General features: G+C 60.6%; 436 protein-coding genes, 13 tRNA genes, 2 other RNA genes, 3 pseudogenes, 2 riboswitches and 1 other annotated feature (1 of these 457 cut by a window edge). Of the genes and pseudogenes, 251 read left to right on the forward strand and 203 right to left on the reverse strand.

All coding sequences use genetic code 11. The annotated features are described in order from the left end of the window. The 3 genes from SSARUM_RS04265 to SSARUM_RS04275 form a co-directional block, all read right to left on the reverse strand. Window positions 1-2,369 carry the 5' portion of a P-loop NTPase gene (locus SSARUM_RS04265; RefSeq protein ID WP_072264975.1) on the reverse strand. The gene continues 736 nt to the left of window position 1, outside the view, so 2,369 of the gene's 3,105 nt are visible here — the first part of the coding sequence; it begins with the start codon at window positions 2,367-2,369; its stop codon lies off the left edge, out of view. 588 nt (window positions 2,370-2,957) lie between these two features. Then, window positions 2,958-3,212 carry an ogr/Delta-like zinc finger family protein gene (locus tag SSARUM_RS04270; RefSeq protein ID WP_015376189.1) on the reverse strand — a complete coding sequence of 85 codons (255 nt, stop codon included), beginning with the start codon at window positions 3,210-3,212 and terminating at the stop codon, window positions 2,958-2,960. Beyond that, window positions 3,209-3,934, reverse strand: a complete 726-nt coding sequence (locus tag SSARUM_RS04275) for a hypothetical protein (RefSeq protein ID WP_060441724.1) — start codon at window positions 3,932-3,934, stop codon at window positions 3,209-3,211. The genes SSARUM_RS04270 and SSARUM_RS04275 overlap by 4 nt, the downstream gene beginning before the upstream one ends. Before the next feature lie 532 nt (window positions 3,935-4,466). Between SSARUM_RS04275 and SSARUM_RS04280 the strand changes: the two genes are divergently transcribed. The 7 genes and pseudogenes from SSARUM_RS04280 (at window position 4,467) to SSARUM_RS04305 (ending at window position 8,459) form a co-directional block, all read left to right on the forward strand. Further along, window positions 4,467-4,730 (forward strand): helix-turn-helix transcriptional regulator, encoded by a 264-nt coding sequence (locus SSARUM_RS04280; protein WP_060429588.1) that lies wholly within the window; start codon window positions 4,467-4,469, stop codon window positions 4,728-4,730. After that, window positions 4,727-4,972, forward strand: a complete 246-nt coding sequence (locus SSARUM_RS04285; protein WP_016929809.1) for a hypothetical protein — start codon at window positions 4,727-4,729, stop codon at window positions 4,970-4,972. The genes SSARUM_RS04280 and SSARUM_RS04285 overlap by 4 nt, the downstream gene beginning before the upstream one ends. 5 nt (window positions 4,973-4,977) lie before the next feature. Beyond that, window positions 4,978-5,304: pseudogene (locus tag SSARUM_RS24625) on the forward strand (ash family protein); the annotation flags it as partial. Window positions 5,305-5,331: 27 nt separating this feature from the next. Next, on the forward strand, window positions 5,332-5,523 hold the full coding sequence (locus tag SSARUM_RS24630; RefSeq protein ID WP_060429590.1) for a host cell division inhibitor Icd-like protein: 192 nt from the start codon (window positions 5,332-5,334) through the stop codon (window positions 5,521-5,523). Next, window positions 5,520-5,783, forward strand: coding sequence for a hypothetical protein (locus tag SSARUM_RS04295; protein WP_016928972.1), 264 nt, complete (start codon window positions 5,520-5,522; stop codon window positions 5,781-5,783). Before SSARUM_RS24630 ends, SSARUM_RS04295 begins: the two co-directional genes overlap by 4 nt. Further along, window positions 5,780-6,115 (forward strand): DUF5375 family protein, encoded by a 336-nt coding sequence (locus SSARUM_RS04300; RefSeq protein ID WP_060431685.1) that lies wholly within the window; start codon window positions 5,780-5,782, stop codon window positions 6,113-6,115. Before SSARUM_RS04295 ends, SSARUM_RS04300 begins: the two co-directional genes overlap by 4 nt. A 10-nt stretch (window positions 6,116-6,125) precedes the next feature. Beyond that, window positions 6,126-8,459 carry a primase-like DNA-binding domain-containing protein gene (locus tag SSARUM_RS04305; RefSeq protein ID WP_060429594.1) on the forward strand — a complete coding sequence of 778 codons (2,334 nt, stop codon included), beginning with the start codon at window positions 6,126-6,128 and terminating at the stop codon, window positions 8,457-8,459. Between the two features lie 686 nt (window positions 8,460-9,145). Here the strand turns inward: SSARUM_RS04305 and SSARUM_RS04310 are convergent. Both SSARUM_RS04310 and SSARUM_RS04315 read right to left on the reverse strand, forming a co-directional pair. After that, window positions 9,146-10,273, reverse strand: a complete 1,128-nt coding sequence (locus tag SSARUM_RS04310) for an MFS transporter (RefSeq protein ID WP_033647408.1) — start codon at window positions 10,271-10,273, stop codon at window positions 9,146-9,148. Between the two features lie 140 nt (window positions 10,274-10,413). After that, window positions 10,414-11,472, reverse strand: coding sequence for an alpha/beta hydrolase (locus SSARUM_RS04315; RefSeq protein WP_139639891.1), 1,059 nt, complete (start codon window positions 11,470-11,472; stop codon window positions 10,414-10,416). Window positions 11,473-11,738: 266 nt separating this feature from the next. Between SSARUM_RS04315 and SSARUM_RS04320 the strand changes: the two genes are divergently transcribed. Together SSARUM_RS04320 and SSARUM_RS04325 are read left to right on the forward strand one after the other, a co-directional pair. After that, entirely contained in the window at window positions 11,739-12,623 is an 885-nt protein-coding gene (locus tag SSARUM_RS04320; RefSeq protein WP_060387322.1) for a LysR family transcriptional regulator, read from the forward strand. A gap of 611 nt (window positions 12,624-13,234) precedes the next feature. Beyond that, on the forward strand, window positions 13,235-13,453 hold the full coding sequence (locus SSARUM_RS04325; RefSeq protein ID WP_015376761.1) for a TM2 domain-containing protein: 219 nt from the start codon (window positions 13,235-13,237) through the stop codon (window positions 13,451-13,453). A 50-nt stretch (window positions 13,454-13,503) separates the two neighbouring features. On the opposite strand, the gene SSARUM_RS04330 is transcribed toward SSARUM_RS04325, so the two are convergent. Next, window positions 13,504-14,031: a hypothetical protein gene (locus tag SSARUM_RS04330; RefSeq protein WP_033647405.1), complete on the reverse strand. Its 528-nt coding sequence runs from the start codon at window positions 14,029-14,031 to the stop codon at window positions 13,504-13,506. A 485-nt stretch (window positions 14,032-14,516) separates the two neighbouring features. On the opposite strand from SSARUM_RS04330, the gene SSARUM_RS04335 reads away from it, so the two are divergent. Beyond that, entirely contained in the window at window positions 14,517-15,632 is a 1,116-nt protein-coding gene (locus SSARUM_RS04335) for a hypothetical protein (RefSeq protein ID WP_223182039.1), read from the forward strand. Window positions 15,633-15,635: 3 nt separating this feature from the next. Here SSARUM_RS04335 and SSARUM_RS04340 read toward each other — a convergent pair whose 3' ends face one another. From SSARUM_RS04340 to SSARUM_RS04365, 6 genes are all read right to left on the reverse strand, one after another. After that, window positions 15,636-16,340, reverse strand: coding sequence for a hypothetical protein (locus tag SSARUM_RS04340; RefSeq protein WP_049213752.1), 705 nt, complete (start codon window positions 16,338-16,340; stop codon window positions 15,636-15,638). Window positions 16,341-16,356: 16 nt separating this feature from the next. Then, window positions 16,357-17,532: a hypothetical protein gene (locus SSARUM_RS04345; protein WP_049213753.1), complete on the reverse strand. Its 1,176-nt coding sequence runs from the start codon at window positions 17,530-17,532 to the stop codon at window positions 16,357-16,359. Continuing rightward, window positions 17,529-18,815 carry a hypothetical protein gene (locus SSARUM_RS04350; protein ID WP_049213756.1) on the reverse strand — a complete coding sequence of 429 codons (1,287 nt, stop codon included), beginning with the start codon at window positions 18,813-18,815 and terminating at the stop codon, window positions 17,529-17,531. The genes SSARUM_RS04345 and SSARUM_RS04350 overlap by 4 nt, the downstream gene beginning before the upstream one ends. A gap of 54 nt (window positions 18,816-18,869) precedes the next feature. Next, on the reverse strand, window positions 18,870-19,394 hold the full coding sequence (gene cybB, locus SSARUM_RS04355; RefSeq protein ID WP_041037876.1) for a cytochrome b561: 525 nt from the start codon (window positions 19,392-19,394) through the stop codon (window positions 18,870-18,872). 278 nt (window positions 19,395-19,672) lie between these two features. Next, window positions 19,673-21,274 carry an ABC transporter substrate-binding protein gene (locus SSARUM_RS04360; RefSeq protein ID WP_049213758.1) on the reverse strand — a complete coding sequence of 534 codons (1,602 nt, stop codon included), beginning with the start codon at window positions 21,272-21,274 and terminating at the stop codon, window positions 19,673-19,675. A gap of 128 nt (window positions 21,275-21,402) precedes the next feature. Beyond that, window positions 21,403-21,783: a winged helix-turn-helix transcriptional regulator gene (locus tag SSARUM_RS04365; RefSeq protein ID WP_060426660.1), complete on the reverse strand. Its 381-nt coding sequence runs from the start codon at window positions 21,781-21,783 to the stop codon at window positions 21,403-21,405. 84 nt (window positions 21,784-21,867) lie between these two features. Between SSARUM_RS04365 and SSARUM_RS04370 the strand changes: the two genes are divergently transcribed. Next, window positions 21,868-22,635, forward strand: a complete 768-nt coding sequence (locus tag SSARUM_RS04370) for an NAD(P)H-dependent oxidoreductase (RefSeq protein ID WP_049213762.1) — start codon at window positions 21,868-21,870, stop codon at window positions 22,633-22,635. Here SSARUM_RS04370 and SSARUM_RS04375 read toward each other — a convergent pair. After that, a complete protein-coding gene (locus SSARUM_RS04375; RefSeq protein WP_019454278.1) occupies window positions 22,632-22,880 on the reverse strand; it encodes a hypothetical protein in 249 nt (82 codons plus the stop codon). The two genes, SSARUM_RS04370 and SSARUM_RS04375, sit on opposite strands and share 4 nt — an antisense overlap. A 193-nt stretch (window positions 22,881-23,073) precedes the next feature. Here SSARUM_RS04375 and SSARUM_RS04380 point away from each other — a divergent pair, with 193 nt between their 5' ends. The 3 genes from SSARUM_RS04380 (at window position 23,074) to feaR (ending at window position 25,271) form a co-directional block, all read left to right on the forward strand. Then, window positions 23,074-23,478, forward strand: coding sequence for an Exc2 family lipoprotein (locus SSARUM_RS04380; RefSeq protein ID WP_041033536.1), 405 nt, complete (start codon window positions 23,074-23,076; stop codon window positions 23,476-23,478). 107 nt (window positions 23,479-23,585) lie between these two features. After that, window positions 23,586-24,227 carry a DsbA family protein gene (locus SSARUM_RS04385; protein ID WP_049213763.1) on the forward strand — a complete coding sequence of 214 codons (642 nt, stop codon included), beginning with the start codon at window positions 23,586-23,588 and terminating at the stop codon, window positions 24,225-24,227. 144 nt (window positions 24,228-24,371) lie between these two features. Continuing rightward, window positions 24,372-25,271 carry a transcriptional regulator FeaR gene (gene feaR, locus SSARUM_RS04390; RefSeq protein WP_049213764.1) on the forward strand — a complete coding sequence of 300 codons (900 nt, stop codon included), beginning with the start codon at window positions 24,372-24,374 and terminating at the stop codon, window positions 25,269-25,271. A gap of 33 nt (window positions 25,272-25,304) precedes the next feature. Here the strand turns inward: feaR and SSARUM_RS04395 are convergent, their stop codons facing one another. Both SSARUM_RS04395 and leuE read right to left on the reverse strand, forming a co-directional pair. Then, on the reverse strand, window positions 25,305-26,804 hold the full coding sequence (locus SSARUM_RS04395; RefSeq protein ID WP_043146653.1) for an aldehyde dehydrogenase family protein: 1,500 nt from the start codon (window positions 26,802-26,804) through the stop codon (window positions 25,305-25,307). Window positions 26,805-26,963: 159 nt separating this feature from the next. Beyond that, complete coding sequence (gene leuE / locus SSARUM_RS04400) at window positions 26,964-27,602, reverse strand: leucine efflux protein LeuE (RefSeq protein ID WP_049213765.1); 639 nt, start codon at window positions 27,600-27,602, stop codon at window positions 26,964-26,966. A gap of 237 nt (window positions 27,603-27,839) precedes the next feature. Between leuE and ada the strand changes: the two genes are divergently transcribed. Both ada and SSARUM_RS04410 read left to right on the forward strand, forming a co-directional pair. Further along, the gene (ada, locus tag SSARUM_RS04405; protein ID WP_049213767.1) at window positions 27,840-28,895 is read left to right on the forward strand and encodes a bifunctional DNA-binding transcriptional regulator/O6-methylguanine-DNA methyltransferase Ada; all 1,056 of its coding nucleotides are present in this window, start codon (window positions 27,840-27,842) and stop codon (window positions 28,893-28,895) included. Then, window positions 28,892-29,605: a 2OG-Fe(II) oxygenase gene (locus SSARUM_RS04410; protein WP_049213769.1), complete on the forward strand. Its 714-nt coding sequence runs from the start codon at window positions 28,892-28,894 to the stop codon at window positions 29,603-29,605. Before ada ends, SSARUM_RS04410 begins: the two co-directional genes overlap by 4 nt. Here the strand turns inward: SSARUM_RS04410 and tehB are convergent. Continuing rightward, window positions 29,600-30,463, reverse strand: a complete 864-nt coding sequence (gene tehB, locus SSARUM_RS04415) for an SAM-dependent methyltransferase TehB (RefSeq protein ID WP_060429201.1) — start codon at window positions 30,461-30,463, stop codon at window positions 29,600-29,602. The two genes, SSARUM_RS04410 and tehB, sit on opposite strands and share 6 nt — an antisense overlap. A gap of 177 nt (window positions 30,464-30,640) precedes the next feature. On the opposite strand from tehB, the gene SSARUM_RS04420 reads away from it, so the two are divergent. Further along, window positions 30,641-31,744 (forward strand): DUF1615 domain-containing protein, encoded by a 1,104-nt coding sequence (locus tag SSARUM_RS04420; protein WP_140926912.1) that lies wholly within the window; start codon window positions 30,641-30,643, stop codon window positions 31,742-31,744. Window positions 31,745-31,797: 53 nt separating this feature from the next. Here SSARUM_RS04420 and SSARUM_RS04425 read toward each other — a convergent pair whose 3' ends face one another. Beyond that, window positions 31,798-33,477, reverse strand: coding sequence for an alpha-keto acid decarboxylase family protein (locus SSARUM_RS04425; protein ID WP_060387330.1), 1,680 nt, complete (start codon window positions 33,475-33,477; stop codon window positions 31,798-31,800). Window positions 33,478-34,151: 674 nt separating this feature from the next. Here SSARUM_RS04425 and SSARUM_RS04430 point away from each other — a divergent pair. The 4 genes from SSARUM_RS04430 to SSARUM_RS04445 all read left to right on the forward strand — a co-directional run bounded on the left by SSARUM_RS04430 (window position 34,152) and on the right by SSARUM_RS04445 (window position 36,308). Next, window positions 34,152-34,580 (forward strand): adenine nucleotide alpha hydrolase family protein, encoded by a 429-nt coding sequence (locus SSARUM_RS04430; RefSeq protein ID WP_049213771.1) that lies wholly within the window; start codon window positions 34,152-34,154, stop codon window positions 34,578-34,580. Window positions 34,581-34,787: 207 nt separating this feature from the next. After that, window positions 34,788-35,378: a lipid IV(A) palmitoyltransferase PagP gene (gene pagP / locus SSARUM_RS04435; protein ID WP_025301698.1), complete on the forward strand. Its 591-nt coding sequence runs from the start codon at window positions 34,788-34,790 to the stop codon at window positions 35,376-35,378. 127 nt (window positions 35,379-35,505) lie between these two features. Next, window positions 35,506-35,994 carry a YjjA family protein gene (locus SSARUM_RS04440; RefSeq protein ID WP_033637239.1) on the forward strand — a complete coding sequence of 163 codons (489 nt, stop codon included), beginning with the start codon at window positions 35,506-35,508 and terminating at the stop codon, window positions 35,992-35,994. Between the two features lie 50 nt (window positions 35,995-36,044). After that, the gene (locus tag SSARUM_RS04445; protein ID WP_004940597.1) at window positions 36,045-36,308 is read left to right on the forward strand and encodes a putative hemolysin; all 264 of its coding nucleotides are present in this window, start codon (window positions 36,045-36,047) and stop codon (window positions 36,306-36,308) included. A 35-nt stretch (window positions 36,309-36,343) separates the two neighbouring features. Here the strand turns inward: SSARUM_RS04445 and SSARUM_RS04450 are convergent, their stop codons facing one another. Then, the gene (locus tag SSARUM_RS04450; RefSeq protein WP_282494335.1) at window positions 36,344-36,961 is read right to left on the reverse strand and encodes a hypothetical protein; all 618 of its coding nucleotides are present in this window, start codon (window positions 36,959-36,961) and stop codon (window positions 36,344-36,346) included. Between the two features lie 172 nt (window positions 36,962-37,133). On the opposite strand from SSARUM_RS04450, the gene SSARUM_RS04455 reads away from it, so the two are divergent. Then, entirely contained in the window at window positions 37,134-37,916 is a 783-nt protein-coding gene (locus SSARUM_RS04455; protein ID WP_060418255.1) for a DeoR/GlpR family DNA-binding transcription regulator, read from the forward strand. Window positions 37,917-37,918: 2 nt separating this feature from the next. Further along, entirely contained in the window at window positions 37,919-38,302 is a 384-nt protein-coding gene (locus tag SSARUM_RS04460) for a VOC family protein (protein WP_041033561.1), read from the forward strand. Here the strand turns inward: SSARUM_RS04460 and SSARUM_RS04465 are convergent, their stop codons facing one another. Beyond that, the gene (locus SSARUM_RS04465; RefSeq protein ID WP_033637243.1) at window positions 38,303-39,211 is read right to left on the reverse strand and encodes a LysR family transcriptional regulator; all 909 of its coding nucleotides are present in this window, start codon (window positions 39,209-39,211) and stop codon (window positions 38,303-38,305) included. 125 nt (window positions 39,212-39,336) lie between these two features. On the opposite strand from SSARUM_RS04465, the gene SSARUM_RS04470 reads away from it, so the two are divergent. From SSARUM_RS04470 to SSARUM_RS04495, 6 genes are all read left to right on the forward strand, one after another. Beyond that, window positions 39,337-40,218 carry a pirin family protein gene (locus SSARUM_RS04470; RefSeq protein ID WP_033637244.1) on the forward strand — a complete coding sequence of 294 codons (882 nt, stop codon included), beginning with the start codon at window positions 39,337-39,339 and terminating at the stop codon, window positions 40,216-40,218. A 114-nt stretch (window positions 40,219-40,332) separates the two neighbouring features. After that, complete coding sequence (gene ycaC, locus SSARUM_RS04475; RefSeq protein WP_004928476.1) at window positions 40,333-40,959, forward strand: isochorismate family cysteine hydrolase YcaC; 627 nt, start codon at window positions 40,333-40,335, stop codon at window positions 40,957-40,959. 310 nt (window positions 40,960-41,269) lie between these two features. Beyond that, a complete protein-coding gene (locus SSARUM_RS04480) occupies window positions 41,270-42,445 on the forward strand; it encodes a type I restriction endonuclease (protein ID WP_033647376.1) in 1,176 nt (391 codons plus the stop codon). A 231-nt stretch (window positions 42,446-42,676) separates the two neighbouring features. Then, window positions 42,677-43,006 (forward strand): hypothetical protein, encoded by a 330-nt coding sequence (locus tag SSARUM_RS04485; protein ID WP_033647375.1) that lies wholly within the window; start codon window positions 42,677-42,679, stop codon window positions 43,004-43,006. Window positions 43,007-43,079: 73 nt separating this feature from the next. Next, window positions 43,080-43,532 (forward strand): thiol-disulfide oxidoreductase DCC family protein, encoded by a 453-nt coding sequence (locus tag SSARUM_RS04490; RefSeq protein ID WP_060429600.1) that lies wholly within the window; start codon window positions 43,080-43,082, stop codon window positions 43,530-43,532. An 86-nt stretch (window positions 43,533-43,618) separates the two neighbouring features. Continuing rightward, window positions 43,619-43,870, forward strand: a complete 252-nt coding sequence (locus tag SSARUM_RS04495) for a hypothetical protein (protein ID WP_033647371.1) — start codon at window positions 43,619-43,621, stop codon at window positions 43,868-43,870. On the opposite strand, the gene SSARUM_RS04500 is transcribed toward SSARUM_RS04495, so the two are convergent. From SSARUM_RS04500 to SSARUM_RS04510, 3 genes are all read right to left on the reverse strand, one after another. Continuing rightward, the gene (locus SSARUM_RS04500) at window positions 43,861-44,409 is read right to left on the reverse strand and encodes a GNAT family N-acetyltransferase (protein WP_033647370.1); all 549 of its coding nucleotides are present in this window, start codon (window positions 44,407-44,409) and stop codon (window positions 43,861-43,863) included. The two genes, SSARUM_RS04495 and SSARUM_RS04500, sit on opposite strands and share 10 nt — an antisense overlap. 96 nt (window positions 44,410-44,505) lie before the next feature. Then, entirely contained in the window at window positions 44,506-45,252 is a 747-nt protein-coding gene (locus tag SSARUM_RS04505; RefSeq protein ID WP_048321305.1) for a DUF2076 domain-containing protein, read from the reverse strand. Window positions 45,253-45,377: 125 nt separating this feature from the next. Then, window positions 45,378-46,163 carry a helix-turn-helix transcriptional regulator gene (locus SSARUM_RS04510; protein WP_060429602.1) on the reverse strand — a complete coding sequence of 262 codons (786 nt, stop codon included), beginning with the start codon at window positions 46,161-46,163 and terminating at the stop codon, window positions 45,378-45,380. A gap of 117 nt (window positions 46,164-46,280) precedes the next feature. On the opposite strand from SSARUM_RS04510, the gene SSARUM_RS04515 reads away from it, so the two are divergent. Beyond that, entirely contained in the window at window positions 46,281-47,051 is a 771-nt protein-coding gene (locus SSARUM_RS04515; RefSeq protein ID WP_033647366.1) for a class I SAM-dependent methyltransferase, read from the forward strand. A 57-nt stretch (window positions 47,052-47,108) separates the two neighbouring features. Here SSARUM_RS04515 and aqpZ read toward each other — a convergent pair whose 3' ends face one another. Further along, window positions 47,109-47,804, reverse strand: coding sequence for an aquaporin Z (gene aqpZ, locus SSARUM_RS04520; protein ID WP_025301712.1), 696 nt, complete (start codon window positions 47,802-47,804; stop codon window positions 47,109-47,111). A gap of 426 nt (window positions 47,805-48,230) precedes the next feature. Here aqpZ and SSARUM_RS04525 point away from each other — a divergent pair, with 426 nt between their 5' ends. The 3 genes from SSARUM_RS04525 to SSARUM_RS04535 all read left to right on the forward strand — a co-directional run bounded on the left by SSARUM_RS04525 (window position 48,231) and on the right by SSARUM_RS04535 (window position 51,046). Further along, a complete protein-coding gene (locus SSARUM_RS04525; protein ID WP_043146679.1) occupies window positions 48,231-49,592 on the forward strand; it encodes an esterase-like activity of phytase family protein in 1,362 nt (453 codons plus the stop codon). A 371-nt stretch (window positions 49,593-49,963) separates the two neighbouring features. After that, window positions 49,964-50,248 carry a YdgH/BhsA/McbA-like domain containing protein gene (locus tag SSARUM_RS04530; RefSeq protein ID WP_038873191.1) on the forward strand — a complete coding sequence of 95 codons (285 nt, stop codon included), beginning with the start codon at window positions 49,964-49,966 and terminating at the stop codon, window positions 50,246-50,248. A 240-nt stretch (window positions 50,249-50,488) separates the two neighbouring features. Further along, on the forward strand, window positions 50,489-51,046 hold the full coding sequence (locus SSARUM_RS04535) for a class I SAM-dependent methyltransferase (protein ID WP_060423257.1): 558 nt from the start codon (window positions 50,489-50,491) through the stop codon (window positions 51,044-51,046). Here SSARUM_RS04535 and SSARUM_RS04540 read toward each other — a convergent pair whose 3' ends face one another. After that, window positions 51,047-51,508 carry a GNAT family N-acetyltransferase gene (locus SSARUM_RS04540; protein ID WP_060423260.1) on the reverse strand — a complete coding sequence of 154 codons (462 nt, stop codon included), beginning with the start codon at window positions 51,506-51,508 and terminating at the stop codon, window positions 51,047-51,049. It lies immediately after the preceding gene. Window positions 51,509-51,722: 214 nt separating this feature from the next. Here SSARUM_RS04540 and SSARUM_RS04545 point away from each other — a divergent pair, with 214 nt between their 5' ends. The 4 genes from SSARUM_RS04545 (at window position 51,723) to aroL (ending at window position 56,160) form a co-directional block, all read left to right on the forward strand. Further along, window positions 51,723-52,838 (forward strand): ABC transporter substrate-binding protein, encoded by a 1,116-nt coding sequence (locus SSARUM_RS04545; protein WP_033637257.1) that lies wholly within the window; start codon window positions 51,723-51,725, stop codon window positions 52,836-52,838. Next, window positions 52,831-54,954: a TonB-dependent siderophore receptor gene (locus SSARUM_RS04550; RefSeq protein ID WP_033647355.1), complete on the forward strand. Its 2,124-nt coding sequence runs from the start codon at window positions 52,831-52,833 to the stop codon at window positions 54,952-54,954. Before SSARUM_RS04545 ends, SSARUM_RS04550 begins: the two co-directional genes overlap by 8 nt. 53 nt (window positions 54,955-55,007) lie before the next feature. Further along, window positions 55,008-55,526 carry a GNAT family N-acetyltransferase gene (locus SSARUM_RS04555; protein ID WP_060429604.1) on the forward strand — a complete coding sequence of 173 codons (519 nt, stop codon included), beginning with the start codon at window positions 55,008-55,010 and terminating at the stop codon, window positions 55,524-55,526. A gap of 109 nt (window positions 55,527-55,635) precedes the next feature. After that, window positions 55,636-56,160 (forward strand): shikimate kinase AroL, encoded by a 525-nt coding sequence (gene aroL, locus SSARUM_RS04560; protein WP_060429607.1) that lies wholly within the window; start codon window positions 55,636-55,638, stop codon window positions 56,158-56,160. A gap of 36 nt (window positions 56,161-56,196) precedes the next feature. On the opposite strand, the gene SSARUM_RS04565 is transcribed toward aroL, so the two are convergent. Then, window positions 56,197-56,940, reverse strand: coding sequence for a helix-turn-helix domain-containing protein (locus tag SSARUM_RS04565; protein ID WP_060420435.1), 744 nt, complete (start codon window positions 56,938-56,940; stop codon window positions 56,197-56,199). A gap of 96 nt (window positions 56,941-57,036) precedes the next feature. Between SSARUM_RS04565 and SSARUM_RS04570 the strand changes: the two genes are divergently transcribed. The 14 genes from SSARUM_RS04570 (at window position 57,037) to ppnP (ending at window position 71,792) form a co-directional block, all read left to right on the forward strand. Further along, window positions 57,037-57,441, forward strand: coding sequence for a nuclear transport factor 2 family protein (locus SSARUM_RS04570; RefSeq protein ID WP_060420433.1), 405 nt, complete (start codon window positions 57,037-57,039; stop codon window positions 57,439-57,441). Between the two features lie 47 nt (window positions 57,442-57,488). Beyond that, the gene (locus tag SSARUM_RS04575) at window positions 57,489-57,689 is read left to right on the forward strand and encodes a YaiA family protein (protein ID WP_004940491.1); all 201 of its coding nucleotides are present in this window, start codon (window positions 57,489-57,491) and stop codon (window positions 57,687-57,689) included. Between the two features lie 144 nt (window positions 57,690-57,833). Further along, entirely contained in the window at window positions 57,834-58,334 is a 501-nt protein-coding gene (locus SSARUM_RS04580) for an RNA polymerase sigma factor (protein WP_033653296.1), read from the forward strand. 76 nt (window positions 58,335-58,410) lie between these two features. Next, window positions 58,411-59,364: a FecR family protein gene (locus tag SSARUM_RS04585; RefSeq protein ID WP_033647347.1), complete on the forward strand. Its 954-nt coding sequence runs from the start codon at window positions 58,411-58,413 to the stop codon at window positions 59,362-59,364. Between the two features lie 156 nt (window positions 59,365-59,520). Further along, window positions 59,521-62,220 (forward strand): TonB-dependent receptor, encoded by a 2,700-nt coding sequence (locus SSARUM_RS04590; protein WP_060429609.1) that lies wholly within the window; start codon window positions 59,521-59,523, stop codon window positions 62,218-62,220. 78 nt (window positions 62,221-62,298) lie between these two features. Then, window positions 62,299-62,868 (forward strand): heme acquisition protein HasA, encoded by a 570-nt coding sequence (locus SSARUM_RS04595; RefSeq protein ID WP_033647344.1) that lies wholly within the window; start codon window positions 62,299-62,301, stop codon window positions 62,866-62,868. Between the two features lie 72 nt (window positions 62,869-62,940). Then, complete coding sequence (locus SSARUM_RS04600; protein WP_060387810.1) at window positions 62,941-64,722, forward strand: type I secretion system permease/ATPase; 1,782 nt, start codon at window positions 62,941-62,943, stop codon at window positions 64,720-64,722. Next, on the forward strand, window positions 64,719-66,050 hold the full coding sequence (locus tag SSARUM_RS04605; RefSeq protein WP_060387340.1) for an HlyD family type I secretion periplasmic adaptor subunit: 1,332 nt from the start codon (window positions 64,719-64,721) through the stop codon (window positions 66,048-66,050). Before SSARUM_RS04600 ends, SSARUM_RS04605 begins: the two co-directional genes overlap by 4 nt. 2 nt (window positions 66,051-66,052) lie before the next feature. Continuing rightward, complete coding sequence (locus SSARUM_RS04610) at window positions 66,053-66,841, forward strand: energy transducer TonB (RefSeq protein WP_060429611.1); 789 nt, start codon at window positions 66,053-66,055, stop codon at window positions 66,839-66,841. A 253-nt stretch (window positions 66,842-67,094) separates the two neighbouring features. After that, entirely contained in the window at window positions 67,095-67,868 is a 774-nt protein-coding gene (locus SSARUM_RS04615) for an IclR family transcriptional regulator (RefSeq protein WP_060429613.1), read from the forward strand. A 219-nt stretch (window positions 67,869-68,087) separates the two neighbouring features. Next, the gene (locus SSARUM_RS04620) at window positions 68,088-69,644 is read left to right on the forward strand and encodes an OPT/YSL family transporter (protein ID WP_043146698.1); all 1,557 of its coding nucleotides are present in this window, start codon (window positions 68,088-68,090) and stop codon (window positions 69,642-69,644) included. 34 nt (window positions 69,645-69,678) lie between these two features. Continuing rightward, the gene (locus tag SSARUM_RS04625; RefSeq protein ID WP_033647333.1) at window positions 69,679-70,608 is read left to right on the forward strand and encodes a DUF1177 domain-containing protein; all 930 of its coding nucleotides are present in this window, start codon (window positions 69,679-69,681) and stop codon (window positions 70,606-70,608) included. 4 nt (window positions 70,609-70,612) lie between these two features. Then, on the forward strand, window positions 70,613-71,290 hold the full coding sequence (locus tag SSARUM_RS04630) for an AroM family protein (protein ID WP_060429615.1): 678 nt from the start codon (window positions 70,613-70,615) through the stop codon (window positions 71,288-71,290). A 211-nt stretch (window positions 71,291-71,501) separates the two neighbouring features. Then, complete coding sequence (gene ppnP / locus SSARUM_RS04635; protein ID WP_004940463.1) at window positions 71,502-71,792, forward strand: pyrimidine/purine nucleoside phosphorylase; 291 nt, start codon at window positions 71,502-71,504, stop codon at window positions 71,790-71,792. 65 nt (window positions 71,793-71,857) lie between these two features. Here the strand turns inward: ppnP and rdgC are convergent, their stop codons facing one another. After that, window positions 71,858-72,769, reverse strand: coding sequence for a recombination-associated protein RdgC (rdgC, locus tag SSARUM_RS04640; RefSeq protein WP_004940461.1), 912 nt, complete (start codon window positions 72,767-72,769; stop codon window positions 71,858-71,860). A 216-nt stretch (window positions 72,770-72,985) separates the two neighbouring features. Here rdgC and mak point away from each other — a divergent pair, with 216 nt between their 5' ends. The 3 genes from mak (at window position 72,986) to SSARUM_RS04655 (ending at window position 74,619) form a co-directional block, all read left to right on the forward strand. Continuing rightward, a complete protein-coding gene (gene mak, locus SSARUM_RS04645; protein WP_033647331.1) occupies window positions 72,986-73,900 on the forward strand; it encodes a fructokinase in 915 nt (304 codons plus the stop codon). A 102-nt stretch (window positions 73,901-74,002) separates the two neighbouring features. Then, window positions 74,003-74,236: a type II toxin-antitoxin system Phd/YefM family antitoxin gene (locus SSARUM_RS04650; RefSeq protein WP_033637280.1), complete on the forward strand. Its 234-nt coding sequence runs from the start codon at window positions 74,003-74,005 to the stop codon at window positions 74,234-74,236. Beyond that, the gene (locus SSARUM_RS04655) at window positions 74,233-74,619 is read left to right on the forward strand and encodes a type II toxin-antitoxin system VapC family toxin (RefSeq protein WP_033637281.1); all 387 of its coding nucleotides are present in this window, start codon (window positions 74,233-74,235) and stop codon (window positions 74,617-74,619) included. The genes SSARUM_RS04650 and SSARUM_RS04655 overlap by 4 nt, the downstream gene beginning before the upstream one ends. Here the strand turns inward: SSARUM_RS04655 and licT are convergent. The 3 genes from licT to sbcD form a co-directional block, all read right to left on the reverse strand. Further along, window positions 74,616-75,464 (reverse strand): BglG family transcription antiterminator LicT, encoded by an 849-nt coding sequence (gene licT / locus SSARUM_RS04660; RefSeq protein WP_041033609.1) that lies wholly within the window; start codon window positions 75,462-75,464, stop codon window positions 74,616-74,618. The genes SSARUM_RS04655 and licT overlap by 4 nt on opposite strands. Window positions 75,465-75,695: 231 nt before the next feature. Next, window positions 75,696-78,947 (reverse strand): exonuclease subunit SbcC, encoded by a 3,252-nt coding sequence (gene sbcC / locus SSARUM_RS04665; protein WP_060426644.1) that lies wholly within the window; start codon window positions 78,945-78,947, stop codon window positions 75,696-75,698. Further along, complete coding sequence (sbcD, locus tag SSARUM_RS04670; RefSeq protein ID WP_060426642.1) at window positions 78,944-80,176, reverse strand: exonuclease subunit SbcD; 1,233 nt, start codon at window positions 80,174-80,176, stop codon at window positions 78,944-78,946. The genes sbcC and sbcD overlap by 4 nt, the downstream gene beginning before the upstream one ends. Window positions 80,177-80,391: 215 nt before the next feature. On the opposite strand from sbcD, the gene phoB reads away from it, so the two are divergent. From phoB to proY, 5 genes are all read left to right on the forward strand, one after another. Next, window positions 80,392-81,081, forward strand: coding sequence for a phosphate response regulator transcription factor PhoB (gene phoB, locus SSARUM_RS04675; RefSeq protein WP_004940438.1), 690 nt, complete (start codon window positions 80,392-80,394; stop codon window positions 81,079-81,081). A 24-nt stretch (window positions 81,082-81,105) separates the two neighbouring features. Beyond that, window positions 81,106-82,422 (forward strand): phosphate regulon sensor histidine kinase PhoR, encoded by a 1,317-nt coding sequence (gene phoR / locus SSARUM_RS04680; protein ID WP_025301740.1) that lies wholly within the window; start codon window positions 81,106-81,108, stop codon window positions 82,420-82,422. 14 nt (window positions 82,423-82,436) lie between these two features. Further along, entirely contained in the window at window positions 82,437-83,399 is a 963-nt protein-coding gene (locus SSARUM_RS04685; RefSeq protein WP_033647326.1) for a PstS family phosphate ABC transporter substrate-binding protein, read from the forward strand. A gap of 484 nt (window positions 83,400-83,883) precedes the next feature. Next, on the forward strand, window positions 83,884-85,200 hold the full coding sequence (gene brnQ / locus SSARUM_RS04690) for a branched-chain amino acid transport system II carrier protein (RefSeq protein ID WP_033653282.1): 1,317 nt from the start codon (window positions 83,884-83,886) through the stop codon (window positions 85,198-85,200). Window positions 85,201-85,273: 73 nt separating this feature from the next. Next, window positions 85,274-86,680 carry a proline-specific permease ProY gene (proY, locus tag SSARUM_RS04695; protein WP_060418719.1) on the forward strand — a complete coding sequence of 469 codons (1,407 nt, stop codon included), beginning with the start codon at window positions 85,274-85,276 and terminating at the stop codon, window positions 86,678-86,680. A gap of 45 nt (window positions 86,681-86,725) precedes the next feature. On the opposite strand, the gene SSARUM_RS04700 is transcribed toward proY, so the two are convergent. The 4 genes from SSARUM_RS04700 to SSARUM_RS04715 all read right to left on the reverse strand — a co-directional run bounded on the left by SSARUM_RS04700 (window position 86,726) and on the right by SSARUM_RS04715 (window position 89,029). Further along, window positions 86,726-87,013: a HigA family addiction module antitoxin gene (locus SSARUM_RS04700; RefSeq protein ID WP_025160069.1), complete on the reverse strand. Its 288-nt coding sequence runs from the start codon at window positions 87,011-87,013 to the stop codon at window positions 86,726-86,728. Further along, complete coding sequence (locus SSARUM_RS04705) at window positions 87,013-87,285, reverse strand: type II toxin-antitoxin system RelE/ParE family toxin (protein WP_060418263.1); 273 nt, start codon at window positions 87,283-87,285, stop codon at window positions 87,013-87,015. The genes SSARUM_RS04700 and SSARUM_RS04705 overlap by 1 nt, the downstream gene beginning before the upstream one ends. Before the next feature lie 85 nt (window positions 87,286-87,370). After that, a complete protein-coding gene (locus SSARUM_RS04710) occupies window positions 87,371-87,640 on the reverse strand; it encodes a hypothetical protein (protein ID WP_033653279.1) in 270 nt (89 codons plus the stop codon). A 132-nt stretch (window positions 87,641-87,772) separates the two neighbouring features. Then, a complete protein-coding gene (locus SSARUM_RS04715) occupies window positions 87,773-89,029 on the reverse strand; it encodes a mechanosensitive ion channel family protein (protein WP_140926908.1) in 1,257 nt (418 codons plus the stop codon). A 247-nt stretch (window positions 89,030-89,276) separates the two neighbouring features. Between SSARUM_RS04715 and malZ the strand changes: the two genes are divergently transcribed. After that, window positions 89,277-91,100, forward strand: coding sequence for a maltodextrin glucosidase (malZ, locus tag SSARUM_RS04720; protein WP_039566998.1), 1,824 nt, complete (start codon window positions 89,277-89,279; stop codon window positions 91,098-91,100). A 53-nt stretch (window positions 91,101-91,153) separates the two neighbouring features. Here the strand turns inward: malZ and ggt are convergent, their stop codons facing one another. The 3 genes from ggt to SSARUM_RS04735 all read right to left on the reverse strand — a co-directional run bounded on the left by ggt (window position 91,154) and on the right by SSARUM_RS04735 (window position 94,565). Beyond that, a complete protein-coding gene (ggt, locus tag SSARUM_RS04725) occupies window positions 91,154-92,917 on the reverse strand; it encodes a gamma-glutamyltransferase (protein ID WP_033637292.1) in 1,764 nt (587 codons plus the stop codon). 234 nt (window positions 92,918-93,151) lie between these two features. Then, entirely contained in the window at window positions 93,152-93,754 is a 603-nt protein-coding gene (locus SSARUM_RS04730) for a peroxiredoxin C (protein WP_019454212.1), read from the reverse strand. Window positions 93,755-93,983: 229 nt separating this feature from the next. Continuing rightward, the gene (locus SSARUM_RS04735; RefSeq protein ID WP_033647323.1) at window positions 93,984-94,565 is read right to left on the reverse strand and encodes an ACP phosphodiesterase; all 582 of its coding nucleotides are present in this window, start codon (window positions 94,563-94,565) and stop codon (window positions 93,984-93,986) included. A gap of 120 nt (window positions 94,566-94,685) precedes the next feature. Here SSARUM_RS04735 and queA point away from each other — a divergent pair, with 120 nt between their 5' ends. The 5 genes from queA to secF all read left to right on the forward strand — a co-directional run bounded on the left by queA (window position 94,686) and on the right by secF (window position 100,170). Then, the gene (queA, locus tag SSARUM_RS04740) at window positions 94,686-95,756 is read left to right on the forward strand and encodes a tRNA preQ1(34) S-adenosylmethionine ribosyltransferase-isomerase QueA (protein WP_004940394.1); all 1,071 of its coding nucleotides are present in this window, start codon (window positions 94,686-94,688) and stop codon (window positions 95,754-95,756) included. A 72-nt stretch (window positions 95,757-95,828) separates the two neighbouring features. Beyond that, window positions 95,829-96,953, forward strand: a complete 1,125-nt coding sequence (gene tgt, locus SSARUM_RS04745; RefSeq protein WP_033647322.1) for a tRNA guanosine(34) transglycosylase Tgt — start codon at window positions 95,829-95,831, stop codon at window positions 96,951-96,953. Window positions 96,954-96,986: 33 nt separating this feature from the next. Next, window positions 96,987-97,319 carry a preprotein translocase subunit YajC gene (gene yajC, locus SSARUM_RS04750; protein WP_004940391.1) on the forward strand — a complete coding sequence of 111 codons (333 nt, stop codon included), beginning with the start codon at window positions 96,987-96,989 and terminating at the stop codon, window positions 97,317-97,319. 24 nt (window positions 97,320-97,343) lie between these two features. Further along, complete coding sequence (secD, locus tag SSARUM_RS04755; RefSeq protein WP_071845295.1) at window positions 97,344-99,191, forward strand: protein translocase subunit SecD; 1,848 nt, start codon at window positions 97,344-97,346, stop codon at window positions 99,189-99,191. Window positions 99,192-99,201: 10 nt separating this feature from the next. Then, entirely contained in the window at window positions 99,202-100,170 is a 969-nt protein-coding gene (gene secF / locus SSARUM_RS04760) for a protein translocase subunit SecF (RefSeq protein ID WP_033647318.1), read from the forward strand. A 63-nt stretch (window positions 100,171-100,233) separates the two neighbouring features. On the opposite strand, the gene SSARUM_RS04765 is transcribed toward secF, so the two are convergent. Continuing rightward, on the reverse strand, window positions 100,234-100,794 hold the full coding sequence (locus SSARUM_RS04765) for a SadB/YajI family lipoprotein (RefSeq protein WP_060429616.1): 561 nt from the start codon (window positions 100,792-100,794) through the stop codon (window positions 100,234-100,236). A gap of 175 nt (window positions 100,795-100,969) precedes the next feature. Here SSARUM_RS04765 and nrdR point away from each other — a divergent pair, with 175 nt between their 5' ends. From nrdR to pgpA, 6 genes are all read left to right on the forward strand, one after another. Then, on the forward strand, window positions 100,970-101,419 hold the full coding sequence (nrdR, locus tag SSARUM_RS04770) for a transcriptional regulator NrdR (protein ID WP_004940387.1): 450 nt from the start codon (window positions 100,970-100,972) through the stop codon (window positions 101,417-101,419). Between the two features lie 10 nt (window positions 101,420-101,429). Beyond that, window positions 101,430-102,539: a bifunctional diaminohydroxyphosphoribosylaminopyrimidine deaminase/5-amino-6-(5-phosphoribosylamino)uracil reductase RibD gene (ribD, locus tag SSARUM_RS04775; protein ID WP_033637298.1), complete on the forward strand. Its 1,110-nt coding sequence runs from the start codon at window positions 101,430-101,432 to the stop codon at window positions 102,537-102,539. 107 nt (window positions 102,540-102,646) lie between these two features. Further along, window positions 102,647-103,117, forward strand: coding sequence for a 6,7-dimethyl-8-ribityllumazine synthase (ribH, locus tag SSARUM_RS04780; protein WP_033637299.1), 471 nt, complete (start codon window positions 102,647-102,649; stop codon window positions 103,115-103,117). Between the two features lie 20 nt (window positions 103,118-103,137). Then, window positions 103,138-103,554: a transcription antitermination factor NusB gene (gene nusB, locus SSARUM_RS04785; protein ID WP_004940384.1), complete on the forward strand. Its 417-nt coding sequence runs from the start codon at window positions 103,138-103,140 to the stop codon at window positions 103,552-103,554. Window positions 103,555-103,605: 51 nt separating this feature from the next. Beyond that, window positions 103,606-104,598 carry a thiamine-phosphate kinase gene (gene thiL, locus SSARUM_RS04790; protein ID WP_033637301.1) on the forward strand — a complete coding sequence of 331 codons (993 nt, stop codon included), beginning with the start codon at window positions 103,606-103,608 and terminating at the stop codon, window positions 104,596-104,598. Next, window positions 104,591-105,085: a phosphatidylglycerophosphatase A gene (gene pgpA, locus SSARUM_RS04795; RefSeq protein ID WP_033634010.1), complete on the forward strand. Its 495-nt coding sequence runs from the start codon at window positions 104,591-104,593 to the stop codon at window positions 105,083-105,085. The genes thiL and pgpA overlap by 8 nt, the downstream gene beginning before the upstream one ends. A gap of 32 nt (window positions 105,086-105,117) precedes the next feature. Here pgpA and SSARUM_RS04800 read toward each other — a convergent pair whose 3' ends face one another. The 4 genes from SSARUM_RS04800 to xseB form a co-directional block, all read right to left on the reverse strand. Continuing rightward, on the reverse strand, window positions 105,118-106,092 hold the full coding sequence (locus tag SSARUM_RS04800; protein ID WP_033637302.1) for an aldo/keto reductase: 975 nt from the start codon (window positions 106,090-106,092) through the stop codon (window positions 105,118-105,120). A 108-nt stretch (window positions 106,093-106,200) separates the two neighbouring features. Beyond that, window positions 106,201-108,066, reverse strand: coding sequence for a 1-deoxy-D-xylulose-5-phosphate synthase (gene dxs / locus SSARUM_RS04805; protein WP_033637303.1), 1,866 nt, complete (start codon window positions 108,064-108,066; stop codon window positions 106,201-106,203). 34 nt (window positions 108,067-108,100) lie between these two features. Further along, entirely contained in the window at window positions 108,101-109,021 is a 921-nt protein-coding gene (gene ispA / locus SSARUM_RS04810) for a (2E,6E)-farnesyl diphosphate synthase (RefSeq protein WP_060418265.1), read from the reverse strand. 5 nt (window positions 109,022-109,026) lie between these two features. After that, complete coding sequence (xseB, locus tag SSARUM_RS04815; RefSeq protein WP_015376838.1) at window positions 109,027-109,290, reverse strand: exodeoxyribonuclease VII small subunit; 264 nt, start codon at window positions 109,288-109,290, stop codon at window positions 109,027-109,029. Between the two features lie 160 nt (window positions 109,291-109,450). Between xseB and thiI the strand changes: the two genes are divergently transcribed. From thiI to SSARUM_RS04830, 3 genes are all read left to right on the forward strand, one after another. Continuing rightward, the gene (thiI, locus tag SSARUM_RS04820; RefSeq protein WP_033637305.1) at window positions 109,451-110,899 is read left to right on the forward strand and encodes a tRNA uracil 4-sulfurtransferase ThiI; all 1,449 of its coding nucleotides are present in this window, start codon (window positions 109,451-109,453) and stop codon (window positions 110,897-110,899) included. 450 nt (window positions 110,900-111,349) lie between these two features. Continuing rightward, window positions 111,350-112,927 carry a filamentous hemagglutinin N-terminal domain-containing protein gene (locus SSARUM_RS04825; RefSeq protein WP_050438924.1) on the forward strand — a complete coding sequence of 526 codons (1,578 nt, stop codon included), beginning with the start codon at window positions 111,350-111,352 and terminating at the stop codon, window positions 112,925-112,927. Between the two features lie 44 nt (window positions 112,928-112,971). Then, entirely contained in the window at window positions 112,972-114,588 is a 1,617-nt protein-coding gene (locus SSARUM_RS04830) for a ShlB/FhaC/HecB family hemolysin secretion/activation protein (RefSeq protein ID WP_039566995.1), read from the forward strand. Between the two features lie 46 nt (window positions 114,589-114,634). On the opposite strand, the gene yajL is transcribed toward SSARUM_RS04830, so the two are convergent. Together yajL and panE are read right to left on the reverse strand one after the other, a co-directional pair. Continuing rightward, a complete protein-coding gene (yajL, locus tag SSARUM_RS04835) occupies window positions 114,635-115,237 on the reverse strand; it encodes a protein deglycase YajL (RefSeq protein WP_060429620.1) in 603 nt (200 codons plus the stop codon). Then, window positions 115,200-116,111, reverse strand: a complete 912-nt coding sequence (panE, locus tag SSARUM_RS04840; RefSeq protein WP_033647309.1) for a 2-dehydropantoate 2-reductase — start codon at window positions 116,109-116,111, stop codon at window positions 115,200-115,202. Before panE ends, yajL begins: the two co-directional genes overlap by 38 nt. Window positions 116,112-116,293: 182 nt before the next feature. Here panE and SSARUM_RS04845 point away from each other — a divergent pair, with 182 nt between their 5' ends. After that, window positions 116,294-116,785 (forward strand): YajQ family cyclic di-GMP-binding protein, encoded by a 492-nt coding sequence (locus tag SSARUM_RS04845; protein ID WP_004940373.1) that lies wholly within the window; start codon window positions 116,294-116,296, stop codon window positions 116,783-116,785. A gap of 33 nt (window positions 116,786-116,818) precedes the next feature. Here SSARUM_RS04845 and SSARUM_RS04850 read toward each other — a convergent pair whose 3' ends face one another. The 8 genes from SSARUM_RS04850 to SSARUM_RS04885 all read right to left on the reverse strand — a co-directional run bounded on the left by SSARUM_RS04850 (window position 116,819) and on the right by SSARUM_RS04885 (window position 125,726). Beyond that, window positions 116,819-118,183 carry an MFS transporter gene (locus SSARUM_RS04850; RefSeq protein WP_060429622.1) on the reverse strand — a complete coding sequence of 455 codons (1,365 nt, stop codon included), beginning with the start codon at window positions 118,181-118,183 and terminating at the stop codon, window positions 116,819-116,821. A gap of 198 nt (window positions 118,184-118,381) precedes the next feature. Further along, window positions 118,382-119,272: a heme o synthase gene (cyoE, locus tag SSARUM_RS04855; protein ID WP_019454196.1), complete on the reverse strand. Its 891-nt coding sequence runs from the start codon at window positions 119,270-119,272 to the stop codon at window positions 118,382-118,384. Window positions 119,273-119,289: 17 nt separating this feature from the next. Further along, window positions 119,290-119,628: a cytochrome o ubiquinol oxidase subunit IV gene (locus tag SSARUM_RS04860; protein ID WP_004940369.1), complete on the reverse strand. Its 339-nt coding sequence runs from the start codon at window positions 119,626-119,628 to the stop codon at window positions 119,290-119,292. After that, complete coding sequence (locus tag SSARUM_RS04865; protein WP_004940367.1) at window positions 119,628-120,242, reverse strand: cytochrome o ubiquinol oxidase subunit III; 615 nt, start codon at window positions 120,240-120,242, stop codon at window positions 119,628-119,630. Before SSARUM_RS04865 ends, SSARUM_RS04860 begins: the two co-directional genes overlap by 1 nt. Then, a complete protein-coding gene (cyoB, locus tag SSARUM_RS04870; protein WP_033637313.1) occupies window positions 120,232-122,223 on the reverse strand; it encodes a cytochrome o ubiquinol oxidase subunit I in 1,992 nt (663 codons plus the stop codon). The genes SSARUM_RS04865 and cyoB overlap by 11 nt, the downstream gene beginning before the upstream one ends. Window positions 122,224-122,226: 3 nt before the next feature. Further along, window positions 122,227-123,177 carry a cytochrome o ubiquinol oxidase subunit II gene (gene cyoA / locus SSARUM_RS04875; protein ID WP_025301763.1) on the reverse strand — a complete coding sequence of 317 codons (951 nt, stop codon included), beginning with the start codon at window positions 123,175-123,177 and terminating at the stop codon, window positions 122,227-122,229. A gap of 440 nt (window positions 123,178-123,617) precedes the next feature. Next, window positions 123,618-125,096, reverse strand: a complete 1,479-nt coding sequence (gene ampG, locus SSARUM_RS04880; RefSeq protein ID WP_060429624.1) for a muropeptide MFS transporter AmpG — start codon at window positions 125,094-125,096, stop codon at window positions 123,618-123,620. 51 nt (window positions 125,097-125,147) lie between these two features. Then, complete coding sequence (locus SSARUM_RS04885) at window positions 125,148-125,726, reverse strand: lipoprotein (RefSeq protein ID WP_033634001.1); 579 nt, start codon at window positions 125,724-125,726, stop codon at window positions 125,148-125,150. A gap of 314 nt (window positions 125,727-126,040) precedes the next feature. On the opposite strand from SSARUM_RS04885, the gene bolA reads away from it, so the two are divergent. The 9 genes from bolA (at window position 126,041) to SSARUM_RS04930 (ending at window position 136,691) form a co-directional block, all read left to right on the forward strand. Continuing rightward, complete coding sequence (bolA, locus tag SSARUM_RS04890; protein WP_004940361.1) at window positions 126,041-126,355, forward strand: transcriptional regulator BolA; 315 nt, start codon at window positions 126,041-126,043, stop codon at window positions 126,353-126,355. Between the two features lie 367 nt (window positions 126,356-126,722). Then, on the forward strand, window positions 126,723-128,027 hold the full coding sequence (gene tig, locus SSARUM_RS04895) for a trigger factor (protein WP_004940358.1): 1,305 nt from the start codon (window positions 126,723-126,725) through the stop codon (window positions 128,025-128,027). 438 nt (window positions 128,028-128,465) lie between these two features. Then, entirely contained in the window at window positions 128,466-129,089 is a 624-nt protein-coding gene (clpP, locus tag SSARUM_RS04900) for an ATP-dependent Clp endopeptidase proteolytic subunit ClpP (RefSeq protein WP_016928858.1), read from the forward strand. A 143-nt stretch (window positions 129,090-129,232) separates the two neighbouring features. Then, entirely contained in the window at window positions 129,233-130,504 is a 1,272-nt protein-coding gene (clpX, locus tag SSARUM_RS04905) for an ATP-dependent protease ATP-binding subunit ClpX (RefSeq protein WP_004940354.1), read from the forward strand. Between the two features lie 194 nt (window positions 130,505-130,698). Further along, window positions 130,699-133,053 carry an endopeptidase La gene (gene lon / locus SSARUM_RS04910; RefSeq protein ID WP_033637315.1) on the forward strand — a complete coding sequence of 785 codons (2,355 nt, stop codon included), beginning with the start codon at window positions 130,699-130,701 and terminating at the stop codon, window positions 133,051-133,053. A gap of 216 nt (window positions 133,054-133,269) precedes the next feature. Next, window positions 133,270-133,542 carry a nucleoid-associated protein HU-beta gene (gene hupB, locus SSARUM_RS04915; RefSeq protein ID WP_004940351.1) on the forward strand — a complete coding sequence of 91 codons (273 nt, stop codon included), beginning with the start codon at window positions 133,270-133,272 and terminating at the stop codon, window positions 133,540-133,542. A 178-nt stretch (window positions 133,543-133,720) separates the two neighbouring features. Further along, window positions 133,721-135,604 (forward strand): peptidylprolyl isomerase, encoded by a 1,884-nt coding sequence (gene ppiD / locus SSARUM_RS04920; RefSeq protein WP_033637316.1) that lies wholly within the window; start codon window positions 133,721-133,723, stop codon window positions 135,602-135,604. Between the two features lie 138 nt (window positions 135,605-135,742). Next, window positions 135,743-136,123, forward strand: coding sequence for a ComEA family DNA-binding protein (locus SSARUM_RS04925; protein ID WP_060426635.1), 381 nt, complete (start codon window positions 135,743-135,745; stop codon window positions 136,121-136,123). Window positions 136,124-136,277: 154 nt separating this feature from the next. Then, window positions 136,278-136,691, forward strand: a complete 414-nt coding sequence (locus tag SSARUM_RS04930; protein WP_033637318.1) for an acyl-CoA thioesterase — start codon at window positions 136,278-136,280, stop codon at window positions 136,689-136,691. A gap of 42 nt (window positions 136,692-136,733) precedes the next feature. On the opposite strand, the gene queC is transcribed toward SSARUM_RS04930, so the two are convergent. Both queC and SSARUM_RS04940 read right to left on the reverse strand, forming a co-directional pair. After that, a complete protein-coding gene (queC, locus tag SSARUM_RS04935) occupies window positions 136,734-137,432 on the reverse strand; it encodes a 7-cyano-7-deazaguanine synthase QueC (protein WP_039566992.1) in 699 nt (232 codons plus the stop codon). 114 nt (window positions 137,433-137,546) lie between these two features. Next, window positions 137,547-139,262 (reverse strand): SgrR family transcriptional regulator, encoded by a 1,716-nt coding sequence (locus SSARUM_RS04940; RefSeq protein ID WP_039566991.1) that lies wholly within the window; start codon window positions 139,260-139,262, stop codon window positions 137,547-137,549. Window positions 139,263-139,366: 104 nt separating this feature from the next. Between SSARUM_RS04940 and cof the strand changes: the two genes are divergently transcribed. Continuing rightward, window positions 139,367-140,191: an HMP-PP phosphatase gene (cof, locus tag SSARUM_RS04945; protein WP_033647299.1), complete on the forward strand. Its 825-nt coding sequence runs from the start codon at window positions 139,367-139,369 to the stop codon at window positions 140,189-140,191. Between the two features lie 60 nt (window positions 140,192-140,251). On the opposite strand, the gene SSARUM_RS04950 is transcribed toward cof, so the two are convergent. Beyond that, window positions 140,252-141,292, reverse strand: coding sequence for a PLP-dependent cysteine synthase family protein (locus SSARUM_RS04950; RefSeq protein WP_015376851.1), 1,041 nt, complete (start codon window positions 141,290-141,292; stop codon window positions 140,252-140,254). A 122-nt stretch (window positions 141,293-141,414) separates the two neighbouring features. Here SSARUM_RS04950 and SSARUM_RS04955 point away from each other — a divergent pair, with 122 nt between their 5' ends. The 5 genes from SSARUM_RS04955 to amtB all read left to right on the forward strand — a co-directional run bounded on the left by SSARUM_RS04955 (window position 141,415) and on the right by amtB (window position 147,454). Continuing rightward, window positions 141,415-141,876 (forward strand): Lrp/AsnC family transcriptional regulator, encoded by a 462-nt coding sequence (locus SSARUM_RS04955; RefSeq protein ID WP_004940330.1) that lies wholly within the window; start codon window positions 141,415-141,417, stop codon window positions 141,874-141,876. A 92-nt stretch (window positions 141,877-141,968) separates the two neighbouring features. After that, window positions 141,969-143,744 (forward strand): multidrug efflux ABC transporter permease/ATP-binding subunit SmdA, encoded by a 1,776-nt coding sequence (gene smdA / locus SSARUM_RS04960; protein ID WP_060387353.1) that lies wholly within the window; start codon window positions 141,969-141,971, stop codon window positions 143,742-143,744. Further along, window positions 143,737-145,515 carry a multidrug efflux ABC transporter permease/ATP-binding subunit SmdB gene (gene smdB, locus SSARUM_RS04965; protein WP_039566989.1) on the forward strand — a complete coding sequence of 593 codons (1,779 nt, stop codon included), beginning with the start codon at window positions 143,737-143,739 and terminating at the stop codon, window positions 145,513-145,515. The genes smdA and smdB overlap by 8 nt, the downstream gene beginning before the upstream one ends. Window positions 145,516-145,793: 278 nt before the next feature. After that, the gene (gene glnK, locus SSARUM_RS04970) at window positions 145,794-146,132 is read left to right on the forward strand and encodes a P-II family nitrogen regulator (RefSeq protein ID WP_004940327.1); all 339 of its coding nucleotides are present in this window, start codon (window positions 145,794-145,796) and stop codon (window positions 146,130-146,132) included. Between the two features lie 35 nt (window positions 146,133-146,167). Continuing rightward, window positions 146,168-147,454, forward strand: a complete 1,287-nt coding sequence (gene amtB, locus SSARUM_RS04975; protein ID WP_004940322.1) for an ammonium transporter AmtB — start codon at window positions 146,168-146,170, stop codon at window positions 147,452-147,454. 90 nt (window positions 147,455-147,544) lie between these two features. On the opposite strand, the gene tesB is transcribed toward amtB, so the two are convergent. Further along, window positions 147,545-148,408 carry an acyl-CoA thioesterase II gene (gene tesB, locus SSARUM_RS04980; protein WP_004940320.1) on the reverse strand — a complete coding sequence of 288 codons (864 nt, stop codon included), beginning with the start codon at window positions 148,406-148,408 and terminating at the stop codon, window positions 147,545-147,547. A 231-nt stretch (window positions 148,409-148,639) separates the two neighbouring features. Between tesB and SSARUM_RS04985 the strand changes: the two genes are divergently transcribed. Continuing rightward, window positions 148,640-149,131 carry a YbaY family lipoprotein gene (locus SSARUM_RS04985; protein ID WP_016928846.1) on the forward strand — a complete coding sequence of 164 codons (492 nt, stop codon included), beginning with the start codon at window positions 148,640-148,642 and terminating at the stop codon, window positions 149,129-149,131. 64 nt (window positions 149,132-149,195) lie between these two features. On the opposite strand, the gene SSARUM_RS04990 is transcribed toward SSARUM_RS04985, so the two are convergent. Further along, window positions 149,196-149,510 carry an MGMT family protein gene (locus SSARUM_RS04990; protein ID WP_033647296.1) on the reverse strand — a complete coding sequence of 105 codons (315 nt, stop codon included), beginning with the start codon at window positions 149,508-149,510 and terminating at the stop codon, window positions 149,196-149,198. Between the two features lie 156 nt (window positions 149,511-149,666). Here SSARUM_RS04990 and ffs point away from each other — a divergent pair. From ffs to SSARUM_RS24575, 17 genes and pseudogenes are all read left to right on the forward strand, one after another. Continuing rightward, window positions 149,667-149,763: signal recognition particle sRNA small type (gene ffs / locus SSARUM_RS04995), an RNA gene on the forward strand. Between the two features lie 367 nt (window positions 149,764-150,130). After that, window positions 150,131-150,928: a winged helix-turn-helix domain-containing protein gene (locus SSARUM_RS05000; protein ID WP_033637326.1), complete on the forward strand. Its 798-nt coding sequence runs from the start codon at window positions 150,131-150,133 to the stop codon at window positions 150,926-150,928. Continuing rightward, window positions 150,913-151,407 carry a FidL-like protein gene (locus tag SSARUM_RS05005; RefSeq protein ID WP_033637327.1) on the forward strand — a complete coding sequence of 165 codons (495 nt, stop codon included), beginning with the start codon at window positions 150,913-150,915 and terminating at the stop codon, window positions 151,405-151,407. The genes SSARUM_RS05000 and SSARUM_RS05005 overlap by 16 nt, the downstream gene beginning before the upstream one ends. A gap of 397 nt (window positions 151,408-151,804) precedes the next feature. Then, the gene (locus SSARUM_RS05010) at window positions 151,805-152,290 is read left to right on the forward strand and encodes a winged helix-turn-helix domain-containing protein (RefSeq protein WP_033647291.1); all 486 of its coding nucleotides are present in this window, start codon (window positions 151,805-151,807) and stop codon (window positions 152,288-152,290) included. A 30-nt stretch (window positions 152,291-152,320) separates the two neighbouring features. Beyond that, window positions 152,321-152,824, forward strand: coding sequence for a type II secretion system protein N (locus tag SSARUM_RS05015; protein WP_072264956.1), 504 nt, complete (start codon window positions 152,321-152,323; stop codon window positions 152,822-152,824). A gap of 126 nt (window positions 152,825-152,950) precedes the next feature. Beyond that, window positions 152,951-154,840: a type II secretion system secretin GspD gene (gspD, locus tag SSARUM_RS05020; protein WP_033647511.1), complete on the forward strand. Its 1,890-nt coding sequence runs from the start codon at window positions 152,951-152,953 to the stop codon at window positions 154,838-154,840. After that, window positions 154,837-156,333 (forward strand): type II secretion system ATPase GspE, encoded by a 1,497-nt coding sequence (gspE, locus tag SSARUM_RS05025; RefSeq protein WP_033647287.1) that lies wholly within the window; start codon window positions 154,837-154,839, stop codon window positions 156,331-156,333. Before gspD ends, gspE begins: the two co-directional genes overlap by 4 nt. Beyond that, the gene (gspF, locus tag SSARUM_RS05030; protein WP_060429625.1) at window positions 156,323-157,534 is read left to right on the forward strand and encodes a type II secretion system inner membrane protein GspF; all 1,212 of its coding nucleotides are present in this window, start codon (window positions 156,323-156,325) and stop codon (window positions 157,532-157,534) included. The genes gspE and gspF overlap by 11 nt, the downstream gene beginning before the upstream one ends. Before the next feature lie 41 nt (window positions 157,535-157,575). After that, on the forward strand, window positions 157,576-158,010 hold the full coding sequence (gene gspG, locus SSARUM_RS05035; protein WP_047730782.1) for a type II secretion system major pseudopilin GspG: 435 nt from the start codon (window positions 157,576-157,578) through the stop codon (window positions 158,008-158,010). Next, the gene (locus SSARUM_RS05040) at window positions 158,007-158,477 is read left to right on the forward strand and encodes a prepilin-type N-terminal cleavage/methylation domain-containing protein (RefSeq protein ID WP_060429628.1); all 471 of its coding nucleotides are present in this window, start codon (window positions 158,007-158,009) and stop codon (window positions 158,475-158,477) included. Before gspG ends, SSARUM_RS05040 begins: the two co-directional genes overlap by 4 nt. Continuing rightward, window positions 158,461-158,838: a type II secretion system minor pseudopilin GspI gene (gene gspI / locus SSARUM_RS05045; protein WP_223182041.1), complete on the forward strand. Its 378-nt coding sequence runs from the start codon at window positions 158,461-158,463 to the stop codon at window positions 158,836-158,838. The genes SSARUM_RS05040 and gspI overlap by 17 nt, the downstream gene beginning before the upstream one ends. Then, window positions 158,835-159,446 (forward strand): type II secretion system minor pseudopilin GspJ, encoded by a 612-nt coding sequence (gene gspJ / locus SSARUM_RS05050; RefSeq protein WP_033653252.1) that lies wholly within the window; start codon window positions 158,835-158,837, stop codon window positions 159,444-159,446. The genes gspI and gspJ overlap by 4 nt, the downstream gene beginning before the upstream one ends. After that, window positions 159,443-160,345 carry a type II secretion system minor pseudopilin GspK gene (gene gspK / locus SSARUM_RS05055; protein ID WP_060429630.1) on the forward strand — a complete coding sequence of 301 codons (903 nt, stop codon included), beginning with the start codon at window positions 159,443-159,445 and terminating at the stop codon, window positions 160,343-160,345. The genes gspJ and gspK overlap by 4 nt, the downstream gene beginning before the upstream one ends. Window positions 160,346-160,348: 3 nt before the next feature. After that, window positions 160,349-161,479 carry a type II secretion system protein GspL gene (gspL, locus tag SSARUM_RS05060; protein WP_060418273.1) on the forward strand — a complete coding sequence of 377 codons (1,131 nt, stop codon included), beginning with the start codon at window positions 160,349-160,351 and terminating at the stop codon, window positions 161,477-161,479. After that, a complete protein-coding gene (gene gspM / locus SSARUM_RS05065) occupies window positions 161,476-161,922 on the forward strand; it encodes a type II secretion system protein GspM (RefSeq protein WP_033647279.1) in 447 nt (148 codons plus the stop codon). The genes gspL and gspM overlap by 4 nt, the downstream gene beginning before the upstream one ends. 147 nt (window positions 161,923-162,069) lie before the next feature. Next, window positions 162,070-162,237 (forward strand): annotated as a pseudogene (locus SSARUM_RS24570) (prepilin peptidase); the annotation flags it as partial. A gap of 30 nt (window positions 162,238-162,267) precedes the next feature. Beyond that, window positions 162,268-162,774, forward strand: coding sequence for a prepilin peptidase (locus SSARUM_RS24575; protein ID WP_317518803.1), 507 nt, complete (start codon window positions 162,268-162,270; stop codon window positions 162,772-162,774). On the opposite strand, the gene gspS is transcribed toward SSARUM_RS24575, so the two are convergent. After that, window positions 162,771-163,133, reverse strand: a complete 363-nt coding sequence (gspS, locus tag SSARUM_RS05075; protein WP_060429632.1) for a type II secretion system pilot lipoprotein GspS — start codon at window positions 163,131-163,133, stop codon at window positions 162,771-162,773. The two genes, SSARUM_RS24575 and gspS, sit on opposite strands and share 4 nt — an antisense overlap. A gap of 253 nt (window positions 163,134-163,386) precedes the next feature. Between gspS and gbpA the strand changes: the two genes are divergently transcribed. Both gbpA and SSARUM_RS05085 read left to right on the forward strand, forming a co-directional pair. After that, complete coding sequence (gbpA, locus tag SSARUM_RS05080; RefSeq protein ID WP_033637339.1) at window positions 163,387-164,817, forward strand: N-acetylglucosamine-binding protein GbpA; 1,431 nt, start codon at window positions 163,387-163,389, stop codon at window positions 164,815-164,817. 52 nt (window positions 164,818-164,869) lie between these two features. Further along, window positions 164,870-165,388: a cytochrome b gene (locus tag SSARUM_RS05085; RefSeq protein ID WP_033647275.1), complete on the forward strand. Its 519-nt coding sequence runs from the start codon at window positions 164,870-164,872 to the stop codon at window positions 165,386-165,388. Window positions 165,389-165,684: 296 nt separating this feature from the next. On the opposite strand, the gene SSARUM_RS05090 is transcribed toward SSARUM_RS05085, so the two are convergent. The 3 genes from SSARUM_RS05090 to SSARUM_RS05100 form a co-directional block, all read right to left on the reverse strand. Continuing rightward, window positions 165,685-165,888 carry an HHA domain-containing protein gene (locus SSARUM_RS05090; RefSeq protein WP_004940313.1) on the reverse strand — a complete coding sequence of 68 codons (204 nt, stop codon included), beginning with the start codon at window positions 165,886-165,888 and terminating at the stop codon, window positions 165,685-165,687. A 49-nt stretch (window positions 165,889-165,937) separates the two neighbouring features. Further along, window positions 165,938-166,306: an Hha toxicity modulator TomB gene (gene tomB / locus SSARUM_RS05095; RefSeq protein WP_004940312.1), complete on the reverse strand. Its 369-nt coding sequence runs from the start codon at window positions 166,304-166,306 to the stop codon at window positions 165,938-165,940. A gap of 158 nt (window positions 166,307-166,464) precedes the next feature. Further along, window positions 166,465-166,818 carry a hypothetical protein gene (locus SSARUM_RS05100; protein ID WP_060422005.1) on the reverse strand — a complete coding sequence of 118 codons (354 nt, stop codon included), beginning with the start codon at window positions 166,816-166,818 and terminating at the stop codon, window positions 166,465-166,467. 406 nt (window positions 166,819-167,224) lie between these two features. Here SSARUM_RS05100 and SSARUM_RS05105 point away from each other — a divergent pair, with 406 nt between their 5' ends. The 3 genes from SSARUM_RS05105 to SSARUM_RS05115 are packed head-to-tail and all read left to right on the forward strand — an operon-like array spanning window position 167,225 to window position 169,696. After that, complete coding sequence (locus tag SSARUM_RS05105; RefSeq protein WP_033647273.1) at window positions 167,225-167,938, forward strand: metal ABC transporter ATP-binding protein; 714 nt, start codon at window positions 167,225-167,227, stop codon at window positions 167,936-167,938. After that, on the forward strand, window positions 167,935-168,792 hold the full coding sequence (locus SSARUM_RS05110; RefSeq protein WP_060426364.1) for a metal ABC transporter permease: 858 nt from the start codon (window positions 167,935-167,937) through the stop codon (window positions 168,790-168,792). The genes SSARUM_RS05105 and SSARUM_RS05110 overlap by 4 nt, the downstream gene beginning before the upstream one ends. A 25-nt stretch (window positions 168,793-168,817) precedes the next feature. Next, complete coding sequence (locus SSARUM_RS05115; RefSeq protein ID WP_060429634.1) at window positions 168,818-169,696, forward strand: metal ABC transporter substrate-binding protein; 879 nt, start codon at window positions 168,818-168,820, stop codon at window positions 169,694-169,696. Window positions 169,697-169,802: 106 nt separating this feature from the next. Here SSARUM_RS05115 and ykgO read toward each other — a convergent pair whose 3' ends face one another. The 4 genes from ykgO to sdeX form a co-directional block, all read right to left on the reverse strand. Beyond that, entirely contained in the window at window positions 169,803-169,943 is a 141-nt protein-coding gene (ykgO, locus tag SSARUM_RS05120; RefSeq protein WP_004940304.1) for a type B 50S ribosomal protein L36, read from the reverse strand. A gap of 12 nt (window positions 169,944-169,955) precedes the next feature. Beyond that, complete coding sequence (locus SSARUM_RS05125; protein WP_004940303.1) at window positions 169,956-170,210, reverse strand: type B 50S ribosomal protein L31; 255 nt, start codon at window positions 170,208-170,210, stop codon at window positions 169,956-169,958. A 186-nt stretch (window positions 170,211-170,396) separates the two neighbouring features. Then, window positions 170,397-173,543, reverse strand: a complete 3,147-nt coding sequence (gene sdeY, locus SSARUM_RS05130; RefSeq protein ID WP_033637346.1) for a multidrug efflux RND transporter permease subunit SdeY — start codon at window positions 173,541-173,543, stop codon at window positions 170,397-170,399. A gap of 17 nt (window positions 173,544-173,560) precedes the next feature. Continuing rightward, on the reverse strand, window positions 173,561-174,748 hold the full coding sequence (gene sdeX / locus SSARUM_RS05135) for a multidrug efflux RND transporter periplasmic adaptor subunit SdeX (RefSeq protein ID WP_033637347.1): 1,188 nt from the start codon (window positions 174,746-174,748) through the stop codon (window positions 173,561-173,563). A gap of 142 nt (window positions 174,749-174,890) precedes the next feature. On the opposite strand from sdeX, the gene acrR reads away from it, so the two are divergent. Further along, on the forward strand, window positions 174,891-175,565 hold the full coding sequence (gene acrR / locus SSARUM_RS05140; RefSeq protein WP_033637348.1) for a multidrug efflux transporter transcriptional repressor AcrR: 675 nt from the start codon (window positions 174,891-174,893) through the stop codon (window positions 175,563-175,565). An 11-nt stretch (window positions 175,566-175,576) separates the two neighbouring features. Continuing rightward, window positions 175,577-175,930, forward strand: a complete 354-nt coding sequence (locus SSARUM_RS05145; protein WP_033647269.1) for a DsrE/DsrF/TusD sulfur relay family protein — start codon at window positions 175,577-175,579, stop codon at window positions 175,928-175,930. 276 nt (window positions 175,931-176,206) lie between these two features. Here SSARUM_RS05145 and rsmS read toward each other — a convergent pair whose 3' ends face one another. After that, window positions 176,207-176,386 carry a pleiotropic regulatory protein RsmS gene (gene rsmS, locus SSARUM_RS05150; protein WP_016928837.1) on the reverse strand — a complete coding sequence of 60 codons (180 nt, stop codon included), beginning with the start codon at window positions 176,384-176,386 and terminating at the stop codon, window positions 176,207-176,209. A gap of 103 nt (window positions 176,387-176,489) precedes the next feature. Next, entirely contained in the window at window positions 176,490-177,026 is a 537-nt protein-coding gene (gene priC / locus SSARUM_RS05155) for a primosomal replication protein PriC (RefSeq protein ID WP_033653242.1), read from the reverse strand. Between the two features lie 134 nt (window positions 177,027-177,160). On the opposite strand from priC, the gene SSARUM_RS05160 reads away from it, so the two are divergent. From SSARUM_RS05160 to SSARUM_RS05215, 12 genes are all read left to right on the forward strand, one after another. Next, window positions 177,161-177,541, forward strand: a complete 381-nt coding sequence (locus SSARUM_RS05160) for a DUF454 family protein (RefSeq protein ID WP_041033683.1) — start codon at window positions 177,161-177,163, stop codon at window positions 177,539-177,541. Between the two features lie 278 nt (window positions 177,542-177,819). Continuing rightward, a complete protein-coding gene (apt, locus tag SSARUM_RS05165; RefSeq protein ID WP_015376864.1) occupies window positions 177,820-178,371 on the forward strand; it encodes an adenine phosphoribosyltransferase in 552 nt (183 codons plus the stop codon). 92 nt (window positions 178,372-178,463) lie between these two features. Then, complete coding sequence (dnaX, locus tag SSARUM_RS05170; protein ID WP_060429636.1) at window positions 178,464-180,422, forward strand: DNA polymerase III subunit gamma/tau; 1,959 nt, start codon at window positions 178,464-178,466, stop codon at window positions 180,420-180,422. Continuing rightward, window positions 179,755-179,819: a sequence feature (DnaX frameshifting element), on the forward strand. (Overlaps the previous gene by 65 nt.) Before the next feature lie 41 nt (window positions 180,423-180,463). Next, window positions 180,464-180,793, forward strand: a complete 330-nt coding sequence (locus tag SSARUM_RS05175; RefSeq protein ID WP_004940264.1) for a YbaB/EbfC family nucleoid-associated protein — start codon at window positions 180,464-180,466, stop codon at window positions 180,791-180,793. Continuing rightward, window positions 180,793-181,398, forward strand: coding sequence for a recombination mediator RecR (recR, locus tag SSARUM_RS05180; RefSeq protein WP_004940263.1), 606 nt, complete (start codon window positions 180,793-180,795; stop codon window positions 181,396-181,398). Before SSARUM_RS05175 ends, recR begins: the two co-directional genes overlap by 1 nt. A 144-nt stretch (window positions 181,399-181,542) precedes the next feature. Next, window positions 181,543-183,408: a molecular chaperone HtpG gene (gene htpG / locus SSARUM_RS05185; RefSeq protein WP_033637352.1), complete on the forward strand. Its 1,866-nt coding sequence runs from the start codon at window positions 181,543-181,545 to the stop codon at window positions 183,406-183,408. 202 nt (window positions 183,409-183,610) lie between these two features. After that, the gene (adk, locus tag SSARUM_RS05190) at window positions 183,611-184,255 is read left to right on the forward strand and encodes an adenylate kinase (RefSeq protein ID WP_004940261.1); all 645 of its coding nucleotides are present in this window, start codon (window positions 183,611-183,613) and stop codon (window positions 184,253-184,255) included. 165 nt (window positions 184,256-184,420) lie between these two features. After that, entirely contained in the window at window positions 184,421-185,554 is a 1,134-nt protein-coding gene (locus SSARUM_RS05195; protein WP_039566980.1) for a sugar diacid recognition domain-containing protein, read from the forward strand. 119 nt (window positions 185,555-185,673) lie between these two features. Further along, window positions 185,674-186,939 (forward strand): GntP family permease, encoded by a 1,266-nt coding sequence (locus tag SSARUM_RS05200; RefSeq protein WP_015376868.1) that lies wholly within the window; start codon window positions 185,674-185,676, stop codon window positions 186,937-186,939. A gap of 9 nt (window positions 186,940-186,948) precedes the next feature. Next, complete coding sequence (locus SSARUM_RS05205) at window positions 186,949-188,097, forward strand: glycerate kinase (protein ID WP_060426609.1); 1,149 nt, start codon at window positions 186,949-186,951, stop codon at window positions 188,095-188,097. Between the two features lie 134 nt (window positions 188,098-188,231). Further along, window positions 188,232-189,194 (forward strand): ferrochelatase, encoded by a 963-nt coding sequence (gene hemH, locus SSARUM_RS05210; RefSeq protein WP_033637355.1) that lies wholly within the window; start codon window positions 188,232-188,234, stop codon window positions 189,192-189,194. Window positions 189,195-189,284: 90 nt separating this feature from the next. After that, a complete protein-coding gene (locus SSARUM_RS05215) occupies window positions 189,285-190,589 on the forward strand; it encodes an inosine/guanosine kinase (RefSeq protein ID WP_033647265.1) in 1,305 nt (434 codons plus the stop codon). Between the two features lie 58 nt (window positions 190,590-190,647). Here the strand turns inward: SSARUM_RS05215 and ybaL are convergent, their stop codons facing one another. Both ybaL and SSARUM_RS05225 read right to left on the reverse strand, forming a co-directional pair. Beyond that, on the reverse strand, window positions 190,648-192,339 hold the full coding sequence (gene ybaL, locus SSARUM_RS05220; protein WP_033637356.1) for a YbaL family putative K(+) efflux transporter: 1,692 nt from the start codon (window positions 192,337-192,339) through the stop codon (window positions 190,648-190,650). Between the two features lie 245 nt (window positions 192,340-192,584). Beyond that, window positions 192,585-193,805, reverse strand: a complete 1,221-nt coding sequence (locus SSARUM_RS05225; protein WP_033637357.1) for an MFS transporter — start codon at window positions 193,803-193,805, stop codon at window positions 192,585-192,587. Window positions 193,806-193,983: 178 nt separating this feature from the next. Here SSARUM_RS05225 and ushA point away from each other — a divergent pair, with 178 nt between their 5' ends. Next, window positions 193,984-195,636 (forward strand): bifunctional UDP-sugar hydrolase/5'-nucleotidase UshA, encoded by a 1,653-nt coding sequence (gene ushA / locus SSARUM_RS05230; protein WP_033647263.1) that lies wholly within the window; start codon window positions 193,984-193,986, stop codon window positions 195,634-195,636. A gap of 109 nt (window positions 195,637-195,745) precedes the next feature. Here the strand turns inward: ushA and SSARUM_RS05235 are convergent, their stop codons facing one another. Then, window positions 195,746-196,513: an AraC family transcriptional regulator gene (locus SSARUM_RS05235; RefSeq protein ID WP_033637359.1), complete on the reverse strand. Its 768-nt coding sequence runs from the start codon at window positions 196,511-196,513 to the stop codon at window positions 195,746-195,748. 99 nt (window positions 196,514-196,612) lie between these two features. Here SSARUM_RS05235 and SSARUM_RS05240 point away from each other — a divergent pair, with 99 nt between their 5' ends. Then, a complete protein-coding gene (locus tag SSARUM_RS05240; protein WP_060429638.1) occupies window positions 196,613-197,776 on the forward strand; it encodes a multidrug effflux MFS transporter in 1,164 nt (387 codons plus the stop codon). 3 nt (window positions 197,777-197,779) lie between these two features. Here the strand turns inward: SSARUM_RS05240 and SSARUM_RS05245 are convergent, their stop codons facing one another. The 6 genes from SSARUM_RS05245 to SSARUM_RS05270 all read right to left on the reverse strand — a co-directional run bounded on the left by SSARUM_RS05245 (window position 197,780) and on the right by SSARUM_RS05270 (window position 207,158). Continuing rightward, entirely contained in the window at window positions 197,780-198,547 is a 768-nt protein-coding gene (locus SSARUM_RS05245; protein ID WP_049301645.1) for a thioesterase II family protein, read from the reverse strand. A gap of 66 nt (window positions 198,548-198,613) precedes the next feature. After that, window positions 198,614-199,351 (reverse strand): tryptophan 2,3-dioxygenase family protein, encoded by a 738-nt coding sequence (locus SSARUM_RS05250; protein WP_033647260.1) that lies wholly within the window; start codon window positions 199,349-199,351, stop codon window positions 198,614-198,616. Then, complete coding sequence (locus SSARUM_RS05255; RefSeq protein WP_060387362.1) at window positions 199,348-200,160, reverse strand: cyclase family protein; 813 nt, start codon at window positions 200,158-200,160, stop codon at window positions 199,348-199,350. Before SSARUM_RS05255 ends, SSARUM_RS05250 begins: the two co-directional genes overlap by 4 nt. Beyond that, on the reverse strand, window positions 200,147-205,855 hold the full coding sequence (locus SSARUM_RS05260) for a non-ribosomal peptide synthetase (protein ID WP_060429640.1): 5,709 nt from the start codon (window positions 205,853-205,855) through the stop codon (window positions 200,147-200,149). Before SSARUM_RS05260 ends, SSARUM_RS05255 begins: the two co-directional genes overlap by 14 nt. A gap of 69 nt (window positions 205,856-205,924) precedes the next feature. Next, window positions 205,925-206,860: a diiron oxygenase gene (locus SSARUM_RS05265; protein WP_033647255.1), complete on the reverse strand. Its 936-nt coding sequence runs from the start codon at window positions 206,858-206,860 to the stop codon at window positions 205,925-205,927. Window positions 206,861-206,873: 13 nt separating this feature from the next. After that, window positions 206,874-207,158: a 2Fe-2S iron-sulfur cluster-binding protein gene (locus SSARUM_RS05270; protein ID WP_071883774.1), complete on the reverse strand. Its 285-nt coding sequence runs from the start codon at window positions 207,156-207,158 to the stop codon at window positions 206,874-206,876. 354 nt (window positions 207,159-207,512) lie between these two features. Between SSARUM_RS05270 and dacB the strand changes: the two genes are divergently transcribed. Next, on the forward strand, window positions 207,513-208,979 hold the full coding sequence (gene dacB / locus SSARUM_RS05275; RefSeq protein WP_033647254.1) for a D-alanyl-D-alanine carboxypeptidase/D-alanyl-D-alanine endopeptidase: 1,467 nt from the start codon (window positions 207,513-207,515) through the stop codon (window positions 208,977-208,979). Between the two features lie 10 nt (window positions 208,980-208,989). On the opposite strand, the gene ybaK is transcribed toward dacB, so the two are convergent. The 3 genes from ybaK to copA form a co-directional block, all read right to left on the reverse strand. Then, window positions 208,990-209,469 (reverse strand): Cys-tRNA(Pro)/Cys-tRNA(Cys) deacylase YbaK, encoded by a 480-nt coding sequence (ybaK, locus tag SSARUM_RS05280; RefSeq protein WP_004940240.1) that lies wholly within the window; start codon window positions 209,467-209,469, stop codon window positions 208,990-208,992. Window positions 209,470-209,697: 228 nt separating this feature from the next. Next, window positions 209,698-210,504: a TraB/GumN family protein gene (locus tag SSARUM_RS05285; protein ID WP_043146751.1), complete on the reverse strand. Its 807-nt coding sequence runs from the start codon at window positions 210,502-210,504 to the stop codon at window positions 209,698-209,700. A 133-nt stretch (window positions 210,505-210,637) separates the two neighbouring features. Then, window positions 210,638-213,349, reverse strand: coding sequence for a copper-exporting P-type ATPase CopA (copA, locus tag SSARUM_RS05290; RefSeq protein WP_060429642.1), 2,712 nt, complete (start codon window positions 213,347-213,349; stop codon window positions 210,638-210,640). A 108-nt stretch (window positions 213,350-213,457) separates the two neighbouring features. Between copA and cueR the strand changes: the two genes are divergently transcribed. Then, window positions 213,458-213,859, forward strand: a complete 402-nt coding sequence (gene cueR / locus SSARUM_RS05295; protein ID WP_033637368.1) for a Cu(I)-responsive transcriptional regulator — start codon at window positions 213,458-213,460, stop codon at window positions 213,857-213,859. Here the strand turns inward: cueR and SSARUM_RS05300 are convergent. From SSARUM_RS05300 to SSARUM_RS05310, 3 genes are all read right to left on the reverse strand, one after another. Then, window positions 213,856-214,317: an NfeD family protein gene (locus SSARUM_RS05300; protein ID WP_033637369.1), complete on the reverse strand. Its 462-nt coding sequence runs from the start codon at window positions 214,315-214,317 to the stop codon at window positions 213,856-213,858. The genes cueR and SSARUM_RS05300 overlap by 4 nt on opposite strands. Window positions 214,318-214,319: 2 nt before the next feature. After that, window positions 214,320-215,225, reverse strand: coding sequence for an SPFH domain-containing protein (locus SSARUM_RS05305; RefSeq protein ID WP_004940203.1), 906 nt, complete (start codon window positions 215,223-215,225; stop codon window positions 214,320-214,322). Window positions 215,226-215,297: 72 nt separating this feature from the next. Then, a complete protein-coding gene (locus SSARUM_RS05310; RefSeq protein ID WP_080430355.1) occupies window positions 215,298-216,005 on the reverse strand; it encodes a LysR substrate-binding domain-containing protein in 708 nt (235 codons plus the stop codon). Between SSARUM_RS05310 and SSARUM_RS05315 the strand changes: the two are divergent. Both SSARUM_RS05315 and cfa read left to right on the forward strand, forming a co-directional pair. Beyond that, a pseudogene (locus tag SSARUM_RS05315) lies at window positions 215,892-216,248 on the forward strand (amino acid kinase family protein); the annotation flags it as partial. The gene SSARUM_RS05310 and the pseudogene SSARUM_RS05315 overlap by 114 nt on opposite strands. A gap of 194 nt (window positions 216,249-216,442) precedes the next feature. Further along, complete coding sequence (cfa, locus tag SSARUM_RS05320; RefSeq protein WP_060429644.1) at window positions 216,443-217,594, forward strand: cyclopropane fatty acyl phospholipid synthase; 1,152 nt, start codon at window positions 216,443-216,445, stop codon at window positions 217,592-217,594. Between the two features lie 283 nt (window positions 217,595-217,877). Here cfa and SSARUM_RS05325 read toward each other — a convergent pair whose 3' ends face one another. The 3 genes from SSARUM_RS05325 to tesA all read right to left on the reverse strand — a co-directional run bounded on the left by SSARUM_RS05325 (window position 217,878) and on the right by tesA (window position 220,251). Beyond that, complete coding sequence (locus SSARUM_RS05325; protein WP_025160052.1) at window positions 217,878-218,732, reverse strand: co-chaperone YbbN; 855 nt, start codon at window positions 218,730-218,732, stop codon at window positions 217,878-217,880. A gap of 77 nt (window positions 218,733-218,809) precedes the next feature. Then, window positions 218,810-219,586, reverse strand: coding sequence for an SDR family oxidoreductase (locus SSARUM_RS05330; RefSeq protein WP_033637386.1), 777 nt, complete (start codon window positions 219,584-219,586; stop codon window positions 218,810-218,812). Window positions 219,587-219,612: 26 nt separating this feature from the next. Continuing rightward, window positions 219,613-220,251 carry a multifunctional acyl-CoA thioesterase I/protease I/lysophospholipase L1 gene (gene tesA, locus SSARUM_RS05335; RefSeq protein WP_164030613.1) on the reverse strand — a complete coding sequence of 213 codons (639 nt, stop codon included), beginning with the start codon at window positions 220,249-220,251 and terminating at the stop codon, window positions 219,613-219,615. On the opposite strand from tesA, the gene ybbA reads away from it, so the two are divergent. The 3 genes from ybbA (at window position 220,222) to SSARUM_RS05350 (ending at window position 225,114) form a co-directional block, all read left to right on the forward strand. Then, on the forward strand, window positions 220,222-220,908 hold the full coding sequence (ybbA, locus tag SSARUM_RS05340) for a putative ABC transporter ATP-binding protein YbbA (RefSeq protein WP_004940192.1): 687 nt from the start codon (window positions 220,222-220,224) through the stop codon (window positions 220,906-220,908). The genes tesA and ybbA overlap by 30 nt on opposite strands. Further along, window positions 220,905-223,337, forward strand: coding sequence for a putative ABC transporter permease subunit YbbP (gene ybbP, locus SSARUM_RS05345; RefSeq protein WP_060429647.1), 2,433 nt, complete (start codon window positions 220,905-220,907; stop codon window positions 223,335-223,337). Before ybbA ends, ybbP begins: the two co-directional genes overlap by 4 nt. A gap of 370 nt (window positions 223,338-223,707) precedes the next feature. Beyond that, entirely contained in the window at window positions 223,708-225,114 is a 1,407-nt protein-coding gene (locus SSARUM_RS05350; RefSeq protein ID WP_043146772.1) for a sugar porter family MFS transporter, read from the forward strand. Window positions 225,115-225,178: 64 nt separating this feature from the next. On the opposite strand, the gene purK is transcribed toward SSARUM_RS05350, so the two are convergent. The 4 genes from purK to ppiB form a co-directional block, all read right to left on the reverse strand. Beyond that, window positions 225,179-226,246 (reverse strand): 5-(carboxyamino)imidazole ribonucleotide synthase, encoded by a 1,068-nt coding sequence (purK, locus tag SSARUM_RS05355; RefSeq protein WP_043146773.1) that lies wholly within the window; start codon window positions 226,244-226,246, stop codon window positions 225,179-225,181. After that, window positions 226,243-226,767 (reverse strand): 5-(carboxyamino)imidazole ribonucleotide mutase, encoded by a 525-nt coding sequence (purE, locus tag SSARUM_RS05360; RefSeq protein ID WP_025301815.1) that lies wholly within the window; start codon window positions 226,765-226,767, stop codon window positions 226,243-226,245. Before purE ends, purK begins: the two co-directional genes overlap by 4 nt. Before the next feature lie 149 nt (window positions 226,768-226,916). Then, complete coding sequence (locus SSARUM_RS05365) at window positions 226,917-227,639, reverse strand: UDP-2,3-diacylglucosamine diphosphatase (protein ID WP_043146774.1); 723 nt, start codon at window positions 227,637-227,639, stop codon at window positions 226,917-226,919. Between the two features lie 10 nt (window positions 227,640-227,649). After that, window positions 227,650-228,144 (reverse strand): peptidylprolyl isomerase B, encoded by a 495-nt coding sequence (ppiB, locus tag SSARUM_RS05370; RefSeq protein ID WP_016928800.1) that lies wholly within the window; start codon window positions 228,142-228,144, stop codon window positions 227,650-227,652. A 308-nt stretch (window positions 228,145-228,452) separates the two neighbouring features. Here ppiB and cysS point away from each other — a divergent pair, with 308 nt between their 5' ends. Further along, complete coding sequence (cysS, locus tag SSARUM_RS05375) at window positions 228,453-229,838, forward strand: cysteine--tRNA ligase (RefSeq protein WP_033637393.1); 1,386 nt, start codon at window positions 228,453-228,455, stop codon at window positions 229,836-229,838. A gap of 61 nt (window positions 229,839-229,899) precedes the next feature. Here cysS and ybcJ read toward each other — a convergent pair whose 3' ends face one another. Both ybcJ and folD read right to left on the reverse strand, forming a co-directional pair. Continuing rightward, window positions 229,900-230,112 (reverse strand): ribosome-associated protein YbcJ, encoded by a 213-nt coding sequence (ybcJ, locus tag SSARUM_RS05380; RefSeq protein WP_060429651.1) that lies wholly within the window; start codon window positions 230,110-230,112, stop codon window positions 229,900-229,902. Window positions 230,113-230,122: 10 nt separating this feature from the next. Next, window positions 230,123-230,989 carry a bifunctional methylenetetrahydrofolate dehydrogenase/methenyltetrahydrofolate cyclohydrolase FolD gene (gene folD / locus SSARUM_RS05385; RefSeq protein ID WP_004940177.1) on the reverse strand — a complete coding sequence of 289 codons (867 nt, stop codon included), beginning with the start codon at window positions 230,987-230,989 and terminating at the stop codon, window positions 230,123-230,125. A 205-nt stretch (window positions 230,990-231,194) separates the two neighbouring features. On the opposite strand from folD, the gene SSARUM_RS05390 reads away from it, so the two are divergent. The 7 genes from SSARUM_RS05390 to SSARUM_RS05420 all read left to right on the forward strand — a co-directional run bounded on the left by SSARUM_RS05390 (window position 231,195) and on the right by SSARUM_RS05420 (window position 235,680). Beyond that, a complete protein-coding gene (locus SSARUM_RS05390; protein WP_033647224.1) occupies window positions 231,195-231,404 on the forward strand; it encodes a hypothetical protein in 210 nt (69 codons plus the stop codon). Further along, the gene (locus SSARUM_RS05395) at window positions 231,401-231,721 is read left to right on the forward strand and encodes a hypothetical protein (RefSeq protein WP_060441723.1); all 321 of its coding nucleotides are present in this window, start codon (window positions 231,401-231,403) and stop codon (window positions 231,719-231,721) included. Before SSARUM_RS05390 ends, SSARUM_RS05395 begins: the two co-directional genes overlap by 4 nt. 96 nt (window positions 231,722-231,817) lie before the next feature. Then, window positions 231,818-231,894 (forward strand) — tRNA-Arg (locus tag SSARUM_RS05400). Between the two features lie 132 nt (window positions 231,895-232,026). Next, window positions 232,027-232,374, forward strand: a complete 348-nt coding sequence (locus SSARUM_RS05405; protein WP_060387369.1) for a gamma-glutamylcyclotransferase family protein — start codon at window positions 232,027-232,029, stop codon at window positions 232,372-232,374. A gap of 86 nt (window positions 232,375-232,460) precedes the next feature. Next, complete coding sequence (locus SSARUM_RS05410) at window positions 232,461-232,604, forward strand: hypothetical protein (protein ID WP_162882640.1); 144 nt, start codon at window positions 232,461-232,463, stop codon at window positions 232,602-232,604. Window positions 232,605-233,049: 445 nt separating this feature from the next. After that, complete coding sequence (locus SSARUM_RS05415) at window positions 233,050-233,601, forward strand: flavodoxin family protein (protein ID WP_033637414.1); 552 nt, start codon at window positions 233,050-233,052, stop codon at window positions 233,599-233,601. 630 nt (window positions 233,602-234,231) lie between these two features. After that, complete coding sequence (locus SSARUM_RS05420; protein ID WP_060429403.1) at window positions 234,232-235,680, forward strand: sensor domain-containing diguanylate cyclase; 1,449 nt, start codon at window positions 234,232-234,234, stop codon at window positions 235,678-235,680. A gap of 24 nt (window positions 235,681-235,704) precedes the next feature. Here SSARUM_RS05420 and SSARUM_RS05425 read toward each other — a convergent pair whose 3' ends face one another. Beyond that, on the reverse strand, window positions 235,705-236,184 hold the full coding sequence (locus SSARUM_RS05425; RefSeq protein WP_033647218.1) for a cold-shock protein: 480 nt from the start codon (window positions 236,182-236,184) through the stop codon (window positions 235,705-235,707). A 165-nt stretch (window positions 236,185-236,349) separates the two neighbouring features. On the opposite strand from SSARUM_RS05425, the gene SSARUM_RS05430 reads away from it, so the two are divergent. Next, a complete protein-coding gene (locus SSARUM_RS05430) occupies window positions 236,350-236,859 on the forward strand; it encodes a VOC family protein (RefSeq protein ID WP_033637415.1) in 510 nt (169 codons plus the stop codon). A gap of 36 nt (window positions 236,860-236,895) precedes the next feature. On the opposite strand, the gene SSARUM_RS05435 is transcribed toward SSARUM_RS05430, so the two are convergent. The 5 genes from SSARUM_RS05435 to SSARUM_RS05455 form a co-directional block, all read right to left on the reverse strand. Beyond that, on the reverse strand, window positions 236,896-237,723 hold the full coding sequence (locus SSARUM_RS05435) for an amino acid ABC transporter ATP-binding protein (protein WP_060429654.1): 828 nt from the start codon (window positions 237,721-237,723) through the stop codon (window positions 236,896-236,898). Window positions 237,724-237,732: 9 nt separating this feature from the next. Further along, complete coding sequence (locus tag SSARUM_RS05440; RefSeq protein WP_033647216.1) at window positions 237,733-238,620, reverse strand: amino acid ABC transporter permease; 888 nt, start codon at window positions 238,618-238,620, stop codon at window positions 237,733-237,735. A gap of 30 nt (window positions 238,621-238,650) precedes the next feature. Further along, window positions 238,651-239,178 (reverse strand): GNAT family N-acetyltransferase, encoded by a 528-nt coding sequence (locus SSARUM_RS05445; protein ID WP_033653215.1) that lies wholly within the window; start codon window positions 239,176-239,178, stop codon window positions 238,651-238,653. Between the two features lie 244 nt (window positions 239,179-239,422). Further along, on the reverse strand, window positions 239,423-240,748 hold the full coding sequence (locus SSARUM_RS05450) for an LLM class flavin-dependent oxidoreductase (RefSeq protein ID WP_060426395.1): 1,326 nt from the start codon (window positions 240,746-240,748) through the stop codon (window positions 239,423-239,425). Between the two features lie 188 nt (window positions 240,749-240,936). Then, on the reverse strand, window positions 240,937-242,100 hold the full coding sequence (locus SSARUM_RS05455; RefSeq protein ID WP_033637419.1) for a M20 peptidase aminoacylase family protein: 1,164 nt from the start codon (window positions 242,098-242,100) through the stop codon (window positions 240,937-240,939). Window positions 242,101-242,446: 346 nt separating this feature from the next. On the opposite strand from SSARUM_RS05455, the gene cspE reads away from it, so the two are divergent. Next, the gene (cspE, locus tag SSARUM_RS05460; RefSeq protein WP_004940030.1) at window positions 242,447-242,656 is read left to right on the forward strand and encodes a transcription antiterminator/RNA stability regulator CspE; all 210 of its coding nucleotides are present in this window, start codon (window positions 242,447-242,449) and stop codon (window positions 242,654-242,656) included. Between the two features lie 57 nt (window positions 242,657-242,713). Here cspE and SSARUM_RS05465 read toward each other — a convergent pair whose 3' ends face one another. From SSARUM_RS05465 to SSARUM_RS05480, 4 genes are all read right to left on the reverse strand, one after another. Beyond that, window positions 242,714-243,904 carry a multidrug effflux MFS transporter gene (locus tag SSARUM_RS05465; RefSeq protein WP_048321340.1) on the reverse strand — a complete coding sequence of 397 codons (1,191 nt, stop codon included), beginning with the start codon at window positions 243,902-243,904 and terminating at the stop codon, window positions 242,714-242,716. 6 nt (window positions 243,905-243,910) lie between these two features. Beyond that, complete coding sequence (locus SSARUM_RS05470; protein ID WP_033637421.1) at window positions 243,911-244,507, reverse strand: TetR/AcrR family transcriptional regulator; 597 nt, start codon at window positions 244,505-244,507, stop codon at window positions 243,911-243,913. A 288-nt stretch (window positions 244,508-244,795) separates the two neighbouring features. Next, a complete protein-coding gene (gene crcB, locus SSARUM_RS05475; protein ID WP_004940022.1) occupies window positions 244,796-245,179 on the reverse strand; it encodes a fluoride efflux transporter CrcB in 384 nt (127 codons plus the stop codon). A 79-nt stretch (window positions 245,180-245,258) separates the two neighbouring features. Continuing rightward, window positions 245,259-245,321, reverse strand: a riboswitch (Fluoride riboswitch). A gap of 255 nt (window positions 245,322-245,576) precedes the next feature. Then, window positions 245,577-246,644 carry a diguanylate cyclase gene (locus SSARUM_RS05480; protein WP_060420307.1) on the reverse strand — a complete coding sequence of 356 codons (1,068 nt, stop codon included), beginning with the start codon at window positions 246,642-246,644 and terminating at the stop codon, window positions 245,577-245,579. Window positions 246,645-246,862: 218 nt separating this feature from the next. Here SSARUM_RS05480 and tatA point away from each other — a divergent pair, with 218 nt between their 5' ends. Beyond that, on the forward strand, window positions 246,863-247,078 hold the full coding sequence (gene tatA / locus SSARUM_RS05485; RefSeq protein ID WP_004940019.1) for a Sec-independent protein translocase subunit TatA: 216 nt from the start codon (window positions 246,863-246,865) through the stop codon (window positions 247,076-247,078). A gap of 93 nt (window positions 247,079-247,171) precedes the next feature. Here tatA and lipA read toward each other — a convergent pair whose 3' ends face one another. The 13 genes from lipA to leuS all read right to left on the reverse strand — a co-directional run bounded on the left by lipA (window position 247,172) and on the right by leuS (window position 260,661). Then, the gene (gene lipA / locus SSARUM_RS05490) at window positions 247,172-248,137 is read right to left on the reverse strand and encodes a lipoyl synthase (protein ID WP_025301835.1); all 966 of its coding nucleotides are present in this window, start codon (window positions 248,135-248,137) and stop codon (window positions 247,172-247,174) included. Next, window positions 248,130-248,798 (reverse strand): lipoyl(octanoyl) transferase LipB, encoded by a 669-nt coding sequence (gene lipB, locus SSARUM_RS05495; RefSeq protein ID WP_033637424.1) that lies wholly within the window; start codon window positions 248,796-248,798, stop codon window positions 248,130-248,132. The genes lipA and lipB overlap by 8 nt, the downstream gene beginning before the upstream one ends. A gap of 134 nt (window positions 248,799-248,932) precedes the next feature. After that, complete coding sequence (gene ybeD, locus SSARUM_RS05500) at window positions 248,933-249,199, reverse strand: DUF493 family protein YbeD (protein WP_033637425.1); 267 nt, start codon at window positions 249,197-249,199, stop codon at window positions 248,933-248,935. Between the two features lie 104 nt (window positions 249,200-249,303). Continuing rightward, window positions 249,304-250,515: a D-alanyl-D-alanine carboxypeptidase DacA gene (gene dacA, locus SSARUM_RS05505; protein ID WP_033637426.1), complete on the reverse strand. Its 1,212-nt coding sequence runs from the start codon at window positions 250,513-250,515 to the stop codon at window positions 249,304-249,306. 180 nt (window positions 250,516-250,695) lie between these two features. Further along, window positions 250,696-251,769 (reverse strand): endolytic peptidoglycan transglycosylase RlpA, encoded by a 1,074-nt coding sequence (gene rlpA, locus SSARUM_RS05510; protein WP_041033851.1) that lies wholly within the window; start codon window positions 251,767-251,769, stop codon window positions 250,696-250,698. A 10-nt stretch (window positions 251,770-251,779) separates the two neighbouring features. Beyond that, window positions 251,780-252,892 carry a peptidoglycan glycosyltransferase MrdB gene (gene mrdB, locus SSARUM_RS05515; RefSeq protein WP_004940006.1) on the reverse strand — a complete coding sequence of 371 codons (1,113 nt, stop codon included), beginning with the start codon at window positions 252,890-252,892 and terminating at the stop codon, window positions 251,780-251,782. Between the two features lie 8 nt (window positions 252,893-252,900). Then, window positions 252,901-254,796: a peptidoglycan DD-transpeptidase MrdA gene (gene mrdA / locus SSARUM_RS05520; protein WP_033637428.1), complete on the reverse strand. Its 1,896-nt coding sequence runs from the start codon at window positions 254,794-254,796 to the stop codon at window positions 252,901-252,903. A gap of 38 nt (window positions 254,797-254,834) precedes the next feature. Continuing rightward, window positions 254,835-255,305 carry a 23S rRNA (pseudouridine(1915)-N(3))-methyltransferase RlmH gene (gene rlmH, locus SSARUM_RS05525; RefSeq protein ID WP_004940002.1) on the reverse strand — a complete coding sequence of 157 codons (471 nt, stop codon included), beginning with the start codon at window positions 255,303-255,305 and terminating at the stop codon, window positions 254,835-254,837. Between the two features lie 3 nt (window positions 255,306-255,308). Next, complete coding sequence (gene rsfS, locus SSARUM_RS05530; protein WP_016928774.1) at window positions 255,309-255,626, reverse strand: ribosome silencing factor; 318 nt, start codon at window positions 255,624-255,626, stop codon at window positions 255,309-255,311. A 194-nt stretch (window positions 255,627-255,820) separates the two neighbouring features. Further along, on the reverse strand, window positions 255,821-256,483 hold the full coding sequence (gene nadD / locus SSARUM_RS05535) for a nicotinate-nucleotide adenylyltransferase (RefSeq protein ID WP_033647203.1): 663 nt from the start codon (window positions 256,481-256,483) through the stop codon (window positions 255,821-255,823). Continuing rightward, window positions 256,473-257,507: a DNA polymerase III subunit delta gene (holA, locus tag SSARUM_RS05540; protein WP_033647201.1), complete on the reverse strand. Its 1,035-nt coding sequence runs from the start codon at window positions 257,505-257,507 to the stop codon at window positions 256,473-256,475. Before holA ends, nadD begins: the two co-directional genes overlap by 11 nt. Further along, on the reverse strand, window positions 257,504-258,064 hold the full coding sequence (gene lptE / locus SSARUM_RS05545) for an LPS assembly lipoprotein LptE (protein WP_033647199.1): 561 nt from the start codon (window positions 258,062-258,064) through the stop codon (window positions 257,504-257,506). The genes holA and lptE overlap by 4 nt, the downstream gene beginning before the upstream one ends. 14 nt (window positions 258,065-258,078) lie before the next feature. Next, window positions 258,079-260,661, reverse strand: a complete 2,583-nt coding sequence (leuS, locus tag SSARUM_RS05550) for a leucine--tRNA ligase (RefSeq protein WP_060429656.1) — start codon at window positions 260,659-260,661, stop codon at window positions 258,079-258,081. 285 nt (window positions 260,662-260,946) lie between these two features. Here leuS and SSARUM_RS05555 point away from each other — a divergent pair, with 285 nt between their 5' ends. Next, window positions 260,947-261,429, forward strand: a complete 483-nt coding sequence (locus SSARUM_RS05555) for a zinc ribbon-containing protein (protein ID WP_025301844.1) — start codon at window positions 260,947-260,949, stop codon at window positions 261,427-261,429. A 40-nt stretch (window positions 261,430-261,469) separates the two neighbouring features. Here the strand turns inward: SSARUM_RS05555 and SSARUM_RS05560 are convergent, their stop codons facing one another. The 13 genes from SSARUM_RS05560 to miaB form a co-directional block, all read right to left on the reverse strand. Beyond that, window positions 261,470-262,174: an FMN-dependent NADH-azoreductase gene (locus SSARUM_RS05560; protein ID WP_033647198.1), complete on the reverse strand. Its 705-nt coding sequence runs from the start codon at window positions 262,172-262,174 to the stop codon at window positions 261,470-261,472. A gap of 148 nt (window positions 262,175-262,322) precedes the next feature. Continuing rightward, window positions 262,323-263,255: a pyrimidine-specific ribonucleoside hydrolase RihA gene (rihA, locus tag SSARUM_RS05565; protein WP_039566941.1), complete on the reverse strand. Its 933-nt coding sequence runs from the start codon at window positions 263,253-263,255 to the stop codon at window positions 262,323-262,325. 99 nt (window positions 263,256-263,354) lie between these two features. Then, a complete protein-coding gene (locus tag SSARUM_RS05570; RefSeq protein ID WP_039566939.1) occupies window positions 263,355-263,816 on the reverse strand; it encodes a hypothetical protein in 462 nt (153 codons plus the stop codon). Window positions 263,817-264,010: 194 nt separating this feature from the next. Further along, on the reverse strand, window positions 264,011-264,736 hold the full coding sequence (locus SSARUM_RS05575) for an amino acid ABC transporter ATP-binding protein (protein ID WP_033637437.1): 726 nt from the start codon (window positions 264,734-264,736) through the stop codon (window positions 264,011-264,013). After that, a complete protein-coding gene (gene gltK, locus SSARUM_RS05580) occupies window positions 264,736-265,410 on the reverse strand; it encodes a glutamate/aspartate ABC transporter permease GltK (protein ID WP_033637438.1) in 675 nt (224 codons plus the stop codon). The genes SSARUM_RS05575 and gltK overlap by 1 nt, the downstream gene beginning before the upstream one ends. Further along, window positions 265,410-266,150 (reverse strand): amino acid ABC transporter permease, encoded by a 741-nt coding sequence (locus tag SSARUM_RS05585; protein WP_033647195.1) that lies wholly within the window; start codon window positions 266,148-266,150, stop codon window positions 265,410-265,412. Before SSARUM_RS05585 ends, gltK begins: the two co-directional genes overlap by 1 nt. Window positions 266,151-266,363: 213 nt before the next feature. Continuing rightward, window positions 266,364-267,260, reverse strand: a complete 897-nt coding sequence (locus SSARUM_RS05590; protein ID WP_033637439.1) for an amino acid ABC transporter substrate-binding protein — start codon at window positions 267,258-267,260, stop codon at window positions 266,364-266,366. A gap of 393 nt (window positions 267,261-267,653) precedes the next feature. Then, complete coding sequence (gene lnt, locus SSARUM_RS05595; RefSeq protein WP_060429657.1) at window positions 267,654-269,183, reverse strand: apolipoprotein N-acyltransferase; 1,530 nt, start codon at window positions 269,181-269,183, stop codon at window positions 267,654-267,656. Between the two features lie 7 nt (window positions 269,184-269,190). After that, window positions 269,191-270,069 (reverse strand): CNNM family magnesium/cobalt transport protein CorC, encoded by an 879-nt coding sequence (gene corC / locus SSARUM_RS05600; RefSeq protein WP_004939973.1) that lies wholly within the window; start codon window positions 270,067-270,069, stop codon window positions 269,191-269,193. Window positions 270,070-270,153: 84 nt separating this feature from the next. Next, a complete protein-coding gene (gene ybeY / locus SSARUM_RS05605; protein WP_033637441.1) occupies window positions 270,154-270,627 on the reverse strand; it encodes an rRNA maturation RNase YbeY in 474 nt (157 codons plus the stop codon). Then, a complete protein-coding gene (locus SSARUM_RS05610) occupies window positions 270,624-271,679 on the reverse strand; it encodes a PhoH family protein (RefSeq protein ID WP_033637443.1) in 1,056 nt (351 codons plus the stop codon). Before SSARUM_RS05610 ends, ybeY begins: the two co-directional genes overlap by 4 nt. A 234-nt stretch (window positions 271,680-271,913) precedes the next feature. Beyond that, window positions 271,914-272,249 (reverse strand): zinc ribbon domain-containing protein YjdM, encoded by a 336-nt coding sequence (locus SSARUM_RS05615; protein WP_049195580.1) that lies wholly within the window; start codon window positions 272,247-272,249, stop codon window positions 271,914-271,916. A 118-nt stretch (window positions 272,250-272,367) separates the two neighbouring features. Continuing rightward, window positions 272,368-273,792 carry a tRNA (N6-isopentenyl adenosine(37)-C2)-methylthiotransferase MiaB gene (miaB, locus tag SSARUM_RS05620; protein WP_060429659.1) on the reverse strand — a complete coding sequence of 475 codons (1,425 nt, stop codon included), beginning with the start codon at window positions 273,790-273,792 and terminating at the stop codon, window positions 272,368-272,370. 197 nt (window positions 273,793-273,989) lie between these two features. On the opposite strand from miaB, the gene ubiF reads away from it, so the two are divergent. Next, window positions 273,990-275,171: a 3-demethoxyubiquinol 3-hydroxylase gene (gene ubiF, locus SSARUM_RS05625; protein WP_041033865.1), complete on the forward strand. Its 1,182-nt coding sequence runs from the start codon at window positions 273,990-273,992 to the stop codon at window positions 275,169-275,171. Window positions 275,172-275,258: 87 nt separating this feature from the next. Here the strand turns inward: ubiF and SSARUM_RS05630 are convergent. The 12 genes from SSARUM_RS05630 to nagB all read right to left on the reverse strand — a co-directional run bounded on the left by SSARUM_RS05630 (window position 275,259) and on the right by nagB (window position 283,689). After that, window positions 275,259-275,333, reverse strand: a tRNA-Gln gene (locus tag SSARUM_RS05630). Between the two features lie 4 nt (window positions 275,334-275,337). Next, a tRNA-Met gene (locus tag SSARUM_RS05635) sits at window positions 275,338-275,414 on the reverse strand. A gap of 41 nt (window positions 275,415-275,455) precedes the next feature. Next, window positions 275,456-275,530 (reverse strand) — tRNA-Gln (locus SSARUM_RS05640). Window positions 275,531-275,574: 44 nt separating this feature from the next. Then, window positions 275,575-275,649 (reverse strand) — tRNA-Gln (locus SSARUM_RS05645). A gap of 30 nt (window positions 275,650-275,679) precedes the next feature. Next, window positions 275,680-275,764, reverse strand: a tRNA-Leu gene (locus SSARUM_RS05650). A 16-nt stretch (window positions 275,765-275,780) separates the two neighbouring features. Continuing rightward, window positions 275,781-275,857 (reverse strand) — tRNA-Met (locus SSARUM_RS05655). Between the two features lie 219 nt (window positions 275,858-276,076). Then, entirely contained in the window at window positions 276,077-277,741 is a 1,665-nt protein-coding gene (asnB, locus tag SSARUM_RS05660) for an asparagine synthase B (protein WP_033637446.1), read from the reverse strand. A gap of 284 nt (window positions 277,742-278,025) precedes the next feature. Next, window positions 278,026-279,474, reverse strand: coding sequence for a chitinase ChiC (gene chiC / locus SSARUM_RS05665; RefSeq protein ID WP_033655299.1), 1,449 nt, complete (start codon window positions 279,472-279,474; stop codon window positions 278,026-278,028). 188 nt (window positions 279,475-279,662) lie between these two features. Continuing rightward, the gene (locus SSARUM_RS05670; RefSeq protein WP_004939957.1) at window positions 279,663-280,415 is read right to left on the reverse strand and encodes an HAD-IIA family hydrolase; all 753 of its coding nucleotides are present in this window, start codon (window positions 280,413-280,415) and stop codon (window positions 279,663-279,665) included. 67 nt (window positions 280,416-280,482) lie between these two features. After that, window positions 280,483-281,703, reverse strand: a complete 1,221-nt coding sequence (gene nagC / locus SSARUM_RS05675; protein ID WP_033637448.1) for a DNA-binding transcriptional regulator NagC — start codon at window positions 281,701-281,703, stop codon at window positions 280,483-280,485. Between the two features lie 27 nt (window positions 281,704-281,730). Beyond that, the gene (gene nagA / locus SSARUM_RS05680; protein ID WP_033637449.1) at window positions 281,731-282,870 is read right to left on the reverse strand and encodes an N-acetylglucosamine-6-phosphate deacetylase; all 1,140 of its coding nucleotides are present in this window, start codon (window positions 282,868-282,870) and stop codon (window positions 281,731-281,733) included. An 18-nt stretch (window positions 282,871-282,888) separates the two neighbouring features. Further along, complete coding sequence (nagB, locus tag SSARUM_RS05685) at window positions 282,889-283,689, reverse strand: glucosamine-6-phosphate deaminase (RefSeq protein ID WP_004939952.1); 801 nt, start codon at window positions 283,687-283,689, stop codon at window positions 282,889-282,891. 334 nt (window positions 283,690-284,023) lie between these two features. On the opposite strand from nagB, the gene nagE reads away from it, so the two are divergent. The 5 genes from nagE to SSARUM_RS05710 all read left to right on the forward strand — a co-directional run bounded on the left by nagE (window position 284,024) and on the right by SSARUM_RS05710 (window position 292,992). Then, window positions 284,024-286,060 carry an N-acetylglucosamine-specific PTS transporter subunit IIBC gene (gene nagE / locus SSARUM_RS05690; protein WP_033647186.1) on the forward strand — a complete coding sequence of 679 codons (2,037 nt, stop codon included), beginning with the start codon at window positions 284,024-284,026 and terminating at the stop codon, window positions 286,058-286,060. A gap of 240 nt (window positions 286,061-286,300) precedes the next feature. Continuing rightward, window positions 286,301-287,965: a glutamine--tRNA ligase gene (glnS, locus tag SSARUM_RS05695; protein ID WP_033655303.1), complete on the forward strand. Its 1,665-nt coding sequence runs from the start codon at window positions 286,301-286,303 to the stop codon at window positions 287,963-287,965. A gap of 578 nt (window positions 287,966-288,543) precedes the next feature. Next, on the forward strand, window positions 288,544-289,947 hold the full coding sequence (gene chiP, locus SSARUM_RS05700) for a chitoporin ChiP (RefSeq protein ID WP_033655304.1): 1,404 nt from the start codon (window positions 288,544-288,546) through the stop codon (window positions 289,945-289,947). Window positions 289,948-289,994: 47 nt separating this feature from the next. After that, window positions 289,995-290,321 carry a ChiQ/YbfN family lipoprotein gene (gene chiQ / locus SSARUM_RS05705; RefSeq protein WP_004939944.1) on the forward strand — a complete coding sequence of 109 codons (327 nt, stop codon included), beginning with the start codon at window positions 289,995-289,997 and terminating at the stop codon, window positions 290,319-290,321. Between the two features lie 13 nt (window positions 290,322-290,334). Next, window positions 290,335-292,992: a beta-N-acetylhexosaminidase gene (locus SSARUM_RS05710; RefSeq protein ID WP_041033874.1), complete on the forward strand. Its 2,658-nt coding sequence runs from the start codon at window positions 290,335-290,337 to the stop codon at window positions 292,990-292,992. Window positions 292,993-293,239: 247 nt separating this feature from the next. On the opposite strand, the gene fur is transcribed toward SSARUM_RS05710, so the two are convergent. From fur to ybfF, 4 genes are all read right to left on the reverse strand, one after another. Further along, window positions 293,240-293,686 (reverse strand): ferric iron uptake transcriptional regulator, encoded by a 447-nt coding sequence (fur, locus tag SSARUM_RS05715; protein ID WP_019454058.1) that lies wholly within the window; start codon window positions 293,684-293,686, stop codon window positions 293,240-293,242. 328 nt (window positions 293,687-294,014) lie between these two features. Further along, complete coding sequence (gene fldA / locus SSARUM_RS05720) at window positions 294,015-294,554, reverse strand: flavodoxin FldA (RefSeq protein WP_004939938.1); 540 nt, start codon at window positions 294,552-294,554, stop codon at window positions 294,015-294,017. A gap of 264 nt (window positions 294,555-294,818) precedes the next feature. Continuing rightward, window positions 294,819-295,106 carry a LexA regulated protein gene (gene ybfE, locus SSARUM_RS05725; RefSeq protein WP_004939936.1) on the reverse strand — a complete coding sequence of 96 codons (288 nt, stop codon included), beginning with the start codon at window positions 295,104-295,106 and terminating at the stop codon, window positions 294,819-294,821. Between the two features lie 256 nt (window positions 295,107-295,362). After that, window positions 295,363-296,136 (reverse strand): esterase, encoded by a 774-nt coding sequence (ybfF, locus tag SSARUM_RS05730; protein ID WP_079656284.1) that lies wholly within the window; start codon window positions 296,134-296,136, stop codon window positions 295,363-295,365. Window positions 296,137-296,360: 224 nt separating this feature from the next. Between ybfF and seqA the strand changes: the two genes are divergently transcribed. The 4 genes from seqA (at window position 296,361) to SSARUM_RS05750 (ending at window position 299,756) form a co-directional block, all read left to right on the forward strand. Next, window positions 296,361-296,903 (forward strand): replication initiation negative regulator SeqA, encoded by a 543-nt coding sequence (gene seqA, locus SSARUM_RS05735; protein WP_033637454.1) that lies wholly within the window; start codon window positions 296,361-296,363, stop codon window positions 296,901-296,903. Window positions 296,904-296,979: 76 nt separating this feature from the next. Further along, window positions 296,980-298,623 (forward strand): phosphoglucomutase (alpha-D-glucose-1,6-bisphosphate-dependent), encoded by a 1,644-nt coding sequence (pgm, locus tag SSARUM_RS05740; protein ID WP_060418725.1) that lies wholly within the window; start codon window positions 296,980-296,982, stop codon window positions 298,621-298,623. A 192-nt stretch (window positions 298,624-298,815) separates the two neighbouring features. Continuing rightward, window positions 298,816-299,457 (forward strand): PadR family transcriptional regulator, encoded by a 642-nt coding sequence (locus SSARUM_RS05745; protein ID WP_060429661.1) that lies wholly within the window; start codon window positions 298,816-298,818, stop codon window positions 299,455-299,457. Next, a complete protein-coding gene (locus SSARUM_RS05750; protein WP_033655173.1) occupies window positions 299,457-299,756 on the forward strand; it encodes a DUF3861 domain-containing protein in 300 nt (99 codons plus the stop codon). The genes SSARUM_RS05745 and SSARUM_RS05750 overlap by 1 nt, the downstream gene beginning before the upstream one ends. 27 nt (window positions 299,757-299,783) lie before the next feature. Here SSARUM_RS05750 and kdpE read toward each other — a convergent pair whose 3' ends face one another. From kdpE to SSARUM_RS05780, 6 genes are all read right to left on the reverse strand, one after another. Next, on the reverse strand, window positions 299,784-300,473 hold the full coding sequence (kdpE, locus tag SSARUM_RS05755) for a two-component system response regulator KdpE (protein ID WP_033637458.1): 690 nt from the start codon (window positions 300,471-300,473) through the stop codon (window positions 299,784-299,786). 16 nt (window positions 300,474-300,489) lie between these two features. Further along, window positions 300,490-303,186 (reverse strand): two-component system sensor histidine kinase KdpD, encoded by a 2,697-nt coding sequence (gene kdpD, locus SSARUM_RS05760; protein ID WP_060429663.1) that lies wholly within the window; start codon window positions 303,184-303,186, stop codon window positions 300,490-300,492. 73 nt (window positions 303,187-303,259) lie between these two features. Then, window positions 303,260-303,829, reverse strand: a complete 570-nt coding sequence (kdpC, locus tag SSARUM_RS05765) for a potassium-transporting ATPase subunit KdpC (protein ID WP_060387812.1) — start codon at window positions 303,827-303,829, stop codon at window positions 303,260-303,262. 18 nt (window positions 303,830-303,847) lie between these two features. Further along, entirely contained in the window at window positions 303,848-305,917 is a 2,070-nt protein-coding gene (kdpB, locus tag SSARUM_RS05770) for a potassium-transporting ATPase subunit KdpB (RefSeq protein WP_060387384.1), read from the reverse strand. A 26-nt stretch (window positions 305,918-305,943) separates the two neighbouring features. Continuing rightward, window positions 305,944-307,632, reverse strand: a complete 1,689-nt coding sequence (gene kdpA, locus SSARUM_RS05775; protein WP_039566930.1) for a potassium-transporting ATPase subunit KdpA — start codon at window positions 307,630-307,632, stop codon at window positions 305,944-305,946. After that, window positions 307,632-307,721, reverse strand: coding sequence for a K(+)-transporting ATPase subunit F (locus SSARUM_RS05780; protein WP_016928742.1), 90 nt, complete (start codon window positions 307,719-307,721; stop codon window positions 307,632-307,634). Before SSARUM_RS05780 ends, kdpA begins: the two co-directional genes overlap by 1 nt. 440 nt (window positions 307,722-308,161) lie before the next feature. Here SSARUM_RS05780 and SSARUM_RS05785 point away from each other — a divergent pair, with 440 nt between their 5' ends. The 12 genes from SSARUM_RS05785 to nei all read left to right on the forward strand — a co-directional run bounded on the left by SSARUM_RS05785 (window position 308,162) and on the right by nei (window position 318,470). Continuing rightward, window positions 308,162-308,371 carry a YbfA family protein gene (locus SSARUM_RS05785; protein ID WP_004939916.1) on the forward strand — a complete coding sequence of 70 codons (210 nt, stop codon included), beginning with the start codon at window positions 308,162-308,164 and terminating at the stop codon, window positions 308,369-308,371. A gap of 140 nt (window positions 308,372-308,511) precedes the next feature. Continuing rightward, the gene (locus SSARUM_RS05790) at window positions 308,512-309,468 is read left to right on the forward strand and encodes a YbgA family protein (RefSeq protein WP_033647169.1); all 957 of its coding nucleotides are present in this window, start codon (window positions 308,512-308,514) and stop codon (window positions 309,466-309,468) included. A 15-nt stretch (window positions 309,469-309,483) separates the two neighbouring features. Further along, on the forward strand, window positions 309,484-310,914 hold the full coding sequence (phrB, locus tag SSARUM_RS05795; protein ID WP_060429665.1) for a deoxyribodipyrimidine photo-lyase: 1,431 nt from the start codon (window positions 309,484-309,486) through the stop codon (window positions 310,912-310,914). Between the two features lie 22 nt (window positions 310,915-310,936). After that, entirely contained in the window at window positions 310,937-311,917 is a 981-nt protein-coding gene (locus SSARUM_RS05800; protein ID WP_060431686.1) for an MBL fold metallo-hydrolase, read from the forward strand. Window positions 311,918-311,935: 18 nt separating this feature from the next. Beyond that, window positions 311,936-312,679 carry a type 2 GTP cyclohydrolase I gene (locus SSARUM_RS05805; protein ID WP_060429669.1) on the forward strand — a complete coding sequence of 248 codons (744 nt, stop codon included), beginning with the start codon at window positions 311,936-311,938 and terminating at the stop codon, window positions 312,677-312,679. 159 nt (window positions 312,680-312,838) lie between these two features. Further along, window positions 312,839-313,489 carry a 5-oxoprolinase subunit PxpB gene (gene pxpB, locus SSARUM_RS05810; RefSeq protein ID WP_089185370.1) on the forward strand — a complete coding sequence of 217 codons (651 nt, stop codon included), beginning with the start codon at window positions 312,839-312,841 and terminating at the stop codon, window positions 313,487-313,489. Beyond that, window positions 313,483-314,415: a 5-oxoprolinase subunit PxpC gene (gene pxpC / locus SSARUM_RS05815; protein WP_039566927.1), complete on the forward strand. Its 933-nt coding sequence runs from the start codon at window positions 313,483-313,485 to the stop codon at window positions 314,413-314,415. Before pxpB ends, pxpC begins: the two co-directional genes overlap by 7 nt. Next, complete coding sequence (gene pxpA / locus SSARUM_RS05820) at window positions 314,405-315,145, forward strand: 5-oxoprolinase subunit PxpA (protein WP_033647161.1); 741 nt, start codon at window positions 314,405-314,407, stop codon at window positions 315,143-315,145. Before pxpC ends, pxpA begins: the two co-directional genes overlap by 11 nt. A gap of 78 nt (window positions 315,146-315,223) precedes the next feature. Next, window positions 315,224-315,955 carry a DUF969 domain-containing protein gene (locus SSARUM_RS05825; RefSeq protein ID WP_015376970.1) on the forward strand — a complete coding sequence of 244 codons (732 nt, stop codon included), beginning with the start codon at window positions 315,224-315,226 and terminating at the stop codon, window positions 315,953-315,955. Further along, window positions 315,952-316,971, forward strand: a complete 1,020-nt coding sequence (locus tag SSARUM_RS05830) for a DUF979 domain-containing protein (RefSeq protein WP_060429671.1) — start codon at window positions 315,952-315,954, stop codon at window positions 316,969-316,971. Before SSARUM_RS05825 ends, SSARUM_RS05830 begins: the two co-directional genes overlap by 4 nt. Window positions 316,972-316,979: 8 nt before the next feature. Further along, window positions 316,980-317,624, forward strand: coding sequence for a pyroglutamyl-peptidase I (gene pcp, locus SSARUM_RS05835; protein WP_033655163.1), 645 nt, complete (start codon window positions 316,980-316,982; stop codon window positions 317,622-317,624). A 54-nt stretch (window positions 317,625-317,678) separates the two neighbouring features. Next, complete coding sequence (nei, locus tag SSARUM_RS05840) at window positions 317,679-318,470, forward strand: endonuclease VIII (protein ID WP_039566925.1); 792 nt, start codon at window positions 317,679-317,681, stop codon at window positions 318,468-318,470. A 57-nt stretch (window positions 318,471-318,527) separates the two neighbouring features. Here nei and SSARUM_RS05845 read toward each other — a convergent pair whose 3' ends face one another. Further along, window positions 318,528-319,820: a citrate synthase gene (locus SSARUM_RS05845; protein WP_016928730.1), complete on the reverse strand. Its 1,293-nt coding sequence runs from the start codon at window positions 319,818-319,820 to the stop codon at window positions 318,528-318,530. Between the two features lie 730 nt (window positions 319,821-320,550). On the opposite strand from SSARUM_RS05845, the gene sdhC reads away from it, so the two are divergent. The 8 genes from sdhC (at window position 320,551) to sucD (ending at window position 330,307) form a co-directional block, all read left to right on the forward strand. After that, the gene (gene sdhC, locus SSARUM_RS05850) at window positions 320,551-320,940 is read left to right on the forward strand and encodes a succinate dehydrogenase cytochrome b556 subunit (RefSeq protein ID WP_004939893.1); all 390 of its coding nucleotides are present in this window, start codon (window positions 320,551-320,553) and stop codon (window positions 320,938-320,940) included. Further along, window positions 320,934-321,281 (forward strand): succinate dehydrogenase membrane anchor subunit, encoded by a 348-nt coding sequence (gene sdhD, locus SSARUM_RS05855; protein WP_004939891.1) that lies wholly within the window; start codon window positions 320,934-320,936, stop codon window positions 321,279-321,281. Before sdhC ends, sdhD begins: the two co-directional genes overlap by 7 nt. Beyond that, on the forward strand, window positions 321,282-323,048 hold the full coding sequence (gene sdhA, locus SSARUM_RS05860) for a succinate dehydrogenase flavoprotein subunit (RefSeq protein ID WP_015376974.1): 1,767 nt from the start codon (window positions 321,282-321,284) through the stop codon (window positions 323,046-323,048). It begins immediately after the preceding gene. Between the two features lie 16 nt (window positions 323,049-323,064). After that, entirely contained in the window at window positions 323,065-323,781 is a 717-nt protein-coding gene (locus SSARUM_RS05865) for a succinate dehydrogenase iron-sulfur subunit (RefSeq protein WP_004939885.1), read from the forward strand. Window positions 323,782-324,056: 275 nt separating this feature from the next. Then, the gene (gene sucA, locus SSARUM_RS05870) at window positions 324,057-326,864 is read left to right on the forward strand and encodes a 2-oxoglutarate dehydrogenase E1 component (RefSeq protein WP_033647497.1); all 2,808 of its coding nucleotides are present in this window, start codon (window positions 324,057-324,059) and stop codon (window positions 326,862-326,864) included. Between the two features lie 64 nt (window positions 326,865-326,928). Further along, a complete protein-coding gene (gene odhB, locus SSARUM_RS05875; RefSeq protein ID WP_049195548.1) occupies window positions 326,929-328,146 on the forward strand; it encodes a 2-oxoglutarate dehydrogenase complex dihydrolipoyllysine-residue succinyltransferase in 1,218 nt (405 codons plus the stop codon). Window positions 328,147-328,268: 122 nt separating this feature from the next. Further along, window positions 328,269-329,435 carry an ADP-forming succinate--CoA ligase subunit beta gene (sucC, locus tag SSARUM_RS05880; protein ID WP_015376978.1) on the forward strand — a complete coding sequence of 389 codons (1,167 nt, stop codon included), beginning with the start codon at window positions 328,269-328,271 and terminating at the stop codon, window positions 329,433-329,435. Continuing rightward, a complete protein-coding gene (gene sucD / locus SSARUM_RS05885; protein ID WP_004939878.1) occupies window positions 329,435-330,307 on the forward strand; it encodes a succinate--CoA ligase subunit alpha in 873 nt (290 codons plus the stop codon). The genes sucC and sucD overlap by 1 nt, the downstream gene beginning before the upstream one ends. Before the next feature lie 72 nt (window positions 330,308-330,379). Here the strand turns inward: sucD and SSARUM_RS05890 are convergent, their stop codons facing one another. Next, complete coding sequence (locus SSARUM_RS05890) at window positions 330,380-332,278, reverse strand: bifunctional metallophosphatase/5'-nucleotidase (RefSeq protein ID WP_060418297.1); 1,899 nt, start codon at window positions 332,276-332,278, stop codon at window positions 330,380-330,382. Window positions 332,279-332,961: 683 nt separating this feature from the next. On the opposite strand from SSARUM_RS05890, the gene cydA reads away from it, so the two are divergent. The 20 genes from cydA (at window position 332,962) to pnuC (ending at window position 345,025) form a co-directional block, all read left to right on the forward strand. Then, window positions 332,962-334,530 (forward strand): cytochrome ubiquinol oxidase subunit I, encoded by a 1,569-nt coding sequence (gene cydA / locus SSARUM_RS05895; protein WP_019454034.1) that lies wholly within the window; start codon window positions 332,962-332,964, stop codon window positions 334,528-334,530. 14 nt (window positions 334,531-334,544) lie between these two features. Beyond that, on the forward strand, window positions 334,545-335,684 hold the full coding sequence (gene cydB, locus SSARUM_RS05900; RefSeq protein WP_019454033.1) for a cytochrome d ubiquinol oxidase subunit II: 1,140 nt from the start codon (window positions 334,545-334,547) through the stop codon (window positions 335,682-335,684). A 17-nt stretch (window positions 335,685-335,701) separates the two neighbouring features. Continuing rightward, complete coding sequence (gene cydX, locus SSARUM_RS05905; protein WP_004939868.1) at window positions 335,702-335,815, forward strand: cytochrome bd-I oxidase subunit CydX; 114 nt, start codon at window positions 335,702-335,704, stop codon at window positions 335,813-335,815. Beyond that, a complete protein-coding gene (gene ybgE, locus SSARUM_RS05910) occupies window positions 335,815-336,111 on the forward strand; it encodes a cyd operon protein YbgE (RefSeq protein WP_033647158.1) in 297 nt (98 codons plus the stop codon). The genes cydX and ybgE overlap by 1 nt, the downstream gene beginning before the upstream one ends. A 130-nt stretch (window positions 336,112-336,241) precedes the next feature. Continuing rightward, window positions 336,242-336,646, forward strand: coding sequence for a tol-pal system-associated acyl-CoA thioesterase (gene ybgC / locus SSARUM_RS05915; protein WP_025160034.1), 405 nt, complete (start codon window positions 336,242-336,244; stop codon window positions 336,644-336,646). Further along, window positions 336,643-337,326 (forward strand): Tol-Pal system protein TolQ, encoded by a 684-nt coding sequence (gene tolQ, locus SSARUM_RS05920; protein WP_004939862.1) that lies wholly within the window; start codon window positions 336,643-336,645, stop codon window positions 337,324-337,326. The genes ybgC and tolQ overlap by 4 nt, the downstream gene beginning before the upstream one ends. A 12-nt stretch (window positions 337,327-337,338) precedes the next feature. Then, complete coding sequence (gene tolR, locus SSARUM_RS05925) at window positions 337,339-337,767, forward strand: colicin uptake protein TolR (protein WP_004939859.1); 429 nt, start codon at window positions 337,339-337,341, stop codon at window positions 337,765-337,767. A gap of 81 nt (window positions 337,768-337,848) precedes the next feature. Then, on the forward strand, window positions 337,849-339,051 hold the full coding sequence (tolA, locus tag SSARUM_RS05930; protein ID WP_033647156.1) for a cell envelope integrity protein TolA: 1,203 nt from the start codon (window positions 337,849-337,851) through the stop codon (window positions 339,049-339,051). Window positions 339,052-339,183: 132 nt separating this feature from the next. Beyond that, complete coding sequence (tolB, locus tag SSARUM_RS05935; RefSeq protein ID WP_004939856.1) at window positions 339,184-340,476, forward strand: Tol-Pal system beta propeller repeat protein TolB; 1,293 nt, start codon at window positions 339,184-339,186, stop codon at window positions 340,474-340,476. Between the two features lie 44 nt (window positions 340,477-340,520). Then, window positions 340,521-341,030, forward strand: a complete 510-nt coding sequence (pal, locus tag SSARUM_RS05940; RefSeq protein WP_025160033.1) for a peptidoglycan-associated lipoprotein Pal — start codon at window positions 340,521-340,523, stop codon at window positions 341,028-341,030. 9 nt (window positions 341,031-341,039) lie between these two features. Next, window positions 341,040-341,834 (forward strand): cell division protein CpoB, encoded by a 795-nt coding sequence (gene cpoB / locus SSARUM_RS05945; RefSeq protein ID WP_033647153.1) that lies wholly within the window; start codon window positions 341,040-341,042, stop codon window positions 341,832-341,834. 178 nt (window positions 341,835-342,012) lie between these two features. Next, a tRNA-Lys gene (locus SSARUM_RS05950) sits at window positions 342,013-342,088 on the forward strand. A gap of 29 nt (window positions 342,089-342,117) precedes the next feature. Further along, window positions 342,118-342,193 (forward strand) — tRNA-Val (locus tag SSARUM_RS05955). A gap of 7 nt (window positions 342,194-342,200) precedes the next feature. Next, window positions 342,201-342,276: transfer RNA gene (locus SSARUM_RS05960), tRNA-Lys, on the forward strand. A gap of 156 nt (window positions 342,277-342,432) precedes the next feature. Then, window positions 342,433-342,508: transfer RNA gene (locus tag SSARUM_RS05965), tRNA-Lys, on the forward strand. A 29-nt stretch (window positions 342,509-342,537) separates the two neighbouring features. Then, window positions 342,538-342,613 (forward strand) — tRNA-Val (locus tag SSARUM_RS05970). Between the two features lie 6 nt (window positions 342,614-342,619). Then, window positions 342,620-342,695: transfer RNA gene (locus tag SSARUM_RS05975), tRNA-Lys, on the forward strand. A gap of 74 nt (window positions 342,696-342,769) precedes the next feature. Further along, window positions 342,770-342,894, forward strand: a non-coding RNA gene (locus SSARUM_RS05980) — RtT sRNA. A 323-nt stretch (window positions 342,895-343,217) separates the two neighbouring features. Then, window positions 343,218-344,279, forward strand: coding sequence for a quinolinate synthase NadA (gene nadA / locus SSARUM_RS05985; RefSeq protein ID WP_060429673.1), 1,062 nt, complete (start codon window positions 343,218-343,220; stop codon window positions 344,277-344,279). A 20-nt stretch (window positions 344,280-344,299) separates the two neighbouring features. Next, complete coding sequence (gene pnuC / locus SSARUM_RS05990; RefSeq protein ID WP_033637475.1) at window positions 344,300-345,025, forward strand: nicotinamide riboside transporter PnuC; 726 nt, start codon at window positions 344,300-344,302, stop codon at window positions 345,023-345,025. Between the two features lie 35 nt (window positions 345,026-345,060). Here the strand turns inward: pnuC and zitB are convergent, their stop codons facing one another. The 3 genes from zitB to SSARUM_RS06005 are packed head-to-tail and all read right to left on the reverse strand — an operon-like array spanning window position 345,061 to window position 349,825. Next, the gene (gene zitB / locus SSARUM_RS05995) at window positions 345,061-346,023 is read right to left on the reverse strand and encodes a CDF family zinc transporter ZitB (protein ID WP_033637476.1); all 963 of its coding nucleotides are present in this window, start codon (window positions 346,021-346,023) and stop codon (window positions 345,061-345,063) included. Continuing rightward, window positions 346,023-349,223 carry an ATP-binding protein gene (locus SSARUM_RS06000; RefSeq protein ID WP_060429675.1) on the reverse strand — a complete coding sequence of 1,067 codons (3,201 nt, stop codon included), beginning with the start codon at window positions 349,221-349,223 and terminating at the stop codon, window positions 346,023-346,025. Before SSARUM_RS06000 ends, zitB begins: the two co-directional genes overlap by 1 nt. Then, complete coding sequence (locus SSARUM_RS06005; protein ID WP_060430578.1) at window positions 349,220-349,825, reverse strand: response regulator; 606 nt, start codon at window positions 349,823-349,825, stop codon at window positions 349,220-349,222. Before SSARUM_RS06005 ends, SSARUM_RS06000 begins: the two co-directional genes overlap by 4 nt. A 212-nt stretch (window positions 349,826-350,037) precedes the next feature. Between SSARUM_RS06005 and aroG the strand changes: the two genes are divergently transcribed. From aroG to SSARUM_RS06020, 3 genes are all read left to right on the forward strand, one after another. Beyond that, the gene (gene aroG / locus SSARUM_RS06010) at window positions 350,038-351,090 is read left to right on the forward strand and encodes a 3-deoxy-7-phosphoheptulonate synthase AroG (protein ID WP_060387392.1); all 1,053 of its coding nucleotides are present in this window, start codon (window positions 350,038-350,040) and stop codon (window positions 351,088-351,090) included. Window positions 351,091-351,352: 262 nt separating this feature from the next. Further along, window positions 351,353-352,543, forward strand: a complete 1,191-nt coding sequence (locus SSARUM_RS06015; protein WP_060430580.1) for a YjgN family protein — start codon at window positions 351,353-351,355, stop codon at window positions 352,541-352,543. Between the two features lie 7 nt (window positions 352,544-352,550). Next, window positions 352,551-353,585, forward strand: coding sequence for a M48 family metallopeptidase (locus SSARUM_RS06020; RefSeq protein ID WP_033647148.1), 1,035 nt, complete (start codon window positions 352,551-352,553; stop codon window positions 353,583-353,585). 49 nt (window positions 353,586-353,634) lie between these two features. Here SSARUM_RS06020 and gpmA read toward each other — a convergent pair whose 3' ends face one another. The 9 genes from gpmA to modE all read right to left on the reverse strand — a co-directional run bounded on the left by gpmA (window position 353,635) and on the right by modE (window position 362,694). Further along, window positions 353,635-354,387 (reverse strand): 2,3-diphosphoglycerate-dependent phosphoglycerate mutase, encoded by a 753-nt coding sequence (gene gpmA, locus SSARUM_RS06025; RefSeq protein ID WP_004939834.1) that lies wholly within the window; start codon window positions 354,385-354,387, stop codon window positions 353,635-353,637. 216 nt (window positions 354,388-354,603) lie between these two features. Continuing rightward, window positions 354,604-354,951: a PsiF family protein gene (locus tag SSARUM_RS06030; protein ID WP_033637480.1), complete on the reverse strand. Its 348-nt coding sequence runs from the start codon at window positions 354,949-354,951 to the stop codon at window positions 354,604-354,606. Window positions 354,952-355,148: 197 nt separating this feature from the next. Further along, window positions 355,149-356,192, reverse strand: coding sequence for a galactose-1-epimerase (galM, locus tag SSARUM_RS06035; protein WP_060429677.1), 1,044 nt, complete (start codon window positions 356,190-356,192; stop codon window positions 355,149-355,151). Continuing rightward, a complete protein-coding gene (gene galK, locus SSARUM_RS06040) occupies window positions 356,186-357,337 on the reverse strand; it encodes a galactokinase (protein WP_060429679.1) in 1,152 nt (383 codons plus the stop codon). The genes galM and galK overlap by 7 nt, the downstream gene beginning before the upstream one ends. Then, window positions 357,334-358,386 carry a galactose-1-phosphate uridylyltransferase gene (gene galT, locus SSARUM_RS06045; RefSeq protein ID WP_041033923.1) on the reverse strand — a complete coding sequence of 351 codons (1,053 nt, stop codon included), beginning with the start codon at window positions 358,384-358,386 and terminating at the stop codon, window positions 357,334-357,336. Before galT ends, galK begins: the two co-directional genes overlap by 4 nt. Window positions 358,387-358,671: 285 nt before the next feature. Beyond that, a complete protein-coding gene (locus SSARUM_RS06050) occupies window positions 358,672-359,490 on the reverse strand; it encodes a CPBP family intramembrane glutamic endopeptidase (protein WP_033647143.1) in 819 nt (272 codons plus the stop codon). A gap of 166 nt (window positions 359,491-359,656) precedes the next feature. Next, window positions 359,657-360,229 carry a cysteine hydrolase family protein gene (locus SSARUM_RS06055; RefSeq protein WP_041033925.1) on the reverse strand — a complete coding sequence of 191 codons (573 nt, stop codon included), beginning with the start codon at window positions 360,227-360,229 and terminating at the stop codon, window positions 359,657-359,659. 95 nt (window positions 360,230-360,324) lie between these two features. Beyond that, a complete protein-coding gene (modF, locus tag SSARUM_RS06060; protein WP_060430582.1) occupies window positions 360,325-361,812 on the reverse strand; it encodes a molybdate ABC transporter ATP-binding protein ModF in 1,488 nt (495 codons plus the stop codon). Window positions 361,813-361,902: 90 nt separating this feature from the next. Next, window positions 361,903-362,694 carry a molybdenum-dependent transcriptional regulator gene (modE, locus tag SSARUM_RS06065; protein ID WP_060429681.1) on the reverse strand — a complete coding sequence of 264 codons (792 nt, stop codon included), beginning with the start codon at window positions 362,692-362,694 and terminating at the stop codon, window positions 361,903-361,905. Window positions 362,695-362,882: 188 nt separating this feature from the next. Here modE and SSARUM_RS06070 point away from each other — a divergent pair, with 188 nt between their 5' ends. The 9 genes from SSARUM_RS06070 (at window position 362,883) to modC (ending at window position 371,589) form a co-directional block, all read left to right on the forward strand. After that, window positions 362,883-365,045, forward strand: coding sequence for a TonB-dependent siderophore receptor (locus SSARUM_RS06070; RefSeq protein WP_060387398.1), 2,163 nt, complete (start codon window positions 362,883-362,885; stop codon window positions 365,043-365,045). 4 nt (window positions 365,046-365,049) lie between these two features. Beyond that, window positions 365,050-366,039, forward strand: coding sequence for an ABC transporter substrate-binding protein (locus tag SSARUM_RS06075; RefSeq protein WP_033647139.1), 990 nt, complete (start codon window positions 365,050-365,052; stop codon window positions 366,037-366,039). A 1-nt stretch (window position 366,040) separates the two neighbouring features. Next, window positions 366,041-366,796 (forward strand): class I SAM-dependent methyltransferase, encoded by a 756-nt coding sequence (locus SSARUM_RS06080; protein WP_033647137.1) that lies wholly within the window; start codon window positions 366,041-366,043, stop codon window positions 366,794-366,796. Between the two features lies 1 nt (window position 366,797). Then, complete coding sequence (locus SSARUM_RS06085; protein WP_033647136.1) at window positions 366,798-367,823, forward strand: FecCD family ABC transporter permease; 1,026 nt, start codon at window positions 366,798-366,800, stop codon at window positions 367,821-367,823. Further along, a complete protein-coding gene (locus SSARUM_RS06090; protein WP_049235007.1) occupies window positions 367,820-368,608 on the forward strand; it encodes an ABC transporter ATP-binding protein in 789 nt (262 codons plus the stop codon). Before SSARUM_RS06085 ends, SSARUM_RS06090 begins: the two co-directional genes overlap by 4 nt. Window positions 368,609-368,753: 145 nt before the next feature. Further along, window positions 368,754-368,903, forward strand: a complete 150-nt coding sequence (locus SSARUM_RS06095; protein WP_004939813.1) for an AcrZ family multidrug efflux pump-associated protein — start codon at window positions 368,754-368,756, stop codon at window positions 368,901-368,903. Between the two features lie 158 nt (window positions 368,904-369,061). Next, window positions 369,062-369,835, forward strand: a complete 774-nt coding sequence (modA, locus tag SSARUM_RS06100) for a molybdate ABC transporter substrate-binding protein (protein ID WP_033647133.1) — start codon at window positions 369,062-369,064, stop codon at window positions 369,833-369,835. After that, window positions 369,832-370,521 carry a molybdate ABC transporter permease subunit gene (gene modB, locus SSARUM_RS06105; protein ID WP_060426442.1) on the forward strand — a complete coding sequence of 230 codons (690 nt, stop codon included), beginning with the start codon at window positions 369,832-369,834 and terminating at the stop codon, window positions 370,519-370,521. Before modA ends, modB begins: the two co-directional genes overlap by 4 nt. Further along, window positions 370,522-371,589, forward strand: a complete 1,068-nt coding sequence (gene modC, locus SSARUM_RS06110) for a molybdenum ABC transporter ATP-binding protein ModC (protein ID WP_016928697.1) — start codon at window positions 370,522-370,524, stop codon at window positions 371,587-371,589. A 31-nt stretch (window positions 371,590-371,620) separates the two neighbouring features. Here the strand turns inward: modC and SSARUM_RS06115 are convergent, their stop codons facing one another. Further along, window positions 371,621-372,439, reverse strand: a complete 819-nt coding sequence (locus tag SSARUM_RS06115) for a pyridoxal phosphatase (RefSeq protein ID WP_060431568.1) — start codon at window positions 372,437-372,439, stop codon at window positions 371,621-371,623. A gap of 178 nt (window positions 372,440-372,617) precedes the next feature. Between SSARUM_RS06115 and pgl the strand changes: the two genes are divergently transcribed. Further along, complete coding sequence (pgl, locus tag SSARUM_RS06120) at window positions 372,618-373,613, forward strand: 6-phosphogluconolactonase (protein ID WP_060429684.1); 996 nt, start codon at window positions 372,618-372,620, stop codon at window positions 373,611-373,613. 67 nt (window positions 373,614-373,680) lie between these two features. Here the strand turns inward: pgl and SSARUM_RS06125 are convergent, their stop codons facing one another. Further along, a complete protein-coding gene (locus SSARUM_RS06125; protein ID WP_033637497.1) occupies window positions 373,681-374,163 on the reverse strand; it encodes a kinase inhibitor in 483 nt (160 codons plus the stop codon). A gap of 156 nt (window positions 374,164-374,319) precedes the next feature. On the opposite strand from SSARUM_RS06125, the gene SSARUM_RS06130 reads away from it, so the two are divergent. Then, window positions 374,320-374,721, forward strand: a complete 402-nt coding sequence (locus SSARUM_RS06130; RefSeq protein WP_016928691.1) for a YkvA family protein — start codon at window positions 374,320-374,322, stop codon at window positions 374,719-374,721. A gap of 4 nt (window positions 374,722-374,725) precedes the next feature. On the opposite strand, the gene bioA is transcribed toward SSARUM_RS06130, so the two are convergent. Continuing rightward, window positions 374,726-376,000 (reverse strand): adenosylmethionine--8-amino-7-oxononanoate transaminase, encoded by a 1,275-nt coding sequence (gene bioA / locus SSARUM_RS06135; RefSeq protein ID WP_060429685.1) that lies wholly within the window; start codon window positions 375,998-376,000, stop codon window positions 374,726-374,728. Between the two features lie 88 nt (window positions 376,001-376,088). Here bioA and bioB point away from each other — a divergent pair, with 88 nt between their 5' ends. Genes bioB through bioD form a run of 4 tightly spaced genes read left to right on the forward strand, consistent with a single transcriptional unit; the run spans window position 376,089 to window position 379,695 of the window. Next, window positions 376,089-377,126, forward strand: coding sequence for a biotin synthase BioB (bioB, locus tag SSARUM_RS06140; RefSeq protein ID WP_060430584.1), 1,038 nt, complete (start codon window positions 376,089-376,091; stop codon window positions 377,124-377,126). After that, complete coding sequence (gene bioF, locus SSARUM_RS06145; protein ID WP_060429688.1) at window positions 377,126-378,277, forward strand: 8-amino-7-oxononanoate synthase; 1,152 nt, start codon at window positions 377,126-377,128, stop codon at window positions 378,275-378,277. The genes bioB and bioF overlap by 1 nt, the downstream gene beginning before the upstream one ends. Then, the gene (gene bioC, locus SSARUM_RS06150; protein WP_033637500.1) at window positions 378,261-379,028 is read left to right on the forward strand and encodes a malonyl-ACP O-methyltransferase BioC; all 768 of its coding nucleotides are present in this window, start codon (window positions 378,261-378,263) and stop codon (window positions 379,026-379,028) included. Before bioF ends, bioC begins: the two co-directional genes overlap by 17 nt. After that, window positions 379,021-379,695 carry a dethiobiotin synthase gene (bioD, locus tag SSARUM_RS06155; protein ID WP_060429689.1) on the forward strand — a complete coding sequence of 225 codons (675 nt, stop codon included), beginning with the start codon at window positions 379,021-379,023 and terminating at the stop codon, window positions 379,693-379,695. The genes bioC and bioD overlap by 8 nt, the downstream gene beginning before the upstream one ends. Window positions 379,696-379,722: 27 nt before the next feature. Here bioD and SSARUM_RS06160 read toward each other — a convergent pair whose 3' ends face one another. Further along, on the reverse strand, window positions 379,723-380,445 hold the full coding sequence (locus tag SSARUM_RS06160) for an ATP-binding cassette domain-containing protein (protein WP_033647117.1): 723 nt from the start codon (window positions 380,443-380,445) through the stop codon (window positions 379,723-379,725). Window positions 380,446-380,589: 144 nt separating this feature from the next. Between SSARUM_RS06160 and SSARUM_RS06165 the strand changes: the two genes are divergently transcribed. The 3 genes from SSARUM_RS06165 to SSARUM_RS06175 all read left to right on the forward strand — a co-directional run bounded on the left by SSARUM_RS06165 (window position 380,590) and on the right by SSARUM_RS06175 (window position 383,933). Next, window positions 380,590-380,769: a hypothetical protein gene (locus SSARUM_RS06165; protein WP_130042688.1), complete on the forward strand. Its 180-nt coding sequence runs from the start codon at window positions 380,590-380,592 to the stop codon at window positions 380,767-380,769. A 784-nt stretch (window positions 380,770-381,553) separates the two neighbouring features. Next, the gene (gene uvrB, locus SSARUM_RS06170; RefSeq protein ID WP_033647115.1) at window positions 381,554-383,566 is read left to right on the forward strand and encodes an excinuclease ABC subunit UvrB; all 2,013 of its coding nucleotides are present in this window, start codon (window positions 381,554-381,556) and stop codon (window positions 383,564-383,566) included. Between the two features lie 100 nt (window positions 383,567-383,666). After that, window positions 383,667-383,933 carry a VF530 family protein gene (locus SSARUM_RS06175; protein WP_004939783.1) on the forward strand — a complete coding sequence of 89 codons (267 nt, stop codon included), beginning with the start codon at window positions 383,667-383,669 and terminating at the stop codon, window positions 383,931-383,933. Window positions 383,934-383,939: 6 nt separating this feature from the next. On the opposite strand, the gene SSARUM_RS06180 is transcribed toward SSARUM_RS06175, so the two are convergent. After that, on the reverse strand, window positions 383,940-384,857 hold the full coding sequence (locus SSARUM_RS06180; RefSeq protein WP_060429691.1) for a gluconeogenesis factor YvcK family protein: 918 nt from the start codon (window positions 384,855-384,857) through the stop codon (window positions 383,940-383,942). Window positions 384,858-385,391: 534 nt separating this feature from the next. Continuing rightward, window positions 385,392-385,536: riboswitch (molybdenum cofactor riboswitch) on the forward strand. Here SSARUM_RS06180 and moaA point away from each other — a divergent pair. The 6 genes from moaA to SSARUM_RS06210 all read left to right on the forward strand — a co-directional run bounded on the left by moaA (window position 385,523) and on the right by SSARUM_RS06210 (window position 389,085). Next, window positions 385,523-386,509 (forward strand): GTP 3',8-cyclase MoaA, encoded by a 987-nt coding sequence (moaA, locus tag SSARUM_RS06185; RefSeq protein WP_041033959.1) that lies wholly within the window; start codon window positions 385,523-385,525, stop codon window positions 386,507-386,509. Its footprint overlaps the riboswitch before it by 14 nt. A gap of 24 nt (window positions 386,510-386,533) precedes the next feature. Further along, window positions 386,534-387,049: a molybdenum cofactor biosynthesis protein B gene (gene moaB, locus SSARUM_RS06190; protein WP_033637505.1), complete on the forward strand. Its 516-nt coding sequence runs from the start codon at window positions 386,534-386,536 to the stop codon at window positions 387,047-387,049. A 3-nt stretch (window positions 387,050-387,052) separates the two neighbouring features. Beyond that, a complete protein-coding gene (gene moaC, locus SSARUM_RS06195; RefSeq protein WP_033637506.1) occupies window positions 387,053-387,532 on the forward strand; it encodes a cyclic pyranopterin monophosphate synthase MoaC in 480 nt (159 codons plus the stop codon). Further along, on the forward strand, window positions 387,529-387,774 hold the full coding sequence (gene moaD, locus SSARUM_RS06200; protein ID WP_019453985.1) for a molybdopterin synthase sulfur carrier subunit: 246 nt from the start codon (window positions 387,529-387,531) through the stop codon (window positions 387,772-387,774). Before moaC ends, moaD begins: the two co-directional genes overlap by 4 nt. A 2-nt stretch (window positions 387,775-387,776) precedes the next feature. Beyond that, a complete protein-coding gene (gene moaE / locus SSARUM_RS06205; protein WP_004939764.1) occupies window positions 387,777-388,244 on the forward strand; it encodes a molybdopterin synthase catalytic subunit MoaE in 468 nt (155 codons plus the stop codon). A gap of 130 nt (window positions 388,245-388,374) precedes the next feature. Then, window positions 388,375-389,085: a Bax inhibitor-1/YccA family protein gene (locus SSARUM_RS06210; RefSeq protein WP_033637508.1), complete on the forward strand. Its 711-nt coding sequence runs from the start codon at window positions 388,375-388,377 to the stop codon at window positions 389,083-389,085. A gap of 75 nt (window positions 389,086-389,160) precedes the next feature. Here the strand turns inward: SSARUM_RS06210 and SSARUM_RS06215 are convergent, their stop codons facing one another. From SSARUM_RS06215 to SSARUM_RS06235, 5 genes are read right to left on the reverse strand one after another with little or no spacing between them, the layout of a single operon-like run. Next, window positions 389,161-390,267: an ABC transporter permease gene (locus SSARUM_RS06215; protein ID WP_060429693.1), complete on the reverse strand. Its 1,107-nt coding sequence runs from the start codon at window positions 390,265-390,267 to the stop codon at window positions 389,161-389,163. 11 nt (window positions 390,268-390,278) lie between these two features. Further along, window positions 390,279-391,433 (reverse strand): ABC transporter permease, encoded by a 1,155-nt coding sequence (locus tag SSARUM_RS06220; RefSeq protein ID WP_033637510.1) that lies wholly within the window; start codon window positions 391,431-391,433, stop codon window positions 390,279-390,281. Further along, window positions 391,430-393,166, reverse strand: a complete 1,737-nt coding sequence (locus tag SSARUM_RS06225) for an ATP-binding cassette domain-containing protein (RefSeq protein WP_033647113.1) — start codon at window positions 393,164-393,166, stop codon at window positions 391,430-391,432. Before SSARUM_RS06225 ends, SSARUM_RS06220 begins: the two co-directional genes overlap by 4 nt. A gap of 8 nt (window positions 393,167-393,174) precedes the next feature. Beyond that, window positions 393,175-394,161 (reverse strand): secretion protein HlyD, encoded by a 987-nt coding sequence (hlyD, locus tag SSARUM_RS06230; RefSeq protein WP_033647110.1) that lies wholly within the window; start codon window positions 394,159-394,161, stop codon window positions 393,175-393,177. A gap of 18 nt (window positions 394,162-394,179) precedes the next feature. Next, window positions 394,180-394,878, reverse strand: a complete 699-nt coding sequence (locus tag SSARUM_RS06235; protein WP_033647107.1) for a CerR family C-terminal domain-containing protein — start codon at window positions 394,876-394,878, stop codon at window positions 394,180-394,182. A 297-nt stretch (window positions 394,879-395,175) separates the two neighbouring features. Here SSARUM_RS06235 and rhlE point away from each other — a divergent pair, with 297 nt between their 5' ends. The 3 genes from rhlE (at window position 395,176) to dusC (ending at window position 398,643) form a co-directional block, all read left to right on the forward strand. Continuing rightward, on the forward strand, window positions 395,176-396,552 hold the full coding sequence (rhlE, locus tag SSARUM_RS06240) for an ATP-dependent RNA helicase RhlE (RefSeq protein WP_033637514.1): 1,377 nt from the start codon (window positions 395,176-395,178) through the stop codon (window positions 396,550-396,552). A gap of 114 nt (window positions 396,553-396,666) precedes the next feature. Further along, window positions 396,667-397,626, forward strand: a complete 960-nt coding sequence (locus SSARUM_RS06245) for a D-2-hydroxyacid dehydrogenase family protein (RefSeq protein WP_033647106.1) — start codon at window positions 396,667-396,669, stop codon at window positions 397,624-397,626. 84 nt (window positions 397,627-397,710) lie between these two features. Continuing rightward, window positions 397,711-398,643, forward strand: a complete 933-nt coding sequence (gene dusC, locus SSARUM_RS06250) for a tRNA dihydrouridine(16) synthase DusC (RefSeq protein ID WP_033647104.1) — start codon at window positions 397,711-397,713, stop codon at window positions 398,641-398,643. A gap of 41 nt (window positions 398,644-398,684) precedes the next feature. Here the strand turns inward: dusC and SSARUM_RS06255 are convergent, their stop codons facing one another. The 8 genes from SSARUM_RS06255 to SSARUM_RS06290 form a co-directional block, all read right to left on the reverse strand. Continuing rightward, on the reverse strand, window positions 398,685-398,951 hold the full coding sequence (locus tag SSARUM_RS06255; protein ID WP_004939738.1) for a hypothetical protein: 267 nt from the start codon (window positions 398,949-398,951) through the stop codon (window positions 398,685-398,687). Between the two features lie 246 nt (window positions 398,952-399,197). Further along, window positions 399,198-400,244, reverse strand: a complete 1,047-nt coding sequence (gene fbpC, locus SSARUM_RS06260; RefSeq protein WP_043146856.1) for a ferric ABC transporter ATP-binding protein — start codon at window positions 400,242-400,244, stop codon at window positions 399,198-399,200. Window positions 400,245-400,255: 11 nt separating this feature from the next. Further along, entirely contained in the window at window positions 400,256-402,334 is a 2,079-nt protein-coding gene (locus SSARUM_RS06265; protein WP_060387402.1) for an ABC transporter permease, read from the reverse strand. A 67-nt stretch (window positions 402,335-402,401) separates the two neighbouring features. After that, window positions 402,402-403,433 (reverse strand): ABC transporter substrate-binding protein, encoded by a 1,032-nt coding sequence (locus SSARUM_RS06270; protein ID WP_033647097.1) that lies wholly within the window; start codon window positions 403,431-403,433, stop codon window positions 402,402-402,404. Continuing rightward, a complete protein-coding gene (uhpC, locus tag SSARUM_RS06275; RefSeq protein WP_060429695.1) occupies window positions 403,430-404,734 on the reverse strand; it encodes an MFS transporter family glucose-6-phosphate receptor UhpC in 1,305 nt (434 codons plus the stop codon). The genes SSARUM_RS06270 and uhpC overlap by 4 nt, the downstream gene beginning before the upstream one ends. A gap of 84 nt (window positions 404,735-404,818) precedes the next feature. Then, window positions 404,819-406,360 carry an MASE1 domain-containing sensor histidine kinase gene (locus SSARUM_RS06280; RefSeq protein ID WP_060429697.1) on the reverse strand — a complete coding sequence of 514 codons (1,542 nt, stop codon included), beginning with the start codon at window positions 406,358-406,360 and terminating at the stop codon, window positions 404,819-404,821. Next, window positions 406,360-406,989: a response regulator transcription factor gene (locus SSARUM_RS06285; RefSeq protein WP_060429699.1), complete on the reverse strand. Its 630-nt coding sequence runs from the start codon at window positions 406,987-406,989 to the stop codon at window positions 406,360-406,362. The genes SSARUM_RS06280 and SSARUM_RS06285 overlap by 1 nt, the downstream gene beginning before the upstream one ends. Before the next feature lie 123 nt (window positions 406,990-407,112). Beyond that, window positions 407,113-407,877, reverse strand: a complete 765-nt coding sequence (locus tag SSARUM_RS06290; protein ID WP_060429703.1) for an arylamine N-acetyltransferase family protein — start codon at window positions 407,875-407,877, stop codon at window positions 407,113-407,115. A gap of 151 nt (window positions 407,878-408,028) precedes the next feature. On the opposite strand from SSARUM_RS06290, the gene SSARUM_RS06295 reads away from it, so the two are divergent. Then, on the forward strand, window positions 408,029-408,781 hold the full coding sequence (locus tag SSARUM_RS06295) for an SDR family NAD(P)-dependent oxidoreductase (protein WP_049234992.1): 753 nt from the start codon (window positions 408,029-408,031) through the stop codon (window positions 408,779-408,781). On the opposite strand, the gene SSARUM_RS06300 is transcribed toward SSARUM_RS06295, so the two are convergent. After that, entirely contained in the window at window positions 408,766-409,662 is an 897-nt protein-coding gene (locus tag SSARUM_RS06300) for a LysR substrate-binding domain-containing protein (RefSeq protein ID WP_049212806.1), read from the reverse strand. The two genes, SSARUM_RS06295 and SSARUM_RS06300, sit on opposite strands and share 16 nt — an antisense overlap. 117 nt (window positions 409,663-409,779) lie before the next feature. On the opposite strand from SSARUM_RS06300, the gene SSARUM_RS06305 reads away from it, so the two are divergent. Continuing rightward, complete coding sequence (locus SSARUM_RS06305) at window positions 409,780-410,559, forward strand: HalD/BesD family halogenase (protein ID WP_060429705.1); 780 nt, start codon at window positions 409,780-409,782, stop codon at window positions 410,557-410,559. Window positions 410,560-410,596: 37 nt separating this feature from the next. Here the strand turns inward: SSARUM_RS06305 and ansP are convergent, their stop codons facing one another. Together ansP and SSARUM_RS06315 are read right to left on the reverse strand one after the other, a co-directional pair. Beyond that, complete coding sequence (gene ansP, locus SSARUM_RS06310) at window positions 410,597-412,063, reverse strand: L-asparagine permease (RefSeq protein WP_033637529.1); 1,467 nt, start codon at window positions 412,061-412,063, stop codon at window positions 410,597-410,599. 436 nt (window positions 412,064-412,499) lie between these two features. Beyond that, on the reverse strand, window positions 412,500-412,937 hold the full coding sequence (locus tag SSARUM_RS06315) for a PACE efflux transporter (protein WP_033647078.1): 438 nt from the start codon (window positions 412,935-412,937) through the stop codon (window positions 412,500-412,502). A 112-nt stretch (window positions 412,938-413,049) separates the two neighbouring features. Between SSARUM_RS06315 and SSARUM_RS06320 the strand changes: the two genes are divergently transcribed. Then, window positions 413,050-413,943 carry a LysR family transcriptional regulator gene (locus SSARUM_RS06320; protein ID WP_033647076.1) on the forward strand — a complete coding sequence of 298 codons (894 nt, stop codon included), beginning with the start codon at window positions 413,050-413,052 and terminating at the stop codon, window positions 413,941-413,943. 16 nt (window positions 413,944-413,959) lie between these two features. Here the strand turns inward: SSARUM_RS06320 and SSARUM_RS06325 are convergent, their stop codons facing one another. Both SSARUM_RS06325 and SSARUM_RS06330 read right to left on the reverse strand, forming a co-directional pair. Next, window positions 413,960-414,523, reverse strand: a complete 564-nt coding sequence (locus SSARUM_RS06325; protein WP_060429707.1) for a DedA family protein — start codon at window positions 414,521-414,523, stop codon at window positions 413,960-413,962. 50 nt (window positions 414,524-414,573) lie between these two features. After that, complete coding sequence (locus tag SSARUM_RS06330; protein ID WP_060429709.1) at window positions 414,574-415,251, reverse strand: DJ-1/PfpI family protein; 678 nt, start codon at window positions 415,249-415,251, stop codon at window positions 414,574-414,576. A 91-nt stretch (window positions 415,252-415,342) separates the two neighbouring features. On the opposite strand from SSARUM_RS06330, the gene SSARUM_RS06335 reads away from it, so the two are divergent. From SSARUM_RS06335 to pbpG, 3 genes are all read left to right on the forward strand, one after another. Then, window positions 415,343-416,287: a GlxA family transcriptional regulator gene (locus SSARUM_RS06335; protein WP_060429711.1), complete on the forward strand. Its 945-nt coding sequence runs from the start codon at window positions 415,343-415,345 to the stop codon at window positions 416,285-416,287. Window positions 416,288-416,332: 45 nt separating this feature from the next. Beyond that, window positions 416,333-417,436, forward strand: a complete 1,104-nt coding sequence (locus SSARUM_RS06340) for an adenosylhomocysteinase (protein ID WP_060421282.1) — start codon at window positions 416,333-416,335, stop codon at window positions 417,434-417,436. 151 nt (window positions 417,437-417,587) lie between these two features. Beyond that, a complete protein-coding gene (pbpG, locus tag SSARUM_RS06345) occupies window positions 417,588-418,517 on the forward strand; it encodes a D-alanyl-D-alanine endopeptidase (protein ID WP_041033978.1) in 930 nt (309 codons plus the stop codon). A 34-nt stretch (window positions 418,518-418,551) separates the two neighbouring features. Here the strand turns inward: pbpG and SSARUM_RS06350 are convergent, their stop codons facing one another. Continuing rightward, window positions 418,552-419,007: a GNAT family N-acetyltransferase gene (locus tag SSARUM_RS06350; RefSeq protein ID WP_033647069.1), complete on the reverse strand. Its 456-nt coding sequence runs from the start codon at window positions 419,005-419,007 to the stop codon at window positions 418,552-418,554. A gap of 75 nt (window positions 419,008-419,082) precedes the next feature. Between SSARUM_RS06350 and SSARUM_RS06355 the strand changes: the two genes are divergently transcribed. From SSARUM_RS06355 to SSARUM_RS06365, 3 genes are all read left to right on the forward strand, one after another. Then, window positions 419,083-419,487, forward strand: coding sequence for a VOC family protein (locus tag SSARUM_RS06355; RefSeq protein ID WP_048321353.1), 405 nt, complete (start codon window positions 419,083-419,085; stop codon window positions 419,485-419,487). Between the two features lie 79 nt (window positions 419,488-419,566). Beyond that, entirely contained in the window at window positions 419,567-420,532 is a 966-nt protein-coding gene (locus SSARUM_RS06360; RefSeq protein ID WP_228657591.1) for an alpha/beta fold hydrolase, read from the forward strand. 102 nt (window positions 420,533-420,634) lie between these two features. Further along, window positions 420,635-421,555, forward strand: coding sequence for a DUF808 domain-containing protein (locus SSARUM_RS06365; protein ID WP_048321354.1), 921 nt, complete (start codon window positions 420,635-420,637; stop codon window positions 421,553-421,555). 42 nt (window positions 421,556-421,597) lie between these two features. Here the strand turns inward: SSARUM_RS06365 and SSARUM_RS24660 are convergent, their stop codons facing one another. The 6 genes from SSARUM_RS24660 to SSARUM_RS06390 form a co-directional block, all read right to left on the reverse strand. Next, window positions 421,598-421,681 carry a small membrane protein YohP gene (locus SSARUM_RS24660; RefSeq protein ID WP_016928643.1) on the reverse strand — a complete coding sequence of 28 codons (84 nt, stop codon included), beginning with the start codon at window positions 421,679-421,681 and terminating at the stop codon, window positions 421,598-421,600. Window positions 421,682-421,784: 103 nt separating this feature from the next. Beyond that, the gene (locus SSARUM_RS06370) at window positions 421,785-422,324 is read right to left on the reverse strand and encodes a GNAT family N-acetyltransferase (protein WP_033637541.1); all 540 of its coding nucleotides are present in this window, start codon (window positions 422,322-422,324) and stop codon (window positions 421,785-421,787) included. A 158-nt stretch (window positions 422,325-422,482) separates the two neighbouring features. Beyond that, entirely contained in the window at window positions 422,483-423,295 is an 813-nt protein-coding gene (locus SSARUM_RS06375) for a MetQ/NlpA family lipoprotein (protein ID WP_033653481.1), read from the reverse strand. A 130-nt stretch (window positions 423,296-423,425) separates the two neighbouring features. Further along, a complete protein-coding gene (locus SSARUM_RS06380) occupies window positions 423,426-424,277 on the reverse strand; it encodes a DUF1460 domain-containing protein (RefSeq protein ID WP_049212815.1) in 852 nt (283 codons plus the stop codon). Between the two features lie 104 nt (window positions 424,278-424,381). Continuing rightward, on the reverse strand, window positions 424,382-424,924 hold the full coding sequence (locus SSARUM_RS06385; protein WP_033653479.1) for a GNAT family N-acetyltransferase: 543 nt from the start codon (window positions 424,922-424,924) through the stop codon (window positions 424,382-424,384). Continuing rightward, the gene (locus SSARUM_RS06390) at window positions 424,924-425,391 is read right to left on the reverse strand and encodes an acyltransferase (protein ID WP_033647061.1); all 468 of its coding nucleotides are present in this window, start codon (window positions 425,389-425,391) and stop codon (window positions 424,924-424,926) included. The genes SSARUM_RS06385 and SSARUM_RS06390 overlap by 1 nt, the downstream gene beginning before the upstream one ends. A gap of 205 nt (window positions 425,392-425,596) precedes the next feature. On the opposite strand from SSARUM_RS06390, the gene SSARUM_RS06395 reads away from it, so the two are divergent. Continuing rightward, the gene (locus tag SSARUM_RS06395; protein WP_033637547.1) at window positions 425,597-426,187 is read left to right on the forward strand and encodes a Yip1 family protein; all 591 of its coding nucleotides are present in this window, start codon (window positions 425,597-425,599) and stop codon (window positions 426,185-426,187) included. A gap of 57 nt (window positions 426,188-426,244) precedes the next feature. On the opposite strand, the gene SSARUM_RS06400 is transcribed toward SSARUM_RS06395, so the two are convergent. Next, complete coding sequence (locus SSARUM_RS06400; RefSeq protein ID WP_033647059.1) at window positions 426,245-427,096, reverse strand: DMT family transporter; 852 nt, start codon at window positions 427,094-427,096, stop codon at window positions 426,245-426,247. A gap of 598 nt (window positions 427,097-427,694) precedes the next feature. Here SSARUM_RS06400 and SSARUM_RS06405 point away from each other — a divergent pair. From SSARUM_RS06405 to SSARUM_RS06415, 3 genes are read left to right on the forward strand one after another with little or no spacing between them, the layout of a single operon-like run. Further along, complete coding sequence (locus SSARUM_RS06405) at window positions 427,695-428,411, forward strand: ABC transporter ATP-binding protein (protein WP_060387414.1); 717 nt, start codon at window positions 427,695-427,697, stop codon at window positions 428,409-428,411. 16 nt (window positions 428,412-428,427) lie between these two features. Further along, a complete protein-coding gene (locus tag SSARUM_RS06410) occupies window positions 428,428-429,384 on the forward strand; it encodes an ABC transporter substrate-binding protein (RefSeq protein WP_060387415.1) in 957 nt (318 codons plus the stop codon). After that, window positions 429,381-430,388: a FecCD family ABC transporter permease gene (locus tag SSARUM_RS06415; protein WP_049195876.1), complete on the forward strand. Its 1,008-nt coding sequence runs from the start codon at window positions 429,381-429,383 to the stop codon at window positions 430,386-430,388. The genes SSARUM_RS06410 and SSARUM_RS06415 overlap by 4 nt, the downstream gene beginning before the upstream one ends. Window positions 430,389-430,401: 13 nt before the next feature. Here the strand turns inward: SSARUM_RS06415 and SSARUM_RS06420 are convergent, their stop codons facing one another. From SSARUM_RS06420 to SSARUM_RS06440, 5 genes are all read right to left on the reverse strand, one after another. Continuing rightward, on the reverse strand, window positions 430,402-431,925 hold the full coding sequence (locus SSARUM_RS06420) for a flavodoxin domain-containing protein (protein WP_060387416.1): 1,524 nt from the start codon (window positions 431,923-431,925) through the stop codon (window positions 430,402-430,404). 5 nt (window positions 431,926-431,930) lie between these two features. Then, complete coding sequence (locus tag SSARUM_RS06425) at window positions 431,931-432,356, reverse strand: PAS domain-containing protein (RefSeq protein WP_033647052.1); 426 nt, start codon at window positions 432,354-432,356, stop codon at window positions 431,931-431,933. Between the two features lie 222 nt (window positions 432,357-432,578). Then, complete coding sequence (dld, locus tag SSARUM_RS06430; RefSeq protein ID WP_060429713.1) at window positions 432,579-434,285, reverse strand: D-lactate dehydrogenase; 1,707 nt, start codon at window positions 434,283-434,285, stop codon at window positions 432,579-432,581. Between the two features lie 125 nt (window positions 434,286-434,410). Continuing rightward, the gene (gene map / locus SSARUM_RS06435) at window positions 434,411-435,205 is read right to left on the reverse strand and encodes a type I methionyl aminopeptidase (RefSeq protein WP_033653472.1); all 795 of its coding nucleotides are present in this window, start codon (window positions 435,203-435,205) and stop codon (window positions 434,411-434,413) included. Further along, the gene (locus SSARUM_RS06440; protein WP_006324220.1) at window positions 435,202-435,405 is read right to left on the reverse strand and encodes a ParD-like family protein; all 204 of its coding nucleotides are present in this window, start codon (window positions 435,403-435,405) and stop codon (window positions 435,202-435,204) included. The genes map and SSARUM_RS06440 overlap by 4 nt, the downstream gene beginning before the upstream one ends. A gap of 168 nt (window positions 435,406-435,573) precedes the next feature. Between SSARUM_RS06440 and ddlA the strand changes: the two genes are divergently transcribed. After that, entirely contained in the window at window positions 435,574-436,677 is a 1,104-nt protein-coding gene (gene ddlA, locus SSARUM_RS06445; protein ID WP_033637551.1) for a D-alanine--D-alanine ligase, read from the forward strand. A 34-nt stretch (window positions 436,678-436,711) separates the two neighbouring features. Here the strand turns inward: ddlA and SSARUM_RS06450 are convergent, their stop codons facing one another. Together SSARUM_RS06450 and SSARUM_RS06455 are read right to left on the reverse strand one after the other, a co-directional pair. Further along, window positions 436,712-437,491 carry an ABC transporter substrate-binding protein gene (locus SSARUM_RS06450; RefSeq protein ID WP_033647048.1) on the reverse strand — a complete coding sequence of 260 codons (780 nt, stop codon included), beginning with the start codon at window positions 437,489-437,491 and terminating at the stop codon, window positions 436,712-436,714. Window positions 437,492-437,525: 34 nt separating this feature from the next. Next, window positions 437,526-438,680, reverse strand: a complete 1,155-nt coding sequence (locus SSARUM_RS06455; RefSeq protein WP_033647046.1) for a methionine aminotransferase — start codon at window positions 438,678-438,680, stop codon at window positions 437,526-437,528. Window positions 438,681-438,798: 118 nt separating this feature from the next. On the opposite strand from SSARUM_RS06455, the gene SSARUM_RS06460 reads away from it, so the two are divergent. The 3 genes from SSARUM_RS06460 to SSARUM_RS06470 all read left to right on the forward strand — a co-directional run bounded on the left by SSARUM_RS06460 (window position 438,799) and on the right by SSARUM_RS06470 (window position 443,129). Next, window positions 438,799-439,719, forward strand: coding sequence for a LysR substrate-binding domain-containing protein (locus tag SSARUM_RS06460; RefSeq protein ID WP_033647045.1), 921 nt, complete (start codon window positions 438,799-438,801; stop codon window positions 439,717-439,719). Window positions 439,720-439,831: 112 nt separating this feature from the next. Next, entirely contained in the window at window positions 439,832-442,129 is a 2,298-nt protein-coding gene (bglX, locus tag SSARUM_RS06465; protein WP_060429715.1) for a beta-glucosidase BglX, read from the forward strand. 76 nt (window positions 442,130-442,205) lie between these two features. Then, window positions 442,206-443,129 (forward strand): DUF7916 family protein, encoded by a 924-nt coding sequence (locus SSARUM_RS06470; protein ID WP_060429717.1) that lies wholly within the window; start codon window positions 442,206-442,208, stop codon window positions 443,127-443,129. Here the strand turns inward: SSARUM_RS06470 and SSARUM_RS06475 are convergent. Next, window positions 443,126-443,263, reverse strand: a complete 138-nt coding sequence (locus tag SSARUM_RS06475) for a hypothetical protein (protein ID WP_223181940.1) — start codon at window positions 443,261-443,263, stop codon at window positions 443,126-443,128. The genes SSARUM_RS06470 and SSARUM_RS06475 overlap by 4 nt on opposite strands. Beyond that, window positions 443,263-443,553, reverse strand: a complete 291-nt coding sequence (locus SSARUM_RS06480; protein WP_060418503.1) for a methyltransferase dimerization domain-containing protein — start codon at window positions 443,551-443,553, stop codon at window positions 443,263-443,265. The genes SSARUM_RS06475 and SSARUM_RS06480 overlap by 1 nt, the downstream gene beginning before the upstream one ends. Window positions 443,554-443,963: 410 nt before the next feature. On the opposite strand from SSARUM_RS06480, the gene SSARUM_RS06485 reads away from it, so the two are divergent. The 5 genes from SSARUM_RS06485 (at window position 443,964) to SSARUM_RS06505 (ending at window position 448,080) form a co-directional block, all read left to right on the forward strand. Then, window positions 443,964-444,356 (forward strand): hypothetical protein, encoded by a 393-nt coding sequence (locus SSARUM_RS06485; RefSeq protein WP_033647042.1) that lies wholly within the window; start codon window positions 443,964-443,966, stop codon window positions 444,354-444,356. Window positions 444,357-444,542: 186 nt separating this feature from the next. Next, window positions 444,543-445,592 carry an ABC transporter substrate-binding protein gene (locus tag SSARUM_RS06490; protein ID WP_033647041.1) on the forward strand — a complete coding sequence of 350 codons (1,050 nt, stop codon included), beginning with the start codon at window positions 444,543-444,545 and terminating at the stop codon, window positions 445,590-445,592. After that, window positions 445,589-446,590: a FecCD family ABC transporter permease gene (locus SSARUM_RS06495; RefSeq protein ID WP_033647040.1), complete on the forward strand. Its 1,002-nt coding sequence runs from the start codon at window positions 445,589-445,591 to the stop codon at window positions 446,588-446,590. The genes SSARUM_RS06490 and SSARUM_RS06495 overlap by 4 nt, the downstream gene beginning before the upstream one ends. Next, complete coding sequence (locus tag SSARUM_RS06500; RefSeq protein WP_033647038.1) at window positions 446,583-447,362, forward strand: ABC transporter ATP-binding protein; 780 nt, start codon at window positions 446,583-446,585, stop codon at window positions 447,360-447,362. Before SSARUM_RS06495 ends, SSARUM_RS06500 begins: the two co-directional genes overlap by 8 nt. Further along, the gene (locus tag SSARUM_RS06505; protein ID WP_079656313.1) at window positions 447,355-448,080 is read left to right on the forward strand and encodes a substrate-binding domain-containing protein; all 726 of its coding nucleotides are present in this window, start codon (window positions 447,355-447,357) and stop codon (window positions 448,078-448,080) included. The genes SSARUM_RS06500 and SSARUM_RS06505 overlap by 8 nt, the downstream gene beginning before the upstream one ends. A 28-nt stretch (window positions 448,081-448,108) precedes the next feature. Here SSARUM_RS06505 and SSARUM_RS06510 read toward each other — a convergent pair whose 3' ends face one another. Beyond that, window positions 448,109-448,909, reverse strand: a complete 801-nt coding sequence (locus SSARUM_RS06510) for an alpha/beta fold hydrolase (RefSeq protein ID WP_080281276.1) — start codon at window positions 448,907-448,909, stop codon at window positions 448,109-448,111. A 236-nt stretch (window positions 448,910-449,145) separates the two neighbouring features. On the opposite strand from SSARUM_RS06510, the gene SSARUM_RS06515 reads away from it, so the two are divergent. Further along, complete coding sequence (locus SSARUM_RS06515; RefSeq protein ID WP_033647034.1) at window positions 449,146-449,901, forward strand: CDP-diacylglycerol diphosphatase; 756 nt, start codon at window positions 449,146-449,148, stop codon at window positions 449,899-449,901. Window positions 449,902-449,994 lie beyond the last annotated feature (93 nt).

The following is a 449,994-nucleotide window of genomic DNA, read 5'->3' on the forward strand; positions in this document are numbered from 1 at the left end:
ATAACTTTACCAGAAACATTGTCATCCTTCATATTATCTTCAAAGTTATCGATAGACAACTCTAAAAGAGTTGTAGAAATATATGGGCTTCCACCCCAACGTCTTTGTGCTTCCTGTAATAAATGACGAGCCTCTCCACGAAACTTTATCCGGTCGTAGGCTTCATTGCTATTATTGGCTTTGTCTCGCCATACAGTAGCCATTGTATGAATTATGCTACTATCATAAGGTGCTTTTTCCTTAGCACTTTCTAGCAATTCGATCGCAAGTGATAAATTCCCATTTGGCCGTATTCTTTCAAAGTTTGCCATTTGTTGCAGCAAATACGGGTCTTCTCCGATAGTTTTCAAAGCCTTTTGATAAATACCATTTACGTCTTGATAGTCAGGAAAAATCTCATGGAGTGATTTTGCGCGCATAAACTGTCTGAATGAAATCCGATCAGATTCAAACGCAATATTTATTTTATCTAATATTTGGGTATATTCATTATATTTTTCTAAAGTACTACCGAATGCACGATTAAATACAATTTCTGCTATTTCGGCGTGTCGAGCTCTGTAATGGTAATCATCATTCCCTTCAGAATCCCATAAAACTATCTTTTCTAATGGAGTAAAGAATTGTTGTTTGAAATCTGAAAAGTTAATGCCAAAAATCCTTGCGATTAGACCGGCTCTAACTGGGACACGTAATCTGTTTAACGTACAAATTGTACGATAGATTGTTCTAGCCTGAATAGGATATATAGATTCATATTCATTAAAGATAATATCTTCAAATGGCTCACCCATAGTTGCTTCATGTAAAGCAACTAATAACTGCCGTTCTGAATTAACAATAAATTCTTGTATGCGCTCAGCTTTAGTTTTATTTATAAGATTAGGGCCCAAGCAATCATGAATCTCAAGCTTTTCTACTAAACTAGCTACCTCGAACTCACTCAGGTTACGCAATGAATACACTTCAGTAATTGATTCCTTAAGTAAATCGCAACGTTGGCTCCATTCATTATATCTTTCTGCAGTTATGATTGTTATTTTTAATTCGGATTTTACAGCGCTATTAATAAGCGCAGCCATTTTGTTTGCGTGCAATGACGCGTCATCCCAAAAGATAAATATCCTTTCATTAGTTTTTTCTATTATTTCTTTAATAATTTCGACGGTTAAATTATCTCCGTTGTTGACCCAAAGCGCGCATCCGAAATCCATAACTCTCATTTCCCAAGCAACTTGCCTGAGGAAAACCGTTTTCCCTGAACCTGCTTCGCCCTTAAGTAAAATTAACTCTGTAATATCACTTCTCTCAGTTTCAGGCTTTAATATTATTTCTTCTAAGAAACGATCTAACAACGTTCTTTTAATGGCTAATTCTGCACTTTGTGCATACCAACCTAAATCTGACCCTTTGTAAAATTCCTTAGGGTTGAAATGTTCTACATTCATGTCAGAATGTATATATTGTATACTGTCAGTAAGTATCCTGTTTAGCTCTTCTGATGGGGGGGCATTAGTTACAAATATTTTTTGAATCGCATTATTCGATATTGGAGTAATAAGATAGTTAAATCTTTCAGATAAAGGAATTAAATCATTCACTTTCCTTAAAAAATCTTCAAATGTAAAATCTAAAGCATTTATTTTTTTTGAAGCCCACAAATTAATTTCTGGATCCTTAATGCCTGGTTTTAATAGATAATGTCTCTGCCCCTGAGGAACATTGTTATTAACCATTGATATAATATGTCTTATATTGGCATCTTGTAAACTATGACCTATAAATACAATGCTATACTCTATTGCTAATTCATATAAATATTTAAATAGTAAATTTCTATTATTTTCATATTCATTAAATTGTTCCACCGTTAAAATAAGTGGCAAATCGGGGTCTCTAGTTCTGGTAATGCATCCATGCAGCTTTACAAAATTCAGTATATCAGTAGTTTTCTCACCCTCTTGAAATCCATCATTATTAGATAAATGAATAGAGAGTGTTTGATTGGTTTTTTTTGTTTCGTAACAAAACTCTATCATTCGATCATAATTGGTGGAGAAAATTGCTTTCCATTGAAAATCTGGGATGATTTTATGGAAATCATTAACCTCAAGATCTTCAAATATTTCTCGTATAAACTCCTGAACATCAATGATACCATGCTCTGAAATTGCGAGGTCTGCAATTTGAGTTAGTGACTCATATTTATAATCACCATTAAGAAACCGATCAGATATTAGATTTCCTAAATCATTCCCTTTGGGGACATCAAACTTTTTTAATTTTGCGCCAATCAAAGCTCCAGAGCCTAGAAATAGTACAACTCTTCCTCTTTTTATTTTATCAATTAGTGTCTGCGGTACGCTCATACTAAATCCTCTTCATACAATGATGTCACAATAGAAGTGTTTATTTATATAAGTAATATCACAATGGGATGCAGGTCAACTACTTTGATTATGTTTCTGAACATAAGGCATATTTTTTATTGTGATATTAATTTATTTTTAATAACTTTTTGATATATAAATGTTTTGCAATGTATGCCTTGTACAATATGTTTAAAAACTCATTTTTCTTACGCCATGTATAAAACAAAAAGCCTGAAGGCAATAAAACTGATTTCACTGCTCCATTGACTTAACACTTGATGTCTGATGCGAGGTTATTAATATAGAAAATTTGAATTTAATTCTATTCATGTCATGCGCGCAATACTTCCCCCGCCTCGCCTGCGCACTTCATGTGTCGCTTTTCATGCAGTTGCATGAACGGCCGCAGGCCGCGCCAGTACTGGTGCGGCAGGGGATGAAAAGTGCATTTTCTTGCATGCAAAATCATGCACCCTATGCATGCACGCGCAATTTGAGGCTGGCTAGCCAGGAAAAAGGCTGTTTTGGGCGAGGTGAAAAGGGAATGCCCCGCGATGCTGTCGAGAGCTGCGGGGCGGAGTGTGATTAGTGCAGGGTAGGGTTGCTGTTGTAGCGGCGATAGCGGTTCAACGTCCGTTTCTCGGGCGGTGGCAGGGCGTTCTCATCGACCGGTTGCGCCTGTATCGGCTGGCACAGGATTTTATCGACGCTTTCCACCGTCTTGAATGTGCAAGAACAGGTCAGGCTCTGACATTGGTAATACGCCTCTTTCGTCCGCTCCGTGATATAGCGACTGGTGCGGGTATAGGACGCATGGGTGCACAGCGGGCAGCGCATCATGATTGGGCCCCTTTCTCTTGCAGCAGACGGCGTTTTTCCGCCAGTTCTCTTGCCACTTGCGTCCGGCGAATTGGGCTGCTTTGCAGTTCCGGCAATACGCCGGTTTCTTGCGGTATCGTCAGGCCAATCTCATTCAGCACCGGGTGGTCGATATTTTGCGTAGCCATGGTAGCGCGAATGCGGCCTTGTAGCGTGCCCAGTACCTGTAGCTCAATCATTTTCATCGGATTGTCCGCATAGACGCCGTAAGCCCGTGAAGCCAGTGCGCAAGCCTTGATAACCTCGGGGCTGATAAGCGCCTTGCTCAGCGCATCCACGGCCTGATGCATCGCGTGAGCAGCAAAGGTCGTGAGGGCGTCTTTGTGCGCGCTCACCACCTTCGGGGCCGTGCCGCCGCAGCTGAGGTGAAGCTGCATTTTGTCCAGCTCCATCTCCTCAATCAGGCCGTCGAACTCTTTCGCTAGCTCCCGCTTGGAAATCCGACTGTGGTGCTGCGCTTGCAGTTCCGGCGTCATTTCTCCGCGCAGTTTGCGAAACAGGGTGCGCCACTGGCTTTCTGCCTCCTGGCTCTGCACTTCGGTGTCTTTCTTCTGTTGGTGGCAGCGGGCAATGCCTGTCACGACGTCGGTCAACGCTTGATAGTTTTTGTCGTGGGCGGCGCGAGCGTCACGCAGGGCTTGCAGTTTATCGGTGATGTATTTCGGTAAGGCGGTGCTGCTCATGGTCGTGTCTCCGGTGTCAGTCAATGTGAAGCTATTCTGCTGACCGCCGTACAACATCGCCATTCATCCCGGTTGGACTGTCCCCAGGACAACAGCCTTGAGCACTGATGAGAAAACCATCAAGCCATTTTTAGTTTTACCTAAAACTATTCACTACTGTTCACCTAAATAAAAAATATTGATAAATCAGTAGATAAGAGGGTGAACAGTTTCCTATAAACTCTTCACTCAGTGTTCACTACTGTTCACCCGGCCCAAAACGACCTTTTCCCTGGCTAGCGGTGTTTGGCGGTTTCTCCCTATTAATCAACCGTCCATCCATCGCTCAGGCTTTTCGGCTGGTTTGCCAACAACGGTCAATAAAGGCCAATATAGGCCAATATGTCCACTTGATTGAAAAGTAAGCATAAAATCTGTTTCACCACACAACAACACCTTGTTGCCACCCCGATAAATATTCACATAATAGGGCGCTACCGAAGTTCACACAGTCCCGGCCAGCGTTGGCCGGACATCAAGAGGTAGCGTTTTTATGTTGACCGTTTCCACCCCCACCCCATCCACTCTGTCGCCGGTGCTTCCTGGCGGTTACACCCCGCGCGAGCGCTTTATTCGCCTGCCGGAAGTGCTCTACACCACCGGCCTGTCCCGCTCCACCGTGTACGAGATGATGAGCCGTAAGCAGTTCCCGGCCCAGGTCTCCCTCGGCGGTAAAAACGTCGCCTGGCTGGCCTCCGAGGTCGAGCAGTGGATGGATGAACGTATCGCCAACCGTCACCAGGGGGCCGCCGTATGATGCAGCTAACCTTGGGTCGCCAGCATTTCACCCTCGATGAGCGCGACGCGCTGTTTGTGGCGGAAGCTATCCTGTTGCAGCGTAAAGAGCCTGGCGTCGTCTTGCCGGAGCACCGCAGCGAAAAACACGGCGTTATTCGTCTGGCGAGTCGCCAGGCCGAGCCGCGCCTGTTCCGTGCCGGGCCGGTGCCGCTGACCTGCGCGGCGGCCGATACCCGCAACGATCAGCTTACCGACTGTTGATCACTATGCGATCGATTAAACGTCCGGGGGCGTCTTACGGCTTGCCCCCACGTCCGGCCCTGCGCTATAGTCCTCCCGCTGCCGCAAAATCGGCAGCCGGGCGTGAGAACCCGAGTTTAATCTTGGCGACAAATGAACACGCGCCACGCGTGTTTTTTTATGTCACAGCCTTAGTGCGCTCATTTTTTGCGCGGTGCATGTTATGCTACCGCAGCAGTCAATCAATGGTGGCTCAGGCGGGGCAGCCTTTGTGCTGGCCGGTTTCCAAGGTTGCCGGTTTCTCACCCCCGTCTGGGCTACCACCCTTGCGTGAGAACTTCGGTGGTAGCGGTAATTCGCTAACCTTGGAGGCTGCCGCTATGGCTACGACCCTCACCCCGACTCACCCGACATACTGCTTTTTGTTTGCGGCCGTGCGCCGTGCTGCGCTGACGGCTTCACCGCGTATGGTGCGCACCGTGGCGGATAGCGAACGCAATGCCCGCCGCGTGCTGGCCCGTGATTACGTGTTGTCCTTTGCCGGTCGTCTGGCGGTTAAGGCGGTGGCATGAACACCCTGGCCGACCGCTACTACCGCGATACCCATTACCCTATCCCGCATGCCGATTTTCTGCGTCTTCAGCATGCGCACGCCACCGGCGTGCTGTTCCTTGACCTGCTGGACACCCTCGACCTCGGCGGGCAGCGCCCCGATGCCGTGCAACAGGCGTCGTTTGCCTCGGTCATTGCCTTGCTGACCGACCAGCTCGGCCACGTCGTCAACACCTGTGAAACCCAAATCCTTGCCCGCATGGAGGCCACCGCCGCATGAATACCTCATCCTGTTTACCGATTGAAGTCCGTACCGCCGTTTTCCGCCGCGCCGTGGCGCAGGCCTATCTGGATACCTGCGCCTTTTACCGGGTGAGCCTCGGATACACGCTGGACGAGCTGCAGATGACGATTGCCCTGCGTCTGGAGGGGCACTTTGTGCATCAGTACGGCCCGGAGGATGGCATGGACATGGCGTGCACCATGCTGAGCGACATGGTGCAGCCGGACGTTCTGGTGGCCGCGCCGCGCCTGACTGCGCTGGGGCAAAAGATGATGGACGAACTGTGCTGCGAGCGCCTGTCGGCGGCACAGAACGCCACCGTACACTGAGGAGAAGAGCATGAGCGCCCAGTTCGTTTCCCAGACCGTACGCACCGCCACCGGCCACTGGCCGGTGATACTCCCGGCCCTCGGCATTGCCTTGCAGCCAAACGGCAAGCCGCAGTCGTGTCCAACCTGCGGCGGCAAAGACCGCTTCCGTTTCGACAACCAGGATGGGCGCGGCACCTGGTTCTGCAATCAGTGCGGGGCCGGTGACGGCCTCAACCTGGTGGAAAAAGCCCTGTCGCTGTCAGCAAAGGCCGCCGCCGAACAGGTGGCTGCCGTGATGGGAGAAAACACCAACGGCCTGCCACCGGCCGCTGAGACCGCTCATTCACCACAAGACAAAGCCAAGGCCCAGCACAAGGCCGCGCGACAGGCACAGGCTCTGGTGGCCGCCGCTCAATGCAAAAGCGGCAACGCCTACCTGAGCGCCAAGGGCTGGCCGGAGGTGGACACCCTGACCCTGCACGGCCAGTCGCTGCGCGTCGGCGGTATCACCTTCCAGCCCGGCGAACTCTTGCTGCCGCTGTACAATGCCGGGGGAGAAGTGGTCAACGTGCAACTGATTAACGCCGCCGGTGACAAGCGCATGCTGGCAGGCGGGCAGGTGAAAGCCGCCTGCCACATTCTGAACGGCCCGGACAACGCGGTTATCTGGCTCACCGAAGGCTACGCCACCGGCCTTACCGTGCACCGCCTGACCGGCGAAACGGTGTGCGTGGCACTCAGCGCCAACAACCTGGCGGCGGTGGCGGAGCAGCTGCGCAGCCACTACCCGGATGCGCGGCTACTGCTGGCGGCCGATAATGACCGCAGCGGCACCGGGCAGACCCGCGCCGCCGAGGCGGCCACACTCACCGGCGGCGCCCCGGCGCTGCCGCCCACGGAGGGCGACTGGAACGACGTCTACTGTCAGCAGGGCGCTGAGTCCACGCGCGCGCAGCTCCAGGCGCTCAGCCAGCCGCCGCAGCCCAGCCCGTTCGACACGCTGAGCGATGCTGACCTGAAAGCCATGAGTGCCAGTGAGAAAGCCGAACTGCTGGCCGAGCATTACGGCAACACCCTGGCGGTGCCGCCGGTAGGGGAAGAGCTGTGCCGCTATACGCGCGGCGCCTGGCAGGTGCTGCCACACCGACAGCTGAGCCGGGAGATTGCCGCGTTGTTCCAGAAGGTACGAGCACCTTTCTCCGCCGCCGGTATCAACAGCATCCTGGACACCCTCAAGCTGATGGTGCCGCAGATGGGCGAGCCTGCCCGCCGGTTGATTGGTTTTCGTAACGGGGTGTTTGATATCGTCAGCGGCCAGTTCAGTGCTCACCGGCAAGAACACTGGCTGCGCACCGTCAACAGCGTAGACTACACGCCGCCGCGTGCCGGTGAGAATCTGGCTGACCATGCGCCGCACTTCTGGCAGTGGCTGACGCGGGCCGCCGGGGGCAACCACGACAAGCAAGAGCGCATCCTCGCGGCGCTCTTTATGGTGCTGGCCAACCGCTACGACTGGCAGTTGTTCCTTGAAGTGACCGGCCCGGGCGGCAGCGGCAAGAGCGTCATGGCGGCCATCGCCCGGCTGTTGGCCGGGGCCGACAACACCACCTCCGCCACCATCGACAACCTGGAGTCGGCGCGCGAGCGGGCCAGCGTGGTCGGTTACTCGCTGATTATTCTGCCCGACCAGGAGAAGTGGAGTGGTGACGGAGCAGGCATCAAGGCCATCACCGGCGGCGATGCGGTCGCCATCGACCCCAAATACCGCGACGCCTACGCGGCGCACATCCCGGCGGTAATTTTGGCAGTCAACAACAACCCGATGCAGTTCAGCGACCGCAGCGGCGGGGTATCCCGTCGGCGGGTGATTATTACCTTCCCGGACGCGATACCGCTGGCAGAACGTGACCCGCAGCTGTTGGACAAAATTACTAATGAGCTGTCAGTCATTGTGCGCCACCTGATGCAACGCTTCGCCAACCCGAATGACGCCCGCGTACTGCTTCAGGCGCAGCAGAGTTCGGCGGAAGCTCTGGAAATCAAACGGCATGCCGATCCGCTGGTCGATTTTTGTGGTTACCTGACGGTGCTGGGTACCCCGGAAGGGATGATGATCGGTAATGCCAACATCACCCCGCCGAACCCGCGCCGCTATCTGTACCACGCCTACCTGTCGTTTATGGCGGCACGGGGCTATCAGCACGTGATGAACCTGACGGCGTTCGGCCAGGCGGTGCCGCAGACGCTCAAAGAGTACGAACACACGCTGCTGAAACGCCGCACCAAGCAGGGAATACAAACCAACCTGATATTGAGTGAAGAGTGCGAAGCGGACTGGCTGCCGAAGTGCGGGGCGGTGTGACGATAAACGGGTCGATCGGCCGGGCCGATCAATAGGCCTTTATTGATCTGCCGAACCCATTGGACGCTCAATCGCCGCGCCGCCTATAGTGGCAGTGACCCGAATACCTGCAGCAACACCAGGGCATCCTATCGGCCGCTGAACGGCCACTATCATAACGACAAGCGCTCCCCAAACCGGCTCAGGCCGGTTTTTTTGTGCCTGCGGTTCAGGCTGTTCACCCTGTAGGTGAACAGGGGTGTACACCGAGAAGGTAGCTATACACCCATCAATGCATTGAAATAAAAGGATAAAATCAAAAGGTGTATAGGGTGAACAGTTTTCCTATAAATCTCTTTTTAATATGATGAGCGCTGGGCTAGTGCTAATTGCTTATAATTTATTCTATGTATTGTGCACCATTTTATTGTGTATAGGTATATGTATAGACTTCTGTTTTGTGATTATAAAAATCGTTTTAAAACAGTTGATTACTTTCTTTGTTTCGCTCCTATTATCGGCACCATACTCTCTTCCTACCACATCCTTAATTATCCCCAAACGCTTTGAATTACAATGAATCGATTGGTTTATTGTCCGGTAAAATCCGGCGCGCGCGTACTTCTATTCGGTCTTGAATTGTTATTCGCCATTTCGGCTAGCTTTCACTGCCATGGCTGAGAGCTCGTTTGAACAAACTGATTACGCTAGTACGTATTGCTATTTTGACGGGACGTAAGAAACGCCATCGCTACCGCACCAAGAAGTAATAAGCCACTCAAGCCAAAAGTACTTCGCCATCCCAGGCTGTCAAACATCATGCCACCTGCCGTTGAACCAAGGGCAATCGAGAGCTGAATCACCGCAACCATCAGGCCGCCTCCGGCTTCCGCATCCTCGGGCAGCGTGCGTGTAATCCATGTCCACCATCCCGTTGGCGCGGCGGTTGCCAGCATGCCCCAGAGGCCTAACAGCAACGAGACAGCCCAAACGTGATGCCCGGCAAGAATCAGGGCGATGGCAATGACAGCCATCAGCCCAGGAATGGCCATCAGCGTTAGATAGAATTTCCTATTGAGGAATGCCGGGACAACCAGCGTGCCAATAAAACCGGCCACACCGATAACCAGTAAAATTAGCGACAAGCCAGAGAAATCAACCCGCGTCACCAACTCCAGAAACGGACGCACATAGGTAAATAACGCAAACTGCCCCATAAAGAACAGGCCACAAGCCAGCATGCCAATGGAGACAACAGGGCGACTGAACAGGCGCAATACGGATCCGCGTGACGCAGGGTTATTATTGCCGTTCATACCCGGCAGACTCACGCACTGCCAGATAAAGGCCGCGGCCGCGACGGGGACCAGGCACAAGAAAGCGCCTCGCCATCCGATGGTCGCTCCAAGATAGCTACCCAGCGGCGCTGCCACTACCGTCGCCAGCGCATTGCCGGCGTTGAAAATAGCCAGCGCACGCGTAACCTGATGCTGTGGCACCAGACGAATTGCCGTTGCCGCAGACATCGACCAGAATCCACCGATCGCAATACCTATCATCGCGCGGCCTGCCATATACATCAGATAGTTGGAAGCCAGTGCGATAACGAGCCCCGACACGGCCATCAGAATCGTCATCCCCAGCAGTAAGTACTTGCGATTCACATTTCCAGCCAACGTCGAAAGCGTCAGGCTGGTCAGGACGGCCAGCGCGCCGGAGATGGCAATTCCCTGTCCCGCCAGCCCCTCCGTCACGTCTAAATCACGGGCAATCGGCGTAAGCAGGCTGACGGGCATAAATTCCGATGCAATCAGCACAAAGACGCACAGGGTCATGGCAAAAATGCCGCTCCAGTAAGCGGGCTGATTATTCGGTGATGGTGTTTGGCTAAGTGCAGACATAGTCAGATTTCACGGAAGTCAGAATAAAAGCCACCCGCGTAGACAGGCGGCTTTTAATGTTGTCAGTAGAGGGGCTATTTCAGATTGGCTTTGAAAAATTGTTCGAACTTAGCGAAAGGTATTTTACCGGCCGCATTGTCGTACAGGTCCACATGATTTGCACCGGGGACAATCACCAGCTCTTTTTCTTTACTGCCGACCGCCTTATAAGCATCTTCGGCAAAATAGCGTGAATGGGCTTTTTCACCGGTCACGATAAGCGTCGGGATAGTAATTTCGCTGGCGTAGCTCAGCAGCGGCATATTCATAAACGACAGCGGCATCGTTGCCGTCCACGCCCCGGTCGAGTTAACGGAGCGTTCGTGGAAACCGCGCGGCATGCGGTAGTAATCAAAGAACTCCTTCAGCACCGGATGCGGATCGGCCGGCAGGGTTTCTGGCAGAATGCGCTCACCCGCGCTGACCTTGCCATTGCTGTCGACGTTAATATCATGGCCACCTCGTGCGAACGTTCCGCTTTCCGCATCCTTCCAGCGTTGTTCATTCAGATACTGCAGAACGGCACGACGGTCGGCGGTCGAATAACGGTCTTTGCCATCACCTACGCCATGGCTCATCGCCCGGCTCATGTCGTACATCACGCTGGTGGCCACCGCTTTGACGCGGGTATCCATCGCGGCGTCGTTTAACGCCATGCCGCCCCAGCCGCAAATGCCGAGCAGCCCAATACGGTTGCGATCCACCTCTTTTTGCAGCCCCAAGAAATCTACCGCCGCGCTGAAATCTTCCGTGTTGATATCCGGCGAGGCGACGTTACGCGGATAGCCGCCGCTTTCCCCCGTATAAGAAGGGTCGAACGCCAGGGTAACAAATCCCTGTTCCGCCAGCGTTTGCGCATACATGCCGCTGGATTGCTCCTTCACCGCGCCAAAAGGCCCGCTGACGGCAATCGCCGCCAGCTTGCGATCGCCACGATCTTTGGGGAGATAAAGGTCGCCCACTAAGGTGATCCCATATCGATTTTGAAACGAGACCTTACGATGATCGACTTTCTGGCTCTCGGCAAACGTCTTGTCCCATTTATCGATCATCGAAACAGGAGCATTCGGATTGACTGAATCAGCATAACTCATTGTCGTGACTCCACTTAATGATGCGAATAACAGCATGGCAGGCATTGCGGTTTTTAGCGTTCGGGTGAAAGCTTTCATAAAAATCCCCATGAAAAACAAGATAGAGAGACAGGTTTCCTACGGACAACGCTGCTGTGCTTTGTTTTGATGGGCTCATTATAGTGAGCAGAATTAATGCTGATTAGAGGGAGATAATTGCTAAGATTAATACCATATTGTTATAAATTAATGCTGAGACTGGCGTCATTCTTGGGGGGAGTAAATCAATGGCAAAAAGGGAGAACTACAACGAGCTTTACCTGTTTATGCAGGTGGTACGGGAAGGCAGTTTTACCGCTGCGGCTCACAGGCTTGGCCTGGCTCAATCGGGGATAAGCCGTTCTGTTCGCGAGCTTGAAGAAAGGTTAGGTGTCCAGCTACTGGTGCGTACCACGCGTAAGCTATCGCTGACGCAAGCGGGTGAGCAGCTCTATCAGAAAACGGAGTCCGGATTTGATACCTTAGATCTTGGGCTTGCGACACTGGCGCATTATCGTGAGACCCCTTCCGGCACGGTCCGCATCAATGCCAGCCAGCACGCGATTGATAAATGCCTGCTGCCAAAGCTTGCGGTATTTAAACAGCGCTATCCTGATATCAGGCTCGAACTCATGAACGAGAGCCGGTTCGTCGATATTATCGAGGAAAGATTCGATGCAGGCGTCCGTCTTGGGCCTGAAGTAGGCCAGGGCATGGTCGCGGTGCGCATTACGCCCGATATGGAGATGGCGATTGTGGGGACTCCTGAACATTTTCGTCGTTACGGTTTTCCACAAAATCCTGCGGATTTAAAGACACATCCCTGTATCGCCTATCAGCTTGCCGACGGCAGCCTATACCAGTGGGAACTCCATCAGGATGATAAAAAAATCACTCATCGGCCGGAAGGGCAATGGGCCTTATCTGACAGCTATATGGAGGCAGAAGCCGCGCGGCTGGGCCTGGGGCTGGCCTATGTTCCTGTCGAGTTGGTTGCCGATGATTTAGAGCGTGGAGCACTTATCAGGGTATTACAGCGTTACAGCCTGCGAATGGAAGGGTTATTTCTTTATTATCCCCATCGCAATGTATCCCCCGCCCTAAGAATGGTCATTGAGACATTGAAAATTTGAGAGTTGCGATGGCCGCTCCTGCACTGTGCAGGATGGACGGCAAAGCCGCTTGTATAAAGCAGACTTAGTTGACATCAAAATGAATGATGGAAATGAGGTAAACCGATTGGCGAAATACAACGCCGTATGAAGGACGATGCGTCGGGCGATAGGGGCGATAAATATGTAATGGCTGAGCTGCCTGGCCCATTAGATGCTCACTTGTCACACCGGCTTTGACGCCATTGGTTCAAATAGGCGAACCCTGGTGTACGGTAGGGTGATGACTGTTAATCGGGTAATTAATTGAATTAAATACTAAATTCCGATTGCCAACAGAGAGTGCAATTTTCCTGTCACTCTTTTGCAGCGGATTAAATATGGCGTTGTTAATAACTTATGCCTCAGGGATAGTACGGAGGGATAACGCATAGTCAAATCAATGCGATCTCCCATTTGTCTACCGTTTCGCCGGTTAAACAACCGTTTAATTAATCACTGTTATAATTACCTCTGTTGAGCCTTGATGGATGAATGTTTTCTCCTCAAGCATTGCGATGCGGCGCTCTGTGGAGCGGCATCCGTTTTTTGGACATGCCGGTGGTTCGGTGAGAAGTAAGGAGAAGTGTACTATGAGCAGAAAAGACAAGCTCGCGGCGGCCCTGCTGGCCATCTTCCTGGGTGGGCTGGGCATTCACAAGTTTTACTTAGGGATGAAGTGGTGGGGGCTGTTCTACCTGCTGTTCTGCTGGACGGGGATCCCGGCGATTGTCGGCTTTATCGAAGGCATTATTTATCTGTTCCAATCGGAAGAGAAATTCAATCAGAAATACAATCCTGGTCTGATTTAATGCTTTGCTGACGGCGCATCCTGTTAAGGGAAGCGCCGTTTTTCGTTCCGTTACTGTTTCTTCATCTTGCCGCGCATTTCTTCACTCATCATTTTATTCGAGCTGGAAATTACGCAGTTATATTGCTTACCTTGGTTAATGACCATAAAGGTGCTGACCGGATTTTTAAAATCCTTGTCGATGGTGAAATAAATATACGCCTGCGGCAGCGCGGCCGGTTTAAAGGCGCCGAAGGCATACACATCCGCCAGGCCTAGCGCGGAGAGATCGACCGTCAGTTCCATCGGCTGTTTATCGTTTGGCGATGGGAACATCGATTTGGCCGACATCATCATGGTGCTGCTGTTGATGGTGTAATCGGTTTTGACCTTCATGCCCATATATTTCGATTCCGGCATGGAAAGTTCTTTTTTGCAGGCGGCGTCGTGCTGCGGCGCCGGGCTGCCGTTTTCCATCACGGCGTGCACGTGTTCCAGCGTCACTTCCGCGTTGCCGGTGGTAGGCTGCGCATCGGCCGCGTAAGCCGCGCCGCTGAAGGCGGCCACAGAGGTAAGGATAATGCCTGTAACGATTTTCATTGTCGCTCTCCGAAATGCTAATAATGATATTAATTGCGGTGTGTAGCCTATTGGCCTGATAAAACGCAAAGTTACTCGTTCCGTGGAGATCAAATATCCTCGGAATTTTATAGTAAATAGTGTTTCACCCACGCGGTGCGCGAGGTTGGTTTAATTATCTTGAGAGCCTTGCTCTTTTGTTTTTCAGTATGTTTACCTGCATATAAAGAGTATGTCTAAACATAGTCAATGTTTAGAATATGCACAAATTATTGCGGTTTTTTCCCGCTTTAATTCTTCGGTTTTTAATACGGGTTTAAATATTGTATTGAGATACAGAGAGTTATCTTTTCTACGTTAAAATCACTCAGTGAAACGTTATTTATGTGATCTTCATGGTCACAGAAGTAACGCTGAAATTATTGCCTTTCTATTTAACGGCTAATTATTCATGGCATAGGCTTCAACCCCGCTAACCGCTTGCGCTAGAATCAGGCGGTTTGCTCTTGAAAAAGGATATCGCCATGGCCGCCTGGGCCTTTTTGATCGTCGGTTGGCTGTTGATTTGGCGGGATTACCCGATTTTCGGCGCGTTGTGCATCGCGTTGTTCGCCGTGCTGCAATGGGCGAAATACGCCGCAAAAGGCGTGCAAAACCCCGAAGAGGCCGAAGAGTGGCGCAAGACCGACTGGCGTTCGCAGCCGATTGAAATGGCGCACGCCGGCGACAGCGACCGGCAGATTGGCGGCGTGGGGGAGCTGGGCATGGGCGGCCCCAATTTTTGGACGCTGCTGCTGCGCGACGGGGCGATTGTGCATAGCGCCTGTGCCGCGCCGCAGGACGTGGACGGCGGCAAGCTGCGCCTGATCCCGACCCGCAGCCGCGAGGGTGAGGGGCTGACGGTGTACGAGCCTGCCACCCGAGTGATGTACGCGCTGCCTGTGCTGGCCGAGCGCGAGCAGGCGGCATTGGCCGCCGGTTCCGCCGAGGCGCTGGCGCGGCTGCGGGCGAGCTGTCGGCAGGCGGCGGCCACGCCGCTGCGTCAGGTGCGCGGTCTGTGGGTGCCGCAGTGGGCAGAGGATCCGGCGGATCGTCTGGAGATCGCCTTGCCCAGTGGCCGCGCGCTGGCGGCGCGCTCGACGTTACCGGCGGATTTGCGCCATGCGGACGATCCTGCCGCGCTGCTGCACGCGCCGCCTTATGAGCTGTTGCTGGATAACCGGCCGACCGATCGCTTGGTGTGCGATCTCGAACGCGTGGCGGAATCGCCGACGGGTGACGGCTTGAGCGTCGGCGGCTGCCAGTTCCACGGCGAGCATATTGTCGATGGTCTGTACCATCTGTACTTCGCCGGCGAGTGGTTCAGCCTGCTCTCCTACGCACATAAACCGGCGGGCGGGCGCGGTTCGGACACCACCTTTTTTGTCGAGCGGGTCGAGCCGCAAGACGGCGGCGTATTCGTGATTGAATGGGATGCCTACAGCGTGGGGCCCGACGGGCATGCGCCTCGCGTAGCGGCGCCGCCGGTATTGGTTATCGCAGTAAGCTGGCAGGACGCGCCGCTGCGGCTGCCCACGGCCAATAACCGCGTGACCGTGCGCTTGCCCAACGCCATGGCGTAAGGCTTAAGGCAGCACCCTGACTTCGCCGTTGTGCAAGGTCAGCACGGCGATCGGGCTGCCGGGGAAGCACTCCCTAAAGATCCAGTCGCTGGGCCGAAACGCCGCCGCAGGCAGCCCGGCCTGCCACTCTTCCCACTGCGGGGCCGGCTTATCCGGCGGTAAAGAGAAAGAGACCAGCCAACCCGCTTCGCAGCGCACCCTTTGGCCGCTCGGGCGGGAGAAGGTGTGTGTGCTCGCCAGCTCCATTACCGGCGGTAAAACCTCGAAGGCAATGATCGGCACGCCGGCCACGCTCTGCGGCCGAGGAAAACGCACGGCGGTCACGCCATCCATCGTGATGGGGCTGTCTTCGGTGCCGGGCAGGCGCGGTTCCTGCCGGTTTACCCAGCTGCCTTTCGTCAGCGTGATTTCACCGAACGGTTTGGCTTCGTCGAGCGTCAGGTAGCTGCGCCGATTCCAGCGTTCTTCCGCCCGCTGGCTCTTGAGATCCTGGATGGCGATGTCGATAAGCATCAGCACGAACGCCACCGGGTAGATCGCCAGCGCCGAGGCCAGCAGATAGCCACCCCAGGAAAGCGGCGGGCGTGGGCGGCCGCAGCGGGCAGAAGCGTAGCGCCAGCCCCACCAGGCGAGCAGGATGCCGGCGAGCAGCAGCGCCAACAACAGCGCCACCAGCCCTGCAACGCCGGCGCCATAACCTAACAGCATGGCAAGTTCCTCATGTTCACGGCGTGGTGGAACGGTAGCGAACGAAGTAGGGCAGCGCCGGGGGCTCCCCGTCATCGCCATAGTGGCTTTCCGGTTCGATCACGGTTTGGCGTGCGTCGTCGCGCCCGTTGTAGCGATACTCCAACGGCTGGCGGTAGCGCACGTCGGATGAGCGCAGATCGAAAATCAGCGAAAGGCGCGCATCGCCGTTATCCGTTTGGGTGACTAGCTTGTCGTTGCCTGCCCACAGCTGATACAGCGATTTATCGCCGGTCTCCAGCAGTACCTTCAACTGCCCGTCGGATTGATAACGCAGGAGCTGATACAGCCCTCTTTCCAGCGTCTGTGCGATCAGGTAGATGCCGCCATCCGGGGCCTGCGCGCTTTCCGTCACGCGCACCGTGAGCCAATGCGGTTCGGCCACCTCGCCGGTTTTGCCGTTAACGGCGATGTGCAAGGCGCCGGAGCCGAGCACCGGATTCATCCAGAACAGCACGCGATCGCCGTCAACGGCGGTAAAGATCTCGGGTATGGATTTGCGCTTGCCGGAGGCGTAAGCCGTCGGTGAGTCCTCCTCGCCGCGCTCAAAACCCAGCAGCTGACGCGCTTCCAACAGCGCCGGCAGATCGAGCGTTTGCCGCCAATGGGCGCCAAAGTCCGGGCTGTAGAATACGCCTTCGGTGCTGATGAGATACAGCGCGCGTTTACCCGGCAGCGCCACCAGTTTGCCGCCGATAAAGGAAGGCCGGTTGTCGTCGCCCTCCGGCCAGGGGATCAGTGCCCCGATGGTGCCCTGTTTCACATCGACCAGCCGGCGCCCCTTGGACAGAAAAAGCACGCACTCTTGCCCGCCGCAAACCGCATCGTGGATAGACTCGTCGAGTTCCCCCAGCATCTGCAATCCCTGCGGGCCGCTGAACAACACCTGGCTGAGATAGTTGGCCGCCCAGCCGTAAAAGCTATTGTAGGCCCCGCGCTCACTCCTTTTGCTGATGAGCAGCAGAGCGCCGTCCTGCGCCGGGTAGCTGTGGATGAGATCGTAACGGGCTATCGTCGGCAAGGCCTCGTCGCTCTGGATCCATTGCCACTGCGCATAGCGTTGTTCAGGGGCGAGGAAATAGACGCCCAGCGCGCTGGCCAAAAACAGCGTCAGGATAATAAGGGGTCTTTTATAAAGCGCTAACGTCATCATTTCAGCTCCGTCACCTGATCCTGCCGCCATAGCCTGCGGCGCAGATTGCGCAGGTATTTAAACGTTTTAAACGTGCGGTGCTGGTCAAAAGAGTAAAGGCGGCAGATCTGGGCGAAGCCCTCGATCAGCAGCGCCAGGCCGCTGATCATCAGCATCATCAGCAGCAGAATCGGCGGCAATTCGCTACCAAGGCGCTTCAGGGTCCAGGCATCCAGGTAAAAGCCCGCCGGGGTATCGGCGTTATCCGCCACCGCCAGGCCGAGCACAAAGCACGTCACGATCGCGCCGAGAATGAAGACAACGCGCGCGCACAGGTTAAGGCCGGATTCGGTGAAGTAGCGGCGGCCGCCGATGAGGTAAGTCTGGCGATCGCGGTGGTTGATGATCCCACGCACCGTAGGCAACTCGGGGACGGTGTCGTTCTCGCAATACAGCACCTGCAGCGGATCGCCTTTGGCGATGAAAAGCGGATGTTGCCGACGAAATACCGGATGCAGTTTGGTATTGGGGACGTTGAGCGCGCGGGTCGTCAACGCGAAGTGCGTCTCCTTCTGGCGCCACGCATAGGTGTCCAAATACTGCACCTGGCGCGGGATCTCATAGTGGAGGAGTTCGTAGCTTAGGGCGTTGACCGTCTCGATGCCGGAGGCCTCGACGCCGTCGGGGAGGGGGACGTCGGTTTGCTGCGCTGCGGGCACTGACGCGGCGTCTGCACTGACGGCCCGGTATTTGATGCCGGGGATTTTCAGGCTGAGCGATCCGGGCGGCGTGACGTCTTGCCCCTGCAGCACGCGATCCAGCGCCTTGAGCAGGCGCCTGCGGCCGCGATGCCCGATCAGCAGCAGCTCCGAACCGACGAACAGCACCATGCCGATGCCGACAAGGCCGGCGATTACGGCGATAAAGAACAGAACGATGGTCAACCAGGAATCTTCCCCGTCCATGATGAAAAAGGCTGCCGGAAAACCGCCGGCCAGCGCCGCGCCCAGCACCAGCAGGGCGAAGTATTTCAGCTTGTATTTCAGCGTTCTGTCGGGCTCCAGCCGGCCTTTTGTCTCGTGCAGCAGCCAGTGCAGCCAGTAGCTGCCGTCCTGCAGGCGATGGGCGCCAATCTTCACCCGATCGCCGGCGGCGAGCGTGGCCAGCAGATTTTCGCTGTCGCTGAAGTCGTCACGGTAAAAAAAGAACGTTTGGCCGGCGGCGATGATCCTCACCAGGTTGTCGGGCGCCGTCTGTTGGCAGGCACATTGTTCGACGGTCACATTAAAAAATTGGGTTTGCATGTCATTCCCTGTCAGCGGGCGTGGCCCGAAAATTCATCCCTGGCGCCAAATTATTCAGCGCTTTTTCATCAACGGCAGCATGCGCACCAGCGCATTGTCCTTGACGATGTAGTGGTGAAACAGCGCGGCGGCGGCATGCAGGCCGATCAGCCAGTAGCCGAATGACGCCAGCGTTTTGTGCCAGCCGATAATCATCCGCGCCTGCGGCCGATCGGCCACGTCGGCGAACGGCATCGACAGGCCGAACAGATACCACTCCTTGCCGCCCAGATAGCGCGAATACACCCCCAGCACCGGCAGCGTCAACAGCAGCAGGTAAATCAGGGTGTGCGTCAGGTGCGCCAGGCCGGTTTGCCACTTAGGCGGTTTGGGCGCGATGGCGGGCGAAGGGTGGCGCCAGCGCAGGAACAGGCGGGCGATCATCAGCGCGAACACCGTTACGCCGCAGCTGAAGTGGGTGACAACCAGCACGTACCAGGGGGCGCTGCCCGGTTCGGCAAAGCCGCGCAGCTCGATGGTGACACAGGTGATGACCAGCAGGATCGCCACCAGCCAGTGCAGGCGAATTTGCCACGGCATGTAGGTGTTCTGCACCGGGTTGCCTTTTGATGTTAAAGGGTCTGTGCGCCGATGGTAACGAAATGTTACAGGTGAGGAAAGCGCCCGTGTGCAGTTTAAGCAAAATGCCAGGGGTTAAACCGCTTGTTAAGCTATGAATTTAGTGGGTTAAGTGCCTGGCGGCAGGAGAGGCAGTTAGCATCGTAAGTTGTGAAGCTAATGGACGATAGATTCAGAGGCTGGCAGCTTAATAAGTAGCGAAGCAAATAGCGCCGCAGCCCTCGCCGCGGCGCCCGGGATCAGTTCAATTTGGCCTTGGCGAAGTCGCTGCCGTTCACGTCCACCACATAGCCGCTAAGGTTGCTGCGGGTGGCGTAGAACACTTTGCCGGTGGCCAGCGGCAGCCACGGCGCCTGTTTGGCGAAGATCACCTGTGCCTGTTGATACAGCTTGGCGCGAGCCTGTGGCTGGTTCTCCAGAATCGCCTGCTGGATCAGCCGGTCATAATCCTTATCGCACCAGCGCGCCACGTTGGCGCCGCTCTGCACCCCGGCGCAGCCGAGCAGGGTGGCGAAGTTGTCCGGATCGCCGTTGTCCGACACCCAACCGTACAGCGCGCTCTGCTGTTCGCCTTTGCGCAGCCCTGCCAGATACTGGCCCCACTCCCAGGTGACGATCTTGGCCTTCACGCCCATCTTCGCCCAGTCGCTCTGGATCATCTCGGCGATGCGCTTCGAGTTCGGATTGTAGGGGCGCTGTACCGGCATCGACCAGATATCGGTCTCAAAGCCCTGCTCCAGCCCGGCCTGCTTCAGCAGCTCGCGCGCCTTCTGCGGATCGTAGGCGTATTCCGGCAGTTGATCGTTGTAGCCCAGCATGCCCGGCGGCAGCAGCGAGTTGGCCGGCGTGCCGCTGTCTTTGAACACCGCGGCGACGATCGCTTTCTTGTCCACCGCATAGCTCAGCGCCTGGCGCACCAGCAGGTTGTCGAACGGTTTTTTCTGGGTGTTGAACGCCAGATAGCCGACGTTCAGCCCGGTGATGTCGTGCAGCTGCAGGTTGCCGTCGGCCTTGATGGCGGCGAACTGTTCCGGCAGCGGCGCGGGGATGATCTGGCATTCGTTGGTTTTCAGCTTGGCCAGCCGGGTTTGCGGATCCGGCGTGATGGAGAAGATCAGGTGCTTACTGGCCACTTCGCCCTGCCAGTAGTGCGGGTTGGCGATGTAGCGGATCAGCGAATCCTGTTTGTACTGCTGCAGCGCGAACGGCCCGGTGCCGATCGGCCAGTTGTCGACGTATTCCGGCGTGCCCTTTTTCAGCATTGCGTCGGCGTATTCGGCGGACAGGATCGAGGCGAAATCCATCGCCCAGTCGGCGACGAAGGCGGCGTTGGGCTGGCTCAGCGTGAAGCGCACGTGATGCTCGTCCACCGCCTCCACCTTGGCGATCAGCTTGTCCAGGCCCATGTCGGTGAAGTATTCATAGTTGCCGCCGGAGACCTTGTGATACGGGTTAGCCGGATCCTTCTGCCTCATCACGGTGAACACCACGTCTTCGGCGTTGAAGTCGCGCGTTGGGGTGAAGTATTTGTTGCTGTTGAATTTCACGCCCTGGCGCAGGGTAAAGGTGTAGGTCTTGCCGTCCGGGCTGACGCTCCACTCGGTGGCCAGCGAAGGGGCGGGGGTTTTATCGCTTTCGCGCAGCGTCACCAAGCGGTTGTACAGCACCTGCGAGGTGGCGATAAAGGTCGGCCCGGAGCTGGAGAGCTGCGGGTTGAACGATTCCGGCGAGGCGACAGTGCAGTACACCAGCGCATCGGAAGCGGCCAGCGCGCCGCCCGCCGACAGCAGGCCGGCACTTGCCAGCGCCAGCGCGGCGATAGGGTGTTTTAAAAACGTCAAGGCAAGATCCTCAGGTGGAATGGGCCGTTACCGGCGAATTGATTTAACTATAGATAACGGATGGCGAGACGGGGAACAAGCGTCTCATCTGCGCATTCTGTGCGCCCCGCGTTGCCAGGCAAACCGCTTTAATCGGCCGCGCGCTTGCGGTCTGCATCATAGCGCTCGCGGGCGGCGTCCAGCTCGGGGAAATGGTATTCCGCCCATCGGTCGAGCGCCGTCAGCGTCTCGACCAGCGAGCAGGCGACGGCGCTGAGCCGGTATTCCACATGTGCCTGATTCTTTTCACTTAAATCCAGCCGTTCGAGCAGCCCGTTGCGTTCCAACTGGCGCAGCGTTTGCGTCAGCACCTTCTGCGAAATGCCGTCGATGCGGCGCAGCAGCTCGCCGTTGCGCATCGGCCGCTGTGCCAGCACGGGCAGGATCAGCATCACCCACTTGCCGGAAATCAGCGCCAGCGCATCGCGCGCGGAGCATTTACTCGAATAGACGTCGCCGGGATAGGCCATGGGGGGTTACCTTCAGGTGCGTAATTGCCAAGGGGGCGATAAAGCCACAGCATAGCAGCACCACCTTACAACGGGAGACACAGGATGAACGTGCTGATTGTGCTGGCTCACCCCGAGCCGCATTCTTTCAATGCCCATTTGGCCGAACAGGCGCGGCAGGCTTATCTGGCGCAAGGGCATCAGGTGAAGACGGTCGATCTGTATCAGGAGGAGTTTGATCCGCGCGAGGGTGCCGGTCATTACCCCAGCAGAAAGCAGGCGGACAGGTTCGATGCGATGCAGGAGCAGCGCCATCACTGGACGACTCAGGCGCTGCCGGCGGAGATCCGGCGGCATATCGAGCTGCTGCGCTGGGCGGACACGCTGGTGCTGCAGTTCCCTTTCTGGTGGTTCGGCGCGCCGGCCATCCTCAAGGGCTGGATGGATCGGGTGTTCGTTTACGGCGGGATCTACGACAGTCGCCACCGCCATGAAAACGGCGTGATGCGCGGCAAACGGGCGCTGCTGACCGTCACCGCCGGCGCCTCTGCTCAGGCCTGCGCACCGAACGGGCGCGACGGCGATATGCGGCTGATGCTGTGGCCGATCATGCATGCGCTGCACTATATCGGCTTTAGCGTGCTGGAGCCGTTCCTGGTTTATGGCGTGCGCGGCGGGTTGACGGGCGAGGCGCTGCAGGTGCAGAACGCCGCTTTGGCGCAGGTGACGCAGGCGTATCGGGCTGGCTTAGGCGATCTTGCCGCCTGGCCGGCGGTGTGGTTCAACCGCAATGAAGATTTTGACGCCGATCTGGCGCTGAAGCCCGGTGCGCCGGTCTATAGCCCGTTCGTGCGCCACCGCGATCCGGTTTAGAAACCGGCCTTCAGCAGTTCCTCGCGCAGGTCGTCGATAATCGCCGGTTCGATGTCGGGGAACTGCTGCTGAATATCGGCGATGGCTTCGGCCACGCTCGGGCCGGCAAAGGTGCCGGAGAAGGGCAGCAGCGGCAGATTGGCGTCGCTGTCCGGCAGCTCGCCGCGGATAGTGCCGGTGATCATGCCCGCTTTTTTTTCCGCCGTGAGGTCGTACTCCCCCACGTTTTTGTCGATCGGTTTCATTGGCCGCCTCGCTGTCGGTGAGTGTTTACCCTGTTCGGTTAAAGCATAGTGTTTCAGGCAATGAATACCAATCAATGTATATAATATTAATATAAAACAATGTGATGCGTATTTTGTTGTTTGACGTTTACCGGGGGCCGGCGCTATGCTCTTGGCGCTAAAGGAACCTTCCTCACTGACAGGGACAGACGACATGAAAAGACTGAAAAGCGCGGCGCTGTTGTTGCCGCTGTTGGCGCTCAGCGCCTGCACCCACCACCTCAGCAGCGCGGAGCGGCATGCCAAGCACTACGTTTATCAAACGCGCGACGACTTCGACCCGCAATTCCGCACCGATGTGAACGGCAGCATTAAAAACGCCGTGCCGATGTTCGAACAGTTCTACCAGCAGGGGAAAAAGGATCGCGCGGCAGGCGTGGCGCGCAGCGAGGCGCAGCAAAAGGCCGATTATCTGGCCAGCCCGGAATTCCAGCAGAACATGGAACACAAAACCATTTTCATCAATCGCGCCTACAGCGGCTCCGACAATCCTAAACGCCGTCAGGTGCTGTCGCAGGAAGCGGTGGGCGCCTACTGGGACGGTTACGAAGGCCGCTGACTGAATCCCACATAAACAGAAGGTAATAAAAACTGGCCTTCTGCCGGTTATTTGATTATAAAAACCGCCGCTAAGGACGATGTTCATAATCGAAACCAGGAGTGTTTATGTTGGCAAACGTTAAGCGTTCGTTCGCTGCCGCCGTCGTATTGATGTTGGCGCTGCCCGCGGTTCAGGCCGCGGATTACCGTGCGGGCGAGCAATACACCCGGCTGGATAAGCCGGTAGCCGCCGCGCCTGCGGTGGTGGAGTTCTTCTCCTTCTACTGCGGCCCTTGCTATCAGTTCGCCGAGACCTACCGGGTAGGCAGCACCGTGGCGCAGGCGCTGCCCGCCGGTGAGAAAGTCACCAAGTATCACGTCAGCCTGATGGGCAAACTGGGCAATGAGCTGACCGAAGCCTGGGCGGTGGCGACGGTACTGGGCGTAGAAGACAAGATTGAAGGGGCGATGTTCGACGCGGTGCAGAAACAGCGCGCCGTCAATAGCGCCGAAGATATTAAGCGGGTGTTCACGGCGGCCGGCATCGATGCCGCAACCTATGAAAACGCGCGCCACAGCCTGCTGGTCAAAGGGTTGATCGCCAAGCAGAACGAAGCGGTAAAGGCGTTCGAGGTGCGCGGCACCCCGTCGTTCTACGTAGCCGGCAAATACAAGATAGACAATGCCGGCATGGCCAGCACCAGCGTTGAAGGCTACGCCAAAGAGTACGCGGCGGTGGTGCGGCATCTGTTGGATACGCAGCCTTAAGGCGATTCCTCCTCCGGCGCCCGATGAGATGATCTGTGATCGCGGCGCCAAATCCCCGGCTCGCCATTGATTGTGTGTTAACGGATTGTTATGGTGGTTTTCTGTTCAACGGCGCAGCACCGCTGCTGTTTGAAGGGAGAGATCATGACGGCATTGGCAACGCTCCGGGACGTCGGCTTCGAAGAGTGGCTGGGGAAAATCAACACCGCCTGCGGCAGATTCTGCGCAAAAACGCTGGGGCCGGGCTTCAGCGGGGCGATGCAGGAATTCCGCGCCCATGCGCTGCGCCTGAGCGTGGTCGACGTGTCTCAGGCCCGGCTGTACCGCACGCCGCGCGAGATCGCCCGCAGCGACGGCGCGCACTTTTTTACCGTCTTCCAGCTGCGCGGCAGCGCGTTGATGGAGCAGGGCGAGAGCCAGACGGTGCTCTCTCCCGGCGACATCACGCTGATCGACGCCTCACGGCCCAGCAGCTTCACCTTCCAGCGCGATTCACGCCAAATCTCCCTGTTGTTGCCGCGCGGCTGCCTGCCGCTGCCGCCGCCTTGCGCCCAGCGTCTCGGAGCAGAGCTCAGCGCGGTGCGCCTCAGCCGCCAACTGGTGCTGAGCAGCATGCAGGATCTTCAACTCGCCGCGGCGGAAAGCAAGGCGGTGCTGAATGCGCTGGCGGCGCTGCTGCGCCCGGCGCTGGCGCTCGAACAGGCGCGCCCGGAGGGGCAACAGCCGGTTTTCGACAAGGCGCTGGCGTTGATCGACAGGCATATTCAGTCGCCGCAGCTGCGCCCGGAATGGGTGGCGGCCGAGTTGGGGGTGTCACTGCGCAGCCTGTATCGGCTGTTCGCCCGTCAGGGGCTGGTGGTGGCGCAGTACATCAGGAACCGCCGGCTGGATCTGTGCGCGCAGGCGCTGCGCAGCGCCGCCGGGCAGGAGAAGCTGGCCGGAGTCGGCCTCGACTGGGGTTTTGCCGATCACAGCCATTTCTCGACCGCTTTCAAGCAGCGTTTCGGCATGTCGCCGAGCGAGTACCGTCGGCAGTATCAGTAAGTCAGGGCGCGGGCCAGGCCCGCGCCGCTTCACTCAATAGCGGATGCAGACCGATTTCGACTCGGTGTAAGCGTCCAGCCAATCCGGGCCGAAATCACGGCCGCTGCCCGACTGTTTGAACCCGCCGAACGGCATGTTCGGGTCGATCAGCGTATGGGTGTTGACCCACACGGTGCCGGCCTGAATGCGCGGCGTCAGCGCCATCGCCTGCTGCAGGCTGGTGGTCCACAGGCTGGCAGTCAGCCCGAAGTCGGTGTCGTTGGCCTTGCTCAGTGCCTCCTCGGCGCTGGCCACCCGAATCAGGTTGACCACCGGGCCGAACACTTCTTCACGCGTCAGGTTCAGCCTGTCGTCCGGGTTGATCACCAGCGTCGGCGGAATGTAGAAGCCGTTGGCATCCGGCCCGGCCGCGCCGCCGATAAGCTCGGCGTTTTTCGCCCGGGCGTCGTCCAGGTAGGCCGCCACCTTGTCGCGGTGCGCGAGCGACACCAGCGGGTTGATTTGCGCGCCGGTATCCATCCCCGGCCCGACCGACAGCGATTTCACCGCCTGTTCGAAACCTGCCACCAGCTGGTCATAAATCGGCGCTTCAATATAAATTCGCGAGCTGGCGGCGCACACCTGCCCCTGATTGAGGAAGCTGCCGAGCATCAGGCCTTCGATCACCTGCTGCGGATCGGCATCTTTCAGCACGATGGCCGGGTTTTTACCGCCCAGTTCCAGCGTCACGCGGGTCAGGCGATCCGCCGCCGCGCGCGCGATGCTTTTGCCCACCGGCGTGGAGCCGGTAAAGCTGACTTTGGCGATCAGCGGATGTTCGGTCAGCGCCTTGCCGCACACGGTGCCGCGGCCGGTGACCACGTTGAACACGCCCGGCGGCACGCCGGCTTCGCTCGCCAGTTCGGCGATGCGCAGCAGGGTGAGCGGGGTGGTTTCCGACGGCTTGATGACGATGGAGCAGCCTGCGGCCAGCGCCGGCATCACTTTCCACATGCCTATCATCAGTGGGAAGTTCCAGGGCACGATGCCGGCGACCACGCCAATCGGCTCTTTACGGGTATAAACCTGATATTTGGCGCCCGGCGGCATCGGAATGGAGACGTCCAGCGTCTGGCCGGTGATTTTGGTCGCCAGCCCGGCGGTGTAACGCATCCAGTTCAGGGTGCTGCCGACTTCGAAGGCGCGGGCGATGTTGATGGACTTGCCCTGCTCCAGGGTTTCCAGCTGCGCCAGCTCCTCGGCGTGCTGCTCCACCAGATCGGCGAAGCGCAGCAGGATGCGTTCTCGTTCTACCGGCAGACGCTGCGCCCAGACGCCTTCGCTGAAGGCTTTGTGGGCGGACTGCACCGCCAGCGCGACGTCTTGCTCGTTGGCGTCGGCGGTGGTGGCGATCTGCTGCCCATTGGCGGGGTTATACACCGCCAGGCGGCCTTCCGCGGCGGACGCGCGCCACTGGCCGTCGATATACAGCCCATGCTGACGATCGAGAAAACGCGACACGCTATCCAGCACGGCTACGGTATTGTCAGACATACATCCTCCGATCAGGCTCATCAGGTTATCGTTAACCCTGCAAGTCTAGATCAGCGGAAAAGCGGCGGCTTTGGTCTGCCTGACATTCGGTTTGCCCTGCGTGTCATTTTGCCGTGACGGAAGGGTAAACCGCGGCCGGCGGGCGCTGGCCGGGAGGGATCACGAGCTCAGGGTCGCCAGACGGGTAGCGAAGCCGAGGAACAGCAGGCCGATGAGGCCGTTGCCGAGCTTCGCCAGGCCTTTCTTGTGATTGAAGAAATGCGCCAGCATCGCGCCGGAGAAGATCAGCGTACTCATGTAGATAAAGCTGACGGCTTCGAGGATCAGCGCCAGAATGGTGAACGACAGCCCGGTGTGCGCGTAGTTGAAGTCGATGAACTGCACGAAGAACGACACGTAAAACAAGATAGCTTTCGGGTTGGTCAGGCTCAGCGTCAGCGACTTGCGCAGAATGCTGTGGCCGCCTTCACTCTGCTGCTGTTGCGCCTGCGCCTTCTGCACGAAGGTGGCGTAGAGGATTTTTGCGCCGAGGAACAGCAGGTAAATCGCGCCGAGAAAACGCACCAGGGTAAACAGGAACGGCGTGGTGCGGATCAGCGAAGCCACGCCGATATAGGCGCAGAAGATCAGGATTGCATCGCCGATGAACACGCCGAGCGCCGCGGTGTAGCCGGCGCGCACGCCGCGCGATACGCCGGTTTTCAGTACGTACAGCGTATTCGGCCCCGGCAGAATGATAATGAAGACCACCCCGGCCAAATAGGTCCATAAATTCAGGACGCCAAAACTCTCTAACACAATAACCTCTCCATGCGCGCAACTAACAGGCAAAAACACTGGCCACGCCCGTGACCGGCCGCGATCCTAACGCTGTGCAACCGGGTTGGCAACGTAATAAACTTCATGTTGTTGGTTAAAAATTGTCGAAACATTGCTGAAAACGTCGGCGCCGAATTAAAAAGCAAGAGTCGGCGTGTTTCGCCAACGGCCCGTCACTATGCTGGTTAACATCGAAACCGCAGTGAGGAACGGATGATGAAAAACGTAATCGACAGCGCCGATCCGCGCTGGCTGGCGATCGTCAGCCGCGACAAGCAAGCCGACGGCCGCTTTATCTATGCGGTGAAAACCACCGGCGTGTATTGCTCGCCTTCTTGCCCGTCACGCCAGCCGAATCGGCAAAACGTGGAGCTGTTCGACGATGCCGAGCAGGCGGAGGCGGCGGGTTATCGGCCCTGCAAACGCTGCCGCCAGGGGCTGACGCCGTTGACCGAGCAGCATGCGCGGCAGATAGCCGAGGCCTGCCGCTATATCGAACGGGCGGAGAAAGCGCCGTCGCTGCAGGCCCTGGCGCGCCACGTCGGGTTGAGCCAATACCATTTCCACCGGCTGTTCAAAGCGATCACCGGCCTGACGCCGAAAGGCTATGCCGACGCGCAGCGCAGCCAGCGCTTGCGCACCGGTCTTACGCAGCAGGAGACGGTGACCGACGCGATCTTCGACGCCGGCTATGGCGCCAACGGCCGCTTCTACCGGCAAGCCAACGCCGCGCTGGGCATGACGCCGAAGGCCTACCGGGCGGGCGGTAAAGGCATGCGCATCCATTTCGCCGTCGGGCGCTGTTCGCTGGGCGAGATCCTGGCGGCGCAGAGCGAGGTGGGCATCTGCGCCATTCTGCTGGGGGACGATGCGCAGCGGTTGGTGCAGGATCTGCAGGACAAATTTCCCAATGCCGAGCTGATCGGCGGCGACGCGCAGTATGAAGCGCTGATGGCGCAGGTGGTGGGGTTGATTGAAGCGCCGGAGAACGGGTTGGCGCTGCCGCTGGATATTCGCGGCACCGCGTTTCAACAGCGGGTCTGGCAAGCGCTGCAGACGATACCGGTCGGCGAAACTGTCAGCTATGCCGACATCGCCCGGCGCATCGGCGCGCCCAAAGCGGTGCGCGCGGTGGCCGGCGCCTGCGCCGCCAACGTGCTGGCGGTGGCGATCCCCTGTCACCGGGTGGTGCGCAACGACGGCGCTTTGTCCGGCTATCGTTGGGGCGTCGAGCGCAAGAAAGCCTTGCTGGAAAAAGAGGCGCAGCGATGAGCCGCTCGCTGGCGGCGCGGCTGGCCGAATTGGACTGGGCGGCGATTGAACGTGAACTCGATGCGCAGGGCTGTGCGCGGTTGCCTGGCGTGCTCAGCCAAGAGCTGTGCCGCGAGCTTTCGGCGCTTTACCCGCACGATGCGCATTTTCGCAGCCGCATCGTGATGGCGCAGCACGGTTTTGGCCGCGGCGAGTACCGGTATTTCGCCTACCCGCTGCCGCTGCCGGTGGCCGAGGCGCGCAGCCTGATGTATGCGCGGCTGGCGCTGGTGGCCAACCGCTGGAATACCTTATTGGGCCTGGCGGCACGCTATCCCGCCGAACACGAGGCCTACCTGGCCGAATGCCACCGGGCCGGCCAACGGCGGCCGACGCCGCTGCTGTTGCGTTACGAAGCGGGGGATTACAACTGCCTGCATCAGGATCTGTACGGCGAGCGGGTGTTTCCGCTGCAGGTGGCGTTTTTGCTCTCCGCCCCCGAACGGGATTTCACCGGCGGCGAATTCGTGTTGACCGAACAGCGGCCGCGGATGCAGAGCCGGCCGGAGGTGGTGCCGCTACAGCAGGGCGACGCGGTGGTGTTCGCCGTGCATCATCGCCCGGTGGCGGGGGCTAAAGGCTATTATCGGGTCAATCTGCGCCACGGCGTCAGCCGGGTACGTTCCGGCCAACGCCACACGCTGGGGGTGATCTTTCACGACGCGCTATAGCTTGCGCGCCAGCAGGGTGGCGAAGCGCAGCGAGATACGGTTGCCGGCGGCGTCGGTCTTGTGCAACTGGCCGACGTCCTCGTTGTATTTGAGGATCTCCCAGTCGCGATAATAATGCTGCAGTTCACCCGGGCTAAAAGTGAACGGAAACGGCAGCGGGCAGGGATAATCCTCGCTATCCATCGCCGCCACGATCAGGTTATGGCCGCCGCGTACGGTGCTGCCCTGCATGTTTTGCACGATATGCGGAATTTGCTGGCGTTCGAGAAACATCATCACCACTGTGGACAGGATGAAGTCGTATTCGCCGCTGAAGCGGTGGGTATTGAGATCCTGCACCCCGGCGCTCAGGCGGGTCAGCTGCTCTGCGTCGATGATCTGATTGAGGCGGTCTATCGACGGCGCGTGCTTGTCCCAGGCGGTGACGTCGAAACCCTTCAGATTGAGATAGAGCGAATTGCGGCCGCCGCCGCAGCCCAGATCCAGCGCCTTGCCCGGCGCGATGCGCGCCGCCGCCTCGATCACTTCGGAGTGGGTGCGCGTCAGTTCGTATTTCTTGTGGTAGTAATCTTCCGCCGTGCAGTAAAACGCCAGCCGGCAGGTCATGTCGTCCGAGAAGGAAACGATGCGATGCCACTGCTGCGGTGCGATAAACGGCGGCTGGCTTTCGGGGCTGAACTGCCAGGTCTCGGTGGTGGCGCCGTCCTCGGTCATCATGGCGAACGTCAGGCTGCCGCTTAGCACGGTGAGCTTCGCCCAGGTGCCGCTCTGGGTGTTGTGGCGCTGGCGGAAGGCCTCCGGCAGCGTGTCGCTGTTCCATTCCGGCAGGGTTTTATAGCAAAGCAGCTGCTGCTCCATAAGGGGCTCCTCTGGCTGGGCAAGCAAAGTGATTTATATGATGTATATAAAATACATCTTTATCGAGCGTTTGAACATAGCGGCCTGACGGAAAGGCGTGGCATATCTTTATACTGGATTGTGCGCGGCGGCTGGGCTAATTTCAGTGCTGTTCATGTCATCACGTTCAGGGAAAAGATGCCGATACCTCGTTTATTCCACCCGATATCCTTCCGTTGGCTGAGCCTGGCCGCGCTGCTGGCGCTGGCGGGCTGTATCAGCAAAACCACCACCACGGCGCCGACGGCGCGCCCCGCCGATGTCAAAGCCCGGCTGCTGACGCTGATCCCGGCCAACGCCGGCGATCGTCAGGGCTGGGCCACCGATATTACCGCCGCCTTCGCCGCGCAGGGCATCGAGCCGAGCGATGAGAACCTGTGTTCGGTGCTGGCGGTGACCGAACAGGAGTCGACGTTCCGGGCTAACCCGCAGGTGCCGGGGCTGCCGAAGATCGCCTGGAAGGAGATCGACCGCCGCGCCGATCAGATGCACATCCCGAACTTTTTGGTACACACCGCGTTGAAGATTTCGTCGTCGAACGGGCAGAGCTACAGCGAGCGGCTGGATAAGGTGCGCACCGAGAAGGATCTGAGCGATATCTTCGATGACATGATCGACCGCGTGCCGATGGGGCAGAAGCTGTTCGGCCATTTAAACCCGGTACATACCGGCGGCCCGATGCAGGTGAGCATCGCCTTCGCCGAGGCGCACGCCAAAGGGTACCCTTATCCGATCGACGGCTCGATTCGCCGCGAAGTCTTCAGCCGGCGCGGCGGCATGTACTTCGGCATTATGCATTTGCTGGGATATCCGGCCGATTACAGCCGGCCGATTTATCGCTTTGCCGACTTCAACGCCGGCTGGTACGCCAGCCGCAACGCGGCGTTCCAAAACGCGGTCAGCCGGGCGAGCGCCATTCCGCTGGCGCTGGACGGCGATCTTATCGACTTCGGCAGCGACAAGCCCGGCTCGACCGAGCTGGCGGTGCGCACGCTCGGCAAGCGCCTGAACATGAGCGACAGCGCCATTCGCCGGGCGCTGGAGAAAGGCGAGACGGCCGACTTTGCCGACACCGATCTGTATAAGAAGGTCTTTGCGCTGGCGGGCGGCAAGCTGCCGCGCGAGATGCTACCGGGCATCCAGCTGGAAAGCCCGAAAATCACCCGCAAGCTGACCACCGCCTGGTTCGCCAAACGGGTGGATGAACGCCGCCAGCGCTGCATGGCGCGCGCCGGCGGGTAACCCAAAAGAAAACGCCGCCGGTGGCCTGAAACCATCGGCGGCGCGATCGCGCATCAGGCGCTGCGGCGCGGGTTGGTCAGGCCGAAGTTAAAGCTGTTGCAGCGGTTGCAGAACTCTTTCATCACCGGCGGCGTGTCCATCATCGGCACTTTCACCTCGATAAACGCCAGCCGATCCTGCCGCGAGGCGTGTTCCAGGGCCATTTCCAGCTGTTGCGTGGTTTCCACCGCCACGCTGAACGGCTGCGCCTGGGTATTCAATACCGCCGGCAGTTTGGCGTAGTCCCACGGGCCGATGTCGTTGTAGGACGAGTTTTCGCCGAGGATATACCGCTCGATGGTGTAACCGTCGTTGTTGATCAGGAAGATGATCGGCTTTTGCTCGCAGCGCAGCAGGGTAGACACTTCCTGCGCGGTGAGCTGGAAGGAGCCGTCGCCGATGAACAGCAGGTGACGGCGCTCAGGCGCCGCCATCAGGGTGCCGAGCAGCGCCGGCAGGGTATAGCCGATCGAACCCCAGATCGGTTGGTTGACCACCTTGACACCGCCGGGCATGCGCATGCCGCCGATGGCGGCGCCCGAGGTGCCGTTTTCCACCACCACCACGTCATCTGCCCGGATAAATCGCTGGATCCGTTGCCACAGATAGGCCTGGTCGATGGGGGCGTCGCTCGGCGTCGCCAGCTTTTCACGCGGATCGGGCAGCGGCGCCAGGCGCTGTACCGGCGCGTCTTCGCTCAGATCCAGCAGCGCCTGCAGCAGATCCGCCGTCGCCACCGCCGGATAGGAGGTGCTGTCCAGCTTCAGCGAGAACGGCTGGATATCCACCTGAGCGGCGGCGGGAATTTGCTGCGAGAAATAGCCGGTGGTGGAGTCCACCAGACGCACGCCGAAGCTCAGCACGCAGTCCGAGTGCGCCATGCGTTCATACAGTTCGGGGCGCGACAGGTTGCCGCTGTAGCCGCCCATCCAACCGGCGGTATCTTCCGGAATGATGCATTTGGCGGTCGGCATATTGGTCAGCGGAATGGCAAAGCGGTGAGCGACCTCGATCACCAACCGCTGCAGCTGATAACGATCCACCATTTGGTCGACCAACATGATCGGGCGCTGCGCGCGTTTTATTTTGGTTAACAGCGCCATCGCCGCTAATTGCACATTGTATTTATCGCTGGCCGGCAACTGCGGCGCCTCTGTGGCTGCGGTGATTTCAATTTCGACGTCGCAAATATCGGAAGGCAGCTGTAAATACACCGGTTTCTTCTCTATCCAGGCGCGGGAAATAACGCGCGGAATTTCCTGCGCGGCATTTTCCGGCGTAATCAAGGCTTGAGCAACGGTGAATTGTTTAAAACAGTTCATGACGTTGTCGAAATTGCCGTCGCCCAGAGTATGGTGCAATAGCTGATGATTCTTCATCGCGTGCAGCGGCGGCGTGCCGGCGATGCAGACCACCGGCGAGGATTCGGCATAGGCTCCGGCGATGCCGGACAGCGCGGCCAGATCGCCGACGCCGTAGGTGACGATCAGCGCGCCGGCGCCCTTCATTCGGGCATAGCCGTCGGCGGCGTAGGCGGCGTTCAATTCATTGCAGTTGCCGATAAACGCCAGCCGGTCGTCGCTTTCCAGCAGCTCCAGCAGGCTGAGGTTATAGTCGCCGGGCACGCCGTAAATACGATCGACGTTCAGGGCGTGAAGCTGTTGCAGAATGAATGACCCGATAGTTATTTTCATTGATTGCTCCGGATTATTTATCTTTATTTTGTCAGGCGAAAATCAGCAAAAATAAATTGCTGGCGATGTTGTGTCGTTAGCATTAACAGTTATTTAAAGCGTCGACTTGTTCAAGATAGGGTTGGCAGCCGGAAAATGGGCGGTTTGTATTCGGCGCTTTACGCGATTGAGTAAGACATAAAAAGTAGGGATATTGCGTATTGGCGTGCGGCGGTATTTTTCCTTGATGGAATATCAGCAGAGAAACGGCGCCGCGTTGGCATTTATCATGATGCAGGGGGAGTTTACCGGTACTTTTGATGCCGCGTTAAATCCTGCCTGGCGGTGCCCGGCAGTTAGCCTGGAAAAGAAAAGCCGACGCTGACGTAAAGGGGAATTTTGGTGATCCGCCGCACGCTTATTTTAAGAAACCATCACGCAACCAATTAAAAACAAAAAATTAACAACAATCGTTTTTTATTCGTCGGTTTCCGTCAGCTTTGCTTTACGGGGGCGGCGGTGCGCGCCACGTCGGGCCGGCGTTAAAATACGCCGTTGCGGGCGCTAAGATAACGTGGTGGCCATCACATTCCGTGGGAAGTGATACGTAAACTTTTCTCCACGTGCGCGCAGATGGCGTATACCTACCAAAGAGGGCGGTGCCCCAGTGGCACTGACTGACGGGGGAAAGAGCGATGAAAAGCTATCGACATATTCTGGTACTGATTCACGATGAGCGCGATGGGCTGCCGTTGCTGCGTCAAACGGTGGTGATGGTGCGCGGGCTGCCGATCGCCATCACCGTCGGCCACCTTAACGCCGACTATGCGGAGCTGGAGTACGGCAGCGATGCGCTGGTCAAAGATCGCCAGGCGCAGGAGGTGATCGCCGCCAAGGCGATGCTGAGCCGGTTGGTGAGCGCCGTCGATGCGCCGGTTGCGGTCAAGGAAATTGTCACCATCCGGCGCTTTAAGGACGTCAACGATTTCATTCATCAGGCCGGCATCGATCTGGTGGTGGTCGGGCACCAAAACCGCCTGTTCGGCCTCTATTCCTCATATTCTCTGGAATTTGTGAACCGTCTCGATGTCGATGTGTTGGTCAAGCATCTTGCCCGCGAGTAGCGTGCGACAAAGCGGACTTTTCCCACGGCTTTACCGTCTTAAAGGCGATAGCATGCGGATATCAGTACAGTTTGTTATGAATTATTGGGCATTTTCCGGCGCTAAACTTAACCAAAGCACAACGGGCGTTGGATAAATTAGATACAGCTTGATCTTGCCTGGGCTATCGGTAAAAATCTGCGGCCGTATTTTTACAGGAGCTTTACGATGTTTCTCAAACGGACTCTTTTGGCATGTTCTCTGGCGTTGATATTTCCTGCACTGCCTTCTTACGCTGAGGTTGGTACAGAAAGTGGCAATACCGCGCAGGCTGAAAAACCGGGTCTATGGCAGCGTTTTACCGATAACGTGGCGGAGACCTGGAACAACTCGCCTAACCACGATCTCTATATCCCGGCCATTACCTGGCACAACCGTTGGACTTATGATGATGAACATATCGATAAGTACAACGAACGCCCGTGGGGCGCCGGTTACGGCATCTCCCGCTACGACAGCGACGGTGACTGGCACGGCATCTACATCATGGCGTTCAAGGACTCCTTCAACAAGTGGGAGCCGATCGGCGGCTACGCCTACGAGAAGATCTGGCGCCCGCTGGATGACAAGGATTTCCGCCTGGGGCTGGGCTTTACCGCCAGCGTCACCGCGCGTGACAACTGGAAATACATTCCCATCCCGGCGCCGCTGCCGCTGGCTTCTATCGGCTATCAGCGGCTGACGTTCCAGGCGACCTACATTCCCGGCACCTATAACAACGGCAACGTGTTCTTCGCCTGGCTGCGCTGGCAGTTCTAAACTTCCTGAATTCCGAAAAACGGCGCAGCGGCGAGATTAAAGGAACTTGTCGCCGCCGGCGGCGTCGGAAAGGGTATCCCGGCGCGCTGCGCCGATTGCATGCCGTTATTACAGGAGTTTCACCACTATGATCACCAAACATCGTTTACTGCTGGCTTTGGCGCTGTCCGCTACCCTGGCCAGCGGCGCCAGCCAGGCCGCCGGGCTGATGGATTCCCTCAGCAGCGCGGCGGGCGAACTGAGTAAGTCGGGCGGCGACAGCAGCGGCGGCATGTCGCTCTCCTCGTTGACCGGCCTGCTGAACGGTGGCGACAAGGCGTTGAGCTCCAGCAGCATGACCAATGCCGCCGGCATCCTGCAGTACTGCGTGAAAAACAACGTGCTGTCGGCTAACGGCGCCGAAGGGGTGAAAGATCAGCTGCTCAGCAAGCTGGGCATCACCAGCACCGAAAACGCCAAGAGCCAGGATTATCAGCAGGGCCTGGGCGGCTTGCTGCAGACCGGCGAAGGCAAGAGCCTGGATCTGAACAGCCTGGGCACCTCGCAGATCACCGAGAAGGTGAAGCAAAAAGCCTGCGATCTGGTGCTGAAACAGGGCAAATCCTTTATTTCATGATAAGCGAACGGCGGAGCGCTCCGCCGTTCTTTTTTGCATAAGCTGGAAAAATGAAAAAAACGTTGATGCTTTCCCTGCTGGCAGGGATGACGATGTTGCAGGGGTGTTCCGTGAAATCCAACGATGCGCCACCGCCGCCGCAGGTGAAACCGATCGGCATGGCGAACCCGGCCGACGTGTACTGCACCCAAATCGGCGGCAAGCTGAACGCCAAAGAGAACGCGGCGGGCCAGTATTCCACCTGTACCTTGCCGAGTGGGCAGGAAATTGAAAGCTGGGAGCTGTTCCGCCGCGATCATCCGGTGAAAAAGTAACCCTCGCGGCGCCGGCTTTTCCGCCCGGCGCCCGATCAGAATTGGCGATCGCCTATCGACTGCAGTTGCAGGCTGCCGTCCTTTTGTAGCGTCAGCGGCATGCGCCAATCGCGCTGTTTATCCAGGTTGAACGGCCGGGAGCGGAACATGCAGCCGGTCTTGATGTTCTTGATTTTCATCACGTGTTCCGCGTCCGCATTGATTTTCACCTCGAAGCTGCCGGCGGGCGGAATAAAGACTTCCGCCAGCTGCTGCGGCGCCGTCGGCGTTTCCAGCTTGACCAGCACCGCAAAATCGTTGCCCTTATTATCCAGCGTCAGCCGATGCAGACCGGCCGTGGGCAGCCGCGTCGGCTGATGCAGATAACCCGCTGAGGCGGGCCACGGCTGCCCGGCATTGTCATGCAGCGGCCCGCCGCACTGTTCACGCGCCTCGCGCAGCGGCATTTCGCGCTTTATTGCGCGGTTGTAATCGGCGGGGGCGGCGAGGCTGAACTCGTCGTCATATTGGTGGGCGCGCAGATAGCGCTTGGCGCCGAGCACCCCAACGGCGACCAGCATGAAGAACAAAAATATCCTCAGGCGATTTTTGAAAATCAGCCCGAACAGCTTCCCGGGGAGTTGAAACAGCCACCTTGCGATCGTCAATAACATCGTTTTCCCTTAGCGTCCAAGCCGTTACGTCTGCGGTAACTTCGCTTGCCTCAGTATAGCCAACATCCCGCAGGCGAAAATCCTGCCCGGCGATTTTTCTTTCGCTCACGGTTGTACGTTTGTGTTTGTTTGTGTACATTTGTGATCACTTTAGCGTCACCGGATTGACACGATGTCCAAACTGCTACCGAATGAGCGCCACCAGGCCATTCTCGACACGCTTCGCCAACAGGGGCGGGTGCTGGCGCTGGAGATGGCGCAGCGGCTAAATACCACCGAAGCCACCATCCGCCGCGATCTGCGCCAGCTGGCGGCGCAGAATCTGTGCAAACGCATCTATGGCGGCGCGCTGGCGCCGACGCCGGCCGAGGGGCCCGTTGCGGCGCGCATGGCGCTCAGCGGCGATGAGAAGCTGGCGCTGGCGCAGACCGCGCTGGGGTTGATCGGTGAAGAGCAGCTGATCTTCCTCGACGCCGGCAGCACCCACCTGTATCTGGCGGATCTGTTGCCGCGCGATCGGCGTTTGACGGTGGTGACCAATGCGTTGAGCATCGCCGGCAAAATGCTGGAACGGCCGGGGCTCCGCACCATTCTGATCGGCGGCGAGCTGGATGCGCAGGTTGGCGGCTGCGTGGACGCCAAGGCCGCGGAAGAGATAGACGGTTTCCATTTCGATCTGGTGTTCACCGGCATCTGCGCCTACGACCCGGACGGCGGCTTTTCCGCGCTGAGCTACCAGGATGCCACGTTCAAAAAGCGGCTGCTGACGCGCGCCGGCAGCGTGGCGGTGCTGTGTACCCGCGATAAGCTCAATACCTACGCCCCTTACCCCTTCCTGCCCGCCGGGCGGGTGGATCATCTGGTGACGGCGCGCGGCGCGCACCCGCAGCTCGAGCTGCGGGTGGCGCAGGGCGGTGGCCAGGTTTGGCACAGCGATTTACCGACCGGAGAATGATGATGAAAATAGCCCATGTAGCCCTGTGGACCCGCGACATCGACGCGCAGCTGGCGTTCTGGCAGCGCTATTTCAACGCTGAGGCGGGCGAGGAGTATGTCAGCCGCAACCGGCCGGGGTTTGTTTCCCGCTTCGTCAGCCTGGCGGCCGGGCCGACGCTGGAGATCATGCGCGTGCCGACGCTGTTGCCGGCGCAGGCCCAGGAAGAGCGGGTGGGCTGGGCGCACATCGCGCTGTCGCTGGGGGATGAGGGGCAGGTCGATCGGTTGGCGCAGCGCGCGCAGCAGGAGGGTATCCTGCTGTCCGCGCCGCGCTGGACCGGCGATGGCTTCTACGAGGCCGTCATCCGCGATCCGGACGGCAACGCGATTGAAATCACCGCCTGATCACTCCTCTTCGATGCTGGTGAACTGCTCGCCCAGATAATCGAGCAGCAGCCTTACCGCCGGCAGCAGCCCGCGGCGCGACGGGTAAACCGCATGCACCACGCCGCCCTGCGGCTGCCAGCCGGGCAGCAGCTGGACCAGTTCGCCGCGCAGCATGTCGTCGCGCATCATCATCGCCGGCAGCTGAACGATGCCGGCGCCGGCGATGGCGGCGGTGCGCAGCATCAGCATGTCGTCGGTGACCAGCCGCGGCGTGTGTTCCCACTCCACCCGTTCACCCTGCGGGCCGGTCAGCCGCCATTGGTGCTGAGCGCGCGCGGGGCCGAGATCGAGCGTCGGGTATTTACGCAGGTCTTCCGGCGCGTGCGCCGGCCCGAGGGTACGCACCAGCGCCGGGCTGGCGGCGACGCACCAGGTGCGCTGCGCCAGGATCTTCAGCACCAGATCGCTGTCTTCCAGCGGCGGCGGCCGCACGCGGATCGCCAGATCCAACCCTTCCCCCACCACGTCCACCCGGCGGTTGGTCGCTTCCAGATGCACCGTCACCTTCGGATAGTCGGCCATAAAGGCCGCCACCATGCTGCCGACGCGGGTGTGCAGGATCGCCACCGGGCAGGACATGCGCACCGTGCCGCAGGGCTCGGCGCGCGTCTGTTCGATCGCCTGCTGCGCCGCTTCCGCTTCCACCAGCATCGCCTTGCAGTGCGCGTAATAGTTTTGGCCGACCTCGGTCACCGAGAAACGCCGCGTCGAGCGCTGGATCAGGCGCACGCCCAGCCGCTCTTCCAGCAGCGCCACGCGGCGGCTGAGCTTGGATTTGGGAATGCCCAACGCCCGGCCGGCGGGGGCGAATCCCTGGTGATCGACCACGCTGGCGAAGAAAAACAGATCGTTCAGATCGGTCAGCATCCTATCCCTTATCGTTCTACCAGTAGAACGCTGAGTGTACATCTTGCCTACTACTGCAGCAAATCCCGACGGATTAAACTTCCGACATCAACTTAAGGCCGTGAGGCCTGAAACGGGAGTTCAAGATGAAAAAAATCCTCGGTATTCACAACAGCCCGGAAGCACATTGGGTCGGTAACGGTTTCCTGGTGAATTCGCTGTTCTCTTATAACGATTTGGGGGCGGAAATGAGCCCGTTCCTGCTGCTTGATCACGCGGCGCCAACCAAATTCCGCTCTGCCTCCGGCACCCGCGGCGTGGGTCAGCATCCGCATCGCGGTTTTGAAACGGTGACCATCGTCTATCAAGGCGAAGTGGAACACCGCGACTCGACCGGCAGCGGCGGGGTGATTGGCCCCGGCGACGTCCAGTGGATGACCGCCGCCTCCGGCATTCTGCACGAAGAGTTCCATTCGCGGGAGTTCTCGCGCAAGGGCGGCACCATGGAAATGGTGCAGCTGTGGGTCAACCTGCCGGCCAAGGACAAAATGGCCGAGCCGGGTTACCAGACGCTGCTGAACGCCGATATTCCGGTGGTTCCGCTGGCGGACGGCGCAGGGCAGGTGCGGGTGATCGCCGGGGACTTCGGCGGCCACGCAGGCCCGGCACGCACTTTCAGCCCGCTCAACGTGTGGGATATGAAGCTGAATGCCGGCCACACCACCACGCTGACGGTGAAAGAAGGCCATACGCTGGCGTTGGTGATGCTGCACGGTGCGATCCTGGTCAACGGCGAAGAGGTGGTGCGCGAAACCCAAATGGTGCGTTTCGACCGGGCGGGGGATTCGATCACGATTGAAGCCAACAACGACGTCGCGCTGCTGGTGCTGAGCGGCGAACCGATCGATGAGCCTATCGTCGGCTACGGCCCGTTCGTCATGAACAGCGACGCGGAAATCCAGCAGGCGTTCCGCGATTTCAACAGCGGCAAGTTCGGCAGCATGAACGCCGAAGCAAGCGCCGGCTGACCTTGGCGCCTGGGGCGGGACGTGTTCCCCGGCTCAGGCGCTACACTTAAACCTCAACGCCCCGCCCTGGCGGGGCGTTTCATCCGCAACATCAACCCCCACAGGAGTAAAACCATGACTGCAAATTACAAGCGCCTCGACAAGGACCAGGCCGCCGTATTGCTGGTGGATCATCAGGCAGGGCTGCTTTCGCTGGTGCGCGATATCGATCCCGATCGGTTTAAAAACAACGTGCTGGCGCTGGGTGATTTAGCGAAGTACTTCAATCTGCCGACCATTCTCACCACCAGTTTCGAAAACGGCCCCAACGGCCCGCTGGTGCCGGAACTGAAAGCCCAATTCCCCGATGCTCCCTTCATTCCTCGCCCTGGCCAAATCAACGCCTGGGATAATGACGACTTCGTCAAGGCGGTAAAAGCCACCGGCCGTAAACAGCTGATCATCGCCGGCGTAGTGACCGAAGTGTGCGTGGCATTCCCGGCGCTGTCGGCGCTCAATGAAGGCTTTGAGGTCTTTGTGGTGACCGACGCCTCCGGCACCTTCAATGAGCTGACGCGTCAGTCGGCCTGGAGCCGCATGGAAGCCGCCGGCGCGCAGCTGATGACCTGGTTCGGCGTCGCCTGCGAACTGCACCGCGACTGGCGCAACGACATCGAAGGCCTGGGCACGCTGTTCTCCAACCATATCCCGGACTACCGCAATCTGATGACCAGCTATAACACGCTGACGAACGGTAAGTAACGCGCGCGATAGATGGGCAGTATTCCCTGCCCATCATTTGTCGCTGGATTCTGTATAAGTACCAATAATGGTTCACTCGCTATAAATTCCCATCTGTTAATACTTATCTCTTTTTTATTGTGATCGGCTGTAGGTCTTCGTGTTCCTATTTTGATTAAGGCTATTTGTTCTGCTATATAACTAATAATTAATGCTAATTCTATTAAATATTGACGGAGTTCTATTTAAGAACACCGCTTTGTTGCAAGAAAAGCACTTTTGAACGTGTGATTTAAGACTACAGCGATTTAACACAGCAGAGGGATGGTTGATGAATGCATTCAGAGATAAGCTTAAGGCCCATGTTCTTCATGTGGCCTCTGTTGGCCAGCATTGCAATACTGAGGAAACGACTAAGCAGGCATTAATTTTGCCGTTATTAGAAACCTTAGGCTTTCATCCGTATGACCCCACTAAGGTGAAGGCAGAGTATGGTGCTGATTTTCCAGGTGTTAAAGTGGGTGAGCGCGTTGATTACGCCCTTTTTTGCCATGCGGTTCCCGTCATGTTCATCGAGGCGAAGTCTTTCAATCAAAATCTGTCAAACCATAGTCCCCAGCTATCTCGCTATTTTAATGCGACACCAGAGGTCACGGTTTCTGCAATAACTAATGGAAAAGAATGGCGATTTTTCACCGATCTGAAAGATAAGAACATCATGGATGATTCGCCATTCCTGAAAATAGATTTTAATAATCTAAACGATTCTGATATTGATCAGCTTTATAGATTTAGACACGACCAATTTCAGCCTGAAGCGCTGCGAACGTTAGCTGAAGAAAGTATCTATCTGACTTCATTTACAAAAACTATCAGCGCCAGCCTTCGAGACGTTGATTCAGATTTTGTTCGTTATGTGGCAAGTCGCTCTAACGTTCAGCGTCAGCTAAACCAACGTTTTTTGGACACAATAACGCCATTGGTTCGTTTGGCTGTTGAAAAAGCAGTGAGTGCGATGGTCGTTTCTGGTCTGTCAGTGACGTCGGAAAGTGTTGTAACGTCTGAGTCACCAGATGAAGGTGAAACGCAAAACAGACCCGACCCGCTCGCCCCGATCGTTGACCCCGAGAATAGTAAAATAGTGACGACCTTTGCAGAAAGGTGCCTGTTTGACAATGTGGCGATGATCTTGGGCACTGAGGCAGAGCTGGTTGCGAAAGATACCGAAAGCTATTACAGCATCCTCTTTCAAGGGAAGACGACGCGTTGGATTCTGCGTTATTTCGACAATAAGCAACGCCCAACCATTTTGCTTCCGCTTGAGATAGACGATGCCAGGCAGGCTGAGATAACTCGCGCCGGCCTGGAGTTGGCAGCAGGGGGGCATATCATTATCGACCGCCCGGAAAATATTTTGCGGCTAACGGGGTTGATCGTTGATTCTTACCAATATTGTATTAATGACGAAAACTTTAGGCAGAAGAGAAAAGATAAGCAGGAAAGCTAGCCTGTATCCCCATTAAGTGGTTGATTGGAAAATTAAAGCCTTCCACACAGGGTTGTATGCGCCGTGTGGAAGGATGGAAAAATCGGAGTGCTTCCAAATCTTCTGTTTTCATTAAGTTAGACGCGGGATGTAAGCAAAACGTAGCGGGGCGAAAAGGTAGCGAAAAGCGGCTTTCTCATTAGCCGGGAGCGGGGTAGCGTAATCCCGAACCCGGCAAATGAGGCTAATTCAATGAAACAAGCAATCAAGATCCTGGCGCTGCCCTGCATGGGCATGGCGCTGTTGTTCAGCGCGAGCGCGATATCTGCCCCCGAGGCGCCTGCGGCCAAAGCGGTGCCGCCCGCGGCGGATGAGCCGATGCGCATGCCGCCTTTCCCGGGCGGGCACCCGCCCAAGCCGGGGTTCTGCCACGGCGGCGAACTGTTCTGCGCCACCTCGGTCAGCGACAATCCGGTGGAAACCATCAATAAACTGACGGCGGTGATCCCGGCGGGCAGCGCCAAACATTACGAGGTGCGCGTCGCGGTGGTCGCCGTGCCGGACGCCCCGCCTGCGCGTTAACGGGCCGTCATCCCGCTCTGGTTCGCACGCTCAAGGCGCGTTAGGCTAAGGCGTGCGTTTAACGGGAGGCGGAATGACCCCTTTATCACCATTGCCCTATCTCCAGCCCGGCGATCGCGCGCTGTTGTTCGACGGCGAATGCAATCTGTGTCACGGGCTGGTGAGGTATCTTATTCGCGCCGATCGGCAGCGGTGCATTCTGTTGGCGACGGTGCAATCCGTCGAAGGGCAGGCGATCCTGCAGGCGTTGGGGCTGCCGACCGATCGTTTCGATTCCGTGGTCTATGTTGAGCAGGGGTGCTATTGGCTGCGTTCGGCTGCGCTGTTCCAGGCGCTGCGCCAATTGGGGTGGCCGTACCGCGTGCTGGCGCTGGCGCGTTACCTGCCGCCGCGGCTGGCGGACAAGGTCTACGACGCGGTCGCCGGCAATCGCTACCGGCTGTTTGGCCGCAACGACGGCACCGGCCTGCCGGGCGCCGATCAGCCCGGGCGCTATCTGCCCCGGCGGCGGGAATCGCCGGCCTGAGCTTTACGCTTCTTTACCATCCAACTGCTTGAAATATCAACATTCCAGCCCCATATAATGGAACGTTCAGCCAACAAGGAGCGCGTATGGGAATCAGTGAAGAAGAACACATCCGCCGTTTGACCCAGGAGAAGAGCGACATGGGCAATACGGCGAAGTGGGTGGCGATCGTTTCCGCCGTGTACTTTGCCTTGATGGTGTTTTACGGCCACCCGATCGGCGTGTTGGCGATGTCGGGCGCGGTGTTCATCGTCTCTACCACCACCTGGCTGAAAAAGCGTCAGAAGGTCAAATCTTACCGCATGGCGTTGGCTAAAATCAGCGACGATCAGCCCTGATAGTCGCCGCGCTTTAGCGTATACACCAGGCTCGGCGCCGCGCCGGGCACGTCATCCAGCGTATCCACACGCTGCATGCCGATCTTTTCCAGCACCCGCCACGAAGCCTGATTCTCCGCGCGCACAATGGCGGAAATCTCACCCAGACCCAGCCCGACAAACCCGTATTGCAGTGAAGCCCGCGCCATCTCGGTGGCCAGCCCCATGCCCCAGACGCGGGTGTCGAAGCGATAGCCGAGGTTCACGGTGCGCTGCGCGCCGAGCGGTTTCCAAGACAACCCGCCAAACCCGATAACCCAATCCGGCCGTTCGCGCAGGGCGAGCGCCCAGGAGCCGTAGCCGTGTTGCCGCCAGCCGGTGAGCCGCTCCTGCAGCGCCGAAGCGGCCTGCGCTTCGCTGGTGAGCGGGCCGGCGGGGTTGAAAAGCTGGGTTTGCGGATCGCCAAAGATGGCGTAGAAACGTTCGAGGTCCGCCATCACCGGCGGCCGCATCTGCAGGCGTTCGCTGAAGTACGGGGCTGAAGGATTAAAGCTCGGCATCGTTTCTCCCGGCCGGATAAATAAACAGCGTTCACTGTAGTCCAGATCGGCGAAACGGGAAATCCCCCCTCTGCGGGTGAGAGGGGGAGAGAGGCATTACAGGAAGGAATCGTCGTCGTCGTTGTAATCGTCGTCGGCGTAGTCCTGGTCGTCCTGGTAGTTGGCGTTCTGGAAGCCGTTGTCCTGATTCAGGAAGCTGCCGCCGTCGCCGCTGTTGAAGGTATCAAGGTTGTTGGAGGCGTCGAAATTGCGCATCGCGCTGTCGTCCAGCGGCGCCGGGGTTTCTTCGATAATGTTCACGATTTCCTGCGGCTGCGAATGGCGGAACATGCCGGTCAGCATGTCGGCCAATACCACGCCGCCGGCGACGCCCGCCGCCGTTTGCAAGGCGCCTCCCAGGAAGCCGCCGGCGCGTGAAGGCGCCGCCTGCTGCGGTTGGGCGTAGGCTGGCTGCTGTGGCTGCGCGTAGCCCCCCTGCTGCGCGTTGTTCCAGGCCGCCGTATTTTGCTGCTGCGCCTGATACTGTTCACGCGGGCTAGGCGTATTGCGGCTGCCGCCGCCGAACAGGCCGGCCAGGAAACCGCCGCTGCTCTGTTGGCCGTTGGCGGTTTGCTGCAGCTGCGCAACCTGGGTTTCCAGCTCTTTGACCCGCTGGTCCATCTGCTTGAGCGCCGCTTCCTGAATGATCATCGCCTGCGCCATGTAATAAGGGGCGGAAGGCTGCTCGCGAATATGCTGATTGATTTGCTGTTCTGCCTGGAGATCCCGTGGGCCCGTCTTGGTCTCGGCTTCTTTCAGGCGGCCAAACAGACCATCGATAAGGCGTTGTTCTTCGGATTGCATAGGCGTACCTCGGGAGATAAATAACGGTGCTGGATGATCGTTGTCATCGGTAACAATCACCCTAGCGCGTTTACATGAACCAATAAATAAATGACGGGTAAACCTGTCTATGAATTTGTTACCAATTACGGCAGCGGGATCAGCATCACCAGCTTCAGGCCGCCGTGCTCCGCCGGGTGGAAGGTGAGCTGGCGATAGCGCAGCGTACCTTGCTGAGGGTGCTCGAACGCGCGCTCGCCGCCTTCGCGCGCCATCACGTCATGCTGTTTCCACCAGTGATTAAAGTCCGCGCTGTTGTGCGTCATGTTGCGCACGAAGGCGCGCATCTCTTCGGTGTTTTGATGGTGGCTGGTTTCGGCGCGGAATTCGGCCACCACGCGGCGGGCACGTTCTTCCCAATCGCTGACCAGCGTTTTCGCCAGCGGGTGGAAGAACATGAAGTGCAGCAGGTTGGGGCTGTTGGCCACATCCAGCCAGCCGCTGAACAGCGCCGCCGCCTGCGGGTTCCAGGCGACGACGTTCCAGGTCACGTCCAGCAGGTAACAAGGCACCGTCATCTGGTGCACGCTTTGCAGCACCCCGTCGTTGGCGGTTTCGCGGTGAGTTTCCTGCTCGGGGTCGGCGACGCGCGCCAGGGTAAACAGGTAGTGGCGTTCGGCGGGGCCGAGCCGCAGCGCCTTGGCGATGCGCGCCAGCGTGAAGGGGGAAATGGACACCTCGCGCCCCTGTTCGATCCAGGTATACCAGGTGGCGCTGATGCCGCTGATTTGCGCCAGCTCTTCGCGCCGCAGGCCGCTGGTGCGGCGGCGCGAGGAACTGGGCAGGCCGAGCATTTCCGGCGTGATGCGTTCGCGGTGCGCGCGCAGAAACGCGCCGAGGGCCTTTGGCCCGGATAAGGCTTCTGATGACATAGCGTGGTACCTATTTATACCAGGATAACTGCTCATATTGTACCCGTATAGTAGCCTGATTATAGTAGCCGAAAGTCTTCAGGCACAGGCGCAAGCCGGATAATAACGGGAGCAAACATGAGCATCAGCAACAGCCATAAAAACGCGGTAGACCGGCAGTTCGGCGAGCAGGCCAACGCCTACTTAACCAGCGCGGTACACGCGCAGGGCAAGGATTTGCAGCGCCTTGCACAGTTACTGGAACCGCACGCCGGCGCGCGCTTGCTCGATCTGGGCTGCGGCGCCGGGCATGCCAGCTTCACGGCGGCGGCCAGGGTGGCACAGGTGGTGGCCTACGATCTGTCGGCGCAGATGCTGGCGGTGGTGGAGCAGGCGGCGGCGGAAAAAGGCCTGAACAACATTCAGCTGCAGCAGGGCGTGGCGGAGTCTTTGCCGTTTGAGGACGCCGGCTTCGATCTGGTCATCAGCCGCTATTCGGCGCACCACTGGCACGACGTCGGCCAGGCGCTGCGTGAGGTCAGGCGGGTACTCAAGCCGGGCGGCAGAGCGATCTTTATGGACGTGGTCTCGCCGGGGCATCCGCTGTTGGATATCTATCTGCAAACCGTGGAAGTGCTGCGCGACACCTCACACGTGCGCAACTATGCGCCGGGCGAGTGGCTGACGTTGCTGACCGAAGCCGGGCTGGTGGTGCGCGAGGTGACGTCGGATCGGTTGATGCTGGAGTTTGGCAGTTGGGTGGCGCGCATGCGCACGCCGGCGCATTTCGTTACCGCGATCCGCGCGCTGCAGCAAAGCGTGTCGCAGGAGGTGGCGGCGCATTTCGCCATTCAGCCGGACGGCACCTTTACCAGTGATATCATGATGTTTGAAGTGACGAAGGGCTGAAAGCAACGGGGCAGCCGATGAAGGCTGCCCCGCGAAACGCTATCGGCTGCGATGCGCTTATTTTTTGTCTTCCAGCAGGCAGCGGTAGATCAGGCCGCCGATAATGCCGCCGACCAGCGGCACCAGCCAGAATACCCACAGCTGCTGCAGCGCCCAGGTGCCCTGGAAGATCGCTACGCCGGTGCTGCGCGCCGGGTTGACGGAGGTGTTGGTCACCGGGATGCTGATCAGGTGGATCAGGGTCAGCGTCAGGCCGATCGCCAGCGGGGCGAAGCCTGCCGGCGCGCGTTTGTCGGTCACGCCATGAATAACGATCAGGAAGAAGGCGGTCAGTACCAGTTCAATCACGATTGCTGATTGCAGAGAATAACCGCCCGGAGAGTGTTCGCCGTAACCGTTGGAGGCGAAACCGCCTGCGGTGGCGTCGAAACCGGCTTTGCCGCTGGCGATCAAATACAGCACCGCCGCTGCGGCGATACCGCCGATCACCTGAGCGATAACGTAAGGGATCACGTCTTTCGCCGCGAAACGGCCGCCGGCGAATAAGCCGACGGTGATCGCCGGGTTAAAGTGCCCGCCGGAAATATGGCCGACGGCATAGGCCATCGTCACCACGGTCAGACCGAAAGCGAGCGCAACGCCGAGGAAACCAATACCCAGCTGTGGGAATGCCGCTGCTAATACTGCGCTACCACAACCACCAAACACCAACCAAAATGTGCCAAAAAATTCGGCAAAAAGTCGCTTTGACATAGATTCCATCCTGCGGAATTGACTAACGGGCGTTAGCACTAAAAACTATAGAACAGCTTTTTCAGTTCATGCAGATATTCTATAGAATTCTCTTAATGCACCTTGAATAACGGCGGTATTAAATCCTCGGCATTTTATTTTGTCTATGAGAAAAACGCCGTTTTTTCCCGTGCCGGCGCGCGTTTGCCGATTTTTTTATCTTTGCCATAAGAATTTACCCTAAGCGAAATGGCACGCTATTTTCGGGCGATTTTTTCCAGCGGTTTTCCCCATTCAATACGCTCAGGTTAATTGCTAATTTCTATTTGCCAGCCAACCTTATTACCGATTGTGCATTTGACGAATGGCCTGTTGTCATCTAAGTGTCATGCTAAATTAATATCTTCTTCTGCCTGATAACGCTTCATTCAACCTCGGGTAAAAACCATGAAAATAAAATCGCTCTCCCTGCTGTTGGCTTCACTGTTTCCTGTATTCACCTACGCTGCCGACATTGAGGTGGCGCGTTATGTGGTCGGCTTTCCCGGCGGGGAACGCGTCGCGTATCAGGGGGCGTTCGCCAAGAATTTCCCGCAGGGGCTGCCGGTGGGGATCGGCTCAGGGCTGACGTTCAACAGCAAGCAGGGCGACGATCTGGTGCTGACGACGCTGACCGATCGCGGCCCGAATGCCGATGCCCCTGCGGTGGGCAAGCAAGAAGCCAAGATTTTCGCCAATCCGCAATTCGTGCCCCTGTTGATGGACATTCGTATTGGCGGCGGCAAGGCCGTGGCCGAGAATGCGCGGCCCTTGCATGACGAAAAAGGGCCGATCAGCGGGCTGCCGCTGCCGGGCGAGCTGATTGGTTCCACGAACGAAGTGGCGTTGAATGACGCGCTGCAACCGCTGTCCGGCGATCGCCGCGGGTTGGATACCGAAGGCATCATCGGTGACGGCAACGGCGGCTATTGGCTGTGTGACGAGTACGGCCCGTTTCTGATCCATGTCGACGGCAAAGGCAAAATTCTTGCCAAATACGGCCCAACGCCGCAGGCCGGCGAGCAGGCGGTGGCGAGCGGTTTACCGAACATCCTGAAGTGGCGCCAGCCCAACCGCGGTTTTGAGGGGCTGACCCGAATGCCGGATGGGCGCATTCTGGCGGCGGTGCAGAGCACGCTGGATGTCGAGGGCAAAAGCAAAAACAAGGCGCAGTTTATCCGGCTGGTGAGCTTCGATCCGCGCAGTGGCAAAACCGCCATGTACGGCTATCCCATCGATATCGACAGCTATAAAAAAGCCAAAGACGCCAAGATTGGCGATGTGGTGGCGTTGGACAACCAGCGCGTCCTGTTGATTGAACAGGGAAGCGATAAAGATAAGACGATGATCAACAAGATCTATCTGGTGGATCTCGCGCAGGCCAGCGATCTGAGCGCGTTTGACGACCAGGGGAAAGCGCTGGAGTTCGACGATGCGAAAGAGCTCGCCAAACGCGGCGTGAAGCTGGCGCAGAAACGGGAAGTGGCGGATCTGCGCCAGTTGGGCTGGCGCCAGGAGAAAGCCGAAGGGTTGGCGCTGATCGACGATCGCACGCTGGCGGTGATCAACGACAACGATTTCGGCTTGCAGGCCAAGCTGGTGGATGCGTCGCCAAAGAGCAAGAAAATCGGCGACTACCAGTTGGAGAAAGAAGGGCGGCTGAGCCTCGACGGCGACAAGACCGACGCCCGCATCGAATTGCGCCCGCTGGAGCAGCCGGAGTCGCTGAGCGAGCTCTGGGTGCTCACCTTGCCGCACCCCTTGAAGTGACCGATATCGGGGGCGATAGCGCCCCCTTTTGCTTCAGGCTTTCGCGTGCCGCTGCGGCGTTCTGCCGCGCGAGATGCTCTCCCACATCGCCAAAATCAGCGTAGCTCAGCGCGCCCCGGCGGGTAAAAAATCTTAAATAGCGGCGGCGCGCGTTCTTTCTTTCTCCCCGTCTTTAATTGTTCATCAAATAAGGGTAAGGTGAACCCTATAAAGTCATTTCCGCCTTAAAATACACACTCGCTCTCACTTCCTCCTTATTCTCCTCACAATGATTGATGTTCTTTACGTTGCATGACGTCCGTTTTCATTGGCTAGCGGATAATTAACATCACTGACAACGAGCTAATAAACAAGAACACCTGGAGTCAATCATGAAACTTATCCCAAGCATCGCAGCAGTATTGATCGCCGCCGCTTCCTTCTCCACTTTCGCCGCGCCGCTGTCGTCGGTGAAACAGGTCAACAGCGAACAGGCCGCCAATCTGCAAAGCCTCGGCGTGGTGTCGGTTTCCGGCATTAGCGGCTCACCGCATGACGCCATTCACGCCCTGAAAGAAAAAGCCGCGGCGGACGGCGCCGGCCATTACCGCATTATCGGTCTGGACACCCCCGGGGATTCCAGCAACTGGCGCGGCAATGCGGAAATTTATCGCTAAGCGTTGGTTTTTTACCCTCTGGCCACGGCAACGTGGCCAATAAAATAAACGGTCGTAATAATTATCTGATAGGGCGCGCGTGGGCGGCTTATTTTCAGGTCATTATTACGACCGTTTTGTATTTTTCCGCTGCGACTGAGGTTGCATTTTATTACAACTGTGTCCGCCGCTTTCGGAATCATGTTAATGAATACTTAAGAAATTCGGCTCACATTGAGGGCTTAACCCAAGGAGGCCTCAATGTTAAATGCGACCCGGCTGCAACTGATGAATCACTTCGCTTACCTGCAGCAATTTATGGCTTCACCGCGCACCGTCGGTACGCTGGCGCCTTCTTCCCCGTGGCTGTGCCAGGCGATGCTGAACCAGGTTGAATGGACCCGGGCGCTGTCGATCGCGGAGCTGGGGGCGGCGGACGGCGTATTGACCAAACGCATTCTGGGGAGGATGCGCGCCGATGCGGCGCTGGAGGCTTTCGAGATCCAACCGCATTTCGTGCATCGGCTGCGGGGGATAGACGATCGGCGGCTGCAGGTGATGGCCCATTCGGCGACCCAAATGGCCACGGATTATGACGTGGTGTTTTCCTGCCTGCCGCTGCTGTCGATCCCGGTCAGGATCAGCGTGCGCATCCTTCAGCAGGCCCGGCAGCGGCTGCTGGCGCGCAACGGCACGCTGGTGCTGTTTCAATACAGCCACCTGTCGGAAAAATTGCTGTCCCGCTATTTTCACTGGAAGCGCCTGCGGGTGGTGCGCAATTTCCCGCCGGCGCTGGTGTATGTCTGTACGCCGCGTTAACTACAGCGTTTTCACCATCACCACCACGTCTTCGTCATACTGCCGCCGGCGTTCCAGAGGCTGCCAACCCCAGCCGGCGTACAGCGCTTCCGATTTGTCGGTGATGAGATGCAAAATCGAATGATGGCGCTGCCGCGCCGCTTCGACGATCGCCATCTCCAGGCGGTGGGCAATGCCCTTGCGGCGGTGATCGGGATGCACGAAGACGCCGGCCAGCCACGGGGTGAGATCCTGGCGCTGATGATCGTCGCTGGGCCACAGGCTGGCCATGCCCACCGGGCGATCGCCGTCGATCATCATCAGCGTCAGGTGATCGTCGCTTGGCCGGCTGCATTGGGCGAAGCGCAGCTGGGTGCGCTCCAGCGTGCCGCCGCGTTGTGAACCCCACTGGCCGAAGGCCCAGGCGGCGCACACATCGGCAAACTGCGGGCACTCCGACAGCGGAATAATGCGTTGATCCATGGATGTCTCCCTATTTTGGTGGTTTCCGCTCTATTTAACCGATTTCCCCGCCATTTTTTTAACTTTTTAAAGCCGCTCTTTTAGCTGTTTCGCCATGTTTCGCCGCGCGCCCGGCGCCGTTTCCCGGATTTCTTTTGGCAATCGCCGTGCAGGATTGCAAGTGCTAATGAGAGTGATTATCATGCGCACACTATTTCCCCGTGTCGGCTTAATCATGCGCAATTCCCTCATTTTACTGCTGCTTTCCCTGTGCTTCGGCGTGTTCTCCGCTCAGGCGAAGACGGTGACCGATATCACCGGCCGCCAGGTCGTGGTGCCGGACAACCCGCAGCGCATCGTGGTGGGGGAAAGCCGCATGCTGTATACGCTGGCGCTGCTGGAGCCGGGCAACCCGGCGCAGCGCATCGTCGGCTGGCCGGCGGATCTGGCGCGGTTCGATGCACAAAGCTGGCAGCTCTATACGCAGAAGTTCCCGCAGATCGCCGCGATCCCCATTATCAGCGGTAATAACTTCCGCCAGGTCAATATTGAAAGCCTGCTGCAGCTGAAGCCGGATCTGGTGATCCTGGCGCGCTACGCGCGTGAAGACGGCGACAACGATCTGCTGGTTTCCGCGCTGAACAAGGCCGGCGTGGCGGTAATCTACGTCGATCTGCGCATCGATCTGCTGAACAACACCGTGCCGAGCGTGCGGCTGCTGGGCGAAGTGCTCAATCGCCGGCAGCGCGCCGAGCAGTTCATCGCGTTTTATCAGCAGCATATGGCGGTGATCCGGCAACGGCTGGCGGGCTATCAGGGGCCGAAGCCCAAAGTGATGCTGCACCTGCATCTGGGGCGGCGCGACACCTGCTGCACCACCGCCGCGCACGGCAATCTCGGCGATCTGCTGACCTTCGCCGGCGGCGACAACATCGCCAACGCCAGCGTCAAAGGGGTGTATGGCGAACTGAACCCGGAAACCATTCTGAGCGCCAATCCCGACGTTTACCTCGCCACCGGCATGGCCGGCCCGCAGGGCAAACGGCTGTCCGATCTGCGCCTCGGGCCGCAGGTCAGCCAACAGGACGCCGCCGACAGCTTCCGCCGGCTGATCGCCAAACAGCCGATGCTGGCCAGCCTGCAGGCGGTGAAAAACCATCGCGCCTGGAGCGTCTGGCACAATTTTTACCTCAGCCCGTATCACGTGGTGCTGGTCGAGATGTTCGCCAAAGCGTTTTACCCGGATCTGTTCGCCGACATTAACCCGCAGCAGACCTTCCAACAGCTGTATCAGCAGTTTTTGCCGTTACCTTTTTCAGGGACCTATTGGAGTCAGTTAGATAATGAATAACAACAAGCGCGGCTGGTGGTGCGCGTTGCCTTTGGCGGCCTGCGCGACATCGCCGACGTGGGCGGCGGAAAAAGCCGCATCGAAAGAAGAAAGCCTGGTGGTGATTGGCCGCAAAGACGCCGACGGCGTGCAGAGCTATCAGCCGTTGACCAGCGTCACCGGCACCCGCAGCGAAACCAGCCTGCTGAACGTGCCGCAGGCGATCGACGTGGTGCCGCAGCAGGTGATTACCGATCAGGCGGTCAGCAGCCTGGACGAAGCGCTGTACAACGTCAGCGGCATTACCCAGGCCAACACGCTGGGCGGCACCCAGGACGCGGTCATGAAACGCGGCTTCGGCGACAACCGCGACGGCTCCATTCTGCGCGACGGCGTGCGCTCGGTGCAGGCGCGCAACTTCACGCCGACCACCGAGCGGGTGGAGGTGCTCAAGGGGCCGGCCTCGATGCTGTACGGCATGGGCGAGCCGGGCGGGATGATCAACATGATCACCAAAAAGCCCCAGCTGCAGCAGCATACCCACGTGGAAGGCTGGGGCAGCAGCTTCAACGGCGGCGGCGGCCAGCTTGACGTTACCGGGCCGCTCGGCACGTCGGGGTTCGCCTATCGCATGATCGTCGACCACGATGAAACCGATTACTGGCGCAACTTTGGCCGCAATCGCCAGACGGTGATCGCGCCGTCGTTGATGTGGTACGGCGAGAACACCACCGTGCGCTTGGCCTATGAACATATGGAATATCTGGTGCCGTTCGATCGCGGCACCATTATCGATTCGCGCACCGGCAAACCGGTGAATACGCCGCGCGATCGCCGTTTCGACGAAGCCTATAACGCCACCCGCGGCGATCAGGACAGCGTTACCCTGCAGATCGATCAAACGCTCAACGAGCGTTGGAAAAGCTCACTGACCTACGCCTACAGCCGCAACAGCTACAGCGACAACCAGGCGCGCGCCACGGCGCTGAACCCGGAGAGCGGCGTATTGAGCCGCCAGGCCGACGCGACCGCCAACGCCGTCAGCCACGCCAACGCGGTGCAGCTGACGCTCAATGGCGACGTGGACTGGGGCAGCATCAACCACCAGATGCTGTTCGGCTTCGATTTTGAAGATAACCGTACCTACCGCGGCGACATGATCCGCGGTAAAAAGAACAGCGATTTCAATATCTATCATCCGGTATACGGCCTGATGCCGCCGTCAACCGCGGTCAGCGCCAAAGACAGCGACCAGCGGGAAAACCTCACCAGCTACGGCTGGTTTATGCAGGATTCCATCCAGCTGACCGATAAATGGCTGGTTATGGGCGGGCTGCGTTACGACGCTTTCGACGTTTATGCCGGCAAGGGGCGGCCGTTCCAGACCAATACCGACAGCTCGGACAGCAAGCTGGTGCCGCGCGCCGGGGTGGTCTACAAGCTGACGCCTTATGTGTCGCTGTACAGCAGCTATACCGAGTCGTTCAAGCCGAACTCTTCCATCGCCACCCAAATTGGTTCGCTGCCGCCGGAGCAGGGCAAGTCGTGGGAAGTCGGCGGCAAGCTGGCGCTGCCGAACGGCGTTACCGGCACGCTGGCGCTGTTTGACATCACCAAGCGCAACGTGATGGTCAGTGAGCTGGTGGAGGGCGAAACCGTGACGCGCACCGCCGGGCGCGTGCGTTCGCAGGGCGTGGAGCTGGACGTGGCCGGCAATCTCACCGACTCGCTGAGCCTGATCGGTTCCTATGCGTATACCGACGCGCGGGTGGTGGACGATCCGGACAACAAGGGGAAAGAGATGACCAACGTGGCGCGCCACACCGCCTCGCTGTTCCTGACCCAGAATCTGGGCAGCCCGGGCCTGTACAGCGGCGATGAGGTGCGCATCGGCGCCGGCGCGCGTTACGTGGGCCGCCGCCCGGGTGACGCCGCCAACAGCTTCTACCTGGATAATTACACCGTTGCCGATGCGTTCGCCGCTTATACCATGCCGATCAACGGCTATCGGGTGAAATGGCAGCTGAACGTGAAGAACCTGTTCGATAAAACCTACTACCCGTCCAGCGGCGGCAACCTGCGCGTGGCGGTGGGGGAACCGCGTGAGGTGGTGCTGCGCGGCAGTGTCGATTTCTAAGCCACGGGCGGTGAAATTTGCTTAAATAACCGCCCCAACGTTAAGGAGAACCCATGAGCCTGCAGATTCGTTTGGCGCAGCAGCGGGATATCGTGCACTTGATGGCGGTTGAACGTTCGGCGGCGCAGCTGTTTCGCCAGCAGCCGGAATGGCGCTTTATCGCCGAAGGCGAGGTGATGGCCCCGCAGCAGCACGCCGCATTTATCGCCGAGCACCGTGAATGGCTGGCGCAAAGCGACAACGGCGAGTGCGCCGGTTTTATTGCCGTGCAGGCTCAGGGGGAAGATTGGCACATCGCCGAATTGTCGGTCGCCGGCACCTGGCAGCGGCAGGGCGTCGGCCGTCGCCTGATCGGCGCGGTGGCGGAAGAGGCCAAACGGCAGGGCGCGGGCCGCCTGACGCTCACCACCTTCATCGAGGTGCCGTGGAATGCGCCTTACTACCGGCGGCTGGGATTCCGGCCGCTTGACGACGCGCGGCTCACGGCCGCTCTGCGGCGGCACCTGGATGAGGATCTGGCGCACGGCTTTGCCGCAGGCAGTCGCTGTGCCATGGAATTTACACTATCGTAAATATTGAAATACAGAGCGGGCAGGGTATGATGCTGCCACCACGCCATCGCACCCGCTCGGTATTTTGGTATGCAATGCACTCAAGTCACCGCATAAGGGACAACCCGTAATGACACAAACCCTGTTCATGATAGGCGCTCGCGGAGCCGGCAAGACCACGGTAGGCAGCGCATTGGCGCTGGCGTTGGGCTATCAGTTCGTCGATACCGATCTGTTTATGCAGCAGGCGGCGCAGATGAGCGTGGCGGAAATGGTCGAGCGCGAGGGCTGGCTGGGGTTCCGCCGCCGCGAGATCATCGCGTTGCAAACCGTGACCAAGCCGTCAACTATAGTTGCCACCGGCGGCGGGGCGATCCTGGCGGAGGAGAACCGTCAGTTTATGCGCCAGCATGGCACCGTTATCTACCTGCGCGCGCCGGCCAGCGTGTTGGCGCAGCGGTTGGAAGAGTACCCGGAAGATGCGCAGCGCCCGACGCTCACCGGCAGACCGATCGCCGAGGAGATGCTCGAGGTGCTGGCGGCGCGCGAAGCGCTGTATCAGGACGCCGCGCATTACGTGATAGACGGCACCGCCGATCCGCAGCGGGTGGTGGAACAAATCCTCGCGGTGTTGCCGCGTGAGACGGTGAAGTAACCCTTTCTTCTCTTCGGGCGCCGGGCGCCCGTTTTCCTATTCCGTTTGCCGAGCCGGCGCAAAGTACGCCCCGGGCGTGACGCCGAAGCGGCGACGAAAGGCGGCGATATAGGCGCTGACGTTGTCATAGCCACAGGCGTCGGCCACCTCGCCGACCGCTTTGCCGCGTGATAATCCCTCCAGTGAACGCAATACCCGCGCCTGCTGGCGCCACAGCGCGAAGCTGATGCCGGTTTCCTGCAGAAAGCGGCGGCTCAGGGTGCGCGGGCTGAGCCCGGCCCAAATGGCCCAGTCGCGCTGGCTGCGCGGGCTGGCGGGATCGTTCAGCAGCGCCCGGGCGATGTTCAGCAACCGGGCGTCCTGCGGCAGCGGCAATTGTAACGGCGCGCGGCTTGCCGCGTGCATTTCGTCCAGCAGCACCTGCAGCAGCCGCCGTTGCGGCGCGCTCAGCGGGCCGGCGGGGAACTGCGCGATGCGCTCCACCAGGGCCTGCAACAGCGCAGAGGCCGTGAACAGCTGCGGCTGCGGCGGCATCTCCGGCACGCTTCCCACCGGCAGATACAGATTCCAGCCCGCCACGTCGCCGCAGGCCAGCGCCTGATGGGCGCATCCTGGCGGCAGCCAGCCCAGCGTACCGCCGGTGATCGCCCATTGCCGGCCCGGGAGTTCCATTGCCAGCATGCCGCGCGTCAAGAGATAGATCTGGCCGCCTTCGTGCCGGTGCCAGGGCGTCAGGTGCTTTTTTTCATGCTGAAGGCGTTGGCTGCGGATCTGCGTCATATTGGCCGTTTATCGTTATTGAAAGTCTTGATGTGGTTATTATGCCATCGCCTGGTCGGGATAGGATCGCCGTTCACCCTATTTCGGAGAAACCTGATGACTCAACTTACCCCACTGAACCTGGTGCTCGATACGCTGCAGCAGGTCGTCGCCAGCCCGGAGCACCGGCCAACGCAGCTCGCCGCCCGTTTCAGCGCAGACTACCGCCAGCAGGTGGATGGCAAGGTGCTGAACTTCGAGCAGTTTGAGCAACACATGGCGCTGCTGAAGCGGCAAACCCGGCGCATGACGCTGAGCGTGATCGCGGCGGCGGAGCGGGGCGAGGTGGTGCTGACCCACCATCTGGTCGAGGTGGAAAAGCGCGACGGCTCCTGCAGCCGCGTGCGGGTGCTGGCGCACTTCACCGTGCGTGAGGGCCGCATTTGCGCCTGCGATGAACTGACCGAGCTGCTGGCGGGCGCGCCCGGCGATCGCGATCTTGGCTCGCGCGTGTCGGAATGAGGGCGGCTGCTATACTTGCTACTGTGTGAATCACACGGGAGAACGGCATGCGCGAAAATGATCAACCTGCTTATCCACGGAGCGCCCGCGTCGTAGAGGTGTTTCGGGGCGACCCGAACCTGCATCTGCGCCGTTTTGAAGTGCGCACCGACGACATTGAGCCGAATACGCTGCTCAGTGAACATGAAACCGAGCAGGAAGCGCTTGACGCCAAGCATCGCTATGAGGACGAGGCGTTAGAGCTCTGACCTGCAGCCCAGCGGAAACCGGCGCCAGGCCGGTTTCCCGTTTATCCCCGCCTTAGCACATATTTCCCAGAACAATATTGATAATGATAATCATTTATGTGATTTTTATCGCCCCTATTGGGTGTTTCACTTCTGGGAAAAGAGATGTCCAATTCCGAGTTGCAGGCGTTGTTTCTGCGCCATATGCGGCCGCTGCAAGCCTATTTGAACGCCAAACTGCGCGACCCTCAGCTGGCTGCGGACTTGGCGCAGGAAAGTTTTACCCGCCTGACCGAGCAGTATCCGCAGGGTAATATTCTCGATATCGAGGCCTACCTGTACAAAACCGCCAAAAACCTGATGCTCGACCATCTGCGCCAGCAGCAGCGGCGGCAGACCGAAGCGGTCGAAGACGACGTTCTGGCGCAGTATCCCTCCGGTGAACCGGCGCTTGAACAACTGGCGATCGATAGCCAATTGCTGCAGCTGTTGCAACAGGCGCTGGCGGACATGCCGCCGCGCACGCAGCAGATTTTCCGCCTTAACCGGCTCGATGGCCTGACCCAGGCGCAGGTGGCGGCGCAGCTGGGCGTGTCGCTCAGCACGGTGGAAAAACACTTGGCCAGCGCGCTCGAGCGGCTGATGGCGCGGATGGAAGAACAATAATGGCAATTTTTTTACGGGTTTATCCGCGCTCAGACGTCTTAACCTATAACCAGAAAAAACAGAGGTCTATGCCATTATGAAACCGCTAACCGCACAGGCGCGACAGCAGGCGGCCGCCTGGGCCGTGAGCCTGGCCGAAGGGGCGCTGCCGGCCGATCGGCGGCGAGCGCTGGACGCCTGGCTGGCCGCCGATCCGCAGCATCCGGCGGCGCTGCGTCAGGCTCGCCTGCTGTGGACGACGCTGGGGCAGCTGCCGCCAGAGCAGCGGCAGGCGTTACAACCGCAGGTGGCGGCGCTGAAAACGCCATCTCGCCATCGATGGCCCCGCTGGGCGGTGGCGGCGGCGGTGGCGATCGCCGTTTCCTTCGGCGTTTATCGCGGGCCGGATCTGTGGATCGGCATGCAGGCGGATTATCAAACCGTTCGCGGCGAGGTGCGCGAAGTGGCATTGCCGGACGGCAGCCGGGTGGCGCTGGACAGCGGCAGCGCGATCGCACTGGCGTATTCCGCAGGCGAACGCAAGGTGCGGCTGCTGAGCGGCGCCGCCTATTTTATCGTCGCGCCGTTAGGTGGGGCGGAAAGCCGCCCATTCAGGGTGGAGGCGGAAAACGGCGTCACTCAGGCGCTGGGCACCGAGTTCAGCGTGGCGCGCACCGAACAGGGCGTGGACATCAGCGTGCATCAGCACAGCGTGCGGGTGACGCTTGAGCGCGGTGAGCGCTCGCTGGTGGTCGCGCAACGCCAGGCGGCGCATTACCGCAACGGGCAGCTGCAGCTGACGCGGCAAACGGCCGGCGATGACGCCTGGCGGCGCGGCTGGCTGGTGATCGACCGCCAACCGCTGACGCAGGCGCTCGCGCAGCTCAACCGCTATCGCGCGACCCGCATCGTGGCGGTCAATCCCGCGCTAAGAGCGCGCACGGTGAGCGGCGTGTTTGCGCTCAATAAACTCGACGACGGCGTCGGCGCCATTCGTCAGGAACTCTCCGCCCGCCAACTGAATCTCCCCGGCATCACGCTGCTTTACTGAGCGGCGCAGGCGGGCCGGGATGCCCGTTTCGCCGCTATTTTCACTTTCTGTAAAAAATCTTTACGGGTTTTTGCCTCCCGGAACGTCCTTATGTTTAAACGAGATTGATTTCCATTATCACTTGGTTTGGCATTCTTTCGGGTGGAACACACACGCATGTTTATTCACAAGGGAACCACGCCGGCCGGCCGATTGGCCACGGCGGTACGCGCCGCGCTGGCGGCGATGATGTTGACTCAGCCGGCTGTGGCGCTAGCCGCCCAGGCTGAGGCGAACGGCGCGCAGGCTGCACAGCAAAAGCATTTCAACATTGCGGCGCAGCCGCTGCAAAGCGCCATGTTGCGCTTCGCCGAGCAGGCCGGCATGCAGGTATTTTTCGACGAGGTGAAGCTCGATGGCATGCAGGCGGCGGCGCTGAACGGCAGCATGAGCGTTGAACAGGGCCTGCGGCGCTTGATCGGCGGCAATCCGGTGGCTTTCCGCCTGCAGCCGCAGGGGCAGATCGTATTGAGCCGGCTGCCGACGGCGAACGGCGACGGCGGTGCGCTGGCGCTGGACAGCCTGACGGTGCTGGGCGCCGGCGGCATCAACGCCAACGATTGGGTTTACGACGAACCGCGCTCGGTCAGCGTCATCAGCCGCGAACAGATGGACAACCGCCCGGCGCGACACGCGGCCGATATTCTGGAGCAGACGACGGGGGCCTATTCCAGCGTCAGCCAGCAAGATCCGGCGCTGTCGGTCAACATCCGCGGCATACAAGACTACGGCCGGGTGAACATGAACATCGACGGCATGCGGCAGAATTTTCAAAAGAGCGGCCATGGCCAGCGTAACGGCACCATGTACATCGATTCCGAACTGCTGACCGGCGTGACCATCGACAAGGGCACCACCGGCGGTATGGGCAGCGCCGGCACGCTCGGCGGCATCGCCACCTTCAATACCGTCAGCGCGAGCGATTTCCTGGCGCCGGGCAAAGAGCTGGGCGGCAAGCTGCACGCCAGCACCGGCGATAACGGCACCCACTTCATCGGCAGCGGCATACTGGCATTGGGCAACGAAACCGGCGATATGCTGCTGGCCGCCAGCGAACGCCACCTCGGCGACTATTGGCCCGGCAACAAGGGCGACATCGGCAACATTCGCATCAATAACGACACCGGCAATTACGATCGCTACGCCGAGAGCATCAAGAACAACAAAATCCCCGACACTAATTACCGCATGCACTCGCGGCTGGCCAAGGTGGGCTGGAATCTGCCCGCCAACCAACGCCTGCAATTGAGCTATCTGCAGACCCAGACCGCGTCGCCGATCGCCGGCACCTTGACCAACCTGGGCACCCGGCCGCCTTATGAACTGGGCTGGAAGCGCACCGGTTACAGCGACGTGATGGCGCGCAACGCGGCGTTCGACTACAGCTTGGCGCCGGAAGGCGTCGACTGGCTCGATTTTCAGGCCAAGCTGTATTACGTCGATACTCAGGACGACAGCGACACCTACAGCACCAGCTCGCTGCTGGACAACGGCTACGCGACGCGCACCCGCCTGCGCACCTATGGCGCGCAGGCGCAAAACACCTCGCGTTTCAGCCTGGCGCCGGGGCATGACTTCCGCGCCAACTACGGGCTGGAGTTCTATTACGACAAAGCGACCAGCGACTCTTCCCGTGAGGGTATGGAAGGGGTGACGCCGGCCGGCAACCGTTCGGTCGGCAGCCTGTTCGCCAACCTGACCTACGACTACGACGGCTGGCTGACGCTGGAGGGGGGGCTGCGTTACGACCGCTATCGCCTACGCGGCCAGACCGGCCTGAGCTATCCGGATTTGGCCAAGGATGGGCAACGCTACACGATTGACAATCCTTGCAAAGCGTTGCGTCTGACCGGCTGTTCAACCACGACCCGCGAAGATTGGGACGTGGATCGCGATCAGGGCAAGCTGTCGCCGACGCTGGCGGTGGCGGTGCGCCCCGGCGTGGAGTGGCTTGAGCTGTATACCACCTACGGCAAATCCTGGCGGCCGCCGGCGATCACCGAAACGCTGACTAACGGCAGCGCGCACAGTTCTTCCACGCAATACCCCAACCCGTTCCTGCAGCCCGAGCGCTCGCGCGCCTGGGAAGTCGGGTTCAACGTGCAGCAGCCGGATCTGTGGTTTGAGGGCGATCGGTTGGTGGCCAAGGTGGCCTACTTCGACACCAAAGTGGATAACTACATCAACCTGGCGATAGACCGCAATAAACCGGGGCTGGTGCAGCCGAGCATCGGCAATGCCGCTTACGTCAACAACCTGTCTAAAACCCGCTTCCGCGGGCTGGAGTACCAGCTCAACTATGACGCCGGGGTGTTCTACGCCGACCTGACCTACACCCACATGATCGGTAAAAACGAGTTCTGCTCGAACAAGGCCTGGTTGGGAGGGCGTCTGCGCTACGGCGACGGATCGCGTCGCGGCAACTTCTATGTTGAGCCGGATGCCGCTTCCAATGACTTCGTCACGTGTGACGGGGGGACGCAGTTCGGCTCCGCCGCCTACCTGCCGGGCGATCGCGGCTCGGTGACGCTGGGCGGCCGCGCCTTCGATCGCAAGCTGGACGCCGGGGTGACCGTGCGCTTCGCGCCGGGCTATCAGGACAGCTCGGTGCCATCCAACTACCCGTACCTGGCCGACTGGCCGAAGTACACCCTGTTCGATCTGTACGCCAGCTACAAGCTGACCGACAGCCTGACGCTGCGCGGCTCGGTGGAGAACCTGACCAACCGCGCCTACGTCGTCAGCTATGGGGAGACGCTGGCCAATACCCTCGGGCGCGGCCGCACCGTGCAGGGCGGGGTGGAATACCGTTTTTAAGCAGTAAAAGGGCGTTGCTCATCCTTGAGCACAAGGGCTGCCTCGCAAGGGGCGCCGTTCATCAATGGAGATAGAGAAATGGCATTTTCAGTCAACTATGACAGCAGCTTTGGCGGTTACAGCATTCATGACTATCTGGGCCAATGGGCTTCGACATTCGGTGATATCAACCATACCAACGGTAATGTCGTCGAAGGCTCAAACAGCGGTGGCTTCTACGGCGGCCGGTTGTCCGGTAGCCAATACGCCGTGACCAGTACGGATAACCATGTCACGTCGGTCGTGGCGGGTGGCAACCTGACCTACACGCTGTTCAATGAACCTGCGCATACCCTATACGGCCAGCTGGATTCCCTGTCATTCGGCGACGGTTTGAGCGGTGGCGATACATCACCGTACAGCATTCAGGTGCCTGACGTCAGCTTCGGCGGCCTGAACCTCAGCAGCCTGCAGGCGCAGGGCCACGATGGCGTGGTGCACCAGGTGGTGTACGGCCTGATGTCCGGCGATACCGGCGCGCTGGAGACCGCGCTGAACGGCATCCTCGACGACTACGGCCTGAGCGTCAACTCCACCTTCGATCAGGTGGCGGCGGCGACGGCGGTGGGCGTGCAGCATGCCGACAGCCCGGAACTGCTGGCGGCCTGATCGTGGCCGTTTGCCCGCCGGCGCCGCGCGCCCCGGCGGGCATTTTCTCGTTTTTAGCCGATGGAAAACGCCATGAAAAACGCCGTCAGGCGCGGAGAAGTGATGAGCGTGCTGGCCGCATACCGGCGCGTATTTTGGGGCATCGCACTGTTTACCGCGGTGATCAACCTGTTGATGTTGGCACCGGCGCTGTACATGCTGCAGGTCTACGATCGCGTGTTGCCGTCGGGCAACCGCATGACGCTGGCGATGCTGACCCTGATGGTGGTCGGCCTTTACCTGTTTATGGGGCTGCTGGAGTGGGTGCGCAGCCAGGTGGTGATCCGCCTCGGCGCCCAGATGGATATGCGCCTGAATCAGCGAGTCTACGACGCCGCCTTCGAAACCAATCTGAAAACCGGCAACCCGCTGGCGGGGCAGGCGCTGAACGATCTGACCAACCTGCGCCAGTTCGCCACCGGCAATGCGCTGTTCGCCTTTTTCGATGCCCCCTGGTTCCCGGTTTATCTGCTGGTGGTTTTTCTGCTCCACCCCTGGCTTGGCGCGTTGGCCAGCGCCGGGGTGATCGTGCTGGTGCTGCTGGCCTGGCTCAACCAGCGGGTGTCGCAGGCGCCGCTCGCGGAGGCCGGCCGGGTCGCGCTGAGCGCCACGCAGCAGGCCAACGGCAACCTGCGCAATGCTGAAGCCATCGCCGCCATGGGGATGCTGACCGATTTGCGCCTGCGCTGGCTGCGGCAGCATCAGCAGTTCCTGCTGCTGCAGAACCGCGCCAGCGAGAAAATCGCCGCCGTCACCGCCTGGTCGAAAACCGTGCGGCTGGCGCTGCAGTCGCTGATGTTGGGCTGTGGCGCGCTGCTGGCGGTCAACGGCGACATTACGCCGGGCATGATGATCGCCGGATCGATCCTGATCGGCAGGGTGCTGGGGCCGATCGATCAGTTGATAGGCGCCTGGAAGCAGTGGTCGTCGGCGCGCCAGTCCCTGCAGCGGCTGGAGGTGATGCTGGCCGCCAACCCGCCGCAGGCGGCGAGCCTGCCGCTGCCGGCGCCCAGCGGCGCATTGGCCGTGAATCAGCTGAGCGCCAGCGCGCCTGGCGGGAGCGCGCCGGTGTTGCACGGCGTCAGTTTTCGTCTGGAGGCCGGCGAGGTGCTGGGCGTCATTGGCGCGTCCGGCTCCGGCAAAACGCTGCTGATGCGCCAACTGGTCGGCGCGCTGACGCCGCTCAGCGGCGACGTGCGGCTGGACGGTGCGGATCTTCGGCAGTGGGACAAACAGCAACTGGGGCCGCATATCGGCTACTTGCCGCAGGATATCCAGCTGTTCGCCGGCACCCTGACGGAAAATATCGCCCGCTTTGGCCAGGTTGACGCCGAGAAGGTGGTGGCCGCCGCCGCGCTGGCCGGCGTGCACCAACTGATCCTGCATTTGCCCAAAGGGTATGAAACCGAGCTGGGCGAGGGTGGCAGCGGCCTGTCCGGCGGCCAGCGTCAGCGGGTGGCGCTGGCGCGCGCGCTGTATGGCTCTCCGGCGTTGGTGGTATTGGACGAACCGAACGCCAACCTCGATCGCGAAGGGGAAGAGGCGCTGCAGCGGGCGATCGAAGCGCTGAAAAAGCGCGGCACCACCATCGTGTTGGTGACCCACAAACCGGCTATTCTGGCGACGACCGACAGATTGCTGGTGCTGGCCGCCGGCCAGGTGCAGCACTTCGGCCCCAGCGACGCCATCCTGAAAAAACTGCCTGGTTTTACGCCCGCGGCCGTACCGGCCAACGCCGGCCGCAGCAGCGGCGGCGGTTTCAACGTCAACTACGCCAATTTTGCCAAAACGGCCAGCGGTGAACGAAAAGTATGAGCAATCAGAGTGTGATCCCCGGCGATATCGACGCGCTTTCCCGGCAGTTCGACGAAGGGCGCCACCTGCGGCTCGGTGGTTGGCTGGTGCTGTTGGGATTTGGCGGTTTCCTGCTGTGGGGGCTGTTGGCGCCGCTGGATAAGGGTGTGCCGGTCTCCGGCAGCGTGGTGGTGGCCGGCAACCGCAAGGCGGTGCAGCACCCGAGCGGCGGCGTGGTGTCGCAAATTCAGGTGCATGAGGGCGACCGGGTCAGCGCCGGGCAGGTGCTGCTGCTGATGGATACCGTCGACAGCCGCACCCAGCGCGATGCGCTGCGCAGCCAGCAGTTGAGCAACGCCGCGCAGCGGGCGCGGCTGCAGGCCGAGCGCGATGGCCTGCAGGCGATCGTTTTCCCCGCGTTGTTGCAAGCGCGGCGGGAGGAGCCGGAGGTGATGTCGTTGATGCTGTTGCAACAGCAGCTGTTCACCAGCCGCCGTGCGGCGTTGCAGAGCGAGCTGGCGGCGATCGCGGAGAGCATCGCCGGATCGCAGGCGATGCTGGAGGGGATCCGGCAGTCTTACGCCAGCAAGCAGCGGCAAAAGGCCATGTTGCAGGAGCAGCTGAGCGGCATGCGCAAGCTGGCGGCGCAAGGGTATGTGGCGCGCAACCGGCTGCTGGATCTGGAAGGGCAGTATGCGCAGATCGACGGCCAGGCGTCCGAAGACACCGGCAATATCGGCCGCCTGGGGCGCCAGATCCTAGAGCTGAAGCTGCGGGCGATCCAGCGGCGGGAAGAATATCAGAAAGAGGTCAGCAGCCAACTGGCCGAGGTGCGGATGAAGCTGGACGAGCTGGATAACCGCCTGGCCAAAGCGGAGGCCGATCTGGGCCATACGCAGGTGAAAGCGCCGGTGGCGGGCACCGTGGTGGGGCTGAGCGTGTTCACCGAAGGCGGTGTGATCGGCGCCGGTCAGCAACTGATGGAGATCGTGCCCAGCGATCGGGGGCTGCAGGTGGAGGCGCGTATTCCGGTCGAACTGATTGACAAGGTGCAGGTGGGCTTGCCGGTCGAGCTGTTGTTCTCGGCGTTTAACCAAAGCACCACGCCGCGCGTCGAGGGCGAAGTGACGCTGGTCGGGGCCGATCGCCTGACCGACGAGAAAAGCGGTGCGCCCTATTACAGCGTGCGCGCCAAGGTCAGCGAAGCGGGCCTGCAGCGGTTGAACGGGTTGGAGATCCGCCCAGGGATGCCGGTCGAAGGGTTCATCCGCACCGGCGAGCGTTCGATGATGAACTACCTGTTCAAACCGCTGACCGATCGCCTTCATCTGGCGCTGACGGAAGAGTGAGCATGTCGGTTTCGCCGCTGCCTTTTGCCGCGCCCGGCGCCGCCATGCCCTGGCGCCGTTGCCTGGTGCTGGTGCTGGCGCTGCACCTGCTGGCCGCGGCGCTGCTCTGGCCCTGGCGAGACAAGGCCGCGCCGGCGTGGGTGCCGCCACCGGCGGTCATGGTGGTGATGGCCGCCGCACCGCTGGCCCCGGCCGAGGTAAAACAACCGCCAGGACAAAGGACGCCGCCGCCTCAGGTTGAACCGCCGGCGCCGGAACCCTTGCCGACGGTGAAGGTGCCTGAAGCCGCACGGCCGAACATCGCCGTACCGCCGAAGCAGAAAAAACCGCCCAAGCCGGTGAAGAAAACCCTCCCGCCGCGCACACCGCCGCAGGAGAAAACGATCGCGCCGCCGAAGGTTCAGGAGCAAAGCGTCGGTGCGCCACCGCCGGGCCGGGCGGATAAAACGGCCGCGCCGCAAACCCGCCTGACGCCCTATGCTCAAGCGGGGGTGGACAACTGGCGCAGCCGCATCAGCGGCCGCCTGAATCGCTTTAAACGTTACCCCAAAGACGCATTGCGGCTGAAGCGCCAGGGCGTCGGGCAGGTGCGTTTCACGTTGGACAGGCAGGGCCATGTGCTGGCGGTGACGCTGGTCAGCAGCGCCGGGCTGCCGTCGCTGGATCGCGAAATCCAGGCGCTGGTCAAGCGCGCTTCGCCGTTGCCTACGCCGCCGGCGGACGCCTACGTCAACGGCACGGTGGAATTGACGTTGCCGATCGATTTCAGTTTGCGCGGCGCAAGTTTTTGAGCCGCGACAATATCTCTCCCTGATAAAATCATTTTTCAGCAGCTTGTCCTGCCATTCATTATTTTCAAAGCGTATCGTTATTTTATTTGGCGCGGCGGAGTTGGCGTTCTGCGCGATATTTTCATTTAAAAAGCACGAATGCCTTTTATTTTACGGCTGACAAAAAATAAACAGCTTGACGCTGCGGAGTTCGGGTTTTAGTTTTTAATTATAAAATAGGAACTGAGTTCCATATAGTGGAACAAGGCGGATCATGACAACGCTGGAAAATGCCGCTGCGGTATTAAAACTCTTTTCTCAACAACGCGTGATGCATGGCCAACCGGGCATTGCATTCAGCGACGTGGTAGATCAATTGGCGCTGCCGAAAAGCACGGTATCGCGCCTGCTGCAGAGCATGGAAAATCAGGGCATGCTGGAGCGCGATCCCGATAGCCGGCGTTACCGCATCGGCGCGCTGTTGCTGGCGGCATCCAGCCACTACCTGTCGATGCCGCTGGTGGACAACCTGGCGGCCAGCATGGCGCAGCTGTGCCGCCAGACGGCGTGTACCGGCTACCTCTCGGTGCTGGAGGGGCAGGAGATCATGGTGATGCGCATGTTCCCCGGCCGCCACTTTTTGCAGGTGGTCACCCCGGCGGGCTACCGTTCACCGGCGGCGGAAACCTCGGTTGGTCGGGCGATACTGGCGCGTGAAAGCGACGAGCAGGTTCGGGCGCGTTACGCCGGCGGTTACCGGGCGGCTTCGCCCAATGCGCCGCAAACGCTGGATGCGCTGCTGCAGAAGTTGCAGCAGGTGAGGCGCCAGGGCTGGTCGCTGGCGCGCAATGAAACTTTGAACGGCATCAGTTCGCTGGCGACCGCGCTGGTGAACAAGCACGGCAGCGAGACGGTGGGGCTGTGTCTGTCCTTCCCTTCGCAGGGCGAGGAACAGCCGTTTGTTCCGGAAATTCTGGCCGAATTAACCGCAGTCAGCCGCCAACTGGCGGAAAAATATGGCGATGATTATTGGCAGCAGATCAACTAACGCGCCGGAGCTATAACGTTTCATCATCATTAACGAGCGCCGACACCAGGGAACTCATTAATTATATTTCACCGTATTTTATTGGTGAGAAATAGACAGGCTAAATAAGAAAATAATCACGTTATGACGCCGGCAGTTCCAAATAATGGAACTGTCGCGGCGAACTATCGTCGGGCGTTATTTCCGGCATGCGGCAGGAAATATTCAGGGATACCAAGCATGAAATCAAATAATCCGCTAAAAGAGGTCGGCACGCTGTTGGTCATGGCGCTGCTTTCGGTGGTGGGGGCGATCATCGGCGTTCAGCTGATCACTACGCTGGGCGTGACGCCCAACACCTCGATCATCGGTGCGCTGATCGCCATGCTGCTGGCACGCATTCCGCTGCAAATGTTTCAACGCTACCGCTCGGTGCACACCCAGAACCTGGCGCAGACGGTGATCTCCTCCGCCACCTTCGGCGCGGCCAACTGTCTGCTGATGCCGATTGCGGTGCCTTACGTGATGGGGCAACCGCAGCTTATTCTGCCGATGTTCTGCGGCGTGGCGGCGGCGATGCTGCTCGACGCCTATCTGCTTTATCGCCTGTTCGATACCAAAGTGTTCCCCGCCGCCAATGCCTGGCCGCCGGGCGTCGCCGCCGCGGAGGCGATTAAAGCCGGCGATCGCGGCGGCAAGCAGGCCTGGCTTCTGGTGGTGGGCGTAGGGGTGGGCATCGCCGGATCAATGCTCAAGATCCCCATGGCGGCCTTCGGCACCGCCTTTATCGGCAATATCTGGGCGCTGAGCATGTTCGGCGTCGGGCTATTGCTGCGGGCCTACGCCGAGCCGGTGGCCGGTTTCGATATTAATGCCCATTTTATTCCGCACGGCGTGATGGTTGGCGCCGGCCTGGTGGCGCTGATCCAGGTCGCGCAGGTGATCCGCAGCCGCCGCGCCGATAGCGCCGGTTATACCCAACCGGACAGCGCGGTAAGCAAAGCGCTCGGCCTGGGGGCGGTCGGCTACATCGCCATCGCCGCGTTTTTGGCTCTGGTCGGCGGGCTGTTTAGCGAGATGTCGCTGCCGATGCTGGCGCTGTTCGTGATTTACGCGGCGTTCGCCGCTTTCGTTCATGAGCTGATCGTCGGTATCGCCGCCATGCACTCCGGCTGGTTTCCGGCGTTCGCGGTGGCGTTGATCACCCTGATCGTCGGTATCCTGATCGGTTTCCCACCGCTGGCGCTGTGCATCCTGACCGGCTTTACCGCCGCCACCGGGCCGGCCTTCGCCGACATGGGCTTTGACTTGAAAGCCGGCTTCATCCTGCGCGGCTACGGCGAGGATCTGCGGCAGGAACTGCTGGGGCGCCGCATTCAACTGTTTGCGGCGCTGATCGCCTTCCTCATCGCCATTCCGGTGGTTTACCTCTCTTACCACAGCTATTTCCTGCAGGACCTGATCCCGCCGGTCGCGCGCGTTTACGCCAAGACCATCGAGGCCGGTGCGCAGCCGGGCATCGCCTGGAGCCTTTTGATCTGGGCGATCCCCGGCGCCGTGGTGCAGCTGATCGGCGGCCCCAAGCGCCAGCTCGGCGTGCTGCTGGCAACCGGCCTGCTGATCAACAACGCCTTGGCCGGGTGGGCGGTGCTGGTGGGCATCGCGCTGCGCGTGGCGATCCTGCGCCGTTGGGGCGATCGCGGCCGCACGCCGATGGAGATCATGGCGGCCGGATTTATCGCCGGCGACGCGCTCTACAACTTCTTCAGCTCGATTTTTTCCAGCAAGGGCAAATAGCCCCTGCCGATGACATTGGTGAGGTAAAACGACCATGAGTTTGCAACAAACGCTGCAGGTTTTTGAATTGATTGATAGCGCATTCGTCAGCGGCCAGGACGTCGTCGACCTGTTTGCGCCTTACCCGGCGATCCGCGCCAGCACCCTGCGCGCCGAGGGGCCGAAGGGCGGCACCGATTTCGTGCGCATCGAGATCCCCGGCAGCGCAGGCAAATTCGCTGGCGGTGCGGCGCCGACGCTGGGCATTATCGGCCGCCTGGGCGGCATCGGCGCGCGGCCGACGCGTATCGGGCTGGTGTCCGACGGCGACGGCGCGATCGCCGCCATTGCCGCCGCGCTGAAGCTGGCGGAGATGCAGCGCAAGGGCGACACGCTGCCGGGGGATGTGATCGTCACCACCCATATTTGCCCGAACGCACCGACCCGGCCGCACGATCCGGTCGATTTTATGGATTCGCCGATCGATGACGTGACGATGAACGATAATGAAGTGGTGCCGGAGGCTGACGCCATCCTGTCGATCGACACCACCAAAGGCAACCGCATCATCAACCACAAAGGCTATGCGCTATCGCCGACGGTGAAAGAGGGCTACATCCTGCGGGTGGCGGAAGATCTGCTGCGCATCATGGAGATGACCAGCGGCCGCCCGGCGGTGACCTTCCCGATCACCACGCAGGACATCACCCCTTACGGCAACGGCGTGCATCACCTCAACAGCATCCTGCAGCCCTCGACCGCTACTGCGGCGCCGGTGGTCGGCGTGGCGATCTGCAGCGAATCGGTGGTGCCGGGCTGCGGCACCGGCGCCAGCCACGAAACGGATATCGCGCTGGCGGTCAAATTCGCGGTGGAAGTCGCCAAAGAATTCGGCCGCGGCACCTGCCGGTTCTACGATGCCGCCGAATACGGCCAGCTGCTGGCGCTGTACGGCAGTCTGAGTCACCTGCAAAAAAGGAGATAGCCCCATGACGGCTTCATTCGCCACGCTGACCATCGGTCAGGCGCCGCGCAGCGATATCATGCCGCTGCTGTCTGCTTATCTGCCGGCGGAGCGGGTGAGGCACGTCGGTTTGCTGGACGGCCTGGATGCCGGGCAGATCGCCGAGCGTTATGCGCCGCAACGGGGCGATAAGCTGCTGGTGTCGCGCCTGTTGGACGGCACGCATGTGACGCTCTGTGCCGCTCGCGTCGAAAGCGGGTTGCAGCAGAAGATCCGCGAGCTGGAGGCGGCGGGATGCCAGGTGATTCTGCTGCTGTGCACCGGCGAATTCGGCCGATTGCAGGCGGAGCAGGCGCTGTTGCTGGAGCCGGATCGCATCATCCCGCCGTTGATCTCCGCGATCGTCGGCGAACACCGCGTCGGCATCGTGGTGCCGGTGGCGGAACAGGTTGGGCAGCAGGCGCGCAAATGGCGGCAGCTGGCGACGCCGCCGAGCTATGCTGTCGCCAGTCCTTATCTGGCGGATGACGCCGCGCTGGAGCAGGCGGCTTGCGCACTGCTGCGGCAGGGGGCGGAGGTGGTGGTGCTCGATTGCATCGGTTATCACCAGCGCCACCGCGCTTTTTTGCAGGCGCGTCTGTCGGTGCCGGTGCTGCTGTCGAACGTTCTGGTCGCCAAGCTGGCCGCAGAGTTAATCGGCTGATTCAAATAGCCATAAATCACCGCTCGGCGCGGCCTCGGGCGCTTTGCGCTCGCGGGTATCCCCGGGTTTCAGCAGCCCTGACTGCCGGAGAGAGGCCCGGCGGCGTTTTCCTCTGCGCCGCGATCGCATTTCGCGCGAAAAACCAGTGACAGATCAACCGCAATCCCCCAATATGGATTTTCCATCAAGATGATTACGCGGGTGCCAGTCTATGCTGAAAGTGAATGAGTATTTTGCCGGAAAAGTGAAGTCTATCGGTTTTGACAGTAGCAGCATCGGTCTTACCAGCGTGGGCGTGATGGAAGAGGGGGAATACACCTTCTCCACCGCGCAGCCGGAAGAAATGACGGTGATCACCGGGGCGCTGAAAGTGCTGCTGCCGGGGGCGCCGGACTGGCAGGTGTTTACGCCGGGTGAGAAGTTCTTCGTGCCGGGGCACAGCGAGTTCAACCTGCAGGTGGCCGACGCGACCGCCTATCTGTGCCGCTACCTGAGCAAATAAATTTTGTTCGTTAGGGAAACGCAGGGCTCAGCGGATGCTGGGCCCTGGTCGTTTCTGCGGCGGGATTAACGCTGGGCTTCGCCGCCGAGCGCTTCGATGGTGTTTTTGATCAACGCCGCCAGCTCGCTGGTCATCAGGATAAAGTCGGCGTCAAAGCGCTGGGCGAAGTCATCGCGATCGATATCGTCGTTCTGCTCGCGCAGCGTGTCGGCGAACTTCAGGCGCTTGAGTGAGCCGTCGTCCGACAGCATCAGCTGAATGCGCTCCTGCCAATCCACCGCCAGCTTGGTCACCAGCTTGCCGGCTTCGATATGCACCGCGATTTCGTCGCTGATCAGATTCTGTTTCTTGCAGCGGATCACGCCGCCTTCTTCCAGAATCGCTTTCAGTTCTGCTTCATCCTGAATGGCGAAACCAGCCGGCATCTCGCCGGAACGCACCCATTCGGTCAGCGTCAGTTCGATCGGGCTTTCCATGGTCAGCGGCACCACCGGCAGCGAGCCGAGGCTTTTGCGCAGCAGCGCCAGCGTATCTTCGGCGCGTTTGGCGCTGGCGGCATCGACCATGATCAGATCGTTGACGGTGTCGATCCACATGAAGGTCTGGTTGAAGCGGCTGAAGGCGCGCGGCAGCAGGCTGTGCAGCACTTCGTCCTTCAGCGCGTCTTTCTCGGTTTTCTTCAGTTTGCGATGTTGTTCCGCCTCCAGGCGCTCAATTTTGGCCTGCAGCTCTTGCTTGATGACCGGCGACGGCAGGATTTTCTCTTCCTTGCGCGCGCAGATGACGATTTGGCCGTTGACCGCGTGCGTCAGCGCATCGCTGTGCGAGCCCATCGGGGAGACCCAGCCGGTCTTGGCCATGTCCTGGCTGCCGCACGGCGTGAAGGCGAACGCGCTGAGTTGTTTTTCCATTTCATCCGCGTTTAACGCCACTTCGCGGCTCAAACGGTAAACCATCAAATTCTTAAACCACAGCATAATGTTATCCCTGGCTGGGCGTGCGCTCGGCACGCTGATTCGTCAAAAGCAGGGCGGCATGATAACGAATTGACGCTGAAAAATCGCCCCATTCTCTCCGAATTGCGTCGCCGACCGCAGCGGAAAAGGCCGGGCGGGGGAGAGGGAAACAGGTGATTCATCCGCGCACTTACATTAGGCTGTGGCAACGCTGCGCGGCATCGAGGAGAAAAATACATGCGCATTGGCATCGATTTGGGCGGGACAAAAATTGAAGTGATTGCGTTGGCGGACGACGGCCGGGAGCTGTTTCGCCATCGCATCGCCACGCCGCGCCATGACTATGGGCAAACCCTGGCGGCGATCGCCGGGCTGGTGAAGCTGGCGGAAGATCATACCGGCGAGCGGGGATCGGTCGGGATCGGCATTCCCGGCACGCTGTCGCCGTTTACCGGGCGGGTGAAAAACGCCAACTCGGTATGGCTCAACGGCCAACCGCTGGACAAGGATCTCTCGGCGCTGTTGGCGCGCGAGGTGCGTATCGCCAACGACGCCAACTGCCTGGCGGTGTCGGAAGCTACCGACGGCGCAGGCGCCGGCGCGCAAGCCGTGTTTGCGGTCATTATCGGCACCGGCTGCGGCGCCGGCGTGGCGCTGAACGGCCAGGCGCATTCCGGCGGCAACGGCATCGCCGGCGAATGGGGCCACAATCCGCTGCCGTGGCAGGATGACGATGAGCTGCGCTACGCCCGCGAAGTGCCGTGCTACTGCGGCAAGCCGGGCTGCATCGAAACCTTTATTTCCGGCACCGGTTTCGCCACCGACTATGCGCGCCTGAGCGGCAACGCGCTGCAAGGGCACGAGATCATGGCGCTGAGCGAGCGGGGCGATGCGCTGGCGGAGCAGGCGATCGTTCGCTACGAAATGCGGCTGGCGAAAGCGTTGGCGCACGTGATCAACATTCTGGATCCGGACGTGGTGGTGCTCGGCGGCGGCATGAGCAACGTGGATCGCCTGTATCGCACCGTGCCGCAGCGGGTGAAAGATTGGGTGTTCGGCGGCGAGTGTGAAACGCCGATCCGCAAGGCGGTGCACGGCGACTCCAGCGGCGTACGCGGCGCAGCCTGGTTATGGCCGCAACAGCAGCGCTAAGCGTTGCAGCAAAGCGCGAGGCTGCTCGCGCTTTAAACCATTCCCTGTACAAAAACTGGACGGCGCTTTATGCTTTAGCTAACTTAGCTAAGGAGGACGCGTATGCCGATTCAGGCCAATATGCACGAAGCCAAATCCAATCTGAGCCAGCTGGCGGACAGAGCCGCGGAGGGAGAAACCGTGATTATTGCAAAAGCAGGGAAGCCGTACGTACAGCTGGTCGCCATCCAGGGCGAAGCGCGCCGGCCCGGCGCCGCCAAGGGCAAGTTTACCGTGCCGGCGGATTTCAACGCGGGGGATGCGGCCATTGCGGCGCTGTTTGAGGGCGATGCATGAAGCGCCTGCTGCTGGATACCCACGCGTTGCTGTGGTGGCTGATTGATGACGCCTGCCTGGGCGCGAACGCCAAAAGGCAGATCGCCGATCCGGGCAATGCGGTGTACGTCAGCGCGGCTAGCATTTGGGAGATCTCGATCAAGCAGGCGCTGGGCAAGCTGGCGTTGCCGGAAGACATCTTTGCGATCATCGAGGCCGAAGATTTTCTGGCGCTGCCGATGGACGCCTTTCATTGCCAACAGGCCGGGCAACTGCCGCCCTATCATCAGGATCCTTTCGATCGCATGCTGATCGCACAGGCACAGGCCGAGGGGCTGACGCTGATCTCCGCCGACGCGGTGTTTCCGCAGTACGGCGTGCGGGTGGCGGACGCCCGCCGTTAAGCCGGTTTTTCCTCGCTTTCGCTGCGCACCCGTTCGATATGAATGGTCAGGAACATCATCTCTTCCGTGGTGAGCTGGTGCTGATAGTGCTTTTCGATGTGGCGGTTGATCTTACCGGCGCAGGCGAATGACTCACGGTATTTCTCTTTCACCACCTGATACAGCGAGTCGTCGTCGCTGTCGACGTAGTTTTTCCCCAGCAGGCGCTGGGCAAAGAATTTCAAATGGGTGACGAAACGGTGGTAGCTCAGGGCTTCCTCGTTGTAATCAAAGCGGAAGTGGTATTTGACCAGGTTGAGGATCTCTTGCATCACGCGGGTGATGTGCAGCGTGTTGTGCATCTCGTCGTTAAGCTGGGCGTTGACCAGGTGCAAGGCGATAAATCCGGCCTCGTCTTCCGGCAGCGCGGTATTCAGCCGCTCGGCGATCAAGGCCAGCGCCTCCAGCCCGACGGCGAACTCGGCCTGATAGAGCTTTTTAATCTCCCACAGCAACGCATTTTTGATATCCAATCCTTCCGCGTGGCGCTGCAGAGCGAAATGGATGTGGTCGGTCAGCGTGATGTAGACGATGTTATGCAACTTGCCCGGCAGCCGTTCGCGGGCGAGGGTAATAATCCGGTCGGCGGTGGTGACGCAGGCCAACGGGATCTCGGAGAGCAGCTCTTTATAGCGCTCGGCGATTTCACCGCCGTTATGGGTGAACACCTTTTCGATCAGGCTTTCGTCCAGCGTGTCGCCGGGCTTCTTTTTAAAGCCGATTCCTTTTCCCATTACCACCGTCTCTTCCTGACGGTCGTCCAGCGTAATCACCACGTTATTATTGAGTATTTTAGCGATTTTCATGGTCTTTCCCGGTGTTTCAGCATCCTGAAAACGAAAAAACCTGACGCCCGGGAGCGATCCCGGGCGTCAGGTTTTGCCTGTATTTTATGTTTCTGTCCTGCGGCCTGAGCGGCGGAGGGGATACAGTAACAATCCTGTTATGCCTGCATAATAACCCGTGCTCGCCGCGGCTCAACGCTTTTCACCGCGGAGTGCCGCCGCGGTCACACTTCTGCGCCGCGCACGGCGTGATCATTCCAGCCTGAAGTGCGCCTCCAGCCGGCTGACGCCGAGCCCGTTGACCTTTTTCACCTTGATCTGCACCGGAATACGCTCTTTCATCGCCTCGACGTGGCTGATCACGCCAATGGTTTTGCCGGAGGCGTTCAGGCTGTCCAGCGCGTCCAGCGCGGTATCGAGGGTTTCGGCGTCCAGCGTGCCGAAGCCTTCGTCGAGGAACAGCGAATCGATGCTGGTTTTGTGGCTGACCAGATCGGACAACGCCAGTGCCAGCGCCAGGCTGACCAGGAAGCTCTCGCCGCCGGACAGAGTACGGGTATCGCGCAGCGCGTCGGCCTGCCAGGTGTCCACCACCTGCAGCTCCAGCGCGTCGCTGGTTTTGCGCTGCAGCAGGTAGCGCCCGTGCAGCCGGCCGAGCTGAAGGTTGGCCAGATAAACCAGATGATCGAGCGTCAGCCCCTGAGCGAAGCGGCGGAACTTGTCGCCTTCTTTCGAGCCGATCAGCTGGTTGAGGTAGCTCCAGTCGTCGTAGTCTTGCTGGCTGCGGACGATTTGCTCGAACAGCGCCTGTTGATTGAGGCGGCGGGCGGCGTCGCTTTCCAGCTGGTTGCGCAGTTCACCCTGGCGCAGCTGCAACGTTTTCAACTGCTGTGCCAGCTCGGCCAGCGATTGGGTGAGTGCGTCGAGATCCGCGTTGGCTTCATCCACCCCTTCAGGGCGGCTTTGCCGATGCTGCTCCAGCGTTTGCGTCGCCTGCGTCAGCAGGGCGGCGGCCTCCACCTGGCGCTGTTGCAGTTGCTCTTTGCGCTGCTGCAATTCGCGGCGCAGGGCGTCGTCCAGCAACGCAGCGGCGAAGGCGGTTTCATCGGCGAATTCGCTGTCGGCCAGCGCCTGCTGCCACAGCTGCTGCGCCTGCTGCAGCCGTTCCTGCATTTGGGTGTGCTGTTGTTGCAATCCGGCCTGCTGGCCGGCCAGGCGCTCGCGCAGTTCCTGCGCTTTTTGCCACTGCTCGGCGGCCTGCAAGCTGGCCTGCTCACAGGCGGTTTGTTTGGCGCGCAGCTGTTCGCGCACCTCGGCGACCTGCTGTTCGCCGAACAGCGCCAGCCGCTGCGCGCGCCGTTCGGCGAGGGTCTTCTCGCCTTCTTGCCAGCGTTGTTGCAGGTCTTGCTGCTGTTGCAGGCTGTCGGCATGGGTTTTCTGCAGCAGCGTAAAGCGCTCTTCGAGCAGCGCCAGCCGTTGCTGCGCCTGCTGCTGCTGCGTTTGCAGAGCGGCGAGCGCGTCTTTCGCCTGCTGTACCGCCTGCGCCGCCTGTTCATGCTGCTGCAGCGCGTGTTGCCCGCGCCGCTCTTCATCGTCGCAGCCGCTTAGCCAGGCGCTGAGCCGCTCGCCCTCGGCCAACGTAAAGTCGAATGCCAGCGGCGCGCTGAGCTGCTGCCACTGCTGCTGTTGGGCAGCCAGCTGCTGCTCATCCTGCGCGATAGCCTGCTGTTGGCGTTGCAATTGCTGTTGCAGGTTGTCGTAACGGGCTCGCAGCTCGACGCCTTGTTTTTGCAATGCTTCGGTCTGGACTTTCATTTGCTCCAGACGTTGCGCAGTTTCTGACAGTTTTACCTCTTGGTATTGTTCTACCGCCGGGTGCTCGCATGAGCCGCACAGCGGGCAGGGGGCGCCGGGTTGCAAACGGGCGCGCTCGGCTTCCAGACCCACGATCCGTTGTTCCAGCGCATAGGTTTTTTCAACATCGGCCTGGTGGGCTTTCTGCTGCTTAAATTGCTGACGGATGAGCTCTAACTGTGGCTCCAACTGGGTCAGTTCATTTTGACCGATGTTTAGCTCTTGCCGCTGCTGTTCCAGCCGTTTAACAACTTGTTGCGATAAAGAGGCGAGCGTAAATAACTGCTGGCGCGTCGGGCGCAGATCCGCCAGGGCGCTCAGGCGCTGGCGCAGCGGGGCCAGCGGCGTTTGCGCCGCCAGCGCCTGCTGCTGTTGTTGCTGAACGGCCAGCGCTTCGGTCAGCGCGTTCAACTGCTGCTGATGCTGTGCGGCCTGCGCCGTCAGCTGGCTGCGCTCGGCGGTGAGCTGCTCCAGCGTGGTTTTCTGTTTGGCACACTGCTGCGCGGCGGCATCGCCGGCCTGTCGCCGCTCGGCCTGCGTCGACTGCAGTTGGGCGATCTGATGGTCGAGCGGGGCGACCTGGTCATCGATCAGCTGTTGTTGTTGCCGCATATGCTCGGCATGGGCTTGCTGCGCCAGACGGGCCTTTTCCACCGCCTGCTGCAGCGGCGCCAACTGCGCCGAGTGCTGTTCCTGTTGCTGCGTCAGCTGGGCTGCCTGCTGTTGTATCGTCTGCAGCTCGGCGCGGCAGCGATCGCGTTCACCGCGCAGCGGCCGCAATTTCTCGGCCGGTTCGCTGAGCGCCAGCCGCTGCAGCTGCGGGGCGGCCTCGGCCTGCTCGCGCTGGGCGGTTTCCAGCCGCCGTTGACCCTCGTTTTGCTGTTGCTGGAGGCGTTGCCATTGCTGCAGCCAGCTCAGCGCCTGTTGCTGTTGCTGAGTTTGCTTACCGAGGGCGCTTTCCTGCGCGCTCAGCGCCGTCAGCTGTTCAGTCAGGGAGTGGCGCTGTTCATCGTTCAGCAGCTCGATGCCGCTGGCGCGCTGGTGCAACCCATCCAGGTCGGTTTTGGCCTGCTTGTGCGATTCGAACACCTGTTCGGACAGCCGCCCGTAGATTTCGGTGCCGGTCAGCTCTTCCAACAGTTCGGCGCGATCGTTGGCGTCGGCGTTGAGGAACGCGGCGAACTGCCCCTGAGACAGCATCATCGATTTGGTGAAGCGGCCGAAGTCCAGCCCGGTGATGGCGGCGGTGATCTCCAGCTTGTCGCGCACCTTGTCCGCCAGGATCTTGCCGTCCTCGCGGCGCGCCAGTTCCACCTTCGGCGCCTGCAGGTTGCCGTCCGGCGCGTTTTTGGCGCGGCGCTGGCTCCAGAAGGCGCGATAGCCGACGCCCTTGACCTCGAATTCGACCTCCGCCAGCGATTCGGCGGTGTGGCGGGTCATCAGTTCATTCTGGCTCGGCGTGACGTTGAGACGCGGCGTCTGGTGGTACAGCGCCAGGCAGATGGCGTCCAGCAGGGTGGTTTTGCCCGCGCCGGTCGGGCCGGTAATGGCGAACAGGCCGTTGCTGGCGAACGGCTCGGCGGTGAAGTCAATTTTCCACTCGCCCTGCAGCGAGTTGAGGTTTTTTAACCTCAGGCTGAGGATCTTCATGGTTGGGTCTCCTCAGGATTGTGCTGCACCGCCTCGACCACCTGGCGGAACAGTTGATGCATCCGCCGTTGGCGCGCTTCTGGCATGTCGGCCTCCTGCGCCAGGCGCCGTTCGAACACCTCGTTGACGCTCAGTTCGTTGAGCGTTTCCTTATCCTGCTGTGCGATCGCCTGGCGGCGCTGCTCTTTACTGCGCCGCAGCAGCACCACTTCCACCGGCAGCTCATCCGCCAGCAGCCGGATGCGGCGCTGGATATCGCTGAGGTAGTCCTGCGTCGCCACTTCGATATCCAGCCACACCGGCAGCTCGCCGGCATAGTCGGCAAATTGCTGCAGCTGCCGTTCGATCTCGGCCAGATCGCCTTTGATCAGCTGCATGGGCTGGAACTGCGGGATCGCTAACGCTTCTACCTGCTGCAGGGCGCCGTCGGCGAAATCGACCAGGAAGACGCTTTTGGCTTTGCCCAGTTCATCGAAGCTGAGCGGAATCGGTGAGCCGCTATAGCGAATATGCTCTGATTTGGCGACGTTCTGCGCGCGGTGAATGTGGCCCAGCGCGATATAGTCGGCGGGCGGGAAGGCCTGCGCCGGGAAGGCGTCGAGGGTGCCGATATAGATGTCGCGCACCGAGTCGGAGGTGGTGACGCCGACGGTGGTCAGGTGGCCGGTGGCGACGATCGGCAGCGGCAGGCCCAGCCGATCGCGGCGTTCGCAGGCCGCCTGATACAGCGCCTGGTAATGTTCGGCGATAGCTTCCTGCAGCGCCTGCTGTTTTTGCGCGCCGGATTCGCCGGCGCGGCTGGTGAGCAGATCGCGCGGCCGCAGAAAAGGAATGGCGCACAGCACCGCGCCCGGCTGGCCGTCGCGCCGGTTCAGCACCACGATCTGCTGCTCAAGGGAGCCCTGCGCGCTCGCGATCACCGTGGTGTTCAGGCAGGAGAGCAGTTCCCGCGATTCGTTCAGCGTCGCCACCGAGTCGTGGTTGCCGCCCAGCACCACCAACTGACAGCCGGTGCGCTGCAGCTCCACCACGAAGCGGTTGTACAGCTCGCGGGCGTAGCTGGGCGGCGAACCGGTATCGAACAGATCCCCGGCGACGATCAGCGCATCCACCTGCTGCTGCTCGATCTGCTCGATCAGCCAGTTCAGAAAAGCCTGGTGCTCGGCGGCGCGGCTTTTGGTGAAAAAGTACTGGCCAAGGTGCCAGTCAGAGGTGTGGATCAGGCGCATGACACTCCCGGATGCAAAGGTAATGGCGATGATTATAAAGGCCGCGGCGGCGGCTGTCCCGGCGCAATGATGATGACAACCGGATGATTTTTCTTTGCGCCGGGAAATAATCGCTATGCTTACTGCCTATAACAGCCGCTTTTTTTCATAAAAGTGTCACAAAACTGACGCATAATGGCGCCCGCAAAGTCGCTAACACATTGGCAGGATTGACGATGGCAAGACGCATACTGGTGGTGGAAGACGAAGCGCCGATCCGTGAGATGGTGTGCTTTGTGTTGGAACAGAATGGTTACCAACCGTTGGAAGCCGAGGATTATGACAGCGCCGTGACGCGCCTGTCTGAGCCGTTCCCTGATTTGGTGTTGCTCGACTGGATGTTGCCCGGCGGTTCCGGCATTCAGTTTATCAAACATATGAAGCGCGAAGCGCTGACCCGCGATATCCCGGTGATGATGCTGACCGCGCGCGGCGAAGAGGAAGACCGGGTGCGCGGTCTGGAAGTGGGGGCGGATGATTACATCACCAAGCCGTTCTCGCCCAAGGAACTGGTGGCGCGCATCAAAGCGGTCATGCGCCGCATTTCACCGATGGCGGTGGAAGAGGTGATTGAAATGCAAGGGCTGAGCCTGGATCCGTCCTCCCACCGCGTGATGGCGAACGATCAGGCGCTGGACATGGGGCCGACCGAGTTCAAGCTGCTGCACTTCTTTATGACCCACCCGGAGCGGGTTTATAGCCGTGAGCAGTTGCTTAATCACGTCTGGGGCACTAACGTTTATGTGGAAGACCGTACCGTTGACGTGCATATCCGTCGGCTCCGCAAGGCGTTAGAAACCAGTGGGCATGATAAAATGGTTCAAACCGTTCGGGGCACCGGCTACCGGTTCTCAACGCGCTATTGATCGCGCTGCGCTGGAGAATATGCCGTGTTAGAACGTCTGTCGTGGAAGAGGCTGGCTCTGGAGCTGGCTCTTTTCTGTCTGCCCGCCTTACTGCTGGGGCTGATTTTCGGTTATCTGCCCTGGTTCCTGCTGGCCTCCGCTCTGGCGGCGCTGGTGTGGAATTTCTACAACCAGCTCAAACTCTCCCATTGGCTGTGGATCGACCGCAGTATGACACCGCCGCCCGGCCGCTGGAGCTGGGAGCCGCTGTTCTATGGCCTGTATCAGATGCAGCAGCGCAATCGCCGCCGCCGGCGCGAGCTGGCGTTGCTGATCAAGCGCTTTCGCAGCGGGGCCGAATCGCTGCCTGATGCGGTGGTGATGACCACCGTTGAAGGCAACATCTTCTGGTGCAATGGGCTGGCGCAGCATCTGCTCGGCTTTCGCTGGCCGGAAGACAACGGCCAGCACATCCTCAACCTGCTGCGTTATCCGGAATTCAGCCACTATCTGCAACAGCAGGAGTTCTCACGCCCGCTGACGCTGCAGCTGAACAACGAACACTACGTCGAATTCCGCGTGATGCCCTATTCCGAAGGGCAGTTGCTGATGGTGGCGCGCGACGTCACCCAGATGCGCCAGCTGGAGGGGGCGCGGCGCAACTTCTTCGCCAACGTCAGCCATGAGCTGCGCACGCCGCTGACGGTGCTGCAGGGCTATCTGGAGATGATGGGCGACGAAGAGCAGGACGGTTCGCTGCGCAGCAAGGCGCTCGGCACCATGCAGGAGCAGACCCGCCGGATGGACGGGCTGGTCAAGCAGCTGCTGACGCTGTCGCGCATCGAGGCGGCGCCCAATGTCGACATGAACGAGCGGGTGGATATCCCGCTGATGCTGCGGGTGTTGCAGCGCGAGGCGCAGTCGCTGAGCGGCGGCAATCACGAGATCACTTTCCGGGTGAACGAACAGCTCAACGTGTTCGGCAATGAAGACCAGTTGCGCAGCGCGGTGTCTAACCTGGTGTACAACGCGGTCAACCACACGCCGAAGGGCACCCATATCGAAGTGAGCTGGCAGCAGACGGCGCACGGCGCGCAGTTCCAGGTCAGCGACAACGGGCCGGGCATCGCCGCCGAACACCTGCCGCGCCTGACCGAGCGTTTTTACCGCGTCGACAAGGCCCGTTCGCGCCAGACCGGCGGCAGCGGGCTGGGGCTGGCGATCGTTAAACATGCGCTCAGCCATCACGACGCGCGGCTGGAGATCCTCAGCGAGCCGGGGATCGGCACCCGCTTTATCTTTACCTTACCCAACCGGTTGATTGTTCCCGCCGCTTTATCAGAGAATGCGGTGAAAAATTAACGCGAGACACCGGTATGACCCGAATAACCCGAGGGCTGTTGCTTTGCCTGGCGCTGCTGGCCGGACGCGGCGCGCTGGCGCAGCCCGACGGCATGCTGGCGGGCAACCTGTCCAGCGTCGGTTCCGATACTTTGGCGAATCTGATGGCGCTGTGGGCGCAGGATTTCAGCCGGCATTATCCCAACGTTAACCTGCAGATCCAGGCCGCCGGCTCGTCGACCGCGCCGACCGCGTTGGCGGCGGGCGCTGCGCAGCTGGGCCCGATGAGCCGGCCGATGAAGGCGGCCGAGGTTTCGGCGTTCGAACACCGTTACGGCTATGCGCCGCTGGCGGTGCCGGTGGCGGTGGATGCGCTGGTGGTGTTGGTGCATCAGGACAACCCGCTGCGCGGCCTCAATCTGCAGCAGCTCGATCGCATTTTCTCCGCCACCCGGCGCTGCGGTGAAAGCAAGCCGCTGACGCGTTGGGGCGAGCTGGGGCTGAGCGGCGACTGGGCGACGCGCTCGCTGCAGCGCTTCGGCCGCAACTCGGCGTCCGGCACCTACGGCTATTTCAAACTGCGCGCGCTGTGCGGCGGCGATTTTATGCCGCGCGTCAATGAGCTGCCCGGTTCGGCCTCGGTGGTGCAGGCGGTGGCCGGTTCGCTCAACGGCATCGGCTACGCCAGCATCGGTTTTCGCGCCAGCGGCGTGCGGCTGCTGCCGTTGGCGGAATCGGGAGAGGACTATGTCGCGCCTACCGCCGCCAACGTGCGCAACGATCGCTACCCGCTGTCGCGCTATCTCTATATCTACATCAACAAAGCCCCCAATCAACCGCTGGAGCCGCTGACCGCCGCGTTCCTCGATCGCGTGCTGTCGAACGCAGGGCAGAGCCTGGTCAATCACGACGGCTATCTGCCGCTGCCGCCGGGCGCCCTGCAGAGGACCCGCCAGGCGCTCGGGCTGCAGCCGCTCGCGGCGGCCACGGTGCAATAAGCGACAAAAAGCGGCGTAATTTTCGCCTTTTTTAACGGCCAAACGGAGCTTATACCACGCGAAAACCGGGCATTTATTGGCGTTTTCGCGCGGTAAAGTGGTATATGTTTCACGTTTCGTGAATCCATTGTTCAAAAATGATACAAATCATGTAGTGTATATTTATTGATAGCCAATATGATCGACTGGTGGCTAAAGTTTATATGGTTGATAGCTCTGCTTTTCGCCGTGCGTCTTGCCTTGAAGCGCTATAAACGTTTACCTTAGCCCTCGTTGTCGGATTAAACCTCCATTTTTATAACTCCTAAAATTTTGCCCATCTTCATGAGCGGCCACTTTCGAATAGGGACATAAACGCCGGATCGACTGCGTTTAGGATGCTTATTTGGCGCTGCGACGATCGGGCATGCCGGCAACCGGTGGGGCGTCACGCCACCACGCTATCGGACAATTTTTTTCATTTGAACAGGCAACACGACATCGTATGAGTCATCGTTTAACGTCAAAAGATATCCTGGCACTGGGCTTCATGACCTTTGCCTTATTCGTTGGGGCCGGGAACATCATCTTCCCGCCGATGGTCGGCTTGCAGTCCGGTGAACACGTCTGGATCGCGGCGCTGGGCTTCCTGATCACCGCCGTCGGTCTGCCGGTCATCACCGTTATCGCGCTGGCGCGCGTCGGCGGCGGCATCGACGCCCTCAGTTCGCCGATCGGCCGCGGCGCCGGCCTGCTGCTGGCGACCGTCTGCTACCTGGCCGTCGGCCCGCTGTTCGCCACGCCGCGCACCGCCACCGTGTCCTTTGAAGTGGGCATCGCCCCGCTGACCGGCGACGGCGCCATGCCGCTGTTCATCTATAGCCTGGTGTACTTCGCGCTGGTGATCGGCATCTCCCTGTATCCGGGCCGCCTGCTCGACACCGTCGGCCATGTGCTGGCGCCGCTGAAGATTGTGGCGTTAGGCGTACTGGGCATCGCCGCGCTGCTGTGGCCTGCCGGCGCGCCGATTCCGGCGACGGCGGCTTACCAGAGCGTGCCTTTCTCTTCCGGCTTCGTTAACGGCTACCTGACCATGGATACGCTGGGCGCGCTGGTATTCGGCATCGTTATCGTCAACGCGGCGCGCTCGCGCGGCGTGAAAGACGCCGGTCTGTTGACCCGCTACACCATTCTGGCCGGTTTGATCGCCGGCGTGGGCCTGACGCTGGTTTACCTGAGCCTGTTCAAGCTGGGCTCCGGCAGCGGCGCGCTGGTGCCGGACGCCACCAACGGCGCGGTGATCCTGCACGCTTACGTTCAGAACACCTTCGGCGGCCTGGGCAGCTTCTTCCTGGCGGCGCTGATCTTCATCGCCTGTATGGTGACCGCGGTAGGCCTGACCTGCGCCTGCGCCGAGTTCTTCGCGCAATACCTGCCGTTCTCGTACAAGACGCTGGTGTTTATTCTGGGCCTGTTCTCGATGGTGGTGTCCAACCTCGGCCTGAGCCACCTGATCCAGATCTCCATTCCGGTGCTGACCGCGATTTACCCGCCGTGCATCGTGCTGGTGGTGCTGAGCTTCACCCTGCGTTGGTGGCACAGCGCGCCGCGCATCATCGCGCCGGTGATGCTTGTCAGCCTGTTGTTTGGTATCCTTGACGCGGTGAAAGCCTCCAGTTTCCAGCAGCTGCTGCCGGCCTGGACCACTCACCTGCCGCTGGCGGAGCAGGGGTTGGCATGGTTGCCGCCTTCGCTGCTGATGCTGGTGCTGGTCGCGATTTATGATCGGGTGTGCACGCGTTCCCAAGTGACCGCGCACTGATAATCCCCCGGCTTAATCCAGGGCCACGGACATGTCCGTGGCTTTTTTACGTTTAAAACTATGGGTCATTTTCATGCAACAACAGTCACCCACCACTGCCCCCGACAATAAGCTGAAACGCGGCCTCAGTACGCGTCATATCCGCTTTATGGCGCTGGGATCGGCCATCGGCACCGGGTTGTTCTACGGCTCGGCGGACGCCATCAAAATGGCCGGCCCGAGCGTGCTGCTGGCTTACCTGATCGGCGGCATCGTGGCCTTTATCATCATGCGCGCCCTGGGGGAGATGTCGGTCAACAACCCGCAGGCCAGCTCGTTTTCCCGCTATGCGCAGGACTACCTCGGCCCGATGGCGGGTTACATCACCGGCTGGACCTACTGCTTTGAAATCCTGATCGTCGCCATCGCCGATGTGACCGCCTTCGGCATCTATATGGGGGTCTGGTTCCCGGAAGTGCCGCACTGGATCTGGGTGCTGAGCGTGGTGCTGATCATCGGCGCCATCAACCTGATGAGTGTCAAGGTGTTCGGCGAGCTGGAATTCTGGTTCTCGTTCTTCAAAGTCGCCACCATCATCATCATGATCGTGGCCGGCATCGGCATCATCATCTGGGGCATCGGCAACGGCGGGCAACCGACCGGCATTCATAACCTGTGGTCGAACGGCGGCTTCTTCAGCAACGGCTTTATCGGCATGATCCTGTCGCTGCAGCTGGTGATGTTCGCTTACGGCGGCATTGAAATCATCGGCATCACCGCCGGCGAAGCCAAAGATCCGAAAAAATCGATTCCGAAGGCCATCAACTCGGTGCCGTGGCGCATTCTGGTGTTCTACGTCGGCACGCTGTTCGTCATCATGTCTATCTACCCGTGGAACCAGGTGGGCACCAACGGCAGCCCGTTCGTGCTGACCTTCCAGCATATGGGCATCACCGTGGCGGCAGGTATCCTCAACTTCGTGGTGATTACCGCTTCGCTGTCGGCGATCAACAGCGATGTGTTCGGCGTCGGCCGCATGCTGCACGGCATGGCCGAGCAGGGCCATGCGCCGAAGATGTTCAGCAAGGTGTCGAAACGCGGCATTCCCTGGGTGACGGTGGTGGTGATGATGCTGGCGCTGCTGCTGGCGGTATACCTCAACTACATCATGCCGGAGAGCGTGTTCCTGGTGATCGCGTCCCTGGCGACCTTCGCCACCGTGTGGGTGTGGATCATGATCCTGTTCTCCCAAATCGCCTTCCGCCGCAGCCTGAGCAAAGAACAGGTGAAGCAGCTGGCGTTCCCGCTGCGCGGTGGGGTGTTCACCTCGGTGGTGGCGATCGTGTTCCTGGTGTTCATCATCGGCCTGATCGGCTACTTCCCGACCACGCGCGTCTCGCTGTACGCCGGCCTGGTCTGGGTGGTATTGCTGCTGGCGGGATACTGGTTCAAGATCAACCATCAGAAAAAACGCGCGCCGCTGGCGACGCAGCAAGACTAAATGGAAAAACACCGGCCAAGGCCGGTGTTTTTTTAGGAGCAGGCGTCAAGCGAAGTCCAGCTTGCGCAGTTTGGAAACGTCGATGGACTGCCTGGCCTGCCACAGATCGTAAGCATCCTGCATGCCCATCCAAACCTGTTCGGAACTGCCTATCACGATGGACAGGCGGATGGCCATTTCCGGCGAGATATCGGACTTTCCGCTAATCAGGCGTTGAACCGTGGAGGGCGCGACGTCCAGCGCTTTAGCCAGCGCGCGCGCGCTGAGATTCAGCGTTTCCATGGTTTCTTTGATCAACTCGCCAGGATGAGGGGGATTATGCATGCGGTTCATTAGTGATAGTCCTCATAATTCACGATATAAACATCACCCTCGACCAGCTCAAACGTGATACGCCAGTTGCCGGTTACGGACCATTGCCCGCTGCGAGCGCCCGTTAGCGGGTGCAAGAAGAAGCCAGGCAGATCTACGTCATCAATCACTTTCGCCAGATCCAGCACGCTCAGCCGCAGCGCGATTTTCTTCGCCTGCTTGGCGTCGATACCCGCCGTTGAACCGGTTTCGAAAAACTTTTTGAGTCCCTTATGCTTGAAGCTTCTTATCATCCTGACGGCTCCATGAGTGTTGCGCTATACGCATCATAGCCAGGTGTTGCGTATGGCGCAACAAGATGGGGCGTTTTTTAACCTATTATGCCGGGCGTTTGTCTTCCGCTTCATCCTCCCCGGCGACGCGCGCTTCGATACGCATGTCGCCGCCGTTAAGGCGTTCCTCCTCTTCCTCGCCGGCGCAGCGCGCCAGCACCTCGCGAATGTCTTGCATATTGCTGCTCAGGGCGCTCAGCGAAGGTTGCAGGTTGCGGGGCATGCGGCTTTCGTCCAGCGAAGCGCTGTGCAGGCAGCCGATAAACAGCAGGGTGGCCATCAAGGTAAACAGCCGGTGACGTAAGCGTTTCAGCAAGGGCTTTCCCTCTCGGTGGTGAAGATGATGGCGCATTAACGCCGTTTTCACCGGGGAAAAGAAGGGGATGGAGATATCTGCTGGCAATTGAAAGAACATCATTACCAGCAGACACAGTTACGTCAGCCGATGTCAGGAAGCGTTGGCGTTTTGTAGCAGCATGCCGCGCAGGTCATTACCGGTTGGCGTTTGATGCACGCGCAGGCCGAACTCGTCGATCACCGCCAGGATATGGTCGAAAATATCCGCCTGAATGCTTTCATACTCCGCCCAGACCGTGGTGTTGGTGAAGGCGTAGATTTCCAGCGGCAGGCCTTCCGGCGTCGGCGCCAGCTGGCGCACCATCAGCGTCATGTTCTGGTGAATGCGCGGGTGAGCGCGCAGGTAGGCTTCCAGATAGGCGCGCAGCGTGCCGAGGTTGGTCAGGCGGCGGCCGTTGAGCGGCGAGGCCAGATCGATGGCAATCTCCTGATTGTGCCGGCTCAGCTCCTGGGTTTTATCGTTCAGGTAGCTGTGCAGCAGCGGGTTGCGCTGCAGGCGGCGCTGTTCCTCTTCCGACAGGAAGTGCACGCTGCCGGTGTCGATATTCAGGCTGCGCTTGATGCGGCGCCCGCCGGATTCCGACATCGAACGCCAGTTTTTGAACGAGTCGGAGATCAGCGCGTAGGTGGGAATGGTGGTGACGGTGTTGTCCCAGTTACGCACTTTGACCGTGGTCAGGCCGATGTCGGTGACCGCGCCGTCGGCGCCGTATTTCGGCATTTCCAGCCAGTCGCCGATCTTCAGCATATCGTTGGCGGAGAGCTGGATGCCGGCCACCAGGCCGAGGATCGGATCCTTGAACACCAACATCAGGACCGCGGTCATGGCGCCCAGGCCGCTGAGCAGCAGCAGCGGCGATTTGCCCATCAGCAGCGAGACGATCATGATGCCGATCAGGATCGCCGCCACCAGTTTCAGGCCCTGGAAAATGCCGCGCAGCGGCAGCTGATTGGAGATCGGGCTTTGGCGCAGCAGCGCCAGCAGCGTATCCAGCAGCGAGAACAGCGACAGCAGGGTGAAGGCGAGGATCCACACCTGCGCGGCGGTGACGATCACCGCCTGGGTCTGGCTGCCGCTCTGTAACCACAGCGTCGCCTGGATGCTGATGATCACCCCTTGCAGCAGCAGCGCCACGCGCTGGAACAGTTTGTATTGGGTGATGGCCTGTTGCCAGACGCGCTGCGATTGCTGGCCGCGGCGCTGAAGGGCGGCCAGCACCACCCGGTGCAGCACCAGGTGGATCGCGACCGAGATCAGGACAATCAACCCCAATACCATCAACAGCGACATCACTCCGCCGAATTCAAAACCAAACTGTTCCAGCCAGCGCGTTATCTGTTGTTGCATTACCGCTCCTTAAAAAATGCGCAAAAAATATCCTGTAAACTTAAAACGCGTTAGCCTAAGGGGTAACGTGCAGGATTTGTACCTGTTTACCTTTTTTTACATCGGGTTAGCGTTATTTTTCGGTCTCCGCCCCCCGGCTCATCCCCGGGTTTTGCGGCCAGAGAGGAGGGGGAGTTGCACTTAACGTGGCATTGTTCGCTTCTTGAAGAACGCCGTCGATTTCGTTTGGTACAGCAGGAGAAACAGTATGCTTAACGCCTGGCATCAACCGGTCCCGCCTTTTGTGGTGAAGCAAGGGCAACGTTTGGATATCACGCTGTGGTTACAGGGGGATGAACTGCCGGAACGGGTGTTTTTGCGCGCCGAACCGGATAACGAAGAGTGGCTGCTGGTGATGAAAGCGCAGCGCCACGAGGGGATGCGGCGCTACCAGGCCAGCCTGACGCTGAATGAGGGCGAGCCGACGCGGCGTTACTGCTTCAAGCTGCTGTGGGCCGATCGCCAGCAGTGGTTCGGGCCGCAGGGCTGGTCGCCAACGCCGCCGGGGCAGCTGGCGCAGTTCGCCGTCGACGAACCTGACAACGGCCCCGAGTGGGTGGCGGATCAGCTGTTCTACCAGATTTTCCCCGATCGCTTCGCCAGCAGCGGCGGCGAGCACGGCATCCAGAGCGGCAGCTACCGCCATCACGCGGCCGGCGCCGAGGTGATTCGGCGCGACTGGCAGCACCCGCTGGAGGATCGCCACGCCGCCTCGACCTTTTACGGCGGCGATCTGGACGGCATCGGCGCCAAACTGCCGTATTTGCAGCAGCTGGGGGTGACGGCGCTGTACCTGAACCCGATTTTTACCGCACCGAGCGTGCATAAGTACGATACCGAGGACTATTACCAGGTCGATCCGCACTTCGGCGGCAACGCGGCGCTGCAGCGTTTGCGAGTGAGCACTCACAAGGTGGGCATGAAACTGGTGCTGGACGGGGTATTTAACCACACCGGCGACTCGCATCCGTGGTTCGACCGCCATCGTCAGGGCGAAAACGGCGCCTGTCACCACCCCGATTCGCCGTATCGCGGCTGGTTCAACTTTTACCCGGACGGCCGCGCGCTCGACTGGAAGGGCAACGCCAGCCTGCCGAAGCTCAACTTTGCCGAGCCGCAGGTGGCGGAAGCGATCTATCGCGGGGAAGGCAGTGTGGTGCGCCACTGGCTGCGCCCGCCGTACAGCATCGACGGTTGGCGGCTGGACGTGGTGCACATGCTGGGGGAGAACGGCGGCGCCACCGGCAACCTGCACCACCTGGCTGGCATCTATCAGGCGGTGAAGCAGGAGAATCCGCAGGCCTACGTATTGGGCGAGCACTTCGGCGACGCGCGCCGCTGGCTGCACGCCGGCGTGGAGGATGCGGCGATGAACTACATGGGCTTCGCGCTGCCGGTGCGGGCGTTCTTGGCGGGGCTGGACGTAGCCTATCACCCGGTGCGGCTGGATGCCGCCGGGTGCGCGCAGTGGATGGACGGTTACCGCGCCGGGCTGCCGCACGGCCGCCAGCTGATCCAGTTCAACCAACTGGACAGCCACGATACCGCGCGTTTTCTCACGTTGTTGCAGGGGAACGCGGCGCGCATGCAGATGGCGGCGGTGTGGTTGCTGAGCTGGATAGGCGTGCCTTGCCTCTATTACGGCGATGAGATTGGTCTGGACGGCGGCAACGATCCGTTCTGCCGCAAGCCGTTCCCGTGGGACGTCGGCGACTGGGACCGGCCGCTGCTGGCGCTGTTCCAGCGCATGGCGGCGCTGCGTAAACAGAGCGTGGCATTGCGCCGCGGCGGTTGTCAGGTGCTGTACGCCAGCGGGGAAACGCTGGTGTTCGTGCGCCTGTATCAGCAGGAGCAGGTGTTGGTGGCGCTGCAGCGCGACGGCAGCGGCCAGGCGCAGCTGCCGTACAACCCGCTGTTGGCGCGCGGCCCGTGGCGGCGTGTGGAAGGGCGGGGAGAGTTGAGCGAAACGGCAGGCGGGCTGCGCCTGCAGCTGGCGGAAGAGACGGCCACCGTGTGGCGCTGTGAAGGCTAAAGACACTGCGGGGGCCGAAGGGCCCCCGCGATAAAGGTGAGTAGGCGTTTACATCAGTAACCGACCGCAGAACCTGCCGGGCGACGCACGTCGTTGGCGCCGTACAGATAGCCTTCGCGCACCTTGCCGGAAACCGCCGAGTCGTTGCCGGAGTTGGCCGGGCTGACGCCCGCCGCGCCTGGCAAGCCGACCAGAATCAGTTCGGCGGCGCCCCACGGCGTTTGCTCGACCATCTTATAGCCCATGCCGCTCAGCAGCTTCAGCGTATCGGCGGAAACGCCGCGCTGTTCGTAGTACACCTCATCCGGCAACCATTGGTGATGGATGCGCGGTGCGTCCACCGCTTCCTGCGGCGCCATGCCGTGGTCTATCACGTTCAACGCGGTCTGCAGGGTGATGGTGATGATGCGCGAGCCGCCCGGCGAGCCCAGCACCATAAAGATCTTGTTGTCCTTGGTCACCAGCGTCGGGCTCATCGACGATAGTGGGCGCTTACCGGGGGCAATGCTGTTGGCGGTGCCCTGCACCAGCCCGTACAGGTTTTTCTCGCCCACTTTGACCGTAAAGTCGTCCATCTCGTCGTTGAGGAAGAAGCCGGTGCCCGGTGCGATCACCACGGCGCCGAAGCGGCCGTTGACGGTATAGGTGGTGGAGACCGCGTTGCCGTCGTGATCGACGATCGAATAGTGGGTGGTTTCCGGCTTCTCATGCGGTTCCATGCCGGGCTGCACGTTTTCCGACGGCGTGGCCTTGTCCGCGACGATTTTCTTGCGGATCTGCTCGGCGTAGCTCTTGCTCACCAGCCGGTCGATCGGGTTCTTGATGAATTCCGGGTCGCCGAGGTAGGTGTTGCGGTCCATGTAGGCATGGCGCATCGCTTCGGTCATGGTGTGAATGGCCGCCGCCGAGTTGAAGCCCATGCTTTTCAGGTCGTAGCCTTCCACCACGTTGAGGATTTCGCACAGCGTCACGCCGCCGGAGCTGGGAGGCGGCGCCGACACGAACTTGTAGCCGCGATAGCTGCAGGTAATCGGCGGCGTTTCGGTGACCTTGTAATTGGCGAAGTCGGCGGCGGTCAAGATACCGCCGCCCTGTTTGGCCGCCGCCTCCACCGCCTGCGGGATCTTGCCTTTATAGAAGGCGTCGGTTCCCCCTTTGGCGATGGCTTCCAGCGTATTGGCCAGATCGGTTTGCACCAGTTTGTCCCCCGGCTGCAGCGGGCTGCCGTCCGGGCGCAGGAAGATTTTGGCCGACTCGGGATCCTGTTTGAAGCGCGCGACGGTGGTGTCGAGGATATCGGTATCGGCGCGGGTCAGCACAAAGCCTTCGCGCGCCAGCCTGATCGCCGGCGCCAGCACCTGTTCACGGCTCAGCTTGCCGTACTTCTCACGCGCGGTTTCCATCCCCAGCACGGTGCCCGGCACGCCCGCCGCCAGATAGCCGTACAGGCTGGCGTCTTTCTTCACCTTGCCGTCGGCATCCAGATACATGTTGGCGCTGGCCGCCGCCGGCGCGGTTTCACGGAAGTTGATGAAGGTGTCGGTGCCGTCCGCCAGGTGGACGGTCATAAAGCCTCCGCCGCCGATGTTGCCGCAGCAGGGGTTAACCACCGCCTGCGCGTAACCGACCGCCACGGCGGCGTCGATGGCGTTGCCGCCCATCTTCAGGATATCCACGCCGACCTGCGAGGCCAGGTGCTGCGAGGTGACCACCATGCCGTTTTTGGCTTCCACCGCGGGGTTGGATGCCGCATACAGGCTGCCGCTGACCAGCAGCGCCGCCATGGTCAGGGGTTTGCTCCATTTCTGTAAAAACATAGTTATTCCTACCCTGTCAGTTTTTTATTGTGTTGTGTTTGCTTGCCGCTGTTCGCTTGCAAAGCGCGAGCCAGCGTTATTGATAGTAGCCGCAGATGGGCGCACGCGCGGCGAGCAGGGTGGGAAATGTGAGCGGAAACAGGGAAATAAAGCACTGAAGGTGGGCGGTCTGCCCCATAAAGGGGCATAAAAAAACCGGCCGCGTGGGCCGGTTGATTCACTATCAGGCTGAAATTACAGCTTGGCAGCGTTTTCAGACAGGTATTTTGCAACGCCGTCTGGGGACGCGCCCATACCTGCTTTGCCTTTTTCCCACTGAGCCGGGCACACTTCACCGTGCTCTTCGTGGAATTGCAGCGCATCAACGGTACGGATCATTTCGTCGATGTTACGGCCGATTGGCAGATCGTTAACAACCTGAGCACGCACGATGCCGTCTTTGTCGATCAGGAAGGAGCCGCGCAGCGCAACGCCGGCTTCCGGGTGTTCGATGCCGTAAGCTTTCTGAATTTCACGCTTGATGTCAGCAACCATTGCGTATTTCACTTCACCGATGCCGCCTTTGTCGACAGGGGTTTTACGCCATGCGTTGTGAACGAACTCTGAGTCGAAGGAAACGCCAACCACTTCAACGCCACGCTTCTGGAACTCTTCATAGCGGTGATCGAAAGCGATCAGCTCGGAAGGGCATACGAAGGTGAAGTCCATTGGCCAGAAGAACAGCACGGCCGGTTTGCCGTTCAGGTGCTTCTTCAGGTTGAAGTTTTCAACGATTTCGCCGCTACCCAGTACGGCAGCTGCAGTGAAGTCAGGGGCTTGACGAGTTACCAGGACCATAATTACTCCTGTAATAGGTGTTAAAGGGTGGATGTAAAAACAAGGGCCAGTATAGGGGCCGCGACTTGGTGAATAAAGGGTAAAAGACCAATCGATGAGATAGCTTTCACCTATCAAAGTCGTTGATATAATTTAGCGAGCTTTAAAAATAACCTTTTCCCACAAAAGGGCAAGCGGCAAAACGTAAATTCTTGCAAGGCGTTGCAATTTCAAGGGCTTGAGCTTGACCTCAGAGCGCTTTGTCCTTCGCCTGCCGCATCATTTGCGGGTAAAACTGCCAGAACTGTGTTTCAAGCTGATGATAATGTTGCTCGACGTCGGCGAACGAACCGGCCAGCGCCTCGAGGCGCGGGCGGCGGCTGGCCATGCCCTGCAGCACCCGGGCGATGAACGGCAATTCGGCGTAGCGCTCCAGCCAGCGTTCCTGCCACAGGTAGCCGTTCAGGTTCTGAAAGCGCGGCGGCGTGAGCGGCAGAAAAGGTTCGATCTGGCTGCGGGCTTCCTGGGTAAACTGGTGCAGGTCGCGCGAAGGCTCGAGCTGCTGCCAGTGGCGCGCCAGAAAATGGTCCCACACCACGTCGAGGGTGATCGGCGCCACGCGGCGGTAGGGGGCGCTGAAATAGTCGCGGCTGGCTTTGACCTGCGGCAGGCTGTCGGTCAGCACGTCGACGCGGCGGTGCATCATGATGCCGGCCACCACCTCGGGCTGGTAGTCGGCGGCGGGGTTGCCGCGCACGAAATCGGCCAGCAGGTTGCCCAGCAGCGAGCTGTCCGCCAGCATGGCCAGGTGAAGATGAGCGAGAAAATTCATCCCTCAACTATACCCGAAGTCAGGCAAATCCTCCTTATTTCTTGCCGCTGACCGCCCCCGGCTTTAGACTAGGCCGCCTGTTTTTTACCAACCAGCCCTAAATTGAAGAAGTGAATACCCATGCGCGTCGCTGATTTTTCGTTTGAACTTCCCGAATCCCTGATTGCCCACTATCCCCAGGCCGAACGCAGCGCATGCCGCCTGCTGCAGCTGGACGGGCCGAGCGGGGCGCTGACGCACGGCGTATTCACCGATCTGCTGGATAAGCTGGAAGCCGGCGACCTGCTGGTGTTCAACAATACCCGCGTGATCCCGGCGCGCATGTTCGGCCGCAAGGTCAGCGGCGGCAAGATAGAAGTGCTGGTGGAGCGCGTGCTGGACGACCATCGCGTGCTGGCGCACGTGCGCGCGTCGAAAGCGCCGAAGCCGGGCGCCGAGCTGTTGTTGGGGGATGACGAGAGCATCGCCGCCACCATGGTAGCGCGCCACGAGACGCTGTTCGAGCTGCGCTTCAACGACGAGCGCGACGTGTTCACTATCCTCAACGCCGCCGGCCACATGCCGCTGCCGCCTTATATCGCCCGCCCGGATGAAGACGCCGACCGCGAGCTGTATCAGACGGTCTACAGCGAGAAGCCCGGCGCGGTTGCCGCGCCGACCGCCGGCCTGCACTTCGACGAGCCGCTGCTGGCGGCGCTGCGCGCCAAGGGCGTGGAAATGGCGTTCGTGACGCTGCACGTCGGCGCCGGCACCTTCCAGCCGGTGCGCGTGGAAACCATCGAAGATCACGTGATGCATGCCGAATACGCCGAAGTGCCGCAGGAGGTGGTCGATGCGGTGCTGGCCTGCAAGGCGCGCGGCAAACGCGTCGTAGCGGTGGGCACCACCTCGGTGCGCTCGCTGGAAAGCGCCGCGGCGGCCAGCAAAGAAGCGCTGATTGCGCCGTTCTTCGGCGATACCAGCATCTTTATCTATCCGGGCTATCACTATCAGGTGATCGACGCGCTGGTGACCAATTTCCACCTGCCGGAATCGACCCTGATCATGCTGGTGTCGGCCTTCGCCGGCTATAAAAATACCATGAACGCCTATCAGCAGGCGGTGGCCGAGCAGTATCGCTTTTTCAGCTACGGCGATGCGATGTTCATCAGCCGTAACCCGCAGGCGGAAAACGAGTCCGTCGGCGGTTAATTTCCCGGGCTGCGCGCACGGCGCGGCCCCGTTTCAACGACATCAGACTGTTTCTCTGATGCTGGAGGTTTTGTGAAGTACGAACTACAAACTACCGATGGCCGCGCGCGTCGCGGCCGCCTGATCTTCGACCGCGGCGTGGTGGAGACCCCGGCCTTTATGCCGGTCGGTACCTACGGCACGGTCAAGGGCATGACGCCGGAAGAAGTGAAAGAAACCGGCGCGCAGATCCTGCTGGGCAACACTTTCCACCTGTGGCTGCGCCCGGGCCAGGAGATCATGAAGCTGCACGGCGACCTGCACGATTTCATGCAGTGGCATGGGCCGATCCTTACCGATTCCGGCGGTTTCCAGGTGTTCAGCCTGGGGGCGATGCGCAAGATCAAAGAGGAAGGCGTGTACTTCCGCAACCCGATCAATGGCGACAAGGTGTTCCTGAGCCCGGAAAAATCGATGGAAATACAGTATGACCTGGGTTCCGACATCGTGATGATCTTCGATGAATGTACGCCGTACCCGGCCGACTGGGACTACGCCAAGCGTTCGATGGAAATGTCGCTGCGCTGGGCGGAGCGCAGCCGCAAGCGATTCGACGAGCTGGAAAATAAAAATGCGCTGTTCGGCATCATTCAGGGGGGCGTTTACGAAGATTTACGTGATGTTTCCGTCAAAGGGCTGGTGGATATCGGCTTTGACGGGTACGCTGTGGGCGGCTTGGCTGTAGGCGAGCCGAAAGAGGATATGCATCGCATTCTTGAACACGTTTGCCCGCAAATTCCGGAAGATAAGCCACGCTATTTGATGGGCGTCGGCAAGCCGGAAGATTTGGTGGAAGGCGTGCGCCGCGGCATCGACATGTTCGATTGCGTCATGCCGACCCGCAACGCCCGCAACGGCCATCTGTTCGTGACTGACGGTGTGGTAAAAATCCGTAATGCCAAGCACAAGGATGATACTTCTCCGCTGGATAAGGACTGTGATTGCTACACCTGTCGCCATTACAGCCGCGCCTACTTGCACCATCTCGACCGTTGCAACGAAATATTGGGTGCTCGACTGAACACGATTCATAACCTGCGTCACTACCAACGCCTGATGGCGGGTTTACGCCAGGCTATCGAAGAGGGTAAATTAGAGCAGTTTGTTGCGGATTTCTATGGTCGGATCGGCAAGCCGATTCCGCCTTTAAACGCTTGATCCAATAATTGATAACTTAATGAGGGAATTTCAATGAGCTTTTTCATTTCTGACGCCGTCGCATCCGCAGGGGCTCCGGCTCAGGGAAGCCCGTACTCTCTGATCATTATGCTGGTGGTGTTCGGCCTGATCTTCTACTTCATGATCCTGCGCCCACAGCAGAAGCGCGCTAAAGATCACAAGAAGCTGATGGACTCCATCGGTAAAGGCGACGAAGTGCTGACCACCGGCGGCCTGATCGGTCGCGTGACCAAAGTGGCCGACACCGGCATCATCGCCATCGCGCTGAACGACACCACGGAAGTGATGATCAAGCGTGACTTCGTGGCGGCCGTTCTGCCGAAAGGTACCATGAAGGCCCTGTAATCTTTTTTCCCGAAGGGAATTGCCGTGCTAAACCGTTATCCTTTGTGGAAGTATCTGATGTTGATCGTCGTGATCCTCGTCGGTCTGCTTTATGCGCTTCCCAACATCTACGGTGAGGATCCGGCCGTACAAATCACTGGCGCGCGCGGCGTCGCCGCCAGTGAAACTACGCTGGACCAGGTCCGTACCGTATTAGAAAAAGACAACATCGCGAGCAAGTCGATTGCGCTGGAAAATGGCGCCATCCTGGCTCGCTTTAAAGATCCTGACGTTCAGCTGCGCGCCCGCGAAGCGCTGGTGACCGAGCTGGGTGACAAATTCGTCGTGGCGCTGAACCTGGCGCCGGCCACGCCGACCTGGCTGGCCATGCTGGGCGCAGAGCCGATGAAACTCGGCCTGGACCTGCGCGGCGGCGTGCACTTCCTGATGGAAGTGGATATGGACACCGCGTTGAGCAAGCTGCAGGAACAGACCATGGATACCCTGCGCAGCGAGCTGCGCGAGAAGGGCATTCCTTATGCGTCTATCCGCAAGCTGGACAACAACGGCGTGGAAGTTCGCTTCCGCGACGATGCGGCCCGTGACCAGGCCATCAGCTACATCGGCCCGCGTCAGCGCGATCTGGTGCTGTCCGCCAACGGCGCCAACACCATGAAAGCCAGCCTGACGGACGCCCGTCTGAGCGAAGCGCGCGAATACGCCGTCCAGCAGAACATCACTATCCTGCGTAACCGCGTCAACCAGCTCGGCGTCGCCGAACCGCTGGTGCAGCGCCAGGGCGCCGACCGCATCGTGGTCGAGCTGCCGGGCATTCAGGACACCGCGCGCGCCAAAGAAATTCTGGGCGCCACCGCGACCCTCGAGTTCCGTCTGGTGAACACCAATGCGGACGCCACTGCGGCGGCCAACGGCCGCGTGCCGGGCGACTCCGAGGTGAAATACACCCGTGACGGCCAGCCGATCGTGCTGTACAAGCGCGTGATCCTGACCGGTGATCACATCACCGACTCCACCTCGAGCACCGACGAATACAACCAGCCGCAGGTTAACATCTCGCTGGACAGCGCCGGCGGCACGTCCATGTCCAACTTCACCAAGGACAACATCGGCAAGCCGATGGCGACCCTGTTCGTGGAGTATAAGGACAGCGGCAAGAAAGACGCCAACGGCCGCGCGGTGCTGGTGAAACAGGAAGAAGTGATCAACGTGGCGAACATTCAGTCGCGTCTGGGCAACAGCTTCCGCATCACCGGTATCGGCAACCCGAACGAAGCGCGTCAGCTTTCGCTGCTGCTGCGTGCGGGTGCGCTGATCGCGCCGATTCAGATCGTCGAAGAGCGCACCATCGGCCCGACCCTGGGTCAGCAGAACATCACCCAAGGTCTGGAAGCCTGTCTGTGGGGCCTGGTGGCGTCCATCGTCTTCATGGTGGTCTGGTACCGTAAGTTCGGCGTGATCGCCACCACGGCGCTGGTCGCCAACCTGGTGCTGATCGTCGGCGTGATGTCCCTGTTGCCGGGGGCGACGCTGACCATGCCGGGCATTGCCGGGATCGTGTTGACGCTGGCGGTGGCGGTCGACGCCAACGTACTGATTAACGAACGTATCAAGGAGGAGCTGAAGAACGGCCGGTCCGTTCAGCAGGCGATCCATGAGGGCTATAAAGGCGCGTTCTCCAGTATCGTCGACGCCAACATCACCACCCTGATCACCGCGGTCATCCTGTACGCAGTGGGCACCGGTTCGATCAAAGGCTTTGCGATCACCACCGCTATCGGTGTGGCGACGTCCATGTTCACCGCGATTGTCGGTACCCGTGCCATCGTCAACCTGCTTTACGGCGGCAAACGCATTAACAAGCTGTCTATCTGAGGAGTGCGTTGTGGCACAGGATTATACTGTTGAGCAACTCAACTACGGCCGTAAAGTCTACGACTTTATGCGCTGGGACTATTTGGCCTTCGGCATCTCGTTGCTGCTGTTGGTCGCGTCGATCGCCACCATGTCGGTGCGCGGCTTTAACTGGGGTCTGGATTTCACCGGCGGTACGGTGATTGAAATCAACCTGGAGAAACCGGCTAATCTCGACCTGATGCGCGATACGCTGGAGAAGGCCGGGTTCCAGGATCCGATCATCCAGAACTTCGGCAGCAGCCGCGACGTGATGGTGCGCATGCCACCGGCGACCGGCACCGCAGGCCAGGAACTGGGCAACAAGGTGATCGGCGTGATCAACGACTCGGTGGATAAAAATGCCACCGTGAAGCGCATCGAGTTCGTCGGCCCGAGCGTGGGCAGCGAACTGGCGCAAACCGGCGGCATGGCGCTGCTGGTGGCGTTGATCTGTATCCTGATCTACGTCGGTTTCCGCTTCGAATGGCGCCTGGCGCTGGGGGCGGTTATCGCGCTGGCGCACGACGTGATCATCACGCTGGGCGTGCTGTCGCTGTTCCATATCGAGATTGACCTGACCATCGTCGCGTCCCTGATGTCGGTTATCGGCTACTCGCTGAACGACAGCATCGTGGTTTCCGACCGTATTCGTGAGAACTTCCGCAAGATCCGCCGCGGTACGCCTTACGAGATCATGAACGTGTCGTTGACCCAGACGCTGAGCCGTACGCTGATGACTTCCGGGACCACCCTGATGGTGGTGCTGATGCTGTACATCTTCGGTGGCGCGATGCTGCAAGGCTTCTCGCTGGCGATGCTGATCGGCGTGTCGATCGGTACCGTCTCCTCGATCTACGTCGCGTCCGCGCTGGCGTTGAAGCTGGGGATGAAACGCGAACACATGCTGCAGCAAAAAGTGGAAAAAGAGGGCGCAGATCAGCCTTCGATTCTGCCTTAACCGCCGCAGTATTCAGCGATATGAGCAGGAGCGCCGATGGCGCTCCTTTTTTTGGCTCGGGGGTCAGTGCTGCTTCACTACCGCCGGTTGGGCGGTTGAAACCAGACTGTGCAGACGGATATAGCCCAATTGTTCCGGCGTCAGGCCGCTGAAGCGCAGTTCGAAGTCCTGGCCGGGCTTCGGCAGCAGCGAGTCGGCGCTGGCGATCGGTTGCGACAGCGCCTCGGCGGTCAACGGCCGGCCGGTGTCTTCGTCCAGCTGGCCCCATTCCACCACGGCTTTGAACGGCGGCAGCGTGGCCTGTGAGAGGACGCGTACATGCAGCTGCGCCTGCGTGCCGTTGGCTTCGTTCTTGATGTGGCTCAGCGAAACGCTCAGTTCGCCGATACCGCTCTGCAAACGGGCGGCGCTTCGGGCCGCCGGCAGCAGATAGACGCCATTGTCGGAGTGCTGATTGAGCTGATTCTGCCGCTCCAGCGCGGTGGTTTGATCGGTCAGCACGCTCACTTTCTGGTTCAGTGCGGCGACCTGATGGTGCAGCTGGGGCACGGCGGCGTTATGCGCGCAGCCCGCCAGCAACACGGCGGCGGCGAGCAGGGCGATTTTGGGGTAACAGGTTGTCATGACGGCGATTTCCTATGCTGAATCTCCTGTTATCAGCTTAGTCCGCCCGGAGGGGAAAGTCATATCGGCGCCGCTTCCCGGCCGCGTGTCGCAACAAATGGCCGCCGCCCTTTGTTGTGGCTGCACTTCGGGGTAAACTGCATTTATCTATAAAAAACGTTTATCAGGACGTGTTATGCATTGCCCTTTCTGCGCCGCCGTTGATACCAAAGTCATTGATTCCCGCCTGGTGGGGGACGGTTCGCAAGTGCGCCGTCGCCGCCAGTGTCTGGTGTGCAATGAACGCTTCACCACCTTCGAGGTGGCTGAGTTGGTGATGCCGCGAGTGATTAAAAGCGATGAGGTGCGCGAGCCGTTCAACGAAGACAAACTGCGCCGCGGCATGCTGAAAGCGCTGGAAAAGCGCCCGGTAAGCTCGGACGACGTGGAAAACGCCCTTAATCATATCAAATCCCAACTGCGCGCCACCGGCGAACGCGAAGTGCCGACCAAACTGGTGGGCAATCTGGTGATGGACGCGCTGAAAAAGCTGGATAAGGTCGCCTACATTCGCTTCGCGTCGGTATACCGCAGCTTCGAAGACGTGCGCGAGTTCGGCGAAGAGATCGCCCGCCTGCAAGACTAAAGGATCTTTCATGCATCACGACGAACTTTATATGGCGCGCGCCTTCGAACTGGCGCGGCTGGGGCGTTTTACCACCGCACCCAATCCGAACGTCGGCTGCGTTATCGTGCGCGACGGCGAAATTGTCGGTGAAGGCTATCATCTGCGCGCCGGCGAGCCGCACGCGGAAGTGCACGCGCTGCGCATGGCGGGCGACAAGGCGCGCGGCGCCACCGCCTATGTCACGCTCGAGCCGTGCAGCCATCACGGCCGCACGCCGCCCTGCGCCGATGCGCTGGTGGCCGCCGGCGTAACCCGGGTGGTCGCGGCGATGCAAGATCCCAATCCGCAGGTGGCGGGGCGCGGGCTGTACAAGCTGCAGCAGGCCGGCGTCGAGGTGCGGCACGGCCTGATGCTGGCCGAGGCCGAAGCGGTCAACCTGGGCTTCCTCAAGCGCATGCGCACCGGTTTCCCTTACGTGCAGCTGAAGCTGGGCGCGTCGCTGGACGGCCGCACGGCGATGGCCTCCGGCGAGAGCCAGTGGATCACCTCACCCGAAGCGCGTCAGGACGTGCAGCGCCTGCGCGCGCAGAGCGCCGCCATTCTCAGCACCAGCGCCACCGTGCTGGCGGACGATCCGTCGCTGACGGTGCGTTGGGATGAATTGGACGCCGAGACGCAGCGCCTCTATCCGCGCGACAATCTGCGCCAGCCGCTGCGCATCCTGCTCGACAGCCAAAATCGCATTACTCCGCAGCACCGCGTGGTGCAGCAGCCGGGCGCCACCTGGCTGGCGCGCCTGCAGGCGGATGAACAGGCCTGGCCGCAAGACGTCGAGCAGTTTATCTGCCCGGCGCACGGTGGCGGCGTCGATCTGGTGGTGATGATGATGCTGTTGGCCAAGCGCCAGGTGAATTCAATCTGGGTGGAGGCGGGCGCATCGCTGGCCGGCGCACTGCTGCAGGCCGGCCTGGTGGATGAGCTCATTTTGTACATCGCGCCGAAACTGTTGGGCGATAATGGCCGTGGCCTGTGCCACCTGCCGGGCCTGGAGCGGTTGGCCGATGCGCCGGAATTCGTCTTTAGCGACGTGCGCCAGGTCGGCCCCGATCTGCGTTTGCGCCTGCGGGCGAAACACTGAATCTCGCGCCCGCGCGCCGGTTTTACAAAAGCGCCGCGCAGGCGATGAAAGAATATGATAGAATCCGCCCCCCTGCGGGGTATTGAACCCATTTTTAAGGAAAGCCCATGAAAGTTATCGAAGGTGTTGTTGCTACTCCAAAGGCCCGTGTGGCGATCGCAATTGCACGTTTTAACAATTTCATCAACGACAGCCTGCTGGAAGGCGCGATCGACGCGTTGAAACGCATTGGTCAGGTTGCTGACGACAACATCACCGTTGTCTGGGTCCCGGGCGCTTACGAGCTGCCGCTGACGGCGAGCGTATTGGCCAAAACCGGCAAATACGACGCGGTTATCGCGCTGGGCACCGTTATCCGTGGGGGCACCGCGCACTTCGAATATGTGGCGGGCGAAGCCAGCTCCGGCATCGGCAACGTTGCGATGAATGCCGAAATCCCGGTTGCTTTTGGCGTGCTGACCACCGAAAGCATCGAGCAGGCGATCGAACGCGCCGGCACCAAAGCGGGCAACAAGGGCGCTGAAGCCGCGCTGACCGCACTTGAAATGATTAATGTTATCAAAGCTATTAAAGCCTGAATTTAGTTAAGGGGAATTCCGTGAAACCTGCTGCTCGTCGCCGCGCTCGTGAGTGCGCTGTTCAAGCGCTTTACTCTTGGCAGTTGTCTAAAAACGACCTTGCCGATGTTGAACACCAGTTCCTGACGGAGCAGGATGTCAAAGATGTTGACGTCGCCTATTTTCGCGAGTTGCTGTCCGGCGCGGCAGTGAATGCAGGTATGCTGGACGAACTGATGGCGCCTTACCTGTCGCGTCAGCTCGAAGAGCTGGGCCAGGTGGAGCGCGCGGTGCTGCGCGTCGCGCTGTTTGAACTGAAAATGCGCGAGGATGTCCCTTACAAGGTGGCGATCAACGAAGCGATCGAACTGGCGAAAACCTTCGGCGCGGAAGACAGCCACAAGTTTGTGAACGGGGTGCTGGATAAAGTGGCGCCAACCCTTCGCAAGAAAAAGTAAAACATTAAGGCCGGTATTCCCGGCCTTAATTTCTTCTAGTGGAATATCGATATGGCATGCGGCGAATTTGACCTCATTGCCCGCTATTTTGACCGGTTCAAGCGTGTGCGCCGGGATGTACAGTTGGGCATTGGAGATGACTGCGCACTGCTGGCAGTGCCGGAAAAACAGCTGGTGGCCGTCAGTACCGATACGCTGGTGGCGGGCGTGCACTTTCTGCCGGACATCGATCCGGCCGATCTCGGCTATAAGGCGTTGGCGGTCAATCTGAGCGATCTGGCGGCGATGGGCGCCGATCCGGCCTGGCTTTCGCTGGCGCTGACCCTGCCTGAAGTGAACGAATCCTGGCTGAAGGCATTCAGCGACAGCCTGTTCGATCAGCTCAACTATTACGGCATGCAGCTGATCGGCGGCGATACCACGCGCGGGCCGCTGAGCATGACGCTGACCATCCAGGGGCTGATCCCGGCCGGCCGGGCGCTGACCCGCAGCGGCGCGCGCATCGGCGACTGGATCTATGTGACCGGCACGCTGGGCGACAGCGCCGCCGGGTTGGCGATCCTGCAGGATCGTTTGGCGGTGACGGAAACGACGGCGCGCGATTATTTGGTCGCTCGCCATCTGCGGCCGCAGCCGCGGGTGTTGCAGGGGCAGGCGCTGCGCGATCTGGCCAGCTCGGCGATCGACATCTCCGACGGCCTGATTTCCGATCTGAAGCATATCCTTAAGGCCAGCGACTGTGGCGCACGCATCGTGCTGGACGAGCTGCCGATGTCGCAGGCGCTGAGCAGCCACGCCGATGCCGAACAGGCGCTGCGCTGGGCGCTGGCGGGCGGCGAAGATTACGAGCTGTGCTTCACCGTGCCGGAGATCAACCGCGGCGCGCTGGAAGTGGCGCTGAGCCACCTCGGGGCCGACTACACCTGCATTGGCCAAATTGGCCCGCTGTCTGAAGGCATCCGCTATTATCGCGACGATGAGGCGGTAGAGCTGGACTGGGCTGGGTTCGATCATTTCAACGCGGAGCCGGGCACCCATGGATGAAGCCAAGCGTCGGCTGCGGATGAGCAATCCGTGGCACCTGCTGGCCACCGGGTTTGGCAGCGGTTTGTCGCCGGTGATGCCGGGCACCATGGGATCGCTGGCGGCGATCCCGTTTTGGCTGCTGCTGATCCAGCTGCCGTGGCAGCTCTACTCGCTGACGGTGATGTTCAGCATCTGCATCGGCGTCTATATTTGCCACCGCACGGCAAAAGACATGAAGGTGCACGATCACGGCAGCATCGTCTGGGACGAGTTCGTCGGCATGTGGATCACGCTGATGGCGCTGCCGGTCAACGACTGGCGCTGGGTCGCCGCCGGTTTCGTTATCTTCCGCATTCTCGACATGTGGAAGCCGTGGCCGATCCGCTGGTTCGACCGCAACGTGCATGGCGGCATGGGCATCATGGTCGACGATATCATCGCCGGCGTGCTGTCCGCCGGCATCATCTACCTGATTGGGCACCACTGGCCGATCGGGCTGTTCTGACAGACGGGCGCGCCGTTTTGCGCCCGCTTCTCTTATTCAAATCCCGTCACCCGATGCGGCACGTAAGCCGTCTCCAGTTCTGCGACCTCTTGCGGCGACAAACTCAAATCGACCGCGGCGATGGCGTCATCCAACTGCTCGCTGCGTGAAGCGCCGACGATCGGCGCGCTGACCGCCGGCTTGTTCAGCAGCCAGGCCAGCGCGATCTGCGCGCGTGAAACGCCGCGTTCGTCGGCGAGGCTGGCGACGCGCTCGGCGATAATGGCGTCGATGCCTTCAGTTTCCTCGTACAGGCTCTTGCCGAACTGGTCGGAAACCAGCCGCGCGGTGGTTTCGCCCCAGGGGCGGGTCAGGCGGCCGCGCGCCAGCGGGCTCCACGGCAGCACGGCGATGCCTTCGGCGGTACACAGCGGATGCATTTCGCGCTCTTCTTCGCGCTGGATCAGGTTGTATTGATCCTGCATGCTAACAAAGCGCGTCCAGCCGTGCAGATCGGCGGTATACAGCGCCTTGGCGAACTGCCAGGCGTACATCGAGGAGGCGCCGATGTAACGCGCCTTGCCGGCTTTCACCACGTCGTGCAGCGCTTCCAGCGTCTCTTCCAGCGGCGTTTCGTAATCCCAGCGGTGGATCTGCAGCAAATCGACATAGTCGGTGCCGAGACGGCGCAGGCTGTCGTCGATGGATTGCATGATGTTGGCGCGCGACAAACCGCGCTCCAGGTTGCTCAGCGGGAAATACACCTTGGTGGCGACCACCACGTCTTCGCGGCGCGCATAGTCGCGCAGCGCCCGGCCGAGGATCTCCTCGCTGCTGCCGTCGGAATAGCTGTTGGCGGTATCGAAAAAGTTGATGCCGGCTTCCAGCGCCTGTTTCAGCAGCGGGCGGCTGCTCTCTTCCGGCAGCGTCCAGGCGTGATTGCCGCGGTTCGGTTCGCCGTAGGTCATGCAACCCAGGCAGATGCGCGAGACGTTCAGATCGGTGTTGCCCAGTTTCAGGTACTTCATACTTGCCTCCCATTCGAAAGCTCAGACAGTAACTGTAGCGCGGATCCCGGAGGGCGGAAACGAAAACGCCCCCGAGAGCGGAGGCGTTTTTTCAGGCGCGAGTGGCGATTACTGCGCCAGCCAGGTTTCGATTTGGCGCTGAATGCCGGCGGCGTCCAGCCCCAGATCGGCGCGCAGTTCTTCCTGGCTGCCCTGCGAGACAAAACTGTCCGGCAGGCCGAGGTTCAGCACCGGCACCGGACGGCGTTTGGCCATCAGCAGTTCGTTGACGCCGCTGCCGGCGCCGCCCATGATGGCGTTCTCTTCCAGCGTGACCAGCGTTTCATGGCTGGCGGCCAGTTCGAGCACCAGCTGCTCGTCCAGCGGTTTGACGAAGCGCATGTCGACCAGCGTGGCGTTGAGCGCCTCCGCCGCTTGCGCGGCCTCCGGCAGCAGGGTGCCGAAGTTGAGAATGGCGATCTTTTCTCCCTGGCGGCGCACCACGCCTTTGCCGATCGGCAGCAGGTTGAGCGGCTCCAGCGCCGCGCCGGTGCCGGTGCCGCGCGGATAGCGCACGGCGCTCGGGCCGTCGTTGTAGTGATAGCCGGTGTACAGCATCTGGCGGCATTCGTTCTCGTCGCTCGGCGTCATGATCACCATGGTCGGGATGCAGCGCATGAACGACAGATCGAACGCCCCCTGGTGAGTCTGGCCGTCGGCGCCAACGATGCCGCCGCGATCGATGGCGAACATCACCGGCAGGTTTTGGATCGCCACATCGTGGATCAGCTGATCGTAGGCGCGTTGCAGGAAGGTGGAATAGATCGCCACCACCGGCTTGTAGCCGCCGATCGCCAGCCCGGCGGCGAAGGTGACCGCATGCTGCTCGGCGATCGCCACGTCGAAATATTGCTGCGGGTAGTCACGAGAGAACTGCACCATGCCGGAGCCTTCGCGCATCGCCGGCGTGATCGCCATCAGCGAGCTGTCTTTGGCGGCGGTTTCACACAGCCAGTCGCCGAAGATTTTCGAATAGGTCGGCAGACCGCCGGCGCTTTTCGGCAGCGTGCCGCTGGCGGGATCGAACTTCGGCACCGCGTGGAAGCTGATCGGATCCTTCTCCGCCGGCGCGTAGCCGCGGCCTTTTTTGGTCATGATGTGCAACAGCTGCGGGCCTTTCAGATCGCGCATGTTTTTCAACGTGGCGACCAGCCCCTGCACGTCGTGCCCGTCTACCGGGCCGATATAGTTGAAGCCCAGCTCTTCGAACAGCGTGCCCGGCACCACCATGCCTTTCAGGTGCTCTTCGGTGCGTTTCACCAGCTCCTTGATCGGCGGCACGCCGGCCAGCACTTTCTTGCCGCCTTCGCGCAGGGTGGAGTAAAGCTTGCCGGACAGCAGCTGCGCCAGGTGGTTGTTCAGCGCGCCGACGTTTTCCGAGATCGACATCTCGTTGTCGTTCAGCACCACCAGCATGTCCGGGTTGATGTCGCCGGCGTGGTTCATGGCTTCGAACGCCATGCCGGCGGTGATGGCGCCGTCGCCGATCACGCACACCGTGCGGCGGCCTTTGCCTTCACGTTCCGCCGCCACCGCCATGCCGAGGCCGGCGCTGATCGAGGTCGACGAGTGGCCGACCGACAGCACGTCGTATTCGCTTTCGGCGCGCCACGGGAAGGGATGCAGGCCGTTCTTTTGCCGAATGGTGGCGATACGGTCGCGGCGGCCGGTCAGAATTTTGTGCGGGTAGGCCTGGTGGCCGACGTCCCACACCAGATGATCGAACGGCGTGTTGTAGACGAAATGCAACGCCACCGTCAGTTCGACGGTACCCAGCCCGGAGGCAAAGTGGCCGCTGGAGCGACTGACGCTGTTCAGCAGGTATTGCCGCAGCTCATCGCACAGCTTCGGCAAGCTCTCTTTGGGCAGTGAGCGGAGTTCCTCGGGGTTTTCCGCTAGCGCGAGGGTTGGGTATTTGGCTATATCAAGACTCATTCGATACTCATATCAGAGGAGTTAACGTCACACGTTAATTGTCGCGTTCAATAATGAAGCTGGCTAACGCTCGCAATGGCGCTGTGTTATAAGATTGCGCTGCCAAAGTGTCTAATGCAGCTAATGCTTCCTGATAGAGATCCCACGCTTTTGCTTTCGCGCTGTCAAGCCCGAGCAACGCCGGGTAGGTACTCTTTCCGTGTTGTTGGTCCGCGCCCTGGCGCTTGCCGATTTTTTCAGTCTCGCCGACAACGTCCAAAATGTCATCCTGCACCTGGAACGCCAGGCCAACCGCGGCGGCGTAACGATCCAACTGCGGCAGCGCCGCACGCCCGGCTTCGCCGGCGCTCAGCGCGCCCAGGCGCACCGCCGCGCGGATCAGCGCACCGGTTTTGTGGCGGTGGATCTGCTCCAGCGCCTGCAGATTGACGTGCTTGCCCTCAGCCTCCAGATCCAGCGATTGACCGCCGCACATGCCGGCTACGCCGCTGGCGGTCGCCAGTTCGGAGACCATCGCCAGCCGATCGCGCAGGGCCACGTCGGGCATTTCAGCATCGGCCAGGATCGAAAACGCCAGCGTTTGCAGCGCATCGCCGGCCAGGATCGCGTTGGCTTCGCCGAATTTAATGTGGCAGGTCGGCTGGCCGCGGCGCAGATCGTCGTCGTCCATCGCCGGCAGATCGTCGTGGATCAGCGAGTAGGCGTGAATGCATTCCACCGCCGCCGCCGGCGCGTCCAGGTTGGCCAGCGACACGCCGAACATCTGGCCGGTGGTGTAGACCAGGAACGGGCGCAAGCGCTTGCCGCCCAGCAAGGCGCCATGACGCATCGCCGCCACCATATTGCCGTCGTTGAACGGCAGTGGGGCGATGAAGTCCAGCAGCGCGCGATCGGCGCGCTGGCGGAAAATCTGCAGTTGATCGGCAAAAGCGGCCGCTGGGGCGATCTCAGACATGTCGGTTACTCGGCATCCGGTGTGAAAGGCGCCAGCGCCGCGTCGTCGGCGCTGTCGTTAAGAAGTATCTGCACACGCTGTTCCGCTTGTTGCAGTTTCTGCTGGCCCTGACGCGCCAGCTGCACGCCGCGTTCGAATTCGTTCAGCGCGTCTTCCAGCGGCAGTTCGCCTGATTCCAGACGCGTCACGATGCTTTCCAGCTCGCCGAGGGCGCTTTCAAAGCTGGCTGTTTGCTCTGTACTGGCTGATTGTGCTGGTTTTTTCGGCATAATTTTCTTTTTACGTCATCATGTGAACCGTGGCGCCAGAGCCTATCCTAGCGGATCTTGATTAGCAAATCATGGCGCTCATGTGTGGTTTTGTGCGCAGAGCGCGGCGATATGGTGATATACTCCGCGCCGTAATTCTTATCTGACAACAAAGACCGCCATGAAGTTTATCATTAAATTGTTCCCGGAAATCACCATCAAGAGCCAATCTGTGCGCTTGCGCTTTATCAAGATTCTCTCGACCAATATTCGCAACGTCCTGAAGCAGTATGATGAAACGCTGGCGGTTGTCCGTCACTGGGATCATATCGAAGTTCGCGCCAAAGATGAAAACCAGCGGCCGGTCATCGCCGACGCCCTGACGCGCATTCCCGGCATCCACCATATTCTGGAAGTGGAAGATCGCGCTTATACCGATATCCACCACATCTTCGAGCAGACGCTGGAAGCCTACCGCGCCCAGCTGGAAGGCAAAACCTTCTGCGTGCGCGTCAAGCGCCGCGGCAAGCAGGCGTTCAACTCGCAGGACGTGGAGCGCTATGTCGGCGGCGGTCTGAACCAGCATATCGAGAGCGCGCGCGTTAACCTGACCCGCCCGCAGGTTACGGTAAACCTGGAGATCGAAGACGACAAGCTGATGCTGGTCAAACGCCGCCTCGAAGGCATCGGCGGTTACCCGGTCGGCACCCAGGAAGACGTAATGTCGCTGATTTCCGGCGGTTTCGACTCGGGCGTGTCCAGCTACATGCTGATGCGTCGCGGCTGCCGCGTGCACTTTTGCTTTTTCAACCTGGGCGGCGCCGCGCACGAGATCGGCGTGAAGCAGGTGGCGCACTACCTGTGGAATCGCTTCGCCAGCTCGCACAAGGTGCGCTTCGTCGCCATCGATTTCGAGCCGGTGGTGGGTGAGATCCTGGAGAAGATTGACGACGGCCAGATGGGCGTGGTGCTCAAGCGCATGATGGTGCGCGCCGCTTCGCAAGTGGCCGAACGCTACGGCGTGCAGGCGCTGGTGACCGGCGAAGCGTTGGGGCAGGTCTCCAGCCAGACGCTGACCAACCTGCGCTTGATCGACAACGCGTCCGATACCCTGATCCTGCGTCCGCTGATCTCGCACGATAAAGAGCACATCATCAAGCTGGCGCGCGAAATCGGCACCGAAGACTTCGCCAAAACCATGCCGGAATACTGCGGCGTGATTTCGAAGAGCCCGACGGTGAAAGCCGTCAAGGCCAAGATCGAAGAGGAAGAGAGCCACTTCGATTTCAGCATTCTCGACCGGGTGGTGAGCGAAGCGAAGAACGTCGATATCCGCTCCATCGCCGAGCAGGCGCAGGAGCAGGTGACCGAGGTCGAAACCGTCGCGGCCTTCGGCGCCGACGAGGTGATCCTGGATATCCGCTCCAACGACGAGCAGGAAGAGAAGCCGCTGCAGCTGGAACAGGTTGAAGTGAAAGCGCTGCCGTTCTACAAGCTGAGCACCCAGTTCGGCGATCTGGATCAGAGCAAAACCTACCTGCTGTACTGCGAGCGCGGCGTGATGAGCCGCCTGCAGGCGCTGTACCTGCTGGAGCAAGGCTTCAGCAACGTGAAGGTTTATCGTCCGTAATTTATCCGCCGGCGTCGCCAGACGCCGGCCGTTTTCTTTCAAAGCGCATTTTCCCGCCAAATAACCCTGCTTATTACGCCGTTTTTTAAATAATACACTTAACTTGGCTTTTGTTTTTATTAAAATCACTTCAGTCAATATATTAAATATCTATTGATTTTTTTATTTGATGGTATGGATATTATTGTTATCGAACGCTGGCAGCCCTGTCGGCGTTTATCTGCAGACTCCCTATTGAAATTGTGTTTTGGCATTTGATTGCGCATATTTTTTCTCTTACTGTGCAAATTATATTTTTGCTGAGCATAGGCCATTCGTATTTTATGGTTATCAGGGTAATGCACATTGCAAAGGAGGATATCCCTATGGCCATTAATGTTTTTCGCCATTAGTCTGAACGTCAGTTAATGGTTGGCAGGGATGGACAACGTTATTTAAGGAGAGCGATTAATGAAAATGAATAAGACGACATTGCTGTTGTCGGCAGCGGCGTTGCTGTTGCCCAGCGCGCCGCTGTTGGCGCAAATAGCACCTCAGGCGGGGGGCGCATCGGTTGACCATATCAATCAGGTGCCGGTGGTGAATATCAATCGTGCGGGTGCGGACGGTGTCTCGCATAACGTTTACACGCAGTTCGACGTTGGTGCTCAGGGCGCTATTTTAAATAACAGCCTTGCGGGCGCGAATACGTCATTGGCCGGAACCGTTGCGGGGAACGCTCAGTTAGAGGGTCGTGCAGCTAAGGTAATTCTGAATGAAGTGAATTCGGCAAATAAAAGTATTTTGAAGGGGGTGGTAGAAGTCGCCGGGCAACGTGCCGATGTTGTCATTGCCAATAAATCCGGCATTACCTGCAACGGTTGCGGTTTTATTAATGCCCGCAACGGCGTATTAACTACCGCCGATTTGCAGTTCAAGGACGGCGCTTTTAACGGCTTCCACGTTAATCAAGGCAATATTCGAGTCGAGGGGGAGGGCTTGACGAAGGGAGATGTCGATTATACGGCTGTTATTGCGCGCACGGCGGAAATCAGCGCGGCGGTTCATGCGGACGCCCTGTTAGTCTCGGCGGGGAAAAAAACGGTTTCGGCAGATCTATCCCGCTTCAATAGCGTTGAAGCGTCTAAAGATAAGCCTGAAGTATTGATCGACGTCGCCGAGTTGGGGGGAATGTATGCCAACAAGATTAGGCTGGTCGCCAATGAAAACGGCGTAGGCGTCAATAGCGGCAATGCCAATGGGGCGGGCTCCAACGCTGGCGCCGCGTTGAACAATGTCAGCATCGTCAGTATCCAAACCGACGCGGGAAGTGATGAACGCGTGCAAATCGACAACGGCGCTCAAAACGTATCTCGCGCTTCCGTCGGTATCGCCAACCGCGGTCAGATTCAGGCGAAAAACGGTGGCGCCGACATCAGTACCGACTCGCTGGTCAATCAAGGAAATATCGCTTCACAGGGGCAATTGAACATCAGCGCTACCCGGCTGCAAAATGAAAAGAACGTGAGTGCGCGTTCGGCCTCCCTGACGGCAACGCAACTGGACAATATCGGCCGCATCGAGGGCGGGGCAATACGGCTGAATGCGACCCAACTGAACAATCGCGGCAGCGTCAAAACGCAAAACGGCGCGCTGACACTGCGGGCGACCCGCGTCGACAATACCGGCGGCATTCAATCCGCGCAGGCTTTACAACTCAACGCCACCAGCTTGTTCAACGCCGGCAATGGCGTGATCGAAGCCCAAAACGGTGCGGCGATCCAGGGAACGTCCATCACCAACCGCGGGAGCATCGTTTCTCGCGCTTCTTCCATCAGCTTGTCAGACACCAGTTTCAGCAACTACGGCAGGATTGAAGCCTATGGCGATATCAGCCATCGCGGCGTCTCTTTCAACAACTCAGGCACGATGTGCTCCACGTCCGGCGCGGTCACCAACAACGGCCGCGACATCAACAAGCCTGCGAATAGCTGGGGTTGGGGATACGGCGGTTTCGGCTGGCCTTACGGTTGGTCTTATTGGATGTGACAAACGTTTCCCCCACCCAAGGGTGGGGGAATGGATGAGAGAGCATGAAAAGGGAATGTCTTATTCTTTGTCTGGGCGTGCTGTTCAGCTGTTGCAGCCGCGCTGAAGCCACGCCGGCGCCGGCCAAACAACGCGTTAGCCAGGAAAGCCTCATCGGCGATACGCAACGCAAACTGTTACCGTCCACCCCTCCTGTTTTGTCGCCGCAGCCGGAGCAAAATGCGCAAGCGGACATATTTATCAGCGAATCTCCGTGTTGGATGATCGATAAAGTCGAAACGGCGACGGCGCCGCTACGCCTCACGGCTTTCAAACAGTTGGCGCATACGGCCCGTGGCCGCTGTATGGGGGATAAAGGGTTGGCGAGGTTGCGCAAAAAGCTGCAAAACGCGCTGATAGCGCAAGGTTATATCACTTCGCGGGTGCAGCTCGACGTTCAAGAGGTACCGACAGGCATACTGAAGGTACGTGTGCATTATGGCCGCATCGGTCAGCTGAAAATGCAGGCGGGCAGCAGCGCCTATTTCCGCCCCGATGCGCTTTTTCCCATTGCGGCCGGCGATGTGCTGAATTTGCGTAGTATCGAGCAAGGGCTGGAGAACATGGGGGGGATACCGGGCGTCATCAGCGATATCCGCATTGCTCCGGGCGAACGAGCTGGCGAAAGCGATATCGAGATCCTGCGCCAACAGGATAAATATTGGCGTTTTACCGCCTGGGCGGATGACGCCGGCGTTCGTTCTACGGGGCGTTATCAGACCGGCGGCGCGCTGTATCTCGATAATCTGACCGCATTGGGCGACGTTTTATACCTGTCGATGGCGCGCAGCATTCTGGCGCCGCCGGGCAAAGGCAATGAAAGCCGCGCCCTGTACTATAGCTTGCCTTGGGGATACTGGCGCTTCAGCGCGTTGGGCGGAGACAGCCGCTATCACCAGACTTTCGCCGGCAACTTCACCGATTATCGCTATAACGGCCGTTCGCAGTATTGGGGGCTGCAGGCTGACTATACGTTGGCGCGCGGGATGAATGAGAAAACGTCGTTGAATGCGCAACTGCTGCAACGTCATTACCGCTATTACCTCAATGACACGGAGATTGCCTTGCAGAGCGCACGGCTAACCAGCCTGAAGCTGGGCGCCAGCCATCTTTATTATGGCGCCCGTACGCAAATCGCGCTGACCGCCGACGCCCTTGCCGGGGTCGGGAAGGGGAGCTCACATGCCGAACAGCAGCTGCGAGCGGGCGGCAGTATGCTGAAACCCTTCAATGCATTTGGTCATCGTCTGCGTTATCTCGGGGAGTTATCGGGGCAATGGGCGAGCGCCGCACAGCCGATCCAGGATAAGTCGTTTATCGGCGACCGTTCTACGGTGCGTGGGTTTAGCGGCGACAGCAAATTGATCGGCAGCAGCGGAGGGTATCTGCGCAATACGCTGACGTTGGAACGTGACATGCTGCAACCCTATATTGGATTCGACTACGGGCAGTTGGCCAAACAACAGGGGGAAGGCGGCCAGTTGGCGGGGAGCGTCATTGGCCTGCAGGTGAATCAGGGGCGTTTTGCTGCGGACATTTTCGCCGGCACGCCGGTGATCAAACCCGGCGCGCTGCCGAGTGAGCGTCTGGTTTTGGGCTTCTCCAGCCAGCTCAGTTTTTGACGCGATACGGGGCGCGGATCTGCGCCCCGTGTTTACGATCGCTGATTCAGTTTTCTTCACTGCCGCGATAATCGTACATCCCGGGGATCAGCACCAGCTGCGCGGCGATCTCCGCCGCCTTGGCCTTGCCGAGCAGCAGGTCTATCAGCTTCAGCGCGAACTCCATCGCGGTACCCGGCCCCTGGCTGGTGAGCAGGTTGACGCGCGCGTCGTACACCACGCGGCGCTCCATCCATTTATCCGCCGGTATCTGGTCTTTCAGGCCCGGGAAGCCGGTCATGTTGCCGATCGGGAACAGATCGTGATGCTGCAGCACCAGCGCCGGCGCCGCGCAGATGGCGGCGACGATATTGCCCTGCAGATGCATCTGCCGCACCTTTTCCACCAGCAGCGGGCTGTCGCGGAAGCATTCTGCGCCTTTCAGGCCGCCGGGCAGTACGATGGCGTCGAACGGCTCATCGACGATCGCCACCAGCGGCGCGTCGGCCAGCAGCTTGACGCCGCGCGAACAGACGATAGTCAGCTCGCCGTCGCCGGCAACGCTGGCGGTAGTGACTTTTACGCCCGCCCGCACCAGCAGATCGAGGGTGGTGACGGCTTCGATTTCTTCGCTACCAGGTGCCAGGCAGACCAGCGCCGATACGCTCATATTCATTTTCCTTTCGTTTAATCAGTTCAAATAGCCGCGCATTCTCCGGCAGCGTGAGGCCGTGGCTGCGCGCGCGGCGCAGCAGGTAACCGGTGATGTAGTCGATCTCGGTGTGCCGCTGGCTGCGGATATCCTGCAGCATCGACGAAACGTTGTCGGCGGTGCTGTGGATCACGTCCATCACGTATTGCATCAGGCCTTCGCAGGAGGTGTGGTAGCCCTCCATCGCCATCACGCTGGCGACTTCACGGCACAGCGTTTCGATCTGCTCCGGGTAGCGCTGCAGATCGCCGTTGCGGCAGCCGTACAGCGCCGTCAGCGGGTTGATCACGCAGTTGACCGCCAGCTTGCGCCAGTTGGCCGAGGCGATGTTGTTGTGCCAGGCAACGTCGGGCAGCGCCTGATGCAGCACTTCCGCCAGGTGGCTGAGGTGTTGGGCGGCCGGCGAGGTGGGGCCGATGTGGGTGATGCCGGTGGCGACGTGAATAATGGTGCTGCCTTCGTGGCGCGCGGCGTGGGTGGTGGTGCCCTGCAGGATCGGCTGGCCGTTCGGCGGCAGCTCCTCCTGGGTGCCCATGCCGTTGTGCAGCAGCAAAATGGCGCACTGGGGGTTCAGCTTCGGCAGCAGCGCGCTGACCGCGCTGGACACCTGCCAGGCTTTCAGCGTCACCAGCAGCAGCTCGCTCTGCGCGAGGTGCTCCGGATCGTTGGTGGGCAAATTGCGATTGAACGAGACGCCTTCCGGCTCTATCACGTTCACGGCGCAAAAAGGCTGAGGCACTCTTAGCCATCCCTGCACATCGTGGCCCTGTTGATACAGCCGGGAGAGCCACAGTTGTCCGAGCGCGCCGCAACCAAGAATGGTTATTTTCATTCAGTCTCCTTGGAAACACGGGAATACCGCTCAATTACCGTGAATTAACTATAGGCTTTATAGCAGCCCGAAGCGCTATCCCTGCGTGCGTTCAGCAGATTTTGTCTGAGGCGGCAAAGCGGTTATCATGCTCGGCATCAAAATCGCCTAAGCTATTAGGCACTCATTCAGGAGGAAGAAGTATGCCATCTTTCGACATCGTTTCCGAAATTGATATGCAGGAAGTGCGTAACGCCGTTGAGAACGCCACCCGCGATCTCGGCACCCGCTGGGATTTTCGCAACGTGCCGGCCAGCTTTGAGCTAAACGAGAAAAACCAAAGCATCAAGGTTGCCACCGAGTCTGATTTCCAGGTGCAGCAGCTGCTCGACATTCTGCGCGAAAAGCTGAGCAAGCGCAGCATCGACGGCGCCGCGCTGGAGATCCCGGAAGAGTTTACCCACAGCGGTAAAACCTACAGCGTGGAAGCCAAGCTGAAGCAGGGGATTGAAACCTCTGTGGCGAAGAAAATCGTCAAGCTGATCAAAGACAGCAAGCTGAAGGTGCAGGCGCAGATCCAGGGCGAAGAAGTGCGGGTGACCGGCAAGTCACGCGACGATTTGCAGAGCGTGATGGCGCTGGTGCGCGGCGGCGATCTGGGGCAGCCGTTCCAGTTCAAGAACTTCCGCGATTAATCTCTACGGGGCCGGCATTGCCGGCCCGTTTCTTTACAGCGAATTGACCAGCGCTTCCAGCTGACCGCGATTGGTCTGCTTGGTGTCCACCTTGACGTAGGCACTGCGCTCTTCCGGCACCACGATCGCTTCGGCCACGCCGGGCTGCGCCTTCAGGCGGCTTTCCAGCGCCGAATCCTTTACCGCCAGTTCCGACAGCGTAATGCGCAGGCTGCTGACATACGGCGGCTCTTTCATGGTGCTGCTGACCAGGAACCAGACCGCGGCCAACACGGCGCCGGCGATAAACACCAGCCCTGCGCCCTGCAATCCGTATAGCCAGCCGCCGAGGCTGCCGCCGATCGCCACGCCGAGAAACTGGCTGGTGGAGTAGACCCCCATCGCGGTGCCCTTGTAGCCGGCCGGCGATTCTTTGCTGATCAGCGAAGGCAAAATGGCTTCCATCACGTTGAAGGCTATGAAGAACAGCTGAACGCCGGCGATGATGCCCCACAGGCGCGCGCCGGAGAGCCACAGCAACACTTCGGCGCAGAACAGCACCGCCACGCAGCCCATAAACACCTGTTTCATGCGGCGATATTTTTCGGCATAGATGATGAAAGGCACCACGGCGGCGAACGACACCAGCATGGTGACCAGGTAGACGATCCAGTGCTCGCTGGCCGCCAGCCCGGCTTTTTCCATCGCCAGCGGCAGCGCCACGAAGCTCGACATCAGCAGGATATGCAGGCACATGATGCCGAAGTTGAGCTTCAGCAGGCGCGAGTTGCTCAGCACCTTGCGGAAGCTGCCGCGCACGATGCTGGACTCGCGGTTCAGCAGGTGAGTGTCGGCGGAAGGCACCACCGCCAGGGTGATGACAATGCCGGCTAGCGCCAGTACGGCGATCATCCAGAACAGCGCATGCAGGCCTAAGGCGTGGGTGATGATAGGGCCCAATACCATGGCGATGGCGAAGGTGATACCGAAGCTGACGCCGATAAACGCCATCGCCTTGGTGCGGTTCTGTTCGCGGGTCAGATCGGAGAGCAGCGCCATTACCGCGGCGGCGATGGCGCCGGAGCCTTGTAGCGCGCGGCCGAGGATCACACCCCAGATCGAGTCGGTAGCGGCGGCGATCACGCTGCCGAGGGCAAAGATCAGCAGGCCGCCGACGATCAGCGGCTTGCGGCCGATGCGATCGGACACCAGGCCGAACGGGATTTGAAACACCGCCTGCGCCAGGCCGTAGATGCCGATGGCGATGCCGATCAGCGCTTCGCTGGCGCCGTTGAGCGCCATGCCGTAGGTGGTCAGCACCGGCAGTACCATAAACATGCCGAGCATGCGCAGGGAGAATACGGTGCCTAATCCCCAGGTGGCGCGGCGCTCCTGCGGGGTCATTGAATTATCGTTCACATCAAACCTCGGTAAAAACCATGCCATCAGACGTTGAGACAGCGCCTGATGGCATGATTTCTGTAAAGCTGCGTCATTTTAGTGTGCAGGGCAGGGGGGGTAAATCGAATGTTGTTTAACAGATATTACAGTTCGGCCGCTTTTCGGCGTGACAAATAAAATGGGCCGCAAAAGCGGCCCATTTACGGATGATTTGGCTTACCAAACGTAGGTCACCAGCGCTTCAGGCGCCGCCGTGGCGCTGAAGTCGATCGACATCATCACGCTCAGCGAGGTAATGGCGACGATGGAGAACACGAACAGTTTACGCGCCCAGACGCTGTCGTTTTCGGTTTTGTAACCGCGCAGCGCCATGCCCAGCCACCAGACGCTCACCGCCGCAGCGACGATCAGGTATTTGTAGCCGGCGTAGCCCACCAGGGTCAGCATCAGCGTGGCGATCATAAATGCCAGGATGTAGACCGTGATGTGGTTCTTGGCGACGGAAATGCCTTTCACCACCGGCAGCACCGGAATGTTGGCCGCCTGGTAATCTTTAAAGCGGAAGATAGCGATCGCATAAGAATGCGGCATCTGCCACAGGCTAAAGATAGCCAGCAGGATCAACGCGCCGGCGTCGAACTCGTTGGTTACCGCGCAGTAGCCGATAACCGGCGGCGCGGCGCCCGACAGGCTGCCGATCAGCGTGCCGTAGACCGAGTGGCGTTTCATGTACAGGCTGTAAACGCCGACATAAACCACGAAGCCCATCACCGCCAGCCACATGGCCAGCGGGTTGGCCGCGATATACAGCAACGCGAAGCCCACAATACCCAGAACGGTCGCATAAACCAGGGTGACACTCGGCGCGATCAGGCCTTTTACCAGCACCCGATTCTTCGTTCTCTCCATTTTCTTGTCGATGTCGCGGTCGATGTAGTTGTTAAACACACAGCCCGACGCGACCACCAACGAGACACCCACCAGGGTGGCGAGAAACAGGGGATAGTCGATGCTCCCTTTGGAAGCGAGCAGGAATCCCCCAACGACAGAAATTAAATTGCCGAAAATAATTCCTGGTTTAGTGACTTGCAGGTATTGCTTAATCATCACGTGCAGCTCAGCTCTTAATCGACCATCATATTGATGTTGAGGTTGTACATAATCCAGAGTGAACCTACAACAACGATACCGATGATCATAGCGGTGAACAGCAATGCCACCAGGTTCCAGCGCTCTTCCGATGAGGTGTTCATGTGCAGGAAGTAAACCAGGTGAACAATCACCTGGATAACCGCCATGCCGACAACAACCGCCAGGATGGTGGAATGAGAGGCAGTGCCGTTCATTACCATCGCAAATGGAATTACCGTCAGGATGATCGACAGGATAAAGCCGATCAGGTATGACTTCACGCTGCCGTGGCTTGCGCCGCCGTGAGAGGTTTCATGGGATGAATGGCTCATTACATAACCCCCAGCAGGTAGACAACGGTAAATACGCAGATCCAGACCACGTCCAGGAAGTGCCAGAACAGGCTCAGGCACATCAGGCGGGTTTTGTTGGTCGCGGTCAGGCCGAACTTGCTCACCTGAATCATCAGCACGATGATCCAAATCAGGCCGGAAGTTACGTGCAGACCGTGGGTGCCGACCAGCGCGAAGAAGCTGGACAGGAACGCGCTGCGATCCGGACCGAAGCCTTCGGCGATCAGATGATGGAATTCATAGATTTCCATCGCCACGAAGCCCAGACCAAACAGGAAGGTCAGGAACAGCCAGGTGTTTACACCGCCAACTTTACCTTTGTTCATGGCGATCATCGCCATGCCGTAGGTGATGGAGCTGAACAACAGCAGGAAAGTTTCGACCAGGACAAACTTCAGGTCGAAGATATCTTTACCTGAGGGACCGCCAGCGGTCCCGTTCACCAGGACTGCATAAGTCGCGAACAAGCTCGCAAACAAAATACAGTCGCTCATCAGGTAGATCCAGAATCCGAAGACTTTGGTCTCACCCGCATCGTGGTGCCCATGCTCTGCATGGGCTGCGTTATGATTGGTCAGAGTTTCAGTTGACATGGTTCACGCCTGCTTTACGGATTTGTTCGTAGTGTTGGTTCTCAATGCGCTCGATTTCATCAACCTGCACATAGTAGTCAACATCGTGATCGAAGCTCTTGCCGATCCAGACAACGATCATACCGATGAAGCCGGCCAGAGCCATCCACCAGATTTCCCAAATCATTGCGAAACCGAATACCAGGCTGAAGAAGGCGATGATAACGCCGGCGCCGGTGTTCTTAGGCATATGAATCGGTTCGTATTTAGCCGGTTTCTTATACGCTTCGCCTTTTTCTTTCATGTCCCAGAATTCATCACGGTCATGAATCTGCGGCACTACGGCAAAGTTATAGAACGGCGGTGGAGACGAAGTTGACCACTCCAGAGTACGAGCGCCCCATGGGTCACCGGTCAGATCGCGGTTTTGTTCGCGGTCACGGATACTGACGAAGATCTGGATCAGCTGGCACAGGATGCCGCAGGCGATCAGCGCCGCACCGCCGGCTGCAACCAGCAGCAGAGGGTGGAACTCAGGGTTGATGTTCTGGCTGATACGACGGGTCATGCCCATAAAGCCCAATGCGTACAGCGGCATGAAGGCGGTGAAGAAGCCGATGATCCAGAACCAGAACGCGCGGATGCCCCATTTTTCGTTCAGCGTGAAGCCGAAGGATTTCGGGAACCAGTAGGTCAGGCCCGCGAAGCAACCGAACACCACGCCGCCGATGATGACGTTGTGGAAGTGAGCGATCAGGAACAGGCTGTTGTGCAGCACGAAGTTCGCGCCCGGCACCGCCAGCAGAACGCCGGTCATACCACCTACGGAGAAGGTGATGATGAAGCCAACGGTCCACAGCATCGCGGAGTTGAGCTTGATACGGCCCTGATACATGGTGAACAGCCAGTTGAAGATTTTCACCCCGGTCGGGATGGAAATGATCATGGTGGCGATACCGAAGAAGGCGTTAACGTTCGCGCCGGACCCCATGGTGAAGAAGTGGTGCAGCCAGACGATGAACGACAGAACGGTGATCGCGATGGTTGCCCATACCAGTGAGGTATAGCCGAACAGGCGTTTTCTGGAGAAGGTCGCGGTGACTTCGGAGAACACGCCGAACACCGGCAGAACCAGAATATACACCTCTGGGTGACCCCAGGCCCAAATCAGGTTGATGTACATCATCATGTTGCCGCCCATATCATTGGTGAAGAAATGGGTGCCCAGATAGCGATCCAGGGTCAGCAGCGCGATGGTGACGGTCAGAATTGGGAAAGAAACGATGATCAGGACGTTGGTACACAGCGCCGCCCAGGTGAACACCGGCATCTTCATCATAGGCATGCCTGGGGCACGCATCTTCAGAATGGTGGCGAAGAAGTTCACGCCGGTCAGCAGGGTACCCAGACCGGAAATCTGCAGACTCCAGATCCAGTAATCGACCCCGACGCCAGGACTGTACTCTTTACCCGACAGCGGCGGATACGCCAGCCAACCGGTCTGAGCGAACTCACCGACCCCCAGGGAGATGTTGATCAGCACAACGCCCACCACGAAGAACCAGAAGCTCAGGGAGTTCAGGAACGGGAAGGCGACGTCGCGCGCACCGATTTGCAGCGGCACCACGACGTTCATCAGGCCGACCACGAAAGGCATCGCCATGAAGAAGATCATGATAACGCCGTGCGCGGTGAAGATCTGGTCGTAGTGGTGCGGCGGCAGGAACCCGGCTTCGCCGGCGGACGCCAACGCCTGCTGGCTACGCATCATGATTGCGTCGGCGAAACCGCGCAGCAGCATGACCATCGCCACGATGATGTACATGATACCAATTTTTTTATGGTCGACCGAAGTCAGCCATTCGCTCCACAACCACTTCCATTTGCCGAAATATGTCAGCAGCGCCAGCACTGCCAGGCCCCCGACAATAATTGCGGCTACGGTGACCATGATGATCGGTTCGTGGTACGGAACCGCATCAAGTGTTAATTTTCCCAACATCAGTTATTCCTCGGCTCCGGCGTGAGCAGCATGTTCACCCATGTCCATACCTTGGCTCATGTCCATGCCTTCGTGCGCGCCAGCGCCCTTGTGCATATCCATGTCGCCCATGAATTTGGCAATTGTTTCTTTGAACAAATTCGGTTTGACAGCGGCAAAGTACTCAACCGGGTTGTTTTCACTCGGCTCTGCCAGTTTGTTAAAGTCGTCGGTGGTGTTCAGGTTTTTAGACGATGCCTTCACCTTGGCTACCCACTGATCGAAGTCGCCTTCGGTCGGGGTAACGATCGCGGTGAATTTCATGCCGGAGAAGCCTGCGCCGCTGTAGCTGCTGGAGATGCCCTTGTAGGCACCGGCTTCGTTGCCGATCAGGTGCAGTTTGGTCTGCATGCCGGCCATCGCATAAATCTGTCCACCCAACTGCGGGATAAAGAACGAGTTCATTACCGAGTTAGAGGTGATCTTGAATTCGACTGGAACATCTTTCGGGAAAGCCAGCTCATTAACGGTCGCAATGCCTTGTTCCGGGTAGATGAACAGCCATTTCCAGTCGAGCGACACCACTTCGATCGTCATCGGCTTCTTGTCGGTGACAATCGGCTTGAACGGGTCGAGTTCGTGGGTGGTCTTCCAGGTAATGGTGCCAAGGATGGCGATGATAATGATAGGAATGGTCCAGACGACCGCTTCGATCTTGTTGGAGTGGGCCCAGTTCGGACTGTACTTGGCGTCTTTGTTGGAAGCGCGATACTTCCAGGCAAAGGCGAACGCCATGAAGATAACTGGCACCACCACGATCAACATCAACGCGATTGCAGTGATAATCAGTGTCCGTTGCTCAACACCAATTGCTCCTTTGGGATTCATCAAAACCATATCGCAACCACTGAGCAATACAGTGGCTGCGATTAATGACAGCATCCCAATACTTTTATTGTATTTCTTAAGTCTCATCTAACGACCTCAATAACAAAGGCTCAATTGTCGTTTCATGTGTGCGGGCATTTTACGGGAAGGTTGCAGTACTGTAAACATGCTTAAGGGAGTGTCAGCGGCTTGTTGACACTTTCTGTTAAGGGGGTCACAGATGTAACCCTGCGTGACAATTTACTAATGACAACAACGCGTTGGCACGCTGAATCGTGACGAGCAGCCCGTATGTTAAGGAAAACTAAAGGTATGATGAATTTGGCGAAGAAATGCGCGGCAGGGAAATACGAAGAAAAGGTTTATTTAATGTAAAATAATTGTGTCTTAAAGGTGAATTTAATTTTATTTCCGAGCGCGGCAGTCGGATAAAAAAATAATTTTCGCGCCGATTATCTTTTTTTAGCGAAATAAATATACCCCCGGATCGCTTTTTTTTCGGCCGGCGAAATCGCCGGCCGGTCAGATTATGCCAAACGGGTGCGGCGAAGGGCGAGGTAATCCAGCGTGCTGCCCATCGCGACGCCGAGCAGGCTCACCGCGGCGCCGACTTGCAGCAGCCGATCGGCCAGCAGCGGTGCCTGCGTCCAGTCCAGCGCATTGGCGATCAGCAACAGCAACCACAGGCCCAACAGCGAACAGCCTAGCGTCAGCAGGCGCAGTGCCCAACGGTAAGATTCTGAAAACTCGGTGCGCGGCATGAAGTCGCCATGCTGCTGGGTGTGCTCCAGCGTCTGACGGCAGATGCCGAGCAGCAGCAAGCCGGGCAGGGCGGCGGCGATAGAGAACAGGTAGAACAACGGCCAGCCGTGGGCTTCGACGAACCAGCCGGCGATCGGGCCGACATAGACGCGCCCCACGGCGGACAGCGCCGACAGCAGCGCGAACTGGGTGGCGGAGAACGAACGGTTGCACAGCGTCATCAGCAGCGCCACGAAGGCCGCGGTGCCCATGCCGCCACACAGGTTTTCGAGGAAGATGGCGCTGCCCATGGTGAGCAGGCTCTTGTCGGTCACCGCCAGGATCCAATACCCGAGGTTGGAGATCGCCTGCAGGACGCCGAACAGCATCAGCGCGCGAAACAGGCTGAGACGCTGCATTAGCACACCGCCGAACAGGGCGCCGACGATGGTGGCGAACAGGCCGAGGGTTTTGTTGACCAGCCCGACTTCACCGGCGTCGAACCCCACACCGCGGATCAGGAAGGTGGTGCTCAGGCTGCCGGCGAAGGCGTCGCCCATTTTGTACATCACGATCAGCAGCAGGATCAGCCAGGCGTTGTTGCGGCCGAAGAAATCGCGCAGCGGCGCGACGACCGCCTGTTCCATGGTGCGCGGCGCCGGGATGCTTTCGTCCGGCTCCGGCGCCAGCAGCGTGGCGGCCACGCCGATCAGCATCAATCCGGCCATCAGCCAGTAGGTGGCTTGCCAGCCGAAATAGCGATCCGCCAGCCACAGCGCCAGGCCGCCGGAAACCAACATCGCCAGCCGGTAACCCAGCACCGAGATCGCCGCGCCCGCCCCGCGCTCTTCGGCTTTCAGCAGATCGGTCTTGTAGGCGTCGAACACGATATCTTGCGAGGCGGAGCAGAACGCCACCAGCACCGCCAACGCCGCCAGCCACCACAGGTGCTGCGCGGGCTGCATAAAGCCCATCGCCACGATCGCCGCCACCAGCAGCAGCTGGCTGACCAGCAGCCAACCGCGCCGCCGCCCGAGGAACGGCGGGGTATAGCGGTCCATGAACGGCGACCAGAGGAATTTGAAGACGTAGGCCTGGCCCACCAGCGAGAAGATGCCGATGGTTTTCAGATCGATATTTTCGACGGTCATCCAGGCTTGCAGCGTGCCGGAGGTCAATGCCAGCGGCAGACCCGACGCGAAGCCCAGCAGCAGCAGAATGGCGGAGTTACGCTGGGTGAAAATGTTCAGATAGTGTTTCGACATGAGTTCCCTGTCTGCGCCGCCCGATCCGCCGGGCGGCACAAGGCGCGGAGATTAACGCGCGTTTTGCTTGATGAAATCGTTGACGCTGGTGTCCTGGGCCATATCGGCGATCACGTCGCCCAGCACGGAGTTGACGGCGTCGGTGATCTTCTCGTTGGTGGCCGTGAAGGCGCCCTGCACGTTATAGGTCGAGCGGTAATTCTTCACCTGCTTGTTGCCGTTCTTCGCCTGGGCGATGATCGAGATGTCGGCTTTGGTGGTGATGTTGTAGCGCAGGTTGCCTTCGGAGACGTCCGCGTACAGATTATTGACGACGATTTGCAGCGCCACCGGGCCGTCGGCGCCGATCATGTAGCCGCGTGCGCCCATCTGTTTCTCCAGCACTTCCTGCAGCAGGAAACGCAGATCGCGCGATGGCGTCAGCGTGACCAGCTGGCCGTCGCGGTTCACCTTGGCCAGCGCCTGATCGGTGCGCTGATCCGCGCCGTTGATGCTGACGGTGATGCCCTGCAGGGTAGGATCCTGCTGCGGCAGAACGATTTTCGGCGTGACGTTCAAGGTGTTGCTGCTGGTCGCGCAGCCGGCCAGCAGCAGGGCGGCCAGCAAAGGAAGACAAAGTTTCTTTAACATGTTTTCTGTCTCATTCTCGATGGATTTAGCAATAATCAGAGCGGGATAGCCGACAACAAATTGCCGACATCATAGCATCGCCGCCGTGCGGTGGAAGCTCGGAAGGCGCCTGAGTGACAAATTTTTACCTGCCGTTGATAAAAACACGCTTTTTTGGCCCGCTCAATCGGATAATCCCCCAAGCGGCGGGGATGACGCTCATCATTTGACCGCAGAAAAGAGAAATTTGTCCCGGCGATGGTCTAAACGGGGGGAAACCGGCTAATATTGAACTAGATGGGCACGGTCCTCTGCCGGTGTTGTAAGGAGATCCTATGATTCGCGAGCAAATAGAAGCAAAGTTAAGGGCGGCGTTTGAGCCCGCGTATCTGGAAGTCGTTGATGAAAGCTATCGTCATAACGTTCCGGCGGGCTCAGAAAGCCATTTCAAAGTGGTATTGGTCAGCGATCGCTTCGTCGGCGAACGTTTTTTGACGCGCCACCGCTCCATTTACGGCGTGCTGTCGGAGGAGCTGGCGGACGGCGTACACGCGCTGGCGCTGCACACCTACACGCTCAAAGAGTGGGAGGGGTTGCAGGATACCGTGCCGGCCTCGCCGCCGTGTCGCGGCGCCGGGACGCTGGCCTGAGGGGGAAATTTTCAGGTATCAGTGGAACTTTGCCCTTGAATTAGGGTATTACTACTGACGAATTTTGAAACGGCCTGCGGGCCGTTTCTGTTTTTGACGACGACACGGCCGATGCGCAATGTGGCCAACGTTCGGTCTGTTTTGGCGGCCTTTTGGCGATCGAATCGGCAAAAGTGTGAGTTTTAGCGCGCCTGCGCCGCCTAGCTTTCCTCGACTCGCCATGCATGCGCCGCTATAATGTCGCGTCTTATTTTTCCGGAATGGTTTCGGGACGCTTCTGTCATCAGGGAACTCGGTTCTTATTTGTAGCCGTCCTGGTTCTTGGAACGGAGTTGACCGAGCACTGTGATTTTTTTGAGGTAACAAGATGCAAGTTTCAGTAGAAACCACTCAAGGCCTTGGGCGCCGTCTCTCTATTACTGTACCGGCTGATACTATCAAGCAGGCGGTGAAGAAAGAGCTGATCAACGCAGCGAAAAGCGTGCGTATCGACGGCTTCCGCAAAGGCAAAGTGCCGATGAACATCGTGGAACAGCGTTACGGCGCCTCTGTTCGTCAGGACGTGCTGGGCGAAGCGATGCAGCGCAGCTTCGTTGACGCGATCATCAAAGAAAAGATTAATCCGGCCGGCGCACCAAACTACGTGCCGGGCGAGTACAAAGAAGGTGAAGACTTCACTTTCGCCGTTGAATTCGAAGTGTATCCAGAAGTTGAGCTGAAAGGCCTGGAAAACATCGAAGTTGAAAAACCTGTGGTTGAAGTGAACGACGAAGACGTCGACGCGATGCTGGATACCCTGCGCAAGCAGCAGGCGACCTGGAAAGAAACCGATCGCGCAGCGGAAGCTGAAGATCGCGTGACCGTTGACTTCACCGGTTCTATCGACGGTGAAGAGTTCGAAGGCGGCAAAGCGTCCGACTTCGTACTGGCAATGGGCCAGGGCCGCATGATCCCAGGCTTCGAAGAAGGCCTGGTCGGTCACAAAGCGGGCGAAGAGTTCTCCATCGACGTGAACTTCCCGGAAGATTACCACGCGGAAAACCTGAAGGGCAAAGCGGCCAAATTCGCTATCGTGCTGAAGAAAGTTGAAGAGCGCGAACTGCCGGAGCTGACCGAAGAGTTCATCAAGCGTTTCGGCGTGGCGGACGGTTCCGTTGCCGGCCTGCGCACCGAAGTTCGCAAGAACATGGAGCGCGAGCTGAAAGGCGCCGTGCGTAACCGCATCAAGTCTCAGGCGATCGACGGCCTGGTGAGCGCGAACGAAATCGACGTGCCTGCTGCCCTGATCGACGGTGAAATCGACGTGCTGCGTCGTCAGGCTGCACAGCGTTTCGGCGGCAACGAGAAGCAAGCGCTGGAACTGCCACGCGAGCTGTTCGAAGAGCAAGCGAAACGCCGCGTAGTGGTTGGCCTGCTGCTGGGCGAAGTGATCAGCACCAACGACCTGAAAGCTGACGAAGACCGCGTGAAGACGCTGATCGAAGAAATGGCTTCTGCCTACGAAGATCCGAGCGAAGTCATCGAGTTCTACAGCAAAAACAAAGAGCTGATGAACAACATGCGCAACGTGGCTCTGGAAGAGCAAGCGGTTGAAGCCCTGCTGGCAAAAGCGAAAGTGACTGAAAAAGCCACTACCTTCAGCGAGCTGATGAACCAGACTCAACAGGCGTAATGCCGGCGTGCCGGGCGCCATTAACGGCGCCCCCGGTTTCGCCTGGCGAACCGGCGCACGATGAAAAAGCCCGCAACCTCAGGTTGCGGGCTTTTCTTTTTGCCACGTTGCTGATTAATCTCAGGTTAAGCGGGGCAATATGCACTATATTTACCCTGTTGCCTGGGGAACTGGCTGGCATGATAACGGTCAGATTAACGGCATCGTTTTCGGCGCGCGGAGAAAATCGGCCTCTGGGCTTGAAATCGCGCCGGGATCCCCCAATCTGTAAAGAATAATTCTGGGGCTGTTTGCCAAAGTGCGCGGGATGAAATAACCGTCGGGTACGTGCGGCGCGGGTCGAATGCTTGAGCATAGTCATCATGGCCGTTCTCAAGTAGAATCGGCGTATTAGGGTGACACCCTGGCCGCCAAGGCAATTTCTATTAGGAGACGGTAATGTCATACAGTGGCGAACGAGATCAATTTGCACCGAACATGGCGCTGGTGCCGATGGTGGTAGAGCAGACTTCACGCGGGGAGCGTTCTTACGACATCTATTCCCGCCTGCTGAAAGAGCGCATCATTTTCCTGACCGGCCAGGTGGAAGATCACATGGCCAACCTGATCGTGGCGCAAATGCTGTTCCTCGAAGCGGAAAGCCCGGAAAAAGACATTTTCCTCTACATCAACTCGCCGGGCGGGGTGATCACCGCGGGCATGTCGATTTACGACACCATGAAGTTCATCAAGCCGGACGTCAGCACCATCTGTATGGGGCAGGCGTGCTCGATGGGCTCCTTCCTGCTGACCGCGGGCGCCAAAGGCAAACGTTTCTGCTTGCCGAACTCGCGCGTGATGATTCACCAGCCGCTGGGCGGCTACCAGGGCCAGGCGACGGACATCGAAATCCACGCGCGCGAAATCCTCAAGGTGAAAGCGCGCATGAACGAACTGATGGCGGAACATACCGGCCAGCCGCTGGAGCAGATCGAGCGCGACACCGAGCGCGATCGCTTTATGACCGCGGAAGAAGCTGTGGAATACGGCCTGGTTGACGGCATTCTGACACACCGCAGCTAGAACCACGCGGCGCCGATGGACTATAGTAATCAGAGTGGGCAGGGGCTCGCTCTGCTGTGGCCACTCGGCGTTCCCGATATGAGTTTGGGCGCACTGCCGCCGTGATTTTCCTGCGGGACAAGACTAAAGAAGAGGTTTGACTGATGACAGATAAGCGCAAAGACGGTTCAGGAAAGCTGCTGTACTGCTCTTTTTGCGGCAAAAGCCAGCATGAAGTGCGTAAGCTGATTGCCGGGCCGTCAGTGTATATCTGCGATGAATGTGTCGATCTGTGTAACGACATTATTCGCGAAGAGATTAAAGAAGTTGCCCCGCATCGTGAGCGCAGTGCGCTGCCGACGCCGCACGAGATCCGCCACCACCTGGATGACTACGTCATCGGCCAGGAGCAGGCGAAGAAAGTGCTGGCGGTTGCGGTGTACAACCACTACAAACGCCTGCGCAACGGCGATACCAGCAACGGTATCGAGTTGGGCAAGAGCAACATCTTGCTGATCGGCCCGACCGGCAGCGGCAAAACCCTGCTGGCGGAAACGCTGGCGCGCTTCCTGGACGTGCCGTTCACCATGGCCGACGCCACCACGCTGACCGAAGCCGGTTACGTGGGCGAGGACGTGGAAAATATTATCCAGAAGCTGTTGCAAAAATGTGACTATGACGTGCAGAAAGCGCAGCGCGGCATCGTTTATATCGATGAAATCGATAAGATTTCCCGCAAGTCCGACAACCCGTCGATCACGCGTGACGTCTCGGGTGAGGGCGTGCAGCAGGCGCTGCTGAAGCTGATTGAAGGCACCATCGCCGCGGTTCCGCCGCAGGGTGGGCGCAAGCATCCGCAACAGGAGTTCCTGCAGGTTGATACCTCCAAGATCCTGTTTATCTGCGGCGGCGCTTTCGCCGGCCTGGATAAGGTGATCGGTCAGCGCGTCAACACCGGCTCCGGCATCGGCTTCGGCGCGACCGTCAAGGGCGAGTCCGAGAAGGCGACCGAGGGCGAACTGCTGCTGCAGGCCGAACCGGAAGATTTGATCAAGTTCGGTCTGATCCCAGAGTTCATCGGCCGTCTGCCGGTGGTGGCGACCCTGAGCGAGCTGAGCGAAGATGCGCTGATTCAGATCCTGAAAGAGCCGAAGAACGCCCTGACCAAGCAGTATCAGGCGCTGTTCAATCTGGAAGGCGTGGAGCTGGAGTTCCGCGACGAAGCGCTGAACGCCATCGCCAAGAAAGCCATGGCGCGCAAAACCGGCGCCCGCGGCCTGCGTTCCATCGTGGAAGGCGCGCTGCTCGACACCATGTACGATCTGCCGTCGATGGACAGCGTAGACAAAGTGGTGATCGACGAGTCGGTCATCGCCGGCCAATCCAAGCCGCTGTTGATCTACGGCAAGCCGGAAGCCCAGGCATCTGGCGAATAATTAGCCAGTTAAACCAGAGCGTTATCAGCAAAATGGGGGATTTCATCCCCCATTTCTTTTTCCTGCATTCTTGCCGTTGAATGTAAGAGATTCATCCCCATATACTCATTAACCAGATTTTATGAAACGTTAGATGCTTGCGTCTCATGAGATTCCCCCTCAACCTGGCGGAAATTAAACTAAGAGAGAGCTCTATGAACCCTGAGCGTTCCGAACGCATTGAAATCCCCGTCCTGCCATTGCGCGACGTGGTGGTTTATCCGCACATGGTGATCCCGTTATTTGTTGGCCGGGAAAAATCGATTCGGTGCCTCGAAGCCGCAATGGATCACGATAAGAAGATCATGCTGGTGGCACAGAAAGAGGCCTCAACGGATGAACCTGGCATTAACGACTTGTTCTCGGTTGGCACCGTAGCGTCGATCCTGCAGATGTTGAAGCTGCCGGACGGCACGGTAAAAGTGCTGGTCGAGGGGCTGCAGCGCGCACGCATCACTACGCTGTCCGACAGCGGTGAGCATTTTGCCGCGCAGGCGGAATACCTTGAGTCGCCAGCGATCGACGAGCGCGAGCAGGAAGTGCTGGTGCGCACCGCGATCAATCAGTTTGAAGGCTATATCAAGCTGAACAAAAAAATCCCGCCGGAGGTGCTGACTTCACTGAACAGCATCGACGACGCCGCGCGCCTGGCGGACACCATCGCTGCCCATATGCCGCTGAAACTCAGCGACAAGCAGTCGGTGCTCGAGATGTCCGACATCACCGAGCGCCTGGAATACCTGATGGCGATGATGGAATCGGAGATCGACCTGCTGCAGGTCGAGAAACGCATCCGCAACCGCGTCAAGAAGCAGATGGAGAAGAGCCAGCGCGAGTACTATCTGAATGAGCAGATGAAGGCGATTCAGAAAGAACTGGGCGAGATGGACGACGCGCCGGACGAGCACGAAGCGCTGAAGCGCAAGATCGATGCGGCGAAAATGCCGAAAGAGGCGCGCGAGAAAACCGAAGCGGAACTGCAAAAGCTGAAGATGATGTCGCCGATGTCGGCGGAAGCGACCGTGGTGCGCGGCTACATCGACTGGATGCTGCAGGTGCCGTGGAATGCGCGCAGCAAGGTGAAAAAAGACCTGAACAAGGCGCAGGAAGTGCTCGATACCGATCACTACGGCCTGGAGCGCGTCAAGGATCGCATTCTCGAGTACCTCGCGGTGCAGAGCCGCGTTAGCAAAATCAAGGGGCCGATCCTGTGTCTGGTGGGGCCGCCGGGCGTGGGTAAAACCTCGCTGGGGCAGTCGATCGCCAAAGCGACCGGCCGCCAGTACGTGCGCATGGCGCTGGGCGGCGTGCGTGACGAAGCGGAAATCCGCGGTCACCGCCGCACCTACATCGGTTCGATGCCGGGCAAACTGATCCAGAAGATGGCCAAGGTCGGGGTGAAGAACCCGCTGTTCCTGCTGGATGAGATCGACAAGATGTCTTCCGACATGCGCGGCGATCCGGCCTCCGCTCTGCTGGAGGTGCTGGATCCGGAACAGAACGTGGCGTTCAACGACCACTACCTGGAAGTGGATTACGATCTGTCCGACGTGATGTTCGTCGCCACCTCGAACTCGATGAACATTCCTGCGCCGCTGCTGGACCGTATGGAAGTGATCCGCCTGTCGGGTTACACCGAGGACGAGAAGCTCAACATCGCCAAGCAGCACCTGCTGCCGAAGCAGCTTGAGCGCAACGCGCTGAAAAAAGGCGAGCTGACGGTCGACGACAGCGCCATTATCGGCATCATTCGCTTCTACACCCGCGAAGCCGGGGTGCGCAGCCTGGAGCGTGAAATCTCCAAGCTGTGCCGTAAAGCGGTGAAAACGCTGCTGATGGACAAGAAGCTCAAGCATCTCGAGATCAACGGCGACAACCTGAAGGATTACCTGGGCGTGCAGCGCGTCGATTACGGCCGTGCGGATACCGAAAACCGCGTGGGCGAAGTCACCGGGCTGGCGTGGACGGAAGTGGGTGGCGATCTGCTGACCATCGAAACCGCCTGCGTGCCGGGCAAAGGCAAGCTGACCTACACCGGTTCCCTGGGCGAAGTGATGCAGGAATCGATTCAGGCGGCGCTGACCGTGGTGCGCGCGCGCGCGGAGAAATTGGGCATCAACGCCGATTTCTACGAGAAACGCGACATCCACGTGCACGTGCCGGAAGGGGCGACGCCGAAAGACGGCCCGAGCGCCGGTATCGCGATGTGCACCGCGCTGGTCTCCTGCCTGACCGGCAACCCGGTACGCGCCGATGTGGCGATGACCGGGGAGATCACGCTGCGCGGTCAGGTGTTGCCGATCGGCGGCCTGAAAGAGAAGCTGTTGGCGGCGCATCGCGGCGGCATCAAAACCGTGCTGATCCCTTACGAGAACAAGCGCGATCTGGAAGAGATCCCGGACAATGTTATCGCCGATCTGGAGATTCATCCGGTGCAGCGAATCGATGAAGTTTTGAACATTGCGTTGCAAAACCCGGCCTTCGGCGCACTGCCGGTAGCGGCAAAATAGTGACGAATCGCAAAAACCATTGATAAAACTTATACTGGCAAGCCATTTCGGACTTGCCAGTATTTTTTTGTACCGCTAAGTTAGATCTCTGTCGGCCCGCGTTTTGCCACCCAGTCGGTGGCTTGCTAAGGTTCGATGGGATTGATATAACAGCTGCGCTGTCGCAACCGTAGGGATTTTTCGGTGCGACGATAGAATTCTAGAGGGGATGATAGAGTGAATAAGTCACAACTGATCGACAAGATTGCCGCAGGTGCTGATATTTCCAAAGCGGCAGCGGGACGTGCTTTAGACGCAGTAATCGCTTCCGTTACCGACTCTCTGAAAGCAGGGGATGACGTGGCTCTGGTAGGTTTCGGTTCCTTCACCGTGCGTGAACGTTCGGCTCGTACCGGCCGCAACCCGCAGACCGGTAAAGAGATCAAAATCGCGGCAGCCAAAGTACCGGCCTTCCGTGCAGGGAAAGCGCTGAAAGACGCTGTAAACTGATTTAGCGTCTAACCGTTTAGCGTAACAGGGTTTTGTAATAAACAATCACCTGACGCAGCGGTGCTGGTAAGGTAAGATACAAGGCGCATCGGACTGATGCGCTTTTTTTATTTTTGTCGCAGGGAACGCGCCTGCACAAGGGTTGTTAATCCACATCACAGCGGAGTGTTGTCACACTATGATGGACAATTTACGCGCGGCTGCTAATCACGTCGTGCTCAAAATCATCCTGGCCCTGATCATCCTGTCATTCGTTCTGACCGGGGTGGGTAACTACCTGATCGGCGGCTCCGGCGATTATGCTGCGAAAGTAAATGGTCAGACGATCGAGCGCGCTCAGCTGGAACAGGCTTTCCAAAGCGAGCGTAGCCGCATGCAGCAGCAGCTGGGTGACCAGTTCTCCGCGCTGGCCGGCAACGAAGGCTATATGCAGCAGATGCGCCGTCAGGTGTTGTCCCAGTTGATCGACAACATGCTGCTCGACCAGTACGCCAAGAAGCTGGGCCTGGCGGTCAGCGACGATCAGATCAAGGACGCCATCCGCAAGGCGCCTTACTTCCAGACCAACGGCCAGTTCGATAACGCCAAATACCTCGACCTGATCGGCCGCATGGGCTACACCGCCGACAACTTCGCGCAGTCGATGCGCCAGCAGTTGGTCAATCAGCAGGTGATCCAGGCCTTCGGCGATTCCGGCTTCGTGCTGCCGTCTGAATCGCAAGCCATGGCGGCGTTGGTGCTGCAGGAGCGCGACGTGCGCCTGGCGACCATCGATTTGAAAGCGCTGCAGGCGAAACAGAGCGCCGGCGACGACGAACTGAAGGCGTATTACGATCAGAACAAGAACAGCTTCATCGCACCTGAGCAGGTGAAGGTGAGCTATATCCCGCTGGACGCTGCGTCCATGCAGGACAAGGTGAAAGTGAGTGAAGAAGACATCAGCGCTTACTACGACCAGCACAAGAGCAGCTACGGCCAGCCGGAGCGTAAAAACTACAGCGTGATCCAGCTGAAAACCGAGGCGGAAGCCAACGCGGCGCTGGACGAGCTGAAGAAGGGCGCCGATTTCGCCACGCTGGCGAAAGAGAAATCCACCGATATCATCTCACGCCGCACCGGCGGCGAGCTGGGTTGGCTGGAGCCGGAAACCACCGCCGACGAGCTGAAGCAGGCTAACCTGACCGAGAAAGGGCAGCTGTCCGGCGTGGTGAAGTCTTCCGTCGGCTACCTGATCGTGCGTTTGAACGATATTGAGCCTGAGAAAGTGAAGCCGCTGAGCGAAGTGCATGACGCCATCGCCAAGCAGGTGCAGCAGGAGAAAGCGGTAGACGCGTATTACGCGCTGCAGCAGAAGGTGAGCGAAGCGGCGACCAGCGACAACGAATCTCTGGCCTCGGCTGAAGAAGCGGCCGGCGTGAAAGCGGCGCAAAGCGACTGGTTCACCCGTGACAACATTCCTGCCGCGCTGAACTTCAAGCCGGTCGTGCAGGCGATCTTCGACGGCTCGCTGATCGGCGAGAACGGCGCGCCGGGCAGCAACTCCGACGTGATCACCGTAGACGGCGACCGCGCCTTCGTGGTGCGCGTGAGCGGCCACAAGCCGGAAGGCATCGAACCGTTCGACCAGGTGAAAGACCGCGTGGCGGAACTGGTGAAGCGCAACAAGGCGCTGCAGGCAGCGAAACTGCAGGGCGAGAAGCTGCTGGTTGAGCTGAAGCAGGGCAAGGGCGACGAGGCGATGAAAGCCGCCGGCCTGAGCTTTGGCGCCGTGCAGAAGATGGCGCGCGCGCCGGAAGACAGCCAGCTGGTAGAGAGCGTGTTCGCGCTGCCGCACCCGCAGGACGGTAAACCGGTATACGGCATGTCGCAGGATCGTCAGGACAACGTGGTGCTGATCGCGCTCGATGCGGTGAAGCCAGGCACGTTGCCGGAAGACGAAATGAAAACCTTCGTTGGCAAGATGGAAGAGGGCGCGACCGGCGTCTCCTTCGATTCGCTGCTGGCGAGCCTGCGTAAAGAAGCCGAGATCAAAATGGGCGCCGCTGAGCAACAGCCTCAGTAATCGCCGCATTTTTCTGCAACGCAGTGCAACAAACAAAGGCCGCTTTCGCGGCCTTTTCCACATCTGATATCCGCCGATTGCTGAATATCCGCCGCCGCGGCAAGGTAACCGTGCTGTCACACACAAGGAGGATACAGCATGCAACATTCAGAGAAAAAAGCGTTTTTCGGTTACCGTCGTCACGTTAACGCCGCGCTGACCGCGCTGTTGTTATGCCTGGCTGGGCCGGGCGCCGCGGCGGAAAAAACCGAGGCGCCGGCGCCCATGCTCTCAACGCCGACGAGCAATGGCGGGCAACAGACGATGACCAGGGGGGCCGAAGAAACGGCGGTCAGCATCAATCAGGCTACCGCCGAACAGCTGGCCGCCGCCTTGAGCGGCGTCGGCCTGAAGAAGGCGGAAGGCATCGTGCGCTACCGCGAGCAGAATGGGCCATTCACCCAGGTTGAGCAGTTGCAGGAGGTGCCGGGCATCGGGCCGGCGCTGTTTGAGAAGAACCGCGCCCGGCTGAAAATGTGATCCCGGTCGCGGCTGCGTGGCAAAATGCCGCTGAGGCCGAAACTCCTCTGCTACATTTTACAGGTCTTACCAGTTTGGCGCGTTGACCAAACGGGCGAGGGAGCCAGCGCGGCTCCCTCTTTCTGTAATCACCAGGCAGGAGCGATCGTTCCCTATGCAAACCTTTATCAAAGTTCGCGGTTATCATCTTGATGTTTACCAGCACGTTAACAATGCTCGCTATCTGGAGTTTCTGGAAGAGGCGCGTTGGGAGTGGCTGGAGAACGAGGCCGGGTTCCGCTGGATGACGGAAAACAACATCGCTTTCATCGTGGTGAACATCAATATCAATTACCGCAGCCCGGCGGTATTGGGGGATAAGCTGCGTATCGACAGCCAGATGGTGCAGCTCAACGGCAAGAGCGGCGTGTTGAGCCAAAAGGTGACGCAGGATCCGGCGGGGACGCCGGTGGCCGACGCGCTGCTGACTTTCGTGTGCGTCGATCTGAAAACGCAGCGTGCGCTGCCGCTCGAGGGGGAACTGCGTGCGCATCTGGAGGCGCTTGTGCCGCAGGAAAACTCACGGTAAACAGGGGGATAATGGGCGGCAGAAGCTGCCGCCGTCACTGCCTCAGGCCAGACCGGCCTTTTGTTTCAATGCGGCCATCACTTCCGCCTGATTGGCGCGATACTGCGTCAGGCCATTGGCGCGCAGGTTGCAGGCGGCGCACTCGCCGCAGCCGTCACCCTTGATGCCGTTGTAGCAGGTCAGCGTATCCTGGCGCACGCGATCCAGCTGGTGGTAATAGTCCGCCAGCGCCCAGGTCTCGGCCTTGTTCAGCCACATCAGCGGCGTTTCGAAGCGGATATCGCGGGCGATGCCCAGCGTCACCGCCTTGTTCAACGCTTTAACGAACTCGTCGCGGCAATCGGGGTAGCCGGAGAAATCGGTTTCACACACGCCGGTGATCACCGCTTCCGCTTCCACCTGGTAGGCGTAGATCGCCGCCAGCGTCAGGAACAGGATGTTGCGGCCCGGCACGAAGGTGCTCGGCAGCGCATTTTTCTGATTGGGATCGTAGGCGGGAACCGGGATATTGTCGCGCGTCAGGCTGCTGACGGCCAGCTCGTTGAGCAGCGTTACGTCCAGCACCTTGTGCGCCTTGGCGCCGAGGGCCATTGACAGCTCCTGAGCCACTTCAATCTCGGCGCGATGGCGCTGGCCGTAATCGAACGTGACGCAGTGAACTTCGTCATACTGTTGCAATGCCTGGATCAAGCAGGTCGTGGAGTCTTGTCCACCGCTGAAAACGACAACCGCGCGCTTCATAAAATCACCTTTTTGGGCTTTGGCCTCTCCCGATACACATTCGGGCGGCAGGATAAAATTGCGTTGCGGCGACAATGGTAGCAGAAAGGGCCGCCAGGTGCAGGGCGGTTCGGCTCAGGCCGGGGCGTCGTCCACCGGCGGCGGCAGCCACGCCTGGCAAAAATCGAACCAGCCGTGGGCGGTCAGCGTGACGCCATGCATGCGCGGCGGCGCGCTGATCTGATACTGGTAGTGAAACAGCGGCGTGATGATGGCGGCGGCCATCAGCCGTTGATAATAAGCCTGCAGTTGTGCGAAGCGCGGTTGCTGCGCCTGCAGCTGCTGGATCTGCCGCAGCGTGTCCTGTTGCTGTTGCCAGCGGCTTTCCGTCAGGATGCCGCGCCACAGCGTATCCTGCCGCAGCCAGCTCTCCAGCGTCGCCTCCGGCGCTTCGCCGATCAGGTTGTCCGCCAGCAGCAGGTCGGCCTGGGCGATCTGTTCCTCGCTTTGCCAGCGCTTGCCGGCGTAGTAGCGCACTTCCAGCTCGCAGCCGTGCTGCGCGAGCAGCCGCTGTAGCGCGGCCGTCACCGTTTCCAGCTCGACCGGCGGCCGATACAACAGCGTCAGCCGGGCGGGCAGGGCGACGTCCTCTTCGACCTGTTGGCGGGGGATGCGCCAGCCGGGCAGCATTTCATGGCTGGGGGTGATCACGCTGTTGGGGATCGGCAGATGGCTCAGCAGGCCGGATTGCTGGATCAGCATCAGCAGTTTTTGCCCCTGGGCTTCGCTCAGCACGCCGTGGCGCAGGTTCAGCGCCAGATAACACCAACCCAGGCTCATGCTGCGCTGCACCGGCCGGGCCTGCGCCAAATCGTCTTGTTGACCGATGGTGATGCGCACCGGATGTTGGCAGCTGGTGTAGGGGGCGGCGGTGGGCAGATCGGGGGTGATCCAGTATTCGATGGTGTCCAGATACGGATGCTGCAGGTGGTAACCGGCGTGCTGTTCCAGCCGCACCAGCTGCGGTTCATTCAGCGTCAGCTTGAACGGGCCGGCGCCGATGGCCGGCAGCTCCGGGTGGGTCATCAGGCAAGGCAGTTCCGCCAGCCGGTGGGCCAGCCAGTAATCCGGCAGATGCAGATCGAACTGAACGCACAGCGGATGCGGCAGGCTGATGCGCGCGACGTTGGCCAGGCTCGGTTGGCTGCGCGGGTGGTGTTGCAGTTTTTCCAGCGTTTGCAGCAGCTGGTGGCCGGTCAACGGTTCGCCGTTGTGCCAGCGCAGCTGGCTGCGCAGAAAGAAGCGCCAGCGCAGGCCGCGATCGCTAATCTGCCAATGGTGCGCCAGATCGGGCTGCGGTTCCGGGTTACCGGTCATCAGGCGCGTCAGCCCGGCGTGCAGGGTCGACACCAGGTGTTGCTCGGCGCGGCCGGTCAGCGTGAGCGGGTCGAGCGCTTCCAGCGTGCGGTAATAGGGAATGCGCAGCGTCGGGCTGCCGGCCTGCCATTGCCCGCCGAGGTGCGGGCTGAGCAGATCCTGCAGGTGCTGCGGATCGAGCTGCGCCATCTCCAGCGCCCCCTGATGGTTGCCCTGTTGCAGCAGCTGTTGCAACAGCTGCGCGCGTAGCTCATCCGGGGTTTTCAGGCAGTGCAGGCGAGCGCGTTTGCCCCGGCCGGGCTGCGAATGCCAGCTCAGCCAGCCCTGATCCTGCAGCTGTTGCACCAGCGTGCGGGCGTGCCGCTCGCTGCAGTAGAACATCGCCGCCAGTTCGCCGATGGTCACGGCGACCGGCGCGCTGCCGAGCTGATGGTACAGGCGTTGATATTGGCTGAGGCGGTGAACCAGGCGCATGGGCAGAAATCCGGAACGGTTTTTTCAAATTGTTCACTATTACTTCCGCAAATACCATTCCATACTGCACGGATTGTAATCGCGTTCACATTCAAGAGGTCTTTATGTATCGCCTGGCAGCTTTCGATATGGACGGCACGCTGTTGATGCCGGATCACCGGGTTGGCCCGGAAACGCTGGCGGTGCTGAACCAGCTGGTGGAACGGGAGATGGTGGTGACGTTCGCCACCGGGCGGCACTACCTCGACGCGCAGCCGATCATGGCGCAGCTGGGGCTGCAGGGCTACCTGATCACCGGCAACGGCACGCGGGTGTATGACAACCGCGGCCAACAGCTGCACGCTACCGATCTGCCGGCGGCGGTCGCCGAAGAGGTGCTGCATCATCATTGGCGCACCCGCGCCAGCATGCATGTGTTCCGCGACGAAGGCTGGCTGACCGAGTTTCCCGTGCCGGAAGAGATGCTGCGGGCGCACCACCTGAGCGGCTTTCGTTTTCAGCTGGCCGACGTGCGCCGCCTGCCGGCGTTCGGCAACAGCAAGGTGTGCTTTGTCGCGCCGCACGAGGAGCTGCTGGCGTTGCAGGTGCAGCTGCGGGCGCAGCTGGGTGACGAGGCAGACCTGTGCTTTTCCGCCTACGATTGCCTGGAGGTGCTGCCGCTCGGTTGCAATAAGGGCACGGCGCTGGACCGGCTGAGCCGCCATCTGGGGCTGACGATGGCCGACTGCATGGCGTTCGGCGACGCGATGAACGACAAAGAGATGCTGGGGGCGGTGGGGCACGGCGTGGTGATGGGCAACGCCCTGCCGCAGCTGAAATCCCTGCTGCCGCAACTACCGGTTATCGGCCATTGCCAACAGCAGGCGGTGGCCCACTATTTACAACATTGGCTGCGTTCACCTTGCCTCACCTATTCCCCCGAAGAATGAGGTTCTCCTTACAGCCGGCCGGGTATGACTACCCGGCTTTTTTTTATCCGCAGCCTGGCGTTACAAATCCGCCAGCTGCGCCAGATACGGCTGCAGATCGCCGATGTTATTGCTGACCCATTCCGGGTTGTAATAGGTATCCAGATAACGCTCGCCGCTGTCGCACAGCAGGGTGACGATCGACCCTTGCTCGCCGTTTTCCCGCATCTGTTTCGCCAATTGCAGCGCCCCCCAGACGTTGGTGCCGGTGGAAGCGCCAACCTTGCGGCCGAGCACGCCTTCCAGCCAGTGAATGGTGGCGACGCTGGCGGCATCCGGCACCCGCAGCATGTTGTCGACCACCGACGGGATGAACGACGGCTCGGCACGTGGGCGGCCGATGCCTTCGATGCGGCTGCCGCAGCTGCCGATCAGGGTGCGATCGCCGTGGTGGAAGCAGTCATAGAACACCGAATTTTCCGGATCGACCACCGTCAATTGCGTATCGTGCCCCTGATAGCGGATGTAGCGCCCCAGCGTGGCGGAGGTGCCGCCGGTGCCGGCGCTCATCACGATGTGTTTCGGCACCGGGAAGGGTTCGCGCGCCATCTGGCGGAAGATGCTGTCGGCGATATTGTTGTTGCCGCGCCAGTCGGTGGCGCGCTCGGCGTAGGTGAACTGATCCATATAGTGGCCGTTCAGCTCTTTCGCCAGCTGTTCGGAGGCGGCGTAGATCTGGGCGGCGTGATCGACGAAGTGACAGCGGCCGCCGTAAAAGGCGATCTGCTCCACCTTGCGGCGCGCGGTGCAGGACGGCATCACCGCGATGAACGGCAGGCCGATCAGACGGGCGAAGTAGGCTTCGGACACCGCGGTGCTGCCGGAAGAGGCCTCGATGATGGTGGTGTTTTCGGTGATCCAGCCGTTGCACAGGCCATAAAGGAACAGCGAGCGCGCCAGACGGTGTTTCAGGCTACCGGTCGGGTGGGTGCTCTCATCTTTCAGATACAGGCAGATGCCGGGAAACGCCGGCAGGTTCAGGCGAATCAGGTGCGTATCGGCGGAGCGCTGAAAATCCGCTTCTATTTCACCGATAGCATATTTTACCCAAGAGTTTGTCATGATTTGGCCTCAGAATAGGGGGCTGGTTTATGGCGTAGCATAGCCTGTCGGCAGGAAAAAAGGATTGCCATTTTCCCTGTTTAATCGCCTAATGGGAGAAAATTTTTCTCCTGGTAGCCGCTATGTTAGATAAAACAGACCGTAAGCTGCTGTGCATGCTGCAGCAAGATTGCACCCAGTCGCTGCAGGCGCTGGCCGATGCGGTCAATTTGACCTCGACGCCGTGCTGGAAACGGCTGAAGCGCCTGGAAGACGAGGGCTATATCCGCGGCCGGGTGGCGCTGCTGGATAACGAAAAGCTCGGCCTGGGGCTGACGGCGTTTGTGCTGATCAAGACCCAGCAGCACAGCAGCGAGTGGTATCAGGCGTTTGTGCAGTTGACCAGCCAGATGCCCGAGGTGCTGGCGTTCTACCGCATGGCGGGGGAGTACGATTACCTGATGCAGGTCGAAGTGGCGGACATGAAAAGCTACGACGGCTTTTATAAGCGCCTGGTGAACGGCGTGCCGGGCCTCATCGACGTCACCTCGAGCTTTGCCATGGAAAAAATCAAATACACCACTGCATTGCCGGTGCCGGAGTGAAAAGTTCACCGGACGGGCGGCTCAACGGTGGTATCCTGCTCCGCTGAAGCAGAAAAAGAGACAAATCCCATAAAATCCTGGAATCAAACTGCGTGAGATTATTTGCTCAAATCGGCTGGTACTTCCGCCGGGAGTGGCGCCGCTACCTCGGGGCGGTGGTGCTGCTGATCGTCATCGCCATCCTGCAACTGTTGCCGCCTAAGCTGGTCGGCATCATCGTGGACGGCGTCACCGAAAAACAAATGTCTACCGGCGTGCTGATGGCCTGGCTCGGGCTGATGATCGGCACCGCGATCGTCGTTTACCTGCTGCGCTATGTGTGGCGGGTATTGCTGTTCGGCGCGTCCTACCAGCTGGCGGTCGAGCTGCGCGAGAACTTTTACCGCCAGCTCAGCCGGCAAAACCCGGCGTTCTACCTGCGCCACCGCACCGGCGATCTGATGGCGCGCGCCACCAACGACGTGGACCGCGTGGTGTTCGCCGCCGGCGAAGGCGTGCTGACGCTGGTGGATTCGCTGGTGATGGGGTTGGTGGTGCTGGTGGTGATGAGCACCCAAATCAGCTGGCAGCTGACGGTGCTGGGGTTGATCCCGATGCCGCTGATGGCGATCGCCATCAAATATTACGGCGACCAGCTGCACCAGCGCTTTAAATCGGCGCAGGCGGCGTTTTCCAGCCTGAACGATCAGGCGCAGGAAAGCATGACCAGCATCCGCATGATCAAGGCCTTTGGGCTGGAAGATCACCAATCCAACCGCTTTGCCGACGTCGCGGCGCAGACCGGCGCCAAGAACATGCACGTGGCGCGGGTGGATGCGCGCTTCGATCCGACCATTTATATCGCCATCGGCGCCTCTAACCTGCTGGCCATCGGCGGCGGCAGCTGGATGGTGGTGAACGGGTCGCTGACGCTCGGGCAACTGACCAGCTTTGTGATGTACCTCGGCCTGATGATCTGGCCAATGCTGGCGCTGGCCTGGATGTTCAACATCGTCGAGCGCGGCAGCGCGGCCTACAGCCGCATCCGCAGCCTGCTCGACGAGGCGCCGGCGGTGCAGGACGGCCCGCAGGCGCTGCCGGCCGGGCGCGGCGTGCTGGACGTGGATATCCGCGCGTTCCACTACCCGGAAAACCCGCACCCGGCGCTGCATGATGTGGCGCTGACGCTGAAACCGGGGCAGATGCTGGGGCTGTGCGGGCCGACCGGCGCCGGCAAATCGACGCTGCTGTCGCTGATCCAGCGCCAGTTCGACGTCGATCAAGGGCAGATCCGCTATCACGGCCTGCCGCTGCCGCAGGTCAAACTCGACGACTGGCGTTCGCGGCTGTCAGTGGTGAGCCAAACGCCGTTCCTGTTCTCCGATACCGTGGCGAACAACATCGCGCTGGGCCATCCGGGGGCGACGCAGGCGCAGATCGAACAAGCGGCGCGGTTGGCCAGCGTCCATGAGGACATTCTGCGGCTGCCGCAGGGCTATGACACCGAAGTGGGCGAACGCGGCGTGATGCTGTCGGGCGGGCAGAAACAGCGAATCTCCATTGCGCGCGCGCTGCTGCTGGATGCGGAGATCCTGATCCTCGACGACGCGCTGTCGGCGGTGGACGGCCGCACCGAACACCAGATCCTGCACAACCTGCGCAGCTGGGGGCAAGATCGCACGGTGATCATCAGCGCGCACCGGCTGTCGGCGTTGACCGAAGCCGGCGAGATCCTGGTGATGCAGCACGGTGGCGTGGCGCAGCGCGGCGATCATGCGGCGCTGGCGGCGCAGCCGGGCTGGTATCGCGATATGTACCGTTATCAGCAGCTGGAAGCGGCGCTGGACGAAGCGCCGGAAAACGGCGAGGAGGCGTTGGCCGATGAATAAAGTGCAAAAGCTGTGGCCGACGCTGAAGCGGCTGCTGGCCTACGGTTCGCCGTACCGCAAACCGCTGGGACTGGCGGTGCTGATGCTGTGGATCGCGGCGGCGGCGGAAGTCGCCGGGCCGATCCTGGTGAGCTATTTCATCGATAACTACGTCGCCAAAGGGCAGCTGCCGCTGACGATCGTCGGCGGGCTGGCGGCGGCTTACATTCTGCTGGAGCTGCTGGCGGCGGCGCTGCACTACTTCCAGGCGCTGCTGTTCAACCAGGCTGCGGTGGGGGTGGTCCAGCGGCTGCGTACCGACGTGATGGACGCCGCGCTGCGCCAGCCGCTCAGCGCCTTCGACACCCAGCCGGTCGGGCAATTGATCTCGCGCGTCACCAACGACACCGAGGTGATCAAGGATCTGTACGTGATGGTGGTCTCCACGGTGCTGAAAAGCGCCGCGCTGATCGGCGCCATGCTGGTGGCGATGTTCAGCCTCGACTGGCGCATGGCGCTGGTGGCGGTCTGCATCTTCCCGGCGGTGTTCGTGGTGATGGGCATCTATCAATACTACAGCACGCCGATCGTGCGCCGGGTGCGCAGCTATCTGGCGGACATCAACGACGGTTTCAACGAAGTGATCAACGGCATGGGCGTGATTCAGCAGTTCCGCCAGCAGGTGCGCTTCGGCGAGCGCATGAGCGCCGCCAGCCAGTCGCACTATCTGGCGCGTATGCAGACCCTGCGGCTCGACGGTTTTCTGCTGCGGCCGCTGCTCAGCCTGTTTTCGGCGCTGGTGCTGTGCGGCCTGCTGATGCTGTTCGGCTTCAGCGGCGAAGGCGTGATTGGCGTCGGCGTGCTCTACGCCTTCATCAATTACCTGGGGCGCCTGAACGAACCGCTGATCGAGCTGACTTCGCAGCAGTCGATCCTGCAGCAGGCGGTGGTGGCCGGCGAACGCATCTTCGAGCTGATGGATCGCAGCCAGCAGAGTTACGGCGCCGACGATCGTCCGTTGGCCGGTGGCCGCATCGACATCACCGATCTGAGCTTCGCCTACCGCGCGGACAAAAAGGTGCTGCAGCACATTTCGCTGGCGGTGCCGTCGCGCGGCTTCGTGGCGCTGGTCGGGCATACCGGCAGCGGCAAGAGCACCTTGGCCAACCTGCTGATGGGCTATTACCCGGTCAGCGAAGGGGAAGTGCGCCTCGATGGCCGCCCGATCTCCAGCCTGTCGCACCGCACGCTGCGCCAGGGCGTGGCGATGGTGCAGCAGGATCCGGTGGTGATCGCCGATTCGGTGCTGGCTAACGTCACGCTGGGGCGTAACATCGAGGAAGACGCCGTGTGGCGGGCGCTGGAAACGGTGCAGCTGGCGGATCTGGTGCGCGGCTTCCCGCAGGGCATTCACACCCGGCTGGGGGAGCAGGGCAATAACCTGTCGGTCGGGCAGAAACAGCTGCTGGCGATGGCGCGGGTGTTGGTGCAGGCGCCGCAGATCCTGATCCTCGACGAGGCGACCGCCAATATCGACTCGGGCACCGAACAGGCGATCCAGCGCGCGCTGCGTGCGATCCGCGAGCACACCACGCTGGTGGTGATCGCCCACCGGCTGTCGACCATCGTCGATGCCGATTCCATCCTGGTGCTGCATCGCGGCCAGGCAGTGGAGCAGGGCAATCATCAGCAGCTGCTGGCGCAGCAGGGGCGCTACTACCAGATGTACCAGCTGCAGCTGGCGGGCGAGCAGCTGGCGGAAGCGGTGCGCGAAGAGAGCCAACCCGCCTGAGCATGGGCCGCGATCGCGGCCCTTGTTTCTTTCCCTCGCACCACAAGCAGGCAACCCGCCTGCGTCACGCCCCCTTTCTGCACTTTTTCGACGCGATGCGCACCAAATCAGTGCGCATTATTTAACCCATTCAAGGTATCGGTGCTGCGCTACGTCGCGGGGGCGCCCGCGCGCCCGCTAATTCGCTGAATCGCCATGAAAAATTAAATTTGGCACAGCCCTTGCTACACAAGAGGCGTACCAGGGGGGAGTTTGGGCTTAATTCGTGGAGGGGCAATATGAAGCTGGTGACCGTGGTAATCAAACCGTTCAAGCTGGAGGACGTGCGCGAGGCCCTGTCCTCCGTGGGCATTCAGGGGTTGACCGTAACCGAAGTGAAGGGCTTTGGCCGCCAGAAGGGGCACGCCGAGCTGTATCGTGGCGCTGAATATAACGTCAACTTCCTGCCCAAGGTCAAAATCGACATCGCCATCGCCGACGATCAGTTGGATGAAGTGGTTGATGTGATTAGCAAAGCCGCCTATACCGGCAAAATCGGCGACGGCAAAATTTTCGTTGCCGAGTTGCAACGCGTGATCCGCATTCGCACCGGCGAAACCGACGAATCGGCACTGTAACCGCGAACTCAGTTAAGTGATGGGGATGATTGATAATGAAAAGACTGTTATCCATGTTGGGCCTGAGTTCGGTAACCCTGGTTCCTTCTTTGGCCCTGGCCGCTCCGGCGGTCGCTGATAAGGCCGACAACGCCTTTATGATGATCTGCACCGCGTTGGTGCTGTTCATGACGCTGCCCGGCATCGCGCTGTTTTACGGCGGCCTGCTGCGCGGCAAAAACGTGCTGTCGATGCTGACGCAGGTCACCGTCACCTTCGCGCTGGTTTGCGTGCTGTGGGTGCTGTATGGCTACAGCCTGGCGTTCAGCGAGGGCAATGCGGTGTTCGGCGGGTTCGAGACGGCGATGCTGAAAGGCATCGGCATCGACAGCGTCACCGGCAGCATCAGCCAGATGATCCACGTCGCCTTCCAGGCCTCCTTCGCCTGTATCACCGTGGCGCTGGTGGTGGGCGGCTTCGCCGAACGCATTCGCTTCTCGGCGGTGCTGATCTTCGCGATCCTGTGGTTCACGTTGTCTTACCTGCCGATCGCGCACATGGTGTGGGGCGGCGGCTACCTGGCCGCCGACGGCGCATTGGACTTCGCCGGCGGCACCGTGGTGCACATCAACGCCGCCAGCGCCGGGTTGATCGGCGCCTACCTGATCGGCAAGCGCGCCGGCTTCGGTAAAGAGGCCTTCAAACCGCACAACCTGCCGATGGTGTTTACCGGGGCGTCGATCCTGTATATCGGCTGGTTCGGCTTTAACGCCGGCTCCGCCAGCGCGGCCAACGGCATTGCGGCCCTGGCATTCCTCAACACCGTGGTTGCCACCGCGGGCGCCATTCTCTCCTGGACCTTCGCCGAATGGGTGCTGCGTGGCAAGCCTTCGCTGCTGGGCGCCTGCTCCGGCATGATCGCCGGGTTGGTTGCGGTGACGCCGGCGGCGGGCACCGTGGGCGTGGGCGGGGCGTTGATCATCGGCCTGGTGGGCGGCGTCGCCGGTCTGTGGGGCGTCGTAACGCTGAAAAAATGGCTGAAAGTGGACGACACCTGCGACGTATTCGGCGTGCACGGGGTGTGCGGCATCGTCGGCTGCCTGCTGACCGGCGTGTTCACCGCCTCTTCACTGGGCGGCACCGGCTACGCCGAAGGCGTGACGATGGGCCACCAGGTCTGGATCCAGCTGGTGAGCGTGCTGATCACGCTGGTGTGGTCGAGCGTCGCCGCCTTTATCGCCTTCAAGATCGCGGGCGCCATGGTGGGGCTGAGAGTGCCGGAAGAGCAGGAACGCGAAGGGCTGGATGTCAACAGCCACGGCGAGAGCGCCTACAACCAATAAGACTCGAAGCAGGGCAGTGCGCTAAAGACTAAAATAATGATGAAGCCAAAAGGGGCGATGGAAACATCGCCCCTTTCTTTATATTGCGGATCAGGCGTCGCGCTGGCGAATCACCCCTTCCTGCACGGTGGTGGCGACCAGTACGCCGTCGCGGGTGTAGATCTGGCCGCGCACAAAGCCCCGTGCGCCGGAGGCGGAGGAGCTCTCCACCGCGTACAGCAGCCAGTCATCCATGCGGAACGGACGGTGGAACCACATCGAGTGGTCAATGGTGGCCACCTGCATGCCCGGCTCGAGGAAGCCGACGCCGTGCGGCTGCAGCGCCGTCGGCAGGAAGTTAAAGTCCGACGCGTAGCCCAGCAGATATTGGTGGATGCGCTGATCGTCCGGCATGCTGCCGTTGGCGCGGAACCACACGTAGCGATGCGGTTCTTCCACGCTGCCTTTCAGCGGGTTGTGGAATTTCACCGGGCGCATTTCGATCGGCTTCTGGCCGATAAATTTTTCGCGCACTTTTTCCGGCAGCATATGCGCCAGTTTCTGGGCGATCTCTGACTCGGACAGCAGCCCTTCCGGCGGCGGTACGTCCGGCATCAGGTTCTGATGCTCGAAACCCGCTTCCGGGCTCTGGAAGGAAGCAGTCATATAGAAGATAGGTTTGCCGTGCTGGATGGCGCTGACGCGGCGCGCGCTGAAGCTGTTGCCATCGCGCAGGGTTTCCACGTCGTAAACGATAGGCTTGCTGCTGTCGCCCGGGCGAAGGAAGTAACTGTGGAACGAATGCACGCTGCGTTCGTCCGGCACCGTCTGTTTGGCTGCGTACAGCGCCTGGCCGACCACTTGCCCACCGAACACCTGGCGCAGCCCCAGATCTTCACTCTGGCCGCGGAACAGCCCTTCTTCGATTTTCTCCAGATCCAGCAGATCGAGGAGGTTTTGCAATGCCTGGCTCATAAAGTTATTACCTTTCTAATAATCATTTTGCGCAGTGTGCGGAATATCACGGCGCGGCGTCAACATTTTGCGTTAAAGGGCCGATGAGAATGCTCTTAATCGTGGACGCCTTGAGTTGTTTAAGTGATTAATAGGCAGGGTAAAGTGGATTTATCAGTGTTTTGTGCTAGGTTTAATAGGTGAGGTGGTGAAAGCCACCAACATGTTGATAATAAAAAAGGAGACCGATCCATGAAACTCTGGCAAATCGTAGGCGGTGCCGCGGCACTGACGATCACGCTGGCGGGATGCGCGCAAAAGAGTGCTGATGTGCCTACCCAGGCGGCCGGTAACCCGGCGGCTGCGCAAACGCAGATTCAGGGCCCGGCGGTGACAGGTTCGGTTAATATACGTCAGCGCATTGCGCTGCCGCCGGACGCCGTACTGACGGTCACCCTCTCTGATGCCTCGCTGGCAGATGCGCCGTCCAAAGTGATTGCACAGCGCGCGGTTCGTACTGAAGGGCAGCAGGCGCCATTCAGCTTTACGCTGCCGTACAACCCGTCCGACATCCAACCGAATGCGCGTATCATTCTGAGCGCGGCGGTGACGGTCAACGGGCGACTGATGTTTATTACCGACACCATCCAGGAAGTGGTTAACCGCAACGGCACCCGTGCCGATCTGCTGCTGGTTCCGGTTCAGGGTGTGCCGATTCAGGCTGCGCCAACCGCCATGCAGTAAGCTTACCGCGGTACAGCAAGATGAAATCAGCAGCCTTTGCGCTTCGGCCAAAGGCTGTTTTGTTTTACCAGCGCCAGCCGTAGCGATCGAAATCGACCGTGCTGTGCGGGCCGAAAATAATCCCCTCCGCCAGCAATGCCTGCCGTTGCCGTTGAAAATCCTCCCCCTGCTGCGAGATCTGTCCGTGCCGGTTGATCACCCGGTGCCAGGGCAGCGTGCTGCCTTCCGGCAAACGCCGCAGCACGCCCCCGACCTGACGCGCGGCGCGCGGCGAGCCGGCCAGCCGGGCGACTTCGCCGTAGGTGGTGACTTTGCCGAACGGGATGGCGGCCACGATATGGAAAACCCGCTGGCTGAAAGAGGCGTCTTCTGGTTGCATATTGCTGTTCCTGCGTGACTCAAAACCCAGGCGAAGAGTGTGCCACAGCGCAGGTGGGTAAGAAAACAGCGGTTAACCCCGGTTGGCTTGCTATTTGATGGGGCATCGCCGATAATGCCCACCGCTTCGGAGTACAGAAGCCGTCAATGGGGGCCCTGTTGGTTCTCCCGCAACACTAACTTGTGAACTCGGTCAGGTCCGGAAGGAAGCAGCCGCAGCAGGTGACGTGTGTGCCGGGATGTAGCTGGCAGGGTCCCCACCCATTTTGCGGCCCGCAAAACGCTTATCCCCGTTATTCCTCATGTCGACAAGCTGCGCAAGCGTCATTTCGTACGCCGCGAGCGTGAATATTTCCTCTGCGCCGTTTTTGCCCTTCTCCTCCCGTGACCAAATCTATTGTTGCCAACAGATCCGATGACGGTGAAAAAATAGCGTTTATATCGTTATTTGTGGGACAAATAATGACGCAGGGATAGGGAAAATTCTTAAAGTTGCACGCCTGTTGGGATGGCGTTAGTATGGTTTATTCTCGTTGCGAAAAAACTATCCGCGCTTCGCGGCGGTCGACGAACTGGCTGAATAAGTTTAAATAATAACCCGTGTGCGCTGTCAGGCTGAACATGATTTATATCATTGATAAAGATATTACATTTAACACTGAAAACGGTTCATTGAAGAGTATAAAGAAGGGACGGGAAGTTTTCTTATCCAGCGTCAATTCGAGAGTATTCAAATGCTTGCTCGAGCATGGCCACGAGGCGGTAAGCCGGGAAACGCTGTTGCAACAGGTTTGGAGCGATCACGGCTTGAGCGCTTCTTCCGCGACGTTAAATCAATATATCAGCCTGACGCGGCGGGCCTTGACGTCTGTCGGTTTCAACGAGCGCCTGATCGTTACCCTCTCTAAAAAGGGGTATAGACTCAATAGAATAATATCGATAGAGCGGCTGCGGATTGATTTGCCTGAGCCTCCCCACGCCGCGGACGTTCCCGCTACATCGCCCGCATCCGCCGCGGCGTCAAAAAATACCCACCATTATTTTTTTATTCTGCTGCGCAGCTTATCGATCGTCGTGCCATTATCTTTTCTGGCGCTGTGCTTCATCTATTACAAACATCATCGCGACAGTGAAAAGAAGCAGGTATTGTCTTACGTCGGTACGGTGAACGGCTGCCCGATCTACTATGCCGGCCATTTTTTGGAGAATCATCAGGACGACTATTTGCAGTTCTTGATCCGTAAGGATCTTTATGGCCAGCGTTGCCGCCCCGGTGAGATTATCATCACCAAGGTTAACCGTTCTCATAATGCCAGTGAAGACAGCGGACGCCAGTTTATCGCCAAATGCACGAAGGACAGTGCGGCCGTTTTGCATAATTGTGAGAGCGAGTACATCCGGGCATGGAAAAAAAGTTAAATATCTTGTCAGCCACGCTGGTCGGCCTGTGCGTGTTGACCGGCAGCGTGGTGTATTCCCTGGTGCGCAGCCATCATGGCTTCGGCGATTTGTCCTGCGAAGCGAACGCCACGTTTAATTATTTCAATTCGCTGGACGCGCAGGCGGCGCACGATGATATCCAGCTGTCGCTAAAAATAAACTACATCTTTTTGTCCGGCGATAAGGGCGTGATGATGCTGTCGGGCCTGGCCAACGATGGCGAAGAGAAGTATTTCGTCAACCGACGGGTTAACTTCAGCTACGTCTCGCAAGGCAGTTTTTATCGCTTCCACTATGGCGAGGTGAATTATTCGCCGCGTGATACCTTGCCGGACGAGGTGTATACTTACTTTTTCAGCACTGAATCGACGTTTTATCATATTCGCAGCGTGGATAAGAATACGTTGATGTTTAGCGATGCTTACTCGCCGATGTTTTTATGCAATATTGAATCCTGATGTGCATGCTATTTTATATGGGTTAAGGTGTATTCTGGTTACCTTTTATATCCTCGCGCCTGCCTTTTTCGCACGCAGCTAATAACATGGGTTATTATGCGTGAATGCCTATTTTTTCATTGTTAATCAAATTTAATGGTGATTTAGCTATTTTATAAAAACGGCTATCATCATGTTTTTAAATGATTTAATGAATCTAAGGCGATGCGGTGTAGCCATATTAATTTTATATTGTTTATATTAAAGAAATAAGTTGCATGAATGTTTTTCGCATGATTAATTGAGGCCGCTCTTGAAACGGCGAACTATTAATTTTCATTGAAAATGCATCTCGCCGCATGCGTGCAAAGGTGATGGCACAAGAGCCTTTGGACTTCATTAAACTGATAGGCGAGAGATGGACATACATAACATTGCCCTGAACGAGACTCTGTTGGAAAATGAGTTGGTGATATTAAACAACAATGAAAAAACGCTGTTGTTTAAAAAAGAGAATGTGCTCATTGAAATGACCGAATTACAGCGGCGCTTCATGCTGTGCCTGTTGAGCGGTATTTATAAGAAGAACGACATTATTCGCGCGGTCTGGTTTTGCAATCATGAGACCATCAGCGACAACAATTATTATCAGATGATATTCCAATGCCGTTCTTTGCTCTCACGCCACGGTATTCCCGGCGAGGTGATCAAGACCATTCCCCGATTTGGCGTGATGCTGAGCTTTCAGGCCTGCGAGCGCGCGGCCGCTAATTTGCAGGGGGAATGCCCGTCGCCATCGGCTAATAAGCGCCGGCGAACGTGGTTGGACGCCGTGAATTATAAAGTGGCCCTGATCATCACGCTGCTGTTTTCTGTCGCGATGGTGGTCGGTATTTCCGCTTAGCGTTGACACCGTTGAATAACCGGGGGGCACGTGAGCAAGCGGTTGACAGACCTTCTTATTCTACTTTTCTGCCTGATAAATCTGGCATTCATGCTCCAGCTGGGATGGCGAATGGTGGCCGGGGATGGCACGCCCGTTGAGCCGAGCCGTGAAAACGCGCGCGGGCCGGTGCGTCATAGTGTCTTTCCTCAGGAAGATGACATCGGAAAAATTCATGACGCGCACTGGTTTGGCCGCTATCAAGCGGCGAAAAACGGCGAAAAGGCGCACGGGTATAAAGTCGGCGAATGGGCGATCGGTGCCGAGCTGCTGGCTAACGCGCCGGAAGCCGCAGCGCTCGGCAAGATAGCCGGCCTGCTGTTCAGCGACAACGCCAAAAAAAGCCTGGTCATCGTCGAGCATGGCGGCAAGCAAACCGGTTATGGCGTTGGCGACCGTCTGGCCGGCAGCAATGCCGTTATCGTGCGGATAGTGAAAAATAAAATACTGCTCGATGAAAACGGCTATTACGCCACGCTGACGTTTAAAGAGTAGCCGGCGCGCCGTTTCGGCGCGGGGTGTTTCATAGCATAAGGCGACATTGTGATTACGCATTTCATTTATCGTTCCGGCCCAGGCTGGAGCGCCGGCTTATGGCGCGCATTGGCGGCGGCGGCCGTCATGATCGCGCTGGGGGGCGCGGCGCGCGCGGAGCAATTCTCTGCCAATTTCAAAGGCACGGACATTCAGGAATTTATCAATACGGTCAGTAAAAACCTGGGCAAAACCATCATTATCGATCCGGCGGTGAAAGGTAAGGTCACGGTGCGCAGCTACGAACAGCTCGACGAGAAGCAGTATTACCAGTTCTTTCTCAACGTGCTGGACGTCTATGGCTATACGGTCATCGGCATGCCCAACAACGTCCTGAAGGTGATTGCCGCCAAAGAGGGAAAAAGAGCCGCGCTGGCGCAAAACGGCGCAGAGGCGATCGCCGAAGGGGATGAGGTGGTGATGCGCGTGGTGCCGCTGCGCAATATCGCGGCCAAGGACGTTTCGCCGATATTGCGCCAGCTTAACGACAGCATCGGCGTGGGCAGCGTGGCGCATTACGAGCAGGGCAACGCGCTGTTGATCACCGGCCGGGCCAGCGTGGTCAACGGCCTGCTCGAGCTGGTCAGGGAGATGGATCAGGACGACGGCAATCGGATCGAGACCCTCGCGCTGAAGCATGCGGCGGCGCCGGAGATCGCGCGCATGGTGAACGAACTGTTTCGCGAAGAGGGCAAGCGGCGTACGGCCGGCGCGAGCTCGCTGCGGCTGGTGGCGGATGAGCGAACCAACAGCGTGATGATCGCCGGGGACGATCGGGCCCGCGAACACGCCAAAGAACTGATTGATCAGCTGGATAACAAGAGCGTCACCCAGGGCAATACCCAGGTTATTCCGCTCAAATACGCCAAGGCGCAGAGCCTGGTCGAGGTATTGACCGGCGTGAGTGCGGGCCTGCAAAACGAGAAAGAGAGCGCCGCCGCCAACGTGGCGCTGCTGAAAAACGTGGTGATCAAGGCCGATGAGCAGACCAATGCGCTGATCATCACCGCCGCGCCGGACGTGATGCGCGATCTGGAGGCGGTGGTCGCCAAGCTTGACGTGCGCCGCGCGCAGGTGCTGGTCGAAGCGGTGATCGTCGAAGTGCAGGATGGGCAGGGGCTGAACATCGGCGTGCAGTGGGCCAACAAATACGGCGGCGGCACGCAGTTCGCCGGCTCGGCGCCCGGGGTGTCGGCGGGGTTCGAAAACGGCATGAGCGACGTGTTCGGCAAGGCCAACGGCCTGATGACCGGTTTCTACAGCGGTAACTGGGGCGTATTGCTGTCCGCCATCGCCAGCAACAACCAAAACAATATCCTGGCCACGCCGAGCATCGTCACGCTGGATAACGCCGAGGCGGAGTTCAGCGTCGGGCAGGATGTGCCGATCCTGACCGGTTCGCAAACCACCAACAGCGATAACGTCTTCAATACCGTGTCGCGCAAGACGGTGGGGATCAAACTCAAGGTCAAACCGCAGATCAACCAGGGCCAGTCCGTGTTGCTGCAGATCGAACAGGAGGTCTCCAGCGTTGCCGACAGCGCCGGCGCCACGCCGGATTCGCTGGGGGCGACCTTCAATATCCGCACGGTCAACAACACGGTGCTGGTGGACAGCGGCGAAACCGTGGTGGTGGGCGGCCTGTTGGACAAGTCCAACTCGGAGCTGGAGAGCAGCGTGCCGATCCTTGGCAAGATCCCGCTGGTGGGGGCGCTGTTTCGCTCGACCGCCACCAAAGCGAGCAAGCGCAATTTGATGCTGTTTATCCGCCCGACCATCATTCGCAGCACCGAGGGGTATGCCCGGCAGAGCCAACGCAAGTTAGGCAAGTTCGACGCCGAGCAGCAGGACGATCGTGAGCTGAATGACGCGCTGCGCGGCGAGATCGCCGGCGATAAGAAGGCGCTCGACAATCGGGCGTTTCTCGCCACCGTTGCCAGTATCGACGCGTTTTATCCGCGGGGAGCCCGCCCGTGAAGCGCCGTTCCGCGGGGCCGCTGCTGCCTTTCGCCTGGGCGCGCCAGCATGGCGTGCTGGCCGTCGATGGGCAGAGCGGCATCCAAATGTATTGCCATCCTGAAACGAGCCACGCCGGGTTGATGGAGGCCTACCGCTGCCTGCCCGGCGTGCCGGCGCTGGCCCGGCTGGAGGTGGAGGCTTTTGATCAACGGCTGGTGGCGCACTACCAGCAGGAGAGCGGCCAGGCGCAGAGAATGATCGACGATCTGGGCGGCGAACTGGATTTTTACGCGCTGGCCGAAGAGCTGCCGCAGCAGCAAGACCTGTTGGACGAACAGGACGATGCGCCGATTATCCGCCTGATCAACGCCTTACTGAGCGAGGCGATCAAAGAGCGCGCCTCCGATATCCACATCGAAACCTACGAGAGCGAGCTGGTGATCCGCTTTCGCATCGACGGCGCGCTGCGGCGGATTCTGGCACCGCAGCGCAAGCTGGCGGCGCTGCTGGTGTCGCGCATCAAGGTGATGTCGAAGCTGGATATCGCCGAGAAGCGCGTGCCGCAGGACGGGCGCATGGCGCTGAAGGTCGGCGGGCGGGCGATCGACGTGCGGGTGTCGGTGATGCCGGCCAGCCACGGCGAGCGCGTGGTCATGCGCCTGTTGGACAAACAGGGCGTGCGGCTCGAACTGCCCAGCCTGGGCATGGCGCCGGCGCACCAGCAGGCGTTGCTGCGTCTGATCCGCCAGCCGCACGGCATTATTTTGGTCACCGGGCCGACCGGCTCCGGCAAGAGCACCACGCTCTATACCTTGCTGAGCCAGATCAACGATGAACAGCGCAACATCATGACGATCGAAGATCCCGTCGAGTATGAGTTGGCCGGCATCGCGCAGACTCAGGTGAATCCCAAGGTGGACATGACCTTCGCACGCGGCCTGCGCGCGCTGTTGCGGCAGGATCCCGACGTGGTGCTGATCGGCGAGATCCGCGACGGCGAAACGGCGCAGATCGCGGTGCAGGCCTCATTGACCGGGCATTTGGTGCTGTCGACCCTGCATACCAACACGGCGATCGGCGCCGTGACCCGGCTGCGGGACATGGGGGTCGAACCGTTTCTGCTTTCGAGTTCGCTCAGTGGCGTGTTGGCGCAGCGCCTGGTGCGTCGGCTTTGTCCGCAGTGCCGCGAGCCTTATGCGCTGTCTGACGCGCAGCGGCGCCTGCTGGGGCTGCCACCGACGCAGGCGGTGACCTGCTGGCGCCCGTTGGGGTGCGAGGCCTGCGGCGGGCAGGGATATCACGGCCGAATCGGCTTGCACGAACTGTTGGTGCTGGATGAACCGATGCGCATGGCGATCCATCGCGGTGACGGCGAGCTGGACATCGCGAAACTGGCCGCCGAACGCTACCTGCCGCTGCGCCAGGATGGGATCGCCAAGATGCGCGCCGGGGAGACCAGCCTGGAGGAAGTGCTGCGAGTGACGCGCGAAGGGGACGGCGATGAAGTTTGATTATCGCGCCTGCGACCGTGAGGGGCGCGCCCAGCGCGGCGTGTTGGAGGCGGATTCTCTGCGCCACGCCCGCGATCGCCTGCGTGAAAAGGGGTGGCAGGTGCTGGCGGTGCAAGCGCGCGGGCGGCCCGTTTTCGCCGGCATGTTGGCTGGCCGCTGGATGAGCGGCGTGAGCAGCGGCGATGTGGCGCTGTTGACCCGGCAGCTGGCGACGCTGCTCTCCGCTGCGCTGCCGCTCGAGGAAGCGTTGATGGCGGTGGCGCGGCAAACGGAGAAAAAAGGCCTGCAGGCGGCGTTGGCTCAGGTGCGGCAGCGCATTCTGGAGGGCTTCCCGCTGGCGCAGGCTCTAGGGCAGCATCCGCGGATTTTTGACCGTCTCTACTGCGCCATGGTGGCGGCCGGTGAGATTTCCGGCCATCTGGCGCCGGTGCTGGAGCGGCTGGCCGACTATGTCGAACAGCGCCAGCAAATGAAGAACAAGATCGTGCAGGCGCTGGTGTACCCAATGGTGCTGACGGCGGTGGCGATCGGCGTGGTGGCGATCCTGTTGACGGCGGTGGTGCCGAAGGTGATCGAACAGTTTGTGCATATGAAACAGACCTTGCCGCTGTCGACCCGGATGCTGCTCGGCGCCAGCGACGGGCTGCGCCAATGGGGGGCATTGGCGCTGATGTTGGCGCTGGCGAGTCTCGGCGCTTTCCGCTATCGCCTGCGGGATCCGGCGCGGCGCGTGCGCTGGCATGCGTTCATCCTGCGGTTGCCGCTGGTCGGCAAACTGTCGCTGGCGGTGAATACGGCGCGCTACGCCAAAACGCTGAGCATTTTGAACGCCAGCGCGGTGCCGTTGCTGGAGGCGATGCGCATCAGCGCCGGTGTGTTGGGCAACGACGCCGCCCGCGAACGGCTGCTGGCGGCGATGGAGCGGGTGCGGGAGGGCGAAGGGTTATCGCCGTCGCTCGAGGGCACCGCGCTGTTCTCGCCGATGATGCGGCACATGATCATGTCCGGCGAGCGCAGCGGTGAGCTGGACATGATGCTCGAGCGGGCGGCGACGATGCAGCAAGAGGCTTTCAGCCGGCAAATCACGCTGGCGCTGGGGCTTTTCGAGCCTTTATTGGTGATCGCGATGGCCGGTTCGGTGCTGTTCATCATTTTGGCCATCCTGCAGCCGATATTGCAGCTCAATAATATGGTCGGCTAATCATGCCGTTAATGGAGAGTAAAGTGAGTCATATCAGCAAGATGCGCAGGTCGCGGCAGCGAGGGTTTACGCTGCTGGAAATCATGGTGGTGATCGTCATTCTGGGGCTGTTGGCCAGCCTGACCATTCCAAGCCTGATGGGAAACAAGGAGAAGGCCGATCGGCAAAAGGCCGCCAGCGATATCGTGGCGCTGGAGAACGCGCTGGATATGTACAAGCTGGATAACGGGCGTTATCCCAGCGCGGAACAGGGGCTGGCGGCGCTGGTGACCCGGCCGGCGCTGGCGCCGATCCCGAGGAATTATCCCGAAGACGGTTATATCCGCCGGTTGCCGCAAGATCCCTGGGGGCAGGAGTATCGTCTGCGTAATCCGGGGCGTCACGGCAAGCTGGACGTGTTTTCTCTGGGGCCGGACGGCATCGCCGACACCGATGACGATATCGGCAACTGGGTGGCCGACGCCGACGCGCCATGAGGCGCATACGCGGCTTTACGCTGCTGGAGATCATGCTGGTATTGCTGCTGCTGGGGGTGACCAGCGGCCTGGTGATGCTGAGTTTTCCGGCGGATGAGAAAGCGTTGGCACGGCAGGGGGAGCGGCTGAACCATTGGCTGTATGCCCTCGCCGAGCGGGCCGAACGTGAAGGGGTTAGTTATGGCGTGGCGTTCTCCAGCGGCGGTTGGCGCAGCGTCGCCGCCGAAGAGGGGCGGGATGAATACGTTTTGCCGGAGGGCATCGCGCTGCGGCTGAGCGTTGAGGGGCAAGCCGTCACGCTTGACGACGCGGCGGCGCAGATGCCGCAGGTGTGGCTGTATCCGGGGGGCGAAACCACGGCGTTCAGCGTGGCGCTGTCGCAGGGCAAGTGCCAGTGGCGATTGCAGGCACCCGGTTACTTCGTATTTGAAACGACGGATATTCGTTGCGATGACGCGGAAAATTAAACGCCAGCGGGGTATGACGCTGCTGGAGGTAATGGTGGCCTTGATGATCTTCGCCATCGGCTGCCTGGCGCTGATCAACAGCACCGGCGGCCAGGTGCGCAGCCTGAGCGCGATCGAAGCCAAGACCGTTGCGCTGTGGGTGGCGGACAACCAGTTGACGCTGCTGCAGCTCGACCCGCATCCGCCGACGCTGGCCTGGCATTCGGGCACTGCGGCGATGGCCGGTGAAACCTGGCACTGGCGCTATCGCGGGCAGGAGACCAGCGACGCCGGAATGCGGGCGATCGCGATTGAAGTCCGGCGCGATCCGCAGGATCGCAACGCGCTGGTGGAGATGCTGGCCTACAGGGCACTGCCATGAAACGCGGTTCGCAATGCGGTTTTACGCTGGTGGAAATGCTGCTGGCCATCGCCCTGTTCGCCATGCTGTCGCTCACCGCGCTGGCGGTCTTTAGGGGCGTGCTGAAAAGCGATGAAATCACCCGGCGCAAATCGACGCAGCTGACCCAGCTGCAACGGGCGCTGGCGATCGTCGAACGCGATTTCACTCATGCGCAGGCGCGGGCGCCGATTGGCGATAAGCGCTTGCCGGCGGTGCCGGAGTTCGCGGTGCGGCAGACGGTGGGCGAGGACGCGGATATACAGCTGCTGCTGATCCGAAACGGCTGGCCGAATCCACACGCTCGGCTGCCGCGCGCCACGCTGGAGCGGGTGGTGTATCGCTACCGGCAGGGGCGGCTCGAGCGTCTCAGCTATCCGAGTTTGGACAGCCCGCAGGCGGCGGCGCGCAGCGTGCTGCTGCTGCCGGAGGTGACGCGGTTCCGCCTGCGTTTTTACCTGCAGGGCGAATGGTTGACGGCCTGGCGCGCCGGCGGGCTGCTGCCGCAGGCGGTGGAGATCGTCGTCGAAACCCCCGCGCTGGGGGAGGTGCGCCGCATCGTCACGGTGCCCGCCGCGAGGCCATCATGAAAAAACAACGCGGTATGGCGCTGTTGATGGTGCTGCTGCTGATGTCGCTGATGGCGATCGTGGCGATCAATATCAACGACAACTGGCAGCGTTCGCTGGCGCGCACCCAGTCTCAACAGGATCGGCTGAAGGCCAAATGGCTGCTGCTGGGCGGGGAGATCTACGCCCAACAGCGATTGCGGCAGGCGGGAGAGAAGCGCAAGGCTTGGGGAGCATCAGGAGCGGCGTTCAGGATGCGTACCGAAGAGGGGGAGGTGGCGATACGCCTGCGCCGCGTCGATGCCTGTTTCAACCTAAACGCCCTGATCCGCGCCGCCGGCCCAACGGAGGCCGGGGATAGCGAGGGGGTTCCCCCCAATAAGGAGAGGCGGATATTCATGCTGTTACTGAACAACCTGGGGATCGCCGACGCGCAGGCGGGCGCGATTGCCGAGGCCATCGCCGCCAGGGGCGATGACGAGGGGTATCTGATGGGGAATGTCAGCGAACTGCGGGAGCTGGCCGGCATCGATCGTGAGCTTTACCTGCGCCTGGCACCGCAGCTTTGTGCGGCGCCGGATGCCGAACTGCGCATCAACCCGGATGCCGTGAGCGAGGCGCAATTACCGCTGCTGCGGGCGATGCTGATGAACGCCCTGAGCGATGAACGGCTGCGGGAGCTGCTGGCGGCCCGTCCGCCGCAGGGCTGGCAGACGCTGGCGTTTTTGTCGCAGGAAAAAGCGCTGCAAGACTTGGGTGACGACGATCTCGGCGAGCGATTGACGTTCGACGATAGCCGCTGGATTGCGCAGCTGCAGCTGACGCTGAACGACGGGCGCTATCGGCTCGTCAGCGCGTTGCAACCGGGCCAGTCAGGCGTCACGGTCAGCGGACGCCTGTTCGACAGAGGGGAGGGGTAAAGGGTGGCGAATACAATCCTGCTTATCGCGCTGAGCGAGGACTTGATGGCCGATGTGCGCTGGGGCCGCGTCGGCGAGACGAGTTGCCGTTTCGCCGCCCACCTCGATCTGACCGAAGGCGGCGGCGAGTTGGCGGCCATGGCGCAGGGCAGCCGCGTCGTGGTGTTGGTGCCTGCCCGTCATGTGGCGCTGAGGCAAACGACATTCCAGGGCAAGGCCCGGCAGGCGACGCCGTTGGCGCTGGCCTACGCCCATGAGGCCGGGTTGTTGGCCGATGCCGAGCAGATGCACTGGGCGGTGCTGGACAAGGCGCAGCGCGATTTCACCCTCGCCGGCGTCGCGTTGACGCAGATGCAGGAATGGGTCGAGCGCCTGAGCGCCAGCGGCATTCGCGCCGATAAAATGCTGCCCGACGTGCTGGCATTGCCGCTGCCCGGTCAATGCAGCGCGCTGCATTGGCGCAACCACTGGTTGATCCGAACGGGAAACGGGCAGGGAATGCAGCTGCCCGACGCCTGGCTGGGCTGCGCTTCACTGCCGACGCCGGACTGGTGTCTGCACCGCGGCGGGGAGGTTCCGGCGGGCTGGGAAGCGGCGCGCATTGACGAGGATCCGCTCTGGCGACTGGCGGAAGAGGCCTGGAACAGTACATTCACGCTGCTGCAGGGACGTTTCAAACCGAGCGTACGCTGGCCGCGCCGCCTGCCCGACAAGACCGCCTGCGCGCTGCTGTTGCTCAGCGGTTCGCTGCTGGTGGGCGGTTTGCACCACCAACAGATGGCCCGGCAGAGCGAGAGCCAGATTGCGGCGCTCTCACGGCACCTGCTGCCGGGCCAGGCCGCGTCGGCGTTTGCCGAGCAGGCGGTGAAAGCGCGGGTGCGGCGTATGCAGGATGCCCTGAATGCGCCGCAGCTGTTCAGGCTGTTGCCCTACGCGGCCGGGGCGCTCGCGTTATGGGCGCCCCAGCAGCTGCAGGCGCTGGCTTTCGACGCCGCCGACGATCGTCTGGTGGTGACGGTGAACAGAAACGACGTGCCGCTGCCGGCGCCGGTTAACGACGGCGAGGTCAGCATGGCGTTCAGCGAAGGCGGTGCGTCCAACCAGGCGATCCTGACGGTGAGAGGTGAGCGATGAATATCGGGTGGCGCGATAAGGCGTTGCGGCGGGCGGTGCTGTTAAGCCTGTTGCTGCTGGCAGCCTGCGGCTACTGCCTGTATCAGTTTTCACAGGCGCAGAAAAGCGCACAGCGCCTGGCCGCGTTGCAGGGGCAGGCACGCGTCATCCAGCAACTGCAGGCGCGCTTGCCGCCGGATGCCGCTGCGCGCGAGCAACTGCCGGAGCGGCTGCGGCAGAGCGCGCAGGCGTTCCGCATCCCCATCATCGCCCTGACGGAAAGTGATGCGCAGATGCAGGTGGGGCTGCCGCCCGTGCCGTTTGAAAGCCTGCTGTCGTGGCTGGCCGCCCTGCAGCGTGAGTATGGCATCCGCGTGCTGGCGCTCGCCGTGGAGCGCGCGGAGCAGGCGCCGGGCGTAGTGCAGGTCAACCTGCTGCGGGTAACGACGCAGCCGTCGATGTAACCAACGCGAAAGAATCATCAGGGATCAGAAAAAATCATGCTATTTGCTATAAATGCGGCGGCAGATGAACACTGGCTGTTATTTAGCGCCGTGTTGAGTTTGTGCGTCGGTAGTTTTATTAACGTAGTCGTTTATCGGCTGCCCATTATGCTTGAGCGCGAAATGGAAACGGCGCAGGCCGAGCGGTTCGATCTCTTTTGGCCGCGTTCATTCTGTCCGTCATGCACAAAAAAATTATCGGCGTTCGATAATATTCCTTTATTAAGTTGGCTGCTGTTGCGTGGCCGCTGTCGTTATTGCCGCCGTCCTATTGCCGTGCGTTATCCACTGCTGGAATTATTTCTGATGCTGATGGGGATAACGCTGGCCTGGCGGCTCGGCATCGGGGTGGATTGGTTTTTCATGCTGGCGTTGGTTGCGCTGTTGCTGGCGTTGGCGGCGATCGACAGCCAATGTCAGCTGCTGCCGGATTGCCTGACGCTATCGCTGCTGTGGATCGGCTTACTGTGGCATTGCCTGGCGCACCCGGCCTTTTTGCCGGCGGCGGTCATTGGCGCGATGGCGGGCTATCTGGCGCTCTGGCTATTGTATTGGGGATTTCGTTTGGCGACCGGCCGCGAGGGGCTGGGATACGGCGATTTCAAACTGTTGGCGGCGCTTGGCGCCTGGGGCGGCTATGCCGCTTTGCCGTCGATCCTGCTGTTCGCCTCCGCCGGCAGCCTGCTGTGGCTGTTGCTGCGCGCGTGGCGCGGCGGCGATGCGGCCCAACCCCTGCCCTTCGGGCCGGGGTTGGCGACGGCGGGTGCCGGCGCGGTGGCCTGTCAGTGGCTTGCGCTGCCGATAGGGGGCTAACGCAGCTGGGCTAAAAAAGGCGCCAGCGAGCGGTTGAGTCCACGGCACTTTTCCTGCAGCGGCGTGGCGTCGGCCTCCAGCTGCGCGGCGACGTGTTTACCCGCCGCAAGCAGTTGGGCGCGATTGAGCGCCGGCGTCCAATCTTTTTCCTTCGCTTCCTGCAGCGCCGCCGCCGCGAGCTTATCGCCGGCCGGAATATCGGCGCGGTTGCACCTGTCTCTTAGAAATTGACCGGCGCCGACCAGCGACGACAGCTGGTCGCGTTGGGTGGCGGCGTCAGGAGCCGATTTGGCGACGTGCTGGCAGCCGGATAACAGCAGGGATGCCACGATCGCTGCGGCAATATTTTTCAATGTCACGTTATTTTCTCTGCGGTGTTGGTACGGTGTATTTATTTTCTTGCTCGGTGCTACGGTATTTCACGCTTTCCGGATTATTTTAAACGTTTGTCATGCCATTTAATATCATGACGATATTAGGTTTTATTATTTTAATGCATTCTAAGTGCCGGGCGTTCAGGGCTTCTACTTATTATTCCTCTCGCGGTATCGCCGCATCTCTTTGAGTTTCTTCTCACTCAGTTGGAATCCAATAAATTTAACTGGAGTCGTAATGAAATTATCCAAAATCGCCCTGATGATGGCAACGCTCGCGGCCTCCTCGGCCGCCTGGTCGCACGGTTATATCGAAGTGCCCGAGAGCCGCGCCTACAAGTGCAAGCTGGGCAGCAACACCGACTGCGGCCGGGCGCAGTGGGAACCGCAGAGCGTCGAGCAGGTTTCCGGCTTCCCTGGCGGCGCGACGCCGCTCGACGGCCAGCTGGCCAGCGGCGGGGTGAACGGCTTCGAGTCGTTGGATCGCCAGGGCGTCAACGTCTGGGCGTTGAATACCATGAAGCCGGGGCCACAGACGTTCACCTGGTACCACACCGCCAAGCACAAAACCAATAACTGGCGTTACTACATCACCAAACAGGACTGGGATGTGAACAAGCCGCTGTCGCGCGAGGCCTTCGAAAAAGAGCCGTTCTGCGAGATTGATGGCCATGCCAAGCCGCCAAAAGATCGCGAAGTGCACCAGTGCGTGGTGCCGGAGAGAACCGGCTATCAGGTGATTTACGGCGTGTGGGAAATCAATGACACGGTAAACAGTTTCTATCAGGTGGTTGACGTTAACTTCGAAGACGACGGCGTCGTGTCGGAATGGCGCAAGCAGCTGCAAGGTTCCCTCACCGGTAAAAACCTGCAGGTTGGCGACAAGGTGATCGCCCGCTTCTTCGATGCGGACGGTGAAGTGCTGACGATGAAAACCGAACTGGCGATCGACAGTGAGACGCTGACCGACAAAAACCGCTGGGGTCACGCGCTGGCCAGCAAGATCAACGCCGAACAGAAAGCGGTGCGTGCCGGGGTGAAAGACGGCAAAGGCAACGTCAATCCGGTATTCGGCAACAACGCGGTCTACGCCAAGCAGGGCAGCACGATGAAGAGCGTGGTGATTTCCTATGAGGAAGAAACGCCGGCTATCACCGAAGAGATCCGCATCGGCAACCTGTCCAGCACCAAAATCAAGGACGGCAAAGCTCAGCTGACCTTCAATGCCGAGGTCAAAGGCAAACTGACGGTTGAAGCGCGCGTTTACGACCACGGCCAGACGGAGAAAGGCTATGTGAAAGCGACGCTGGAAGACGCCAGCCAGCCGCTGACTATGGCGCTGAGCAACGTCAGCGAAGGCCACCACATGCTGAAAGTGATCGCCAGCAACGACAACGGGCAGAGCATTCAACCAGATATCGAAAACTTCAACCTGGAAGCGGAATCCACCGGCGGTGGCGGCGGCAACGGCGACTATAACTTCGTCTTCCCGAACGCGCTGAGTAAATACACTGCCGGCACCACGGTGCTGCAACCGAAAGACGGCAAGGTATATCAGTGCAAACCTTTCCCTTACAGCGGTTACTGCATGCAGTGGAACAGCGGCGCGACTCACTTTGAGCCGGGCGTGGGTTCCAACTGGCAGGATGCCTGGGTCGTGAAAAAGTAAGCGTAAATCGGATAGCCAAGCGGCCAGCGATGGCCGCTTTTAAAGGAGTTTTATGTCACACGAACCTGCCCGTTACGATCTTTTCAGTCGGTTACTGCATTGGGGCATTGCCGCCGTGATGATCTACGTAATGATCGTTGGTTATTCACTGCATTTTATGACGGATGCACGCATCTTCGCCTTTTTCTCCGTGACCAATATGTCGCTGGCCTTGGTGCTGACACCGCTGATGGCGGCGCGCTTTATCTGGCGTTTTTTCCGGCCTAAGGTGCCCTATGGCGATATGCTGCAAGGGCACGAGAAGGGATTGGTGCATTTGCTGCACGAAATATTCTACCTGCTGATTTTCGTGGTGCTGCTCAGTGGATTCCTTATGCTGGAGCACGGCTTTGCCGTTTTCGGTGCGATCGACTTCCCTCGCCCGATAGCAAATCTCGACGTTAACCGCTTCTTTTTCGCCGTGCACCGTTATTCGTGCATCGCGCTGTCGGCCATGGTCGTGCTGCACATAGCGGCGGTGATTAAACACCACTGCTTCGCCGGGCAGGCGATTTTGCGCCGCATGCTCTGATTTTACGGGGCGATCACGCCGCCCGGCGAGGCAGTGCGGCGGCGTGGCCGCGAAGGTAATAGGGAAGAGCGACGGCATGACCGTGACGCGTGTGGCCGATAAGCAGGGAGTGCGAGAGACAGCACGCGTTAATCGCGTTAAGGCGTAATACCCCGGACAGGAACAGAGAATTGTTTCTATTTATTATTAACGATAAAAATGAACGTAATTAACATTTCATTGTCAATAGGAAAAATACGTATTCAGTTTGAACATTGAAGCCGATAAAAGCATCGGCTCAACGCGTTGGGGGATGATTATCTGACATATTTCCAAACGGAGGTGGGGATTTTGTCATACAGTTTGTTCATGGTGAGCTCCGCCAGACGGTGATCGGCCGCTGAGTAAAACAGCTCCAGTTCATCATCGGAAAGCTCGTACTTATTTTTCTCAATAACACGTTCGAGAGTATCAATCGTGGTGCATTTACGTAAACGCATCAGATAGTCGGTTTTAGTCATGGTGGCCTTTAGTTTAATAACCGTAAAATAGCTCGGGAATAATTATCCCCTAAGTTTTCATTGTCGTACAGATGTCCTCTCCTGAGAACATTCTGAATAATCTCGCCTTGGTTTTTTGCCAGCGGCGCAGGTCGGAATCATTGATACCGTAGCTGCTGAACAGCGTATAGGTATCGTCGAGATATTCTTCGACTAACTCCGACAGGTCTGATTCGTCCATGTATTTAATTTTATAACTCATCACAAACGAAGCGATATGTTCGATCAACTCATTAAGCTGCAGGTTGACGGAGGACGTCGGATCGTTGACCCACCCATGGTGACTGTCTCCCAGGGTAGCGATACCTTCATCATACAAATTTTCGCACAAGAATTTGAGCTGAGCAATGTCGTGTCGCTTAGGCGAATACTCATCCATATCATCCCCTCCGTAAGTCTTAATTGCGGTGTGATAACACTATGTGAGTAAGCTGATTTACATCATGGACGGAGGCAGCTTAACGGTGGTTAAATAAACTTCCCGTAAAATGAATATAAATCATTTTTTCGCGTTTGGCCTGCAGTTATTACGTAAACTTACAATTCATCCGCAGTTGATGGCCGTGAGTTATCAATGATGTCGAAGATTAAACCCCGCTCCGTCACTCGGAACCGTACGCTGTCGTTGATGATATCTTCGCTGTTGATATCCAGACAGGCATTAAAAATGCCCCACTTATAGCGATAACTCATTGAATAATCGCCGTCACCTTGTCGTACTATATCAAGTATTTCTAATGAATCTTCGGCATAGCGTGCGCTTTCAGAATAAAAACTCAGTCCGCTGGTCAGCGCCGGCACTAACTCCGCTATATTGTCATTAATCACTTTCTTTAATTTTTTAACAGAAAGTGCGTTGACGTCCAGGCTACAGGCAAGGGTAACAAGCATTAATCTCGGCCAACAGCAATGTTATCTGCTTATCTTACTCCTTTTTCACTCACGCCGGTAAATTTTTCGATTTACCGCTGTTCTTTACCTTATGCCAACATTTCAACCGAATGGGAATATCCCTGGATTTGATAAGGAGGCTGCGGGGGAAGCGCCGCTGCGCGAAGGACTGTTACGTTCCGTTGCATTATTGTCGCGCCATAGCTTGAGATGTGGTAGTGGGTGTGATGTTATATTATAACTATTAACCCATCATTTTGGTCACCACATTGACTCCCTCTTCACAACATGACGCCGCGCCGTCACTGAATTCGTTGTTTACCACCTCCGCCGCCGCGCGCTGTGCGGGGGCCGTTGCGCTGCTGGCCCTGCTGTGGCTCGGCATCTTCTGGGCGGTATCGCTGCCATGATCTCCTTGCGCCAACTGGCGATAGGCTATGGCGTCACGCCGCTTTTCCCGCCGCTGAGCGGGCAGTTCAGCGCCGGTTCGTTAACCGCGGTGGTGGGCGTCAACGGGGCCGGGAAATCGACGTTGCTGAAAACGCTCGCCGGATTGTTGCCGCCGCTGGGCGGCAGTCTGAGTTTTAGCGGCGGCAAGCCACCGCGCAGGGCTTATCTACCGCAGCAGGCCGAGTTGGATCGGCAATTCCCGATCGCGGTAAGCGATCTGGTGGCGATGGGCTGTTGGCCGCAAAGCGGCATGTTCGGTGGCATGAACAGGCGCGCGGCAAGCCAGGTCAATGAGGCGCTGGCGAACGTTGGCATGAGCGCGCTGGCGCGCAGCCCGGTGGGCGAACTGTCCGGCGGCCAGCTGCAGCGGGTGCTGTTTGCGCGCCTGCTGGTTCAACCGGCGCCGCTGATTTTGCTGGATGAACCTTTCACCGGCATCGACAGCGCCACCACGCAGATCCTGCTGCAGGCGATCGCGCAACTGCATCGGCAGGGGAAAACGGTGATCGCCGTGCTGCACGATATGTCGATGGTCGCCGAGCATTTTCCACAGGTGCTGTTGCTGACGCCGCAGGCTTGCCACTGGGGCGCGGCCGAGCGGGTATTGGAACAGGTGCCGAGGTATCACGCCGCCGAACGGCAGCCGGATCTGCGGGCGGTGGCGCCATGATGCTGTGGCATGGGCTTATCGATCCTTTCCTCTATTTCGGTTTTATGCGCCGCGCGCTCATGGCGTGCCTGGCGTTGTCGCTCAGCGCCGCCCCGCTGGGCGTGTTTTTGCTGCTGCGCCGCATGAGCCTGGTGGGGGATGCCTTGTCCCACGCGGTGTTGCCGGGCGCGGCGATCGGCTATCTGATCTCCGGTATGTCGCTGGTGGCGATGGGGGTGGGCGGCTTTATCGCCGGGCTGGCGGTGGCGATGCTGTCCGGCCTGGTGAGCCGCCGCACGCCGCTGAAAGAGGACGCCAGTTTCGCCGGGTTCTATCTGGGCTCACTGGCGCTGGGGGTCACGCTGGTCTCGCTGCGCGGCTCCAGCGTGGATCTGCTGCACGTGCTGTTCGGTTCGATCCTGGCGGTGGATGCGCAGGCGATGCTGATGGTCGGAGCGATCGCCTCGGTTTCGCTGCTGGCGCTGGCGGCGCTGTACCGTGCATTGGTGATCGAGTCCTTCGACGTCACGTTCCTGCGCGTCAACGCGCCGCGCCGGTTGGCGCTGATCCACGGCCTGTTTCTGGCGCTGGTGGTGGTCAATCTGGTGGCGGGATTCCAGATCCTCGGCACCCTGATGTCGGTGGGGCTGATGATGCTGCCCGCCGCCAGCGCGCGCTTCTGGGCGCGCAATCTGCCGCAGACGCTGGCGACGGCGATGGGCATCGGCGCGCTTTCCAGCCTGATTGGGTTGGTGTGGTCCTATTACGCTTCGCTGCCCGCCGGCCCGGCGATCGTGCTCAGCGCCAGCGTCATCTTTTTCGTCTCGATCCTGTTTGGAACGCGCGGAGGCATTTACGCCTTCGCGCGCCGTTGAGAAGTGCCATTTGCAAGGAGAAAGTATGAAACGTTTACCTATATCGCTGGCGGTCGCTGCGCTGCTGGCCAGCCCATTGGCGATGGCGAAGACCGTCGACGCCGTCGCCAGCTTTTCCATTCTGGGCGATATCGTCAAACAGGTGGGGGGCGATCACGTCAAGGTCAGCACGCTGGTGGGGCCGGATGGCGATCCGCACAGTTTCGAGCCTTCGCCGCAGGACGGCAAAAAGTTGGCTCAGGCTGATGTGGTATTCGTCAGCGGACTGGGGCTGGAAGGGTGGATCGATCGCCTGGTCAGCGCTTCGGGTTATAAAGGGCAGGTGATCACCGCTTCACAGGGCATCAGCACCCGCCAGATGGAGGAGGAGGGCAAAGCGATTACCGATCCTCACGCCTGGAACAGCATGAAAAACGGCGTGCAGTACGCCACCAACGTGATGAACGCCCTGATTGCCGCCGATCCCGAGGATGCCAACTATTTTCGCCAGCGCGGTGCCGAATACATTCAGCAACTGCAAAAGCTGGACCTGTGGGCCAAAACCCAGTTCGCCGCAGTGCCGCCACAGAAACGTAAAGTGCTGACCAGCCATGATGCTTTTGGTTACTTTGGGCAAGAGTATGGCGTCACTTTCCTTGCCCCGGTCGGATTTTCCACCGAGGCCGAAGCCAGCGCCAGCGACGTGGCCGGCCTGATCAAGCAAATCAAACAGGAAAAGGTCAACGCTTACTTTATCGAGAATCAGACCGATCCGCGGTTGGTGAAACAGATTGCCGCCGCCACCGGCGCCAAGGCGGGCGGCGAGCTGTACCCTGAAGCGCTCTCCCGTACGGGCGGCCCGGCGGCCACCTATGAACAGGCGTTCAAACACAATGTCGACGCGCTGCTGAGCAGCATGAAGTAACCTCTGCCCCCGCCTGCCGGCGGGGGACAGCTTGCAGGCACTTTCTCGCCATAAAAAAAGCCCCGTTGAGCAGCAACGGGGCTTTGCGACAGATGACTCTGGGGAGTTAACGCTTTTTCTTACGTCCCTGTACCGCTTTGAATCGCGGATTGCTTTTACAGATCACATAGATGCGGCCACGACGACGCACGACTTTGCAATCCGGGTGGCGATTTTTCGCCGAACGCAATGAACTCAATACCTGCATGGGATTTCCTTGTTACTTATTGCCGATAAAGCGGCCAAAGCGCTGCTGGAAGCGCGCCGTGCTGCCTTCTTTGGAATAGTCTTTCTGCTTGCCGGTGTAGTACGGATGCGAAGCGGAAGAGACGTCGAGGGTGACATACGGCCAGCTTTCGCCGTCCAGCTCGATGGTGCGATCGGTTTTGATGGTCGATCCCACTTTAAAGTAGGCGTTGGCGCTGACGTCGTGGAAGACCACGGTGCGGTAATCGGGATGGATGCCGGGTTTCATAATGGCTCTCTCGTGTAATGTTATACTATAACAATAATTATGCGCCGACCCGGCGTCGCGATCAAGCGTAAATTGCGCCCACAAGTGAATTAATGAGAACGGTTTGCATTAAGCAACTGAAGCAAAAGAAAAAGGCCGCATGTGCGGCCTTTTCGATTATCGGGTGGAGCTCATATCACTGAGCGATCAGTGGTGCTCTACCGGATGGCTGTGTTCCAGGTCTTCGTTCTTCTTGCTGAAGCGGCGGCGAACCACCACGAAGAACACCGGTACGAAGAAGATCGCCAAGACGGTGGCGGTGATCATCCCGCCCATTACGCCGGTACCTACCGCGTTCTGTGCGCCGGAGCCCGCACCGCTGCTGATAACCAGCGGCAGAACCCCGAGGATGAAGGCCAGAGACGTCATCAGGATTGGACGCAGACGCATACGCACCGCTTCCAACGTCGCTTCGATCAGGCCTTTGCCTTCTTTCTCCATCAGATCCTTGGCGAATTCCACGATCAAGATGGCGTTCTTCGCCGATAGACCGATGGTGGTCAGCAGCCCCACCTGGAAGTACACGTCGTTGTTCATGCCGCGCATCGTCGCGGCCAGCAACGCACCGATAACCCCCAGCGGCAATACCAGCATGACCGAGAACGGCACGGACCAGCTTTCATACAGCGCCGCCAGACACAGGAACACCACCAGAATCGAGATGGCGTACAGCGCCGGCGCCTGGTTGCCCGACAGACGTTCCTGATAGGACATGCCGGTCCAGTCGTAACCGATGCCGCTTGGCAGTTTGGACGCCAACTGTTCCATCAGGTTCATCGCTTCACCGGTACTCTTGCCCGGTGCAGCCTGGCCCAGAATTTCCATCGACGGCAAGCCGTTATAGCGTTCCAGGCGCGGTGAGCCATATTCCCATTTCGCCGAAGAGAAGGCGGAGAATGGCACCATTTGGCCGCTTGTACCGCGCACGTACCACTTGTTGATGTCTTCCGGCAGCATACGGAACGGCGCGTCGGCCTGTACGTATACCTTCTTCACACGACCGCGGTCGATGAAGTCGTTGACGTACGAGCCGCCCAGCGCGGTGCTCAGCGTGCTGTTGATGGTGGTGATGCTGACGCCCAGCGCCTTGGCTTTCTCCTGATCGACGATCAGTTTGAACTGCGGCGTATCTTCCAGGCCGTTCGGGCGCACGCCCACCAGCACGTCCGGATGTTGAGCAACCATGCCCAACAGCTGGTTACGCGCTTCGGTCAGTTTCTCGTGCCCCAGGCCGCCCTGGTCAATCAGCTCGAAGTCGAAGCCGGTTGCGGTACCGAGTTCGATGATCGCCGGCAGGTTGAACGGGAATACCAGGCCTTCTTTAATCTGCGAGAATGCGCCCATGGCGCGACCCGCAATCGCTTCGACCTTGTTCTCGCTCCCTGGACGCTCGCCCCAGTCTTTCAGGCTGACGAATGCCAGGCCGTTGTTCTGGCCGTTACCGTTGAAGCCGAAGCCCGCGACGGTAAACACCGAAACCACGTTGTCCTTTTCCTTGTTCAGGAAGTAGTCGGAGACTTCTTCCAGCACTTTGTTGGTGCGGGACTCGGTGGCGCCGGCAGGCAGCTGCACCATGGTCAACAGGATGCCCTGATCTTCGTCCGGCAGGAACGAGGAAGGCAGGCGCAGGAACAGCAGGCCCATGCCAACCACGATCAGCAGGTAGATGATCAGATAGCGGCCGGTGCTGCGCAGGATGTTGCCCACGCTGTCGGTATAGTGATGCGTGCTTTTCTCGAACATGCGGTTAAACCAGCCGAAGAAGCCTGTTTTAACCCCGTGATCGCCTTTCGGGATCGGTTTGAGCATGGTGGCGCACAGCGCCGGCGTCAGGATCAAGGCCACCAGCACCGACAGCGCCATCGCGGACACGATGGTGATCGAGAACTGGCGATAGATGGCGCCGGTTGAACCGCCGAAGAACGCCATCGGCACGAATACCGCCGACAGCACCATGGCGATACCCACCAGCGCGCCCTGAATCTGGCCCATCGATTTACGGGTAGCTTCTTTCGGCGGCAGCCCCTCTTCGGCCATGACGCGCTCGACGTTTTCCACCACCACGATGGCGTCATCCACCAGCAGGCCGATCGCCAACACCATGCCGAACATCGTCAGGGTGTTTATCGAGAAGCCGAACGCCGCGAGTATCGCAAAGGTCCCCAGCAGCACCACCGGCACCGCGATGGTTGGGATCAGCGTCGCGCGGAAGTTCTGCAGGAACAGATACATCACCAGGAATACCAGGATGATGGCTTCGATCAGCGTTTTCACCACTTCGTTGATGGAGATCTTAACGAACGGGGTGGTGTCGTACGGATAAACCACTTTCATCCCTTGCGGGAAGAATGGCGTCATCTTGGCCAGCTCGTCTTTCACACCTTTGGCGGTGTTCAAGGCGTTGGCGCCGGTTGCCAGTTTGATACCCAGACCGGCGGCAGGCTTACCGTTATAGCGAGCGGTAACGGCATAGCTTTCCGCGCCGCGCTCGATGTGAGCGACGTCGCGCAGGCGTACCTGGGAACCGTCGGTATTCACCTTCAGCAGGATCTTGCCGAACTCTTCCGGCGAAGTCAGACGGGTCTGCGCGATGATCGAGGCGTTCAACTGCTGCCCCGGTACCGGCGGCAGGCCGCCCAGCTGGCCTGCGGCGATCTGGTTGTTCTGCTCGGTGATGGCGGAGGTCACGTCCGTGGTCGTCAGCTGGTAGTTGTTCAGCTTGTTCGGATCCAGCCAGATACGCATCGCGTACTGGGCACCGAACAGCTGCACTTCACCCACGCCGGACGAACGGCTGATCGGATCCTTGATGTTGGACGCAACGTAGTCCGCAATATCGTCCTGAGTCATGTTCGGATCGTCGGAAACGAAGCCGGCCACCATCAGGAAGCTGCTGCTGGATTTTTCTACTTTCAGGCCCTGTTGCTGAACTTCTTGCGGCAGCAACGGGGTGGCCAACGACAGTTTGTTCTGGACCTGAACCTGCGCGATGTCAGGATCGGTGCCGGATTCAAACGTCAGGGTAATGGTGACGCTACCAGAGGAATCACTGGTGGAGGACATGTACATCAGGTTATCGATACCGTTCATGTTCTGTTCGATAATCTGCGTGACGGTATCCTGCACCGTTTTGGCATCTGCGCCCGGGTAGTTGGCGGAAATACTCACCGCCGGCGGTGCAATAGTGGGATACTGCGCAATAGGCAGTTTCATTATTGCAAGCACCCCCGCCAACATGACGATGATGGCGATTACCCAGGCGAAAATTGGGCGGTCTATAAAGAACTTAGCCATGTATTACAGGCTCCTTTTTATGACTTCTGCGCTTCAGACTGCGGCTGTTTTTGCGCCTGAGTGTCAACTTCCTGCACTTTTACCTGCGCGCCCGGATGCACTTTCATCAGGCCGGAGACGATCACGCGATCGCCGGCTTTCAGGCCATCGGTAACCAGCCATTTGTCGCCAATCGCCTGGTCCGCCTTCAGCGTGCGCAGCTCAACTTTGTCGTCTGCCCCTACCACCAACGCCGTCGCTTCGCCGCGCGGGTTGCGGGTGACGCCTTGCTGAGGCACCAGCAGCGCATCGCTGCGCACGCCTTCGTCCAGACGGGCGCGCACGAACATGCCCGGCAGCAGCGTATCGTTCGGGTTAGGGAACAGGGCGCGAATGGTGATGGAGCCGGTGGTCTCGTCGACGGTGACGTCGGAGAATTCCAGCGTGCCTTCCTGTGCGTATTCGGTGCCGTTTTCCAGCAGCAGTTTCACTTTAGCCTTGCCGTTTTCCTGCTTCAGCGCGCCGCTGGCCAACTCTTGCTTCAGGCGCAGGAAGTCGGTGCTCGACTGGGTGACGTCGACATACATCGGATCCAGCTGCTGCACGGTGGACAGGGCGGTCGCCTGGCCGTTGCTGACCAGCGCGCCTTCGGTCACGGCGGACTTGCCGATGCGGCCGGAGATCGGGGAGGTCACCTTGGTGTACGCCAGGTTGATGCGCGCGGTTTCCACGGCGGCCTTGGCGGCCACCACGGCGGCATCCGCCTGCTGCAGGGTGGAGACGGCGTTGTCGTAGTCCTGCTTGCTGATGTAGCTGGTACCCAGCAATGGCTTGTAGCGGTTTACCGTCACGCGTGCGATGGAAGCGCTGGCCTGTGCTTTGGCCAAATCGCCTTTCGCGCTGTCGTAGCTGGCTTGATAGGTGGCGGGATCGATTTGGTACAGAGACGTCCCGGCCTTGATATCGCTGCCTTCAACGAAGTTGCGCTTCAGGATGATGCCGCTGACCTGAGGGCGAACTTCGGCGATACGATACGCAGCGGTGCGGCCAGGAAGATCGGTAGTGATGTTGAGAGGCTCGGCCTTCAAGGTGACTACGCCCACTTCAGGCGCCTGTTGTTGGGCGCCTTGCTGTTGGGTTTCTTTATCGTTACATCCTGTTAGCACTAAGCTGCCTGAAAGCATCAGAACGGCCGCCAGAGGCGTTAACCCTCTGTTTTTGTTCATAGAAAAACCTCAAGTGTCCGATTTCAAAATGATCAATGGATCACAAGCTTTAAAACCCATTGCTGCGTTAATTATATGTGCGTGCTATGGTACATACATTCGCGAATGTATGTAAATCACACTCCCCCTAAATAACAATGCCATGGCACGAAAAACCAAACAGCAGGCGCAAGAAACCCGACAGCAAATCCTTGATGCTGCGGTGAGAGAGTTCTCTGAACGTGGCGTTGCTGCAACGTCACTGACAGATATTGCCACCGCTGCCGGGGTTACGCGTGGAGCCATTTACTGGCACTTCAAGAATAAGGTAGACCTGTTTAATGAAGTTTGGGAATCTACCGAGCCGAAAATTGACCAGCTCGAAACAGAGTATCAGGCAAAGTTTCCCGATAATCCACTGCGGGTTATCCGAGAAATTCTGATTTACATTCTGACGTCTACGGTTGAAGACGGCCGTAGGCGGGCGTTGATGGAAATTATATTCCACAAATGCGAGTTTGTCGGTGAAATGATGCCGCTGCTGGATTCGCGCAAGGTGCTGTACCTCGCCGGCTACGAACGCATTGAAGCGGTGCTGTATAACTGCATTCACCACGGGCAATTACCCGCCGATTTACATACCCGCCGCGCGGCGATCATCCTGCGCGGTTATATTACCGGCCTGATGGAAAACTGGCTGTTTATGCCGGAAAGTTTCGATCTGCGGGCCGAAGCCGAAGCGCTGGTGGACGCGTTTTTGGAAATGCTGCAGTTTTGCCCCACCTTGCGCCTCAAACCCGACGCGGCGACGTCTGACGCCGACCGCCTTCCTTTATAAGGAGAGATTTCATGTCATCCATCGTTCTCATCGCCAATGGCGCCGCCTATGGCCATGAATCCTTGTTCAATGCGCTGCGGTTGGCCATCGCCATGAAAGAGCAGCAGAGCAGTCTCGACCTGCGGCTATTTCTGATGTCCGATGCGGTGGTGGCCGGGCTGGCCGGGCAGCAGCCGCACGAGGGATACCACCTGCAGCAGATGCTGGAGATCCTCACCGCGCAGCAGGTGCCGGTCAAGCTGTGCAAGACCTGTGCCGACGCGCGCGGCGTCAGCCGCTTGCCGCTGGCGGACGGCGTGGCGATCGGTACGTTGGTCGAGCTGGCGCAGTGGACGCTGGCGGCGGAAAAAGTGCTGACTTTCTGATTCCGCTGCAACGGGCCATCAGCTGCAACGCTTTTGTTGTTCGTTGCCCGCCGGCGGCCGTGACACTCTTCAGGCTTCTTAACCGATCCGAAGCTAAATCATGCAGCGCTGATTGATTTTGCCTTCTCTGGCGCCGCTCACGTTTGTCGATGCATCGCCGCCGCGACACGCTTTTTTTTCCTTGTTTATTTGCGCGCTCAGCTCGCCGGACGAAGGCGGCCAGACGGCGGGCTGATGAGCGTTGAAAGACGAAAGGGACAGCGGCGCTGTCCCTGATTACTGTCCGGCAGGCAGATAGGGAGAGGTGACGCCGGCGCGCTGCAGTTTTTCCTGATAATCCCGTTTGACGATATCCAGCGCCGCCAGCGCGGTGGCCGGATCGATCTCGTTGCATTCCAGCAGGTAAATTAAGTCTACCGCCAGCTGCAGTTCGGGTGAGGCGTTTTCCAGAGACATAGCACCTGCGCTTAATTAATGAAATGAATAACTCGCGTACCGGCAGAGTATAGTGAACCCGGCGCGCAACCGGGAATAATCATTAAAATATTGTGATAAATCTTCAAAAACCGTTTTCTTTGCGCTCGATATTGCGCTCGATGCGCGCCAGCGCCTGGCGGCAGCGCATCAGGCGCCCCTCCAGCGCCGCCAGCTCGTGCTGCAGCTTTTGCTGCGCCGCCAGCGTGGTCTGGCGGCCGAGCAGGCTTTCCCGATCCTGAATCATGGCGATCAGCCGGCGTTCGTAGTCCTGATGCTCGGCCAGCTTGTGGTACAGATCGGCCTCGGGGGCTTCTTTCGGCTGGTTCTTGCGCCGCAGCGCCTGGGTGGCCAACTCGCGCTGCAGGGCGGCGATCTGAGCCACCAGTTTTTCGGCCAGAAAGGCTACCTGGCTGGTACGGCTGTCGTTGGCGGCGCTTTGCAGCTGGGCGAAATTCTTCTCCACCTCGGCCAGGTAGTCGCGCAGCCGCGTGCCGCGGTTGGCGAACAGGGCGGCGTCGAAGCGCGCCTGCGGGATCGGAACGTCGCCGCGCGGGGTCACTTCGGCTGCCAGCGCCGCGATCTGCTGTGCCAACACCTGTAATAGACGCTGAGTGCTCACATAAGCTCCCTCTTGATTTCAACAGGCGTAAGCTTGCCCGCGATCCTGCCGTGAAACAAGCGCCGCACGCATATTCCGCCGGCGCGGCGCCGATGCTACAGTAGGCGGCAACCGATTGAGGAGCGAAGAGCCGCATGACGCGTGGGTTATTGATCATTTTGGGCTGGCTGGCGGTGGTGCTGGCGACGTTGGGCGTGGTGCTGCCGCTGTTGCCGACCACGCCGTTTCTGCTGTTGGCCGCCTGGTGTTTCGCCCGCTCTTCGCCGCGCTTTCATCACTGGCTGCTGCACCGCTCCTGGTTCGGCCCCTACCTGCGCCACTGGCAACAGCATCGCGCGCTGCCGCCGGGAGCGAAGTGGAAGGCGGTGCTGGTGATCGTGCTCACCTTCGCCTGTTCGCTGTGGCTGGTGAAAATCTGGTGGGTGCGCGGGCTGTTGCTGCTGATGCTGGTCATTTTGCTGACCTTTATGCTGCGCCTGCCGGTTATTGACCTGCCGCAACAAAAACAGCGCTGATTGTCCCTTAAACTCCCCAATAGCTTTCAAGCCGCAGCTAGACGACAAACGCAGGCATCCCCGGGAGCTTACTTAGGTAAGTGACCGGGGGGAATGCGTGCAGTCAACAACGCTGCGGGTTGAAAGATGCAGGGGAGAGTTGCATTTGTCCGCCAGTTTGCATAGATTTGGGCGTTTTCGTGCGCGGATCGCCTGCCATTTCATCTCCGGTGTGTTTCACCCGGCGGCGGCGGGTGAGCGGCGCGCCGGTTTTCAGGCAGTTTTATCAGGCAACAATTATGACCGCTACTGCGCAGCAGCTTCAGTTTATTAAAGACAGTATCAAAACCATCCCGGATTATCCGAAGCCGGGCATCCTGTTCCGCGACGTGACCAGCCTGCTGGAAAACCCGTTGGCCTACGCCGCCAGCATCGAGCTGCTGGTTGAGCGCTATCGCGAAGCGGGCGTGACCAAGGTGGTGGGTACCGAAGCGCGTGGTTTCCTGTTCGGCGCGCCCGTCGCGCTGGCGTTGGGCGTCGGTTTCGTGCCGGTGCGCAAACCGGGCAAACTGCCGCGCGCCACGCTCAGCGAAAGCTATGAGCTGGAGTACGGCACCGACAAGCTGGAGATCCACACCGACGCCATCACCGCGGGTGACAAAGTGCTGGTGGTGGACGATCTGCTGGCGACCGGCGGCACCATCGAAGCGACCACCAAACTGATCCGCCGCCTGGGCGGTGAAGTGAACGACGCCGCATTCATCATCAACCTGCCGGATCTGGGCGGGGAAGCGCGTCTGAACAAGCTGGGCATCGACTGCTACTGCCTGGTGGACTTCGCCGGCCATTGATGCGGCATCGCCCCTTGGGCACAACGGCCTCGCGGATCGCCGCGGGGCTGTGTTAGCATGACCCTCCAGATTCCTCGACTTCTCCGGTATTAATGAGCTATCAGGTTCTCGCCCGTAAGTGGCGCCCTCAAACGTTCGCAGACGTGGTCGGCCAGGAACATGTCCTGACCGCGCTGGCCAACGGCCTCTCGCTGGGGCGGATCCATCACGCCTATCTGTTCTCGGGCACGCGCGGCGTGGGGAAAACCACCATCGCGCGCCTGCTGGCCAAAGGCCTGAACTGTGAAACCGGCATCACCGCCACGCCGTGCGGCCAATGCGACAACTGCCGCGAGATCGAGCAGGGGCGCTTCGTCGATCTGATCGAGATCGACGCCGCTTCCCGAACCAAGGTGGAAGATACCCGCGATCTGCTGGACAACGTTCAGTACGCGCCGGCGCGCGGCCGCTTCAAGGTCTACCTGATCGATGAAGTGCACATGCTCTCGCGCCACAGCTTCAACGCGTTGCTCAAGACGCTGGAAGAGCCGCCGCCGCACGTCAAATTCCTGTTGGCCACCACCGATCCGCAAAAGCTGCCGGTGACCATTCTCTCGCGCTGTCTGCAATTCCACCTCAAGGCGCTGGACGTCGATCAGATCCGCCAGCAGCTGGAAACGGTGCTGACGGCGGAGCAGATCACCAGCGACGCCCGCGCGCTGCAGCTGCTGGCGCGCGCCGCCGACGGCAGCATGCGCGATGCGCTGAGCCTGACCGATCAGGCGATCGCCATGGGGCAGGGGCAGGTGACCGCCGCCACCGTCAGCCAGATGCTCGGCACGCTCGATGACGAACAGCCGCTGGCGATCCTCGAAGCGCTGGTCAGCGCCGACGGCGAAAAGGTGATGGCTCAGGTCGCACAGGCCGCTTCGCGCGGCGTGGACTGGGAAAACCTGCTGGTGGAGACGCTGGCGCTGCTGCACCGCATTGCGATGGTGCAGCTGCTGCCTTCGATGCTCGACAATCAGTACGCCGCCGTGGAACAACGGCTGCGCGAGCTGGCGCGCACCCTGCCGCCGGCCGATGTGCAACTTTACTACCAGACGCTGTTGGTGGGCCGCAAAGAGCTGGCCTATGCGCCGGATCGCCGCATGGGGGTTGAGATGACCCTGCTGCGCGCGCTGGCGTTTCACCCGAAAGCGGTGATCCCGGAGCCGGTGGCGTTGGTGCAGACCGCGCCGGCTCCGATGGCGCAGCCGCAGGCCGCCGCATCGCAACAGCCGTCGCAGTTTCAGGACGCGCCGCCGCCGCTAGGGCAGCCGGCCGCGCCGTCGCGGCAATCATCGACCCCATTACCGGATGCCACCGCCCAGCTGTTGAAAGCGCGGTCCCAGCTGCAGCGGCAGCAGGGAGCATCCACACCAAAAAAGAATGAGCCGGCGGCGCCAGGAATAGCGCGGCCGGCAAACTCGGCGCTGGGGCGTTTGGCTTCCGTGACCGAGCGTAGCCAGCAGCGTCTGGCGGAGAAGAAGGTGCCGGAAAAACCGGCCAAGCCGGAAGCCTATCGCTGGCGCGCGCAGACCGAGCCGGAAGCGGCGCCGGAACCGCTGGCGACGCCGAAAGCGTTGCGCACGGCGTTGGAGCACGAGAAAACGCCGGAGCTGGCCGCCAAGCTGGTGGTGGAGTCGCTGGAGCGCGACGCCTGGGCGGCGGAAATCGACAGGCTGAAGATCCCGAAACTGGTGCAGCAGCTGGCGTTGAACGCCTTCAAGCAGCAGCCGGAAGCGGGCAAGATTTGCCTCCATCTGCGGTCTTCGCAGCGTCATCTGAATTCGCCTTCGGCGCAGAAGACGCTGGCCGAAGCGCTCGGCGAGCTGTACGGCAGCCCGATCGAGCTGACCGTGATAGAGGATGATAATCCGGCGGAGCGCACCCCGCTGGAATGGCGACAAGCCATCTATGAAGAAAAGCTGGCGCAGGCGCGCCAGTCCATCGTTGCGGATACCCATATTCAGACGCTGTGCCGGTTCTTCGACGCGGATCTGGATGAAGAGAGTATTCGCCCCCTTTAAACGCCGCGCGAGGTGCGCGGCCCTAGCGACGAGAGACGACTATGTTTGGTAAAGGCGGTCTGGGCAACCTGATGAAGCAAGCCCAGCAAATGCAAGAAAAAATGCAGCAGATGCAGGAAGAAGTCGCCAAATTGGAAGTGACCGGCGAGTCTGGCGCGGGCCTGGTGAAGGTCACCATCAACGGCGCGCACAACTGCCGCCGCGTGGAGATCGATCCTAGCCTGATGGAAGACGACAAAGAGATGCTGGAAGATCTGATCGCCGCCGCGTTCAACGACGCCGCGCGCCGCATCGAAGAGACCCAGAAAGAGAAGATGGCCTCCGTCTCCAGCGGCATGCAGTTGCCGCCTGGCTTCAAGATGCCGTTCTGATGCAAACCAGCCCGCTCCTTGAATCCCTGATGGAGGCGCTGCGCTGCCTGCCGGGCGTCGGCCCGAAATCGGCGCAGCGCATGGCGTTTCAGCTGCTGCAGCGCGATCGCAGCGGCGGCATGCGCCTGGCGCAGGCGTTGACGCGCGCGATGTCGGAAATCGGCCACTGCGCCGACTGCCGCACCTTCACCGAGCAGGACGTCTGCACCATCTGCGCCAATCCGCGCCGTCAGCAAAACGGCCAGATTTGCGTGGTGGAAAGCCCGGCGGATATCCACGCCATCGAGCAGACCGGCCAGTTCGCCGGGCGCTACTTTGTGCTAATGGGGCATCTGTCGCCGCTGGACGGCATCGGGCCGGGCGATATCGGTCTGGATCGCCTGGAGCAACGGCTGGAAAAGGAGAGCATCACCGAAGTGATCCTCGCCACCAACCCGACGGTGGAAGGGGAAGCGACCGCCAACTATATCGCCGAGATGTGCGGCCAGTATGGCGTGCTCGCCAGCCGCATCGCCCACGGCGTGCCGGTGGGCGGCGAGCTGGAGATGGTCGACGGCACCACGCTGTCGCATTCGCTGGCCGGGCGTCACGCCATCAAGTTCTGATGTTTTCCCGGATGGGGCCGTTCGGCCCCGTCATTTTTTTGCCAAAAATCTCCCGCCGTCCGCTTGAAAAACAAGACCCTGACCCTCATCTGATCCTCATTGTTCGATTTTGGTAGCCATTGTCTTTTGAGGTAATCAATGAGTATGAAAGGTCAAGAAACCCGCGGGTTCCAGTCTGAAGTAAAACAGCTGCTTCATTTGATGATCCATTCGCTGTACTCCAACAAAGAAATTTTCCTGCGCGAGCTGATTTCCAACGCCTCTGACGCCGCCGACAAGCTGCGTTTCCGCGCCCTGTCCGCGCCAGAGCTGTACGCCGGCGACGGCGAGCTGCGCGTCCGCTTGTCCTTCGATAAAGAGCAGCGCACCCTGACCATCGCCGACAACGGCATCGGCATGCGCCGCGAAGAAGTGATCGAAAACCTCGGCACCATCGCCAAGTCCGGCACCAAAGCGTTCCTGGAATCCATCGGCTCCGATCAGGCGAAAGACAGCCAGCTGATCGGCCAGTTCGGCGTCGGTTTCTACTCGGCGTTCATCGTGGCGGACAAAGTGACCGTGCGCACCCGCGCCGCCGGCGCCGCCGATGACGAAGGCGTGTTCTGGGAGTCTGCCGGCGAAGGCGACTACACCATCGCCGACATCACCAAAGAGACGCGCGGCACCGAAATCACCCTGCATCTGCGCGAAGGCGAAGATGAGTACCTCGACGCCTGGCGCCTGCGCTCGGTGATCGGCAAATATTCCGATCACATCGCCCTGCCGGTGGAGATCGAAAGCAAAAACGAAGAAGACGACACCGTCACCTGGGAGAAGATCAACAAGGCGCAGGCCCTGTGGACCCGCAGCAAGGCTGACGTGACCGACGAAGAGTACAAAGAATTCTACAAGCACATCGCCCACGACTTCACCGATCCGCTGAGCTGGAGCCACAACCGGGTAGAAGGCAAGCAGGAGTACACCAGCCTGCTGTATATCCCGGCGCAGGCGCCGTGGGACATGTGGAACCGCGATCACAAGCATGGTCTGAAGCTGTACGTGCAGCGCGTGTTCATCATGGACGACGCCGAGCAGTTCATGCCGAACTACCTGCGCTTCGTGCGCGGCCTGATCGACTCCAACGATCTGCCGCTGAACGTGTCGCGCGAGATCCTGCAAGACAGCCGCGTGACGCAAAACCTGCGCGGCGCGCTGACCAAGCGCGTGCTGCAGATGCTGGATAAGCTGGCCAAAGATGACGCCGAAGGCTACCAGAAATTCTGGCAGCAGTTCGGTCTGGTGCTGAAAGAGGGCCCGGCGGAAGACCACGGCAACCAGGAAGCGATCGCCAAGCTGCTGCGCTTTGCCTCCACCCACGGCGACAGCTCGGCGCAGACCGTGTCGCTGGAAGAGTATGTCGGCCGCATGGCGGAAGGGCAGGAGAAGATTTACTACATCACCGCCGACAGCTACGCCGCCGCCAAGAGCAGCCCGCACTTGGAGCTGTTCCGCAAGAAAGGCATCGAAGTGCTGTTGCTGTCCGATCGCATCGACGAGTGGATGATGAGCTACCTGACCGAATTCGACGGCAAGCCGTTCCAGTCGGTTAGCAAAGCGGATGAAACGCTGGATAAACTGGCGGATGAAACCGAAGAGCAGAAGGCCGCCGAGAAGCAGCTGGAGCCGTTCATCGAACGCGTGAAAACCCTGCTGGGCGAGCGGGTGAAGGATGTGCGCCTGACGCACCGCCTGACCGATACGCCGGCGATCGTGGTGACCGACGCCGACGAAATGAGCACCCAGATGGCCAAGCTGTTCGCCGCCGCCGGCCAGCAGGCGCCGGAAGTGAAGTACATTTTCGAGCTCAATCCGGAGCATGCTCTGGTCAAACGCGCATCCGATGTGGGCGATAACGAACATTTCGCCGAATGGATCGACCTGTTATTGGATCAGGCGCTGCTGGCTGAACGCGGCACGCTGGAAGATCCGAACCTGTTCATCCGTCGCATGAACAAGTTGCTGTCCGCCTGAAACTGAAAATATGCGCCCTTAACGGCACCGTTAGGGGCGCATTGCCGATTTTTCCCCGCCTTTTCTCGCTTTTTGTTCGTCCGTTTTTTTGCACATTCCGCAATCGATTTCCTTCGCGCGCCTTGAGCCTGCCCCCCCTGAAATGGTATCGTTGAGCGTTTTCGCAATTTTATAAAAACTACATAGCAAGGGGATTTACGCAATGCGTATCATTCTGCTGGGCGCTCCGGGCGCTGGTAAAGGTACTCAGGCTCAATTCATCATGGAGAAATACGGCATTCCGCAAATCTCCACCGGTGATATGTTGCGCGCAGCCGTGAAGGCCGGCAGTGAACTGGGCAAGCAGGCGAAAGAGATCATGGACGCCGGCAAGCTGGTGACCGATGAGCTGGTGATCGCGCTGGTCAAAGAGCGCATCGCTCAGGAAGATTGCCGCAAGGGCTTCCTGCTGGACGGTTTCCCACGCACCATTCCGCAGGCTGACGCGATGAAAGAAGCCGGCATCAACGTGGACTTCGTGCTGGAGTTCGACGTGCCGGACGAGCTGATCGTTGACCGTATCGTTGGCCGCCGCGTGCACGCGCCGTCCGGCCGCGTATACCACGTGAAGTTCAACCCGCCGCAGGTGGAAGGCAAAGACGACGTGACCGGCGAAGAGCTGACCACGCGCAAGGACGATCAGGAAGAGACCGTGCGCAAGCGCCTGGTGGAATACCATCAGATGACCGCGCCGCTGATCTCTTACTACAGCAAAGAAGCGGCGGCGGGCAACACCCAATACCGCAAAATCGACGGCACCCGCAAGGTGGCCGAAGTGAGCGCAGAGCTGGCGACCATCCTCGGTTGATCGCAAGCGCGTTGTGCATGACGCCGGGCCTGTGGCCCGGCGTTTTTTTTGCCGTTTTCCCGCCAAATTGTGATCGCGGCGGCTTGTTGCGGCCGTGCCCGTTAATCGCCCGCGCCAAATGGCGTATAACAAGCCTGCGTTTTCACCCTCAGTAGGGAGCCGGGCATGCTCAGACAAACCAATCTTCTGGCGGAAGCCACCGCGCGCCAGATCGTCCAGCGGGCGATGGGCATCATCAGCCATTCCGTCAACGTGATGGACAGCAACGGCGTGATTATCGCCTCCGGCAACCCGCAGCGCCTGTTCCAGCGCCATGAAGGCGCCGTGCTGGCGCTGGCGGAGAACCGGGTGGTGGAAATCGACCGCGCCACCGCCGAACATCTGAAGGGCGTGCGGCCCGGCATCAACCTGCCGTTCAGCTTTCGCAACCAGCGGGTGGGGGTGATCGGCATCTCCGGCGAACCGGCCGAGGTGCGCGCCTACGCCGAGCTGGTGAAGATGGCGGCGGAGATGATGGTGGAGCAGGCGGCGCTGCTGGATCAGCACCAGTGGGAAAAACGCTACCGGGAAGAGCTGGCGAACCAGCTGCTGCAGCCCCAGCCGAACACCGCGTCGCTGGCGGCGATGGCGGCGTATTTGGGATTGGATCTGCGCCAGGCGCGCATCGTGTGGATCGTCGAGCTGCAAGAGGCGCAGCCGCACCTGCTGCGCGAGCTGCTGGCGGAGCTGGAGGCCACCCAGCGCGACGCGTTGATCGCCATTACCGGCTTCAATGAAATGACCCTGCTGCGCCCGGCCTGCATGGTGCAGGGCGAATGGAGCCTGAAGCTGGAGCGCCAACAGGCCCAGCGTTTGCAAAACCAACTCAAACACCGCTTCCGGGTGCGGCTGATCGTCGGCGGTTTTTATGACGATCCGCAAAGCGCCTACCGTTCCAGCCTGACGGCGCGCGCCACTCAGGCGATGGCGCAGCGCCTGAAACTGCGTCACGCCACGCTGTTCTACCACGACTATCCGCTGCCGTCGCTGTTGTGCGATCTGGGGGAGGATTGGCGCGCGCAGGAGCTGGGTCGCCCCTGGCGGACGCTGGGCGAACAGGACGAAAAAGGCGTGCTGCGCGGCACGCTGCGCCACTATTTTTCGCAGAATTGTGATCAGACGCAGACCGCTGCGCAGCTGCATATCCACGTCAATACCCTGCGCTATCGCCTGCAGCGTATCGAAGCAATAACCGGCATGAAAATCAACCAATTAACCGACGCTCTGCGGTTATATATCGGCATGCTGATGCACGACTGAGTTGTGCCAACCCACAAATTCCACGCCGTTCCCCCGGCGATTTTTTGTTGTTTCCCCTCAGGCCAACGCCGGGCGCGCGGGATATGTTGGCCTGCACATCAACCACGGAGAAAACAACAATGACAACCGTATCCACTCTGGGGGCGCTGGTGGCGTTAGCCGTCGCCATCGTCCTGATTCTACGCAAGGTGCCGCCGGCTTACGGCATGATCGCCGGCGCGCTGGCGGGCGGGCTGTGCGGCGGCGCCGACCTGGTGCAGACCGTAACGCTGATGATCGGCGGGGCGCAGGGTATCACCAACGCCGTGATGCGCATCCTGGCGGCGGGGGTGCTGGCCGGGGTGCTGATCGAATCCGGCGCGGCGCACACCATCGCCGAAACCATCGTGCGCAAGGTGGGCGAAACCCGCGCGCTGCTGGCGCTGGCGGTGGCTACACTGATCCTGACGGCGGTGGGAGTGTTTATCGACGTGGCGGTGATCACCGTCGCGCCGATCGCGCTGTCGATCGCCCAAAAGGCCGGCATTTCGCGCGCGGCGATCCTGCTGGCGATGATCGGCGGCGGCAAGGCCGGCAACGTGATGTCGCCCAACCCGAACACCATCGCGGCGGCGGACAATTTCCACGTGCCGCTCACCTCGGTGATGATGGCCGGCATCGTGCCGGGGCTGTGCGGCCTGGTGGTGGCCTACCTGCTGGCGCGCCGCCTGAGCGATAAAGGCAGTAAAGTGATGGCTGAAGAGCTGACTCAGCATGCCGAAGGGGCGCGGCCGGGCTTCGCTGCGGCGATCAGCGCGCCGCTGGTGGCGATCCTGCTGCTGTCGCTGCGGCCGATCGCCGGCATCGCCGTCGATCCGCTGATCGCGCTGCCGGCCGGCGGCTTGGCGGGCGCGCTGCTGATGGGGCGCATCCGCCAGTGCAATCAGTTTATGGTCTCCGGCCTGTCGCGCATGGCGCCGGTGGCGATCATGCTGCTCGGCACCGGCACGCTGGCGGGCATTATCGCCAACTCGGCGCTGAAGGATGTCTTGATTAACGGCTTAACGCATACCGGGCTGCCGGCCTGGCTGCTGGCGCCGCTGTCCGGCGCGCTGATGTCGATGGCGACCGCGTCGACCACCGCCGGCACCGCCGTGGCTTCCGGGGTGTTCAGCTCCACGCTGCTCGAGCTGGGCGTGAGCGGGCTGGCCGGCGCTGCGATGATCCATGCGGGCGCCACGGTGCTGGATCACCTGCCGCACGGCAGCTTCTTCCACGCCACCGGCGGCAGCGTCAATATGGCGGTGCACGAGCGGCTGAAGCTGCTGCCGTACGAAACGCTGGTGGGGTTCACCATTGCGGCAATCTCGGCGCTGATGTTTGGCGTATTTAACCTGGCGGGATAAGGAACAGTGATGAAAACGCTGAAAAAAGTGGTTATTGCCCCGGATTCTTTCAAAGAGAGCCTGAGCGCGCTCGGCGTCGCCGACGCCATCGAGCGGGGGTTCCGCCAAATTTACCCGCAGGCGCACTACGTGAAGCTGCCGATGGCGGACGGCGGCGAAGGCACGGTGGAGTCGATGGTGGCGGCCACCGGCGGTGAAATCGTCCAGGTGACGGTCACCGGGCCGCTGGGGGAGCCGGTGCAGGGGTTCTATGGCCTGCTGGGCGACGGCGAAACCGCGGTGATTGAAATGGCCGCCGCCTCAGGGCTGCACCTGGCGCCGCCCGGCCGGCGCGATCCGCGCATCACCACCAGCTACGGCACCGGCGAACTGATGCTGGCGGCGCTGGAACGCGGCGTGAAGGCGGTCATTCTCGGCATCGGCGGCAGCGCCACCAACGACGGCGGCGCCGGGATGATGCAGGCGCTGGGCGTGAAGTTGCTGGATAAGGCACGCCGGCCGCTGCCGGCGGGCGGAGCGGCGCTGGCGCAGCTGGCGCATCTCGATCTCGCCGGGCTGGATGCGCGTTGGCAACGGGTGAGCGTGACCGCCGCCTGCGACGTCGATAACCCGCTGTGCGGCGAAAAGGGTGCCTCGGCGGTGTTCGGGCCGCAGAAGGGAGCGACGCCGGAGATGGTGGCGCAGCTCGATGCGGCGCTGTATCACTATGGCGAGCTGCTGGAACGGGAAACCGGCCGCGCGGTGCTCACCCAGCCAGGGGCGGGTGCGGCGGGCGGCATGGGGGCGGCGCTGCTCGGCATGCTCAATGCGCGTTTGCGGCCGGGCATCGAGATCGTCACCGAAACCCTGTGCCTGGATGAGGCGGTGCGCGATGCCGATCTGGTGATCACCGGGGAAGGCCGGCTGGACAGCCAGTCGATCCACGGCAAAACGCCGATCGGCGTGGCGCGGGTGGCCAAGCGCCACGGCGTGCCGGTGATCGCCATCGCCGGCAGCCTGACGTCGGATTACCAGGTGGTGCATCAACACGGCATCGACGCGGCGTTTTCGGTGCTCGATGGCATCGTGACGCTGGAAGAAGCGCTGGCGGGCGCCGATCGCAATCTGCAGGTGACGGCGCGCAACGTGGCGGCGGTGTGGCGACTGGCGCAAGGGTGAGGCCCACAGGCATAGCCTGTTGCTGTTATCGGTTTCGATGCACGACTTTTCCGTTACAATAGCCGGCATTAATGGCTGCTGACATCCCGACCCAGAACGGAATGCCGGCCGGAAAGGAAATGAGGGGAACTGAGATGAAGCAAGAGAAACACGGCGTATTGCTGGTGAACCTGGGCACGCCAGATGCGCCGACCTCGTCGGCGGTCAAACGCTATCTGAAGGAATTCCTCAGTGACGATCGCGTGGTCGACACGGCGCCGCTGATCTGGTGGCCGATCCTCAACGGCGCGATCTTGCCGATCCGTTCGCCGCGCGTGGCGAAGCTCTATCAGTCGGTGTGGATGGAAGAAGGCTCGCCGCTGCTGGTGTACAGCCGCCGCCAACAGCGGGCGCTGGCGGCGCGCATGCCGAATACGCCGGTGGAGCTGGGCATGAGCTACGGCTCGCCGAGCCTGGCGGAAGCCATCGACAAGCTGCTGGCGCAGGGCGTGACCAACCTGGTGGTGCTGCCGCTCTATCCGCAATATTCCTGTTCCACCAGCGCGGCGGTATGGGATGGCGTAGCGCGGGTGCTGAAAGGCTATCGCCGCTTGCCTTCTGTGGCCTTCATCCGCGATTACGCCGAACACCCGGCCTACATCGCCGCGCTGCAGCAAAGCGTGGAGCGCTCGTTCGCCGAGCATGGCCAGCCGGATCGGTTGGTGCTGTCGTTCCACGGCATCCCCAAACGCTATGCGCGCCTGGGCGACGACTACCCGCAGCGCTGCGAGGATACGCTGCGAGCGCTGAGCGCCACGCTGCCGCTGGCGCCGGAGCGAGTGATGATGACGTACCAATCGCGCTTCGGCCGCGAGCCGTGGCTGACGCCGTACACCGATGAGACCCTGAAGGGGCTGCCGGCGCAGGGCGTGAAGCACATTCAGCTGATTTGCCCGGGTTTCTCGGCGGACTGCCTGGAAACGCTGGAAGAGATCAAGGAGCAGAACCGCGAGATCTTCCTCGAGGCCGGCGGCGAGAAGTTTGAGTATATCTCTGCGTTGAACGACGAGCCGGCGCATATCGATATGATGCAGCAGCTGGTGGCGCAGCGCCTCTAATCATCAATAATCTGTATATTAGAATCATCGTGATCGGGCGGGAATGTGTTAACATTCTCCGCTTGTTAAATCGCCACCACCGCCAATCACATGAAATTTCCTGGTAAACGCAAGTCCAAACACTATTTCCCGGTGAGCGCCCGCGATCCGCTTCTGCAGCAGGCCCAGCCCGAAAGTGAAATCAGCACCTCGTATATCGTCGGCATCGACCAGACGCTGGTGGATATCGAGGCGAAGGTGGACGACGCTTTTGTCCAGCGCTACGGCCTGAGCCTGGGCCACTCTCTGGTGATCGAAGACGACGTCGCCGAGGCGCTGTATCAGGAACTGAATGAAAACAACCTGGTTACCCATCAGTTCGCCGGCGGCACCATCGGCAATACCATGCACAACTATTCGGTGCTGGCGGACGATCGCTCGGTGCTGCTCGGCGTGATGTGCAGCAACGTGAAAATCGGCAGCTACGCCTACCGTTACCTGTGCAATACCTCCAGCCGTACCGATCTCAACTATCTGCAGGGCGTAGACGGCGCCATCGGCCGCTGTTTCACGCTGATTGGCGAAAGCGGCGAGCGCACCTTCGCCATCAACCCGGGCCAAATGAACCAGCTGCGCCCGGAAAGCATTCCTGAAGAAGTGATCGCCGGCGCGTCGGCGCTGGTGCTGAGCTCTTATCTGGTGCGCTGTAAGGAAGGCGAGCCGATGAAGGCTGCCACCCTGCAGGCGATCGAATACGCCAAAAAGCACGACGTGCCGGTGGTGTTGACGCTGGGCACCAAGTACGTCATTGCCGACAACCCACAGTGGTGGCGCGACTTCCTGAAGGAAAACGTGACGATTCTGGCGATGAACGAAGACGAAGCGCTGGAGCTGACCGGGCTGAGCGATCCGTTGACCGCCTCGGACATGGCGCTGGAGTGGGTGGATCTGGTGCTGTGCACCGCCGGGCCGAACGGCCTGTATATGGCGGGTTACACCGAAGAGGCCAACAAGCGCCAGACCCAGCACCCGCTGCTGCCGGGGCATATCGCCGAGTTCAACCGCTACGAATTCAGCCGCGCCATGCGCCGCGAACACTGTGAAAATCCGCTGCGCGTTTATTCGCACATCGCGCCGTATATGGGCGGGCCGGAGAAGATCATGAACACCAACGGCGCCGGCGACGGCGCGCTGTCGGCGTTGCTGCACGATATCGCCGCCAACGGCTATCACCGCCACAACGTGCCGAACTCCAGCAAGCACGTGCGCAGCTACCTGACTTACTCCTCCCTGGCGCAGGTGTGCAAATACGCCAACCGCGTCAGCTACCAGGTGTTGAACCAGCATTCGCCGCGCCTCACTCGCGGCCTGCCGGAGCGGGAAGACAGCCTGGAAGAGTCTTACTGGGAGCGTTAACCCGCTGAAAAAGAAAAGGTCCGGCATGCCGGACCTTTTTTTGTGCGCGCGTGGCGCTTCAGATAGGGCAGCCGCCCATTTTTTCTTCTTCGCTCAGGGTGTCCAGCTGCAGGATGTTCAGCATGCTGTTGGCGATCTCCCGTTCGCCCATCACCACCTGGTTGGCGCCGCGATCGGTGATGTAGGCCACCTCGTCGTCGTAGTGGGCGCGGGCGATGATCTCGATATTCGGCCGCTTGGCGCGCGCCGAGGCGACGATCTCGCCGGCCTCATAGCCATTGGGGATGGTCAGCAGCAGCCAGCGCGCGCAGTCGAGCCGCGCCAGATCCATCACTTCCGGATTGGCGGCGTTGCCCAGCACCGTCTTGATGCCCTGTTCGCGCAGCGCTTCCACCCGCGGGCGGGAGTTCTCGATCACCACCAGCGGGATGCCCGCTTCGGCCAGTTTGCCGCCCAGCAGGCTGCCGACGCGGCCATAGCCGACCACCAGCGCGTGATTGCACATATCCACCGGGATTTGCTTCTCTTCTTCCACCGCCTCTTCGAGGATTTGGTCTTCGATGGTTTCGGTCTTGGCCAGATAGCGTTCCAGCAGGGTGAACAACAGCGGATTGAGCATGATGGACAGAATGGCGCCGGCCAGCACCAGATTGCGGCCGTGTTCCGACATCATGCCGAGCGCAATGCCGAGGCCCGCCAGAATAAAGGCGAACTCGCCGATTTGCGCCAGGCTGGCGGAAATGGTCAGCGCGGTGCGCTTGGAGTGACCGAACATTTTCACCAGCAGGAACGCGGCGGCGGATTTGCCGAACACGATGATCGCCAGCGTCGCCAGCACCGCCAGCGGTTCGTTAATCACGATCATCGGATCGAACAGCATGCCGACCGAGACGAAGAACAGCACTGCGAATGCGTCGCGCAGCGGCAGGGTGTCATGCGCCGCGCGGTGGCTCAGTTCGGACTCGTTCAGCACCATGCCGGCGAAGAAAGCGCCCAGCGCGAAGGAGACGTCGAACAGCTTCACCGCGCCGTAGGCGATGCCGAGCGCCAGCGCCAATACCGCCAGGGTGAACAGCTCGCGCGAGCCGGTGCTGGCGGTTTTGGACAGGATCCACGGCACCAGGCGGCGGCCGACCACGATCATCAGCGCGATAAAGGCGATGACCTTACCGATGGTCAGTGCCAGCTCCATCAGCAGCTGGCTGCTGCTGGCGTTGTCGTTGCCCAGCATGTTGCCGAAGGCCGGCAGCAATACCAGCGTCAGCACCATCGCCAAATCTTCGACGATCAGCCAGCCGATGGCGATTTGCCCGCGCTGGCTGTCGATCAGCTGCCGCTCCTCCAGCGCGCGCAGCAGCACCACGGTGCTGGCGGTGGAGAGGCAGAGGCCGAACACCAGGCCGGAGATCAGATCCCAGCCGAGCAGCTTGGACAGCCCCATGCCGAGCAGGGTGGCGACGGCTATTTGCGCTACGGCGCCGGGAATGGCGATAGATTTTACTGCGAGGAGGTCTTTCAAAGAGAAGTGCAGGCCAACACCGAACATCAACAGGATAACGCCGATTTCCGCCAGTTCCGGCGCCAATGAGGTATCGGCGACGAAACCGGGGGTGAACGGGCCGGCGAGCACACCTGCGGCCAGATACCCCACCAGAGGGGAGATGCGCAGGCGGTTCGCCAGCATGCCGAGGAGGAAGGCGAGTACTAACCCTCCGACGATGGTGGTAATGAGCGGTGTTGAATTATGCATCCATACTCCTTCTGGCTATGCATCGCGGCACGGGAGAAACGCAACAAAGTTACGAAAAGATACATTTAGTTTATTGCATTTGTGCGCGGCTTGCTTGCCTAATTTGGCCTTTTTTGTAAAAAGACAGAGGATTTCACTTAAGGCGCGGCAATGAGGGGGTTTTGTGCCAGATAGGGAAAATAACATTGATTTATCCGTAAGATAACCCGGAAGAATAAGTAATTTCGTCCGGGCTAATCGCGGGGTTATTGCGGTTTATGCTCCATATTGGGCAGCAGTGCGGTGATAATTCCGATCAGCGGCAGGAAAGCACAGATTTGGTAGACCAGTTCGATACTGGTCAAATCCGCGACATAACCAAGAACTGCCGCGCCTAATCCGCCCATACCGAAAGCAAAACCGAAGAATAAGCCGGAAACCATGCCCACCTTGCCGGGAATCAGCTCCTGGGCGTAGACCAAAATGGCGGAGAACGCCGAGGCGAGAATAACCCCGATAATCACCGTTAAAATGCCGGTCCAATAGAGCGATGCATAAGGTAAAACAAGGGTAAACGGCGCAGCGCCGAGAATAGAACCCCAAATAACGTATTTTCGCCCTATCTTGTCGCCGAGAGGCCCACCGATAATGGTGCCTGCCGCCACCGCGAACAGGAAGGCGAACAGGTGAATTTGCGCATTCTGCACCGAAACGCCGAATTTATGTATCAGATAAAAGGTGTAATAGCTGCTGATGCTGGCCAGATAGAAGTATTTAGAGAAAATCAGCACCAGCAGGATGCCCAGCGAGTAGACTACGGTACGTTTTGGCAGCGGTTTCAGCGTTGATGGGCTTTTCGGCTGCCCTTTAGTTGCCCGGTGCTGATGTTGATACCACTTGCTGACCTGCAGCAACACCACGATCGCCAGCAGCGCCGCCAGCGTGAACCAGGCGACGTTACCCTTGCCGTAAGGCGCGATGATCAGCGCAGCCAGCAGCGGGCCTAGCGAGCTGCCGAAGTTGCCGCCGACCTGGAACAGCGACTGCGCCAGGCCGTGCCGCCCGCCGGAGGCCATGCGCGCCACGCGCGAGGATTCCGGGTGGAACACCGATGAGCCGGTGCCCACCAGCGCCGCCGCCAGCAGCACCAGCGGGAAGGTGCTCGCCACCGACAGCAGCAGCAGGCCGGACAAGGTAAAGCCCATGCCGATCGGCAGCGAATAAGGCTGCGGGTGTTTATCGGTGTAATAACCAATCAGCGGCTGCAGCAGCGAGGCCGTCAGCTGATAGGTCAGGGTGATCATGCCGATCTGCACGAAGCTGAGGTGAAAATCGGCTTGCAGGATCGGGTAAATCGCCAGGATCAGCGATTGGATCATATCGTTGAGCAGGTGGGACACGCTGATGGCACCGAGGATCGAGAAGGCGGTGCCTTTCACCGCACTGCCCTTGGCGGGCGGCATCGCGCTTTGGCTACTGTCGGTCATATTATTATTAGCCTGATAAGTTGTTGAGCACAGAGAAGACATCTTAGGCAGGGTGCGCAATTTTTACCATATCTGAAATAATCAGACTCACATCGCAAAAATTTGAAATCAGCTGTCATTGATTCGCGCTACAATTTCGCCCTCATCATAAAAGCCATTTAATACACGGAGATCCGCCATGCGTTTTTCGCTGAAAACCACCGCATGTGCGTTGGCCGTTTCCCTGACGTTGCTGTCGGGGGCCGCCAGTGCCTGGGAAAAGGATAAGACCTACGCCATCACCATTCTGCATACCAACGACCATCACGGTCACTTCTGGCAGAACGATCATGGCGAATACGGCCTGGGCGCGCAGAAAACGTTGGTGGACGGCATTCGTCAGGAAGTGGCGGCGCAGGGCGGCAGCCTGCTGTTGCTGTCCGGCGGCGATATCAACACCGGCGTGCCGGAATCGGATTTGCAGGACGCCGAGCCGGACTTCCGCGGCATGAACCTGGTGGGTTACGACGCGATGGCGATCGGCAACCACGAATTCGACAACCCGCTGAGCGTGCTGCGGCAGCAGGAAAAATGGGCGACCTTCCCGCTGCTGTCCGCCAATATCTATCAGAAAAGCACCGGCCAGCGCCTGTTCAAGCCTTACGCCTTGTTCGACAAGCAGGGCATCAAGATTGCCGTGATCGGCCTGACGACCGACGACACTGCCAAGATAGGCAACCCGGAGTACTTCACCGACATGGAGTTCCGCGTGCCGGCGCAGGAGGCGAAGCAGGTGGTGGAGCAACTGCGTAAGGACGAGAAGCCGGACGTGATTATCGCCGCCACCCATATGGGGCACTACGACAATGGTGAACACGGCTCGAACGCGCCGGGCGACGTGGAAATGGCGCGCAGCCTGCCGGCCGGGTATCTCGACATGATTGTCGGCGGCCACTCGCAGGATCCGGTGTGCATGGCCGGCGACAACCGCAAACAGGCAGATTACGTGCCGGGCACGCCGTGCTCGCCGGATCGCCAGAACGGCACCTGGATCGTGCAGGCGCACGAGTGGGGCAAATACGTGGGCCGCGCCGACTTCGAATTCCGCAACGGCGAGCTGAAGCTGGTGCATTATCAGCTGATCCCGGTGAACCTGAAGAAGAAGGTGGAGAAGGCGGACGGCACCAGCGAGCGGGTGTACTACACCCAGCAGATCGCGGAAGACCCGACCATGATGAAACTGCTGACGCCGTTCCAGGAGAAGGGCAAGGCGCAGTTGGGCGTAAAGATCGGCAGCGTTAACGGCAAGCTGGAGGGCGATCGCAGCAAGGTGCGCTTCGTGCAGACCAACCTGGCGCGGGTGATGCTGGCGGCGCAGAGGGAGCGCGCCGATGCCGACTTCGCGGTGATGAGCGGCGGCGGGGTGCGCGATTCGATTGAAAGCGGCGATATCACCTATAAGAACGTGCTCAAGGTACAGCCGTTCGGCAACACCCTGGTGCATGTCGATATGAAAGGCAGCGAGGTTGAGCAGTACCTGGCGGTGGTGGCCAACATGAAGCCGGATTCCGGCGCCTACGCCCAGTTCGCCAACGTCAGCCTGGTGGCGGACGGCAAGGGCGTCAGCGAGGTGAAGATCAACGGCCAGCCGCTGCAGGCGGATAAAACCTACCGCATGGCGACGCTGAACTTCAACGCGCTGGGCGGCGACGGCTATCCGAAGCTGGACGGGCTGCCGAGCTACGTCAACACCGGCTTTATCGACGCCGAGGTGCTGAAGCAATACATCGAGAAACATTCACCGCTGGATGCGGCGGCCTACGAGCCGAAGGGCGAGATCGTCTATCGATAAGGGCGTAGCGGAACGGCGTTTCTCGCTTGTCGCGGGGGCGCCGTTCCCGCCGTCGCTTTTTTCCTCCCCATCAACGCTTTCCGTCGGCGTTGCCGTTTTAGACGGCCTCTTACTTTCTTCTCTCCATATACGCCCTCGGCGGGCAGCCCACCATATTCTTGAAAAAAGTGGCGAAGGCGCTGTCGCTGGAAAACGCCAGCCGACCGGCGACGTCGGATTGGCTCAGCCCTGCGGCCAGCATCTCTATTGCTTTGATCAGGCGCCATTGCTGACGCCACTGTTGATAACTGAGGCCGGTTTCACGGCGGAAAATCCGGCTGATGGTTTTCTCGGAAGCGCCGCTGTAGCGCGATAGCTCGTGCAGCGGCGGAAGCATGTCCAGATTGGCCAGATGGCGCAGGCGCCGGTCGCTGGGCAGCGGCAGCAACGTCAGTTCGCGCGGCGCGGCGGCGATCTCGTCCAGGCAGACCGCCAGAATATTGGCGTGAGGCCCATGCTGCCAGTCGGTGTCGAATGCGGCGAACGCGATGCGTTCCAACACCTCGCGCAGCAGCGGCGAGGCTGTCAGTACGGCAAGCTGCGCAGGCAGACAGGCATAGCGATCGGCGTCGAGATAAAGCGAACGGTAACCGACTACGCCGTTGACCTGAACGCGGTGAGCCACTTGCGGCGGGATCCAGGCAACTCTGCCCGGCGGCAGCATACAGATGCTTTGGTTGAGCGTGATACGCATGCTGCCTTGCTGACAGAACAGCAACTGGCCCCTGTCATGCCAATGCGTGCCAGAGTCGTGCTGCGCCAGTTCGGCGGCGATCCCGAGCACGCCGTTGTCGAGCGTATCCGGATTAAAACTGTCCTGCGCCTGAAGCCACGCCATAGTATGTCCGATTTTGTAAATTTATTGTCTTTTATATTGTAATCGGCGCCGGGAGCAGATGCTACCTTGTGCAGCTTATTCTTGGCTACAGGATCTGTTATGCAACGTAAGCTGACTCTGACATTGGCGACGTCGATGATGATGTTTCCCCAGGTGGTGGAGACCATCTACAGCCCGGCATTGACGCACATTGCGCACGGTTTCCGGGTAAGTGCGGAAATGGCGGCGCAAACGCTCTCTTGCTACTTTTTCGCCTTTGCGCTGGGCGTGGTGGTTTGGGGGCGGATGTGCGACGTCATCGGACGCCGTCCCACCATTTTGGCCGGGCTGACGCTCTATCTGCTGGCTTCTATCGTCGCACTGTTCAGCGGCAGCTTCAGCGTGCTGCTGGCGGCGCGGGTGCTGGCTGCCTTTGGCGCGGCGGTCGGTTCGGTCGGGACGCAAACGGCGATTCGCGATCGCTTCGACGGTTATGAGTTGGCGCGGGTGTTCTCGGTGATGGGGATCGCCATGGCGATCAGCCCGGCGGTTGGCGTATTGAGCGGCGCAGTGTTGACTCATTACTGGGGCTATCAGGGGGTGTTTAGCGGTTTGGCGCTGCTGGCGGCGCTGTTGCTGGGCTATGCCGGTTGGCAACTGCCGGAGACGCGTCCGCAACAGGTGGTGAAGCATTCATTTTTCGGCACGCTGGGGCGGATGATCAAGGACGGGGATATTTGGCTCAGTGCGCTGCTGGTGGCGTTGTTCAATATTTGCATGTTCAGCTATTACCAGCTGGCGCCATTCCACTTCTCGGCGTTGGAACTGCCGGCGCAGTGGTTCGGTTATACCGGTTTGGTGTTGGCGGCCGGGGTCGGTATCGGCGCGGCGATCAACAAGTTTTTGATCGGCAAACACTGGCTGTTCCCCGCGTTGCTGATGCTGGCCTGCGTTTTGTCACTGGCCGGCGGCCTGCTGGTACTGCTGCTGGAAGGGAGCTTGTGGTTCGTTCTGCCGATGATGCTGGTGGTGATGGCGTACGGCATCGCCATTCCCAATATTCTGGCGCGCGCGCTGCGGCATTATAAAGACTGCATGGGCACCGCCGGCGCGATCCTTGGCCTGATGTATTACCTGATGCTCGGCGGTGGCTTGGTGCTGGCCGGGCTGTCGCAGCACCTGGGCGCCGTACTGTCGCTCTGCAGCCTGTGCGTGCTGCTGTTGGCGTGGCGGGTGGTGCACAACGAGCGCCGTTTGGCGTTGCCTGAGAGTGAAAACGCCTGAGTGTTACCGGCTGGCCGGTTCGCTCAGGCGGCCAGCCAGCAACTGGTGAACGCCGGCTATCACCGCCTCGCGCTGCGTGGTGATATACATATGTCCGCCGGCAAAAGTGCGCTGCTGAAAATCGCCTTGCGCGATCCGGCGCCAGTCGAGCAAATCCTGCCGATCGATCAACTCGTCGTTTTCACCATAGAACATCGCCAGCGGGGCGTGGTAACCCGGTTGCGCAGGGAAAAGCAATTGGCTGGACAGCAACAGATCGGCACGGATCAACGGCAGATAGTAATCGACCAGCGCGCTGTCGCCGATGAGAGACTCATCCAGGCCCTCGCCGGCACAAAGCGCGTTCAACAAAGCGGCACGCGGCATCCTCAGCAACTGGCTGTGGCGCGCCAGAAAGGGCGATGAACTGGCGGAAATGATCAACTGCAGCGGCGGTTGGGGCAGCGCCATCGCTAACGCCAGCGCAACCCGCCCGCCAAGACTGTGGCCGAAAAAAATCAGCGGTTTATCCTGCAGTGGCTGCAGTGCCGGTATCAGTTGATTGATAAGCGATTGGGGTTGGCAGAGCGGCGCTTCGTGCGCCCGCTCCTCTCGACCGGGGTATTGCACGGCATAGAGTTCGATGTCCTGATGCAACGCGGGGCTCCATCGCTGAAAGGCAGTGGCTCCGGCGCCGGCGTGGGGAAAAGCGATCAGCCGCAGGCTGCCCTGGCGTCCCGGCGTCAGCGGTTTCAGGCCGAGGGGGGCGTTGGGGAAGTGGGTGCAATGCATGGCGAAAATCCGTATTTTCAGGGGGGCCAAGGAAGCCTGAGCTTCCTTGGCGTTAAGGGAATGCACTCAGTTGATGGCGTTCCACAATTCATCGAAGATCGGCGTGAACAGCGTAGATTTAAGATAGTCCGAACCCGATGAACCGCCGGTACCTTTCCGCTGCCCGATCGTACGCTCCACCAGTTTCACATGGCGGTAACGCCACTCTTGCAGCAGTGAATCCAAATCAAGCAGTTGGTTGAGCAGCAGCGACTCGCAGCCTGAACGCGTCAGCGATTGCCTGATGATGTCGTCGAAGCCTTGCGCCGCCTGATTGGGCTGGTCATTGAGACGCATCAGGTGGCCGCGTATCGCCTGCCATAGGGAAACCGGTTGGATGATAGCCGCCAATCGGCGCTGTGCCTCTTCATCACCTTGATACTGTTGTAGTTTCTTTGGGTTTTCCTTGCCGAGCAGCGCTTCTATGCCGGCAAACTGGTAGGATTGGAAACCGCTGGCGGTGCCGAGATAGCTGCGAAAACGCTGGAATTCATGAAACTTCAGCGTGCAAATCACGGCGATCTGATTCACCACGGTTTGGGTAATGGCATTGACGCGCGTCATCGTTTCGATCGCCGCCGGTATATCTCCTTCTTCGATCAGCGCGATCGCCAGATGAAGCTCATCGATCAACTGCTTGAACCAGAGCTCGTAGGTTTGATGAGTGATGATAAACAAGTTTTCATTGCGGTGTTCCGCAGACGGCGAGGCTGGCTGTTGCAGTGACAGCAGCTGGTTTAGCTGCAGATAGCTGGCGTAATTCATGATGTCACTTTCCCTGTAGAAAACGAAAATAGGACGGGCCGACTGGGAAGGGCATCCCCGCTCAGATCCGGCAGTTGAATGGTCAGAAAATAGTGTCCCGCCGCGGCGTGCGCGGGAACCTGAATCAGCTCGGTCACGGAGGCGTATTTGCGCCCGGAGTGCGGCCTGTCGGGGGCATCAAGCCCCCAAAAACGGCGATGGTTGTCCATGCGTCCGCCGTCGTATAGCCGGTCGATCGACGGAATATCCACCAACAGATGCTGGACGCCGAGTTCGACGATGCGCGCCAGAGCTTGATGGCTGAAGTAGGGCGCACAGGCTGCGGCGCGGAAATCGCTCGGCGTCTCGACCGCTATCACCAAAGCCTGCAGGTAGTCGCCCGACAACGGCGCCAGCGCGTCATCGAGCGCCGCCCGGGTAATCAGCCAATCTTCAGAGGCAGCGCTGGCGTTATAGCTCTCCGTGGTCCCGTCCGCGCGTTGCGGCCTGACGCGAATCAGGGTGGCGGCGATGAACGGTTCAAGCGGCAAATCCGCCACGTTGTGCGTTTCAGGAAGAATATGGCCGATGCATTCGGTGTGCGTGCCGTGGCAGTGTGGCACCAGGCTGATACGCTCGGCGTTGCAGACCCCGCCATGACGCACGCTGGCGACGGTATCGCCGTAACTCAGCGGCGCCGAATCGGCGGGGGCCACGCCATAAAGGTTGATCGGGTTATCGGCGAAGTCCAGCCTGGCCGAGAGCCGCAGCGGCTCTCGGTAGTCAAGGTGATGACAACGTCCATGGTGGTACACCTCAATGCGTTTCATCGGCGACCCCGGCAGTTTTGCTCAAGGCCAGCGCGGTGAGTTCGCGGATCTGGCTGTGCATGATGAATTCGCGGATAGTCAGCGAGACGCCCATCTGTTGACGAATGGCGTGCAGCAGTTGCGGGATCTGCAGTGAATTTCCACCCAGGCTGAAGAAACTGTCGCAGACGCTGATCTGCGTCTGCGACAAGACTTGTTGCCAGATATGCTGCATGGCGCTTTCCGCCTCGTTGGCCGCAGGCGTGTAGTCCGCTTCGGAAGCCGAGTAGTGGGTTTCCGGCGCCGGTAGCCGACGAATGTCGATTTTATTGTTGTTGGTGAGCGGGAAGGCCGACAGCACCACAAAACCGGACGGGATCATGATATTCGGCAAGCGAGCTTTCAGCGCCGTGCGCACCGCTTTTTCATTCAGCTCCTCTCCCGGCGTTAACTGCAGGTAGCTGACGATGCGGGCCTGCTGGCCTTCACCGACAATTAAGCTGAGCGACCGCTCGATATTGTCGAGAGAGGATAAACTGAGATCGATTTCGCTCAATTCGATGCGGTGGCCGCGAATTTTGACCTGGTGATCGTTCCGGCCGAGGTATTCCAGCTGCCCCTGACGATTAAACCGCACAATGTCGCCGGTGCGGTACATATAGCGCTCGGTGCCGAACGCCTGGCGCCGTAGAAAGACCTTATCGCTCAGCGTCGGGTTGCGCCAATACCCCGGTGATACCCCTGCGCCGCCCAGCCATAGCTCACCAAATGCGCCGCTTGGCATCGGGTTGCCGGCCTGATCCATGACCAGAACGTCAGTTGACTGTATCGGCGTGCCGATACAGTCGCTCGCGCCTTCGTGAGTCAGATCGGCGCAGGTCGACCAGATGGTGGTTTCCGTCGGGCCATACACCTGCAGCACCCGTGTCGCGATGCGTCGCAATTGCGTCAACAAGGCCGCCGGCATCTTCTCGCCGCCGCACAGCACGGTCAGGGGGCGCTGACCCGCCGCCGGCAGATGGTGGACGATGGTGCTCCAGACGGTAGGTGTCGCTTGAATCACGCTGGGCTGCTGTCGCTCGATAAAGTGATACAACTTGACCGGATCCATGGCGGTTTCGCGTGGACACAGCGTGACGTGCGCGCCGCCGGCCAGCGAGCAGAACAGTTCCAACCCAAAAATATCGAAACTGATGCTGGTCAGGCTGAGCACCTTATCGCTCGCGCTCAGCGCCAGCCGCCCGACGAAGTCGTGGGTGAAATTGTTCAGGTTGCCGTGGGTGATCATCACGCCTTTGGGGTTACCGGTTGAGCCTGAGGTGTACATGATGTAGGCCAGCGTATCGTCGGCTGGGATCGGCAATGTGTCGGCCGCTGCAGGTTGAGAAACCAGCGAGTCGAAACCGACGGCGGGACTGGCCCAACGTTGCTCTGGCTCACCATCGGTCACCAGCAACCGGGCTTGCGCGTTCTCGATCATGTAGCTCACGCGGTCGGCCGGGTAGTGTACGTCAATCGGCACGTAGTGTTTGCCGGCTCTCAGCACGCCGAGCAGGAGTACGGCGACGTGGCAACTTTTCTCCATCATGACGCCGACCGAAAAAGGCTTGCTGTCGATGCGCTGCAATGCATGCGCGATGCGCTCAGACTGCGCCCACAGCTGACGGTAGCTGTACTGTTGCCGTTCGCAGCTGACGGCGAGGCTGTCAGGCTGGGTTTGTGCCAAGCGAGCAATTTGCACCAGCAGCGAGTCACCTGAACCAGCGTCCGAGCTGACGGCCAACTGTTGCAGCCAATGTTGCTCCCGTTCGCATAGCGGGTTGAGGGCTCGCTGCGCCGTGTTGGCCGGCAGGGTGAGCAGTTGCCGCAGCGTTTGCTGATAGTTGTCCAACAGCATCTGCATGCTGGCGGGATAAAACAGTTCGCTGGCGTAATCGAGTTCGATGGCGACGGCGTCCTGTTCCACACTAAAGTTCCAGGTCATATCGAACATCGAGAAGCCGGACGAAAGCGGCAAGCGATGCAGCGTGCAATCGTGCAGGTTTTGTTGGCATACGTCGCCGGCGTTCTGCAGGATCGCCATGATTTGGAATAACGGATTTTTGTTCGACATCCGCTCGTATTCGATCTGGTGCAAGATCCGGTCGAACGAGAGCTGCTGATGCTGATAGGCGCCGATGCAGGTTTCCATCATGTTACCGATCAGCTCGGCCAGGGTGTCCTGTTCGCTCAGTTGGATACGCAGCGGTACGGTATTGACATGGAAGCCGCTGACCTGCGCCTGATCCAGGTTGTCCCGCGCTGCGATGGCGGTGCCGATGACGATATCCTGCTGCTGGGTATAACGGCTGAGCAGTAAACTTAATGCCGCGCAGAGCAAGGCGAAAGGCGTGGCGCCCAGCGCTTTGCCCCGTGACGCCAGCAGACCGGCCACGTCAGGCTGCAGCTGATAATGGATGCGTTCTCCGGCGTGCGTCGGCATTAGCGGGCGTGGTTTATCCAGCGGGAAGTCCAGTTCGCGGCAGCCTTGCAGTTGCTGTTGCCAGTAAGCGACATCCGCCGGCGCAGGTGGCGCGATGCCGCTGTTGACGATGTCTATGGTTTGGATCTGCGGTTGCGGCGCGTCAAACCCATTGTGATCGTCGAGCTCGTTATAGCGCTGCCACAGATCGTTAAGGATCAGCTGTTCGCTCCAGGCGTCGGTAATTATGTTGTGTTTTACCCAAATCAAAACATGGTGCTGCTGATGATACTGTACCAGCCGAAGCGTCAGAGGCGGCCGAGCGGTGATGTCGAAAGGCGTGGCACACAGTTGGCGCACCCACTTTTCTGCCGACAGCATTTGGCCTTCCACCCAGTGGTCGGCAAGGCGAATCGGGGTATGCGGTTCTGCCAACTGATAGGCGACACCGTCGGTTTCGGCGAAGCGAGTGCGCAGGCTTTCATGTTTTTCATAGATAAAATTGATCGCCTGTTCAAAGCGCGCCAGATCGAGCGAGCCCTGGATGTCTATCGCCAGCGGCAGGTTGTAACTGCAGTCGTCAGGATTCAATGCGCTCAGGTACCAGAGCAGGTTCTGCTGAGGGCTAAGCGGCGCGCGGCGTTCGTCGCAGATAGCGATGGCGCGCTCCGCGGCAACGGCCTTATTCTCGATATATTCGGCCAGTTTGCGTACCGTATTATGGCGGAACAGATCGGCGATGCTCAGGTGGCAGCAAAGATCGCGTGCGACGAGCGCGACGATTTTGCTCATGGTCAGCGAGTGTGCGCCCAGGTTGATGAACTCCTGTGTGACGTCGGCTTGCGGACAGCCGATGGCGTTGGCCACGATGCGCTCGAGAATGGCCTCAGTTTCTGTTTCCGGCGGCGTCAGGCGTTCATTTCGTTCATCCAGCGGCCAGTTTTCCAACTGTTGACGGGCGATCTTGCCATTGATGGTCAGCGGCAGCGCCGGCAAGAAAATAAAGACGCTGGGGATCGCGGCGGGGTGGAGCTGTGTGACCAACGCGTGACGCAGCGCGTCGATCGTCAGCTCAGGCGAAGCGGGTTGTACGAAGGCGGCGAGAATTTTGCCCGAGGGCTGGCTGCGAGCCACCACGCAGGCGCTGTCAACCAGGGGGTGACTGCGGACGGCGCTTTCCACTTCACCCATTTCGATGCGTACACCGCGTATCTTCACCTGGTGATCACGGCGGCCGACGAAAATAATGTTGCCCTGTTCGTCCCATTTGGCGATGTCGCCGGTTTGATAAAGGCGCTCTTCGGCCGCCATATACGGTAGCCGACAGGTAATGAACTTCTCTGCGCTCAGCGCCTCTTGATGCAGGTAACCGTGCGCCAGGCCGCTGCCGGCGATGCACAGTTCGCCCTCAAAACCGACCGGCAGTGGATTATGGTGGGGATCAAGGATGTGACAACGGTAGTTTTTCAGCGGTTTGCCAATGCAGTTCCAGGGAACGCCTGGACGATACTCGCACAGCGAAGTGGCAATGGAAGCCTCGGTCGGCCCGTAACCGTTGCACAATCGGGTGCGCTCGGCCCACCAGGTGACGACGTCCGCTGGCGGTGCGTCTCCCATGACGATCATCGTCCGCAGTCCCGGCCACATCTCGCGGGGCAACAATTCCAGAATTGCCGGTGTAATAGTGATATGGCCGATATCGTGTCGAGTCAGATAATCGTGCAGCGCGCCGACATCGGTATGCAGTTCCGAGGGCGCCAGATAAAGCGTCGCACCGCTGACCAACGCGCCATAGACGTCCCAGCCGAAGGCGTCGAAACCCAGCGAGGCGATGGCCAGCACGCGGCTGCCTTGCGCCAGGCCAATGAAATCGCGGTGGTTTTGCGCCACGTTGCTCAGGCCCTCACGCCCTATCATGACGCCTTTGGGCTTGCCGGTCGTCCCGGAGGTATAGCAGACGTAGGCCAGTGCGTCTCGCGATTGAGGGAGTTGCTCCGCATGAATGTTCAGCGAACGGTAGTCAATGCTTGATGGCGCAATGCACGGCGCGTCGCCGGAGTGCAACGGCGAGTCGGCCAAAATCAGCGCAGGCTGCACGTCGTCAAGAATGCTTTGATTGCGCGCCGCTGGCGCCTGCGGATCGAGCAGTACATAGGTTTTATTGCTTTTCAGTATCCCTAACAGCACGATCAGCAGCGTCGCTGACTTGTCCATCGAGACGGCGACGACCGAGCTGGCGGCCCCGCTGTGTTCAAGCAGCCAACAGGCAAACTGATCCGAGGCGCGATCGATCTCGCCATAGCTGTATATCTGGCCATCGGCATGCAGCGCGGCCTGTTGCGGATGAGCGGCGGCGGCGTGGCGGAACAAAGCGATGACGTCGTGTGCCAGCAGCTTGGCATCGTCGGTTGCGTTGAATTGGCTCAGGCGATGTAACGTTTGAGGTTGAGTAACAATGGGCGCGGCGACGGGATCGGCCGGATCTGCCAATAGCGCGTCAAGATAGTCGGTGAACGCGTTGAAACGCATGTCGTCGCCATACAGGGTAAGCTGAGTGCCGTCACCGCAAGCCGCTACGTCGACCATCGCTCGTGGCTGGGCATAGCGCCCCTGTTTGAGCGCGCCGGTTTCATTAAAGAAGAAATGTTGCAGCTGTGCGGGGGACGTGATGTCCGCCACCGGCAGCGTATGGAAGTCGGCGCCGGGTTGCCAGGTGAGATGGCAGAGATCGCTGCCGCAACGCCCCTGCATCTGATCGCCAAGGCGTTCCATCAGCAATGCGGTCAACTCGCGCATGCGCGTCGGTGATTCGGCATAGTATTTACGCGCCAAACGGTAGGGAGTGTCTTGTGCGTGCGGTAAGCCGCCACGCGAAAGCTCGACCACAATGTCGACAAGCTTTTCCTGCAGCAGGGGAAGTTGGGCGCCTGCGGCCATATCGGACAGCGCGTCGCACAGATAAGCGGTTTGGCCGGCGGAGCTAAAGTACAGAGAAAAGTGTTCTTGGTTTTGCAGGGTATCAATGTCGCTAATATTTTTTTTATTGGTTACGATCGTCAGCAGATTTTTTCCCTGCTGTTGCAGGCGTCGTATTGTTTCAGCGTTATTTTCAGTGGTGATAATAAGATCGAATTTTTCGATTGGACGGCGTTCGAGACTGATAAAACTAACCTGATGGCCGTATTCCTGTATTTCGTCTGTTAATAATTTACCGCAGGCACTGTCGCCGAAATAGCCAATATGAAGTAATTCCATTTTTGCTTCCTGAGAATAATGATTTCCCTTGCGGAATATCAAAGGGTGCTGAATTTTTATGCCGGTTAATTAGATTTTTGCATGCAGCGCATCGGCGATAGGCAAATCAGCCAGAATGCCCGATTTATTCAGTGCCACCAGCATTTGTTCCGTGACGATATTATTGGTTTCCCACGGTTTAACATGCGTTGCTGGATAAGTGTCTGCGATGATGTCGATAATTTCCGCTTCGGCCAGTCCGAGTTGGCGCAACATGCAGGCGCTGAAATCTTTGGCGATAGCGTCGGTTGCGTAGCCTTCCAGGAAAGCCAAAATCGGTTGTTGCAACGCTTGCTTGGTCGCCGCGTCGCTGTGGCGCCAGATATGGCTTAGCACCTGCTGTGAGAAGCGGGCATGGCGGCCTTCATCCGCAACGTGATCTTTCATCACCAGGTAAAAGGTCGGGAAGATATCTTCGTTGTTGATCACATCGATAAGATCGGTGGTCAGCGCCTGCTCAGACAGAGACACGCACACCAGTCGCAGCAGTTCGCGCAGCCGTTCGTCCCCCATTGCCAACGATTGCGCCAGGGCATAGGAAGCCTCGGTGTCTTTTGGCATCGGCAGCGGCGCAATGGACGTCATTTGCTCTACCTGATTGATCAGATCCAGCGCCACCAGGGCGTGATAGGACTCATCCACGACCACGGTCAGCGCGTCTAAGCGCATTTCAAGCGGAAAGTCTACGCCGACCGCGTTTTTGTAGAGCTTGTAACTGGAATCATTGATGATATCCAACTCGATGTTGGCGATGCCATTCAGGTAGTGGTAGAGGGTTTGCACCTGAATATAGCGCAATGCTTGTTCACCGAGCGCGGCAACGCGCGGATGGAGGCACAGCGGCAGACGTTCGAGGGGGAAGAAAAGGGTTGATTGGCTGTCCTGTTCGTTGAGAAGGCGACGAGGACGGGAGCGGACAATCGCGGCGCGATCCCATTTTTTCAACGTGGTTTCAATGAGGCTCATCGGTTAATCCTTATTAATAGAGTTCTATTTCAATATCCGATTGTGAATAGGCACAGCAGGCTAGAATAATATTTTCTTCTAACTCCTCTTCGCATAAGGCACTCTGTTTTTCATGGCGTATATTTCCGCTGATTAGAAGTAATTTGCAACAGCCGCACCTCCCCTTTCGGCATAGGTTGGGGATGTCGATATTTAATCTTTCGAAGTTTTCAAGCAGCGACGTTTCAGGACAAAAGTCACCGATGCCCGCGCCATCAAAAATAACATGATGACCATCGGGCCCTGTTTTTGCAGACATGGTGTGTTATTCCCTATGGAAGTCAGTGAGTGAGATCACATTTTAAAATTCATATAAGTAAATTGTTATTAATAATAGGTTGTGGGTTTTAATGGGGAGTAACGATAGCTTTGGCTTTGTATATTGTCAACACGACACATTAAAAACATTAACATTATATTAAAGGTTGTTTCACATAATATAGTTCATATTCAAACTTTATTGCCTGAATTGTTTAGCAATTCTTATTATTGTTTGTTTTATAATATCAACAGGCAAAAATATTTGTTCAGCGAATGGAAAACAGGACGTCGCCGCCTTCTAATGATAGCCTGAGCGGCAATTTGGTTTTGATAACGCAAGCAGGAAGATGACATGTTGAAAACCGCAGGCTGGCTGCTGCCCGCCATCCTGGCGCTGGCGGGGTGTTCGTCATCCGGCCAACGTCATGAGCAAACGCTTAGCCAGGCGCTGACGGCCCTCGGCCAGGACAAGGCGCTGATTGGGGCGTCGAACGGCGTGATGGTGCGCGACGCCGAGAGCGGCACCGTGCTGTATCAGGCGCACGCGCAGCAGCGTTTGGCGCCGGCTTCCAACATGAAGATGTTCACGTCTCTGGCGGCGTTCGGCGTGCTGGGGGCGGATTACCGGTTTGAAACCCGGCTGCTGACCACCGGCGAGCAGCGCGGCGACACCTTGCGGGGGGATCTCTATCTGCAGGGCAGCGGCGATCCGACGCTGCACCCGGACGATCTCGACAGCTTCGCCGCCACGCTGGCGCAGCGTGGCATTCGCCATATCCATGGGCGGCTGATCCTGGATGCCAGCGCGTTCGATCAAACGCCATTCGGCGCCGGCTGGAGCTGGGACGACGAACCCTTCGCCTTCGCCGCGCCGATCTCGGCGCTGAACTACGCCTTTACCCCCGGCGGCGATATCAACGTGGTGCAGGTGGACGTGCAGCCGGGCGCCCGCGCCGGTGCGCCAGGGCGGGTGAGTTTCTATCCCGCCAATGACGCGGTGAGGCTGGTCAACCGCACCACCACCGGCGGCGACACCGCACTGACGTTCGATCGCCAGCCGGGCAGCAACCGAATCGTGGTCAGCGGCACCGTCGCCGCGCAGGCGGAGGCCAGCTCACGCTTGATTACCGTCGATCAGCCCGCCCGCGTGGTTGGCGCCTTATTGCAAAATGCCCTGCGCGCGCACGGCATCACGCTGCGCGGCAACGCTGAAGAAGGCGTGACCCCTGCGGGCGCCCGGCTGCTGGCGGAAAAAACCTCGCCGCCGCTCTCCCGATTGGCCGTCACCTTCCTGAAAGTGTCCAACAATGGTTACGGCGAGGTATTGACCAAAGCGATGGGCCGCAAGACGCAGGGCAAGGGGGACTGGGCCGCCGGCCTGCAGGCGATCGGCCGGTTTGTGCAAAGCCAGGGCATCGAGGCCAGCGCGTATCGCCAGGTGGACGGTTCCGGGCTGTCGCGCATGAACCAGATCACGCCGCAGCAGCTGACGACGCTGCTGCTGGCGGCCAGAAAACAGCCGTGGTTCGCCGAGTGGTATAACGCCTTGCCCATCGCGGGCCAGCCGGGGCTGCTGGTGGGCGGCACGCTGCGGAGCCGCATGGTGAAAAGCGCGGCTGCCGGCCGCGCCCACGCCAAGAGCGGTTCCATGACCGGGGTATCGTCGCTCAGCGGCTATGTCGACTCGGCGACCGGGCGGCCGCTGGCGTTCGCCATCATCAGCAACAACTACCTGGTGCCCGGCGCAGAGGTGAAAGCGCTGGAGGATCGCCTGGTCGAGACGCTGGCGGCCTGTGACGCCTCGGTGGTGTGCCGCTGAGAAGGCGGCGTCAGTCGCGCTTGGCGATGTCGGCGAAGCTGCCGGCCAGCAGGCGGCACAGATCGGCGGCGGCCAGTTCGATGTCCAGCCCGCGTTTGCCGCCGGAAACGTAGATGGTGGCGAACGCTTGCGCCGGGCTGTCGATCACTGTCGGCAGCCGTTTTTTCTGCCCCAGCGGGCTGATGCCGCCCACCAGATACCCGGTGACGCGCTGGGCCAGCTGCGGATCGGCCATCTCGGCCTTTTTGGCGCCGAGCGCGCGGGCGACCTTTTTCAGATCCAACTGGGTGGCGACCGGCGTGACCGCCACCGCCAGATGTTTGGCGTCGCCGTTCAGCGCCACCAGCAGCGTTTTGTAAACCCGATCGGCATCCAGCCCCAGCTTTCTCACCGCTTCGTCGCCGAAGTTGGTTTCGTCGCTGTCGTGGTGATACGGATGAAGGGTGAAGGCGACCTTTTGTTTCTCGAGCAGAACGACTGCGGGCGTCATAATGTATTGTCCAAAATGTCCCTAACGGGGAAGGGGTGATAACCAGCCTTAAAAATACAAAAATCCAACCCGCCCGGCAACCTGAGCGGCTGTTACATAAAGCGGGTTGCCAAGATATTCACCGGGTTGCTACCCTGTTTGTTGTAACCGTTAACACGGTTGCTATGCGTATAACTACAATACAAGAAATTCCTCTTTGACTGGCCAATAGCGATATTGGCCTCTTTTTTAGCCCTGTGGCTGCAGCATCGCCGGCAGGTTATCCTCGCCGTACAGGTGCAATGCGCCAACCGCCACCACATAGTCACCCGCCGGCAGCGCCTCCAACTGATGCCGCCAGTCGCGATTGCGCTGATGCATCAGCACATCGTACAGCCCGGCGCTGAAGGTGGCGGGCAGGGTGTCCAGCGTGCCGCGCGGTTTGGCGTCCAGCCACCAGCTCACCATGGTTTGCAGCAGCCGCGCGTTGGTGTGCCAGTGCTCCAGCGTATCGCGCAGCAGCGCGATGCCGCCTTCCGGCAGCTGTTCCAGCATCGCCAACTGCTGCTGTGCCCCTTCCAGCTCGATCACCGGTTTGTCATGCGCGCGGGCGGCCTGCAGCAGCTGATAGTCCACGCCGTACTCTGCCCGTAGCCCCAGACGCTGAGCCTGGCGCGCCTGCATCATCAGCGCCACCTGCCAGCCGGGCAGGGTGGCGAAGGCGTGCGGATCGGCGCCCAGCTCGTGGCAAAGCGTCAGCAGCCGTTGATATTCTTCGGCGGACAGGCGCTGTTCCAGCGCCGGCTGCTGTTCTGCGTGGTCAAAAGGGGAGGCGGCGCCGGTGATATCGGCCTCGACGATCAGCGCGTCGGCCTGCTGCAGCCGGGCGGCCAGCCGCGCCGGCAGCGGCGACATATCGACGGTGCCCATATGGATGCTGCCCACCAGATGCAGCCGACGATCGCCCGGCAGAGTGATGTCCAGCGCCGGATAAGCGTATCGTTTGGGCGAGATCAGGCCGAGAAAGGCGGCGAGGCGGCGTAACAGTTGACCCATACGGCGTGGCTCCTGAATAACGGGTGCGCGTTTCAGCATGAAAGGCGAGGGAAAATCGTCATTCATGCTAAACGCTATCCGCCGCGCAGGAAAGCCCGGAAAACGGCGGGGCGCCATGACGGCGCCCCTGAGATCACTTCCTGGGTTTAAAACGCAGCAGCCGGTTGGCGTTGCTGACCACGGTAATCGACGACAGCGCCATCGCCGCGCCCGCCACCACCGGGCTGAGCAGCGTGCCGGTCAGCGGGTAGAGCACGCCGGCGGCGATCGGGATGCCCAGCGTATTGTAGATAAAGGCGCCGAACAGGTTCTGCTTCATGTTGCGCAGCGTGGCCTTCGACAGTTCCACCGCATCCGCCACGCCGTGCAGGCTGTGGCGCATCAGGGTGATGGCGGCGGTCTCGATGGCGATGTCGCTGCCGCCGCCCATCGCGATGCCCACGTCGGCCTGCGCCAGCGCCGGGGCGTCGTTGATGCCGTCGCCGACCATCGCCACGCGTTGGCCCTGCGCCTGCAGCTGTTTGATCGCCGCCGCTTTGCCGTCCGGCAGCACCCCGGCAATCACCCGATCGATACCGGCCTCTTTGGCGATGGCGTTGGCGGTCACCGGGTTGTCGCCGGTCAGCATCACCAGCTGATACCCCTGCTGGTGCAGGCGCTGCAGCGCCGCGACGCTGTCTTCGCGCAGCGGATCGCGAATGGCGAACAGCGCGGCCGGTTTACCGTTAACGGCCAGCAGCACCGGTGTCACGCCGCGTTCGGCCTGGTCGCGCATCGGCGCTTCCAGTTCGGCGATCGCGACCTGATGCTGCTCCAGCAGCGCGGCGTTGCCCAGCAGCAACTGCACGCCGTCGATCTCCCCGCTGACGCCGGCGCCGCGCAGGGTGCGGAACTGCGCCACCTGCGGCAGCGTTTGCCCGGCGGCGCGTTCCATGATGGCGCGCGCCAGCGGGTGATTGGAGCCTTGCTCCAGCGCGGCGGCCCAGCCGATCGCCTGCCGTTCGCTGACCTGATTGAAGGTCAGGATCTCCACCACCTGCGGCTTTCCTTCGGTCAGGGTGCCGGTTTTGTCGAACACCAGGGTGTCCAACTGGCTGGCCTGCTGCAGGGCGTCGGCGTCGCGTACCAGCACGCCAAACTCCGCCGCGCGGCCCACGCCGGAGATGATCGACATCGGCGTCGCCAATCCCAATGCGCACGGGCAGGCGATGATCAGCACCGTGGTGGCGATCACCAACGTATAGACCAGCTGCGGCTGCGGGCCGAAGAAGTACCATATCGCCGCGCTGAACAGGGCGATCGCCACCACCGCCGGCACGAACACCGCCGAGACGCGGTCGGCCAGTTGGCCGATCGCCGGTTTACTGCTCTGCGCCTGGCGCACCAGTTTGATGATGCGCGCCAGCGTGGTTTGGCTGCCGATGGCGGCGGCGCGGAACAGCACGCTGCCGTCGTCGACCACCGTCCCGGCATGCACCGTATCGCCGGGGCCTTTCTGCTGCGGCACCGCTTCGCCGGTCAGCATCGCTTCATCGAGCCAGACTTCGCCCTGCACGATTTCACCGTCGACCGGCACGCGATCGCCGGTGGTCAGCCGCAGCGTCATGCCGAGCTGCACCTCCGCCAGCGGGATATCGCGCTCGCCGTCGTCGGTTACCAGCCGTGCGGTAGGCGGCGTCAGATCCAGCAGCCGCTCCAGCGCCTGCGAAGAACGCTGGCGAGCACGCTGCTCCAGCGCATGGCCGAGGTTGATCAAACCGATGATCATCGCGCTGGCCTCGTAATAGAGGTGGCGCGCCTCGATCGGGAAGAAATCGGGCCAGATGTTGACGGCGATCGAATAGAGCCAGGCGGCACCGGTGCCGAGCGCCACCAGGGTATCCATGGTGGCGCTGCCGTTCATCAGCGCGCGCCAGGCGTTGCGGTAGAAGTGCCCGCCGGCGAACACCATCACCGCCAGGGTGATGACGCCGACCAGCAGCCAGGGGCGCTGGGTTTCCGGCGTCAGCGTCATGCTGCCGCCGAACAGCCCCCAGGCCATCAGTGGGATACCCAACGCCAGACCCAGCGCCGCCTGCCAGCTAAAGCGCTTCATGTTGGCGCGTGCGGTCTGCTGTTGGCGCTCGCGGCGTTCGGTCTCGTCCTGAATCATCTCGGCGCCGTAGCCGGCTTTTTCCACCGCCGCCACCAGCGCCTGCGCATCGGCGGCGCCGGTCACCAGCGCGCTGCGTTCCGCCAGGTTGACGCGCGCGTGCTCAACGCCGGGAACGCTTTGCAGCGCCTGCTGCACTTTATTGACGCAGCTGGCGCAGGTCATGCCGCTGAGCAGCAGCTGTACGCTGTCGTCCGCGCCGTCGGTTGCCGGAAGGGGAGATTGCGCCGCTGGCTGAACGTCCGGCAACGAAGGTGTTGCGTCAGTCAACGGCTCAGTTTTTGGGGCGGCGGCGCCCGCTACGCCGGCGTGATAACCGGCATCTTCCACCGCGGCGATCAGCGCCTGCGGATCGGCATCGCCGTACACTTTCGCGCTGTCGATAGCGACGTCGGCGGCGAACACGCCCGGCACCGCTTCCAGCGCTTTGCGGGTGGTGCCGACGCAGTGCATGCAGCTCAGGCCGCTCAGCTGCAGTTCGGTATCGGCGCGCGGCGCGACTTCGGCCTGATAACCGGCGGCGATCACGCTGTCGATCAGCGCGCTGTCCGGTGCGTCGCCGGTCACTTTGGCGTAATGCACGTTAACGTCCGCCTGTTCGACATCGCTGCGGCTTTCCAGGGCTTTTTTCACCCGCTGCGCGCAGTTCATGCAGGACAGCCCCTGCAATGCCAGCATAGTGGTGTGTGACATGATTGAACTCCTTGCTTAAAAGGCGGTGTTTAAAGGTTGACCGCCGGACCTGTTTTCACTAAGAATGGAGCTTAAACCTTCCAGCAAGGGTAAGGTCAAGGAGGGAAAATGAATATTAGCGACGTCGCGAAAAAAACCGGGTTAACCAGCAAAACGATTCGTTTTTACGAAGAGAAAGCGCTGATTACCGCCCCGATCCGCAGCGATAACGGTTACCGCCATTATTCCGCCAGACACGTTGAAGAGCTGACGCTGCTGCGCCAGGCGCGGCAGGTGGGCTTCAACCTGGACGAGTGCCGCGAGCTGGTGGCGTTGTTCAACGATCCGGCCCGCCACAGCGCCGACGTGAAGGCGCGCACGCTGCAGAAGGTGGCGGAGATCGACAGGCACATCAGCGAACTGGGCGAAATGCGCCAGCGCCTGGTGACGCTGGCCGATCAATGTCCGGGCGACGAGGGGGCGGAGTGCCCCATCATCAACAACCTGGCAGGATGCTGTCGTTCAAATTAGCGGCCGATGGCGCGGATCACCAGCGTGACCCCTTCCACCGCCACCACTTCCACTTCGGTGCCGGCGGGCAGATCTTCCGCCGCCTGCGCGCGCCAGCTGCTGTCGCCGATATTGATGCGCCCCATACCGTTGTGCATCGGCTCCGTCAGCGTGGCGCGGGTGCCGATCAGCTGGCGGTTGCGCTGGTTGAGCACCGGCGAACCGCCGGATGCGGCCGCCGGGCGCCGGCGCAGCCAGTACCACCACAGATAGGCGACGACGACGGTCAGGACGGCGAAGATCATGCCCTGCCACGCCCAGGAAAGTGGCGGCAGCAGCCAGATCAGCACGCCGACCAACAGCGCCGCCACGCCGCTCCACAGCAGGTAGCCGCCGGCGCCGAGCATTTCCGCCGCCAGCAACACGCCCCCGAGGGAGAGCCAAAACCACAGCGGATTCGCCGCGATCAGTTCGAGCATGATTATTTGCCTTTGCTTTCTTTCAGCAGTTCGGTAATGCCGCCGATAGAGCCGAGCAGGCTGCTGGCGTCCAGCGGCATCATCACCACCTTGCTGTTGTTGGAGGAACCGATCTTCTGCAGCGCGTCGGTGTATTTCTGCGCCACGAAGTAGTTCACCGCCTGAATGTTGCCGCTGGCGATGGCGTCCGACACCAGCTGGGTGGCGCGCGCCTCGGCCTCGGCAGCGCGTTCACGCGCTTCCGCCTGCAGGAATGCCGACTGGCGTTCGCCCTCGGCCTTCAGGATCTGCGACTGTTTCTCCCCTTCGGCGCGCAGAATGGCCGCCTGACGCACCCCTTCCGCCTCCAGGATGTCGGCGCGCTTGGTCCGTTCGGCCTTCATCTGGGCGTTCATCGAGGCGATCAGTTCCGCCGGCGGCCGCACGTCGCGGATCTCGATACGGGTGATTTTCACCCCCCACGGATTGGTCGCTTCATCGACGATGTGCAGCAGGCGGCTGTTGATGCTGTCGCGCTGCGACAGCATTTCGTCCAGCTCCATTGAGCCGAGCACGGTGCGGAAGTTGGTCATGGTCAGGTTGACGATCGCCTGTTCGAGGTTGCTGACCTCGTAGGCGGCGCGGGCCGGATCGACCACCTGGATAAAGCACACCGCGTCGATGGCGACGTTGGCGTTATCGCGGGAAATCACCTCCTGCGAGGGAATGTCCAGCACCTGTTCCATCATGTTGATTTTACGGCCGATGCGGTCCATGAACGGCACCACCAGGTTCAGGCCCGGCATCAGCGTTTTGGTGTAGCGGCCGAAGCGTTCTACCGTCCATTGGAACCCCTGCGGCACAATTTTGACGCCGGCGAACACCACAATCAGCGCGACGACGATCACGATGGGGATAAAAGTAAGCATGCAAACCTCCTGTCAGACATATGTAAACAGATATTACGTCAGCGCCGGAAAAATGCCTACCGATACCGAGACTTAATCCAGAGCGCCGATCAAACCCGCGATCAGCGGATCCCGCGTCTGGAACAGGTTGATAAGGGTGCGCACCGCTTCGCCGCCGCGAGCATCGGACCAGGCCAGCGACAGGGGAGAAGACTGGCGCGGGTATTTGAGCTGTTTGGCCACCAACTCGCCGCTCTCCAGATAAGTTTGGCACAGCCGGCGCGGAAGGAAACCGATCCCGAGACCGCGCAGATGACACTCCAGCTTGGTGCGCAGATCCGGCACCTTGATTTCCTGCTGGCCCGACAGCAGCCAGGCGGTGCGCTTGGCCAAATGGCGTGCGGTATCTTCGACGTTGATCGCGGCGTAAGGGCGCAGCTGCGTTTCGTTCAGCGGATCGGCGGCGGCGGCCAGCGGGTGCGTCGGCGCGATGGCGAACACCCACTCTATTTTGCCCAGCGGCAGCACCTTGATGCTGTTTTCCAGCGATTCGTTGCCCGCCGCGCCGATCGCCAGGTGGCAATCCTCATTCAGCAACGCGTCCCACACGCCCATGTACACCTGGTGGGAAATGTGGAATTGGGTGAACGGGTATTTGTCGTGCAGGTGAGTTAACAGCCCGGCTACGGCGGCGGCGGCATCCCGATGATCGCCGGCGAGCGTGGGCTGACGGGCAGCGAAGCGGTGATCGACAAAGATCTGGCGGCGGCGCTGTTGGCGGAGCAGGTAGGAGCCGATCATCTGGTGATCCTCACCGACGCCGACGCGGTGTACCAAGAGTGGGGCACGCCGCGCCAGCGCGCCATTCGGCGCGCCACCACGCAGGAGCTGGCGCCGATGGCGGTGGCGGACGGCGCCATGGGGCCGAAGATCATGGCGGTCAGCCGCTTCGTCGATCGCACCGGGCGGACGGCCCATATCGGTGGCCTGCAGGATATCGACGCGGTGCTGGCGGGCCAGGCCGGCACCTCTATTTTGCCTTAGCCGCCGTCGGTTTATCCGCGCCCGCGTTGGCGCGGATAAGTATGCCTAAATGGCATGATTTCAATAATTTTTATTCATTTCATGATGTTGCTCGCCTTGGCTAGAGTAAATACACCCCGGTATTTACCGTCAAAAATTTGTCATTTTTATTTGCGACTATGCTTTTTGAAATGACATTTCGGCCAAGGATTGTTATGGATTCGCTCAGTGTTGATGAACTCGCCCAGAAGAAGGATCGCTGGTATCGCATTGTGGAGGAGATGTTGGCGGAAGCCGGCGTCGCCATCAACGGCCCGCGCGCCTGGGATATCCGGGTGCACAATCCGGCGCTGTTCAAACGCATTTTGCAGGAAGGCTCGCTCGGTTTCGGCGAAGGCTATATGGACGGCTGGTGGGAGTGCGAACGGCTGGACATGTTGTTCACCCGTATTCTGCAGGCCGGCGTCGATGAGCGGCTGCCGAAAAGCCTGAGCGACATCGCGCGCATCGCCTATGCCCGGCTGTTCAACCGCCAATCGCGCAAGCGCGCCTGGCAGGTGGGCAAAGAGCACTACGACATCGGCAACGACCTGTTCCGGGCGATGCTCGATCCTTACATGCAATACTCCTGCGGCTACTGGAAAGAGGCGCAGACGCTCGAGCAGGCGCAACAGGCCAAGCTGCGGATGATCTGCGAAAAACTGCAGCTGAAACCGGGCATGACGCTGCTGGATATCGGCTGCGGCTGGGGCGGGTTGGCGCAGTTTGCGGCGCAAAACTATGGCGTCTCGGTGCACGGCGTGACCATTTCCGCCGAGCAGCAGAAGCTGGCGCAGGCACGCTGCGCGGGGCTGGGCGTCGAGATCTTGCTGCAGGATTACCGCGATCTGGATCGCCAGTTCGATCGCATCGTGTCGGTCGGCATGTTCGAGCACGTCGGGCCGAAAAACTACGAGACCTATTTCAGCGTCGCGGCGCGCAACCTGAAGCCCGACGGCCTGTTCCTGCTGCACACCATCGGTTCCAATCAGACCGATCTCAACGTCGACGCCTGGATAGACAAATACATCTTCCCCAACGGCTGCCTGCCTTCGGTGCGGCATATCGCCGAGGCCAGCGAAGGGCGTTTCGTGATGGAGGATTGGCACAACTTTGGCGCCGATTACGATCGCACGCTGATGGCCTGGCTGGAGAACTTCAAACGGGCGTGGCCAGAGTTGGCGGGCGGCTATTCCGAGCGCTTCGAACGCATGTTCACTTATTACCTGAACGCCTGCGCCGGCGCGTTCCGTTCGCGCAACATTCAGCTGTGGCAGGTGTTGTTCAGCCCGGCGGGCGTGGAGGGCGGGGTGCGGGTCTATCGCTGATATCCCCGTCATATTTCAAGCTGCATCTGTGTTGGCTGCGTTTGCGCGCCCCGGTCGCTTACTTGAGTAAGTTCCCGGGGACTTACAAACTTGCCGCCTTGATGCAACTCGAACTATTTAGGGGATACCCTTCAATATTTACTTTGGGACAACACATATACCCAATGGATTTCCAGTTGCGTCTAGGCGGCAAACGTGAGAAACCCCAGGAGCTTAGATAACTAAGTGACTGGGGTTCGAACGTGCAGCCAACAACGATGCGGCTGGAAAGACGAAGGGTATATCAGTACAGCAGCGAGTACAGCTGGCGGCGATATTTAGCGGCCAGCGCGTCGCCGGTGCCGAGCGCGGCCAGAATGTCCATCAGGGTCTTGCGCGCGTTGCCGTTGGCGGCGGCCAGATCTTTCTTCAGATGCCCCATCAGCAGCTCCAGCGCTTCTTCGTTACGCCCGACCTGATGCAGCTGCAGCGCCAGCTGCACCGCCAGCTCAACGTTGTCCGGCTGCTGCTGCACCTGCTGTTGCAGCTGTTGGATTTCCGGCGTGTCGGCCGCCTGTTTCAACAGTTCAATTTGCGCCACCAGGCCCTGATAGCGGGTATCGCGATCCTGCAGCGGGATGGTCGCCAGCACTGCTTCGGCGTCTTCGCTGCGGCTGAGCGCGATCTGAGTTTCGGCCAGGGTCAGGCCGATGTCGCTGCGCTGTTGGCTGCTCTGCCAGGCGTCTTTCAGCAGCGGCAGCGCTTCGGCGGCGTTGCCGGCGGCCAGCAGTTCCTGCGCCTGCGCCAGTTTCAGATCTTCTTCCTTCGGCAGGAAACGCTGCAGCAAGTCGCGGATCGCTTCTTCCGGCTGCGGGCCCTGGAAGCCGTCGACCGGCTGACCGTCTTTGAACAGGTAGACGGTCGGAATGGAGCGCAGCCCGAATTGGGAGGCGATCATCTGTTCGGCGTCGCAGTCCACCTTGGCCAGAATGAACTGGCCGGCGTATTCCGCCGCCAGTTTGTCGAGCACCGGCGTGAGCTGCAGGCAGTGTTGGCTGCGCTCGGACCAGAAGTAGAACAGCACCGGAATGGACATCGATTGTTCCAGCGTCTGGTGCAGGTTAGTTTCGTTAATATCAACAACAGCTTGAGCTAGCATCTTTTTTCTCTCTGATCGTGCGGAGCCATGGGGTGTAGATGGGGGCGCGCCGCCATTCTTCAACCCCGGCGGGCGAATTAAGCGTTGCTGCGCAGCAGCCAATCCAGACAGCGGCCCGGTAGAATGCGGCGCAGCACGCTCATGGCGTGCGCCAGCAGGGTCACTGGGTAGCGCAGTTTGGCGCGCGGGCTTTCCAGCGCGTGGCGCAGCTTGGGCAGAATGGCCTCCGGCGGCAGCGTCAGGCGCTTGGCGATGCCGGGGTTATGCACCGGTTTGTCGCTCTGCGTCTGATTGACGTTCTGGCTAAAGTGGGTGGAAATCGGCCCCGGTTCGATCAGGCTGACCTGAATGCCGCTACCGTGCAGCTCCATGCGCAGCGCGTCCGACCAGGCTTCCAGCGCGAACTTGCTGGCGGCGTAGGCGCCGCGCCCGGCGCTGGAGACCAGGCCCATCACCGAGCTGGTCTGGATAATGCGCCCTTCGCCGTGCGGCAACATCGCCGGCAGCAGCAACTGGGTCAACTGGTGGGTGCCGAACAGGTTGGTGGCGAACTGCCGCTCCAGCTGGCTGCGCGAGATGCCGCTGAGCGGGCCGTAAACGCCGAAGCCGCCGTTGTTGAACAGGCCGTACAGGCGGCCGCCGGTCAGCGCGATCACCTCGGCGGCGGCGCGCTCGACGCTGGCGCTGTCGTCCAGATCCAGCTCGATGCCTTCCAGCCCGAGCTGGCGCATGTTTTCCACGTCCTGCGGCTTGCGGCAGGCGGCCAGCACCCGGTAGCCGCGGTTGCGCAGATCCTGCGCCGCAATCAGCCCAATCCCGCTGGAGCAGCCGGTTATCAATACTGCTTTTTGCATAACTTTACCTAGTGTACGACCCTAATTTAGTTAGACTCATGTTTTACTAGCGGTTCCAGGCGCTCCGCCATCCAGGTGGCGATAAACGGCTGGGCGTCCCCATTGGGGTGCAATCCGTCATCCTGCATCCATTCCGGCTTCACCACCACCTGTTCCATATAGAACGGCAGCAGCGGAATGTTGAACTGCCTGGCCAGCGCCGGGTAGACGGCGCTGAACGCCTCGGTATAGCGGCGGCCGTAGTTCGGCGGGATGCGAATTTGCATCAGCAGCGGCTGTGCGCCGGCCTGCTGCACCCGCGTGATGATCTGGCCGAGATCGCGCTGCATGTCCTGCGCCGGGAAACCGCGCAGGCCGTCGTTGGCGCCCAGCTCGATCAGCACCCAGCGCGGCTGATGCTGTTTCAGCAGCGCGGGCAGACGCGCCAGCCCCTGTGCGGCGGTGTCACCGCTGATGCTGGCGTTGACCAGCTGCGGCGCGCCCGGTTTTTTCTGCCACTGTTCGGCCAACAACGTCGGCCAGGCCCGCTCGATCGGCAGGCGGTAGCCGGCGCTTAAACTGTCGCCCAAAATCAACAAGGTATCGGCGGCGGCAGCGCGTAAACTGAATAATCCCAACAGCAAAAGGAAGGGAAGATGCCAGCGGAAAACGTTCTTGAAGTTCATCATCTTAGTAAACACGTTGGTCAGGGTGAGCATCAGCTCACCATCCTTACCGGAGTCGAGCTGCTTGTCAAACCCGCGCAGACGATCGCCCTGATCGGCGAATCCGGATCGGGGAAATCGACCCTGCTGGGCATTTTGGCCGGGCTGGATGACGGCAGCGAGGGCGAGGTGCGCCTGCTCGGCGAGTCGCTGACCGCGTTGGACGAAGAAGGCCGCGCCGCGCTGCGCGCCAGGAACGTCGGCTTCGTGTTTCAGTCGTTCATGCTGGTGCCGACGCTGAACGCGCTGGAAAACGTGCAGCTGCCGGCGCTGCTGCGCGGCGAGAGCGACAGGCAGAGCCGCGAGCAGGCGGTGCAGCTGCTGGAACAGCTGGGATTGGGCAAACGGCTCGATCACCTGCCGGCGCAGCTGTCCGGCGGCGAGCAGCAGCGCGTGGCGCTGGCGCGCGCCTTCAGCGGCCGGCCGCGGGTGCTGTTCGCCGATGAACCGACCGGCAACCTCGATCGCCAGACCGGCGATCGCATCGCCGACCTGTTGTTCTCTCTCAACCGCGATTTTGACACCACCCTGATCCTGGTAACCCATGACGAAACCCTGGCGGCGCGCTGCCAGCGGCGGCTGCGGCTGCGCGAAGGCAAGCTGTGGGAGGAAGCATGATCTGGCGCTGGTTCTGGCGCGAATGGCGCTCGCCGTCGCTGCTAATCGTTTGGCTGGCGCTGACGCTCTCCGTGGCCTGCGTGCTGGCGCTGGGCAGCATCAGCGATCGCATGGACAAAGGGCTCAGCCAGCAGAGCCGCGACTTTATCGCCGGCGATCGGGTGTTGCGCAGTGCGCATCCGGTGCCGGAAGGCTGGCTGCTGGACGCGCAGCAGCAGGGGCTGAAGCTGAGCCGTCAGTTGTCGTTCACCACCATGACCTATGCCGGCGATCGGCCGCAGCTGGCGGACGTGAAAGCCACCGATCTGGCCTATCCGCTGTACGGCAAGCTGGAAACGCGCCCGGCCAACATCAAGCCCGAACCGGGCAGCGTGCTGGTGGCGCCGCGTCTGCTGGCGCTGCTGAACGTGAAAGTGGGGGATTCGCTCGAGGTGGGCGACACCACGCTGCGCATCGCCGGCGAAATCATTCAGGAGCCGGACGCCGGCTTCAACCCGTTCCAGACCGCGCCGCGCATCATGATCAACCTGGCGGACGTCGATAAGACCGGCGCGGTGCAGCCGGGCAGTCGCCTGACCTACCGCTACATGTTCGCCGGCGCCGAGCCTGATATTCAGCGTTACGAAGCGCGGCTAACGCCGCAGTTGACGCCGGATCAGCGCTGGTTCGGGCTGCAGGAGTCCGGTAGCGCGCTCGGCAAGTCGCTGCAGCGATCCCAACAGTTCCTGCTGCTGTCGGCCCTGCTGACGCTGCTGTTGTCGATCGCCGCCGTGGCGGTGGCGATGAGCCACTATTGCCGCAGCCGCTACGATCTGATCGCGGTGCTGAAAACCCTCGGCGCCGGGCGCGGCGCGCTGCGTAAACTGATCGTCGGCCAGTGGCTGGCGGTGATGGCGCTGGCGGCGGTGTGCGGCGGGGCGATCGGGCTGGCGTTCGAAGCGCTGTTGATTCGCCTGCTGAAGCCGGTGTTGCCGGCCGCGTTGCCCGCCGCCGGCGCCTGGCCGTGGCTGTGGGCGCTCGGCGCGCTGGTGCTGATTTCGCTGCTGGTCGGGCTGCGGCCGTACCGTCAGCTGCTGGCCACCCAACCGCTGCGGGTGCTGCGCCGCGATGTGGTGGCCAACGTCTGGCCGCTGCGCTACTTCCTGCCGGTGACGGCGGCGGTTGTGGTGGCGCTGCTGGTGACGCTGATGGGGGCCAGCACGCTGCTGTGGGCGATCCTGGCGGGCATGGCGGTGCTGGCGCTGCTGCTGGGCGGCATCGGCTGGGGCAGTCTGCAGCTGCTGCGCCGCATCACGCTCAAGAGCCTGGCGCTGCGGCTGGCGGTCAACCGCCTGCTGCATCAGCCGTGGGTGACCATCAGCCAGCTGGCGGCGTTCTCGCTGTCGTTTATGCTGTTGGCGCTGTTGCTGGTGCTGCGCGGCGATTTGCTCGACCGCTGGCAGCAACAGCTGCCGCCGGACAGCCCGAACTATTTCCTGCTCAACATGACCGAGGCGCAGGTGCCGCAGGTGAAAACCTTCCTGCAGCAGCACCAGATCAAGCCGGAAACCTATTATCCGATCGTCCGGGTGCGCCTGACCGAGATAAACCAGCAGGTGGCGACCGAGCGGGTGCATGAAGACGATCCGGGCGGCGAGGCGGTGAACCGCGAGCTGAACCTGACCTGGTTGGCCGATCTGCCGGATCACAATCCGCTGGTGGCGGGCAATTGGCCGCCGAAAAGCGGCGAGGTTTCGATGGATGAAGGCATTGCCGGGCGGCTGAAGATCAAGTTGGGCGACACGCTGACCTTCAGCGGCGATACCCAGGCGTTCAGCGCCAAAGTCACCAGCCTGCGCCAGGTGGATTGGGAAAGCCTGAAGCCGAACTTTTACTTTATCTTCCCGCCGGGCGCGCTGGACGGCCAGCCGCAGACCTGGCTTACCAGCTTCCGCTACGACGGCGACGGTCAGATGCTGACCCAGCTCAACCGCCAGTTCCCGACGCTCAGCCTGATGGACATCGGCGCGATCCTGAAACAGGTCGGCGGCGTGCTGCAGCAGGTCAGCCGCGCGCTGGAGGTGATGGTGGTGCTGGTGGTGCTGTGCGGCGGCCTGCTGCTGCTGGCACAGGTGCAGGTCGGCATGCGTCAGCGCCGCCAGGAGCTGGTGGTGTATCGTACGCTGGGCGCCGGCAAACGGCTGCTGCGCCGCACGCTGTGGTGCGAGTTCGCCCTGCTGGGGCTGGTGGCGGGCATCGCGGCGGCGGTGGGCGCCGAGGCGGCGCTGTGGCTGCTGCAGAGCCGGGTGTTCGACTTCCCGTGGACGCCGACGCCGGTGCTGTGGTGGGCGTTGCCGCTGGCCAGCGCGCTGCTGCTGTCGCTGTGCGGCGGCTGGCTGGGCGTGCGCCTGCTGCGCGGCCGGGCGCTGTTCCGCAGTTATGATGGCTGATCTCGCTATCGCAGGTCCGTTGCCGCCAAGCGCGGCCGGGCCTGCCGATTTTCCGCCGCGCGTTACCGTGGCTTTTCTCTTTGTTCCCCTCCGCACGTCACGCTGATTTTTGTGAAATCGGTTACATTTTTTCTCTGTCGATACAATGCGTATTGGCAATGCTGTTACCAAACCCAGGCCTTTGTTTACTTTTTTATGTATATAAATAATGGGTTACACAGTAACTAAACGAGTTTTTCGTCTGTTGACGCGTAGGATTAAGGTTTAAAATTATGTAACCGCTTCCACTAATGTGATCGTACTCACTTATCTCCGACGCATTGCCTCCTATCATGTCGCACACTGATGACCGTTTTCTCCTGGAGGCTGTATGAGCGCTACCGTTAAAGTTGCACCGGCGGAGAAAAGCCCGACCCATGTCGGCATGACTTTTTTCGTCTGTTTTTTGGCCGCCTTGGCCGGCCTGTTGTTTGGCTTGGATATCGGCGTAATCGCCGGCGCTCTGCCGTTTATTACCGACACTTTTCATATCACCAGCTCTCAGCAGGAGTGGGTGGTCAGCTCGATGATGTTTGGCGCCGCCGTCGGCGCTATCGGCAGCGGCTGGATGAACTTCCGGCTGGGGCGCAAATACAGTTTGATGATCGGCGCCATTCTGTTCGTGGCGGGATCGCTGTGTTCAGCGTTCGCCCCCAACGTGGAGGTGCTGATCGTTTCACGCATTCTGCTGGGATTGGCGGTGGGTATCGCTTCTTATACCGCGCCGATTTATCTTTCTGAAATCGCGCCGGAGAAAATCCGTGGCAGCATGATCTCGATGTATCAATTGATGATCACCATTGGTATTTTGGCGGCTTACCTGTCTGATACGGCATTCAGCTATACCGGCGCCTGGCGCTGGATGTTGGGCGTCATCACCATCCCGGCGGGGCTGTTGTTGGTTGGCGTGTTCTTTTTACCTGACAGCCCGCGGTGGCTGGCCTCGCGCAATCGTCATGAGCAGGCGCGCCAGGTGTTGGAGAAGCTGCGCGACAGCAGTGCCCAGGCGCAGCATGAGCTGAATGAAATTCGTCAAAGCCTCAAACTGAAGCAAAGCGGTTGGGCGTTGTTCAAAGGCAATAAAAATTTCCGCCGCGCGGTTTTCCTTGGCGTTCTTCTCCAGGTGATGCAGCAGTTCACCGGGATGAACGTCACCATGTATTACGCGCCGAAGATTTTCGGTCTGGCGGGCTTCGCCAGTACGGAACAGCAGATGTGGGGCACGGTGATCGTCGGTCTGGTCAACGTGCTGGCCACCTTTATCGCTATTGGACTGGTCGATCGCTGGGGCCGCAAACCCACCCTGATCCTTGGGTTTATCGTGATGGCCGTCGGCATGGGGGCGCTGGGAACCATGATGAATATCGGCATGAACTCGGCGGTGGCGCAATATTTCGCCATCGTCATGCTGCTGATGTTTATCGTCGGCTTTGCCATGAGCGCCGGCCCGCTGATTTGGGTGCTGTGTTCAGAGATCCAGCCATTGAAAGGCCGCGATTTCGGCATCACCTGTTCCACCGCCACTAACTGGATCGCCAATATGATTGTGGGGGCGACATTCCTGACCATGCTGAATTCGTTGGGTAGTGCGCACACCTTTTGGGTCTATGCGGGGCTTAACGTGCTGTTTGTTTTCATCACGTTGGCGCTGATCCCGGAAACCAAAAATATTTCTCTGGAACATATTGAACGCAATCTGATGGCCGGCAAACCGTTGCGTAATATCGGCTCGCGTTGATCTTTGCGGCAAAAAAAAGGTTCAGCCTGGGCTGAACCTTCTTCTTTTTCGGCGGTATAAACCGTTAAGCCAGCTTCTGCTGCGCCCAGGCCAGCCCGCTTTGGTACTCGCCCGGCAGCAGCGGCGCCAGCGCCTGCAGCGCCTGGCGCAGATCGGCGGCGCTCGGGTCGTTCAGATTGAGATGGCCGACCTTGCGGCCCGGGCGCACCTCTTTCTCATACCAGTGCAGATGCACCAGCGGCAGCGACAGCCACTGTTCGTTGACGGCGGTGCCGATCAGGTTGACCATCACCGACGGCGTGCTCACCACCGGCTGCGGCAACGGCAGGCCGAGAATGGCGCGCAGGTGCAGCTCGAACTGGCTGATGGACGCGCCGTTTTGCGTCCAGTGGCCGCTGTTGTGCACGCGCGGCGCCAGCTCGTTGATCAGCAGCCGATCGCCGACGATAAAGCACTCCATCGCCATCACGCCGACGTAGTTCAGCTCGTTCAGGATCGCCGCCAGCATCTGCTCGGCCTGTTGCTGCAGCGCCGGGTTGGGCTGCGGCAGCGCCACGCTGGTGCGCAGGATGCCGTCTTCATGCAGGTTGTGGGTCAGCGGGTAGAATACCGAACGGCCGTCGTGGCCGCGCGCGCCCACCAGCGACACTTCGCCGGAGAAATTGATGCCTTGCTCGACGATGCACTCGCCATAGGCATCGGCCGGCAGTTCGGCTTCCTGGCCTGGACGCAAACGCCATTGGCCGCGGCCGTCATAGCCGCCGACCCGGCGTTTGACGATCGCCAGCTCGCCCAGCGAAGCGAATACCTGCGGCCATTCGGCGGCGCTCGCCAGCAGCTGCCACGGCGCGGTCGCCAGGCCGAGCTGATCGAGCAGCTGTTTTTGCGTCAGGCGATCCGCCAGACGCGGGAAGATGTCGCGGTTGACGAAGGCGCTGTGGGTCGCCAGCTCGCGCGTCAGCGCGGTTTCCGGCCAGCGTTCGATCTCGGCGGTAATGACGCTATTCTGATACGGCACTGCCTCGGGTTCGGCATCGATGCCGACAGGGTAAACGGCGATGCCCAGCGGTTCGCCGGCCTGGCGCAGCATGCGCCCCAGCTGGCCGTTGCCCAGTACGCAAACCGGCTTCATGCGTCCTCCCGCGGATCGGGGTGGTTCAAGACGTCTTCGGTCTGCGCCTGACGCCAGTCCGCCAAACGCTGCGCCAGCGCGGCGTCGTGCAGCGCCAGGATCTGCATCGCCAGCAGCCCGGCGTTGGCGGCGCCGGCTTTGCCGATCGCCAGCGTGCCCACCGGAATGCCGCGCGGCATCTGCACGATGGAGTACAGGCTGTCTACGCCGCTCAGCGCGGCGCTTTGCACCGGCACACCCAGCACCGGCACCAGGGTTTTCGCCGCCAGCATGCCCGGCAGGTGCGCCGCACCGCCGGCGCCGGCGATGATCACGTCAAAACCGTTGGCGGCAGCCTGCTCGGCGAAGCTGAACAGCTTGTCCGGCGTGCGGTGGGCGGAAACGACTTCGACATGGAAGGGGACATCGAGCTGGGTCAGGACTTCGGCGGCGAACTGCATGGTGGCCCAGTCACTTTTCGATCCCATTACAATTGCGATTTTCGCCCCGGTAGTGGCGGCTGAAGCGGCGTTGGCTCCCATGGGTGTAAGGCTCCTGTGATTTGTCTGGCGTCGGCTGAGGGCCGAATGAGGGCGTAGAGCATACCATGAGCGCACGGCGAGGAAAACGGTTGCGTCGCCGGTTTTCACCGTCGAAAGCGCGAATTTTCACTCGCGCGCCAGTCCGGAATTCAGAATGGGAATTGGATCAGCTCGACGGCGTCGGCGCTGACTTTGATCATCGATCCTTCGACGTGCCAGGCTCCCAGCACCGCGCGATGGGCTTCGCCGTTGCTCAACGCCAGCCGGTGCACCGCCGGGCGGTGGGTATGGCCGTGGATCATCCAGTGCACGTCGTGGCGCAGCATGGTTTGCTCGACCGCCTGCGGGTTGACGTCCATGATGGCTTCCGACTTGTCCTGGTTGGATTGCTGGCTGCGGGCGCGCATTTTGGCGGCGATCTTCAATCGCCAGCGCAGCGGCAGCGCCAGGAACAATTTTTGAATCAGCGGGTTGTGCACTTTACGGCGGAATTGCTGATAGGCGTGATCGTCGGTGCACAGGGTGTCGCCGTGCAGGATCAGCATCCTGCGACCGTACAGCTCCAGCACTTTCTCTTCCGGCAGCAACTGCATGCCGCTGGCGCGGGCGAAGCGTTTGCCGAGCAGAAAATCGCGGTTGCCGTGGATGAAGTAGCAGGGCACGCCGGCCTGTTGCAGCGCTTTCAGCGCCGCGGCGATCTCCGCGTGCAGCGGCTCGGGATCGTCGTCGCCGATCCAGGCTTCAAACAGGTCGCCGAGGATGTACAGCGCGTCGGCGTGAACCGCTTCGCGCCGTAAAAAACGCAGAAAACCGGCAGTGATTGCCGGTTCCTGTGCGCACAAGTGCAGATCTGCGATGAACAGCGTACTCATGCAGCCGCGATTACTCGCTGACGGTCACGCTGTTGATCACCACGTCTTCTACCGGTACGTCCTGGTGCATGCCGCTGCGGCCGGTTTTCACGCCTTTGATCTTGTTGACCACGTCCATGCCTTCAACCACTTCAGCAAACACGCAGTAGCCCCAGCCCTGCACGTTTTCGCCACGGAAGTTCAGGAAGTCGTTGTCAGCCACGTTGATGAAGAACTGTGCGGTGGCGGAGTGCGGATCGTTGGTGCGCGCCATTGCCAGGGTGCCGATGGTGTTTTTCAGACCGTTGTTGGCTTCGTTCTTGATGGCCGCGTTGGTCGCTTTCTGGTTCATGCCCGGCTCGAAACCGCCGCCCTGGATCATGAAGCCGTTGATCACACGGTGGAAGATGGTGTTGTCGTAGAAACCGGCGCGGCAGTAGTTCAGGAAGTTTTCAACGGTAACCGGCGCTTTGTCAGCAAAGGTCTTGATAACGATATCGCCGTGATTGGTGTGGAAAGTAACCATAGTTTTAATCCTAACAAGGTGAAGTGAGACGTCACGTAAAGCGAGTGAACATTCAGACCGCCCTTATAACATATCCGCCCCAGCGAGTCAGCAGCGGCTCAACCGCGCACTGTCTGTGGTAATTGCATTTGTGTTATATTATAACAATTGCGCCGGCCGCCGAATTTCGCGCATTTTATTCGCGTGAAATCAGCAAAGCATGGCCTTAACCTTGCAATAGATCAGGCTTCAGGTTTCAATACGCTACCGGGCGGAAACCTGAAGCCCGGTTATCTTTTTTGTTATCACGCACACCACGGAATCTCCCGATGCTAAAGATTTTTAATACCCTGAGTCGTCAAAAAGAGGAATTCAAACCCATTCATGCCGGGAAAGTGGGCATGTACGTGTGCGGGGTAACCATCTATGACCTGTGTCACATCGGGCACGGTCGTACCTTTGTCGCTTTCGATGTGGTGGCGCGTTACCTGCGCTACCTCGGCTATTCGCTGAACTACGTGCGCAACGTCACCGACGTGGACGACAAAATCATCCGCCGCGCGGCGGAAAATCATGAGACCTGCGACCAGCTGACCGAACGCATGCTGGCGGAAATGCACGCCGACTTCGACGCGCTGCTGATCGATCGCCCGGATCAAGAGCCGCGCGCGACCCAGCACATCGCCGAGATCATCGAGATCACCCAGCGCCTGATCGATCGCGATCACGCCTACGTGGCCAGCAACGGCGACGTGATGTTCTCCATCGACAGCGATCCGCAATACGGGCTGCTGTCGCGTCAGGATCTGGATCAGCTGCAGGCCGGCGCGCGCGTGGAGATCGACGACGTGAAGCGCAACCCGATGGACTTCGTGCTGTGGAAGATGTCCAAGCCAGGCGAGCCGAGTTGGCAGTCGCCGTGGGGGCCGGGCCGTCCGGGCTGGCACATCGAATGCTCCGCCATGAACTGCAAACAGCTGGGCACCCACTTCGACATTCACGGCGGCGGTTCCGATCTGATGTTCCCGCACCACGAGAACGAGATCGCACAGTCGAGCTGCGCCCACGACGGCCCGTACGTCAATTACTGGATGCACTCCGGCATGGTGATGATCGACAAAGAGAAGATGTCCAAATCGCTGGATAACTTCTTCACCATCCGCGACGTGCTCGGCCATTACGATGCGGAGACGGTGCGTTACTTCCTGATGTCCGGCCACTATCGCAGCCAGCTGAACTACAGCGAAGAGAACCTCAAGCAGGCGCGCACCGCGCTGGAGCGCCTCTATACCGCGCTGCGCGGCACCGACGCCGACGCCGCGCCGGCCGGCGGCGAAGCGTTCGAAGCCCGCTTCCGCGAAGCGATGGACGACGACTTCAACACCCCGGAAGCCTACTCGGCGCTGTTCGATCTGGCGCGCGAGGTTAACCGCCTCAAGGGTGAAGACATGGCGGCGGCCAACGGCATGGCGGCGGAACTGCGCAAGCTGGCGAAGGTGCTCGGCCTGCTGCAGCAGGAGCCGGAGCAGTTCCTGCAAGGGGGCGCTCAGGTTGACGACGGCGAAGTGGCGGAGATCGAAGCGCTGATCAAACAGCGTAACGAAGCGCGCGCCGCGAAGGATTGGGCGCTGGCGGATGCCGCCCGCGATCGGTTGAACGAGATGAACATCGTGCTGGAAGACGGCCCGCAGGGCACCACCTGGCGCCGTAAGTAATCCAGCCGCAGGGAAAAACAAAAAAGGCGCTGAATTCAGCGCCTTTTTCTATGGCTGCGGGTCAGGGTTTAACCATGACCTTGCCGCCGTCGAACTCCACCACCTGATCGGCGACGATCTTGCAGCGCTTGCGGGTTTCGACCTTGCCGTCGACTTTCACCTGCCCTTCAGCGATGACTTCTTTGGCGGCGCCGCCGCTTTCACTCCAGCCCTGGAACTTCAGCAGATCGCACAGTTCGACGTGGGGATGATTGTCCAGATTGAAAATTTCCATACTGCCTTACTTATTTAGGTTGAACGTCGTGATATTCCTCGCAGGCCTGCAAGGTATTTTGGATCAGTGTAGCAACGGTCATCGGGCCAACGCCACCCGGCACCGGGGTGATGTAGGCGGCGCGCTCGCTGGCGGCGTCGAAATCGACGTCGCCCACCACTTTACCGCTTTCCAAGCGGTTGATGCCGACGTCCACCACGATGGCGCCCGGTTTGATCCAGTCGCCCGGAATGAAGCCCGGTTTGCCAACTGCTACTACCAGCAGATCGGCGTTCTCGACGTGGTGACGCAGATTCTTGGTGAAGCGGTGGGTGACGGTGGTGGTGCAGCCGGCCAGCAGCAGCTCCATGCTCATCGGGCGGCCGACGATGTTGGAGGCGCCGACCACCACGGCGTTCAGGCCGTAGGTATCGATGTTATAACGCTCCAGCAGGGTGACGATACCGCGCGGCGTGCACGGGCGCAGCTTAGGGGCGCGTTGGCACAGGCGGCCGACGTTGTACGGGTGGAAGCCGTCGACGTCTTTGTCCGGGTGGATGCGTTCCAGCACCTTGACGTTATCGATGCCGGCCGGCAGCGGCAGCTGCACCAGAATGCCGTCGATTTCCTCATCGGCGTTCAGCTGGTCGATCAACGCCAGCAGCTCGGCTTCACTGGTGGCAGCGGGCAGGTCGTAGGAGCGGGAAAGGAAGCCGACTTCATCGCAGGCGCGGCGCTTGCTGGCGACGTAAATTTGCGAAGCCGGGTTCTCGCCGACCAGCACAACCGCCAGCCCTGGGGCGCGTTTGCCGGCCGCCAGACGTTGTTTCACTTGCTCAGCCACTTCGTTTCTAACCTGCTGCGCAATCGTTTTACCATCAATAATCTTTGCTGACATCAGTGTGGAAATCCATCAATTAAGAAAAGCGGGGATGCCGCTATTCTGGCAGAAGCTGAGCGCGCTGTCAGGCGCAGAATCACCCTCGCAGCCGTTGCCGACGCCGATTTACGCTTTTTTTATGCCGGCCTCAGGATCCTCTACGCCATTTTTACCGGCACTTGGATACGCTGGGGCGGTTCACAGGGCGAAAGAGGGCAGGATCATGAGGGCGATAACCCGGCTTTACCCGTTGCATCATCAGCCTGACGAGCAACCGGCGGAGCCTAAACGCATAGGGGAAACGGTGTTCGATTCTTCGCTGCATCCGGCGGACAGCGCGCAACTCACCGCGCTGCATCAGCTCGGCAAGCATGAAGGAGCGCCGTCGTGGCGGGCGCGCCTGAGCGCGCTGTGGCGGAGGCTGTGCGCATGAACGGCAGCGCATGGGCAGGGTGCGCGCTATTGCTGGCTTGGGCGCCGTGGAGCCAGGCTTCTTTAAACAGCGCACGTCCCGACGCAACACTGGAGGAAAGGGGGGAGATGACCTGCAACGCGCGGGTGGTTGAGCATGCCGATTGGGGGGACATCGCCGCAGTGGTGCAGTCCGCCCGCCTTTGCCTGCGGCGGGGCGGTGGGCGGCAAGGGGCTGAGCGCGCGCCGATTTACATAGGCTTTGGTCTGGCTCAGCATGGCGGCGCCCGGTTGACGGGAACCCTCGCCGCGCGGGCGCTGGCGGAAAAAACGCCATAAAGCACGGCCGCCGCCGTAACGCCATGAAAAGGCATTGACTCGCTAACCTCTGACCGTATAATCCCAACCCGCAGCCGCAGGTTGCCGCATCTCAATGCGCCCTTAGCTCAGTTGGATAGAGCAACGGCCTTCTAAGCCGTAGGTCATAGGTTCGAATCCTATAGGGCGTGCCATTACTCCCTTGATTTTCTTCCCCCTACTTGTTCCCTTGAAAACTCGACTGCGCTACCCGTACTCCCGTTGGCTCGCCGCTGAACGTCATGCTATGTTCATGCGTTAACTTTCAGTGAGTAGTAGAGAGAAAAATGCAAAGCTTATTCGTTTACGGCACCCTGGGGCCGGGCAGGCCCAACGCGCACATTATGGAAGCCATCGGCGGCAGCTGGGAAGAAGGCAGCGTCGGCGGCTCGCTGCTTAACGAAGGCTGGGGCGCCGAGATGGGCTACCCGGGCATCGTGCTGGATAACAGTGGCAATCGGGTGAACGGGTTTCTGTTCCGTTCAGCTAACCTCGTCAACCACTGGCCGACTCTCGATGCGTTTGAAGGTGAGGGTTATGAACGAGTGGTGGTCAGCGTCACCACCGCCGGCGGCGAAACCGTCGATTCGTTTATCTACATGCTGAATAATGATACGAGCCGCTTCGCCGAGTGAGTGCGAGGCGCTTGACCCACCGGCAATTGAACCTTCGTTTATTTTGCCGCGCTACAATAGGCGAAAATTTCTCCACGGAGCCTATCGTGCGCAAATCCAGATTCCTGCTCGTGACCTTGCTGTGCCTGTGCGCCGCCGCCGTGCTATACGTTATGGCTTACCGGGCGTTGGGGCATTACCTCAGCGACGGCGAGCAAGCTTACCCGGATATCACTGTTGAAATCCGCTGAGGGCCGTGCGGCGCCGCGCTGATTGCGCCGATTTTTCGAACTTCGGCCGTTCGTCGCCGGGGGGGCAATACCGGCATCTTCAAGAGCGGCGGTTTGAGTCGCGCCTGTTCGTGGTGCGTCGAGAAAAATGTCATATTTCCCATTCGGCGTTACATCTGGCCGAGCAAACTTACGCGGGGATGACAGTTCTATACATTGGGATTGGTACTGTAGCTCTACCCGATGATGTTGTGTGTTATCCATTCCCTGTAGTGTATTACCCCATCCCTGTTAAGTTTATCCCGCCTTGCGCGGGATTTTTTTTATCTGCGCATGCCTGGCAGAGTAACGCGATTTTTTTGAATAACACCGTCAGTTTTATTTGGTATTCAGCCGCTGCGCGCTTGATTAGATTGAACGCGAAGGGGCGCCGTCGGCGTCTTTGTGCAATGAGTGGAGAATTTCTATGGCGAAGACAGTAGTGGTGTTTCATTCCGGCTACGGCCATACCGAGCGTTTGGCGAAAGTCGTGGCGGAAGGCGCCGGGGCGGAATTGATCGCCATCGATCAGAACGGCGATATCAGCGACGAAGCCTGGCGGACGCTGGATGAGGCGGACGCCATCATCTTTGGTTCGCCGACCTATATGGGCGGCCCGTCGTGGCAGTTCAAGAAATTCGCCGACGCCAGCTCCAAGGCCTGGTTCGGCCGCAAGTGGCAGGACAAAGTGTTCGGCGGCTTTACCAACAGCGCCAGCCTGAACGGAGACAAGCAGGTAACGCTGATCGCGCTGCAGACGCTGGCTTCGCAACATGGCGGCCTGTGGGTCAGCCTGGGGCTGATGCCGGCCAACACCAAATCGGCGCAGCGCACCGACGTCAATAACCTGGGCGGTTCGGTGGGGCTGCTGGTGCAGACCCCGGCGGATGCCGGCGTGGATGAGATGCTGTCGGGCGATCTGGCGACCGCCAAGCTTTATGGCCAGCGCGTAGCGGGCTTTGCCGCCAAACTGGCGTAAGCCCTTCCGTGCAGAGAGGGCGGCGGTGCGGTTGAACGGACGCCGCGTTCATTTTCTCTGCACAATTGGCGTGTAAGCTGCGAAATGTTATTAGCCTGCTTGGGCTAACACTGCATTTCGTACAAATATTCCCGGTTCCTAGGCCGGGTTTTTTGTTGCTAAGGTCTGCTTAAGCTTGCACCGCTATACTGCGCGGCAGCACGGGCATGCAAGGCATGGCCGTGTTGTAACTGTCGATTTGCTGTTGTTCAGGCAAGCCCGCGCTATGCGGGCTTTTTTGGGGTTGTTATTGCACGGGCGGCCCAGTTGCAGGAAAATAATCGCGCAGTTATTCAAACAGCATTCAACGACCAATAACCATAAACTTATTAATGTAATTAACGCCCTCGGCGGCCTATTACGCTATGCGCTATGCTGACAGCAGAGCGGGCATTATTTGCTGACGCTATGCGGGGGGAGTCCGCCGCAGGCGCATCAGGCTAAGAAAAGTCTGTTAATTAAATGTTAATGCTTTTTATTATTGATTTGTCTGGCTTTTTTGGTTGAAATTCGGATTGACTATCCCTCACTGGCCGGGCGAGAGAGTATGCACATTATTATTCTGGTTATTAGCAAAATATGGGCGAGGCGATGAACGCCAGAATAAACGCCAGGCATGGCCTGCCGCTAACGGTTCAGCTGATCAATCTTTTCATGCTGGCCTTTTTACTTTCCCTGGTGGGTATTCTTAGCCGGCCGATTGGCTCGCTTTCCTTATTTTGGCCGGTGAATGCGATTCTGCTCGGCCTGCTGCTGCGAAAACCCGTTTACGCCACGCCGCTCGGCTGGCTTACCACCTATCTGGGCATGGTCGCCGCCGATCTCAGCACCGGCGAAGGCTGGTCTCTGGCGCTGTGGCTGAACGCCTGCAACATGTCGCTGATCGCCGTCGGTTACGGCATCATGCTGATGCTGCCCCAATCTCAACGGCGCATGGGCAAACCCCATGCGATACTCTATATGTTCAGCGCCAGCCTGGCCGGCGCGGCGGTGGCGTCGACGCTGTCGGTGCTGCGCAACGACAGCCTGTACAACAACACGGTGGTGGTCGCCTGGCTGGCCTGGTTCAGCGAGCAGTTCTCGACGACCTTGCTGCTGTTGCCGGTGCTGATGGCGGCGCCGCGGTTGAAGCAGCTGCTGCGCATGCAGGTGCGTTGGCGCCTGAAGGGCTGTCTGCCGCTGCTGGCGCTGCTGCTGTCGCTGATATTCAGCGTCTATATCGGCGGGCCGGGCGCTATCGCCTTCCCGATCCCGGCGCTGCTGTGGTGCGCGGTGCGCTACCCGCTGTTCCCCGTGACGTTGCTGACGCTGTTGACCGGCATGACCGAGATCAGCAGCATTTCCGCCAACCTGATGCTGTACGAAACGCCGAACAACCACAACGCCTTCCTCGATACCCTGATGTCCGCCCGCTTGGGCATCGCCATGCTGGTGATGGGGCCGCTGATCCTCGCCAGCTCCATCGCCGCCAACCGCAAGCTGATGCGGCGTCTGGAGCACAGCGCCAACCACGATTTTCTGACCGGGGTGCTGGCGCGCAGCGCGATGACGCGCAAAGCGGGCGAGCTGCTGGAGCATAAACACCGCTCCAAAGAGGCGGTGTCGCTACTGCTGATCGACATCGACCATTTTAAGCAGATCAACGATACGCACGGCCACAGCGCCGGCGATCAGGTTTTGGCGTCGTTCGCGCACATCGTGCGGCGCGAACTGCGGCACGATCAGCTGTTCGGCCGCCTGGGCGGGGAAGAGTTCGCCATCATGCTGCCGCGCGCGCTGGCGGCGCAGGGTGTGGCGCTGGGGGAACATCTGCGCCGGCTGGTGGAGCAGACGGCGCTGCAGGTGGAAGGCAAGCAGACGTTGAAAATCACCATCAGCGTCGGCGTCGCCAGTCTGGCGATGAACGAGGTGAAATCGCTGGAGCAACTGATGAATATGGCGGATATCGCGCTGTATCGCGCCAAATCGCAGGGGCGTAATCGGGTGGAGTCGTTCAACGTGGTGAACGGCAACAGCGTCGAGCATATCCTGTTCCGCTAGGGCTCGACGCTGGGCAGCCGGCGCTTACAGGCTTTTCAGCGCCTTAATGGTCTCATCCATATCGATCTCGTGCTCGGAGAAGGTATGGGTGGTGTTCTGGAAGGTGGTAATGGTCAGCATGCGCAGCGTTTGCATGGTCTGCGCCTGATCTTCTGACTGCGGGCGAATGCGGTTCATCAGCAGGCCGACCGACAGCACGGTGTTCTCTTTATCCACGTCGGCTTTGGCCGGCACTTCCTTGGTGAAGGTATTGAAAGACTTGATGCTGGCGATCTTGATTCTTTCATTGGCGATGATGATGTATTTGCTGGGCGCCAACACTTTGACCGCATAAGCCGACGGGCCTTTGGTGTTGTTGGTCGGTTCGAAGGTCACCGCCGCGTTTTTCTTAATCAGCTCCGGGTTTTGCACTTTAATCACGTGAAAATAACGATTTTCTCCGTTCTCGTCGGTAATAAAGCCGAAGCCTTTGTCTTCAAAAAAAGTCGTTATCTTGCCGTTCATCGCTATTCTCACAAAAGGGTTCTATACAGCGCTTATGATAGCGCGGAATGCCTTGCAACGACAGATTGCGCGGGCGGCATTTCGTCATGCGATAACGGCATTTAGCGGCTTTCCCCCCACATGCTATGTTCATGCTGACTTCATTCAATGCGTAAAGGAATAGCGATGGGAATCAAACGTCTCAATCACGCCGTGCTGTATGTCAGCGACGTGCGGCAGAGCGCCGACTTTTATCATCAGGTGTTGGGGTTCAAGCTCAAGCCGTCCGACAGCCCCGATCGGGCGGTGTTTACCCAGGCCGCCGATTCGGACAACGATCACGATTTGGCGCTGTTCAGCAAGAACCTGGGCCAGCAGCGCGCCGGGGTGTTTCGTGCCAACAACGAGCCGCCGGCGGAGCATGAGCCAGCGGCCGGGCTGTACCATCTGGCCTGGGAAGTGGACAGCCTGGAGGAGCTGGAGCGCATTCGCCATCAGCTGGCCGAACGCGGCATTCTCGGGCTGGAAGAGGATCACGGCGTGCACAAAAGCATTTATGGCCACGATCCGGACGGGCTGCTGTTCGAGGTAACCTGGTTTATTCCGCCGGCGTTGCTGACCGAAGAGGACAAAAACCAGCAGGGTATCCGCCCGCTGGATTTCGCCGCCGAGAAGCGGCGCTTCGCCGGCCGGTAAGCAGCTCGGGTACGGGGCGCCGCGGCGCCCCGACGATCACAGCACTTTGTTGAGAAAGTTGACGGTGCGCGGATGCTGCGGCTGACTCAGCACTTGCCTGGCGTCGCCCTGCTCGACGATCTGCCCATCGACCATAAACACCACCCGATCCGCCGCTTCGCGCGCAAAGCCGATTTCATGCGTGACCACCACCAGCGTGACGCCCAGATCCGCCAACCCCTTTATCACATCCAGCACTTCGCCGACCAGCTCGGGATCGAGCGCGGAGGTCGGTTCATCGAACAGGATCACCTTCGGGTTCAGCGCCAGCGCGCGCGCGATGGCGATACGCTGCTGTTGGCCGCCGGAGAGGTGGCGCGGGTAGGCGTCCGCCTTGTGGCGCAACCCGACGGTATCCAGCAGCGCATAGGCTACCGCTTTCGCCCGTTCGCGGGTGTGAATTTTATGCACTACCGGCGCTTCGATGATGTTTTCCAGCACCGTCAGGTGCGGGAACAGGTTGAAATTCTGGAACACGTAGCCGACGTTGATGCGTTGCCGAAGGATGGCCTTTTCCTTCAGCTCATACAGCCGGTTGCCTTTGCGGCGGTAGCCGACGTAGTCGCCGTCGATGCGGATAAAGCCTTCGTCCACGCGCTCCAGGTGGTTGATCGCCCGCAGCAGCGTCGATTTGCCGGAGCCGGAAGGGCCGAGGATCACGGTTACGGTGCCCGGCTGCAGCGTCAGGCTGACGTCGTCCAGCGCCTTGTGCTTGCCGAAGAACTTGCTGACGTTGCTGATTTCGATCAGGCCGCGTGCCGGCACCGGGGTGAGATTGCGCGCCGGCTGTTCGGGCAAGGCGTAATAATCAATGGCTTCAGACATGCGGGTCTCCTAACGTTTTAGCCAGCCGGCCAGTTGCTGCCAGGGCGTCGGCGGCAGTTCGCGCACCGCGCCCCGGGCGAAATAGCGCTCGATGTAGTATTGGATCACCGACAGCGCGGTGGTGATGAACAGATACCAGACGGTGGCGACCATCAGCAGCGGTATTACCTGCTGGGTGCGGTTATAGATAACCTGAATGGTGTAAAACAGCTCCGGCAGCGCCAGCACGTAAACGATCGAGGTGCCTTTCGCCAGGCTGATGATCTCGTTGAAGCCGGTCGGAATAATGGAGCGCAGCGCCTGCGGCAGAATAATGCGGAAGGTGCGGCGATAGCCCGGCAACCCCAGCGCCGCCGCTGCTTCGTGCTGGCCGTAATCCACGCCCAGGATGCCGCCGCGGATGATCTCGGCGGTGTAGGCGGACTGCACCAGCGTCAGGCCCAGCACCGCCACGGCGAACTGGCCGAGAATGTCGATGGTCGGGTAGCTGGCGAACACCACGGAGGTGAAGGGAATGCCCAGCGAGATGGCGTCATACAGATAGGAAAAGTTGTACAGGATGATCAGCACCAGAATCAGCGGCAGCGAGCGAAACAGCCAGATATAACCCCAGGCCAGCGACGCCAGCAGGTAAGAGCGCGACAGCCGCGCCAGCGCCAGCAGGGTGCCGAACAGGATGCTGAACAGCGTGCCGAGCAGCGTCAGCAGCAGGGTTTGCCCCAGCCCTGCCAGCACCGCCGGCGCGAAGAACCACTCGGCGAACACGCCCCATTCCCAGCGCGCGTTGCCCGCCACCGATTGCACGATGGCGGCCAGAATAAACAGCGAAAACAGCGCGCCGATCAGCCGCAGCGGATAGCGGGCGGGCACCACTTTCAAGACTTCTTGTTTGGACATGTCATGTCTCCTGATACAGATTAAGGGGCCTTAGGCGATTTTCCTTTCCGACGCGCAACAACACGCGTCCTCTGCAATCAGGCTTTTGCGGAACGGCAGGCGGCCATCGTAGGGTGGGCGACTGTATATCTCGCTGTCGACGGTGGGATCGAACTGCGGCTGATACCCGTTGCTCAGATACAGGCCCACCGCTTCGGGCTGGCGAAAGCCGGTGGTTAGATAGAGCCGGCGATATCCCTGCGCCAGCGCCAGCGTTTCCAGCTGCTGCAGCACCCGCTGCGCCAGGCCCTGGCGGCGTAGGTCGCCCCGCGTCCAGATGCGCTTCAGCTCGGCGGTTAGCGCGTCATAGCGTTTGAAGGCGCCCATGGCGATCGGCGCACCGGCGCGCAGCAGCACGATGAAGGCTCCTTGCGGCGGCGCGTACAGATCCAGCGCTTCCGGTTCCTGGTCACCAAAATAGTCGCCGTAGCGCTGACGATATTCGCCGAACAGCCCTTCGATCACCGGGGCGATCAACGGGTCGGTCGGCAGCGTCTGAATGAAGGTGTCTTGCGTCATCGCGCGCTCCTAATCGCCCTGGCCGGGCGGGTTGATTTCCGACTGCGCAAGGCGTTCGGCGCTCTCGCCCCAGCGGTTGACCATGGCGTTCGCCTGCGGGGTCTTCGGCGCGTGAATAGGGGTTGATAGGCCTGCAAATCGATGCCGGTGCCCGCCTGCGCGGCGCCGGTCAGGCTCGGCAAGGCCGCCACGAGGGCGACGGTAACGGTTTTCTGCATAGCGGGTATCCCTGAAAGCGATCTTATTATTGGGTGAATCTGTTCAACGGGCGCTTCAGGCCTAGATGTTCACGCAGCGTGTCGCCGTGGTACGCCTGGCGGAACAGGCCACGTTGCTGCAGGATGGGCACCACCCGATCGACGAAGTGGCCGAAGGCGTTGGGCGTACCGCCGCTGATGATGAAACCGTCGGCGGCTTCGCCGTCGAACCAGCGTTGCAGGCCATCCGCCACCGCTTCCGGCGTGCCGCTGAACACCGGACGCGGCGAGGCGGCTTCCAGCGCCACCTGGCGCAGCGTGAGGTTGCGCTCGCGGGCGCTGCGCTTGATGGCGTCGGTGGTGCTGCGGAAGCTGTTTTGCCCCAGATCGCCGATGTCGGGGAAGGGGGCGTCCAGCGGATGGCGGGCGAAGTCGTAATGCTCGAAGTAGCGGCCGAGGTAGTTGAGGGCATTCTCGATGCTGACCAGGCGGGCGGTCTCCTGGTACTGGCGCTCGACGTCCGCGTCGTCGTCGCCGACGATCACGCTGACGCCCTGGAAGATGCGCAGATCGTTCGGTTCGCGCCTCTGTTCCACCAGCTGCCGCTTCACGTCCTGGTAGAAATCCTGCGCCTGCTCCAGCGTGTCGTGATGGGTGAAGATCGCATCGGCGTGTTGGGCCGCCAGCCGTTTGCCGTCTTCGGAGGCGCCGGCCTGGAACAGGATCGGGCGCCCCTGCGGCGTGCGGCCGATGTTCAGCGGCCCCTGTACCGAGAAGAATTCCCCCTGGTGATTGAGAGTGTGCAGTTTGCCGGCGCGGAAGAATTCGCCGCTGGCCTTATTACGCACGAAGGCGTCGTCTTCCCAGGAATCCCACAGCCCTTTGGCAACGTCGAGAAACTCGCCGGCGATGCGGTAACGCAGGCTGTGCTCCGGGTGTTCTTTGCGCGAGAAATTTTTGGCCGAGCCTTCCAGCGGCGAGGTCACCACGTTCCAGCCGGCGCGGCCGTTGCTCAGGTGATCGAGGCTGGCGAACTGGCGGGCGACGGTGAACGGATCGCTGTAGGAGGTGGAGAGGGTGCCCACCAGGCCGATTTTATCGGTGGCGGCGGACAACGCGGCCAGCAGGGTGAGCGGTTCGAAACGATTAAGAAAATGCGGAATGGACTTTTCGTTGATATATAGCCCATCGGCGACAAACACGAAATCGAATTTCCCCTGTTCGGCTTTTTTCGCCGTGGCGATATTAAATTCGAGGTTGATGCTGGCGTCGGCGGTGGCGTCCGGGTGGCGCCAGGCGGACATATTTCCCGATGCGCCATGTAGAATGGCGCCCAGCCGCAATTGCCGTTGATTAGTCGCGTTGTCGCTCATCGTGATTATCCTGTCATGCGCCGCAGAGGCGCGCGGTGTCTGATGTGCTCACTATTGATGAGCGGCGGCGGGATGTAAAACAACAAAACAGCATATTCAAATGTTGAAAATTGCAAATATCACGGCGAGCGAAAAAATAATCCCCGACGCGGCATCCGCGGCGTCGGGGAAATACGCTTTACCGTTATTCAGGCGTTGCTGAGGGCTTTTTCCGGCGCGGTGGTTAATTGTTGCAGCGTGCGTTCCGCCAGCAGCGTGAAATATTGCGCGGCGGGGAACAGAGCGCGTTCATCGGGATTGAAACGCGGATGATGCAGGCCGAATTCGCTGGCGGAGCCGATGCTGACGAATACGCCCGGCACATGGTGCAGATACAGCGCGAAATCTTCACCGCCCATCTGCAGTTCCGCCTCTTCGACCCGGTAGCCGGCCTCGGCGGCGACGGTTTTGCTGAACGCCGCCCAATGCGGATCATTGATTACCGCCGGCGGCCCCGGCTGCCAGCGGAGTTCGGCCTGCGCGCCCAGCGCGGCGGCAACGCCGTCGATCACCTGGCGAATTTTGTCCGGCACCTGGCGGCGCACCGCGTCGCTGTGGGTGCGCACCGTGCCTTCCAGCTCCACGGTTTGCGGCAGCACGTTCCAGGTATTGCCGCCTTCGATGCGCGTTACGCTCACCACCAGCGATTCCAGCGAGCTGAAGCTGCGGCTGGGCAGCGTCTGCAGTGCGCCGACGATCTGGCTGGCGGTGACAATGGTGTCGACGCCCTGTTCCGGTTTGGCGGCGTGCGCGCCTTTGCCGGTGATGAGGATCTGGAAGCGATCGACGTTGGCGTAGAACGGCCCGGCGCGGGTGGCGAAGGTGCCGGTGGGCAGCTCCGGCGCGTTATGCAGGCCAAATACCGCCGCAACGTTATCCAGCGCGCCAGCGTCGATCAGATGCCGGGCACCGTTGAAGGTCTCTTCCGCCGGTTGGAAGAAGATGCGCACCGTGCCGGGCAGGTCGGCCTCACGCGCTTTGAGCAGGTGTGCGGCGCCGAGCATCACCGAGGTGTGAAAGTCGTGGCCGCAGGCGTGCATCACGCCGCGGTTTTGCGAGCTGAAGGGCACGTCGGCGATTTCGTCGATCGGCAGGGCGTCAATGTCACCGCGCAGCGCGATGATCGGCCCCTTGCCGCTGCCAATCTCCGCCACGACGCCGGTTTTCAGCGCCAACGGCAGCAGGCGAATGCCCGCCTCTTGCAGCCAGCGGGTCAGCCGGGCGGTGGTGGCGAATTCGTGATTGGAAAGCTCCGGGTTTTGGTGCAGCTCACGCCGATAGGCGATGATTTTGTCTGCCAACTGGCTGGTCATAGGCTTGGCTCACAGTGGGAAATAAACCCTAACCCTAGTGCAGCGGCCGCCGAAGCAAAAAGACCATCTGGTTATATTTCATAGCGATTGCGTCTGCATGGGGGCGTCAACGCTGGGGTAAGCGGGCGGGTTTGGCCGTTCGCGCATTGTTCGCCGGCGCGTGGAGAGGATTGACCTGGAACGGGAGCTTATCGCAACCGGTGCAATCCATTTACACCGGGCTACACGGATTTTTTCACTCTTTATCGGATTTCTGTGATCGCGGTGGTGGACAAAATCCTGCCTGCTTGCTGTACTGTAATCGACACAGGTTTTGTGTCTTTCATTCACGTTAAAGGTAAGTTTGATGTCTAAGATTAAAGGTAGCGTTAAGTGGTTTAATGAATCCAAAGGCTTCGGTTTCATTACTCCGGAAGATGGTAGCAAGGACGTTTTCGTTCACTTCTCTGCCATCGTTAGCAACGGTTTCAAAACGCTTGCTGAAGGCCAGCGTGTAGAGTTTGAAATCACGAACGGTGCCAAAGGCCCATCTGCCGCTAACGTTACTGCTATCTAAGCTGCGTAGCTGAATTTCTTAAAACCCGCTCATTGAGCGGGTTTTTTATTGGGCGCGTTATGCCTCGCTGCGGCGGGCCAACAGGCTGAACAGCAGGATAGCGATGGCGTAACAGCCGACGATGGTCAGCGCCATCGACAGGCCCGAGGTGCCCCCCAGCCCGGTGAGCGGCACGGCGCAGGCGCCGAGGGCGAACATGCACACGCCGATCAAGGCCGAGGCGCTGCCCGCTTTGTCACCCTGGCTTTGCATGGCCAGCGAAGAGGCGGTCGGGCCGACGATGCCGATCACCGCCACCGAAAAGAACAGCGGCACCAGCAATACGACCAGCGGCGCATGCAGCGCGGCGGCCAACAGCAGCAACAGCGATGCGACGGCCGCCAGCGTTAGCCCGCTCTTCAATACCCGACGCTCCCCCCAACGCGAACTGAGGCGGCTGGCCAGCTGCGCCGCAATGATCAGCCCGACGCCGTTAATGGCGAAGCACAGGCTGAACATCTGCGGGCTGAGGCCGTAGATCTGCTGCAAGACGAAAGGCGAGGCGCCGATATAGGCGAACATGCCGGCCATCACGAAGCCTTGCGTCAGGCACAGGCCCATGAAATAGCGCTGGGTCAGCAACCCGCCCAGCGACATCAGCATCGCCAGGATACCGCCCTGGCTGCGGCGTTCTACCGGCAGGGATTCGCGCAGCTTCAGCGCCGACAGGCTGAACAGCAGCACGGCGATGGCCGCCAGCACGCCGAAGATGCCGCGCCAGTTCATCACCTGCAGCATCACGCCGCCCAGCACCGGCGCGACGATCGGCGCCAGGCCGTTGACCAGCATCAGCAGGGCGAAGAAGCGGGTCAGCTCATGGCCGGCGTACAGATCGCGGGCAATGGCGCGGGAAATCACCGCGCCACCGGCGCCGGCGATGCCCTGCAGCAGACGGGCGATCAGCAACTGGTCGATGGTGGGCGCGAGGGCGCACCACAGCGAAGCACCCAGCAGCAGGATCAGCGACAGCAACAGCGGGCGCATGCGGCCCAGTTTGTCGCTGTAAGGGCCGAAAATCAGCTGGCCGACGCCCAGGCCTAGCAACCCGGCGGTCAGGCTGAGCTGTGCGGCGGCGGTGGAGGTATTCAGTTCGCCCGCCATTTCCGGCAGGGCGGGCAGATAGAGATCGGTGCACAGCGGCCCCAGCGCGGCCAACAGGCCAAGCACGACGGCGTACACCAGACGTTGTCTGGCTAAGTGTTTGGTCATGGGAGATTAGCGTTTCCTGAACAGGTGAGAAATGGCCTGCTGATACAGCTCGCGCAGCAGGGACGCATCGGCTTTTTGCGTGGTAAGGATGCGGTAACCGGTGCCTTCGCTCATGACGGCGATAAACTCCACCCGGGCGGCGATCTCTTCCGCGCTGAAATCGGGATACAGCCGCTGCAGGTTGTGGCACACGTGGCGAAACAGCCGCGCTTCCGCATCGCTGAGCATTTTGGCTACCACCGGGTTGCGCGTGGCCTCGGCGGTCACTTCCAGCATCAGCATGTGATCGGTTTCGCTCTCGCCCGGCTGCTGAAACAGCGTGCGCGCCGCCAGCGTGCCGGCGATCAGGTTGATGTGATCGCCAAGGTTTTCCAGCCGTTGCATCTTGCTGGCGATGATGCGGTTGACGATCTCTTCGATAATCGCGTCTTTATTGGCGAAATAGCGATAGATTTGCCCGACGCTGAGCTGCGAGCCCTGGGCGATCTCCGCCATGCTGGCGGCGTGGAAGCCGTGGCGGCGGAAGCTGGTTTTCGCCGCTTCGACGATCTGATCGCGGCGGGCCTGCACCTTGGCCTGTTTACTGTCGTTGGGGGAGAGCATCTGCCCGATCCTTTGCTACGCGTGAGCCGGGTTCACATTTCTGGGTGTGAACGTTCATTCTCAATTGTAGTGTAACCGGCGGGAAAGACGCAACATGAACGCGTGCTGCGGGAAAAAGCGCTTAAGCGAACAGGTAGGATTTGATAAAGGCGGCGACGATCAGCACGCACAGCGCAACGGCAATCGCTTCGGCGGCGGTTTTCGGCAGGCTAAACATAGCGGTTTCTCATCCAGTCAGGAGTACTGGATGAGATTATGCGCATGCAAGATTAAGGAAACATTAAGGGCTTAGCGCCCGTTGACCCACATCACCAGCATGAAAGCCAGCAGCGTCATCGCCAGCGAGCCGGCCAGGTTGAGCAGCATGTTGGCCAGCGCCCAGCCGAAGCGGCCATCCTGCATCAGGTATACCACCTCCAGCGAAAAGGTGGAGAAGGTGGTCAGGCCGCCGCAGAACCCGGTGGTGATCAGCAATTTCCAGGTGGGATCCAGATGCGTCATGCGGGTGAAAATCGCCATCGCCAGGCCGATGATAAAACCGCCGATCAGATTGACCATCAGCGTACCGAGCGGAATGTGGGCGTTCAGCGGGTTCATTTTCATGCTTACCGCCCAGCGCAAAACGCTGCCGACGCCGCCGCCGATAAATACGGCCAGTAAAGAGCTCAACATGGGGCAACTCCCTTTCAATCAGAGAAATTCACGGGGTTCGGAAAGGGACAGGCGTAACGCTACGCGCCTCTCTCCGAGAGGTTACGTAGACATCATCAGCCTGTGAAGGCGGTTAGGGAGGAATGTCATCTCCAGCGTGCCGCACGGCCTTTTTCGCCGCACCGGATGGATGTTACACCTAACGCCGCCTATTTTGTAGTATCGACAATCTGCGAGGTCACCCCATGAAAATCAGAACGGCGCGCCTGAGCGATCGCCGAATTAATGACGGCGCTGGATTATCCCGGCACCGAGGCGCTGCTGGTGGCGGTGGAAAGCGAGCGGGCGCATGCGTTTTACCGGCGTGAAGGCTTTGTCGAAGCGCCGAAGTATTTTGCCAAGTTATTAAACCAGTCAGTTAGTCGCCCGTCGGCGCCGCCGTTTCCAGCCGGTTGCGGCCATTTTGCTTCGCCCGGTAAAGCGCGCCGTCGGCCGCTTTCAGCCAGTCCAGATAACCGCCCAGCGCGGGGTGGTAGTTGGCGATGCCGGCGCTGATCTGCAGCCGCAGCTGTGGTGCCTCTTTGAAGATGACGGCGTCCAGCCGCTGCTGGATGCGCCGCAGGACGGTTACCGCCTGTTCGGCGCTGGTGTTCGGCAGCACTGCGCCAAACTCGTCGCCGCCGTAGCGCCCGACGATATCCACGTTGCGCAAGCCGATCAGCAGCTCTTCCGCCAGCGCCGCCAGGGCCTCATCCCCTAAAGCGTGGCCGAAGGTGTCGTTGATGGTTTTGAAGCGATCGATATCCATCAGGATCAGCGTGGCGTTGTCCTGGTAGCGGCGGCAGCTGTCAAACTGGCGATGCAGCAGGTGCTCCCAGTGGCGGCGGTTGTACAAGCCGGTCAGCCCATCGCGAGTGCTGATGCGTTGCAGCTCCTGTTTCTTTTCCGCCAGCCGCTTGGCGGTGCGGTAGGTCACCAGCCCGAGCAGCGTCGGGTACAGGTAGATCATCGGCAGGCACAGATAGATTTGCAGCGGCGTGCTGTGCGGTTGAAACGGGAAGCCGAGCAGCGCGCCGGTCAGCGCCGCCGTGGCCAATTGAATCGCCAACCCTTTGACAAACAGCGCTTTGCCGGCGGAAGCGATGTTGTTCATGCTCATCATCGACAGGATGACGATCGCCGGCAGCGCATTGAACGCCATCATCGCGGCCCAGAAGCCACCGAAGGCGGAGTCGATCAGCAGGTTGCGGATCTCGGCTTTGAACGGATCTTTGGCGCGGCGGGCCAGGCGGTAGGCGAGATGCGGCCAGAGAAAGCCGTGAAAGGCCAGCAATAGCCAGACCGCCGTGGGCGGAGCCAAGGGGTAGAGCGCGGCGCAGACGCAGATAAAGCCGAGTCCCAGGCCGGCGACGCGGGGCAGATAGGTGCGTTTGGCGAAGCTGAGGCCGGATTTTCGGGCATCGAAAATGGGTGGAGCAATATACATCCGGCATCTCCCTGATAAGTATCACGGCAGCGTATCATGCGGGCGATAAACTAAGAATAGTCTGGAATCCGCGCCGTGCGGCCGCGTGGCATTCCTGCGACGGATCTCACTCTGTTACATGTTGCGGTTGTGCGAGCCGAAGGAAAGTCGCTAAATATTCGCAGGCAAGGTCAGTTTTTCTCGCTGTTCACGCAGCGCTCTATGATAAGAAGGTGAGTATGGAAGGTATCAGCATTACCAAACTTCTGGTGATTGCCGTGTTGGTGATTTTACTGTTCGGCACCAGCAAACTGCGCACGCTCGGCGCCGATCTTGGCGCGGCGCTGAAAGGCTTTAAAAAAGCCGTGGGCGACGACAGCACGCCGCCGGCCGCCGGCAACAACGCCGCCGAAAGCCAGTCCGCTCAGCAGAGCGTCGAAAAGAAAGACGTTTAACCCCGCCTGGTGGCGCGCAATAAAAAACGGATGCCTTGCGGACATCCGTTTTTTGGCGTTTCCGCCGTCTTTAGCGTAACAAACTATTACGCGTTATTTCACTTCCATCCCTTTGGCCTGCAGATCGGCGTGGTAAGACGAACGCACGAACGGGCCGCAGGCGGCGTGGGTGAAGCCCATCGCCATCGCTTCTTCTTTCATCTCGTCGAACTCGGCCGGGCTGACGTAGCGCTGCACCGGCAGGTGGTGACGGCTCGGCTGCAGGTATTGCCCCAGCGTTAGCATGGTCACGCCGTGGCGGCGCAGATCGCGCATCACTTCGACGATTTCCGCGTTGGTTTCGCCCAGGCCGACCATCAGGCCGGATTTGGTCGGGATATCCGGGTGCGCTTCTTTAAAGCGCTCCAGCAGCTTCAGCGACCACTCGTAGTTGGCGCCCGGGCGCACCTGGCGATATACGCGCGGCACGTTTTCCAGGTTGTGGTTGAATACGTCCGGCGGCGTGGCGGTGAGGATTTCCAGCGCGCGATCCATACGGCCGCGGAAGTCCGGCACCAGCGTTTCAATTTTGATGTTCGGGCTCTTGGCGCGGATGGCCGAGATGCAGTCGGCAAAGTGTTGAGCGCCGCCGTCGCGCAGATCGTCGCGGTCAACCGAGGTGATCACCACATAACGCAGCGCCATGTCGGCGATGGTTTGCGCCAGCTTTTCCGGCTCGTTGGCGTCCGGCGCGATCGGGCGGCCGTGGGCCACGTCGCAGAACGGGCAGCGGCGGGTACAGATGGCGCCGAGGATCATGAAGGTGGCAGTGCCGTGGTTGAAGCACTCGGACAGGTTAGGGCACGAAGCTTCCTCACAGACGGAGTGCAGGCCGTTTTTACGCATCGCGGCTTTGATGCCCTGAATGCGCGTTGAGTCGGCAGGCAGTTTGATCTTCATCCACTCGGGTTTACGCAACAGCTCCTGCCGTTCGGTGACCACCGTTTTGACCGGGATCAGCGCCATTTTGTCAGCATCGCGGTATTTGACGCCGCGTTCCATCTGAATTGGTTTACTCATAATCGTGCAGGTTCCAGTTACGAAGCTCGACCGTCTGGTAGCCGAGTAAATGAACAAATTCCTGTACCAGGATTGGGTGTATGTCTTCAATGCCAACGCCGGGCGCCAGCGCGCTGACCTGCGTCATCTGCATGCCGGCGTAACCGCAAGGGTTGATGCGTTGGAAGGGGCTGAGATCCATCGCCACATTCAGGGCCAGGCCGTGGAATGAGCTGCCTTTGCGGATCCGCAAACCCAACGAACAGATTTTCTGCTCCCCCACGTACACGCCCGGCGCATCCGGACGGGCGCGCGATTCGAGGCGGAAGTGGGCGAGGGTGTTGATAACCGTATCTTCTATCGCCGTGACCAATTGGCGTACGCCGACCTTGTTGCGTTTCAGATCGACCATCACGTACATCACCTGCTGGCCCGGCCCGTGGTAGGTCACCTGGCCGCCGCGATCGCTCTGAATCACCGGGATATCGCCGGGCATCAGCACATGCTCGGCTTTGCCGGCCTGGCCCTGGGTGAACACCGGGTGATGCTGCACCAGCCACAGCTCGTCCGGCGTGGTCTCGGTACGACTGTCGGTGAAGTTATGCATGGCTTGGGATACAGGCGCGTAGGGCTGCAACCCCAGCTGACGCAAAATGATCTTGTCTGGTTGCAAAAGAGTCATCGTCAGGTTACAGAAGTGGTAAAGCCATTATACCGGGCGCTCCGGTCTGCGGCCAGCCTTTCGCTGACCAAAAATGCGCAACCCGGGAAGACGCTGCGCCATCCCGGGTTGATAAGCAGGGGTTTATGCTGGAATTACAGCACCATGCGAACAATTTCAATGTTACCCAACTCTTCGTACAGGGTTTCGACCTGCTCGATGTGAGTGGCGTTGATGGTGATGGAGACCGAGTGGTAGTTGCCTTTGCTGCTCGGCTTGACCTGCGGGTTGTAGTCGCCCGGCGCATGGCGCTGCACCACTTCAACTACCTGGTCAACCAGCTCAGGCTGCGCCAGGCCCATCACCTTGTAGGTAAACGGGCAAGGGAATTCGAGCAGTTCGTTCAGTTTAGTTTTTTGCATGTGCGTGCGCTCCAGAGTGCTAGCTAATCTATAAAGTATAACTCCCGCCGGGGCGGGAGTTAGTGTTATTCACTATATGGGGGCAATTTCGCCCGTTTCAACCGTTAACCGAACCAGTGGTGGAACATCAGTTTGATGTAGTCCACGATGCGGCTGAAGAAACCGCCTTCTTTCACTTCGTTCATCACCACCAGCGGACGCTGGTCGATGGTTTTGCCGTCCAGCTGGAAGTTGATGCTGCCGACCACCTGGTTTTTCGCCAGCGGCGCGTGAATTTCCGGCGTGTTCAGCACATAGCTGGCCTTCAGATCTTTCATGCGGCCGCGCGGGATGGTCAGGTAGACGTCTTTGTCCACGCCCAGTTCAACGCGGTCGGCATCGCCGAACCAGACCGGCTCGGAAGCGAACTCTTTACCGACCTTCAGCGGCGCCACGGTTTCGAAGAAGCGGAAGCCCCAGGTCAGCAGTTTCTTGCTCTCGGCTTCGCGGCCTTTGTAGGTGCGGCCGCCCATCACGGCGGAGATCAGGCGCATCTGGCCTTCGGTCGCCGAAGCCACCAGGTTGTAACCCGCCGCGTCGGTGTGGCCGGTTTTGATGCCGTCGACGTTCAGGCTGTTATCCCACAGCAGACCGTTGCGGTTCATCTGGCGGATATTGTTGAAGGTGAACTCTTTTTCTTTGTAAATCGCGTACTCGTCCGGCACGTCGCGGATCAGCGCCTGGCCGATCAGCGCCATGTCGCGCGCCGAGCTGTACTGGCCCTGAGCATCCAGGCCGTGTACCGTCTGGAAGTGGGTGTTCTGCAGGCCCAGCTTGCTGACGTAGGTGTTCATCAGGTTAACGAACGCGTCCTGGCTGCCGGCGACGTAGTCGGCCATCGCCACGCAGGCGTCGTTACCGGACTGCAGGTTGATGCCGCGGGTCAGTTTGGAGACCGGCACGCGATCGCCCGGCTTCAGGAACATCAGCGAGGAGCCTTTGAACACCGGGTTGCCGGTCGCCCAGGCGTCCTGACCGACGGTCACCAGATCGTCTTGGCCGATTTTACCCGCTTTCAGCGCCTGGCCGATGACGTAGCTGGTCATCATTTTGGTCAGGCTGGCCGGATCGCGACGCGCGTCGGCGTTCATCTCGGCCAGCACCTTGCCGGAGTTGTAATCAATCAGGATGTACGCTTCCGCATCGATCTGCGGGACACCTGGGATCATGGTTTTGATGTTAACGTCATCGGCATGTGCAACGGAGGCTGCGCTCATTGCGATAACGGTGCCGAGTGCGATGCTTTTGATTAAGCGAAAAGAAGTTACTTGTTTCATGATCGGGACTACAACATCCGTGAAAGTAAAGTTAAAAAACGAGCCACACTATAGCAGATGCGATCCCGGCAGGCATTATCCATTCATCTGACTAATCGCGGTTAAAGACCTTTTAGCTGCAAGAAAATGTTTCAGCTAAATAACCGCTTATCAGCCGCGAATGCCCGCCGGGCATAACGCTTAGGGTGCAGCAGTAACGAAAGACTGTTGTTGCGCTTCGCTGGCCAGGCGTTGCTGCAGCTGGGCCGCCTGCTGACGGCTGCTGAATGGGCCGAGCTGGACGCGATAAACGTTGCCGTTGGCTGCCACTTTGCCCGGCACGCCAAACTGTTGGCTCAGGCTTTGCTGCCAGCTCTGGGCGCGCTCGGCGCTGCTCAGCGCACCGACCTGCACCACGTAACCGCCGGAGGAAGAAGCGGCCGCCATGCCGGCCGCCGCAGCGCCGGCCGCAACCGGAGCGGCCACGGCGGCGGCTTCCGGTTCGGAACCTTCCAGCACGCCGGCCGGTACTGCGCTTGGCGCGCCGAGGAAACCGCTGCGGCCGTTGCCGGCGTTTGCCGGAGCGCCATCGTCGGTGCGCAGGGTGCTGTTATCGATCGGGCGCACCGCCGCGCCGCCGGCGACCGGCACGTCCTGTTGGATCGGGGTGCCCATGCCGCTGGCGCCGAGATCCGGGCGTGCCGGCAGGGCGTAACTCTGTTTCGCCACGATGGTGCCGATGGTGCCCGGGCCGCTCAGCGTGCCGTCCGGCGCCACGTTGATGAAATCGACTTTGACCTTGGTGTTGTTGGACAGGTTGAGGCGGTCGGCGGCGGCTTTCGACAGATCGATGATGCGGCCCTTGGTGTATGGCCCGCGATCGTTGACGCGCACCACCAGCTGACGGCCGTTGGCCAGGTTGGTGACGCGCACATAGCTTGGGATTGGCAGCGTTGGGTGCGCCGCGGTCAGGCCGTTGGGATCGAACTGCTCACCCAGCGCCGTGGTGTTGCCGTTGGCCTCTTCGCCATACCAGGACGCCAGGCCGGTCTGCGAGAAGTTCTGCGGATCTTTTACGATGCGGTAAGTATCGCCATTAACCTTATAATCCTGCATGTTGTTAGGGTTATAGGGTTCATATTGAGGCTCGACGCCACCGATTTCCACCACCGGGCCGTTGTACGGCTGCTGTGGCGCCTGCTGTTCCGTGGTCGGGGCGGTACAGGCGGAGAGCAACACCGCCGCAACGCCGATCCAAAGCCATTCCTTACGCATTACTCACCTCTTATAAACTTTTAGACAGCATTTTCCGATGCGTGTGGATCGACATGATGATGCCGAAACCGGCCATCAACACTATCAGCGCCGAACCCCCGTAACTGACCAGAGGCAAAGGTACGCCAACTACCGGCAAAATGCCACTGACCATACCGATGTTAACAAAGACATAAACGAACAAAATCAGCATCAAGCCGCCAACCATCACGCGGCCGAAGGTGGTTTGCGCCTTGGCGGCGATCATCAGCCCGCGAATGATCACCAGCAGGTAGAGCGCCAGCAGCACCAATACCCCGATCAGCCCAAGCTCTTCGGCCAACACGGCGAAGATAAAGTCGGTATGGCGCTCCGGCAGGAACTCCAGCTGCGACTGGGTGCCGTGCAGCCAGCCCTTGCCGGACAGGCCGCCGGAGCCGATGGCGATCTTCGACTGAATGATGTGATAGCCGGCGCCGAGCGGGTCGCTTTCCGGATCGAGCAGCATCATGACGCGGTCGCGTTGATAACCGTGCATCAGGAAGAACCACAGCACCGGGATAAAGGCCGCCAGCGCGACGGCGGCGACGGCGATCAGTTTCCAGCTCATGCCCGACAGGAACAGCACGAACAACCCGGAGGCGGCGATCAGGATCGAGGTGCCCAGATCCGGCTGTGCGGCCACCAGCAGCGTCGGCAGGAAGATCAGCACCAGCGCGATGGCGGTGTTTTTCAGCGAAGGCGGGCAGACGTCGCGGTTCATAAAGCGCGCCACCATCAGCGGCACGGCGATCTTGGCGATTTCCGACGGCTGGAAGCGCACCACGCCCAGATCCAGCCAGCGCTGCGCGCCTTTACTGATCTGCCCGAAGGCGTCTACCAGGATCAGCAAAATCACGCAGAAAATATACAGATAGGGCGCCCAGCTTTCGTACACGCGCGGCGGGATTTGCGCCATGACGGCCATCACGATCAGCCCCATGACGATCTGCCCGATCTTGCGCTCCATCATGCCGATGTCCTGGCCGCTGGCGCTCCACATCACGAAGGCGCTGTAGACCAGCAGGGCCAGGATCAGCAGCAGGAACGTCGGGTCGATGTGGATTTTGGTCCAGATCGAGCCTTTTTGTTGGCTTTCAGTCATGTTCTACCTTAGTCACCTTCTACGCCAGGCGGCAGCGGGGCCTCGCTTGGCAATTGCGTATTGTTGTCGCCCAGCATGATATGGTCGAGGATCTGGCGGGTGATGGTGCCCACCGCCGGACCGGAGCCGCCGTTTTCCAGAATGATGGCGACCGACACCGTCGGGTTGTTGAACGGCGCGAAGGCGGTCATCAGCTTGTGATCGCGCAGGTGCTCCGCCAGTTTGTGGGCGTTGTAGGTTTCGTAGCCGAATACCTGTGCGGTACCCGATTTCGCCGCGGCTTTATAAGGTGCGTCCGCAAAGTACTTGCGCGCCGTCCCGTTCGGACGGTTGGCCACCCCGTACATGCCGTCTTTGGCGATTTCCCAGAAGCCGGAGTGAATATCGCCGATCTGCGTGCTCTCTTCCTGTTTGAACGGCACCAGCGCGCCGTTGACGCGGGTGCTCTGCAGCAGGTGCGGCGTTTTGACGGTGCCGTCGTTGATCAGGGTGTTCAGCGCTTTGGCCATCTGGATCGGCGTGGCGGTCCAGTAGCCCTGGCCGATGCCCACCGGAATGGTGTCGCCCTGATACCACGGTTTTTTATAGCGTTTCAGCTTCCATTCGCGCGTCGGCATCAGGCCGGAACGCTCTTCGGCCAGATCGATGCCGGTGTACTGGCCGTAACCGAATTTGGTCAGCCAGCTCGACAGCCGATCGATCCCCATGTCATAGGCGACCTGATAGAAGTAGGTATCCGCGGACTCTTCCAGCGCCTTGGTGACGTTCAGGCGGCCGTGGCCCCATTTTTTCCAGTCGCGGAAGCGTTTTTCCGAGCCGGGCAGTTGCCACCAGCCGGGATCGAACACCACGGTGTTCTTGGTGATCACGCCGGCGCTGAGTGCCGACACTGCGATATAAGGTTTCACCGTCGACGCGGGCGGGTAAACCCCTTGCGTGGCGCGGTTGATCAGCGGGCGATTCGGATCGTTCAGCAACCCCTGATAATCCTTGCTGGAAATGCCGTCCACGAACAGGTTCGGATCGTAGCTCGGGTTGGACACCATCGCCAGGATGGCGCCGGTGCGCGGATCGCTCACCACCACCGCGGCGCGGCTGCCCACCAGCAACTGCTCGATGTAGCGCTGCAGCTCAAGATCGAGCGTCAGGTAGACGTCCTGACCGGCGGAAGGCGGCTGCTCGTGCAATTGGCGGATCACCCGGCCGCGGTTGTTGACCTCGACCTCTTCGTAGCCGGTTTTGCCGTGCAGCGTGTCTTCGTAATAGCGTTCGATGCCCAGTTTGCCGATATCGTGGGTGGCGGCGTAGTTGGCCAGTTTGCCGTCTTTGTCCAGGCGTTCGACGTCGCGGTCGTTGATCTTCGACACGTAGCCGGTGACGTGGGTGAGGGCGGAGCCGTAAGGATAGTAGCGGCGCTGGTAACCTTTCACTTCCACGCCGGGGAAGCGGAACTGATTGACCGCAAAGCGGGCGACCTGCACCTCGGTCAGCGCGGTTTTCACCGGAATGGAGACGAAGCGGCGCGAACGCTTGCGCTCTTTTTCGAAATTGGTGATGTCGTCGTCGGTCAGATCGACCACCGTGCGCAGCGCCTGCAGCGTGGCCTTGAGATCGTCGACCTTCTCCGGCATCAGCTCCAGCTGATAAATGGTGCGGTTGAGCGCCAGCGGGGTGCCGTTGCGATCGTAGATAATGCCGCGGCTGGGCGCGATGGGCACCAGCTTGATGCGGTTTTCGTTGGAGCGGGTGCGGTAATCCTCGACGCGGAGCACTTGCAGATTATACAGGTTGGCGATCAGGATGCCGGACAGCACCAGGATGCCCAGAAACGCCACCAGGGCGCGGCGTACAAACAGGGCGGATTCAGCCGTATAGTCGCGAAAAGGGTTACGTTCTATTTTCATCCCGCTGCTTTATTTCACTCTGTCACGGTCACCACCGGCTATTCCCGGTGGTAAGGATGATTTGTAGTAATACTCCAGGCGCGGTAGAGGCTTTCGGCCACCAGGACGCGCACCAAAGGATGCGGCAGCGTCAGCGGAGACAGTGACCAGCTCTGCTCGGCAGCGGCTTTGCAGGCGGGCGCCAGCCCTTCCGGGCCGCCGATCAGCAAGCTGACGTTGCGGCCATCCTGCTTCCAGCGTTCAAGCTGCTGCGCCAGCTGTGGCGTTTCCCACGGCGTGCCTGGGATATCCAGCGTAACGATGCGGTTGCCTTTGCCTACCGCCGCCAGCATCTGTTCGCCTTCCTTGTCCAGAATGCGCTTGATGTCGGCGTTTTTGCCGCGTTTGCCCGCCGGGATCTCGGTCAGCTCAAACGGCATATCTTTGGGAAAGCGGTGCAGGTAATCCATAAAGCCGGTTTGTACCCAGTCTGGCATTTTGGTGCCGACCGCCACCAATTGCAGTTTCACCGCTTAGCTCCAGAGTTTTTCCAGCTCGTACAGGCGACGGCTCTCTTCCTGCATCACGTGTACGATCACTTCGCCCAGATCGACCACGATCCAGTCGGAGGCTTCCTGGCCTTTCATGCCGTACAGTTCCATGCCCGCGGCACGGGATTCCTGCACCACGTGGCTGGCGATCGACATCACGTGGCGAGTCGAGGTGCCGGTGCAGATGATCATGCAGTCGGTGATGCTGGATTTGCCCTGGACGTCCAGAGCGATAATGTCTTGGCCTTTCAGATCATCGATTTTATCGATGACGAAATCTTGGAGCGCTTTACCTTGCAAAGGTTCCCCCTCGGGTGTGTTCTGTTCAGTCGGCTGCGGCGGGCAAAATGCGCGCGCCGCGGCGTAACCGGATAATGGTTTCGGCAGGCTGCCGCTGAAAGCCAGCTAACTGGTGACTGCCCGGCCAGCTAAGGTTTCCGGGGTTTTCAGCGGATACCTGAAAAATAGCGGCGCAGTATATCACGCACCTTTCGCTAGCGATATAAACCCTGCAACTCGATATAGCGCTGCACCGGGCGTGGCAGCAGATCGTCGCAGTTGAGGCCCTGATGGCGGCGCTGACGGATCTCGGTGGCGGAAATTTCCAGCTCCGGCGTATCGGCCAAATAGATATGGCCGTGCGGGCGACGGCTGAGCAGCGCCGGGTCGGCGGTGCGATGGCGTTCCAGCCACTGCTGCAGTTCCGGCGTGTCCATGCGATCGTTATAGCCCGGGCGCGCCAGCACCAGCAGATGACACACGTCCAGCAGCGCCTGCCAGCGGTGCCACTTATGCAGCGTCAGCAGCGAGTCCTGACCAATGATAAACGCCAGCGGCTGGGCGGCGCCACGCTCTTTACGAATCGTTTCCAACGTCTCGATGGTGTAGGAGGGGGTGGTGCGGTGCAGTTCGCGATCGTCGACGGCAAACAGTGGATTGCCGGCGATCGCCAGCTCGACCATCTTCAGGCGCTGCTGCGCATTGGCCTCCGGCTGTGGGCGGTGCGGCGGCACGTGGTTAGGCAGCAGCGTGACGCGATTCAGGCCCACTTCGGCGGCCAACACTTCCACCGGCCGCAGGTGGCCGTAGTGGATCGGGTCAAAGGTGCCGCCGAACAGCGCGTGCAAAACGGTGGGGTGTTCCGGGTTAGTGGGCATCGGTAAAACTCGTGGCCAAGGGTTTGCCGCACAGCAGCATCGACAGGGTTTCCAGTTCCGGCCAGACCGACTGGCCATAGTCCTGCTTGAGGGTCAGCTCGATTTGCGTCAGCAGCTGTACCGCCTGCTGCAGCTGGGGGCCGGACAGGCGTTGCAGCGCCTGGGTCACCAGCGGGCGGCGGTTCTGCCAGACCTTGTGCTGATCGAACAGCGTGCGCAGCGGCGCGGAAGCCATGCGGCGCTGCAGCGTCAGCAACAGCAGCAGTTCGCGCTGCAGGGTGCGCAGCAGGATCACCGGCTCCACGTCTTCTTGCTGCAGCTGCTGCAAAATATGCCAGGCGCGCTTGCTCTTGCCGGCCAGCAGGGCATCCAGCCAGTGGAACGGCGTGAAGTGGGCGGCGTCGTTCACCGCCTGTTCGACGCGCGGCAGCGTGAGCTTGCCGTCCGGGTGCAGCAGCGACAGCCGCTCCAGCGCCTGCGACAGCGCCAGCAGGTTGCCTTCGTAGCAGTAGCACAGCAGCTGATTGGCGGCGTCGTCCAACTCCAGCTTCATCGCCTTGGCGCGCGTGGCGACCCAGCGCGGCAGCTGCGCCTGTTCCGGCGTCTGGCAACTGACGAGGGCACCGTGCGGGCTGAGCGCCTTGAACCAGGCGCTGTTTTCCTGCGCTTTGGTGAGGCGCGGGCCGCGCAGGATCAGCAGAATATCCTCGTGCAGCAGCGTGGCGAGTTTGGTCAGCTGTTCGCCGATCGGCGCCGTCGGGCCGTTTTCCGGGAAGATCAGCAGCAGCGTCTGGCGGCTGGCGAACAGGCTCATCGCCTGGCAGATGCCGAAGATGGCGTCCCAGTCGGTATGGGCGTCGAGGGAAATGCTGTAGTGCTCACTGAACTGCTGCTGTTGCGCGGCCTGCCGGAGCAAATCCTGGCTCTCCTGCAGCAGCAGCGGTTCATTGCCGCTCAATAAATAACAAGCGCGCAGCCCCTCTCGGAGCTGCGCGGCAAGTTGTTCCGGGTAAATGCGGATCATTGTGCGGTTTGGCTTGCCGCTCGTTCGCCGGCGGCAGCGGCTTTCTGCCGGTTATCTTCTTCCGCCGCATGCACGGCCAGCAGTTTGCGCACCAGCTGTTGCGCCGCCTGCTCACGCATTTCCTGGCGAATGATCTCCTGTTCGGAGTCCTTGGCCAGCGCGGTCAGCGGGTTGTCGAAGAAGGAACGGAACACTTTCACCGACAGCGGATACAGGTCATGGCCCGGGATCAGCACCTGCGCCTGCACGGTCAGCACCAGCTGGTACTCGGCGGTTTTACCGTCCTGGAAGATCGAAGCGGTATCCTGGCTTTCCGTCGCGCCGACGATGCGCAGGGAAGGCACGTCTTTACGCTTCGGATCGCTGACGATAGTCACGTCGTTCAGACGCAGCTGTTCGCGCACCGAGCGCGTCAACGGGCCGTAAGGGTCAGCGCTGTCCAGGATCAGCGTTTTCATTTCATTAGGCACCTGCGTGGTGCCGCGCAGGTGAAAACCGCAGCCGGCGGTGACCAGCACCGCCAACCCCAGCAACAGCGTCAGAATGCGTTGTCGCACAATTCCTCCTTGTGTTAACCCACAACCAGGTTAAGCAGTTTGCCCGGAACGTAGATCACTTTGCGAATCGTGACGCCGTCCAGATATTTAGCCACCAGATGCTCTTCGGCAGCGCGCGCACGCACCTGCTCTTCGGTCGCATCGGCGGATACGGTGATTTTAGCGCGAACCTTGCCGTTCACCTGCACCACCACCAGTTTGGAGTCTTCGACCATCGCCTGCTCGTCGGCAACCGGCCATGGCGCAGTGTCCACGTCGCCTTCGCCGCCCAGCGCCTGCCACAGCGTGAAGCACACGTGCGGGGTGAACGGATACAGCATGCGAACCACGGCCAGCAGCGCTTCCTGCAGCAGCGCGCGATCCTGCTCGCTCTCCTGCGGTGCGCGGGCCAGCTTGTTCATCAGCTCCATCACGGCGGCGATCGCGGTGTTGAAGGTCTGACGGCGGCCGATGTCATCGGTCACCTTGGCGATGGTTTTGTGCAGATCGCGGCGCAGCGCTTTCTGATCTTCGTTCAGCGCTGCTACGTCGAGCGGCTGCACCGCGCCTTTTTCCACGTGATCGTAGGCCAGTTTCCACACGCGTTTCAGGAAGCGGTTAGCCCCTTCCACGCCGGATTCCTGCCACTCCAGCGTCATTTCTGCCGGTGAAGCGAACATCATGAACAGACGCACGGTGTCCGCGCCGTATTTTTCCACCATCTCCTGCGGGTCGATGCCGTTGTTTTTCGACTTCGACATTTTGCTCATGCCAGCATAGACCAGTTCACGGCCTTGCGGATCGGTGGCCTTGATGATGCGGCCCTTGTCGTCGCGCTCGACGGTGGCGTCAACCGGGGACACCCAGACGCGCTCACCGCTGTTGCCGGTGTAGTAGAAGGCGTCGGCCAACACCATGCCCTGACACAGCAGGCGCTTGGCCGGCTCGTCGGAATCCACCAGGCCCGCATCGCGCATCAGCTTGTGGAAGAAGCGGAAGTACATCAGGTGCATGATGGCGTGTTCGATGCCGCCGATATATTGATCGACCGGCAGCCAGTAGTTGGCGGCGGCCGGATCCAGCATGCCTTGGTCATACTGCGGGCAGGTGTAGCGCGCGTAGTACCAGGAAGACTCCATAAAGGTGTCGAAAGTATCGGTTTCACGCAGCGCCGGCTGGCCGTCGACGGTGGTCTTCGCCCACTCAGGATCGGCCTTGATCGGGCTGGTGATGCCGTCCATGACCACGTCTTCCGGCAGGATCACCGGCAACTGGTCTTCCGGCGTCGGCATCACGGTGCCGTCTTCCAGCGTCACCATCGGGATTGGCGCGCCCCAGTAACGCTGACGGGAAACGCCCCAGTCGCGCAGACGGTAGTTGACCTTGCGCTGGCCTACGCCCTTGGCGACCAGTTTGTCGGCGATGGCGTTGAAGCCCGTTTCATTGTCCAGGCCGTCGAACTCGCCGGAGTTGAACAGCGCGCCTTTGTCGGTCATCGCTTCGGCGCTCACGTCAGGCTGGCTGCCGTCGAGGTTCAGGATCACCGGTTTGATCGGCAAATCGTATTTGGTGGCGAATTCCCAGTCGCGCTGGTCGTGCGCCGGTACCGCCATCACGGCGCCGGTGCCGTATTCCATCAGCACGAAGTTGGCGACCCACACCGGCAGCTTCTCGCCGCTCAGCGGGTGGACAACGAACAGGCCGGTCGGCATGCCTTTCTTCTCCATCGTCGCCATTTCGGCTTCGGCAACTTTGGTGTTGCGGCATTCGTCGATGAAGTCGGTCAGCGCCGGGTTGTTGCGCGCGCCCTGTTGCGCCAGCGGGTGGCCCGCGGCGACCGCCACGTAGGTGGCGCCCATGAAGGTGTCGGGACGGGTGGTGTAAACCGTCAGCTTCTCTTCGCTGTCCGCCACGTCGAAGGTGATTTCCACGCCTTCGGAGCGGCCAATCCAGTTACGCTGCATGGTTTTCACCTGCTCCGGCCAGCTTTCAAGCGTGTCCAGATCGTTCAGCAGCTGATCGGCGTAGGCGGTGATTTTGATGAACCACTGCGGGATCTCTTTACGCTCGACCTTGGTGTCGCAGCGCCAGCAGCAGCCGTCGATAACCTGTTCGTTGGCCAGCACGGTCAGATCGTGCGGGCACCAGTTCACCGCCGAGGTCTTCTTGTAGACCAGGCCTTTTTCATACAGCTTGGTGAAGAACCACTGTTCCCAGCGGTAGTATTCCGGCTGGCAGGTGGCGATTTCGCGATCCCAGTCGTAGCCGAAGCCCAGCAGTTTCAGCTGGTTCTTCATGTATTCGATGTTGTCGTAGGTCCACGGGGCCGGTGCGGTGTTGTTTTTCACCGCCGCGCCTTCCGCCGGCAGGCCGAACGCATCCCAGCCGATCGGCTGCAGCACGTTTTTGCCCAGCATGCGCTGATAGCGCGAGATCACGTCGCCGATAGTGTAGTTACGAACGTGGCCCATGTGCAGTCGGCCGGACGGGTAAGGCAGCATGGATAGGCAGTAGTACTTTTCCTTGCTGTCGTCTTCGGTAACTTTGAAAGTCTGCTTCTCTTGCCAGTGAAGCTGTACGTTCGATTCTATGTCTTCTGGACGGTATTGCTCTTGCATGGCGGCCGGTGGTCCTGTAGGTGTAAACCGTTGCCCCGGTCAGAGGCAACGCAATGAACATTTAGTATTCGTAGATCCGCATAGCATAGCTGATAAGACCTCCCGGCAACAACTCCAAGCGCCTGATTCGGCGCATTTAAAAAAAGCGTCGTCATGACGCGGCTCACAACCTGCGGATCCCGCGTCTTGCCAAGTGACATCAGTCATTTACGGCTAAAATAAGAACAAGTAGCTTAGGGGTATCCCTACAGCCAAGTCCGGCGCAGCGTTTATCGAGGAGAGTCTATGAACAAGGTTGCTCAGTATTACCGCGAATTGGTGGCATCGCTGACCGAACGCCTGAAAAACGGTGAACGCGATATCGACGAACTGGTGGCCAGCGCGGAGCGGCGGTTGAACGAGGCCGAGGATCTGACCCGCGATGAGGTGCGGCAGGTGACGCAGGCAGTGCGGCGCGATCTGGAAGAGTTCGCCCGCAGCTATCAGGAGAGCCGGGACGAGTTTACCGACAGCGTGTTTATGCGGGTGATCAAAGAGAGCCTGTGGCAGGAACTGGCGGATATCACCGACAAAACCCAGCTGGAGTGGCGCGAGGTGTTCAAGGATGTCAGCCACCACGGCGTTTACCACAGCGGTGAAGTGGTGGGGCTGGGCAATCTGGTGTGCGAGCAGTGTCACTACCACCTGGCGTTCTACACGCCGGAGGTGCTGCCGCTGTGCCCGAAATGCGGCCACGACCAGTTCCAGCGGCGGCCGTTTGAACCTTGATGGCGTTCCCCAGCAGGGCGGGGAACGCTAAGGCCGGCGTTTAGCGGAACAGTTTCTTCAGCAGGTTGCTGAGGAAACCGCCGCTGACGGTGGCCGGGGCGGCCTGCGCCTGCGCCGGTGCGCTGGCCGGTACGGCGACGCCGGCCGGGATTTTCTGCGCGACCGCGATGCGGCTGTCCTGGGCGGCTTTCTCCGCCGCTTCCGGGCCGTAGGCGAAGCCTTCCGCCAGCACGAATTCAACGTCGGTGATGCCGATAAAGCCCAGGAACAGCTTCACGTACGGCGTGATCAGATCCGTCGGCGTGTCGGCGTGGATGCCGCCGCGGCTGGAGATGACGATCGCTTTCTTGCCTGTCACCAGCCCTTCGGCGCCGGCGGAAGTATAGCGGAACGTCTGACCGGCGCGGGCAATCAGATCGAAGTAGATCTTCAGCTGCGTCGGGATGTTGAAGTTGTACATCGGGGCGCTGATGATCAGCGTGTCGTGCGACTTCAGCTCGGCAATCAGCTCATCGGACAGCGCCAGGGTGCTTTGCTGGTGCGGCGTCAGCGGTTTATCGCCGGCGGTAAAACCGGCCATCACTTCACCATCCAGCTCCGGCAGCGTCGGGTTGGCCAAATCGCGCACGGTGAACCTGTCTTCAGGGTGAGTTTCACGCCATTGTTCAACAAAAAAATCGACTAATTTTCCAGACTGGGAATATTCACCCAGAATACTTGATTTCAGGACCAGTACGCGGCTCATTGGCTTATCTCCAGGCGAAGTCTAATCGGTAACGATGTCAGTCGGTGTAAACGCATGGTAGAGGCAAGCCAGGAACAGTGATAGCGCAAAAATTCGCTGAGTTAAATCAAAAAAATTGAACTAGGGGCGCGAATGCGCCCCGATGGGATCAATAACGCGCTACGCGCTCGGCCAGCAGATCGATAAAGCCTTCGCGGTTGATGCCGGTCAGCACTTCCACGTTGGCCGCGTTGCCGGTTTGCTGGAAATAGTCCACCACCGTCATCCCGGCGGTGTATTCCCCCTTGGTTTCCACCCCCACCCAGCGCTCTACGCCGGTAAACAGCTGCGGCGCCAGCAGCCAGGCGATGGTGCAGGGATCGTGCATCGCCGCGCCGGGCAGGCCGCGCGGGTGGCTGAGATACAGCGGCAGGTAAAAATCGAGCATCTCCGCGACCGCCTGCGCGACCGGATTGGCTATCTGACGAATGCGTTCGATATCCTGCGGCAACACCAGCGCCTGATGGGTGACGTTCAGGCCGGCCATGGTCAGCGGCACGCCGGATTTCAGCACCATTTCGGCGGCTTCGGGATCGACGAAGATGTTGAACTCCGCGACCGGCGTGGTATTGCCGGCGTTCATGCCGCCGCCCATAAATACGATGCGCTCGATGCGGCTTTTCAGCTCGGCATGCTGGGCCAACAGCAGGGCGATGTTGGTCATCGGGCCGGTCACCACCAGGGTTATCGGCTGCGGGCTGGCGCGCAGCAGGTCGGCGATCAGCTCGATGGCGCCGCGGGGATCGGGTTTGAGGGTCGGCGCCGGCAGGTGGGTGTTGCCCATGCCGGTTTTGCCGTGGACATAGTCGGCGATCACCAGCTCGCGCATCAGCGGGCCGCCGGCGCCGGCGGCGACCGGTATGTCCTCGCGCCCCATCAGGGTCAACAGGCCCAGCGCGTTATGCAGGGTTTTCTCCGGCGTCTGGTTGCCGGCGGAGGTGGTGATGGCTTTGACGTCCAGCTCCGGCGAACGCAGCGCCATGGCCAGCGCGATGGCGTCGTCGAGGCCGGGATCGCAATCGATGATAATAGGGCGGGGCATGTTCTTTCTCCTCTGTTTGTTATCCAGCGAGCATCGGATCAAAACCGGGGAGAAACAAGCGCTTTTAGTGCCGGGCGTTAGCGCGACGGGATAAGGCGTTCAGACACCGCAGAGTTCATGAGCGCTGCGTTTCCATTCTTCCACCTCGTTTGGGTGCAAGAAGGAGTAATAGACGGTAGTGCCGTCGGACAAGATATTTTGCAGTGCCTGCATGCAGTTGGCCTCGCAGGGGCGCAGCTCGATATACACGTTGGTGATCGGCACCTGCTCCTTATCGGCGTCAAAGCGTTCGATGCGCCTTATCGCCGCAACCAGCGCGGCCATTTCGGCATGAAGCTTGACCCAGTTATGGGTGTAGATATCCGGCGGCATCTCCATTTTCATCTGGCTATTGCCAAAGGCATAGCGAGTGCTGCCGCGCAGCTGGTATTCGATGGTGGCGCAACAGGACTCCGGCCCGAAACCCGGTTTTTCAATCAGTTTCTTCTTGTCTTCCAACGTGCGTCGAACAATCGGATAACCGGATTTGATGTTGTACTCCGCTTGTACCAGTTGAATCATGCCAGCCTCTCTGATGGGTGAGTTAATCATCAAAGGTAGGACAGCCTGCAGGATCGCGCGTTGTTTACGGTCATCGCAACGGGGGGTTTAAGATAAATCCTAACTTTGTTGAGGCGGCAATGAGGGGCATTCAGGCGCATGGGCGCCGAAAAACTAGCGCCCCTTGGGGCGCTTGGGTTTAGGGGACTGCGCGATCAGTGCAGGATCTTGGCCAGGAAGTCCTTGGCGCGATCGGATTCAGGGTTGTTGAAGAAATCGTCTTTGTTGCGGTCTTCGACGATTTTGCCTTCGTCCATAAAGATCACGCGATTCGCCACCTTGCGGGCGAAGCCCATTTCGTGGGTCACCACCATCATGGTCATGCCTTCGTTCGCCAGTTCGACCATCACGTCCAGCACTTCGTTGATCATTTCCGGATCGAGCGCCGAGGTCGGCTCATCGAACAGCATGGCGATCGGATCCATGCACAGCGCGCGGGCGATGGCGACGCGCTGCTGCTGGCCGCCGGACAGCTGACCGGGGAATTTGTTGGCATGGGCGGTGAGGCCGACGCGCTCCAGCAGCTTCAGGCCCTTCTCGCGCGAGGCGGTCTTATCGCGCTTGAGCACTTTTACCTGCGCCAGCGTCAGGTTGTCGATGATGGACAGGTGCGGGAACAGTTCAAAGTGTTGGAACACCATGCCGACCTTGGCGCGCAGCTGCGCCAGGTTGGTTTTCTTGTCGTTAACCGGCGTGCCGTTCACCAGGATGCTTCCCTGCTGGATCGGCTCCAGGCCGTTGACGGTTTTGATCAGGGTGGACTTGCCGGAACCTGAAGGACCGCAGACGACGACCACTTCGCCTTTTTTCACTTCGGTGGTGCAATCGGTCAACACTTGAAAGTGACCGTACCACTTGGAAACATTTTTCAGGGATATCATCAAACAGTCCTTTTCTTCAAATAGCTTACCAGCGCCGAGGCGGCGAGGCTGATAACAAAATAGACAAAGCCGGCGAACAGGATCATTTCAACCTGGGTGCCGTCGCGTTCGCCGATGGTCGACGCGGTGCGGAAGAAGTCGGCCAGGCTCAGTACGTAAACCAGCGAGGTATCCTGGAACAGCACGATGCCCTGGGTCAGCAGCAGCGGCACCATGGCGCGGAACGCCTGCGGCAGGATCACCAGCCGCATGGATTGCCAGTGGGTCATGCCCAGCGCCAGCGCGGCGGAAGATTGGCCGCGCGAGATGCTGATAATGCCGGCGCGGATGATTTCCGAATAATAAGCCGCTTCAAACAGGGAAAAGGCTACCATAGCCGAGATCAGGCGAATATCGGTTTTCGGCGACAGCCCTAGAACCTGTTGTAATAAGCTTGGAACCACCAGATAGAACCACAGCAGCACCATCACCAGCGGCACCGAACGGAACAGGTTGACGTACAGGGTGGCGAACCAGCTGATCGGTTTGAACGGCGACAGGCGCATCACCGCCAGCACGGTGCCCCACAGGATGCCGACCACGACGGCGGTCACGGTGATCTTCAGCGTGATCACCATGCCCTGCAGCAGATAAGGGAAGCTTGGGACGATCGACGCCCAGTCAAATTCGTACATTATTTACTCCCCAGGTTGCCAGGCAACTGCACTTTCTTTTCGACCAGACGCATAAACAGCATGATAACGGCGTTGATGCCGATATAAGCCAGCGTGATGGCGGTAAAGGATTCATAGGCGTGTGCGGAGTAATCCAACAGCTTGCCGGCCTGCGCGGCCATGTCCACCAGCCCGATGGTGGAGGCGATGGCGGAGTTTTTGACTAGGTTGAGCATCTCCGAGGTCATCGGCGGCACGATCACCCGGTAGGCGTTCGGCAACAGCACGTAGCGGTAGGTTTGCGGCAGCGTCAGGCCCATCGCCAGCCCGGCGGCTTTCTGGCCGCGCGGCAGGGATTGAATGGCGGCGCGCACCTGCTCGCAAACGCGGGCGGCGGTAAACAGCCCCAGACAAAGCATGGAAGAGACGAAGAACTGCACGTTGGGATCCAGCTCGGTCTTGAACCAGGTGCCGATATTGACCGGCAGCAGCTCGGGGATCACCAGATACCAGGTAAAGAATTGCACGATCAGCGGCACGTTGCGGAACAGTTCGACGTAACAGGTGCCGAGAGTGGAAAGAAAGCGGTTGGGCACGGTACGCAAGATACCGAACAGCGAACCGACGAAGAAAGCGATAATCCATGCACAGACGGAGAGGGCCACCGTGACCTGAAAGCCGGACCAGATCCAGCCGAGGTAAGTGGTGTTCCCAAACGGGGCCTGCTGCAGGAAGATACCCCAGTTCCAATCTATTGACATAACAAACTCCGATAAACGGGCGCAGGGCGCCGAAGATTGATGACTTGATGAGCGCCGATCGCCGCGCGGCCAGTCTGGCTGGCTTGTTGTGTACGGATGTCGGTGGCGCGCCTTGGGGAAAATGAGGGAGGGGAACGGCCCCCCTCATTCCTGTCTGTCCCAGTCATCAACTGGGCCGGTTTGGCCTGGCGGCCGCCCCGGCTTTTGTTCTATTTAGTTCAACGCTTTGTCGTTAGGCTCTTTGAACAGTTGCTTCATATCGTCCGACAGTTCGAAGTTCATGTTGAGCTGTTTTGGTGGGATAGGCTGTTTGAACCATTTGTCAAACCACTTGGCCGCCTCACCGGAAGTTTGCGCCTGGGCGATGGTGTCATCGACCAGTTTTTTGAACTCAGGGTCGTCTTTACGCAGCATGCAGCCGTAGGCCTCTTTCGACTGCGGCGTGCCGATGATTTCCCACTGATCCGGTTTCTTGGCCTTGGCGCGCTCGCCCGCCAGCAGGGCGTCATCCATCATGAAGGCCACGGCGCGGCCGCTTTCCAGAGTGCGGAAGGAATCGCCGTGATCTTTGGCGCTGATGATGCGCATGTTCATCTTGCCGCTGTCGTTCAGCTTGTTCAGCAGTACTTCGGAGGTGGTGCCGGAGGTGACCACCACCGGTTTGCCTGCCAGGTCTTTAAAGTCTTTGATGTCGGAGCCTTTTTTCACCAGCAAGCGGGTGCCGACCACGAAAATGGTGTCGGAGAAGGCGGCCTGTTTCTGGCGCTCGAGGTTATTGGTGGTGGAGCCGCACTCGAAATCATAGGTGCCGTTTTGCAGCAGCGGGATGCGGTTCTGCGAGGTAATCGGCAGCATTTTCACCTGCAGATTCGGTGCATTCAGCTTTTTCTTAACGGCTTCAACGATTTGGTTGGAGTAGTCCTGAGAGTAGCCCACAACTTTTTGTTGGTTGTCGTAGTAGGAGAACGGCACTGACGATTCGCGGTGGCCGACAACGATCACGCCATTGTCTTTGATTTTCTTCAGCGTACCGGTCAGGTCTTCCGCATGCGCCACGCTACCTGCCATACCGAGCAGCAGTAACGATAACGCCAATTTACGCATTTGCATGGTCCAACTCCTTTGCTGTTGTGGTGGCTCTGACTAAAGAGCGTCAGGTTAAACCGACTATTTATTGCTCAAGTTATAAAGATAGTCTTAGAACGGATAGCCGTTAAAAAATAACCGATTGTGAATATCTTGAAACTAAAATGTTTCATTTTTTGAGACGCCGCGCGCACCAAATCAATGCAACAAAACGCTGACGCACTCGTGCGGTGCGCTCGACGCACCCAAAATGTGCGCAGGTGAGACAAAACGTCAGCAAAAGTAAACCGGCGCGCGAGGTCGCCATAGATAAAAGCAAGGAGTGTGCCAGCCGCGTTGATTTAACGGCATTTTCTGACTGAGGTGGGGATATTGACGGGAAAGTGGGGCGCGGCGGGCGCGCCCCGACGGAGAGGATTATTTGCGGCGCAGGCCCAACATCAGCGCCCAGCCGCCCAGCAGCAGGGTAATCACCCACAGCGGCGTGGCGCCGAAGCGCGCATAAGGCGTGACGCCGGTGGTCGGCGTGACCTTCACTTCGAGCACCTGACGGGTGAACTGCGGGATTTCGGCGATCACCTCGCCGTTCGCGTCCACCGCGGCGGTGACGCCGTTATTGGTGCTGCGCAGCAGCGGCCGGCCGAGCTCCAGCGCCCGCATGCGCGCCATCTGGAAGTGTTGCCACGGGCCGATGGAGTGGCCGAACCAGGCATCGTTGGAGATGGTCAGCAGGAAGTTGGTGTCCGGGCGGAAGTTATCGCGCACCTGCTGGCCCAGCACGATTTCGTAGCAGATGGCCGCCGTCAGGTTGTACCCGCGCACGCTGAGCTGCGGCTGCACATAGTCGCCGCGGCTGAAGGAAGACATCGGCAGATCGAAGAACGGCGCCAGCGGCCGCAGCAGCGTCTCCAGCGGCACGAATTCGCCGAACGGCACCAGGTGGTGCTTGTTGTAGCGATTCTTGTCCGGGTAGCTGTACGGCGTCGGCTCGCCGAGCACGATGGCGCTGTTGTAGATCTGCTGGCCCTGTGGCGTGGCGCGCACGTCGACGATGCCGGTGATCAGGCTGCTGTTCTTCGCCCGCATCAGGTCGTCCATCATGGTCAGGAAGCCGTTCTGGTTGGCTTCATAATCCGGGATGGCGGACTCCGGCCAGATGACGATCGGCGCCTTGCCCACGTACGGACGGGTTTCGTCCAGATAGGTTTGCAGCGTGCTGACCAGCGCTTTCGGATCCCATTTCATCGACTGGGCGATGTTGCCTTGCACCATGGCGACGTTCACCGCTTTCTCCGGCTGCGGGGTAAACCACTGCAGTTGGCGCAGCGGCCACGGCAACAGCAGCAGCGCGGCGGCGATGACCGCAGCCGACAGGCGGCGCTGATTGACGGCATACACCAGCAGGCCGGCGATGGCCATCAGCACAAAGGTGATGGCGTCGACGCCCAGCAGCGGCGCGATGCCCTTCAGCGGGCCGTTGATCTGGCTGTAGCCGAACTGCAGCCAGGGGAAGCCGGTCAGCACCCAGCCGCGCAGGAATTCGGTCACCTGCCACAGCGCCGGCGCGGCGATGGCCAGCCGCCACCAGCGGGTGGCCGGGCACAGGCGCGTCAACAGCCCGGCGAACAGCCCGGTATACAGCGACAGGTAAGCGGCGAGCAGCACCACCAGGAAGACGTTGACGGCGAAAGGCATGCCGCCGAAATCGGCGATGCTGACATACACCCAGTTGATGCCACTGCCGAACAGCCCGAAGCCCCAGACAAAGCCGAGCAGGGCGGACTGTTTGGCGGTGCGATTGAGGGTGACGGCCAGCAGGCCGAACAGGGAGACGATGGCCGCAGGCCAGAAGTCGTAGGGTGAGAACGCCAGCGTCCCGCTGGCACCTGACAACAGCGCCAGCAGGGCGCGAACCCGCTGGCGTTCAAGTAATGAGGCTTTAGCCATGTTGGATTTAATCTTCCAGTTTCGGTGGTGGAGAATCGTCCGGAATTTTTACATGAACCTGGATAATACGTCGACTGTCGGCCATGGCAACTTTAAATAGGTAACCTTCGATTTCAATGGTTTCCCCGCGCGCCGGCAGGTGGCCGAAGGCCTGCATCACCAGACCGCCGATGGTATCGACCTCGTCGTCGCTGAAATGGGTGCCGAAGGCTTCGTTGAAGTCTTCGATTGGGGCCAGCGCGCGCACGGTGTACATGTGGCGGCTGAGCTGGCGGATATCCAGATCGTCTTCGTCGTCGTATTCGTCTTCGATCTCGCCGACGATCAGTTCCAGAATGTCTTCGATGGTGACCAGGCCGGACACGCCGCCGAATTCGTCAATGACAATCGCCATGTGATAGCGCTGGGAGCGGAACTCTTTCAGCATCCGGTCGACGCGCTTGCTTTCCGGCACCACCACCGCGGTGCGCAGCACCTTGTCGATGCTGAACGGCTCGGAGTCTGCGCGCATGAACGGCAGCAGATCCTTGGCCATCAGGATACCTTCGATGTGATCTTTGTCTTCGCTGATCACCGGGAAGCGCGAGTGGGCGGAGTCGATAATCACGTCCAGGCACTCTTCCAGCGTCTGGTTGCGCTTGAGCGTCACCATCTGGGAGCGGGGGATCATGATGTCGCGCACGCGCTGCTCGGCGATATCCATCACGCCTTCCAGCATGTCGCGAGTATCGGGATCGATCAGGTCGTTTTGTTCGGAATCACGGATCAGCTCGACCAGATCGCCACGGTTTTTGGGCTCGCCGTGGAACAGCTGGTTAAGGATAAGAGTAAAGAACCCCTTCTTGGGACTGGGGCTGTCATTGCTTTGTGAATGGTCGTCGCTCATGGCGTTTTCGTTACTGTCACTCATGTCAGAGTTAAGGGGCGTCAGCGACAGCCCCGCAGGGGGCTGTAGGGTAAACGGCTGACGTCAGACGGGGTCTTTTTCCGCCAGGTACGGATCAGGATAGCCCAGTCCGTGCATGATTTCGGTTTCCAAAGACTCCATTTCTTCGGCTTCATCGTCTTCGATGTGGTCATACCCTAGCAGATGAAGACTGCCGTGGACAACCATATGCGCCCAGTGGGCCTCCAGCGCCTTGCCTTGCTCAATCGCTTCCTGTTCAACCACCTGGCGGCAGATGATCAGATCGCCGAGCAGCGGCAGCTCGATGCCCGGCGGGGCCTCGAACGGGAAAGAGAGCACGTTGGTCGGCTTGTCTTTGCCGCGGTAGGTCAGGTTCAGCTCGTGGCTTTCCGCTTCGTCAACCAGACGCACGGTCACCTCGGCCTCTTCCTGAAATTGCGGCAGCACGCCTTCCAGCCAGCGCTGGAAGGTAGCCTCATCCGGCAGGCCGTCGCCGCTTTCACAGGCAATCTGCAGATCCAAAATCACCTGGCTCATGGTGTCTCCTGCTCGGAGGCGGCGAGCGCCTCGCGCTTACGTTGTTCGGCAATCGCGTCTTTGCGTTTCTGTTCGGCCGCTTCCCAGGCCTCATAGGCGATGACCACGCGGGCCACCACCGGGTGGCGCACCACGTCTTCGCTGTGGAAGAAGTTGAAGCTCAGTTCTTCCACGTCCGACAGCACTTCCACCGCGTGGCGCAGGCCGGATTTCTGGTTGCGCGGCAGGTCGATCTGGGTGACGTCGCCGGTGATGACCGCCTTCGAGTTGAAGCCGATGCGCGTCAGGAACATCTTCATCTGTTCGATGGTGGTGTTCTGGCTCTCATCCAGAATGATAAAGGCGTCGTTCAGCGTGCGGCCGCGCATATAGGCCAGCGGCGCGACTTCGATCACGTTGCGCTCGATGAGCTTCTCCACGCGCTCGAAGCCCAGCATTTCGAACAGGGCGTCGTACAGCGGGCGCAGATAGGGATCGACCTTCTGGCTCAGATCGCCCGGCAGGAAGCCCAGCTTTTCGCCGGCTTCGACCGCGGGGCGGGTCAGCAGAATGCGGCGAATTTCCTGGCGCTCCAGCGCATCTACCGCGGCGGCGACCGCCAGGTAGGTCTTGCCGGTGCCCGCCGGGCCGATGCCGAAGGTGATGTCGTGATCGAGAATGTTGGCGATGTACTGCGCCTGGTTGGGCGTGCGCGGTTTCACCATGCCGCGCTTGGTTTTGATGGTGACCGCCTTGCCGTAATCCGGCACGCTGTCGGCTACCTGTTCCAGCACCCGGCTCTCTTTGATGGCCAGGTGGATTTGCTCCGGATCGATATCCGGGATCACGCCGCGAATCGGCGCGGTATCCACGTACAGATGGCGCAGGATATCGGCGGCGGCGGCCACGCACAGGTTTTTGCCGACCAGCTTGAAACGGTTGTCGCGGCGATTGATTTCGATGCCCAATCGGCGCTCGAGTTGTTTGATGTTGTCATCAAACGGGCCGCACAGGCTGAGCAAACGCTTGTTGTCTGCGGGCTCTAACAAAATTTCTTGTGTTGCGACGTTCAAACTATTCCTCTAGGTCACATCGGGCCTGGTTGATGTCACATAGCGCGTCCGGGACGCGCGCGTTCAGGGCGAGCCTGAATACTCTCTTTCTTGAATTATTCATGGTGCGCCGCAACGGCGCAAGTTTACCGCTGATCTATCTGTGCGCCGTCGGCGAAATTCAAGGGAAGAGAAGGAAAAAACGCGGCGGGGCGCAAAGCCCGCCGCGTCATCACAGAACAAGGCCGCTGGGAATCAGTTCTTTTTCACGAACTCGGATTTCAGCTTCATCGGGCCGAAGCCATCGATTTTGCAGTCGATGTTGTGATCGCCTTCGACCAGGCGAATGTTTTTCACCTTGGTGCCGATTTTGAGCATCGAGGAGCTGCCTTTGACCTTCAGGTCTTTGATCACGGTGACCGCGTCGCCGTCCGCCAGCAGGTTGCCGTTGGCGTCTTTGACGATCAGCGTGTCCTGATCTTCCGCCGGGGCGCTGTCGCTCCACTCGTGGGCGCACTCAGGGCAGATGAACAGGGCATTGTCCTGGTAGGTGTATTCGGAGTTGCACTTCGGGCAGTGTGGGAGTTGCATGTTATGTCGCCTCTTCAACAATAAAAAAATAAAAAAGCAAATCACCGGGCGCGGACGCCCGGCGGAGAAACGGTAAGGAGTAGCGCGAATGGGCGGCGATAAGGCGGCCGCCGCGGCGTCAGGGCTGGTAAATGCCGACGCCCAGCGCGTTTTCTTTGCGGGTACGGGCGATCACCGACTGCGGGGATTCATGTACGCGCAGATCCATCTGCTGTTCGGTGCGCACCACTGCGCCACGCAGGGTGTTGGTCAGCACCTCGGTAATTTCCACGTCGACGAACTGGCCGATCATGTCGGGCGTGCCCTCGAAGTTTACCACACGGTTGCACTCCGTGCGCCCGGCCAGCTCCATCACGCTTTTGCGCGAGGTGCCCTCCACCAGAATGCGCTGGACGGTGCCTAGCATGCGGCGGCTGAACTGCAGCGCCTGCTGGTTGATGCGGTCCTGCAGAATATACAGCCGCTGTTTTTTCTCTTCTTCGCTGACGTCGTCGACCATGTCCGCCGCCGGGGTGCCCGGGCGCGACGAATAGATGAAGCTGAAGCTGACGTCGAAATTGACGTCGGCGATCAGGTTCATGGTCTGTTCGAAGTCGGCCTGGTTTTCGCCCGGGAAACCGACGATGAAATCGGAGCTGAGCTGGATGTTCGGGCGCGCCTTGCGCAGCTTGCGGATAATCGCCTTGTACTCCAGCGCGGTGTGCGCGCGTTTCATCATGGTCAGGATGCGATCCGAACCGCTCTGCACCGGCAGATGCAGGAAGCTGACCAGCTCCGGCGTGTCTTCGTACACCGCGATGATGTCGTCGGTGAACTCGATCGGGTGGCTGGTGGTGAAGCGAATGCGATCGATGCCGTCGATGGCCGCCACCAGGCGCAGCAGTTCGGCGAACGAGCAGATATCGCCGTCATGCGTGGCACCGCGGTAAGCGTTGACGTTTTGGCCGAGCAGGTTGACCTCGCGTACGCCCTGCGCCGCCAGTTGGGCGATTTCGAACAGCACGTCGTCGCTCGGGCGGCTCACTTCCTCGCCGCGGGTGTAAGGCACCACGCAGAAGGTGCAGTATTTGTTGCAGCCTTCCATGATCGACACGAATGCGGTCGGGCCTTCGGCGCGCGGTTCCGGCAGACGGTCGAACTTTTCGATCTCCGGGAAGCTGATGTCGACCACCGGGCTGCGGGTGCCCTGAACGTGATTGATCATTTCCGGCAGGCGGTGCAGGGTCTGCGGGCCGAATACCACGTCAACGCAGGGCGCGCGGCTGCGGATCAGTTCACCTTCTTGCGAGGCCACGCAACCGCCGACGCCGATGATCACCGACGGGTTCTTTTCTTTCAGCAAGCGCCAGCGCCCCAGCATGGCGAAAACTTTCTCCTGCGCCTTTTCACGGATCGAGCAGGTGTTCAGCAGCAGCACGTCCGCCTCTTCGGCGTTATCGGTCCACTCGAAGCCGTGCGTGCTGTTCAACAGGTCGGCCATTTTCGATGAATCGTACTCATTCATCTGGCAGCCCCAGGTTTTGATATGTAGTTTTTTCGTCATTGACTTGCCATTACTCAGTGCGGAGCGAAAGTTGCGTTACGCGACATGCAGGGCGCGTATTGTAATCATTTGCCGCCGTTGTGACCAGCGCGGGGGAAAATGGCACGCAACCTGAAGCCGAAGCGAAAATCCGGTACACTGCGCAAAACGCCATACCGGGTGGGATGGCGAGCATTCACACAGAAAACATAGCCAATATGAAGACATCTCAAAATCGGTATGACGCAGTGGTGGTTGGCGGCGGCATGGTCGGCGCGGCGGCGGCCCTGGGGCTGGCGCAGGCGGGCTGGTCGGTGGCGTTGCTGGAACATCAGGCGCCGCAGGCGTTCGAGGCGCAAAGCCCGCCGGATCTGCGCATTTCCGCTATCGGCTGCACCTCGGTGGGGCTGCTGAAACAGCTCGGCGCCTGGCAGGCCGTGACGGCGATGCGCACGGCGCCGTATCGCCGGCTGGAGACCTGGGAGTGGGCGTCGTCGCGCGTGGCGTTCGACGCGGTGTCCCTGGGGCTGCCGGAGCTGGGCTTTATGGTGGAAAACCGCATTCTGCAGCTGGCGCTGTGGCAGCAGTTCGCGCAGTGCGCCAATTTGACGCTGCTGTGCCCCGCCAGGCTGCAATCGCTGCAGCGGGCGGACAATGCCTGGCAACTGACGCTGGACGGCGGTGAGACGCTGCAGACGCGCATGGTTGTCGGCGCCGACGGCGCCAACTCGCAGGTGCGCAAGCTGGCGGCGATCGGCACCAACGGCTGGCAGTATCGTCAGGCGTGCATGTTGATCACCGTCGATACCGGCGCGCCGCAGCAGGATGTGACCTGGCAGCGCTTCTTCCCATCTGGGCCGCGTGCCTTCCTGCCGCTGTACGACAGCTGGGCGTCGCTGGTGTGGTATGACAGCCCGCAGCGCATTCGCCAGCTGCAGGCGATGCCGCCGGCGCAACTGGAGCGCGAGATCGCCGCCGCTTTCCCGGCGCGACTGGGCCCGGTTAAGGTGCACGCCGCCGGTTCGTTCCCGCTGACGCGGCGTCATGCGCAGCGCTACGTGTTGCCGGGGCTGGCGCTGTTGGGCGATGCGGCGCATACCATCAACCCGCTGGCCGGGCAGGGCGTCAATCTGGGGTATCGCGACGTGGATGCCTTGCTGAACGTATTAAGCGATGCGCGGGAGCAGGGAGAGGACTGGAGCAGCGAGGCGGTACTGCTGCGCTATCAGCGCCGCCGCCGTACCGACAATCTGCTGATGCAGAGCGGCATGGATCTGTTCTATACCGCTTTCAGCAATAACCTGGCGCCGCTGAACGTGGCGCGCAATCTGGCGCTGATGGCCGCGCAGCGGGCGGGCAAGCTGAAAGAGCATGCGTTGAAGTACGCGTTGGGATTGTAACCGACAGGGCTCGGCTGCGGCTGGGCTCATTAGGATTGGCCGAGCATCGGAAAGCAAAAAGCCCGCCGAAGCGGGCTTTTCTAAATATGGCTGGGGTGCCAGGATTCGAACCTGGGTATGCTGGTATCAGAAACCAGAGCCTTACCGCTTGGCGACACCCCAATTATGGTGGCTACGACGGGATTTGAACCTGTGACCCCATCATTATGAGTGATGTGCTCTAACCAGCTGAGCTACGTAGCCGATGGTACTTTTTACTTCTTTGATTTGCAAGCAGTTTGTTATGGCTGGGGTACCTGGATTCGAACCAGGGAATGCCGGTATCAAAAACCGGTGCCTTACCGCTTGGCGATACCCCACCTGCAAACAAATCTTATGTTGAAACCCCATTCCCGAAAGAATATGGCTGGGGTACCTGGATTCGAACCAGGGAATGCCGGTATCAAAAACCGGTGCCTTACCGCTTGGCGATACCCCATCAACATACTGCGCCGACGATGAAGAGAAATGGTGCGGGAGGCGAGACTTGAACTCGCACACCTTGCGGCGCCAGAACCTAAATCTGGTGCGTCTACCAATTTCGCCACTCCCGCAAATGCAAAAAAGAGATGGTGGCTACGACGGGATTCGAACCTGTGACCCCATCATTATGAGTGATGTGCTCTAACCAGCTGAGCTACGTAGCCCTCTTTTTTTGCTTTGCCTTCATCGGCGTTGCGGGGCGCATTATGCGTATATGACCGATTTGCGTCAACAAGTTTTTTCCCGAAAAAGTGCCCGGAAGCGCCGTTTGTCTGGGTTGTGAACATTATGGCGATAAAATCGGCAATTCAGGCAGTTGGCGGGGGGAAAAGGCAACAAAAAGGCGGGCCAAAAGGCCCGCCCCGAGGGAAAGCGCTGCGCGATTATTTATAGGCGGCCTGGTGTACGCCGACGGCGCGGCCGGAAGGATCGTCCATCTTCTTGAACGATTCGTCCCATTCGATGGCCTTGGCGGACGAGCAGGCGACGGACGGGCCGCCCGGCACGCATTCGGCGGCGCTCGGCAGCGGGAACAGCTCCTCGAAGATTTCGCGGTACAGGTAGCCTTCTTTCGAAGTCGGCGTGTTGTACGGGAAGCGGAAACGCGCGGTTTCGAGCTGTTGATCGCTGATTTGCTGCGCAGCGACCTCTTTTAGCGTGTCGATCCAGCTGTAGCCGACGCCGTCGGAGAACTGCTCTTTCTGGCGCCAGGCCACGCTGGCCGGCAAATAGGACTCGAAACATTCGCGGACGATGTGTTTTTCCATTTTGCCGTTGCCGCACATTTTATCTTTCGGGTTGATGCGCATCGCCACGTCGAGGAATTTCTTGTCCAGGAACGGTACGCGGGCTTCGACGCCCCAGGCGGACATCGCCTTGTTGGCGCGCGCGCAGTCGAACATATGCAGCGCCAGCAGCTTGCGCACGGTCTCTTCGTGGAATTCGCGGGCGTCCGGCGCCTTATGGAAGTAGAGGTAGCCGCCGAACACTTCGTCCGCGCCTTCGCCGGAGAGCACCATCTTGATGCCCATCGCCTTGATTTTGCGCGACATCAGGTACATCGGCGTCGAGGCGCGGATGGTGGTGACGTCGTAGGTTTCGATGTGGTAAATCACGTCGCGGATGGCGTCCAGGCCTTCCTGCACGGTGAAGTGGATTTCATGGTGTACGGTGCCCAGATGGTTGGCCACCTCCTGCGCGGCGCGCAGATCCGGCGAGCCTTCCAGGCCGACGGCGAAGGAGTGCAGCTGCGGCCACCAGGCTTCGCTGCGTTCCTGATCTTCCACGCGGCGCGCGGCGTACTTCTTGGTGATCGCCGAGATGACCGAGGAATCCAGCCCGCCCGACAGCAGCACGCCGTAAGGCACGTCAGACATCAGGTGGCTTTTCACCGACTCTTCCAGCGCGGTTCGCAGGGCGGTGGCGTCGGTCACGTTGTCTTTGACGCTGTCGTAATCGAACCAGTCGCGGCGATAGTATTCGCGGATCTCACCGTCCTGGCTCCACAGGTAGCTGCCGGCCGGAAATTCCTTGATGGTGCGGCACACCGGCACCAGCGCTTTCATTTCCGAGGCGACGTACAGGTTGCCGTGCTCGTCGTGGCCCATGTACAGCGGGATGATGCCCAGATGATCGCGGCCGATCAGGTAGGCGTCTTTTTCGGTGTCGTACAGGGCGAAGGCGAACATGCCTTGCAGATCGTCGAGGAAGTCCGGGCCTTTCTCCTGATACAGCGCCAGGATTACTTCACAGTCGGAACCGGTCTGGAACGCGTAGCGGTCGCTCAGCTGTTGGCGCAGCGCCTGGTGGTTGTAAATTTCGCCGTTGACCGCCAAAACGTGGGTGTGCGCAGCGTTGTACAGCGGTTGAGCGCCGTTGTTGACGTCGACGATCGACAGGCGTTCGTGGGCCAAAATGGCTTTGTCGCTGGCGTAAACGCCGGACCAATCCGGGCCGCGATGGCGCATCAGGCGCGACAGCTCCAGCGCTTTCTTACGCAGTTCAACGGGATCGGACTTCAGATCGAGCACACCGAAAATAGAACACATACAACTCTCCTAACGGGCTTTTATGACTGTGATGTTGTTTTTTACTGTTATGGGCAGCATTGCCGATTCATCAGCGATAACGCGGTTTTGCTGCGCTGTGGTTATGAAAATGCGCCTAAAGCTGCATGAGATGCAAGCGTTTTAGCCATACGCTGAGAAATAGTTGTTTGCCTGGGCGCGGTTTTTGACGGATTTTCAGTTATCGGCGGGAAAAATTAGCGATTATGCAATTTTTAGCGTAATGACGGGATTGCCGGCCGGTTTGACCGGCAATCGATTAGCGATTAGGCGATGAGCTGCCACAGGGTGAAGGCGGCGTCCGGCGTCCAGGCGGCGTTGGAGGTGTGCGCCTGAATACAGGTGTATTTCTTGCCTTTATAACTCACCACGTCGCCGGCTTGGTAGCTGTGGTTGTTCTGCCACTCGGGCGCGCTCGGATCGGGCGGCGTGCCGTCGTTGGCGGTTTTGACCGCCAGCGCGCTGCTCGGCAGCGAGGTATTGCCCTGGCTGTCGGTTGCGGTAACGAAGTAGCTGTACTGGGTGGCCGGAGCCAGGCCGTTGTCGGCCAACGACAGGCCGGCAGTCTGGCCGATCGGGTTGCCGTTGCGGTAAACGGTGTAACTGGCGATCGGTAAGGCACCGGTGGCGGCGGCCCAGCTCAGCTTCAGCGAGGTGGCGCCCAACTCGGAGACCGTCAGCGCCGTCGGCGCATTAGGCTTTCCCGGCGGCGGGGTGACTCCGCCCTGAATCAGCGGCGCGTAGCGGGTTTTGAACTCCCAGCTGTAGGCCACGCCGGCTTTGCTTTTGCCGTTGTCCCAGTTGATTGACCAGGTCATCAGGCCCTTGATCGACAGGTTTTTGGCGTCGAGACGCGAGAAGGCGTTATACACCGCCTGTTTGTCGATCACGTAGCCGGTGGCGGCGGCATCGTTGTTGCTCGGCAGGCCGATAACGAATTTACTGGCTGGAATTCGGATAAATCCGCGGGTGCCGGTGACCAGACTTTCCGTCAGGTAATAGAGGAAGTCTTCTTTCATGGCGTCGTTGTTTTGGGCAATCCAGGCACCGGCACCGTTATTGGCCTCGGGAACCCAGATGCCGTCGCCACCCTGGTTATAATATTGCGGCGCGATAAAGTCATAATAGCCATCTAACGCATTAATATAATCGCCATAGCTGCCGTTAGCCTGCAGATAAGGGAATTCCGGCGCCATGCTGATAATAAAGTTTTTCCCCTGCGCGGCGTAATGGTCTTTTACTTTTTTCAGCGCCGCAGGCAAGACGGTTTTATTATTGGCGGCGCCGATCGCCGCCTGTTCCAGATCGATATCCAGGCCGTCGAAGCCGTAGACTTCCACCAGGCGAATAATCTCGTCTTTCAGCCGGTCTTCGTCGCCGGTTTTCAGTTCGATGTGCGCGTCTGCGCCGCCGAGGGAGATCAGCACCGCGCGGCCCTGGCTGTTCAGCACGCCCACCTGGCGGCGGAACTCGGCGTCGGACAGGTTGTAAGGCTTGAAGGTCGGGATTCCCTGGCCTTTCATAAAGGCGACGGCCACCACGTTATATTCGGCGGGAATGTCTGTCAGGTTCATATTGGCGAACTGGCCTTGTTGATAACCGTCACTGGCGCCGGCGGCCCAGTTGTGCCAGAAACCCATCAGGATTTTTTTATTGGCGATAGTCGGCATAATGGCTGCGTCATCGGCGGCATTAATAATGTTATTTGTGCTCATGGTAGCCTCATTAATTAGGGTAAGGGATTTTCGCCTGCCGGCAATATCAGCTATTGGCGGGGCGTAAGGTTATAATGAGGGTTTTTAGCGCGGGCAGGCTGAAACCTTTTGCGGCCATGAACGAATTAAATTCAAACTGCGGTCAGGAAGAGGGAAATAATGGCGGCCGGGCAGCCGCCATAAATGCGTCAGAAAATAGTGATATCGGCAACGGAAGGGTAGACGTAGCTCGGGCGGAAAGGCATGGTTTCGATGTCGCTCAGCGTGGAGACGCCGGACAGCACCAGCACGGTTTCCAGGCCGGCCTGGAAGCCCGCCAGAATGTCGGTGCGCAGGTTGTCGCCGACGATCACCGTCTCTTCCGAGTGCGCCTGCATTTTGTTCAATGCGGCGCGAATGATCCACGGGCTGGGCTTGCCGACGTAAAACGGCTTGCGGCCGGTGATCTTCTCGATGGGGGCGCACAGCGCGCCGCAGGCCGGCGAGAAGCCGTGGCCGTGGCTATCCGGGTTGGTGGCGATAAAGCGCGCGCCGTTACTGACGAAGTAGGCGGCCTTGTGCATCATGTCCCAGTTGTAAGAGCGGGTTTCCCCGACGATCACGAAATCCGGGTTGATGTCGGTGATGGTGAAACCGGCTTTGTACAGCTCATGGATCAGCGCGCCTTCGCCGACCACGTAGGCTTTTTTGCCTTCCTGGCGGCGCAGGAAATCGGCGGTGGCCATCGCCGAGGTATAGAACGCGCTCTCCGGCACTTCCAGCCCGGCGGCGGCGAAGCGGTTCGCCAGATCCTGCGCGGTCTGTGACGGGTAGTTGGTCAGCACCACCAGCGGCATGCCTTGTTCCTGGATGCGCGCCAGGAACAGATCGGCGCCGGGCACCGGCGTATTGTCATGCAGCAGCACGCCGTCGATATCGCATATAACGTTTTTGATTTTCATTTGTCGCTGTTTCTCATGATTACGGCAGGCAAGGGGTGACGATAACACACCTGCCAGAAGCGGCGGATCAGCTTTCCAGCAATCGCTGCAAGAGCACGCCGTTGAGCATCGCGCGTTTGGCCAGGGCGAAAGCGCCGATCGCCGAGCGATGATTGAGTTCGGAGGTCACCACTGGCAGATTCTTGCGGAAGTCCTTCAGCACCTGGGTATTGATGCAGCTCTGGATCGCCGGCAGCAGCACTTTGTCCGCTTCGGTGATCTCACCGGCGATCACCACCTTCTGCGGATTGAACAGGTTGATGGCGATGGCCACCGCCTTGCCCAGATAGCGGCCGACGTGTTCGATCACTTCGCTGGCCAGCAGATCGCCGCGGTTGGCGGCCTTGCAGATGGCGTTGATGCCGCAGTCTTCCAGCGTCAGTTTGCTCGGGTAGCCCTGGCTCAGCAGCTGGCGCACGCGCTGTTCGATCGCCGCGTTGGCGGCCACCGTTTCCAGGCAGCCGAAGTTGCCGCAGTGGCAGCGTTCGCCGAGCGGATCGATCTGGATATGGCCGATCTCGCCGACGTTGCCGTTGTTGCCGAGAAAAATCTGCCCGTTGACGATGATGCCGGCGCCGGTGCCGCGGTGCAGGCGCACCAGAATCGAGTCTTCGCAGTCGCGGGTGGCGCCGAAGTAGTGCTCCGCCAGCGCCAGGCTGCGGATGTCGTGGCCGACGAAGCTGGTGACGTTGAAGCGCTGCTGCAGGTTGTCCACCAGCGCCCAGTTGCTGACGCTGATGTGCGGCATGTAGCGCACCACGCCCAGCGCCGGATCCACCAGGCCGGGCAGGATCACCGCGATGGCGATCAGCTCGCGCAGGCGGCGCTGATTCGCTTCGATGAATTGGGCGATGGCGGCGAACAGCGCATTCTCCAGCGTTTCCTGGGTGCGTTCCGGCAGCGGATAGTGTTCTTCGCCGAGCGATTTGCCGCTCATGTCATACAGGGTGATGGTGGCGTCGTGGCGGCCGAGACGCACCGCGACGGTATGGAAATGACGGGTTTCCGACACGATGGAGATCGCGCGGCGGCCGCCGGTGGAGGCTTGCTGATCGACTTCTTTGATCAGCCCGCGCTCCAGCAGCTGGCGAGTAATTTTGGTGACGCTGGCGGGGGCAAGCTGGCTGAGTTCGGCAATTTGAATGCGCGAGATCGGGCCCTGCTGGTCGATCAGGCGGTAAACTGCCGCGCCGTTAAGTTGTTTGACTAAGTCAACGTTCCCTATTTGTGCTTGTCCGCCGGTGCTCATCAATAATGTTACTCGCTGTTCATTGAATTAAACCTCGTTACCGTTAACGAGCGTTTTGGTGATTTTAAAATCACGGGTGAAGGCGGTCAGGTTAGCCACCTTGCCGGCTTCGATGGTGCCCAGACGGTGCTCGACGCCGATGGCGCGCGCCGGGTACAGCGTCGCCATGCGCAGCGCTTCGTCCAGCGCGATGCCGATATGTTCGACGCTGTTTTGCACCGCTTCGATCATGGTCAGCGCGGAACCGCTCAGGGTGCCGTTCTCATCCACGCACAGCCCATCCCGATAGTATATTGTTTTACCGGCGAAAATAAATTGGTCAATATCTGCACCTGCCGGTGCGGTCGCGTCGGTGACCAATACCAATTTATCACCTTTCAGGCGTTTGGCGTTACGGATACTCGCCCAGGCCACGTGATGGCCGTCGGCGATGATGCCGGTATAGACCTCCGGCGTGTCGAAGATCGCCCCCATCAGCCCCGGTTCGCGGCCGGTGATATACGGCATGGCGTTGTACAGGTGGGTGGCAAAGCTGATGCCGGCGGCGAAGCCGGTGCGCGCCTGATCGTAGGTGGCGTTCGAGTGGCCGGCGGAGACCACGATGCCGGCCTCGGTCAGCTGCTTGATAACGTGTGGCTCAACCATCTCCGGCGCCAGCGTCACCTTGGTGATCACGTCGGCGTTGGCGCACAGGTAATCGATCATGTCCTGCGTTGGCTTGCGAATGAACGCCGGGTTATGGGTGCCTTTTTTCACCGGGCTGAGGTACGGCCCTTCCAGGTGCAGGCCCAGCGCCTGGTTTTGGTGCTTTTTCAGATAGGCGCGCATCACCTCGACGCTGTGCTTCATGAATTCGTCGCTGCTGGTGATCAGCGTCGGCAGATAGCTGGTGCAGCCGGATTTCTCGTTGGCGTGCTGCATGATCTCCAGCGTTTCTTCCGAAATCGCTTCCAGCGAATCGTTGAACTGTACGCCGCCGCAGCCGTTCAGCTGCACGTCGATAAGCCCGGGGGCCAGGATGGCGCCACCCAGGTCGCGCGTTTCGATGCCGGCGGGCAATTCAGCCGCCGGGCAGACTCTCTCGATCAGCCCATCAGCGATAATGACTGCATGGTCATCAAGTACGTCGTGGCCGGTATAGATTCGGCCGTGGGTTAAAGCGAACATCGTAGCCCCCTGCAAAGATTAAAGACTTTTCACGCTTTCCGCTTCTAACTCGCGGAAATATTTAACGGTTTTGACTTTCAGCTCCATGGTGGCCGGTTCGTCGCACACCACCACCGCTTTGGCGTGCAGCTGCAGGCAACTGATGGTCCACATGTGGTTGATGTTGCCTTCCACCGCGGCTTCCAGCGCCTGCGCCTTGGCGTGGCCGGTCACCAGGATCATTACTTCTTCCGCGTCCAGCAGCGTACCCACGCCGACGGTCAGCGCATATTTCGGCACCAGGCTGACGTCGCCGCCGAAGAAGCGCGAGTTGGCGATGCGGGTGTCTTCGGTCAGCGTTTTGATGCGGGTGCGCGAAGCCAGGGACGAAGCCGGCTCGTTGAACGCGATATGGCCGTCGATGCCCACGCCGCCCATGAACAGGTTAATTTTGCCGTAAGACTTGATCTTCTCTTCGTACTGGCGGCACTCGGCGTCGACATCCGCGGCGTTGCCGTTCAGCAGGTTGATATTTTCACGAGGGATATCAACGTGATCAAAGAAGTTGCGGTACATGAAGGTGTGGTAGCTTTCCGGGTGTTCCTGCGGCAGGCCAACGTACTCGTCCATGTTGAAAGTCACAACATGCTTAAAGCTTACTTCACCTGCTTTGTGCATCGCAATCAGATGTTTGTAGGCTTCCAGCGGCGTGCCGCCGGTAGGCAGGCCGAGTACAAACGGGCGCTCTGCGGTTGGCTTGAATGCGTTGATGCGTTGAACGATATGACGCGCGGCCCATTTGCCGACTTGTGCGGTATCTTTCAGTGGGATAAGTCTCATCTAACACCTCTTGGGATAAGTAAACTAAAGCTATACTGTACGGGCCTGCGGGAGTCCTAAGCGTAACCCAGCTTTATGATTCTCGCGTGAATCGTCCGTCCGGTTGATTTTTTGAATGATAAAATAAGTTTTGTGTGATGGCCAGCAATCCGGGAGGGAAAGACTACTTTTTGGTGATATTTATCACAAAAAGGGAGGTTTTAATTTGCGATACAAAATAAATTTTTTACACTCGGCATGAGTGATACGTGCCATGCGTTGTTTCTAAAAAGGTAGTGAGAGCTCCAAATAAACTACTAATAGGGTCCGTCCGCGGACAACATAGGGGGAAAAGGTGAACATTCTTAGTTATTTGCAAAAGGTGGGACGGGCGCTGATGGTGCCGGTCGCCACGCTGCCCGCCGCCGCCATCTTGATGGGCGTCGGGTACTGGATTGACCCTGTTGGTTGGGGCGGCGACAACGCGCTCGCCGCTTTCTTCATTAAATCCGGCTCCGCTATCATCGACAACATGTCGGTGTTGTTCGCTATCGGCGTGGCCTACGGCATGTCCAAAGACAAGGACGGCGCCGCTGCGTTGACCGGCTTCGTCGGCTTCCTGGTGCTGACCACCCTCTGTTCACCGGCCGCCGTGTCGATGATTCAGAAGATCCCGCTCGATCAGGTGCCTGCCGCGTTCGGCAAGATCCAGAACCAGTTCGTCGGTATTCTGGTGGGTATCATCTCCGCCGAAGTGTACAACCGCTTCAGCGGCGTCGAGCTGCCTAAGGCGCTGTCGTTCTTCAGCGGCCGCCGCCTGGTGCCGATCCTCATTTCCTTCCTGATGATCCTGGTCGCTTTCATTCTGATGTACATCTGGCCGGTGATCTTCAACGGTCTGGTGAACTTCGGTGAACACATTCAGAAAATGGGTTCGGTCGGCGCCGGCATTTACGCCTTCTTCAACCGTCTGCTGATCCCGGTCGGCCTGCACCACGCGCTGAACTCGGTGTTCTGGTTCGACGTGGCCGGCATCAACGATATTCCTAACTTCCTCGGCGGCCAGCAGTCAATCGAAGCCGGTAAAGCGGTTGTTGGCATCACCGGCCGTTATCAGGCGGGCTTCTTCCCGATCATGATGTTCGGTCTGCCGGGGGCAGCGCTGGCCATCTATCACTGCGCGCGTCCTGAAAACAAAGCCAAAGTGGCGGGCATCATGCTGGCGGCCGCGTTCGCCGCCTTCTTTACCGGCATCACCGAACCGCTGGAGTTCTCCTTCATGTTCGTGGCACCGGTGCTGTACGTGATCCACGCCGTGCTGACCGGTATCTCGGTGTTCATCGCCGCCAGCATGCACTGGATCGCCGGTTTCGGCTTCAGCGCCGGGCTGGTGGATATGGTGCTGTCGTCCCGCAACCCGCTGGCGACCCACTGGTACATGCTGATCCCGCAAGGCCTGGTGTTCTTCGTCATCTACTACGTGGTGTTCCGCTTCACCATCAAGAAATTCAACCTGATGACCCCGGGCCGCGAACTGGCGGTTGCCGGTGACGAAACCGACGGTTATGACGTCAACGTCGACAGCAACGCCGGTAAAGACGAAAACGAAACCACCACGCTGGCCCGTCGCTACGTCGGCGCGATCGGCGGTTCCGACAACCTGACCGGCATCGATGCCTGCATCACCCGCCTGCGTCTGAATGTGAAAGACTCCGCGCTGGTGAACGACGCCTTGGCGAAACGCCTCGGCGCATCCGGCGTTATCCGCCTGAACAAGCAGAGCGTGCAAGTGATCGTCGGCACCCGTGCTGAACTTATCGCCAGCGCAATGCGCAACGTGATTGCAGCCGGCCCGGTAGCGGCTGCGGCGGCCCCGGCGGCGGCCCCTGCCGCGGAAGCCAAACCGCAGGCGGTGCCGAACGCGCCGAAAGCCGCGTTTGAAACGCTGGTGGCGCCGGTGACCGGTGAAGTCGTGGCGCTCGATCAGGTGCCGGACGAAGCTTTCGCCAGCAAGGCGGTAGGCGACGGCCTGGCGATTCGCCCGACCGACAACATCGTCGTGGCGCCGGCGGACGGCACCGTGGTGAAAATCTTCAATACCAACCACGCGTTCTGCCTGGAAACCGACAAGGGCGCCGAGATCGTGGTGCACATGGGGATCGACACCGTCGCGCTGGAAGGCCAGGGCTTCAAACGCCTGGTGGAAGAGGGCGCGGAAGTGAAAGCCGGTCAACCGATCCTGGAACTGGATCTGGATTATCTCAACGCCAACGCGCGTTCGATGATAAGCCCGGTGGTGGTCAGCAACGCTGACGACTACGCCGGCCTGGCGGCGCTGGCCAGCGGCTCGGTGGTCGCCGGTCAGACCAAGCTGTACGAGATCCAAAAGTAAGGCCGTTTTTACCTGAGTAGTACCGGGAGCCGGCCACGCATCATGGCGGAGTTTGCCCCGATTTGGCGGGAAGAGAGCGATCTCTTCCCGCTTTTTTTATCCCGTTTCGCCCCACGGCGGTGCGCTGCGCGCCGAGGGGGCAACGCGCCGCATTTTTCGTGCAACAAACGGTTGTTTCCAGACGTGGCTTGTTGGATCATAGGCGGTTATGTGTAGCGCTTTGCATTGAGGAACAGTGAAATGAGTGAGGCTGAAGCCCGCCCAACCAATTTTATCCGTCAGATCGTCGATGAAGATCTGGCGTCGGGGAAACACACGTCGGTACATACCCGCTTCCCGCCGGAGCCTAACGGCTATCTGCATATCGGCCACGCCAAGTCCATCTGCCTGAACTTCGGCATCGCCAAGGACTATCAGGGCCAGTGCAACCTGCGTTTCGATGACACCAACCCGGTGAAAGAAGACATCGAGTTCGTGGAGTCAATCAAGCACGACGTGGAGTGGCTGGGCTTTGAGTGGAGCGGCAACGTTCGTTACTCCTCAGACTATTTCGATCAGCTGCACCAGTATGCGGTCGAGCTGATCACCAAGGGGCTGGCCTACGTCGATGAGCTGTCGCCGGAGCAGATCCGTGAATATCGCGGCACCCTGACCGCGCCGGGCAAAGACAGCCCGTACCGCGATCGCAGCGTGGAAGAGAACCTGGCGCTGTTCGAGAAGATGCGCAACGGCGAGTTCGCCGAAGGCGCCGCCTGCCTGCGCGCCAAGATCGATATGGCTTCGCCGTTTATCGTGATGCGCGATCCGGTGCTGTACCGCATCAAGTTCGCCGAACACCACCAGACCGGCAATAAATGGTGCATCTACCCGATGTACGATTTCACCCACTGCATTTCCGATGCGCTGGAAGGGATCACCCATTCGCTGTGTACCCTGGAATTCCAGGATAACCGCCGTCTGTATGACTGGGTGTTGGATAACATCACCATTCCTTGCCACCCGCGTCAGTACGAGTTTTCGCGTCTCAACCTCGAATACGCCATCATGTCGAAGCGCAAGCTGAACCAGTTGGTGACCGAGAAGATCGTCGAAGGCTGGGACGACCCGCGGATGCCAACCGTCTCCGGTCTGCGCCGCCGCGGTTATACCGCCGCCTCGATTCGCGAGTTCTGCCTGCGCATCGGCGTGACCAAGCAAGACAACAACGTCGAGATGGTGGCGCTGGAATCCTGCATCCGCGACGATCTGAACGAGAACGCCCCGCGCGCCATGGCGGTGCTGGATCCGGTGAAAATCGTCATCGAGAACATGGGCGATGCGGTGGAAATGGTCACCATGCCTAACCATCCGAACAAGCCGGAAATGGGCAGCCGCGATGTGCCGTTCAGCCGCGAGATCTATATCGATCGCGCCGACTTCCGCGAAGAAGCCAACAAGCAGTACAAGCGCTTGGTGCTGGGCAAAGAAGTGCGTCTGCGCAATGCGTACGTGATCAAGGCCGAGCGCGTCGAGAAGGACGAAGCGGGCGAGATCGTCACCATCTTCTGCAGCTACGATGCGGAAACGTTGAGCAAAGATCCTGCCGACGGCCGCAAGGTGAAGGGCGTGATCCATTGGGTGTCCGCGGCGCACGCGCTGCCGGCGGAAATTCGCCTGTACGATCGCCTGTTCAGCGTGCCTAACCCGGGCGCGGCGGAAGATTTCCTCTCCACCATCAACCCGGAATCGCTGGTGATCAAGCACGGCTTCGTCGAGCCGAGCCTGGCGGCCGCACAGCCGGAGAAAGCCTATCAGTTCGAGCGTGAAGGTTACTTCTGCGCCGACAGTCGCTATTCGTCGGCCGAGCATCTGGTGTTTAACCGCACCGTCGGCCTGCGCGACACCTGGGCGAAAATCGAGGGCTAATCTTATTCGCCTCGAAAATTAATGAATCAGCGCGGCTTAGGCCGCGCTTTTTTTTGCCTGTAATTTCACCTGCGGTCTATTTCTCTCTGATTTTAACCGGAGCGCGTTTAATTAATCACGGCGCATTAACCCATAAGCTTTCTGATATTGGCCTTGTTAGTCTTAATATTTACTTATATATTCGTGATGCGAATTAATTTCATTTAGAGAGCGCTTTCAATTTTTATCGCCTGACTGACGGATTTAGTCGGGCTGAAACCATTAATCGTCTCTGGTTGACCTGGTATCTCAATTTATTCTGATTTAATTGAATTTTTTATTCGACACCTTCCATGATCACCGGCGTAACAAAATCTCACTGATATGTGCTCCTTGTCATACTTTGACAAATCTCCCGCATTTTTCATTTGATAATTCGCGTCGCGAAAAATAGTCTGTCTGTAGCAATTAGTGCTGTGGGAATAACATCTCGTCGGCAATATTTTTTACCCGTTCGGGTTTTTTATTGGCAGTCGTGCAGGGCAGTGGTGAACACAGGCGGCTGCAACTTTTAAGTTAAGTCAAAGAGGAATTTCAATATGGGTACGCACGGTGCTCAGCGTAAAACGCTGGCGCTCGCAGTCGCGGGCGCGCTGTTGGGAACAGGGTTTGCCATGGCGCCTGAGGCGAAAGCCGCAGGGTTTATCGATGATTCCACGCTGACCGGCGGCATCTATTACTGGCAACGTGAGCGCGACCGTAAAGATCTCAATCCGGACAGCAAGGATTACAACCAATACACCACCAACCTGTCGCACTCCACCGCCAACCTGAGCCTGGATTTCGCTTCGGGCTACGCCTGGGATATGTTCGGTCTGGACGTCGGTGCCTTCACCGCCATCGAGCTGGCGGAATCCAGCGCCAGCGGCCACCCGAACGAGATCGCGTTTTCCTCGAAAAACCGGACCTACGACGAAGACTATTCCGGTGACAAGGGCGGCATCAGCCTGTACAAAGCCGCCGCCAAATTCAAATACGGCCCGGTCTGGGCGCGCGCCGGCTATATTCAGCCGAGCGGCCAAACCCTGCTGGCGCCACACTGGAGCTTTATGCCGGGCACCTATCAGGGGGCCGAAGCCGGCGCCAAGTTCGACTACGGCGATGCCGGTGCGTTGAGCTTCTCCTACATGTGGGCCGACAAATACAAGGCACCGTGGCATATCGAGGTGGACGACTTCCGCCAGAACGACAGGAAAACCCGCGTCTCCTACCTGCACTCGCTGGGCGCCAAATACGATTTCAAAAACGATCTGGTGCTGGAAGCCGCCTTCGGCCAGGCGCAGGGATACGTGAATCAATACTTCACTAAAGCGTCTTACAAATTCGATCTGCTGGGCAACCCGCTGACCACCAGTTACCAGTTCTACGGTGCGGAAGACCGCATCAGCGACAAGAACGATCCAAACAGCATCTACGACGGCCTGGCCTGGCTGCAGGCGCTGACCTTCGGTTACACCACCGGGCAGTTCAACTGGCGTCTGGAAGGCACCATGGTCAAGGCGGAAGGCAACCAGGGCTTCTTCCTGCAGCGCATGACCCCAACCTACGCCTCATCCAACGGCCGTCTGGACGTGTGGTGGGACAACCGCTCTGACTTTAACGCCAACGGCGAGAAAGCGGTGTACGCCGGCGTGATGTATGACCTCAGCAACTGGAACCTGCCGGGCATGGCGGTCGGCGGCTCCTACGTTTACGCCTGGGACGCCAAGCCGAGCACCAACCCGATCTACGATCAGAGCCAGCGCCTGAAAGAGAGCGCCTGGAGCCTGGACGCGATGTACACCATCCAGGAAGGGCGCGCCAAGGGCACGCTGATCAAGCTGCACTACACCCAGTATGACAACCACACCAACATCCCGAGCTGGGGCGGCGGTTACGGCAACATCTTCCAGGACGAGAAAGACGTCAAGTTCATGGTCATCGCGCCATTCACCATCTTCTGATGCGTTCCCCGGCCTCGCCGCCGGGGGCAAGTTAAGGGAATTCAACGATGAAAAAAATCATGCTGATGTTGGCGGCCGCCGCGGCCTTGAGCGCCTGCGCGCAACCCGCCGCGCCGCCGGAAGATGCCAAATTGAAGCAGGCTTACAGCGCCTGCATCAACACCGCCGAAGGTTCGCCGGAGCGTCTGCAGCCCTGCAAGGCGGTGCTGAACGTGCTGAAGCAAGAGAAGCAGCACCAGCAGTTCGCCGCGCAGGAAACGGTGCGGGTGATGGATTATCAGAACTGCATTATGGCGGTTCACAGCGGCAACGGTCAGGCTTACGACGCCAAGTGCGGCAAGCTGTGGCAAGAAATTCGCGATAACAATAATTAAGAAGGACAAGAACATGAACGCATTCAAACTGAGCGCATTAGCCGCTTTGACGGCAACGATGGGATTCCTGGGCGGCATGGGAAACGCCATGGCCGATCAACAGCTGGTGGATCAACTGAGTCAGCTGAAGCTGAACGTAAAAATGCTGGATAACCGCGCCGGCGAAAACGGCGTGGATTGCGCGGCGCTGGGCGCCGACTGGGCCTCTTGCAACCGGGTGTTGTTCACCCTCAGCAACGACGGCCAGGCGATCGACGGCAAAGACTGGGTCATCTATTTCCACAGCCCGCGCCAGACCCTGCGGGTGGACAACGACCAGTTCAAGATAGCTCACCTCACCGGCGATCTGTACAAGCTGGAGCCGACCGCCAAATTCAGCGGTTTCCCGGCCGGTAAGGCGGTGGAAATTCCAGTGGTGGCCGAATACTGGCAGCTGTTCAGAAACGACTTCCTGCCGCGCTGGTATGCCACGTCCGGCGACGCCAAGCCGAAAATGCTGGCGAATACCGATACCGAAAATCTGGATCAGTTCGTGGCGCCGTTCACCGGCGACCAGTGGAAGCGCACCAAGGACGACAAAAATATTCTGATGACGCCGGCTTCGCGCTTTGTCAGCAATGCCGATCTGCAGACGCTGCCTGCCGGCGCGCTGCGCGGCCAGATCGTGCCGACGCCGATGCAGGTGAAAGTACACGCGCAGGACGCCGATCTGCGTAACGGCGTGGCACCGGATCTGAGCACGCTGGTCAAGCCGGCGGCGGACGCCGTCAACCAGCGCTTTGCGCTGCTGGGCGTGCCGGTTCAGGCCAACGGCTATCCGATCAAGACCGACATTCAGCCGGGCAAGTTTAAAGGCGCGATGGCGGTGTCAGGCGCCTATGAGTTGAAAATCGGCAAGAAAGAGGCGCGAGTGATCGGTTTCGATCAGGCCGGGGTGTTCTACGGGCTGCAGTCGATCCTGTCGTTAGTGCCGAGCGACGGCAGCGGCAAGATCGCCACGCTGGACGCCAGCGATGCGCCGCGCTTCGAGTATCGCGGCATTTTCCTCGACGTGGCGCGCAACTTCCATAAGAAGGACGCGGTGCTGCGCCTGCTGGATCAGATGGCGGCCTACAAGCTCAACAAATTCCACTTCCACCTGAGCGATGACGAAGGCTGGCGCATCGAGATCCCCGGTTTGCCTGAGCTGACGGAAGTCGGCGGCCAGCGCTGCCACGATCTGAGCGAAACCACCTGCCTGCTGCCGCAGTACGGCCAGGGGCCGGACGTCTACGGGGGCTTCTTCAGCCGTCAGGACTATATCGACATCATCAAATACGCCCAGGCGCGCCAGATTGAAGTGATCCCGGAGATCGACATGCCGGCGCACGCCCGCGCCGCGGTGGTCTCGATGGAAGCGCGCTATAAAAAGCTGCATGCCGCCGGGAAAGAGCAGGAGGCCAACGAATTCCGCCTGGTGGATCCGACCGATACCTCCAACACCACCTCCGTGCAGTTCTTTAACCGCCAGAGCTACCTGAACCCGTGCCTGGACTCTTCCCAGCGCTTTGTCGACAAGGTGATCGGCGAAATCGCCCAGATGCATAAAGAAGCCGGCCAGCCGATCAAGACCTGGCACTTCGGCGGCGACGAAGCGAAAAACATTCGCCTGGGCGCCGGCTATACCGACAAGGCGAAACCGGAGCCGGGCAAAGGCATCATCGATCAGAGCAACGAAGACAAGCCGTGGGCCAAGTCGCAGGTGTGCCAGACGATGATCAAAGAAGGCAAGGTGGCCGACATGGAGCACCTGCCGAGCTACTTCGGCCAAGAGGTCAGCAAGCTGGTGAAGGCGCACGGCATCGACAGAATGCAGGCCTGGCAGGACGGCCTGAAAGACGCCGAGAGCGCGAAGGCGTTCGCCACCTCGCGCGTGGGCGTCAACTTCTGGGATACCCTGTACTGGGGCGGTTTCGATAGCGTCAACGACTGGGCCAACAAAGGGTATGAAGTGGTGGTTTCCAACCCGGACTACGTCTATATGGACTTCCCTTACGAGGTGAACCCGGACGAGCGCGGTTACTACTGGGGCACCCGCTTCAGCGACGAGCGCAAGGTGTTCAGCTTTGCGCCGGACAACATGCCGCAGAACGCGGAAACCTCGGTCGACCGCGACGGCAACCCCTTCAGCGCCAAGAGCGACAAGCCGTGGCCGGGCGCCTACGGGCTGTCCGCTCAGCTGTGGAGCGAAACCCAGCGCACCGATCCGCAGATGGAATACATGATCTTCCCACGCGCGCTGTCGGTGGCGGAACGCGCCTGGCACCGCGCCGGTTGGGAGCAGGACTATCGCGCCGGCCGCGAATACAAAGGAGGGGAAACCCACTTTGTCGATACCAAGGCGCTGGAGAAAGACTGGCTGCGCTTCGCTAATATTCTGGGCCAGCGTGAGCTGGCCAAGCTGGACAAAGGCGGCGTCGCTTACCGTCTGCCGGTGCCGGGCGCGCGCGTAGCGGGCGGCAAGCTGGAGGCGAATATCGCGCTGCCGGGATTGGGCATCGAGTATTCCACCGACGGCGGCAAGCAGTGGCAGCGCTATGACGCCAAGGCCAAACCGGCGGTTTCCGGTGACGTTCAGGTGCGTTCGGTCAGCCCGGACGGTAAACGCTACAGCCGCGCCGAGAAGGTTTAAGCCCGGTGCAACGGCCTGCTGCCCCGGCGGCAGGCCGTATAACGAAGGGGGAATGCGTCTGCCTTCGCGCGTGTCGGCGCGGGGCGGACGTTGAAGTGAGAGTAGTACGTGGAGTCGCAGTGCCGCTGCAATTGTGATATTTCATGACATGATTTTCCCCGGCTTGTCCGGGGATTTTTTTGCCCGTTGCACGGCGGGCATAAAAAAACCGCCTCGGTGTGAGGCGGTTTTTCATAGCCGGTCAGGCTTATTTCTTGTCGTGCAGCGTTTCGTCTTCACGACAGTCACCGGTTTCGCAGTGGCCGTACAGGTACAGGCTGTGGTTGGTGAGCTTGATGCCGTGCTGCTTGGCGATATCACGCTGGCGAACTTCGATGGATTCGTCGCTGAATTCAATCACTTTGCCGCAGTCCAGGCAAATCAGGTGATCGTGGTGATGCTGTTGGGTCAGCTCGAACACGGACTTGCCGCCTTCGAAATTGTGACGTGTCACAATGCCCGCATCGTCAAACTGGTTCAGTACGCGATAAACCGTTGCCAGCCCGATCTCTTCGCCCATATCAATCAGTTTTTTGTACAAATCTTCCGCACTGACGTGATGGCATTCCGGATTTTGCAGTACTTCCAGGATTTTGAGTCGCGGAAGCGTGACTTTTAAGCCGGCCTTCTTCAGTGCGATGTTGTTGTCGGTCATGCGAATTCAGTCCTGTTACTATGCTAATCAAGTTGAGGCGTACTCGCCTGTGGCATCGGTCGGCACAAAGAGTTAATGCGTCTCATTATAGAACCGGTTGTACTAAATAGAAACCGCCGGTTGTTAACAAAGATATAATTGCACTATTGCATGTTTTGCATGCAACGCCTTGATGGATGGGATAAACCGATATCTCAGTCTACCGTGACGGGGTGGGAAGTTACAAATCTGTAGCTTCTATCGCAGCAATCCCTGCTGCCGATGACGGCCCTGTGGGCACACTATGCACTTTACAGGGCCTTTGTTCAACCTTTCGCCAGTGCCGGGCTTAGCCGACGATATCGGCCAGGCTCAGCTCTTCGACGATCTGTTTGACCCAGGCGTCCACGCGCTCGTTGGTCAGCTCCGGCTGGCGGTCTTCGTCGATCGCCAGACCGATGAAGTGGTTGTCGTCCGCCAGGCCTTTGGAGGCCTCGAAGTGGTAGCCCTTGGTCGGCCAGTGGCCCACGATGGCCGCGCCGCGCGGTTCGATGATGTCGCGGATGGTGCCCATCGCGTCACAGAAGTATTCCGCGTAGTCTTCCTGGTCGCCGCAGCCGAACAGCGCCACCAGCTTGCCGTTGAAGTCGACTTCTTCCAGCGTCGGGAAGAAATCATCCCAGTCACACTGTGCTTCACCGTAGTACCAGGTCGGGATACCCAGCAGCAGGATATCGAACCCTTCCAGGTCTTCTTTGCTGCTTTTAGCGATGTCATGCACTTCAGAGACGTCGTCGCCAAACTGTTTCTGGAGAATTTTCTGGATCATTTTGGCAATGTTTTCGGTATTGCCAGTGTCGCTGCCAAAGAAAATGCCTACAGTAGCCATATCGCGTATAACCTTTAAATTCAAGTAATTGCATTACTCGACGCCGGCACTGCCGCCGCTGACGCCGATTAAAATGATGCCATGGCAAGAGCCTTTCGCCTCCGGGGCGGGCGCCGACAGGCGCAGTCTCTAGCCGGTAAATGCGTATCATGCCAGAAAGTGGCGCCGGGGTTTTATCGCATTTATGCGATGCCGGAGAATGAAGAAAAGCGTGGTCGATCCGGCGTTGTCCTTAACGCCGCGCCGCGCGTGCGGCCGAAGAGATCAATGTTCCGGCTGTTCTTCCGCCAGTTGCGCCAACAGCATCTGCTCGATGAGTTCGCTGCGGCTGATGTTGCGCTGTTCCGCCAGTTTGTTCAGGGCGTCCACCGCATCCGCGTTGATTTTCAGCTCTACGCGCCGCAATCCACGCACTTTATCGCGCCGTAACTGATTGCGCTTATTGATTCTAAGCTGTTCATCGCGGGAGAGCGGGTTGGTTTTCGGGCGCCCCGGACGGCGTTCATCTGCGAACAGATCCAGCGTCGTGCGATCCGTTTGTTCTTTTGCCATAGGTAGCGGTACTGCAAGGGAGTTTGCATCAAAAAGCGCTCGCACGCTTCCGGAGGCATCGGTTAACACACTTCGGGCCAATAAACCCTAACCCAAATTCACCCCCGAACCGGCGTTCATGAACGCGCTGGCGCGGCGGCAAAATTATAGCGCGCCATATTACCCCAGCAGATGGAGCGGCGACAATGCCTAACTGCGGGCTAAACGCGCTAAGCCGTTATCTTTAGCGCGTTTTTTCGCCAGGGGAGCGTGTTTTTCAGGCTTCGTCGAGGAAACGGTGGATGGCGCGCAGCACCGCTTCCGGTTTTTCGGCGTGCACCCAATGGCCGGTGCCGGCGACGACGTGCGCGCGAGCCTGCGGGAACTGGCGGGCGATGTCTGCACGGTAGCTGTCCTGCACGTACGGCGACAGGCCGCCGCGAATGAACAGGGTCGGGTGCGGCCAGGCCGGAACTTCCTGCCAGCCGGTGATGTCTTCGTAGCGTGCGATCAGCACCGGCAGGTTGAAGCGCCATTCGCCGTTGTGGAAGGACTTCAGCAGGAACTGGATCACGCCTTCTTCCTGCAGGTAGTCGCGCATCAGCTCGGCGGCCGCCTGGCGCTGGGTGATGCCGGCGGCGCTGACGGCCTTCAGCGCGGCGAAAATCTCGTCGTGGCGGCGGGTCTGGTAATCCACCGGCGCGACGTCGATAACGATCAGCTTGGCGACACGCTCGGGCGCGATGGCGGTCAGCGCCATCGCCGCTTTGCCGCCCATCGAATGGCCGATGACGATCGCTTTCTCCAGCTGCAGTTCGTCGAGCAGCGCCAGCAGATCCTGTGCCATGGCGGGATAGTTCATGTCGTCGGCGCGCGGGGAGAGGCCGTGATTGCGCAGATCGACCTTGATCACCGTGTGCTGTTTATGCAGATCGCGCGCCAGCACGCCCAAGTTGTCCAGATTGCCGAACAGCCCGTGGATCAGCAGCACCGGCAGCGCGTCTGACTCGGCGGCCAGCAGTTGATAATGTAATTTCATGGCGAAGTTCATACTGAGAGAGATTCAGATTAGGGTATCATGATTGAATCGCACGATGAATCATGCGGAATTTTCGCGGCGCGGGCTTGGCAGTGCCGGCTATAGGTATTAGTCTGCATTTGCCGTCCGGAGGCACATTGTTGTGTTCGCCCCAGCGCTTTTAACCTTATAATCCCATGGCTTGAATGCAGGATCTGGCTTCAGGTTCTAAGTAGAAAAAACAGTATTGGATAAAGATGAAAACTATTGAAGTCGACGAAGAGCTTTACCGTTATATTGCCAGCCACACGCAACACATCGGTGAAAGCGCGTCCGATATTTTACGCCGCATGTTGAAATTCACCGCCGGGCAGCCGGTGCGCGCGTTGCCTGCCGCCAGTGCCCCGCAGTCCGTCGAGCTGGAAAAAGCGGCGCCGGCGCAGCGTCCGCGCGATCGCGTGCGCGCCATGCGTGAGCTGCTGTTATCGGATGAATACGCCGAGCAGAACAAAGCGGTCAACCGTTTCATGCTGGTGCTGTCCACGCTGTACACCCTCGATGCCGCCGGTTTCGCCGCCGCCACCGAGGCGTTGACCGGCCGTACCCGCACCTATTTCGCCGGCGATCAGCAGACCCTGCTGGCCAACGGCACGCATACCAAGCCGAAGCATGTACCGGGCACCCCTTACTGGGTGATCACCAATACCAATACCGGCCGCAAACGCAGCATGATCGAACACATCATGCAGGCGATGCAGTTCCCGGCGGAACTGATCGAGAAAGTTTGCGGTACCGTCTAATTTAGCGAACAGCCCGTCATGCTGGCCGTGCGCGACGTATTGCCCGGTCACCGACAGGGATGAGGGAGATATGTCGATGGCGAATAATCCACGTGCCGGGCAGCCCGCCTGCCAAAGCGATCTGATCAACGTAGCCCAGCTGACGTCGCAGTACTATGTGCTGCAACCTGAAGCCGGCAATGCCGCACACGCGGTGAAGTTTGGCACCTCCGGCCACCGCGGCAGCGCGCAGCGCCACAGCTTCAACGAAGCGCACATCCTCGCCATCGCTCAGGCGATCGCCGAAGTTCGTCATCAGCAGGGCACCACCGGCCCGTGCTACGTGGGCAAAGATACCCATGCGCTGTCTGAGCCGGCCTTCATTTCCGTGCTGGAAGTGCTGACCGCCAACGGCGTCGATGTGATCGTGCAGGAAAATAACGGTTTCACGCCAACGCCGGCGGTATCGCACGCCATTCTGTGCCACAACCGCCGCGGCGGCGCGCAGGCCGACGGCATCGTCATTACGCCGTCCCACAACCCGCCGGAAGACGGCGGCATCAAATACAATCCGCCGAACGGCGGCCCGGCTGACACCAACCTGACGTCGGTGATCGAGAAGCGCGCCAACGAACTGCTGGCGCAGCAGCTGAAAGGCGTTCAGCGCCAGTCGCTGGACAAGGCCTGGAACAGTGGCCACCTGCACGCCAAAGACCTGGTGCAGCCTTATGTCGAAGGCCTGGTTGAGGTGGTCGACATGCCGGCCATTCAACGCGCCGGCCTGAAGCTGGGCGTGGATCCGCTCGGCGGCTCCGGCATCGCCTATTGGCAGCGCGTGGCGGAACACTACAAGCTGGATCTGACGCTGGTGAACGACTCCATCGATCAGACCTTCCGCTTTATGCACCTGGATCACGACGGCATCATCCGCATGGACTGCTCGTCCGAGTCGGCGATGGCCGGCCTGCTGGCGCTGCGCGACAAATTCGATCTGGCGTTCGCCAACGATCCGGATTACGACCGCCACGGCATTGTCACGCCGAAAGGCCTGATGAACCCGAACCACTATCTGGCGGTAGCCATCAACTACCTGTTCCAACATCGCCCGCAGTGGGGCGCCGATGTCGCAGTCGGTAAAACGCTGGTGTCCAGCGCGATGATCGACCGCGTGGTGGCCGACCTGGGCCGCAAGCTGGTGGAAGTGCCGGTCGGTTTCAAATGGTTTGTGGACGGCCTGTTCGACGGCAGCCTGGGCTTCGGCGGCGAAGAGAGCGCCGGGGCTTCGTTCCTGCGCTTCAACGGCCAGCCGTGGTCGACGGACAAAGACGGCATCATCATGTGCCTGCTGGCGGCTGAAATCACCGCGGTAACCGGTGAGAACCCGCAGCATCACTATGACGATCTGGCCAAGCGTTTCGGTGCGCCGAGCTATAACCGCATCCAGGCGCCGGCAACCCATGCGCAGAAAGCGGCGCTGTCCAAGCTGTCGCCGGAGATGGTCAAGGCCAGTACGCTGGGCGGGGATCCGATCACCGCACGTTTGACCGCGGCGCCGGGTAACGGCGCCTCGATCGGCGGGCTGAAAGTGATGACCGACAACGGCTGGTTCGCGGCTCGTCCTTCCGGTACCGAAGAGGCTTACAAGATCTATTGCGAGAGCTTCCTCGGCGCGGAACACCGCGAGAAGATTGAGCATGAAGCGGTCGAAATCGTCAGCGAAGTGCTGGCTTCCGCCAAGTAATCACTTTCCCTGATTGATAAAAAGCGCTGTTTTTACAGCGCTTTTTTTTATGTCTTCAATTTAGATATATCTTTTTATCGGTGCGCGCTTGCGAATTTAGATATATCGATCTAGATTAGCGTTATCGACGCTGTTTAGATATATCTAAACAACCTCGTATTGATGTTCACTGTTAAAGCGAGGTATCACCCTATGTTTCATCGATTAGGTTTACACCGGCATCACCATCACCATCATGAATGTGAAGAGGGCCGCCGTCATCGCGGCGGGCGCCATCATTTCGGCGGCGACGGCGAAGAGCACGGCCGGGGTGGGCGCGGCGGCCGGGGCGGGCGTCATCGTCTGTTCGAACACGGCGATCTGCGCCTGGTGTTGCTGGCGCTGGTGGCGCGCAAGCCCAGCCACGGCTATGAGCTGATCAAGGCGATTGAGGAAGCCTCTTCCGGCCTGTACGTGCCGAGCCCGGGGGTGATTTACCCCACGCTGACGCTGCTGGAAGAGCAGGATTTCCTTGAGCCGCTCACCACCGGCAACGGCCGCAAAAGCTACCGCATCACCGCGGTGGGCGAGGGCGAGCTGCAAAAGCATCAACAGGCGGTTGACGTCATTCTGGCGCGCCTGGCGGGTGCCGGCCGCGAGCATCATCGGCACGGCAACCTGGCGGAAGGCATCTACGACGCCATGAACCGCCTGCGCAGCCTGCTGCGCGGCAACGTGATGCGCGCCGATCTCACGCCGCAGCAGGTGGAGCGCATCAACGCCGCGTTGCTGACCGCCGTGGCGGCGATCGAAAGCGAAATGCATATTCAACCCACGCAGCAGGAGAAGAACTGATGCCCGGCCACCGTTTTACTATTACCGTTGAAGCCCTGAGCGATCGCCAGGGCAATCCCGTCGAGAAAGCGCCGCTGAGTTTTGAAGTGACCAACCACGACGATATTCTCGAGATCGTCGAGCGCATCCGGGCGCGTGACGATCTGAACTTCGGCCCCGAGCAGAGCGCGGCCTTCGCCGTGGGGTTGAAGCTGTTCTCCGAAGTGATGATCGAAAACCGTAAACACCCGGTGTTCGCTCCGCTGCGCGATGCGTTTAAGGAATTTATGGTCGGATTGAAGAAAGGCCCGGCGGCGTAAAGGCGCGGCACACCGCGCCCGCCGGGGTTAAGGCATGAAGCGGTAGCCGACGCCGGTTTCGGTCAGCAGGTGTTTGGGCCGGGCCGGATCGGCTTCCAGCTTCTGCCGCAGATGGCCCATGTAGATGCGCAGGTAGTGGCTGTGCTCCACGTAGTTCGGCCCCCAGACGTGGCTCAACAGCTGACGTTGGGTGATCACCTTGCCGGCGTTGGCCAGCAGTTCCGCCAGCAGGCGAAACTCGATCGGCGTCAGGTGCAAATCTTCGTCGTTGCGCAGCACCCGGCGATTCACCAGATCGACGGTGATCGCTGAAAAACTCACCAGCGGGCTTTCCTGCTGGCTGGCGGAGTGGCGGCGCAGCGCGACCCGCACCCGCGCCAGCAGCTCGCCGATGCCGAACGGCTTGCTGAGGTAGTCGTCGGCGCCGGCGTCCAGTGCGGCGATCTTGTCCTCCTCGGCGTTGCGTGCCGACAGCACGATCACCGGAATGGCGCTCCACTGCCGCAGATCGCGGATGTAACTCAGCCCGTCGCCATCCGGCAACCCCAAATCAAGGATGATCAGATCCGGTTTGCGCGTGCCGGCTTCAATCAGCCCGCGCTGCAGCGTTTCACTTTCAAACACCCGCAGGCCTTCGCTCTCCAGCGCGGTGCGCACGAAGCGGCGGATCTCTTTTTCATCTTCAACAATCAGAATGTTGGTTGGCGTTATGCTCACGTTTCCCCTGCGTTGATTACAGATCGAAGGCGTCACCGTCGATCTCGGGCGGTTTTTCCAGCGGCAGCACGAAGCGGAAGCTGGCGCCGCCGTTGGCGCCGTTTTCCGCCCAGATGCGGCCATCATGCACTTCAATAATGGCACGGCAAATCGCTAACCCCAAGCCGACGCCGGGGATCGCCGACTCTTTATTGCCGCGTGAAAACTTGTCGAAAATCAGCTGCAGCTGATCGGCGGGGATGCCGGGGCCGTTATCCCAGACCTCGACTTCCAGCCACTCGGGCAGCGTGCGCGCGCGAATGCCGATGGTGGCCTCGGCGCCGGCGTATTTATTGGCGTTTTCCAACAGGTTGGTGAACACCCGTTCCAGCAGGCTGCCGTCGCAGTTGACCAGGATCTGTTCCGGCGGCAGCTCGACCACGATCGGATGCTGGCTGAGCAGCGGCTCCAGCATGTGCAGCGAGGCGCCGACGATCTCTTCCAGCGACTGCCACTCTTTGCGCAGGCTGAAACCGCCGGACTGGATGCGCGCCATATCCAGCAGGTTGTTCACCAGCCGGGTGGTGCTCAGCACCTGCTGGCGGATCTGGCTGGCCTGGGTGGCGTGATTGGAGCCTTCGGCCGCCAGGTCCAGCGTGAGGATTTCCGCCTGGCCGAACAGCACGGTCAGCGGCGTGCGCAGATCGTGCGACAGCGCCGCCAGCAGCGAGTTGCGCAGCTGTTCGCGCTCGGCGTCCAGCTTGGCTTCTTCGGCGCTGCGCGCCAGGTGCAGCCGCTCCAGTGCGCTGGCGATCAGCACCGCGAAGGTCTGCAGCAGCCGCTGCTGTTCCGGCACCATCAGCTGGCGCAGGTTGTTGGGCTCGATCGCCAGCAGGCCGAAGGTCTGCTTGGGGGTATTGAGCGGCAGCAGCTGGTAAGGCACGCCGGGCAGGGTGTCGGTGCCGGCACCTGCCGGCAGGCCTTTGTCGAAGCTCCAGCGCGCGATGGCTTCATCAACCGACAGCAGCCCGCCTTCCTCGCCGACCATCTGTTGCAGGCGGCCGTCTTCCTGCGGCAGCAGCAGCACGGTTTTCGCCTGGAAACTGCTGGAGAGGAAATGACGGCTGGTGTTGGCGATGTCGGCCACGGTCAGCGCGCGGCTCAGCCCGCGCGACATTTCGTACAGGTGACGCGCCCGCTGCTCGCGGTAGCGCGCCACCCGGGCCTGATAACGCACCCCGGCGGTCAGGTTGCCGATGATGATGCCGACGGCGAGCATTACGCCGAAGGTCAGCAGATACTGCATATCGCTGACGGCGAACGACCATTCGGGCTGGACGAAGAACAGATCGAAGCTGGCGACGTTGATCACCGCCGCCAGCACCGACGGCCAGCGGCCGAAGAACAGCGCGACGATCGCCACGCCGAGCAGATAGATCATCACCAGGTTGGCCTGATCGAAGCCCGGCAGCAGCCACTGCGAGAGCAGGGTGATCAGCGCGCACAGCGCCACCGCCACCGCGCAGCCGCGCAGCTGCATGCGCCATTTCTCATTGAAGCTGCGGCCGTCGTGCTCCTTGCCCGGCGGCGGCTGCGCGGCGTCGTTCTCCAGCGCCACGATCACCAGATCGAGATCCGGGCCCAGCCGGCCGAGGCGATCGGCGAAGCTGCCGCGCAGCTTCCAGCGCTGTTCGCTGCGGCGGCCGATGATGATTTTGCCGAGGTTATGCTCGCGGGCGTAGCGCAGCACCGCGCGCTCTTCGGACGGATCGGCCAGGGTGGCGGTTTCTGCCCCCAGCTCCTGCGCCAGCCGCAGCGCGCGCAGAATGGCGCGGCGCTGGTTTTCCGGTAGCCGGTGCAGCTTGGGGGTTTCCACGTAGACCGCATGCCAGTGGCAGCCGAGCCGCGCCGCCAGCCGGGCGGCGATGCGCACCAGCTTTTCGTTGCCGCTGTTGTGGCCGACGCACAGCAGAATGCTGTCGCGGGTGTGCCACACTTTCTCGCGCCCCTGGGTATCGCGAAACTCGCGCATCTGATCATCGACCCGATCGGCGGTGCGGCGCAGCGCCAGCTCGCGCAGGGCGATCAGGTTGCCTTTGCGAAAGAAGTGCTCGATGGCGCGCTCGGCCTGACCGGGAATATACACTTTGCCTTCGTGCAGCCGCCGGCGCAGATCGTCCGGCGGCAGATCGACCAGCACCACTTCGGTGGCTTCGTCAAACACGTGGTCGGGCACCGTTTCGCGCACCCGCACGCCGGTCACGCCGCCCACGACGTCGTTCAGGCTTTCCAGATGCTGCACGTTGACGGTAGTCAGCACGTCGATGCCGGCGTCCAGCAGCTCTTCCACATCCTGCCAGCGTTTGGGGTGGCGCGAACCCTGGGCGTTGCTGTGCGCCAGTTCGTCCATCAGCACCAGCGCCGGGTGGCGCGCCAGCGCGGCGTCGAGATCGAATTCATGCACCAGCCGGCCGCGATGCTGGATGCGTTTTTGCGGCAGCAGCGACAGGCCGTCGAGCAGGGCGGCGGTCTCGCTGCGGCCGTGGGTTTCCACCACGCCGACCAGCACGTCCAGCCCCTGAGCGCGCAAACGCTGGGCCTCCTGCAGCATGGCGTAGGTTTTGCCCACGCCGGCGCAGGCGCCGAAGAATACCTTCAACCGGCCGCGCGGCTTTTCATTGGCCAGCGCCAGCAGGCTATCGGGATCGGGGCGCTGCTGCTCTTCTTCGACCATGACAATTCCTTGTGTTACCAAGCAAAAAGGGGTTCGGCATGCCGAACCCTATCACTATGCTGAATACGGCGCGTTACTTCAACGCATCCAGCGCCAGGTTCAGCTTCAGCACGTTGACCACCGATTCCCCCATGAAGTTGGGCGTGGCCCGATCGGTGTTGTCTTCGATCAGTTTGGCGACCTGTTCCGGCGGCAGATGACGCGCCGCCGCGACCCGCGCCAGCTGATATTGCGCGGCGGCGATCGAGATCTGCGGATCCAACCCGCTGCCGGAGGCGGTCAGCAGATCGACCGGGATCGGGCCGCTCATTGCCGGGTTGGCTTGGCGCAGCTGCGCTGCGCGTTCGGCGATAGCCTTATCCTGCGCCGGGTTGGTGGCCGCCAGGTTGCTGCCGGCGGAGGCCTGTGGATTATAGGCCGAATCGCCGGTGGCCGACGGGCGGCCCCAGAAATAGTCGGCGCGCGTAAAGTTCTGGCCGATCAGCGCGGAGCCGACCGCCTTGTCGCCTTGGTACAGCAGCGAGCCGTTGGCCGCGGCCGGAAACAGCAGCTGCGCCAGCCCGGTGGTCAGCAGCGGATAGGCGATGCCGGTGATCAGCGTCAGCAAAATCAGCATCACCAGCGCAGGTCGTAAATAAGTCATGTTCATTTCCCTCAATGGTTAACCGGCGACGTGCAGCGCGACCAGGATCAGGTCGATCAATTTGATGCCGATGAACGGCACCAGCAGACCGCCGACCCCGTACAGCCACAGGTTGCGGCGCAGCAGGGCCGCGGCGCTCATCGGTTTATAGCTCACCCCTTTCAGCGCCAGCGGGATCAGGAACACGATCACCAGGGCGTTGAAGATCACCGCCGACATGATGGCGGAGGCGGGGGAGTGCAGGTGCATCACGTTCAGCGCGTTCAGCTGCGGGTAGGTGGCCGCGAACGCCGCCGGAATGATGGCGAAGTATTTGGCCACGTCGTTGGCGATGCTGAAGGTGGTCAGCGAGCCGCGCGTCATCAGCATCTGTTTGCCGATGTGCACCACTTCGATCAGCTTGGTCGGGTTGGAATCCAGATCGACCATGTTGCCCGCCTCTTTGGCGGCCTGGGTGCCGGAGTTCATCGCCACCGCCACATCGGCCTGCGCCAGCGCCGGGGCGTCGTTGGTGCCGTCGCCGGTCATCGCCACCAAACGGCCTTCTCCCTGATACTGGCGGATCAGCGCCAGCTTGGCTTCCGGCGTGGCTTCCGACAGGAAATCGTCCACCCCGGCTTCGGCGGCGATCGCCGCCGCGGTCAGCGGGTTATCGCCGGTGATCATCACCGTTTTGATGCCCATCTTGCGCAGCTCATTGAAGCGTTCCTTGATGCCGCCCTTGACGATATCCTTCAGCGCCACCACGCCCAGCACCCGGGCGCCTTCCGCCACCACCAGCGGCGTGCCGCCGGTGCGCGCCACGCTTTCCACCAGATCGTCCACCGCCCGCGGGAAGTGGCCCTGATTGGTTTCGACGTGGCGGCGAATGGCGTCCACCGCGCCTTTGCGGATCATGCGCTCCTGCACGTTGACGCCGCTCATGCGGGTCTGGGCGGAGAAGGGCACGAAGGTGGCGTTCAGCGCCTGCAGATCGCGTTCGCGCAGGTTGAAGCGCTGTTTGGCCAGCACCACGATGCTGCGGCCTTCCGGCGTTTCGTCCGCCAGCGAGGCCAGCTGCGCGGCGTCCGCCAGCTCTTGCTCTTTCACGCCCGGCGCCGGCAGGAACTCCGAAGCCTGGCGGTTGCCCAGCGTGATGGTGCCGGTTTTATCCAGCAGCAGCACGTCCACGTCGCCGGCGGCTTCCACCGCGCGGCCGCTGGTGGCGATCACGTTGGCGCCGAGCATGCGGCTCATCCCGGCCACGCCGATGGCGGACAGCAGTCCGCCGATGGTGGTGGGGATCAGGCAGACCAGCAGCGCGACCAGCACGGTGATGGTGACCACGCTGCCGCTGCCGGCCGCTTCCACGCTGTATTGCGAGAACGGGAACAGGGTGGCGGTGGCCAGGACGAACACGATGGTCAGCGCCACCAGCAGGATAGTCAGTGCGATCTCGTTCGGCGTTTTGCGGCGTTTGGCGCCTTCCACCATGGCGATCATGCGATCGAGGAAGGTTTCCCCCGGGTTGACGCTGCACTGCACCACCAGCCAGTCGGACAGCACGCGGGTGCCGCCGGTGACCGAGGAGAAGTCGCCGCCGGACTCGCGGATCACCGGCGCGGATTCGCCGGTGATGGCGCTTTCATCCACCGAGGCGCCGCCTTCCAGCACTTCGCCGTCGCACGGGATGGTATCGCCGGCTTCCACCAGCACGATATCGCCTTTGCGCAGGCTCTCGGCGGCCACTTTCTCCGTGGCGCCGTCGCGGCGCGGGCCGGCCAGCTTTTTCGCCCAGCTGGTTTTCTTGGTGCCCTTCAGGCTTTCCGCCTGGGCCTTGCTGCGCCCTTCGGCCAGCGCCTCGGCGAAGTTGGCGAACAGCACGGTGAACCACAGCCACAGGGCGACGCTGCCGGTGAAGGCGGCGGCGCCGTCGGTTTGGCCGGTGAGGATCGCCAGCCAGATGGCGGTGGTCAGAATGCTGCCGATATACACCACGAACATCACCGGGTTGCGCCATTGAACGCGAGGGTCCAGTTTTTTCACCGCATCGATCAGCGCGGTGCGCACCAGAGCCGGTTCAAACAGCGCGCGTTGTTTGCGAGTCATCTCTTATTCTCTCTCTGTGACGTCGATTAGTTTGCCAACCAAAGCTGCAAATGCTCGGCCACCGGGCCCAGCGCCAGCGCCGGCACGAAGGTCAGCGCGCCCACCAGCAGCACGGTGCCGATCAGCAGGCCGATAAACAGCGGCCCATAGGTCGGCAGGGTGCCGTTGCCCGCCGGCTGGCGCTGCTTGGCGCTCAGCGAGCCGGCGATCGCCAGCACCGGCAGGATCACCCCGAAGCGGCCGACGAACATGGCGAAGGCCAGCAGCAGGTTGTAGAACGGCGTATTGACGCTCAACCCGGCGAAGGCGCTGCCGTTGTTGTTGGCGGCGGAGGACAGGGCATACAGCACTTCGCTGAAGCCGTGGGCGCCCGGGTTGAGGATGCCGGCGCGGCCCGCGTCGGTGCCGATGGCCAGCGCGCTGCCCAGCAACACCAGCGTCGGCGTGACCAGGATCGCCAGCGCGGTCATCTTCATGTCGTAAACGTCGATCTTCTTGCCCAGATATTCCGGGGTGCGGCCGATCATCAGACCGGCGATAAACACCGTCAGCAGCACGAACAGCAGCATGCCGTACAGGCCGGAGCCGACGCCGCCGAACACCACTTCGCCGATCTGCATCAGCCACATCGGCACCATGCCGCCCAGCGCGGTGAAGGAGTCGTGCATGGCGTTGACCGCCCCGCAGGACGCGGCGGTGGTGACTACCGAGAACAGGCTGGTGGCGAGAATGCCGAAGCGCGACTCTTTGCCTTCCATATTGATGTTGCTGTCGGCGCCCAGCGCGCTCAGGTGCGGGTTGCCTGCCAGCTCGGCGACCATCACCGCCACCACCGCCGCCACGAAGATCAGCGCCATCGCCCAGATCAGCGTATGGCCCTGGCGGTTTTCACCGGCCAACTGGCCGAAGGAGAAGCACAGCGCGCAGGGGATCAGGAAGATGGCCAGCATCTGCACGAAGTTGGTCAGCACGGTTGGGTTCTCGAACGGGTGCGCCGAGTTGGCGCCGAAGAAGCCGCCGCCGTTGGTGCCGAGCATCTTGATCGCTTCCTGCGAGGCCACCGGCCCCATCGGCAGCGTCTGCTGCGCGCCTTCGAGCGTGGTGACGTGCAGGTAAGGCAGGAAGTTTTGCAGCGTGCCCTGGCTGACGAAAAACAGGGCGATCAGCAGCGCGATCGGCAGCAGCACATACAGCGTGATGCGAAACAGATCGGCCCAGGCGTTGCCGACGGTATTGCCGGCGCGGCGGGTAAAGGCGCGGATCAGCGCAAAGGCCACGGCGATGCCGGTAGAGGCGGAGACGAAGTTCTGCACCGCCAGCCCGGCCATCTGGCTGAAATAGCTGAGGGCGCTTTCGCCGCTGTAGGCCTGCCAGTTGGTGTTGGTGACGAAGCTGACGGCGGTGTTGAGCGCCAGATCCCAGGAGAGGCCCGGGAAGCCTTGCGGGTTGAGCGGCAGCGAGCCCTGCGTCATCAGCAGGGCGAACAGCAGCGCCAGGCCGAGCAGGTTGAACGCCAGGATCGCCAGCGCGTACTGCCACCAGTTCATCTCGGTGGCGCGGATGCCGCAGGCGCGCCAGACGCCGGCTTCTACCCCGCGCAGCGCAGGCAGCGGTTCACCTTCGATCAGGCGCGCCATAAAGCCGCCCAGCGGCCGGGCCAGCAGCAGAAGCACCAGCAGGAAGCTGGCGATCAGTAAAAAGGCTGAAGCCGCCATCAGAAATCCTCCGCGTTAAACAGGGCGTAGACCAGATAGGCCAACAGCAGCAGAACCAACAGCGCACCACCAATAACGCTGAAACTCACGGGACACCTCCAGAGGTGTTGTTTTTGATAGAGGCAGTGTAGGGAGAGGGGTAGAAAGAAGATGAAAAAATCGCGCGGGCGGGTGTAAAAAAAGTATAAAAATGGCTGAAATTTCAGCGAAAATTTAGCATTTCAATCATCAGGCCGGTGGCGAAAGGGGGCTTGATGGGGGAATGAGAACGGGCGTAAGCGGGAAATAATGAACCAGATAATAACCACAATGTAACCCATGTTTAGTTAAAAATTAACCTGGGTGTAACAAAATTACGAATCGCGGCGGAGATTAGCGATTTTTTGTGCGATTTAGTGGTCGGATGAGTAGTAAACTTTCATCAAGTGCGCTAAAATTTTGTCCAGTTACCAAATTACCGATTGTTCATTTGATACGCCGACGCCGTTTTCCCTGACAAATCAACGGCAGGCGTTTTTAGGAGGTTCGCATGTCTACGACCTATCACGCTTATTCACTGCATCGGATTCTCCTGCGCCGCAGCGCAGTGGTTATCGCGGGCATTTTGGCCCTGCCGGTGATGCTGTTCCGCAGCGATCGCGGGCGTTTTTACAGCTACCTGCACCGCGTCTGGTCAAAAACCAGCGATAAGCCGGTCTGGCTGCAGCAGGCGGAACTGGCGTCCTGCGATTTCTACTGAGCCACTGCCGATTCACGAAAACCCTCGCCCTGCGGCGAGGGTTTTTTTATGCCTATAGCCGGCCCTATCAAGCGCAAGGTCGTATTCGGCAAGCCATTCTTCTACACTTTCCTCATCGGTCAACAACACGGGAGAGCGGTATGAGCGACAAGATCCCTATCGGCATCAGCGCCTGTTTACTGGGCGACGCGGTGCGTTTCGACGGCGGCCACAAACGGCTGGCCTTTGCGGTGGAACAGTTGGCGCCCTATGTGCGCTTTGAGCCCGTTTGCCCGGAAATGGCGATCGGCCTGCCTACGCCACGCCCGGCGCTGCGCTTGGTGAAGCAGGCGCAGCCGTGGCCGGCGATGCGCTACAGCAACGACGCCGGCGTGGATCTGACCGAGGAAATGCGCGGCTTCTCCGCGCAGCGCGTGGCGGCCTTGCAGCATCTGTGCGGCTATATCGTCTGCGCCAAGTCGCCGAGCTGCGGCCTGGAGCGGGTGCGGGTCTACAGCGAAAACGGCAAGGACTCGCGTAAAAACGGCGTCGGGCTGTTTACCGCCGAACTGCTGCGCCAGATGCCGTGGCTACCGGTGGAAGAAGACGGACGTTTGCAGGATGCGGCACTGCGGGAAAACTTTATCGAGCGGGTGTACGCGCTGTACGAGTTGAACATGCTGTGGCGCCAGGGGCTGACCCGCGGCGGGCTGATCGCGTTTCACAGCCGCTACAAGCTGTCGCTGCTGGCGCATTCGCAGCCGGCGTATCGCGAGCTGGGGCGCTTCGTCGCCGATATTCACCGCTGGGACTCTCTGGAGGCCTTCGCCGTTGAATACCGCAGCCGCCTGATGGCGCTATTGGCGCACAAGGCAACGCGCCGCAACCACACCAATGTGTTGATGCACGTGCAGGGCTATTTCCGCCGTCAGCTCAGTACGGCGCAGCGCCAGGAGCTGGCGCACCTGATCGACCGCTACCGGCAGGGCATGCAGCCGCTGCTGGCGCCGATCGCGCTGCTCAAGCATTACATGGCGGAATACCCCGATCGCTATCTGGCGGAACAACGCTATTTCGAACCTTATCCGGAGGCGCTGCGTTTGCGTTACGGCCATTGATTGACAAGGAGTTTTATGACCACGCATCTGGTCTGGTTGCGTAACGATCTGCGTATCACCGACAACAAAGCCCTGCACGCCGCCTGCAGCGATCCCGAAGCCCGGGTGCTGGCGGTGTTTATCGCCACACCGCAGCAGTGGCGGCAACATGAGATGGCGCCGCGGCAGGCGGCGCTGATCCACGCCAGCCTGCAGGCGGTGCAGCAGGCGCTGGCGCACAAGGGCATTGCGCTGCATTGCCATTCCTGTGCGGACTTTGCCGCGTCGATCGACTGGCTGGCGGACTATTGCGAGCGAGAGCAGGTGGATGCGCTGTTTTACAATCGCCAGTACGAACTGAACGAACGGCGGCGCGATGCGCGGCTGGAACAGCGGTTGAGTGGCCGGGTGAGGTGTCACGGTTTCGATGACAGCCTGCTGTTGCCGCCGGGCAGCGTACTCACCGGCGGCGGCGAGATGTACAAGGTCTATACGCCGTTTCGCAACGCTTTTCTTCAACGCCTGACCGAGTCCGACGTGAGCTGCCTGCCGGCGCCGAAGACTCGCGCCGGTGGCGCGTTGCCTGCGCCTGAAGCGCCGGCGGCGTTCGATTACCCTACGGCGGAGACTGGGGATGGCTATCCCGCCGGCGAGGAGGCCGCGTTGCAGCGGCTGCGCGCCTTTTGCCGCGAGCAGGTGCAGGATTACCTCCGGCAGCGCGATCTGCCGGCCCTCGCCGGCACCAGTAGCCTGTCGCCCTATCTGGCGATCGGCGCGCTGTCGCCGCGCCAGTGCTTCAACCGCCTGCGCGCCGAATGCCCGCAGCTGCTGGAAGATCGCGAAAGCGGTGCCTTCGCCTGGCTCAACGAGCTGATTTGGCGTGAGTTCTATCGCCATCTGCTGGTGGCCTATCCCGATCTGTGCCGCCATCGGCCGTTTATTGCCTGGACGGACAAGGTGCGCTGGTGCGATGACGCGGCGAAGCTGCACGCCTGGCAGCGGGGCGAGACCGGCTATCCGATCGTCGATGCCGCCATGCGCCAGCTGAATGCCACCGGCTGGATGCACAACCGGCTGCGCATGATCAGCGCCAGTTTTCTGGTGAAGGATCTGTTGATCGACTGGCGTGCCGGGGAGCGCTATTTCATGTCGCAACTGCTGGATGGGGATCTGGCGGCCAACAACGGCGGCTGGCAGTGGGCGGCATCCACCGGCACCGACGCCGCGCCGTATTTCCGCATCTTCAACCCGACGACTCAGGGTGAACGTTTTGATCCACAAGGCACTTTTATCCGTAAATGGTTGCCGGAACTGGCGGATGTGCCCGACAATGACATCCATCATCCCCATCGCTGGGCGGAAAAGCAGCGATGCACGCTGAACTACCCGCTGCCGATCGTCGATCATAAGCAAGCCCGTCTGGAGACGCTGGCGGCGTTCGAGGCGGCGAAACGGGGAGAGTCTTGAGGCAACTGCAAGGAGCGACGCAATGATGAAAAAGGTGCTGGCCCTGTGCCTGAGCGGCTATTCCGCGCTGGCGATCGCCGGCTTTGACGTGGTGGCGCTCGGCGTCGACGGCGGCGTCAGCGACGGCAATCTGACCTCCTACCTGATCCGCAGCGACAATCAGCCGCGGTATGTGGCGCTGGACGCCGGTTCGCTGCTGCCAGGCATCGCCAAAGGGCTGGAGAAGGGCAGCTTCCCGCAGGTGACGCCCGAGCTGGCCGCGCCTTACACGCCGCAGGGCTATGTGTTCCGGCAGTTGATCGGCAGCTACTTTATCAGCCACGGCCACCTGGACCACGTGGCGGGGCTGATCCTCGGCTCACCCGAGGACAATAAAAAAACCGTTTACGCCCAGGCGGACACGGTACTGACCCTGCGTAATCACTACTTCAACTGGAAGGCGTGGCCGAACTTTACCGACGCCGGCAACGGCTCGCGGCTGGGCACCTACCGGCTGCAAACGGTGCGGCCGCAGCAGCGGTTTACCCTCGGCCTGACCGGATTGACCGGCGTGATGTACCCGCTTAGCCACGATCGCTATCCGTCGTCGATGCTGCTGATTTCCAACGGCAGCGAGTTCTTCGCCTACTTCGGCGATACCGGGCCGGATAAGGTCGAGCAGTCGCGCGATCTCGATACCGTCTGGCGCGCGCTGGGGCCGCTTGTCGAGCAGAAGAAGCTCAAGGGCATGATTATCGAAACCTCTTACCCTAACGGGGTGGAGGATAAACATCTGTACGGCCATTTGACGCCAGCCTGGCTGCTGAAGGAGCTGAAGAACCTGACGCAGTACAGCGGCGGCGAAGGCTCGCTGAACGGTTTGCCGGTGGTGATCAGCCACATCAAGCCCAGCCTGAAGCAGGGCGAAGACACGCGCGCCGCCATTGCGCAGCAGCTGGCGCAGGGCAACGATCTGGGCGTGAAATTCATCCTGATGGCGCAGGGCGACCGGCAGACATTTTGACTATGAAGAGAGAAGAGAATGCGTAACCTCGATCTGGAACAACTGATCAACACGGAACTGAACGCCGCGGCGTTTCAGGACTACGCCCCCAACGGATTGCAGGTAGAAGGCCGCCCGCACGTGCAGCGCATCGTGACCGGCGTCACCGCCTGTCAGGCGCTGCTGGACGCCGCGGTGGCGCATCAGGCCGACGCGATTATCGTGCACCACGGTTATTTCTGGAAAAACGAGGTGCCGGCGGTGCGCGGCATGAAGCGCAACCGCCTGAAAACGCTGCTGACCCATGATATCAACCTGTATGGCTACCACCTGCCGCTGGACGCGCATCCGGTGCTGGGCAACAACGCGCAGCTGGCGCAGACGCTGGGCATTCGGGTGATTGGCGACGTCGAGCCGCTGGTGCCGCACGGCGAATTTGAACAGCCGCTGACCGGCGAAGCGCTGCAGCAGCGTATCGAAAACCGGCTGGGGCGCGCGGTGCTGCACTGCGGCGATAACGCGCCTGAGCACATTCGCCGGGTGGCCTGGTGCACCGGCGGCGGCCAGGGCTTTATCGACAGCGCGGCGCGCTTCGGCGTCGATGCGTTCATCAGCGGTGAAGTGTCTGAGCAGACCATTCACAGCGCGCGCGAAATGGGCGTGCATTTCTTCGCCGCCGGCCACCACGCCACCGAGCGCGGCGGCGTGAAGGCGCTGGGCGACTGGCTGGCGCAGCACCACGGCTTTGATGTGACCTTTATCGACATCCCGAATCCCGCCTGATTTTTTTCTTCCCCGGATCCAGCCCGGCCTGTGCGCCGGCTGAATCCTTCTATCGCGCTATTTCCTTATTTTCCCTATGGTTGCGTTCTATTGACAGCCGGGGCCGCGTCACGCATAACTGGTGTGTTTTTCATCGCGATAATAATAAGGAGAATAAGGGTGCAACAAGCACGTTATTACCTGTTGGGTGAAAGAGCGGTAGTGCTTGAACTGTTGCCGCCGGTGACCTTACCGAGCCAGCAGCGCATCTGGGCGCTGGCGGAAAAGCTGAATCACCACCCCGACGTGCGGGAAGTGGTGCCGGGGATGAATAACCTGACGCTGTTGCTGCATACGCCGCAGGCCGACGCGATGCTCGCATTGCTGCAGCAAGGTTGGGAAAGCAAAGAGAGCCTGACGCCGGAATCGCGCCAGGTGGATATTCCGGTGGTCTACGGCGGGGAGCAAGGCCCCGATCTGGATGAAGTGGCGCGCCATACCGGCATGACGCCGCGGCAGGTGGTGGAATGCCACGCGGCGGCGGCCTACGTGGTCTATTTCCTCGGCTTTCAGCCGGGCTTCTCCTATTTGGGCGGCATGCCGGAACAGCTGGCGACGCCGCGCCGCGCTGAGCCGCGTCTGGCGGTGGCGGCCGGCTCCGTCGGCATCGGCGGCGGCCAGACCGGCATCTATCCGCTGGTGACGCCCGGCGGCTGGCAGCTGATTGGCCGCACGCCGCTGGCGCTGTTCAATCCGCATGAAATGCCGCCGACGCTGCTGCGCCCGGGCGATAACGTGCGCTTCGTGCCGCAGAAGGAGGGCGTATGCTGATTATTCTGCGTGCCGGCATCTATACCACGGTGCAGGATTTGGGCCGCGAGGGATTCCGCCGCCTGGGCATCAGCACCGGCGGGGCGCTGGATCAACCGGCGCTGAAGATCGCCAACCTGCTGGTGGGCAATGCGCCGGAGGCCGCCGGGCTGGAGATCACCCTCGGCCAGTTCAGCGCCGAGTTTACCCGCCCTGGCTGGATCGCCTTGACCGGTGCCGGCTGCGACGCGCAGCTGGACGGCAAGCCGCTGTGGACCGGCTGGCGCTACCCGGTGAAAAAGGGGCAGCGGCTGGCGCTGGGCACGCCGAAACGTGGCATGCGCAGCTACCTGGCGGTCTCGGGCGGCATCGCCGTGCCGGAAATGCTGGGATCGTGCAGCACCGACATGAAAGCCGCCTTTGGCGGCCACGAGGGCCGTAATCTGAAGGACGGCGATCGGCTGCCGCTGGGCAAATCCACCGCGCTGCCGCAACACCGCTGTGGCGTGAAGCAGCTGCTGTTCACCAACCGCATCCGCGCGCTGCCGGGGCCGGAGTACGCCGAATTCAGCGAAGAGGCGCAGGACACGTTCTGGCGCACCGCCTGGCAGCTCAGCCCGCAGAGCAACCGCATGGGCTACCGCCTGCACGGCGGTACGCCGCTGGAGCGCACCACCGATAGAGAGATGCTGTCGCACGGCCTGCTGCCCGGCGTGGTGCAGGTGCCGCACAACGGCCAGCCGATCGTGCTGATGGCCGATGCGCAAACCACCGGCGGTTACCCGCGTATCGCCTGTGTGATCGAGGCCGATCTCTACCACTTGGCGCAGATCCGTCTCGGCGAACCGATCCACTTCGTTCTCTGCTCACTGGCCGAGGCGCAGCGCGCCAAAGCCGAGCAGGATCTCTTCCTTCGACAGATTGCCTGGGGGTTACATGATCGTTGATTTGAACGCCGATCTCGGCGAAGGCTGCGCCAACGACCAGGCGCTGTTGCAACTGGTGAGCTCGGCCAACATCGCCTGCGGCTTTCACGCCGGCGATGCGCAGACCATGCGTCAGTCGGTGCGCTGGGCATTGCAGTACGGCGTGGCGATCGGCGCCCACCCGAGTTTTCCCGATCGGGAGAACTTCGGCCGCACCCGCATGCAGCTGCCGCCGGAAACGGTGTACGCGCAGGTGGTGTATCAGCTCGGGGCGCTGGCGGCGATCGCCCGCGCCGAGGGCGGGGTGATGGTGCACGTTAAGCCGCACGGCATGCTGTACAACCAGGCGGCGGTTGAGCCGGCGCTGGCGGAAGCGATCGCCCGGGCGGTGCAGGCGGTCGATCCGGCGCTGCGGCTGGTGGGGCTGGCCGGCAGCGAGCTGATTCGCGCCGGGGAACAACTCGGTCTGACCACCCGACAGGAGGTGTTCGCCGATCGCGGCTATCAGGCCGACGGTACGCTGGTGCCGCGCGGTTTGCCGGGGGCGCTGATTGAGGATGACGAACAGGCGCTGGCGCAAACGCTGGAGATGGTGCGCCATCACCGGGTGCGCAGCGTGGATGGCGTCTGGACTGCCGTTCAGGCGGAAACCGTCTGCCTGCACGGGGACGGCGAGCATGCGCTGGCGTATGCGCGCAAGCTGCGGGACAGTTTTGTTCAGCAGGGCATCCGCGTCAGCGCGGAGCAGTAAAGCAATAAAGCAATAAAGCAATAAAGCAAGACACAACATCACAAGCAAAAAACTATTAGAAAATATCGAGGGAAGACTATGGAACAGGCCGTGAATCTCTGGCCACTGATCGGCATCGCCGCCATCGTGGTCGGGTTTGTATTGCGTTTCAACCCGGTGCTGGTGGTGATCGCCGCCGGCATCATCACCGGTTTGGCGGCGCTGATGCCGCTGGACGTCATTCTGGAAAAGCTCGGCGAGGGTTTTCTCAACACCCGCAACCTGCCGCTGATCCTGCTGTTGCCGCTGGCGGTGATCGGCCTGCTGGAGCGCCACGGGCTGAAAGAACGGGCGCAGGCGTGGATCGCCAGGATCAAAAGCGCCACCGCCGGCCGTCTGCTGATCGTCTACCTGTTCGTGCGTGAGATTACCGCGGCGATGGGGCTGACCAGCCTGGGCGGGCATCCGCAGATGGTGCGGCCGCTGCTGGCGCCGATGGCGGAAGGGGCAACGGAAAACCGCTACGGCGAGCTGCCGGAGCGCACGCGCCACCGTTTGCGCGCCATGTCGGCCGCGACCGACAACGTCGGGCTGTTCTTCGGCGAGGATATCTTCGTCGCCTTCGGCGCGATCATCTTCATGCACAACTTTATGCTGGAGTCCGGCGGCATTCAGACCGAGCCGCTGCATATCGCGCTGTGGGGCATTCCGACCGCGATTTTCGCTTTCCTGATCCACGCGTTCCGGCTGTATCGGATGGATAAGCAGCTGAGCGCCGAGCTGGCGCAGCTGAATCAGGCGGCGCTGCAGGCGAAGGGGGAGGCACGATGAACTTCCAGCAACAATATCTCTACTGGCTGGCCGGCGCGGTGCTGCTGATTGTGGCGGTGATGTCCTTCCGCGATCGCGCCAACCCGCGCCGCATCACCACCGGGCTGTTTTGGGGGCTGTACGGCCTGGTGTTCCTGGTCGGCGACTGGACTTACCGCCTGCTGGGCGACGTGCTGGGCGAGGGCAGCAACGAAAAACGCATGCTGCACATCATTGTTGGCGTGGTGGTGGTGGTGATGGCCCTGATTGCCGGCTTTGGCGGTGTGCGCCTCGGCAGCTATCATCAACGGACGCCGCAGGAGCGCGAGGCCAGCGCCAAGCGCCTGGGCAACAAGCTGTTTATTCCCGCTCTGGCAATCCCGGTGGTGACGGTGATCGGCGTGCTGTTGTTCAACAACGTGCCGGCGTTGCAAAGCGCGGTATTCGGCAGCGGCAACCATGCGACGCTGATCACCCTGTTCTCGATGACCGTCGGCTGCCTGATCGGTCTGGCGATCGCGGTGAAAATGACCCATGAGAAGGCCCTGCAGCCGATACAGGAAGCGCGGCGCCTGCTGGATTCGATCGGCTGGGCGTTCATTCTGCCGCAGATCCTCGCCACGCTGGGGCTGCTGTTTACCGTCGCCGGCGTCGGCACCGCGATCTCGCATTTGACCCAGGAGTATCTGGCGGTGGATAGCCGCTTTATCGCCGTGGCGGTCTACGCTATCGGTATGGCGGTGCTGACCATGGTGATGGGCAACGCCTTCGCCGCTTTCCCGATCGTTACCGCCGGCATCGGCATTCCGATCCTGGTGTTGCAGCACGGCGGCAACCCGGCGGTGATGGCGGCGATCGGCATGTTCTCCGGCTATTGCGGCACCCTGATGACGCCGATGGCGGCGAACTTCAACATCGTGCCGGCGGCGCTGCTGGAGCTGCCGGACAAGAATGCGGTGATCAAGGCGCAGGTGCCGACCGGCGTGCTACTGCTGTTGGTTAACGTGTTCCTGCTGTATTTCCTGATGTTCCTGTAGGAGTAAGGATGCAAAAAGTATTGATTACCGGCTTTGAGCCGTTTGGCGGCGAGCGCCTCAACCCCTCCTGGGAAGTGGTGAAGCAGCTCAATGATATGGAGCTGGTCGGCACGCGCATCGTGGCGCGCCAGCTGCCGTGCGTGTTCGGCGCGGCGCTGGATGCGCTCAATGCGGCGATCGACGAGGTGCAGCCGGTGATGGTGCTGGCTATCGGCCAGGCCGGCGGCCGCACCGACATCACGATTGAACGGGTGGCGATCAACGTCGACGATGCGCGTATCCCCGACAATCAGGGGCAACAGCCGGTGGACGAGCCGATCGTCGCCGGCGGCCCGGCGGCCTATTTCAGCACCTTGCCGATTAAAGCGATGGTCAGTTCGATGCGCGAGGCCGGCATTCCGGCCGCCGTTTCGCAGACCGCCGGCACCTATGTGTGCAACCATGTCATGTATGGCCTGCTGCACCGTTTGAGCGGCCAGCGCGAGGTCAAGGGCGGGTTTATCCATATCCCGTACCTGCCGGAACAGGCGGCGGCGCACCCCGGCGCGCCGAGCATGGCGGCCTCGACGGTGCTGTTTGCATTGGAGCTGGCCGTTTCCATCGCTTTGCAGGTGGAGCACGATCTGAAAGTGGTGGGCGGCGCGACGCATTAATCAAGAAAATCCCCGGCGTAGCGCGCTGCGCCGGGTCTACGTAAGGAGTGGTCTATGCCGGAAGGACCGGAGATTCGCCGGGCGGCGGACAAACTGGCGGCGGCGGTGATCGATCAGCCGCTGACCGCCGTCGATTTCGCTTTTCCCCAGCTGAAACACTACCGCCAGCGTCTGCTCGGCGAGCGCATCGTCGCCATCGAGCCGCGCGGCAAGGCGCTGCTGACCCATTTCTCCAACGGGCTGACGATGTACAGCCACAACCAGCTGTACGGCGTGTGGAAAGTGGCGGCGGCCGGGGAGACACCGGAGACCCGGCGCGATCTGCGGGTGCGGCTGGAAACCGCCCGCAGCGCGATATTGCTCTACAGCGCTTCCGACATTACCGTCGGGCCGCGCGAGGAGATAGAGCAGCACCCGTTTTTGCAACGCATCGGCCCCGACGTGTTGGACATGTCGTTGACGGTGGAAGATGTGGCGGAGCGGTTGCTGACGCCGCGTTTTCGCCGCAGGCAGCTGGGCGGCATGCTGCTCGACCAGGCGTTTCTTGCCGGATTGGGTAACTATCTGCGCGCCGAAATCCTGTGGCAGGCCGAACTGGCGCCGCAGCACAAACCGCAGGATCTGCCGCCGGAGGCGCTGCGCCGCCTGGCGGACGCATTGCTGGCGGTGCCGCGCCTTTCCTACCAGACGCGCGGGCAGGCGGATGACAACCGGCATCACGGCGCGCTGTTTCGCTTCAAGGTGTTTCATCGCAGCGGCGAGCCTTGCGAACGCTGCGGTGGGATGATCGTGCGTACCGAACTGTCGTCGCGGCCGTTTTATTGGTGCCCGGGCTGCCAGAAATAACCAAAAAAAACGCCGCCCGAAGGGGCGGCGCGGTGCGGTTTCAGCCGGGAAAGCGGCTTACTTGTTTTTCAGCTGGGATTTGAAATCGCGTTCGGCATAGCCGGTGTACAGCTGACGCGGACGGGCAATTTTGATGCCTTCGTCGTGCATTTCGTTCCAGTGGGCGATCCAGCCGATGGTGCGCGCGATGGCGAAGATCACGGTGAACATGGAAGAAGGAATGCCCATCGCCTTCAGGATGATGCCGGAGTAGAAGTCGACGTTCGGGTACAGTTTCTTCTCGATGAAGTACGGGTCGTTCAGCGCGATGTGTTCCAGCTCCATCGCGACCTGCAGCAGGTTGTCGTCCTTCTTGTTCAGCTCTTTCAGCACTTCGTGACAGGTTTCGCGCATCACGGTAGCGCGCGGATCGTAGTTCTTGTACACGCGGTGGCCGAAGCCCATCAGGCGGAAGGAGTCGTTCTTGTCCTTGGCGCGCTTGATGAATTCCGGAATGTGCTCGACGGTCTTGATCTCTTCCAGCATTTTCAGCGCCGCTTCGTTGGCGCCGCCGTGTGCCGGCCCCCACAGGGAGGCGATGCCGGCCGCGATGCAGGCGAACGGGTTGGCGCCGGAAGAGCCGGCGGTGCGCACGGTAGAGGTAGAGGCGTTCTGCTCATGGTCGGCGTGCAGGATCAGGATGCGATCCATGGCGCGTTCCAGCACCGGGTTCACCACGTACTCTTCGCACGGGGTGGCGAACATCATGTGCAGGAAGTTGCCGGCATAGGACAGATCGTTGCGCGGGTAAACGAACGGCTGGCCCAGGGAGTATTTGTAGCACATCGCCGCCACGGTCGGCATTTTGGACAGCAGGCGGAACGCGGTGATTTCACGGTGACGCTCGTTGTTGACGTCCAGCGCATCGTGGTAGAACGCCGCCAGCGCGCCGGTCACGCCGCACAGCACCGCCATCGGGTGCGAGTCGCGACGGAAGCCACGGAACAGATGGGTGATCTGGTCGTGGATCATGGTGTGGCGGGTGACGGTGGTCTTGAAGGTCTCGAACTCTTCCGGCGTTGGGGTCTCGCCGTACAGCAGGATGTAGCACACTTCCAGGTAGGAAGATTCTTTCGCCAGCTGCTCGATAGGGAAGCCGCGGTGCAGCAGCACGCCTTTGTCGCCGTCGATGAAGGTAATCTTGGATTCGCAAGAAGCGGTGGAGGTAAAGCCGGGATCAAATGTGAAATAACCTTTGGAACCCAGAGCGCGGACATCGAGGACATCAGGGCCCAGTGTCGGTGTCAATACGCCCAGTTCGATCGGAGCTTCGCTGTCGTTAATGGTTAGCGTCGCTTTCTTATCAGTCATTTACTGTCTCCTTAGCGCCTTATTTTAAAAACCACTAACAACTGAAATACCTTAAATCTCTGCAGGTTGCCCGCAAAAAAATGGTGCGGACGCTAACTCTGTGAGCGACTGCGCAACTGTGCGCGGGTAGGGTACAGAGTGCTGACCAGGCGAACGAGACGGGTGACCAGTTGTTAACGATTCATAGTAATTCGTTATAGTCTGTTAATCTTACCTATGAGCTGTTCGAAGAGATGTGAACCTATCCCAATAATCTGTTTTTATTTGCTTTATTTGCTTTTTGACGCCGGCAAAATCGAGCGGGAAACAACGGCTATTGGGATAGGTTCGTCAAATACACTGTTGCACAACTCGAACCCGGGGGGAAGTGTATCTGCTGACCCATAGCGCATCATAGGACCGTTTGTGCCCCTATATGTAATGGAAATGTTGATCTCTTGTCAAATCAGATAATTAATTTTGCACTAATTGTGAAATCCGTGATCTGAATCACTGTTCGGGGGAAATGTTATCAAAGCGGTTGTATGAGAATTGTAATCAGAATGTGATCCTCCTATACTGCCGCCAGGTCTCCGGATTACCCTGAAGTAGGAGCACCCAGCGTTATAAATGCGCGCCGTTTGAGCACAGAGGATGTTGATGTTTGAGCGCGTGACGTGTAAGGGTTTTAGGCTCTTAACGCTGTCTGATCCCCGCCCAGGCCCGGAGGAAGGAAAATAATAAGAGCTGTGTGGGCAAATACGTGAAAAAACAACGACCTGTCAACTTGGATCTGCAAACGATCCGGTTCCCCGTAACTGCGATAGCGTCTATCTTACACCGAGTCTCTGGCGTAATTACCTTCGTTGCCGTGGGTATCCTCCTCTGGCTGCTGGGCCTGTCACTCTCTTCCCAAGAGGGGTTCCTGCAGGCGGCCGCCATCATGAATAGCTTCATCGTCAAATTCATATTCTGGGGAATCCTCACGGCGCTGGCCTATCACATTTGCGGTGGCATCCGTCACTTGTTAATGGATTTTGGCTACATCGAAGAGAGTTTGGCCGCCGGTACCCGTTCCGCCCAGGTGGCGATCGGCCTGACCGTCGTGCTGTCAGTTCTGGCTGGAGTCCTCGTATGGTAAACAACGTTTCTGCATTAGGGCGCAACGGCGTGCACGATTGGCTGCTGCTGCGCGCTTCCGCTATCATCATCACCCTGTACGTCCTGTATATCCTGGGCTTCTTCGTCACGGCTCCGGAACTCACTTATGACATCTGGCGCGGTTTCTTCGCCACTTCCATTACGAAAGTGTTCACTCTGCTGACCTTGCTGTCGATTCTGGTGCATGCCTGGATCGGGCTGTGGCAGGTGCTGACGGACTACGTCAAGCCGCTCGCGGTTCGCCTGGTGTTGCAGCTGGCTGTCGTGGTCGCGTTGCTGGTCTATTTACTGTACGGAACAATCGTAGTGTGGGGTGCTTAAATGAAACTGCCAGTCAGAGAGTTTGATGCCGTCGTAATCGGCGCCGGCGGTGCGGGCATGCGTGCCGCGCTGCAAATTTCCCAAGCGGGCTCGACCTGTGCCCTGCTGTCCAAAGTTTTCCCGACCCGTTCCCATACCGTGTCCGCACAGGGCGGCATCACCGTCGCGCTGGGCAACAGCCACGAGGACAACTGGGAATGGCATATGTACGACACGGTGAAAGGTTCCGACTATATCGGTGACCAGGACGCCATCGAATATATGTGTAAAACCGGCCCGGAAGCGATTCTGGAACTGGAACACATGGGCCTGCCGTTCTCTCGTCTGGACGACGGCCGCATCTATCAGCGCCCGTTCGGCGGCCAGTCGCTGAACTTCGGCGGCGAGCAGGCGGCGCGTACCGCAGCCGCAGCCGACCGTACCGGCCACGCGCTGCTGCACACCCTGTACCAACAGAACCTGAAAAACCACACCACCATCTTCTCCGAGTGGTATGCGCTCGATCTGGTGAAAAACCAGGACGGCGCGGTGGTTGGCACCACGGCTATCTGCATCGAAACCGGTGAAGTGGTTTACTTCAAAGCCAAGGCCACCGTGCTGGCGACCGGCGGCGCAGGCCGTATTTACCAGTCCACCACCAACGCCCACATCAACACCGGCGACGGTGTCGGCATGGCGCTGCGCGCCGGCGTGCCGGTGCAGGACATGGAAATGTGGCAGTTCCACCCGACCGGCATCGCCGGCGCGGGCGTGCTGGTGACCGAAGGCTGCCGCGGCGAAGGCGGTTACCTGCTGAACAAACACGGCGAGCGCTTCATGGAGCGTTATGCGCCGAACGCCAAAGATCTGGCGGGCCGCGACGTGGTTGCCCGTTCGATCATGATCGAAATCCGCGAAGGCCGCGGCTGCGACGGTCCTTGGGGCCCGCACGCCAAGCTGAAGCTGGATCACCTGGGCAAAGAGGTGCTGGAATCCCGTCTGCCGGGCATTCTGGAACTGTCCCGCACCTTCGCGCACGTCGATCCGGTGAAAGAGCCGATCCCGGTTATCCCGACCTGTCACTATATGATGGGCGGCATTCCGACCAAGGTGACCGGCCAGGCGCTGACCGTGAACGAGAAAGGCGAAGACGTGGTGATCCCGGGGCTGTTCGCGGTGGGCGAAATCGCCTGCGTATCGGTGCACGGCGCCAACCGCTTGGGCGGCAACTCGCTGCTCGACCTGGTGGTGTTCGGCCGTTCCGCCGGCATGCACCTGCAGGAATCGCTGGAAGAGCAGGGCGTGAGCCGTGACGCCAGCGACTCCGACGTGGAAGCCTCGCTGGATCGTCTGAACCGTTGGAACAACACCCGTTCCGGCGAAGACCCGGTCGAAATTCGCAAAGCGCTGCAGTCTTGCATGCAGCACAACTTCTCGGTATTCCGCGAAGGCGATGCGATGGCCAAGGGCCTGGAAGAACTGAAAGTGATCCGTGAACGTCTGAAGAACGCACGCCTGGACGATACCTCCAGCGAGTTCAACACCCAGCGCATCGAGTGCCTGGAGTTGGATAACCTGATGGAGACCGCGTATTCCACCGCCGTGTCGGCCAACTTCCGTACCGAGAGCCGTGGCGCACACAGCCGCTTCGACTACCCGGAACGCGATGACGCCAACTGGCTGTGCCATTCGCTGTATCTGCCGCAATCGGAAAGCATGACGCGTCGTGAAGTGAACATGCAACCGAAGCTGCGCCCGGCATTCCCGCCGAAAGTGCGTTCTTACTAATTGCGGAGATCGACAGATGAAACTCGAATTTTCCATTTATCGCTACAACCCGGATGTCGATGACGCGCCGCACATGCAGGATTACACCCTGGAAGCGGAAGAAGGTCGCGACATGATGCTGCTGGATGCGTTGATCCAGCTGAAAGAAAAAGACCCGACCCTGTCGTTCCGTCGCTCATGCCGCGAAGGCGTGTGCGGTTCCGACGGCCTGAACATGAACGGTAAAAACGGCCTGGCGTGCATCACCCCGATTTCGTCGCTGCGCAAAGGCAACGGCAAGATCGTGATCCGTCCGCTGCCGGGCCTGCCGGTGGTGCGCGATCTGGTGGTGGATATGGGCCAGTTCTATACCCAGTATGAAAAGATCAAGCCATACCTGCTGAACGACGGCAAGAACCCGCCGGCGCGCGAGCACCTGCAGTCGCCGGAGCAGCGCGCCAAGCTGGACGGTCTGTACGAGTGCATTCTGTGCGCCTGCTGCTCGACCTCTTGCCCATCGTTCTGGTGGAACCCGGACAAGTTCATCGGGCCTGCCGGTCTGCTGGCGGCGTATCGCTTCCTGATCGACAGCCGTGACACGGAAACGCAAGAACGTTTAGATGATCTGGACGACGCTTTTAGTGTTTTCCGCTGCCATAGCATTATGAATTGTGTCAGTGTATGTCCTAAAGGCTTGAACCCGACGCGTGCTATCGGGCATATCAAGTCCATGCTGCTGCAACGCGGCGCATAAACGGAATGAGATGCTGCGCCGGGCTCTTTTCCGGCGCACATCCCATAGGGGAGGGAACCTCTAAAAACTGACCCGCGGCTGCGGCGCTATGCAGCCTGGTTCTTCCGCCGGTTTTTAGAGGTTCCTTGTAAGGGACCGCAAGGTCCATAACAGAACGTATCGGGCCGTCATGGCCGCAAGTACGTCGAGTGAACCGTTTTACGGCAAACCGTATTCATCACGGTAATTATGTTAACCACGGCGAAAACTAAAGCTTCAAAGCTTAAGGGATCATGATGCAGAACGGCGCAATGAAGGCCTGGCTGGATTCCTCCTATCTGGCGGGCGCGAACCAGTCTTACATAGAGCAGCTCTATGAAGACTTCTTAACCGATCCGGGTTCCGTTGAAGATAGCTGGCGTTCCATTTTTCAACAGCTACCAACCGCGGGTGTCAAACCCGATCAGCTTCACTCTCAAACGCGCGATTACTTCCGCCGCCTGGCGAAAGACTCCGCGCGCTACAATACCACCATCACCGATCCGGAAACCGACGCCAAACAGGTCAAGGTACTGCAGCTGATCAACGCCTTCCGCTTCCGCGGGCATCAGCATGCCAACCTCGATCCGCTCGGCCTGTGGCAGCGCGAGCAAGTTCCTGACCTTGATCCCGCTTACCACAACCTGACCGAAGCCGATTTCCAGGAAACCTTCAACGTGGGCTCTTTCGCCATCGGCAAAGAAACCATGAAGCTGGGCGATCTGTACGCCGCGCTGAAGCAGACCTATTGCGGCTCGATCGGCGCTGAGTACATGCACATCACCAACACCGAAGAGAAACGCTGGATCCAACAGCGCATCGAGTCGGTGGTGGGGCGCGCCAGCTTTACCGCCGACGAAAAACGCCGTTTCCTGAACGAGCTGACTGCGGCGGAAGGCCTGGAACGCTACCTGGGCGCCAAATTCCCGGGCGCCAAACGCTTCTCGCTGGAAGGCGGCGACGCGCTGGTGCCGATGCTGAAAGAGATGGTGCGCCACGCCGGCAAGAACGGCACGCGCGAAGTGGTGCTGGGCATGGCCCACCGCGGCCGTCTGAACGTGCTGATCAACGTGCTGGGCAAAAAGCCGGCCGATCTGTTCGACGAATTCGCCGGCAAGCATAAAGAACACCTCGGCACCGGTGACGTGAAATATCACCAGGGCTTCTCTTCCGACGTCGAAACCGAAGGCGGCATGGTTCACCTGGCGCTGGCGTTCAACCCGTCGCACCTGGAGATCGTTAGCCCGGTGGTCATGGGCTCGGTTCGCGCCCGTCGCGATCGCTTGGACGAAGCGCGCAGCAACATGGTGCTGCCGATCACCATTCACGGCGACGCCGCCATCACCGGCCAGGGCGTGGTTCAGGAAACCCTGAACATGTCTCAGGCTCGCGGCTACGAAGTGGGCGGCACCGTGCGTATCGTCATCAACAACCAGGTTGGTTTCACCACCTCCAACCCGCTGGATGCGCGCTCTACCGAATACTGCACCGACATCGCCAAAATGGTTCAGGCACCGATCTTCCACGTCAACGCGGACGATCCGGAGGCCGTGGCCTTCGTCACCCGCCTGGCGTTGGATTTCCGTAACACCTTTAAGCGTGACGTGATGATCGATCTGGTCTGCTACCGTCGCCATGGGCACAACGAGGCCGACGAGCCGAGCGCTACCCAGCCGGTGATGTATCAGAAGATCAAGAAACACCCTACGCCGCGCAAAATCTACGCTGACGTTCTGACCGAACAGAACGTGGCCAGCCTGGAAGATGCCACGGAAATGGTCAACCTATACCGTGACGCGCTCGACCGCGGCGATTGCGTGGTTGAAGAATGGCGTCCGATGAACCTGCACTCCTTCACCTGGTCTCCGTACCTGAACCACGAGTGGGACGAAGAGTACCCGAGCAAGGTTGAGATGAAGCGCCTGCAGGAGCTGGGCCGCCGCATCAGCACCGTGCCGGAAGCGATCGAAATGCAGTCGCGCGTGGCGAAAATCTACGCGGACCGCGCCGAGATGGCAGCGGGCAACAAGCCGTTCGACTGGGGCGCCGCCGAAACGCTGGCCTACGCCACCATGGCGGATGAAGGCATTCCAATCCGCATCTCCGGCGAAGACGCCGGCCGCGGTACCTTCTTCCACCGTCACGCGGTGGTGCACAACCAGAAAAACGGTTCCGTCTACGTTCCGCTGGCGAACATCCACAGCGGCCAGGGCGAATTCAAGGTCTGGGATTCCGTGCTGTCCGAAGAGGCGGTGCTGGCGTTCGAATACGGCTACGCCACGGCGGAACCGCGCACGCTGACCATCTGGGAAGCGCAGTTCGGCGACTTCGCCAACGGCGCGCAGGTCGTTATCGACCAGTTCATCAGTTCCGGCGAGCAAAAATGGGGCCGTATGTGCGGCCTGGTGATGCTGCTGCCGCACGGCTATGAAGGCCAGGGCCCAGAGCACTCTTCCGCGCGTCTGGAACGCTATCTGCAGCTGTGCGCAGAGCAGAACATGCAGGTGTGCGTCCCGTCCACGCCGGCGCAGGTTTACCATATGCTGCGCCGTCAGGCGCTGCGCGGTATGCGCCGTCCGCTGGTGGTGATGTCGCCGAAGTCGCTGCTGCGTCACCCGCTGGCGATTTCTTCGCTGGACGAACTGGCCAACGGCACCTTCCTGCCGGCGATCGGCGAGATCGACGACTTGGATCCGAAAGCGGTCAAGCGCGTCGTGCTGTGCTCCGGCAAGGTCTACTACGACCTGCTGGAACAGCGTCGCAAGAACGAGCAGAAAGACGTGGCCATCGTGCGTATCGAGCAGCTGTATCCGTTCCCGCATCAGGCCGTGCAGGCCGTGCTGGAGCAATACTCGCACGTGCATGATTTCGTCTGGTGTCAGGAAGAGCCGCTGAACCAGGGCGCCTGGTACTGCAGCCAACACAACTTCCGTGAAGTGGTGCCGTTCGGGGCTTCTTTACGCTACGCAGGACGTCCGGCCTCCGCTTCTCCGGCGGTGGGCTATATGTCCGTACACCAGAAGCAGCAGCAGGCTCTGGTGAACGACGCGCTGAATATTGACTAATGTTCGCTCGCTTGCCGGCCAAGGGGCCGGCAAGCAGATGATAAAAAACTTAAGGGAAAGCTAAATGAGTAGCGTAGATATTCTGGTTCCTGACCTTCCTGAATCGGTTGCCGATGCGACCGTAGCCACCTGGCACAAAAAACCGGGCGACAGCGTGCAGCGTGATGAAGTCCTGGTTGAAATCGAAACCGACAAAGTGGTGTTGGAAGTGCCGGCCAGTGAAGCGGGCATTCTCGATGCTATCGTGGAAGAAGAGGGTGCGACCGTACTGTCTCGCCAGCTGCTCGGCCGCATCCGTCCGGGCGACAGCTCCGGCAAGCCGACCGCTGAGAAGAGCCAGGAGAAAGAAGCCACGCCTGCACAGCGCGCTACCGCGAGCCTGGAAGAAGAAAGCAATGACGCGCTCAGCCCGGCGATTCGCCGCCTGATCGCCGAACACGATCTCGATGCCAGCGCCATCAAAGGCACCGGCGTGGGTGGCCGCATCACGCGTGAAGACGTGGAAGCGCACCTGGCCAAAGGCGGCGCCGCCGCCAAACCGGCCGCCGCCGCTGAAGCCGCGCCGCAGCCTGCTCTGGCCGGCCGCAGCGAAAAACGCGTGCCGATGACTCGCCTGCGCAAACGCGTCGCCGAGCGTCTGCTGGAAGCGAAGAACAGCACCGCGATGCTGACCACCTTCAACGAAATCAACATGCAGCCGATCATGGATCTGCGCAAGCAGTACGGCGAAGCCTTCGAGAAGCGCCACGGCGTGCGTCTGGGCTTCATGTCCTTCTACATCAAGGCGGTGGTTGAAGCACTGAAGCGCTTCCCGGAAGTGAACGCGTCGATCGATGGTTCTGACGTGGTTTACCACAACTACTTCGACATCAGCATCGCGGTTTCGACCCCGCGCGGCCTGGTGACGCCGGTACTGCGCGATGTGGACGCCATGAGCATGGCTGACATTGAGAAGAAAATCAAAGAGCTGGCCGTTAAGGGCCGCGACGGCAAACTGACCGTGGAAGAGCTGACCGGCGGTAACTTCACCATTACCAACGGCGGCGTATTCGGCTCCCTGATGTCTACCCCGATCATCAACCCGCCGCAGAGCGCCATCCTGGGCATGCACGCCATTAAAGATCGCCCAATGGCGGTCAATGGTCAGGTGGTGATCCAGCCGATGATGTATCTGGCGCTGTCTTATGACCACCGCCTGATCGACGGTAAAGAATCCGTCGGTTATCTGGTGACGGTCAAAGAGATGCTGGAAGATCCGGCTCGTCTGCTGCTGGACGTCTAGTAACCCTTGCCGGGCGCGGCATGCCGCGCCCGCACTCTGTGCTATGTGGCCGGAAAACCATGCGGTTTACCGCGTAATAATGGTCCGGCTAAAAACCTTCAGAACTGAATGGATAGAACATCATGAATTTACACGAATATCAGGCAAAACAGCTGTTTGCTCGGTATGGCATGCCGGCACCAACCGGTTACGCCTGTACCACTCCGCGTGAAGCAGAAGAAGCCGCATCCAAAATCGGCTCCGGCCCGTGGGTGGTGAAATGTCAGGTTCATGCTGGCGGCCGCGGTAAAGCGGGCGGCGTTAAAGTCGTCAACAGCAAAGAAGATATCCGTGCCTTCGCGGAAGCCTGGTTGGGCAAGCGTCTGGTGACTTACCAGACTGACGCGCTGGGCCAGCCGGTTAACCAGATCCTGGTTGAAGCGGCGACCGACATCGATAAAGAACTGTACCTGGGCGCCGTCGTAGACCGTGCGACCCGTCGCATCGTGTTCATGGCGTCTACCGAAGGCGGCGTGGAAATCGAGAAGGTGGCGGAAGAAACCCCAGAACTGATCCACAAAATGACCATCGATCCGCTGGCGGGTCCACAGCCTTATCAGGGCCGTGAGCTGGCCTTCAAACTGGGCCTGACCGGTAAGCAAGTCAGCCAGTTCGCCAAGATCTTCATGGGCCTGGCGACGCTGTTCCTGGAGCGTGACCTGGCGATGGTTGAGATCAACCCGCTGGTGATCACCAAGCAGGGCGATCTGGTGTGCCTGGACGGCAAACTGGGCGCCGACGGCAACGCCCTGTTCCGCCAGCCGGAACTGCGTGAAATGCGTGACCCTTCCCAGGAAGACGAGCGCGAATCCCGTGCGGCTCAGTGGGAACTGAACTACGTTGCCCTCGACGGCAACATCGGCTGCATGGTTAACGGCGCCGGCCTGGCGATGGGCACCATGGACATCGTTAAACTGCACGGCGGCGAACCGGCCAACTTCCTGGACGTTGGCGGCGGCGCGACCAAAGAGCGCGTGACCGAAGCGTTCAAAATCATCCTGTCCGACGACAAGGTGAAAGCGGTTCTGGTTAACATCTTCGGTGGTATCGTACGTTGCGATCTGATCGCCGACGGCATCATCGGCGCAGTGGCCGAAGTGGGCGTTAACGTCCCGGTGGTGGTGCGCTTGGAAGGGAACAACGCCGAACTGGGCGCCAAGAAACTGGCGGACAGCGGCCTGAATATCATTGCTGCGACCAGCCTGACTGATGCGGCTCAGCAAGTTGTTGCAGCAGTGGAGGGTAAATAATGTCCATTTTAATTGATAAGAACACCAAAGTAATTTGCCAGGGCTTCACCGGTAGCCAGGGGACTTTCCACTCCGAACAAGCTATCGCTTACGGCACCAAAATGGTTGGCGGCGTAACCCCGGGCAAAGGCGGCACTCAGCACCTGGGCCTGCCGGTGTTCAACACCGTGCGCGAAGCGGTTGAAGCGACCGGCGCCACTGCCTCGGTCATCTACGTTCCAGCGCCGTTCTGCAAAGACTCCATCCTGGAAGCGATCGATGCCGGTATCAAACTGATCATCACCATCACCGAAGGCATCCCGACCCTGGACATGCTGACCGTGAAAGTGAAGCTGGACGAAGCCGGCGTGCGCATGATCGGGCCGAACTGCCCAGGCGTGATCACCCCAGGCGAGTGCAAAATCGGCATCATGCCTGGCCACATCCACCTGCCGGGCAAAGTGGGCATCGTTTCCCGCTCCGGCACCCTGACCTATGAAGCGGTGAAACAAACCACCGATGCCGGTCTGGGCCAATCCACCTGCGTGGGCATCGGCGGCGACCCGATCCCGGGCTCCAACTTCATCGATATCCTGAAGATGTTCCAGCAGGATCCGCAGACCGAAGCGATCGTGATGATCGGTGAGATCGGCGGCAGCGCTGAAGAAGAAGCAGCAGCTTACATCAAAGAACACGTCACCAAACCGGTTGTCGGCTACATCGCCGGCGTAACCGCGCCGAAAGGCAAGCGTATGGGCCACGCGGGCGCCATCATCGCAGGCGGCAAAGGCACGGCGGACGAGAAGTTTGCTGCGCTGGAAGCGGCGGGCGTGAAAACCGTTCGCAGCCTGGCGGACATCGGCGACGCGGTAAAAGCGGTGCTGAAGCGCTAAGCATTTAGTACGAAATAACACTATCTCGACATGTTTGGCCACCCATTGGGTGGCCTTTTTTATGGGCGACGATCAGAAGTCGTTGAGCGCCTTGATCAGCGCGATCCGATCCTGCAGGCGGTGCTGTTGCACCGGATCCACGGCGGCTTGGCGCTGTTGCTCCAGCGAGGTGAGGGCGGCGCGGTAATCGTCGGCGTTGCGGAACAGCGCGTTTTTGACGTTGATCGACGCGACGTTGGTGTAGCGGCCGTCGTCGGTGGTCGGTACCTGGATAATGCCCTCATTGAGCAGCCGTTTGACGATCGCCCGCTGCGGTTCGTAACCCTCCATGCCGACCAGCTTCCAGCGCTGCGGCGGCACGCCCTGATACTGGCCGTGTTTCACTTCCGTCAGGTAGCGCAGGGTCAGGTGGCGAATGGTGCCTTCTTCTTCACCGTATTGCGCTTTGCTGTCGAACAGCACCGGGAAGGATTGCCCCTCCAGCGCGCCACCCTTTTGCGTCAGGTGGCCCATGCGGTAACTGTTCATGCCCAGACGGATCGGCATATCGTCGGTGACCGGCGTGCCGTTCGTCAGGCGCAGATCGACGATGCGCGCGCCGGCGGGTTGGCGCAGATCGATGGTGTAAGTGACGCCGTCGAAGAAATCGTTGGTGGAATATTTGGACGATCGCCGCGCCGGGTTAAAGCTGTAGGTGACGTCGCCCGGCTGCAGCTGATTGAAATAGTCGGCGGACCACTCCATGTAGCGTTTAAGCGCTTTGCCGTTGAGCTGATACACGGTGATCTCGCCGCCGGCGTATTGGTAGTTAAAGGCGATATCCTTGGCCTTGATGTCGCCGACGTCCAGTTTGGCGCGATCGTTGTCGATCTGCAGGGCGATCACCTGCGCCAGCGGCGCATAGTGGCGGGCGGCCTGCTGGAACAGCGCGCTGATGCCGGTATCCTGCACGTGCACCTGGGGAATGCCGCGGAATTCGTCGGCGGGCACCAGATCGCTGCCGCTCAGCTTCGCCACGACCCGGTTGGCGTTGGCGCGCAAAATGTCATGGTACGGCTGGTAGAGCGCCTGCATGGCGCTGTCCGGCGTCATCCCTTTGATGGAGTAGGTGTAGCTGTTTTTGTCGATCAGCGTGAATTTGCCGTCGCGGCGTTCAAACTGCAGATCGATGCGCGACAGCGCGCGACCGTATTTATCCGGTTCGGTGATGATGACGCCGTTAACCACCGCTTTGTCGATCTTCACATGCATATGGCCGGCGACGATCGCCGCCAGCTCCGGGTTGGCGTTGGCGATGTCGGCCACGCCGGTGCCGGGGCGCTGGTTCTCATTGTCGATGCCCATATGCGCCACCAGCACGATGGCGTCGACCTGGCCGTCGATTTGCCTGATGACCTGCTTCACCGCCTGCACCGGATCGGTGAAGTTCAGCCCTTTGATGCGATCGGTGCCCTTGGCGAATTCCGCGGTCATCGGCGTGTCCATGCCGATAATGCCGATCTTCACGCCCTGGCGTTCGACGATGGTGTAGGCCGGCAGATAGGGCTTGCCGTTGTCCCAGACGATATTGCCCGCCAGCGCCGCGCCCTTGAACTGCTTGAGCGGCGTAGCCAGCACCGGCAGGCCGAAGTCGAACTCGTGGTTGCCCATCACCCAGACGTCATAATTGAGCGCGTTGAGGCCCAGCATCATCGGGCTGACGGCCTCATGCTTGAAGGTTTCGACGAAGTTGCCCTGAATGGTGTCGCCGGCGTCCACTAGGATCAGGTTGGGCTGCTCGGCGCGCACCTTTTTGACCTGGGTGGCTATCTGGCTCAGGCTGCCCGCCAGATTTTCCGTGTCGCTGGCGTAGTCCCAAGGCACGAAGGTGCCGTGCAGATCGGAGGTGCCCAGCAGGGTGATATTTACCGTTTCGGCGGCCATGGCGTTTCCCGAGAGTCCCAAGACAGAGGCAAAGATGATTCTTTTCATAAGTTATTGTCACTCAATGCAATTTTAACATAAGTGGTCATTCTGCTACAAAATCGCAACCTTTACGATCCCATCGCGAGAAATAGACTAATATTGGAGAGAGATTTGTTGTTTTGTGACTGCTATCACTGTCACGGCTTATTGGAAATAAAAGGTTAATTATGTCGCATAATAAGCGCGTAATAATACAATGGCGGCTCTTTTAAATTACATTTATTTAACACAAAAATATCATTAAAAAACAATTAAACCATTGCGCAACATGACCCTAAGAAAATTATGCGAAATGTGCTGATGAATATGGAAATAAGATGCGGATAGGCTTAAATTGTCTCAGATCAAATTAGCCCGAAGTACCTCTTTCGGCTAAGATTTGACCTGTAACCAAAAGTCTAACCCACGTCACGTAAAAACCTATTTATTGTGTGGGATTGGGCGAGTATCATCCATGTTGTGATTATGGATGGTTGATCTTGTTGCATTTGTTACCCGTTGTCGGTTTTCAGTGGCGTGCTTGTCGAGGGCCCGAGGGGCTATTGGCCGAGTGTGCGGTTGAAAGCGGAGAAGCTGGATCAAATTTGTTGTGTTTAAGGGCATTCACTGCGGGGCGTTACTGGCGGCTTTGAAAGAGGCGTGCCGATAACCGCGTGTCGGAGTCTTCCTGCGAGGAGCAAGGAGTCAAGATGTTTGATATTGTCGAACTGTCGCGCTTACAGTTTGCTTTAACGGCGATGTACCATTTCTTATTTGTCCCATTAACGCTCGGTATGGCGTTCTTGCTGGCAATTATGGAAACGGTATATGTCCTGTCTGGCAAACAAATCTATAAAGACATGACCAAATTCTGGGGAAAGTTATTTGCGATTAACTTTGCTCTGGGTGTGGCCACCGGTTTGACCATGGAGTTCCAGTTCGGGACTAACTGGTCGTATTTCTCTCACTACGTCGGCGATATCTTCGGGGCCCCACTGGCTATCGAAGGTCTGATGGCGTTCTTCCTTGAATCGACGCTGGTCGGCCTGTTCTTCTTCGGCTGGGATCGTCTGAGCAAGGTGCAGCACATGGCGGTAACCTGGTTTGTGGCCCTCGGCTCCAACCTGTCCGCGCTGTGGATCCTGGTCGCCAACGGCTGGATGCAGAACCCGATCGCGTCGGATTTCAACTTCGAAACCATGCGCATGGAGATGGTCAGCTTCTCCGAACTGGTGCTTAACCCGGTTGCGCAGGTGAAATTCGTTCACACCGTGGCTTCCGGCTACACCTGCGGCGCGATGTTCGTTCTGGGCATCAGCTCCTACTACCTGCTGAAAGGCCGCGACATCGCCTTCGCCAAGCGCTCCTTCGCCATCGCTGCCAGCTTCGGTATGGCTGCCATTCTGTCCGTTATCGTTCTGGGTGATGAATCCGGCTACGAAATGGGCGACGTGCAGAAAACCAAACTGGCCGCTATCGAAGCGGAATGGGACACCCAGCCGGCGCCGGCGTCCTTCACCCTGTTCGGCATTCCCGATCAGGACAAGATGGAAAACTCCTTCTCTATTCAGATCCCGTATGCGCTTGGCCTGATCGCCACCCGCTCCACGGACACTCAGGTCACCGGCCTGAAAGATCTGATGGCGCAGCATGAAGTGCGCATCCGCAACGGGATGAAAGCCTACCAGCTGCTGGAAGAGCTGCGCGGCGGCAACACCGACCCTGCGGTGCGCGCCGAATTCAACAAAACCAAGCAAGACCTGGGCTACGGCATGCTGCTGAAGCGCTATACCCCGAACGTCACCGACGCGACGGAAGCGCAGATCCAGCTGGCGACCAAGGACTCCATTCCGCGCGTGGCGCCGCTGTACTTCGCCTTCCGCATCATGGTGGCCTGTGGCGTGATCATGCTGTTGATCATCGGCCTGTCGTTCTGGAACGTGATCCGCGGCCGCATCGGCCAGAAAAAATGGCTGCACCGCGCGGCGCTGTACGGTTTGCCGCTGCCTTGGATCGCGATCGAGTCCGGCTGGTTCGTGGCGGAATACGGCCGCCAACCGTGGGCGATTGGTGAGGTGCTGCCGACGGCGGTCGCCAACTCTTCGCTGACCGCGGGCGACATTCTGTTCTCGATGGGGCTGATCTGCGGCTTGTACACCCTGTTCCTGGTGGCTGAATTGTACCTGATGTTCAAGTTTGCGCGTCTGGGTCCAAGCAGCCTGAAAACCGGCCGCTATCACTTTGAACAACCGACTGCCGCCGTGCAGGAAGCGCGCTAAACAGGAGTCCACGTATGTTTGACTATGAAGTACTGCGATTTATTTGGTGGGTCCTGGTTGGCGTACTGCTGATCGGCTTCGCCGTCACCGACGGTTTCGACATGGGCGTCGGCATTCTGGTGCGCATCATCGGGAAAACCGATACCGAGCGCCGGGTGATGATCAACTCCATCGCCCCGCACTGGGACGGTAACCAGGTGTGGCTGATCACCGCCGGCGGCGCGCTGTTCGCCGCCTGGCCGATGGTCTACGCAGCGGCCTTCTCCGGCTTCTACGTCGCCATGATCCTGGTGCTGGCCGCCTTGTTCTTCCGCCCGGTCGGTTTCGATTACCGTTCCAAGCTGGAGAGCAGCCGCTGGCGCAACATGTGGGACTGGGGCATCTTCATCGGCTCCTTTGTGCCTGCCGTGGTCTTCGGCGTGGCGTTCGGCAACCTGCTGCAGGGCGTGCCGTTCCACATGGACGAGTACATGCGCCTGTTCTACACCGGCAACTTCTTCCAACTGCTGAATCCGTTCGGTCTGTTGGCGGGCGTGGTCAGCCTGACCATGCTGGTCACCCAGGGGGCGACCTACCTGCAAATGCGCACCACCGGCGAGATCCACCTGCGTTCACGCGCTGCGGCGCAGATCGCGACGCTGATCATGGCGGTGTGCTTCCTGCTGGCGGGCGTATGGCTGGTGAAAGGCATCGACGGCTTCGTCGTGACGTCGGCGCTGGACACCCTGGCGGAATCCAACCCGATGCGTAAAGAAGTGGCGCATCAGGCCGGCGCCTGGCTGATCAACTTCAACAAGTATCCGCTGCTGTGGGCGTTGCCTGCGCTGGGCGTGGTGCTGCCGTTGTTCACCATCCTGTTCTCGCGTCTGGAGAAAGGCGCGCTGGCGTTCGTCACCTCGTCGCTGACCATCGCCTGCGTCATCCTCACCGCCGGGGTCACCATGTTCCCGTTCGTGATGCCGTCCAGCACCGTGCCTAACGTCAGCCTGACCATGTGGGACGCGACGTCGAGCCTGTTGACGCTGAAAGTGATGACCGTCGTGGCGGCGATCTTTGTGCCTATCGTTTTGGCGTACACCAGCTGGTCGTACTACAAAATGTTCGGTCGCCTCGACAAGAACTACATCGAAAACAACAAGCATTCGCTGTACTAAGGATAAGGAGCTAAACCATGTGGTATTTTGCCTGGATTCTCGGAACGCTTCTTGCCTGCGCCTTCGGCATCATCACGGCGCTGGCGCTTGAGCAGAGCGAAGCGACCAAAGCTCAGCAAGACGGTAAGTGATGAGCTCGTCCGTGATTGACAAGCTGTACGCTGTCACCGACAAGGGCCCGATCCGGGCCCTTTCCCTGGTGCTGGCGTTGGTTTTGGCGGGGTGCGTGTTCTGGGATCCGACGCGTTTCGCCGCCAAAACCAGCTCGCTGGAGATTTGGGAAGGGCTGCTGCTGATTTGGGCGGTGTGCGCCGGGGTGATCCACGGTTTCGGATTCCGCCCGCAGCGCAGCATTTGGCGGGCCTTTTTCGCGCCGCTTCCCGCAATTGTGATCTTGTGCGCAGGATTACTTTACGTTTCTTTATAATCTCCCCGATGTCCCCATGTTATGGGCCCTCACGGCCCATAATTATTTTCATTCCCATCTTGTAACCCATTCCCAACCCGATCCGTCTTGCGTATAGTAGCAGCGTTAAATTGCATTGCTGGGAAGTAGAGTGAGTAATACGTTGTTTCGATGGCCGGTTCGCGTTTACTACGAGGATACCGATGCCAGTGGTGTGGTCTATCACGCCCGCTACGTCGCCTTTTTTGAAAGAGCGCGCACAGAGATGCTGCGTCAGCACAACTTTCATCAACAGCAGCTGCTCAGTGAACAAGTCGCTTTTGTCGTCCGGCGCATGACGGTGGATTATCTGGCTCCGGCTCGTCTCGACGAGCAACTGGAGGTACAGAGTGAAATCACCTGTCTGCGCGGGGCTTCTCTCACGTTTGCTCAACGCATTGTCAATTCTGACGGGGCCCTACTGAGCCAGGCAGATGTCCTGATTGCCTGTATTGATCCACACCAAATGAAGCCGAGAGCGCTTCCTAAGTCTATTGTCGCGGAGTTTAAGCAGTGACTGACATGAACATCCTAGATTTATTCTTGAAGGCGAGCCTGCTGGTTAAGCTTATCATGTTGATTTTGATATGCTTCTCGGTAGCCTCCTGGGCGATCATCATTCAGCGCACCCGCATCCTCAATGCGGCGACGCGTGACGCCGAAGCCTTTGAAGACAAATTCTGGTCCGGTATCGAGCTTTCCCGTCTGTACCAGGAAAGTCAGGCGCGTCGCGATAGCCTGACCGGCTCCGAGCAGATCTTCCATTCCGGCTTCAAAGAGTTCGCCCGCCTGCACCGCGCCAACAACCATGCGCCGGAGTCGGTGATCGAAGGGGCGTCGCGCGCGATGCGCATTTCGATGAACCGCGAGCTGGAAACGCTGGAAACCCATATTCCGTTCCTCGGCACCGTCGGTTCGATCAGCCCGTACATCGGCCTGTTCGGCACCGTGTGGGGGATCATGCACGCCTTTATCGCACTGGGCGCGGTGAAGCAAGCCACGCTGCAGATGGTGGCGCCGGGTATCGCCGAAGCGCTGATCGCCACCGCGATCGGTCTGTTCGCCGCCATCCCGGCGGTCATGGCCTATAACCGTCTCAACCAGCGCGTCAACAAGCTTGAGCAGAATTACGACAACTTTATGGAAGAGTTCACCGCTATTCTGCATCGTCAGGCCTTCTCCAGCGACAGCAAATAAGTAGGAGGTAGCATGGCGAGAGTACGTGGACGTAGTCGGCGCGAGCTGAAGTCCGAAATTAACATCGTTCCGCTGCTCGACGTGTTGCTGGTGCTGCTGCTGATCTTTATGGCAACCGCGCCAATCATCACGCAGAGCGTGGAGGTTGACCTGCCGGACGCCACCGATTCCAAAACGGTGTCCAGCGATGACAATCCGCCGGTGATCCTCGAGGTTTCCGGCGTAGGTCAATACACCCTGGTGGTGGATCACAACCGTATGGAGCTGTTGCCGCCTGAGCAAGTCGCGGCCGAAGCCAAGTCGCGTTTGGCGGCTAACCCGAAAACGGTCTTTTTGATCGGCGGTGCGAAGGAAGTCCCTTACGATGAGATTATCAAGGCATTGAATATTCTCCATCAGGCGGGCGTGGCTTCCGTGGGGCTGATGACCCAGCCAATCTGACCGTAAGGCGAACGGCAACCCGGTTCCTGCGCTGCGGCCCAGGAACCCCGTATAAGCAACACCAGTTTTTGGGAATCTATTTTGGTAAAGGCAACTGAGCAAAACGATAAGCTGAACCGCGCCGTTATTGTTTCGGTCGTTCTGCACTTCATACTGATTGCCCTGCTGATTTGGGGATCGCTGCAGGAAAATGTCGACATGGGCGCCGGCGGTGGCGGTGATGGCACCGTGGTGGGCGCGGTGATGGTCGATCCCGGCGCGGTGGTGGAGCAGTACAATCGCCAGCAGCAGCAGAGCAACGATGCGCAGCGTGCCGAAAAGCAGCGCCAGAAAAAGGCGGAGCAACAGGCCGAAGAGCTTCAGCAGAAGCAGGCGGAGCAACAGCAGCGCCTGAAAGAGCTGGAGAAAGAGCGTTTGGCGGCGCAGGAGAAAGCCGCGCAGGACGCCAAAGCGCAGGCTGAGCAACAGCAGAAGGCGGCGGAGCAGCAGAAACAGGCAGCCGAGCAGCAAAAAGCGGCGGAAGCCGCCGCAGCCAAGGCCAAAGAGCAACAGAAGGTCGCCGAGGCCGCCGCCGCGAAGGCGAAGGCTGAAGCGGACAAGATAGCCAAAGCGCAGGCGGACGCGCAGAAGAAAGCCGAAGCGGAAGCCAAGAAAGAAGCGGCCGCCGCTGCCGCCGCCAAGAAACAGGCGGAAGAGGCGAAGAAAGCCGCGGCCGCCGCCGCAGAGCAAAAAGCCGCAGAAGCTGCGGAGAAGAAAGCGGCCGCTGAAGCCGAGAAAAAAGCCGCAGCGGAAGCCGAGAAGAAAGCTGCAGCCGAGAAAGCCGCTGCCGCCAAGAAAGCCGCCGCGGACGCCAAGAAGAAGGCCGCCGCTGAGGCTGCGAAGCAATCGGAGGAGGTCAACGATCTGTTTGGTGGCCTGGCGGACGGCAAGAACGCGCCGAAAGGCGGCGGTGCCAAATCGAAGGGCGACGGTAAACCGGCCGGGCAGGGCAATGCCAAAACGGCTGGGGCCAGCGGGGCGGATATCAGCGGTTATATGGGGCAAATTCAGGGGGCGATTCAGAGCAAGTTCTATGACGCCAGCTCGTTCGCCGGCAAAACCTGCGATCTGCGTATCAAGCTGGCGCCGGACGGCCTGCTGATAAGCGTACAAGCGGCGGGCGGCGATCCGGCGCTGTGTCAGGCCGCGGTGTCTGCCGCCAAGTTGGCGCATATACCGAAGCCGCCGAGCGATGCCGTTTATCAGCACTTTAAGAATTCTATCCTTGAATTCAAACCGAAATAACGGTTGATTGACTGAGTGATATCACAGGGATGTACTAAGGTAACCAACAGGGATTATGTAGTTTTACGTAAGTTGGTTTGTTAAAATTCTGCTAATTTATCGCAGGCATCCCGCCTGGATAAGGGAGATGAGATGAAGCAGGCATTTCGAGTAGCGCTAGGTTTTTTAATTCTGTGGGCGTCCGTGCTGCACGCGGAAGTTCGCATTGAAATCACCCAAGGGGTCGACTCCGCTCGTCCGATTGGCGTGGTGCCGTTTAAATGGGCGGGCCCAGGCACGCCGCCGGAAGATATTGGCAAGATTGTCGGCGCGGATCTGCGCAACAGCGGAAAATTCAACCCGATCGACGTGGCGCGCATGCCGCAGCAACCGACCTCCGCGTCTGAAGTGACCCCGGCGGCCTGGACTGCGCTGGGCATCGACGCCGTGGTTGTCGGCCAGGTTCAACCTGGCGCCGACGGTAGCTACCTGATCTCCTACCAGCTGGTGGACACCTCGGGTTCGCCGGGCACCGTATTGGCGCAGAATCAGTATAAAGTGACCAAACAGTGGTTGCGTTATTCTGCCCATACCGCCAGCGACGAAGTGTTCGAGAAGCTGACCGGCATCAAGGGCGCGTTCCGTACCCGTATCGCCTACGTCGTGCAGACCAACGGCGGGAAATTCCCGTATGAGCTGCGCGTAGCGGATTACGACGGTTACAACCAGTTTACGGTGCACCGTTCGCCTGAGCCGCTGATGTCCCCGGCCTGGTCGCCGGACGGCAGCAAACTGGCTTACGTGACCTTCGAGAGCGGCCGTTCCGCGCTGGTGGTGCAGACCCTGGCTAACGGCGCCATCCGCCAGATCGCCTCGTTCCCGCGCCACAACGGTGCGCCGGCGTTCTCGCCGGACGGCAGCAAACTGGCCTTCGCGCTGTCCAAGAGCGGCAGCCTGAACCTGTACGTGATGAACCTCGGCTCCGGCCAGATCACGCAGCTGACCGATGGCCGCAACAACAACACCGAACCGACCTGGTTCCCGGATGGCCAGTCTCTGGCGTTTACCTCCGACCAGGGCGGGCGTCCGCAGATTTATAAAATCAGCGCCAGCGGCGGTGCCGCACAGCGCCTGACGTGGGAAGGCTCTCAGAACCAGGATTCTGAAGTCAGCTCCGACGGTAAATTCCTGGTGATGGTCAGCACCAACAGTGGTGCGCAACACATCGCCAAACAAGATCTTGGATCGGGCGCCGTTCAGGTTTTGACCGGTACCTTCCTGGATGAAACGCCTAGTATTGCGCCAAACGGCACCATGGTGATCTATAGCTCGACGCAAGGTATGGGCTCCGTGCTGCAGTTGGTGTCAACTGATGGGCGTTTCAAAGCGCGTCTTCCGGCAACTGATGGACAGGTCAAATTCCCTGCCTGGTCGCCGTATCTGTGATGCATGTGTAAATATGTATGGCAAACTATAAAAGGATCAAAGAAATGCAACTGAACAAAGTGCTGAAAGGGCTTCTGCTGGCACTGCCAGTTCTGGCTGTAGCAGCTTGTAGTTCTAACAAAAGCGCAAACAACGACCAATCTGGTATGGGCGCTGGCACTGGTATGGAAAACGGCAGCAGCAACCTGTCTTCCGAAGAACAAGCTCGTCTGCAGATGCAAGAACTGCAGAAGAACAACATCGTTTACTTCGGCCTGGACAAGTATGACGTAAGCTCCGAATTCGCTCAGATGCTGGACGCGCACGCTGCATTCCTGCGTAACAACCCGTCTTACAAAGTGACCGTTGAAGGCCACGCTGACGAACGCGGCACGCCGGAATACAACATCGCTCTGGGTGAGCGCCGTGCTAACGCCGTTAAAATGTACCTGCAGGGTAAAGGCGTTTCCGCTGACCAGATCTCTATCGTTTCTTACGGTAAAGAAAAACCAGCAGTACTGGGCCACGACGAAGCGGCTTATGCTAAAAACCGTCGTGCCGTTCTGGTTTACTAAGAGAATCGCATGAACAGTAACTTCAGACGTCACCTGTTGAGTCTGTCGTTACTGGTTGGCGTAGCGGCCCCCTGGGCCGCTACTGCCCAAGCGCCAATCAGTAATGTCGGCTCCGGCTCGGTCGAAGACCGCGTCACCTCGCTTGAGCGCATCAGCAATGCTCAAGGCCAGCTTTTAAATCAACTCCAGCAACAACTCTCTGATAACCAACGCGACATTGATTCTCTCCGTGGGCAAATCCAGGAAAGCCAGTATCAGTTGAATCAGGTGGTTGAACGCCAGAAGCAAATCTATCAGCAGATGGATAGCCTCAGCCAGGGCGGCGCTCAGAGCGCCTCTGCGGCCGCGGGCGCTGCCGGCGGGGCAGCCGCAGGCGCATCTTCCGATGCGGGCGGCAGCGCTCCCGCAGCCGCCTCCGCCACGCCGAGCGGCGGTGATGAGAACAGCGACTACAACGCCGCTGTTTCTCTGGCACTGGAAAAAAAACAGTATGACCAGGCGATTTCCGCCTTTCAGTCCTTCGTAAAACAGTACCCGAAGTCTACTTACCAGCCCAACGCCAACTATTGGCTGGGCCAGTTGTTCTACAACAAGGGTAAAAAAGACGACGCGGCCTACTATTTTGCGGTGGTGGTGAAGAATTACGCTAAATCACCGAAGGCGCCGGACGCCATGTACAAGGTGGGTATCATCATGCAGGAGAAAGGGCAGGCCGATAAAGCCAAAGCCGTGTTCCAGCAGGTGATTAAACAGTACCCAACCAGTGCGGCGGCCAAACAGGCGAAAAGTCGCGTAGGCGGTTAACAGTCAGAAAAATGAGCCCAGAAGTTAGTCGATTTGACCGATTTCTGGGCTCATTCGCGTGAAGAACAAGCAGTTGAACGCATCGGTAAAAAATTTAGGTTGCGCTGCCAAGATAAATTAGTAATATATGCCGCCGTTGCCAAGACATCTTGCAAGATGTTAAAGCGGCAGGGAAATTGGGTCGTTAGCTCAGTTGGTAGAGCAGTTGACTTTTAATCAATTGGTCGCAGGTTCGAATCCTGCACGACCCACCAATTTCTGAAGTAGCAGTAACCACAACAGTGGGTGATTAGCTCAGTTGGTAGAGCATCTCCTTTACACGGAGGGGGTCGGCGGTTCGAGCCCGTCATCACCCACCACTGTTATGGGTCGTTAGCTCAGTTGGTAGAGCAGTTGACTTTTAATCAATTGGTCGCAGGTTCGAATCCTGCACGACCCACCATTCTTTAAGAAAGAATGGCAGCTTCAGAATCGGTTTGATGTGGCAAAGTAAAGGTCCGAGTCGAGTACCCGTCGAGTTGTCCTGAACATCCCCATCCTTGTTTTCCGCGAGTTGGTTTCAGTAACCTATTCGCCATCAGCAGTAAACCACATCAGTGGGTCGTTAGCTCAGTTGGTAGAGCAGTTGACTTTTAATCAATTGGTCGCAGGTTCGAATCCTGCACGACCCACCAATTTCTGAAGTAGCAGTAACCACAGCAGTGGGTGATTAGCTCAGTTGGTAGAGCATCTCCTTTACACGGAGGGGGTCGGCGGTTCGAGCCCGTCATCACCCACCACACTGCGGGTCGTTAGCTCAGTTGGTAGAGCAGTTGACTTTTAATCAATTGGTCGCAGGTTCGAATCCTGCACGACCCACCAATTCAGAAAAAAGCGCCTTTTGGCGCTTTTTTCGCATCTACGCCACCAGATTCTGCTTTATCCTCTTGCCAACAGAGTTCACCGAGTCGTGCGGGTGAGAGTCTGCGCTCAGGTTCGAGCATCGCGCAGCGATACGACAACGCGCAGCGTTGCCCGCAGGGTGAGGCCACAGGCCGAATTAATCCTGCACGACCCACCAATTCAGAAAAAAGCGCCTTTTGGCGCTTTTTTCGCATCTGCAGCACCGTAACCTACATACGTGCTTTCTCGTTTCAACACTGCACCGATCATCATCCCGCTGTTCTCTGAACGGGCTATACGGTCTCGTCAGGCCATTATCCGCTGTGAACTGCACGGCCAGCGTCCGTGTTTTTAATTCATTAAACAATGGATGCGCAAATATGAAAATATCAGCGGACTTTTCGCGCAAGTTTAGGTATTTTGTTTAGTATATAAAACGAAGGGCGTTGCGGCAGGCGATATTCACGCGGCAGGCGCCCAGCCTAGCATGAGATTGCAGCGATGAGTGAAATGTTTGATGTCAATGCGGCGGTGTATCCCTTCCCGCCTAAACCGGTACCGCTGGACGTAGCCGAAAAAGCCTTTTATCGCGAGAAGATCAAAACCCTGCTCAAGCAGCGCAATGCGGTGATGGTCGCCCACTATTATACCGATCCGGAAATCCAGGCGCTGGCGGAAGAAACCGGCGGCTGCGTGGCGGATTCGCTGGAAATGGCGCGCTTCGGTAGCACCCATCCGGCTTCCACGCTGCTGGTGGCCGGCGTGCGTTTCATGGGGGAAACCGCCAAGATCCTCAGCCCGGAAAAGCAGGTGCTGATGCCGACGCTGTTTGCCGAATGTTCGCTGGATCTGGGCTGCCCGGAAGAGGAGTTTCATGCGTTTTGCGACAGCCATCCCGATCGTACCGTGGTGGTCTATGCGAACACCTCGGCGGCGGTCAAAGCGCGCGCTGACTGGGTGGTCACTTCCAGCATCGCCGTCGAGCTGATCGAACACCTGGACAGCCTGGGCGAGAAGATCATCTGGGCGCCGGATCGCCATCTCGGCAGCTACGTGCAGAAGCATACCGGCGCCGACGTGCTGTGTTGGCAAGGCGCCTGCATTGTCCATGACGAGTTCAAGACTCAGGCGCTGCGGCGCATGAAGGCGCTCTATCCGCAGGCGGCCATTCTGGTGCATCCCGAATCGCCACAGGCGGTGGTTGAATTGGCGGATGCGGTGGGATCGACCAGCCAACTGATTCAGGCGGCGAAAACATTGCCGCATCAACAGCTGATCGTCGCCACCGATCGCGGTATCTTTTACAAGATGCAGCAGGCCTGTCCGGACAAGGAGCTGTTCGAAGCGCCGACCGCCGGAGAAGGGGCGACCTGCCGCAGCTGCGCGCACTGCCCGTGGATGGCGATGAATGGCCTGAAGGCGATTGCCGAAGGGCTGGAGCAGGGGGGCGCGCAGCATGAGATCCATGTGGACGCCGCGCTGCGTGAAAAGGCGCTGGTGCCGCTGAACCGCATGCTGGATTTCGCCGCTCAGCTTAAAATGCAGGTTAAAGGCAACGCTTAACCGTTTAAAAGGATGACCTCATGAGCTTCTTCAGTACCAGCAATATTCTGGTGCACATTCCGCTTGGCGCGGGCGGTTACGATCTGTCGTGGATCGAAGCCATCGGCACGCTGTTCGGGTTGCTGTGCATCTGGTACGCCAGCAAGGAAAAAATCATCAACTACCTGTTCGGCCTGATCAACGTCACGCTGTTCGCGGTGATTTTCTTCCAGATCCAGCTGTACGCCAGCCTGCTGCTGCAGCTGTTCTTTTTCGGCGCCAATATTTACGGTTGGTATGCCTGGAGCCGCCAGACCCAGGATAATCAGGCTGAGCTGCAGATCCGCTGGCTGCCGCTGCCGAAAGCGTTGGCCTGGGCGGCGGTCTGCGTCATCGGCATCGGCCTGATGACCTTCAATATCGACCGCGTGTTCGCCTGGCTGACGCAGATCGCGGTGGCAGTGATGCAAGGGCTGGGGCTGAACGTGCAGATGCCTGAGCTGCAGCCGGACGCGTTCCCGTTCTGGGATTCGGCGATGATGGTGCTCTCCATCGTGGCGATGATTCTGATGACGCGCAAGTACGTGGAAAACTGGCTGCTGTGGGTGGTTATCGATGTCATCAGCGTGGCGATCTTCGCCTACCAGGGGGTGTACGCGATGGCGCTGGAGTATGTCATTCTGACGCTGATTGCCCTGAACGGCTCCTGGCTATGGATCAAGAGCGCCGGGCGCAATGGTTCCAACCCGCTCTCTTCCGCACCTTAACAACGCAGAGGGCGCCGTGATGGCGCCCTCTTGGCTTAGTGACGATGTCCCAGATGGGAGTGGGCTTCGGCATGTGAGTGTTCACTCGGCTCCGGCGCCCGGTTGATACCGCAGTCCGGCGTCTCGCAGTGCCGGTACTCCATCTGAATGGTCACGTGGCCAATCTTGTAGTGTTCCAACAGATAAGCCTGAATGCGTTGCAACAGCCCATCGTGGTCATGCGGCGGGATCACCTGCGCATGCAGCGTCATCAGCTTCTGTTCGCCGATCTGCCAGACGTGCACGTGATGGATGTTGCGCACTTCCGGGATATTCAGGCACAGGTCTTTTTGCAGCTTGGCGATATCGACCTCCTGCGGCGTGCCTTCCAACAGCTCGTGGAAACTCTCCTTCAGCAGCCGCCAGGCGCTGCGCAGCACCAGACAGGAGACGAGCACCGACAGGATCGGGTCAATCGGCGTCCAGCCGGTGGCAAGAATGACGATGGCGGCGACGATGGCGCCCACCGAGCCGAGTAGATCGCCCAGCACATGCAGCGCGGCGGCGCGCACGTTGATATTTTTCTCTTCGCTGCCGCGATGCAGCAGCCAGAAGGCGAACAGGTTCGCCAGCAGCCCCGCTACGGCGATGATCAGCATCGGGGTACCCATCACCGGCTGCGGCTCGAAGAAACGCCGTATCGCCTCCCACAGGATGAATACCACGATCACCAGCAGCGCCGCGGCGTTGAGGAAGGCCGCCAGGGTGGTCAGGCGCAGGTAGCCGAAGGTGTGGCGCGCGTTGGGCTTGCGCTGGGAGAAGTGCACCGCCATCAGCGCCACCAGCAGCGCGGCGGCATCGGTCAGCATGTGGCCGGCGTCGGCCAACAGCGCCAACGAGCCGGACAACAGGCCGCCGACCACCTCGGCCACCATAAAGACGGCGGTGACTAAAAAAGCGGTCAGTAGGCGTTTACTATTACTGTCTTTCGGCAGGTGTACGTGTGGAGTGTCCGACATTATTCATCCTTATGCATAGCCAAAGTGGGGGCGGCGGCGAGCAGAGCGTCCAGCTCCGGCACTATCTGCGCCACTAACGCCTTTAATTTAGTATAAGCGGCGGCGGCAAGCGCGCCCCGACGTGCGGTTTCCACCAGCTGCTGGCACAGCTGCGCGGCTTCCGGCAGTTGCAGCATCAGCAGGCTGCCCTTGATGCGGTGCGCCGCCTGCTCCAGGCGCGGCCAGTCGTTCGCGGCGACGGCGTCCGCGAGCCGCTGCCGGTCTTGCCGCAGCGTATCGCCGAGCGTCTGCGCCAGCCGCTGCAGCATGGCGCGATCGCCACCCGCCATTTCGGCCAGCGTTTGTCGCAGGTCAGTAAGGACTGACTTTGCTTCCTGCACCTGCGGTTGCTGAGCCAACACCTGGCCGATCGCCGCCAGTGAAATCGGTTTGGTCAGGAAGTGGTCGATCGCCACCAGCCCCGGAGGAATGCGGGTAAACTCCTGCACGTCTGCCGAGCAGAGCACGATGCGGCAAGGCGGGCGTTGCAGCCGCTGTTCGTCGCGGCGGATCAGCCTGGCCAGCGTCAGGCCGTCCGGGCGCGGCATGTTATAGTCGATAAACAGCAGATCGAACGGTTGCCGGCGTTGGGCCTTCAACAGCGCATAGCCTTGTTCGAAGCGGGCGGGTTGCAGCCCGAAGTGGCGCAGCTGGCGCTCCATCAGCAACAGATTGGTGGGGTGATCGTCGATCAGCGCGGTACGCAAGGCGGAAGACGGCAGAGCAAAGGGGCTTTCCTCCGGGGCGGCAACCGGCGCCGCGCCGCTCAGCTCGACCGGTATCGCGACCTCGACGCGGGTGCCTACGCCCGGCTGCGAGCGCAGCTCGATGCGGCCGCCCATCTGTTCGACGATCTCTTTGCAGATCGACAGCCCCAAACCGGTACCCTGCACCGAGATGCGTTGCGCGCCGCGCGCGCGGTAAAACGGTTGGAACAGTTTGTCTATTTCATCGGCGGCGATACCGCAGCCGCTGTCGTTCACCGTCAGATGCAATTCCCCCTGCCGCTCATCCTGCGCGCGCCAGCCGATCTCGACCTGAATGGCGCCGCGCGGCGTAAATTTTATCGCGTTGTTTATCAGGTTGTTAGCCACCTGAAGTAAACGCTCACCATCAATCACTACCGCCTCCGGCAATGCCGGATCCGCCAGCACGCTCAGCGTCAACGGCCGCTCGCCGATCAGCGGCCGGTAGAGGGCGTCGATGCGTGCGACCCAGGGGCGCAGCACCACCGGTTTCGGCGCCAGCGTCAGCGAGCCGGTTTCCAGCCGCGCGTGATCCTGCAGGTCGTTGAGCAGGTTGAGCAGCGATGAGGCCGAGCTGTATATCACCGGCAGGCCTTCCGGCGCGGGTTGGCGTTTGAGCTCCAGTTCCAGCAGGCCAAGGATGGCGTGCATCGGCGTGCGCAGCTCATGGCTGACGGTGGCGAGGAATTTGCTCTTCATGCGGTTTTCCGCCTCGGCGCGGCGGCGCGCGTGCTCGAGTTCTTTGCGTTCGCGTTTTTCACGGCGCTGCAGCATGAAACGGCGCAGCGTCAGCGCCAGCAGCAGCACGGTGGCGGCGGCCAGCAGCGCCAGCAGCCAGGTGGTCTGCGGCGGCATGCGGTTGTCATTCACCGCGTCGATCAGGTTGCTGCGGTCGACGATCCACTCGTCGCGCAGCGATTGCAGGGTGTCCGCCGGGATCTGCATCAGGTTCTTATCGAGGATCGCCAACAGAAGAGGTTGATCGCGGCGCACGCCGAAGGCCACCGGATAGGGGATGTTGTTGGCGGCGAAGGCCAGCTTGATGGCACCGGAATAGCGTGACAGCGCCAAAAAGTTGGCGGAGATGACGTTATCCACCAGCGCATCCAGCTGGCCGTTGGCCAGCGCGTCATACATCGACTTACTGTCGGCGAAGCTGACAGTCTGCTCCTGTTCCGGCACCAGCCCCCGCGCCAAATCGCCCTGCAGCACGCCGATGCGCTTGCCGGCCAAATCGCTCCAGGTGGAAATGCCGTTAGCGTGCTGGCCGACGTAAACCCCCCACAGCGAACGGTGGATCGGCATGCTGGCGCCGTAGCGCGCCTTGACGCCGCGCGCCAGCGGCAGGGCGGCGCGGAAGCTGGCCTGGCCGGACTGCACCAGCAGATCGGCCTGCTCGGCGTTGCGCGCCCACAGCGGCGCGAAACGCAGCCCGGTGTTTTGCGCGATGATGTTGAGAATGTCGATGGCGTAGCCGCGCGGCTGGCCGTCGGAGCCGCGGTAGGCGAACGGGAAGTTGTTCTCGATGGCGGCGTAGTAAACCACGCGGTGGCTCGCCACCCAATTCTTCTCCATCGTCGTCAGATCGGCATTGCCGGTGTCGAGGTAGCTGGGGATCTTCTTGCTCCAGCGGCCCTGCAGGGCGTTCATCAGCTCCATCGGCGCGTCGGCGATGGCGGTGTCCAGCGTGTCTATCAGCCGCGAGTCGTCGGCGGCGAACACGAAGGACAGGTTGCCCAGGTTCTCGTTGCTTTCAATCTGATAGAGCTGGCCGAGCTGCAGCTGATCGATGATAAAGCTGGCGCTGGCCTCGTCGGCGATAAAGTAGTCGCTGCTGCCGTTGAGCAGCGAGTAGACCGCCTGCAGATTGTTGTCGTAGCGCTGGATCTGCGACGCGACCGCCTGCAGAGCGCCGCCGGACTGCATGTCGGTCAGCGCGCCGATTGCGACGCGGGCGTTGGCGGAGTTGAGCATCACCGGCCGATCGTTGCTGCGATCGCGCAATACGCGCAGGTTGCTGACGTAATAGGGCTGAGAGATCGCCAGGCCGTGCAGCGCCTCACTCTGCGGGATGCCGTACAGCAGATCGATCTTGCCGTCGTGCAGCGCCTGCTCCAGCTGCGTCAGATCGGCAAAGCCGTAAATGGCGAAGCGAATGCCGGTCACCTGCTGGATATAGCCGAGGTAGTCGGCATTCAGCCCATATAGATCGTCATCCACGATGATGTTGTACGGGCTGGTGTTCTCACTGACGATGCCGACGCGCAGCGTACGGTCGCGCCAGGGGTTTTTCTCGCCGACGATCAGCATATTCTCGGGGGTATTCAGATTGCTGACCAGCTGATAGCGCACCGGCTCTGCCGCCTGCGCCAGACCGCACCACAGCAGCAGTAGCAGCAGGGCGCGGCGCATCATGGCGCCAGCTCTTTAAACACCGCCACCAGCTCCAGCAGGTTGCCGGCGCCGGTTTTGCGCTGGATGTTCTTCTTGTGGGTGCTGACGGTCTTGTTGCTGATGTGCAGCCGATCGGCGATCTGCAGGTTGGACAGCCCCTGGCTCAACAAGCCCAGCACCTCGAGCTCTTTAGGAGTGAGCAGCCCGCCGTCTGCCGTCGGCGCTTCTTCGGCCAGCGCGGTGGCGGGGAAGCGGGTTTCACCGTCCAGCACCTGCTCGATCGCCTGCAACAACTCTGCCAACGAGCTGCCTTTGTTGACGAAACCGTTGGCGCCGGCGGCATGCGCCATGCGCGCATAGATCTCGGCCTCCTGCGCGGTATAGATCAGGATCGGCTGCTGCGGGTAGCGGCGGCGGATTTTTTTCAACAGCTGCAGCCCGTCGACCTGCGGCAGGCCGATATCCAGGATCACCAGGCCGAAAGCGGCCTCGGCCAGCAGGGCCAGCGCCTGGACGTCGTCCTGCGCCGCCTGCAGGCGGTAGGGGCGGGATGATTTCATTAGCGCCGCTTCCAGTGCGACATGAACCACCGGGTGATCATCAACTAATAACAGAGAGGGCATGTTCAACTCGGGTCGCTTTATATTCCGATCGCTAGCATAGCGAAAAAGGAGGCTCTGCGCTCCCCTGATGAAACAGCACAATCTGCTGTTAATTTGGCGGTTCCAGCGGCGGGGGGCAAAGGTGATTTACAGCGCCATTCCCACAGGCTAGATTGTTGGGATCTACACCGTTACGCACTGCGAAATACCCCTCGATACCGAATGGAAAAGCTATGAATTACCAAAACGACGATTTACGCATTAATGATATTAAGGAACTCCTGCCGCCGGTGGCTTTGCTGGAGAAATTCCCGGCCACTGAACGCGCAGCAAAGACGGTGTCCCAGGCCCGCAGCGCAATTCACAATATCCTCCGCGGCAGCGACGATCGCCTGCTGGTGGTGATTGGTCCTTGCTCTATCCACGATACGAAAGCCGCCAAAGAGTACGCGGGGCGCCTGCTGGCGCTGCGTGAAGAACTGAGCGGCGAGTTGGAAGTGGTCATGCGCGTATACTTCGAAAAACCGCGCACCACCGTGGGCTGGAAAGGCCTGATCAACGATCCGCAGATGGACAACAGTTTCAACATCAACGACGGTCTGCGCCTGGCGCGCAAGCTGCTGGTGGAGATCAACGACAGCGGCCTGCCTGCCGCCGGCGAATTCCTCGACATGATCACGCCGCAGTACCTGGCGGATTTGATGAGCTGGGGCGCCATCGGCGCGCGCACCACGGAATCGCAGGTGCACCGCGAGCTGGCCTCCGGCCTTTCCTGCCCGGTCGGCTTCAAGAACGGCACCGACGGCACCATCAAGGTGGCGATCGACGCCATCAACGCCGCCGGCGCGCCGCACTGCTTCCTGTCGGTGACCAAATGGGGCCACTCGGCGATCGTTAACACCAGCGGCAACGGCGATTGCCACATTATCCTGCGCGGCGGCAAAGAGCCGAACTACAGCGCGGCGCACGTGAAGGACGTCAAAGCCGGCCTGAGCAAAGCCGGGCTGCCGGCGCAGGTGATGATCGACTTCAGCCATGCCAACAGCAGCAAACAGTTCAAAAAGCAGATGGACGTGAGCGCTGACGTTTGCGGGCAAATTGGCGGCGGTGAAAAAGCGATCATCGGCGTGATGATCGAAAGCCACCTGGTGGAAGGCAACCAGAACCTTGAAAGCGGCGAGCCGCTGGTTTACGGCAAGAGCGTGACCGACGGCTGCATCGGCTGGCAGGATACCGAAACCGTGCTGCGCGATCTGGCGGCGGCGGTGAAAGCGCGCCGCGGATAATAGCTAAAATGACAAGGGCCCGGCAGCGGGTCCTTGTTTTATCCTTGTCATTGTACTTCTCTCTCCCGATAATTTAAGGCTTACACTTAATAGGCCAATGAAATCATTAAGCGGCCACCTTCGCATTATTCCTATTTAATAAAAGAATAATTGTCACTGCTCGCGGCATTGTGCTTATATAAGACGCTTTTTTATTCCACAAACCCCGCATGACAAATAAGCGGGGAGTGGTATGACCTATTCCTTTCAGGACGAAAGAATTATGACAAGCAATACCTCGCAGCCGCTGGGGCTGCACCGGATTAAATTCCATGGGAAAGGCGGCGAGTACTTCGCGATTTGGTTGGTTAACGCATTATTGACCATCGTGACGCTGGGCATCTATTCCGCCTGGGCGACGGTGCGCCGCCGCCGCTATTTTTACGGTAACACGGAATTGGACGGCGATCGTTTCGATTACCATGCGCAACCGCTGCAAATTCTGAAAGGGCGGCTGTTGGTGATCGGCGGCCTCATCGTATTTTATATCCTGTTGGCGGTAACGCCACTGCTGGGGCTGCTGGCTTTGCTGGTGTTGCTTGCCCTGCTGCCGTGGATCGTTATCCGCAGCTGGCGCTACAATGCGATTATGTCGAGCTATCGCGGCGTGCGTTTTAATTATGTTTGCCGCACCGGGCGCGCTTATTGGGCGTTACTGTTCTGCCCGCTATTGCTGATTATCGGGCTTTATGTCGCCTTAATCATTTTGCTCAGCATTGGCAGCGGTTTTGAAAGCATCAACGCCATCGGCCTGATGCTGGTGTTGACGCTGCTGTTGGCCGTGCCGGCATTCGCCGCCGTCAACGGTATTATTAGCGCGCTGCAGCACGATCTGTACGTTAATAACCTGTTTTTCGGGAATACGCCGTTTATTGCCGAGCTGAAAAAGTCGGCCTTTATCAAATTTGCCTTGATCGGCCTGCTCATTTTCCTGCCGTTTATGTTGGCGGCGCTGGTGTGTATGGGGTCGTTCATTCTGTCGCTGTACCAAATGGTATTGATGGGCATGCTGACGGATGAAACCGCCGATTTGCTGGTGTTGGAAAATATTGGCAGCCTGCTGCTGATGATGGTGGTGCTGCTGATTGGCGCCTTGATCGCCGGCAGCTACCAGGTCGTCGCCCAACGCAACTATCTGTTTAACCAGGCGACGCTGAACGGCAACGTTAAACTGCACTCTTCCATGCAAACGCTGCCGTATATGGGGCTGTTGATCACCAATACCCTGATCACCCTGTTCTCGCTCGGTTTCGCCGTGCCGGTGGCGGAAGTGCGCCACGCCCGTTATCTGGCGGAGTGCACGGCGGTCGAAGGCGATCTGGCATTGCTGGACATCGCGGCGCATCAGGAAACCGCCAACAGCGCGGTGGCCGAAGAAGCGTTGCAGGCGCTGGATCTGGGCGGCAGCTTCTGAGGCGCCGATGATCCTCGAGGGCGCCTATCAGTTGCCGGGGCGGGCCGCGCGTGAGGCGGCTCGCCTGCTGGTGAACGAAAGCGGCGAGGGCGTGACGCTGCAGCGGCAGGATGAGCAACGTTACATCCCCTTGGCGGACATCACCGTCTCTGCGGCGCTGGGCAATATTCCGCTGACGCTGACCTTCAAGGACGGCGCGCGCTTTGTGCCGGATGACGATGCGGCCTTCCGCCGCTGGTTCTATCAGCGCCGTTCGCCGGGCTGGGTGCATCGCCTGGAGCGCCACAAACGCGGCGTCGCCGTGGCGCTGCTGATGACGCTGCTGGCTGTCGTAGCCTACGTTAACGTCGTGCTGCCGTGGGCGAGCAGCGAGATCGCCATGCGCATCCCTACCTCGGTGGAACAGACGCTGGGCGAACATACGCAGACGTTTTTGAGCCAAAGCGGCTTTGAACCCTCCGCATTGCCGGCCGAGCGTCAGCAGGCGTTGCAGCAGCTGTTCCGGCAGGTGATGCCGGCCGAGATGCGCCAGGAGCGTACGCCGCTGTCGTTGAAGCTGATGGCGGCGCCCGGTGCGCCGAACGCCTTTATGTTGCCGGACGGCACGCTGGTGCTCAGCGATGGGCTGGTCGCCCTGTCGAAAAACGACGATGCTCTGGCGGCGGTGATGCTGCATGAGATGGGGCATCACGCTTATCGCCATCCGATGCGCATGCTGGTGCGTTCGTCACTGGTGGCGTTGACGCTGATGTGGATGACCGGCGACGTCAGCGGCATCGGCGACACGCTGCTGCAGTCTGCGTCCTTCGTGAATGAGATGCAGTTTTCCCGCGGCATGGAGCGTGAGGCGGATGCGTTTGCGATAGCGGAAATGCAGCGCCAGGGGCGTTCGCTGGCGCAAATGGCGGCGATCTACCGCGCGTTGGCGCAGGCGCCTGAACGCGAAACGGCTGACGGCTGGGCGCTGCCGGCCTGGCTCAGCACCCATCCGGCGATGCAGGAACGGCTGGACGCGGTGAACGAGGCGATGGCGCAGCAGTAATAAAAAAGCCCCCGGTTTTCACCGGGGGCTTTTTCGTTAACGGGCGAAATTACTTCGCTTTACCCTGGTTTGCCACGGCGGCCGCTTTTGCAGCGATCTCGTCGGCGTTACCCAGGTAGTAACGTTTGGTTGGCTTGAAGTTCTCGTCGAACTCATACACCAACGGCACACCGGTTGGGATGTTCAGTTCGAGGATTTCGTCTTCGCTCAGGTTATCCAGGTATTTCACCAGCGCGCGCAGCGAGTTGCCGTGCGCCGCAACGATCACGCGCTCGCCGCTCTTGATGCGTGGCAGGATCTCTTCGTCCCAGTAAGGAATCACGCGATCGATGGTCAGCGCCAGGCTTTCGGTCAGCGGCAGCTCTTGCTCGGTCAGCGAAGCGTAGCGCGGATCGTGGCCAGGGTAACGTTCGTCTTCTTTGGTCAGCTCAGGTGGGGTCACCGCGAAGCCGCGACGCCATTGTTTCACCTGCTCGTCGCCGTATTTTTCGGCGGTTTCCGCTTTGTTCAGACCCTGCAGCGCGCCGTAGTGACGTTCGTTCAGCTTCCAGGATTTTTCGGTCGGCAACCAGGCCTGATCCAGCTCGTCGAGGATGTTCCACAGGGTGTGGATCGCGCGCTTCAGTACGGAGGTGTAAGCGAAGTCGAAAGTGAAACCTTCCTCTTTCAACAGCTTGCCTGCTGCTTTCGCTTCGGTGCGGCCCTTGTCGGACAGATCAACATCGTACCAACCGGTGAAGCGGTTTTCTTGGTTCCACTGGCTTTCGCCGTGACGCACCAGAACCAGCTTAGTTACAGCCATAGCTTAACTCCTTAATAATCTGACATTTCAATGATAACGAAAATCATTATATTGCCGCGGGCCGGGGCTCGGCAATCGATAGTGTCTAACCATAGCCAATTTCTTGCCGCAAAGTAAGGGCTGGCGAAAGGAAAAAGCTGAATCGTTCAGGCTGGCGCTGCGAGGGGGGAAACGGCGCGCCAAAATCGCTTCGGGCGCGCCGTGGCGTGGGGAAAATCAGGCCGATTTTTTCAGGCAGTTGCTCATGAAGGTTTTACGCGCGTCGCCCTTCAGATCTTTGGTCTTGGCGTCGGCGTTGCAGTTCTTCATTTTCTGCTGCTGCGGCGTCAGGGTTTTGCCCGTCGCGGCGGAGCCTTCGGATTTCAGACAGGTGCTCATGAAGGTGGAACGATCGGCGCCTTTCAGCGATTTGGTGGATGCCTGCTGGTTGCAGTCGGTCATGCGTTTCTGTTGAGCCGCCTGCGCCGGCGAAGGCGTTTTCGTCGCCGTCGTCGCGTCGGCCGCCATCAGATTGGTGCTCAGCATTAAGCCCGCCAGCAATGGAAGTGCAGTAATCAGACGCATAGGTGTTCCTTCAGCTATTGATTGGCCGCCATCGGCCGAAAAAGGTGACGTTGCACAAGGCGTTGTGCTTATCACGGTAGCCTGAGTGTAGTGCGCGCTTTGGAATAAGGGAAGGCGGGCGCCGGTGGGGGGATAGCGTTAAAAGGTAAGCATTTATAACAAATTGCCCCCGGCCGCACGGCGAGGGGCGTGGCGGGTCAGATAGGATAAAACTGATAATGCGTGGCGCTGCGATAGCGGCTCCCCGGCTGCAGCCAGCAGTCCGGCTGCGGCCACTCGGGATGGTGCGGGCTGTCCGGCAAGAACTCGCTCTCCAGCGCCACGCCGGCATGGTCGGCGTAGCTGCCGCCATCGCGCGCCGGCGTGCCGGCCAGGTAATTGCCGCTGTAGAGTTGCAGCGCCGGCGCGTCGGTGAACACGCTCATTTGCACTTGCCCGTCTGCGGACCACAAATGAGCCGCCGGGCTCTCCAGCGCCCCGCAGGTACGATGCAGCAGGAATGCGTGATCGTAGCCTTTTACCCGCTGCTGGTCGCTGTCGCGCAGGAAATCCTGCAGCAGCGTTTTCGGCTGGCGAAAATCCATGCCACTGCCGTCCACCGGCGTCAGATCGGCGCAGGGAATGCCCTCGGCGTCGACGGGCAGATAGCGATCGGCGAACAGCTGCAGCCGCTGGGCGCGGGCGTCGGTGCCGGCGCCGTCCAGATTGAAATAGGCGTGGTTGGTCAGGTTGACCGGGCAGGGTCGATCGACCTGCGCCAGATAGCTGATTTCCAGGCGATTGTCATGAGTCAGGCGGTAACAAACCTGCACGTCGAGATTGCCGGGAAAGCCCTGATCGCCCTCCGCCGAGTGCAGCACATAGCAGACCTGCTGCGCATCATGCTGTACCCGGCGCCAGCGGCGGGCATGAAAACCGTCGGGGCCGCCGTGCAGCTGGTGGGCGCCCTGATTGGCGGCCAGCGCATGGGGTTTTCCGTCGATGGGCAGGCTGGCGTTGGCGATGCGGTTGGCGTAGCGGCCGACGGTGGCGCCCAGATAGGCGTCCTGACGTTGGTAGTCCGCCGGGCTGCGGCAGCCAAGCAACAGCTCGCGCCTTTCACCGGATTTGAGCGTCAAGACGGCGGACAGCCAGGTGGCGCCCCAGTCCATCAGCGTCACCGTCATGCCGCCGGCGTTTTGCAGCTGCGTCAGCTGATAAGGTTGCCCATCGGGGGCGACTGCCGAGGTTGCGGTCAGCATAGGCCGGCGCCTTGCGAAGCCTGGCAGACATAGAAGGTTTCCTGCAATCCGCCGGTTTGCCGCGGATACTCGTGCGCCACGGCGGCACGCACCGTCTCCACGAGATCCTGCGGCATCAGCGCGACGACACAGCCGCCAAAGCCGCCGCCGGTCATGCGCACGCCGCCGCGCGGGCCGATCGCCGCTTTGACGATCTCGACCAGCTTATCGATCGGCGGCACGGTGATTTCAAAGTCGTCGCGCATCGAGGCGTGCGACTCCGCCATCAGCCGGCCCATGCGTTGCAGATCGCCGGCCGCCAGCGCGTCGGCCGCCGCCAGCGTGCGGGCGTTCTCGCTGATCACATGGCGCGCGCGTTTGGCCACTAACGGATCGAGCTGGTGTTGACGCGTCTCAAACTGTTCGGGGCTGACGTCGCGCAGCGCCTTGACGCCGAAGAACCGCGCCGCTTCCTCGCACTGTTTGCGGCGGATATTGTACTCGCTGTCCACCAGCCCGCGTTGCACATTGGAGTTGATTATCACCACCGCGACGTTGTCCGGCATCGGCACCGCCCGGGCCTCCAGCGATCGGCAGTCGATCAGCAGCGCGCTGTCGCGCCGGCCGAGCGCGGAGATCAACTGGTCCATGATGCCGCAGTTGCAGCCGACGAACTGGTTCTCCGCTTCCTGGCCGTTCAGCGCCAGCGCTACGCCGTCCAGCGGCAGCTGATAGAGCGCCTGCAGCGCCTGGCCCACCGCCACTTCCAGCGCGGCGGAGGAGCTGAGCCCCGCGCCCTGCGGCACATTGCCGGCGACCACCAGATCCGCGCCGCCGAAGTCGGCGTTGCGGCGCTGAAGGTGCTTCACCACGCCGCGCACATAGTCCGACCAGCGCTGATCGGGGTGGCTGACGATCGGATCGTCGAGCGAGAATTGATCCTGCTGATGCTGATAATCGGCGGCCAGCACGCGGATCTGGCGGTCGTCGCGCTTGGCGCAGGCGATGACGGTTTGGTAATCGATGGCGCAGGGCAGCACGAAGCCGTCGTTGTAATCGGTATGTTCGCCGATCAGGTTCACCCGCCCCGGCGCCTGGATGGTCAACGTCGGCGCGTAGCCAAAGTGTTCGGTAAACAGAGAATGGGTAAGCGGTTTCAGGCTCATGCTTGGGCTCCGGCTTCACGGTAATGAATATCGCTGACGGCGCGCAGACGCTCTGCGGCCTGTTCGGCGGTCAGATCGCGCTGGGCTTCCGCCAGCATCTCGTAACCGACCATAAATTTGCGCACGCTGGCTGAACGCAGCAGCGGCGGATAGAAATGGGCGTGCAGCTGCCAGTGTCGGTTGTCGGCGCCGTTGAACGGCGCTCCGTGCCATCCCATCGAATAGGGGAAGGAGCACTGGAACAGGTTGTCGTAGCGGCTGGTCAGCTTCTTCAGCGCCAGCGCCAGATCCTGGCTTTGCGCCGCGCTGAGATCGGTAATGCGCTGCACCGCCGCTTTCGGCAGCAGCAGCGTTTCAAACGGCCAGGCGGCCCAGTAGGGCACCACCGCCAGCCAGTGTTCGGTGTTTACCACGATGCGTTCGCCGGCGGCCAGCTCGCGCTGCGCATAGTCCAGCAGCAGCGGGGAGGCGTGTTCCCGAAAATACGCGTGCTGCAGGCGATCTTCGCGTTCGGCCTCGTTCGGCAAAAAACTGTTGGCCCAGACCTGCCCGTGCGGGTGCGGGTTGGAGCAGCCCATCGCCGCGCCTTTGTTTTCGAACAGCTGTACCCAGGGATAGTGCTTGCCCAGCTCATCGGTTTGCGCCTGCCAGGCGGCGATCACCTGCTCCAGCGCCGGCAGCGTCAATTCGGGCAGGGTCTTGCTGTGATCGGGAGAGAAGCAGATCACCCGGCTGACGCCGCGCGCGCTCTGGCTGCGCATCAGCGGATCCTGGCTGTCGGGCGCCGGCGGCGTATCGCTCAGCAGCGCGGCGAAATCATTGGTGAAGACGTAGGTGCCGCGATAATCCGGATTACGATCGCCGGTGATGCGCGCGTTGCCCGGGCACAGGAAACAGTCGGGATCGTGCGCCGGCAGCGTTTCCGTCGGGACGGCCTCCTGCTGGCCCTGCCAGGGGCGCTTGGCGCGGTGCGGTGAGACCAGCACCCACTGGCCGCTCAGCGGGTTGTAGCGGCGGTGCGGATGATCGATAGGGTTAAATTCTGTCATACGGTTCCTTTCTTGGCGTCGACGAGGGTGTAATCGCTTCCAATTACCGTCTTAATACGCCCGTTGCTGAACAGGGAGAGGTCATTGCGCAAAAAGATAGCACGCCCGCGGCGCTAAAAAGGTGATCTAACGCGAAAAATGGAATCGTTTACACTGTGATGAAAAGCGCCTGATGGGCGGAGAAAAGCCGGTGGCAACGTGATTGAGGGCATTGCGATGCGCTACCGATGATAGCGTTTTCACCCGACCTGCCGGCAGAGAAAGGCTCTCTGCCGGCGTCAGCCGTTAAGGATGCTGATACAGCGGGTAGGTAAAGAACAGCAGATGGGTCAGATTAAGCCCGAAATGGAACAGAATCGGCACCCACAGGCGGCCGCTCCACATCCACGCCAGGCCGTAGATCACCCCGGCCAGCGTCGCGAAGATCACCATCAGCATGCCGCCGGCCAAATGCGCGGCGCCGAACACCAGAGAAGCGACGATCAGCGCCGGCCAGGCGCCCAGCCACTGGCTGAGGCGCTGCTGCAGGTAGCCGCGAAACAGCGCTTCTTCGGCCATACAGACGAAGAACAGGTTCGCCATCACGAAAGGCAGGATCCAGGCGGGCGCATGCAGCTCGATTTTTAAGCCGCCCAGCGCCACGGCCAGCAGCAACAGCGCCGGCACGGCCAGCAGCAGCGCAATCCAGCCCGCTTTGCCGACGTTGCCGCCGCGTTCAGCGGAAAACAGCGTGGGCAAGCAGGCGAACAGCAGGAAGGGCACCATCGCCTTGTCGAAGTTGTAATACATGGTGAACGGCGCGCTGAGCGGGCCGGCTTTTTCACCGTCGATCATCAGCTGATTGTGGATGCCCGGCACCAGGTGCAAGAACAGCGCCACGCAGCCGGCGACCACCAACCCTTCGAACGCGATCGCCAGACTACGCCGCTCGCGAAAATGGTGACGCAGCCCCGCCAGCGCCACGATGGCCAACAGGCAACCCAGGCTGAGCGGCGTCAACACCCCATGATAAAGCCCCATGCCCGCCGAGGCGGCCAGGATAACCCAGGCTATCAGCCGGTTAAACGGTAAGAAAAATAACGAAGCAGCCAGTACGCCCCACATGATATGTCCCTTTAAAATATGTACACGGCGCTCAGCGCCTATGCGGCGTGCGATGATGGCGAAATTGAGCGCTAGAGCGGATAGTAGCACACCAAGATGACGCTAAAGGTCGGGGCAGTGACGCATCCGTGCAGGGTGCCGGCCCACACGACCGGCGGTATTGAGGTCAGCCTTGCATCCAGGCCTGCGAACGGGCGATTTCCGCCAGGTTTTGCAGGGTGTCCAGGCTCTGCTGGTGGAGCTCCTGCGTGGGGGCCGCGCACAGATCGTGCAGCACGGTCACCTGGAAGCCGGCGTCGTGCGCCTGACGCGCGGTGCTCTCGATGGCGAGCGACGTGCTGACGCCCGCCAGCAGCAAATGGTGGCACCGATGTTGCCGCAGCCAGGCTAACAAATTGTTACCGGAGAAGGCGCTCACCGCCGTTTTATCAAACTGCAGATCGGTCTCCTCCTGATGCAGATCGGGCGCCCAGCGGCAGCCCGGGCCGTTTAGCCGCAGCGCGCCTATCTGTTTCAAATGGTTGAACAGCGGTGAGTGGAGCGGGATGTCATGATAATCGTCGGCAAATCCCGTCCGCACCCAAATCACCGGGATTTTTCGCACCCGGGCGTAGGCCGCGGCGGCATTGACGTTGGCGAGCAGGTGGCTTGCCGTCACCTGTTCGCGGCAGTGGTTGGCGCGCCCTTTGGGCCCGATCAGATCCTCGATCAGGTCGATGATAATCAACGCAGCGGACATGGCGTCTCCAGAAAATGGCCTTCTTTCTTTCTATGATAAAAGGCCAAATGTGATGTGCTGCGGTGAAGTGTTGCCGGATATGTTTACGCCGCGCTTCAGGCGGAAGCCGCCTCCAGCCGTTGCTGTTGGTAGCCGTAGCCGCCCTCGCCGTCAGGCACGAAGCTGAGGCGGTGTGTGATGCACTGCGGCGCGTCTTCGGCATGGTGCGAGACGAACAGCAGCTGGGTGGCGCCCTGGCCGATCAGCACGTCGATGAAGCGGCGCACCAGCTGGCGATTGAGCGGATCCAACCCTTGCAGCGGCTCGTCGAGGATCAGCAGCGCCGGGTGTTTCACCAGCGCGCGGGCGATCAGCGCCAGCCGCTGTTGGCCCCAGGAAAGGCTGTGGAACGGGGCGTCGCCGCGCGCGCCGTCGAGCCCGAGCAGCGCCAGCCATTGCTCGGTCAGCTGCCGCTGACGATCCGACACCGCCTGATAAATGCCGATCGAATCGAAGAACCCCGACAGCACCACGTTGCGCACGCTGGTGTTGACGCGATAATCCAGATGCAGGCTGCTGCTGACGTAGCCGATATGGCGCTTGATCTCCCAAATGGTTTCCCCGCTGCCGCGGCGGCGGCCGAACAGCGTCAGATCGTTACTGTAGCCCTGCGGGTGATCGCCGGTGATCAAGCTGAGCAGCGTGGATTTGCCGGCGCCGTTCGGGCCGACGATCTGCCAATGTTCACCGGGGTTAACCTGCCAGTCGAGATGATTGAGGATCGGCCGGTCGTTATAGCTGACTACGCCGTCGCGCAGGACGATCAGCGGCCGATCCGCCGGCAGCGACACCTTTTGCGTTGGATCCTCCTCCTCCGGCAGCGCCAGCCCGCTGAGGTTTTCGCTGTGCGCCAGCTGCGCCACCAGCGCGTCCGCCATCACCTGGCGGCGCGGCCCGCGGTTGGTCAGGGTACAGTCCGCCAGTACGCCCACCTGCCGGACAAAATCCGGGATATCGTCGAACCGGTTGAGCACCAGCACCACGGTCTGGCCCTGGGCGGAAAGCTCGCTCAGCAGCGTGGCGAGCTGCGCGCGCGAGTGCACGTCCAGCCCATCGAAGGGTTCGTCGAGGATCAGCAGGTCAGGCTCGGGCATCAGCGCCCGGCACAGCAGGGTTTTGCGCGTTTCGCCGGTGGAGAGGTATTTGAAGCGGCGCGTCAGCAGGGCGGTGATGCCGAACTGCGCGGCCAGCCGCTCACAGCGCGCGGCGTCTTGCACCTCTTCCTGAATGATTTCCGCCGCGGTGCGGCCGGTGTCGTCCTCGTCCGCGCTGAGCAGATCGGTGTTGTTACGTTGCCACTCGTCGCTGACCATTTTTTGCAGCTGTTCGAAGGAGATGCGCACCGCGTGCTGAAAGTCGCTGCGGCGCTCACCGCTCAGCAGAACCAGTTCGTCGGCCAGCGCGCGCGCCAGGGCGGATTTGCCGCTGCCGTTGGCGCCGACGAAGGCCCAGCTGTCGCCGGCCTGGATTTCCAGCGCGTCCAGCGTCAGGGTGCGGGTATCGCTTAAGCGGAATGAACCTTGCGAAATGTGCAACGACGACATCACCTGTTCCTTTTTTTGCAATTATTTGCCTTAGGAATAGGCGTATTGCAGGGTGATGTCAATCAACAAAAACGCAACGTTACGTTGCGCTTAACACAACGTGGCGACAATCACGCGATCGGCGTTGAACAGGGCGTGTACGGCGGTGCCGACGCTCAGCTGCAGGCGCTGCAGCTCCGCCGTCGTCAGGGTGGCGCACAGGGTTTCGCCACCCGCCAGCGTCACCAGCACCTCGCTGTGTTCGGCGCCCGGCTGAATGCCGGCCACCACGCCCGCCAGCGCGTTATCCGCGCCGGCATGCTCCGCGGTATCGACGCTTAACCGCACCCAGGGCGCCTTGATCAGCGCCAGCACCTCTTTGCCCGGCGTCAGCTGCAGCCGGTCGGCGCTTTGCTGGGTGACGGCCGCCGTCAGGCGAGTGGTGCCGTCATTCAACAAAATCGCCAGGTGCTGCTGCACCTGCTGATGATCGCGTTCGATGACGATACCGAAGAACTGATTGCGCGCGCTGGTTTGCAGCGAGAAGCGCGAGATGGCCGCCAGCAGGCTGTCGAGCGGCAGATCGTCCTGCTGCAACACGTCGAAAGCTTTTTGCTGCACCTGGCCCAGCAGGTCATACAGCTGGATCAACCGCTGGCCATAGTGCGTCAGCTGTGCGCCGCCGCCGCCTTTACCGCCGGTGGCGCGTTCCACCACCGTTTGTTCCGCCAACTGGTTCATCTCATTGATGGCGTCCCAGGCGCTTTTGTAGCTGATGCCCGCCAGTTTGGCGCCCTGGCTGATGGAGCCGGTGTGCTGCACCTGTTTCAGCAGCGCGATGCGGCGCGGATCGGCGAACAGCTTTTGCTGGAGTTTGAGAGTCAGAAGAATTTCGGCCTGCATAGCGCATCCTGTCGGCGGCAAAAATCTTATTGTCGCCGATTTGGCGGCAAAGCGCCAAGCGCAGTGCGCTGGAGGGCGGGGCAATAAAGACTGGCATTGCTTTGTTGTTATAATATAACATAACAGAAAAACAATAAGGCTTTACGCTGGCTGCGGCCGGTTTTTATTTCACCACAGGGATGCTTCACATGAGTACGACACGCCGGCGTCTTGTCACGCCCAGAAAATCGTTATGCCTTGCCGCCGCCTGGGTCGGCGGCGCACTGACGGCGCCGTTGGCTTTCGCCGCCGACTGCGATAAATCCCGCAATGCCACGGGATGCGAAGAACAGCTCACCGTGGAGGCGGCGGCCCCCGCCGGGCGCTACGATGCGTTGAGCGCCGTGAGCCGCAGCGCTTCGCAGCTTGGGCTGACCGCTCGGGAGACGCCGCGCAGCGTCGATATCATCAGCGCAAGAGCGATCCAACAGCGGGGCGATCGCTCGCTGGCCGCCGCCGTCGAGCACGCCACTGGCCTGTCCGGCGTCGCTTCGCCGACGCTGTCCAACAACTTTTCCGCGCGCGGTTTCCGGCCGATCGCCTGGCTGTATAACGGCGTGGAGATGCCCGGCAGCACGCTGCAGCTGGGCGATCCGGCGCATTACGACAGCATCGAGATACTGCGCGGGCCGGGATCGGCCTTGAACGGCCTGAGCGCCGCGGGCGGCAGCGTCAACCTGATCTCGCGGCGGCCGACCTTCAGCCGCCAGCCGCTTGAGCTCGATTATGGCTTCGGCAGCTACCGCAGCCAGCGTCTGCATCTGGGGGCCGGCGGCGCGCTGGTGGACGATGCGGTGGCGTACCGGCTGGACGTCAGCGGCAACGACAGCGGCAGCAACGTGCAGTACGAACGCGATCGGCAGAAGCGGGTTTCCGGCTCGCTGCTGTTTAAGCTGACGGACGATGCGCTGTTGACGCTGAGCCTGGACCGCATGCTCAACCGCACCAACAACCCTTACTACGGCACGCCGCTGCTGGACGGGCGCATTGCCGGCGAGCTGCGCGACATCAATTACAACAACCTGACCGACAGCCGCATCCAGAGCAACGCCACCGCATTTCAGGCCAGTCTGGACTGGTTTATGACGCCCGAAGTGGAGTGGCATAACCAATTCTATTACTACAGCGGCTTTCGCGAGTGGCGCAACGTCGAACGCTTTCGCGTCGCGGCGGCGGCCCGGCCCGGCGACGTCAACCGCGACTCCTTCGGCGCCCTGGCGCACGACGACGATCTGATCGGCAACCGCAGTTCGCTGGTGTTCGATCGCGCCATCGCCGGTTTCGATAACCGGTTGCTGGTCGGCCTCGATCTGAGCAAGCGGCATTTTCAGTACTACTCCAACGGCTTCCCCGGATCCGAAGACGTGCCGCTTGGCGCGCCGCCCCGAGAGCCGTTCGCCCAGGGAACCGACCGCCAACGCGCGCCGGTGCGCCACGTTACCCAGAACCAGTACGCCGCCTTTCTTGAAGATCGCTTCAGCCTGACCGAGCGTTTAGCGCTGCTGGGCCAGCTGCGCTACAACCATATGAACATGGACTGGCGCTTCCAGGGGCCGCAGGAAGAGAGCCGCGCGCATACCTACGTTTTCAGCACCTGGAGCCTGGGCCCCAGCTATGCATTGACCGATAACCTCACGCTCTACGCCAACTACACCACCGGCCAGGAGCCGGGCAACGATCTGTTCTTCCTCAGCCCAACGCAGACCGATCTGCCGCTGACGCGAGCGCGCCAGTGGGAGGCCGGCGCTAAAGGGCAGTTCTGGGGTAACAAAGGCGAGGCAACGCTGGCGCTGTACGAACTGCGCAAGGACAACCTGTTTGTGCCCGACGCGCAGCGGCCGGATGCGTTGAACGCGGTAGGCAGGCAGACGTCGCGCGGCATCGAGCTTGGCGTGGTGCTGCGTCCCGACGAGCGCTGGGAGCTGGCCGGCAACGCCGCCTACACGCATGCCCGCTACGACGACTATCGCGGCGGCAGCCCGCTGCGCAGCTACAACGGCAATCGCCCGGCCTATATCCCGGACTGGACTGCCAACCTCAGCGTGCATTATCAGGCGACGGAGCGCCTGGGGCTGGCTTCTTCGCTGCGCTACGTCGGCAGCAGTTACAACGACGACGCCAACCGGCGCAAGATGCGCGCGTACACCACGCTCGATCTGGCGGCGGACTATCAGCTGACGCCGATCGTCGATGTCGGTTTTCGCATTCGCAACGCCACCAACCAGCTGTACGCCTACCAGCGCACTTACCCGGATCAGGCGCTGATCGCGCCGCCGCGCAGTTATGAAACCTTCGTGTCGGTCAGGTTCTGACGGCGTGAAACGCTGGCTTGCTCTGCTGTTGTGCGCCTTGGGATTGGGCGGGGGCGCGCCGCTGCGTGCCGATGCGGCCAGCCTGCAAAATTGCGGGGTAACGCACGATTACCCGCAGCCGCCGCAGCGGGTGCTGGTTTACGCCAACCCGGCGCTGGAAAACCTGCTGGCGCTGGGGCTGGCTGGCCGTGCAATCGGCGTGGTCGGGTATGACCGCGCGCGCGATCCCGCGCCGACGGCCGATGCGCTGCAGGCGCCCACCAGCCCGGCGCCGCCCACGGCGGAAGCGTTGCTGCTGATGCGGCCGGATTTTGTCTATTCGGCCAGCTATTACTGGCTGCACAGCCCGGAAACGCCCGATCGGGCGCGGCTGGCAGAATGGGGCATCGGCACTTATCTCTCACCCGGCGCCTGCAGCGGCCAGCAAAGCGCGATCGCCGCCGCGCTGACGTTTGAAGACATTTTCACCGAGCTGCGGGAGCTGGCGCGCATTTTCAACGTCAGCCGCGCCGGTGAAGCGCTGGTCGAACGGCTGCGCGGGCAGCTGAGGGCGCTCGAACCACAGCGTGCTCAGCTGCCGCATATGCGCCTGCTGTGGTGGTATGCCGGCGCGCAAACGCCCTATGTGGCGGGCTGCTGCGGCGCGCCAGGTTTGCTGAGCCGCAGCGTCGGCAGCGAGAACCTGTTCGGCGATCGGCCCGAGCTGTGGCCGACGGTGTCCTGGGAAATCATCGCCGCCCGCGATCCGGATGCGATCGTGCTTGGCGATCTGCCGCGTGGCGGCCTCGGCGACAGCGCGGCGGACAAGATCGCCTTTCTGGAGCATCACCCGCTGACCGCGACGCTGCGCGCCGTGCGTCAGCGGCGCTACGTGATCCTCCCCGGTTACGACATGGACCCTTCCGCCCGCACCGTGGCGGCGTTGGGCCGTTTGATTCGGGGCCTGGCGGCCTTGCCGCCGCAGGCGCCGACTTTTTCCAACAAGGAACCTTGATATGACTGCCGTTTCATTCTCTTCGCTGCTGGACTCCTGGGATCGCCAGCAGGCGGCCTACATCGCCGAGCGGGAAGCGCGTTTTAACGCCCAGCTGGACGTGCTGGCGCTGGCCGCCGGTCAGGATTTTCACGTGGTGGATCTGGCCTGCGGCCCGGGCTCGCTGAGCCTGCGCATTTTGCAGCGCTTTCCGCAGGCCAGGGTGACCGCCATCGATCTCGATCCGCTGCTGCTGGCGGTGGCGCGCGGCGCGCTGGCGGCGTACGGCGATCGGATCCGCATTCTGCAGGCCGATCTGGCGGATCCGGCCTGTTTTTCCGCACTGTCCGGCCCCGCGCCGCAGGCGGCGGTGTCCAGCACGGCGCTGCACTGGCTGATGCCCGAGCAGCAGCTGGCGCTGTACCGCAACGTCGCCGGGCTGCTGGCCGACGGCGGCGTGTTCCTGAACGCCGATCATCAGCGCTATGACCAGCGCCAGCCGCGGCTGAAAGCGTTGGCGGAGCGGCACGACGAGCAGACCCAACAGCGCGCCTGGGACAACGGCGTTGAGGATTGGGATCGCTGGTTTGCGGGCGCGCTGCAATCGCCGGCGTTGGCCGCTTATCAGGCCGAGCGTGAAGCGCTGTTCGCCGGCCGCCCGGTGCCGCCGCCGACGCCGGTGGATTTCCAGCTCGCGGCCCTCAGGCAGGCCGGTTTCAGCGAGGCGGGGACGGTGTGGCAGCTGCTGGACGACTATGTGATCGCAGGCTGGAAATAGCATGATCCGGCGGTTACTGCCCGGCCGTGAGGCCGGCTGGCTGCTGTTGCTGGCGGCGGCGCTGCCGCTGGCCCTGCTGGGCGCCACCCTGTCGGGGCCCGCGCCGATCGCGTGGCACGACGCCTGGCGCATCGTGCTTGGCGTCAGCGGCGGTGCGGCGACCGACGCCGATGTGTATCAGCGCATCATCTGGTCGCTGCGGATGCCGCGCGCGCTGTTGGCGGCGCTGGCCGGCGCCGGATTGGCGTTGGCGGGCACCGTGCTGCAGTCGCTGACCCGCAACCCGCTGGCCGATCCCTGGGTGCTGGGCATCTCCTCCGGCGCCGGCGTGGGGGCGGTAACGGTGCTGGTATTGGGGCTGGGCGGCGGCCTGTTGTCGGTGTCCGGCGGCGCGTTTATCGGCGCGCTGGGGGCGTTTGCGTTGGTGATGCTGCTGGCCGGGCGTTCGCTGCAGGGGGAGTCCACGCTGTTTATCCTGGCCGGGGTGGCGGTGACGCAGTTGCTCTCCGCGCTGACTTCGCTGATCACCCTCTGGCAGGCGGACGCCAACGCCACGCGCGGCGTGATGTTCTGGCTGCTGGGCTCGTTCAGCGACGCGCGCTGGCCGCAGGTCGGGCTGTGCGGGTTGGCGCTGGCGGCGGCGCTGCTGCTGTGTTGGCTGCGGGCGGGTGAGCTAGACGCGCTGGCGTTTGGCGGCGTGACCGCCGCTTCGCTGGGGGTAGCGGTGGCTCCGCTGAAGCTGCTGCTGTATGTGGTGACCACCGCGCTGACGGCGGCGATCGTCGCGTTCAGCGGCGCGGTGGGATTTATCGGGCTGACGGTGCCGCACGTCGCCCGGCGGCTGGTCGGCTCGCGGCATCGGCGGCTATTGCCGGCCAGCGCGCTGTGCGGCGCGCTGTTCGCCGTGGCGGCGGACACCCTGGCCAGAACGCTGTTTGCCCCGCGCGAGCTGCCGGTCGGCGTGCTGACGGCGCTGCTGGGGGTGCCGGTATTCCTGCTGTTGCTGTATCGGAAGGTCAATGCATGACGATTGAAAAAGCGCGATCCGGCCTGTGCGCCGAAGCGGTGAGCTGGCGAGCGGGCGAACGCACGGTGCTGGAAAATCTGGATTTCTGCGCCTTGCCCGGTGAGATCACCGGCGTGCTCGGCGTCAACGGCAGCGGTAAATCCACGTTGCTCAAGCTGCTGGCCGGGTTGCAGCCTGCCGCCGGGGGCCGCGTTTGGCTGGCAGGGCGCCAAATTACCGCGTTTTCCGGGCGGGAGCGCGCCAGGCGCATCGCTTTTCTTGAGCAATCCGCCCCCGGCGCCTTCGCGCTGCCGGTGAAAGAGGCGGTATTGTTGGGGCGCCTGGCCCATGTCGGCCGCTGGCGAGGTTTTGGTACCGAGGATCGCCGCCTCGCCGGGCAGGCGATGGAGCAAGTGGGCATCAGCCACCTGGCCGATCGCGATTGGCAGCGGCTGTCCGGCGGTGAACAACAGCGGGTGCATCTGGCGCGCGCGCTGGCGCAGCAGACGCCGTGGCTGCTGCTGGATGAGCCCGCCAACCATCTGGATATCGCCCATCAGCAGCAGTTTATGGCCTTGCTGCGGCGGCTGAAGCTCAGCGTGGTGGTGACGCTGCACGATCTGAATCTGGCGGCCTGTTATTGCGATCGGGTCGCGCTGCTGCAGCAGGGCGGGATCTGTGCGGCGGGCACGCCGCGGCAGGCGCTGACGCCGGAGCACATTCGCGCGGTGTACGGGGTGGAAGCCCGGCTGGCGGCGCCCGCCGGCTATGCGCCACCGCTGATCTACTATCCTGCGGCGGGATGAGCCGGTGGAAAGGGCACGTTTGGCCGATCACAATTTCGCCCCGCTGGCTAAAATAACTCCGGTTTTAGCGATTTTTTTGGGTTAGAATAACCCGATATGCGGTGAAAGGCATTTGCCGCTCAATGGGCAGTTAAGCGAGGCTATCATGTTGGAATTATTGAAAAGTCTGTTGTTTGCCGTGGTCATGGTGCCGGTGGTCATGGCGCTGATCCTCGGCCTGATCTACGGTTTTGGCGAAGTGTTCAACGTCTTCTCCAAAGTGGGCCGTTCGAAAGAAAACCGCACCCAGCACTGACCGTTCCCCATCTCGATACCCGCCGGCATCGCCCGGCGGGCATTCCTCAAGTTATCTCACGCTTTGCCGATAAACCGCATGACAAGCTTTCGCGCAACGTTATATTATTTTTTATATAACGAAGAGTGATAATGCACGTTAACTTGCGGAGAAAAACAATGAAACAGCAATGGACCAAATGGGTTGGCGGGATCGTGTTGGCATCGGGCCTGGTGGCACAGGCTTCGGCGGCGGAAAAGATCACCGTGTTCGCCGCCGCGTCGCTGACCAACGCGCTGCAGGACATCGCCACCCAGTATCAAAAAGGCAAGGACGTGCAGGTGGTTTCCTCCTTCGCGTCGTCCTCGACGCTGGCGCGCCAAATTGAGCAGGGCGCCCCGGCCGATCTGTTCATCTCCGCCGATCAACAGTGGATGGATTACGCCATCGACAAACAGCAGATGGTGAAAGACACCCGCTACACGCTGCTGGGCAACGAACTGGTGCTGATCGCCGCCAAGAGCGATAAGCAAGACAAGATCGCCATCGACAAGCAGACCGACTGGGCCAAGCTGCTCAACGGCGGCCGTCTGGCGGTGGGCGATCCGGATCACGTGCCGGCCGGCATCTACGCCAAAGAGGCGCTGGAACACCTGGGCGCCTGGAGCGCGCTGGAGCCGAAACTGGCGCGCGCCAACAACGTGCGCAGCGCGATGGCGCTGGTGGAGCGCGGTGAAGCGCCGCTCGGCATCGTCTACGGCTCCGACGCGGTCGCCAGCGACAAGGTGAAAGTGGTGGGTGTATTCCCGGAAGACAGCCACAAACCGGTTGAATATCCGATGGCGATGGTGAAAGATCGTCAAAATCCGACGGTCAGCGCTTTCTATACCTATCTGAAGGGCCCGGAAGCGGCCGCTATTTTTGAACATTATGGATTCACCCCGCGTAAATGATTCTGAGTGAGTACGAGTGGCAGGCGGTTGAGCTGAGCCTGAAAGTCTCCGGTTTGGCGGTGGTCTGCAGCCTGCCGTTCGGCATTCTGATGGCCTGGGTGTTGGTGCGTTGCCGCTTTCCCGGCAAGGCGCTGCTGGACGGCGTCATTCATCTTCCGCTGGTGCTGCCGCCGGTGGTGGTCGGCTATTTGCTGCTGATCGCCATGGGGCGGCGCGGCGTCATCGGCGAGTGGTTGTACGACTGGTTCGACTTCAGCTTTAGCTTTAGCTGGCGCGGCGCCGCGCTGGCATCGGCGGTGGTGGCGTTTCCATTGATGGTGCGCGCCATCCGGCTGGCGCTGGAGGCGGTAGATACCCGGCTGGAGCAGGCGGCGCGCACGCTGGGCGCCAACCCGTGGCGGGTGTTTTTCACCGTCACGCTGCCGCTGTCGCTGCCCGGCGTCATTGTCGGCGTGGTGCTGGCCTTCGCCCGCTCGCTGGGGGAGTTCGGCGCCACCATCACCTTTGTCTCCAACATTCCCGGTGAAACCCGCACCATTCCGCTGGCGATGTATACGCTGATCGAAACGCCGGGGGCGGAAGCCGCCGCCGCGCGGCTGTGCGCGATCGCCATCGTGCTGTCGCTGGCTTCGCTGATGGTGTCCGAATGGCTGGCCCGCTGGGGCCGCAAACGGATGGGGGTGTAAATGCTGGAGCTGGATTTCTCGCAGCAGCTGGGCGACCTTAATCTCAACGTCCGCGCCGATTTGCCGGCGCAGGGCATCACCGCGATTTTCGGCCTGTCCGGCGCGGGCAAAACTTCCCTGATCAACGCCATCGGTGGCCTGACCCGTTTGCAGCAGGGGCGCATCGCGCTCAATGGCCGCACGCTGGTGGATACCGCCGCGGGCCTTTGCCTGCCGCCGGAAAAGCGCCGTATCGGCTACGTGTTTCAGGATGCGCGGCTGTTCCCGCACTATCGGGTGCGCGGCAACCTGCAGTACGGCATGGCGGCCGGCATGCGCGCACAGTTCAACACCATCGTCGAGCTGCTGGGCATCGGGCCGTTGCTCAATCGGCTGCCGCTGACGCTCTCCGGCGGTGAAAAACAGCGGGTGGCGATCGGCCGTGCGCTGCTGACCGCGCCGGAACTGCTGCTGATGGACGAGCCGCTGGCCTCGCTCGATCTGCCGCGCAAACGCGAGCTGCTGCCGTATCTGGAGCGGTTGGCGCAGGACGTCAACATCCCCATCCTCTACGTCAGCCACAGCCTGGACGAGATCCTGCGCCTGGCCGAGCAGGTGATGGTGCTGGATCGCGGCGAGGTGCGCGCGTTCGGCGGGCTGGAAGCCGTTTGGGCCAGCAGCGCGCTGCGGCCGTGGCTGCAGCGTGAAGATCAGAGCAGCGTGCTGCGCGTCAGCGTGATTGAGCATCATCAACGTTATGCCATGACCGCGCTGGCGCTCGGCGATCAAAGGCTGTGGGTCAGCGGCATCGACGCCGAACTGGGCACCCAGCTGCGCATTCGCATCAACGCCGCCGATGTCTCGCTGGTGCTGCAACCGCCGGTCAACAGCAGCATTCGCAACGTGTTGCCGGCCAAGGTAAGCGAGTGTCTGGACGTGGACGGGCAGGTGGAAGTGAAGCTGGCGGTCGGGGAACACGTGCTGTGGGCGCGGATCACGCCCTGGGCGCGTGATGAACTGGCGATCCGCCCTGGGCAGTGGCTGTACGCGCAGGTGAAGAGCGTGTCTATCAGCCGCGAGAGCCGCTAAGACAGACCCTCCCGGCGGGAGGGCGAAAAAACTAGAGTACGCGGGTGCGGATCACCTCGGCGATGCCCGGCTGCAGGTTATCGGCGATCACCAGATCGGCGCGTTCCTTGATCGCATCATCGGCGTTGCCCATCGCCACGCCCAATCCGACCGCTTCCAGCATGCTGATGTCGTTGTAGTTGTCGCCGAACGCCACCACCTGATCCATGCTCAGCCCCTGCGACTCCACCCATTGGCGCAGGCGCTTGCCTTTGCTGTTGCCGCCTTTGGCGATATCCACCTGATCGTGCCAGGACCATTCGCACGCCAACCCCAGCTCTTTTTCCACCGTGTCGGCAAACTCGCGCAGCGCCGGAATATCGGCGTGCGAGGTGGCAAATTTCCAGATCGCCTGCGCGTCGTCGGCCGCCTGCGCCAGGCTGCCGACCTGCAGCAGCGTCGGGCGCTGCGCCGCCGGCAGGGTTTCGGCCCAGGCCAGCGAGCGGGTCACGTGGCCGCTTGGTTCCTGATACAGCATGGCGTCGTCGACGTACATCAGCCCGTGAATGTCGGTCTGTTTGAGCATCTGCAGCACCTGCCTGGCCTGATCTTTTGCCAGCGGATCGGCGGCCAGCACCTTCTTCTGCTGAAAATCATACAGATAGGTGCCGTTGCAGCAGATGGCCGGGGTGTCTATCTGCAGCGCCTGGTAGAACGGATGGATGGCGACGTGGTGGCGGCCGGTGACCACCACCACCTGGATGCCGGCGGCGCGCGCCTGCGCCAGCGCTTCCAGCGACTGCGGTAAGATGCGTTTTTGGTTGTCCAGCAGGGTGCCGTCAAGATCGAGTGCGATGACGCGGTAGCTCATAGGGTTCTCGTTATCGTTAGCCATAAAATTAATCCGATGGTACACCGGATAGCCAACGGAGAAAACCGCGTGAGCTTCCGGTGCTAAGCGGGGTTGCCATGCGACGGATGTGCGGTAAGCTAGGGGCAATCGAACGGCCTGAAACCGGTTCCTCTTTTACCCTTTGCAAGGAGAACACATGAAGCAAATCGTTTATGTCGCCAGCCCGGAGAGCCAGCAGATCCACGTTTGGCAGTTGGATGACGCCGGCGCGCTGGCGCTGCTGCAAACCGTTGACGTGCCGGGCCAGGTGCAGCCGATGACCCTTCATCCGGACAAGACCCACCTGTACGTCGGCGTGCGTCCGGCGTTCGGCATCGTCAGCTACCGCATCGAGGCGGACGGCACGCTGCAGCAGGCCGGCATGGCGCCGCTGCCGGGCAGCCCGACCCATATCTCCACCGATTTGCAGGGGCGTTACCTGTTCTCCGCCTCCTACAGCGGCAACAGCGCCAGCATCAGCCCGATCGGCCACGACGGCGTGGTGACGGCGCCTATTCAGCAGATCGACGGCCTGACCGCGCCGCACTCGGCGAACATCGATCCGACCAACCAGCTGGTGCTGGTGCCTTGCCTGAAAGAAGACCGCATCCGCCTGTTCAACCTGAGCCTGGCGGGCCAGCTGACGCCGCACGCGCAGGAAGCGGTGGCGACCGCCGCCGGCGCCGGCCCGCGTCATATGGCGTTCCACCACAACGACAAGTTCGCCTACTGCGTCAATGAGCTGGACGGCACGGTGGACGTGCTGGCCATCTCGGAAAACGGCGGCAAATACACCGTCACGCAGACGCTGGACATCATGCCGGCCGACTTCGACGGCACCCGCTGGGCGGCGGACATCCATATCACGCCGAACGGCCGCTTCCTGTACACCAGCGACCGCACCGCCAGCATTCTGACCATCTTCAGCGTTTCCGCAGACGGCGGCACGCTGAGCGTGGTCGGCTATCATCCGACCGAAGCGCAGCCGCGCGGTTTCAACATCGATCACAGCGGCCGTTTCGTGATTTCGTCCGGCCAGAAATCCGATCACATCGCGGTGCATGAAATTGACCAGGCCAGCGGTAAGCTGACCACGCTGGCGCGTTATCCGGTGGGCAAAGGCCCGATGTGGGTGAGCGTGCTGGCGAAGTAATTCGGCGGTCAGACGAGTATGGAAAAAGCGCGATTCGGTGGAATCGCGCTTTTTTATTGGCGGGGGATCAGTTGAACGTCACCGTCAGCGTGGCGCTGCCGAGGCTGTGGAAATGGACGTTAAAGCCCACCAGCGCGCCGCTGGAACCCTCATCCACCTCGATGCGCTCCACGTCCAGCGCATGCACGGTGAACTGGTAGCGGTGGCTTTCGCCACTCGGCGGCGCCGCGCCGCCGTAGCCGGCTGAGCCGAAGTCGGTGCGGGTCTGCAGCGCGCCGGCGGGCAGCGGCGCTTTGCCGGAGCCCGCGCCCTGCGGCAGCTCGCGCACGTCGGCGGGAATGTTGGCCACGATCCAGTGCCACCAGCCGGAGCCGGTCGGGGCATCGGGATCGTAAACGGCGATCACGAAGCTTTTGGTGCCGGCCGGCACGCCGTCCCAGGCCAGGTGGGGCGACAGGTTATCACCGTGATAGCCCATGCCGTTGAAAACCTGCTGCTGCGGCAGTTTGCCGCCGTCCTGCAGATCGTTGCTGTACAAACGAAAAGCCATAGTGACTCCCAGTTGTCGGTAAACGCGAATCCTTAAGCTAGATCGTTTCGTCGTGACAATACAAGCGGGATTGCCATTCGCCAACGGCGGCGCGGATCGGTTACCATGGCCGCATCTTCCTTCCTACAGACCGCCGGATAGCCAAACAACGCCACCATGATCTCACTGAAAAAACGCACGCCGTGGTTCGGCTGGCTGCGCCGTTGGGCCAAAGGCATCAAGCGCGATATTTACGCGCTGTGGCTGGCCGCCCGTGATAAGCGCACCCCGTGGTACGCCAAACTGATCGCGCTGCTGGTGGCCGGCTATGCGATCTCGCCGATCGATCTGATCCCGGACTTCATTCCGGTGCTGGGCTATCTGGACGACGTGATTATCGTACCGTTGGGCATCATGCTGGCGGTGCGCCTGATCCCCAAGCCGCTGATGGCCGAGCTGCGCGAGAAGGCGCAAAAGCGCGTCGATAACCCCACCGGCCGCATGGCGGCGGTGATGATCATTTTACTCTGGCTGCTGTGTCTGGGATTGCTGGCCCGCTATCTGGACCAGCATTGGTAAGCCATTAACGCGCGGCGGCGGCCACGGCGGCGGTCAGGCGGCTGAGCTGTTCCGCTTCGATGATGTAAGGCGGCATCAGGTAAATCAGCTTGCCGAACGGCCGGATCCACACCCCGCGTTCGACGAACCCGCGCTGCAGCTCGGCGACGTCCACCGGTTCGCGCATCTCCACCACCCCAATCGCGCCCAGCACCCGCACGTCCGCCACCTTCGGCAGCGCCGCGAGCGGCAGCAGCTCCTGCTTCAGCTGGGCTTCGATGGCGCTCACCTGCGCCTGCCAGCGATTTTCCGCCAGCAGCGCCAGGCTGGCGTCCGCCACCGCGCAGGCCAGCGGGTTGCCCATAAAGGTAGGGCCGTGCATAAAGCAGCCGGCCGCGCCGTTGCTGATGGTCTCCGCCACGTGGCGGGTGGTCAGGGTGGCGGACAGCGTCATGTAGCCGCCGGTCAGCGCCTTGCCCAGGCAGAGAATGTCCGGCACCACCTGTGCGTGCTCGCAGGCGAACAGCTTGCCGGTGCGGCCGAAGCCGGTGGCGATCTCGTCGGCGATCAGCAGCACCTGATGGCGATCGCACAGCTCGCGCACCCGCTTGAGGTAGCTTGGGTGGTAGATGCGCATGCCGCCGGCGCCTTGCACCACCGGTTCCAGGATCACCGCCGCCACTTCACCGGCGTGCTGCTCCAGCAGCGCGGCGAACGGCGCGATGTCCTCTTCGCGCCATTCCTCGTCGAAGCGGCACTGCGGCGCGGTGGCGAACAGGTGCGGCGCCAGATAGCCCTGATAGAGGCTGTGCATCGAGTTGTCCGGATCGCAGACCGACATCGCGCCGAAGGTATCGCCGTGATAGCCGTGGCGCAGCGTCAGGATGCGCTGCCGCCGCTCGCCGCGCGCCTGCCAATACTGCAGCGCCATCTTCAGCGACACTTCCACCGCCACCGAACCGGAATCTGCCAGGAACACGCACTGCAGCGCTTCCGGCGTCATCTCCACCAGCCGACGGCACAGCGAGATGGCGGACGGATGGGTAATACCGCCGAACATCACGTGCGACATCTTCTCCAGCTGCTGGCTGGCGGCCTGATTCAGGCGAGGATGGTTGTAACCGTGGATCGCCGCCCACCAGGAGGACATGCCGTCTACCAGACGCCGGCCGTCCGCCAGCTGCAGCTCGACGCCGCTGGCCGACTCGATCGGGTAACAGGGTAACGGGCGGCTCATGGAGGTGTAGGGGTGCCAGATATGACGTTGGTCAAACGCCAGGTCGGAAGCGGTGATAGACATACTTGTAAACCAAATTGAATTAAGATTGGTTGACAGTATATCCACAATATTTAAACTGGCGACACTTTTTCGTTTTGGAGACGCCATGATGACCGATCGCATTCACTGGACAGTAGGGCAAGCCCAGGCCCTGTTTGATAAACCGCTGCTTGAACTGCTGTTCGAAGCGCAAACCATACACCGCCAGCACTTTGACCCGCGTCAGGTGCAGGTCAGCACGCTGCTGTCGATCAAGACCGGCGCTTGCCCGGAAGACTGCAAATACTGCCCGCAAAGCTCGCGCTACAAGACCGGCCTGGAGGCGGAGCGGTTGATGCAGGTCGAGCAGGTGCTGGAATCGGCACGCAAGGCCAAAGCGAACGGCTCGACCCGTTTTTGCATGGGCGCGGCGTGGAAGAACCCGCACGAGCGCGATATGCCTTATCTGCAGCAGATGGTGCAGGGCGTGAAAGCGATGGGCATGGAAACCTGCATGACGCTGGGCACGCTGGATGGCACTCAGGCCGAGCGGCTGGCGGAGGCCGGGCTGGATTACTACAACCATAACCTCGACACCTCGCCGGAGTTCTACGGCAGCATCATCACCACCCGCAGCTACCAGGAACGCCTGGATACGCTCGACAAAGTGCGCGACGCCGGCATTAAAGTGTGCTCCGGCGGCATCGTCGGGCTGGGAGAAACAGTGCGTGACCGCGCCGGGCTGCTGGTGCAGCTGGCCAATCTGCCGAAGCCGCCGGAGAGCGTGCCGATCAACATGTTGGTGAAGGTGAAAGGCACGCCGCTGGCGGATAACGACGACGTCGATCCGTTCGATTTCATCCGCACCATCGCGGTGGCGCGCATCATGATGCCGTCTTCTTATGTCCGCCTTTCCGCCGGCCGTGAACAGATGAACGAACAGACGCAGGCGATGTGCTTTATGGCCGGCGCCAACTCGATCTTCTACGGCTGCAAGCTGCTGACCACGCCGAACCCGGAAGAAGACAAAGACCTGCAGCTGTTCCGCAAGCTGGGGCTGAACCCGCAGCAGACCGCCACCGAACACGGCGACAACCAGCAACAGCAGGCGCTGGCTAAGCAACTGCTGACCGCCGATACCGCCGAGTTTTACAACGCGGCGCTGTGATGAGCTGGCAACAACGCATTGAGCAGGCGCTGGCAGAGCGGCGCCTCAACGCCGCCTACCGTCGGCGACAGACCACCGAGGGCGGCAATGGCCGCCAGATTCGGCTCGGCGATCGTCTCTACCTGAATTTCTCCGGCAACGACTACCTGGGGCTGAGCCAGGACGCGCGGGTGATCGCCGCCTGGCAGCAGGGCGCGCAGCGCTACGGCGTCGGCAGCGGCGGTTCCGGCCACGTCACCGGCTTTAGCGCGGCGCATCAGGCGCTGGAGGAGCAACTGGCGGCGTGGCTCGGCTATCCGCGCGCGCTGCTGTTCATCTCCGGTTACGCCGCCAACCAGGCGGTGCTGGCGGCGTTGATGCAAAAGGGCGATCGCATTTTGGCCGATCGCCTCAGCCACGCCTCGCTGCTGGAGGCGGCGGCGCAATCGCCGGCCGAGCTGCGCCGCTTCCAGCACAATCAGCCGCAGGCGCTGGCGGATCTGTTGGCCAAACCCTGCGACGGGCAGCGGCTGGCGGTGACCGAAGGGGTGTTCAGCATGGACGGCGACGGCGCACCGTTGGCGGAACTGCATCGCCTAACCCGCGCGGCGGGCGCCTGGCTGATGGTGGACGATGCCCACGGCGTCGGCGTGCGCGGCGAGCAAGGCCGCGGCAGCTGCTGGCAGCAGGACGTGCGCCCTGAACTGCTGGTGGCGACCTTCGGCAAGGCGTTCGGCGTCAGCGGCGCGGCGGTGCTGTGCGATGAGGCGACCGCCGAGTATCTGCTGCAGTTCGCCCGCCATCTGATTTACAGCACCGCGATGCCGCCGGCGCAGGCCTGCGCACTGCAGGCGGCGCTGGCCTGCATTCGAGAGGGCGATGAACTACGCGCCCGGCTGCGGGACAACATCCGCCGTTTCCGCCAGGGCGCCGCGCCGCTGGCGCTGACCCTGACGGACTCCGACACCGCCATCCAGCCGCTGCTGGTGGGGGACAATCAACGCGCGCTCGATCTGGCGACCCGCCTGCGCGAGCGCGGGCTGTGGGTGAGCGCCATCCGCCCGCCGACGGTACCGCCGGGCGGCGCGCGGCTGCGCATCACCCTGACGGCGGCGCATCAGCCGCAGGACATCGATCGCCTGCTGGAGGTATTGCATGACGTCAGCCAATGACGCGGTGAACAAACAGGCGGTCGCTTCGGCCTTCAGCCGCGCCGCCGGCAGCTACGACGCCGCCGCCGCGCTGCAGCGTGACGTTGGCGAGCGCTTACTGGGGATGGGGAGTGCCCATCCGGGTGAACGGCTGCTGGATGCCGGCTGCGGCACCGGCTATTTCAGCCGCCTGTGGCGCGAGCGCGGCAAGCAGGTGACCGCGCTCGATCTGGCGCCGGGCATGCTGGATGTCGCCCGTCAACGGCAGGCGGCGCACCATTATTTGCTGGGCGATATCGAACAGGTGCCGTTGCCCGATGCGGCGATGGACATCTGTTTCAGCAGCCTGGTGGTGCAGTGGTGCAGCGATCTGCCCGCCGCGTTGGCGGAGCTGTACCGCGTGACCCGCCCCGGCGGCGCGATCCTGTTTTCCACGCTGGCGGCGGGCTCGCTGCAGGAACTGGGGGATGCCTGGCAACAGGTGGACGGCGAGCGCCACGTGAACGCCTTTCTGCCGCTGGCGCAGATCCGCGCCGCCTGTGCTGGCTATCGACACGAGCTGGTCACGGAGTTGCGCACCCTGAACTATCCGGACGTGATGACGCTGATGCGTTCGCTCAAGGGCATCGGGGCCACGCATCTGCATCAGGGGCGCGAGGGCGGCCTGATGTCGCGCGGCCGTCTCGCCGCGCTGCAGGCGGCTTACCCGTGCCGGCGGGGGCAGTTCCCGCTCAGCTATCATCTGGCTTATGGAGTGATTTATCGTGATTAAACGTTGGTTCGTAACCGGCACCGACACCGAAGTGGGGAAAACCGTCGCCAGCAGCGCCTTGCTGCAGGCCGCCAACCGGGCGGGCTACCGCAGCGCCGGGTATAAGCCGGTGGCTTCCGGCAGCGAGATGACCGCCGAGGGACTGCGCAACGGCGACGCGCTGGCGCTGCAGGCCAACAGCGGCGTGGCGCTCAGCTACGATGAAGTGAACCCTTACGCTTTTGCCGAACCCACCTCGCCGCATATCGTCAGCGCCGATGAAGGCCAGCCGATCGACGCGGCGCGGCTGTCTGACGGCCTGCGCCGGCTGGAGCAGCGCGCCGACTGGGTGCTGGTCGAGGGCGCGGGCGGGTGGTTTACCCCGCTATCGGCGGAGTACACCTTCGCCGACTGGGTGCAGCAGGAGCAACTGCCGGTGATCCTGGTGGTGGGCATCAAACTGGGTTGCATCAACCACGCGGTGCTGACGGCGCAGGCGGTGCAGCAGGCCGGGCTGACGCTGGCCGGTTGGATCGCCAACGACGTGGCGCCGCCGGGGCGAAGGCATCAGGAATACCTGGCCACGCTGCGCCGCATGCTGCCGGCGCCGCTGCTGGGCGAAATCCCGCACCTGCCGCAGGCCGAACGGGCGCCGCTGGGGCAGTATCTGGATATCAGCCTGCTATAAACTCTCAATGAGGGGGGCTTCTCTCCCTCATCCTTCTTCTTGCCCTGCCAACCCGGCGCCGATCAGCGCCTCATCCAGCTGCGCCAGCGCGCCGTGCGCCACCGTGCGCCCGCTATCCAACAGGCAGAAGCGATCCGCCACCCGGCGCACGAACGGCAGCTGATGCTCCACCAGTAAAATGGTCATGCCCAGTTCGCGGTTGAGCCGGCGGATCACGTTGCCGATGTCGGCGGCGATCGAGGGCGGTACACCCGCCGTCGGTTCGTCGAGGATCAGCAGAGCCGGCTCCTGGGCCAGCGCCCGACCGATCGCCAGCTGGCGCTGAGCGCCCACGCACAGATCGCCGGCGCGGCGCGCGCGCATCTGGCGCAAATGGGGAAACAGGCTGTAGATCAGCGGCGGAATACGGCGAGGGGCGCCGCGCCCGGCCATTTGCGCCACCTGCAGATTCTCCTCCACGCTCAACTGCGAGAAGAGCTGCCGCCCTTGGGGTACGTGGCTGATGCCCAGCGCGGCGCGGCGCTCCATCGGCTGCAGCAGCAGGTTTTGCGGCGGCTGATCCGCCGGCTGCCAGGTCATGCTGCCGCTCACCACCGGCACATGCCCCATGATGCAGTTGACCAGCGTGGTCTTGCCCACCCCGTTGCGCCCGAGCAGGACGGTGCACTGGCCGCGCGGCAGCTCCAGGTTGATGTCCCACAGGGTGTGGTTCTGCCCGTAAAATTGATTGACCGATCTCAGGCTCAGCATTTGGCATTCTCCTCATAGACGCTCGTTTCACTCGTTGGCGGGGGCTGCAAAGGCCGCATGAGCGGCGAATTTCCCGAGTGTGGCAATGTCTGGAACAAAATGCCGTCCGTCCGAGGAGCCAGAGCCAGGTCTGCGGTGGACGGAATGACAGTCAATATGTCGTTAAAAACGACGCTTGTGACGACTTGGTGTCGTTCTTGCGTTTTTACGGGCGATAACGCCGCGGCGGTGAAACTTCGCGGCCGGCAGCGCATCATGCTGCCGCACCGCATTTATACGCAGGAAGACAAAGCAACTCCCAGGCCAATTTTTGCCGCCGGGTGAAAACGGGGGATTGTTATCGCCTTGTTAACCGCACGTCAGGCCTGACGCGCGCTGCCGTGACGGCCTGAAAATACGCGGGCAAGTTAACCCGGACGTTTTTTGCACTCTTGTGGTGCTGTTCGGTGTGGGCATGGTGCAAGGCATTGCGCCGCCGTCAAGAGCGATCCACGTGAAAGGAGCCAATGCGATTTTGGCAATGGGGATTTTTAGTATTAATCGGCATAAACAAAGCGATATTTTTATGAAAAAATAACTAAAAAAGGCATTTTGGCCAGTGTAAAGGGCGAAAAGCTTTCTTTCTGTAACTCCCGCCCCGGGCGGGGCGGTGAGAGTTATCCACTATTCCTGTGGATAACCTTGTGTATTAGATTTAGAAAAACGCTGTAAAGCGAGAGCGGACGCGGGTTCTGTTCGCTTTGCCCGCATTCTCGTCTTTTTATTAAAGTAATTAATTATCAATAATTTAATTAAAATCAAGACGCGAGGGTATTGATCAGGTCTCTATGTATGATTTTTCGACGCGGTGCTATCAATAAGTTAATTCGCGGCAAGTTCTGGGGATAAATCTGTTATTGACAATAAAAATGTCACCGGACTGTAACGCCACGGTGCAACGGCGTTGCCGCGGCATCGGGCGCAGCGACGAATCCGCTTGAAGCTGGTTTTATATCCAGTATCATGGGCACTGGCGCAAATCGCCGACACTTTCCATAATTAGGGGCCATGCCCGGCGCAGAGTCGGCTGGCCGCCTGAGCGCGCGCATCTCCACAGGGTAGCCGAGCAATGAGTAAACTTTTCAAACTGCATTCAGAGTTCAAACCGGCCGGCGATCAGCCGGAAGCCATCCGCAAGCTGGAAGAGGGGCTGGAAGACGGCCTGGCGCACCAGACGTTGCTGGGGGTCACCGGTTCGGGCAAGACATTCACCATCGCCAACGTGATAGCCGATCTGAATCGGCCGACCATGGTGCTGGCGCCGAACAAGACGCTGGCGGCGCAGCTGTACGGCGAGATGAAAGAGTTTTTCCCGGAGAATGCGGTGGAATACTTCGTCTCCTACTACGACTACTACCAGCCGGAAGCCTACGTGCCCAGCTCCGATACCTTCATTGAAAAAGACGCTTCGGTGAACGAGCACATCGAGCAGATGCGCCTTTCCGCCACCAAGGCGCTGCTGGAGCGGCGCGACGTGGTGGTGGTGGCGTCGGTGTCGGCGATCTACGGCCTGGGCGATCCGGATCTTTACCTGAAGATGATGCTGCACCTGACCCAGGGGATGATCATCGATCAGCGATCCATTTTGCGCCGCCTGGCGGAGCTGCAATATTCCCGCAACGATCAGGCCTTCCAGCGCGCTACCTTCCGCGTGCGCGGCGAGGTGATCGACATTTACCCGGCGGAGTCGGACGAGCTGGCGCTGCGCGTCGAGCTGTTCGACGAAGAAGTGGAGCGGCTGTCGCTGTTCGATCCGCTGACCGGGCAGATCGAGCAGGTGGTGCCGCGCTTTACCATCTACCCGAAATCGCACTACGTGACGCCGCGCGAGCGGATCATGCAAGCGATGGAAGAGATCAAGGTCGATCTGGCGGACCGCCGCAAGGTGCTGCTGGCCAACAACAAGCTGCTGGAAGAGCAGCGCCTGACGCAGCGCACCCAGTTCGATCTGGAGATGATGAACGAGCTGGGCTACTGCTCGGGCATCGAAAACTACTCGCGCTACCTGTCCGGGCGCGCCGAGGGCGAGCCGCCGCCGACGCTGTTCGACTACCTGCCGGCGGACGGCCTGCTGGTGGTCGACGAATCCCACGTCACCATTCCGCAGATCGGCGCGATGTTCAAGGGCGACCGCGCGCGCAAGGAAACGCTGGTGGAGTACGGCTTCCGCCTGCCGTCGGCGCTGGACAACCGCCCGCTGCGCTTCGAGGAGTTCGAGGCGCTGGCGCCGCAGACCATCTATGTCTCCGCGACGCCGGGCAAATACGAGCTGGAGAAATCCGGCGGCGATCTGATCGATCAGGTGGTGCGGCCGACCGGGCTGCTGGATCCGATCGTGGAGGTGCGGCCGGTCGCCACCCAGGTGGACGATCTGCTCTCCGAGATCCGCAAGCGAGCGGCGATCAACGAGCGCGTGCTGGTGACCACCCTGACCAAACGCATGGCGGAAGACCTGACCGAATACCTGGAAGAGCATGGCGAGCGCGTGCGGTACCTGCACTCGGACATCGATACCGTGGAACGGGTCGAAATCATCCGTGACCTGCGTCTGGGCGAGTTCGACGTGCTGGTGGGCATCAACCTGCTGCGTGAGGGGCTCGACATGCCTGAGGTGTCGCTGGTGGCGATTCTGGACGCCGACAAGGAAGGTTTCCTGCGTTCCGAGCGTTCGCTGATCCAGACCATCGGACGCGCGGCGCGTAACCTGAACGGCAAGGCGATCCTGTATGGCGATCGCATCACCGATTCGATGGCCAAGGCGATCGGTGAAACCGAGCGGCGCCGCGCCAAGCAGCAGGCCTACAACGAAGCCAACGGCATCGTGCCGCAGGGGCTGAACAAGAAGATCGGCGACATTCTGCAGATCGGCCAGCCGGTCAACCGCGCCAAGAGCAAAGGCAAGGGCAAGGCGGCGGACGGCGGCGCTTCGCTGCAGAACCTTACGCCGAAAGCGCTGGATCAGAAAATCCGCGATCTGGAAGCGCAAATGTACACCCACGCGCAAAACCTGGAGTTCGAGCAGGCGGCTGCGCTGCGCGACCAGATCCACCAGCTGCGCGAGCAGTTTATTGCGATTTCCTGACCGTTGGATGGCGCCCGCGCGGCGGGCGTCGAAATTCCTTGTCGGCCGCGTCAAAGCTGTTAAGGTGTGCGGCCCGATTTGACCACGAAGAGTACCGAACATGAGCCAACACCAGTCCAAAGACCCGCTGCACGGCGTGACGCTGGAGCAACTGCTGAATAAGCTGGTGGATCACTACGGTTGGTCCGAGCTGGGCGCACGCATTCGCATCAACTGCTTCCGCAGCGATCCGAGCATCAAGTCCAGCCTGAAGTTTTTGCGTCGCACGCCCTGGGCGCGCAAAGAGGTGGAAGATCTGTATATCGATATGGTCAGCCATCCCGCCCCAGCCAGCGATAATCCCTGGCTGCGCGGGCGAGACGGTTAAATTCGGTCAGCGGCGGGCGGCCAGCGCCACCAGCGCCAGATCCAGCGCCTGGCGCAGCAGCTGGCGATCGTGTCTGTAGGGGATGTCGCTCGCTTCCAGCGGCTGTTGAATCACCACCCGATCCTGCACTTCACTGGCGTCTACCGCCGGGCCGACGATCAGCGCATCGATCATCCGGCGGCCAATCTTCTCTTCCATCAGCGTCAGCTTATCCTGTAGCGACAGCGCCGCGGCGGCCACGCTCAGCTCGCGGCCGAGGTTGCCGATATAGATCATGCTGGCGCTGCTGCGGCGCAGCGCCTGGGTGAGATCGTCCAGCAGCAGCAGCGGCATCAGGCTGGTGAGGAAACTGCCCGGCCCGATCAGGATCACGTCGGCCTGCGCGATGGCGTCCAGCGCTTCGCGCGTGGCGCTGACCGGCGGCGACAGCATCAGCTCCTGCGGCATATGGGCCAGCTGATCGACATTCACTTCACCGTAAACGTGATTGCCTTCGTGATCGTGCGCCATCAAATCCACCGGCTGTTCCGACATCGGGATCAGCGCCGCGTCCACCTTCAGCAGGCTGCGCACCAGGTTGATCGCTTCCAGCGGGCGCACGCTCAGGTGATCCAGCGCTTTCAGCATCAGGTTGCCGAGGTTGTGGCCGGCCAGTTCGCCGTTGCCGCTGAAGCGGTATTCGAACATCGCCGAGGCGACGCTCGGTTCGGTGATCAGCTGGTTGAGACAGTTACGGGTATCGCCCCAGGCAATGCCGCCTTCCGAACGGCGGATGCGGCCGGTGGAACCGCCGTTGTCGGTGGTGGTGACGATGCCGGTCAGGCGGGAGCCTAAGGACGACAGGGCCGACATCACACGGCCCAGGCCGTGTCCGCCGCCTAACGCCACCACGCGGTCGAGATCGGCCAGGGTACGATTACGCATAAATTTCCTTACAAAGGGGCTGAACTGCCCGCATAAGGTAACGGATCCGGCATAAAAACGCGATATACCCGTCATCCTTGAAGTTGCCTCTGTGTTGGCTGCATTTAGTTACGTGGCCCGTCCATGGGCCACGCCCCTTCAGGGCCGCTGCAAGCAGCGTTCAAATCTGCTCCCGGCAGATTTGTCACCCCAGTCACTTACCTAAGTAAGCTCCTGGGGACTGATGAGCCTCGTCCTGAGGCCCCCCCTTCGGGCCAGCGCAAGCGCTGTTCAAATCGGTTCCCGACCGATTTGTCCCGCTCTTGCCGTCGGGAGGCAACTCCAATTATTTAGGGCATAAAGAGTGTCATTTGCGTGATTCCGGTCAATTCGTCCGCGCAAGTGATGTTTATCATGGTTTACCAGAATACGCGGCGTCTAAAAACGCTGTATAGACAATTATATAGCGAATTTACGCGTTGGCTATCGTTGCCGATTAGCGCTAGAATTCTGCTGAAAACCACGGTTTCGTTCCGGCTACTCAAGGTAGCGGGAAGAGAAATCAAACTCCTAGCCCCTGCGCCTACGTTGTTCATCCGGAACGATATGGCGCCTGGGCCGTGGCGAAGTCAGCCACCAGGGTGCAGAGGGGAAACGCTCGCATCTCCCGACTTTGGAAAGGTGTTATGGTGCCGCAACTCATTGATGCTTATGAGCGCAAGTTCTATTACCTGCGCTTGTCGATCACCGACGTGTGCAACTTTCGTTGCACCTATTGTCTGCCCGACGGCTACAAGCCGAGCGGCAGCCCGAAAAGCTTCCTGTCGCTGGATGAAATCCGCCGCGTCAGCCGCGCGTTCGCCGAACTGGGCACCGAAAAGGTGCGCCTGACCGGCGGCGAGCCTTCGCTGCGCCGCGATTTTACCGAGATCATCGCCGCCGTGCGGGAAAACCCGGCCATCCGTACCCTGGCGGTCACCACCAACGGCTACCGTCTGGCGCGCGACGTCGCCGCCTGGCGTGACGCCGGTCTGACGGCGATCAACGTCAGCATCGACAGCCTGGATCCCCGCCAGTTTCACGCCATCACCGGCCAGGACAAGTTCCGCCAGGTGATGGACGGCATCGACGCCGCCTTCAGCGCCGGTTTCAGCAAGGTCAAGGTCAACGCAGTGCTGATGCGCGACGTTAACCACCAGCAGCTCGGCGCCTTTCTCGCCTGGATCAAGGACCGGCCTATCCAGCTGCGCTTTATCGAACTGATGGAAACCGGCGAGGGCGGCGAGCTGTTTCGCAAACACCACGTTTCCGGCGAAGTGATTCGCCTGCAGTTGGAGCAGCAGGGCTGGCAGCGCCAGGCACGCGGCCGCAGCGACGGCCCGGCGCAGGTGTTCAGCCACCCGGACTACCAGGGCGAGGTGGGGCTTATCATGCCGTATGAAAAAGACTTCTGCGCCAGCTGTAACCGGCTGCGCGTTTCTTCCATCGGCAATCTGCACCTGTGCCTGTTCGGCGAGCAGGGGGTGCCCCTGCGCGATCTGCTGGCCGAGGACGGCCAGCTCGACGCGCTGAAGGCGCGCATCCAGAGCGGGCTGCTGAGCAAGAAGCAGACCCATTTCCTGCATCAGGGCAACAGCGGGATCACCCAGAACCTGTCGTTTATCGGCGGCTGACAGCCAATAGGAGCCTATTGAACCATGAGCCATGCGAGCAGCGAGTTTATTGCGGCGCATATCGCCATCCTGACCGTCTCCGACAGCCGCGGCGCGGCGGAAGACACCTCCGGCCACTATCTGCAGGAAGCGGCGCAGGAAGCCGGCCATCAGGTGGTGGATCGCGCCATCGTCAAAGATGACATTTACCAGATCCGCGCGCGGGTTTCCGCCTGGATCGCCGATGACAACGTGCAGGCGGTGCTGATCACCGGCGGCACCGGTTTTACCGCCCGCGACAACACGCCGGAAGCGCTGCTGCCGCTGTTCGACAGAGAGGTGGAAGGGTTCGGTGAACTGTTCCGCATGGTGTCGTACGAAGAGATCGGCACCGCGACGATCCAGTCGCGCGCGCTGGCCGGCCTGGCCAACCGCACGGTGATCTTCGCCATGCCGGGCTCCACCCGCGCCTGCCGCACCGCCTGGGAGCGGATTATCGAAGAGCAGTTGGACGCGCGCCATCGCCCGTGCAACTTCCAGCCCCACTTGAAGAAGCCCTGAGTCATGACACAGCTAACCCACATTAACGCCGCCGGCGAAGCCCATATGGTTGACGTTTCCGCCAAGGCCGAAACGGTGCGTGAAGCGCGCGCCGAAGCCTTCGTCGAGATGCTGCCCGCCACGCTGGCGATGATCGTCGACGGCAGCCATCACAAGGGCGACGTGTTCGCCACGGCGCGCATCGCCGGCATTCAGGCGGCCAAACGCACCTGGGAGCTGATCCCGCTGTGCCACCCGCTGATGCTGAGCAAGGTCGAAGTGCAGCTGGAGGCGCAAACGCAGCACAGCCGGGTGCGCATCGAAACCTGCTGCCGGCTGACCGGCAAAACCGGCGTCGAGATGGAGGCGCTGACCGCCGCCTCGGTGGCGGCATTGACCATTTATGACATGTGCAAAGCGGTACAGAAAGACATGGTGATCGGCCCGGTGCGCCTGCTGGCGAAAAGCGGCGGCAAATCCGGCGATTTTAAGGTGAACGTATGATCGATATTCTTTTCTTCGCGCAGGTGCGCGAACTGGTGGGCACCGGCGGCCTGTCGATGCCGGCGGATTACCCGACCGTCGAGGCGTTGCGCCAGGCGCTGTGCGCGCGCGGCGATCGTTGGGCGCTGGCGCTGGAGTCCGGCAAGCTGTTGGCGGCGGTCAATCAGTCGCTGGTGGCGGCGGACCATCCGCTGCGCGCCGGCGATGAAGTGGCCTTCTTCCCGCCGGTCACCGGGGGGTAAGCATGGAAAATACCCGCATTCGCGTGGGCGAAGCGCCGTTCAACGTCGGCGACGAGTACCAGTGGCTGGCGCAGTGCGACGCCGATGGCGCGGTGGTGACCTTCACCGGCAAGGTGCGCAACCATAATCTGGGTGACGACGTCAGCGCGCTGACGCTGGAACACTATCCCGGCATGACCGAGAAGGCGCTGGCGGAGATCGTGGCCGAGGCGCGCAGCCGTTGGCCGCTGCAGCGGGTGACGGTGATCCACCGCGTCGGCGCGCTGTATCCCGGCGACGAGATCGTGTTCGTCGGCGTGACCGGCGCGCACCGCAGCATGGCGTTCGCCGCCAGCGAGTTCATCATGGACTACCTGAAGACCCGCGCGCCGTTCTGGAAGCGCGAAGCCACCGGCCAGGGCGATCGTTGGGTGGACGCTCGCGACAGCGATCGCGAGGCCGCGCAGCGCTGGCACGACGCGGCTAAATAACGCGTCAACAGCGGAAACAAATCAAGACCTTTGCCGCTTTCGCCCGGCATATTCTGTGGTACGCTTATAGCAGGCGAAGCCCCGTTCGCGGGGCTTCGGAATCTTGTTTACAACGCAAAAGGTAACCGTCATGGACCGATATCCACGCTCTAATGGTTCAATCGTCGAACGTGCCAACAGCGGCATTCAGGCCTACATGGCGCAGGTTTACGGCTGGATGACCTGCGGTCTGCTGCTGACGGCGTTCGTTTCCTGGTATGCGGCCAACACGCCCGCGATCCTCAACTTCATCTTCTCCAGCCAGATCACCTTCTTCGGCCTGATCATCGCTCAACTGGCGCTGGTGTTCGTGATCTCCGGCATGGTCAACCGCCTGAGCGGCGCGGTGGCCACTTCGCTGTTCATGCTGTACTCGGCGCTGACCGGGCTGACGCTGTCGAGCATCTTCATTGCCTACACCTACAGCTCGATCGCCAGCACCTTCGTGGTCACCGCCGGCATGTTCGGCGCCATGAGCCTGTATGGCTACACCACCAAGCGAGATCTGAGCGGCTTCGGCAGCATGCTGTTCATGGCGCTGATCGGCATCGTGCTGGCCTCGCTGGTGAACATCTGGCTGAAAAGCACCGCGCTGATGTGGGCGATCACCTACATCGGGGTGGTGGTGTTCGTCGGCCTGACCGCGTACGACACGCAAAAACTCAAGGCGATGGGCGAGCAGCTGAACGCCGATGATAAAGACAGCTTCCGCAAGTACGCCATCGTCGGCGCGCTGACGCTGTATCTCGATTTCATCAACCTGTTCCTGATGTTGTTGCGTATCTTCGGCAACCGCCGCTAAATCCGTGGTCTTTCAAGCAGCAGCTTGAAATCCACAGGACTTACCAGGCTCTGCATGTGACATGCAGAGCCTTTTTTATGCGATCTTGCGGCGGAACAGCGCGTAGGCGGCGCTGCCGGTGGTGGCGGTGATCACCAGCAGCGGCCACAGGCTGTGCCAGATGATGTTGAAACTGGCGTCCTTCAGGTAGATCTGCTTGGTGATGTCGGTGAAGTGGCGTATCGGGTTAACCCAGGTCAGATCCTGCAGCCACACCGGCATATTCTCTACCGGCGAGACGTAACCCGAGAGCAGGATCGCCGGCATCATGAACACGAACACGCCGATGAACGCCTGCTGCTGAGTGGCGCACAGCGACGAGATCAGCAGGCCGAAACCGACCAGCGACAGCCCGTAGATCAGCATGGTGGCATAGAACAGCAGCAGCGATCCGGCGAACGGGATCTGATACAGGAAGATGCCGATCAGCAGCACGATGCTGGCCTGGAAGCTGGCGACGATCAGCGCCGGCACCGCCTTGCCGATAAAGATCTGCCAGGTGGTGAGCGGCGAGACCAGCAGCTGTTCCAGCGTGCCCTGTTCGCGTTCGCGCGCCACCGACAGCGAGGTGACGATCAGCACGCCGATGGTGGTGATCATGGCGATCAGCGACGGCACCACGAACCATTTGTAGTCCAGATTCGGGTTATACCAGTTGCGCACCACCAGCTCGCTGTTGTTGGGTTTAGCGCGGTTGCCGAGCAGCTCGTTCTGATATTCCTGCACGATCTGCTGCACGTAGTTGGCGGCGATCTGCGCGCTGTTGGAGTTGCGCCCGTCGAGCAGCAGCTGCAGCGGCGCGGTGTTGCCGGTGGCGATATCGCGCGAGAACTGCGCCGGGAAGCGGATCAGCAGCAGCGCCCGCTGGTTGTCGATGGTGGTCTTTATCTCCTGCGGGCTGCGCAGCAGCAGCACGTGTTGAAAGGCCTTGGCCTTGGCGAAGCGCTGGGTCAGCTCTACCGAGGCCTGGCCGCTGTCCTCGCTGTAGACCGCGATGGTGGCGTTGGTGACTTCCAGCGTCGCGGCGAACGGGAACAGCAGCACCTGCAGGATCACCGGCATGATTAAAATGGCGCGGGTTTGCGGATCGCGCAGCAGCGCCTGCATTTCCTTGATGATGAGCGTCAACAGACGATGAAACATCGCTTTTCTCCTCAATCCAGCCGGCGCTGGGTTTTCCAGGCCGTCAGGCCGATGAACACCACCGCGGAAGCGATCAGGAACAGCAGATTGATCAGCAGCACGGTGCCGACGTTGCCCGCCAGGAACAGCGTTTGCAGCGTGCTGACGAAGTAGCGCGCCGGAATGATGTAGGTCACCGCGCGCACAATGGCCGGCATGCTGTCGATCTGGAAGATGAAGCCGGACAGCATGATCGACGGCAGGAAGGCGGCGTTCAGCGCCACCATCGCCGCATTGAACTGATTGCGGGTGAGGGTGGAGATCAGCAGGCCCATGCCGAGGGTGCTGGCGAGGAACAGGCTGCTGATCAGCAGCAGGATCAGCAGCGAGCCGCGATAGGGCACGCCGAGCACCCACACCGCCACCGCCATGCACAGCGCCATGGCGGCCATGCCGAGGAAGTAATAAGGGATCAGCTTGGAGAGCAGCAGCTCGCTGCGCGTCACCTGGGTGGACAGCAGAGCCTCCATGGTGCCGCGCTCCCATTCGCGGGCGATCACCAGCGAGGTGAGGATGGCACCGATCACCGTCATGATGATGGTGATGGCGCCGGGAATGATGTAGTGCCGGCTGATGGCCGCCGGGTTGAACCAGTAGCGCATCTGCACGTCAATCAGCGGCTTGTCGCTGTTACCCCGATCGGCGGCGCGCTGTTGCTGCCAAACTTGCCATACGCCCTGGGCGTAACCCTGCACGAAGTTGGCGGTGTTCGGCTCGCTGCCGTCGGTGATCACCTGGATTGGGGCGCTGTCGTGCGGGCGCGCCATGCGCTGGTCGAAATCCACCGGGATCACCACCAGGCCGCGGATCGTGCCGGCCTGCATCTGCTGGATCAGCCGTTGGCGGTTGTCGCTGATGGTCGGTTCGATATAGGGCGAACCGGCGAAGGCGTGGGCCAGATCGCGCGCGTCTTCGCTCTGCTGCTCCATCAGAATGCCCAGATGCAGCTTGCTGGAGTCCAGGTTGATGCCGTAGCCGAAGATAAACAGCAGCATCAGCGGGATGACGAAGGCGATCAGGCCGCTGCTGGGATCGCGCAGTATCTGCCGCGTTTCCTTCAGGCACAGCGCGCGCAGCCGGCGCCAGGAGAAGCCGCCGTCGTCGATTGGGGTGCGGTTATCGCTCACCGTGATTCCTCCTCATCGTAGCCCTGCACCAGCTCGATAAACGCCTGCTCCATCGAGGGGTTGGGATTGTCGTCGCGCGCCACCTGCTGTTTGAGATCGTCCGGCGTGCCGGCGGCGATGATCTTGCCGCGGTACACCAGGCCGATGCGGTCGCAGTACTCCGCCTCGTCCATAAAGTGGGTGGTCACCATCACCGTGACGCCCTTGTCGACCATGCCGTTGATGTGCAACCAGAACTCGCGCCGCGTCAGCGGATCGACGCCGGAAGTCGGTTCGTCGAGGAACAGGATATCCGGTTCGTGCATCAGCGCGCAGGCCAGCGCCAGGCGCTGTTTGAAGCCGAGCGGCAGCGCGTCCGGCGTCTGATCGAGGATCGGCGCGAAGTTGAAGGCGCGCGACATCTCGTCGATTTTGTCGCGCTGCGCCTTGCCGCCCAGGCCGTAGACGCCGGAGAAGAACTTCAGGTTTTGCGCCACCGTCAGGTTGCCGTACAGCGAGAATTTTTGCGCCATGTAGCCGAGCCGCTGGCGCGCCTTGCCGGAGCTGGTCTTGAGATCCATCCCCAGCACCAGCGCCTTGCCGCTGGAGGGGATCAGCAGGCCGCACATCATTTTGAAGGTGGTGGACTTGCCGGCGCCGTTCGGCCCGAGTAGGCCGAAAATTTCGCCGCGCCGCACCTGGAAATCAACGTGATCGGTAGCGGCGAAGTCGCCGAATTTTTTGGTCAGCTGCACCGCTTCGATCACCGTTTCACCGCTTGCGCCGTTGACGGTCGGCATGATCTCCGCCAGCGCCGAGCGGTGGTTGGGGCCGCCGCCGAGCAGATCGATAAACGCATCCTCGAAGCGCGGATCCGCTTCGTCCAGTTCGGCCTCCGGCAGATCCAGCGCCTGCAGCAGCTGCCGGTGATCTTCGCCTTCCTTCAGGATCAGGCGCAGATACTTGCCCTGGATCACCCCGTCGGTGACCGCCGGCAGGCAGATCGCCCGCTGCAGCAGCGATCGATGGCTGCCGGGGGGCGCGGCGATCAACACCGTGCGCCCGGCCATACGGCGGGTCAGCGCCTGCGGCGCGCCGCTGAACAGCAGCTCGCCCTCGTTGAGCAGCAGCACTTCGCGGCACTGTTCGGCCTCATCGAGATAAGACGTGCTCCACAGGATCAGCATGCCGTCGTTGGCCAGCTCGTGCACCATGCGCCACAGCTCGCGGCGCGAGATCGGATCGACGCCGACGCCCGGCTCATCCAGCAACAGCACCTGAGGTTCGCCCAGCAGCGTGCAGGCCAGGCCCAGCTTTTGCTTCATGCCGCCGGACAGCTTGCCCGCCAGGCGCTCGGTGAAGCGGGTCAGATCGGTGAATTTCAACAGCCGCTCGAAGGTCTGGCGGCGAAGATCGCCGGTGACGCCGCGCAGATCGGCATACAGCGTCAGGTTCTCCATCACCGTCAGATCCTCATACAGCCCGAACTTCTGCGGCATGTAACCGAGGATCGCGTGCAGTTGACGATCCTGCGCGATCGGATCCAGCCCGGCGACCCGCAGTTTGCCGCTGCTGGGCTGCAGCAGCCCGGCCAGCATGCGCAGCAGGGTGGTTTTGCCGGCGCCGTCCGGGCCGACCAGCCCGATCACCGCGCCGCTGCGCAGGGTGGTGGTCAGGCTGGCGACCGCCGGTTTCTCAAGCGACGGGAAGCGCTTCTCCAGCCCTTCCAGCTCAATGGTGTGCGCCTGTTCCATGGCCGGCCTCAGGGTTTGGCGAAGCGCAGAGTGACCGGCATGCCCTGGCGCAGCGCGTCATCGGCGTCGGTGACGATCACCCGCAGGCGGTACACCAGGTCGGTGCGCAGATCCGGCGTTTCAACGCTTTTCGGCGTGAATTCGGCGGTCGGCGAGACGAAGCCGATCTTGCCGTGATAAGGCTTGCCGGGGCGGCCGTCGGTGTAGATCTCCAGTTCGGTGCCGGGCACCGCCTGGCTCAGGCTGGTTTCGTTGACGTAGGCGCGCACCCACACCGGCCGGGTCAGCGACAGGGTGAAGACCGTGCCGCCGGCGCCGAGCATGGTGCCCGGCTCCACCGCGCGGGTCAGCACCGTGCCGGCGGAAGGGGAAACCAGCGTGGCGTCTTGCAGGTTCAACTGTGCCTGCGCCAGCGCCGCCTCGCTCTGCGCAACGTCGGCCTTGGCCTGTTCGATTTCTTGCGGGCGGTTGCCGCTGCGGTATTGCGACAGCTTGTCCTTCGCCGCCTGCAGGTTGGCCTGCGCCTGATTGCGGGCGGTGCGCGCATCCTCCAGCGCGTCGGCGGAGGTAGCGTTTTTCGCCCACAGCCCCTGCTGGCGTTTCAGGAAGCTGTCGGCGTAGGCGAAGGCGGACTGGCGCTGCGCCATTTCCGACCGCACCTGGGCGATCTCTTCGGCGCGGTAACCGGCCTGCAGCAACGACAGCTTGGCGCGCGCGCTGCCGACGTTGGCTTCGGCCTGCTGCAGCGCGTTGCGGTAGGGGGCGTCGTCCAGCTTACCGAGCAACTGGCCCGGCTGAACGGCATCGCCTTCATCCACCGTCAGCGACGCCAGGCGGCCGTCGACGCGAAAGCCGAGGTTCACCGTGCGGATGTCGACGTTGCCATACAGCGTCAGCGGCTTATCCTGCTGCTGTTGGTAATGCCAGACCCCGTAAGCGGCGGCCGCGATCAGCAGAATTAACAACACGATCAAGGCACTGCGTTTTTTGTTCATAACACTCCCTGCCTGAATTTACGCGCCGTGACGTTGGCGCAGCCCAACAACCAGAATCTCGATATGCTCGCTCAGCACCGCCGCGACTTGCGCCGCTTCGCCCTCACCAATCTCTTGCCAGCCGGCCTGACGGCGGATGGTTTCGCGCGCCACGCGGAACGACAGCACCTCGCCGATCAGCGCATGGGTATGCAGCACGAGGCGGGGGGCGCGTTCGTCGATGCCGGTGGCGGCCGCCAGCAGGCGGCACAGCCGCTCGTGCATCGGCGCGATCACCTGGCTGTGGATCAGCGGGTAGGCGTCGGTCGGGGCGAGCTGTTCGCGCGACATGATTTTGCTCAGGTTCAGCGTGTGCGGCTGGGTCATCAGTTCGCTGAAGGCCAGCAGGCCACGCTGCAGCAAACGCAGCGCCGCGTCGGGTGAGCGCAGCGCGACGGGCTGTTGCCAGAAGCGATCGACCTCTTCGGCCAGCGGGGCGAACGCCTGCTGGATGAAATCGGCGAGCGACTGCGCCACGGCCAGGTACAGCCCCTCTTTGGAGCTGAAGTAGTAGGTGATGGCGGCGATGTTCTGGCCGGCGCGCTGGGCGATATCGCGGGTGGTGGCGCCCTGCAGGCCATATTCGCCGAACAGGTCGGTCGCCGCGGCGAGCAGCTGCCGGCGCGCTTGCTCGCCGCGCGCCCGGCCGGCGGCCTGATGAGGTACGGAAGCTGGCATGGGTCACGCTCGAAGTTAATCAATCATATGATTAACTTTATGCCAGATTGTTTAAAACGCAACCGCTAATCACAATGAGTTATGTGATCGGCTTCAGACAATGCTGAATTTACGGCAGATTGTGCTCTCCACGCGTAAAAGTGCTTTTTATTGCGCGACTTCTGTTACAATCGCCGCCTGGTGCACTGCAGTTTGTGCCAATCCCTCGTGGTCATGCTTAATGCCCCGTCTGATCATCCTCCCAGGAAACTGCACCGAACACCGTTAGGTTAGGGGGGATCTGGAGTTTTTCTCTTTATGTCATTTGAAACCCTCGGCTTAAGTGCTGAAATTGTGCGCGCTGTTGAAGAACAGGGCTATCGCGAACCGACGCCAATTCAGCGTCAGGCTATTCCTGTCGTGCTGGAAGGTCGTGACCTGATGGCCAGCGCCCAGACCGGCACCGGTAAAACCGCCGGTTTTACCCTGCCGCTGTTGCAGCTGCTGAGCAAGCATGACCATCCGGTCAAAGGCCGTCGCCCGGTGCGCGCGCTGATCCTGACACCAACCCGTGAGCTGGCGGCGCAGATCGGCGAAAACGTCGATGCCTACAGCAAACACCTGCGCCTGCGTTCGCTGGTGGTGTTTGGCGGCGTGAGCATCAACCCGCAGATGATGAAGCTGCGCGGCGGCGTCGATATCCTGGTGGCGACGCCGGGCCGTCTGCTGGATCTGGAACATCAGAACGCGGTTGACCTGTCCAAAATCGAAATTCTGGTGCTGGACGAAGCGGACCGCATGCTGGACATGGGCTTTATCCACGACATCCGCCGCGTGCTGGCCAAGCTGCCGGCCAAGCGTCAGAACCTGCTGTTCTCCGCCACCTTCTCCGACGACATCAAGGCGCTGGCCAACAAGCTGCTGCACAACCCGGCTTCGGTAGAAGTGGCGCGCCGCAACACCGCGTCCGAGCAGATCGAACAGAGCGTGCATTTCGTCGACAAGAAGCGTAAGCGGGAACTGCTGTCGCAGATGATCGGCGAAGGCGACTGGAAACAGGTGCTGGTGTTTACCCGCACCAAGCACGGCGCCAACCACCTGGCGGAGCAGCTGAACAAAGACGGCATCACCGCCGCGGCGATCCACGGCAACAAGAGCCAGGGCGCCCGTACCCGTGCGCTGGCGGACTTTAAAGACGGCCGCATCCGCGTGCTGGTGGCCACCGACATCGCGGCGCGCGGTCTGGATATCGACCAGCTGCCGCACGTGGTGAACTACGAGCTGCCTAACGTGCCGGAAGACTACGTGCACCGTATCGGCCGTACCGGCCGCGCGGAGCGCACCGGCGAAGCTATCTCGCTGGTGTGCGTGGACGAGCACAAGCTGCTGCGCGACATCGAGCGTCTGCTGAAGCGTGAAATTCCACGCATCGCGCTGCCGGGCTACGAGCCGGATCCGACCATCAAGGCCGAGCCGATCATCAACGGCCGCCAGGGTGGCGGGCGCGGTGCGCCGCGCGGCAACGGCGGTGGCCAGCGTTCCGGTAACGGCGGCGGTCAGCGCAGCGGTAACGCGAACGGCGGCCAGCGTGAAAACCGCGGCAACGGCAACGGTAACGCCCGCCCGCAGGGGGACGGCCAGCGCCGTTCCGGCGCGCCTTCGCGCCGCCCGCGCAATCGCAAACCGGCCGAATAAGCCTGATTGCTCTAAGAGTAAGCCGCCGATACGGGCGGCTTTTTTTTTGCCTGGCGAAAAGGCATTTTCGTACTAGGCTGGACGGTGGCTACCCCTAGATTCCAGGAGACGGAGATGAAATTGAAGTGCGCAATTCTCGATGATTACCAGCAGGTGGCGCTCAAGATGGCGGACTGGTCGGCACTGGCCGAGCGGGTGGAGGTGTCCGCCATCAGCGCGCACTTTACCGATGAGGCGGAGCTGGCGGTGCATCTGCAGGAGTGCGACATTCTGGTCATCATGCGCGAGCGCACGCCGATGACCGCCTCGCTGCTGGCGCGGCTGCCGAAGCTGAAGCTGCTGATCACCTCCGGCATGCGCAACGCCGCTATCGATTTGGCCGCCGCCGCCGAGCGCGGCGTGGTGGTGTGCGGCACCAGCAGCGGATCGGCGGCGCCGATGGAGCTGACCTGGGCGCTGCTGCTCGGGCTGGCGAAGCATATCGTGCCGGAAAGCGTCGGGCTGCAAAACAACGGCCCGTGGCAGCGGGATCTCGGCGTCACCCTGCAGGGCAAAACGCTGGGGCTGCTGGGGCTGGGCAAGATCGGCGGCCAGATGGCCCGGGTGGCGCAGGCGTTCGGCATGCGGGTGCTGGCCTGGAGCCAGAACCTGACGGCGGAACGGGCGGCGAAGGAGGGGGCTGAACTGGCGCCGTCCAAACGGGCGTTGTTCGAGCAGAGCGATTTTGTCTCTATCCACCTGGTGCTGAGCGATCGCAGCCGCGGGCTGGTGGGGCGTGACGAATTGACGGCGATGAAGCCCACCGCTTACCTGATCAACACCTCGCGTGCGGCGATCGTCGATCGGGCGGCGTTGGTGGACGTGCTGCAACAGCGGAAGATCGCCGGCGCCGGGCTGGACGTGTTCGAGACGGAGCCGCTGCCGGCCGACGATGCGTTTCGTCAGCTGCCCAACGTGCTGGCGACGCCGCATGTGGGCTACGTGGCGGACGACAACTACCGCGCCTACTTCACCGAGGCGGTCGAGGATATTGCGGCGTTCCTCGCCGGCCAACCGATCCGCCGGCTGGGCTGACGGCGCTTTTAATGCCCGCAGAGGCTTGTCTGGCGCGGGCATTCACCCGTATCATTGCGGGTCTTTTTTTAGCTGGGATTGGTCATGCGCGTATTATTGGCTCCGATGGAGGGCGTTCTCGATTCTTTGGTGCGTGAGTTGCTCACCGAGGTGAACGACTACGATCTGTGCATCACCGAATTTTTGCGCGTGGTCGATCAGCTGCTGCCGGCCAAGTCGTTCTACCGGCTGTGCCCGGAGCTGCGCCACGCCAGCCGCACGCCGTCGGGCACGCTGGTGCGCGTACAGCTGCTGGGGCAGCACCCACAGTGGCTGGCGGAGAACGCCGCGCGCGCGGTGGAGCTGGGCTCTTACGGCGTCGATCTCAACTGCGGCTGCCCGTCCAAGCTGGTGAACGGCAGCGGCGGCGGGGCGACGCTGCTCAAAGATCCGGAATTGATCTACCAGGGCGCCAAAGCGATGCGCGCGGCGGTGCCGGCCCATCTGCCGGTCACGGTGAAGGTGCGTTTGGGTTGGGACTCCTCCAACCGCAGTTTTGAAATCGCCGATGCGGTGCAGCAGGCGGGCGCCAGCGAGCTGACGGTGCATGGCCGCACCAAAGAGGACGGCTACAAGGCGGATCGCATCAACTGGGCGGCGATCGGCGAGATCCGCCAACGGCTGAGCATTCCGGTGATCGCCAACGGCGAGATCTGGGATTACCAGAGCGCGCAGGATTGCCTGCAGGCGACCGGCTGCGACGCCATCATGCTGGGGCGCGGCGCGCTCAACGTGCCGAACCTGAGCCGGGTGGTGAAGTACAACGAACCGCGCATGCCCTGGCCGCAGGTGGTTGAGCTGCTGCAAAAATACGTCCATCTGGAAAAGCAGGGCGATACCGGCCTGTATCACGTGGCACGCATCAAACAGTGGCTGGGCTATTTGCGTAAAGAATATGACGAAGCCAGCGAACTGTTCAGCGAAATACGCGCGCTGACGACGTCAGGGGATATTGCGCGCGTCATCTGCCGTAGCTAAAAATAAACCCGCACGCGGCGGGTTTATTTAAATCGGTATTATCAGGCGGCTTTGTCGAGACGGTTCAATTCTATCTCGATATCCTGAATGGTTTTTTCCAGCCCTTCCAGACAGGCGCCCTGTTTATTCAACAGGTCGTTAATGGCTTCGGCGAATGCCTTATTTTTGCATTCCCCCTGATCGAAGGCCAGCCAGTGTGCGGAGAGCGTTTCGGTATTCGCCTGCGCATAGTGGCGCATTTCCTTCAGCTGGGAAGCGACGTTACGTAAATTATCCAGCTGCGCCTGTGCGTTTGCATTGTTGCTCATGAATTTCTCCTTGAGTTGGCCGTTAAATAATTTCGACTGCGGGATTAAGCTTACCCCATCTAAATAAAAATATCACCCTTGGTGGCCCAGGTAGTTATTTTTTAATGAATGCGACTATATTTATTTTTCGATTGAACAAGGACTTGGGTGGAATTGTAAAAATAGATAAATACGGTTTTTTTGGCGGTTATTAACGGCCATTCCATGCGGAATGGCCGTTATTCTAACGCTTAAGAGTGATGCTTATTATGCCGCGTCCGCCAGCATAAACATGCCGTAGGGGTGTATTTCCAGATAATACTGTTCGCCGACGTTGGGCTGCAGGCGAGTGGCGTTAACCTGCAGCAAAATCTGCTGCCCATGCCACGCCACCGTGACTTCATACTGCGGCCCCATGTAGGCGACATGCTGGATCACGCAGCGCTGGCTTTCCTCGCCGTACTCGCTCAGCGTGATCGCTTCCGGCCGCACGCCCACCGTGCCGGCACCTTCGGCGGCAAAGTGCGCCGGGCGCGGCAGGCGATAGCCGCTGATATCGACATAGTCCGCGCTGAAGCCGGCCGGGAACAGGTTGGCGTCCCCCATGAAGCTCGCCATAAAGCGCGACGCCGGCTGCCGATAGAGATCCTGCGGCGAGCCTATCTGCATGATATGCCCCTTGTTCATCACCAGCACGGTGTCTGAGACCGCGAAAGCCTCGCTCTGATCGTGAGTGACGTACAGCGAAGTGATATCAAACTGCTTTTGCAGCTCGCGGATCTTTTCGCGCATGCTGCGGCGCAGGTTGGCGTCGAGGTTGCTCAACGGCTCGTCGAACAGCAGCACTTTCGGCTTGAGGATCAGCGCGCGCGCCAGCGCCACGCGCTGCTGTTGGCCGCCGGAGATCTGATCGACATAGCGATCGTCGAACCCCGCCAGATCCACCATCGCCAGCGCTTCCTGCACGCGCGCTTTCACTTCGGCGCGCGGAATGCCGAGCATCTTCAGGCCATAGCCGACGTTTTCCCCCAGCGACATGTGCGGGAACAGGGCATAAGACTGGAACACCATGCAGATGTCACGCTGCTGGATGGAACGATGGGTGACGTCTTCGCCATCAATGAATATCTGCCCGTCGCTCGGTTTCTCCAGCCCGGCGACCAGGCGCAAAATGGTGGTCTTGCCGCAGCCGGAAGGGCCGAGCAGCGTCACCATCTGCCCCCGAGGGATGGTGAGCGTGATGTTGTCGATCACCGTGTTGCTGCCGAACCGTTTGGAGACGTTGCGCAGTTCAACGAAATTTTTCTGGCTCATCATGGGCTCCATTACGCCTGGTTTTTGGCTTTTGAACGGGAGATGCGTGCCTCGCCGATCAGCCAGTCAAAGAGGAAAATAATCGCCAGCATCACCACGATCAGAATTGAACCGTAGGCGATCGCCACCCCGTATTCGCCGTCTTCCACGCGGTTGAGGATGTAGGCGGTGGCCACGCGGGTATCGGGCGTCACCAGGAAGACGATGGCGCTGACGGTGGTGATGGCGCGCACGAAGCTGTAGATCAGCGCCGACAGGATCGCCGGGCGCAGCAGCGGTAGCAGGATGTGCGTAATGGTGCGCAGCGAGCCGGCGCGCAGGCTGAGCGAGGCTTCGTCCAGCGATTTGTCTATCTGGCCCAGCCCGGCGATCCCGGCGCGAATGCCCACCGGCACGTTGCGCATCACCATCGAGATAATCACGATGGCGGCCGTCCCGGTGAGGTACACCGGCGCGCTGTTGAAGGCGAGAATGTAAGAGACGCCGGCCACGGTGCCCGGCACCGCAAAGCACAGCATGGTGGTGAACTCGATGGTCTTTTTGCCCTTGAACTGCTGGCGCACCACGATCCAGGCGATCAGCAGGCCGAACGCGGCGGTGATCGGCGCGGCGATCCCGGCGTACAGCAGCGTGTCGAGCAGCGAAGGCCACGCGCCGTCGCTCATGCCCTGGCCGAACAGCTTGATGAAGTTATCCAGCGTCAGCGTGTAATCCACCCCCCAGTTGACGGTGAAGCTGCCGTAGAAAATGCTGCCGTAGAGCAGGGCGTTAAAGGCTACCCACACCGCCAGCAGCGCGATCACGCTCCACACCAGCGTGACCGGCAGCGGCTGTACGTCGCCGCGGTAGGATTTGCCGGACACGGTGACGTAAGAGCGTTTGCCGATCCACAGGTATTGGATGCAGAACACCAGCAGCGAGAACAGCAGCAGGAAGGCGCCGAGGGTGCTGGCGGCCTGATAGTCGAGCTGCGAGCCGGTGATGTAGAAATAGATTTGCGTCGCCAGTACGTCGAAGTTGCCGCCGAGCACCAGCGGGTTGCTGAAGTCGGCCAGCGATTGCACCACCACGATCAGAAACGCGTTGGCCAGCGCCGGTTTCAGCAGCGGCACGAACACGCCGTTAAAGGTTTGCCAACGGCTGGCGCGCAGGGTGTAGGAGGCTTCTTCCAGCGAAGGATGAATGGTCTTGATCGCGCCGTCGAGGATCATGAACGCCATCGGCGTGAACGCCAGCACCTGCGCCAGCCAGATGCCGGTAAAGCCGTACAGCCAGTTGGTGTTGGTCAGGCCGAACCAGGCCACCATCCACTCGGTGACGTAGCCGGAGCGCCCCATCATCAGCGTGACGCCCAGGCCGACGACGAACGGCGGCGTGACGATGGGCAGGATGGAGAAGATGCGGCCGATAATGGCGCTGCGCCTGGCGATGCGGGTGGTGTAAATCGCCAGCACCAGGCCGAAGAAGGTGCAGCCGGCGCCCACCGCGATCGACAGGGCGATGGAGTTGAGGATCACCTGAACGATATGCGCCTGCGACAGCACGTTCATAAACGCCAGCGGCGCGAACGCACCCGTCTGGTCGGTGAACATCGGAATGAAAATCGCGATGCTCGGCCAGACGATGAAGACGCCGATCAGCGCCACGATGGTGACCAGCGCGCCGATAACGAAACGGTCGCCGCCCAGCCATTCGAGGCGGGTCAGCGCCAGCGTCATGATGGCGCCCAGCGCGGTCAATTGTACCAGGGTGGCGTAGCCTAAACCGCGCCCCGCCACCGTGGCGCTGACGACGATAAAGGCCATGCACAGCAGCGCCCAGCCGGCATCGAACGCGTGGCGCCGCCGCCGTTCACCGCCCGCTGGGGCGTAGGGGCGAAGCAGCAGCAGGCTCGGCAACAGGCACCATAGCCAGCTGACATTGCGGTGTGACCAGCCGTAGGCCGCGAGGATTTCATCGCCGGTGGACTCCAGCAGGCCGTAATCCAGGCTCCAGCTCGGCAGCAGGGCGAACGCCAGCCAGCCAAGCAAGACCCAAAGGAATATCGCATCTCGTTTTTTCACGAGATGGAGAGCATGTGTATGTGACATAAGTTTCCCGGATGTTCAGGCCGGGTAAGGCGTGAGGCTTACCCGGCAACAGGCGCAGAATGCGGGTTTATTTACCCATCTTGACTTCGCTGACCCATTTGTTGATCAGCGCCTTGCGGACCTCGGTCGAGCCGTATTTGTCCATGTCGTAGTTGATCAGTTTCAGATCGTCGAGCTTCAGCGAGTTCGGCGAGGTAGCGGCGGTGGTATTGGTCAGGATCTGATAGGACTTGCCTTTCTGCCATGCCAGTTCCTGCGCCTCTTTCGACAGCACCCAATCCACGAACAGCTTGGCGTTGTCGAGGTTGCGCGCGCCTTTGAGGATGCTGACGCCGCCGATTTCGTAGCCGGTGCCTTCACAAGGCGAGATCAGCTCAAGCGGCGCGCCCTGTTCCTTTTCGAGCGAGTAGTCATGCAGGAAACCGATGCCGATTGCCGTTTCGCCGCGGGCGGCGTTGCGCGCCGGGGCAATGCCGGACTTGGTGTACTGCGAGACGTTGGCGTTCAGCTGCTTGAGGTAATCGAACGCCTGATCGTCCCCCCACAGCTGGGCAAAGGTCGCCAGAGCGGTGTAGGCGGTGCCGGAGCTCTGCGGATCGGCGATTTGAATCTCGCCTTTGTATTCCGGCTTGGTCAGGTCTTTCCAGCACTTGGGCACCGGCAGGTTTTTCTCTTTCAGGCGCTGGGTATTGACGCCAAAGCCGAGAATGCCGACGTAGACCGCCGAGGAGTAGTTGCCTTTCAGCTTCGCCGGATCGCGGAATTGTGGCATCACCTGTTCGAGGTTTGGCGATTTATATGGCTGCAGCAGCCCCATTTCACCGGCCTGGGATTGCGGATCGAGCGTGCCGCCGTACCAGACGTCCGCCTGCGGGTTTTTCTTCTCGGCGTCCACTTTCGCCAGCGTGCTGCCGGAGCCGTTGCGGATGAACGAGGTTTTCACGTCATATTTCTCGCCGAAGGCTTTGGTTTCCGCTTCGCACATTTCATTGGTGGCGCTGCAGTAGACCACCAGGCGGCCCTTGGCGTGCGCGGCGCCGCTCAGCGTGGCCAGCGCGATGCCGGAAGCTATCAGGGTAGTGACTAAGGTTTTTTTCATTGTTTTATCCTTCTCTCGGTAGAGGTGGTAACGCTCGCCATCAGCAGCGGCATCAGCAATAAACCCATAAGAACGGCGGCGATCGACAGCAAACTGAACATGCCTGACCAGCCGTAGCCTTCGATGATCTGCGACAGCGGCCAGCCCGCCAGTGCAGCCCCCAGGTAGGCGAACAGGCCGAGAAAACCGGTGATGGAGCCCGCTGCGCCTTTGTGCCCGCATTCCACGGCGGCGAGGCCAATCAGCATCTGTGGGCCGAAGACAAAAAAACCCACCGCAAAGAAACAGCCCGCCAGCAGCGCGTAGTGATGCACCGGCGCCAGCCATAGCGCGGCGACGGAAACCATCAGCCCGAGCGTGAATAGCAAAATCATCGGCGCGCGCTGCCCGCCGAACAGCAAATCCGAGCCCCAGCCGGCGAACAGCGCGCCGAGCAGGCCGCCTACCTCGAACAGCATCACCGTGGCGTTGGCGCTGAGCAGGTTGACGCCGTGGCTTTCCGTCAGCCAGAGATTGCCCCAGTCGTTCAACGCGATGCGGATCAGGTAGACCAGCACGTAAGAGACGCCGAGCAGCCAGATCATCGGGTTCTTCAGCATCGTGGTGCGCAACATCTGCCACAGCCCCGTCGGCGGGCTTTGCTGTTCCTGGCGCAGTTCCAGCGGATCGTGGCGCCACCGGCCGACCGACGGCAGGCCTTCTTCCTGCGGCGTGCCCGTCAGCCGCCGCGTGAGCCAGATGCCCAACACCATGCTGACGGCGCCCGGGATCAGCATCGCCGCCTGCCAGCCCCAGCGCTGGGCGGCGAAGGCGCTGATCAGCGGCACGATCGCGCCGCCGAGGTTGATCGACATGTTCCAGCAGCCCCACCAGAAGCCGCGCTCGTTGCGCGAATACCAGTGGGTCAGCAGCCGCGCGCAGGGCGGCCAGCCCCAGCCCTGAAAGAAGCCGTTCAGCGCCCAGACCGCCAGCAGCAGCGTCAGCGATCCGCCGAAGGCAAACGCCACGTTCAGCAAGCCGGTGGCGAACAGGCCGATCCCCATAAACCTGCGCTGCCCGTGGCCGTCGTGCCACAGCCCGGCGGCGAATTTCGACAGGCCGTAGCTCAGGTAAAACAGCGAGCCGAGCAGGCCGATGTCCCCTTTATCCAGGCCCAAATCCGTTTGCAGCGCCGGCAGCACGTAATTCACGCTTTTGCGCGTCAGGTAAAAGGCGGCGTACCCGATGACCATGTACAGCAGCAGTCGCGGGCGCAGCGCGCGGTAACGATGATCGATTTCAGATGCCGAGCGTGCCTGCATAGCCGCCTCCCTGGTGGTGACTATAAGAAGGTGAAAGGGAAAGGGGATGAGATAAAGTCCGGAGTGGCTAAGACTTTTTCCTAGTTAGTCGGCGGTTTGTTGCAAATTTGTGGGCAGGTTAACAATTACCCGCGTGCCGCAATGCGTTTCCAGCGTCAGCTCGCCGCCCAGTGCGCTGACCCGCTCGCGCATCCCCTGAATGCCGAGGCCGGGCACCTTGTCCGCACGGATGCCGATGCCGTTGTCCCGCACCTCGAGGTGCAAAAGCGCGCCTTGCTGATACAAGACGATGGCGACCTCGCTGGCCTCGGCGTGTTTGCACACGTTGTTGAGCAGCTCTTGCAGCAGCCGGTAGAGGGTGAAGCGCACCGTTTCGCCGGCGGGCGTCTCGCTCAGCCGGTAATCGAAACGGCAGTGGATGCCCCGTTCGGCAAAGGCGAATTCGCTTAGCAGGTGGTGAAGCGCCTCTTTGAACGCCAGTTCGTCCAGCGCGGGCGGGCGAAGCTGGCGCAGCAACTGGCGCGTGGAGTGATGAATGCGCCGGGCGAGCTCGCCTATCTGGTGCGCGGCGGCTTGGGTTTGCGCCGGATCGCGCGCCCGCTTAACCAGCTGCGACTGGATTTGAATCGCGGTGATGTTCTGGCCGATTTCATCGTGCAGCTCGCGCGCCAGGTTTTTCCGCGTGTCTTCTTCGGTGTGGATCAGTTTTTCGGTCAGCGCCCGCCGCGCCGCCAGCTCTTCTTCCAGGCGACGCTGATAGTGGTGCAGGTTTTGCGCCAGGTGCTGCTGGCGGCTGATGGCGATGCCCAGGCCGATGCCGAGCAGCGCCTGCGTCGCCAGAAAGATCTCCAGCTCGACCAGATTGCCGAACCCCACGCCGACCTGCCGGGCGAGGGTGATCATCATGCTGCCGAGCAGGCCGGACAGCACGCCGCCCTGCCAGCCGAACTTCCACGCCATCACCACGTTCGGCAGAAACACCACGATCAGCAGCAGGCGCTCGATTTCCGGCGACAGCACCATCTGCGTGCCGATGCCGATAACGAAAAACAGGCTGCACCAGATGATTAAGGACGCGCGCAGCGGCGGGTTGGGGATGTCCAGCCCCAGCAGGTGGTAACGGTGCTGCTGGCGCAGAAATTCAAAGATCAGATAGACGAACGGGGTCAGCAAGACGCCGCCGGTAAACGACGCCAGGCCAAGCAGCATCGCCGGGCTTGGCACAAACGGCGAAAGCAGGGCGGTGTTGAGCAGCGAGGCGGCGGTCACCGCAACCAGCAGCAGCGTCAGCCGCTGCCAGTAGAGCGGAAAACGGTGCCAGAGTCGTTGCGCGACCGCGGCCGGAAACAGGGTGATAAACGGCGCGGCCAGCAGGCCGAAGCCGCTCAGCAGGCGTTCGCCGTGCAGCCAGAACAGCAACAGCACCGGCGGAATTATCAGGGCGGGCCAATAGCGGCGCGCCAGCAGGATCAGCAGCGCGAGATAGACGCCGTGTGGCAGAAACAGCGCCGCCTGGTTGCCGTTGCGGGTCAGATAGAAACCGAGCGTCCACAGCATCAGCCAGCCGCTGCCCCAGGCCAACAGGATAAACAGCGAGATAACCCAGGGCCGGAAGCGGGGCGACATCAATGCCCCGCCAGCAGCTGATGGTCGAGAGCGAAATGCACCAGCTCGATGGTGCTGTTGCACTGCAGCTTGCCCAGGACGTTGGCGCGATGCACGTGCACCGTTTTATGGCTGAGATCGAGCTTGAACGCGATCTCCTTTACGCTGTCGCCTTTGACCAGCAGATCGAAGATTTCACGCTCGCGCGGGGTCAGCACTTCCAGCGCGGTGGCCGGCCGCTCGCCGCCGCGCAGCGCCCGCAGCGCGTCGGCGCATAGGTAATGGCCGCCCATATCGACGGAACGCACCGCCTGCACCAGCTCTTCCGGCCCGCAGCGTTTGGTCAGATAGCCGCTGGCGCCGGCGTCCAGCGCGCTCTGCACGAAGGTGGGGGAGTCATAGATGCTGAGGATGATTGCGCGGAACTGCGGCTTCTGCGCCCGCAGGCGTTTCAACAGGCTGAGGCCGTTTTCATCCGGCATGGCGATGTCCATCACCGCGACGTTGACGTCGTCGCGCAGCAATGCCGGCCAGGCCGCCGCTGCGCTGCTGTATTGCCCCACCACGTCGAGATCGTCCTCGAGGTTGAGCAACTGCGCAAAGCCGGAGCGCACCACCACATGGTCATCCACCAGTATCACACGGATCATTTTTCGCACTCTGTTGACGAATCATGGCCCTATGATGCCTGCCGCCGCGGTGCTGGCAATCAGCCAAGCGCGGTTATGCAATCGGTGTAACAGAATCGTAATAAAAGGGCGCCGCCTGCGCCGTCAACGATCCAAATCGATGGCGAAATGCTGCCACAGCGCGGCGCGCCGCTCCTCTTCCGAATGCAGCGTCGTTTCGTGGCGCTGATGATCTTCGGTCACGATCAGCTTCATGTCGCTGAGGGTCACCCGGCCGTGGTCCGTCGGCCGTGAACACACCAGCCGCTGGGTGAAGTGCGACTGCGGCGAGGTGCTGTGGAAGCGGCACATCTCGTCGAACTCATGCAGCTCGCGCGGCTGAACGGTAAAGCGATACAGGGTTTTGGCATGCGAACGTTGGTCGCCGTTGCGGCGCTCCAGCAGGTAATAGTCGCCTTCCCGCTCCAGGTGGAAGGTGCCGCTGGCCTGCGGTTGCGGCTCGGCGGCGACGATCTTCAGCGGCGTCAGGAAGGAATCGCCGAAACCGACGTCCACCAGCCAGGCCTGGCCCGCCAGATCCACCCGCAGCGCCAGATGGTCGTAGGGCGGGCCGAAATGGCCGTCGCGCGCGCGGATCTCGCCGGAGATGAAGCTCACCTTGAAACCGATCTCCCGCAGCAGCAGGGCGAACAGCGCGTTCAGCTCATAACAGAAACCGCCGCGGTTGCGCTCGACCACCTTGCTGAACAGCGCCTCCGGCGCCAGCTGAATACCCTGATGATAAATAATGCTCAGGTTCTCGAACGGGACGCTCAGCATGTGGCGATGGTGCAGCTGTTGCAACGTGTGGAGGTCAGGGCGGGCGGCGCCGGTAAAGCCGATATGCTGCAGGTAGCGTTGGGTATCCACAGGGAGTCTCGCATGAGAAAAAGTAGGCATAAAATAGCGGGCTTTGCGGCTTTTGTGAGCGCATTACGTGCTGCGCTGTCGCTGCTGCCGCAAACTGTCACTGGTCGGCGTTAGCCTGTTCCCCTGAGTTCAATCTGGCAGGAGAACGGTTATGCAAGATTTCAAACATCGGGTGGCGCTGGTGACCGGCGCTTCCACCGGCATCGGCGAAGCGATCGCCGCCGAACTGTTTCGGCGCGGTGCCACGGTGGTGATGACCGGCCGCCACGCCGCGCCTCTCGCCGCCGCCGCCGCGCGGCTCGATCCCGAGGGCCGACGGGTGATGACGTTGCGGATGGACGTGCGTGAGGCGCCGTCGGTGCAGCAGGGTATTGAAGAGACGGTGCGGCGCTGCGGCGCGCTGCATCTGTTGGTCAACAACGCCGGGATCACCGGCCCGCACGAGGTGGACATCGATCGGTACGCGGTCGAAGATTGGCATGAGGTGATCGCCACCTGCCTGAGCGGCACGTTTTTCGGCATGAAGTACGGCCTGCCGGCGATCGTCGCCGGCGGCGGCGGGGCGGTGGTGAACCTATCTTCCGCCAACGGCGTGGTGGGCATTGCCGGGATCGCGCCTTATACCGCCGCCAAGCATGGCGTGTTGGGCCTGACGCGCTCGGCGGCGCTGGAGTTCGCCACGCGCGGCGTGCGCATCAACGCCGTCGGGCCGGGCTATGTGGAGACGCCGGCGATGGGGACTCTGCCGGCGCCGGTGCGGGCGCAGATGGCCGCTTCGCACCCGATGGGGAGAATGGCGACGCGGGAAGAGGTGGCGAAAACGGTGGCTTTCCTGCTCTCGGACGACAGCAGTTTCACCACCGGCGCGTTTTACAGCATCGACGGCGGTTATACCGCGCGCTGAGCCAGCGCCTGCAACCAATTGAGAAACGCCGCTGCGCCGGGTTTTTCCAGCGTGCGCGGCGGGTAAACCACGTAGTAGGGTTTGCTGAGCGGCAGCGCCGGTTCGGCCAGGGTGACCAGCTGGCCTGCCGCCAGTTCACGGCCGATCAGCCGCCGCTGGCCGAGCAGCACCCCGCGCCCTTGCACGGCGGCGTCGATGGCCAGTGAAGTCAGGTTATAGGTCAGCCCGCGCCGCGCCGGCGGCATTCGCTCGGCGGCGGTAAACCACTCGTGCCAGCCCGGCAGAAACTGGCTCTCTTTGCCCCAGTCGACGTGGATCAGCGGCAACTGCGTCCAGTCGCCGCGATCGCGCAGCGCCGGGCTGCACACCGGCTGCACCCGATCTTGAAACAGCCGCACCTTTTCCAGCAGCGGGTAATCCTGTTCGCCGAAGCACAGGGCGAAGTCCGCCGCCGAATGGGCGAAATCGACCGCCGCATGGGTGGCGTGCAGCCGCAGATCGCCGTCGGGGCACTGCGCCAGCCAGTCGCCCAGTGCCGGGTTCAGCCACTTGGAGGCCAACGCCGGCAGGGCGAACACCGTCAGCGTCTGTTTGCCGCGCTGGCGCTCGACGTGCTGCTGCGCCACGCGCAGCGTTTCGAACGCCTCCTGCACGTAGGCCAGGTAGTCCGCGCCCTGTTCGGTCAGCGTGACGCCGCTTTTGGCGCGGATGAACAGCGTGATGCCCAGATGCTGTTCGAGCTGGCGGATCTGCTGGCTGACGGCGGCGGCGGTCAGCGCCAGCGTATCCGCCGCGCGGGCCAGGCTGCCGGTGCGGGCGGCGGTTTCGAACGCCAGAATGGCGCTCAGCTTGGGCAAGCGCGCGCGGAACGGTGAGTGCATGGGCAGGGCTATCGCTAAGAATTGGTTAGCTTATCCATAACGTATTTTTGTTATGGCGGCAATGCGCCATTCGCTACAGTGAGAGGCATCCGGCTATCGCACACGAGGGGGAACGCCATGCCGCAACTTGCCGATATTATCGATCTGTCCGCCCATCCCATCGACGACGCCGCATTCCGCGTCCGTTGCCGGCAAACGCTGGAGCGCGCCGGCGCGCTGGTGCTGCCGGGATTTCTGCGCGCCGCCGCGCTGGCGACGGTAAGGCTGGAAGGCGCCGAACAGCACCACGCGGCGTTTTACGCCACCAGCAAACACAACGTGTATCTGCGGCCGCAGGACGATACGCTGCCGGCCGATCACGCGCGCAACCGGCTGGTGGTGTCGTCCAAGGGCTGCATTACCGACGAAGATATTCCGCCGCAGTCGCCGCTGCGTGCGCTGTACGACGCCCCGGCGTTTCGCGCGTTCCTCTGCGCGGTGCTGGATGAGGCGCAGCTGTATCCCTACGCCGATCGGCTGTCGTCGATCAACCTGCATTACGCCCACACCGGCCAGGAGCTGGGCTGGCACTTCGACAACTCGTCGTTCGCCATCACGCTGCTGATCCAGAAACCGGCGGCAGGCGGGCGTTTCGAGTACGTGGAGAACCTGCGCGACGCCGATCGCGGCGAGATGAACTATGCCGGGGTCACGCAGGTGCTGGACGGCGAGCGGGCGGCCAAACGGCTGGCGATGGAGGAGGGGGATTTGGTGCTGTTTCGCGGGCGCAACGCCATGCACCGGGTGACGCCGACCGAAGGCGACATCACGCGCATGCTGGTGGTGCTGGCCTACAATGCGCAGCCGGACGTGATGCTGTCGGAAAGCGCCAGAATGACGTTCTACGGCCGCTTATAGCGGATAAAAAAACCGCCCCGGAGGGCGGTTTGTCGATTCAGTGCGGGTTCTGCTCTTCGTGAGCCTGCTGCTCCCGCTTCACTTCCTGCGCGCGCTTGCGCAGGCCGAACCAGCCCAGCGTCAGCAGCACCGCCAGCACCGGAATGGTGGCGATGGTCCAGGTGCCGTTCGGGTAGTCGAACGCCATCATAACCACCACGATCAGCAGGAACGCCAGCGTCAGCCAGGAGGTGAACGGCGCGCCCGGCATTTTGAACGATACCGGCTGCGCGCGGCCTTCGCGCACGGCTTTGCGCAGGCGCATCTGGCAGACGATGATAAACGCCCAGGAGGCGATGATGCCCAGCGAGGCGATGTTCAGCACGATCTCGAATACCTGCGAAGGCACCAGGTAGTTGAGCACCACGCCGATCACGTAGATGCCGCAGGTGACCAGGATGCCGGCATAAGGCACCTGCTGGCTGCTCATTTTGGCCATCAGCTTCGGCGCCGAGCCGCCCATCGCCAGCGAACGCAGGATGCGGCCGGTGGAGTAGAGGCCGGAGTTGAGGCTGGACAGCGCGGCGGTCAACACCACGATGTTCATGATGGTGCCGATGTAAGGCACGCCCAGCTTGCTGAAGAAGGTGACGAACGGGCTTTGGCCGGCCTGATAGGCGTTCCACGGCAGCAGCAGCACCAACAGCACCACGGAGCCGACGTAGAACAGGCCGATACGCCAGATCACGCTGTTGATCGCTTTGGGCATCATTTTGGCCGGATCTTTACACTCGCCGGCGGCGGTGCCGATCAGCTCGATGCCGGCGAAGGCGAAGATCACCCCTTGCACCAGTACCAGCGCCGGCAGCAGGCCGTGCGGGAACATGCCACCGTTTTCGGTGATCAGGTGCATGCCGGTGGTGTGGCCGGCGACCGGGGTGCCGGTGCCGAGGAAGACGACGCCGACAATCAGGAACAGCGCGATGGCGACGACCTTGATCAGCGCGAACCAGAACTCCATCTCGGCGAACCACTTCACGCCGATCATGTTCATGGTGGCGACGATGCCGAGCGCGCCGAGGGCGAACAGCCACTGCGGCACGTCGGCAAAGGTGCCCCAGTAGTGCATGTACAGCGCCACCGCGGTGATGTCGACGATGCCGGTCATCGCCCAGTTGAGGAAGTACATCCAGCCGGCGACATAAGAGGCTTTCTCACCGAGAAATTCGCGGGCGTAAGAAACGAAGCTGCCGCTGGAAGGGCGATGCAGCACCAGCTCGCCCAGCGCGCGCAGGATGAAGAAAGAGAAGATCCCGCACACCAGATAGACCAGCGCCAGCGCCGGCCCGGCCAGTTCGAGACGGCCGCCGGTACCGAGGAACAAGCCGGTGCCGATCGAACCGCCGATGGCGATCATTTGGATCTGCCGGTTGCCCATGCTTTTGTGATAACCGGATTCATGAGAGTCTAGCCAGCGTCTTCTGGCGGCGTGTTTATCGTCCGCCGACTTTTTTTGTGAGTGCATTATCCGTCCTGTTTACCTGTCTATGATGAACGCCGCCCTGAGCTGCAGGGCAAACGATTGCCATCAGCAATCGTAATGAGAATGAGGTCGTGGCATCATTCCGCTGTTTATTGTGTATACAGCCGCCGTTAAATAACGGCGTGGCATGCTACCGTTTCCCGATAAAGGTGGCAAAAAAACCTGCGTACAAAGCGTGAACAATTGTGTGTATTTTTTAAACTGAAAACAAAAGCGCATATTATTCAGTAAGATGAGTCTTATTATCAACACGGAAATATCGAACGATAAAAGTGATTGAAATCACAGAATAATAATTACCGCGCAAATTAAAGGGATTTTGAAGTTATTTTGCGTGAGGGGGAAGGCGGGCGGAAAATAAAGCGATGGCGCCTGCGCAGTAATTAGCGTGCGCAGGCGAATCGGACGCGGGGGCTTTTTAGGCGGATTCACCGGCCGGCAGAGCCGAAGCCGGCAGGCCGAACAGCTTGTCGAACGCCCAGTTAAACAGGAAGGTGTAGCAAGGAATGATGACGATCAGCGCCATATCCAGCAGCAGCGCCTGCCACAGCGTGATGCCCATCCACCAGGCGATCAGCGGGATCAGATACACCACCAGCGTCAGCTGAAAGCCGACGGCGTGCAAAATGCGGCGCTTGAGCGTGCGGGTGCGCGACAGCTGGCGGCTTTCCCACCACTCGAATAAATAGTTGTAAATGAAGTTCCAGCTGACCGCGATGGTGGTGATCACCACCGCCAGCGGCCCGGTGCTGCTCGGCGCATGGCCCGACAGCAGCGCCAGCCCCAGCGCCGAGATCGCCATGCCGATGATTTCATAAGCGGTGACATACACCAGTTTGCGTTTGACGCCTTGCATTGTTTTCTCCCGATCTGTTTTTAGTTGCCTCTGCGGCGACGGCGGCTAAGATAACGTCAATCACATTGATAGAAAAAGTAAGGAGCTGTCAGTTTTACTGACAGGTTAAACGATGAACTTTTCCAGCGACAATATCGAACTGTTTCTGGCGGTGCTCGATCGCGGTTCGTTTTCCGCTGCCGCCCGCGCGCTGCGGCGCGTACCGTCCGCTGTCAGCATGGGCATCGCCAACATGGAGGCGGAACTCGGTTTCGCCTTGTTCGATCGCTCGCACCGCGAACCGACGCCGACCGCGCTGGCGTTGGCCCTGGCGCCGCACGCCCGGCTGATCGCCGGGCAGCTCAAGCAGCTGCAGGTGCACGCTATCGAACTGTCTCAGGGGCTGGAGAGCCGGCTTTCGATCGGCGTGGCGTCGGACATTAACGGCGCCAGCCTGCTGGCGGCGGTGAAGACGCTGTCGCAGCGTTATCCGCTACTGAACATCGAAGTGCTCAGCGCGCCGCAGGACGACGTGCTGCACATGCTGCACCAGGAGCGCATTGGCGTTTGCCTGGCGTTCGGCGGGCTAAACATCAACAGCGCGGAGCAGTTCCACTCCGTCGGCGCGGAATCGCTGGTGGCGATGGTCTCGCCGCAGCACCCGGCGCTGGACGGCGCGGCGGGCGAGCTGTTTCTCGAGGATCTGGTCAACGTGCGGCAGATCATGGTGGCCAGCCGCGATCTGCCGATCGGCGATCTGCGCCCGCAGGTGGCGGAGGCCTACTGGCGCACCGACAGCCTGCCGATGGCGCTGAACATGGTGGAAGCGGGCCTGGGGTGGGGCAATTTCCCGCTGTCGCTGGCCGAGCCGCTGCTGGCGCAGGGGCGGCTGGTACGGCTGAAATTCAAAAACACCAAGAACGAGCTGCGCTTGCCGATGCATTTGATCTGGCTGAAGAGCCGCCCGCTGGATAAGGCGGCGCGCGAGCTGGTCGAGCTGATGCGCGCGGCACTGCAGGAAAGCTGACGCTAGGTGCGCTGGCTTATTCCGCGTGGCGTTTGCGCCACCAGAAGCGCACCAGCAGGATGGCGGCGATCGCCAGCGCGACAAACAGCAGGCTGGAGAGTTTTTTGTCGAAGCCGGTAACGAAGCGTTCGATCGCCTGGCCGCCAAAATAGCCGAGCATGACGAAGATCGTCGCCCACAGAATGGCGCCGAGGATGTTGAGCGGCACAAAACACGACGGCGGCAGGCGGCTGGCGCCGATCAGCACCGGGCCGATGATGCGGAAACCGTACATAAAGCGCACCCCGATAACGAACAGCATCGGGTGGCGGGCGATCAGCTTTCTGGCGCGCGCGATGCGCTTTTCCTGCCCCTTGAGCCGCGAGATGACCCGGCCTTCGAACCGGCGGCCGGCGAAGTACAGCAGCTGATCCCCCAGCGTACCTCCCAGCGCCACCACCGCGATCACCCACGGCCAGTGCAGCAAGCCTTCATGGGCGGCGATGCCGCCCAGCAGCGTGATGGTTTCTCCCTCAGCCAGGCAGCCGATAAACAACGCCCAGTAGCCGTAGTCCGTAATGTAGTGGGCCAAATCGGTCATTCCTTACTCCTTATGTGACTGACGCATAAGGGCAAGTATACGCCCGATCGCTAGCCTTGGGCGATCTGGGTCACCAATGCTCTGCGCCGCGCCAGGCTTTCCGCCATCTGCGCCTGTACCCTGGCGTAAATGTGCGGCGGGGCCAGTTCCGGCGTGCCGCCCGTGAACGGCGGGGCCGGGGCGTATTCCAGGTAGAGTTGGATCGTTTGGGCGGTGTCTTCGCCGTGCAGTTCGGCGATCAGCGCCAGCGCGAAATCGATGCCGGCGGTAACGCCGCCGCCGCTGATCACGTTGCCGTCGCGCTCAACGCGTGCAGCGCTGGGGATGGCGCCGAACAGCGCCAGGCTGTCGCGCATCGACCAGTGGCAGGCGGCGCGTTTGCCCGCCAGCAAGCCGGCGGCGGCCAGGATCAGCGAACCGGTGCACACTGAGGTCAGGTAGCGGGCATCGGCGCCCAGCCGACGGATCTGCTGCATAAAGGCCTCATCTTGCAGCGCCTGGGTGCAACCGCTGCCGCCCGGCACGCACAGCACGTCGCAGCGCGCGATCTCCGGCAGCGGGCGCAGCTGGGTGAAGTGCAAGCCTTCTGATTCGACATCCGCGCCGTCTACCGAAGCGACGATGATTTCCGCGCCCGGCATGCGGCGCAGAAACTGCAGCGGGCCGGTGAAGTCGAGCTGGGTGACGCCTTGATAGATGGGAAATACAATCACGAGTGGTTCAGACATGACATTCGCCTCATTTTTATCGTTGGACCTGGGCCATAATAGCCGCCCTGATTTTGGCTGGTATGACAGATAACCCTCAAAAAGCGCCATCATGAAAACGATCGGTTTTGTGGTTTTTCCCGGTTTCAACCTGCTGGACTTTGCCGGCCCTCTGGCGGCGTTCGATAACGTCAGCCAGTTTACCGATCCATCGGCCTACCGCTGCGTGGCGATCTCGCCGCAGGGCGGGATGGTCGCCAGCTCGGCCGGGGTGGAGATCGCCACGCAACCGTGCGGCGACGAGCGTTTCGATACGCTGGTGGTGGCCGGCGGCAGCGGCAACGTGATGGCGGCGCAGTCGCCGGCGCTGGTGGCGTTTCTGACCACCCACAGCCGGCGGGCGCGGCGCATCGCCAGCGTGTGCACCGGCGCGTTTATTCTGGCGGCCTGCGGTTTGCTGGACGGCAAGCGCGCCACCACCCACTGGTATCACGCGGCGCGGCTGCAGCAGAGCTATCCGCGCATCCGCGTCGACAGCAACCGCATTTTCATTCGCGACGGCGATATCTGGACCTCGGCCGGCATCAGCGCCGGCATCGATCTGGCGTTGGCGCTGATCGAGGACGATCTGGGCGCCACGATGGCGGCGGGCGTGGCGCGGCAGCTGGTGGTCTATCATCGGCGCCCCGGCGGGCAGTCGCAGTATTCGCTGCTGCTGGCGTTGAACCCGTCGTCGGATCGCATGCGCGCCGCGCTGTCGTTCGCGCGCGAGCACTTGCACCTGCCGCTGTCGGTGGCGGATCTGGCCGACGCCGCCTGCCTGAGCGAGCGCCAGTTCGGCCGGCTGTTCCGCGCCGAAACCGGGCAGACGCCGGCCAAGGTGATCGAACAGCTGCGGGTGGAGGCGGCCAGGGTGCGCATCGAAGAGAGCGCCGAGCCGCTGGAGGCGATCGCCCGTTCGGTGGGGTTCAGCGATCCGGAGCGCATGAGGCGGGCGTTTATCCGCGTATTTGGCCTGTCGCCGCAGGCGATCCGCCGGCTCGGCCGCGCGGGATAACTTTTTTGCCACGCCTGGCGGCGGGGCACACCAGAGGAGCAACGGATGTATCAGGATTTCGAGAGCGAATTGAACTGGGCGATGCGCCATATGCCGCGCACCCGGGCGGCGGTGGCGGCGTTGCCGGATCTGCACGGGGTGCGGCTGGCGTGCAATATGCACCTGGATCTGAAAATGGCGCCGCTGGTGGCCGGCCTGCTGGATAAGGGCGCGGCGATCTTCCTGACCACCTGCAATCCCACCACGGTGCAGAACGACGTGGTGGCCTGGCTGGAACGGCGGGGCGCGCAGGCCTATGCCTGGCGCGACATGAACGCCGGCGAGTGGTCGGAGTCCTTCGACCGCGCGCTGGCCTGGCAGCCGACCCACCTGTGCGAAATGGGGGCAGATCTGACCACCCGTTTGCACCAATCGCGGAGCGGCCCGCGGATCGTCGCCGGGCTGGAGGCCACCGGCTCGGGCATCAGCCGGTTAAACGGCGTGGCACCGCGCTACCCGATCTTCAACTGGGACGATCTGCCGGTGAAAGAGGGGCTGCACAATCGGCATATGGTTGGGCTGACCGCCTGGCACACCTTCTTCCAGACCACCCATTTGACGCTGCACGAAAAGCGCGTGCTGGTGATCGGCTACGGCCTGGTCGGGCAGGGGACAGCGGCGGCGGCCAGGGCTTACGGCGGCCAGGTGATGGTGGCGGAAATCGATCCGGCGCGCGCGCTGCAGGCGCGTTATGACGGCTGGCAGGTGGTGGATCTGGCGAGCGCCGTCGCGCAGGCGGACGTGATCGCTACCGCAACCGGCGCGAAAAACGTGCTCTCGGCGCAGCATTTGCAACAGGCGCAGGACGGCGTGTTTATCCTCAACGTCGGCCACGTGGCGGAAGAGATCGACGTCGGCTTCCTGCAAGGCCTGCCGCACCACGAGCCGATGCCTTATGTGAACGCTTACCAACTTAATGAGAAGACGGTGTATTTGCTGGCCAACGGCTCGATGTTCAACCTGACCGCCGGCTATGGCGACAGCCTTAACGCCTTCGATGTGACGCTGGCGGTGATGGCGGCCGGCATCGGCCATATCGTCGGCGCCGGGGCGCGGCAAACGCCGGGGCTGTACCTGTTGCCGCAGTCGGCCTGGCAGCCGGCGCTGTAACTTTTTCCACGCGGGCGTTCATCCCAGAGCGCCCGCGGGCTGCGTCGTTTTTCAGCGGACAGAATTTGTCACAAATCCGCCATACAATCCCAGTGCCAAGCGCTGAACCCTCACATATAATTCGCTGAGTTCAAGCCCCCATTTCAGAGTAATGCCTGTGAAAATACGTGTTTTGGTTCTGACCCTGCTCGCTTTGCAGGCGGGCGCAGGCTTTGCGCCGCGCGCGTTGGCCAGCGACAACGCCGCCGCCCTGCACGCCACCCAACCGGAGTTGGCCTCCGGCAGCGCGATGGTCGTCGATATGCAAACCCATAAGGTGATGTATGCGCGCAACCCGGATGAAGTGGTGCCGATCGCCTCGATCACCAAGCTGATGACCGCCATGGTTACGCTCGACGCGCACCTGCCGCTCGACGAGATGCTGGCGGTGGACATCCGCCAGACGCCGGAGATGAAAGGGGTGTATTCACGGGTGCGGCTGAACAGCGAAATCAGCCGTAAGGATATGCTGCTGCTGGCGCTGATGTCGTCGGAAAACCGCGCCGCCGCCAGCCTGGCGCACCACTATCCGGGGGGCTACAACGCCTTCATCAAAGCGATGAACGCCAAGGCCAGAGCGCTGGGCATGACCAATACCCATTATGTGGAACCGACCGGGCTGTCTATTCATAACGTGTCGACGGCGCGCGATCTGACCAAGCTGCTGATCGCCACCAAGCAATATCCGTTGATCGGCCAGCTCAGCACCACCACCGAACGCATGGCCAGCTTCAAGGATCCGAACTACACGCTGCCGTTCCGCAACACCAACCATCTGGTGTACAACCCGAAATGGAACATCCAGCTGACCAAAACCGGCTTCACCAACCAGGCGGGCCACTGCCTGGCGATGCGCACGGTGATCGGTAACCGCTCGGTGTCGCTGGTGGTGCTGGACGCCTTCGGCAAATATACCCACTTCGCCGACGCCAACCGGCTGCGCAGCTGGATTGAAACCGGCAAGGTGACGCCGATCCCGGCCGCCGCCCGTGACTATCGCCGCCAAAAAGACGCCCGTCTGGCGAAGAACGACAGCGAATAACCCGCCTGGCGGCCTGCCCGTTTGCGGCAGGCCGCTATCGGCCCTCGGGCCGTCTGATGACAAATCCCCGCTCGCGATCGCCGTCGAAACCCGCCTTGAGATAAAGCTGGTGCGCGCCGGTGCGTTGCTGCCCCGACAGCAGCATCACCTTGTAACAGCCCTTGCGCCAGGCCAGCTGCAGCGCGTATTCGATCATCGCGAGCGCCACGCCGTGGCCGCGATAGGGCTCCGCCGTCACCACGTGTTCGATGACGCCGAACGGCTGCGCCTGATGCGCCAGCCCCGGGATCAGCGCCAGCATGCAGGTGGCGATCGGCTGTTCCTCTTGCGCCGCTACCACCAGACGGATTGCCGGATCGTCCAGCAGGCGCTGCAGGGCACGGCGCGCGTCGTCGCTGCGCAGCGGCGCATCCTGTGGGCGCAGCTCGCGATACAGAGCCAACAGGCCGTTGAGATCGTCCGGCTGCGCCAGGCGATGAATGATGCTCATGGTTGCTCCTTTCGCCGCTTCAAGGGTAATCCGCTATCCTCCATTAATACCACAACGATTACCGAAGGGGATGTTATGAGTCAGGTTTCGACCTTTGTCATGTTCCAGGGGGAGGCGCAGCAGGCGATCGACCTCTACAGCCAGGTGTTTGCGCGTTTTCGGCTCATGCAGGTGCAGCATTACGACCCGACGCCGGACGGCCGGCGGTTAATCAAGCATGCCACCATCGATTTCGACCGGCAGAACCTGGTGTTTATCGACAGCCCGATCAGCCATGATTTCAGCTTTACCCCGGCGGTGTCGCTGTTCATCAACCTGCCTAACGAAGAAGCGTTGGAGAGGGCGTTCCACCGCCTGGCGGAGGGCGGTAAGGTGCTGATGCCGCTCGACGACTACGGCTTCAGCGCTCGCTTCGGCTGGCTCAACGATCGCTTTGGGCTTTCCTGGCAGCTCAATGTGCCGGCGGGGGATCTGCCCTGAGGCTAAGGGGGAGTGTGCAAAAGGCATGGTAGTTCCTGTTGTTGTTTCATATGCTTATCGCCGGGGCAGGAACTCTGCCGTGGGGAATACCGACAACATCATGGAAAGGTGCGATTTGATTGATTTTGACCGCTATGTTGAGCAAGCGAAGTCTTACGGTGAGTGGCCGGGGGCACAGGTGGGCACGTTGTCCGGTTGCGTTGAGGGATTGAGCTACCGCCTGTATCGACAAACTGCCGAGAGCGAAGACGTGATCGTGGTTTATCACGGCGGCGGGGTTAACAGCGCCGCCGGGTATGACATTCTTGCGCGCCAGCTGGCCGCCGAGCCAACGCTCGCGGTGTGCCTGGTCGATATTCGCGGGCATGGCGATTCCACGGGAGAGCGGGGGACGGTTGAGCGGCCTGAGCGTATTTGGCGCGATGTCGATGTCATCCTGGCGGAAATGCGCCTGCGTTTTCCGTTAGCGCGCAGGCACCTGCTTGGCCATTCCAGCGGCGCCGGGATGTTGCTCAACTACCTGACCCGCTATCCTTGTGAACAGCAGGCGGACAGCCTGATCCTGCTGGCACCCGAGCTGGGGCCATTTTCCGGGATGGCCCGCGATCTGGCGGCGGCGGCCCGTTTTGCCCAGGTGCGGCAATGGCCTTTTGTGGCCAATGCGCTCAGCGGTGGGCGATGGTTTGGGCAATCTCGGGCGGTCAGCCTGAATTTCCCCCCGGCCGTACTGGCCGCCTCCCCCGATTTTGTTTGCCAATACAGCGTTAATATGGCTAACGCCTTGACGCCACGCACCCCGGCAAAGCAACTGGCGGCGCTGCGATTGCCGACTTTGCTGCTGGCGGCAGCGCAGGATGAGTTGTTCAGCGCACAATCCTTGCAGCGTTTCGTTGAACAGCATGGCAGCGTGCATGTTGCCTTTGGCTTGCTTGCGAGCAGCACGCATTTATCGTGCGTCTTTGAGGCCCACGGCCCGATCCTTCAACATATCTCACGCGCGTTCGCTCTCGGAGCTGATGAGGGACTGTCAGGCGAGAGGTTTTAACTTCCACCCGGCGTTTTCCGCGATCCTCCCATATCCTTTCATGACGCTTTACCGCTATGCTAAATATAGAATGGCCCGTGAACATGAAAAGGATGAATCATTTTGGCAGGAAGTAGCTTACTTACCCTTATCGACGATATCGCCTCGTTGCTGGACGATGTCTCTTTGATGACCAAGATGGCGGCAAAAAAAACCGCTGGGGTGCTGGGGGACGATCTGGCGCTCAACGCGCAGCAGGTCACCGGCGTTAAAGCCGACCGCGAACTGCCGGTGGTGTGGAGCGTCGCCAAAGGTTCGCTGATCAACAAGGCGATCCTGGTGCCGCTGGCGCTGCTGATCAGCGCTTTCGCGCCCTGGGCGATCACGCCGCTGCTGATGGTGGGCGGCGCCTACCTGTGCTACGAAGGGTTCGAAAAGGTGTATCACAGCCTGAGCCAAGACAAGCAGGCACATGAGGATAAGCAAGACGGACCGGGCGCCAATGAGGATGTGGCGGCCTATGAAAAGCGTAAGATAAAAGGGGCTGTGCGTACCGATTTCGTGTTATCCGCCGAGATTATCGCCATTACGTTGGGCACCGTCGCCGGCGCCACTTTCAGTCAGCAGGTGATCGTGCTGTGCGGCATCGCGCTGGTGATGACGCTGGGGGTTTACGGCATCGTCGCCGGTATCGTCAAGCTGGATGATTTGGGGCTGTACCTGAGCCGCAAGGGCAGCGCGTTGGCACGCGCCGTCGGCGGCGGCATCGTGCGCGCCGCGCCTTATTTGATGAAAACGCTGTCGATCGTCGGCACGGTCGCCATGTTTATGGTCGGCGGCGGCATCCTGACCCACGGTCTGCCGCCGGTACATCATCTGTTTGAGGGCTGGGCTTCCTACGCTACGGTGGTGCCGACGTTGGGGCATATTTTGCAGGGTGTCATTCCAGCCCTGCTGAACGTGGTGTTCGGCGCGATTGCCGGCGGCGTGGTGCTGGCGGTGGTGTCGGCGCTGGGCGCGGTGCGCGCGCGTTTCAAGGCATGATGAAAAGTCTCGCCCCGCAAGGGGCGGGACGGAGCTGACGCTTTAAAAAATCAGTTTGAGAACGCCGGTAATCGTCAACAAACCCACGATGAAGATGATGGCGACAATCCACAGAATAATTTTCATTTACTTCTCCCTTACCGGTTAAATGTGGCGCACGATTGGCGCTAACTTAATGAAATCACTCTTCACTATAGACGCTAACTTCCTATCGTGCGTCGCCATGTATTCAAGGATGCTGACTGTCGCCCGCGCCCAGCGCGCGCTGCATGAGGTGGGTGTCGCGCCATTCCCCCAGTTTGAACCCCACGGCCTTTAACGTCCCGACGCTGGTAAAGCCGAGCGACTGGTGCAGCGCCAGCGAACCGCGGTTGGCGGCGGAATCGCCGACGATCGCCAGCATCTGGCGCCAGGGCCCTTGTTCGCAGCGGGCGATAAGCTTGCTCAGCAGCGCCTTGCCGACGCCTTTGCCCTGTTGCCCTTCGGCGATATACACCGAGTCTTCCACGGTAAAGCGATAGGCCGGCCGGGGGCGATACGGCGTGGCGTAGCAGTAGCCCACAATATGGCCTTCGCTTTTCGCCACCAGCCAGGGCAGCCCGGCTTCTTGCACCTTGCTCAGCCGCAGCTGCATTTCCGCCAGGGGCGGCGGCTGTTCTTCAAACGAGGCGGCACCGTACAGCACGTGGTGGGTGTAAATGCGCAGCACGGCGGCCATATCGTCCGGCGTGGCGTCAAGGAGGCTGAGTACGGGAGCGGAGAGCGTCATGGTAATGCCTGTTTACCTTGGAAATCAGCGGATAAACGCCATTATGCGCGCCGCTCGCCGCCGGGGTAAATCGGGTTTTCTTATGATGAGATAAGAAAAGGCGATGATGATGTGGCAGGGGCTCTTTGGGGAGAGCCCCTGTGGCGCAGTGCCTGGAATTACCAGCCTTTCACCGCGCCGCCGTTGAAGATTTTCTCGGCGGCTTTGGCGACTTCGTCCGACTCATAGGCCTTGATGAAGTTCTGCACGTTCGGCGCGTCCTTGTTGTCTTCGCGGGTGACGATGATGTTGGTGTACGGCGAGTCTTTATCCTCGATGAAGATGCCGTCTTTGGTCGGCGACAGGCCGGTCTGGTTGATGTAGGTGGTGCTGATAACGGCGACGGTGACCTTTGGATCGTCCAGCACGTGCGGCAGCTGCGCGCCTTCCAGCTCCATGATTTGGTAACGGTGCGGGTTGGCGCTGATGTCCAGGGCGGTGGGCAACAACCCCTTGCCTTGTTTCAGCGTAATCAATCCGGTTTTTTCCAGCAGCAGCAGGGCGCGCCCCAGGTTGGTCGGATCGAGCGGGATGGCGATCACCGCGCCGTCCGGCAGCTCTTTGAGCGATTTTATCTTTTTGGAGTAGCCGGCCATCGGGAAGACAAAGGTATTGCCGACCGCCACCAGCTTATAGCCGTGATCTTTGTTTTGCTGTTCGAGGAACGGGCGGTGCTGGAACACGTTGGCGTCCAGTTCGCCCTTGTCGGTGGCGTCGTTCGGCAGCAGCGAACCGCTGAAGCCGACCAGCTCGACGTCCAGCCCGTATTTCTCTTTCGCCACCTGTCTGGCGACTTCCGCCACGTCCTGTTCCGCGCCGTTGATGACGCCGACCTTGATATGGTTCCGATCGGTTTTTTGATCGCAGCCCTGAAGCGCCAAAACGGCGGCGAAGGCCGCCGCCAGAGGGGTGATACGCCAGCGTAAGGTCATCGAAGTCTCCCTGAAAAGAACAATAAAATCAGTTGGTTTTTGTTCTTACAGCTAAGCCTGAACCGCCGATGAAGTCAAACGCTCGCTCAGCATAAACGGCTATAGCTTATAGCCGTTATGCGGCGGGGGATTATCGGCTGAGCGAACGCAGCACCACGATGCCCGGCGTGGCCATCACGTAATCCATAAAGGGCGAATCGACCACCCGCATGTTGGCCTTGCGCGATGAGGCGTTGCGCAGCACCGGGCCGTTGTCGGTCATCACGAAGATGCCGGTGTGGGTCACGTCCAGCCCGTCCAGGTTGGTATAAATGCCGATGTAATCGCCGGTGCGCAGCTGGGCCAGCACCTTGTCGTTGATACGGTCGCTGGGGATATAGGTCACGCTGCGTTGTACGTCGGGCAAGCCGGGCAGGTAGCTGCCGCCATCCGCTTTGCGGTTGAGGGTTTTCACGAGGGTGACGGCGTGCGGGCTGAGCCGCGCGGTGATGTCTTCAGCCACTTTTTTCGGCCGCTGCGCCCAATCGGTGAAGAAGTGTTTGCGCTGCGGGAAGGCGATGTTGCCGTCGACGTAGCGAATGTCTACCAGGCGCTGTACGAACTCGCCCTCGCTGCGGGCGGTGCTGAGTGCTTCCACATAATCGATGTAGGTGAAGCAATCCAGCCCGCGGAAGTCGATCACCAGCTGCTCGGGCGTGCTCTGCGAACCGATCAGGCGGTTGGCGAGATAGGGCGTGCCGAGAAACTCGCGCGAAATCAAATCGACGGTGCGGCCATGTGGCTGCGTGGCGTGCCAACCGGCGCGCAGCGCGAGGATCTCATGCAGCTTGCTGCGGGTGCTGGCGTCCATCTGCGGTTGCACAGCCGGCGGCGAAACGGTGACGTCGGTCGGCGGCGTTGCGGGGGAGACGGCGGTGGGGCGCTCGGCGCATCCGCTCATGGCGATAGCTAACATCAGTAAAACAACCTTGTTCTGGTTCATACGGCCCTCCCTGGGTGTCGCTGGCTTATCAGAGTCAGTGATAACAGTTCTCATCCGATGGTAGGGGTTAAAAAGTAAACATAGCCTCAATGGCGGCCGATAAATCAGTAACCGATTTCGCTATTGAACGGCAAATACCAGAACAGCGCGATTTCGTGATCGGCGATCTCCGGCTCGGCGCGGTACAGCAAACGGTCGATGCCGCCGAGAATAAACCCGTAATGCTGGTAGCAGCGACAGGCGGCCAGATTGTTGTTCTGCGTTTCGAGCATCATACCTGAGGTTTCCTGCTGCCGCGCCCACTGTTTGGCGCAGTCCAGCAGCGCCCCGGCGATGCCCTGACGGCGCGCGTGAGCGCTGACCGCGATCTCGTCGATCAGGGTGTAACCGTTCCAGTTTTTGCTCAGCGTGATGTGGCCAACGGCTTGGTCCTGGCGATACGCCAGAAAAGTCGCGCTGTCTTCGTTGGCGAACGGCGCCAAGGGATACTGTTTGCGAAACGGCGCCACCGGGCGGGTTGGCCAGCTGTCGACCGGGGTGTCGAACTGCGGCAGGGCGTAACAGCGGATGGTAAAGCCGAAATCGCCGCGCGTCAGGTAATCATCGGGCAGCGCCTCAATGGCCGCGATGCGGATGGCCGGGATCATTACGGCAGCTCCCGCAGCAGGCGCGCCGGGTTGCCGGCATAAATCCCCTTGCGGGTGATGTTGCGGGTCACGACCGCCCCGGCGCCGATCACCGCGTCGCTGCAGATCTCCACCGCCAGGATGGTGGCGCCGGAGCCGATGGAGACCCGATCGCCGACGCGCGTGCGCCCCCAGCTGGCCGGATCGGCATTGGGCGCGCCGTCTTTGAACAGATCGTTGGCGAAGGTGACGCCGTGGCCGACAAAACACGCTTCGCCGAGGGTGACGTATTCGCAGATAAAGCTATGCGACTGAATTTTACTGCGCGCGCCGATGCTGACGTGGCGCTGGATCTCCACGAACGGGCCGACGAAGACATCGTCGCCGAGCCGGCAGCCGTACAGATTGCAGGGCTCGACAACGGTGACGTTGCGCCCGGCGTCGACGTCGACGATCCCCGCCTGGCGGGTGGTGATAACGGATGACATGGCCTTCCTCGCAGCCTGGTTTTTATGGTGGGAGTATAAGACAAAGCGCCGCGGCGTTGCGCTTTCCGCACGTTTTTTCGCCGAAAGACTATAATGAGTACAGGGGAGAGAGCCCCGTGGCCGCAATCCTCGCACGGGTAGCAGTCCGTCGGAGGTGTGAAATTCGTTCGCCGATCGCGGCCTACGGCGAGATAGGAGGTGTCTCATGGTCAGTCATGTTTGGGGACTTCTGGCGCATCCCAGCGCCGAGTTCGAACAGATCAAAAACGAGAATGAAAGCGTCTCGCACCTATACACCCATCACGTGTTGCTCTTGGCAGCAATCCCGGTGGTCTGCGCCTTTATCGGCACCACCCAGCTGGGCTGGCTCTCCGGCGAGGGACATGCCATCAGGCTCGACATGTTTACCGCGCTTTATACCGCCGTGGCGTTTTACCTGCTGATGCTGGCGGGCGTAGCGGCCATGGGGAAAGTCATTCACTGGATGGCGCGGCGCTATGAATCGCGCCCCAGCCTGCACCGCTGCATGGTGTTCGCCGGCTACGTGGCGACCCCGATGTTCCTCAGCGGGATTGTGGCGCTCTATCCGGTCGTCTGGCTGTGTCTGTTTGTCGGCATTATCGGCCTGTGCTATTCGGGCTATCTGCTGAATCTGGGGATCCCGCACTTCCTGAATATCGACAGTAAGGAAGGGTTCATCTTCTCCAGCTCGACCTTCGCCATCGGCATTCTGTTGCTCGAGCTGCTGCTTGGGGTGACGGTGCTGCTGTGGGGGTACGGTTCCTGGTTGTTCTGAGTTAACGGCTGTTGTTATCGCCCCCGCGCCGGTGGAACGGCGCGGGGGCTTTTGCTTTTATGCACGGCGGAAAACCAGCATCACGCCGAGCACGATGCCCGCCATGCCCAGCAGGCTCAGCGCCGCCAGCGCGTGGCCGAGCAGCAGGTAGTCCAGCAGGGCGGTGACCGCCGGGATCAGATAGAACAGGCTGGTGACCTGCACCAGGTTGCCGCGCTGGATCAGGCGATACAGCAAGAAGGTCGCCAGCACCGAGATCACCACCGCCATCCACAGCAGCGGCAGCACGAACGCCGGCCGCCACTCGACCCGCAGCGGCTCAAACGGCAGCGCCAGCGTACACATCAGCAACCCGACGGCATACTGCAGCGGCAGGACCGCCAGCGGCGGCTGCGTCATGCCTTTTTGCAGCAGGGTGCCGGCGGTCATGCAGCCCAGCGCGATAAAGGCGAACAGCATGCCGCTCAGCGAGAAGTGGGCCACCATCAGGCTTTGGTACACCACCAGCGTCAGCCCGGCCATCGCCAGCGCCAGGCCGAGCGCCCGCAGCCCGGTGCAGCGCCGTTCGGTGATGAACTGGGTGAGGATCGGCTGTACGCCAAGCAACGTGGCCAGCACGCCGGGCGTAATACCCTGTTCCAACGCCAGCAGATAGCAGATTTGATAGCTGCCGATCATCAGCACGCCAATCAGCGCGACGCGCCGGCGGGTGCCGGGGGCGGGCAGGCACTGGCGCTGCCACAGGCCGATGGCCAACAGCACCGCCAGCGCGATGGCGCAGCGGAAGAACAGAAAAGCGAAGGCGGAGGCGTGCTCCAGCCCCCAGCGGGAGAAGATCGCGCCGCTGCTCCAAAGCAGGACGAACAGCGTAGCCAGGCCGGCATTGGCCCAGAGAGAAGGTAATCGCATGTCAATTTCACCTGTCGTGAAAATTACAGGCTCCGGCGCGCGCGGCGGTCTACGCCTGAACGCAACAGATCAATAAGCCGGAGGTAAAAAGTCGGTTTGGCTTAGCGCACGACCACAATGCGTGGCGGGTAAGCGGCAACCGCTGAAACGACAGAGGAAACGGCGGGTGGAGCGGAAGAAGCACACAGCAAAACGGCGGCCGGAACGGTCGCATTTGTCGGATCTGTGCTGTGCGCCAGGTAGGCCATGTGAGTTCCTGAAAACCGGGAATGAAACTAATCGCTCAAACATAACTAAGTTCAGCGGGGCGTGCAATCGGAAATCGCAGCGGCATAAATGATAATGAAAATCATTATCATTTATTGAAGGGTATGCTATGTTGCTTTGGCCGCGCAGTGTTGACGCAGAGGGCGCGGCTTGCCCTTGCCTCGGTTCACGCAATGCGTGCGACAAAAGACGTTGCGATTCGCTTTTGCAGAAGGCGCGTAATCGTGGTAAAAATATTGATATGTTATAATATAACAATTTACGCATAATGAATTCAGTTCACGACATCCTCCACGTTGATGGGGTTAGCCTGACCGGCCACGGCGGGGCATTGATACTCGACAACATCCATTTCGCACTGCGCGCCGGTGAGAAGCTGGCGGTGATCGGCCCTAACGGCAGCGGCAAGTCCAGCCTGTTGCGTGCCCTGATCGGTGAAACGCGGCCGGACAGCGGCGGCATTTACTGGCGAGGGCGCGCCTTGTCCGCGTGGCCAGCGGCGGAGCGCGCCAGAAGCATCGCCTTTCTGGCGCAAAACGATTCGCCGGATTTGCGGCTGTCGGTTGAGGACTATGTGGCGTTGGGCCGTTTGCCGCATGGCGCATGTTCTGCGACGGGAAAGCGCATCGTTGACGAAGCCATCGGGGAAACCGGGCTGGCGTCGCTCAGGCGCCATCCGTTGGGGCGGCTCTCGGGCGGCCAGCGCCAGCGTGCCGCGCTGGCTCGGGCGTTGGCGCAGTCTCCCGATCTGTTGTTGCTGGATGAACCGACCAATCACCTCGATCCGCCCGGGCGCTCGGCGCTGCTGTCGTTAGTGAAAAATAAAGAAATCGCCGTGATTGCGGTCTTGCACGATCTGCCCGTGGCAGAGGCGTTTGCCGATCGGATCCTGGTGCTCAACGAAAGCCGTCAGGTGGCCTGTGGTACGCCCGAGGCGGTGTTGCAGACCCCGGTGATTCTGCCGGTGTTCGGCATGAACAGTTTCAAGGTGGCACATCCCGTCAGCGGGAAAACACTGCGCATTTTTGACGTTCCCCATTGCGCTTGATAAACCAGAGAGAAACATGAACGCACGCGTATTCATCCTGCTTCTGCTGTTGGCCGCCAGGTCGGCGGCGGCTGAACAATTTCCCGTCACCGTAGAAAGCTGCGGTGTGCCGGTCACCTTCAACCAGGCGCCGCAGCGCGCCGTCATCAACGACATCAACATGGCCGAGATGGCCTTTGCACTGCATCTGCAGGATCGCATTGTCGGGCTGACCGGCATCACCGGCTGGTACAAACTGACGCCCGACTTCAAGGCCGCGATGGGCACCATTCCCGAGCTGGCGCCGAAATATCCCGCTTTGGAAACGCTGCTGGCGGCACAGCCGGATTTCTTCTTCGCCGGCTGGAATTACGGCATGAAGATCGGCGGCGACGTCACGCCGGAGAAGCTCGCCCCGTTCGGCATCAAAACGCTGGTGCTGAGCGAGAGCTGCGTACAGGCCGGCGGGCGGCCGCAGAAGGCCGATATGAACCTGCTGTATGACGATGAGCTAAAACTCGGCAAGATTTTCGGCAAGCAGCAAGAGGCCACCGCGCTGGTTGAGGGCTGGCAGCGCCGGTTGGCTGCGCTTCCCGCCAGGCCGGCGGGCCAGCCGCCGCTCAAGGTGTTCGTCTATGACTCGGGGGAGGAGAAGCCTTTCACCAGCGGCAAATACGCTATGCCGACGGCGATCATCGAAGCGGCGGGCGGCCGCAACGTGATGGACGGTTTGCCGGCGAGCTGGACGACGGCGTCCTGGGAGGCGGTAGCGGCGGCCGAGCCCGACTTCATTATTCTGCTGGATTACCAGACCGGCTCGGGCGCCGATGCGCTGCGGCGCTTCCTCGAGTCTCACCCGTTGATGAAATTGACGCCTGCCGTACGGCACCACCGCTATCTGAAACTGCAGTATGCGGAGCTGACGCCGGGGCCGGCCAACATCGGCGCAGTGGAAAAGCTGGCGCGGGCGCTGTACGCGCCGGAGGCTGAATGAACTCGCCGACCCGGCGCTTTATGCTGCTCGCACCGCTGGCGCTGTCGGTATTGTGCGGGCTAATGATCTGGAGCCTGCAGCTGGGGAGCGTCGCGCTGTCATGGCGGCAGGCGTTTGCGGCGTTAGGGCTCGGTTCGGCGCCGCTTTCCGGCATGCTGGACACCATCGTCGTGCAGCTGCGGGTGCCCAGGGCTTTGTTGGCGGCGTTAACCGGCGCCGGACTGGCGATGACCGGCGCGCTGCTGCAGACCACCACCCGCAATGAGTTGGCCGATCCTTTTTTGTTTGGGCTCTCTTCCGGTGCCTCCGCCGGCGCAGTGCTGGTCATCACGCGCTTCGGTGATGCGTTGGGCGTACTGACGTTGCCGCTGTCAGCTTTCGTCGGCGGCATTCTGTCCGCGATGGCGGTGATGATCCTGTTTCGCGTCAGCCGGGTCAGGCGCGCCGAGCAGCTGATCGTCTGTGGCCTGGCGGTCTCATTTTTGTTTAGCGCGCTGACCAGCTACCTGGTGTTTTCCGGCGATCAGCGGGCGGCCGGTTCGGTGTTGTTCTGGTCGCTCGGCGGGCTGGGGCTGGCGCGTTGGGATAATCTGTTCATTCCGCTGGCGAGTTTCGTGCTGCTGGCCGGGTTTACGGCGCTGCGTTGGCGGGCGCTGGACGCGCTGCTGGCGGGCGAGCAAACCGCCCATTCGATGGGGGTCAACGTGGCGCGGCTGCGCACCGAGACCTTTCTGTGCTGCGCACTGTCCACGGCGTTTCTCGTTTCGCTGACGGGCGTGATCGGCTTTGTCGGGCTGATGGTGCCTTATCTGGCCCGGCGCCTGGTGGGCGTGCGCCACCGATTGTCCGTGCCGATGTGCGGCATGCTGGGGGCGATGCTGCTGACCGGCGGTGACATGCTCAGCCGCAGCCTGATCCCCAATCAGGAACTGCCCATCGGCATCATTACGGCGGGGCTGGGGGGCGCGTTCATCGTGTCCTTGCTGCTGCGCGCGGAGCGGTGAACGCCGCCCTGTCTCAATAGAGCTCCAGATGCAGGCGCTGCTGCTCAATCAGCGTCTGCCACAGGTTTTCCGCCCCGTGGGCTTGCTCTAGCGCCGTCGCCACGGCATGTTCCAGATACTGACGATTGCCGCACAGGTAGACATGCGCGCCCCGCCGCAGCAGGCCGCTGACGACATCGGCGTGATCGTCGATGGCGTGTTGCACGTAATACTTGTCGGCGGTGTCGCGCGAGAATGCCGTGATGAGCCGCGTGAGTACGCCCGCCGCGTTCAGCGTGACCAACTCCTCGCCATACAGGAAGTCTTCATCGCGCCTTTTCTCACCGAAGATCAGTACGGTTTCACGCCGTTCGCCCTGGGCGGCCATTTCGCGCAGTAAGCCAATCAACGGTGCGATGCCGGTACCGGTACCGATAAGCAGCACCGGTACGGTGGTATCGCGCGGCAGGTAAAAGCCGGGGTTGGCGCGGCAGAAGAGGCGGAAAGGGCCGGGTTGGCTGAGCAGCCAGCCGGTCGCCGTGCCGCGCCGGGGGCGGCCGCCGCGTTCATAATGCACGTCGCGCACGCACAGATCGAGGCTCTCTTCCCGCGTTGCCGAAGCGATGGAGTAGGCGCGCGGCAGGCAAACGGGCAGCAGCGTCAGCAGGTTCTCCAGCGTGACCGCGTGCGGCGGGCAAAAATCGTGCAGCACGTCCAGCAGATCGGCGCCGTACAGATAACTCTCCAGGGCTTTGCGCTGGCGGATCTTGAGCAAGCCTTTGAGTTCTTCGCTGTCGGCCAACTGCGCCAGTTCGCGCAGCGTCGTTTTGCTGAGCTGGCGCAGCTCCCGGCGGCGCAGCGCGTCGGCGGCCTCCGGCCTGCCGAGCCAGTCAGCCAGCCGGGTCAATAATCCTTCGTCGTTCTCCGGCAACAGATAGACGGTATCTCCCGCCCGGTAAACGATGCCGCTGCCGGCGATATTCAGCCGCAGGTGCCAGGCCTGCGGCGTGCGTGCGCTGAGCGGCCGCCGTTCGAGGAGGGCGGCGCTGAACGCATGGTCTTCACCGTAGGCGGTCACGCGCAGATGTAAATCGCGGCCGGCCTGGGCATCGCCGGCCAGCACCTTCTCAAGCGTCTTCAGCCAGGTTGCGAAGAACGGTTCGAAGTTAACGTCGGCGTCGACGCGATTGACGATGGCCTGGGCGCCGTATTGCGTCAGGCGTGCATCCAGCGCCTGCGTGAAGCCGCAGAAATGCGGGTACGCGGTGTCGCCGAGGCCGAAGATGGCGTAGCGCAACCGGTGGCGGTCAGGCCATTGCGCCAGAGCGTCGGAAAAACGCTCGGCGTTGGCGGGCGGTTCGCCGTCGCCAAATGAGCTCGAGACGATCAGCAGGGCGTCACGCTCGCCCACATCGGCGGGCTGGATGGCGTTGAGTTCTTTCACGACGGGGCGGTAGGGTTGCAGGCTGCTTTGCTCGCCCAGGCGCATCGCCAGCGCCCGGGCGTTGCCCGACTCCGAACCGTAACCAATCAGGATGCGTTCGATAAGGTCGGCCATGGCGGTTACTTGTCGTAGTGGTTGTCGAACTGTTCTTTGGCGAATTCCACCGATTCGAAGTCGGTCATCAGATCGTTGATCACGCGGCGGATGCTGATATAGGCCGCGATATTGCCCTGGGCGTCATACAGCGGCTGCACCGTGGTGTCGACCACGTACAGCACGCCGCCTTTGCCGACGTTCGGAATGATGCCGGTCCAGATGCCGCCCGCCTTGATGGTGTCCCACATCGCTTTGTAAACCGCTTTCGGCACGGAAGGGTGGCGCACGATGCTATGGGGCTGGCCCACCAGCTCTTCCCGGGAAAAGCCGGTCAGCTGGCAAAACAGATCGTTGACGTAGGTGATGGTGCCCTGCAGATCGGTGGTGGAGATCACCATCACTTTATCGAGCGCGGCTAACAGCTGGGCGGAATCGAGGGTCTGACTCATGGTAGGTTCCTTCTCATTAACAACTTCGCGGTGATTGCCACGGCGGATGCCATGTATCCGTCATGACAGTTTTGTAATTGATTCTCATTTGCGATGAATGGTAATCGGGAAATTTATAAGTTGCAATAAAAATGCATCTTTAAGGGCGCAGAAAGATCACGATGAGGCAGGCAGGGGAGAGTCGGCCCGCGCCGGGTGCGGCGGCGGGCCAATCGGGCGGTCTTAGCGGGGGCCTTCGGCCCAGCCTTTGCGTTTACTGGTTTTGCCGATGCCGGGGTTGAAGCTGTTGGTCGGATCGGCGGCGCGGTAGAACGCCTGCAGATCCGGTTTGGCGTGATACAGGTGGCCGACGTTATGCTCCGCCGGGTACTCGGCGCCGCGCCGGTTGAGGATCTCGAGCATCTTTTCTTTCAGCGCGTGGCTGTCGACGCCTTTTTTCACCACGTAGTCCTGATGGAAGACGTGGCACATAAAGTGGCCGTAATACAGCTTATGCACCAGCTGGTTGTCGATTTCCGGCGGCAGCGTTTCAAACCAGTCGGTGTCGTTGCGGCGCAGGGCGATATCCAGCGCCAGAATATCTTCCACCTTGTCGGCGTGCACCGCATGGTAGCGCACGGCGGCGCCGGCGGCGGCGAAGCGGTGCAGGAAGGCCTTTTTGCCTTCGTCAGGCGTACAGGCGAAGAAAGCGCCTTCGGCCTGGGCGAAGTACTCGGTCAGGTAGCGCTGCGCTTCGTCTACGCCGGGGCCGGCCATCTTCAGCAGCAGGTGATGTTCGAAACGTTCGCGGTAGTCCTTCATGCGCTTCGGCAGGTGGCTCGGCGCCAGATGGCTCAGGCCCTGCATCAGCCGGTCGGTCAGGTTGTGCGGCAGCAGCGGCAACTTGTTGAGGCTGGCGTCCATGCGGCCTTTCAGGGTGAAGAAGCGCGGCATCTGATCGGTGCCGAGCTTGTCGATCATCATGAAGGTGTCTTTGCCGTACACCTCGGCGATGTCGAAGATATCGCGGTGCATGTATTCACCGGCCACCGGCAGGTTGTCGAACTGGCTCAGCATGTGGCGGCGCAGCTCGGTCAGCACCGCGGTGTCGTTGGTGCCGATATAGAATACCTGCTCTTTGCCTTCTTTCTCGAAGGTGTCGAGCCGCACCGCGAACACCGCCAGCTTGCCGGCGCAGCCGGAGGCCTCGAACAGGCGGCGTTTGTCGGCGTTAAAGCGGGAAGGGGTGTCGGCATCGACGTCGCGCACCCGGCTGGCGTACTCGTTATCCGAGGCGCGCAGCTCGCCGTATTCGACGTCGGTCGGGCGATAGTCGCCTTTTTCCAGCCGGGTGAGGATCTCTTCCGGCGTGTCGCCGAGGCGGATGCCCAAATGATTCACCAGGCGCAGTTGGCCGTCTTCCCCTAGCTGGGCGTACAGCGCCATTTCGGTATAGGCCGGGCCGCGTTTCACCAGCGATCCGCCGGAGTTGTTGCACACGCCGCCGATCACCGAGGCGCCGATACAGGAGGAACCGATCACCGAATGCGGTTCGCGGCCGTAGGGTTTGAGCAATTTCTCGAGGTGGTGCAGGGTGCTGCCGGGGAAGCCGACCACCTGCTTGCCGTTGTCCAGCACCTGAATATGGTCGAGGCGCAGGGTGCTGACGATGACGATGTCGCGATCATAGTCGTTGCCGCTGGGGGTCGATCCTTCGGTCAGGCCGGTATTGGCGGCCTGCATGATGACGATTTTGTCGGCGGCCACGCAGGCCTGCAAAATGCGCCACAGCTGCAACAGGCTGGTGGGAAACACCACCGCCAGCGCCTGGCCTTCGCCGGAGCGGAACCCCTTGCGATACCGCTCGGTGTTGCGATCGCCGGTCAACAGCTGCGGGCCGCCGACGATGTCCTTGAGCTGATTGATAAACGCCTGATTGCCTGACTGCATGCTGTCTGTCTCCCTGTCATCCCCGTCGCTTTAACCGCGGCGCCGGAGTGCCGCATATAAGCTAAGAGGTTATCAATTAAATAACTTATTAAGCTATCAGCTTGCCGGGCTAATGGCTTGTGGGTTTAGTAGCGCTCGGCGTAGCCGGCCCGGCGCTCTTCGTCGCGCAGCGTCAGGATCTCCACGCCGTCGGCGGTGACCGCCACGGTGTGCTCCCACTGCGCCGACAGTTTTTTGTCGCGCGTCACCACCGTCCAGCCGTCTTTCTTCTGCTTGATGCGGCGGTCGCCCTGGTTGATCATCGGCTCGATGGTGAACACCATGCCTTCCTGCAGCACCAGACCGCTGCCGGGTTGACCGTAGTGCAATACCGCCGGCTCTTCATGCATATCGCGGCCGATGCCGTGGCCGCAATACTCCCGCACGATGCTGTAGCCGGCCTGCTCGGCGTGCCGCTGGACGGCATGGCCGATATCGCCGAGGGTGGCGCCCGGTTTCACCGCGCGAATGCCCTGCCACATCGATTCATAGACGTTGTTCACCAGCCGTTTGGCCAGCGGCGTCACCTGGCCGACGCAGTACATCTTGCTGGAGTCGGCGATATAGCCGCCGTTTTCCAGCGTGATGTCCACGTTGACGATCATGCCGGAACGCAGGATTTTGCTGGCCGACGGCACCCCGTGGCACACCACGTCGTCGATTGAGGTGTTGAGCACATAGGGGAAATCATACTGCCCCTTGCTGGCCGGGCGCGACTTCAGCTCTTCGACGATAAACGCCTCGGCGCGGTCGTTGATCTCCATGGTGGAGATGCCTTCGACGATGACCTCATCGAGCATAGCAAACACTTTCGCCAGCAGGGCGCCGGAATGGCGCATTTTGGCAATCTCTTCCGGCGTTTTAATCACAATCTGTTTCACCCGACAATCTCCTTCAGCGTCAGCGCGTTATCTTTCATCATTTTTTTTACCAGCTGCGGATAGGTCAGTTCCGGATGGAACTCCGCCAGCATGCCGATCTTGATCCAGTACTCGGCCTGCGCGTTGATCGAACGCGTCATGGTCAGGCTGGCGAGGCGCAGATCGTCATGCAGCGCGTCTGAAATTTTTACGATGCCCATCGGCGTCTCCCTAAGTGAACTATATACGAAGTGTATACGTTTAGGATGGTGGCGATGTGGCATTCTGTGGCGTAAGAAGATTCTGGCAACAACGATTGCCGCCGCCAGGCAATGCGTTTATTGTGATAAACGACTTTTTTGCCATGATTTTTCAGAAGGATTTAAGGCGTGACTAAACTACGTGTTGGGGTGATTTTTGGCGGTAAGTCGGCGGAGCATGAGGTGTCGCTGCAGTCGGCCAAAAACATTGTGGATGCAATCGACAAAGAGAAGTTTGACGTCACGCTGCTGGGGATCGACAAACAGGGGCAGTGGCACATCAACGACGCCTCCAACTACCTGCTCAACGCCGAGAACCCGGCGCTGATCGCGCTGAACCGCTCGAACAAGAACGTGGCGCTGATCCCGGGCCAGGAAAAACAGCAGCTGATCGAAGCGGGCAGCGCCGGCGCGTTGGGCCAGCTCGACGTCATCTTCCCGATCGTGCACGGCACGCTGGGGGAGGACGGCTCGCTGCAGGGGCTGCTGCGCATGGCCAATATGCCGTTCGTCGGCGCCGGCGTGCTCGGCTCGGCGGTCAGCATGGATAAAGACGTGACCAAGCGCCTGCTGCGCGATGCCGGGCTGGCGGTGGCGCCGTTCGTCACCCTGACCCGCGCCAACCGCGCCGGATTCACGTTTGAGCAACTGAGCGAGCGCCTCGGCCTGCCGCTGTTCGTCAAGCCGGCCAACCAGGGCTCGTCGGTCGGGGTCAGCAAGGTGGAAAACCGCGCCGAGTTCGACGCGGCGGTATCGCTGGCCTTCAGCTTCGATCACAAGGTGCTGGTGGAGTCGGCGATCGTCGGCCGCGAGATCGAGTGCGCGGTGCTGGGCAACGACGATCCGCAGGCCAGCGTGTGCGGCGAGATCGTGCTGAGCGACGCCTTCTATTCTTACGACACCAAATACATCAATGAGCAGGGCGCTCAGGTGGTGGTGCCGGCGGCAATCGCGCCGGAAGTGAGCGACCACATCCGCGAGGTGGCGCTGAAGGCGTTCCGCGCGCTGGAGTGCTTCGGCCTGGCGCGGGTGGATGTGTTCCTGACGCCGGACAACCAGGTGGTGATCAACGAAATCAACACGCTGCCGGGCTTCACCAATATCAGCATGTATCCCAAGCTGTGGGCCGCCAGCGGCGTCAGCTATCAGGCGCTGATCACGCGCCTGATCGAATTGGCGCTGGAGCGCCACCAGCAGGATCGCGCGCTGAACAGTTCGGTGTTCGATCGCTAAACGCGGCAGGGGGCGGCGGTGCCGCCCCCGTCTCTCACTTCACCGTCACATCGATATCGCCGAAATACTTCTTCGACAGCGCCGTCACCGTGCCTTGCTGTTTCACTTTGGCGATGGCGGCATCCAGTTTTTTCTTCAGCGCCTCATCCCCTTTACGCAGGCCGAAGGCGATACCTTCACCGAGGATTTTGTCGTCGCGCACCGCCTCGCCGACGAAGGCGAAGCCTTTGCCGTCCGGCTGCGACAGGAAGCCGCTTTGCCCCGACGGCGCCATCACCAGCGTGGCGTCGAGCCGACCGGCCGCCAGATCGAGGTAAACCTGATTTTGATCCTGATAAGACACCACGTCCACGCCCGCCGGCGCCCAATGGGTTTTGGCGTAAATCTCCTGAATCGATCCTTGCAGCACGCCCACGTGTTTGCCCGCCAGCGATTTGGCGTCCGGCAGCAGGCCGCTGCCGGCCTTGGCGATCAGGCGGTTCGGCACCTGATAGATGGCGTCGGTGAAGGCGATCGCCTGACGCCGCTGTTCGGTCACGTTCATCGCCGAGTTGATGGCGTCGAACTTGCGCGCCTGCAGCGCCGGGATCAGGCTGTCGAACGAGGTTTCCACCCAGCTGCATTGCAACTGCGCGGCGGCGCACACCGCGTCGCCCAGTTCGATGTCGAACCCTTCCAGTTTGCCGCTGGCGGATTTGGATTCGAACGGCGGATACAGCGCTTCCAGGCCGAAGCGCAGGCTGTTTTCCGCCGCCAGCGAAGCGCCGGCGGCCAGCAGGCATCCGGCGGCGAACAGCGTTTTCAATGCTTTCATAGGCAGTGCCCCTTTCCCATGGTTGGACAAAAAATCACACCTGGCTCAGGCGGCGCGCGCCTTCCAGCAGGGTCTCGTTATCTTTGGAAAAACTCAGCCGGATAATGCCGGTATCGGTGCTGTCGCTGTAGAACGCCGACAGCGGGATCGTCGCCACCTTCGCTTCGCGGATCAAGCGCACGGCGAAATCATTGTCGCTTTCGTGACTGAAGCCGCTAAAGCGTGCCAGCATGAAGAAGCTGCCGCGGCTGGGCAGCAGCTCAAAGCGCGAATCCTGCAGGGCGCTGGCCAGCAGATCGCGCTTTTGTTGATAAAACGCTGCCAGCCCCAGGTAGCTCTGCGGGTTGGCGAGCGCGGCGGCGAAGGCGTGCTGCATCGGCGTATCGGCGGAGAACACCATGAACTGGTGCACCTTGCGGATCTCGTCCATCAGCGCCGCCGGCGCCAGGCAGTAGCCGACGCGCCAGCCGGTGACGTGGTAGGTTTTACCGAACGACGACACGATCACGCTGCGTTCCGCCAGCTGCGGGTAGCGCGCCATGCTGTGGTGAATATCGCCGTCGAACACCACGTGCTCGTAGACCTCGTCGGACAGGATCACGATGTCGGTGTCGCGGGTCAGGGCGGTCAGACGTTCGATGTCGTGCGCGTCAAACACCGCGCCGGTCGGGTTGTGCGGCGTGTTGACGATGATCATGCGCGTTTTGCCGTTGATGGCGGCGGCCACTTCGTCCCAGTCGACGCGAAAATCCTGCAGCGACAGTTTGATCGCTACCGGCGTGGCGCCCTGCAGGCGCACGATCGGCGCATAGCTGTCGAACGCCGGTTCGAAATAGATCACCTCGTCGCCGGGATGCACCAGCGCGCTGATCGCCGAGTACAGCCCTTCACTGGCGCTGGCGATCACCGTGATTTCTTCGTCGGCGTCATAGCGTGCGCCATACAATCGTTCAGCTTTTTCCGCCAGAGCAGCACGTAACGCCGCCACGCCGCTCATCGGCGCGTATTGGTTATGACCTGAGCGCATGGCTTGCGCCGTTGCCTCGATCAGCTGCGGGTCACCGGCGAAGTTGGGCGCGCCCTGCGACAGATTGAGGGCCTGATGTTCGGCGCTGAGTTGGCCAATGACGGTGAAAATGGTGGTGCCGACGTCCGGCAGCTTCGAGCGGGATGAACAGGCGCTCTGCATGATGGGCTCCAGTCAAACAGGGAAGTGTTGAGCGATTAAGCATCAGCCGGCGTAGGCGGACAAGGGAAAGTTTGTCATACTTGCCATGCACTACGATCATACCTAATCGAGGCCCGCTATGCCGATATCCCTGCCGTCGCTCGACGTGTTGAAAACCTTCGTGGTGGTGGCGCAACGCCTCAACTTTACCCATGCCGCCCGGCAGCTGCACCTGACGCAGGGGGCGGTCAGCCGGCAAATCCTCGGGCTGGAACAGCGCCTGGGCTATCCGCTGTTCAGCCGCCAGGCGCGCGGTTTGGCGCTGACGCCGCAGGGCGCGCAGCTGCTGGTGCCGGTGCAGCAGGCGCTGGGGCAGTTGGACGAGGCGCTGACGCGGGCCGTCGCCCCGCCGGGGGCGCTGCGCATCAAATGCCCGACCTGCGCCATGCGCTGGGTGCTGCCGCGCATCATTCGCCTGCAGAATGAACGGCCGGACATGCATATTGAGCTGACCGCTTCGGTGTCGCACGGTCTGGATTTCAGCACCGAGCAATTTGACGCTGCGGTGGTATTCGGCCGGCCGCCGGGCAAAAAGCTGAGCGCGCACCTGCTGTTCGATGAAATCCTCACGCCGGTCTGCACGCCGACGTTTCTGCCGCCAACGCCCCGGCTGGCGGACTTGACGGACAAAACCCTGCTGCACCCGACGCGCGATCGGCGCGACTGGCTGCGCTGGCTGAAGGCGGCGGGGGCCGATGCGCTGCCGTCCGGCAAGGCTCAGCATTTCGATACCCTCGATCTGGCGATGAGCGCCGCGCTGCAGGGGTTCGGCATCGCCATCGGCGATCTGTGCCTGCTGGAGGAGGATATTCAGGCGCGGCGTATCGTCACGCCGTTCCCGCTCTGCGTCAGCAGCGGCGCGGCCTATTATTTGGTCTATCCTGAACGCGGGGCGCCATCGCCGGCGCTGGCGCAGTTTATCGATTTCCTGACGGCGGAGGCCGCCGACAGTCGCGCCCGGCTGCAGAATTACCTGCCGATAACCTGTAATGCTTTGTAAACATTAACGATGCGAATTCCCTTGGCGATGAAACAGAGTGTGGCAAACTGTTTCTTCACTCCGATTAAACTCCGCGGCGTTGGCGGCGGAAACACGCCTGAGATAAAACAAGATGAAATGGCTTTGTGTGGTGAGTATGTTGTCCGGTCTGGCCCTCTGCCCGGCTTTTGCGCAGGAAACGCCGATAACGCAGGGCATGCACGCCCAGCAGCGCGACGCCTTCGTGTCCAATTTGATGAAGCAGATGACGCTGGAAGAGAAGATCGGCCAGCTGCGGCTGATCAGCGTCGGGCCGGATAACCCGAAAGAAGCGATCCGCGAGGGCATCCGCAAAGGGCAGATCGGCGCCATCTTCAATACCGTTACCCGGCCGGACATTCGGGTGATGCAGGATCAGGCGATGCAGCTCAGCCGCCTCAAAATCCCGTTGTTCTTCGCCTATGACGTGGTGCACGGTCAGCGTACCGTGTTCCCGATTAGCCTGGGGCTGGCGGCCAGCTTCGATCTGGAAGCCATCGCGCTCAGCGCCCGGGTGGCGGCGCAGGAGGCCAGCGATGACGGCCTGAACATGACCTTCGCGCCGATGGTCGATATCACCCGCGATCCGCGCTGGGGCCGGGTCTCCGAAGGCTTCGGCGAAGACACCTGGCTGGTATCGAAAATCGCCAAGGTGATGGTCGACGGTTTCCAGAACGGCGATCCGGCCAAACCCGGTTCGGTGATGGCCAGCGTCAAGCACTTTGCGCTGTACGGCGCCGTCGAAGGCGGCCGCGATTACAACACCGTCGACATGAGCCCGCTGCGCATGCATCAGGACTATCTGCCGCCTTACAAAGCGGCGGTGGATGCCGGCAGCGGCGGGGTGATGGTGTCGCTCAACGCGATCAACGGCGTGCCGGCCACCGCCAACCCGTGGCTGCTGAAAGATCTGCTGCGCGACCAGTGGGGCTTTAAAGGCATCACCATCAGCGACCACGGCGCAATTAAAGAACTGATTAAACACGGTGTGGCCGCCGACGCGCGCGACGCGGTGCGGCTGGCAATCACCTCCGGCGTCGACATGAGCATGAGCGACGAGTTCTACGACAAATACCTGCCGGGCCTGGTGAAAGACGGGCTGGTGGCTGAAAGCGATATCGACCGCGCCTGCCGCGACGTGCTGAACACCAAGTACGACATGGGGCTGTTCACCAATCCATACGTGCATCTGGGCCCGGCGGGTGCCGATCCGCAGGACACCAACGCCGAAAGCCGTCTGCACCGCGCCGAGGCGCGGGTGGTGGCACGCAAAACGATGGTGCTGCTGAAGAACGATAAGCAGACGCTGCCGCTGAGCAAGCAGGCGACCATCGCGCTGGTCGGGCCGATGGCCGACAGCCAGCGCGACGTGATGGGCAGCTGGTCCGCCGCCGGAGTGGTCAAGCAGTCGGTGACCCTGCGCGAAGGGTTGGAGCGGGCGGTGGGCGACAAGGCGCGCATTCTTTACGCCAAGGGCGCCAACGTCACGCAGGATAAAGGCATTATCGACTACCTGAACGAGTACGAGCCGGCGGTGGCGTTCGACACCCGTTCGCCGCAGCAGATGATCGACGAAGCGGTGCAGGCGGCGAACAAGGCCGACGTGGTGGTGGCGGTGGTGGGCGAATCGCAGGGCATGGCGCATGAGGCCTCCAGCCGCGCCGACATCACGATCCCGCAGAGCCAGCGCGATCTGATCGCCGCGCTGAAAGCCACCGGCAAGCCGCTGGTGCTGGTGCTGATGAACGGCCGACCGCTGGCGCTGAGCTGGGAGAGCGAGCAGGCGGACGCGATGCTGGAAACCTGGTACAGCGGCACCGAGGGCGGCAACGCAGTGGCGGACGTGCTGTTCGGCGACTATAACCCGTCGGGCAAGCTGCCGATGACCTTCCCGCGCTCGGTCGGCCAGATCCCGATGTACTACAACCACCTGAACACCGGCCGCCCGTTCGGCAAGGAGAATCCGGGCAAGTACACCTCGCGCTACTTCGATTCGCCGAACGGCCCGCTGTATCCGTTCGGTTACGGCCTGAGCTACACCACTTTCAGCCTGTCGGATCTGAAACTGTCCAGCCCGACGATGGCGCGCAACGGCAAGCTAACCGCCAGCGTCACGCTGAAAAATACCGGCAAGTACGACGGCGCCACGGTGGTGCAGCTGTACCTGCAGGACGTGACCGCCTCGGTCAGCCGGCCGGTAAAAGAGCTGCGCAACTTCAAGAAAGTGACGCTGAAGGCCGGCCAATCGCAGCAGGTTGAGCTGCCGATTAGCGAAGACGATCTGAAGTTCTACAACGCCAGCCTGAAATGGGGGGCGGAGCCGGGCAAATTCAACGTGTTCGTCGGCCTGGACTCCGACAACGTGCAGGCGCAAAGCTTTACGCTGAAGTAACCCTGTCCCCCCTCGTTCACCGCGCTGAGCGAGGGGGCATCTATTCATTCCCGCTAACGTCATCGGAGCTTGCCTCATGAAACGCTATCTGGACTGCAGCGCCAGCGATCTGGCCGATATCGGCAAAGCCGACCTGCTCTATGCCATCCGCGCCAGCGAAGGGCGCATTTTGGTCAGCGAAACCATCGCGGTCACTCAGCCGCTGCTCAATAACGTCACCAACGCCGAACTGGCGGCCAGCCAGGGTGCCGACCTGCTGCTGCTGAACCTGTTCGACGTCGACCATCCGCACATCGCGGGCCTGCCCGCCGACGTGCCGCCGCAGGAGGCGCTGCGCACGCTGCAGCGGCTGACCGGACGGGTGATCGGGGTGAACCTGGAGGCCGTCGATCCGGCCTTCGCCACCGAACATAACGATTTCTGGCAGATGACGGCAGGGCGCGCCGCCACCGCCGAGAATGCCCGCAAGCTGTATCAGCTCGGCGCGCGCATGCTGGTGCTGACCGGCAACCCGAACAACGGCGTCAGCAATCAGGCGATCGCCGCCGTGCTGAAAGCGATTCGCGATGAAGTGGGCGACGAGATGGTGCTGGTGACCGGCAAGATGCACGGCGCCGGTATCGTGCGCGAAAGCGGCAGCCAGCTGATCGGCGAGCAGGACATCGCGCTGTTCGTGGAGAACGGCGCGGACATCGTGCTGTTGCCGGCGCCGGGCACCATTCCCGGCATGTCGCAGGAGAAAGTGGCGGCGCTGATCGCCTTTGCCCAGCGGCAAGGCGCGCTGGCGATGACGGCGATCGGCACCTCGCAAGAGGGCGCCGACGTGCAGACCGTGCGGCAGATTGCGCTGATGAGCAAAATGGCCGGTGCGGATCTGCACCATATCGGCGATACCGGCTATCTGGGGCTGGCGCTGCCGGAAAACATCTTCGCTTACAGCGTGGCGATTCGCGGCGTGCGCCACACCTACAGCCGCATGGCGCGCTCGGTGAACCGCTAAGCCTGGGGCTTTTGCGCCGTCACGATGCTGAAATAGCCGAGTGACGGCAGCACCTGAGCAGGCCCGACGTCGCGCAGCTGGTCGCCGATTTCCCTGCCGGAGTATTGGCGGCCCTGCGTCCATCCCATCATCATCAGGCCGCATCCCGCGGCGGCCAAAGGCTGCTGATCAAGTTCCAGAAATAACCGAAATAATGCGGTTTTTTTAACAAAAAGGGTTCCGCTTCCGGCGTAAGATGAAATGTTTCGCCGTCTCTAGCGATCAATTTCAATGCCAATAGCGCCATGATCAACGTTTCCGCCGGGCGTCTTTCCACATTGGCCTGAGCGCATATATCGGTCAGGTTGCGGGGGGGCAGAGCAATAAACTCAAAGATGCCCAGGCGATGCGCGATAAGCACCGCTGGATAGAGATATAAATTCATCGTGATATCGAGAAGGGGTTTTCGTCGCATTGCGGCGGCCGGACGGCATGATTCATGTGAATCCCCTTCCACTAAGGCATGACACATCTTAGCAGGCTATGCCACGCCGGTGGTTTTGGCAAAGAGGGGCACGCAATTGACCGCAGGCCAACGCTTCCGTTGTAAATAATTCCTGGGTGAGATTATTTTTACTATGAATTGAGCGCGGCCAATGCCGAACGTGCAAAAATGACAGCGGGCGGAGATTATTACCCCGGCATGCGTTTTTATTTTATTGAGGCTTAACTTAATCACCGCTATTAATGCATTAGGGTTGTGTTAATCTAGGCCGCCATTATACCGTACCGATATTCACACTGTATTTGTGAATAATTAAAAATTAAATAATTCATTATTAAAACGAGTTAACAATGAAAAAAAACATTCTGACCGGCATGATTGCCGCGACTCTGGGCCTGTTCAACACCGCTAACGCTGAAGGGATGGATCCTGCCGCATTGAAAAACGTCTATGACATCACGCGCAATACCGCCGGGTTGATGTCCTACTGTGTCGATAAAGGTTTCCTGAAAGCCGACAGCATCGACAACGCCAAGAAAATGGTGGCCTACGTGGCGGCTATTCCCGGCGGCGTCGACACCCGCGACGGCGACAAGCGCGAAGCGATGGGCCGAGAAGGCAATGTGCTGAACGACGACGGCAAAGTGGTCGCGTTGGAAAAAGAAGCGCCGCAGGGGCTGCAGGCATGGTGCCAGCAGGCTGACGAAGGGATCCGCCAGGGGCTGACGTCTATCGGTCAGTAAGTCTTCTTCACGCGCCCTTACAGGGCCGATGGGATCCGTCGCCACACCGGCGGATCCGCTTCCAGGATCGCATTCACGCCTCGTTTTACCTCCCGAGTACCCGCATCCGGTTTGATCCCGCTGATTGTTTCGCCATGCACATCGCTATATTATTTTCTATACAACGATAATCAACCGGTCACTGCCATGTTTAACTTTCTCCCGCGCCTGCTGTTGGCGCTTGTTTTGTTTTCCACCGCCGCCCAGGCGGATCGCCAGGTCACCGATCAGCTCAATCGCCAGGTCACGCTGCCCGATCGCATCACCCGCGCGGTGGTGCTGCAACACCAGACGTTGAACCTGTTGGTGCAGCTTGATGCGATGCCTCAGGTGGTCGGTGTGCTCAGCAGTTGGAAAAAGCAGCTGGGGCCAAACTACCTGCGGCTGGCGCCGACGTTGGCAACCCTGCCGATGCCGGGCGATCTGACTTCGGTGAATATCGAGAGCCTGCTCGGCCTGCATCCGCAGGTGGTGTTCGTGGCCAACTATGCGCCGCCGGAGATGATTGCGCAGATCGAACGGGCGGGCATTCCGGTGGTGGCTATCTCGCTGCGCCGCGAGGCGGCCGATCAGGCGGGTAAAATGAATCCGCAGCTGAGCGATGAGGATCGGGCCTATACGCTGGGGCTGCAGGACGGCATTCGCCTGATCGGCGAGGTGATGTCGCGTCAGCCTCAGGCAGAAGCCCTGATTAAGGACGTCATTCAGCAGCGCGCGTTGGTCGCCGAACGGCTGCGCGATCTGCCGGAAAATCAGCGGGTGCGGGTGTATATGGCCAACCCCGATCTCACCACCTACGGCGCCGGCAAATATACCGGGTTGATGATGCGGCACGCCGGTGCGCTCAACGTAGCGGCGAAGGACATTCAGGGGTTTAAACAGGTTTCTATCGAGGATGTCCTGAAGTGGGATCCGGCGGTGATTTTCGTGCAGGAGCGCTACCCGGAGGTGGTGAAACAGATCCTGACGTCACCGCAGTGGCAGCCGATCGACGCGGTGAAGAATAAGCGGGTCTACCTGATGCCGGAGTACGCCAAGGCCTGGGGGTATCCAATGCCGGAAGCGATGGCGTTGGGTGAGTTGTGGATGGCGAAAAAACTTTACCCGCAGCGTTTTGCCGATATCAATCTGCAGCAGCGGGTCGACGCTTACTATCAACGTTATTACCGCGCCACCTGCTGCCAGAGCGGGCAATGAGGCTGGGCTGGCTGGCATTGTTGACGCTGTGCTGCGCGCTGTTTTCGCTCGGCGTTGGCCGCTTTCAGGTGCCAATAACGCACAGCCTGATGATTTTGCTGGAGCCGTTCACCGGGCAGCATTATGCCGGCATCGATGCTATCCAACGCCAGGTGATCCTGGTTGTGCGCGTGCCGCGAGTGCTGTTGGCGATGGGCGCCGGCGCAGCGCTGGCCCTGTGCGGCGCGGCTTTGCAAGGCGTCTTTCGCAACCCGCTGGTCGACCCGCATATCATCGGCGTGTCGTCCGGCGCGGCCTTTGGCGGCACGCTGGCTATCCTGCTCAGCCTGCCATTGGCGGCGCTGCTGCTGTCGGCTTTTGTTTTCGGCATGGCGGCGCTGCTGCTGATTTTCACTCTCACCAGCGCCATTGCGCGGCGCAATATTCTCTCTTTGGTACTGGCGGGAGTGATCCTCAGCGGCTTCTTCTCAGCCTGCGTCAGCCTGATGCAATATCTGGCGGATACCGAAGAGAAACTGCCGAGCATCGTGTTTTGGCTGCTCGGCAGCTTTGCCACCGCCGATCGGCAAAAGCTGCTGATGCTGTTTGTGCCTTTGCTGTTGGCCGGCGGCTTGCTGTTGGCGCTGCGCTGGCGCATCAATCTGCTGTCGTTGGGTGATGAGGATGCCGGTGCATTGGGCATCAACGTTGAGCGCACCCGCTGGCTGATTTTGACGCTGTGCGCCGCCATCGTGGCCGCCCAGGTGGCGGTCAGCGGCAGCATCGGTTGGGTCGGCTTGGTGATCCCGCACGTGGCGAGGCGGCTGGTGGGGCCGGATCACCGGCGCCTGTTGCCGGCTTCACTTTGCCTGGGGGCCCTGTACATGCTGGTGATCGACGATTTGGCGCGCACGCTGAGCAGCAGCGAAATCCCGCTGGGCATTCTGACCGCGCTGATTGGCGCGCCGCTGTTCGCGCTGCTGCTGCGTCGCGCGCAAGTGAGAGGCTGGCATGACTGACACCTTATTGGCCGCCAGGGGCGTGAGTTTCGCCTGGCCGGGCGGGGCTCCGCTGTTCCAACATCTGGACATTCAGCTGCGGCGCGGCGAAGTGCTGGCGATATTGGGCCCGAATGGGCGTGGCAAGAGCACGCTGCTGCAGCTGTTGTTAGGCAGCCTGACGCCGCAATCCGGCGAGATTGAGCGCCACGGTGAGATGGGCTTTGTCCCGCAGCACTTTGCGCCGCCGTTCGCCTATCGGGTGCTGGATATCGTATTGATGGGGCGGGCGCGCCATGTCGGCCTGTTCCGTTCACCGTCAGCCGAGGACCATCGGCTGGCGAGAGAAGCGTTGCAGTCGTTGGATTTGCAGCACCTGGCAGAGCGCGAGTTTGGCAGCCTATCCGGCGGTCAACGTCAATTAGTGATGATCGCCCGCGCGTTGGCGATGCGCTGCGAGGTGTTGATCCTGGATGAACCGACTTCGGCGCTGGATCTGCATTATCAGGATCGGGTGTTGAGCCTGATGGCGAGCCTGGCGCGGGAGCAGCAGTTGGCGGTGGTGTTCTCTACGCATCAACCCAATCATGCTCACGCGGTGGCCGATCGGGCTTTGCTGTTGGGCAAGGAAGGGCGCAGCCGGCTCGGTGCCTGCCGCGAGGTGTTAACGGCGCAATCCCTGTCACCCCTGTTCGAGCTGGCGATCGAACGGGTGCCGCTGACGGTGGCGGGCCGCCGCTACGCGACGCTGGTGCCGCTGTATCGCAGCCAACTGGAGCGACATGATGAGTGATATCCTGCTGTTTGCCGCCGGCAGCCTGCGGCTGGCGTTTGCGCCGCTGCTGTCGGCGTTTCAGCGGCGCGCCAGGCAAAAAGTCACGGCGGAATTCGGCCCGGCGGGGTTGTTGCGCCAGCGGATAGAGAATGGCGAGCGGCCACAGCTGTTCGCCTCGGCCAACGTGGCGCACCCGCAAAGGTTGGCGGATCTTGGGATAGCGGGGGCGGTGCAGATTTTTGCGCGCAATCGGCTCTGTGTGACGGTACGCAACGTGCCGGCATTAACCGAACGTCCGCTGCCGCAGGTGCTGTTCGATCCCCACTGGCGCCTTGCTACCTCGACACCGGAGGCAGATCCTTCCGGCGATTATGCGCTGCAGCTTTTCGAACGTTGTGAGCAATACTGGTCGGGGCAAGGGGAAGCGTTGCGCCGCCGGGCGCTGCCGTTGGTTGGCGGCAGGGATTCTGCCCCGGTGCCGGCGGGCCGATTGGCAGCGGAATATCTGATCGCCGGCGGGCAGGCGGATATTTTTCTCGGCTACGCCAGCTATGCTCCGGCCTTAGCCGCCTACCCGACGTTGGCGGTGCGGCCGTTGGCGCCGCCGCTGGACATCGAGGCGGATTACGGTTTATGCCTGTTGGATGACGGCGCGCAGCGGTTAGCCGCATTTATCTTGAGCGAACAGGGGCAGGAAATCCTGAGCCGACACGGGTTTATGCGGCGCGCGGAATGACTCGCCGGGCCTGGCGGCCCGGAGAATGTTACCAGAACAGCGGTGTGGTGTTTTCAGCCAGAAACGCCAGCAGGATTTCGTTGACCGCCGTCGGGTTTTCCTTGTTGCTGATATGCCCGGCGTTGGGGATCAGCACGTGCCGACAGCCGAGAAGATCGGCCATGCGCTGGCCTTCCGCCGGCGGGCGCGGTTTATCCTGCGCGCCGGTGATGACGATGCTGGCGGCGGTGATGTTTTCCAGCAGCGCCAGCTTGTCGGGGCGACCGAAGATCATCCGGCCCAGCGGGACGATGCTCTCGCGCAGGCGAGCGGCGGGCAGGCTCTGCAGATGGGCCAACAATGGTTGCGACAACGCATCGGGTACTTCGTCGGAATAAAACTGCGCGGCGATATACTCCAGCAACGGCGAGGTGATGGCGCCGGCCTGTTCAACGGCCGCCAGCATGCCCATATAACGCTGCCGCGCCTCCGGCGTTTCGTCGCCCAGATAGCTGTCCATCAGCGCCAGCACCTTGACCCGCTCAGGCGCCAGTGCTGCCAGTTCGGCGCCCCACATGCCGCCGACGGACAGGCCGACGATGCCGAACTCTTCAATATCCAAGCGATTCATCAGCGCCAAATGATCGGCGGCGATATCCGACAGGCTGTTTCGCCCGGCCGGCAGCGCCGGTGAGTCGCCGTGGCCCCAGAGATCCGGCACGATCAGGCGGTAGCGTTTCGCCAGCGCTTCGAACTGCGGTGCCCACATGTTCAGATCGAACAGATAGCTGTGGCCCAGCAGCAACGGAAAGCCTGAGCCCACGTCGAGATAATGCAGGGATTTGCCCATCGTTGGCATCTTATCGGTTCCTTATATAAAGAGAGTCCGGCTGCTTATATCACACTCATATTCAACCTGCGGTATTAATTTACCTTAAATTACTTAGGTAAATCCTTATTTTTAATTTCTCTTGATAACAAGACGTCAATGAAAGGTAACGCTAAGGATAATATTCTGGTGACGATAAGCGCCTTGGTTTATGCTGGCGCTCCTTTCAAGATGGAATAGCTAAACAGGGAGTCACGATGAAAAGACTTTTCAGACTATTAATTATTTTGCTTGTTATTTTGCTGCTGGCGGCGGTGCTGTGGTGGTTCTTCGGGCGTGGTAATCCGAATGCGCTGTGGCAAATCGTCAGCCAACAGTGCGTGCCCAATCAGCAGCAGAACAACGATCCGGCGCCCTGCTTAAAGGTTGATTTAACACAGGGTTATGTGCTGTTTAAGGACAGCAAAGGCCCCTATCACGATCTGGTGATGCCAACCGAAAAGGTCAGCGGCATCGAGAGCCCGGCATTGCAGACGGAGCACGCGCCGCCTTATTTCGCCCAGGCCTGGAATAACCGCGAACATATATCCGGCGAGTTGGGTAAGCCGTTAAAAGATGCGTGGCTTTCGCTGGCGGTCAATTCGAAATATGGCCGTTCTCAGGATCAGCTGCATATTCACGTTGCCTGCCTGCGTCAGGATATCTATAACGCGCTGGGGCAACAGGCGGAGCAATTAGATCAGCAGTGGCGCCCGCTGGCGGTGAAATTGGTCGGCCACCAATATCTGGCCAGAAAATTGGCGGGCACCGATTTAACCCAGGAAGATCCTTTCCGTTTGCTGCACAACTATGTGGTCGAGCAGGGCGACAGCATCGGCAATTATGGCCTGGCGCTGGCGGTCAGCCCGCAGGGTGAGATGCTGCTGTTGGCCAACCGTTTGAAGTTGACCGATCTGAACCTGGGCTCGGCCGGCGAAATTCAGGACTACCACTGCGCGGTGGCGGGGAACTGAGTTTTTCTTATCGCTCCCCGCGTTGTCGGGGAGCGAATCTGTAAAAATGCGATATATCGCTCTGTATTAACTGAATTTTATTTTATTCCGCGA

The organism is Serratia sarumanii, from assembly GCF_029962605.1.
Lineage (GTDB): Bacteria > Pseudomonadota > Gammaproteobacteria > Enterobacterales > Enterobacteriaceae > Serratia > Serratia sarumanii.

Coding starts and splice junctions, on each gene's coding strand:
- SSARUM_RS04270 (WP_015376189.1), bottom strand. CDS start 3,212: ATGATGCGCTGCCCGCTGTGCACCCATGCGTCCTATACCCGCACCAGT.
- SSARUM_RS04275 (WP_060441724.1), bottom strand. CDS start 3,934: ATGAGCAGCACCGCCTTACCGAAATACATCACCGATAAACTGCAAGCC.
- SSARUM_RS04280 (WP_060429588.1), top strand. CDS start 4,467: ATGTTGACCGTTTCCACCCCCACCCCATCCACTCTGTCGCCGGTGCTT.
- SSARUM_RS04285 (WP_016929809.1), top strand. CDS start 4,727: ATGATGCAGCTAACCTTGGGTCGCCAGCATTTCACCCTCGATGAGCGC.
- SSARUM_RS24630 (WP_060429590.1), top strand. CDS start 5,332: ATGGCTACGACCCTCACCCCGACTCACCCGACATACTGCTTTTTGTTT.
- SSARUM_RS04295 (WP_016928972.1), top strand. CDS start 5,520: ATGAACACCCTGGCCGACCGCTACTACCGCGATACCCATTACCCTATC.
- SSARUM_RS04300 (WP_060431685.1), top strand. CDS start 5,780: ATGAATACCTCATCCTGTTTACCGATTGAAGTCCGTACCGCCGTTTTC.
- SSARUM_RS04305 (WP_060429594.1), top strand. CDS start 6,126: ATGAGCGCCCAGTTCGTTTCCCAGACCGTACGCACCGCCACCGGCCAC.
- SSARUM_RS04310 (WP_033647408.1), bottom strand. CDS start 10,273: ATGACCCTGTGCGTCTTTGTGCTGATTGCATCGGAATTTATGCCCGTC.
- SSARUM_RS04315 (WP_139639891.1), bottom strand. CDS start 11,472: ATGAGTTATGCTGATTCAGTCAATCCGAATGCTCCTGTTTCGATGATC.
- SSARUM_RS04320 (WP_060387322.1), top strand. CDS start 11,739: ATGGCAAAAAGGGAGAACTACAACGAGCTTTACCTGTTTATGCAGGTG.
- SSARUM_RS04325 (WP_015376761.1), top strand. CDS start 13,235: ATGAGCAGAAAAGACAAGCTCGCGGCGGCCCTGCTGGCCATCTTCCTG.
- SSARUM_RS04330 (WP_033647405.1), bottom strand. CDS start 14,031: ATGAAAATCGTTACAGGCATTATCCTTACCTCTGTGGCCGCCTTCAGC.
- SSARUM_RS04340 (WP_049213752.1), bottom strand. CDS start 16,340: ATGCTGTTAGGTTATGGCGCCGGCGTTGCAGGGCTGGTGGCGCTGTTG.
- SSARUM_RS04345 (WP_049213753.1), bottom strand. CDS start 17,532: ATGATGACGTTAGCGCTTTATAAAAGACCCCTTATTATCCTGACGCTG.
- SSARUM_RS04350 (WP_049213756.1), bottom strand. CDS start 18,815: ATGCAAACCCAATTTTTTAATGTGACCGTCGAACAATGTGCCTGCCAA.
- cybB (WP_041037876.1), bottom strand. CDS start 19,394: ATGCCGTGGCAAATTCGCCTGCACTGGCTGGTGGCGATCCTGCTGGTC.
- SSARUM_RS04365 (WP_060426660.1), bottom strand. CDS start 21,783: ATGGCCTATCCCGGCGACGTCTATTCGAGTAAATGCTCCGCGCGCGAT.
- SSARUM_RS04370 (WP_049213762.1), top strand. CDS start 21,868: ATGAACGTGCTGATTGTGCTGGCTCACCCCGAGCCGCATTCTTTCAAT.
- SSARUM_RS04375 (WP_019454278.1), bottom strand. CDS start 22,880: ATGAAACCGATCGACAAAAACGTGGGGGAGTACGACCTCACGGCGGAA.
- SSARUM_RS04380 (WP_041033536.1), top strand. CDS start 23,074: ATGAAAAGACTGAAAAGCGCGGCGCTGTTGTTGCCGCTGTTGGCGCTC.
- SSARUM_RS04385 (WP_049213763.1), top strand. CDS start 23,586: ATGTTGGCAAACGTTAAGCGTTCGTTCGCTGCCGCCGTCGTATTGATG.
- feaR (WP_049213764.1), top strand. CDS start 24,372: ATGACGGCATTGGCAACGCTCCGGGACGTCGGCTTCGAAGAGTGGCTG.
- SSARUM_RS04395 (WP_043146653.1), bottom strand. CDS start 26,804: ATGTCTGACAATACCGTAGCCGTGCTGGATAGCGTGTCGCGTTTTCTC.
- ada (WP_049213767.1), top strand. CDS start 27,840: ATGAAAAACGTAATCGACAGCGCCGATCCGCGCTGGCTGGCGATCGTC.
- SSARUM_RS04410 (WP_049213769.1), top strand. CDS start 28,892: ATGAGCCGCTCGCTGGCGGCGCGGCTGGCCGAATTGGACTGGGCGGCG.
- tehB (WP_060429201.1), bottom strand. CDS start 30,463: ATGGAGCAGCAGCTGCTTTGCTATAAAACCCTGCCGGAATGGAACAGC.
- SSARUM_RS04420 (WP_140926912.1), top strand. CDS start 30,641: ATGCCGATACCTCGTTTATTCCACCCGATATCCTTCCGTTGGCTGAGC.
- SSARUM_RS04425 (WP_060387330.1), bottom strand. CDS start 33,477: ATGAAAATAACTATCGGGTCATTCATTCTGCAACAGCTTCACGCCCTG.
- SSARUM_RS04430 (WP_049213771.1), top strand. CDS start 34,152: ATGAAAAGCTATCGACATATTCTGGTACTGATTCACGATGAGCGCGAT.
- pagP (WP_025301698.1), top strand. CDS start 34,788: ATGTTTCTCAAACGGACTCTTTTGGCATGTTCTCTGGCGTTGATATTT.
- SSARUM_RS04440 (WP_033637239.1), top strand. CDS start 35,506: ATGATCACCAAACATCGTTTACTGCTGGCTTTGGCGCTGTCCGCTACC.
- SSARUM_RS04445 (WP_004940597.1), top strand. CDS start 36,045: ATGAAAAAAACGTTGATGCTTTCCCTGCTGGCAGGGATGACGATGTTG.
- SSARUM_RS04450 (WP_282494335.1), bottom strand. CDS start 36,961: ATGTTATTGACGATCGCAAGGTGGCTGTTTCAACTCCCCGGGAAGCTG.
- SSARUM_RS04455 (WP_060418255.1), top strand. CDS start 37,134: ATGTCCAAACTGCTACCGAATGAGCGCCACCAGGCCATTCTCGACACG.
- SSARUM_RS04460 (WP_041033561.1), top strand. CDS start 37,919: ATGAAAATAGCCCATGTAGCCCTGTGGACCCGCGACATCGACGCGCAG.
- SSARUM_RS04465 (WP_033637243.1), bottom strand. CDS start 39,211: ATGCTGACCGATCTGAACGATCTGTTTTTCTTCGCCAGCGTGGTCGAT.
- SSARUM_RS04470 (WP_033637244.1), top strand. CDS start 39,337: ATGAAAAAAATCCTCGGTATTCACAACAGCCCGGAAGCACATTGGGTC.
- ycaC (WP_004928476.1), top strand. CDS start 40,333: ATGACTGCAAATTACAAGCGCCTCGACAAGGACCAGGCCGCCGTATTG.
- SSARUM_RS04480 (WP_033647376.1), top strand. CDS start 41,270: ATGAATGCATTCAGAGATAAGCTTAAGGCCCATGTTCTTCATGTGGCC.
- SSARUM_RS04485 (WP_033647375.1), top strand. CDS start 42,677: ATGAAACAAGCAATCAAGATCCTGGCGCTGCCCTGCATGGGCATGGCG.
- SSARUM_RS04490 (WP_060429600.1), top strand. CDS start 43,080: ATGACCCCTTTATCACCATTGCCCTATCTCCAGCCCGGCGATCGCGCG.
- SSARUM_RS04495 (WP_033647371.1), top strand. CDS start 43,619: ATGGGAATCAGTGAAGAAGAACACATCCGCCGTTTGACCCAGGAGAAG.
- SSARUM_RS04500 (WP_033647370.1), bottom strand. CDS start 44,409: ATGCCGAGCTTTAATCCTTCAGCCCCGTACTTCAGCGAACGCCTGCAG.
- SSARUM_RS04505 (WP_048321305.1), bottom strand. CDS start 45,252: ATGCAATCCGAAGAACAACGCCTTATCGATGGTCTGTTTGGCCGCCTG.
- SSARUM_RS04510 (WP_060429602.1), bottom strand. CDS start 46,163: ATGTCATCAGAAGCCTTATCCGGGCCAAAGGCCCTCGGCGCGTTTCTG.
- SSARUM_RS04515 (WP_033647366.1), top strand. CDS start 46,281: ATGAGCATCAGCAACAGCCATAAAAACGCGGTAGACCGGCAGTTCGGC.
- aqpZ (WP_025301712.1), bottom strand. CDS start 47,804: ATGTCAAAGCGACTTTTTGCCGAATTTTTTGGCACATTTTGGTTGGTG.
- SSARUM_RS04525 (WP_043146679.1), top strand. CDS start 48,231: ATGAAAATAAAATCGCTCTCCCTGCTGTTGGCTTCACTGTTTCCTGTA.
- SSARUM_RS04530 (WP_038873191.1), top strand. CDS start 49,964: ATGAAACTTATCCCAAGCATCGCAGCAGTATTGATCGCCGCCGCTTCC.
- SSARUM_RS04535 (WP_060423257.1), top strand. CDS start 50,489: ATGTTAAATGCGACCCGGCTGCAACTGATGAATCACTTCGCTTACCTG.
- SSARUM_RS04540 (WP_060423260.1), bottom strand. CDS start 51,508: ATGGATCAACGCATTATTCCGCTGTCGGAGTGCCCGCAGTTTGCCGAT.
- SSARUM_RS04545 (WP_033637257.1), top strand. CDS start 51,723: ATGCGCAATTCCCTCATTTTACTGCTGCTTTCCCTGTGCTTCGGCGTG.
- SSARUM_RS04550 (WP_033647355.1), top strand. CDS start 52,831: ATGAATAACAACAAGCGCGGCTGGTGGTGCGCGTTGCCTTTGGCGGCC.
- SSARUM_RS04555 (WP_060429604.1), top strand. CDS start 55,008: ATGAGCCTGCAGATTCGTTTGGCGCAGCAGCGGGATATCGTGCACTTG.
- aroL (WP_060429607.1), top strand. CDS start 55,636: ATGACACAAACCCTGTTCATGATAGGCGCTCGCGGAGCCGGCAAGACC.
- SSARUM_RS04565 (WP_060420435.1), bottom strand. CDS start 56,940: ATGACGCAGATCCGCAGCCAACGCCTTCAGCATGAAAAAAAGCACCTG.
- SSARUM_RS04570 (WP_060420433.1), top strand. CDS start 57,037: ATGACTCAACTTACCCCACTGAACCTGGTGCTCGATACGCTGCAGCAG.
- SSARUM_RS04575 (WP_004940491.1), top strand. CDS start 57,489: ATGCGCGAAAATGATCAACCTGCTTATCCACGGAGCGCCCGCGTCGTA.
- SSARUM_RS04580 (WP_033653296.1), top strand. CDS start 57,834: ATGTCCAATTCCGAGTTGCAGGCGTTGTTTCTGCGCCATATGCGGCCG.
- SSARUM_RS04585 (WP_033647347.1), top strand. CDS start 58,411: ATGAAACCGCTAACCGCACAGGCGCGACAGCAGGCGGCCGCCTGGGCC.
- SSARUM_RS04590 (WP_060429609.1), top strand. CDS start 59,521: ATGTTTATTCACAAGGGAACCACGCCGGCCGGCCGATTGGCCACGGCG.
- SSARUM_RS04595 (WP_033647344.1), top strand. CDS start 62,299: ATGGCATTTTCAGTCAACTATGACAGCAGCTTTGGCGGTTACAGCATT.
- SSARUM_RS04600 (WP_060387810.1), top strand. CDS start 62,941: ATGAAAAACGCCGTCAGGCGCGGAGAAGTGATGAGCGTGCTGGCCGCA.
- SSARUM_RS04605 (WP_060387340.1), top strand. CDS start 64,719: ATGAGCAATCAGAGTGTGATCCCCGGCGATATCGACGCGCTTTCCCGG.
- SSARUM_RS04610 (WP_060429611.1), top strand. CDS start 66,053: ATGTCGGTTTCGCCGCTGCCTTTTGCCGCGCCCGGCGCCGCCATGCCC.
- SSARUM_RS04615 (WP_060429613.1), top strand. CDS start 67,095: ATGACAACGCTGGAAAATGCCGCTGCGGTATTAAAACTCTTTTCTCAA.
- SSARUM_RS04620 (WP_043146698.1), top strand. CDS start 68,088: ATGAAATCAAATAATCCGCTAAAAGAGGTCGGCACGCTGTTGGTCATG.
- SSARUM_RS04625 (WP_033647333.1), top strand. CDS start 69,679: ATGAGTTTGCAACAAACGCTGCAGGTTTTTGAATTGATTGATAGCGCA.
- SSARUM_RS04630 (WP_060429615.1), top strand. CDS start 70,613: ATGACGGCTTCATTCGCCACGCTGACCATCGGTCAGGCGCCGCGCAGC.
- ppnP (WP_004940463.1), top strand. CDS start 71,502: ATGCTGAAAGTGAATGAGTATTTTGCCGGAAAAGTGAAGTCTATCGGT.
- rdgC (WP_004940461.1), bottom strand. CDS start 72,769: ATGCTGTGGTTTAAGAATTTGATGGTTTACCGTTTGAGCCGCGAAGTG.
- mak (WP_033647331.1), top strand. CDS start 72,986: ATGCGCATTGGCATCGATTTGGGCGGGACAAAAATTGAAGTGATTGCG.
- SSARUM_RS04650 (WP_033637280.1), top strand. CDS start 74,003: ATGCCGATTCAGGCCAATATGCACGAAGCCAAATCCAATCTGAGCCAG.
- SSARUM_RS04655 (WP_033637281.1), top strand. CDS start 74,233: ATGAAGCGCCTGCTGCTGGATACCCACGCGTTGCTGTGGTGGCTGATT.
- licT (WP_041033609.1), bottom strand. CDS start 75,464: ATGAAAATCGCTAAAATACTCAATAATAACGTGGTGATTACGCTGGAC.
- sbcC (WP_060426644.1), bottom strand. CDS start 78,947: ATGAAGATCCTCAGCCTGAGGTTAAAAAACCTCAACTCGCTGCAGGGC.
- sbcD (WP_060426642.1), bottom strand. CDS start 80,176: ATGCGCCTGATCCACACCTCTGACTGGCACCTTGGCCAGTACTTTTTC.
- phoB (WP_004940438.1), top strand. CDS start 80,392: ATGGCAAGACGCATACTGGTGGTGGAAGACGAAGCGCCGATCCGTGAG.
- SSARUM_RS04685 (WP_033647326.1), top strand. CDS start 82,437: ATGACCCGAATAACCCGAGGGCTGTTGCTTTGCCTGGCGCTGCTGGCC.
- brnQ (WP_033653282.1), top strand. CDS start 83,884: ATGAGTCATCGTTTAACGTCAAAAGATATCCTGGCACTGGGCTTCATG.
- proY (WP_060418719.1), top strand. CDS start 85,274: ATGCAACAACAGTCACCCACCACTGCCCCCGACAATAAGCTGAAACGC.
- SSARUM_RS04700 (WP_025160069.1), bottom strand. CDS start 87,013: ATGAACCGCATGCATAATCCCCCTCATCCTGGCGAGTTGATCAAAGAA.
- SSARUM_RS04705 (WP_060418263.1), bottom strand. CDS start 87,285: ATGATAAGAAGCTTCAAGCATAAGGGACTCAAAAAGTTTTTCGAAACC.
- SSARUM_RS04715 (WP_140926908.1), bottom strand. CDS start 89,029: ATGCAACAACAGATAACGCGCTGGCTGGAACAGTTTGGTTTTGAATTC.
- malZ (WP_039566998.1), top strand. CDS start 89,277: ATGCTTAACGCCTGGCATCAACCGGTCCCGCCTTTTGTGGTGAAGCAA.
- ggt (WP_033637292.1), bottom strand. CDS start 92,917: ATGTTTTTACAGAAATGGAGCAAACCCCTGACCATGGCGGCGCTGCTG.
- SSARUM_RS04730 (WP_019454212.1), bottom strand. CDS start 93,754: ATGGTCCTGGTAACTCGTCAAGCCCCTGACTTCACTGCAGCTGCCGTA.
- SSARUM_RS04735 (WP_033647323.1), bottom strand. CDS start 94,565: ATGAATTTTCTCGCTCATCTTCACCTGGCCATGCTGGCGGACAGCTCG.
- queA (WP_004940394.1), top strand. CDS start 94,686: ATGCGCGTCGCTGATTTTTCGTTTGAACTTCCCGAATCCCTGATTGCC.
- yajC (WP_004940391.1), top strand. CDS start 96,987: ATGAGCTTTTTCATTTCTGACGCCGTCGCATCCGCAGGGGCTCCGGCT.
- SSARUM_RS04765 (WP_060429616.1), bottom strand. CDS start 100,794: ATGACAACCTGTTACCCCAAAATCGCCCTGCTCGCCGCCGCCGTGTTG.
- nrdR (WP_004940387.1), top strand. CDS start 100,970: ATGCATTGCCCTTTCTGCGCCGCCGTTGATACCAAAGTCATTGATTCC.
- ribD (WP_033637298.1), top strand. CDS start 101,430: ATGCATCACGACGAACTTTATATGGCGCGCGCCTTCGAACTGGCGCGG.
- ribH (WP_033637299.1), top strand. CDS start 102,647: ATGAAAGTTATCGAAGGTGTTGTTGCTACTCCAAAGGCCCGTGTGGCG.
- thiL (WP_033637301.1), top strand. CDS start 103,606: ATGGCATGCGGCGAATTTGACCTCATTGCCCGCTATTTTGACCGGTTC.
- pgpA (WP_033634010.1), top strand. CDS start 104,591: ATGGATGAAGCCAAGCGTCGGCTGCGGATGAGCAATCCGTGGCACCTG.
- SSARUM_RS04800 (WP_033637302.1), bottom strand. CDS start 106,092: ATGAAGTACCTGAAACTGGGCAACACCGATCTGAACGTCTCGCGCATC.
- dxs (WP_033637303.1), bottom strand. CDS start 108,066: ATGAGTCTTGATATAGCCAAATACCCAACCCTCGCGCTAGCGGAAAAC.
- ispA (WP_060418265.1), bottom strand. CDS start 109,021: ATGTCTGAGATCGCCCCAGCGGCCGCTTTTGCCGATCAACTGCAGATT.
- xseB (WP_015376838.1), bottom strand. CDS start 109,290: ATGCCGAAAAAACCAGCACAATCAGCCAGTACAGAGCAAACAGCCAGC.
- thiI (WP_033637305.1), top strand. CDS start 109,451: ATGAAGTTTATCATTAAATTGTTCCCGGAAATCACCATCAAGAGCCAA.
- SSARUM_RS04825 (WP_050438924.1), top strand. CDS start 111,350: ATGAAAATGAATAAGACGACATTGCTGTTGTCGGCAGCGGCGTTGCTG.
- SSARUM_RS04830 (WP_039566995.1), top strand. CDS start 112,972: ATGAAAAGGGAATGTCTTATTCTTTGTCTGGGCGTGCTGTTCAGCTGT.
- yajL (WP_060429620.1), bottom strand. CDS start 115,237: ATGAGCGTATCGGCGCTGGTCTGCCTGGCACCTGGTAGCGAAGAAATC.
- panE (WP_033647309.1), bottom strand. CDS start 116,111: ATGAAAATAACCATTCTTGGTTGCGGCGCGCTCGGACAACTGTGGCTC.
- SSARUM_RS04845 (WP_004940373.1), top strand. CDS start 116,294: ATGCCATCTTTCGACATCGTTTCCGAAATTGATATGCAGGAAGTGCGT.
- cyoE (WP_019454196.1), bottom strand. CDS start 119,272: ATGATTAAGCAATACCTGCAAGTCACTAAACCAGGAATTATTTTCGGC.
- SSARUM_RS04860 (WP_004940369.1), bottom strand. CDS start 119,628: ATGAGCCATTCATCCCATGAAACCTCTCACGGCGGCGCAAGCCACGGC.
- SSARUM_RS04865 (WP_004940367.1), bottom strand. CDS start 120,242: ATGTCAACTGAAACTCTGACCAATCATAACGCAGCCCATGCAGAGCAT.
- cyoB (WP_033637313.1), bottom strand. CDS start 122,223: ATGTTGGGAAAATTAACACTTGATGCGGTTCCGTACCACGAACCGATC.
- cyoA (WP_025301763.1), bottom strand. CDS start 123,177: ATGAGACTTAAGAAATACAATAAAAGTATTGGGATGCTGTCATTAATC.
- ampG (WP_060429624.1), bottom strand. CDS start 125,096: ATGTCGAAACACTATCTGAACATTTTCACCCAGCGTAACTCCGCCATT.
- SSARUM_RS04885 (WP_033634001.1), bottom strand. CDS start 125,726: ATGTTAAAGAAACTTTGTCTTCCTTTGCTGGCCGCCCTGCTGCTGGCC.
- bolA (WP_004940361.1), top strand. CDS start 126,041: ATGATTCGCGAGCAAATAGAAGCAAAGTTAAGGGCGGCGTTTGAGCCC.
- tig (WP_004940358.1), top strand. CDS start 126,723: ATGCAAGTTTCAGTAGAAACCACTCAAGGCCTTGGGCGCCGTCTCTCT.
- clpP (WP_016928858.1), top strand. CDS start 128,466: ATGTCATACAGTGGCGAACGAGATCAATTTGCACCGAACATGGCGCTG.
- clpX (WP_004940354.1), top strand. CDS start 129,233: ATGACAGATAAGCGCAAAGACGGTTCAGGAAAGCTGCTGTACTGCTCT.
- lon (WP_033637315.1), top strand. CDS start 130,699: ATGAACCCTGAGCGTTCCGAACGCATTGAAATCCCCGTCCTGCCATTG.
- ppiD (WP_033637316.1), top strand. CDS start 133,721: ATGATGGACAATTTACGCGCGGCTGCTAATCACGTCGTGCTCAAAATC.
- SSARUM_RS04925 (WP_060426635.1), top strand. CDS start 135,743: ATGCAACATTCAGAGAAAAAAGCGTTTTTCGGTTACCGTCGTCACGTT.
- SSARUM_RS04930 (WP_033637318.1), top strand. CDS start 136,278: ATGCAAACCTTTATCAAAGTTCGCGGTTATCATCTTGATGTTTACCAG.
- queC (WP_039566992.1), bottom strand. CDS start 137,432: ATGAAGCGCGCGGTTGTCGTTTTCAGCGGTGGACAAGACTCCACGACC.
- SSARUM_RS04940 (WP_039566991.1), bottom strand. CDS start 139,262: ATGCGCCTGGTTCACCGCCTCAGCCAATATCAACGCCTGTACCATCAG.
- cof (WP_033647299.1), top strand. CDS start 139,367: ATGTATCGCCTGGCAGCTTTCGATATGGACGGCACGCTGTTGATGCCG.
- SSARUM_RS04950 (WP_015376851.1), bottom strand. CDS start 141,292: ATGACAAACTCTTGGGTAAAATATGCTATCGGTGAAATAGAAGCGGAT.
- SSARUM_RS04955 (WP_004940330.1), top strand. CDS start 141,415: ATGTTAGATAAAACAGACCGTAAGCTGCTGTGCATGCTGCAGCAAGAT.
- smdB (WP_039566989.1), top strand. CDS start 143,737: ATGAATAAAGTGCAAAAGCTGTGGCCGACGCTGAAGCGGCTGCTGGCC.
- glnK (WP_004940327.1), top strand. CDS start 145,794: ATGAAGCTGGTGACCGTGGTAATCAAACCGTTCAAGCTGGAGGACGTG.
- amtB (WP_004940322.1), top strand. CDS start 146,168: ATGAAAAGACTGTTATCCATGTTGGGCCTGAGTTCGGTAACCCTGGTT.
- tesB (WP_004940320.1), bottom strand. CDS start 148,408: ATGAGCCAGGCATTGCAAAACCTCCTCGATCTGCTGGATCTGGAGAAA.
- SSARUM_RS04985 (WP_016928846.1), top strand. CDS start 148,640: ATGAAACTCTGGCAAATCGTAGGCGGTGCCGCGGCACTGACGATCACG.
- SSARUM_RS04990 (WP_033647296.1), bottom strand. CDS start 149,510: ATGCAACCAGAAGACGCCTCTTTCAGCCAGCGGGTTTTCCATATCGTG.
- SSARUM_RS05000 (WP_033637326.1), top strand. CDS start 150,131: ATGATTTATATCATTGATAAAGATATTACATTTAACACTGAAAACGGT.
- SSARUM_RS05005 (WP_033637327.1), top strand. CDS start 150,913: ATGGAAAAAAAGTTAAATATCTTGTCAGCCACGCTGGTCGGCCTGTGC.
- SSARUM_RS05010 (WP_033647291.1), top strand. CDS start 151,805: ATGGACATACATAACATTGCCCTGAACGAGACTCTGTTGGAAAATGAG.
- gspD (WP_033647511.1), top strand. CDS start 152,951: ATGATCGCGCTGGGGGGCGCGGCGCGCGCGGAGCAATTCTCTGCCAAT.
- gspF (WP_060429625.1), top strand. CDS start 156,323: ATGAAGTTTGATTATCGCGCCTGCGACCGTGAGGGGCGCGCCCAGCGC.
- gspG (WP_047730782.1), top strand. CDS start 157,576: ATGCGCAGGTCGCGGCAGCGAGGGTTTACGCTGCTGGAAATCATGGTG.
- SSARUM_RS05040 (WP_060429628.1), top strand. CDS start 158,007: ATGAGGCGCATACGCGGCTTTACGCTGCTGGAGATCATGCTGGTATTG.
- gspI (WP_223182041.1), top strand. CDS start 158,461: ATGACGCGGAAAATTAAACGCCAGCGGGGTATGACGCTGCTGGAGGTA.
- gspJ (WP_033653252.1), top strand. CDS start 158,835: ATGAAACGCGGTTCGCAATGCGGTTTTACGCTGGTGGAAATGCTGCTG.
- gspK (WP_060429630.1), top strand. CDS start 159,443: ATGAAAAAACAACGCGGTATGGCGCTGTTGATGGTGCTGCTGCTGATG.
- gspM (WP_033647279.1), top strand. CDS start 161,476: ATGAATATCGGGTGGCGCGATAAGGCGTTGCGGCGGGCGGTGCTGTTA.
- SSARUM_RS24575 (WP_317518803.1), top strand. CDS start 162,268: ATGCTGATGGGGATAACGCTGGCCTGGCGGCTCGGCATCGGGGTGGAT.
- gbpA (WP_033637339.1), top strand. CDS start 163,387: ATGAAATTATCCAAAATCGCCCTGATGATGGCAACGCTCGCGGCCTCC.
- SSARUM_RS05085 (WP_033647275.1), top strand. CDS start 164,870: ATGTCACACGAACCTGCCCGTTACGATCTTTTCAGTCGGTTACTGCAT.
- SSARUM_RS05090 (WP_004940313.1), bottom strand. CDS start 165,888: ATGACTAAAACCGACTATCTGATGCGTTTACGTAAATGCACCACGATT.
- tomB (WP_004940312.1), bottom strand. CDS start 166,306: ATGGATGAGTATTCGCCTAAGCGACACGACATTGCTCAGCTCAAATTC.
- SSARUM_RS05100 (WP_060422005.1), bottom strand. CDS start 166,818: ATGCTTGTTACCCTTGCCTGTAGCCTGGACGTCAACGCACTTTCTGTT.
- SSARUM_RS05105 (WP_033647273.1), top strand. CDS start 167,225: ATGATCTCCTTGCGCCAACTGGCGATAGGCTATGGCGTCACGCCGCTT.
- SSARUM_RS05110 (WP_060426364.1), top strand. CDS start 167,935: ATGATGCTGTGGCATGGGCTTATCGATCCTTTCCTCTATTTCGGTTTT.
- SSARUM_RS05115 (WP_060429634.1), top strand. CDS start 168,818: ATGAAACGTTTACCTATATCGCTGGCGGTCGCTGCGCTGCTGGCCAGC.
- ykgO (WP_004940304.1), bottom strand. CDS start 169,943: ATGCAGGTATTGAGTTCATTGCGTTCGGCGAAAAATCGCCACCCGGAT.
- SSARUM_RS05125 (WP_004940303.1), bottom strand. CDS start 170,210: ATGAAACCCGGCATCCATCCCGATTACCGCACCGTGGTCTTCCACGAC.
- sdeY (WP_033637346.1), bottom strand. CDS start 173,543: ATGGCTAAGTTCTTTATAGACCGCCCAATTTTCGCCTGGGTAATCGCC.
- sdeX (WP_033637347.1), bottom strand. CDS start 174,748: ATGAACAAAAACAGAGGGTTAACGCCTCTGGCGGCCGTTCTGATGCTT.
- acrR (WP_033637348.1), top strand. CDS start 174,891: ATGGCACGAAAAACCAAACAGCAGGCGCAAGAAACCCGACAGCAAATC.
- SSARUM_RS05145 (WP_033647269.1), top strand. CDS start 175,577: ATGTCATCCATCGTTCTCATCGCCAATGGCGCCGCCTATGGCCATGAA.
- rsmS (WP_016928837.1), bottom strand. CDS start 176,386: ATGTCTCTGGAAAACGCCTCACCCGAACTGCAGCTGGCGGTAGACTTA.
- SSARUM_RS05160 (WP_041033683.1), top strand. CDS start 177,161: ATGACGCGTGGGTTATTGATCATTTTGGGCTGGCTGGCGGTGGTGCTG.
- apt (WP_015376864.1), top strand. CDS start 177,820: ATGACCGCTACTGCGCAGCAGCTTCAGTTTATTAAAGACAGTATCAAA.
- dnaX (WP_060429636.1), top strand. CDS start 178,464: ATGAGCTATCAGGTTCTCGCCCGTAAGTGGCGCCCTCAAACGTTCGCA.
- SSARUM_RS05175 (WP_004940264.1), top strand. CDS start 180,464: ATGTTTGGTAAAGGCGGTCTGGGCAACCTGATGAAGCAAGCCCAGCAA.
- recR (WP_004940263.1), top strand. CDS start 180,793: ATGCAAACCAGCCCGCTCCTTGAATCCCTGATGGAGGCGCTGCGCTGC.
- htpG (WP_033637352.1), top strand. CDS start 181,543: ATGAAAGGTCAAGAAACCCGCGGGTTCCAGTCTGAAGTAAAACAGCTG.
- adk (WP_004940261.1), top strand. CDS start 183,611: ATGCGTATCATTCTGCTGGGCGCTCCGGGCGCTGGTAAAGGTACTCAG.
- SSARUM_RS05195 (WP_039566980.1), top strand. CDS start 184,421: ATGCTCAGACAAACCAATCTTCTGGCGGAAGCCACCGCGCGCCAGATC.
- SSARUM_RS05200 (WP_015376868.1), top strand. CDS start 185,674: ATGACAACCGTATCCACTCTGGGGGCGCTGGTGGCGTTAGCCGTCGCC.
- SSARUM_RS05205 (WP_060426609.1), top strand. CDS start 186,949: ATGAAAACGCTGAAAAAAGTGGTTATTGCCCCGGATTCTTTCAAAGAG.
- hemH (WP_033637355.1), top strand. CDS start 188,232: ATGAAGCAAGAGAAACACGGCGTATTGCTGGTGAACCTGGGCACGCCA.
- SSARUM_RS05215 (WP_033647265.1), top strand. CDS start 189,285: ATGAAATTTCCTGGTAAACGCAAGTCCAAACACTATTTCCCGGTGAGC.
- ybaL (WP_033637356.1), bottom strand. CDS start 192,339: ATGCATAATTCAACACCGCTCATTACCACCATCGTCGGAGGGTTAGTA.
- SSARUM_RS05225 (WP_033637357.1), bottom strand. CDS start 193,805: ATGACCGACAGTAGCCAAAGCGCGATGCCGCCCGCCAAGGGCAGTGCG.
- ushA (WP_033647263.1), top strand. CDS start 193,984: ATGCGTTTTTCGCTGAAAACCACCGCATGTGCGTTGGCCGTTTCCCTG.
- SSARUM_RS05235 (WP_033637359.1), bottom strand. CDS start 196,513: ATGGCGTGGCTTCAGGCGCAGGACAGTTTTAATCCGGATACGCTCGAC.
- SSARUM_RS05240 (WP_060429638.1), top strand. CDS start 196,613: ATGCAACGTAAGCTGACTCTGACATTGGCGACGTCGATGATGATGTTT.
- SSARUM_RS05245 (WP_049301645.1), bottom strand. CDS start 198,547: ATGCATTGCACCCACTTCCCCAACGCCCCCCTCGGCCTGAAACCGCTG.
- SSARUM_RS05250 (WP_033647260.1), bottom strand. CDS start 199,351: ATGAATTACGCCAGCTATCTGCAGCTAAACCAGCTGCTGTCACTGCAA.
- SSARUM_RS05255 (WP_060387362.1), bottom strand. CDS start 200,160: ATGAAACGCATTGAGGTGTACCACCATGGACGTTGTCATCACCTTGAC.
- SSARUM_RS05260 (WP_060429640.1), bottom strand. CDS start 205,855: ATGGAATTACTTCATATTGGCTATTTCGGCGACAGTGCCTGCGGTAAA.
- SSARUM_RS05265 (WP_033647255.1), bottom strand. CDS start 206,860: ATGAGCCTCATTGAAACCACGTTGAAAAAATGGGATCGCGCCGCGATT.
- SSARUM_RS05270 (WP_071883774.1), bottom strand. CDS start 207,158: ATGTCTGCAAAAACAGGGCCCGATGGTCATCATGTTATTTTTGATGGC.
- dacB (WP_033647254.1), top strand. CDS start 207,513: ATGTTGAAAACCGCAGGCTGGCTGCTGCCCGCCATCCTGGCGCTGGCG.
- ybaK (WP_004940240.1), bottom strand. CDS start 209,469: ATGACGCCCGCAGTCGTTCTGCTCGAGAAACAAAAGGTCGCCTTCACC.
- SSARUM_RS05285 (WP_043146751.1), bottom strand. CDS start 210,504: ATGGGTCAACTGTTACGCCGCCTCGCCGCCTTTCTCGGCCTGATCTCG.
- copA (WP_060429642.1), bottom strand. CDS start 213,349: ATGTCACACACCACTATGCTGGCATTGCAGGGGCTGTCCTGCATGAAC.
- cueR (WP_033637368.1), top strand. CDS start 213,458: ATGAATATTAGCGACGTCGCGAAAAAAACCGGGTTAACCAGCAAAACG.
- SSARUM_RS05300 (WP_033637369.1), bottom strand. CDS start 214,317: ATGCTCGAACTGATCGCGGCGAATCCGCTGTGGTTTTGGCTCTCCCTC.
- SSARUM_RS05305 (WP_004940203.1), bottom strand. CDS start 215,225: ATGCTTACTTTTATCCCCATCGTGATCGTCGTCGCGCTGATTGTGGTG.
- SSARUM_RS05310 (WP_080430355.1), bottom strand. CDS start 216,005: ATGATCGGCTCCTACCTGCTCCGCCAACAGCGCCGCCGCCAGATCTTT.
- cfa (WP_060429644.1), top strand. CDS start 216,443: ATGGATTCGCTCAGTGTTGATGAACTCGCCCAGAAGAAGGATCGCTGG.
- SSARUM_RS05325 (WP_025160052.1), bottom strand. CDS start 218,732: ATGCTAGCTCAAGCTGTTGTTGATATTAACGAAACTAACCTGCACCAG.
- SSARUM_RS05330 (WP_033637386.1), bottom strand. CDS start 219,586: ATGCAAAAAGCAGTATTGATAACCGGCTGCTCCAGCGGGATTGGGCTG.
- ybbA (WP_004940192.1), top strand. CDS start 220,222: ATGCCAGCGGAAAACGTTCTTGAAGTTCATCATCTTAGTAAACACGTT.
- tesA (WP_164030613.1), bottom strand. CDS start 220,251: ATGAACTTCAAGAACGTTTTCCGCTGGCATCTTCCCTTCCTTTTGCTG.
- ybbP (WP_060429647.1), top strand. CDS start 220,905: ATGATCTGGCGCTGGTTCTGGCGCGAATGGCGCTCGCCGTCGCTGCTA.
- SSARUM_RS05350 (WP_043146772.1), top strand. CDS start 223,708: ATGAGCGCTACCGTTAAAGTTGCACCGGCGGAGAAAAGCCCGACCCAT.
- purK (WP_043146773.1), bottom strand. CDS start 226,246: ATGAAGCCGGTTTGCGTACTGGGCAACGGCCAGCTGGGGCGCATGCTG.
- purE (WP_025301815.1), bottom strand. CDS start 226,767: ATGGGAGCCAACGCCGCTTCAGCCGCCACTACCGGGGCGAAAATCGCA.
- SSARUM_RS05365 (WP_043146774.1), bottom strand. CDS start 227,639: ATGAGTACGCTGTTCATCGCAGATCTGCACTTGTGCGCACAGGAACCG.
- ppiB (WP_016928800.1), bottom strand. CDS start 228,144: ATGGTTACTTTCCACACCAATCACGGCGATATCGTTATCAAGACCTTT.
- cysS (WP_033637393.1), top strand. CDS start 228,453: ATGCTAAAGATTTTTAATACCCTGAGTCGTCAAAAAGAGGAATTCAAA.
- ybcJ (WP_060429651.1), bottom strand. CDS start 230,112: ATGGAAATTTTCAATCTGGACAATCATCCCCACGTCGAACTGTGCGAT.
- folD (WP_004940177.1), bottom strand. CDS start 230,989: ATGTCAGCAAAGATTATTGATGGTAAAACGATTGCGCAGCAGGTTAGA.
- SSARUM_RS05390 (WP_033647224.1), top strand. CDS start 231,195: ATGAGGGCGATAACCCGGCTTTACCCGTTGCATCATCAGCCTGACGAG.
- SSARUM_RS05395 (WP_060441723.1), top strand. CDS start 231,401: ATGAACGGCAGCGCATGGGCAGGGTGCGCGCTATTGCTGGCTTGGGCG.
- SSARUM_RS05405 (WP_060387369.1), top strand. CDS start 232,027: ATGCAAAGCTTATTCGTTTACGGCACCCTGGGGCCGGGCAGGCCCAAC.
- SSARUM_RS05415 (WP_033637414.1), top strand. CDS start 233,050: ATGGCGAAGACAGTAGTGGTGTTTCATTCCGGCTACGGCCATACCGAG.
- SSARUM_RS05420 (WP_060429403.1), top strand. CDS start 234,232: ATGAACGCCAGAATAAACGCCAGGCATGGCCTGCCGCTAACGGTTCAG.
- SSARUM_RS05425 (WP_033647218.1), bottom strand. CDS start 236,184: ATGAACGGCAAGATAACGACTTTTTTTGAAGACAAAGGCTTCGGCTTT.
- SSARUM_RS05430 (WP_033637415.1), top strand. CDS start 236,350: ATGGGAATCAAACGTCTCAATCACGCCGTGCTGTATGTCAGCGACGTG.
- SSARUM_RS05435 (WP_060429654.1), bottom strand. CDS start 237,723: ATGTCTGAAGCCATTGATTATTACGCCTTGCCCGAACAGCCGGCGCGC.
- SSARUM_RS05440 (WP_033647216.1), bottom strand. CDS start 238,620: ATGTCCAAACAAGAAGTCTTGAAAGTGGTGCCCGCCCGCTATCCGCTG.
- SSARUM_RS05445 (WP_033653215.1), bottom strand. CDS start 239,178: ATGACGCAAGACACCTTCATTCAGACGCTGCCGACCGACCCGTTGATC.
- SSARUM_RS05450 (WP_060426395.1), bottom strand. CDS start 240,748: ATGAGCGACAACGCGACTAATCAACGGCAATTGCGGCTGGGCGCCATT.
- SSARUM_RS05455 (WP_033637419.1), bottom strand. CDS start 242,100: ATGACCAGCCAGTTGGCAGACAAAATCATCGCCTATCGGCGTGAGCTG.
- cspE (WP_004940030.1), top strand. CDS start 242,447: ATGTCTAAGATTAAAGGTAGCGTTAAGTGGTTTAATGAATCCAAAGGC.
- SSARUM_RS05465 (WP_048321340.1), bottom strand. CDS start 243,904: ATGACCAAACACTTAGCCAGACAACGTCTGGTGTACGCCGTCGTGCTT.
- SSARUM_RS05470 (WP_033637421.1), bottom strand. CDS start 244,507: ATGCTCTCCCCCAACGACAGTAAACAGGCCAAGGTGCAGGCCCGCCGC.
- crcB (WP_004940022.1), bottom strand. CDS start 245,179: ATGTTGAGCTCTTTACTGGCCGTATTTATCGGCGGCGGCGTCGGCAGC.
- SSARUM_RS05480 (WP_060420307.1), bottom strand. CDS start 246,644: ATGTATATTGCTCCACCCATTTTCGATGCCCGAAAATCCGGCCTCAGC.
- tatA (WP_004940019.1), top strand. CDS start 246,863: ATGGAAGGTATCAGCATTACCAAACTTCTGGTGATTGCCGTGTTGGTG.
- lipA (WP_025301835.1), bottom strand. CDS start 248,137: ATGAGTAAACCAATTCAGATGGAACGCGGCGTCAAATACCGCGATGCT.
- lipB (WP_033637424.1), bottom strand. CDS start 248,798: ATGACTCTTTTGCAACCAGACAAGATCATTTTGCGTCAGCTGGGGTTG.
- ybeD (WP_033637425.1), bottom strand. CDS start 249,199: ATGCAAAAAACTAAACTGAACGAACTGCTCGAATTCCCTTGCCCGTTT.
- dacA (WP_033637426.1), bottom strand. CDS start 250,515: ATGAAACAAGTAACTTCTTTTCGCTTAATCAAAAGCATCGCACTCGGC.
- rlpA (WP_041033851.1), bottom strand. CDS start 251,769: ATGCGTAAGGAATGGCTTTGGATCGGCGTTGCGGCGGTGTTGCTCTCC.
- mrdB (WP_004940006.1), bottom strand. CDS start 252,892: ATGACTGAAAGCCAACAAAAAGGCTCGATCTGGACCAAAATCCACATC.
- mrdA (WP_033637428.1), bottom strand. CDS start 254,796: ATGAAAATAGAACGTAACCCTTTTCGCGACTATACGGCTGAATCCGCC.
- nadD (WP_033647203.1), bottom strand. CDS start 256,483: ATGCCCACTAACCCGGAACACCCCACCGTTTTGCACGCGCTGTTCGGC.
- holA (WP_033647201.1), bottom strand. CDS start 257,507: ATGATCCGCATTTACCCGGAACAACTTGCCGCGCAGCTCCGAGAGGGG.
- leuS (WP_060429656.1), bottom strand. CDS start 260,661: ATGCAAGAGCAATACCGTCCAGAAGACATAGAATCGAACGTACAGCTT.
- SSARUM_RS05555 (WP_025301844.1), top strand. CDS start 260,947: ATGAACAAGGTTGCTCAGTATTACCGCGAATTGGTGGCATCGCTGACC.
- SSARUM_RS05560 (WP_033647198.1), bottom strand. CDS start 262,174: ATGAGCCGCGTACTGGTCCTGAAATCAAGTATTCTGGGTGAATATTCC.
- rihA (WP_039566941.1), bottom strand. CDS start 263,255: ATGCCCCGCCCTATTATCATCGATTGCGATCCCGGCCTCGACGACGCC.
- SSARUM_RS05570 (WP_039566939.1), bottom strand. CDS start 263,816: ATGATTCAACTGGTACAAGCGGAGTACAACATCAAATCCGGTTATCCG.
- SSARUM_RS05575 (WP_033637437.1), bottom strand. CDS start 264,736: ATGATATCCCTGAAAAATGTTTCCAAGTGGTACGGTCACTTTCAAGTG.
- gltK (WP_033637438.1), bottom strand. CDS start 265,410: ATGTACGAATTTGACTGGGCGTCGATCGTCCCAAGCTTCCCTTATCTG.
- SSARUM_RS05585 (WP_033647195.1), bottom strand. CDS start 266,150: ATGTCAATAGATTGGAACTGGGGTATCTTCCTGCAGCAGGCCCCGTTT.
- SSARUM_RS05590 (WP_033637439.1), bottom strand. CDS start 267,260: ATGCAAATGCGTAAATTGGCGTTATCGTTACTGCTGCTCGGTATGGCA.
- lnt (WP_060429657.1), bottom strand. CDS start 269,183: ATGGCTAAAGCCTCATTACTTGAACGCCAGCGGGTTCGCGCCCTGCTG.
- corC (WP_004939973.1), bottom strand. CDS start 270,069: ATGAGCGACGACCATTCACAAAGCAATGACAGCCCCAGTCCCAAGAAG.
- ybeY (WP_033637441.1), bottom strand. CDS start 270,627: ATGAGCCAGGTGATTTTGGATCTGCAGATTGCCTGTGAAAGCGGCGAC.
- SSARUM_RS05615 (WP_049195580.1), bottom strand. CDS start 272,249: ATGCAACTCCCACACTGCCCGAAGTGCAACTCCGAATACACCTACCAG.
- miaB (WP_060429659.1), bottom strand. CDS start 273,792: ATGACGAAAAAACTACATATCAAAACCTGGGGCTGCCAGATGAATGAG.
- ubiF (WP_041033865.1), top strand. CDS start 273,990: ATGAAGACATCTCAAAATCGGTATGACGCAGTGGTGGTTGGCGGCGGC.
- asnB (WP_033637446.1), bottom strand. CDS start 277,741: ATGTGTTCTATTTTCGGTGTGCTCGATCTGAAGTCCGATCCCGTTGAA.
- chiC (WP_033655299.1), bottom strand. CDS start 279,474: ATGAGCACAAATAACATTATTAATGCCGCCGATGACGCAGCCATTATG.
- SSARUM_RS05670 (WP_004939957.1), bottom strand. CDS start 280,415: ATGAAAATCAAAAACGTTATATGCGATATCGACGGCGTGCTGCTGCAT.
- nagC (WP_033637448.1), bottom strand. CDS start 281,703: ATGAGCACCGGCGGACAAGCACAAATAGGGAACGTTGACTTAGTCAAA.
- nagA (WP_033637449.1), bottom strand. CDS start 282,870: ATGTTCGCTTTAACCCACGGCCGAATCTATACCGGCCACGACGTACTT.
- nagB (WP_004939952.1), bottom strand. CDS start 283,689: ATGAGACTTATCCCACTGAAAGATACCGCACAAGTCGGCAAATGGGCC.
- glnS (WP_033655303.1), top strand. CDS start 286,301: ATGAGTGAGGCTGAAGCCCGCCCAACCAATTTTATCCGTCAGATCGTC.
- chiP (WP_033655304.1), top strand. CDS start 288,544: ATGGGTACGCACGGTGCTCAGCGTAAAACGCTGGCGCTCGCAGTCGCG.
- chiQ (WP_004939944.1), top strand. CDS start 289,995: ATGAAAAAAATCATGCTGATGTTGGCGGCCGCCGCGGCCTTGAGCGCC.
- SSARUM_RS05710 (WP_041033874.1), top strand. CDS start 290,335: ATGAACGCATTCAAACTGAGCGCATTAGCCGCTTTGACGGCAACGATG.
- fur (WP_019454058.1), bottom strand. CDS start 293,686: ATGACCGACAACAACATCGCACTGAAGAAGGCCGGCTTAAAAGTCACG.
- fldA (WP_004939938.1), bottom strand. CDS start 294,554: ATGGCTACTGTAGGCATTTTCTTTGGCAGCGACACTGGCAATACCGAA.
- ybfE (WP_004939936.1), bottom strand. CDS start 295,106: ATGGCAAAAGAACAAACGGATCGCACGACGCTGGATCTGTTCGCAGAT.
- ybfF (WP_079656284.1), bottom strand. CDS start 296,136: ATGAACTTCGCCATGAAATTACATTATCAACTGCTGGCCGCCGAGTCA.
- seqA (WP_033637454.1), top strand. CDS start 296,361: ATGAAAACTATTGAAGTCGACGAAGAGCTTTACCGTTATATTGCCAGC.
- pgm (WP_060418725.1), top strand. CDS start 296,980: ATGGCGAATAATCCACGTGCCGGGCAGCCCGCCTGCCAAAGCGATCTG.
- SSARUM_RS05745 (WP_060429661.1), top strand. CDS start 298,816: ATGTTTCATCGATTAGGTTTACACCGGCATCACCATCACCATCATGAA.
- SSARUM_RS05750 (WP_033655173.1), top strand. CDS start 299,457: ATGCCCGGCCACCGTTTTACTATTACCGTTGAAGCCCTGAGCGATCGC.
- kdpD (WP_060429663.1), bottom strand. CDS start 303,186: ATGGTCGAAGAAGAGCAGCAGCGCCCCGATCCCGATAGCCTGCTGGCG.
- kdpC (WP_060387812.1), bottom strand. CDS start 303,829: ATGACTTATTTACGACCTGCGCTGGTGATGCTGATTTTGCTGACGCTG.
- kdpB (WP_060387384.1), bottom strand. CDS start 305,917: ATGACTCGCAAACAACGCGCGCTGTTTGAACCGGCTCTGGTGCGCACC.
- kdpA (WP_039566930.1), bottom strand. CDS start 307,632: ATGGCGGCTTCAGCCTTTTTACTGATCGCCAGCTTCCTGCTGGTGCTT.
- SSARUM_RS05785 (WP_004939916.1), top strand. CDS start 308,162: ATGTCTACGACCTATCACGCTTATTCACTGCATCGGATTCTCCTGCGC.
- SSARUM_RS05790 (WP_033647169.1), top strand. CDS start 308,512: ATGAGCGACAAGATCCCTATCGGCATCAGCGCCTGTTTACTGGGCGAC.
- phrB (WP_060429665.1), top strand. CDS start 309,484: ATGACCACGCATCTGGTCTGGTTGCGTAACGATCTGCGTATCACCGAC.
- SSARUM_RS05800 (WP_060431686.1), top strand. CDS start 310,937: ATGATGAAAAAGGTGCTGGCCCTGTGCCTGAGCGGCTATTCCGCGCTG.
- SSARUM_RS05805 (WP_060429669.1), top strand. CDS start 311,936: ATGCGTAACCTCGATCTGGAACAACTGATCAACACGGAACTGAACGCC.
- pxpC (WP_039566927.1), top strand. CDS start 313,483: ATGCTGATTATTCTGCGTGCCGGCATCTATACCACGGTGCAGGATTTG.
- pxpA (WP_033647161.1), top strand. CDS start 314,405: ATGATCGTTGATTTGAACGCCGATCTCGGCGAAGGCTGCGCCAACGAC.
- SSARUM_RS05825 (WP_015376970.1), top strand. CDS start 315,224: ATGGAACAGGCCGTGAATCTCTGGCCACTGATCGGCATCGCCGCCATC.
- SSARUM_RS05830 (WP_060429671.1), top strand. CDS start 315,952: ATGAACTTCCAGCAACAATATCTCTACTGGCTGGCCGGCGCGGTGCTG.
- pcp (WP_033655163.1), top strand. CDS start 316,980: ATGCAAAAAGTATTGATTACCGGCTTTGAGCCGTTTGGCGGCGAGCGC.
- nei (WP_039566925.1), top strand. CDS start 317,679: ATGCCGGAAGGACCGGAGATTCGCCGGGCGGCGGACAAACTGGCGGCG.
- SSARUM_RS05845 (WP_016928730.1), bottom strand. CDS start 319,820: ATGACTGATAAGAAAGCGACGCTAACCATTAACGACAGCGAAGCTCCG.
- sdhD (WP_004939891.1), top strand. CDS start 320,934: ATGGTAAACAACGTTTCTGCATTAGGGCGCAACGGCGTGCACGATTGG.
- sdhA (WP_015376974.1), top strand. CDS start 321,282: ATGAAACTGCCAGTCAGAGAGTTTGATGCCGTCGTAATCGGCGCCGGC.
- SSARUM_RS05865 (WP_004939885.1), top strand. CDS start 323,065: ATGAAACTCGAATTTTCCATTTATCGCTACAACCCGGATGTCGATGAC.
- sucA (WP_033647497.1), top strand. CDS start 324,057: ATGCAGAACGGCGCAATGAAGGCCTGGCTGGATTCCTCCTATCTGGCG.
- odhB (WP_049195548.1), top strand. CDS start 326,929: ATGAGTAGCGTAGATATTCTGGTTCCTGACCTTCCTGAATCGGTTGCC.
- sucC (WP_015376978.1), top strand. CDS start 328,269: ATGAATTTACACGAATATCAGGCAAAACAGCTGTTTGCTCGGTATGGC.
- sucD (WP_004939878.1), top strand. CDS start 329,435: ATGTCCATTTTAATTGATAAGAACACCAAAGTAATTTGCCAGGGCTTC.
- SSARUM_RS05890 (WP_060418297.1), bottom strand. CDS start 332,278: ATGAAAAGAATCATCTTTGCCTCTGTCTTGGGACTCTCGGGAAACGCC.
- cydA (WP_019454034.1), top strand. CDS start 332,962: ATGTTTGATATTGTCGAACTGTCGCGCTTACAGTTTGCTTTAACGGCG.
- cydB (WP_019454033.1), top strand. CDS start 334,545: ATGTTTGACTATGAAGTACTGCGATTTATTTGGTGGGTCCTGGTTGGC.
- cydX (WP_004939868.1), top strand. CDS start 335,702: ATGTGGTATTTTGCCTGGATTCTCGGAACGCTTCTTGCCTGCGCCTTC.
- ybgE (WP_033647158.1), top strand. CDS start 335,815: ATGAGCTCGTCCGTGATTGACAAGCTGTACGCTGTCACCGACAAGGGC.
- tolR (WP_004939859.1), top strand. CDS start 337,339: ATGGCGAGAGTACGTGGACGTAGTCGGCGCGAGCTGAAGTCCGAAATT.
- tolB (WP_004939856.1), top strand. CDS start 339,184: ATGAAGCAGGCATTTCGAGTAGCGCTAGGTTTTTTAATTCTGTGGGCG.
- pal (WP_025160033.1), top strand. CDS start 340,521: ATGCAACTGAACAAAGTGCTGAAAGGGCTTCTGCTGGCACTGCCAGTT.
- cpoB (WP_033647153.1), top strand. CDS start 341,040: ATGAACAGTAACTTCAGACGTCACCTGTTGAGTCTGTCGTTACTGGTT.
- nadA (WP_060429673.1), top strand. CDS start 343,218: ATGAGTGAAATGTTTGATGTCAATGCGGCGGTGTATCCCTTCCCGCCT.
- pnuC (WP_033637475.1), top strand. CDS start 344,300: ATGAGCTTCTTCAGTACCAGCAATATTCTGGTGCACATTCCGCTTGGC.
- zitB (WP_033637476.1), bottom strand. CDS start 346,023: ATGTCGGACACTCCACACGTACACCTGCCGAAAGACAGTAATAGTAAA.
- SSARUM_RS06000 (WP_060429675.1), bottom strand. CDS start 349,223: ATGATGCGCCGCGCCCTGCTGCTACTGCTGCTGTGGTGCGGTCTGGCG.
- SSARUM_RS06005 (WP_060430578.1), bottom strand. CDS start 349,825: ATGCCCTCTCTGTTATTAGTTGATGATCACCCGGTGGTTCATGTCGCA.
- aroG (WP_060387392.1), top strand. CDS start 350,038: ATGAATTACCAAAACGACGATTTACGCATTAATGATATTAAGGAACTC.
- SSARUM_RS06015 (WP_060430580.1), top strand. CDS start 351,353: ATGACAAGCAATACCTCGCAGCCGCTGGGGCTGCACCGGATTAAATTC.
- SSARUM_RS06020 (WP_033647148.1), top strand. CDS start 352,551: ATGATCCTCGAGGGCGCCTATCAGTTGCCGGGGCGGGCCGCGCGTGAG.
- gpmA (WP_004939834.1), bottom strand. CDS start 354,387: ATGGCTGTAACTAAGCTGGTTCTGGTGCGTCACGGCGAAAGCCAGTGG.
- SSARUM_RS06030 (WP_033637480.1), bottom strand. CDS start 354,951: ATGCGTCTGATTACTGCACTTCCATTGCTGGCGGGCTTAATGCTGAGC.
- galM (WP_060429677.1), bottom strand. CDS start 356,192: ATGCTGACCGCAACCTCGGCAGTCGCCCCCGATGGGCAACCTTATCAG.
- galK (WP_060429679.1), bottom strand. CDS start 357,337: ATGAGCCTGAAACCGCTTACCCATTCTCTGTTTACCGAACACTTTGGC.
- galT (WP_041033923.1), bottom strand. CDS start 358,386: ATGACAGAATTTAACCCTATCGATCATCCGCACCGCCGCTACAACCCG.
- SSARUM_RS06050 (WP_033647143.1), bottom strand. CDS start 359,490: ATGTGGGGCGTACTGGCTGCTTCGTTATTTTTCTTACCGTTTAACCGG.
- SSARUM_RS06055 (WP_041033925.1), bottom strand. CDS start 360,229: ATGTCCGCTGCGTTGATTATCATCGACCTGATCGAGGATCTGATCGGG.
- modF (WP_060430582.1), bottom strand. CDS start 361,812: ATGTCGTCGTTGCACATTTCGCAAGGTTCATTCCGCTTAAGCGATACC.
- modE (WP_060429681.1), bottom strand. CDS start 362,694: ATGCAGGCCGAAATTCTTCTGACTCTCAAACTCCAGCAAAAGCTGTTC.
- SSARUM_RS06070 (WP_060387398.1), top strand. CDS start 362,883: ATGAGTACGACACGCCGGCGTCTTGTCACGCCCAGAAAATCGTTATGC.
- SSARUM_RS06080 (WP_033647137.1), top strand. CDS start 366,041: ATGACTGCCGTTTCATTCTCTTCGCTGCTGGACTCCTGGGATCGCCAG.
- SSARUM_RS06085 (WP_033647136.1), top strand. CDS start 366,798: ATGATCCGGCGGTTACTGCCCGGCCGTGAGGCCGGCTGGCTGCTGTTG.
- SSARUM_RS06090 (WP_049235007.1), top strand. CDS start 367,820: ATGACGATTGAAAAAGCGCGATCCGGCCTGTGCGCCGAAGCGGTGAGC.
- SSARUM_RS06095 (WP_004939813.1), top strand. CDS start 368,754: ATGTTGGAATTATTGAAAAGTCTGTTGTTTGCCGTGGTCATGGTGCCG.
- modA (WP_033647133.1), top strand. CDS start 369,062: ATGAAACAGCAATGGACCAAATGGGTTGGCGGGATCGTGTTGGCATCG.
- modB (WP_060426442.1), top strand. CDS start 369,832: ATGATTCTGAGTGAGTACGAGTGGCAGGCGGTTGAGCTGAGCCTGAAA.
- modC (WP_016928697.1), top strand. CDS start 370,522: ATGCTGGAGCTGGATTTCTCGCAGCAGCTGGGCGACCTTAATCTCAAC.
- SSARUM_RS06115 (WP_060431568.1), bottom strand. CDS start 372,439: ATGAGCTACCGCGTCATCGCACTCGATCTTGACGGCACCCTGCTGGAC.
- pgl (WP_060429684.1), top strand. CDS start 372,618: ATGAAGCAAATCGTTTATGTCGCCAGCCCGGAGAGCCAGCAGATCCAC.
- SSARUM_RS06125 (WP_033637497.1), bottom strand. CDS start 374,163: ATGGCTTTTCGTTTGTACAGCAACGATCTGCAGGACGGCGGCAAACTG.
- SSARUM_RS06130 (WP_016928691.1), top strand. CDS start 374,320: ATGATCTCACTGAAAAAACGCACGCCGTGGTTCGGCTGGCTGCGCCGT.
- bioA (WP_060429685.1), bottom strand. CDS start 376,000: ATGTCTATCACCGCTTCCGACCTGGCGTTTGACCAACGTCATATCTGG.
- bioB (WP_060430584.1), top strand. CDS start 376,089: ATGACCGATCGCATTCACTGGACAGTAGGGCAAGCCCAGGCCCTGTTT.
- bioF (WP_060429688.1), top strand. CDS start 377,126: ATGAGCTGGCAACAACGCATTGAGCAGGCGCTGGCAGAGCGGCGCCTC.
- bioC (WP_033637500.1), top strand. CDS start 378,261: ATGACGTCAGCCAATGACGCGGTGAACAAACAGGCGGTCGCTTCGGCC.
- SSARUM_RS06160 (WP_033647117.1), bottom strand. CDS start 380,445: ATGCTGAGCCTGAGATCGGTCAATCAATTTTACGGGCAGAACCACACC.
- SSARUM_RS06165 (WP_130042688.1), top strand. CDS start 380,590: ATGACAGTCAATATGTCGTTAAAAACGACGCTTGTGACGACTTGGTGT.
- uvrB (WP_033647115.1), top strand. CDS start 381,554: ATGAGTAAACTTTTCAAACTGCATTCAGAGTTCAAACCGGCCGGCGAT.
- SSARUM_RS06175 (WP_004939783.1), top strand. CDS start 383,667: ATGAGCCAACACCAGTCCAAAGACCCGCTGCACGGCGTGACGCTGGAG.
- SSARUM_RS06180 (WP_060429691.1), bottom strand. CDS start 384,857: ATGCGTAATCGTACCCTGGCCGATCTCGACCGCGTGGTGGCGTTAGGC.
- moaA (WP_041033959.1), top strand. CDS start 385,523: ATGGTGCCGCAACTCATTGATGCTTATGAGCGCAAGTTCTATTACCTG.
- moaB (WP_033637505.1), top strand. CDS start 386,534: ATGAGCCATGCGAGCAGCGAGTTTATTGCGGCGCATATCGCCATCCTG.
- moaC (WP_033637506.1), top strand. CDS start 387,053: ATGACACAGCTAACCCACATTAACGCCGCCGGCGAAGCCCATATGGTT.
- moaD (WP_019453985.1), top strand. CDS start 387,529: ATGATCGATATTCTTTTCTTCGCGCAGGTGCGCGAACTGGTGGGCACC.
- moaE (WP_004939764.1), top strand. CDS start 387,777: ATGGAAAATACCCGCATTCGCGTGGGCGAAGCGCCGTTCAACGTCGGC.
- SSARUM_RS06210 (WP_033637508.1), top strand. CDS start 388,375: ATGGACCGATATCCACGCTCTAATGGTTCAATCGTCGAACGTGCCAAC.
- SSARUM_RS06215 (WP_060429693.1), bottom strand. CDS start 390,267: ATGTTTCATCGTCTGTTGACGCTCATCATCAAGGAAATGCAGGCGCTG.
- SSARUM_RS06225 (WP_033647113.1), bottom strand. CDS start 393,166: ATGGAACAGGCGCACACCATTGAGCTGGAAGGGCTGGAGAAGCGCTTC.
- hlyD (WP_033647110.1), bottom strand. CDS start 394,161: ATGAACAAAAAACGCAGTGCCTTGATCGTGTTGTTAATTCTGCTGATC.
- SSARUM_RS06235 (WP_033647107.1), bottom strand. CDS start 394,878: ATGCCAGCTTCCGTACCTCATCAGGCCGCCGGCCGGGCGCGCGGCGAG.
- rhlE (WP_033637514.1), top strand. CDS start 395,176: ATGTCATTTGAAACCCTCGGCTTAAGTGCTGAAATTGTGCGCGCTGTT.
- SSARUM_RS06245 (WP_033647106.1), top strand. CDS start 396,667: ATGAAATTGAAGTGCGCAATTCTCGATGATTACCAGCAGGTGGCGCTC.
- dusC (WP_033647104.1), top strand. CDS start 397,711: ATGCGCGTATTATTGGCTCCGATGGAGGGCGTTCTCGATTCTTTGGTG.
- SSARUM_RS06255 (WP_004939738.1), bottom strand. CDS start 398,951: ATGAGCAACAATGCAAACGCACAGGCGCAGCTGGATAATTTACGTAAC.
- fbpC (WP_043146856.1), bottom strand. CDS start 400,244: ATGAGCCAGAAAAATTTCGTTGAACTGCGCAACGTCTCCAAACGGTTC.
- SSARUM_RS06265 (WP_060387402.1), bottom strand. CDS start 402,334: ATGTCACATACACATGCTCTCCATCTCGTGAAAAAACGAGATGCGATA.
- SSARUM_RS06270 (WP_033647097.1), bottom strand. CDS start 403,433: ATGAAAAAAACCTTAGTCACTACCCTGATAGCTTCCGGCATCGCGCTG.
- uhpC (WP_060429695.1), bottom strand. CDS start 404,734: ATGCAGGCACGCTCGGCATCTGAAATCGATCATCGTTACCGCGCGCTG.
- SSARUM_RS06280 (WP_060429697.1), bottom strand. CDS start 406,360: ATGTCGCCCCGCTTCCGGCCCTGGGTTATCTCGCTGTTTATCCTGTTG.
- SSARUM_RS06285 (WP_060429699.1), bottom strand. CDS start 406,989: ATGATCCGTGTGATACTGGTGGATGACCATGTGGTGGTGCGCTCCGGC.
- SSARUM_RS06295 (WP_049234992.1), top strand. CDS start 408,029: ATGCAAGATTTCAAACATCGGGTGGCGCTGGTGACCGGCGCTTCCACC.
- SSARUM_RS06300 (WP_049212806.1), bottom strand. CDS start 409,662: ATGCACTCACCGTTCCGCGCGCGCTTGCCCAAGCTGAGCGCCATTCTG.
- SSARUM_RS06305 (WP_060429705.1), top strand. CDS start 409,780: ATGCCGCAACTTGCCGATATTATCGATCTGTCCGCCCATCCCATCGAC.
- ansP (WP_033637529.1), bottom strand. CDS start 412,063: ATGCACTCACAAAAAAAGTCGGCGGACGATAAACACGCCGCCAGAAGA.
- SSARUM_RS06315 (WP_033647078.1), bottom strand. CDS start 412,937: ATGCAAGGCGTCAAACGCAAACTGGTGTATGTCACCGCTTATGAAATC.
- SSARUM_RS06320 (WP_033647076.1), top strand. CDS start 413,050: ATGAACTTTTCCAGCGACAATATCGAACTGTTTCTGGCGGTGCTCGAT.
- SSARUM_RS06325 (WP_060429707.1), bottom strand. CDS start 414,523: ATGACCGATTTGGCCCACTACATTACGGACTACGGCTACTGGGCGTTG.
- SSARUM_RS06330 (WP_060429709.1), bottom strand. CDS start 415,251: ATGTCTGAACCACTCGTGATTGTATTTCCCATCTATCAAGGCGTCACC.
- SSARUM_RS06335 (WP_060429711.1), top strand. CDS start 415,343: ATGAAAACGATCGGTTTTGTGGTTTTTCCCGGTTTCAACCTGCTGGAC.
- SSARUM_RS06340 (WP_060421282.1), top strand. CDS start 416,333: ATGTATCAGGATTTCGAGAGCGAATTGAACTGGGCGATGCGCCATATG.
- pbpG (WP_041033978.1), top strand. CDS start 417,588: ATGCCTGTGAAAATACGTGTTTTGGTTCTGACCCTGCTCGCTTTGCAG.
- SSARUM_RS06350 (WP_033647069.1), bottom strand. CDS start 419,007: ATGAGCATCATTCATCGCCTGGCGCAGCCGGACGATCTCAACGGCCTG.
- SSARUM_RS06355 (WP_048321353.1), top strand. CDS start 419,083: ATGAGTCAGGTTTCGACCTTTGTCATGTTCCAGGGGGAGGCGCAGCAG.
- SSARUM_RS24660 (WP_016928643.1), bottom strand. CDS start 421,681: ATGAAAATTATTCTGTGGATTGTCGCCATCATCTTCATCGTGGGTTTG.
- SSARUM_RS06370 (WP_033637541.1), bottom strand. CDS start 422,324: ATGACGCTCTCCGCTCCCGTACTCAGCCTCCTTGACGCCACGCCGGAC.
- SSARUM_RS06375 (WP_033653481.1), bottom strand. CDS start 423,295: ATGACCTTACGCTGGCGTATCACCCCTCTGGCGGCGGCCTTCGCCGCC.
- SSARUM_RS06380 (WP_049212815.1), bottom strand. CDS start 424,277: ATGAACCAGAACAAGGTTGTTTTACTGATGTTAGCTATCGCCATGAGC.
- SSARUM_RS06385 (WP_033653479.1), bottom strand. CDS start 424,924: ATGATCCCGGCCATCCGCATCGCGGCCATTGAGGCGCTGCCCGATGAT.
- SSARUM_RS06390 (WP_033647061.1), bottom strand. CDS start 425,391: ATGTCATCCGTTATCACCACCCGCCAGGCGGGGATCGTCGACGTCGAC.
- SSARUM_RS06395 (WP_033637547.1), top strand. CDS start 425,597: ATGGTCAGTCATGTTTGGGGACTTCTGGCGCATCCCAGCGCCGAGTTC.
- SSARUM_RS06400 (WP_033647059.1), bottom strand. CDS start 427,096: ATGCGATTACCTTCTCTCTGGGCCAATGCCGGCCTGGCTACGCTGTTC.
- SSARUM_RS06410 (WP_060387415.1), top strand. CDS start 428,428: ATGAACGCACGCGTATTCATCCTGCTTCTGCTGTTGGCCGCCAGGTCG.
- SSARUM_RS06415 (WP_049195876.1), top strand. CDS start 429,381: ATGAACTCGCCGACCCGGCGCTTTATGCTGCTCGCACCGCTGGCGCTG.
- SSARUM_RS06420 (WP_060387416.1), bottom strand. CDS start 431,925: ATGGCCGACCTTATCGAACGCATCCTGATTGGTTACGGTTCGGAGTCG.
- SSARUM_RS06425 (WP_033647052.1), bottom strand. CDS start 432,356: ATGAGTCAGACCCTCGATTCCGCCCAGCTGTTAGCCGCGCTCGATAAA.
- dld (WP_060429713.1), bottom strand. CDS start 434,285: ATGCAGTCAGGCAATCAGGCGTTTATCAATCAGCTCAAGGACATCGTC.
- SSARUM_RS06440 (WP_006324220.1), bottom strand. CDS start 435,405: ATGGGCATCGTAAAAATTTCAGACGCGCTGCATGACGATCTGCGCCTC.
- SSARUM_RS06450 (WP_033647048.1), bottom strand. CDS start 437,491: ATGAAAGCATTGAAAACGCTGTTCGCCGCCGGATGCCTGCTGGCCGCC.
- SSARUM_RS06455 (WP_033647046.1), bottom strand. CDS start 438,680: ATGCAGAGCGCCTGTTCATCCCGCTCGAAGCTGCCGGACGTCGGCACC.
- SSARUM_RS06460 (WP_033647045.1), top strand. CDS start 438,799: ATGCCGATATCCCTGCCGTCGCTCGACGTGTTGAAAACCTTCGTGGTG.
- bglX (WP_060429715.1), top strand. CDS start 439,832: ATGAAATGGCTTTGTGTGGTGAGTATGTTGTCCGGTCTGGCCCTCTGC.
- SSARUM_RS06470 (WP_060429717.1), top strand. CDS start 442,206: ATGAAACGCTATCTGGACTGCAGCGCCAGCGATCTGGCCGATATCGGC.
- SSARUM_RS06475 (WP_223181940.1), bottom strand. CDS start 443,263: ATGATGATGGGATGGACGCAGGGCCGCCAATACTCCGGCAGGGAAATC.
- SSARUM_RS06480 (WP_060418503.1), bottom strand. CDS start 443,553: ATGAATTTATATCTCTATCCAGCGGTGCTTATCGCGCATCGCCTGGGC.
- SSARUM_RS06485 (WP_033647042.1), top strand. CDS start 443,964: ATGAAAAAAAACATTCTGACCGGCATGATTGCCGCGACTCTGGGCCTG.
- SSARUM_RS06490 (WP_033647041.1), top strand. CDS start 444,543: ATGTTTAACTTTCTCCCGCGCCTGCTGTTGGCGCTTGTTTTGTTTTCC.
- SSARUM_RS06495 (WP_033647040.1), top strand. CDS start 445,589: ATGAGGCTGGGCTGGCTGGCATTGTTGACGCTGTGCTGCGCGCTGTTT.
- SSARUM_RS06500 (WP_033647038.1), top strand. CDS start 446,583: ATGACTGACACCTTATTGGCCGCCAGGGGCGTGAGTTTCGCCTGGCCG.
- SSARUM_RS06505 (WP_079656313.1), top strand. CDS start 447,355: ATGAGTGATATCCTGCTGTTTGCCGCCGGCAGCCTGCGGCTGGCGTTT.
- SSARUM_RS06510 (WP_080281276.1), bottom strand. CDS start 448,909: ATGGGCAAATCCCTGCATTATCTCGACGTGGGCTCAGGCTTTCCGTTG.
- SSARUM_RS06515 (WP_033647034.1), top strand. CDS start 449,146: ATGAAAAGACTTTTCAGACTATTAATTATTTTGCTTGTTATTTTGCTG.